341 protein-coding genes, 3 tRNA genes, 2 other RNA genes, 2 pseudogenes and 2 riboswitches (1 of these 350 cut by a window edge) are annotated in these 374,153 nt (G+C 62.9%); of the genes and pseudogenes, 156 read left to right on the top strand and 192 right to left on the bottom strand.

Annotation, left to right across the window (positions count from 1 at the left end):
• Positions 1-156: 156 nt before the first annotated feature.
• From ACYVHK_RS19235 to rplU, 10 genes are all read right to left on the bottom strand, one after another.
• A complete protein-coding gene (locus ACYVHK_RS19235) occupies positions 157-1,311 on the bottom strand; it encodes a THUMP domain-containing class I SAM-dependent RNA methyltransferase (protein ID WP_460535432.1) in 1,155 nt (384 codons plus the stop codon).
• Positions 1,308-1,685 (bottom strand): MmcQ/YjbR family DNA-binding protein, encoded by a 378-nt coding sequence (locus ACYVHK_RS19230; protein ID WP_460535430.1) that lies wholly within the window; start codon positions 1,683-1,685, stop codon positions 1,308-1,310. The genes ACYVHK_RS19235 and ACYVHK_RS19230 overlap by 4 nt, the downstream gene beginning before the upstream one ends.
• A 56-nt stretch (positions 1,686-1,741) precedes the next feature.
• Positions 1,742-4,555: an ATP-binding protein gene (locus ACYVHK_RS19225; RefSeq protein WP_460535428.1), complete on the bottom strand. Its 2,814-nt coding sequence runs from the start codon at positions 4,553-4,555 to the stop codon at positions 1,742-1,744.
• Positions 4,556-4,609: 54 nt separating this feature from the next.
• Positions 4,610-5,257: a hypothetical protein gene (locus ACYVHK_RS19220; RefSeq protein WP_460535426.1), complete on the bottom strand. Its 648-nt coding sequence runs from the start codon at positions 5,255-5,257 to the stop codon at positions 4,610-4,612.
• Positions 5,258-5,271: 14 nt separating this feature from the next.
• Positions 5,272-6,531 carry a hypothetical protein gene (locus tag ACYVHK_RS19215; RefSeq protein WP_460535424.1) on the bottom strand — a complete coding sequence of 420 codons (1,260 nt, stop codon included), beginning with the start codon at positions 6,529-6,531 and terminating at the stop codon, positions 5,272-5,274.
• Positions 6,528-7,283: a tRNA(His) guanylyltransferase Thg1 family protein gene (locus ACYVHK_RS19210; RefSeq protein WP_460535422.1), complete on the bottom strand. Its 756-nt coding sequence runs from the start codon at positions 7,281-7,283 to the stop codon at positions 6,528-6,530. The genes ACYVHK_RS19215 and ACYVHK_RS19210 overlap by 4 nt, the downstream gene beginning before the upstream one ends.
• Positions 7,283-7,720, bottom strand: a complete 438-nt coding sequence (locus ACYVHK_RS19205; protein WP_460535419.1) for an AAA family ATPase — start codon at positions 7,718-7,720, stop codon at positions 7,283-7,285. The genes ACYVHK_RS19210 and ACYVHK_RS19205 overlap by 1 nt, the downstream gene beginning before the upstream one ends.
• Positions 7,721-7,727: 7 nt before the next feature.
• On the bottom strand, positions 7,728-8,852 hold the full coding sequence (gene obgE, locus ACYVHK_RS19200) for an Obg family GTPase (RefSeq protein WP_460535417.1): 1,125 nt from the start codon (positions 8,850-8,852) through the stop codon (positions 7,728-7,730).
• A gap of 141 nt (positions 8,853-8,993) precedes the next feature.
• A complete protein-coding gene (gene rpmA / locus ACYVHK_RS19195) occupies positions 8,994-9,266 on the bottom strand; it encodes a bL27 family ribosomal protein (RefSeq protein WP_460535415.1) in 273 nt (90 codons plus the stop codon).
• A gap of 16 nt (positions 9,267-9,282) precedes the next feature.
• Positions 9,283-9,594 (bottom strand): large ribosomal subunit protein bL21, encoded by a 312-nt coding sequence (rplU, locus tag ACYVHK_RS19190; protein WP_460535413.1) that lies wholly within the window; start codon positions 9,592-9,594, stop codon positions 9,283-9,285.
• A 213-nt stretch (positions 9,595-9,807) separates the two neighbouring features.
• Between rplU and ACYVHK_RS19185 the strand changes: the two genes are divergently transcribed.
• Both ACYVHK_RS19185 and ACYVHK_RS19180 read left to right on the top strand, forming a co-directional pair.
• Positions 9,808-10,776, top strand: a complete 969-nt coding sequence (locus ACYVHK_RS19185; RefSeq protein ID WP_460535410.1) for an isoprenoid biosynthesis enzyme family protein — start codon at positions 9,808-9,810, stop codon at positions 10,774-10,776.
• 75 nt (positions 10,777-10,851) lie between these two features.
• Positions 10,852-10,928 (top strand) — tRNA-Pro (locus ACYVHK_RS19180).
• Positions 10,929-11,127: 199 nt separating this feature from the next.
• Here the strand turns inward: ACYVHK_RS19180 and gabD are convergent.
• From gabD to ACYVHK_RS19135, 9 genes are all read right to left on the bottom strand, one after another.
• Positions 11,128-12,582, bottom strand: a complete 1,455-nt coding sequence (gene gabD, locus ACYVHK_RS19175) for an NAD-dependent succinate-semialdehyde dehydrogenase (RefSeq protein WP_460535408.1) — start codon at positions 12,580-12,582, stop codon at positions 11,128-11,130.
• Positions 12,583-12,672: 90 nt separating this feature from the next.
• Positions 12,673-13,941: a PLP-dependent aminotransferase family protein gene (locus ACYVHK_RS19170; protein WP_460535406.1), complete on the bottom strand. Its 1,269-nt coding sequence runs from the start codon at positions 13,939-13,941 to the stop codon at positions 12,673-12,675.
• Between the two features lie 169 nt (positions 13,942-14,110).
• On the bottom strand, positions 14,111-14,710 hold the full coding sequence (locus ACYVHK_RS19165) for a hypothetical protein (protein ID WP_460535404.1): 600 nt from the start codon (positions 14,708-14,710) through the stop codon (positions 14,111-14,113).
• Between the two features lie 134 nt (positions 14,711-14,844).
• On the bottom strand, positions 14,845-16,269 hold the full coding sequence (locus ACYVHK_RS19160; protein WP_460535402.1) for a gamma-aminobutyraldehyde dehydrogenase: 1,425 nt from the start codon (positions 16,267-16,269) through the stop codon (positions 14,845-14,847).
• Positions 16,270-16,313: 44 nt separating this feature from the next.
• Entirely contained in the window at positions 16,314-17,141 is an 828-nt protein-coding gene (locus ACYVHK_RS19155; RefSeq protein ID WP_460535400.1) for an ABC transporter permease, read from the bottom strand.
• Entirely contained in the window at positions 17,131-18,117 is a 987-nt protein-coding gene (locus ACYVHK_RS19150) for an ABC transporter permease (RefSeq protein WP_460535398.1), read from the bottom strand. The genes ACYVHK_RS19155 and ACYVHK_RS19150 overlap by 11 nt, the downstream gene beginning before the upstream one ends.
• Entirely contained in the window at positions 18,114-19,124 is a 1,011-nt protein-coding gene (locus tag ACYVHK_RS19145; RefSeq protein ID WP_460535396.1) for an ABC transporter ATP-binding protein, read from the bottom strand. Before ACYVHK_RS19145 ends, ACYVHK_RS19150 begins: the two co-directional genes overlap by 4 nt.
• 257 nt (positions 19,125-19,381) lie before the next feature.
• Positions 19,382-20,542 (bottom strand): ABC transporter substrate-binding protein, encoded by a 1,161-nt coding sequence (locus ACYVHK_RS19140; RefSeq protein WP_460535393.1) that lies wholly within the window; start codon positions 20,540-20,542, stop codon positions 19,382-19,384.
• 470 nt (positions 20,543-21,012) lie between these two features.
• Positions 21,013-21,564 carry a thioredoxin family protein gene (locus ACYVHK_RS19135; RefSeq protein ID WP_460535391.1) on the bottom strand — a complete coding sequence of 184 codons (552 nt, stop codon included), beginning with the start codon at positions 21,562-21,564 and terminating at the stop codon, positions 21,013-21,015.
• Between the two features lie 127 nt (positions 21,565-21,691).
• Here ACYVHK_RS19135 and ACYVHK_RS19130 point away from each other — a divergent pair, with 127 nt between their 5' ends.
• Positions 21,692-22,420: an RsmE family RNA methyltransferase gene (locus ACYVHK_RS19130; RefSeq protein WP_460535388.1), complete on the top strand. Its 729-nt coding sequence runs from the start codon at positions 21,692-21,694 to the stop codon at positions 22,418-22,420.
• A gap of 15 nt (positions 22,421-22,435) precedes the next feature.
• Here the strand turns inward: ACYVHK_RS19130 and ACYVHK_RS19125 are convergent, their stop codons facing one another.
• The 4 genes from ACYVHK_RS19125 to ACYVHK_RS19110 form a co-directional block, all read right to left on the bottom strand.
• Positions 22,436-23,047, bottom strand: a complete 612-nt coding sequence (locus tag ACYVHK_RS19125) for a GNAT family N-acetyltransferase (RefSeq protein WP_460535385.1) — start codon at positions 23,045-23,047, stop codon at positions 22,436-22,438.
• A gap of 65 nt (positions 23,048-23,112) precedes the next feature.
• Positions 23,113-24,273: a cytochrome C assembly family protein gene (gene ccsB, locus ACYVHK_RS19120; RefSeq protein WP_460535383.1), complete on the bottom strand. Its 1,161-nt coding sequence runs from the start codon at positions 24,271-24,273 to the stop codon at positions 23,113-23,115.
• A complete protein-coding gene (locus ACYVHK_RS19115; RefSeq protein ID WP_460535380.1) occupies positions 24,270-26,297 on the bottom strand; it encodes a cytochrome c biogenesis protein ResB in 2,028 nt (675 codons plus the stop codon). The genes ccsB and ACYVHK_RS19115 overlap by 4 nt, the downstream gene beginning before the upstream one ends.
• A 132-nt stretch (positions 26,298-26,429) precedes the next feature.
• The gene (locus tag ACYVHK_RS19110) at positions 26,430-27,050 is read right to left on the bottom strand and encodes a c-type cytochrome (protein WP_460535378.1); all 621 of its coding nucleotides are present in this window, start codon (positions 27,048-27,050) and stop codon (positions 26,430-26,432) included.
• Between the two features lie 320 nt (positions 27,051-27,370).
• Here ACYVHK_RS19110 and yihA point away from each other — a divergent pair, with 320 nt between their 5' ends.
• From yihA to ACYVHK_RS19080, 6 genes are all read left to right on the top strand, one after another.
• Positions 27,371-28,003: a GTP-binding protein gene (yihA, locus tag ACYVHK_RS19105; protein ID WP_460535376.1), complete on the top strand. Its 633-nt coding sequence runs from the start codon at positions 27,371-27,373 to the stop codon at positions 28,001-28,003.
• A 268-nt stretch (positions 28,004-28,271) separates the two neighbouring features.
• A complete protein-coding gene (pilG, locus tag ACYVHK_RS19100; RefSeq protein ID WP_284195756.1) occupies positions 28,272-28,655 on the top strand; it encodes a twitching motility response regulator PilG in 384 nt (127 codons plus the stop codon).
• Between the two features lie 22 nt (positions 28,656-28,677).
• On the top strand, positions 28,678-29,043 hold the full coding sequence (locus ACYVHK_RS19095; protein ID WP_331984065.1) for a response regulator: 366 nt from the start codon (positions 28,678-28,680) through the stop codon (positions 29,041-29,043).
• 12 nt (positions 29,044-29,055) lie between these two features.
• A complete protein-coding gene (locus ACYVHK_RS19090; protein WP_460535373.1) occupies positions 29,056-29,571 on the top strand; it encodes a chemotaxis protein CheW in 516 nt (171 codons plus the stop codon).
• Positions 29,572-29,644: 73 nt separating this feature from the next.
• Positions 29,645-31,876 carry a methyl-accepting chemotaxis protein gene (locus ACYVHK_RS19085; RefSeq protein WP_460535370.1) on the top strand — a complete coding sequence of 744 codons (2,232 nt, stop codon included), beginning with the start codon at positions 29,645-29,647 and terminating at the stop codon, positions 31,874-31,876.
• A 75-nt stretch (positions 31,877-31,951) separates the two neighbouring features.
• Entirely contained in the window at positions 31,952-38,191 is a 6,240-nt protein-coding gene (locus ACYVHK_RS19080) for an Hpt domain-containing protein (RefSeq protein ID WP_460535368.1), read from the top strand.
• A gap of 63 nt (positions 38,192-38,254) precedes the next feature.
• Here the strand turns inward: ACYVHK_RS19080 and glpD are convergent, their stop codons facing one another.
• Positions 38,255-39,742, bottom strand: a complete 1,488-nt coding sequence (gene glpD / locus ACYVHK_RS19075; RefSeq protein ID WP_460535366.1) for a glycerol-3-phosphate dehydrogenase — start codon at positions 39,740-39,742, stop codon at positions 38,255-38,257.
• 176 nt (positions 39,743-39,918) lie between these two features.
• Between glpD and ACYVHK_RS19070 the strand changes: the two genes are divergently transcribed.
• The 3 genes from ACYVHK_RS19070 to ACYVHK_RS19060 all read left to right on the top strand — a co-directional run bounded on the left by ACYVHK_RS19070 (position 39,919) and on the right by ACYVHK_RS19060 (position 41,987).
• Positions 39,919-40,326: a CidA/LrgA family protein gene (locus ACYVHK_RS19070; RefSeq protein ID WP_460535364.1), complete on the top strand. Its 408-nt coding sequence runs from the start codon at positions 39,919-39,921 to the stop codon at positions 40,324-40,326.
• Positions 40,323-41,012, top strand: coding sequence for an LrgB family protein (locus ACYVHK_RS19065; RefSeq protein ID WP_460535362.1), 690 nt, complete (start codon positions 40,323-40,325; stop codon positions 41,010-41,012). Before ACYVHK_RS19070 ends, ACYVHK_RS19065 begins: the two co-directional genes overlap by 4 nt.
• A gap of 114 nt (positions 41,013-41,126) precedes the next feature.
• Positions 41,127-41,987, top strand: coding sequence for a sterol desaturase family protein (locus ACYVHK_RS19060; protein WP_460535360.1), 861 nt, complete (start codon positions 41,127-41,129; stop codon positions 41,985-41,987).
• Positions 41,988-42,065: 78 nt separating this feature from the next.
• Here ACYVHK_RS19060 and ACYVHK_RS19055 read toward each other — a convergent pair whose 3' ends face one another.
• A complete protein-coding gene (locus ACYVHK_RS19055) occupies positions 42,066-42,371 on the bottom strand; it encodes a hypothetical protein (protein WP_460535358.1) in 306 nt (101 codons plus the stop codon).
• A 128-nt stretch (positions 42,372-42,499) separates the two neighbouring features.
• A riboswitch (cobalamin riboswitch) is annotated at positions 42,500-42,687 on the top strand.
• A 170-nt stretch (positions 42,688-42,857) separates the two neighbouring features.
• Here ACYVHK_RS19055 and ACYVHK_RS19050 point away from each other — a divergent pair.
• Genes ACYVHK_RS19050 through cobS form a run of 12 tightly spaced genes read left to right on the top strand, consistent with a single transcriptional unit; the run spans position 42,858 to position 54,208 of the window.
• Entirely contained in the window at positions 42,858-44,717 is a 1,860-nt protein-coding gene (locus tag ACYVHK_RS19050) for a TonB-dependent receptor family protein (RefSeq protein WP_460535355.1), read from the top strand.
• A complete protein-coding gene (gene cobU, locus ACYVHK_RS19045) occupies positions 44,714-45,247 on the top strand; it encodes a bifunctional adenosylcobinamide kinase/adenosylcobinamide-phosphate guanylyltransferase (protein WP_460535353.1) in 534 nt (177 codons plus the stop codon). Before ACYVHK_RS19050 ends, cobU begins: the two co-directional genes overlap by 4 nt.
• Positions 45,244-46,299: a nicotinate-nucleotide--dimethylbenzimidazole phosphoribosyltransferase gene (gene cobT / locus ACYVHK_RS19040; protein WP_460535351.1), complete on the top strand. Its 1,056-nt coding sequence runs from the start codon at positions 45,244-45,246 to the stop codon at positions 46,297-46,299. Before cobU ends, cobT begins: the two co-directional genes overlap by 4 nt.
• Positions 46,292-47,227: a CobD/CbiB family cobalamin biosynthesis protein gene (gene cbiB / locus ACYVHK_RS19035; RefSeq protein WP_460535349.1), complete on the top strand. Its 936-nt coding sequence runs from the start codon at positions 46,292-46,294 to the stop codon at positions 47,225-47,227. The genes cobT and cbiB overlap by 8 nt, the downstream gene beginning before the upstream one ends.
• Positions 47,215-48,249: a threonine-phosphate decarboxylase gene (gene cobD / locus ACYVHK_RS19030; RefSeq protein WP_460535347.1), complete on the top strand. Its 1,035-nt coding sequence runs from the start codon at positions 47,215-47,217 to the stop codon at positions 48,247-48,249. The genes cbiB and cobD overlap by 13 nt, the downstream gene beginning before the upstream one ends.
• Positions 48,246-48,848, top strand: a complete 603-nt coding sequence (cobO, locus tag ACYVHK_RS19025; RefSeq protein WP_460535345.1) for a cob(I)yrinic acid a,c-diamide adenosyltransferase — start codon at positions 48,246-48,248, stop codon at positions 48,846-48,848. Before cobD ends, cobO begins: the two co-directional genes overlap by 4 nt.
• Positions 48,842-49,726 (top strand): cobalamin-binding protein, encoded by an 885-nt coding sequence (locus ACYVHK_RS19020; protein ID WP_460535342.1) that lies wholly within the window; start codon positions 48,842-48,844, stop codon positions 49,724-49,726. Before cobO ends, ACYVHK_RS19020 begins: the two co-directional genes overlap by 7 nt.
• Positions 49,723-50,715: a FecCD family ABC transporter permease gene (locus ACYVHK_RS19015; RefSeq protein WP_460535340.1), complete on the top strand. Its 993-nt coding sequence runs from the start codon at positions 49,723-49,725 to the stop codon at positions 50,713-50,715. Before ACYVHK_RS19020 ends, ACYVHK_RS19015 begins: the two co-directional genes overlap by 4 nt.
• A complete protein-coding gene (locus ACYVHK_RS19010) occupies positions 50,712-51,485 on the top strand; it encodes an ABC transporter ATP-binding protein (protein ID WP_460535338.1) in 774 nt (257 codons plus the stop codon). Before ACYVHK_RS19015 ends, ACYVHK_RS19010 begins: the two co-directional genes overlap by 4 nt.
• A complete protein-coding gene (locus ACYVHK_RS19005) occupies positions 51,482-52,003 on the top strand; it encodes a histidine phosphatase family protein (protein ID WP_460535335.1) in 522 nt (173 codons plus the stop codon). Before ACYVHK_RS19010 ends, ACYVHK_RS19005 begins: the two co-directional genes overlap by 4 nt.
• 16 nt (positions 52,004-52,019) lie before the next feature.
• Positions 52,020-53,477: a cobyric acid synthase CobQ gene (locus ACYVHK_RS19000; protein WP_460535333.1), complete on the top strand. Its 1,458-nt coding sequence runs from the start codon at positions 52,020-52,022 to the stop codon at positions 53,475-53,477.
• Positions 53,474-54,208 (top strand): adenosylcobinamide-GDP ribazoletransferase, encoded by a 735-nt coding sequence (gene cobS, locus ACYVHK_RS18995; RefSeq protein WP_460535331.1) that lies wholly within the window; start codon positions 53,474-53,476, stop codon positions 54,206-54,208. Before ACYVHK_RS19000 ends, cobS begins: the two co-directional genes overlap by 4 nt.
• A gap of 246 nt (positions 54,209-54,454) precedes the next feature.
• On the opposite strand, the gene ACYVHK_RS18990 is transcribed toward cobS, so the two are convergent.
• The 11 genes from ACYVHK_RS18990 to glyQ all read right to left on the bottom strand — a co-directional run bounded on the left by ACYVHK_RS18990 (position 54,455) and on the right by glyQ (position 65,256).
• Positions 54,455-55,288, bottom strand: a complete 834-nt coding sequence (locus ACYVHK_RS18990) for a lipase secretion chaperone (RefSeq protein ID WP_460535328.1) — start codon at positions 55,286-55,288, stop codon at positions 54,455-54,457.
• 156 nt (positions 55,289-55,444) lie between these two features.
• On the bottom strand, positions 55,445-56,374 hold the full coding sequence (locus tag ACYVHK_RS18985; RefSeq protein ID WP_460535326.1) for a triacylglycerol lipase: 930 nt from the start codon (positions 56,372-56,374) through the stop codon (positions 55,445-55,447).
• A gap of 409 nt (positions 56,375-56,783) precedes the next feature.
• Entirely contained in the window at positions 56,784-57,581 is a 798-nt protein-coding gene (locus ACYVHK_RS18980) for an inositol monophosphatase family protein (RefSeq protein WP_460535324.1), read from the bottom strand.
• A 103-nt stretch (positions 57,582-57,684) separates the two neighbouring features.
• Positions 57,685-58,227, bottom strand: coding sequence for a response regulator transcription factor (locus ACYVHK_RS18975; RefSeq protein WP_460535322.1), 543 nt, complete (start codon positions 58,225-58,227; stop codon positions 57,685-57,687).
• Positions 58,224-59,426 carry an ActS/PrrB/RegB family redox-sensitive histidine kinase gene (locus ACYVHK_RS18970; RefSeq protein WP_460535320.1) on the bottom strand — a complete coding sequence of 401 codons (1,203 nt, stop codon included), beginning with the start codon at positions 59,424-59,426 and terminating at the stop codon, positions 58,224-58,226. The genes ACYVHK_RS18975 and ACYVHK_RS18970 overlap by 4 nt, the downstream gene beginning before the upstream one ends.
• A gap of 60 nt (positions 59,427-59,486) precedes the next feature.
• Positions 59,487-60,188, bottom strand: coding sequence for a M48 family metallopeptidase (locus ACYVHK_RS18965; protein ID WP_460535318.1), 702 nt, complete (start codon positions 60,186-60,188; stop codon positions 59,487-59,489).
• Complete coding sequence (locus ACYVHK_RS18960) at positions 60,169-60,936, bottom strand: lysophospholipid acyltransferase family protein (protein WP_460535316.1); 768 nt, start codon at positions 60,934-60,936, stop codon at positions 60,169-60,171. Before ACYVHK_RS18960 ends, ACYVHK_RS18965 begins: the two co-directional genes overlap by 20 nt.
• Positions 60,937-61,140: 204 nt before the next feature.
• Complete coding sequence (gmhB, locus tag ACYVHK_RS18955) at positions 61,141-61,686, bottom strand: HAD family hydrolase (protein WP_460535314.1); 546 nt, start codon at positions 61,684-61,686, stop codon at positions 61,141-61,143.
• 9 nt (positions 61,687-61,695) lie between these two features.
• The gene (glyS, locus tag ACYVHK_RS18950) at positions 61,696-63,783 is read right to left on the bottom strand and encodes a glycine--tRNA ligase subunit beta (RefSeq protein ID WP_460535312.1); all 2,088 of its coding nucleotides are present in this window, start codon (positions 63,781-63,783) and stop codon (positions 61,696-61,698) included.
• A 75-nt stretch (positions 63,784-63,858) separates the two neighbouring features.
• Entirely contained in the window at positions 63,859-64,356 is a 498-nt protein-coding gene (locus tag ACYVHK_RS18945; protein WP_460535310.1) for a surface-adhesin E family protein, read from the bottom strand.
• Positions 64,357-64,365: 9 nt separating this feature from the next.
• Positions 64,366-65,256 (bottom strand): glycine--tRNA ligase subunit alpha, encoded by an 891-nt coding sequence (gene glyQ / locus ACYVHK_RS18940; RefSeq protein WP_460535308.1) that lies wholly within the window; start codon positions 65,254-65,256, stop codon positions 64,366-64,368.
• A gap of 513 nt (positions 65,257-65,769) precedes the next feature.
• Between glyQ and recC the strand changes: the two genes are divergently transcribed.
• The 4 genes from recC to ACYVHK_RS18920 all read left to right on the top strand — a co-directional run bounded on the left by recC (position 65,770) and on the right by ACYVHK_RS18920 (position 75,140).
• On the top strand, positions 65,770-68,889 hold the full coding sequence (recC, locus tag ACYVHK_RS18935) for an exodeoxyribonuclease V subunit gamma (protein ID WP_460535306.1): 3,120 nt from the start codon (positions 65,770-65,772) through the stop codon (positions 68,887-68,889).
• Positions 68,886-72,410, top strand: coding sequence for an exodeoxyribonuclease V subunit beta (recB, locus tag ACYVHK_RS18930; protein WP_460535304.1), 3,525 nt, complete (start codon positions 68,886-68,888; stop codon positions 72,408-72,410). Before recC ends, recB begins: the two co-directional genes overlap by 4 nt.
• Positions 72,407-74,152 (top strand): exodeoxyribonuclease V subunit alpha family protein, encoded by a 1,746-nt coding sequence (gene recD / locus ACYVHK_RS18925; protein WP_460535302.1) that lies wholly within the window; start codon positions 72,407-72,409, stop codon positions 74,150-74,152. Before recB ends, recD begins: the two co-directional genes overlap by 4 nt.
• A gap of 184 nt (positions 74,153-74,336) precedes the next feature.
• Entirely contained in the window at positions 74,337-75,140 is an 804-nt protein-coding gene (locus tag ACYVHK_RS18920; RefSeq protein WP_460535300.1) for a substrate-binding periplasmic protein, read from the top strand.
• Here ACYVHK_RS18920 and ACYVHK_RS18915 read toward each other — a convergent pair.
• From ACYVHK_RS18915 to ACYVHK_RS18875, 9 genes are all read right to left on the bottom strand, one after another.
• On the bottom strand, positions 75,137-76,078 hold the full coding sequence (locus ACYVHK_RS18915; RefSeq protein ID WP_460535298.1) for a hypothetical protein: 942 nt from the start codon (positions 76,076-76,078) through the stop codon (positions 75,137-75,139). The genes ACYVHK_RS18920 and ACYVHK_RS18915 overlap by 4 nt on opposite strands.
• 76 nt (positions 76,079-76,154) lie before the next feature.
• On the bottom strand, positions 76,155-77,369 hold the full coding sequence (locus ACYVHK_RS18910; RefSeq protein ID WP_460535296.1) for a PLP-dependent aminotransferase family protein: 1,215 nt from the start codon (positions 77,367-77,369) through the stop codon (positions 76,155-76,157).
• Between the two features lie 36 nt (positions 77,370-77,405).
• Positions 77,406-77,990: a hypothetical protein gene (locus tag ACYVHK_RS18905; protein ID WP_460535293.1), complete on the bottom strand. Its 585-nt coding sequence runs from the start codon at positions 77,988-77,990 to the stop codon at positions 77,406-77,408.
• A gap of 97 nt (positions 77,991-78,087) precedes the next feature.
• Positions 78,088-79,365 (bottom strand): glutamate-1-semialdehyde 2,1-aminomutase, encoded by a 1,278-nt coding sequence (gene hemL / locus ACYVHK_RS18900; protein WP_460535291.1) that lies wholly within the window; start codon positions 79,363-79,365, stop codon positions 78,088-78,090.
• Between the two features lie 115 nt (positions 79,366-79,480).
• A complete protein-coding gene (locus ACYVHK_RS18895) occupies positions 79,481-79,951 on the bottom strand; it encodes a CYTH domain-containing protein (RefSeq protein WP_460535289.1) in 471 nt (156 codons plus the stop codon).
• Between the two features lie 12 nt (positions 79,952-79,963).
• Entirely contained in the window at positions 79,964-80,374 is a 411-nt protein-coding gene (locus ACYVHK_RS18890; RefSeq protein WP_460535287.1) for a CopD family protein, read from the bottom strand.
• 47 nt (positions 80,375-80,421) lie between these two features.
• A complete protein-coding gene (locus ACYVHK_RS18885; protein ID WP_460535285.1) occupies positions 80,422-81,246 on the bottom strand; it encodes a M48 family metallopeptidase in 825 nt (274 codons plus the stop codon).
• 68 nt (positions 81,247-81,314) lie between these two features.
• Positions 81,315-82,169, bottom strand: coding sequence for a DnaJ domain-containing protein (locus ACYVHK_RS18880; RefSeq protein ID WP_460535283.1), 855 nt, complete (start codon positions 82,167-82,169; stop codon positions 81,315-81,317).
• A gap of 158 nt (positions 82,170-82,327) precedes the next feature.
• Positions 82,328-82,492 (bottom strand): rubredoxin, encoded by a 165-nt coding sequence (locus tag ACYVHK_RS18875; RefSeq protein ID WP_460535281.1) that lies wholly within the window; start codon positions 82,490-82,492, stop codon positions 82,328-82,330.
• 81 nt (positions 82,493-82,573) lie between these two features.
• Here ACYVHK_RS18875 and thiD point away from each other — a divergent pair, with 81 nt between their 5' ends.
• Positions 82,574-83,419 carry a bifunctional hydroxymethylpyrimidine kinase/phosphomethylpyrimidine kinase gene (gene thiD / locus ACYVHK_RS18870; protein ID WP_460535279.1) on the top strand — a complete coding sequence of 282 codons (846 nt, stop codon included), beginning with the start codon at positions 82,574-82,576 and terminating at the stop codon, positions 83,417-83,419.
• Complete coding sequence (thiE, locus tag ACYVHK_RS18865; RefSeq protein WP_460535277.1) at positions 83,416-84,045, top strand: thiamine phosphate synthase; 630 nt, start codon at positions 83,416-83,418, stop codon at positions 84,043-84,045. The genes thiD and thiE overlap by 4 nt, the downstream gene beginning before the upstream one ends.
• On the opposite strand, the gene ACYVHK_RS18860 is transcribed toward thiE, so the two are convergent.
• The 13 genes from ACYVHK_RS18860 to ruvC form a co-directional block, all read right to left on the bottom strand.
• The gene (locus ACYVHK_RS18860; RefSeq protein WP_460535275.1) at positions 84,042-84,755 is read right to left on the bottom strand and encodes a glycine-rich domain-containing protein; all 714 of its coding nucleotides are present in this window, start codon (positions 84,753-84,755) and stop codon (positions 84,042-84,044) included. The genes thiE and ACYVHK_RS18860 overlap by 4 nt on opposite strands.
• A gap of 74 nt (positions 84,756-84,829) precedes the next feature.
• Positions 84,830-85,591: a tol-pal system YbgF family protein gene (locus ACYVHK_RS18855; protein WP_460535272.1), complete on the bottom strand. Its 762-nt coding sequence runs from the start codon at positions 85,589-85,591 to the stop codon at positions 84,830-84,832.
• 105 nt (positions 85,592-85,696) lie between these two features.
• Entirely contained in the window at positions 85,697-86,215 is a 519-nt protein-coding gene (gene pal, locus ACYVHK_RS18850; protein WP_460535270.1) for a peptidoglycan-associated lipoprotein, read from the bottom strand.
• A gap of 32 nt (positions 86,216-86,247) precedes the next feature.
• Positions 86,248-87,561 carry a Tol-Pal system protein TolB gene (gene tolB / locus ACYVHK_RS18845; RefSeq protein WP_460535268.1) on the bottom strand — a complete coding sequence of 438 codons (1,314 nt, stop codon included), beginning with the start codon at positions 87,559-87,561 and terminating at the stop codon, positions 86,248-86,250.
• Positions 87,548-87,967, bottom strand: a complete 420-nt coding sequence (locus tag ACYVHK_RS18840) for an energy transducer TonB (RefSeq protein ID WP_460535266.1) — start codon at positions 87,965-87,967, stop codon at positions 87,548-87,550. Before ACYVHK_RS18840 ends, tolB begins: the two co-directional genes overlap by 14 nt.
• Positions 87,968-88,004: 37 nt before the next feature.
• A complete protein-coding gene (locus ACYVHK_RS18835) occupies positions 88,005-88,829 on the bottom strand; it encodes an energy transducer TonB (protein WP_460535264.1) in 825 nt (274 codons plus the stop codon).
• Positions 88,826-89,233 carry an ExbD/TolR family protein gene (tolR, locus tag ACYVHK_RS18830; protein ID WP_460535262.1) on the bottom strand — a complete coding sequence of 136 codons (408 nt, stop codon included), beginning with the start codon at positions 89,231-89,233 and terminating at the stop codon, positions 88,826-88,828. The genes ACYVHK_RS18835 and tolR overlap by 4 nt, the downstream gene beginning before the upstream one ends.
• Before the next feature lie 10 nt (positions 89,234-89,243).
• Positions 89,244-90,128 carry a TraB/GumN family protein gene (locus tag ACYVHK_RS18825; protein WP_460535260.1) on the bottom strand — a complete coding sequence of 295 codons (885 nt, stop codon included), beginning with the start codon at positions 90,126-90,128 and terminating at the stop codon, positions 89,244-89,246.
• Positions 90,125-90,811 carry a protein TolQ gene (gene tolQ, locus ACYVHK_RS18820; protein ID WP_460535258.1) on the bottom strand — a complete coding sequence of 229 codons (687 nt, stop codon included), beginning with the start codon at positions 90,809-90,811 and terminating at the stop codon, positions 90,125-90,127. Before tolQ ends, ACYVHK_RS18825 begins: the two co-directional genes overlap by 4 nt.
• An 81-nt stretch (positions 90,812-90,892) precedes the next feature.
• Positions 90,893-91,945 carry a Holliday junction branch migration DNA helicase RuvB gene (gene ruvB, locus ACYVHK_RS18815; protein WP_460535255.1) on the bottom strand — a complete coding sequence of 351 codons (1,053 nt, stop codon included), beginning with the start codon at positions 91,943-91,945 and terminating at the stop codon, positions 90,893-90,895.
• A gap of 67 nt (positions 91,946-92,012) precedes the next feature.
• On the bottom strand, positions 92,013-92,807 hold the full coding sequence (locus tag ACYVHK_RS18810) for a substrate-binding periplasmic protein (RefSeq protein WP_460535253.1): 795 nt from the start codon (positions 92,805-92,807) through the stop codon (positions 92,013-92,015).
• A gap of 27 nt (positions 92,808-92,834) precedes the next feature.
• A complete protein-coding gene (gene ruvA, locus ACYVHK_RS18805; protein WP_460535250.1) occupies positions 92,835-93,425 on the bottom strand; it encodes a Holliday junction ATP-dependent DNA helicase RuvA in 591 nt (196 codons plus the stop codon).
• A gap of 52 nt (positions 93,426-93,477) precedes the next feature.
• Complete coding sequence (gene ruvC / locus ACYVHK_RS18800; RefSeq protein WP_460535453.1) at positions 93,478-94,002, bottom strand: crossover junction endodeoxyribonuclease RuvC; 525 nt, start codon at positions 94,000-94,002, stop codon at positions 93,478-93,480.
• Between the two features lie 70 nt (positions 94,003-94,072).
• Here ruvC and ACYVHK_RS18795 point away from each other — a divergent pair, with 70 nt between their 5' ends.
• Complete coding sequence (locus tag ACYVHK_RS18795; RefSeq protein ID WP_460535248.1) at positions 94,073-95,509, top strand: PAS domain-containing protein; 1,437 nt, start codon at positions 94,073-94,075, stop codon at positions 95,507-95,509.
• A gap of 122 nt (positions 95,510-95,631) precedes the next feature.
• Here ACYVHK_RS18795 and ACYVHK_RS18790 read toward each other — a convergent pair whose 3' ends face one another.
• Entirely contained in the window at positions 95,632-96,522 is an 891-nt protein-coding gene (locus ACYVHK_RS18790) for a cell envelope integrity TolA family protein (RefSeq protein WP_460535245.1), read from the bottom strand.
• A gap of 232 nt (positions 96,523-96,754) precedes the next feature.
• Here ACYVHK_RS18790 and ACYVHK_RS18785 point away from each other — a divergent pair, with 232 nt between their 5' ends.
• Positions 96,755-97,072, top strand: a complete 318-nt coding sequence (locus ACYVHK_RS18785) for a c-type cytochrome (protein ID WP_460535243.1) — start codon at positions 96,755-96,757, stop codon at positions 97,070-97,072.
• A gap of 193 nt (positions 97,073-97,265) precedes the next feature.
• Entirely contained in the window at positions 97,266-97,679 is a 414-nt protein-coding gene (gene dksA, locus ACYVHK_RS18780) for an RNA polymerase-binding protein DksA (protein ID WP_460535241.1), read from the top strand.
• A 33-nt stretch (positions 97,680-97,712) separates the two neighbouring features.
• Here dksA and ACYVHK_RS18775 read toward each other — a convergent pair whose 3' ends face one another.
• Positions 97,713-97,937 (bottom strand): hypothetical protein, encoded by a 225-nt coding sequence (locus ACYVHK_RS18775; RefSeq protein WP_460535239.1) that lies wholly within the window; start codon positions 97,935-97,937, stop codon positions 97,713-97,715.
• A gap of 154 nt (positions 97,938-98,091) precedes the next feature.
• On the opposite strand from ACYVHK_RS18775, the gene aroG reads away from it, so the two are divergent.
• Complete coding sequence (gene aroG / locus ACYVHK_RS18770) at positions 98,092-99,150, top strand: 3-deoxy-7-phosphoheptulonate synthase (RefSeq protein WP_460535237.1); 1,059 nt, start codon at positions 98,092-98,094, stop codon at positions 99,148-99,150.
• A 76-nt stretch (positions 99,151-99,226) separates the two neighbouring features.
• Here the strand turns inward: aroG and ACYVHK_RS18765 are convergent, their stop codons facing one another.
• The 5 genes from ACYVHK_RS18765 to ACYVHK_RS18745 form a co-directional block, all read right to left on the bottom strand.
• A complete protein-coding gene (locus ACYVHK_RS18765) occupies positions 99,227-99,883 on the bottom strand; it encodes an amino acid ABC transporter permease (RefSeq protein WP_460535235.1) in 657 nt (218 codons plus the stop codon).
• Between the two features lie 96 nt (positions 99,884-99,979).
• Positions 99,980-100,762 carry a type 2 periplasmic-binding domain-containing protein gene (locus tag ACYVHK_RS18760; RefSeq protein WP_460535233.1) on the bottom strand — a complete coding sequence of 261 codons (783 nt, stop codon included), beginning with the start codon at positions 100,760-100,762 and terminating at the stop codon, positions 99,980-99,982.
• 37 nt (positions 100,763-100,799) lie between these two features.
• Complete coding sequence (locus ACYVHK_RS18755) at positions 100,800-101,957, bottom strand: trans-sulfuration enzyme family protein (RefSeq protein ID WP_460535230.1); 1,158 nt, start codon at positions 101,955-101,957, stop codon at positions 100,800-100,802.
• 186 nt (positions 101,958-102,143) lie between these two features.
• Positions 102,144-103,511: a pyridoxal-phosphate dependent enzyme gene (locus ACYVHK_RS18750; protein WP_460535228.1), complete on the bottom strand. Its 1,368-nt coding sequence runs from the start codon at positions 103,509-103,511 to the stop codon at positions 102,144-102,146.
• Positions 103,512-103,638: 127 nt separating this feature from the next.
• Entirely contained in the window at positions 103,639-104,151 is a 513-nt protein-coding gene (locus ACYVHK_RS18745; RefSeq protein ID WP_460535226.1) for a hypothetical protein, read from the bottom strand.
• 295 nt (positions 104,152-104,446) lie between these two features.
• Between ACYVHK_RS18745 and ACYVHK_RS18740 the strand changes: the two genes are divergently transcribed.
• From ACYVHK_RS18740 to ACYVHK_RS18720, 5 genes are all read left to right on the top strand, one after another.
• Positions 104,447-104,956, top strand: a complete 510-nt coding sequence (locus ACYVHK_RS18740; RefSeq protein WP_460535224.1) for a putative pterin-binding protein — start codon at positions 104,447-104,449, stop codon at positions 104,954-104,956.
• 15 nt (positions 104,957-104,971) lie between these two features.
• On the top strand, positions 104,972-108,025 hold the full coding sequence (locus tag ACYVHK_RS18735; RefSeq protein ID WP_460535221.1) for a hybrid sensor histidine kinase/response regulator: 3,054 nt from the start codon (positions 104,972-104,974) through the stop codon (positions 108,023-108,025).
• Complete coding sequence (locus ACYVHK_RS18730; protein ID WP_460535219.1) at positions 108,022-109,203, top strand: response regulator; 1,182 nt, start codon at positions 108,022-108,024, stop codon at positions 109,201-109,203. Before ACYVHK_RS18735 ends, ACYVHK_RS18730 begins: the two co-directional genes overlap by 4 nt.
• A 3-nt stretch (positions 109,204-109,206) precedes the next feature.
• On the top strand, positions 109,207-110,649 hold the full coding sequence (locus ACYVHK_RS18725; RefSeq protein ID WP_460535217.1) for a hybrid sensor histidine kinase/response regulator: 1,443 nt from the start codon (positions 109,207-109,209) through the stop codon (positions 110,647-110,649).
• 267 nt (positions 110,650-110,916) lie between these two features.
• Positions 110,917-112,512 carry a M64 family metallopeptidase gene (locus ACYVHK_RS18720; RefSeq protein ID WP_460535214.1) on the top strand — a complete coding sequence of 532 codons (1,596 nt, stop codon included), beginning with the start codon at positions 110,917-110,919 and terminating at the stop codon, positions 112,510-112,512.
• An 86-nt stretch (positions 112,513-112,598) separates the two neighbouring features.
• Here ACYVHK_RS18720 and ACYVHK_RS18715 read toward each other — a convergent pair whose 3' ends face one another.
• From ACYVHK_RS18715 to ACYVHK_RS18700, 4 genes are all read right to left on the bottom strand, one after another.
• The gene (locus tag ACYVHK_RS18715) at positions 112,599-113,735 is read right to left on the bottom strand and encodes a CaiB/BaiF CoA transferase family protein (RefSeq protein WP_460535212.1); all 1,137 of its coding nucleotides are present in this window, start codon (positions 113,733-113,735) and stop codon (positions 112,599-112,601) included.
• Positions 113,736-113,742: 7 nt separating this feature from the next.
• Positions 113,743-115,869, bottom strand: a complete 2,127-nt coding sequence (locus ACYVHK_RS18710) for a fatty acid beta-oxidation multifunctional protein (protein ID WP_460535210.1) — start codon at positions 115,867-115,869, stop codon at positions 113,743-113,745.
• A 12-nt stretch (positions 115,870-115,881) separates the two neighbouring features.
• Positions 115,882-117,087: an acetyl-CoA acetyltransferase gene (locus ACYVHK_RS18705; RefSeq protein WP_460535208.1), complete on the bottom strand. Its 1,206-nt coding sequence runs from the start codon at positions 117,085-117,087 to the stop codon at positions 115,882-115,884.
• Positions 117,088-117,226: 139 nt separating this feature from the next.
• Positions 117,227-118,363 carry an acyl-CoA dehydrogenase family protein gene (locus tag ACYVHK_RS18700; protein WP_460535206.1) on the bottom strand — a complete coding sequence of 379 codons (1,137 nt, stop codon included), beginning with the start codon at positions 118,361-118,363 and terminating at the stop codon, positions 117,227-117,229.
• A gap of 100 nt (positions 118,364-118,463) precedes the next feature.
• Between ACYVHK_RS18700 and ACYVHK_RS18695 the strand changes: the two genes are divergently transcribed.
• A complete protein-coding gene (locus ACYVHK_RS18695; protein ID WP_460535204.1) occupies positions 118,464-119,471 on the top strand; it encodes a GlxA family transcriptional regulator in 1,008 nt (335 codons plus the stop codon).
• Positions 119,472-119,549: 78 nt separating this feature from the next.
• Here ACYVHK_RS18695 and ACYVHK_RS18690 read toward each other — a convergent pair whose 3' ends face one another.
• The gene (locus ACYVHK_RS18690; RefSeq protein ID WP_460535202.1) at positions 119,550-120,488 is read right to left on the bottom strand and encodes a GGDEF domain-containing protein; all 939 of its coding nucleotides are present in this window, start codon (positions 120,486-120,488) and stop codon (positions 119,550-119,552) included.
• Between the two features lie 42 nt (positions 120,489-120,530).
• Positions 120,531-121,418 (bottom strand): hypothetical protein, encoded by an 888-nt coding sequence (locus ACYVHK_RS18685; protein WP_460535450.1) that lies wholly within the window; start codon positions 121,416-121,418, stop codon positions 120,531-120,533.
• Between the two features lie 449 nt (positions 121,419-121,867).
• Between ACYVHK_RS18685 and ACYVHK_RS18680 the strand changes: the two genes are divergently transcribed.
• The 7 genes from ACYVHK_RS18680 to ACYVHK_RS18650 all read left to right on the top strand — a co-directional run bounded on the left by ACYVHK_RS18680 (position 121,868) and on the right by ACYVHK_RS18650 (position 127,771).
• Positions 121,868-124,021 carry a TonB-dependent siderophore receptor gene (locus ACYVHK_RS18680; RefSeq protein ID WP_460535200.1) on the top strand — a complete coding sequence of 718 codons (2,154 nt, stop codon included), beginning with the start codon at positions 121,868-121,870 and terminating at the stop codon, positions 124,019-124,021.
• A 180-nt stretch (positions 124,022-124,201) separates the two neighbouring features.
• The gene (locus ACYVHK_RS18675) at positions 124,202-124,501 is read left to right on the top strand and encodes a hypothetical protein (RefSeq protein WP_460535198.1); all 300 of its coding nucleotides are present in this window, start codon (positions 124,202-124,204) and stop codon (positions 124,499-124,501) included.
• 22 nt (positions 124,502-124,523) lie between these two features.
• Positions 124,524-126,230 (top strand): PepSY-associated TM helix domain-containing protein, encoded by a 1,707-nt coding sequence (locus ACYVHK_RS18670; RefSeq protein ID WP_460535196.1) that lies wholly within the window; start codon positions 124,524-124,526, stop codon positions 126,228-126,230.
• On the top strand, positions 126,227-126,565 hold the full coding sequence (locus ACYVHK_RS18665) for a DUF3325 domain-containing protein (RefSeq protein WP_460535193.1): 339 nt from the start codon (positions 126,227-126,229) through the stop codon (positions 126,563-126,565). The genes ACYVHK_RS18670 and ACYVHK_RS18665 overlap by 4 nt, the downstream gene beginning before the upstream one ends.
• A 101-nt stretch (positions 126,566-126,666) precedes the next feature.
• Positions 126,667-127,143 (top strand): helix-turn-helix transcriptional regulator, encoded by a 477-nt coding sequence (locus tag ACYVHK_RS18660; protein ID WP_460535191.1) that lies wholly within the window; start codon positions 126,667-126,669, stop codon positions 127,141-127,143.
• A complete protein-coding gene (locus ACYVHK_RS18655) occupies positions 127,140-127,553 on the top strand; it encodes a VOC family protein (protein WP_460535189.1) in 414 nt (137 codons plus the stop codon). The genes ACYVHK_RS18660 and ACYVHK_RS18655 overlap by 4 nt, the downstream gene beginning before the upstream one ends.
• Positions 127,550-127,771 carry a hypothetical protein gene (locus tag ACYVHK_RS18650; protein WP_460535186.1) on the top strand — a complete coding sequence of 74 codons (222 nt, stop codon included), beginning with the start codon at positions 127,550-127,552 and terminating at the stop codon, positions 127,769-127,771. The genes ACYVHK_RS18655 and ACYVHK_RS18650 overlap by 4 nt, the downstream gene beginning before the upstream one ends.
• A 44-nt stretch (positions 127,772-127,815) precedes the next feature.
• On the opposite strand, the gene glmS is transcribed toward ACYVHK_RS18650, so the two are convergent.
• From glmS to mnmG, 15 genes are all read right to left on the bottom strand, one after another.
• Positions 127,816-129,639, bottom strand: a complete 1,824-nt coding sequence (glmS, locus tag ACYVHK_RS18645; protein ID WP_460535183.1) for a glutamine--fructose-6-phosphate aminotransferase — start codon at positions 129,637-129,639, stop codon at positions 127,816-127,818.
• A gap of 137 nt (positions 129,640-129,776) precedes the next feature.
• Positions 129,777-131,144, bottom strand: a complete 1,368-nt coding sequence (glmU, locus tag ACYVHK_RS18640; RefSeq protein ID WP_460535180.1) for a bifunctional UDP-N-acetylglucosamine diphosphorylase/glucosamine-1-phosphate N-acetyltransferase GlmU — start codon at positions 131,142-131,144, stop codon at positions 129,777-129,779.
• 109 nt (positions 131,145-131,253) lie between these two features.
• A complete protein-coding gene (locus ACYVHK_RS18635) occupies positions 131,254-131,679 on the bottom strand; it encodes a F0F1 ATP synthase subunit epsilon (RefSeq protein ID WP_460535177.1) in 426 nt (141 codons plus the stop codon).
• An 11-nt stretch (positions 131,680-131,690) separates the two neighbouring features.
• On the bottom strand, positions 131,691-133,109 hold the full coding sequence (atpD, locus tag ACYVHK_RS18630) for a F0F1 ATP synthase subunit beta (protein ID WP_460535176.1): 1,419 nt from the start codon (positions 133,107-133,109) through the stop codon (positions 131,691-131,693).
• 40 nt (positions 133,110-133,149) lie between these two features.
• A complete protein-coding gene (gene atpG, locus ACYVHK_RS18625) occupies positions 133,150-134,016 on the bottom strand; it encodes a F0F1 ATP synthase subunit gamma (protein ID WP_460535174.1) in 867 nt (288 codons plus the stop codon).
• 28 nt (positions 134,017-134,044) lie between these two features.
• Positions 134,045-135,586 carry a F0F1 ATP synthase subunit alpha gene (gene atpA, locus ACYVHK_RS18620; protein WP_460535171.1) on the bottom strand — a complete coding sequence of 514 codons (1,542 nt, stop codon included), beginning with the start codon at positions 135,584-135,586 and terminating at the stop codon, positions 134,045-134,047.
• 11 nt (positions 135,587-135,597) lie between these two features.
• On the bottom strand, positions 135,598-136,134 hold the full coding sequence (locus ACYVHK_RS18615) for a FoF1 ATP synthase subunit delta (protein ID WP_460535169.1): 537 nt from the start codon (positions 136,132-136,134) through the stop codon (positions 135,598-135,600).
• A gap of 6 nt (positions 136,135-136,140) precedes the next feature.
• A complete protein-coding gene (locus ACYVHK_RS18610) occupies positions 136,141-136,611 on the bottom strand; it encodes a F0F1 ATP synthase subunit B (RefSeq protein WP_460535167.1) in 471 nt (156 codons plus the stop codon).
• A gap of 30 nt (positions 136,612-136,641) precedes the next feature.
• Complete coding sequence (gene atpE / locus ACYVHK_RS18605; protein ID WP_460535165.1) at positions 136,642-136,914, bottom strand: FoF1 ATP synthase subunit c; 273 nt, start codon at positions 136,912-136,914, stop codon at positions 136,642-136,644.
• 56 nt (positions 136,915-136,970) lie between these two features.
• Entirely contained in the window at positions 136,971-137,822 is an 852-nt protein-coding gene (gene atpB, locus ACYVHK_RS18600; protein WP_460535163.1) for a FoF1 ATP synthase subunit A, read from the bottom strand.
• A 17-nt stretch (positions 137,823-137,839) separates the two neighbouring features.
• Entirely contained in the window at positions 137,840-138,247 is a 408-nt protein-coding gene (locus ACYVHK_RS18595) for a hypothetical protein (protein ID WP_460535161.1), read from the bottom strand.
• A 100-nt stretch (positions 138,248-138,347) separates the two neighbouring features.
• A complete protein-coding gene (locus ACYVHK_RS18590; RefSeq protein ID WP_460535159.1) occupies positions 138,348-139,196 on the bottom strand; it encodes a ParB/RepB/Spo0J family partition protein in 849 nt (282 codons plus the stop codon).
• A 4-nt stretch (positions 139,197-139,200) separates the two neighbouring features.
• The gene (locus ACYVHK_RS18585; protein WP_460535156.1) at positions 139,201-139,965 is read right to left on the bottom strand and encodes a ParA family protein; all 765 of its coding nucleotides are present in this window, start codon (positions 139,963-139,965) and stop codon (positions 139,201-139,203) included.
• On the bottom strand, positions 139,962-140,603 hold the full coding sequence (rsmG, locus tag ACYVHK_RS18580; RefSeq protein WP_460535154.1) for a 16S rRNA (guanine(527)-N(7))-methyltransferase RsmG: 642 nt from the start codon (positions 140,601-140,603) through the stop codon (positions 139,962-139,964). Before rsmG ends, ACYVHK_RS18585 begins: the two co-directional genes overlap by 4 nt.
• Positions 140,600-142,507, bottom strand: coding sequence for a tRNA uridine-5-carboxymethylaminomethyl(34) synthesis enzyme MnmG (mnmG, locus tag ACYVHK_RS18575; RefSeq protein ID WP_460535152.1), 1,908 nt, complete (start codon positions 142,505-142,507; stop codon positions 140,600-140,602). Before mnmG ends, rsmG begins: the two co-directional genes overlap by 4 nt.
• Before the next feature lie 231 nt (positions 142,508-142,738).
• On the opposite strand from mnmG, the gene ACYVHK_RS18570 reads away from it, so the two are divergent.
• From ACYVHK_RS18570 to ACYVHK_RS18550, 5 genes are all read left to right on the top strand, one after another.
• Positions 142,739-143,167, top strand: coding sequence for an NfeD family protein (locus ACYVHK_RS18570; RefSeq protein WP_460535150.1), 429 nt, complete (start codon positions 142,739-142,741; stop codon positions 143,165-143,167).
• Between the two features lie 55 nt (positions 143,168-143,222).
• Positions 143,223-144,167 carry an SPFH domain-containing protein gene (locus ACYVHK_RS18565; protein ID WP_460535148.1) on the top strand — a complete coding sequence of 315 codons (945 nt, stop codon included), beginning with the start codon at positions 143,223-143,225 and terminating at the stop codon, positions 144,165-144,167.
• Between the two features lie 6 nt (positions 144,168-144,173).
• Positions 144,174-144,938, top strand: a complete 765-nt coding sequence (locus ACYVHK_RS18560; protein ID WP_460535146.1) for a substrate-binding periplasmic protein — start codon at positions 144,174-144,176, stop codon at positions 144,936-144,938.
• 11 nt (positions 144,939-144,949) lie between these two features.
• Positions 144,950-145,876, top strand: a complete 927-nt coding sequence (locus ACYVHK_RS18555) for an exopolyphosphatase (protein ID WP_460535144.1) — start codon at positions 144,950-144,952, stop codon at positions 145,874-145,876.
• A 74-nt stretch (positions 145,877-145,950) separates the two neighbouring features.
• Positions 145,951-146,319, top strand: coding sequence for a TfoX/Sxy family protein (locus ACYVHK_RS18550; protein ID WP_460535142.1), 369 nt, complete (start codon positions 145,951-145,953; stop codon positions 146,317-146,319).
• Positions 146,320-146,324: 5 nt separating this feature from the next.
• Here ACYVHK_RS18550 and ACYVHK_RS18545 read toward each other — a convergent pair whose 3' ends face one another.
• Positions 146,325-147,335 carry a cation diffusion facilitator family transporter gene (locus ACYVHK_RS18545; protein WP_460535140.1) on the bottom strand — a complete coding sequence of 337 codons (1,011 nt, stop codon included), beginning with the start codon at positions 147,333-147,335 and terminating at the stop codon, positions 146,325-146,327.
• 6 nt (positions 147,336-147,341) lie between these two features.
• On the bottom strand, positions 147,342-148,106 hold the full coding sequence (locus tag ACYVHK_RS18540; protein WP_460535138.1) for an NRDE family protein: 765 nt from the start codon (positions 148,104-148,106) through the stop codon (positions 147,342-147,344).
• Positions 148,107-148,151: 45 nt separating this feature from the next.
• Here ACYVHK_RS18540 and ACYVHK_RS18535 point away from each other — a divergent pair, with 45 nt between their 5' ends.
• The 5 genes from ACYVHK_RS18535 to rnpB all read left to right on the top strand — a co-directional run bounded on the left by ACYVHK_RS18535 (position 148,152) and on the right by rnpB (position 152,002).
• Positions 148,152-148,730, top strand: a complete 579-nt coding sequence (locus tag ACYVHK_RS18535) for a HutD/Ves family protein (RefSeq protein WP_460535136.1) — start codon at positions 148,152-148,154, stop codon at positions 148,728-148,730.
• A 30-nt stretch (positions 148,731-148,760) separates the two neighbouring features.
• A complete protein-coding gene (locus tag ACYVHK_RS18530; RefSeq protein ID WP_460535134.1) occupies positions 148,761-148,997 on the top strand; it encodes a sulfurtransferase TusA family protein in 237 nt (78 codons plus the stop codon).
• Between the two features lie 412 nt (positions 148,998-149,409).
• Positions 149,410-150,447 carry a dihydroorotase gene (pyrC, locus tag ACYVHK_RS18525; protein ID WP_460535132.1) on the top strand — a complete coding sequence of 346 codons (1,038 nt, stop codon included), beginning with the start codon at positions 149,410-149,412 and terminating at the stop codon, positions 150,445-150,447.
• Positions 150,448-150,464: 17 nt separating this feature from the next.
• Positions 150,465-151,496 carry a TMAO reductase system periplasmic protein TorT gene (torT, locus tag ACYVHK_RS18520; RefSeq protein WP_460535130.1) on the top strand — a complete coding sequence of 344 codons (1,032 nt, stop codon included), beginning with the start codon at positions 150,465-150,467 and terminating at the stop codon, positions 151,494-151,496.
• 61 nt (positions 151,497-151,557) lie between these two features.
• An RNA gene (gene rnpB, locus ACYVHK_RS18515) (RNase P RNA component class A) lies at positions 151,558-152,002 on the top strand.
• Positions 152,003-152,137: 135 nt separating this feature from the next.
• Here the strand turns inward: rnpB and msrP are convergent.
• The 3 genes from msrP to ACYVHK_RS18500 form a co-directional block, all read right to left on the bottom strand.
• A complete protein-coding gene (msrP, locus tag ACYVHK_RS18510) occupies positions 152,138-153,091 on the bottom strand; it encodes a protein-methionine-sulfoxide reductase catalytic subunit MsrP (RefSeq protein ID WP_460535128.1) in 954 nt (317 codons plus the stop codon).
• Positions 153,092-153,171: 80 nt separating this feature from the next.
• Complete coding sequence (locus ACYVHK_RS18505) at positions 153,172-153,354, bottom strand: protein MIGRI (protein WP_460535126.1); 183 nt, start codon at positions 153,352-153,354, stop codon at positions 153,172-153,174.
• 10 nt (positions 153,355-153,364) lie between these two features.
• Positions 153,365-153,700 (bottom strand): hypothetical protein, encoded by a 336-nt coding sequence (locus ACYVHK_RS18500; protein WP_460535123.1) that lies wholly within the window; start codon positions 153,698-153,700, stop codon positions 153,365-153,367.
• A gap of 278 nt (positions 153,701-153,978) precedes the next feature.
• Here ACYVHK_RS18500 and mraZ point away from each other — a divergent pair, with 278 nt between their 5' ends.
• The 17 genes from mraZ to ACYVHK_RS18415 all read left to right on the top strand — a co-directional run bounded on the left by mraZ (position 153,979) and on the right by ACYVHK_RS18415 (position 172,044).
• Complete coding sequence (gene mraZ / locus ACYVHK_RS18495) at positions 153,979-154,425, top strand: division/cell wall cluster transcriptional repressor MraZ (RefSeq protein WP_460535121.1); 447 nt, start codon at positions 153,979-153,981, stop codon at positions 154,423-154,425.
• On the top strand, positions 154,422-155,363 hold the full coding sequence (rsmH, locus tag ACYVHK_RS18490) for a 16S rRNA (cytosine(1402)-N(4))-methyltransferase (RefSeq protein WP_460535119.1): 942 nt from the start codon (positions 154,422-154,424) through the stop codon (positions 155,361-155,363). The genes mraZ and rsmH overlap by 4 nt, the downstream gene beginning before the upstream one ends.
• 11 nt (positions 155,364-155,374) lie before the next feature.
• Positions 155,375-155,635 carry a cell division protein FtsL gene (gene ftsL / locus ACYVHK_RS18485; protein ID WP_460535117.1) on the top strand — a complete coding sequence of 87 codons (261 nt, stop codon included), beginning with the start codon at positions 155,375-155,377 and terminating at the stop codon, positions 155,633-155,635.
• A gap of 7 nt (positions 155,636-155,642) precedes the next feature.
• Complete coding sequence (locus tag ACYVHK_RS18480) at positions 155,643-157,376, top strand: peptidoglycan D,D-transpeptidase FtsI family protein (RefSeq protein ID WP_460535115.1); 1,734 nt, start codon at positions 155,643-155,645, stop codon at positions 157,374-157,376.
• Entirely contained in the window at positions 157,373-158,881 is a 1,509-nt protein-coding gene (locus ACYVHK_RS18475; protein WP_460535113.1) for a Mur ligase family protein, read from the top strand. Before ACYVHK_RS18480 ends, ACYVHK_RS18475 begins: the two co-directional genes overlap by 4 nt.
• A complete protein-coding gene (locus tag ACYVHK_RS18470) occupies positions 158,878-160,266 on the top strand; it encodes a UDP-N-acetylmuramoyl-tripeptide--D-alanyl-D-alanine ligase (protein WP_460535110.1) in 1,389 nt (462 codons plus the stop codon). The genes ACYVHK_RS18475 and ACYVHK_RS18470 overlap by 4 nt, the downstream gene beginning before the upstream one ends.
• Before the next feature lies 1 nt (position 160,267).
• The gene (mraY, locus tag ACYVHK_RS18465) at positions 160,268-161,353 is read left to right on the top strand and encodes a phospho-N-acetylmuramoyl-pentapeptide-transferase (RefSeq protein WP_460535108.1); all 1,086 of its coding nucleotides are present in this window, start codon (positions 160,268-160,270) and stop codon (positions 161,351-161,353) included.
• 14 nt (positions 161,354-161,367) lie between these two features.
• Entirely contained in the window at positions 161,368-162,741 is a 1,374-nt protein-coding gene (gene murD / locus ACYVHK_RS18460) for a Mur ligase family protein (RefSeq protein WP_460535106.1), read from the top strand.
• 10 nt (positions 162,742-162,751) lie between these two features.
• Entirely contained in the window at positions 162,752-163,912 is a 1,161-nt protein-coding gene (gene ftsW / locus ACYVHK_RS18455; protein ID WP_460535448.1) for a putative lipid II flippase FtsW, read from the top strand.
• 109 nt (positions 163,913-164,021) lie between these two features.
• Positions 164,022-165,089 carry a UDP-N-acetylglucosamine--N-acetylmuramyl-(pentapeptide) pyrophosphoryl-undecaprenol N-acetylglucosamine transferase gene (gene murG, locus ACYVHK_RS18450; protein WP_460535104.1) on the top strand — a complete coding sequence of 356 codons (1,068 nt, stop codon included), beginning with the start codon at positions 164,022-164,024 and terminating at the stop codon, positions 165,087-165,089.
• Positions 165,086-166,480: a UDP-N-acetylmuramate--L-alanine ligase gene (gene murC / locus ACYVHK_RS18445; RefSeq protein ID WP_460535102.1), complete on the top strand. Its 1,395-nt coding sequence runs from the start codon at positions 165,086-165,088 to the stop codon at positions 166,478-166,480. The genes murG and murC overlap by 4 nt, the downstream gene beginning before the upstream one ends.
• Positions 166,477-167,403 carry a D-alanine--D-alanine ligase gene (locus ACYVHK_RS18440; RefSeq protein ID WP_460535100.1) on the top strand — a complete coding sequence of 309 codons (927 nt, stop codon included), beginning with the start codon at positions 166,477-166,479 and terminating at the stop codon, positions 167,401-167,403. Before murC ends, ACYVHK_RS18440 begins: the two co-directional genes overlap by 4 nt.
• Positions 167,404-167,409: 6 nt before the next feature.
• Positions 167,410-168,141, top strand: coding sequence for a cell division protein FtsQ/DivIB (locus ACYVHK_RS18435; RefSeq protein WP_460535098.1), 732 nt, complete (start codon positions 167,410-167,412; stop codon positions 168,139-168,141).
• Between the two features lie 60 nt (positions 168,142-168,201).
• Positions 168,202-169,440 carry a cell division protein FtsA gene (gene ftsA, locus ACYVHK_RS18430; protein ID WP_460535096.1) on the top strand — a complete coding sequence of 413 codons (1,239 nt, stop codon included), beginning with the start codon at positions 168,202-168,204 and terminating at the stop codon, positions 169,438-169,440.
• A 90-nt stretch (positions 169,441-169,530) separates the two neighbouring features.
• Positions 169,531-170,712, top strand: coding sequence for a cell division protein FtsZ (gene ftsZ, locus ACYVHK_RS18425; protein ID WP_460535094.1), 1,182 nt, complete (start codon positions 169,531-169,533; stop codon positions 170,710-170,712).
• 231 nt (positions 170,713-170,943) lie between these two features.
• Positions 170,944-171,858 (top strand): UDP-3-O-acyl-N-acetylglucosamine deacetylase, encoded by a 915-nt coding sequence (lpxC, locus tag ACYVHK_RS18420; protein WP_460535445.1) that lies wholly within the window; start codon positions 170,944-170,946, stop codon positions 171,856-171,858.
• Between the two features lie 3 nt (positions 171,859-171,861).
• Entirely contained in the window at positions 171,862-172,044 is a 183-nt protein-coding gene (locus ACYVHK_RS18415; RefSeq protein WP_460535092.1) for a hypothetical protein, read from the top strand.
• A gap of 6 nt (positions 172,045-172,050) precedes the next feature.
• Here the strand turns inward: ACYVHK_RS18415 and ACYVHK_RS18410 are convergent, their stop codons facing one another.
• A complete protein-coding gene (locus ACYVHK_RS18410; protein WP_460535089.1) occupies positions 172,051-172,959 on the bottom strand; it encodes a LysR family transcriptional regulator in 909 nt (302 codons plus the stop codon).
• A 110-nt stretch (positions 172,960-173,069) separates the two neighbouring features.
• Here ACYVHK_RS18410 and ACYVHK_RS18405 point away from each other — a divergent pair, with 110 nt between their 5' ends.
• Positions 173,070-176,015 (top strand): sensor domain-containing protein, encoded by a 2,946-nt coding sequence (locus ACYVHK_RS18405; protein ID WP_460535087.1) that lies wholly within the window; start codon positions 173,070-173,072, stop codon positions 176,013-176,015.
• A gap of 4 nt (positions 176,016-176,019) precedes the next feature.
• Here the strand turns inward: ACYVHK_RS18405 and ACYVHK_RS18400 are convergent, their stop codons facing one another.
• A complete protein-coding gene (locus tag ACYVHK_RS18400) occupies positions 176,020-176,295 on the bottom strand; it encodes an accessory factor UbiK family protein (protein ID WP_460535084.1) in 276 nt (91 codons plus the stop codon).
• A gap of 239 nt (positions 176,296-176,534) precedes the next feature.
• Between ACYVHK_RS18400 and glnK the strand changes: the two genes are divergently transcribed.
• From glnK to ACYVHK_RS18370, 6 genes are all read left to right on the top strand, one after another.
• Positions 176,535-176,873 (top strand): P-II family nitrogen regulator, encoded by a 339-nt coding sequence (gene glnK / locus ACYVHK_RS18395; RefSeq protein ID WP_331985104.1) that lies wholly within the window; start codon positions 176,535-176,537, stop codon positions 176,871-176,873.
• A 22-nt stretch (positions 176,874-176,895) separates the two neighbouring features.
• Positions 176,896-178,428, top strand: coding sequence for an ammonium transporter (locus ACYVHK_RS18390; RefSeq protein ID WP_460535079.1), 1,533 nt, complete (start codon positions 176,896-176,898; stop codon positions 178,426-178,428).
• 249 nt (positions 178,429-178,677) lie between these two features.
• Complete coding sequence (gene purE / locus ACYVHK_RS18385; RefSeq protein WP_460535076.1) at positions 178,678-179,166, top strand: 5-(carboxyamino)imidazole ribonucleotide mutase; 489 nt, start codon at positions 178,678-178,680, stop codon at positions 179,164-179,166.
• A 3-nt stretch (positions 179,167-179,169) separates the two neighbouring features.
• Positions 179,170-180,312, top strand: a complete 1,143-nt coding sequence (locus tag ACYVHK_RS18380; protein ID WP_460535074.1) for a 5-(carboxyamino)imidazole ribonucleotide synthase — start codon at positions 179,170-179,172, stop codon at positions 180,310-180,312.
• Positions 180,313-180,387: 75 nt separating this feature from the next.
• The gene (locus ACYVHK_RS18375) at positions 180,388-181,266 is read left to right on the top strand and encodes a phosphoribosylaminoimidazolesuccinocarboxamide synthase (RefSeq protein WP_460535072.1); all 879 of its coding nucleotides are present in this window, start codon (positions 180,388-180,390) and stop codon (positions 181,264-181,266) included.
• Between the two features lie 142 nt (positions 181,267-181,408).
• Positions 181,409-182,785 carry an EAL and HDOD domain-containing protein gene (locus ACYVHK_RS18370; RefSeq protein ID WP_460535070.1) on the top strand — a complete coding sequence of 459 codons (1,377 nt, stop codon included), beginning with the start codon at positions 181,409-181,411 and terminating at the stop codon, positions 182,783-182,785.
• Positions 182,786-182,852: 67 nt separating this feature from the next.
• Here the strand turns inward: ACYVHK_RS18370 and pip are convergent, their stop codons facing one another.
• From pip to ACYVHK_RS18355, 3 genes are read right to left on the bottom strand one after another with little or no spacing between them, the layout of a single operon-like run.
• Complete coding sequence (gene pip / locus ACYVHK_RS18365; RefSeq protein WP_460535068.1) at positions 182,853-183,818, bottom strand: alpha/beta hydrolase family protein; 966 nt, start codon at positions 183,816-183,818, stop codon at positions 182,853-182,855.
• Positions 183,815-184,621 (bottom strand): sulfite exporter TauE/SafE family protein, encoded by an 807-nt coding sequence (locus tag ACYVHK_RS18360; RefSeq protein WP_460535066.1) that lies wholly within the window; start codon positions 184,619-184,621, stop codon positions 183,815-183,817. Before ACYVHK_RS18360 ends, pip begins: the two co-directional genes overlap by 4 nt.
• A complete protein-coding gene (locus ACYVHK_RS18355; RefSeq protein ID WP_460535064.1) occupies positions 184,618-185,085 on the bottom strand; it encodes an EVE domain-containing protein in 468 nt (155 codons plus the stop codon). The genes ACYVHK_RS18360 and ACYVHK_RS18355 overlap by 4 nt, the downstream gene beginning before the upstream one ends.
• 149 nt (positions 185,086-185,234) lie before the next feature.
• Between ACYVHK_RS18355 and ACYVHK_RS18350 the strand changes: the two genes are divergently transcribed.
• A complete protein-coding gene (locus ACYVHK_RS18350; RefSeq protein ID WP_460535061.1) occupies positions 185,235-186,140 on the top strand; it encodes a cation diffusion facilitator family transporter in 906 nt (301 codons plus the stop codon).
• On the opposite strand, the gene ACYVHK_RS18345 is transcribed toward ACYVHK_RS18350, so the two are convergent.
• From ACYVHK_RS18345 to ylqF, 6 genes are all read right to left on the bottom strand, one after another.
• Complete coding sequence (locus ACYVHK_RS18345; RefSeq protein ID WP_460535058.1) at positions 186,129-186,728, bottom strand: 5-formyltetrahydrofolate cyclo-ligase; 600 nt, start codon at positions 186,726-186,728, stop codon at positions 186,129-186,131. The genes ACYVHK_RS18350 and ACYVHK_RS18345 overlap by 12 nt on opposite strands.
• Positions 186,729-186,758: 30 nt before the next feature.
• Positions 186,759-186,938: non-coding RNA, 6S RNA (ssrS, locus tag ACYVHK_RS18340), on the bottom strand.
• Between the two features lie 30 nt (positions 186,939-186,968).
• Entirely contained in the window at positions 186,969-187,277 is a 309-nt protein-coding gene (locus tag ACYVHK_RS18335) for a cell division protein ZapA (RefSeq protein WP_460535056.1), read from the bottom strand.
• A complete protein-coding gene (locus ACYVHK_RS18330; RefSeq protein WP_460535054.1) occupies positions 187,274-187,492 on the bottom strand; it encodes a hypothetical protein in 219 nt (72 codons plus the stop codon). The genes ACYVHK_RS18335 and ACYVHK_RS18330 overlap by 4 nt, the downstream gene beginning before the upstream one ends.
• Before the next feature lie 32 nt (positions 187,493-187,524).
• Positions 187,525-188,388, bottom strand: coding sequence for a TroA family protein (locus ACYVHK_RS18325; RefSeq protein WP_460535052.1), 864 nt, complete (start codon positions 188,386-188,388; stop codon positions 187,525-187,527).
• Positions 188,385-189,293, bottom strand: a complete 909-nt coding sequence (gene ylqF / locus ACYVHK_RS18320) for a YlqF/YawG family GTPase (RefSeq protein ID WP_460535050.1) — start codon at positions 189,291-189,293, stop codon at positions 188,385-188,387. Before ylqF ends, ACYVHK_RS18325 begins: the two co-directional genes overlap by 4 nt.
• Positions 189,294-189,552: 259 nt before the next feature.
• On the opposite strand from ylqF, the gene ACYVHK_RS18315 reads away from it, so the two are divergent.
• Together ACYVHK_RS18315 and ACYVHK_RS18310 are read left to right on the top strand one after the other, a co-directional pair.
• On the top strand, positions 189,553-190,056 hold the full coding sequence (locus ACYVHK_RS18315) for a TlpA family protein disulfide reductase (protein WP_460535048.1): 504 nt from the start codon (positions 189,553-189,555) through the stop codon (positions 190,054-190,056).
• 91 nt (positions 190,057-190,147) lie between these two features.
• Positions 190,148-190,684 (top strand): DinB family protein, encoded by a 537-nt coding sequence (locus ACYVHK_RS18310; RefSeq protein WP_460535046.1) that lies wholly within the window; start codon positions 190,148-190,150, stop codon positions 190,682-190,684.
• Positions 190,685-190,971: 287 nt separating this feature from the next.
• On the opposite strand, the gene ACYVHK_RS18305 is transcribed toward ACYVHK_RS18310, so the two are convergent.
• Positions 190,972-194,484: an indolepyruvate ferredoxin oxidoreductase family protein gene (locus tag ACYVHK_RS18305; RefSeq protein ID WP_460535044.1), complete on the bottom strand. Its 3,513-nt coding sequence runs from the start codon at positions 194,482-194,484 to the stop codon at positions 190,972-190,974.
• A gap of 331 nt (positions 194,485-194,815) precedes the next feature.
• Between ACYVHK_RS18305 and ACYVHK_RS18300 the strand changes: the two genes are divergently transcribed.
• On the top strand, positions 194,816-196,843 hold the full coding sequence (locus ACYVHK_RS18300) for an oxidoreductase (protein ID WP_460535042.1): 2,028 nt from the start codon (positions 194,816-194,818) through the stop codon (positions 196,841-196,843).
• Between the two features lie 267 nt (positions 196,844-197,110).
• Positions 197,111-199,777, top strand: a complete 2,667-nt coding sequence (locus ACYVHK_RS18295) for a DUF3141 domain-containing protein (RefSeq protein ID WP_460535040.1) — start codon at positions 197,111-197,113, stop codon at positions 199,775-199,777.
• A 56-nt stretch (positions 199,778-199,833) separates the two neighbouring features.
• Here ACYVHK_RS18295 and ACYVHK_RS18290 read toward each other — a convergent pair whose 3' ends face one another.
• A complete protein-coding gene (locus ACYVHK_RS18290; protein ID WP_460535037.1) occupies positions 199,834-200,133 on the bottom strand; it encodes an Mpo1-like protein in 300 nt (99 codons plus the stop codon).
• Positions 200,134-200,349: 216 nt separating this feature from the next.
• On the opposite strand from ACYVHK_RS18290, the gene ACYVHK_RS18285 reads away from it, so the two are divergent.
• Both ACYVHK_RS18285 and ACYVHK_RS18280 read left to right on the top strand, forming a co-directional pair.
• Positions 200,350-201,120 carry a BPSS1780 family membrane protein gene (locus tag ACYVHK_RS18285; protein WP_460535035.1) on the top strand — a complete coding sequence of 257 codons (771 nt, stop codon included), beginning with the start codon at positions 200,350-200,352 and terminating at the stop codon, positions 201,118-201,120.
• Positions 201,121-201,129: 9 nt separating this feature from the next.
• On the top strand, positions 201,130-201,519 hold the full coding sequence (locus ACYVHK_RS18280) for a diacylglycerol kinase (RefSeq protein WP_460535033.1): 390 nt from the start codon (positions 201,130-201,132) through the stop codon (positions 201,517-201,519).
• Between the two features lie 66 nt (positions 201,520-201,585).
• Here the strand turns inward: ACYVHK_RS18280 and ACYVHK_RS18275 are convergent, their stop codons facing one another.
• From ACYVHK_RS18275 to ACYVHK_RS18240, 8 genes are all read right to left on the bottom strand, one after another.
• Positions 201,586-202,812, bottom strand: a complete 1,227-nt coding sequence (locus ACYVHK_RS18275; RefSeq protein WP_460535031.1) for a methionine aminotransferase — start codon at positions 202,810-202,812, stop codon at positions 201,586-201,588.
• A 168-nt stretch (positions 202,813-202,980) separates the two neighbouring features.
• Entirely contained in the window at positions 202,981-204,045 is a 1,065-nt protein-coding gene (gene fba / locus ACYVHK_RS18270; RefSeq protein ID WP_460535028.1) for a class II fructose-bisphosphate aldolase, read from the bottom strand.
• A 455-nt stretch (positions 204,046-204,500) separates the two neighbouring features.
• Positions 204,501-205,670, bottom strand: a complete 1,170-nt coding sequence (locus tag ACYVHK_RS18265) for a phosphoglycerate kinase (protein WP_460535026.1) — start codon at positions 205,668-205,670, stop codon at positions 204,501-204,503.
• Between the two features lie 112 nt (positions 205,671-205,782).
• Entirely contained in the window at positions 205,783-206,799 is a 1,017-nt protein-coding gene (gap, locus tag ACYVHK_RS18260) for a type I glyceraldehyde-3-phosphate dehydrogenase (protein WP_460535024.1), read from the bottom strand.
• A 241-nt stretch (positions 206,800-207,040) separates the two neighbouring features.
• Complete coding sequence (tkt, locus tag ACYVHK_RS18255; RefSeq protein WP_460535022.1) at positions 207,041-209,035, bottom strand: transketolase family protein; 1,995 nt, start codon at positions 209,033-209,035, stop codon at positions 207,041-207,043.
• A 630-nt stretch (positions 209,036-209,665) separates the two neighbouring features.
• The gene (gene rlmF, locus ACYVHK_RS18250; RefSeq protein WP_460535019.1) at positions 209,666-210,664 is read right to left on the bottom strand and encodes a 23S rRNA (adenine(1618)-N(6))-methyltransferase; all 999 of its coding nucleotides are present in this window, start codon (positions 210,662-210,664) and stop codon (positions 209,666-209,668) included.
• 9 nt (positions 210,665-210,673) lie between these two features.
• Positions 210,674-211,411: a dienelactone hydrolase family protein gene (locus ACYVHK_RS18245; protein ID WP_460535017.1), complete on the bottom strand. Its 738-nt coding sequence runs from the start codon at positions 211,409-211,411 to the stop codon at positions 210,674-210,676.
• A gap of 67 nt (positions 211,412-211,478) precedes the next feature.
• Positions 211,479-211,907, bottom strand: a complete 429-nt coding sequence (locus ACYVHK_RS18240) for a hypothetical protein (protein WP_460535015.1) — start codon at positions 211,905-211,907, stop codon at positions 211,479-211,481.
• Between the two features lie 89 nt (positions 211,908-211,996).
• Between ACYVHK_RS18240 and ACYVHK_RS18235 the strand changes: the two genes are divergently transcribed.
• Complete coding sequence (locus tag ACYVHK_RS18235) at positions 211,997-212,353, top strand: MerR family transcriptional regulator (protein ID WP_460535012.1); 357 nt, start codon at positions 211,997-211,999, stop codon at positions 212,351-212,353.
• Here ACYVHK_RS18235 and trhO read toward each other — a convergent pair.
• From trhO to proB, 4 genes are all read right to left on the bottom strand, one after another.
• Positions 212,350-213,297: a rhodanese-related sulfurtransferase gene (trhO, locus tag ACYVHK_RS18230; RefSeq protein WP_460535009.1), complete on the bottom strand. Its 948-nt coding sequence runs from the start codon at positions 213,295-213,297 to the stop codon at positions 212,350-212,352. The genes ACYVHK_RS18235 and trhO overlap by 4 nt on opposite strands.
• Before the next feature lie 123 nt (positions 213,298-213,420).
• Entirely contained in the window at positions 213,421-214,506 is a 1,086-nt protein-coding gene (locus ACYVHK_RS18225; RefSeq protein ID WP_460535007.1) for a metallophosphoesterase, read from the bottom strand.
• 75 nt (positions 214,507-214,581) lie between these two features.
• Positions 214,582-215,166, bottom strand: coding sequence for a DUF924 family protein (locus tag ACYVHK_RS18220; RefSeq protein WP_460535004.1), 585 nt, complete (start codon positions 215,164-215,166; stop codon positions 214,582-214,584).
• Positions 215,163-216,281 carry a glutamate 5-kinase gene (proB, locus tag ACYVHK_RS18215; protein WP_460535002.1) on the bottom strand — a complete coding sequence of 373 codons (1,119 nt, stop codon included), beginning with the start codon at positions 216,279-216,281 and terminating at the stop codon, positions 215,163-215,165. The genes ACYVHK_RS18220 and proB overlap by 4 nt, the downstream gene beginning before the upstream one ends.
• A 77-nt stretch (positions 216,282-216,358) precedes the next feature.
• Between proB and ACYVHK_RS18210 the strand changes: the two genes are divergently transcribed.
• Together ACYVHK_RS18210 and ACYVHK_RS18205 are read left to right on the top strand one after the other, a co-directional pair.
• A complete protein-coding gene (locus ACYVHK_RS18210) occupies positions 216,359-216,964 on the top strand; it encodes a protein-methionine-sulfoxide reductase heme-binding subunit MsrQ (protein ID WP_460534999.1) in 606 nt (201 codons plus the stop codon).
• A gap of 57 nt (positions 216,965-217,021) precedes the next feature.
• Positions 217,022-217,420: a DUF7793 family protein gene (locus tag ACYVHK_RS18205; protein ID WP_460534997.1), complete on the top strand. Its 399-nt coding sequence runs from the start codon at positions 217,022-217,024 to the stop codon at positions 217,418-217,420.
• A gap of 12 nt (positions 217,421-217,432) precedes the next feature.
• On the opposite strand, the gene ACYVHK_RS18200 is transcribed toward ACYVHK_RS18205, so the two are convergent.
• The 12 genes from ACYVHK_RS18200 to ACYVHK_RS18145 form a co-directional block, all read right to left on the bottom strand.
• Entirely contained in the window at positions 217,433-217,864 is a 432-nt protein-coding gene (locus ACYVHK_RS18200) for a copper chaperone PCu(A)C (RefSeq protein WP_460534995.1), read from the bottom strand.
• The gene (gene queC / locus ACYVHK_RS18195; RefSeq protein ID WP_460534993.1) at positions 217,861-218,538 is read right to left on the bottom strand and encodes a 7-cyano-7-deazaguanine synthase; all 678 of its coding nucleotides are present in this window, start codon (positions 218,536-218,538) and stop codon (positions 217,861-217,863) included. Before queC ends, ACYVHK_RS18200 begins: the two co-directional genes overlap by 4 nt.
• A 16-nt stretch (positions 218,539-218,554) precedes the next feature.
• Positions 218,555-219,049: a GNAT family N-acetyltransferase gene (locus ACYVHK_RS18190; RefSeq protein ID WP_460534991.1), complete on the bottom strand. Its 495-nt coding sequence runs from the start codon at positions 219,047-219,049 to the stop codon at positions 218,555-218,557.
• Positions 219,042-219,686, bottom strand: coding sequence for a 7-carboxy-7-deazaguanine synthase QueE (gene queE, locus ACYVHK_RS18185; protein ID WP_460534989.1), 645 nt, complete (start codon positions 219,684-219,686; stop codon positions 219,042-219,044). Before queE ends, ACYVHK_RS18190 begins: the two co-directional genes overlap by 8 nt.
• A gap of 137 nt (positions 219,687-219,823) precedes the next feature.
• Entirely contained in the window at positions 219,824-220,489 is a 666-nt protein-coding gene (locus tag ACYVHK_RS18180; RefSeq protein ID WP_460534987.1) for a head GIN domain-containing protein, read from the bottom strand.
• A gap of 91 nt (positions 220,490-220,580) precedes the next feature.
• Positions 220,581-221,126: a GNAT family N-acetyltransferase gene (locus ACYVHK_RS18175; protein ID WP_460534985.1), complete on the bottom strand. Its 546-nt coding sequence runs from the start codon at positions 221,124-221,126 to the stop codon at positions 220,581-220,583.
• A 3-nt stretch (positions 221,127-221,129) separates the two neighbouring features.
• Positions 221,130-223,505, bottom strand: a complete 2,376-nt coding sequence (gene parC / locus ACYVHK_RS18170; RefSeq protein ID WP_460534982.1) for a DNA topoisomerase IV subunit A — start codon at positions 223,503-223,505, stop codon at positions 221,130-221,132.
• 160 nt (positions 223,506-223,665) lie between these two features.
• Positions 223,666-223,929 (bottom strand): acyl-CoA-binding protein, encoded by a 264-nt coding sequence (locus ACYVHK_RS18165; protein WP_460534980.1) that lies wholly within the window; start codon positions 223,927-223,929, stop codon positions 223,666-223,668.
• A 61-nt stretch (positions 223,930-223,990) separates the two neighbouring features.
• Positions 223,991-225,280 (bottom strand): dihydroorotase, encoded by a 1,290-nt coding sequence (locus ACYVHK_RS18160; RefSeq protein ID WP_460534978.1) that lies wholly within the window; start codon positions 225,278-225,280, stop codon positions 223,991-223,993.
• The gene (locus ACYVHK_RS18155; RefSeq protein WP_460534976.1) at positions 225,277-226,230 is read right to left on the bottom strand and encodes an aspartate carbamoyltransferase catalytic subunit; all 954 of its coding nucleotides are present in this window, start codon (positions 226,228-226,230) and stop codon (positions 225,277-225,279) included. The genes ACYVHK_RS18160 and ACYVHK_RS18155 overlap by 4 nt, the downstream gene beginning before the upstream one ends.
• Before the next feature lie 78 nt (positions 226,231-226,308).
• Complete coding sequence (gene ruvX / locus ACYVHK_RS18150) at positions 226,309-226,749, bottom strand: RuvX/YqgF family protein (RefSeq protein ID WP_460534974.1); 441 nt, start codon at positions 226,747-226,749, stop codon at positions 226,309-226,311.
• Positions 226,742-227,302, bottom strand: coding sequence for a YqgE/AlgH family protein (locus ACYVHK_RS18145; protein WP_460534972.1), 561 nt, complete (start codon positions 227,300-227,302; stop codon positions 226,742-226,744). The genes ruvX and ACYVHK_RS18145 overlap by 8 nt, the downstream gene beginning before the upstream one ends.
• Before the next feature lie 335 nt (positions 227,303-227,637).
• Here ACYVHK_RS18145 and ACYVHK_RS18140 point away from each other — a divergent pair, with 335 nt between their 5' ends.
• On the top strand, positions 227,638-229,053 hold the full coding sequence (locus ACYVHK_RS18140; RefSeq protein ID WP_460534969.1) for a cryptochrome/photolyase family protein: 1,416 nt from the start codon (positions 227,638-227,640) through the stop codon (positions 229,051-229,053).
• On the opposite strand, the gene ACYVHK_RS18135 is transcribed toward ACYVHK_RS18140, so the two are convergent.
• Positions 229,040-229,933 (bottom strand): GNAT family N-acetyltransferase, encoded by an 894-nt coding sequence (locus tag ACYVHK_RS18135; RefSeq protein ID WP_460534967.1) that lies wholly within the window; start codon positions 229,931-229,933, stop codon positions 229,040-229,042. The two genes, ACYVHK_RS18140 and ACYVHK_RS18135, sit on opposite strands and share 14 nt — an antisense overlap.
• A complete protein-coding gene (locus ACYVHK_RS18130; RefSeq protein ID WP_460534965.1) occupies positions 229,926-230,864 on the bottom strand; it encodes an alpha/beta hydrolase in 939 nt (312 codons plus the stop codon). The genes ACYVHK_RS18135 and ACYVHK_RS18130 overlap by 8 nt, the downstream gene beginning before the upstream one ends.
• Before the next feature lie 168 nt (positions 230,865-231,032).
• Here ACYVHK_RS18130 and ACYVHK_RS18125 point away from each other — a divergent pair, with 168 nt between their 5' ends.
• On the top strand, positions 231,033-231,995 hold the full coding sequence (locus ACYVHK_RS18125) for an alpha/beta fold hydrolase (RefSeq protein WP_460534963.1): 963 nt from the start codon (positions 231,033-231,035) through the stop codon (positions 231,993-231,995).
• Between the two features lie 17 nt (positions 231,996-232,012).
• On the opposite strand, the gene ACYVHK_RS18120 is transcribed toward ACYVHK_RS18125, so the two are convergent.
• Positions 232,013-232,777 carry a LytR/AlgR family response regulator transcription factor gene (locus tag ACYVHK_RS18120; protein WP_460534961.1) on the bottom strand — a complete coding sequence of 255 codons (765 nt, stop codon included), beginning with the start codon at positions 232,775-232,777 and terminating at the stop codon, positions 232,013-232,015.
• Positions 232,774-233,754, bottom strand: a complete 981-nt coding sequence (locus ACYVHK_RS18115) for a sensor histidine kinase (protein ID WP_460534959.1) — start codon at positions 233,752-233,754, stop codon at positions 232,774-232,776. The genes ACYVHK_RS18120 and ACYVHK_RS18115 overlap by 4 nt, the downstream gene beginning before the upstream one ends.
• A 549-nt stretch (positions 233,755-234,303) precedes the next feature.
• Here ACYVHK_RS18115 and ACYVHK_RS18110 point away from each other — a divergent pair.
• Positions 234,304-235,794 carry a YifB family Mg chelatase-like AAA ATPase gene (locus tag ACYVHK_RS18110; protein WP_460534957.1) on the top strand — a complete coding sequence of 497 codons (1,491 nt, stop codon included), beginning with the start codon at positions 234,304-234,306 and terminating at the stop codon, positions 235,792-235,794.
• Positions 235,795-235,912: 118 nt separating this feature from the next.
• On the opposite strand, the gene ACYVHK_RS18105 is transcribed toward ACYVHK_RS18110, so the two are convergent.
• On the bottom strand, positions 235,913-236,515 hold the full coding sequence (locus tag ACYVHK_RS18105) for a hypothetical protein (protein ID WP_460534955.1): 603 nt from the start codon (positions 236,513-236,515) through the stop codon (positions 235,913-235,915).
• Between the two features lie 239 nt (positions 236,516-236,754).
• Between ACYVHK_RS18105 and ACYVHK_RS18100 the strand changes: the two genes are divergently transcribed.
• From ACYVHK_RS18100 to ACYVHK_RS18085, 4 genes are all read left to right on the top strand, one after another.
• Positions 236,755-236,828, top strand: a tRNA-Gly gene (locus ACYVHK_RS18100).
• 169 nt (positions 236,829-236,997) lie between these two features.
• Positions 236,998-238,284 carry an acetyl-CoA C-acyltransferase gene (locus ACYVHK_RS18095; RefSeq protein WP_460534951.1) on the top strand — a complete coding sequence of 429 codons (1,287 nt, stop codon included), beginning with the start codon at positions 236,998-237,000 and terminating at the stop codon, positions 238,282-238,284.
• Positions 238,285-238,301: 17 nt separating this feature from the next.
• Positions 238,302-238,925: an AAA family ATPase gene (locus ACYVHK_RS18090; protein WP_460534947.1), complete on the top strand. Its 624-nt coding sequence runs from the start codon at positions 238,302-238,304 to the stop codon at positions 238,923-238,925.
• A gap of 4 nt (positions 238,926-238,929) precedes the next feature.
• Positions 238,930-239,970: a CobW family GTP-binding protein gene (locus ACYVHK_RS18085; protein WP_460534944.1), complete on the top strand. Its 1,041-nt coding sequence runs from the start codon at positions 238,930-238,932 to the stop codon at positions 239,968-239,970.
• Here ACYVHK_RS18085 and ribB read toward each other — a convergent pair.
• The 10 genes from ribB to rpmH all read right to left on the bottom strand — a co-directional run bounded on the left by ribB (position 239,959) and on the right by rpmH (position 249,165).
• A complete protein-coding gene (gene ribB, locus ACYVHK_RS18080) occupies positions 239,959-240,639 on the bottom strand; it encodes a 3,4-dihydroxy-2-butanone-4-phosphate synthase (RefSeq protein WP_460534942.1) in 681 nt (226 codons plus the stop codon). The genes ACYVHK_RS18085 and ribB overlap by 12 nt on opposite strands.
• 124 nt (positions 240,640-240,763) lie before the next feature.
• Positions 240,764-240,914: riboswitch (FMN riboswitch) on the bottom strand.
• A gap of 149 nt (positions 240,915-241,063) precedes the next feature.
• Complete coding sequence (locus ACYVHK_RS18075) at positions 241,064-242,446, bottom strand: NAD(P)(+) transhydrogenase (Re/Si-specific) subunit beta (protein WP_460534940.1); 1,383 nt, start codon at positions 242,444-242,446, stop codon at positions 241,064-241,066.
• Between the two features lie 10 nt (positions 242,447-242,456).
• Entirely contained in the window at positions 242,457-242,831 is a 375-nt protein-coding gene (locus ACYVHK_RS18070) for a proton-translocating transhydrogenase family protein (RefSeq protein WP_460534938.1), read from the bottom strand.
• Between the two features lie 73 nt (positions 242,832-242,904).
• Positions 242,905-244,032, bottom strand: coding sequence for an NAD(P) transhydrogenase subunit alpha (locus ACYVHK_RS18065; protein WP_460534936.1), 1,128 nt, complete (start codon positions 244,030-244,032; stop codon positions 242,905-242,907).
• 593 nt (positions 244,033-244,625) lie between these two features.
• Entirely contained in the window at positions 244,626-245,141 is a 516-nt protein-coding gene (locus ACYVHK_RS18060; RefSeq protein ID WP_460534934.1) for a hypothetical protein, read from the bottom strand.
• A gap of 45 nt (positions 245,142-245,186) precedes the next feature.
• Complete coding sequence (gene mnmE, locus ACYVHK_RS18055; RefSeq protein WP_460534932.1) at positions 245,187-246,536, bottom strand: tRNA modification GTPase; 1,350 nt, start codon at positions 246,534-246,536, stop codon at positions 245,187-245,189.
• 237 nt (positions 246,537-246,773) lie between these two features.
• The gene (yidC, locus tag ACYVHK_RS18050; protein WP_460534930.1) at positions 246,774-248,450 is read right to left on the bottom strand and encodes a membrane protein insertase YidC; all 1,677 of its coding nucleotides are present in this window, start codon (positions 248,448-248,450) and stop codon (positions 246,774-246,776) included.
• A gap of 23 nt (positions 248,451-248,473) precedes the next feature.
• Positions 248,474-248,683, bottom strand: coding sequence for a membrane protein insertion efficiency factor YidD (yidD, locus tag ACYVHK_RS18045; RefSeq protein WP_460534928.1), 210 nt, complete (start codon positions 248,681-248,683; stop codon positions 248,474-248,476).
• Positions 248,668-249,021 (bottom strand): ribonuclease P protein component, encoded by a 354-nt coding sequence (gene rnpA / locus ACYVHK_RS18040; protein ID WP_460534926.1) that lies wholly within the window; start codon positions 249,019-249,021, stop codon positions 248,668-248,670. The genes yidD and rnpA overlap by 16 nt, the downstream gene beginning before the upstream one ends.
• A gap of 9 nt (positions 249,022-249,030) precedes the next feature.
• Positions 249,031-249,165, bottom strand: coding sequence for a 50S ribosomal protein L34 (gene rpmH / locus ACYVHK_RS18035; RefSeq protein WP_072426848.1), 135 nt, complete (start codon positions 249,163-249,165; stop codon positions 249,031-249,033).
• A 260-nt stretch (positions 249,166-249,425) separates the two neighbouring features.
• On the opposite strand from rpmH, the gene dnaA reads away from it, so the two are divergent.
• The 3 genes from dnaA (at position 249,426) to gyrB (ending at position 254,665) form a co-directional block, all read left to right on the top strand.
• Positions 249,426-250,823, top strand: coding sequence for a chromosomal replication initiator protein DnaA (gene dnaA / locus ACYVHK_RS18030; RefSeq protein WP_460534923.1), 1,398 nt, complete (start codon positions 249,426-249,428; stop codon positions 250,821-250,823).
• A gap of 203 nt (positions 250,824-251,026) precedes the next feature.
• Positions 251,027-252,133, top strand: coding sequence for a DNA polymerase III subunit beta (gene dnaN / locus ACYVHK_RS18025; protein ID WP_460534921.1), 1,107 nt, complete (start codon positions 251,027-251,029; stop codon positions 252,131-252,133).
• A gap of 135 nt (positions 252,134-252,268) precedes the next feature.
• A complete protein-coding gene (gene gyrB, locus ACYVHK_RS18020) occupies positions 252,269-254,665 on the top strand; it encodes a DNA gyrase subunit B (RefSeq protein ID WP_460534919.1) in 2,397 nt (798 codons plus the stop codon).
• Positions 254,666-255,274: 609 nt separating this feature from the next.
• Here gyrB and ACYVHK_RS18015 read toward each other — a convergent pair.
• Positions 255,275-256,342 (bottom strand): ImmA/IrrE family metallo-endopeptidase, encoded by a 1,068-nt coding sequence (locus ACYVHK_RS18015; protein WP_460534917.1) that lies wholly within the window; start codon positions 256,340-256,342, stop codon positions 255,275-255,277.
• A gap of 89 nt (positions 256,343-256,431) precedes the next feature.
• On the opposite strand from ACYVHK_RS18015, the gene ACYVHK_RS18010 reads away from it, so the two are divergent.
• The 14 genes and pseudogenes from ACYVHK_RS18010 (at position 256,432) to ACYVHK_RS17945 (ending at position 272,254) form a co-directional block, all read left to right on the top strand.
• Positions 256,432-256,665, top strand: coding sequence for a DUF2188 domain-containing protein (locus ACYVHK_RS18010; protein WP_460534915.1), 234 nt, complete (start codon positions 256,432-256,434; stop codon positions 256,663-256,665).
• Positions 256,666-256,910: 245 nt separating this feature from the next.
• Positions 256,911-257,612, top strand: a complete 702-nt coding sequence (locus tag ACYVHK_RS18005; RefSeq protein WP_460534913.1) for a multiubiquitin domain-containing protein — start codon at positions 256,911-256,913, stop codon at positions 257,610-257,612.
• Positions 257,609-259,015 carry a ThiF family adenylyltransferase gene (locus ACYVHK_RS18000; RefSeq protein WP_460534911.1) on the top strand — a complete coding sequence of 469 codons (1,407 nt, stop codon included), beginning with the start codon at positions 257,609-257,611 and terminating at the stop codon, positions 259,013-259,015. Before ACYVHK_RS18005 ends, ACYVHK_RS18000 begins: the two co-directional genes overlap by 4 nt.
• Complete coding sequence (locus tag ACYVHK_RS17995) at positions 259,016-259,345, top strand: DUF6527 family protein (RefSeq protein ID WP_460534909.1); 330 nt, start codon at positions 259,016-259,018, stop codon at positions 259,343-259,345.
• A gap of 767 nt (positions 259,346-260,112) precedes the next feature.
• Positions 260,113-260,502, top strand: coding sequence for a helix-turn-helix domain-containing protein (locus tag ACYVHK_RS17990; RefSeq protein WP_460534906.1), 390 nt, complete (start codon positions 260,113-260,115; stop codon positions 260,500-260,502).
• Between the two features lie 213 nt (positions 260,503-260,715).
• Entirely contained in the window at positions 260,716-261,441 is a 726-nt protein-coding gene (locus ACYVHK_RS17985; RefSeq protein WP_460534904.1) for a TnsA endonuclease N-terminal domain-containing protein, read from the top strand.
• The gene (locus ACYVHK_RS17980; RefSeq protein ID WP_460534902.1) at positions 261,404-263,365 is read left to right on the top strand and encodes a Mu transposase C-terminal domain-containing protein; all 1,962 of its coding nucleotides are present in this window, start codon (positions 261,404-261,406) and stop codon (positions 263,363-263,365) included. Before ACYVHK_RS17985 ends, ACYVHK_RS17980 begins: the two co-directional genes overlap by 38 nt.
• Positions 263,362-264,339, top strand: a complete 978-nt coding sequence (locus tag ACYVHK_RS17975) for a P-loop NTPase family protein (RefSeq protein ID WP_460534900.1) — start codon at positions 263,362-263,364, stop codon at positions 264,337-264,339. The genes ACYVHK_RS17980 and ACYVHK_RS17975 overlap by 4 nt, the downstream gene beginning before the upstream one ends.
• Positions 264,336-265,517 carry a hypothetical protein gene (locus ACYVHK_RS17970; RefSeq protein ID WP_460534898.1) on the top strand — a complete coding sequence of 394 codons (1,182 nt, stop codon included), beginning with the start codon at positions 264,336-264,338 and terminating at the stop codon, positions 265,515-265,517. Before ACYVHK_RS17975 ends, ACYVHK_RS17970 begins: the two co-directional genes overlap by 4 nt.
• Positions 265,487-265,885 (top strand): annotated as a pseudogene (locus ACYVHK_RS17965) (TniQ family protein); the annotation flags it as partial. The gene ACYVHK_RS17970 and the pseudogene ACYVHK_RS17965, both read left to right, overlap by 31 nt.
• 168 nt (positions 265,886-266,053) lie before the next feature.
• The gene (locus tag ACYVHK_RS17960; protein WP_460535443.1) at positions 266,054-267,301 is read left to right on the top strand and encodes a helix-turn-helix domain-containing protein; all 1,248 of its coding nucleotides are present in this window, start codon (positions 266,054-266,056) and stop codon (positions 267,299-267,301) included.
• Positions 267,302-267,389: 88 nt separating this feature from the next.
• On the top strand, positions 267,390-267,599 hold the full coding sequence (locus ACYVHK_RS17955) for a hypothetical protein (protein WP_460534896.1): 210 nt from the start codon (positions 267,390-267,392) through the stop codon (positions 267,597-267,599).
• Positions 267,600-267,679: 80 nt separating this feature from the next.
• The gene (locus ACYVHK_RS17950; protein ID WP_460534894.1) at positions 267,680-268,348 is read left to right on the top strand and encodes a DUF6710 family protein; all 669 of its coding nucleotides are present in this window, start codon (positions 267,680-267,682) and stop codon (positions 268,346-268,348) included.
• Positions 268,349-268,630: 282 nt separating this feature from the next.
• Positions 268,631-272,254: a hypothetical protein gene (locus tag ACYVHK_RS17945; RefSeq protein WP_460534892.1), complete on the top strand. Its 3,624-nt coding sequence runs from the start codon at positions 268,631-268,633 to the stop codon at positions 272,252-272,254.
• On the opposite strand, the gene ACYVHK_RS17940 is transcribed toward ACYVHK_RS17945, so the two are convergent.
• Entirely contained in the window at positions 272,251-273,075 is an 825-nt protein-coding gene (locus ACYVHK_RS17940; RefSeq protein WP_460535441.1) for a hypothetical protein, read from the bottom strand. The genes ACYVHK_RS17945 and ACYVHK_RS17940 overlap by 4 nt on opposite strands.
• Here ACYVHK_RS17940 and ACYVHK_RS17935 point away from each other — a divergent pair.
• Together ACYVHK_RS17935 and ACYVHK_RS17930 are read left to right on the top strand one after the other, a co-directional pair.
• Positions 272,989-274,281 (top strand): hypothetical protein, encoded by a 1,293-nt coding sequence (locus ACYVHK_RS17935; RefSeq protein WP_460535455.1) that lies wholly within the window; start codon positions 272,989-272,991, stop codon positions 274,279-274,281. The two genes, ACYVHK_RS17940 and ACYVHK_RS17935, sit on opposite strands and share 87 nt — an antisense overlap.
• A 90-nt stretch (positions 274,282-274,371) precedes the next feature.
• Positions 274,372-275,337, top strand: a complete 966-nt coding sequence (locus ACYVHK_RS17930) for an AbiJ-NTD4 domain-containing protein (protein WP_460534890.1) — start codon at positions 274,372-274,374, stop codon at positions 275,335-275,337.
• A 341-nt stretch (positions 275,338-275,678) separates the two neighbouring features.
• Here the strand turns inward: ACYVHK_RS17930 and ACYVHK_RS17925 are convergent, their stop codons facing one another.
• From ACYVHK_RS17925 to ACYVHK_RS17895, 7 genes are all read right to left on the bottom strand, one after another.
• Positions 275,679-276,560, bottom strand: coding sequence for a plasmid partitioning protein RepB C-terminal domain-containing protein (locus ACYVHK_RS17925; protein WP_460534888.1), 882 nt, complete (start codon positions 276,558-276,560; stop codon positions 275,679-275,681).
• Entirely contained in the window at positions 276,557-277,459 is a 903-nt protein-coding gene (locus tag ACYVHK_RS17920; RefSeq protein ID WP_460534885.1) for a ParB/RepB/Spo0J family partition protein, read from the bottom strand. The genes ACYVHK_RS17925 and ACYVHK_RS17920 overlap by 4 nt, the downstream gene beginning before the upstream one ends.
• Positions 277,456-279,021, bottom strand: coding sequence for a recombinase family protein (locus tag ACYVHK_RS17915; protein WP_460534882.1), 1,566 nt, complete (start codon positions 279,019-279,021; stop codon positions 277,456-277,458). The genes ACYVHK_RS17920 and ACYVHK_RS17915 overlap by 4 nt, the downstream gene beginning before the upstream one ends.
• 1,177 nt (positions 279,022-280,198) lie before the next feature.
• Entirely contained in the window at positions 280,199-280,528 is a 330-nt protein-coding gene (locus ACYVHK_RS17910; protein ID WP_460534879.1) for a hypothetical protein, read from the bottom strand.
• 262 nt (positions 280,529-280,790) lie between these two features.
• Positions 280,791-281,594, bottom strand: coding sequence for a beta/gamma crystallin-related protein (locus ACYVHK_RS17905; protein WP_460534877.1), 804 nt, complete (start codon positions 281,592-281,594; stop codon positions 280,791-280,793).
• Positions 281,595-281,902: 308 nt separating this feature from the next.
• Positions 281,903-283,306: a hypothetical protein gene (locus tag ACYVHK_RS17900; protein WP_460534875.1), complete on the bottom strand. Its 1,404-nt coding sequence runs from the start codon at positions 283,304-283,306 to the stop codon at positions 281,903-281,905.
• Positions 283,306-284,568 carry an SPFH domain-containing protein gene (locus tag ACYVHK_RS17895; protein ID WP_460534873.1) on the bottom strand — a complete coding sequence of 421 codons (1,263 nt, stop codon included), beginning with the start codon at positions 284,566-284,568 and terminating at the stop codon, positions 283,306-283,308. The genes ACYVHK_RS17900 and ACYVHK_RS17895 overlap by 1 nt, the downstream gene beginning before the upstream one ends.
• Before the next feature lie 256 nt (positions 284,569-284,824).
• On the opposite strand from ACYVHK_RS17895, the gene ACYVHK_RS17890 reads away from it, so the two are divergent.
• The 5 genes from ACYVHK_RS17890 to arfB all read left to right on the top strand — a co-directional run bounded on the left by ACYVHK_RS17890 (position 284,825) and on the right by arfB (position 292,167).
• Positions 284,825-285,535: a response regulator transcription factor gene (locus ACYVHK_RS17890; RefSeq protein WP_460534871.1), complete on the top strand. Its 711-nt coding sequence runs from the start codon at positions 284,825-284,827 to the stop codon at positions 285,533-285,535.
• A 3-nt stretch (positions 285,536-285,538) separates the two neighbouring features.
• Positions 285,539-287,623 carry a sensor histidine kinase gene (locus ACYVHK_RS17885; protein ID WP_460534868.1) on the top strand — a complete coding sequence of 695 codons (2,085 nt, stop codon included), beginning with the start codon at positions 285,539-285,541 and terminating at the stop codon, positions 287,621-287,623.
• A gap of 17 nt (positions 287,624-287,640) precedes the next feature.
• Complete coding sequence (locus tag ACYVHK_RS17880) at positions 287,641-289,626, top strand: C13 family peptidase (RefSeq protein ID WP_460534866.1); 1,986 nt, start codon at positions 287,641-287,643, stop codon at positions 289,624-289,626.
• A 124-nt stretch (positions 289,627-289,750) separates the two neighbouring features.
• Complete coding sequence (locus tag ACYVHK_RS17875; protein WP_460534864.1) at positions 289,751-291,748, top strand: SUV3 domain-containing protein; 1,998 nt, start codon at positions 289,751-289,753, stop codon at positions 291,746-291,748.
• A gap of 11 nt (positions 291,749-291,759) precedes the next feature.
• Positions 291,760-292,167 (top strand): aminoacyl-tRNA hydrolase, encoded by a 408-nt coding sequence (gene arfB / locus ACYVHK_RS17870; protein WP_460534862.1) that lies wholly within the window; start codon positions 291,760-291,762, stop codon positions 292,165-292,167.
• Between the two features lie 206 nt (positions 292,168-292,373).
• Here the strand turns inward: arfB and ACYVHK_RS17865 are convergent, their stop codons facing one another.
• The 10 genes from ACYVHK_RS17865 to dusB all read right to left on the bottom strand — a co-directional run bounded on the left by ACYVHK_RS17865 (position 292,374) and on the right by dusB (position 303,720).
• Positions 292,374-294,893, bottom strand: coding sequence for a putative bifunctional diguanylate cyclase/phosphodiesterase (locus ACYVHK_RS17865; RefSeq protein WP_460534860.1), 2,520 nt, complete (start codon positions 294,891-294,893; stop codon positions 292,374-292,376).
• A 68-nt stretch (positions 294,894-294,961) separates the two neighbouring features.
• On the bottom strand, positions 294,962-296,044 hold the full coding sequence (gene prfA / locus ACYVHK_RS17860) for a peptide chain release factor 1 (RefSeq protein WP_460534857.1): 1,083 nt from the start codon (positions 296,042-296,044) through the stop codon (positions 294,962-294,964).
• Positions 296,041-296,499, bottom strand: a complete 459-nt coding sequence (locus tag ACYVHK_RS17855; RefSeq protein ID WP_460534855.1) for a GNAT family N-acetyltransferase — start codon at positions 296,497-296,499, stop codon at positions 296,041-296,043. The genes prfA and ACYVHK_RS17855 overlap by 4 nt, the downstream gene beginning before the upstream one ends.
• 2 nt (positions 296,500-296,501) lie before the next feature.
• A complete protein-coding gene (gene hemA / locus ACYVHK_RS17850; protein ID WP_460534853.1) occupies positions 296,502-297,755 on the bottom strand; it encodes a glutamyl-tRNA reductase in 1,254 nt (417 codons plus the stop codon).
• A gap of 215 nt (positions 297,756-297,970) precedes the next feature.
• Entirely contained in the window at positions 297,971-298,774 is an 804-nt protein-coding gene (locus tag ACYVHK_RS17845; RefSeq protein ID WP_460534851.1) for an ABC transporter substrate-binding protein, read from the bottom strand.
• A 154-nt stretch (positions 298,775-298,928) separates the two neighbouring features.
• A complete protein-coding gene (locus ACYVHK_RS17840; protein ID WP_460534849.1) occupies positions 298,929-299,360 on the bottom strand; it encodes a hypothetical protein in 432 nt (143 codons plus the stop codon).
• 34 nt (positions 299,361-299,394) lie between these two features.
• Complete coding sequence (gene purD / locus ACYVHK_RS17835) at positions 299,395-300,678, bottom strand: phosphoribosylamine--glycine ligase (RefSeq protein WP_460534847.1); 1,284 nt, start codon at positions 300,676-300,678, stop codon at positions 299,395-299,397.
• 121 nt (positions 300,679-300,799) lie between these two features.
• Positions 300,800-302,362, bottom strand: a complete 1,563-nt coding sequence (gene purH, locus ACYVHK_RS17830) for a bifunctional phosphoribosylaminoimidazolecarboxamide formyltransferase/inosine monophosphate cyclohydrolase (protein WP_460534845.1) — start codon at positions 302,360-302,362, stop codon at positions 300,800-300,802.
• A 77-nt stretch (positions 302,363-302,439) separates the two neighbouring features.
• Entirely contained in the window at positions 302,440-302,676 is a 237-nt protein-coding gene (locus tag ACYVHK_RS17825) for a helix-turn-helix domain-containing protein (protein ID WP_144278235.1), read from the bottom strand.
• A gap of 27 nt (positions 302,677-302,703) precedes the next feature.
• Positions 302,704-303,720, bottom strand: coding sequence for a tRNA dihydrouridine synthase (gene dusB / locus ACYVHK_RS17820; RefSeq protein ID WP_460534842.1), 1,017 nt, complete (start codon positions 303,718-303,720; stop codon positions 302,704-302,706).
• A gap of 369 nt (positions 303,721-304,089) precedes the next feature.
• On the opposite strand from dusB, the gene purT reads away from it, so the two are divergent.
• Together purT and ACYVHK_RS17810 are read left to right on the top strand one after the other, a co-directional pair.
• Positions 304,090-305,289: a formate-dependent phosphoribosylglycinamide formyltransferase gene (purT, locus tag ACYVHK_RS17815; protein WP_460534839.1), complete on the top strand. Its 1,200-nt coding sequence runs from the start codon at positions 304,090-304,092 to the stop codon at positions 305,287-305,289.
• Between the two features lie 76 nt (positions 305,290-305,365).
• Positions 305,366-307,513: a prolyl oligopeptidase family protein gene (locus ACYVHK_RS17810; RefSeq protein ID WP_460534838.1), complete on the top strand. Its 2,148-nt coding sequence runs from the start codon at positions 305,366-305,368 to the stop codon at positions 307,511-307,513.
• Positions 307,514-307,971: 458 nt separating this feature from the next.
• On the opposite strand, the gene lpxO is transcribed toward ACYVHK_RS17810, so the two are convergent.
• The 5 genes from lpxO to gatC all read right to left on the bottom strand — a co-directional run bounded on the left by lpxO (position 307,972) and on the right by gatC (position 312,761).
• Positions 307,972-308,880 (bottom strand): aspartyl/asparaginyl beta-hydroxylase domain-containing protein, encoded by a 909-nt coding sequence (lpxO, locus tag ACYVHK_RS17805; RefSeq protein WP_460534835.1) that lies wholly within the window; start codon positions 308,878-308,880, stop codon positions 307,972-307,974.
• Between the two features lie 112 nt (positions 308,881-308,992).
• A complete protein-coding gene (gatB, locus tag ACYVHK_RS17800; RefSeq protein ID WP_460534833.1) occupies positions 308,993-310,420 on the bottom strand; it encodes an Asp-tRNA(Asn)/Glu-tRNA(Gln) amidotransferase subunit GatB in 1,428 nt (475 codons plus the stop codon).
• A gap of 18 nt (positions 310,421-310,438) precedes the next feature.
• Entirely contained in the window at positions 310,439-311,887 is a 1,449-nt protein-coding gene (gene gatA, locus ACYVHK_RS17795; protein ID WP_460534831.1) for an amidase, read from the bottom strand.
• Positions 311,884-312,477, bottom strand: coding sequence for a D-sedoheptulose 7-phosphate isomerase (gene lpcA / locus ACYVHK_RS17790; RefSeq protein ID WP_460534828.1), 594 nt, complete (start codon positions 312,475-312,477; stop codon positions 311,884-311,886). Before lpcA ends, gatA begins: the two co-directional genes overlap by 4 nt.
• Positions 312,474-312,761: an Asp-tRNA(Asn)/Glu-tRNA(Gln) amidotransferase subunit GatC gene (gatC, locus tag ACYVHK_RS17785; protein WP_460534826.1), complete on the bottom strand. Its 288-nt coding sequence runs from the start codon at positions 312,759-312,761 to the stop codon at positions 312,474-312,476. The genes lpcA and gatC overlap by 4 nt, the downstream gene beginning before the upstream one ends.
• A 231-nt stretch (positions 312,762-312,992) precedes the next feature.
• On the opposite strand from gatC, the gene ACYVHK_RS17780 reads away from it, so the two are divergent.
• The 6 genes from ACYVHK_RS17780 (at position 312,993) to ACYVHK_RS17755 (ending at position 319,633) form a co-directional block, all read left to right on the top strand.
• Positions 312,993-314,036: a rod shape-determining protein gene (locus tag ACYVHK_RS17780; RefSeq protein WP_460534824.1), complete on the top strand. Its 1,044-nt coding sequence runs from the start codon at positions 312,993-312,995 to the stop codon at positions 314,034-314,036.
• Positions 314,037-314,130: 94 nt separating this feature from the next.
• The gene (mreC, locus tag ACYVHK_RS17775) at positions 314,131-315,036 is read left to right on the top strand and encodes a rod shape-determining protein MreC (protein WP_460534822.1); all 906 of its coding nucleotides are present in this window, start codon (positions 314,131-314,133) and stop codon (positions 315,034-315,036) included.
• Positions 315,036-315,548, top strand: a complete 513-nt coding sequence (mreD, locus tag ACYVHK_RS17770) for a rod shape-determining protein MreD (RefSeq protein WP_460534820.1) — start codon at positions 315,036-315,038, stop codon at positions 315,546-315,548. Before mreC ends, mreD begins: the two co-directional genes overlap by 1 nt.
• Positions 315,545-317,518, top strand: a complete 1,974-nt coding sequence (mrdA, locus tag ACYVHK_RS17765; protein WP_460534818.1) for a penicillin-binding protein 2 — start codon at positions 315,545-315,547, stop codon at positions 317,516-317,518. Before mreD ends, mrdA begins: the two co-directional genes overlap by 4 nt.
• Positions 317,508-318,623: an FtsW/RodA/SpoVE family cell cycle protein gene (gene rodA, locus ACYVHK_RS17760; protein WP_460534816.1), complete on the top strand. Its 1,116-nt coding sequence runs from the start codon at positions 317,508-317,510 to the stop codon at positions 318,621-318,623. The genes mrdA and rodA overlap by 11 nt, the downstream gene beginning before the upstream one ends.
• Positions 318,620-319,633: a septal ring lytic transglycosylase RlpA family protein gene (locus ACYVHK_RS17755; protein ID WP_460534814.1), complete on the top strand. Its 1,014-nt coding sequence runs from the start codon at positions 318,620-318,622 to the stop codon at positions 319,631-319,633. Before rodA ends, ACYVHK_RS17755 begins: the two co-directional genes overlap by 4 nt.
• A gap of 2 nt (positions 319,634-319,635) precedes the next feature.
• Here the strand turns inward: ACYVHK_RS17755 and ACYVHK_RS17750 are convergent, their stop codons facing one another.
• Positions 319,636-320,511 carry a FecR domain-containing protein gene (locus ACYVHK_RS17750; protein ID WP_460534812.1) on the bottom strand — a complete coding sequence of 292 codons (876 nt, stop codon included), beginning with the start codon at positions 320,509-320,511 and terminating at the stop codon, positions 319,636-319,638.
• Positions 320,512-320,618: 107 nt separating this feature from the next.
• Here ACYVHK_RS17750 and leuS point away from each other — a divergent pair, with 107 nt between their 5' ends.
• The 6 genes from leuS to ACYVHK_RS17720 all read left to right on the top strand — a co-directional run bounded on the left by leuS (position 320,619) and on the right by ACYVHK_RS17720 (position 328,563).
• Positions 320,619-323,219 (top strand): leucine--tRNA ligase, encoded by a 2,601-nt coding sequence (gene leuS / locus ACYVHK_RS17745; protein ID WP_460534810.1) that lies wholly within the window; start codon positions 320,619-320,621, stop codon positions 323,217-323,219.
• Positions 323,220-323,261: 42 nt separating this feature from the next.
• Complete coding sequence (locus ACYVHK_RS17740; protein ID WP_460534808.1) at positions 323,262-323,816, top strand: LPS-assembly lipoprotein LptE; 555 nt, start codon at positions 323,262-323,264, stop codon at positions 323,814-323,816.
• Positions 323,816-324,826 carry a DNA polymerase III subunit delta gene (holA, locus tag ACYVHK_RS17735; RefSeq protein ID WP_460534806.1) on the top strand — a complete coding sequence of 337 codons (1,011 nt, stop codon included), beginning with the start codon at positions 323,816-323,818 and terminating at the stop codon, positions 324,824-324,826. Before ACYVHK_RS17740 ends, holA begins: the two co-directional genes overlap by 1 nt.
• 68 nt (positions 324,827-324,894) lie before the next feature.
• Positions 324,895-326,352 carry an Rne/Rng family ribonuclease gene (rng, locus tag ACYVHK_RS17730; RefSeq protein WP_460534804.1) on the top strand — a complete coding sequence of 486 codons (1,458 nt, stop codon included), beginning with the start codon at positions 324,895-324,897 and terminating at the stop codon, positions 326,350-326,352.
• A 169-nt stretch (positions 326,353-326,521) separates the two neighbouring features.
• Positions 326,522-327,175: a response regulator transcription factor family protein gene (locus ACYVHK_RS17725; RefSeq protein ID WP_460534801.1), complete on the top strand. Its 654-nt coding sequence runs from the start codon at positions 326,522-326,524 to the stop codon at positions 327,173-327,175.
• Positions 327,175-328,563 (top strand): sensor histidine kinase, encoded by a 1,389-nt coding sequence (locus ACYVHK_RS17720; protein WP_460534799.1) that lies wholly within the window; start codon positions 327,175-327,177, stop codon positions 328,561-328,563. Before ACYVHK_RS17725 ends, ACYVHK_RS17720 begins: the two co-directional genes overlap by 1 nt.
• Here ACYVHK_RS17720 and ACYVHK_RS17715 read toward each other — a convergent pair.
• From ACYVHK_RS17715 to ACYVHK_RS17700, 4 genes are all read right to left on the bottom strand, one after another.
• On the bottom strand, positions 328,560-328,907 hold the full coding sequence (locus ACYVHK_RS17715) for a hypothetical protein (RefSeq protein ID WP_460534797.1): 348 nt from the start codon (positions 328,905-328,907) through the stop codon (positions 328,560-328,562). The genes ACYVHK_RS17720 and ACYVHK_RS17715 overlap by 4 nt on opposite strands.
• A gap of 11 nt (positions 328,908-328,918) precedes the next feature.
• The gene (locus tag ACYVHK_RS17710) at positions 328,919-329,731 is read right to left on the bottom strand and encodes a MipA/OmpV family protein (RefSeq protein ID WP_460534795.1); all 813 of its coding nucleotides are present in this window, start codon (positions 329,729-329,731) and stop codon (positions 328,919-328,921) included.
• A 482-nt stretch (positions 329,732-330,213) separates the two neighbouring features.
• Positions 330,214-331,938 (bottom strand): response regulator, encoded by a 1,725-nt coding sequence (locus tag ACYVHK_RS17705; protein WP_460534793.1) that lies wholly within the window; start codon positions 331,936-331,938, stop codon positions 330,214-330,216.
• A 92-nt stretch (positions 331,939-332,030) separates the two neighbouring features.
• On the bottom strand, positions 332,031-334,214 hold the full coding sequence (locus tag ACYVHK_RS17700) for a DEAD/DEAH box helicase (RefSeq protein ID WP_460534791.1): 2,184 nt from the start codon (positions 334,212-334,214) through the stop codon (positions 332,031-332,033).
• A 136-nt stretch (positions 334,215-334,350) separates the two neighbouring features.
• On the opposite strand from ACYVHK_RS17700, the gene ACYVHK_RS17695 reads away from it, so the two are divergent.
• The 9 genes from ACYVHK_RS17695 to ACYVHK_RS17655 all read left to right on the top strand — a co-directional run bounded on the left by ACYVHK_RS17695 (position 334,351) and on the right by ACYVHK_RS17655 (position 344,614).
• Positions 334,351-335,436, top strand: a complete 1,086-nt coding sequence (locus ACYVHK_RS17695) for an alkane 1-monooxygenase (RefSeq protein ID WP_460534789.1) — start codon at positions 334,351-334,353, stop codon at positions 335,434-335,436.
• Positions 335,437-335,518: 82 nt separating this feature from the next.
• A complete protein-coding gene (locus ACYVHK_RS17690) occupies positions 335,519-337,522 on the top strand; it encodes a ribonuclease catalytic domain-containing protein (RefSeq protein WP_460534787.1) in 2,004 nt (667 codons plus the stop codon).
• A 22-nt stretch (positions 337,523-337,544) separates the two neighbouring features.
• Complete coding sequence (locus ACYVHK_RS17685) at positions 337,545-338,090, top strand: hypothetical protein (RefSeq protein ID WP_460534785.1); 546 nt, start codon at positions 337,545-337,547, stop codon at positions 338,088-338,090.
• Positions 338,091-338,148: 58 nt separating this feature from the next.
• Positions 338,149-339,246, top strand: a complete 1,098-nt coding sequence (gene gcvT / locus ACYVHK_RS17680) for a glycine cleavage system aminomethyltransferase GcvT (protein WP_460534783.1) — start codon at positions 338,149-338,151, stop codon at positions 339,244-339,246.
• Between the two features lie 80 nt (positions 339,247-339,326).
• On the top strand, positions 339,327-339,983 hold the full coding sequence (locus ACYVHK_RS17675; RefSeq protein WP_460534780.1) for a thiol:disulfide interchange protein DsbA/DsbL: 657 nt from the start codon (positions 339,327-339,329) through the stop codon (positions 339,981-339,983).
• A gap of 247 nt (positions 339,984-340,230) precedes the next feature.
• Positions 340,231-340,620 (top strand): glycine cleavage system protein H, encoded by a 390-nt coding sequence (gcvH, locus tag ACYVHK_RS17670; RefSeq protein WP_460534778.1) that lies wholly within the window; start codon positions 340,231-340,233, stop codon positions 340,618-340,620.
• 111 nt (positions 340,621-340,731) lie between these two features.
• The gene (gene gcvP, locus ACYVHK_RS17665) at positions 340,732-343,599 is read left to right on the top strand and encodes an aminomethyl-transferring glycine dehydrogenase (protein ID WP_460534776.1); all 2,868 of its coding nucleotides are present in this window, start codon (positions 340,732-340,734) and stop codon (positions 343,597-343,599) included.
• Positions 343,600-343,709: 110 nt separating this feature from the next.
• Complete coding sequence (locus ACYVHK_RS17660; RefSeq protein WP_460534774.1) at positions 343,710-344,126, top strand: tetratricopeptide repeat protein; 417 nt, start codon at positions 343,710-343,712, stop codon at positions 344,124-344,126.
• Positions 344,127-344,323: 197 nt separating this feature from the next.
• On the top strand, positions 344,324-344,614 hold the full coding sequence (locus tag ACYVHK_RS17655; RefSeq protein WP_460534772.1) for a hypothetical protein: 291 nt from the start codon (positions 344,324-344,326) through the stop codon (positions 344,612-344,614).
• A gap of 59 nt (positions 344,615-344,673) precedes the next feature.
• Here the strand turns inward: ACYVHK_RS17655 and ACYVHK_RS17650 are convergent, their stop codons facing one another.
• The 5 genes from ACYVHK_RS17650 to ACYVHK_RS17630 form a co-directional block, all read right to left on the bottom strand.
• Positions 344,674-345,330 (bottom strand): HAD family hydrolase, encoded by a 657-nt coding sequence (locus ACYVHK_RS17650; protein WP_460534769.1) that lies wholly within the window; start codon positions 345,328-345,330, stop codon positions 344,674-344,676.
• A 273-nt stretch (positions 345,331-345,603) separates the two neighbouring features.
• Positions 345,604-346,635 carry a Glu/Leu/Phe/Val family dehydrogenase gene (locus ACYVHK_RS17645; RefSeq protein WP_460534766.1) on the bottom strand — a complete coding sequence of 344 codons (1,032 nt, stop codon included), beginning with the start codon at positions 346,633-346,635 and terminating at the stop codon, positions 345,604-345,606.
• A 400-nt stretch (positions 346,636-347,035) separates the two neighbouring features.
• Positions 347,036-347,656 (bottom strand): LysE family translocator, encoded by a 621-nt coding sequence (locus ACYVHK_RS17640; protein WP_460534764.1) that lies wholly within the window; start codon positions 347,654-347,656, stop codon positions 347,036-347,038.
• Positions 347,657-347,724: 68 nt separating this feature from the next.
• The gene (grxD, locus tag ACYVHK_RS17635; protein ID WP_460534762.1) at positions 347,725-348,039 is read right to left on the bottom strand and encodes a glutaredoxin family protein; all 315 of its coding nucleotides are present in this window, start codon (positions 348,037-348,039) and stop codon (positions 347,725-347,727) included.
• 152 nt (positions 348,040-348,191) lie between these two features.
• Complete coding sequence (locus tag ACYVHK_RS17630; protein WP_460534760.1) at positions 348,192-348,701, bottom strand: methylated-DNA--[protein]-cysteine S-methyltransferase; 510 nt, start codon at positions 348,699-348,701, stop codon at positions 348,192-348,194.
• Positions 348,702-348,860: 159 nt separating this feature from the next.
• On the opposite strand from ACYVHK_RS17630, the gene ACYVHK_RS17625 reads away from it, so the two are divergent.
• Positions 348,861-349,604, top strand: coding sequence for a hypothetical protein (locus ACYVHK_RS17625; protein ID WP_460534758.1), 744 nt, complete (start codon positions 348,861-348,863; stop codon positions 349,602-349,604).
• 193 nt (positions 349,605-349,797) lie between these two features.
• On the opposite strand, the gene prmC is transcribed toward ACYVHK_RS17625, so the two are convergent.
• The 3 genes from prmC to mgtE all read right to left on the bottom strand — a co-directional run bounded on the left by prmC (position 349,798) and on the right by mgtE (position 352,914).
• Positions 349,798-350,625, bottom strand: coding sequence for a HemK/PrmC family methyltransferase (gene prmC, locus ACYVHK_RS17620; RefSeq protein WP_460534756.1), 828 nt, complete (start codon positions 350,623-350,625; stop codon positions 349,798-349,800).
• Positions 350,622-351,410 (bottom strand): EAL domain-containing protein, encoded by a 789-nt coding sequence (locus tag ACYVHK_RS17615; protein ID WP_460534754.1) that lies wholly within the window; start codon positions 351,408-351,410, stop codon positions 350,622-350,624. The genes prmC and ACYVHK_RS17615 overlap by 4 nt, the downstream gene beginning before the upstream one ends.
• A gap of 64 nt (positions 351,411-351,474) precedes the next feature.
• Positions 351,475-352,914 (bottom strand): magnesium transporter, encoded by a 1,440-nt coding sequence (gene mgtE, locus ACYVHK_RS17610; RefSeq protein WP_460534752.1) that lies wholly within the window; start codon positions 352,912-352,914, stop codon positions 351,475-351,477.
• A gap of 267 nt (positions 352,915-353,181) precedes the next feature.
• On the opposite strand from mgtE, the gene gshA reads away from it, so the two are divergent.
• The 8 genes from gshA to rfaQ all read left to right on the top strand — a co-directional run bounded on the left by gshA (position 353,182) and on the right by rfaQ (position 360,706).
• Positions 353,182-354,480 (top strand): glutamate--cysteine ligase, encoded by a 1,299-nt coding sequence (gene gshA, locus ACYVHK_RS17605; RefSeq protein WP_460534750.1) that lies wholly within the window; start codon positions 353,182-353,184, stop codon positions 354,478-354,480.
• A gap of 86 nt (positions 354,481-354,566) precedes the next feature.
• Complete coding sequence (locus ACYVHK_RS17600) at positions 354,567-354,998, top strand: DUF4399 domain-containing protein (protein WP_460534748.1); 432 nt, start codon at positions 354,567-354,569, stop codon at positions 354,996-354,998.
• Between the two features lie 214 nt (positions 354,999-355,212).
• Positions 355,213-356,037, top strand: coding sequence for an HDOD domain-containing protein (locus ACYVHK_RS17595; protein ID WP_460534746.1), 825 nt, complete (start codon positions 355,213-355,215; stop codon positions 356,035-356,037).
• A gap of 81 nt (positions 356,038-356,118) precedes the next feature.
• On the top strand, positions 356,119-357,060 hold the full coding sequence (gene gshB / locus ACYVHK_RS17590; protein ID WP_460534744.1) for a glutathione synthase: 942 nt from the start codon (positions 356,119-356,121) through the stop codon (positions 357,058-357,060).
• Between the two features lie 119 nt (positions 357,061-357,179).
• A complete protein-coding gene (locus ACYVHK_RS17585) occupies positions 357,180-357,581 on the top strand; it encodes a PTS sugar transporter subunit IIA (RefSeq protein WP_460534742.1) in 402 nt (133 codons plus the stop codon).
• 12 nt (positions 357,582-357,593) lie between these two features.
• The gene (locus ACYVHK_RS17580) at positions 357,594-357,863 is read left to right on the top strand and encodes an HPr family phosphocarrier protein (RefSeq protein WP_460534740.1); all 270 of its coding nucleotides are present in this window, start codon (positions 357,594-357,596) and stop codon (positions 357,861-357,863) included.
• Positions 357,864-357,893: 30 nt separating this feature from the next.
• Positions 357,894-359,627 carry a phosphoenolpyruvate--protein phosphotransferase gene (gene ptsP / locus ACYVHK_RS17575; RefSeq protein WP_460534738.1) on the top strand — a complete coding sequence of 578 codons (1,734 nt, stop codon included), beginning with the start codon at positions 357,894-357,896 and terminating at the stop codon, positions 359,625-359,627.
• Positions 359,624-360,706: a glycosyltransferase family 9 protein gene (gene rfaQ / locus ACYVHK_RS17570; RefSeq protein ID WP_460534736.1), complete on the top strand. Its 1,083-nt coding sequence runs from the start codon at positions 359,624-359,626 to the stop codon at positions 360,704-360,706. Before ptsP ends, rfaQ begins: the two co-directional genes overlap by 4 nt.
• Positions 360,707-360,746: 40 nt before the next feature.
• Here rfaQ and ACYVHK_RS17565 read toward each other — a convergent pair whose 3' ends face one another.
• From ACYVHK_RS17565 to ACYVHK_RS17540, 6 genes are all read right to left on the bottom strand, one after another.
• On the bottom strand, positions 360,747-361,772 hold the full coding sequence (locus tag ACYVHK_RS17565; RefSeq protein ID WP_460534734.1) for a glycosyltransferase family 2 protein: 1,026 nt from the start codon (positions 361,770-361,772) through the stop codon (positions 360,747-360,749).
• Positions 361,757-362,566 (bottom strand): glycosyltransferase family 2 protein, encoded by an 810-nt coding sequence (locus ACYVHK_RS17560; protein ID WP_460534732.1) that lies wholly within the window; start codon positions 362,564-362,566, stop codon positions 361,757-361,759. The genes ACYVHK_RS17565 and ACYVHK_RS17560 overlap by 16 nt, the downstream gene beginning before the upstream one ends.
• A gap of 20 nt (positions 362,567-362,586) precedes the next feature.
• Positions 362,587-363,432 (bottom strand): glycosyltransferase family 2 protein, encoded by an 846-nt coding sequence (locus ACYVHK_RS17555; RefSeq protein ID WP_460534730.1) that lies wholly within the window; start codon positions 363,430-363,432, stop codon positions 362,587-362,589.
• Positions 363,433-363,706: 274 nt separating this feature from the next.
• Complete coding sequence (locus ACYVHK_RS17550) at positions 363,707-363,916, bottom strand: VOC family protein (protein WP_460534728.1); 210 nt, start codon at positions 363,914-363,916, stop codon at positions 363,707-363,709.
• Between the two features lie 149 nt (positions 363,917-364,065).
• Complete coding sequence (parE, locus tag ACYVHK_RS17545; protein WP_460534726.1) at positions 364,066-366,039, bottom strand: DNA topoisomerase IV subunit B; 1,974 nt, start codon at positions 366,037-366,039, stop codon at positions 364,066-364,068.
• Between the two features lie 162 nt (positions 366,040-366,201).
• Entirely contained in the window at positions 366,202-366,867 is a 666-nt protein-coding gene (locus ACYVHK_RS17540) for a TraB/TrbI/VirB10 family type IV secretion system protein (RefSeq protein WP_460534724.1), read from the bottom strand.
• Positions 366,868-367,078: 211 nt separating this feature from the next.
• Here ACYVHK_RS17540 and ACYVHK_RS17535 point away from each other — a divergent pair.
• A pseudogene (locus tag ACYVHK_RS17535) lies at positions 367,079-367,701 on the top strand (isochorismatase family protein).
• Positions 367,702-367,821: 120 nt separating this feature from the next.
• Here the strand turns inward: ACYVHK_RS17535 and ACYVHK_RS17530 are convergent.
• Positions 367,822-367,897, bottom strand: a tRNA-Met gene (locus ACYVHK_RS17530).
• A 61-nt stretch (positions 367,898-367,958) separates the two neighbouring features.
• Positions 367,959-368,783 carry an undecaprenyl-diphosphate phosphatase gene (locus ACYVHK_RS17525; protein WP_460534722.1) on the bottom strand — a complete coding sequence of 275 codons (825 nt, stop codon included), beginning with the start codon at positions 368,781-368,783 and terminating at the stop codon, positions 367,959-367,961.
• A gap of 194 nt (positions 368,784-368,977) precedes the next feature.
• Between ACYVHK_RS17525 and ACYVHK_RS17520 the strand changes: the two genes are divergently transcribed.
• A complete protein-coding gene (locus ACYVHK_RS17520; RefSeq protein WP_460534720.1) occupies positions 368,978-370,189 on the top strand; it encodes an HD-GYP domain-containing protein in 1,212 nt (403 codons plus the stop codon).
• Positions 370,190-370,695: 506 nt separating this feature from the next.
• On the opposite strand, the gene ACYVHK_RS17515 is transcribed toward ACYVHK_RS17520, so the two are convergent.
• The 4 genes from ACYVHK_RS17515 to ACYVHK_RS17500 all read right to left on the bottom strand — a co-directional run.
• Positions 370,696-370,977, bottom strand: a complete 282-nt coding sequence (locus ACYVHK_RS17515) for a YkgJ family cysteine cluster protein (RefSeq protein ID WP_460534718.1) — start codon at positions 370,975-370,977, stop codon at positions 370,696-370,698.
• Between the two features lie 81 nt (positions 370,978-371,058).
• Positions 371,059-372,999 carry a sensor domain-containing diguanylate cyclase gene (locus ACYVHK_RS17510; protein ID WP_460534716.1) on the bottom strand — a complete coding sequence of 647 codons (1,941 nt, stop codon included), beginning with the start codon at positions 372,997-372,999 and terminating at the stop codon, positions 371,059-371,061.
• 81 nt (positions 373,000-373,080) lie between these two features.
• Positions 373,081-374,082: a porphobilinogen synthase gene (hemB, locus tag ACYVHK_RS17505; RefSeq protein WP_460534714.1), complete on the bottom strand. Its 1,002-nt coding sequence runs from the start codon at positions 374,080-374,082 to the stop codon at positions 373,081-373,083.
• 30 nt (positions 374,083-374,112) lie between these two features.
• Positions 374,113-374,153, bottom strand: the final stretch of a protein-coding gene (locus ACYVHK_RS17500; protein WP_460534712.1) for a GNAT family N-acetyltransferase. 415 nt of this gene lie beyond the right edge of the window; the window shows 41 of its 456 coding nt (coding positions 416-456); the start codon falls outside the window, past its right edge — the gene reads right to left on this strand; the stop codon is at positions 374,113-374,115.

Below are 374,153 nucleotides of genomic sequence, written 5' to 3'. Positions count from 1 at the left end.
GCTCCGCGCTGACTACCTACAGCGGCGATTGAAATCAGCGCAGAAAACCCCAAAAAACCCAAAACCCCATGCAAAACGCCCCGCAAGCGGGGCGTTTCATTGGTGCTCTGCCTTGCCTGACACATATCTATATATGTCGACTGGCGGAGCAGGTGCTTATTCCGGTTTGCGGTTGCTGCCCGGAACCATGCGATATTCGAACAAGCGGCACTCCAGCGGGCCGTTGAACAGCACCGTCCGCTTGCTGGCGGAAAGGCGGATCAGCTTGGCCAGGCGCAGGTCGGCCGTGAAGTAATAGGCGCGCCAACCCGCAAAGCGCTGCTTGAGCGCATGGCCCAGCATCGGGTACAGCGCATCCAGCCAGGTTTGTTCTTCGAGACGGATGCCGTATGGGGGGTTGCAGATCAGTACACCGCTATCTGCCGGCGCGCTACGCTCAAGCGCGTCCGCTTCTTCCAGCACGATGCAGTCCTGCAAACCGGCTTCGGCGATATTCGCCCGGGCAGCGAGCAACACGTCCGGCGTATCGTCACTGCCATAGATGGCAAGCGCCGTTGCCGGCAGCTCCGCCGCAATCGCGGCTTGCTTGTGCCCTTCCCATTGCGGCGCATCAAATTGCTTGAAACGCTCGAAGGCAAAATGCCGCTTCAGGCCAGGTGCAATATTGCGCGCCATCATGGCGGCTTCGATCACGATCGTGCCGCTGCCACACATCGGGTCCAGCAATGCTTCGCCAGGCTGCCAGCCACTCAGGCGTACGATGCCTGCCGCCAGATTCTCCCGCAGCGGGGCATCACCGGTGGCGCGACGATAGCCACGCTTGAACAAGGCTTCACCGCTGGTGTCCAGATAGAGGGTCTGCTGACGCTCGGTCAGAAAGACATGAATGCGGATATCCGGATTGGCGGTATCGACACTGGGCCGGGCATCGCAATGGGCGCGGAAGCTGTCACAAACGGCGTCCTTCACCTTGAGGGCGATGAAGTCGAGACTGCGCAGCTTGCTGCCCACGCCGGTCACCGCCACCTTAATGGTGCGCTCGACATCGAACAGCGACGGCCATTCGATCGCGCGAGCCGCCTTATAGATATCGTCCTCGCTGCGATAGGGCTTCTCAACCAGGCGCCAGAGAATACGGCTGGCGATACGACTATATAGATTGGCGCGCAGCATCAGGTCCCAGTCACCGCTGAACGCCACGCCACCATCGGTCGGTGCCAGCTGTTGGGCGCCGAGGCTCTTCAGCTCGTCGGCCAGGACGGACTCCAGGCCGCGCGGGCAGGGAGCGAAATAGTGGAAAACTTGTTTCATGCGGTCGATCCTGGAAAAGGGTTCAGCGATGGCAAAGCATCGCGCTGCTTCTTGGGCAGCTTGGCGCGCACCAGTGAATAGGACTGGTGCAGGAGTTCGGTCAATCGTGCTTCGGGCAGGACGCCCGGGTGATCCAGCCGCACCCAATGGTGTCTTGCCAGATAAGGGGCTGGCGTAATACCGGGCTGATCGGTCAATTCAAGGAAACGTTCCGGATCCACCTTGAGCGACAAGCCGGTCGATTGGGCAAGGTTGCTGCACATGACGCAGAACATCTTGCCGCCTACCGAGTAAACCAGGTCGACCTGCCACTTCACGTCGACCGTTGCACCGGGCAAGCCGGCACAGAAGGCCTGTACTGCTTCATGATCCACGGCAGACACTCCCGGTTAAGGCGGCGCGACGCGGTTCGTCGTCCGCATGCAAGGATTCAACGGCTACGGTTCACGTCCAGGCGGCGACGAGTCTGGGTAATGACTGGCGCCCAGCGCTCGCTGGGGCGCTTCTTGTAAGTACACAGCGTCAGTTCGCTCGGCGCGAAGGCATTCAGGTTATGTGTCAGCGGCGTAGTGATCAGATACTGAGCCTGCGTCGCCTTCAGGAATGCCCCCACCTTGTCGATGTTCAGCACATCCAGGTGAGCGAACGGCTCATCGATAAAGACAAAGCCGGACGGGTTGGTCTCATCCATCATCAGGCCGATCAGCAGGATCAGCGACTTCATCACCTGCTGGCCACCCGACGCTTCACCATCGTTGAGCCCCATCAGACCCTTCTGGTCAAAGTCGAAACGAACGGTCAAGCCAGCCTGGCTCAAGGCGGCATCGTCGTTGTCCAGGTGCGGCTGATCCACCTCGACCGAGATGCCGGACAGCTCACCCAAACGCCGGATATTGACACTATAGGCACGGACCGTTGCGCGCAGCTTATTGATATAGGCGCCGCGTGCGTCGTCGGTCAGTTCGCGGGCGCGCTCCACTTCGCGGCCTCGGCTCAAGGTCTCGCCAGACAGCGCATCGAAGTCCTGCAGGATTTTCTCCCGCAGCTCCAGCACGCTGACGTCACGCTCCCAGTCGCCACTTTCGATGCGTTCACGTTGGCGATGGATCTCATGCCTGACCGCCTGCACCGAGCCCCATTCTTCCTTCAGCGACGGCAACGCCGACTTGCTGATGCCAGTCGCTTCCAGCTCTGCGCTCAGTTGACGAGCTTCCTCAATCTGGCGGGTCTGCTCGGCCTGGCGGATTTCCACCTGGCTCAAGAGATCGCGCACCTGCCGCGCCAGCTGGTCGCGGCTATCACGGACCCGTTGCTCACCCAGGCGCGCATCCATGGCGCGCTTGCGGGTGCTTTCCTGTTCGGCCTGCTTGCTGGCGAGTTCGCCGCCAAGGCGCTGCGCCTCGGCACGCAGTCCCGGCAGGGACTGCTCGGCGGCATCGAACTCTTCCTGTCGGGCAGCCAATTGCTGCACGGCATCCATGCCGGCCAGCTGCAACTGCAGGCTGGCTATCTGCCGACCCAGTTCGACCGCCTCGCCCTCCCAGTCCAGCACCTGCTGGTTGATATCGAACAGGCGGCGGCTGACTTCATCCAGCCGCGACTTGCGCGCAGCCTCACCAAAGGCATGATCGCGGACATCCACGCCGATAAAGCGCGCACCGCGTCGTTCCTTGTGAAAACCCTCCCGGGTGATCCAGTCACCCTGCACCTGGGCACCGGCTTCCACTGACTTGACCCGCTGTACATTGTTCAGCTGCCGCGTCAGCCAGGCAGGTGCGTCGGCCTTGAGCGAGAGGATTTCCAGTACCGATCCTGGCACCGCCTTGGGCACGGCCTCGCAATCGGGCACGATAAAGTGCCGATACTGCAGACGCTGGCCGATCTTGAACGCGGCCTGCTTGTCCGACTCGCGATTGAGCAGCACCAGGTGCCGGTACGGTGCCAGCAAGGCCTCGACGGCGGTCTGCCAACTGTTGTCGCTGACCTCTACGATATCGGTCAGCAACTGGTGGCTGATGCCCGCCTCGTCCAGCGCCGCACGCATCTCGCGAACAAAGCGCTCAGCCGGCTGACGGCCTTGCTGTAAGGCAAACTGCAGTTCGGATAGTTGCTGGCGCTCTTCCTTCGCTGCTTTGGCCTTGCCATCCAGCTCGCCCTTCCGGCCGCGCAGACGGCCAAGCTTGTCGGCGAGCTCCACCGAGTCCGCGCCGGATTCCGACTCGGCCAGGGCCTTGAGCTTATCGCGCTGGTTCAGCACTTTCTCGGCATCGCGGGCATCGGCGCCCACGCGCTGGAACGGGTCCCACAAAGCCTTGTAGTCCGCTTCCGCGCTCGCCTCTGCCGCCTGCGCGTCGGCCAGTTCGGCCTCCAGGCGACGTGCTTCGGCATCGCTGCTGGCCAGTTCGTCCTCACGTGCTTTCAGCGCACGACGCACACCCTTGTACTGGTGGATATAACCCCACATCGAATCCCAGGACTCCAGATAGCGCAGGCCCGGCAGCACCATCTTCTCAAGCTGCTCGACCTCCTGCTGCAAACCCTGCCATTCGAGGAAACGATTGGCCCGACCCTTCATCTGCTCGACCTTGGCACCAAGGCCATCGAGCTGCCGTGTCAATTCAGCCAGCTCATGCTCGGCCTCTTTCTGCTCGACCTTGGCTTCCTGATAGTTATCCAGCACCTGCTTGTCGCCAAAGACCTGGAACACCAGGTCCAGCAGCGCCTTCGGGCTGTATTCGCATAGCTTGTCGGTATCGCCCTGCTCCAGCGCCAGCACCTCGGCGATGGCGCGCGTCAGGCCGGCTTTTTCCAGATCCAGCTTGTATTCACGGACACCGCGCCAATCGAGATTGCCTTCGGTATCGGGGTCCAGTTCCACTTCGCCCGCCGCGATCGCATATTGCCGCAGCCAGTCACCGCCCTGCTTCTTGACCCGGCAGAACAGCGTCACCTTGTCGCTGGTGATGGGAAAGAAGGGATAGGGAAACAGGTCGCCATTCTCACGGCGCGGATTGTCCACCACGCCGCGCAACCAGGCGGTCGGCTCTGTGTTGTTACGCACATAGCGCTTGTAATCACGACGGCCGGAGCACGGCAGCGCCAGCAAGGTGCGCAGCGCATCCAGCAAGGTGGTCTTGCCCGAGCCATTGGGGCCGACGATGGTGACGATCTGGGCGTCCAGCGGGATTTCTATGCTCTGCCAGAAATCCCAGTGGCGCATTTCGAGTTTGCGGAATTGAAACATCGTGACTCGTTATCTTGTAAGCCCGCATCCAGAGGACGCGCAGCAGGGATTCAATCAAGCCGTGGCGGCATCGCTGGAACGTTGCTTCAGCACTTCACCCAGCGCACCTTCGATAATGCGTGGTGCGAGGCTGGCGTAGTCGAGCATCAGGTCCAGCAGCGGGCCTTCGGCAATCACCTTGTTGCGACGCTCGATAAACCCCAGCCGGGCCAGCTGGCCCAGGTTGGCGTTCATACGGGTCTTGCCGCCGAGCTTCTCGCGGAAGTCGGCATAGAGCGCGTCCTCCGGAATACCGACCGAGACTTCCTCCCCCTGCAGCAAGGGCTTCTCGGCGCCGAACATATCGGTCTGGCCTTCCAGGTCCTTTTCGGTCCGGGCAATCTGCCGCTCCCGCTTGGGCAGAATGATGCGCGCCCAGAGCACGACCAAGAGTGCGATCGCATCGCGCGGCAGGCCCATATTGTTGGACAGCCAGGTATCGCCGTCGCCGAATACGAAGGCGTTCATGTCCTCCGCCAGCGCGACCGCCAGGAATTCGGCGTAAGGATTCTCAAGCAATACCAGGCCAACCTCGGCCAGCCGGTGGTCAAGCGAGCGGCGGAAGTCTTCATCGATCAGCGCGCGACGCGCCAGCGGATCATTGCGCGGAATGAAGCGATGGGCGATCAAGCGGGCGCAGAGGATAGACAGGGCGTTATCCATGGTTTTTGTCCGGTTCAGGAAGGGCGCAGCTCGCCGCGCGAGATGCTGGCCACTTCAGGGTGGTCGACTTCTTCGACCTCGGCACTGGCCCTTAGGCGCAGCGGCAGTTTGACGATATCGCCGACGATGCTGGCATCAAGCTCGGCATCGGTATCCCCCACCAGGGACAGCAGCGACAGGCGGTAGGCGGTTTCGGTATAGGTATCGGCCAGGGCCACGGAACGGATATCGGTCGCATCGCCCAAACCGGCCAGCAAGGCGTGCAGTGCTTCGGCATGGAACAGGCGCTCCGCCTCGGGCGCGCCGACATTCGGTGCGGCCTGCTTGTCCGGCAAGCCGGAGTCGAGCACGGTCTGGCGCTCACGCTCCAGCAGTTCGAATTCGGTGATGTCGAGCAGCTCGGCACCAGTGACCAGCGAAGGCTGCGGCGGAAAACGCAACATGCCTGTCGCCAAGCCGGCCAGATGCGCCTGGCTGGCGGTACGCAGCCATTCGCCAATATCGCTGGAGGTCAGGCCGGACTGGCCCAGGTGGACGCGTTGTGCCTGCAGCTGGTTGAGGCGGCGCTGGAAGCTGCCGGTCAGCCGCAGCAGTCGCGACTGCGCCATGGCGATGGCCTGGGCCTGATCCAGCGTACGGCGCGACAGGGTCTCGTCGGACAGCAGGGTATGCATGACCTCGGTCCCCTTCTGTACCCAGCGGAACACCGCTTCGAGGCGGGTCTGGGCCTTGCGGATCTGGTACTCGGATTGCGACTCGAGCGCATCCTCGAAGGCACGATGCAGCTCGTTGAGCCGGGCCAGCAGATGCTGCAGGGTCTCGTTGGAGATGCGGCCCAGCTGCTGTTGGCCGGCGGCCTGTGCTGTCAGGTAGCCCAGTTCGGCGTCGTCATCGGCAAACGCCAGCAGGGTGGAGAGCGCTGCCAGCGCTACCCGGCCCGTCTCGGCAATCTGGTACAGGCCTTCATCGCCATCCCACAGCAAGAGGCCGTTCTGGCGCAAGCGCGTCAGCACCGTATCGAGCTTGACCGGGTTCACATAGGCAAAGTGCGCTTGCAACTGCTGCGGCGACCAGCGCGGCTCCTGGCCGCGACTGCCGATCTCGCGCAGCACCAGCAAACGCACCAGCACCTGCTCCTCGTTGCCATGGAACAAAGTAATGAAGGCGCCCAACAGGTCACGGGCACGCAGCAGTTCCGCCAGCGGCGGTAAATCAAGCGGGGCGATGCCCTCGGCGAAGAAATCGTTGAGCGAAGACTCGGAATGGATACTCAAGCCAGCATTCCCAAAATGAAGTCCCGGTATTGCTCACGCATCGGCAGCTCATGATCAACCGTAAGTTGTCGGCGCGATGTCACTGTGGGAATACCGTCCTTAAGGTTGAAACCTTGTTTCTCGACCTGCTTCCAATAGACACCAACGCCACGCTTTTGCCAGGACGGCAGATCATTGAAATTGACGCCGTGCTGAAATAGCAGTTCGTTCTTCTCAGCGACATTCAAACGTGCAAGGCGCTTTGCCGCAGCGTCCGGCGCCATATCCTGCTTACGCAGCGTCCAGTAACAGTGTGCGTTCAGCGCATTTCTGGCGGCATCCTCATTTCGCCAAGCGAAATAGTCTGCCACCAACGCAGCCGAAGGAAGCTGGCAAATACGGCTATCAAATGCCGCCATACCGCCAAGTTGCAAGCTGAAACAAGCGCTCGCCTCGCCCGACAGAATGGAATTCCACTTACGCTCTTTTCGATTGAACGCATTCTCGTCCAGCTGAAACAGCAAGGAAATCTCGTCGCTCTGCGTATATCCGTAAACGACACTGAAGCCACATTGCATCAGATGCTGGACGGTCCCCACCATCATGTCCCGGAAACGGACGTCATAGGGGGCATCAAAGCGATGAGTTTCCTTGGTCAGCTTGGTAAAGGAGCGGCCGTCGATACGGGCCACGATATACACGCCTGGCAGCACGCAGACGTCATGCGCCGTTTCGAACACCCGCATGCGCGCATCAAGATCATCAAAACGCATTACGCGAACTCCTCCACCAGGAAGCCACCGTCTTGGGACCTGACAAGAAACAATGCTTCAAAGCCTTCATCCAGTGAAGGCCGCTCCAATCGGGCAAAGAAGTGCTTCAGGCCGACTTCGGGCACGCATTCGCTCCCCACCCTGGCGGCATTACGTGCCTGGCATTGCTCATAGGGCAGATCGAAGAAATATCCGTGAACCACATAGCCGGCCGACTTAAGCGCGGCTATGTAACGCGCCCTGTCCGCCTTAGAGGGGTTGGTATTGTCGATAACGACAGGCTGCTTGGCTTCGATGCACGCCGAGAACAGCAGCCCCTCCCGGTGGCGGGTACGCAGCATGTCCAGATTCAATCGCATATGACTGTTAAACAGCCGCTCTCTGCAATAGCTGGATTTGCCACTGGCCTGCGGGCCGATCAACACGACGGCATGCATGAAGAAATCAGGACTTGGTCGGATCGTACGGCTCGTGCAGGGCCTCGGCCTCGGTCGGGGCTGCTTCGACCCGTTGCGGGCGGGTGGCTTCGAGGTAGTCCATCACCGCCCAGGTCAGCTGCTGGGTACCTTCGCCGGTCAGGCCGGAGATGGTGAACACCCGCTTGGCCTGTGGGTCCAGTGGCGCCAACGGGTCGTAATCCGCCTTCGGCCAGCCAAAGCCTTCCAGAAAAGCGTCGATGCGTGCCTGGCGCTCTTCTTCCGGCACCATGTCGAGCTTGTTCAGCACCAGCCAGCGCGGCTTGTTGTAGAGCTCTTCATCGTACTTGCGCAGTTCCTCGACGATGGCCTTCGCCTCGCGGACCGGGTCGGTCTCTTCGCTGAACGGTGCCAGATCGACGATATGCAGCAGGATGCCGGTACGGGACAGATGCTTGAGGAAGCGATGACCCAGGCCAGCCCCCTCGGCCGCGCCTTCGATCAGACCGGGAATATCGGCGATCACGAAGCTGCGGTTATGGTCGATACGCACGACACCGAGGTTCGGGGCCAGCGTGGTGAAGGGGTAGTCTGCCACCTTGGGACGCGCGGCCGACACCGAGCGGATGAAGGTCGACTTGCCCGCATTGGGCATGCCCAGGAGGCCGATATCGGCCAGTACCTTCAGCTCCAGCTTCAACTCGCGCTGCTCGCCTTCTTCACCATGGGTGAATTTGCGCGGCGCGCGGTTGGTCGACGTCTTGAAATGCAGGTTGCCGAGGCCGCCCTTGCCGCCCTTGGCGATCATAACCTGCTGGCCATCGTGCATCAGGTCGGCCACCAGTTCACCGGTGACATTGTCGACGATGACGGTACCGACCGGCATGCGCAGGAAAATGTCGTCCGCACCCTTGCCGTAGCAGTCGGCGCCACGGCCGTTCTCACCGTGCTGGGCACGGTACTGCTTCACGAAACGGTAGTCGACCAGGGTGTTGATATCCTTGTCGGCCACAGCCCAGATACAGCCCCCCTTACCACCGTCGCCACCGTCAGGGCCGCCGCGCGGTACGAATTTCTCCCGACGCATACTGGCCGAGCCGTTTCCACCTTTGCCGCCGATTACTTCAATGCGGGCTTCGTCGATGAATTTCATGGGCAGGCAATTCCTGAATGGATAAAGGGGGCTGCAATGGATCCGGCAGCGCAGTGCGGAAACGAAAAAGCCCTATCTGCGAGATAGGGCTTCAATTTTAAGCGAAACGCCCGATGAAAGGCGCTTCGCTTACCGGCAGGCTTAAGCCTCAGCGCCGGTGTAGGGCAGGACCACAACGGTCTTGCGCTTGAGCGCGCCCTTGACAACAAACTTCACGTAGCCGTCGACCTTGGCGAACAAGGTGTGATCCTTGCCCATGCCGACGTTGTCACCAGCGTGGAAGCGGGTGCCACGTTGACGGATGATGATCGAGCCCGCAGGGATCAATTCACCACCGTAAACCTTGGTGCCCAGTCGTTTCGATTCTGAGTCGCGGCCGTTGCGCGAACTACCGCCAGCTTTTTTATGTGCCATGTTTCAGACTCCTTGCTTACTTGACGATGGCGTCGATGCGAATTTCAGTGAAATTCTGACGATGACCTTGGCGCTTCTGGTAGTGCTTACGGCGACGCATCTTGAAGATACGGACCTTTTCGCCACGACCATGGGCAACAACCGTCGCCTTAACCGTTGCGCCGGCAACCAGAGGGGTGCCAACCGAAACCGCTTCACCGTCCACCACCATCAGCACTTCTTCAAGCACGATTTGGGCGTCGATGTCGGCGGTAATCTGTTCTACTTTAAGTTTTTCGCCGATGGCAACTTTATACTGCTTGCCACCAGTTTTTATGACCGCGTACATGACTGGGCTCCTAATAGATTACTCCCTCGCTACACGCAGGGAGCCGCGCAATATACGGAAGTCCATGAATTTGGTCAACATTTTCCACCGGCAGGGCGACGCGTGGCGTATCAGCAATCATGCATGTATCTTCGTTACAGTGCCTAGAAACCCCTCGCGCTCGGCTATAATTGCGCCGTTTTGAATCTGTCAGCCCATCGGCGCAAGGCCACAGTGTCTATCGAATTCGTCAAATCCGTCGTCGCCAGCGATATGCAGGCGGTGGATCAAATCATCCGCGAACGCCTGCACTCTGAGGTCGTACTGGTCCGCCAGGTAGCGGAGTACATCATTTCCTCCGGCGGCAAGCGCCTGCGTCCGGTCCTGACCCTGCTGTCGGCTGGTGCACTGGGCTACCAAGGCAAGCACCACCAGGAACTGGCCGCCGTGGTCGAGTTCATCCATACCGCCACCCTGCTGCACGACGACGTGGTCGACGAGTCCAGCCTGCGCCGCGGCCGTGATACGGCCAACGCGCTGTTCGGCAACGCCGCCAGCGTGCTGGTTGGCGACTTCCTGTACTCGCGCGCCTTCCAGATGATGGTCGGCGTGAACGATATGCGCATCATGCAGGTCCTGGCCGATGCAACCAATATCATCGCCGAAGGTGAAGTCCTGCAGTTGATGAACATCGGTGACGCCGAGCTCGACGAAGCCGCCTATCTCAAGGTGATCCGCTACAAGACAGCCAAGCTGTTCGAGGCGGCAGCCCGCCTGGGCGCCCTGCTCGCCAAATCCGACTCCGCCGTCGAATCGGCCATGGCCGACTATGGCATGCACCTGGGCACCGCCTTCCAGATCGTCGACGACGTACTCGACTACTCGGGGGATGCCGGCGAGATCGGCAAGAACCTGGGCGACGACCTGGCCGAGGGCAAATGCACGCTGCCGCTGATCCACACCATGCGGCTCGGCACGCCCGAGCAGGCCGATGTCGTGCGGCAAGCGATCATCCACGCCCAGCGCGACAGCTTCCCTGCCGTGCTCGCCGCCGTACAGGCCAGCGGCGCGCTGGATGCCGCGATGACCGCAGCCCGGGCCGAAGCAGCGCTCGCACTGCAAGCCGTGGCCCACCTGCCGGACAATGCCCACAGCCAGGCGCTGCGTGCCCTGGCCGAGTTTGCGGTGGAACGTAACAGTTGATCATGGCTCGCACGATTGGTGAGCGAGAGGGGCTTTACAGCCTTTCACGGACTCGCCATAATGCGCGACTCATTTCGGGGTGTAGCTTAGCCTGGTAGAGCGCTACGTTCGGGACGTAGAGGCCGGAGGTTCGAATCCTCTCACCCCGACCAGATAAGTAAAAAGCCGACGCTTGCGTCGGCTTTTTGCATTCCCTCCCTCCCATTTGCTCACCGCCTGGCTCGTCCCCCTTTTGTTCAGGGCTTCGATGGGCAAAAAAAATCCCGCCGGTCCATGACCAATAGCGGGAAGAGGAGGAGGAAATTGTTCGCACCCAACTTTAGTGCGATTGCTTTAATCGTAGCGTCAAATTCATATTCCTGCAAGACAAAGGTACTTGATTTCCAAGTAGTCTTCGATTCCGTGGCGTGAACCTTCGCGACCCAGACCAGACTGTTTTACGCCACCGAACGGGGCTACTTCGGTCGAAATCAGGCCGGCATTGACGCCCACCATGCCGTACTCCAGCCCTTCCGCCACACGCCAGACCCGGCCCAGGTCACGGGAGTAGAAGTAAGCCGCCAGGCCGAATTCGGTGTCATTGGCTCGTTCGATCACCTCTTGTTCAGTCTCGAACTTGAAGAGCGGCGCCAGTGGACCAAACGTCTCCTCGCGCGCCACCTTCATCTCCCGCGTGACCCCGCTGACGATGGTGGGCTCGAAGAAGCTCTGGCCCAGCGCGTGACGCTTACCGCCCGTCAGGACCTTGCCACCCTTGGCGACGGCGTCGGCGATATGCTCCTCGACCTTTTCCACCGCCTTCATGTCGATCAGCGGGCCCTGGGTCACGCCGGGCTCCATGCCGTTGCCGACCTTGAGCTTGCCCACGGCCACCGCCAGTTTCTCGGCAAAGGCCTCGTACACACCAGCCTGCACATAGAGCCGGTTGGCACAGACGCAGGTCTGGCCGGCATTGCGGTACTTGGAGGCGATCGCCCCTTCCACGGCGGCATCGAGATCGGCGTCATCGAATACGATGAACGGCGCATTGCCCCCCAATTCCAGCGACACTTTCTTGATCGTCGGCGCGCAGGCAGCCATCAGCTCGCGGCCGATCTCGGTCGAGCCGGTAAAGCTCAGCTTGCGTACGATGGGGTTGGCGGTCAGTTCGCCGCCGATGGCCTTGGCCGAGCCGGTGACCACGCTGAACACGCCAGCCGGAATGCCAGCGCGGTGCGCCAGTTCCGCCATGGCCAGGGCAGACAGCGGCGTCTGGCTGGCAGGCTTGATCACCATGGGGCAACCAGCCGCCAGCGCCGGCGCGGCCTTGCGGGTGATCATGGCGGAAGGGAAGTTCCACGGCGTCACCGCCGCTGTCACGCCGATGGGCTGCTTGATCGCCATCAGCCGTTTGTCTGACCAGGGCGAGGGGATGGTTTCGCCATAGACGCGCTTGGCTTCCTCGGCAAACCATTCGAAGAAGGCGGCCGAATAGGCGATCTCGCCCTTGGCCTCTGTCAGCGGCTTGCCTTGCTCGGCGGTGAGGATGGTCCCCAGGTCGTCCTGGTTGGCGATCATCAGATCGAACAATTTGCGCAGGATGGTCGAGCGCTCCTTGGCGGTCTTGGCACGCCAGGCCGGCCAGGCGCGTTCGGCCGCCTCGATGGCGCGGCGGGTCTCCGCCTCGCCCATCTTGGGTACATGGGCAATGATCTCGCCGGTAGCCGGGTTGTTGACGGCGATCTTCTCGCCACTATCGGCATCCAGCCACTGACCATCGATATAGCATTGCTGCCTGAGCAGGCTCGGGTCTTTCAGATTCAGCATCGTGTACTCCAACAGTAGAGACAAATGGCAGGAAGGCCCGCCGCCAACCTTGGTTTGCGCGCGGGCCCTCCCTGTCCGGCTTAGGGGCTATCAGGCCTTGATCGCGGCATCCAGGATGTCCAGCGCCTCGGCAAATACAGCGTCTTCGATCGTCAGCGGTGCGAGGAAACGGATCACGTTCGAATAGACGCCGCAGGTCAGGAGGATCAGGCCGCGCTTGAGCGCCTCCACCTGTACCTTCTTGGCGAAGTCGGCATCCGGCTCCTGCGTGCCGGCCTTGTTGAACTCGACCGCCACCATGAAGCCCAACCCACGCACATCGGCGATCTGCGGGACCGACGACTTCAGGCTATTGAGCTTCTCCTTGAGCGCGGCGCCCAGACGATCAGCCCGCTCGCTCAGCTTTTCTTCCTTGATCACGTCCAGCACAGCCAGCGCGGCGGCCACGGCCATGGGGCTGCCGGCGTAGGTACCGCCCAGGCCGCCGGGTGCTGCGGCATCCATCACCTCGGCACGGCCGGTCAGGGCCGATAGCGGGAAGCCGCCAGCCAGGCTCTTGGCCATGGTCATCAGGTCCGCCTTGACGCTGTGATGTTCCATCGCGAAGGTCTTGCCGGTACGGGCAAAGCCGGTCTGGATTTCATCGGCGATCAGGAGGATGCCGTGCTCGTCACAGATCTTGCGCAGCTCGACCATGAACTCGGCGGGTGCCACGTAGAAGCCACCTTCGCCTTGTACCGGTTCGAGAATGATGGCCGCGACCCGCTTGGGATCGACATCGGCCTTGAACAGCGTATGCAACGCCTTGATCGAATCGGCCACGCTCACCCCGTGCATGGGGATGGGGAACGGTGCGTGGAAGACATCGGCCGGCATGGGGCCAAAACCGATCTTGTAGGGGTTGACCTTGCCGGTCAGCGCCATACCCATCATGGTGCGGCCGTGGAAGGCGCCCGAGAAGGCGATCACGCCACTGCGGCCCGTCGCGGCACGGGCGACCTTCACCGCATTCTCGACGGCCTCGGCACCCGTGGTGAAGAACGCCGTCTTCTTCGGGCCGGCGATCGGCACGATTTCGTTCAGCGCCTCGGCCAGGCGGACATAGCCCTCGTAAGGCACGACCTGGTAGCAGGTGTGGCTGAAGGCATCGAGCTGCGACTTCACCGCAGCGGTAATCTTGGGATGACGATGCCCGGTGTTCAGGACGGCGATACCGGCAGCGAAATCGATAAAGCGGCGGCCTTCGATATCCCAGACCAGGCTGTTCTCGGCGCGCTCAACAAAAAAGTCTCCCAGCACACCGACGCCACGAGGCGTGGCAGCAAGACGGCGGGCATGGAGATCGGCATTCTTGGACATGATGGAATCCTTGGGAATCAAAGGTGGCTCAGCGCGAATTTAATCACAGGCGGTGAATAAATTCACCACTAACGATGAATTTATTCATCGCTGCAGCGCAGCATCAAATCGCTGATTCACAACAATAAGGGCAGCCGTGGCTGCCCTTGGTTCCCTGCCTTTCGGCGACTTACTGTGCCGGTTTGGCTGCCGCTTCGGCCGCTTTGGCCTCGGCCGCCTTCTGGATCTTGCAAGCTGCATCCGACGGTGCGACCTGCCTGGCGAAGTCGTCTGCGCTGTAGTTATCGTTCTGATACTTGATGCGCCCCTGCTTCACCCGGATCTTGGTATGACCCGTGAATGCAATCGCCTCACCACTCCCCTTGCAGGTCGCATCCATGATGTAAGGGCCGGTGGCATTGCCGCTGAATTTCCAGTCGTACTCGACCGTGTCACCCTTGATCTTGGCCGGGCCGGTCATCTCCCAGCGCGCATTGGGGAAGGATGCCAGGAAGGCCTTGACCACGTTGTCGCGCGCGACCATGGCGCCATACTGCGGCGTACCGACGGTGGAATCCAGGTACTCGACTTCATAGTCAAAATAGGACGCAGCCTGGTTGGCGGCGGCCACGACGTCGGCATCGGCCACATTGGCCTTGCCGGCGTTGCTGCTCCAGGCAGCCATATAGGCTTCGACCACCGCCAGTGGCTTGGCGGGCGGCTTGGCTGCGGCGCTGGACAGACTGCATGCGGCCAAGGCCGAGAGGACTGCAAGGGTACGCAACTGCATGGCTATCTCCCTGGGTTGTCGGGGTGGCATCCACCCCGGGGCAAACCCCCTGCCCGGCTCGCAGGCGTACAGCCACCCTGCACGCCAGGTCAGACCAGGCGCACCAGGGGAAGCCCTGCAGGGGAAAATGATGCTCAGTTCTTGATCATGACGTGCCGGACACAGCTGTAGTCCTCCAGCGCATACATCGACATATCCTTGCCGTAGCCGGACTTCTTCATGCCGCCATGCGGCATTTCACTGACCAGCATGAAGTGGGTGTTGATCCAGGTGCAGCCGTATTGCAACTGGGCCGCCGCCTGCATGGCCTTGGACACGTCGCGGGTCCAGACCGAACTGGCGAGACCATAGTCGGAATCATTGGCCCACTGCACGGCTTGTTCGACCTCGTCGAAGCGGGTGACCGAGACCACCGGGCCGAACACTTCCTTCCGGACGATCTCGTCGTCCTGGCGTGCGCCGGCAATGACGGTGGGCTCAAAGAAAAAGCCCCGCCCGGCAGCCGACTTGCCGCCTGCGGTCACCTCGATATGCGACTGGCCGGCCGCCCGTTCGACGAAGCTCGCCACCCGGTTGCGCTGCCGGTCGGAGATCAGCGGCCCCATTTCCACACCATCCATGTGCTGGTCGCCAAAGCGGATGGTCGACACGGCGCTCGACAGATCGGCCACCAGCTTCTCGTACACCTTGCTGCCGGCGTAGACCCGGCAGGCGGCAGTGCAGTCCTGACCCGCGTTGTAATAACCAAAGGTCCGGATCCCTGCCACCACCTCCTCGATATCGGCATCGTCGAACACGATCACCGGTGCCTTGCCACCCAGCTCGAGGTGGGTCCGCTTGAGCGACTTGGAGGCCGTCTCCAGGATCTTCTGCCCGGTCGAGACGTCGCCGGTGATCGAGATCATCCTGACCTGGGGCTGCGAGATCAGCGGGCTGCCGACTGACTCACCCCGGCCGGTCACGACGTTGACCACCCCGGCCGGCAGGATGTCCGCCATCAGCTCCGCCAGCTTCAGCGTCGTCAGCGGCGTCTGCTCGCTGGGCTTGATCACCACGGTATTGCCGGCTGCAATGGCCGGTGCAATCTTCCAGGCCGCCATCATCAGCGGGTAGTTCCACGGCGCGATGCTGGCGACGACGCCCAGTGGATCGCGCCGGATCATGCTGGTGTGACCTGCCAGGTATTCGCCGGCCAGTGCGCCCTGCTGGCTACGCACGGCGCCGGCAAAGAAACGGAAAACATCGGCCACGGCCGGGACTTCGTCATTGAGCGCAAACAGATAAGGCTTGCCGCAGTTGAGGGACTCGATGCGGGCAAACTCGGTCGCCCTCGCTTCGATCGCGTCGGCCAGCTTCAGCAGCAGGGTCGCCTTGTCCTTGGGCGTGGTCCGGGCCCAGCCGGCGAATGCCAGCTCGGCGCTGCGGACCGCCGCCTGTACCTGCTCCAGCGACGCTTCCGCCACCTCGGCGATCACTTCACCGGTCGCCGGATTGAGCACCGACTCGACCTCGCCCTCGCCGCGCTGGAACTGACCGTTGATAAGCAGATGGGTATTCATGCATTTCTCCTTGGTGGCCTGTGCTGCCACGATGCAGCTATCGTCTATTTACCGCTACCGGCTACGGTTTCCGTGCCTTGCGTCAATCGCCAGGCGAGCAGGATGGGCACCATCGTGACCAGCATCACCGTCATGGCGACCACATTGGTGATCGGCACATCGCGCGGCCGCCCGAGCTGGTTCAGCAGCCAGATTGGCAAGGTACGCTCCTGGCCGGCGGTGAAGGTCGTCACGATGATCTCGTCAAAACTCAGGGCAAACGCCAGCATGCCGCCGGCCAGCAAGGCCGTGGCAATCTGGGGCAGCACCACGTAGCGAAAGGTCTGCAGGCTGTCGGCGCCCAGATCCATGGACGCCTCGACCAGGCTATGCGAGGTCCGCCGGAAACGGGCGATCACATTGTTGAACACCACCACCATGCAGAAGGTGGCGTGGCCGATGACGATGGTCCAGAAGCTCGGGTCAACCTGCGCCAGCTTGAAGCTCGACAACAGGGCAATGCCGGTCACGATGCCCGGTAGCGCAATGGGCAGGCTCAATAGCAAGGTGATGCTGTTCTTGCCCAGGAAATCCCGCCGGTACAGTGCTGCCGCCGCCAGCGTGCCGAGCACCAAGGCGACCAGGGTGGCCGCCGTCGCTACCTTGACCGACAGCCAGATCGCCGCCAGTACGTCATCCCGCCCGAAAGCCACGCTGAACCAGTGCAGCGTGAAGCCCTGCAGCGGAAAGCTGAACGCCGATACCTCGGTATTGAAGGCGTACATGCAGACCACCAGCAGCGGGAAGTGCAGGAAGGCCAGCCCGGCCCAGGCCATGCCCCTGAGCCACCACGATGCCGACGCTTCTGTCTTGGGGGCAGGTTTAAAGCGCATCGAAAGCTCCCAGCCGCCGTGCGATGCCCAGGTAGACACCGATGATCAGGATAGGGACGACGGTAAAGGCCGCCGCCATGGGGATATTGCCGATCGCGCCCTGCATGGTGTAGACCATGTTGCCGATGAAGTAGCCACTGGGGCCCACCAGCTGCGGGATGATGAAGTCGCCGAGGGTCAGGCTGAAGGTGAAGATGGAACCCGCCACCACGCCAGGGAAGGCCAGCGGCAGCAACACCGTGCGGAACGTCTGGGCCGGCGTCGCGCCAAGATCGGCCGAGGCCTGCAGCAGGGAGGCCGGCACCCGCTCCAGCGCCGCCTGTATCGGCAGGATCATGAAGGGCAGCCAGATATAGGTGAATACCAGGAAGCGACCCAGGGTACTCGTCGACAGCGAGGTACCACCAATCACCGGCAGTGCCAGCACCGCCTCCAGCACGCCGAGCAGGCCGAGTTGCGCCACGCACCAGTAGACGATGCCGCCCTTGGCCAGGATTACCGTCCAGGCGTAGGCCTTGACGATGTAGCTGGCCCACATGGGCAGCATCACCGCGATATAGAACGCGCCCTTCCAGGCACCTCTGGCATAACGGGCCATATAGTAGGCCAGCGGAAAGGCGATGATCGCGGAGGCCAGGCTCACGGCGGTGGCCATGCCCAGCGTACGCAGCACGATGTCGATATTGGTATCGAACAGCGGGTTGCGCGGGTCGCCGATGGCGCGGAAATTATCGAGCGTCAGCGTCGGGCTGACCGCCATGGTGAAGTCGTCAAAGGTGTAGAAGCTCTGCACCAGCAGCGCAAACAGCGAGCCCAGGTAGACGGTGCCGTACCAGAGCAAGGGCGGCACCAGCAGCAGAAGCAGCGCCAGGGTACGGCGCCGGTACAGCAGCGTCGCCAGGCGACGGCGCAAGCCACCGGACTGCCCGCTCGCGGCGCCATGCTCATGCAAGGTGGAGACGGCACTCACCATCATGCCTCCAGCCAGACCATGGCCTGCTCCTGCCAGCCCAGGGTGACGGCCTGCCCGGGCGTCGGCCGTGCTTCATGGCCGTCGAGCTGGTTAGGCAACGAAACCGCCAACCTCACCCCATCCTCCAGCTGGACCTCATACCGGCTGGCCGCACCATGGTATTGCACGTCGATCAGCGTCGCAGCCAGGCGGATGCCGTCGAAATCCGCCTCCACGAAAGTGATCTGTTCCGGACGGATGGAGAACGGCTGGGCCTCGCCGAGCAGGGTTTGCGCCAGGCTTGCACCAATCACGTTGGAGCCACCGACAAAGTCAGCCACGAACGCCGTCTTGGGCTGGGTGTACAGCAGCCGGGGCGAGGACAGCTGTTCGATGCGGCCCTTGTTGAACACGGCCACCCGGTCAGACATCGACAAAGCCTCACCCTGGTCGTGGGTGACATAGATAAAGGTAATGCCAAGCTTGCGCTGCAGGGCCTTGAGTTCGACCTGCATCGCCTCGCGCAGCTTGAGGTCCAGCGCACCCAGCGGTTCATCCAGCAGTAGCACGCGCGGCTGGTTGATCAGTGCGCGGGCCAGTGCAACGCGTTGCCGCTGGCCACCGGACAGCATGGCCGGCTTGCGGCTGCCGTAGTCGGCCAGCTTAACCAGCGCCAGCATGTCCTCGGCGCGACGACGGCGTTCGGCCTTGGCGACGCCTTTCACCATCAGGCCGTAGGCGACGTTGTCTGCCACGCTCATGTGCGGGAACAGCGCGTAATCCTGGAACACCGTGTTCACGTCGCGCAGATAAGGCGGCACGCCTGCAGCCTCGACGCCGTGGATACGAATGGAGCCGGCACCGGGCTGCTCGAAGCCGGCAATCAGCCGCAAGCAGGTGGTCTTGCCGGAGCCGGACGGACCGAGCATGGAAAAGAACTCGCCGTCGGCGATGCTGAAACTCACATCGTCGACCGCTTTGACATTATCGAAGTGACGGCTTACGCCCAGGAACTCTACCGCTGAAGTCATGTTTGCTGCTCTGCTACCGGCAGCGCGTCCGCGCCGCACAAATGATCCGAATGACCGCCGGGAAGGCGCAGGTCAAAAAAGAACGCCCGACCGGTCCGACACCTTGGACAGGGCCGGTCGGGACCAAAGGCGACCCGCGGAGCATGCACCGGATCGCCGAGCGCTATGGAGCAGGCTGCGCGGACCAGGCCGACAGGCTGCGCCGCGGCACCCTCCTGCAAGACGCGATGGAGATACTGCGTCTTGCAGCGGGATGCCTAGCGTCCCCCCATGATCGCGATGTAGTCCTGTGTCCAGCGGCTATACGGCACACAACTGCCCTGGCTGGCACACTTGGCCTGCGGCGTCTTCCAGAACTTGATCTGGCTGAAGCGCTCGAAACCATTGTCCTTGCAGAAATCACCACCGCCAGGCGCCTTGTCCTTGCAGGCTGCCGGCACCGCGGGCAGCGAACCGAACCATTCGGCCACGCCAGCCTGGGTCTTGCCGTTCAGCGAATGCTCTAGCCATTTGTAGGCACAGGTCAGGTTCTTGGCTTCGGCATGCAGCATGGTGCTATCCGCCCAGCCGGTCGCCCCTTCGATCGGGACGGTGGAGGCCACGGCCTGCGCCGGCTTCTCGGCCAACAAGGCATTCACCTGGTAAGGCCAGGCGCTGCTGGCAGCGACGCCTTCATTCTTGAAGTCGTTCATCTGCACGGTGACGTCGTGCCAGTAGCGATGCGTCAACGCTTTCTGGGCGCGCAAAACCTTCAGCACTTCGGCGTACTGCTTCTCGTTGAGTTCGTAGGGGTCCTTGATACCGAGCGCGGGATTCTTCTTCATCAGGTAGAGCGCGGCATCGGCGATATAGATGGCCCCATCGTAGGCTTGCACCCGGCCCTTGTTGCTCTTGCCGTCGGGCAGCTTCTGCTCTTCGAACACCACCGCCCAGCTCTTGGGGGCCTCCTTGAAGACCTTGGTGGAATACATCAGCACATTCGGCCCCCACTGGTAGGGGACGCCATAGTGCTTGCCGTCGACCGTATGCCAGGGTGCGTTCTGCAGCCGGGTATCGACGCTCTTCCAGGACGGCAGCAGGGCAACATTGATTTCCTGCACCTTCTTGCCATAGACCAGCCGCAGCGAAGCGTCCCCGGAGGCCGTGACCAGATCGTAGCCACCCTGGTTCATCAGGCTGACCATCTCGTCCGAGGTCGCGGCGGTCTTGACGCTGACCTTGCAACCGGTGTCTTTCTCGAAACCGCTGACCCAGTCGTAGTTCTTGTCGGTCTCGCCGCGTTCGATATAACCCGGCCAGGCGATGATGTTGAGCTTGCCTTCTGGCTTGCCGAGGCTTTGCAACGGGCTGGCCTGGCCCGCGCCACCGAGGGCGACTGCAAGGGCGAATGCCACAGCATGGGTAGTTCGCTTGTGCATCGTTATCTCCTTCTGGTTTGCGTGGGCAAGGTCCCACCGGGGATGTAGCTGGCAACGATTCTCTGCCTCGGCCTCTTTTCCCATCCAGCCATGTGAGGAGATAAAAACTATCGATAAAACCGAACGGCCTAGCGCCTCATCGGTGCATGCCTGGTAACCCGCCGCGCCAATTGGGTGCGGCAGTGCAACAGGCGATGTCACACCGGGATAGGCCGATGACAGTTTCATCCATACAAACAGGCACTTTGACCGAATGGCGCAATGCAAAAGGCCAGGTCGTGCCGTGTGCCAGCTGCCTATCGAGAAAAACGATTGAATTACCAGGTAGCCATCCTTAGGCCGCACTGAAATCGGTAATTCAGATTGCTACTGCAGGAAAATCTGAAAAACAGATGACGAAAAGGCGTGGCATACGTGGCCGAAAGGCCGCCGGCAAGCCTGCCACCGGTCAAGCCGTTGTTGTCGGCACGCTACGTTCGCCATTTGATGGAGCAGCCCATCGACGGCCACTGCTGTGGTGGGCCCTCACCGAGCATGGCGATCATCTTCATCGCCTCGAACAGCTCACGGGCGGCGCCCGGTACGACATGCCGACCAGACGCGTCGAAACGGCCGCGGTAGCGCAGCTTGAGCTCGCTGTCGTAGCCGAAGAAGTCCGGCGTGCAGACGGCGTCATAGGCACGCGCCACATCCTGGCTTTCGTCGAACAGGTAGGGGAAGCCAAAGCGATAGGCCTTCGCGTAGGCTTTCATGGTGTCGAAGCTGTCTTCGGGGAATGTCGTCGGGTCGTTGGAACTGATGGCAACGCAGTTGATGCCGTAGCTGCCAAGCTCGCGGCAAGTCTCGACCAGCGGCTCACGGATCGCCTTCACATAGGGGCAGTGGTTGCAGATGAACATCACCAGCAAGCCATTGACCCCGCGGCAAGCCGCCAGGTTGTAGCGCCGGCCATCAGTGGCCGGCAGGTCGAAGTCCGGCGCCGGCAGCCCAAGATGGACCTGGGGAGTGGTGGTGCTGGCCATACGAAGCATCCGGGAAGGGTGGGAGCGATTCGAGTATAGGGTAAGGCGGAATCCGCTGCCGGCTACCCAACTGGCAAGCTCGGCTCACTGGCATAATCGCGGCCATCAACCTACACGACACACCGCCATGCCCCGTTTCTTCATCGACCAGCCCCTGCAATCCGGACAGCAGTTCGACCTGCCTGAACAAGCGGTCCGCCATGTCCAGGTGCTGCGCCTGCAACCCGGCGAGGCCTTGACCCTGTTCAACGGCCAGGGCGGTGAGTACGCAGCGCAGGTGGTGGAGATGGGCAAGCGGCATGTGACCGTCAGTGTTGGCGAGTTCCAGCCCGAGGAGCGGGAGTCTCCCCTGCAACTGACGCTGGTGCAGGCCCTGTCTGCAGCGGACCGGATGGACTACACCGTACAAAAGGCGACCGAGCTGGGGGTGCAGACGATACAGATCGTGCAGTCGGCCTACTGCAGCTACAAGCTGGCATCGGACCGGGTCGAGAAGCGCAAGCAGCACTGGCAGGGGGTGGCGGAATCCGCTGCCGAGCAGTGTGGCCGGACCCGCGTGCCGCAGATTCTTGCACCGGTACGATTCGAGAACTGGCTGGTCAAGGCGCCTGCTACCGACCTCAAGCTACTGCTGTCGCCCAGCGGGGCGATCAAGCTGACCGACTTGCCGGCGACTGCCGGCAGCGCCCAGGTATTGATCGGCCCGGAAGGCGGATTCTCCGCAGACGAAGAAGCGATGGCACTGACGGCGGGCTTTACTCCGCTGATACTCGGCCCGCGCCTGTTCCGGACCGAAACGGTGGCACCGGTGATCGCCGCGCTGCTGCAGTCGCGTTACGGGGATTTTGGCGGCTGAGAAAGGCTGGGGACGTCAGACCAGAACGGGGTTCGCCAGGCTACCCGATACCACCAGTGACTTTTCCAGCAGGATGGTATCGGCCAGGAAGCTCAGGTCGCGCTTGCGCTCACCTGTCTCGACAAAGCCCAGCTTGCGCCAGAACGGGAAAGCCGGCTCATTGCTGGCAATGATACCGATCCGCACGGTGCGCATGCCTGGCCAGCCGCGTATCAGTTGCTCGATACGCTCATAAGCCTGCCGACCTAGCCCCTGCCCCTGCCACCGCTCCGACAGCAGCAGCAAGCCGATCATCGACTGGCCTGGATAGCGCCAGCCCTTGAGCAGCATGGTCACGCCGACCAGCTCCTCCCCATGGAAGACCCCATAGATCTGCTGGTCCGCGACATTACGGCCGGCCGGCAGCTCGCTGCCGGTAAACCAGGCCGCGATGGCATCACGCGACGGCAGGGATTTGCCCTCGGTCAGCCGCCAGTAGCCGGGGGCCTGACTGCATACCTGGTAGAGCTCGCTCAGCTGTGTTTGATTGGGGGCGACTATGCGCGTCAACCGGATGGTCACTACCGTTCCCTGCAATGGCAAACGGCCAGCTAGGCGCTGACCGTTCTGGATAAGAAGTGCGGGCACTTTACCTAGCCGCCCAGGCGCCGTCGAATATATCGCCGGGCCTGCCCGCCACTTCAGCTGACCGCTTACAAACCGCCGTAGGAATGCAGACCGGCCAGGAACATATTGACGCCCAGGAAGGCGAAGGTGGTGACCAAGAGGCCGATGACAGCCCACCAGGCCAGCACGTTGCCACGCCAGCCCTTGACCAGACGGACATGCAGCCAGGCGGCGTAGTTGAGCCAGACGATCAGCGCCCAGGTCTCCTTCGGGTCCCAGCTCCAGTAGCCACCCCAGGCATCAGCTGCCCACATCGCACCCAGGATGGTGGCGATGGTGAAGAACAGGAAGCCGACCGCGATCGCGCGGTACATGACCTCGCCGATCGTGTCGTAGGCCGGCAGGCGGCTGGCCAGCACACCCTTGGAGACCAGCAGCTGCGCGACGCCCAGCATGGCGGCAAGCGCAAAGCTGCCGTAGCCGACGAAGTTCGCTGGCACATGGATCTTCATCCACCACGATTGCAGCGCCGGGATCAGCGGCTGAATCTCATGCGCCTGCCGATCAAAGGTGTACCAGATGATGAAGCCCACTGCCGCCGTCACCACCAGCAGCACGAAGGCGCCCATCTTGCGGGTCGCGAAGCGTTCCTCGTAGTACAGGTACATCAGCGAGGTGATCAGGCAGAACAGGATAAAGACTTCATACAGGTTGGACACCGGCACGTGTCCGATATCCGGACCGATCAGGTAGCCCTCGTACCAGCGCACGAAGAACCACACCACGGCGGCACCGGAGGCCGCCCAGGTCAATCCAGACGCGATGGCTTCCAGCGTTGCGGAGCGACGCAGCAGGCCGCCCCAGTACAGCAGGGTGGCCAGGAAGAACAGCACGCACATCCACATGGCGGCCGATTGGCTGGCCAGTGCGTACTTGAGCCAGAAGGCCGTCTGCCCCCGGGCCAGCTCGCCACCGTAAAGGCTGACCCCGCCGAGCGCGATCATGCCGGCCACCGGGAAGAACACCCGGATGGCTTTCCAGAACCAGCCCAGTGCGATCAGTGCCAAGCTCATGCCCGCCAGAATCGCCTGCTCGTAGCCATCCATGGCCAGGTGGTAGCGATTGAACACCACGCCTGCGACCAGGAGGACGAAGGCGGTGAACAGATGGTCGCCCAGTCGCAGGTCGCGCCAGAATGGCCGGTTGGCATGCAGCGGCTGCTTGGCCGCCAGGGTGGAAGTACTCATGACTGTCTATCCTCTTGCTGGCCGGCGATCGCCGCCAGCGCCGCTTGATGCGTTTCGAACTCGCGCTCGGTCAGCGCGTCGCGACGGTTGCTGCTCAAGGCGAGCAACAGACTGTCCTGGCTGATCCAGATCCACAGACGATTCTCTCGTATATAGAACATGCAGAATATGCCGAGCACCAGCAGCAGGCTGCCAAGGTAGACCAGCGGCTGGCCCGGGCTGCGTGTCAGCTGGAAACCGCTGGACTTGACCTCGTCGAAGCCGACCGGCTGCAGCCAGAAGCCGCTACCGTAATCGAAACTGGCGGAGACGGCGACCAGACTGTCCATCAGGAAGCGGTAGTGCTTTTCATCGACCGCCTGCACCGCGAGCCCGGCTCGCTGCCGGCTCAGGTTGGCCGCATCGATCACCGCCCCCTGCAGCAGCTTGATATAGGTCTGTGCGACGGCCTGCCGTTTGTCCGCCGGTACCTTGTCGCTCAGGAAGCTCTCCAGCGCACTGAAGCCCCCCTCCGAGAAGCGCTGCAGTACCCAGGCGACGCTCTGCTCGAACTCCTTGCGGAACGGCGCAGTAATGGCCCCTTCGCGCTCGGCCTTGTCGGCAGTACGACGGGCAATCTCGGGCCAGGCAGCAGGATCCGCCAGCGTAGCGCGCAGCTGCATGAAACCATCCGGCTGGAAATTCTCGTCCAGCGGAATACGCACGAAGGCAAACGGTGCGGCAACTTCGCTGCGCACGCCGCTCATCATGTAATAGCGGCCCTCATCCTCGAACGGCGCCAGATAGTTAAGGTACTCGCGCGCCTGACCCTGGCCATCGCGTACCTTGAACTGGATGGTCGGCCCCATGTTCTTGACCTTCTTGTCCGCCTTCACCTGGCGGGCGTCCTGCAGCATCTTGCCAAGGCCCCCCTGCTGGCCGGCTTCGGCCAGGTTCTCGATATTGAAGGGGCGGAAATCGCCGAACTCCAGCGTCAACGGCGTGCCTTTCCAGTCAAAGCTCGAGTTGGACTGGGACACGGCGCTGAGCTTGCGTGGCTCGGCAGATTTACCCTGCCAGTCCCAGACCGCGAACTGCAGGTGGGAGCCGCCATCGCCGAAGCTCGACTGATAGATCGCAATGCCGTCGACGATCAAGGGATGGTTCACCTTGACCGTGCCGGTCGTCACCTTGCCGGTCGCATGGCTGGTGACCTCGACATCGCTGGCGAACAGCTTGGGCTGGCCGGTGCTGTAGTGCTCGATATGGAATTTCTTGAGCTTGAGCGAGAACGGCAACTCCTGCACGAAGTAGCCCCGGCCGGCATTGAGGAACACCACATCGCCAGCCGTATCCTCGGCCAGGTTGAGATTGCCGCGGAAGGATAGATTGCCGGGCCCCAGCCGGCTTTGCTCCGGGATCTGGCTTTGCGGCACGTTGCGCAGCTCAACCTGCTTGATGCCCAGCTCGGTCTGGATCTTGAGCGGCAGGTTGCCGTCGAGCAAGCCGCCCAGGCAGATCACCACGATGGCGGCATGGGCGAACAGATAACCCAGGCGCTGCAGGCTGCCCTTCTTGGCGGCCAGCAACAGGCCGCCGTCTCGTTCGAGCTGCTTGAAGCGGTAACCCTGGCTGCTCAGCCAGGCCTGCGCCTGCTCGATGGCGCTGGCGGACGGCTGGGAGAGCGGGAATTCCTGATGATGGCCGACGGCACGCAGGGACTTGAGTGCGGCGTGCTCTCGGTAGGAGCGCACGTCGCGCAGGATGCCGGGCAGGTGGCGATAGATGCAGACCGAGGTGGACAGGACCAGAAAGGCCAGCATCAGCAGGAACCAGCTGGCGTGGTAAACATCGAACAGACCCAGCCAGCGCAGTGGCTGGAACCAGAAATCGCCGAACTCGAACACATAGTCCGGATACGGTTGGTTCTGCTGCAGCACGGTGCCGATGATGGAAGCGATCGCCACCATGACGAACAGGCTGACCGCGAAACGCATGGAGCTCAGGAGCTCGTAGCAGGCTCGTGCAAAAGAGGAACGGCGCACTTGGATTTCCAACACATGGACCAAAGGGGTGGCTAGGCCACCCCTTTGTATCTGACGGCCGGTAGAAATTCCCGGCCTCTCGATTCTTTTTAGGCCCGCCTCAATCGAATGATCGATCCGGGCCGAAAGGTTTTAACGCAAACCTGCGATGTATTCGGCAACCGCCTTCATTTCAGCATCGGACAGCTTGGCAGCGATCGGTGTCATGATGACGTTCTTGCGATCGGTCGCAGCCTTGTAGTTGTTCAGCTGGGTCACCACGTAGGCAGCATGCTGGCTGCCCAGGCGCGGGAACTGCACCGGAATGCCGGCACCGTTCGGGCCGTGGCAGGCCATACAGGCCGGCACGCCCGTGGCGGAGATGCCGCCCTGATAGATCTTCTTGCCTGCAGCCATCAGTTCCTTGCTGGTACCGGCGCGCTCCTTGGGCTTCTGCTCACCGAAGTAGGCACCCAGGTTGTGCATGTCTTCGTCCGACAGTGCGGCGACCTGGCCCATCATGATCGGGTTCTTGCGCTCGCCCTTCTTGAAGGCGACAAGCTGGGAATAGATGTACTCGGGATGCTGACCGGCCAGGCTGGGGTTGGCACTGGCGGCACTATTGCCGTCCACACCATGGCAGGCTGCACAGACTTTTTCCACAATCGCCTTGCCCTTGGCCGGGTCGGCCTTGGCTGCGGTTGCGGGCGCTTCCGCCGCCATGACAAAGGGGGCGAAGAGGCCGAGGAAAACTGCCAGCGCGCTGCATTTCATAGCAACAACTCCTTGATGACGGGGGTGAGCGGCGAAGTCGCTCGTTTTACTTGTTTTAGCTGACCGCTGGCGCGCTGCATGCGGGGCGGGAAGCGTCCGCGCGCCAAGGCTTTGATTCAAACCTGATATTCTATCCGAACCTTTAGAGGCTGTTAATGAACTATTTCACCCACGCTCCAGGCCGGAAAGCGACGGCAGGCAAGGCGCGGGCCACTTGTACCGGTGCTGAAACCCTGTCTGGTGTAGGGTTAAAATAGTGCATTGATCCCCTCTGCGCGTCGCCCAAGTCGACGCCCACCACCTTTTTTAGAGCATTGCGCATGTCGCTGTTTCGCCAACTCCGTTTCCATACCACCGTCAACGACCTGCACATGCTGCCGGCCGGCGGCGTGGAAGTTGCCTTTGCCGGCCGCTCCAACGCCGGCAAGTCCAGTGCGATCAATACCCTGGCCGACCACAACCGGCTGGCCTTCGTCTCCAAGACGCCTGGCCGGACGCAGCATATCAACTACTTCGACTTTGGCGCCGGCCGCTTCCTGGTCGACTTGCCGGGTTACGGCTACGCCCAGGTGCCCGAGCCTATCCGCGCCCACTGGGAACACCTGCTGGGCCAATACCTGGCTACCCGCCCCAACCTGATCGGCCTGGTATTGCTGATGGATGCCCGCCATCCGCTCAAGCCGCTCGACGTCCGCATGCTCGACTGGTTCATCCCGACCGGCCGGCCGGTGCATGTGATGCTGACCAAGGCCGACAAGCTGACCCGCCAGGAGCAGGCCAAGACGCTGGCCGCCGTGCGCGACAAGGTCGGCGGTTGGCCGCAGTGCACGGTACAGCTCTTTTCCAGCCTGAAGAAAACCGGCATCGACGAGGCCGAAGGTGTCGTCGGCGGCTGGTTTGATGAGGCCCTGGCGGCCGAACAGGATGCCGCCCAGGACGAAGCAGGAACTTAAACGCTAGACCGGGCTCCTAGACGGTAGGTGTCATCACACCTCCCGCTTCTTCCTCCCTGAGCGGGTGCCCGGCCATCATGCGCCGGGCCTTTCGACCCCGGCCTTTTCCCCTTAGGCCGGGGTTTTTTATTACCGTTGGCCGTATTTTTGCCAAAAACGGGCACTAAACTTGCTGTCGTCATAGTGGTTTGATTGGCTGTATGCTATGTTAGCAATCGCCGTAAAAGGTGCATAAGCGCATCGTCGGTGGGCATAAGGAGACAAGCCGATGCAGAACCTCGCCGGCATCAAGGTTATGGTGATCGACGACAGCAATACCATTCGCCGCAGTGCCGAGATATTTCTTGGGCAAGCCGGCTGCGAAGTCATCCTTGCTGAGGATGGATTCGACGCACTGGCCAAGATCAGCGACCATCACCCCGACGTGATCTTCGTCGATGTGATGATGCCGCGGCTGGATGGTTACCAAACTTGCTCGCTGATCAAGAAGAACCCGAAGTTCAAGGCGACGCCCGTCATCATGCTGTCCTCGAAGGACGGCCTGTTTGATCGGGCACGTGGCCGGATGGTCGGTTCGGATGAATACCTGACCAAGCCATTTACGAAAGACAGCCTGCTGCAAGCAGTGGGCATACATGCCAACCACGCCTAAGTGGCGTCAAGGATTGAATTAAATGACCATCAAGAAAATTCTGATCGTCGACGACTCCCCGACCGAACGACACTTCCTCGGTGAACTGCTGACCAAGAACGGTTTCCAGGTCATGACCCTGGAAAGTGGCGAAGAGGCCGTGGCGCGCGTCAAGGACATCATGCCTGACCTGATCCTCATGGATGTGGTCATGCCTGGCCTGAACGGCTTCCAGGCGACCCGTACCATCACCAAGGATGATGCGACTGCGCACATCCCGGTGATCATGTGTACCTCCAAGGGTCAGGAAACCGACATCGTCTGGGGCAAGCGCCAGGGTGCCAAGGGCTACGTGGTCAAACCCGTCAACCCCGAAGAACTGCTCAAGCAGATCGCGGCGCTAGGGTAAAACCAGACCATCATGGCAAAGCGCGTCAGCCTTCGTGAATTCCAGGAAAGCGTGGTGGCAAGGCTCAAGTCCTTGCCTGCTACGCATGCGGCTACCACCAAGCTCGGCATCCAGGTCGGCGATACCTCCTGGCTGGTCGATCTGACCGACGTCAGCGAAGTGCTGCCGGTACCGAATATGGTGGACGTGCCCTTGACCCGTCGCTGGTTCAAGGGCGTCGCCAATATCCGCGGCAATCTGTTCAGCGTGGTGGATCTGCCAGGGTTTCTTGGCGATGAACCGGTGCATCTGGGTGTCAGCAGTCGCCTGCTGATCATCCATCCCCGGCATGTGGTCAACTCAGCGCTGCTGGTGAACCGCATGTTGGGGCTGCGCAACGTGCAGAACATGGAAGAAACCGCACCGGCCGATCCGGCCGTACCGTGGTGCGGACCGACCCGTCGCGATGTCGATGGCCGGGAATGGCGAGAGATGCGCATCAACGAACTGGTGCAACAAGCGCCGTTCCTGCAAGTTGGCACCATCTAGAAACAACTGGGCAAAGCACGAAAATTCATAGGCCGACGCGGCCCGCAAATAGGCAACAGGGAGAAATGCGAACATGGCGCTGCTGGATAAACTGAAATCGAACAGCAAGAGCAACACAGCCGATTCGGCGGCGCAGGCGCGTGGCGGCCTGAGCAATACATTGATGAATGTGCTGTCGGGCAAGAAGGGGAGCGCGGACAAGGCAGAAAAAGCCTATGACCCGCTGCGCACCGTTTCCATCCTGGACCGCATCCGTCCCCAGGCAGAAGGCGGGGTCGCCAAACCCTTGCCGCTGATCGGCCACCTGCCGATCCGCCGCCAGATCGAGATCTGCGTCTGGACCATGGGTATCTCCATCGTCGCTTTTGCGGTCACCGTGGTGCTGATGGTGCGGGCCTCCGGCCATGACGCCATCTACCGTGCGACCTCGACGGAAATGCAGATGCTCTCGCAACGGATCGCTCGTGCTTCTGCACAGGCCATCCAGGGTAATGCCGAGGCATTCCCGCTGTTGTCCGAAGCGTACGACAAGTTCAATACCGACCTTGACCGCCTGCTCAATGGTGGTGATGGCCTGCCCGCCTCCGGCGGCGCTGCTGCCGACATCCTGACCGGCATCAAGCAGAACTGGGACGCCAACTTCCGTCCCAACCCCAAGAAGCCGACCATCGAGATCATTCTGAAGCAGAAAGATACGCTGATCGCGCTGACCAAGAACGTGAGCTCGATTAACCGTAACGATGCCAAGCTGCTGGAACTGACCCAGCAGCTCGTGTCCTTGCTGGGCGAATCCAAGGCGACCGCGCATGAGATCGAACTCGCCAACCAGCAGGTGATGCTGTCGCAGCGTATGGCCAAGAACGCCAACGCCATGTTGGCCGGTGAAATCATCAACCCGGAAGTGGTGTTCCTGCTGGGTAAGGACACCAACACCTTCCGCGACACCCTGACCGGGATGATCGAAGGTAGCGAAGAACTGCGCCTGCCTGCCGCCAGCAACCCGGAAGTGAAACAGAAGCTCAGCGAAATCCGCGACATGTTCAAGGACTTCGAGACGGTCGTGGGCGCCTTCTCGCGCAACATGCAGAACCTGGTGTACACCCGCCTCGCCAACCAGACCACCTACAAGGAAAGCGAAAAGCTGCTGCAGGATGGCAAGAAGCTGACCGAAGCCTATGAGAGCCAGGCTGGCGGCATCCTGATGGTCGTGCTGGAAGTGGTGTTTGCCATCCTGGCCTTCGCCGGCCTGTTCGGTCTGATCCGCGTATACAACGCTGAATCGCAACGTCGTCGTTCCGAGATCGAATCGGAAAACAAACGTAACCAGGAAGCCATTCTGCGGCTGCTGAACGAAATGTCCGACCTCGCCGACGGTGACCTGACGGTCCGCGCATCGGTGACGGAAGACCTGACCGGCGCCATCGCAGACTCGATGAACTACACCATCGACGAGCTGCGCAGCCTGATTATCGGTATTAACCGCGCCACCGACCAGGTGACGGCCGCATCCCAGCAAGCCCAGGCCATTTCGGGTGAACTGCTGCAAGCTGCACAACGCCAGTCCGAAGAAATTATCGACACTAACGAAGTGGTGCAGAACATTGCCCGCTCGATCACGGACGTGTCCGGTACTACCGTCGAATCCGCCCGTGTGGCGCGCCAATCGCTGGACGCTGCCAACAAGGGCGCCGACGCCGTGCAGAACCAGATCAAGGGCATGAACGAAATTCGTGAACAGATCCAGGAAACTGCAAAACGGATTAAGCGTCTGGGTGAAAGCTCGCAGGAAATTGGTGAAATCGTGGAACTGATTTCCGACATTACCGAGCAGACCAACGTGCTGGCGCTGAACGCTGCCATTCAGGCCGCATCGGCCGGTGAAGCAGGTCGCGGCTTCACGGTGGTTGCGGAAGAAGTGCAGCGACTGGCTGAACGTTCCGGTGAAGCGACCAAGCAGATCGGTGCGATCGTGAAGACCATTCAGGCCGATACCCACGACGCCGTGGCCGCTATGGAACTGTCCACCCAGGGTGTGGTGGAAGGTGCCAAGCTGTCCGACGCCGCCGGTCAGGCGCTGACCGAAATCGGTCAGGTGTCGAGCGAACTGGCCGGGCTGATCGAGACCATTGCCAAAGCGACCCAATCGCAGCAGCAACTGGCCGACAAGGTGGCCGTGTCGATGCAGGACATTCTGCGCATCACCGAGCAGACCACCGCCGGTACCAAACAGACTGCCGTACAGATTGGTCAGCTGACCGGTCTGGCTGCCGAGCTGAAGGGCTCGGTTGCAGGCTTCAAGCTCTAATTCGGTCAAGGCCGCTGCCGGGGACTCCGCAGCGGCCGAGCTGCCATCCAGCCATAACGCGGAACCACAATACTGATGAGCGCGCACACCGAATTCGATCTGGGTTCGCTGATCTGGGTCAAAGGCGAAATCGACCAAGCCCTGGAGAAAGCCCGCCAGAGCCTGGCCAAGTACGCCAGCCAGGCCGATGCGGCCGAACTCAAGTTCGCCCAAACACATTTGCACCAGGTACGTGGTGCTGTCGAAATGGTCGGCCTCTCTGGTGCCGCCCGTTTCGCCGAAGAACTGGAAGTTGCTGCGGGCAGCATCGAACGTGCAGAAGCTGGGCTTCTGGACGCAATCGTCGATGCTTCGCAAGGCCTGACCCAATATCTGGAATCCCTGGTCAACGGGGCACCGGATCTGGCACTCAAGCTGTTGCCCAGCTACCGGCGTATCCGCCAGCTGCGCGGTGAGCCCAATAGCAGTGGCGCCGATCTGTTTTTCCCCTCCCTGTCTGCAGAGCTGCCAGCCACGCTGGCCGCCAGCAAGCTCGACGCCGGCGCCCTGCCCAATTATCTCAAGGGTGCGCGCAGCCGTTTCGAAGCCGGCCTGCTCAAGTGGATCAAGGGTGAGAAGCGCGAAGGCGCGCAATGGATGATGCAGGCCCTGTTCGGCGTGGCACGTAGCCAGTCGAGCAGCCTGCAACGCGGTTTCTGGTGGGCGGCTGCCGCCCTGGTGGAAGGCAGCGTGGACAACCGCGCCAAGCTCGATATCGACCAGAAGCAGCTGTTCTCCCGCCTTAACCAGCAGCTCCGGCGTTTGTCCGAAAGCGGCGGGAAGGTAGCGGAGCGTCTGTTCCGTGACGTCCTCTATGCCGTTGCCCATCTCGACACCCATAGCGTGCAGTGCGCTGCGGTACGCCAGGCCTTTGGCCTGATGGACCTGCTGCCCTCCGGCGCCCTGGAAGACGATGCCCAGAAGCTGGCATCGCTGCATACCGCCCGTGAGCTGCGCGACCTGGTCAACCAGGCCAAGGACAACTGGGCACGTATCGGTGGCGGCAGCCTCGATCGCCTGCCACAGGTGCGCCAACAGATCAGCGATCTGGCCAAGCGCGGTGCGAGCTTGTCGATCAAGGGCTTCGACGCCCTGGCCACGGCATTGGTACAACTGATCGGCACCATGAACGGCGCCCCGGCAGAAGGCCAGGCGCTGGAAGTGGCGACCGCCCTGCTGCTGCTTGAAAACGCCCTGATTGTCTTCCCGGAACGCTCGACCGATTTCCCGAGCCAGTCCGAAGCCATGCAGGCTCGACTGCGTGACGGCACGGCCAGCGCACCGGAAGTGACCTTGCTGGATGAAGTTTCCCGCAAGGCCCAGGAAAAGCTCCTGATGGCCCAGGTGGCGCAGGAGATCCAGGCCAATCTGGTACAGATCGAACAGACGCTGGACGATTTCTTCCGCGACAGCAGCACCCGCGCAGAACTGGCCGGTACGGCCGGTCCTATCCGCCAGATCCGTGGTGCCCTGTTGATGCTCGATGAGCATGACGCACAGCAACTGCTGGACGCCTGCTCGGAAATCATCAAGCACAACCAGGTCGAGGACTACGCGGCACCGGCCGATCAGCTGGAATTCCTGGCCGAAGCCTTGTCCAGCCTCGGGTTCTATATCGACGCCCTGCGTCGTGAGGAAGCCGACCGTGCGCAGATCATCGCGCCCTGGCTGCAGAAAATTCGCGGCGAAGAAGCACCAGCAGCGGTAGAGCCAACCGAAGCAGAACAGATCGCCGCCGAGTTTGCCGTCGGTCCCGAAGCCGAAACCGAACATCACGCGGCGGCTGCCGACCCTGCGCCGGAGCCTCAGGCGCCCGCGGTCAGCAACGCTGTCAGCGAAGCGGCAGTCGACGCAGAGTTGCTCGAGGTCTACCTCGAGGAAGCCGTCGAAGTCCTGGAAAACGTCAACAGCCATATCGACGTCATCCGCGACCAGCCAACCAACAAGGATGCCCTGACCGTCATCCGCCGTGGCTTCCACACCCTCAAGGGTAGTGGTCGCATGGTGGGCCTGAACCAGTTGGGCGAAGTCGCCTGGTCGGTCGAGCAGGTCATGAACAAGTGGCTGCAGGACGACAAGCGCGCGACCCCTGTCCTGCTGCAGTTGCTCGACAACACCGCGCAGCAGTTCTCGCAGTGGGTTGAGGAACTCAAGGCAACCGGTACCGCCCAGGTCGATGCCCATGCCATCCTGACGTTGGCAGAGCAACTGCGTAGCGGCGTTGAACCGGAAGCCGTCAGCAGCGTCGAAGTCGCCGCACCGCTGAGCGCACCGGTTGTCGAAGCCGCGCCGGTCGAAGCCGTGGCCGAGCCGGTCCTGGAGATCGCCGAGCCGGAAGTCCAGCTCAGTGAACTGAGCCTGGATATCGAACCGGTTATCGAGGCACCATCGCTCGATACGCCACTCGATCTGAGCCTGGAAGTACCGGTGCTCGATATCGAACCGCTGGCCAACCTGCCCGAGCCGGAAGCCGAAGCAGCCACCATCGAAGCACCGGTGGAACTGGCACCGCTCGAAGCGGACAGTGATTTCAGCCTGGATTTCGATCTGGACGTACTGGATGCGCCTGCCGCTGCGCCGGAAGCCGGGCTGACGCTCGATATCGCACCGACAGAGTCCGAGTCCGAAGAGCAGCCGGAGCTGGTGATCGGCCCGGTCACCATCTCCAAGGCACTGTTTGGCATCTTCCTAGACGAAGCCTATCGCCACTTCGCCACACTGAATGAAGCCTATGGCGACTTCAGTACGCGGGGCGAAGTACGGCCGGAATTCGTGCACGCCGCCCACACCTTGTGCGGCATTGCCAACACCACCGGCTTTACCGCCCTGGGTGAGCTCGGCTATGCGATCGAGCAGGCCCTGCTGGCCTATCAGCGTGCCGCTGTCACGCCCGAACTCGGCGACTACGATACGGTAGCCCTGGGGATCGACAAGGTCGGCGTCATGCTGGGTCGAATCAGCCTGTACGAAGTACCGCAGGAAGAACCACAGACCGTGGCCCTGCTGGTGGCACTGGCCAATCAGTTGAAGGACAGCGTTGCCCAGGCCCTGCCGGCCGAGACCGAACTGTTGAGCATCGACCTCGACGCACTCCCGCAGGAAGCCCCTGCCGAAGGTGCGGAAGAGGCCATGGTCATCGAGCTCGATGGTCTGGACCTGGATTTGGGCGAGCCCGAGGCATCGACATCGGCCGACGACGCCGTCATCGACCTCAGCGCGCCCATGCTGGCCGAGCCTGCCATTGCGCAGGACAGCGGCCTGCCCGAGATTACGCCGGAAGAACTGCCGGACCTGCAGGCACTGGATCTCGATATCGGTGAACTGCCGGACCTGGCCTTGCATGCCGGCGACGATGAAGTGCTCGAACTCGGCCTGCCTGCCGAAACGGCTGCCGAGGCTGTAACGGCCGAAGCCGCAACGCCGCTTGCCGACATCGAGCCCGCGATCGAACTGGATGCGCTGGACCTGGACCTCGACGCCCTGTCGGCCAGCCCGGTCGAGTTGATCGAAGATGTCGCACCGGTCGCAGCAGAAGCACCGCTGGAAATTATCACCGAAGCGGCATTGCCGCACGACGCGGATGGCGAGCACGACGGTCTGGTGGATCTGGATCTGTCGGAAGAATTGGTCGCCATCAGTGTCGAGGAAGCCCCGGCTGCAGACACGACGGACGTCGTGGCCGAGCCGGTGGTCGAACTCGAACCACTCGCAGCCGATACCGACATCGCTTCGCTGGAGCCCTTGCTGCTCGACGAGTCTGCCGATATCGAACTGCCGGTGCCGCAAGACGAAGCGTTGCTGGATGCCATTCCGCTGGCCGAAGTCGACGAAGCCATCGTGCTGGACACCAGCGAGGCGGAAGCCCTGCCGGTCGAAGCCGAGCCGTTGCCTGAACCGGAACAAGTGGAAGCCGTCGCCACGCCGAGCCCGGCCGAGCAGGATGGTGTAGGCAGCGTGCTGCACCTGGCCAGCCCGGATCGTCTGGGTGACATCCATGTCCAGGATGAACTGGACGAGCAGTTGCTGCCTATCTTCCTCGAAGAAATGCAGGAACTGTTGCCGCAACTGTCGGCAGACCTGCGCGCACTGCGCAGTGATGCCAATAATGGCGACACCCATGACTCGCTCAAGCGGGTATTGCATACCCTCAAGGGTAGCGCGCGAATGGCCGGTGCCATGCGCATGGGTGAAGCGACGCACAATATGGAAACCCGTCTGCTGAACGCAGGCGAGCATGTATCGGCAGCGCTGATCGACGAGCTCGATCTCGACCTCGACGCCATCACCGAACTGCAGGATCGCCTGATCAACGGCGAACCGGTCAGCGAGGATGATGCCGCAGATGCAGCCCAGGCTGCAGCCGATGCCGGTGTCGCCGCGGCAGCCGCTGCCGTGGGCCGCGCCGCACCGGCTCAACAACTGGGCCTGTCCGACCCCGATGCCGGCAAGTCCAGCATCCGGGTTCGCTCCGACCTTGTCGACCGTCTGGTCAACCAGGCGGGTGAGGTGTCGATTTCGCGTACGCGGATCGAGTCGGAAATGCTGGCGCTCAAGCGCTCGCTGCTGGACCTGACCGATAACGTCGGTCGTCTGCGCGGTCAGCTGCGTGAGATCGAAATCCAGGCGGAATCGCAGATGCAGTCGCGGATGGCACACGCCAGCGACATGCCTGACTTCGACCCGCTGGAGTTCGACCGTTTCAGCCGTCTGCAGGAACTGACCCGCTTCATGGCCGAGAGCGTCAACGACGTGGCGACCGTGCAGCACAACTTGCTGAAGAACCTCGATGAATCCAGTGCTGCGCTGACCCAGCAGGCACGGATGACGCGTGACCTGCAGCAGGAACTGATGCGGGTTCGCATGGTGCCGTTCTCGTCGGTGTCGGAACGACTTTATCGCCTGGTACGCCAGACCGGTAAGGAGACATCGAAGAAGGTCAACCTGGAAATCCGTGGCGGCCGCGCCGAGATTGACCGGGGCGTGCTGGAAAAGATGGTGTCGCCGTTCGAGCACATGCTGCGTAACGCCATCGACCATGGTCTGGAAAAACCGGAACAGCGTCTTGCCACCGGCAAGAACGAGTTCGGTGAAATCGTCGTGGAAGCCCGCCAGGAAGGTAACGAACTGGTACTGGTGCTGCGCGACGACGGTGCCGGTCTCGATATCGAACGCATTCGCCAGAAGGGCCTGGAAAAGGGTCTGATCGAGGCAGGTGTCGAGTACACCGACCTCCACATCATGGGCCTGATCTTCGAAGCCGGCTTCTCCACCGCCAGTGCCGTGACCCAGCTGTCCGGTCGCGGTATCGGCATGGACGTGGTCAAGAGTGAGATCGAGGATCTGGGCGGTCGCGTCGAGGTCAATTCGGAAGCCGGCAAGGGCACGATCTTCACGATCCACCTGCCGCTGACGCTGGCCGTGACCCAGGCCGTGCTGGTCAAGGTCGCCGGCAAGCTGTTCGCCATCCCTTCGGTGATGGTCGAGCAGGTGCAGGAACTGAAGATCGATCCGCTGAACCAGTTGTACCAACGGCACCAGGCCGAGTGGCAGGGCAATACCTATCCCTTCCACTACCTGCCACGCCTGTTGGGTGACTACGACAGCCAGCCCGAGCAAAAGCGCTACAACACCATCATGTTGCTGCGTTCCGGTATCAGCCGTATTGCGATCCACGTCGACGAACTGGTGAAGAACCAGGAAGTCGTGGTGAAGAACATCGGCCCGCAGCTGGTGCGTGTGGCCGGTATCGCCGGTGCCACCGTGCTGGGTAACGGTGAGATCGTGCTGATCCTGAACCCGCTGGCCCTGCTGCAGCGTCGTGCCGATGCACCGGTTGCCGACTTCGATGCCGCGATGGCAGCCAGCGCGCCGGCGCCGGAAGAACTGCTGCAGATCACGCCGCTGGTGATGGTGGTCGACGATTCGCTGACCGTGCGCAAGATCACCGGTCGTCTGCTGGCCCGCGAAGGCTATCAGGTCGAAACCGCCAAGGATGGTGTGGATGCCCTGCAGAAGCTGCAGGATGTCCGCCCGGCGGTGATGCTGCTGGACGTGGAAATGCCGCGTATGGACGGCTTCGAATTGACGCGGAATATGCGCGCCAACGCCGATCTGCGTGACATCCCCATCATCATGATCACGTCGCGTACGGCCGACAAACACAAGAACTTCGCGTTCGAACTGGGCGTCAATGCCTTCCTGGGCAAGCCTTACCAGGAAGACGAGCTGCTGGAACATATCCGGCGTCTCACCGGCGAAGAGAGCCCGTCCCTCTAAGCCACGACTGGCCCTTCAAATACCCCGCTCCGGCGGGGTATTTTCATTTCTGTTGCCGCTACGTCACGGATTACGCGTGAGCCAGTCCTGCAGGCTCTTCCGTTCCTGCAGTGTCATGTGCAAACCGAGCTTGGTACGCCGCCACAGGATGTCTTCGGCCGTCCTCGCCCACTCTTCGCGCATCAGGTAGCGCACCTCACGCTCGTAGAGTCCGGCACCGAAGTGCGCGCCAAGATCTGCTTCGCTGGTCACACCCGTCAGCAGGCGCCCCAGGCGATCCCCGTACAGGCGGGCCAGGCGATGCAGCAGAGTGGGCGACAGGCCGGCATAGTGCTGGCAACTCTGCCGGTAGTAGGCGTCGAAGTCGGCGTCGGGAATCACGCCGCCAGGCAAGGGGGGCGGTGTTGCAGGCACCTGCATGCGCTCAAAATAGGGCTGCAATTGCTGCAAGGCATGACGCGCCAGCTGCCGGTAGGTCGTGAGCTTGCCACCGAACACCGACAGGACCGGCGCCCCCTCCCGATCAAGCCGCAGCGTGTAATCACGGGTGATCGTCGAAGGGTTGCTGCGCTGGTCGTTGTAGAGCGGGCGCACCCCGGCATAACGCCAGACCACATCACCCGGCCGCGGCGGCTGCTGGAAGTATTCGCCGACCAGATCGCACAGGTAGGCGACCTCCTCATCGGAGCAATGGACTTCGCCGGGGTCGCCCTCGTGCACGATATCGGTGGTGCCGATCAGGCTGAAACGCCCTTCGTACGGCAGGACAAAGGCAATCCGGCCATCGCGGTGCTGCAGGAGATAGGCCTGCGCGCCGTCATGCAGCGCCGGCACCACGATATGACTCCCCTTGACCAGCTTGACCGAATCCCGGGCACCAAGCGCCAGGCCATCCTTCAATACCCGTTCCACCCAGGGCCCCGCCGCATTGACCAGGGCACGCGCCCGTACGGTCTCGAGCTTGCCGCTGTCTGCCTGCAGTTCGGCCCGCCACTGCCGCCCTTCACGCTGTGCCTTGAGCAGGCGGGTGCGGGTGCGTACCACGCCACCCAGCTCACGGCACTGCATGGCATTGGCGACCACCAGCCGTGCGTCGTCCGCCCAGCAGTCGGAATAGACAAAACCTCGCCGGAACTCGGGCTTGAGCGCTTCGCCCCAGGCATGGCGTCGCAGATTGATCCCCTTGGACCCCGCCAGCTTCTGGCGACCACCCAGATGGTCATACAGGAACAGGCCCAGCCTGATCATCCAGCCCGGCCGCAAACCGGCATGGTGCGGCAATACGAAGGCCAAAGGCCAGACCAGGTGGGGCGCCATGTGCAGCAAGACTTCACGCTCGCTCAGGGCCTCCCGTACCAACCGGAACTCACGGTGCTCCAGGTAGCGCAGGCCGCCATGGATCAATTTGCTGGAGGCGGACGAGGTCGCACCGGCCAGGTCACCCTGCTCGACCAGCAATACCTTCAGCCCGCCCTGGGCAGCATGGTTGGCGATACCGGCACCGTTGATGCCGCCACCCACCACCAGCAGATCATAGTTGTTCTCTTCCATCGCCTACCCAAGATAGTCGTCGTTTGGTCCGGGGGCCAGCCCGACAGCCCATCCAGCCCCCATACCGGCCGCTATGCCCAAAACCGCGCCGGCAAATTCCTACAAGTCATACCGGCGTGGACGCCGCTGCCGTAAGCTCTGCCCTGTCTGGATGGATAGATGCAGGATGCAGTGGTATGCAAAGGCTCGCGCACGCCGGTCTGTTGTTGGGACAGATCTTTTTCTTTGTCGTGGTCTGGCTGGCGTCGGATGCGCTGGCCCGTTACGCCGGCTGGCCGATACCCGGCAGCGTGATCGGCCTGGCGCTGGTCGCGGCGCTGCTGTTCAGCCGGCTGCTGCCCAGCCGCTATGTACAGCGCGGCGCCGACTGGCTGCTGGCCGAAATGCTGCTGTTCTTCATACCGCCCGTCGTGGCCGTGGTGAACTTCGGACCCCTGATCGCCAGCCAGGGTTGGCGTTTGCTGGCAGTCCTGCTGCTAGGCATGCTGGTCGTCATGATAGGCACCGGCCTGGTGGTGGACTGGGTATTCCATTACGAACGGCGCCGGCATGCCCAGGCAGCGGGCCGGGGGGATGGATCATGAGCCCTACCGTGCTCGCCGCCCTCTGCTTTGCCGTGACCGTCGCCTGCTACTATCTCGGCAAATACGCCTACGCCCGCTGGCAAAAGCCCTGGCTGCTGCCGTTAGTGACCGTGCCGGCGCTACTGATCCTGCTGGTGGTATTGAGCGGCATCCCCTACTCGATCTATTTCGCCGATACCCGCTGGCTGGTCTGGTTGCTGGGGCCTGCGACCGTCGCCTTTGCCCTGCCCATCTATCATCAGCGTGAACTATTGCGCCGCTACCCGCTGTCGCTCGCCGCCGGCGTGCTGGTCGGCGTCCTGCTGGGCCTGGCCTCGTCCTGGCTGCTGGCCCGCCTGTTCCACCTGCCCGATGAAGTCGCCCGCAGCCTGCTGCCACGCTCGGTCTCCACCCCCTTCGCCCTGCTCGCGACCGATGCCTTTGGTGGCTCACGGCAACTGACCGGCCTGTTCGTCATCATCACCGGCGTGTTCGGCATGGTGCTGGGCGAGGGCATGCTGGTCCTGCTGGGACTGCGCTCCAAACTGGCCCGGGGTGCCCTGTTCGGCGCCGCCGCGCATGCCGCGGGGACGGTCAAGGCGCGCGAGATCGGTTCGGAAGAAGGGGCTGTCGCCAGCCTGGTGATGATGTTCGCCGGCATCCTGATGGTGCTGCTGGCACCCTGGTTTGCACACTGGGTTACCTGAAACGCCACACTCTGGTGACGTCGGTCAGATTACCCATCGTTTTAGTTGCAGTGCGGCATGACTTTGCGAGTCCAAGCAGGCAGCATGCGTTATCTATCGCTTGCTTGAAGAATCATGGAACTTGGTTTCGATCCCGGACTAGTGCTACTGGCACTGGCACCTGTTTTTCTGATCTGCATAGCCTGGGAAGCCTGGTACTGGCACAAGCGTGGCGTGGCCAAGTATTCGCTGACCGACTCGCTATCCAACGCCGGCCTGGCCCTGATGCATCAGGGCGCCGACCTGGTAGCCACCCTGCTGTTCATCAAGACCGCCTATACCTGGGCCTGGCAACACGGCCTGCACGCCTTTCCCAACACGGTCTGGAGCGTGCTGGGCGCTTTCCTGATCCAGGACTTTCTCTACTATTTCTTCCACCGTGCCAGCCACCGGGTACGCTGGCTGTGGGCTAGTCATGTCACCCATCATTCGAGTGAGCGGCTGAACCTCTCTACCGCCTTCCGGCAAAGCCTGACCTATCCGATCTCCGGCATGTGGCTGTTCTGGCTGCCCATGGCCTGGCTGGGCTTTGCCCCCGATCTGGTCATCCTGGTCGTCGGCCTCAACCTCGCCTTCCAGTTCTTTGTGCATACCGAGGCCATCGGCAAGCTCGGCTGGATCGAACATATCTTCAATACACCGTCCCACCATCGCGTCCATCACGCCAAGAACCCGCAATACATTGATCGCAACTACGCCGGCGTACTGATCATCTGGGACAAGCTGTTCGGCAGCTACGTGGAGGAAGAAGAAACCCCACGCTACGGTATCGTCGTGCAGGTCAAGGGCCACAACCCGATCAAGCTGACCTTCCACGAATGGATCGCCATGTTCCGCGCCGTCTGGCGCGACAAGGACCCACGCCATCTGTGGAAACCACCCGAGTGGGCCGAGAAGGCCACGGAGCACACCGATCAGGCCACCAGCGTCAGTTAAGACACGACCGAGCATGGCAGGTGGAAAACAAAAGGGCGCCTTTGGCGCCCTTTGCTTATTGCTGACAAGCCGGATCAGCTAATCATAGGGCTCTTCATCATTGGCATCGGCGGCCTGGGCGCGCTCGCTCGGCACGCCAAAGGCGGTCAGGATGAAGTCGTAGCGGCTAGCATCGAGCTGCTCGGCCACGTAGGGCTGTAGCGCGGCAAGCTTGTCCTCAGTCAGGAAGTAGGAAAGCAGCATGTCCGGGTCGGGGCGCTGCTGTTCGGCTGCGAACAACTGCAACAGCCGGATCGGCGAGACGGTATCCGCCACCGGCCAATGACCGATCAAGGCGCCATCCATGCCCTTGTCCCACACCTCTATGGCTCGTTTGATCTGCATGGCTATCCCCGTTTCGGTTTCATCGGCCAGCTTACGTGGCGCATCCATTTTGCTCAAGCACCGTCCAGCCACCCAGGCTCTATAAGGATATTCCACAATGAGTGCGCCGACGCTGGCAGACACAGGGTAAAATCCAGCCTCTCCAAGGTGCTGGCTCATTGAGCCGGTTAAACGGGAAACAGGTGCGATTCCTGTGCTGTCCCTGCAACGGTAAGCAAGTGTGGGTCGGTCATGAAAGCCACTGCGAGCACGCTCGTGGGAAGGCGGCCGATCAAGTCTTGCAAGCCCGGATACCGGCCTTAGGGTTCTGTCATGCCGCGCACACGCCGGCTACCGCCGCCCAGGCAGGCAGAAAACATAGACGCGCGGCAGGGTGCACGCAGCGGGTGTGAGCCACGCTGCAACCGCAGCCCGCGTTTATTCCTGCCTGGGTCTTCCTGCCGCCATTCCCTCGTCAGCCGACGAGACTGGTTTCAGGAGAACCGCATGTCCAGCCGTAAACAACGCCTCATTCCCTTCGCCTTGACGGCCCTCGCCGCCAGCCTGCACGGCTTCGCCGCAGAAGCACCGCAAAACACCGACGCCGTGGTGGTCACCGCCGCCCGGCTGCCGCAGCTGCAGCGCGAAGTGATCGGCGATGTCACGGTCCTGACCCGCGAGGACCTGGATCGTTATCGAGGCGAGACCCTGGCCGACGTACTGCCCAGCCAGCCTGGCGTCCAGATCATCAGCAACGGTGGCCCCGGCAAATCGACCAGCGTGTTCCTGCGCGGCACCAACGCCCAGCACACCCTCGTCCTGATCGACGGCGTCCGCTACGGTTCGGCCACCCTGGGCAGCGCCGCGATCCAGCATCTGCCGCTGAACCAGATCGAGCGCATCGAAATCCTGCGCGGCCCGGCCGCCAGCCTCTACGGTGCCGATGCCATCGGTGGCGTCATCCAGGTATTTACCCGCAAGGGCGGCAAGGCAGGGCAGGCCTCGGTCGAGATCGGTGCCGGCAACCAGGGTACCTATGACCTGAGCGCCAACCTCAGCGGCGGCACCGATGCCACCCGCTACGCCATCGGCGTGGCCCACAGCAAGACCGATGGCGTCAGCGCCATCGCCAACCCCAAGAACGCCAGCTACAACCCGGACCGCGACGGCTACCGCAACACCAGCCTGAGCGCCTCCCTGAGCCACAAGCTCGACAGCCGCAACGAACTGGGCGGCAGCATCCTGCTGGCTGATGAACACAACCAGTACGACAGCAGCTACCCCAGCAAGAACTACGACTATCGCGACCAGGGCGTGCAGGCCAGCGCCACCGTGTGGAGCCGCCATCAGTTGAGCGATGCCTGGACCGCCCGCCTGCAGCTTGGTGTGAGTGAGGACAACAGCGCCAACTTCGGCCCGGTATCGACCACCGACCTGAGCGACCTCAAGAGCGAGATCAACACCCGCCAGACCCAGTTCAGCTGGCAAAACGATGTGAAGCTGGGTCTGGGCACCGCAACCCTGGGCCTGGAAACGCTGCAGCAGAAGGTCAGCGGCGATACCGTCTACGACGTCAGCCAACGCCGCGTCAACAGCCTGTTCGGCGGCTACCTGGCCCGCGTCGGCAGCGCCACCGTGCAGACCAACCTGCGCTGGGATGACAACTCGCAGTTTGGCGACCACACCAGTGGCACCGTGGGCCTGAGCTGGCAGTTGGCACCAAGCTGGCAGGTAGGCGGCAGTGTCGGCACCGGTTTCCGCGCACCGACCTTCAACGAGCTCTACTACCCGGGCTTCGGCAACCCTACCCTCAAACCCGAGGAATCCACCAGTGCCGAAGCCTTTGCCCGCTTCAAGGATGGCGCGCTGAGCAGCAGCCTGACGCTGTACCGCAACGAAGTGCGTGACCTGCTGCAGTACGACGCCGCCACTTTCAGTACCGGCAACATCGGTCGTGCCACGCTGGAAGGCGCCACCTGGCAAGCTGAATGGCAGCAGGATGCGTGGCTCGTCGGCGGCCATATCGACTGGCTGAACGCGCGCGATACTTCCGGCGGCAGCACCGACGGCAAACAGCTGGCACGTCGTGCCCGCCAATCCGCCACGGTCTACACCGGCGTGCAGTGGGGCGACGTAGAGTCGCGTATCGAAGTGCAGACCCAGGGCAAGCGCTACAACAATGCCGCCAACACCCAGCGTCTGGGTGGCTACGCGCTGACCAACCTGTCCGCGACCTGGCAGGTCGCCCCGGAATGGCAGCTCAATGCCCGCATCAACAACCTGTTTGACCGCGACTACACCCTGGTGACCGACTACGGCACCGTGGGCCGTACCGCACTGCTGAGCGTGCGCTGGCAGCCCAAGTGACCACCGAGCTGATACTCGGTGGGGCGCGCAGCGGCAAGAGCCGCTACGCGCTGAACCAGGCACTGGCCCATCAAGGGCCAGTGTGCTGGCTCGCCACGGCCGAGGCCCACGACGCCGAGATGCTGACGCGCATTACCCGGCATCGCGCCGAGCGGCCTGCTCACTGGCACAGCGTCGAGGCGCCGCTGCACTTGGCGGCGGCGCTCAAGGCCCGGCAGGGCCAATACGTGGTGGTCGATTGCCTGACACTGTGGCTCTCGAACTGGCTATGCCGCGATACACCCGCTGAATGGGCCGTGGAGCGCGAGGCCTTGCTGCGGGCGGTCGCCGCCCATGGCGCCCCGCTGCTGCTGGTCAGCAATGAAGTTGGTTACGGCATCGTGCCGGACAATGCCCTGGCGCGCCTGTTTCGCGACGAGGCCGGTCGGTTGCATCAGGATCTCGCAGCCGAGGTTCCCCTGGTCACCCTGGTCGTGGCCGGCCTGCCCATGCCGGTCAAGCGACCCGCACCCTTCAAGGATTCGCCATGACGACACTCTGGTGGCAGGCCGCCACCCGCCCACTCGATCACGCCGCTGCGACAGCCGCCACCAGCCACCAGGCCACCCTGACCAAGCCGGCCGGCGCGCTGGGCGAGCTGGAACAGCTGGCCATCCGGCTGGCCGCCATGCAGGGCCAGACTTGCCCAAGCCTGCTGCGCCCCTGGATCACCGTCTTCGCCGCCGACCACGGCGTAGCGCAGGCCGGCGTCTCGGCCTACCCCAGTGAAGTCACCGCCCAGATGGTGGCCAATTTCAGCCACGGTGGCGCCGCGATCTGCGTGCTGGCCCGGCAGATCGATGCCCGCTTCGAGGTGGTAGATGTGGGGGTCGCCAGCGATACCAGCCATCTTGCCAGCGTGGTTCAGGCCAAGACCGTGTCCGGAACCGATAATTTCCTGCATGGCCCAGCCATGCAGCCTGTCACGCTGGCCGCCGCACTGCTGGCAGGCCAGGCGGCAGCGCAGCGCGCATTGGCCGCAGGCAGCGATTGCTTTATCGGCGGCGAGATGGGCATAGGCAATACCAGCAGCGCCAGCGCACTCGCCGCTGCGTGGCTGGGCGTGGATGTCGGTGAACTGGTCGGCCCTGGCACCGGGCTCGATCCAGCTGCCGTATTGCGCAAGGCTGCGCTGCTACAGGGCGCACTGACGCTACATGCTGGCCAGCTCGATACCCCGCTGGAGGTGCTCGCCACGCTGGGCGGTTGCGAAATCGCCGCCCTGGCCGGTGCCTACATCGCCTGCGCCCAGGCAGGTCTACCGGTGCTGGTCGACGGCCTGATCAGCAGTGTCGCCGCCATGGCGGCCTGCCGGCTCAATCCCGGCACGCTGAACTGGCTGCTGTTCGCACATCAGTCCGCCGAGCCAGCCCATGCACGAGTATTGCAGGCGCTTGGCGGCAAACCCCTACTGCAACTGGGCATGCGCCTGGGCGAAGGCAGCGGTGCGGCGACGGCCTTCCCCCTGCTGCAGCTGGCCTGTGCGCTACATGGCCAGATGGCAACCTTCGAACAGGCCGGTGTCAGCGACCGCGATGCTTGAACTGGCACCCGCCCACTGGCTTGCGGCCCTACTGACCGGCCTGTTGCTGGAAGCACTGCTGGGTGAACCACGCCGCTGGCATCCGCTGGTCGGCTTCGGTCGCCTGGCCAACCACCTTGAGCAGCGCCTGAACCGGGGCGGTTCACGGCTGGTGGCCGGTGCCGTCGCGTGGGTCTTGCTGCTGGGCGCCAGCCTGGCCGGCTTTGCCCTGCTGCATAGCGCACTGCCCGCAGCCTGGGCCTGGCTGGCCGATGGACTGGCACTCTGGTTCGCGCTCGGTGCCCGCAGCCTGCAAGAACATGTGGTCGCCATCCTGCGTCCGCTACGCGCCGGCGACCTGCCCCTGGCCCGTAGCCAGTTGTCGCGCATCGTCAGCCGCGACTGCGGCACGCTCGATCGTGAAGGCATCAGCAAGGCCGCGCTGGAATCCACGCTGGAAAATGGCGCCGACGCCATCTTCGCCAGCCTGTTCTGGTTCGCCCTGCTCGGCGGCTATGGCGTGCTGTTGCACCGCCTGGCCAATACGCTGGATGCGATGTGGGGCTATCGGACCCCACAGTTTCTCTACTTCGGCCGCTGTGCCGCCCGCGCCGACGATGTAATCAACTGGCTGCCCGCCCGCCTGACCGCCCTGAGCTACGCCCTCCTGGGCCGGACCCGGCTGGCGTGGCAGTGCTGGCAGCGCCAGGCACCACAGTGGGACAGCCCCAATGCCGGCCCGGTGATGGCCGCCGGGGCGGGTGCCCTGTCGGTACAGCTCGGTGGCGGCGCCTGCTATCACGGTGCCTGGGAGGAGCGGCCCAGCCTGGGTCAGGGCCCGGCGCCGAGAGCCACCGACCTGCAGCGGGGCCTGCAGTTGGTGCAGCGCACGGTACTGTTGTGGGTCACCATCTTGATTGTCCTGGGGCTCTGTCGATGGCTGGCCTGAGCCCACAGCACGGCGGCGACCTGCAGCGTGCCATTGCAGCATACGGCGGCACGGCCGAAGACTGGCTGGACTGCTCGAGCGGCATCGCGCCCTATGCCTACCCGCTACCGGCCGTGCCAACCGCCATCTGGCAGCGCCTGCCGGAGCAGGACGCCACCCTGCTGAGCGCCGCTGCCGGCTACTACGGCACCGACCAGCTGCTGGCGCTGCCCGGCAGCCAGGCTGCCATCTCGCTGCTGCCCCAGTTGCGCCGCCCTGGCGGCCGGGTTGCGGTGATCGCGCCGGCCTATGCCGAACATGCCTGGCAGTGGCAGCAGCATGGTCACGCCGTATTGCAGCTGGCGCCTGAGGCCGTCGATGCGCAACTGCCCATGCTCGACGTGCTGGTAGTGGTCAACCCCAACAATCCGTCGGCCCGCCAGTTGCCAGCGCAACAACTGCTCGCCTGGCGCGAACAACTGGCAACCCGCGGCGGCTGGCTGATCGTGGACGAGGCCTTTGCCGATATCGCGCCGGCGCAGAGCCTGCTGCCCCACATCGGCCTGCCCGGCCTGATCATCTTGCGCTCGGTCGGCAAATTCTTTGGCCTGGCCGGCATACGGCTGGGCTTTGCCGCTGCCGAGACCGCCGTGCTGCGGGCCTTGCAACTGCGGCTCGGTCCCTGGGCCGTGAGCGCACCCGCTCAATGGGCTGGCGCGCTGGCACTGGCCGACTCGGCCTGGCAGCAACAACAGCAAGCGCGTCTGCAAGCCGACAGCCACTGGCTGCTCCAGATCCTGGCCGAAGCCGGCCTGCCCAGCGACGCGCATATCCCGCTGCTGCACTGGTGCCCGACCGGACTCGCGAGCGAATGGCAGGCGGCGCTGGCACGGCAGCGTATCTGGAGCCGCCGCTTCGACGGACTGGCCGGGCTGCGCCTCGGCCTGCCGGACCGGCAACGGCACCCGCTATTCAAACAACGCCTGCTGGCCGCCAGTGCGGCCATGCGCAAGGCTCACCCCACCCTGATGGAGTCCTTATGAGTGCAGACCTCGAACGCAATGCCCGCCACGCCGCCCGTATGGCGCGCAAAAAAGCCCTGATCGACGCCAAGATCGCCGAAGCCAACCTCGATACCGGCGTGCTGCTGGTGCTGACCGGCAATGGCAAGGGCAAATCCTCATCGGCCTTCGGCATGGTGGCGCGCGCCATCGGTCATGGCATGAAGGTCGGCGTGGTGCAGTTCATCAAGAACCGGACCGACACGGGCGAGGAGGCCTTCCTCGGCCAGCATTGTGAATGGCATGTCATGGGCGACGGCTTTACCTGGGATACCCAGAACCGCGAGGCCGATACCGCACGCTCCGAGACCGCCTGGGCCATGGCTGCCCGCATGCTTGCCGACCCGAGCTACGACCTGGTGGTACTCGACGAGCTGACCTATTGCCTGAGCTACGGCTACCTGGACAAAGCACGCGTGATCGCCGATCTCGACTCGCGCCCCGAGATGCAGCACGTGGTCGTGACCGGCCGGGCGGCGGTGGATGAGCTGCGCGAGATCGCCGATACCGTGTCGGTCATCGATAACGAAAAGCACGCCTTCAAGGCCGGCATCAAGGCGCAGCGAGGTCTGGAATGGTAAGCACCCAGCACCGCCGCCGCTGGGGTCTGCTATTGCTGGCCGGCCTGCTGTGCAGCGCCAAAGCCGCGGTGACAGTCCAGGACGACCAGGGCAGGACCGTCACCCTGGCCCAGCCGGCCCAGCGCATCATCAGCCTGGCACCGCACCTGACCGAGCACCTGTATGCGATCGGCGCCGGCAAGCAGATCGTCGGCGCGACCAATTTCAGCGACTACCCGGCCGCGGCGAAGGCGCTGCCGCGGGTGGGGGGCTACAACAGCTTCGACCTGGAAAAGATCCGTGCGCTCAAGCCCGACCTGATCATCGCCTGGCCCAGCGGCAACCCCGCCCGACAGCTGGAGCAGATCGAGACCCTGGGTATACCAGTGTTCTACGACAAGGCACAGAAGCTGCCCCAGGTGCCGACCGTGATGGAGCGGCTTGGCGTGTTGACCGGCCAGGATGCCGGCGCCAAGGCAGCCGCTACGGCATTCCGCAGCCACCTCGCCAACCTGGAGGCACGCTACGCCGGCAGGAAGACGGTGCGCGTGTTCTACCAGGTATGGGACCGGCCACTGATGACCATCAACCGCGACCAGATCATCTCCGACGTCATGCGTGTCTGCGGCGCCGAGAACGTGTTTGCCGACCTGCCCAGCGTGGCACCGACGGTGGACGAGGAGGCCGTGCTGGTCGCCAATCCGTCGTTGATCGCCACCAGCGGCGAAGCGACCAACAAGGTCAGCTGGCTGGACCGCTGGCGGCGCTTTCCCAGGCTGGCGGCCAACGCCAGGCAGCAGCTCTACATCCTGCCGCCCGACCTGCTGAGCCGCATGGGGCCACGCCTGGTGGACGGTGCCGAGGCGCTGTGCCAGGTGGTTGAGAAGGCCCGCCAGTGAGCCTGCGAACGCCACTGAGCTATCGACGGCTGCTATTGACGCTGCTGGCCTTGCTGCTGCTGACCGGCCTGCTGCTGACCGCCAGCCTGTGCCTGGGCAGCACCGCCTATCGCCCTTGGCAGCTCTGGGACGACAGTGCCGACAACCTGCTGGTCAGGGACGTGGTGCTGTCACTGCGATTGCCGCGCAGCCTGGCGGCCCTGGGGGTCGGTGGCCTGCTTGCCATGGCCGGCCTGCTGCAACAGATCCTGCTGCGCAATCCGCTGGCCGAGCCCTATGTGCTGGGCACCTCCGGCGGGGCCAGTGTCGGCGCGCTGACAGCCCTGCTGCTCGGGGCTGGTACTTTCAGCATCGCGGTCTCCGCCGGTGGCGGCGCCCTGGCCACCACCCTGCTGGTGTTCATCCTGGCTCGCCAGGACCATTCCAGCCAGCAGGCGCGGCTGCTGCTGACCGGCATCGCACTGGCGTCCTTTGCCTCGGCACTCAGCTCGCTGTTGCTAAGCCTGGCACCGGAGGGCCTGCTGCGCGGCATGGTCTTCTGGATGCTCGGCGACCTGGCCGGCGCCTACTGGCCCACCGCGATGATCACGCTGGCCGCCCTGCTGCTCCTGCTGTGGCCTTGGGCGCGGGAGCTGAACGTCATGAGCCACGGCCGCGAAGCCGCGCATGCCCTGGGTGCGCATACTCAGCGCCTGCAGTGGCTGCTGTATTTCTGCTCGGCGGCGGCCACCGCCGTCGCCGTCACGACCGCGGGGATGATCGGCTTTATCGGCCTGATCGTGCCGCATGCCCTGCGCTTGCTGCTGGGCCAGGATATTCGCCTGCTGCTGCCGGCCAGCGCGCTGGGCGGGGGCTGCGTACTGCTGGCAGCGGACATCGCCTCGCGTATCGCGCTGGCGCCGCAGCAGTTGCCCGTCGGCGTGGTCACGTCCATCGCGGGCGTGCCGGTGTTCCTGTGGCTGCTGCAGCAGCGCGGAGGCCGCCGATGAGCTTGCTGAAGGTCACCGGACTGACCCTGCAACAGGGCGAACGCATCTTGTGCGAGTCGCTCACGCTCGATATCCAGCCTGGCGAGCGCTGGCTGGTCCTGGGTGAGAACGGTTGCGGCAAGAGCAGCCTGCTCGCGGCCCTGACCGGCTGGCAGCCCGTCGTCAGCGGCGAGATCGCGCTCGCCGGCCGGCCGCTATCCGCTTGGTCACGCCGACAGCGGGCACAGCAGATGGCCTGGCTGATGCAGCAGGACGACATCGCCTTCCCGCTGACGGTGCTGGAAAAAGCGCTGACGGGGCGCCACCCCCATCTCGGCCGCTGGGACTGGGAAAGCGCCGAAGACCAGCAACTGGCCCAGGCCCAGTTGGCAAGGCTGGATCTCGCCACCTTGGCCCACCGCGATCTCGCCACGCTGTCAGGCGGCGAGCGACGCCGCGCCGGACTCGCGGCTACCTTGGCCCAGCAAGCGCCGTTGCTGCTGCTCGACGAACCACTGTCGCAGCTGGACCTGCGCCACCAGCAACAGGCACTGGCCGTACTGGCGGAAGAAACCACCCAGGGTCGCAGCCTGCTGCTGGTCAGCCACGACCCCAACCATGCGCACGATTTCGCCAGCCATGTCCTGCTGCTGTTCGGCGATGGCCGCTGGCTGGCCGGCCCGGTGGCCGATACCCTGAACAGCGACAACCTGAGCGCCCTCTACCGCCATCCGGTCCGCAGCATGGCGGTGGATGGTCATCCCTGGTTCCTGCCGGGCACCAGCACATGACGCCCTTGATCCTGCTTCGCCATACCCCCTGTCATGCCAGCGCCGGGCGCTGCTATGGCCGGCTGGATCTGGCCGCAGAGCGGGCGCCGCTGCGCCAGGCTGCCCGCATGCTGCGCGGCGAGCTACCCAATTGGCCGCTCTACTGCAGCCCGGCCCGTCGCTGCTTGGCGTTGGCCCGGCAACTCGCCCCGCGGGCACGCGTGCTGGCGGAGTTGCAGGAACTGGATTTTGGCCGCTGGGAGGGATTGCCCTGGGCGGATATTCCCAGGACCGAGCTGGATGCCTGGGCTGCCGATCTTTGGCACTATCGGGCGGGCGGCGGGGAGTCGGCCTCCGATCTGCTGGCCCGCTGGCAATCGGCTTGCCGGCACCTACGGCAGGAAGCCGCCGAGGGTGCCATCCTGGTGACTCACGCCGGCCTGATACGGCTGGCCCTGGCCGAGTCCGGCCAGTTGCCGGAAGCCGAACGCTGGTCCGCCCCCATCGCACATGCCCAGCCCTATCGCATAACGATTTGATGCAAGGAAGTACGCCATGCCCACCCTGATGATACAGGGCTGTACCTCGGACGCCGGCAAGAGCACCCTGGTGGCGGCACTCGGTCGCCTGCTGTACCGGCGAGGCCTGCGGGCCGCCCCGTTCAAACCACAGAACATGGCACTCAATAGCGCGGTGACCGAAGACGGCGGCGAGATCGGCCGGGCGCAGGCCGTCCAGGCCGTCGCCTGCGGTATCGCCGCCCATACCGATCACAATCCGGTCCTGCTCAAGCCCAGCAGTGATTGCCGGGCACAGGTGATCATCCATGGCCACGCCATCGGCAATCTGGATGCGGTCGACTACCACGCCTACAAACAGACGGCCCGTACCGCCGTGTTCGCCTCCTGGCAACGGCTGGCGGCCAAACACGAGTGGGTGGTGGTGGAAGGTGCCGGCAGCCCGGCCGAAGTGAACCTGCGCGCCAACGACATTGCCAATATGGGCTTTGCCGAGGAGGCCGACTGCCCGGTCTGGCTGATCGCCGATATCGACCGGGGTGGCGTGTTCGCCCATATCGTCGGCACGCTGGCCTGCCTGTCGGCGAGCGAGCAGGCGCGCATCCGTGGCTTTATCATCAACCGCTTCCGTGGCGACCTCGCCTTGCTGCAGCCGGGACTGGACTGGCTGGAGGCGCAGACCGGCAAGCCGGTGCTGGCCGTGGTCCCCTATCTGCACGGCCTAGATATCGCGGCCGAAGACGCCGTGCCGCGCGAACCCGGCCATGGCGGCGGCTTCCGCATCGTCATCCTGACCCTGCCGCATATCGCCAACCATACGGATTTCGACCCCCTGCGGCGCCTGCCGGAGGTGGATTGCCGCTATGCCACCCCCAACCAGCCTTTGCCGGCGGCCGATCTCTATATCCTGCCCGGCAGCAAGAACACCCGTGGTGACCTGGCCTGGCTGCGCGCCCAGGGCTGGGACCATGCCATCGCCCGCCACCTGCGCTATGGCGGCAAGCTGATCGGCATCTGCGGCGGCTACCAGATGCTGGGCCAGACCGTGGCCGACCCATTGGGGCTCGAAGGTACGCCAGGCAGCAGCGACGGCCTGGGCTATCTGCCGCTGCATACCGAGCTGGCGGCCGAGAAGCAGCTGCGTAATGTCGTTGGCGAGCTGCGGCTAGGGGAGACGATCAGCCCGGTACAGGGCTACGAGATCCATCACGGCAGCAGCCAGATCCTCAGCGACGACACACCGCTGGTGCGTTTCAGCGATGGGCGCAGCGACGGTCTCTGCACAGCCGACCAACAGGTGCTGGGCAGCTATCTGCATGGCCTGTTCGACAGTCCGGCCGCCTTGCAGTCCCTGCTGGCCTGGGCTGGCCATCACGGCGAAACCGGCAAGGATGCTGGCGATCACCTCGAGCGGGAGCTTGATCGACTGGCCGATGCACTGGAACTTGCGCTGGACTGGGACAAGGCGGCCGAGGCGGGGCTGAGGCTGGCATGATCCGCTTCTGGCTCGCCATCCAGTTTCTGACCCGTCTGCCGACGCCGGCCACGCCCGGCTTCCAGCCCCGACTGTTGGTCGAATCCGCACGCTGGTTCCCGCTGGTCGGCCTGCTGCTCGGCGCCCTGCTCCTGCTCATGGCCTGGCCGGCGGCGTGGCTCGACCCCTGGCTGTCGGCCTGGCTGGTCTTGCTGCTGTGGGTGCTACTGACGGGTGGCCTGCATCTGGACGGGCTGGCCGACCTGGCTGACGGCCTGGGCGCTGCCCACCGTGACCGGGAACGCCTGCTGGCCGTGATGCGCGACCCGCATCTCGGCAGTTTCGGTGTACTGACGCTGATCCTGCAGGCTGCCGGCAAGCTGGTGTTGCTGATGCTGCTGGTCCGCCAGCAACAATGGTGGGCGCTGGTGCTGCTGCCGGCCTGGGCGCGGCTGGGCGTGCTGTACTGGCAAAGCCTGCCCTCCCTGAGCCCTGGCGTTGCCGAAGCCTTCACCTGGCGCATTCCACGCTGGGCACGTCTGCTCTGGCTGCTTGCCCTGCTGGGACTGTCTGCCTGGCTGGCACCCTCGCTATTGCTCGCGCCACTCTGCATCTGGCTGTACCGGCGCTGGCTGCAACAGACACTGGGGGGTGTCAGCGGCGATTGCCTGGGGGCGGGCGTGGAGCTGGTCGAACTGGCCTTGCTGCTGGCCAGTGCCTGCGGAACCGGTCTCTACTGGCTGCTGGCCTGATTGATGAACATATAGTCGGACCGGGAAATAGAGCGGGGCGCCTTATGGACGCCCCACCCTGTTAGCCCGGCACGCGGTGGATCACCCCGGCCAGGCCTATCTCAACAAACGGTCCCGCTCTCGCGGCGGCAAGGCTGCCAGCGTTCCTGGTGAGCTTGCGAACCCGGAACCTGTGCGTGCAGCGTCAGATGAGCATCCGGCTTTGCCGGGTGAGCAGGCGCACTACACCTTTCCCGATCTGCTTACTCATTGTTCATACGCCGACAGGCGCAAGCGCTCGCTGGCGTCGAACTGCGTCTGCCGCAAGGTATCGATCGCAGCCTGGCGCTGCAGCTCGCTCAGGTTGCTGTTGCCACGGATCTCTGCCAACGCCGCCAGGTAGCGGCTGATCCGCTGCTGCCATTCGGTTTCTTCCTTGTCCACGGCGGCCAGTCGCGTCGCTGCCGCCGCGCCGACATTCGCCTCGCGCAAGCGGAAGATGGCCGCATCGTCCGCGCCCTTGGCGCGGGCTGCCGTGACACTGTCGGCCAGGGCCAGGTGCTGTACCGGCGCCTGCCGCAAGGTCAGGATTTCCGGTGGCAGCTGCCGGTCAAGCGCGGCCAGACGCTGCGCCTTGTCACTGGCACTGAGGGCGCCATCGCGACTGATGGCCTGCCGGGCCAGCGCATCGTCGTCATAGCGGTCCTGCCAGCCGAATAGCGCCGCCGTCTCGGCCGTGTTGAAATACTGGCTGCGCAGCTTGCGCACCATCGCCAACCTGGCCTGCAAGGCAGACAAGCCGTCGCCCGCCAGTTTCGGGTCCTGTTCCAGTTGCTGCAGCGCGGTCTTGAATGCCAAATAGCGCTTCAGCAATTGCTTGGCCGCTGCGGCCGCCTTGGCCGGCAAACGCTGGTCCAGGTCAGCTTCGAGACCAGCCACGATCTGCGCCAGTGGTAGCTCACCGACGGCAGCCAGGTGGTAGTCGAACAGGCGTCTGACTTCCTCATCCAGTACCAGCTCACCCCCTACACTACGCCCGCCACCATCGCTGACCGTACCGCCGAACGAGGCCGCCGGCGAGGTCACGGTAGTGTGCGTCATAGGGGACGTCGCGCTACGCGACGCCTGCCACAGTAACAGTAGCGCCGTGACACCGACCAGCATGGCAGTTGCCAGATAACGTTTCGTGTTTCCCGAGTCCATCCTCGTCTCCCGGCAGTGCGCACGCCCACCCCGTTGCCGGGGTGGGCGATCCGCTTACAGTCCAGCGTTCTTCAGCCGGTTGGCTTGTTGTCGGTACAAGGTGACCGGATCAGTCTCGAACAGATGGACCAGACCGAAGAAATGGTTCATTTCGTCGATGTGGTTCATGCGGTAGTTGTCGCGTATCACCTGGCCCAGGTGGCTGGAACAGGTACCGACCAGACCGTCACTGGGGCCGCCGTAGGCCAGCCCGGTCAATGCCATGGCGGCATCGGACGGGTCGAGGATGTTGGTCACGGTACTGCTGCCGCTCCAGGAGTAGTAGCGCACGCCGTTGGCCACGTAGGCGCCTTCGCCGCAGTCGCTGCTCGGCACGCCGCCGGGGAAGCGAACATTGAACTTGGCCATATTGGCCGTTGTCAGCGCACCCAGTGCGGCGACCGGGTCCTGCGGCAGCTGGCTGCCCCCCGAGGCGAGCGAAATCAGCGTCCCCAGCCCCTTGGCGACCGAAGCGGCCAGGCTTTCCGAGATTGAACCCGGCGGCAGGGTGCCACGGGTAATATCGGCAATACGCGAGCCCTTGTTCACCCCGCCCACGCTGGTCACCGAGGCGACCAGCTGCGGTGCGACACCCGCCACATAGCGGATAGTAGGCCCGCCGTGGCTGTGGCCGATCAGGTTGACCTTGCTTGCACCGGTGATGGCCAGCACGTTCTTGACCTGGGCCAGCAGTTGCTCGCCGCGTGCCTCGGTACTGTTGACGGCCGAAACCTGGGCGACATAGACCTTGGCGCCATCCTTCTGCAGTTCGGCGGGGATGCGGTAGAAGTAGTCCACCCCCAGCGCCTGATCAAAGCCGAACAGGCCGTGGACCAGGATGATGGGGTAGCGGGTCTGGGTATAGCCGCTGGAAGCGGCCATTGCCGGTGCCACCGGGGCAAGCAATAGCCCCAGCGCTGCCAGCCATGCAGCGTAACGTTTCATCGATGTTGTCTCCGTTGTGTCGTGCTTGATCCGCCTCATGGGTGGGCGGTAACAACAACGTAGACAAGCATCCGGCAAAAATCTAGAGCAATCGCTCGATAGGTTAAAAAGCCACAGTCAGGGTCGATAGCCCCTGTGATCAGCGCGGTAGGGTGAAGGAGAAGGGGTACAGACGCCGCCCTGCGGACAAGTGGCAGCCCGCGTTCCTGACGCTTGGCGCCTGGAACCCGTGCGTATAAAGCCAAGGGAGAAGTAGGAACGCGGTCGGGGGAAAGCTACTGTGCCAGGCTCCGCAGTCGACCAGCCTCCGGGTGAGCGAGGACCCTGCCGGCTTATGCTGGCTCGCTCCATCGGCCATCTCCGTTGCAGAGATGACCGGATACCTGCACTGGCCAGATCAGGCTGGTTCTCAAAGGTTACATTTAACCCACTTCTGCCACTGCGCGAACAGACCGGGATTGAGCGCGGCCACGACCGAGCGCTGCCAGACGTCATCGTCCCAATAGTCTTCGTGATAGAGGCTGGTCATGCTGCCACCGGCTTCGATCAGCATCAGGCAACCGGCGGCGTAATCCCACAGGCGTTGTCCGCCGTGGACATACAGATCGAAGCGGCCAGCCGCCAGATAGCACCAGTCGAGGGTCGAGGCGCCAAAATTGCGCTGGCTGCCGAATGGCGGCAGGGCCGCCAGCCGCTGTGGCAACTTGCCGCTGAGCCACTTTACCTCCACCCCGGCGATCGCTTCCGGCATCAGCGGCACATGCTGCTTCAGCGGCAGTCGCTGGCCATTCAGGTAGGCGCCCTGCCCCAGCACCGCCGTGAACATCTCGTCGGTCACCGGATTGAAAATGACACCCAGTACCGGCCGGCCGCGTTCCATCAGGGCGATGGAGATGGCGAAGTAAGGCAGGCCATGGAAGAAATTGGTCGTCCCGTCGATGGGATCGATCACCCACAGCTGCTCATGCCCCTCCCAGAGCGCTTCCTGTTCAGCGGCCGTCATCTCCTCACCCAGCACCGGGCAGGGCACGATGGACGGCAGTGCCGCCACCAACGCGTGCTGGGTTTCCACATCCGCCTCGGTGAACAGGGTGCCGTCTTCCTTGCGACTCCCTTTGCCCAGACGCAGGAAACGCGGCATCACCTCCGTTGCCGCCACATGGCGTACGGTCGCGATAAGCTGGTCGAGAAGGGCGGATTCCGGCATGGCGTCAGGCTGCTACGGTGGCACAAGCGGACTATTCTAGCGGACGTGGCGTCGAATACGGCAGCAGCGTCATCCCTAATGCCTGCCTTGTCGTAAGCAAGCCCTAGTCGCGCTCGGGCGGGCTGGGGCTGGGCCGCTTGCCGAGTTTGCGCTGCAAGGTGCGCCGATGCATGTTCAGCGCCCGCGCCGTGGCGCTGATATTGCCCTGGTGCTCGGCCAGCACCTTCTGGATATGCTCCCATTCGAGCCGGTCCATGCTCAGCGGCCTGGATTCCAGCGGCAGAGCGACATCACCTTCCAGCCGGCCGAAGGCCGCGATGATCTCGTCCATGCCGGCCGGCTTGGCGAGGTAGTGCACCGCCCCCAGCTTGATCGCCTCGATGGCGGTGGCAATGCTGGCGTAGCCGGTCAGCATCACGATGCGGCACTGCGGTGCCACGTGCAGCAGCTCGGCAATCAGGCGTAAGCCCGATTCGTCGCCCAGCTTGAGGTCCAGCAGGGCATGCGCAGGTGGCATCAGTGCCGCCTGCTGCAAGGCCTCGGCCACCGAGCCGGCTACCGTCGCCTGCCAGCCCTGGCGCTTGAAGGCCCGCGCCAGCACCATGCCCAGCGCCGCGTCGTCGTCGACGATCAGGATCGTGTTCATGACACCCTCAACAGGATATGCGCACAGGTCCCACCTTGCGGCCGCGGCAACCAGTGCAGCTCACCACCGGCGCGTTCCAGCGCGGAGATCGCCAGCGTGACGCCCATGCCCAGGCCCTGCGTCTGCTGTACCTTGCCGTCAAAGCCCGCGCCGGCATCCTCCAGCCGCAGATGAACCAGGCCGTTCGACCAGTCCAGCGTCAGACGCTGCCAATCCGGGCTGGCATCGGCCGCATTGTCCAGCAAGTTCAACAGCGCCTGCCGCAGCGCAAAGGGCAGGCTCAGCATCGGTGGCACCCCTGCACCCTGCACCACGTATTCGGCCCGTGCCTGCGGCCGGACCAGCCGCCAATCGTCCAGTACCGCCTGCATGGCCACGTCCGCCGCCTGTGGCGCCGGGACGGCCGGATTGGCGCGCAGTCGGCCCAGCTCTGCCCGGCAGGCGCCAAGCTGCTGCTGCATCAGGCGAAGATCGGTCACCAGGGCTTCATCGCTGCTGCGCTCGGCGATCAACTCGTCGACCAGCAAGGTCAGGGTGGCCAGGGGTGTGCCCAAGCGATGGGCAGCGCCGGCTGCCTGGATGGCCAGGCCCATGACCTGCTGCTGACGCAGGCCCGCCTCGCGGGCATCGGCCAGCGCGCGCTCATTGGCACGCAGGTGTCGGCCGATATGGGCCACCAGGCCTGCCACGATCAAGGCCGCGGCCACGAAGGCGAGCCACATGCCCAGGGTATGCAGGAAGAACGCCTGCGTCAGGCCACGCTCGGAGATCGGCAAGGGCTGGTACCAGACCAGCAGCAGGCTGTAGCAGGCCAGCGTCAGCGCCGTCAGCGGCCAGACAAAACGCCCCGGCAGGGTCGCCGCCGCGATGGTGAGCGGTAGCAGGAACAGCGCCGTGAACGGGTTGGTAGCACCACCCAGAAAGAACAGCCACAGCGCGTGGCCGATGATATCCACCGCCAGTTGCCGGGCAATCTCGGCCGCGGGAAGGACGACCCCGTCCCGCGCCAGCCGCAGGCGCCACAGCGACAGGCCGTTGTAGGCCATCAGCAGGAGGCAGAGGAAACCGAGCGTGAACCACGGCACCGGCCAGTCAAAGACAAACAGGGCGCACAGCGTGGCCAGCACATAGGCCGCCACCGTCAGGGCGCGCAGCTGGATCAGGCGGTGCAAAGTCAGGAGCAAGGCAGAGGGCGGCATGGCCGGATTGTATGCGTTCGGCACCCTCGGAGGCTGCGACAGCATGTCGCAGCGGACAGGCTACCAGGCGAAGTAGCGTCCACCTTCGCGCTTGAGCCAGTCGCGTTTCTGCTTCCAGTCCGGGCAGACCGAAGCCACCAGGGCCCAGAAGCGCGGCGAATGGTTGAGTTCCACCAGATGGCACAACTCGTGGATCACCACATAGTCGAGCACCGGCAGCGGTGCCTGCATCAAGCGCCAGTTGAGACGTATCGCACCTTGCGAGGTACAGCTGCCCCAACGCGTGCCGGCGCTGGAGAGCTTGAACTCCGAATAGCGCAGGCCCAGCCTTTCGGCCCATAGGGCCAGCCGCTCGCCCAGGAACTGCCGTGCTTCGCGCCGCATGAGCTTTTCCAGCGCCAGCGGCAGCAGGGCCGGGTCGGCAGTGGCCAGCCGCAGCTCATCGGCCGTCACGCTGCCGCGGCTGTGCCCCAGGCTGACGGTATGCGGTTCGCCCAGCCAGTCCACCGTGCCGCCGGCACCCAGCGGTTCGGCCATGGGGCGACTGGCGACTTCATCGAGCTTGGCGATGATCCAGCCGGCCTTCTGGCGCAGGATGCCATCGAGCTCGGAAAGCGGGAAACGGTTCGGTACGACGACGGTCAGGCCATCACTGCTGATACGCAGCCCCACGCTGGCGCGGGCGGAGCGCTTGAGGGCGACGGCGACCTCGCGGCCAGCCACCGTATAGGTACGTCGGGATTCAGGCAGTGAGCGGGCCATGTACCTGTTCGGGTTGGGTGTTATTCGGCCAGCAAGGGCCAACCCCGCTGATCCTGACCATTTCGGTCTCTATCCAGTTCTCGACTTCGCGCCGGACCTGGTCGGCAGTCTTGCCTTCGGTGGGAATGGCAGGCCCGATGGAGATGGTGCTGACACCGGGATGCTTCAGAAAGCCGTTACGGGGCCAGAACTCACCGGAATTGACGGCCACCGGTACTACCGGCGTTCCCAGGGCAGTGGCCAGCCGTGCGCCACCCTGCTTGTACTTGCCACGCTTGCCGGCGGCGATACGGCTGCCTTCCGGGAAGATCATGATCCAGGCACCGGCCTTGATGCGGGCACTGCCCTGCTCGATCAACTGCCGGCCTGCTTCCGTGCCATTGCCACGATTGATCGCAATCGGCCGGACGCTCCACAAGCCCCAGCCGAAGAACGGTATCCACAACAATTCGCGCTTCACCACCCAGGCGGTAAAGGGCAGCAGGCGCTGCAGGGCCATGGTCTCGAGGGCCGACTGGTGCTTGCTCATCACCACCGCCGCATCCTTGGGCAGATTCTCCACGCCGATCACGTTGGCCTTGAGGCCACAGCTGATTTCCAGCCAACGCAGGGAGAAATGGCTCCAGTAGGTCACCAGCTTGTAGCGTATCCGGTACGGCAGGGGCAGCGCCACCATGCAGGCGACGGCGCAAAGAATGGTATTGAAGGCCCAACCCAGCATGTACAGCATCGAACGTAACCACAACATCGGTATCTATCTCGCTTTTACAAGTCTTGCGCCATCAGGCACGGGTGCATTCGGCAACGACCATGCCTATCGGTCCGTCCCGCCAATGCGCCCGTGAGACTACTCCCAAATGGCAAGCTTCGCGATGGTGGCTGACAGCCGTGCCGACATGAACGCAGCAGGATGATGCGGTACACGCCGACCCGGCAAAGCCATGGGCAGGACCTAGTCTTCGTCCTTGCCGATCAGGTAGAGCGCAGCGTCCATCAGGTCGTAGCAGACCCGGGTGTGCTCCGGCAGTCCGCCGGCCGCCAGCGTCTTCTCACCCTTGCCGGTCCGCACCAGGATGGGCTCGGCGCCCACCGCCTCGGCGGCTTCCAGATCGCGCAGGCTGTCGCCGATGACCGGCGTGTTCTCGAGGCGGATATCGAAACGCTGCGCAATATCGAGATACATGCCGGGCTTGGGCTTGCGGCAGTCGCACTTCATATCGGCAGTATGCGGACAGAAGAAGATGGCATCCAGCCGTCCACCCACACCGGCCAGCAGGCGGTGCAGCTTGTCATGCATGGCATTGAGTTCGGCCATGCCAAAAAAGCCGCGACCGATGCCGGACTGGTTGGAGGCAATCACCACCCGCCAACCGGCGTGATTGAGCAGGGCAATCGCCTCCAGGCTGCCTTCGATCGGCACCCATTCGGCCTCCGACTTCACGAAGTCGTCCCTGTCCTGGTTGATCACGCCGTCGCGGTCGAGGATGACGAGTTTCATAAGCCTGTCTTATTCTGCCAACAACGAGATATCCGCAACGCGGTTCATCAGGTCGCTCAAGGCGGCCAGCAGGGCAAGCCGGTTGTTGCGTACGGCCGCATCTTCCGCCATCACCATCACGCTGTCGAAGAAGGCATCGACCGGTGCTCGCAGGCCCGCCAGTTTTTTCAGCGCTGCCGTGTAGTCGCGGGCTGCCAGGGCAGCTTCGACCGGGCCTTGCACCGCACCCAGCGCACCGTGCAGGTCGCGCTCGGCCGCCTCGACCAGCAGGGCCGGTGCAATGGCCGGCAGGCTGGCCCCTTCGGCGACGTTCTTCTTCAGGATATTGCGGATACGCTTGTTGGCGGCCGCCAGCGCAGCCGCTTCCGGCAGCGCCTTGAACTCGGCCACGGCGGCAAGACGCAAGCTCAGCTCGTCGAAGCGGCTTGGCGCGTCGGCCAGCACCGCTTCGATATCGGCAGCGGGGAAATCAGCCGCCAGCAGGTTCTTGAGCCGTTCCAGCATGAAGCCGAATACGCCATCCACCGTTCCCTCGGCCACCACACCGGCCGGGAAGGCCGCCGCGGTCTGCTGCAGCAGCGCCTTGAGGTCCAGCGGCAGTTTGTCTTCCACCAGCATGCGCAACACGCCGAGCGCCGCACGGCGCAAGGCGTACGGGTCCTTGTCGCCGGTCGGGATCAGGCCGATGCCCCAGATACCGACCAGGGTTTCCAGCTTGTCGGCCAGCGAGACGGCCTTGGCAATCGGGCTCGCCGGCAAGGTGTCGCCGGAGAAGCGCGGATGGTAGTGGCCCTCGATGGCGTCGGCGACTTCGGCCGGCTCGCCATCCAGGTGGGCGTAGTAGGTGCCCATGATGCCTTGCAGTTCGGGGAACTCGCCGACCATGTCGCTCAAAAGGTCGGCCTTGGCAAGGTAGGCGGCGCGCTTGGCGAGCTGGCCATCGGCACCCAGCAGGGTGGCAATGGCGGCAGCGACGCTTTCCAGCCGCGCAACGCGGGCCAGCTGGCTGCCGATCTTGTTGTGGTAGACCACGCTCTCGAGCCGGCCGACACGGCTGTCCAGCCGTTGCTTCTGGTCCTGCTCATAGAAGAACTTGGCGTCCGACAGGCGGGCGCGCAGCACGCGGGCGTTGCCGTTGACGATGAAGCTCGGGTCCGCCGTCTCGAGGTTGGAGACGATCAGATAGTGATGGGTCAGCTTACCCGCCGCATCCAGCAGCGGGAAATACTTCTGGTTCTGCTGCATGGTCAGGATCAGGCACTCTTGCGGCACCTTCAGGAACTCGGCCTCGAAGCTCCCCTCCAGCACCACCGGCCATTCGACCAGTGCCGTGACCTCATCGATCAGCGCATCACCACCGGCGATGGTCGCCTGGCGAGCATTGGCCTTGGCGGTCAGGCCGGCGACGATGGCGGCGCGGCGCGCCTCGAAGCCGGCGATGACCTTGCCCTGCTCGCGCAAGGTGGCGGCATAGCTGTCGGCATCGGCAATCTCGACCGGGCCTTGCGACAGGAAGCGGTGGCCCCCGGTGGTACGGCCGGCGGTCAGGCCCAGTACCTGGGCAGGAATGATCGTGCTGCCATGCAGGGCGACCAGACCGTGCGCCGGGCGGACGAACTGCACGTCGCGGCTGCCCCAGCGCATTAGCTTGGGGGCAGGAAGCTTACGTAACGCCTCAGTCAGAATCGTATCCATCGCTGTTGCGAGGCGATCACCCTGAACCCGCTGGGTCAGGAACAGCGCCTCGGCCTTGCCATCGGGCTTGCGCACGAGGCTAGGGATGGCCGACTCGCCAACACCCAGGCTTTCCAGCTTCTTCTTCAACGGGATGGTCGGCTGGCCCTCGGCGTCGAAGGCGACCGCCACCGACATGACCTTGGTTTCGACATCCCGCTCGGCGGCCTGGCCCAGCACCTGCTTGATCGCCACGCCCAGGCGGCGCGGCGAGGCGAAAACCTCGAATTCCGGCTCGCCCACCAGCAAGTGGCGCTGCCGCAGTTCGGTCACGAGGGTGTTGGCGAAGGAGGCGGCCAGCTTGGGCAGGGCCTTGGGGGGCAGTTCTTCGGTAAACAGTTCGATCAGCAGGGTTGGGCTCATGGCACTTCTTTGTTCATGTGTACAACGCAAAGGGCGCGATACGCGGGCCGGCTTTGCGTAGGGGATGGTAGAAACTTATTCCTTCTTGCCCGCCGCCTTGTCGCGGGCAATCTGGCAGACCTGGTTGAAGAAATCCTGCATATAGGCCTGCTTGGTGACCGGGTCGAACTCCCACTGGAAGCCGGCCATGTCGCGACGGGTTACTTCGTCGCCGTCCTTGTCGCGGAACTCGGCGGCAATACCGGCCATCTCGCTCTTGGCGCAGTCGAGCGCAAAGCGGGTGTACTCGGTACGGAAGGTTTCACCTTCCTTGTTTTCCTGGTCTTTCTTGAAGCTGCGGCGCACCCAGACATAGACATAGTCGCTCTGCCCGGACGGATCATCGTGACCGATGGATGCCCAGGAAACATGGACATCCACATCCGGCTGCTGGCCATACAGACGCCAGTCAGCCTCCTTGTCCGCCGGCACCGGTTCCGGTGGCTCGGCGTTCTTGGTGTCCATGTAACTGCCGCCGAACTTTCCACAGGCAGCCAGGGCAAGGGCCAGCAGCAGGATGGCAGCACGCTTCATGTCTAACCTTTAGTCCTTCTTGAGCATGGGGAATCCCAATGCTTCACGGGCATCGTAGTAGGCCTGCGCCACACCGCGCGACAGGTTGCGGATACGACCAATATAGGCGGCCCGCTCGGTCACCGAGATGGCACCGCGTGCATCCAGCAGGTTGAAGCTGTGACCGGCCTTCAGGATCATCTCGTAGGCAGGCAGTGGCAGGCTGGCTTCCAGCAGGCGCTTGGCCTCGCCCTCGTAGTCGTTGAACTGCTTGAACAGCAGTTCGACGTTGGAGTGCTCGAAGGCATAACGCGACTGCTCGACTTCGTTCTGGAAGAACACATTGCCGTAGGTGACGGGCGTGCCGTCCGGCAGGTAGCTCCACACCAGTTCGTAGACGTTCTCGATGTCCTGCAGGTACATCGCCAGCCGTTCCAGACCGTAGGTGATCTCGCCCAGTACCGGCTTGCAATCGAGGCCACCCACCTGCTGGAAGTAGGTGAACTGGGTGACTTCCATGCCGTTCAGCCAGACTTCCCAGCCCAGGCCCCAGGCACCCAGCGTCGGGTTTTCCCAGTCGTCCTCGACAAAGCGGATGTCGTGCACGGTCGGGTCCAGGCCCAGTTCCTTCAAGGAACCGAGGTAAAGCTCCTGGATATTGTCCGGACTGGGCTTGAGCACCACCTGGAACTGGTGATGCTGGAACAGGCGGTTGGGGTTCTCGCCGTAGCGGCCATCCTTGGGGCGGCGGCTGGGCTGCACATAGGCGGCATTCCAGGGCTCGGGCCCGAGGGCGCGCAGGAAGGTGGCGGTATGGCTGGTGCCGGCACCGACTTCGGTGTCATAGGGCTGCAACAGGGTGCAACCCTGGCGGTTCCAGTAGTGCTGGAGCGTAAGAATGATTTGCTGGAAGGTCAGCATCGTGACGGCAACTCGGTAAGGACAACGATATAAAGCGGAGATTCTACTTGAAGTTAGCGAATCCTCTAGGGAGCTGCTGCAACAAGTGTTTTTTTGTACCACTTGCTGCGTTCCAGAGAAGGATCGCTCGGGGAATCAGCTGCTTAGCGGCTTACGCCGCATATCCGCGCTTCGCACGGTTTGGTGCGGGAGTCCGTCCCGCAGCCGGGTGGCTTTCTTTTGCTTCGCCAAAAGAAAGTCACCAAAGAAAAGGCGACCCCGACAGCACCGCCCGCTACGCGGGTCCCTTGCGCTTCTCACCCGTCTCGGCCGGAGAGCGAAACTCGCCGGCAAGCCGGCTCAGACAACGCTCCCCGGACAGCCCCGAGACGGGCTGCGATGCTCAGCGGCGCTCACGGGGACCCGGGCACTCCGTAGCAGTTAGTGCGCTCCGCAACCAAGTGACCGCACAAACCGCCCCTAAGCCGATGCATGCCCCGGTATCATCGCGACCAGACCAAGGATCGCCCGCCCGTGCTGCATCTCTACCAATCCAATCGCCTCGATACCCTGGCCACCCTGCTGCACGGCGTACTGTCGGTGCCGCCGGCACAGCCGTATGCGCGCGAGACCATCATCGTGCAGGCGCGCGGCATGGGGCGCTGGCTGAGCCTGCAGATCGCCGACCGCTTCGGCGTCTGCGCCAATGTCGACTTTCCCTTGCCCGCCACCTTCCTGTGGCAACTGATCGAAACCGTACTCGGCCCGCAGCCGCGCAGCGGGCCGTTTGGCAGCGACGCCCTGTCCTGGCGGTTGCACGCGATGCTGCAATCGCCACCGACGGCGCTGGCGAGCTACCTGGCCGACGGCAGCGAGCGCAAGCGCTGGCGGCTGGCCTGCCGGATCGCCGATGTATTTGACCAGTACCTGGTCTACCGGCCGGACTGGCTGGAAAAATGGGAAGCCGGCCAGACCCTGGGCCTGGGCGGCGACGAGGCTTGGCAGGCCGAGCTCTGGCGCAAACTGGCCGAGGACCGTAGCCACGCCCACCGGGCCGACCTGATGAAGGCGCTGATCCTGCGGCTGCAGGACCCACGACCGTTACCGCTGCCGGAACGCATCGTGCTGTTCGGCAGCAGCAGCCTGCCCCCCTTGCTGCTGCAGATCCTGCAGGCCCTGGGCCGGCGCATCGACGTCGCGCTGTTTGCACTCAACCCCTGCGCCGCCGCCTGGGGCGACATCAGCCAGCGCAGCGAAGCGCAAGGACCGGGTGAGCGCCTACTGGCGGCCTGGGGTGCGCAAGGCCGGGTGTTCTTCGACGAATTGGCGGCGGCAGACGAGCTGACCGACCTGTTTGACGACAGCCCGCCACCAGACCGGCTGCTGGCGCAGCTGCAGTACGACGTACTGACGCTGGCACCGCGCCCCCTCCTGCCCTGGCAAGCGGACGACGCCAGCCTCGCCATTCACGCCTGCCACAGCCCGCTGCGCCAGGTCGAGACGCTGAAGGACGCACTGCTTGCGCGCTTTGCCGCCGATCCCAGCCTGGAGCCGGCCGAGGTGGTGGTGCTGTGCCCCGATATCGACGGCTACGCGCCCTATATCGACGCCGTCTTCGGCCAGGGAGAGCCGCATGTGCCCTACGCCGTCGCCGACAAGGGCGGCCTGGCCGCGTCGCCACTGCTGGCCGGCTGGATAGAATTGCTGCGGGTACCGGACGGCGACTGGGAGGCCGACCGGCTGGCCGCCCTGCTGGACATCCCGGCGCTGGCCCAGACCCTGGGGCTGGAAGCAGCCGACCTGCCCATGCTGCGCGACTGGATCGCCGAAGCCGGCATCCGCCGCAGCCGTGAGGGCGACGCCTTCAGCTGGCATGCCGGCATCGGCCGCCTGCTGCTGGGTATCGCCATGCCGACCGACCAGCCGCCAGAGCATGGCCTGAGCGTCTTCGGCGGATTGGTGCCGAGCCGCGACCTCGACATGCGCTTCGCCACCCGCGTCGCCGGCCTCAGTCGCTTCGCCCGCCTGCTGGGCCGCTGGCAGGACGCGCTGGCGCAGCCTCGCCCCCTCGTCGAGTGGGCCAGTACCCTCGCCAGCTGGCTGCCACGCTGGTATGCCGAGACCGAAGCCGAGCTGCCGGCCTTCGCCAGCCTGCTGCAAGCGTTCACCGAACTGGCCGGCCTGGCCGAGCGCAGCGGCGTCGACCAACCGGTAGGCCGTGTCGCGGTGCTGGAATGGTTGTCGGCGCAACTGGAGGAAGGCTCAGGCGCCGGTGGCTTCCTGACCGGCGGCGTCACCTTTGCCCAGCTCATGCCCATGCGTAACCTGCCATTCCGGCTGGTCGCGGTGCTGGGCCTCGACGACGGCGCCTTCCCGCGCGACAGCCAGCCGGACGGCTTCGACCTGATCGCACGCCATCCGCGCCGTGGCGACCGTGCCCGTGCACTGGACGAGCGCTGGTTGTTCCTGGAAACCCTGCTCGCGGCACGGGACTGCCTGCTGCTGTTCCACACCGGCCGCGACAGCCGCAGCGACGCCGAACTGCCACCGTCCACCGTGATCGCCGACCTGCTCGATGCCATCGACAGCGGCTGGCAGGATCAGGACGGCGAGCCGCCCAGCCAGCATCTGGTACAGCACCATCCGCTGCAACCTTTCTCGGCCCGGCGCTTTGACAGCCAGGCCATGCCCGCCTTCGACGCCCGCTGGGCCGGCGTTGCCCGACTGGCCGGCCGCGGCCAGGCCCAGCCACCGCACCTGGCCGGCCAGCAACTGGCGGATGAACGCCTCGAAGAAGTCGCACTGGCGGACCTGCTGGCCTTTGCCCGCGACCCAAGCGCCTGGTTCCTGCAGCGGCTGGGCGTGCGCTTCGAGCGCGGCGAGGCCGCCCTGCCCCGCCGCGAACCCTTCGGCATCGAACGCGGCGCCGAGCGCAATCTGCTCCTCTTGGCCGACAGCCAGGCCGCCGAAGTCGACGCCCTGACCCTGCTGGGCAAGGGTGCGGCGCTGCTGCCCGAAGGCCTGACCGGCGACATCTGGGCGGAACGCGCCGCACAGCGCTTTGCACCGGCGGTGCGGGAATGGAACGCGATGGGACGGGCCGAAGCCAGTATCGACCTGCAGCTCGATGGCCTGCGTCTGCACGGCCTGCTGCGCGGCCTGGGGGAAGGCGGCCTTGGCCTGCGCCAGACCGGCAAGCTGCGCGAAGGCGATCGCCTCGCCGCCTGGTTGCAGCACCTGGTGCTGTGCGCCTGCCGGCCAGGCAGCTATCCGTCGCTGACCCGTCTGATCGGCCTTGAACAGATCGCCAGCTACGCGACACCGCTCGACAGCCAAGGTCTGCTGGCCGACTGGCTGGCCGCCTACCGCAGCGCTCGCCGCCGCCCCCTGCCGCTGTTGCCACGCAGCAGCCTCGCCTACGCCGAAGGGCTGTGCGCCCGCAAGGACCCCGGACCGGAACGCGCGCTGGCAGCGGCGATCAAGGCCTGGGAAGGCAGCGACCAGTTTGCGGGTGAGGCGGTATTCGACAGCGTGCGCGCCCTCTGGCGCGGCCAGGCCCCGTTCGGCAACGAGTTTTACGACGATTTCACCGCCCTTGCCGAACAGTTGCTGCTGCCGATGCTGGCGCACGAGACCCTGGAGAAACTGACGTGAGCGCCGAGACACCGCACGTGTTCGACGCCCTGGATGCGCCGCTGGACGATCTGAACCTGATCGAGGCCAGCGCCGGCACCGGCAAGACCTGGACCATCGCCGCCCTATACGCGCGGCTGGTGCTGGAGCGACGGCTCAAGCCCGAGGACATCCTGGTGGTGACCTATACCAAGGCCGCCACCGCCGAGCTGCGCGGCCGGATACGCGGTCGCCTGGCCCAGTTGGCCGATACCTTCGAAACCGGCCGCGAGATCGACGAGTTCAATGCGGCCCTGCTGGCGGCCACGCCAACCGAGCAGCGGCAGGACGCCGCGAAGCATCTGCGGGCAGCCGTGTCCGGCTTCGACGCGGCCGCCGTCTACACCATCCACGGCTTCTGCCAGCGCGCCCTCGGCGAGCACGCCCTGATGGCCGGGCTGGAACTGGAGCGCGAATTCCTGGCGGACGAGGGCGAACTGCTGCAAAGCGTGGCCGATGCCGCCTGGAAAGCCGAAGTCGCCACGGCCAGCCCAGCCTGGCTCAACTGGCTGCTCGCCAACCGGCAGTCACCGGATGGCTGGCTGCAAGCGCTGCAAAGCTATCTGAGCCAGCCCGGCCTGCAGGTTGAGGGCCCCGCGCGACCCGACACCGATGCCCTGGAACAGGCTTTCCGGGAACGATACGCCACCCTGCGCGAGCACTGGAGCCGCGAGGGCGAGGCCGCACTGGCCTGGCTGTGGTCGCATTCGGACGCCGGCAACTTCAAGGGTTCGCACCGCAAGGACTGGCTGGCCGGCTCCGTGGCGCTCTGGCAGTCCTGGCTGAGCGGCCCCGGCCTGCCGGAGATCCAGGAGGATGAGAAAGCGCCGGGCCAGGCCGAGAGCAAGGTGCGTCGCCTGTACTACCGGGAACTCGAAGCCGCGCTCAAGACCCCGCAGGCGGTACCCGCCGTATTCGACCTGTTCGAGCCCATGGTGGCAGCCGCCCTGCCGCTGAAACAGGCCTATGCCGCCCGGCTGGCGTTGACGCTGGGCCGCCTGATCGGCGAGCTGGCGACACGGCTGGCCGAACGCAAGCACACCCTGGGGGTCATGAGCTTTCACGACTTGCTGGTCGAGCTCGAACAGGCGCTGGCTGGCGAGCATGGCGACGCCCTCGCCGGCGCGCTGCGGACTCGCTACCAAGCGGCGCTGATCGACGAGTTCCAGGATACCGACCCCCTGCAGTTCCGTATCTTCAGCCGCCTGTTTGCCGAAGGCAGCCAGCCCGCCTTCCTGGTTGGCGACCCCAAGCAGGCGATCTATGCCTTCCGCGGCGCCGAGCTGCACGCCTACCTGGCGGCGCGCGAGCAGGTGGCGCAGGACCGTCGCTACAGCCTGGGGACCAACCGGCGCAGCACACCGTCCCTGGTGACTGCGGTAGGTCAGCTGTTCAACCAGGCCCCGCGGCCCTTCCTGCTGGATGGGCTGCACTATCCCCCGGTCGATGCGCTCGACGACAAGCCACGGCTCTACCTGGACGAGCGGGCCCAGGCGGCGCTGGGCTGGCAGTGGCTGGGCGCCGAGGGTCTGGGCAAGACCGAAGCCCGTCGCCAGGCCGTCGAGCTGACCGTCCGGCAGATCGCCATGCTGCTGCAGCCTGGCCGGGCCAGCTTGCGTAGCGACAAGGATCACCGCCCGGTCAGGGCCGGCGATATCGCCGTGCTCGCAAGTTCGCACGCTGAACTGCAGGCCATGCAGCAGGCACTCGCCAGCTACGGCATCGCCAGCGTGCGCATCAGCCGCGAGAGCGTCTTCCAGACGGAGGAGGCGCACGACCTGCTGCAGGTACTGACCGCCCTGATCGAACCATCCGAGCGGGCCGTGCGCGCCGCGATGGTGACAACCAGCATGGGTCTGGATGCCGCCGAGCTCTATGCACGGCTGGGCAGTGAAAATGCCTGGGAACAGACACTGGCCGAGTTCCGCCGCTGGCAGGCATTGCTGCTCAACCGCGGCGCCATGGCGGCGCTGGAGGCCTGGTTGATCGAGAGCGGCGCGGCCGAGCGCATCGCCGCCTGGCAGGATGGCGAGCGACGCCTGACCAACCTGCTGCACCTGTTCGAGCTGGTGGAACTGGCCCGACGCGAGCGGGCCGGCCTCGCACCCTTGCTGAGCTGGTACCGCCAGGCGCTGAGCGAGGCCGCCAGCGAGGACGAGGAACGGCTGATGCGACTGGAGAGCGACGCCAGCCGGGTACGCCTTGTCACCATCCATGCCGCGAAGGGCCTGGAATACCCCATCGTCTTCTGCCCCTTCCTGTGGGATGGCCAACTGTTCCGGCAGAGCGAGCGCTGGGCGCTGTGCCATGAGGGCGACGGCAATGTGCTCGACCTCGGTTCGCCGCTGTTCGAGCGCCGACGCGCACAGGCCAGGGAGGAGAAGCTGGCGGAGAAACTGCGGCTGCTGTACGTGGCGCTGACCCGACCGCGCAGTGCCTGCTATCTGTGCTGGGGCGAGGTCAAGGACATGGGCAGTTCCGCGCTGGCCTGGCTGCTGGCCGGCGGCACCGAGCGGGAACGGGGCGCCAGCGCCTTGCAAGCCGAGCTCGACGAACTGATCGCACAAGCCGGCCCCGCCGTCATGGCCTGGACCGGCACGCCAGGCGACACCCAGTCCGCCGCAGTGACCATGCTCCCCGCGACCGAACCGGTCCTGGCCAAACTGGGCCGTCGCCTGAGTTGGCAGTGGCGCATGAGCAGCTTCTCGGCACTGGTCGCCGGCGTCCATGCCGAAGCGCCAGACCATGACGCCGCCGCCGGAGCCAGCCTCGCGTTCGAAGCCGAAGAGCCCGGTCCTTTCGACAGCTTCCCGGCCGGTGCCCGGGCCGGTGTCTGCCTGCATGCCCTGTTCGAGAACTGGGAATTCACCCGCCAGGACCGGGTTGCACTGGAAGCCCTGGCCCTGCGCCAGTTGCAGGCCCATGGCTTCGACCCTGCCTGGGCCGGCCTCGCCGCCGACATGGTCGAGCAGACCCTGCAAGCCCCGATCACCGAATCCGGCGCCAGCCTGGTGCAGGTGCCGGCCCAGCAGCGGCTGGTGGAACTGGAGTTCACCTATCGGCTGCAACCCTTTGCCTGGCGGGCACTGGCCGCCATCCTTGGTGAGCCGGCCCACGGCCTGCCAGCCGCCTTCGCCCGCGCCGCAGCCGGCTTGCATGCCGAGGTGGCGGCGGGTTTCCTCAAGGGTTTCATCGACCTCAGTTGCGAGATCGACGGTCGTCATTACGTGATCGACTGGAAGTCCAACCGGCTCGGCAGCTATGGGCCGGCCAGCATCGAAAACACGATAGCGGACGCCCACTACTACCTGCAGGCGCTGATCTACTGCGTCGCACTGCATCGCTATCTGGCCTGGCGCAAGCCCGACTACCAGTACGAGCGCGACTTCGGTGGCGCCATCTACCTGTTCCTGCGCGGCATGCCCTCCGCCGGGGTATGGCGCTATCGCCCTCCCCTGGCGTTGCTGCAGTCGCTGGAAATCCTGCTGTGTGGCAAACCATGAATACGGCCCTGCTCCCCCTCTACGCCGCCGAGCTGGTCGACTGGCTCTCGGAGCGCTTTCCCGCCGCTTCGGACGCCGCCTTGCAAGCGGCCGGACTGGTCGCCAGCCGGCTCGACGAAGGCCATGTCTGCATCCATCTGCCCTCCGAAGCCGGCCGCCCCTGGCAGGGCGGCCAACTCCCGTCCCTGGCCAGTTGGCGGCAGGCGCTGCTGAGCAGCGGCTTCGTCTGCGAACCCGACGGCTACGCCCCACTGGTTCTCGATGGCGACCGTCTCTACCTCGCCCGGCTCTGGTCGGACGAATGCCGCCTGGCCCACGAACTACACCAACGCGCTGCCGCGACCGAGCTGGAGCCGGCCCTGGTTCGCAAGGTGCTGGCACCGCTGTTTGCCGGCCAAGCAGCCGAGGACGGCCAGCGACTGGCCGCGGCGACCGCCCTGCTGAACCGCCTGGCCGTGATCTCCGGCGGCCCTGGCACCGGCAAGACCACCACGGTCGCCAAGATACTGGCGGCCCTGCTGATGCTGGAGCCCGGCTGTCGCATCCGCCTGGCAGCACCAACCGGCAAGGCCGCGGCGCGGATGGTGGAGGCGCTGGGGCAGGCCCGCGGGCGGCTCGATATCGACCTGGTCACGCTGGCCGGCCTGCCGGATGAGGCCACCACGCTGCACCGTCTGCTGGGCTACCGGCCCGACAGCGCCACACCCCGCTACGGCCCGGCACAACCGCTGGCACTGGACGTGCTGGTGGTCGACGAGGCCTCGATGATCGACCTGGCCCTGTTCAGCCGCCTGCTGCAGGCCCTGCCGGCACACGCCCGGCTGATCCTGCTCGGCGACCGGGACCAGTTGGCCTCGGTCGAGGCTGGCAGTGCCTTTGCCGAGCTGGTGCGGCTGGCGGGACATAGCCGCAATGGTGCCAGCCGCCTGAGCGGCGCCAGTGGCGCCAAGGTGGCGGCGACCGATGGCGCAGGTGTGCTCAGTGACGGCATCGCGATGCTGACGGTCAGCCATCGCTTCCAGGGCGATAGCGGTATTGGCGAGCTGGCTCGACGCAGCAATGCCGGTGACGCCGAGGGCTGCCTCGCGTTGCTGCGGGAAACGCGGGGCGATCTGAACTGGCAACCTGGCCGCGCCCGTGACTGGCTACCCACGCTGCTGGCCCAGTTGCAGACCGCCCTCGCCGACTACCGCCTGGCGGTGGCCGCCGCCGATGTCACGGCCGCCCATGCCTGCTTTGATCGCTTGCGGCTACTGTGCGCGCTGCGCGATGGCCCAGTCGGGGTCGACAATATCAACCTGCTGATCGAGACCCGCCTGTTTCGGCAGGACCCGCGCCGACAACCCTGGTACGCCGGTCGACCGGTCATCATCCGCAGCAATGACGCCGCGCTGGGGCTTGCCAATGGCGACGTCGGCCTGACACTCGCCAGTGCCGATGGCCTGCGGGTTTACTTCCCTGCCCCCGGCGGCTGGCGAGCGCTGGCACCGGCCCGGCTGCCAGCGCACGACACGGCCTTCGCACTGACGGTGCATCAGTCGCAGGGTTCGGAGTTCGACACTGTCTGGCTGCTGCTGCCGGATGAGGACGCCGCCGTATTGAGCCGCAGCCTGGTCTATACCGCGGTAACGCGGGCTCGTCGTAACGTCGCGCTGTGGGGATCGGCAACGACCCTGCTCCCGGCCATCAGCCGCGAGACCCGACGTGAAAGTGGCCTGGTGGAACGCCTGCAGCGAGGCTGACCGTTGCAGGAAGGAGACGCCGTCGCGCGCATCCAACATCCGGCAGCCTGATGTCACAATGTTTTACAAGTTGCCGGTCGAATATCTGCGGTGTTGCGGTTCCCGATTGGTCGGCATTTCCCCTAGACTGCAAGGATCAACCCGTACCCAACAAGGTCGCCACCGAATGTCCGGTTCAGGTCTTTTGTCTCGTACGACGGCCATCCTGTGCGGATGCAGCCTGTTGTTCTGCCTGCTGGGTTTGTCTGCCCATGCGGCGGGGAAGGAGAGTTGCCCACAACTGGTCGCGTCCGGCAATCCGGAGTACCCACCGTTCCTGTGGCGCGATCCGGTCGATGAGAAGCGGCTGATCGGTGCCAATGCCGAATTGATGCAGCGCCTGTCGGAGGAAATCGGCGTCCCCATCACGGTCAGCTACGTCGGCCCCTGGGGACGCGTGCAGGAAGAGACCCGCCAGGGCAAGGTCGACCTGATCGCCGGTGCCTTCTTCACCTTGCCGCGGCTCGAGTACATGGACTATTTCCAGCCACCCATCCGTACCACCCGTACGGTGATCTGGACTCAGGACAAACAGGGCATCCAGTACCGTAAATGGTCTGACCTGAAGGACCTCAGGGGGCTGACGGTCATCAACAACAGTTTCGGCGAGGCGTTCGATCGCTACGCGCAGAAGAATCTCAAGATCGACAAGGTCGCGAGCGTGGAGAGCGCACTCAAGATGCTGGGGCTCGCCCGGGCGGACTATGTAATCTACGAGGAAGCGCCGGGGCTCGCCTATGCCGCCAAGCTCAACGTCAAAGGCCTCAAGGCCGCCTCCACGCCGATCAGCAACGAAGACCTGTTCCTGACCCTGTCCCACCGCTCGGCCTGCAATACCGGTGCGCTGCGCGGCAAGATCGCCCAGGCCATGCACAAACTGACCCAGGAGAAGGTCATGGACAAGCTGATCGAGAAGTACATCCAGATCTGGCGTACCCCCACGCGCTAGCCCGTCTTGCGCTGAAAGACGTAGACCGCAGCGGCCAGCTCCGGCGGTAGCACCAGGCGACTCAGCTCGGGTCGTTCCGCCCAGTCAAAGCCATTCTGCGCCCTATAGTCCGCCCAGTTGCCTGTGATGAACTGCGACCGGCTGCCAATCACGATATAGGTCTGCACCGACTGGCTGCGAAACACCTGCCGTTCGAACGGATTGTTGGAGGGTGGCCAGCTGCACAGCACGACCTCCGGCGCCTGGCTTCGCAGCGCATCGCGCGCATCCATCTTCAGCACCGATTCCGGATAGGCGATCGCCCCAAGCCAGCTGGCGTCATCGCTGGCCTGTATCGCCACTCCGGTTGCTCCCAGCAGGCGGCTCAGGGTGCCATCGCCGGCGGCAATCTCGATGCAGCGCCGCTTGCCGATCAACCCGGCCAGCGCCTCGATCAGCTCGCGACTGTAGAAGCAGTAGATACCCCGCTTTTCCACCAGCGGCATCAGGTAGCGCCGTTGCCACAGCAAGGGCCAGACCAGGCGGAAACAGAACATTGACACCGGCTTGCGGACCAGATCGCGCTCGAACAGGAGCTTTTGCGCCAGCAAACCATTGAACAGGTTGAAGCGCACCTTGCCGGCGGTCACGCCGGTCGCCGCCGAGAACGCATACTGGCGGATGGCCAGTTCGGTCATACGGGCCCGCACCTGTTGGCTCAGCCACTGCTCGAATGCCCGGCCGTCACGCTCCCCGCTCAGGAAGTTGTCCGCCACGCGCGTGCGGGCACTGCTCTTTTGTACCAGGGCCTTGAGTTCACCGGGCTGGCGTCGCTCGAACACCGCCGCCAGCTCGGCCTGCACAGTGCCCCACTCGGACGGATAGGCGCCGCACAGGGCAGTGAGCTTGGGATTGCTCTGCAACCAGGCCCAGGCCTGTTCCGGTGTCTGAGGTTTCATGCGACCCAGCGTAACGAAGCCCGGACTCGCGGGGCAAGTCCGGGCTTCGAATCAGTCAGGGACTGTCGCGTGGCGATTACTTGCCGGCGGCCAATCGCAATGCCAGGGCGATACCGCGTGCCGCCTGGGTGATCTCCTCCAGTGAGGGGAAGCTCGGGGCGATACGGATATGGCGATCCTGCGGATCCTTGCCATAGGGGAAGGACGCGCCAGCGGGCGTCAGCGTGATGCCGGCATCGCGCGCCAGCTCCACCGTACGCTTGGCGGCACCGGGCGGGGTCAGCAGATCGATGAAGTAGCCGCCCTCGGGATGCGTCCAGCTGACCCCCTCGACGTCGCCGAGGATGTCCTTGAACTGGGCATGGACGGCGTCGAACTTGGGCTTCAGCAACTGGCGGTGCTGCTCCATGATGGCCTCGACCCCGGCCGCGTCCTTGAGGAAACGCACATGGCGCAGCTGGTTGATCTTGTCCGGACCGATGCTGCGGACCGAGGCGTGCTTCTGCCACCAGGCGATATTGGCCGGCGAAGATGCCAGCGCAGCCATGCCGGCACCGGCCAGCGTGATCTTGGAGGTAGAGGCAAACACGATGGCTCGATCCGCGTGACCGGCCGCCTCGCAGGCGGTGACGATGTTGGCCACGGCCAGCTTGCGCTCGCCCAGGTGGTGGAAACGGTAGGCATCGTCCCAGAACAGGCGGAAGTCCGGTGCGGCGGTCTTCATGGCAGCCAGGCGGGCGACGACGGTATCGCTGAACACCACGCCACCCGGGTTGCTGTACTTCGGCACGCACCACATGCCCTTGATGCTGGCGTCCGCCGCGACCAGCTTCTCCACCAGGTCCATGTCCGGACCGGTCTCGGTCATCGGGATATTGACCATCTTGATGCCCAGCGCTTCGCAGATGGCGAAGTGACGGTCATAACCGGGTACCGGGCACAGGAAGGTGATCGGCTGGCCGGCCCAGGGGCTGCCGCCGGGTGTACCGTACAGTAGGTTGAACACAATGCTGTCGTGCATCAGCGCCAGGCTGGCACTGCCATCCACCACCACCTGTGCGGCGGGCAGGTCGAGCAGCTCGGCAAAAAGCTTGCGTGCTTCGGGCAGGCCCACGGCACCGCCGTAGTTGCGGGTATCGGTACCGTCAGCGGCCTTGTAGCCATCCAGCCGTTCCAGCAGCGCATTGGCCAGGTCCAGCTGAGCTGGCGACGGCTTGCCGCGCGACATATCGAGCTTGAGGCCAAGTTGCTTGAAAGCCTCGTACTGGGCGGCGATATCAGATTGGGTCATGGTGGCTACTCTCTAGCATGGTGAAAACGGAATGGCTCAGGCGCTGCAGTTGGCAGCGTAGAGCGATTTGACCAGGAAGAAATGGCTCAGCTTGCCATCCTTCTCTTCCAGGCTGAAAGACTCGGCTTTGGGATCACGTATCGGGTTGATATCCGGCGGCCACATCACGCCGCGATGGCTGCGCGGCAGCCAGATCATCTTGCCCTCGTGCACCCCCCAGACACCGCTGTAGCGTTCCTGCTGGATGCTCTCCGCCAGCGGCTCCGCCGTGAACTCCCCATCACCCTTCAAGGTAATGCTATACGCCGACCGGCCGCGTAACGACACCCATACGCCCAGATAGCGGCAGGGCGCATTCGGCAGAGCAGCCAGCGCCTCGCGGGTATCGCGCAGACGCCAGCGCCCCAGCCAGCTGTTGCTGCTCTCCAGGCACTGCGACACCTGCTGGGCTTGCGTCAGCGGCGAGGCGCCTTCACCGCTGTCGCTCAGCACCTGCAACTGGCAGCTCGCGGCGCTGCCTTCCAGCCGGCTGCCGGTCAGTCCTTGCAGCAAGACGAGACCCACCAGCAGGCTCAGGGCGTAGGCAAGCAGGTGGACGGCTTTCCTGGGTAGGGGGGGCATGCAGCGCTTTCCGGATATTCACAAACGCACGGATCGTTCCGCCCAAGGTGGTCCGATCCGTGCTGACCTAGGTCAAACGCCCCAGCGGCGCAGGCGTTTACAGGCGGGCAAAGGCACGGGCTGCGGCGGCGATGGTGGCCTCGATATCGGCATCGGTATGGGCCGCCGAGACAAAACCGGCCTCGTACAGCGCGGGCGCGATATAGACCCCCTCTTCCAGCAAGCCATGGAAGAAGGCATTGAAGCGTGGCTTGTCGGTGCTCATGACCTCGCCGTAACTGCGCGGCGGGGCCGGGGTGAAGTAGACCCCGAACATACCGCCGACCGCATCGGCCGAGAAGGTCTGGCCGGCAGCACGGCCTGCCGCCTGCAGGCCATCGGCCAGGGTGCGGGTCTTGACGCCCAGCGCCTCGAAGAAACCAGGCTGGCGGATCAGCTCCAGCGTCGCCATACCGGCGGCGACGGCGACCGGATTACCCGATAGCGTACCGGCTTGGTAGACGGGGCCCAGTGGCGCGATCTTGGCCATCACATCGGCCCGGCCGCCAAAGGCGGCCAGCGGCATGCCGCCACCGACCACCTTGCCAAGCGTTGTGAGGTCCGGCGTCACGCCATGCAGGCCTTGCGCGCAGCCAAGGCCGACCCGGAAGCCGGTCATCACTTCGTCGTAGATCAGCAGTGCGCCGTGCTTCTCGGTCAGGCTACGCATGGCAGCGACAAACTCGATCGAAGGGCGTACCAGGTTCATATTGCCGCAGAAGGGCTCGACGATGATCGCTGCGATCTGGTCGCCCTGGGCGGCGAACACTTCTTCGAGCTGCGCCACGTCGTTGTAGGTCAGGACGATGGTGTGCTCGGCCACCGAGGCCGGTACGCCAGCGCTCGACGGGTTGCCGAAAGTCAACAGCCCGGAACCGGCCTTGACCAGCAGGCTGTCGGAATGGCCGTGGTAGCAACCCTCGAACTTGATCAGCTTGTCGCGACCGGTGAAGCCACGTGCCAGCCGGATCGCGCTCATGGTCGCTTCGGTCCCGCTGGACACCAGCCTGACCTGCTGCATCGACGGCAAAAGTTCGCACAAGAGGTCGGCAAGGTCGATCTCGCGTTCGGTCGGTGCGCCAAAGCTCAGGCCGTTGACCGCAGCCTTCTGGACCGCCTCGATCACGCTGGGATGGGCATGGCCCAGTATCAGCGGACCCCAGGAACCCACATAGTCGATATAGCGCTTGTCGTCGGCATCCCAGACATAGGCACCGGCACCACGGGCAAAAAAGCGCGGGGTGCCGCCCACCGCACCGAAGGCACGGACGGGCGAATTGACGCCACCGGGAATATGGCGCTGGGCGCGCTGGAACAACTCTTCATTCTTGCTCATGGTATTTCCTGCTTGCGGTTTGCTGGCGCGGCCGGGACGCCCACGATGGGTGCCTGCCGCCGTACGTTCATGGGCGGGGACGCGGGCGATCAGCCGCGTCGTGTCGTCCGCCATCTCAGACCTGCCCCCAGCTTGGCCAGGGATGCTCGCTCAGATAGGAGTTGGTATAGCGCGGGTCCTCGGTGACTTCCTCACCAAGCCAGTCCGGCCGCTCATAGGCCTCGGCCTCGTCGCCAAGCTCGATCTCCGCCAGCACGAGGCCGGCGTTCTGGCCGAAGAACTCATCCACCTCCCAGACATGAGGGCCGCGAACGATGCGATAGCGCTTCTTCTCGACCAGCATGGGGCACATGGCCGCCATGATGGTCTCGGCATCGGCCAGCGGGATCGGGTACTCGAACTCATGCCGCGAGACATTGCTGATATTGGACTTCAGCGTCAACCAGGCCTGCTCACCCTTGATGCGGACACGCACTGTCCGTTCGCGCTCCACCGACAGATAGCCCTGCTTCAGCCATTCGCCTTCCACCAGGCCACGCCAGGCATCGCTGCTGAGGTGGAACCGGCGTTCAATTTCCTTGGCCACTCGGGGCTCCCATCAAAAAGGTTTTACCACCACCAGGATCACGATGGCGAACATCAGCAAGGTGGGTATTTCATTGAACAGGCGGAACCAGACATGGTTGCGCCGATTGCGACCTGCAGCAAAGTCACGGACCAGCTTGCCGCAATAGACGTGATAGCCGATCAGGCCCAGCACCAGGGAGAGCTTGGCATGCAGCCAACCGCCGCCAAATCCCCAGCCTAGCCACAGCCAGACGCCAAAGATCACCGCCAGGTGCGCAAGCCCCGTGGTGAAGCGGAACAGCTTGCGCTCCATCAGGGCCAGCCGCGCCATGGTGGCGGCGTCGCTGACCGTGGCGTGATTCACAAACAGGCGCGGCAGATAGAACAGACCCGCCATCCAGCTGATGACGAAAATAATGTGTAAGGCTTTAACCCAAAGCATATGGCAACTATCCAGTCACTGGCCCGCCAAACTGGCGGCCCAGTCGTTCAACCCTTCTTGCGGGCGGCGTCGTACAGCGGCAGTACCCGTGGCATCAGCGCCTGCATCTCGCTGATGCGGGTCTGGTTGGACGGGTGGGTCGACAGGAACTGCGGCGGCTGGCCCTGGCTGGCTTCGCTCATCTTCTTCCACAGATTGATGGCGGCCCGCGGGTCGTAGCCTGCACGTGCCGACAGCTCCAGACCCATGGCATCGGCTTCCGACTCATGAGTACGGCTATGCGGCAGGCTGATCGCAATCGCGCTGACCTGGTCGGCGACGCCCATGTACTGGTCGTACTTGCCCTTGGTAAAGGCCGAAACCAGCTGCAAGCCCATCTGCTTGGCGTAGGCCTCGCTCATGCGCTCACGGCCATGCTCGCGCAGCGCATGGGCCATCTCATGACCCATGATCGCGGCGATTTCGTCATCGGTCAGCTTGAGCTTGTCGATGATGCCGGTGAAAAACATGATCTTGCCGCCCGGTGCGCAATAGGCATTGAGTTCCGGGCTGGATTCGACGTTCACCTCCCAGGGCCAGCCCAGCGCATCCTTGCGGAACACCACGACCTGCGGGATCAGCTTGTCGGCGATCGCCCGCACGCGCCGTGTCGCCTTGGCGTCGTTGTTGAGCCGGCCATCCTTGCCGGCTTGCGACAGCGTATCGGCGTAACTCTGGGCTGCCATCTGGTTGACCTGCTCGTTCGAGAGCAGCGAGAACATGGTCTGCTTGCGATCCACGCCGATCGCACCACCATCCGTGGTATGGACCTGCTGACAGGCAGCGAGACCCGCCAGCAACAATAGCGATGCGATTATCTTGTTCAGTTTCATGACATCCTTCTCCGTAAAGCCCGGACACCGCTGGAAGGCTCCGTGCCGGGCATGCGAACGGCGGCTTGCTAGCGGCTGTACTTTTCCAGCGAAGCGATACGATCCATTTCATAGCTGGTCTTGGCGATACCGCGGGCTTCGCCATAGCGTTTCTCGTTCAGCAGCTTGCTCATCAGGACCTGGCGCTCACGCTCCATGCGCTGCGCATAGGCCTGCTGGTCGCGCTCCTTCTGGTTGTTGAGCTGCTGAGCCTCGCGTTCTCGCTCATATTGCTGCTGCCGGTCACGGCGCTCATCTTCGTAGCGCTGCTGCCGCTGCTCGGACGCAACCTTGCGATCCCAGTCCTGGTATTCACGGTCGCGCTTTTCCCGTTCGCGCTGGGCCTCACGCTCGGCAGCGGACTGTTCACTGCTCTGGTAGCTCGTCGTCTGCTGGCCGTTGCCATTGGCCGCTTCCTGCGCCAGCACTTCCATCTTCAGCGCCATGGCACGTGCCTGTGCCGCACGGAAATCAGCCTGATAGGCCTTTTCGGCTACCTGCTGGCGCCAGATCAGGACGCCGATCAGTACCGCCACGACCCCGAGGACGATCAAGATATTGTGCTTGATCCAGTCGAGCACCGAGGGATGGTCGATGCCGGCATGCTGGGTGGCCTGCCTTGCCTGCTGCTGGGTCTGGGTCGGCGTGCCGACCTCCACCAGCTGGGCCTGACCCGCACTCAGGCTGGCGTCGTAAACCGAACGGCGTACCGGATTGGACAGCAACTCATAGGCCTTGTTGATCTGCTCCAGCCGCTGCTCATTGCCCCCATGTGCTTTCTGCAGCGCGCGATGGGCAGCCTCGATCTGGGTCTGGGTCGCATCTGGTGCGAGACCGAACAGGGCATACAGCGTTTTTCCTTGCGGGCGGACGGGCGTAACCATGGGCTAGCTAACCTCTGAAAAGTCCCCTTGCTCGCACCGGCGAGGGAGGGGAATGTGATCAATCAGCAATCATTCATCGAATTCTATGTTGCAGACCCACATCCGGCGACCCGACCGGGGCACCATCACGCAGGTCCGCCAGCGATACCGGCCTGCGCTCAGATTTCGACCATCTCGAAGTCTTCCTTGCGGGCACCACAGTCCGGGCAGGTCCAGTTCATCGGGATATCGTCCCAACGCGTACCCGGCGCCAGACCGTCCTCAGGACGCCCCTCGGCCTCGTCATAGATAAAGCCGCAGATCAGACACATGTATTTTTTCATGACAGCACAATCGGGTTAGTGAGGTTGATAGGCTAAAATTCTATCGTATCCGCCCACTCTATATTCAGCCCAAGATAAACCATGACCGAAGCCCCCCCGATTATCCTGGTATTTGCCGGCAACGACCCCTCCGCTGGCACCGGGCTCGCGGCAGATATCCTGACCCTTTCCTCGCTGGGCTGCCACCCCTTGCCGGTCGTCACCGCGCTGACGGTGCAGGACACTGCCGGCACCGAGGATTCCCTGGTCATGGAGGCCGACTGGGTATCCGACCAGGCACGCTTCCTCCTTGAAGACATGCAGATCACCGCCATCAAGGCCGGCATGCTCGGCAGCATGGAGAATCTCACGGTGCTGGCCGAGATCGCGGCCGACTATCCCGATATCCCGCTGATCCTTGACCCGATATTCGCCATCGGCAGCAGCGACGACTATGCCGACGAGGAGATGATCGGTGCCATGCGCGAGCTGTTGCTGCCGCATACCACGGTCCTGACCCTCAACAGCCTGGAAGCCCGCCGTCTGGCCAGCGATGATCCGGACGAACAGGACGGCATGACGGTCGACGAAGCCGCGCTGCGCATCCGCCAGTTCGGCCCCGAGTATGTGCTGGTCAGCGGTACTCATGAGCACACGCCGAACGTCACCAATGCGCTATTCGGTCGCTCCGGGCGGCTTCGGGTAGATAGCTGGGAGCGCCTGCCCGGTAGCTACCACGGCGCCGGCAGCACGCTGGCCTCGGCGCTGGCGGCCTTTATCGCCAATGGCATGGAGATTCCACAGGCCGCGCGCGAGGCTCAGGAGTACACCTGGCATGCACTCAAGAACGCCTATCGCCCCGGCATGGGCCAGCTGGTGCCCGACCGCCTGTTCTGGGCGCGTGGAAAGGCGGACCAGGAGCCGGACCAGGAAAAAACAGAGCCATGACCGTGCGTACGCTGCCACGAGGCCTGTACGCCATCACGCCCGACTGGCCCGATACCGACCGGCTGCTGGCAGGCGTGACTGCCGTCCTGCAAGGCGGTGCACAGGTATTGCAGTACCGCAACAAACTGGCCGACGCCGAGCTGCGACAGGAACAGGCTGCAGCCCTGCTGGCGCTTTGCCGGCCACGTGGCGTACCGCTGATCATCAATGACCACCTGTCATTGGCCGTCGCCATCGACGCCGATGGCCTGCATCTGGGCCACGAGGATGGCGAGCTGCGTGCAGCGCGCCAGCTATTGGGGCAGGACAAGCTGCTGGGTGCGTCGTGCTACAACCGCCTGCTTCTGGCAGAGGCGGCGATACGGTCCGGTGCCAGCTATGTGGCATTCGGTGCTGCCTATGTGTCGGGCACCAAGCCTGCTGCGGTGCAAGCACCCCTGGCCGTGTACCAGTCGGCCGCCCATCTTGGTGTACCCGTGGTGGCCATCGGCGGAATCACGCCGGCCAACGGCGGTGTGCTGGTCCAGGCCGGCGTGCATAACCTGGCAGTGATCGGTGCACTGTTCGATAGCGCCGAGCCCTCCAGCACCGCGGGTCAGTTCAGCGACCTGTTCCTACGCGCCTAGTCCCCTCCGCCGCCACAACCGCCACCGCTGCAGCCACTGTCGCCGCCGCTGTCGCTGCTAACGCCACCACCGTCAGCACTGGCGTTGCTGCTGTCTGAACTGCAACCGCCGCTTCCGCCATCACTGCTGCAACCGACATCGCTACCGCAATAGGGTGCTGCCGCGCTGCCGTCCTGCTGTTGTGGCTGGCATTGCGCCACATAGTGAAATCCGCCGGCGATGCCAAGCGCCGCATCAAGACCAAACAACAGGGGTAGGCGCTTGGGGGAAGCCGGATTGAGCCCCTCGAGCTGACAGCACAGCTGCCAGCTACGGCGTATGGCTCGCCGCTGCTCGGCGGGCGCCGCCATGCCCGACGCCGGCGTATGGTGCAGGAAGCGGCCAAAAGCCGCCTGGCAGAACGTTTGATAGTGGCGGGTATGCAGGATGAATTCGTGCCACAGCTCATCCACCGCCTGCGAGGGCATGCCCAGCCGGCGGCCGCGAGCCAGTTGGGAAATCTGGAAGAATTGCCGCAGGCCGGCTTCCACCTGCCCAAGCTGGCTGGCGCTCAACGCCGGATAGCGCAGGGCCAGCTTGGCGGACAATCCCGGCGGGAACGCATAGCGCGCGATATGGCGGCGACCAGCCTGCCATTGCCGCATTCGCCAGTACCGATAGCCGAGATAGATCGTCAGGCAGACGACCAGCACCATCATCCAGCTGCGCACGCGCGCCCTCCCATCGTGACAATGACCGCGCCCTCACGGGTGGCGGTCATCGCGATCCAGCCCTGCCTGCGAACTCAGAGCTTCTTCAGTTGCTTGGTAGCTTCCTTGGCCGCGTCGGTCCCCGGGTAGCTGGCAGTCAGCTCCTTCAGGGTCTTGGTCGCGCCCTTCTTGTCGCCCTTTTCCAGTTGCACGCTGGCGATGGCGCGCAAGGCATCCGGCGATTTCGGATCTTCCGGGTAGCCATCCACCAGCTTGCGCCAGCTTTGCTGGGCCGCCGCGCCGTTGCCCGACTGGGCCTGCGCCATGCCGAGCCAGAACAGCGCCCCTGGTGCGGCCTGGGTAGCCGCGTACTTGGTGCTGACATTGCCCAGCGCATCGATGGCAGGCTTGAGCTTGCCATCACGGTACAGATTGTAGGCCGCCTCGTAGGCGCCGGCGGCTTCCGCCTCCTGCTGCGCCCGCTGGGCTTCGGCCCCCGCGCTGGCAGGCTTGGTCTTGCCTTCCTCGATATTGCGCAGGCGGTTATCCAGGTCGACATACAGGTCCTGCTGGCGCTTCTGCAGGCTCTGCAGATTGAAGGTGATGACCTCCAGTTGGCCGCGCAGCTGGGCAATGTCCTGGCTTAGCGAACTCAGTTGGCCGGTCAGGTTCAGCAATTGCTGGCTGGTACGGCTGTCGAGCTGCTCGACACGCTCGTTGGCCGCAGTGACCTTGGCATCAAGCTGGGCACGGACCTCGCCAATCTGCTTGCGGGCCTCATCGTCATCGAACAGGCCTGCATGGGCCGGAAAAGCCAGGGCGGCCAACAGGGCCAGGGGAAGGAGCCGGTTCTGCATAGTCTGAATCCTGTTATGAAAAGCCCCGTGACCAGCACGGGGCATCGAGCTTGTCGTCAACAGGCTCTAGGGTACAACAGTCAGCCGCGAAACGCGGCCACCTGCTTACTCGCCGTTGTAAACCACGTCGGCGCGACGGTTCTCAGCATAGCTGGCTTCGTCGTGACCGGTAGCGCGCGGCTTCTCTTCACCGTTGCTGGTCGCTTCGATCTGCTTCTCTTGCGCGCCGACCACGGTCAGGGCCTTGCGAACGGCTTCAGCACGCTTCTGACCCAGGGCCAGGTTGTACTCACGGCTGCCACGCTCGTCGGCGTTGCCTTCGAGGCGAACCGAACGGCTCGGGTTGGCGGCCAGGTAGCGGCCATGGGCTTCCACCAGGGCTTGCTGGTCGGCACGGATATCGTACTTGTCGTAGTCGAAGTACACGCCACGCTTGGACAGGATGTTGGACGGATCCTTCAGCGGATCGACCTTGACCTGCTCAACCGGCTTGACCGGCTGGGTGTTGGCACCGGTATCAACCGGCTTGTCAACCGGCTTGGCTTCCACCGGTGCGGGAGTGGGGGTGCTGGCGCAAGCGGCAAGCAGGCCGACGAGGGTAAGGCTGGCAAGGGTCTTCTTCATTTACGTGCTCCTGAGCAGATACAGTTGTTGGTTTATGGATTGGAGGATAGCCGAGTTACGGCAATTTGCCCCGCGTAAGGCCCCCAGGCCGGTTCACGGGCATCGCCACTGGCTGACAGACGCTGCTTGAATTGTCCATCGCTGGACACGGTAGCCAGTACACCTCGGCCACCTGCTTCACTGGCAAACAGGATCAGCTTGCCATTTGGGGCAAAGCTGGGCGATTCGTCGGTTCCACCGCTGGTGAGGGTCTGGCTCTGCCGGGTGGCCAGATCCATGCTGGCGACCACGAAGCGACCATTGTCACGGCGGATGAAGGTAAGCGATTTGCCATCGGGAGAGAACGACGGCGATACGTTGTAAGGACCATCGAAGGTCAGCCGCTGCGGCTCACCGCCGCCAGCCGGCATCACGTAGATCTGCGGGCTGCCGCCGCGGTCAGAGGTAAACGCAATGGTGCGGCCATCCGGCGAGAAGGCCGGCTCGGTATCGATCGAGGCGCTGCGGGTCAGGCGCCGCGGCGCGCCACCGGCCACGTCGACCATGTACAGCTGGGAGATACCGTCGATGGTCAGTGTCACGGCCAGGCTACGGCCATCCGGCGTGAAGGCCGGGGCGCTGTTGCTGCCCTTGAAGGCGGCAACGGCCTTGCGGCTGCCGCTGTAGACATCCTGCACGAAGACGACGGCTTTCTTGCGCTCGAAACTCACGTAGGCCAGCTGGCTACCGTCCTGAGACCAGGTCGGCGACAGGATGGGCTCGTTGGAACCGATCACCGTCTGGGCATTGTGACCATCGGCATCGGCAACTTGCAGCTCATAGCGCTTGCCCTGCTTGAGCACATAGGCGATGCGGGTCGAGAACACGCCCTTCTCGCCGGTCAGCGCTTCATAGATCTGGTCTGCCAGTTGGTGGGCCGCCCGACGACCTTCACCCGCCTTGGCCCGCAGCTCGAAACCGGCCAGCGGCTTCTGGGTCAGGGTGTCGAACAGGCGCAACCTGACCTGGGCCGAGCCATCGGCCTCTACCTTGACCGTACCGGTCGTCAGCGCATCCGCACCACGTCCTTTCCAACCATTGAGTTCGCCGGCGGCAGGTACCTCGACCAACGGTGTATTGCCGGTATCGACCAGGCGGAAGCGGCCGCTGCTGGCAAGGTCGGCACGGATCACCGAGGTCAGCGATTCCTTCAGGCCGGCTTCACCGGCCATGCTGGCGATTGCGACCGGGAACTGACGGGCGCCGGTGCCGGTCACTTCGATCGTCACGTCGGCCTGGGCGGCCAGCGTCAGACCCAGCAGACCGGCGTAGGCGACGTGCAATAGGGAGCGTCTAGAGTAAGTCATGGAGTCGGTATTTGATCTTGTGCGTCTTGAATATCGAAAAATCCAGCCCGTCCGGCAAGGCTGGATAGCTACCGGCCTTTTCGATCGCCCGCTTCACGGCCAGATCGAAAGTCCGGTTCCCACTCGTTTTCACCACCCGTACGGATTTCACGCGCATATCCGGCTGCAGGCTGACTTCCAGCAAGGCCTCGGGATTACCCTGCTTGGTCTGGTAGACCATTCTGGCCCGGATCAGGCGGCGTACCTTGTCGACGTACTGCGCCAGCAGCTCATCACGCGACAACACCGGTTGCACCGGCGCTGGCGGCGCGGTCTCCACCACGGCGGGCGGTGCCACCGGCTCGGCCGGCATCGCGACCGCGGTCGGAGCTACCGGCTTGGCGCAGCCGGTCAGCAAACCAAGCAAGGTAGCAAGCGCCAGACCCGCTTTAAGATATGACTGTCTAACCATCTCGCAACCGATATTTCAGATTGTGTTTGCGCAAGCTGCCGAACTCCACGCCTGCCGGCAGCGCCGGATACTGACCGGTGCGCAGGATTGCCCGCTTGACCGCCTCATCGAAGCTGCCGTTACCGCTCGATTTCTTCAATTCCGCACTCAATACCGACATATCCGGTAACAACGTGACACTGAATTCGGCTTCCGGGTTCCCGGCACCGTCCTCCGGATAGCTCATATTGCGCCGGATCATGCTGCGTACCTTGGCGTAGTAGGCTTCCATCACGCTGGCCTTGCCCGCAGCTTCCGCCGCCTGCTGGCGCGTCGCCAGCGCCGCCAATGAGACGCTCGCATCGAGCGGTGGCTTTTCCAGCTTGCCGGCCAGCTCGCTCAATACCTTGTTCTTGCCGGGCTCCACCTTGGTCTGCTTGGCCGTCGTCGGCTCCGGCTTCTTGGGCTCGACTTTCTTCGGCGGCTCAGGCTTCTTGGGTTCCGGTTTAGGCTCGGGCTTGGGCTCCGGCTTCTTCGGTTCCACCTTCTTGACCGGCTTGCTCTTCTCCACCTGGATATCCGGCTTCACCACCGGCTCAGGCTCGGGAGCGGGTTCCGGTTCCGGCGCCACCGGCTTGGGCGGCAAGGGCTTGACCACCGGCTCCGGTGCGGGCGACGCTTCCATAGCGCCCGCCCACAGCTCAACCTGCATGGGCGCGGCCGGCTGAGTTTGCCACTGCACGCCAAAGTACAGCAGGCCGGCGATCAGGCCATGCATGGCGACAGCCAGGCCAAAGGAGAGGGCGCGATGTTCCTCGCGCGGCGCAGTCCGGTTCATCGTTCAGGCATGACTTCCAGGCCGACGCGCTCGACACCGCTCTTCTTGAGCGCGTTCATGACCTTGATGATCGCGTCGTAACGCACTTCCTTGTCGCCGCTGATCAGCACCGGCCGCGTCTGGCTCAGGGTCTTGGCCCGGATGCTGGCGATCAGTTCATCGGTAGTGCCCAGATCGGTCTTGCTGCCGCTGTCGTCCAGCTTCATGCCCTCATCTTTGTTGATCAGCACCCTGAGCGGCTTCACATCCAGCGCCCGGTCGGCCTTGGCCACCGTGGGCAGATTCACTACCCCGGGCTGCAGCATGGGCGCGGCGACCATGAAGATTACCAGCAGTACCAGCATCACATCGATATAGGGCACGACATTGATATCGGCCTTGGCGCGGCGTTGCCTGCGTGCCATTGCACTCTCCTCAATACTGGCGAACGCGGAAACCCCGCGCCCGCAGCAATTCGACCACGCTGTCCTGACCCGCCAGGTGGCCGGCACCGATCACGACCAGCGGCGCGGGCGAACCGGCCAGACTGACGATGCGCTCCGCCATGACGCGGTTACGCTGCGCCAGCAGCTTGTCGTTGAGCCGCTTGCTGACTGGGTCATCCGGCGTGTACTCATCGATGATGCGGCGCATGCTGCTTGCACTACCGATCTGCCAGGCATTGATCATCGCATCGAACATGGGCTTGAACTGCTGCTTGCTGATCGGCTCCAGCGTACCCAGCAGCACCCCCAGGCTTTCGTCCTGGGGCAGGCTGTCGAACAGTTCGAACTGGCTCTTCAGCGACTCAAGCTCGATCACCTTCTTGCGATCGGCCCGGGCCCGCTGCAGGAAATGCATGTCAATGCCGTTCTGCGGCTGGTAACCCAGGCGCTGCATCTCCAGCACCGACAGCGTCAGGCCCAGCAGCCAGGGTTTCATGCGGTCCGCCGCGACCCGCGGCAGGTTGACGCGCGCCAGGGCATTGTTGAGCTGCCGGTTCTGGATAGCGGTCAGCATGCCGCTCAGGCTCTGATCCGGCGGCAGCATGGCCATCGCCATCAAGGGGGCAATCGCCGCAGGGTCGCTGACATCAGCCTCGACCGCCAGCGTATCGGCTTCCTTGTAGGCCGCCTCGATCGGCGCGGCCATGGGGTAGAAGTCCGCCTTGCCGACATGGATGGAGCCCAGCAACCAGACCCGCTGGCCATCACGCTCCGCTTCCCACAGGAACAACTTGGCCTGGGCTGCCAGGGCACTGCAGGCCAGCGCGAGCAGCAACAGCGCCCGCAAGCTGGCCCAGCGTTTATAAGGCTTCATTTACCGACCTGTCGCTGCAGAATGTTGCTGAATTCCTCGATGAAGCTGTCGAAGCGGTTGGCCAGACGGTCCACATCGTGCGAGAAGCGGTTGTAGGCCACCACGGCCGGAATGGCGGCGAACAGGCCGATGGCGGTCGCTACCAGCGCCTCGGCAATGCCGGGCGCCACGTGCGAGAGCGTGGCCTGACCGACATTGGCCAGACCACGGAAGGCGTTCATGATCCCCCAGACAGTACCGAGCAGGCCGATATAGGGCGAGATCGAACCGACGGTGGCAAGGAAATTCGTATGGGCGTCGAGCCGGTCCACTTCACGCTGGCAGGCGGCCTTCATGGCACGGCGCGTGCCTTCCATCAGTACCGAGATATCCTGCCCGGCCTGGCGGCGCAGCTTGAGGAATTCGGCGAAGCCAGCTTCGAAGATCTTTTCCATGCCGACGCCGCTGCCATCGCGGCTGACCTGCTGGTACAGGCTGTTGAGATCGGAACCGCCCCAGAAGGCCGATTCGAAGCTGTCAGTCTTGTTGCGTGCGTTCCGTAGACCGAACAGCTTCACGAAGATATGCCACCAGGACATCAAGGACATCAGCAACAGGATGCCCATGACGATCTGCACCACCATGCTGGCGCCGCCGATCAGGCTGAATATGGACAAGTTGTCAGTGGTCAGGGAAGCTTCCAAGAGCAGATTTCCTTCTCGATTTCTCAGTGCGTGACCGCAACGCCAGCTGGCGAGCGCCGCATTATGCGTAAAGAAAGCTGATCAGCGGCTGAACGAGCCATTGCCGGAATCAGCCGGTTGTATGCCGAAATGCTGGTAGGCGAGCAAGGTCGCCATGCGACCACGCGGCGTGCGCTGCAGCAGCCCCTGCTGGATAAGGTACGGCTCCAGCACGTCCTCGATCGTATCGGCGGACTCACCGATCGCAGCGGCCACGTTGTCCAGGCCGACCGGGCCACCGGCGAACTTCTCGATCACCGCCGACAGCAGCTTGCGGTCCATGACATCGAGGCCAGCATGGTCCACGTCCAGCATGGACAAGGCCGCATCGGCCACCGTCCGGCTGACGCGACCGTCGTGCTTGACCTCGGCAAAGTCACGGACCCGCCGCAACAGCCGGTTGGCGATCCGCGGCGTACCGCGCGAGCGGCGCGCCACTTCGAACGCTCCCTCGGAGTCGATCTCGACGTTGAGCAAGGCGGCCGAACGCGTGACGATACGGGTCAGCTCCTCCGCGCTATAGAACTCCAGCCGCGCGACAATGCCGAACCGGTCCCGCAGCGGGTTGGTCAGCATACCGGCGCGCGTGGTCGCACCGACCAGCGTGAACGGCGGCAGGTCCAGCTTGACCGAACGGGCAGCAGGACCTTCACCGATCATGATGTCGAGCTGGAAGTCTTCCAGCGCCGGATAGAGGATTTCCTCGACCACGGGCGAAAGGCGATGGATCTCGTCGATGAACAGCACGTCGTGCGGTTCAAGATTGGTCAGCATCGCCGCCAGGTCGCCCGCGCGCTCCAGCACCGGACCGGAAGTCTGCCGCAGGTTGACGCCCAGTTCCCGGGCAATGATGTTGGCCAGCGTGGTCTTGCCCAGCCCAGGCGGACCGAACAGCAGCACATGGTCGAGCGCCTCGCCGCGCTTCTTGGCCGCCTCGATGAAGATCTCCAGCTGACCGCGCGCCTTCTCCTGACCGACGTATTCGTCGAGCTGCTTGGGACGCAGGGCGCGCTCCAGCGCCTCCTCCTGGCTGGATTGACGGCTGGGCGCAACGATGCGTTCGGGGGCGCTGCTGAGGTTGTCGGACTGGATCATGGCCTGCGCTGCAGTGGCGTAAGGCCCACATTATAAGGACAAAGTTGCGTTCCAATGCGGCAACGCATCAATCGGCCAGCTCCTGCTGCAGATAGCCCGACCAGTCGTAGCGCTTGCCGGGAAAGGACAGGCCATAGCGCTGGCTGAGCTGCTGTACCCGACCGCTGCGGACCGACTCCTGCAGCACCATGTCGATGCGCTCCGCCAGGGCCTTGTCGATACGGGACGGTGCCACGGCGATGTAACCGCCGGTTTGCTGGATCGCCGGCTGCAAGGGCGCAAGGCTCGCCCCGACGCCCAGTTGTTCGATCACCACTCGGGCATTGCGCTCATTACTGACAACCACCTGGATGCGACCCGCCAGCAGCTTGCGAAAGGATTGCTCCAGCGTATCGGCCTCATCCAGCGTCAGCACCCGCTTGCTCTGCTCATAGCGCTGGCCCAGGGTCCAACCTCGGACCACCCCGACCGTCAAACCTTGCAAGGCGCGCAGATCGCCCTGCCAGCCAGCCGGCAACTCCTCGCGCCGGGCGTAGGCCAGCATGGCGTCCATATAGAAGGGCAAGCCGACAAAACGCATCTGCGCCATGCGCTCGCGCGTGCGGTAAGGGCCGATCAGTATGTCGGCCTTGCCCTGCACCACCAGGGTTTGCGCCCGCTTCCAGGGGTAGATCTCGAAGCGACAGCGGAAACCGAGCTGCGGTTCGAGTTCGGTCAGCAGATCCACCGCCAGGCCGTGTGGCCCCACCCTGCCTTGCTCAAGGATGTAGGGAAATTCGGCTCCCACGCAGAGCAACTCATTGCTCGCCCACCCGGGCAGGCAGGCGAGCAGCAGGCAGAGAAGCAGGTAGAAGCGCGGCATACCTCTTTATAGGGTAAGTCTGCCTGCTCAGCCGCGAGCCAGCGACTTGAGCGCAAGACGAATGCCGTCGTTGACGCTGACGTCGTCCGGCAGGGGCTTGATCGCCGCAGCGGCTTCCTTCTCGTTGTAACCGAGGGCCAGCAGGGCGTTGACCACATCGTCCCGGGCGCTGGCGGGTGCCGCGAACAGGCCGGCATGGGCCTGCAGCTTGGTCGTGCCGGCCAGTTTGCCGCGCAGTTCCAGCACCAGCCGTTCTGCCGTCTTCTTGCCGATGCCCGGCACCTTGGCCAACCGGGGCGCATCCTCACGCTCCACCGTCGCCGCCAGCTCGTCGGCATCCATGCCCGACAACACGGCCAGCGCGATCTTGGGGCCGATGCCCGTCACCTTGATCAACTGACGGAAGGTCTCCCGCTCGGCACGGCTGGCAAAGCCGAACAGCAGTTGCGCATCCTCGCGCACGACGAAGTGCGTATAGAGCGACACCGCCTCTCCCGCGTGGGGCAGCACGAAGAAGGTAGACATCGGCACATCGATCTCGTAACCCACGCCAGCCACGTCCAGCAGCACTTGAGGCGGGTATTTTTCCAGCAACTTGCCGGTCAGCTTGCCTATCATTCGGGCGATCTCATTGAAAAGAAGTAGATAAACGGAAGCGGCAGTCTGGTATCTACAGGCTGACCCAGCGGCCGCGGCGTGATTTCATGCCGGCGTTGGCGAGGCCGCCGGTGGCGTGGTTGGCATGCGCCAGCGCACAGGCTAGCGCATCGGCGGCATCGGACTGCGGCTCGCCGTTGAGCTGCAACAGGCGCTGCACCATGTGGCTGACCTGTTCCTTGGCCGCATGGCCATTGCCCACCACCGCTTGCTTGACCTGCAGCGCGGTGTATTCCGCCACCTGCAGATTGGCCAGCACCAGTGCCGAGATGGCCGCACCGCGTGCCTGTCCCAACAGCAAGGTGGACTGCGGATTGACGTTGACGAAGACCTGCTCCACCGCCGCCTGCTCGGGCTGGTAGCGCTGGCAGACTTCGGCGATGCCGAGCAGCAACACCTTGAGCCGCTCGGGCAGGCTGCCCTCGCCGCTCCGGATGCAGCCGCTCGCCACGTAGACGCGGTTTTGCCCGACCGCGTCGATCACGCCGAAGCCGGTCGTACGCAGGCCGGGATCTATGCCAAGAATGCGAATGGGAATTTCCTCGGTGTTGCAGTGGTATGCTGCGGATTATATCGTCCGCCCCAATTTTTAAGACGCTCCCGCCACGATGGTCAGGAAATACTTTCCCAGCAACCCCAGCCTGAGCGCCGACGCCATGATAGAGGGCTTCAGGCAGGGCAGCGCCATACTGGCCAATCTGCGCACGGTTGCCTTCGCCCTGCCGCTCAGCCGGGATCGTCTGCTCTATCTGTCCCATTCCGCGGCGGATCTTTATGGCGAGCCGGTCCATGTGCTCGCGCTGCACCCCAATTTCTGGCTCGAAGCCATCCACGCCGAGGACAAGCCTGCGGTCTGGCTCGGCATGGACAAGTTGCGCGCGTCCGAGCATGGCGAGGCCGAATTCGTCTACCGCCTGATCGCGAGCGACGGCGAAGTCGTCTGGGTGCTGCACCACTGCCGGCTGGCCATCAGCGAATCCGGCGTGCCCTTGCGCATCGACAACCTGATTACACCCTGCCAGGCGCCCGCACCGCCGGTGAAACGGCAGGAGATCGGCAACTCGGTGTTTGTCGCCGCGGGCGACGCGCTGATCGTCCGCGATGCGCAGACTCTGGACATACTCGACGCCAACTCCGCCACGCTGGCCATCCTGGCCTGTAGCCGGGCCGAATTGCTGCGGCAGCGGCTGACCGATTTCTCAGTGGCGACCGAGGGCTTCGATGCCCGCGCCGAATCGGCCTACCTCGATGCGGCCCGTAACGGCCGCCCCCAGCGCTACGAGTGGTTGCTCAGCCCGCGAGAGGGTGAGCCACGCTGGGTCGAGGCCATGACCACGCCCCTCAAGCATGCCGACCGGGATTGCCTGCTGACGGTTTTCCGCGACATCGACAGCCGTCATCGTGAGCAGGAGCGCCAGACTCTGGCGGCCGAGCTGGTTGAGCGAGGCCGCGATCCGATTGCCTGGGCCAATCCGGCCGGGCAGCTGCAAAGCCTCAATGCGGCGGCACGCAGTTGGCTCGCCATGGGTAACGAGGTGGTGCAGGACATGTTCATCACCGACCTCCTGCCATCCTGGGCACAGCCGCATTTCCTGCAGACCTGTTTACCCATGGCCACCAAGGACGGCAGCTGGCGTGGCGAGATGGCACTATTGAGCCGCGACGGACGGAACCTGCCGGTGTTGCTGACGCTGATCGCCCACAAGCGCGGCGGTGCGCTGAAGGGCTACAGCCTGGTCGCCCAGGACATCTCGGTCTGGAAGCACAAGGAACAGCGCTACAAGAAGGACAAGGAAGCGTTGGAAAGCGATCAGTTGTTCAAAGACAAGCTGCTCGAGAATGTCAGCGCCAACCTGGTCGCCCCCCTGGACCAGTTGCGCCAGATCGCCCAGATCATTGAGCGCAATCCGGCCGACGCCGAACGGGCCCTGCCCCACCTCAAGCGTGCCATCGAGCAGGCCCATCGCCTTGTCGGCGCCACGCACGAGTACCTGAAGTCCGGCGCCCAGCGCGATCTGCCCGACCATAACAAGCCCAAGCCATGAAAAAAGCCGGCCGCAGTTAGGGTCCGGCTTTTCAGCGCAGCATCGTCGACGCCTGGTACTGCTGAACACCTGGCCTGGCCAGGCGACACACCAGCGCGAGCGAGACAGGTGCCGCCCTGCGCTTAGCGCATCTCGTTATCGCCACGGGCAAAAGTCCAGGCCCGGGTGATGGAGAGTATGTCGGCCGGTTTGCCGGTATCGTCCAGAATGCCGCGCGGCAGGACCGGGAACGGGGCCGCCATGCGCAGGATCCGCTTGGCGGCTTCATCCAGCTCATGATTACCTGACGAACGGTCTATCGTCACGGCGCCCAGCGAGCCATCCGCCTTGATCTCCACCGTGATCAGCAGCTTGCCGGACAAACGCTTGCCCCTGCCATCGGTCGGGTAGTTCAGCGTACCGATACGCTCTACCTTGATCCGCCAGTCGTCCACATAGCGCGCTTCCACCACCCCCTTGGCACGCGCACCGACAAAGGCCTTGCGCGGCCGCGTCTGGTAGGCCGCCAGTTCCCGGGCGATCTCACCCTCCTTGCGGTCGATCTCGGTGGCCTGTTGCCGCAAGGCATTCAGGTCCAGCTGGGTATCTGCCGGCGTGGGATTGGACTTGGCGGAGTCGGCCGACAGTTTGGGGCTGTTCTGCACCTGGTCCAGCAGCTTGCGCAAGCGCGCCTCCTGCTCCACCTGCCGCTTGGCGGCCTGTTGCAGCTCGGGGGTGGGGTTCTCCACCTGCTGGGGTGGCAGCGGCGTCTTGATGCGGCGATTCAATTCATCGGTATTGCCACCGCCGTCGAGATTGGCCTGCGCCAGCACGTCAGCCTTGGTCGGTGCTGTCTTGGAGCGGGCATTGACGAGTACGATCTCGAGCGGCGCGCGGTTGAACAGCGTGCGCGGATCGGGCGGCGAGAAGTGGACCAGGGTAATGACGACGATATGGACGAGCAGCGACAGGCCCACGGTGGCCGTGAACAACTTATTCGGGGGCTGGGGAGTTTCGAGCGTATCGACGGACATCTTGTGATTGAACAAGGCATGGATAAGCGGAATTGAACCGCGCGGCAGTGTAGCACAGCACCCGGACGGCATAATCCGGTCAATTGCATCGTCATGCCGGCGGGGCTAAGATCAACGGTCAATTGCCCGCGATGTCGACGCAGCAACAATATACAAATAGCGTTCGACCATCTCGGCATGCCGCGCTTCCCCGTCCCCTTGACCGGGCGACCATCGCCAGGAGACCTAGAATATGAAATTGCTGTTCGCTGCCCTGCTTGCAGGCCTCGCTTTCACCGCCCATGCAGCCCCGGATGGCCAGGCACTGGCTGCCAAGTACAACTGCATGGCCTGCCATCAGGTGGCAGTCAAGGTCGTAGGCCCGGCCTATAAAGACGTGGCCGCCAAGTACAAGGGCGACAAGACGGCAGAAGCCCGGTTGATGGAGAAGGTTAAAAAAGGTGGTGGTGGCGTATGGGGCGACCCGAAGAGTGGCATCCCCATGCCGCCGCAACAGGTCAACGACGCCGACCTGAAAGTGATTGTGCAGTGGGTGCTTAGCCTGAAGTGACCCGATCGGCGGCACGGCGTCGTAGGGTCCATCACGTTGAAACCAGGCCGCCAATGTAAGAATTTGGAGCAACAGTACAATAATCACGGTTGCAAGGCGCGGGACGGCCCGTTAAGCTCGCGCCCCGCAACTTAAAGGAACAAGCCGACCAACCCGGCAGGTTTGTCCGTCAACCAGCGTGGAGAAGCCCACCATGGCCAAGAAACTCACCGAGGAAGATATCCTCAAGTGGCACGGCGACGATTACATGAACGAGGATCACCTCGCGTTCTTCCGTCAGCGGCTGCTCGATATGAAGGCCGAGTTGCTCGCCAACGCCACCGCCACCAGCCAGCATCTGCAGGAACAGGAAGCCACGCCTGATCCAGCTGACCGCGCAACGCTCGAAGAAGAGTACGCGCTGGAATTGCGTACCCGCGACCGCGAACGCAAGCTGCTGCTGAAGATCGACTCCACCATCAAGAAGATTGATGATGGCGAATACGGTTACTGCGACGACACCGGCGAACCGATCGGACTGGCCCGCCTGCTGGCCCGGCCGACCGCCTCGCTCACGGTAGAAGCCCAGGAACGTCGCGAACGGCTCAAAAAGCAATACGCGGATTGATCCGGCAAGGCCCCAAATGCAAAAACCGCCAGTTCACGCTGGCGGTTTTGCTTTATGCGCGGCCCATCCTGCCACCAGCATCCCCAGTAACAACAGAACGGCCTGCAGCGCGATCCGGTGCCACGCAGCACCATAAGCATCGCCGCCGTAAGCCCATTGCCGCCACAAGGTCGTGACCAGGCTGTACGCCGCCAACATCGCCAGCACAGCACCCGTCAACAGCAGCAATCGCCACAGACCCGCCTTCAAACGATTCATACCGCCTCCCCGGGCATTGCCCATAGCGGCACGCCCTCCTTGATCGGCGTATATACACCGCACCTATCGTCGGCATCAAACAAAGTTATTTGCGTGGTCTCTAGCCTAAAGCTAACCTAGGCAGTTCCCGCCATCCGACCGCAAGTTGCCCGCCATGCTGTTCCAGACCGACGACGTCCGCATCAAGGAAATCAAGGAATTACTGCCTCCCATCGCCGCGCTGGAGAAATATCCGGCCACCGAGGTAGCGACAACCACGACTTTCAATACCCGCCAGGCCATCCATCGCATCCTGGCCGGTGAAGACGACCGCCTGCTGGTCATCGTTGGCCCCTGCTCGATCCATGATCCCGCCGCCGCACTCGACTACGGTCGCCGTCTGCTGGCCCTGCACCAGGAGCTAGCGCACGATCTGGTGATCGTGATGCGGGTCTACTTCGAGAAGCCACGGACCACTGTGGGCTGGAAGGGCCTGATCAACGACCCGCACCTCGATGGCAGCTTCGATATCAACAACGGCCTGCGCCTGGCGCGCAAGCTGCTGCTGGATCTGAACGACATGGGCGTGCCGGCCTCAACCGAATTCCTCGACATGATCACGCCGCAATACTTTGCCGACCTGATCAGTTGGGGCGCCATCGGCGCCCGTACCACCGAGTCGCAGGTCCACCGCGAACTGGCCTCCGGCCTGAGCTGCCCGGTCGGCTTCAAGAACGGCACCGACGGTAACCTCAAGATCGCCATCGACGCGATCCGCTCGGCCAGCGTGCCGCACCACTTCCTGTCCGTCACCAAGTTCGGTCATTCCGCAATCGTCGCCACCGGCGGCAACCCGGATTGCCACGTGATCCTGCGCGGTGGCAAGACCCCGAACTACGACACCGAGCATGTCGCCGCCGCCATCAAGGATGTGGCCGCCGCCGGCCTGCCTGAGAAGATCATGGTCGACTTCAGCCATGCCAACAGCAGCAAGGACTATCGCCGCCAGATGGTCGTTGGCGAGGATGTGGCCAACCAGATCGCAGCCGGCAACCAGGGCATCTTCGGGGTAATGATCGAAAGCCATATCAATGAAGGCCGCCAGGACCTGGTGGAAGGCCAGCCGCTGAAGTACGCCTGCAGCATCACCGACGCCTGCCTGGGTTGGGACGACAGCGTCACGCTCCTGCGCAAGCTCGCAGGCGCAGTTGCCGCCCGCCGTAAGCAGCGCTGAGCGTAGCCGTCGACGCACCAGAAAAAAACGCCGTGAACAGCGGCGTTTTTTTATTTCCTGCCCAATACGCAGGCGATCAATGCGGCAGTGACAACTTCCGCTCCAGCCGCTTCTGCCCGGCTTCCAGCAAGACGCTCAGCAGCCAGTAGATGGCGGCGGCCGCCAGATACAAGGGCAACGGCCGGAAACTGGTGGAGATCAGCTCCTTGGTTGCAAGCATCAGCTCGGTCACCGCGATCACCGATACCAGCGAGGTGTCCTTGATCAGGCTGATCAGTGTATTGGAGAGACTGGGCACCGCCAGGCGCAGGGCCTGTGGCGCCACAATATGGCGCAGCGTCTGCACGCGCGTCATGCCCAGACTGGACGCCGCCAGCCATTGCCCCGGCGGCACGCCGGCAACGGCACCGCGCAGGCTCTCCGCGAGGAAAGCCCCGGCATTGAGGCTGAGCGCCAGCGCCCCGGCCGTGAGTGGCTCGAACTGTATGCCCACGCTGGGCAGGCCGTAGTAGACGACGAAGACCTGCACCAGCAAGGGTGTACCGCGGAAAGCGCTGACATACAGCCCCAGCAGCCACCCCAGCCAGCGCGGCCCCAGCAGGCGCAGGAAGGCCACGATCGCGGCAATCAGCAAACCACCGAGCATGGCCATCACGGCGAACAGCAGCGTCATGCCGGTCGCACGCAGCATCACCGGCAAGGCCTCGGCAAACAGGGAGAGCAAGTCACTCATGGAAGGGGCTCATAGGAATGAGAACCGCCACCGACAACCCGGGGTTGCAGGCCCGGGCCATGCGGCAGCGGCAGGTTCGCTACAGCAGAGGTTAGCTTACTTGGCAGCCAGAGGCTTGCTCACATCACGCTCGAAGTACTTGATCGACACCTTGCGGAAGGAGCCGTCGGCCTTGATGTCGGCCAGGGCCTTGTCCAGCGCCGCGCCAAACTGCGGGTTGCCCTTGGGATAGGGAATCGCATTGCTCTCTTCCTTGCCCACCGGCGCACCACCCTTCAGCGGCAGCTTGGTCTGCTTGACCAGGTAGGGGATCAGCAGGCTGTCGTTCAACGCAGCGTCGACGCGGCTCAATGCCAAGTCCTGCAGGTATTCGGGCGCCCCTGGGTAGGTCTTCACTTCCACGCCTTCGACCGACTTGGCCAGTTCGGCAAAGTTGCTGCCCTGCCCCACGCCCAGCTTCTTGCCCTTGAGATCTTCCAGGCCCTTGAAACTACGCTTGTCGTCCTTGCGGACGATCAGCTGCGCGCCGGAGAACACATAGGGCTGGGTGAAATCGAACACCTCGCGCCGCTTGTCGGTGGCTGCGACCTGGTTGACGATCACATCGTACTTGCCCGCCTGCAGGCCCGCGAGGATACCGCTCCACTCGACGGTGACGAACTCGGCCTTGACCCCCAGCTTCTTGGCCAGTAGCTCGGCGATCTCGACGTCAAAACCGGTCAGCTTGCCATCCTGCTTGTAGTTGAACGGCGGATAGGTGCCTTCGACCGCGATCTTCAGCGCGCCGCGCTGCTTGACCGTATCGAGCAGGTCAGCCGCCTGGCTGGTACCCAGCAGGGCCAGCGCCAGCAAGGACATCAGGAAAGTACGTTTCTGCATGGAGTGCTCTCTTCCTCGGTTTGCGGTTACGGGGAGTTCAAATGGCAGCCAGGCCAGCCTGCAGATCAGCGATCAGGTCATCGAGATGCTCGACACCGACCGACAGGCGCAGCAAGTTCGGGGTAATGCCACGGCGCAGACGGTTGTCTTCCGGAATGGAGCCATGGGTCATAGCCCAGGGCAGGTTCACCAGGCTCTCGACCCCGCCGAGACTTTCGGCGAGGGTAAAGACTTTGAGTGCCGCCAGGAAGCGACGCACACCGGCGTCGTCCGCCTTCAGCCGCAAGGTCACCACGCCGCCAAAACCACGTGGATACTGCCTTGTTGCCAGCGCATGCTGCGGATGGCTTTCCAGGCCGGGATAGATCACGTCCTCCACGCCAGCGCGGCCTTCCAGCCATTGCGCGACCGACAGGGCATTGCTGCTGTGCCGTTGCATGCGCAAGGGCAGCGTGCGCAGGCCCCGCAGCGCAAGGAAGCTGGAGAAAGGATCAAGCACGCCGCCGACCGCGTTCTGCAGATAGCCCAGCCGCTCGGCCAGTTCCGGCGTACGGACGATGGCGGCACCGCCGATCACGTCCGAGTGGCCATTGAGGTACTTGGTCACCGAGTGCAGCACGATATCCACGCCGTATTCGAGCGGGCGCAGCAGGTAGGGCGTGGAGAAGGTCGCGTCGGCCACCACCAGCGCACCGACCTTGTGGGCGGCTTCGACCACCGCGGCCAGATCGGCGACCTTGAGCAGCGGGTTCGTCGGCAGCTCCAGCCAGACCAGCTTGGTGGTCGGCGTGATGGCCGCCCGCAAGGCCTCGATATCATCAGGCGCCACGTAGTGGGTCTTCAGGCCGGCGGTACGATTGCGCACCTTCTCGAACAGGCGCCAAGCGCCGCCATACAGGTCGTCCAGCGCCACGATCTCGCTATTGGCGTCGAGCAGTTCCAGCACGGTCGACATGGCGGCGAGGCCCGAAGCAAAGGCAAAGCCGGCCGCGCCGCCCTCCAGCTCCGCCAGCGCCTTCTCGAATGCGCCACGGGTGGGGTTGCCGCTACGGGCATATTCGTAGCCGCTATGTTCGCCCGGCGCACGCTGGGCGTAGGTGGAGCTGGTGTAGATCGGTGGCATCACCGCACCGGTCGGATCCGGGCTGTAGCCAGCGTGTACACTCAGGGTATCGATATGCTTGGTCATCGTCATTTACTCTCTTAGGACGCCTCTGCAACAGCGCACATTCTCGTGTCAGCGAGGCCCCCTTGCGGCGGCGAGCGCGAGGGGTGTGGGATAGAACAGACCTTCAGGTGGCTGACTACTTCGGCCTCCTCCTAGCGGGAATGGCCGGGCGGAGCGTGATGGTTTCCGGCCTATCCCTTGTATAGCGCGGCCTCAACGCCAGCGTTGGCGCCAGTGATTAATCAGGTCCGCCTGGGTGATCAGCCCCAGGAAACGGCCGCGCTCGACCACGATGGCCACATGGCCGTCGTTGAATACGCGCAACAGCTTTTCAGTGCTATCAGTCGGGGCCAGTGTCTCCAGCTCGGTGCTCATTGCCTGCTTCACGCTCAGACGGAAATTCTCCGGCTCGTCATGCACTGCCAGCAGCAGGTCCCACTCGTCGATGATACCGACCACCTCCGCGTCGCCCTCCACCACCGGCAGTTGCGAGACATCGTGCCGGCGCATACGCGCATAGGCATCGGCCAGCGATTCATCCGGTCGACAGGTCACGGTCGCACCCAAATCATGGCGACGGGTGATCAGGTCGGTCAGGTTGCCCTGTCGCGGCAGGCTCACCAGCCCTTGATCGATCAGCCAGCCCTCATTGAACTGCTTGGACAAGTACTTGTTGCCGCTGTCGCAAATAAAGGTCACGACCCGCTTGGGTTCCGTCTGTGCACGACAATAGCGCAGGGCTGCCGCCACCAGCGTACCGCTGGAGGAACCGGCGAGGATGCCTTCAACCTCCAGCAGTTGCCGGGCGGTATCAATGCTCTCTTCGTCCGAAATGCGCAGTGCGCGGCGCACGGCGCTGAAATCGGCCATCGGCGGGACGAAGTCCTCGCCAATCCCCTCCACCCGCCAGCTACCGGCCTCGCCAAAGCTGCCGGTCTCGACATAGTCGGCAAGGATGGAGCCGACCGGATCGGCCAGCACGAACTCGACATCCGGGGAAGCGCGCTTGAAGAAACGGCTCAGCCCGGTCAGCGTACCGCTCGAGCCCACGCCAACCACCACCGCATCCACAGCGTGCCCCAGCTGCTGCCACAACTCCGGGCCGGTACCGTGCTCATGCGCGGCCGGGTTGGCGGCATTGTTGAACTGGTCGATGTAGTAGGCGCCTGGCGTTTCCAGCGCCACACGACGGGCGTAGTCCTGATAGTACAAGGGATGGCCCTTGATCACGTCGGAGCGCGTGATAATGACCTCGGCCCCCAGGGCCTTGAGGTGGAAGATCTTTTCCAGGCTCATCTTGTCCGGCACGACCAGCTTGAGCTTGTAGCCTTTGCGTGCCGCAACCAGCGCAAGGCCCAGACCGGTATTGCCAGCGGTCGCCTCCACGATGGTGCCGCCAGGCTGCAGCTTGCCTTCGCGCTCGGCCGCTTCGATCATGGTCAGCGCAATGCGATCCTTGATTGAGCCGCCAGGGTTGTGGCTCTCCAGCTTGACGAACAATTCACAGGGGCCGGTATCAAGCCGCGTGAGCTTGACCAGCGGGGTTTGGCCTATCAGGCCCAGCAAAGGATCGAACGACATGGGTACCTCGTCGGAGAAGTGAAGCGCGGGCCGATTGTGTCGGCCCGCGCTATTACAAAGACGATGGTAAGACCAGTTCTAAATTCTGAAAAGTTATTTTGAGTTATCTAGTCAGGCCGGGAAGGCATTACTTCTGCAGCAAGTTGCGCAATGCCGCCAAAGTACGCAGCTCCTGCCGCACAAAACGCTCAATCTCCGACCGCCCCAACTGACCCGTACCATGAACCGGAATCTCATCCGGCGACAACCCCAGGGCGGCGCATAGCGCCAGCGCCTCGGCATTGAACTGCGGCGTACCTGCCAGAGGACGGCCGCGCTCCCCATGGGACAGGCGACAAGCCGGCACCGCCAGGTTGTCGGCCACATCCTCGGCCACGATCAGCATGCCAAAGTCGGGTTCTTCCGCCTCGATCATGGCCAGCAGGTCACAGGCAGCCAGGGGTTCGCCAACCGCCACGCAGTGCTCGCTGAGCACGCCATCCATCGGCGTCAGCACCAGCTTGCTTGCGCCGGCAACCGCCAGCCGCAGCAGCGGCATGTCAGCCAGCACCTCGCTGCCGGGCGCGATCAGCCATTCGCTGACGACGGCCGGATAGTCCAGGTCATCGGGGGCGCATACGAGGTGGGTAGTGGTGGTCATAAGCTTGGCTTGCGGGGATTATCGCCATTGTTGAGCAAGCGGGCGAAATAGGGAAGCAACGTCATGCCCACGCGGCAGGATTACCCGAGTCCCGAAGATGACAGGCCGGTCCCTTCAGGTACCCTCCGGTAGCGATGACGGTGCTTGTTGCAAATCGATCGCCGACATCAGTGCCATCGCAACAGCATCCCAATTTCGGCGAAATCCTGCAGTCATAGCTGATATATTGGTTCAGTAGGTACTCAAGAATAATGAAGCGGTAGCAGCAAGCTTGGCCTTTTGGAGAGGAAAGTCTGTGTATACCCGTCATCCCCCCTCGTGCGCGCTCGCGCTGGCTTTCTTGATCACGTTGTCCGTCGCTTGTCTGGCGCTCGACAAGCCGATGGGCAAAGCCGTGTTGACCTTGAGCGGCCAGATCAGCCAGGTCAACGACAGGCAGCAGGCCGTCTTCGACATGAAGATGCTGGAAACCCTGCCGCAGCACAGCTTCACCACCCAGACCCCCTGGTACCCCCAACCGGTCAAGTTCACCGGCCCCTTGCTACGTGACGTACTGCAGGCCGCCGGCGCCAAGGGCAGTACCATCGTCGCCGTGGCGCTGAACGACTACAAGACCGAAATCCCTTTCCAGGATGCCGGCAAGTACGATGTAGTCGTCGCCCGGCTGATGAATGACAAGCCCATGCCGGTACGGGAAAAAGGCCCGCTGTTCATCATTTACCCCTTCGATAGCAAATCCGAGCTACGGGCCGAGGTCTATTACAACCGCGCGGTCTGGCAGCTGCGCAGCCTGCAGATCAGGTAGCGAGTCAGACCCGCCATGCGTAGCCAGCGACCACTGTTCCTGCTGTTGATCGCCAGCCTGGCCCTGCTCTATATCGCTATCGGGGCCATCCTCGCCCACCAGTACAACAATCTGAACCAGGTCATGCGGCGCGGCGAAGACAACGCGCTGTGGGCGTTCGTGCAGCTCAATGTCGAGTTCCAGCGCTTTGACCATGCGCTGCACGCCCATATGCTGGACCCGGCAGAAACTCGCGACAGCATCCATTCCGAGGGCAAGGCGGGCAGCATCACCTTCGAAGAACTGCAACTGCGCTATGACATCTTCGTCAGCCGTATCAGTGCGATCCAGACCGGCACTGCCGGCGTACTGATGGGCGACGAGCCCATCTACCAGAAGACCCAGCAGGCATTGGGCGAATTCATCAAGGAAGCCGACAACTACCTGGGTGAGAACGGCCAGCGCAGCATCGATCTTTACGCGCCCATGCTGCGGGAGCGCCTGCTGAGCTTGCAGGACGACATCCAGGACCTGGCCTATACCGCGGCTCAGGTCGCAGCACGCACAGTCGACGCGCGTAACCAGGAACTGCGGCGACAGGTGATCATCACCACCGCGCTAACCGCTTTCCAGGGCTTGCTAACACTGCTGTTCGGGCTTGCCATGCTGCGTCAGTTCCGGCAGCGGCAGAAGGCCCAGATCGAAGTGTTCACGGCCCAGGCCAAGCTGGTGGACATGCTTCAGCAGAACGAGGAAGTGCTGGAGGAACGGGTGCAGACCCGTACCCACGAGCTGGCCGAAGCAAACCAGACGCTACGCGAGCAGGAAGTCGAACTTCAGGCCGCCCGCGCCAAGGCCGAGGATGCCTCCAAGCTCAAATCAGACTTCCTGGCCAATATGAGCCACGAAATCCGCACCCCAATGAACGCCGTCATCGGCATGAGCCATCTGGTCCTCGGCTCCGAACTGACCAGCAAGCAACGTGACTATGTCGAGAAGATCCAGCGCTCCGGCCAGCATTTGCTCGGCCTGATCAACGACATACTGGACTTCAGCAAGATCGAGGCCGGTAAGCTCGACGTCGAGCACATCCCTTTCGAGCTGCCGGCGGTGCTCGACAATGTTGCCAACCTGATCAGCGAGAAATGCAGCAACAAGGGTCTGGAATTGATCTTCGATATCGACCCTGCCCTGCCTGAATGCCTGCTGGGCGACCCGCTGCGGTTGGGCCAGGTACTGATCAACTATGCGAACAACGCTGTGAAGTTCACCGAACAGGGAGAAATCCTGGTTCGCGCCCAGTTGATCGAACGCAGCGATGACGCGGTGCTGGCCCGTTTCGAGGTCCAGGATACCGGCATCGGCCTGAGTCCCGAGCAGCAGGCGCGACTGTTCCAGTCCTTCCAGCAGGCGGACAGCTCGACCACCCGCAAGTACGGCGGCACCGGCCTCGGGCTGGCTATCTCGCGCGAGCTGGCAGAGCTCATGGGTGGTCAGGTCGGGGTAGAGAGTACCCAGGGCATCGGCAGCACCTTCTGGTTCACGGCCCGACTCGGGATCGGCGAGGCGGTGCCCAGCAAGGCCTTGCTACCCGATCCGGATCTGCGTGGTCGACGTGTGCTAGTGGTCGACGACAACCCGCACGCCCTGCACATCCACAGCACCATGCTCAGCAGCATGAGTTTCGACGTGACGGAAGCAGAGTCGGGCGAACGGGCTGTGATGTTGGCGAACGAAGCCTGCCGGGCCGGCCGGCCGTTCGATGCCGCCTTCGTGGATTGGAAGATGCCGGGTATCAACGGCCTCGAGACCTGCCGGCAACTGGCCCAGCTCACGCCGCCGCCACAGCCGGTCATCGTTACCGCCTATGGTCGTGAAGAGGTGTTCCGCGAGGCTGAGCAGGCTGGGATCAAGCTGCTGCTGGTCAAGCCGGTCAGCCCGTCGCTGCTGTTCGATGCCGCCATTCGGGCACTGGGCGGCAACGTGCTCGAAGACCTGGCACCACGCCGGGCCGGCAACATCACGCTACAGGACCTCAGCGGCCTGCATGGTGCCCGGGTGCTGCTGGTGGACGACAACGACCTGAACCAACAGGTTGGGCGCGACCTGCTGGTCGGGGCAGGCCTGCTGGTCGACGTTGCCGAGAATGGGCAGATCGCGCTCGACCTGCTGGCGCAGCAGGATTACGACCTGGTGCTCATGGACATGCAGATGCCGGTCATGGACGGTCTGACCGCCTGTCGCCATATCCGTGCCCGGCCGCAATGGCACGACCTGCCGGTACTGGCCATGACCGCCAACGCCATGAGCAGCGACCGCGACCGCTGCCTCGAAGCCGGCATGAACGCCCACCTCGCCAAACCGATCGATCCGGACGAACTGTTCCGGTTGCTGCTGCAATGGATACCCGCCAGGCAACAGCGCGTGCCGGACAGACCGGGCATCGCGACCGCGAACGTGAACCCGCCCCCCTCCTTCCCCGAGATCGCCGGTATCGATACCGCTGCCGGCCTCAAGCGGGTATTGAACAAGCGCACGGCGTACGAAGCCATGCTGCAGAAATTCATCAACGGCCAGCGCGACGTCGTGGCGCAAACCCAGGCCCTGCTGACGGCCGGTCAACGCGACGACGCCACCCGGCTGCTGCACACGCTGAAAGGCACGGCCGGCACCATCGGCGCCGATGCACTCGCGCAGCAGGCTGGCAAGCTCGAGGCCGCGTTGAAAGAAGGAGCGGACAGCTGGGAGGTCATCGCCCAACTCGGACCGCTGGCACAGGCTTGCGAGGCATTGATCGCCGATCTGCAGTCCGTACTGCCGGCCCAGACCCAGGTCGAAGCGACGACCGGTGATATCGACTGGCCTCACGCCCGACGGCTCATAGTCCGTCTGGAAGCCCTGTTGGCCGACGATGATTCCGACGCAATCGAACTGTTCTCGACCGAGGCATCCCACCTCAAGGCGGTGCTCGGCCCCGGTTTCGGGCCGCTGGAGCGTGCCATCAACAGCTATATCCTGGTCGATGCACTGGCCGCGCTACACACAGCAAAACAAGCCATACCGGCACTGAGTGAGGAAACCGCACCATGAGTAATCCACTGGATTTCACCGAGAAGCCCACCATCCTGGTGGTGGACGACACCCCGGACAATCTCTCCTTGATGAGCGGCCTCCTGCGCGGAGAGTACAAGGTCAAGCTCGCCCACAGCGGCGAACGCGCCCTGCAGATCGCGGCAGGCGACGGCAAGCCCGACCTGATCCTGCTCGACATCATGATGCCGGAAATGGACGGCTACGAAGTACTGCGACGCCTGCAGCAGGACCAGGCAACCCGCGCCATCCCGGTGATCTTCCTCACCGCCATGAGCGCCGCAGAGGATGAAAAGATCGGCCTCGATCTCGGCGCGGTCGACTACATCAGCAAGCCGATCAATCCGGCCATCGTGCTGTCGCGGGTCCACAACCACCTGCAACTGAAATTGGCGCGGGATTTCCTGCAGAACCAGAACGAATTCCTCGAGCACGAGGTGAAGAAACGTACGCGCGAGGTCGTCGCCATTCAGGACGTCACCATCCGGGCCATGGCCTCGCTGGCCGAGACCCGCGACAACGAGACCGGCAACCATATCCGCCGAACCCAGCACTATGTGCGGGCACTGGCCGAACAGTTGCAGTTCCATCCCCGCTTTTCCGCTGAACTCACCCCCGCCAATATCGAGTCATTGTTCAAATCGGCACCTTTGCACGATATCGGCAAGGTCGGCATCCCCGATCGCATCCTGCTCAAGCCCGGGAAGCTAGAAGCAGACGAATTCGAGATCATGAAGACCCATACCACCTTGGGCCGTGACGCGATCATCCATGCCGAGCTGGATCTCGGACAATCGATCCCCTTCCTGCGCTACGCCAAGGAGATCGCCTACTCCCACCAGGAAAAATGGAACGGCAGCGGCTACCCGGAAGGCCTGGCGGGCGACGATATCCCGCTGTCGGCCAGGCTGATGGCGGTCGCCGATGTCTACGATGCGCTGATTTCGCGCCGGGTCTACAAGCCCGCCTTCCCGCATGAGAGAGCCGTCGGGATCATCGTGGAAGGCCGGGGCAGCCATTTCGACCCCGATATCGTCGACGGCTTTCTCGATATTGCCGAACGCTTTCGCGAGATCGCCAGGCAGTACGCCGATGGCGATCACGCGGTGGAAGCCGAAGCCGCACGGCTGGCTCGGGACTTCGCCACCGAACCAGTGGAAATCAAGGGAATCCCCTGAGCCATGATCCAAGCCATCAGTACCCTGTTGGTTGTCGACAGTGACCCGGTGCTCGCCGCGGCCCTGGCCGAAGAGCTGCAACGCAACGGATTTACGCAGGTACTGCTCGCCCAGGACAAGGACAGTGCCTTGCAGCTATTGCATCAGCAGCCGGTGCAACTGGTACTCAGCGAGTTGCGGCTGCCCGGCACGAGCGGACTCTCGCTACTTGAAACCATGCGGACCGAGGAAGCGCTCGCCGAAATTCCTTTCGTCCTGATGTCGGGCGGCCTCGACCGGCAATCCGCCGAGCAGGCGATCCGGCTCGGTATTGGCGACCTGCTGGTCAAGCCCTTCACCACCCAGCGCTTACTGGAACGCGTGCAGCGAGTGCTGCACCGCGACGGCCCTCCCACCCAGGGAGGCAAGGAGGATAAGGAAGAACGAGCCAGCATCCTGGTCGTGGACGATACCCCCGACAACCTGCAGCTGCTGGCCGGCCTGTTCCGCGACCAGTTCAAGGTCAAGCTGGCCCACAACGGCGAGAAGGCGATCGCCATCTGCCACTCCAATGCCCCGCCGGACCTGATCCTGCTCGACGTGATGATGCCCGGCATGGATGGCTTCGAAGTCGCCCGCCGCCTGCGTCAGCACCATGCCTCGGAACATATTCCCATCATCTTCGTCACCGCCCTGAGTGACGAGCGCTCGCGCGAGCAGGGCCTCGCACTCGGCGCCGTGGACTATGTATTCAAGCCCATCGACCCGAGCCTCCTGCGTATACGGGTCCGCAACCTGATGCGCTATGTGGAGCACCGCCGGCAACTGCAGACAGACCTGGACCAGATGCTGGAGCTGGCAGCACTGCGGACCGATATGCAGCGCCTGATCGGCCACGACCTGCTGCGCCCGCTGAACCAGAGCTGGCCGGCCCTGCAGAGCCTGGCCAGTGATCCGGGCCTCAGTCCGGCACAAAGACAGCAGGCAGAATTGGCCGCCGCCGGTGCCAAGCAGATGCTGGAAATCATCGAACTGGCCAGCAGCCAGCTGGAACTGGAAGCAGGCCAGCGCAAACTGAAACTGGAGGCCGTACCCTTGGTGCCGCTGCTACAGGACCTGATCACGCTGTTTACGACTCGCTACGCCGACAAGGCACTACGGCTGGAACTCGACGCCAGCTCGACCTCCCTGCTCGCAGCCAAAGCCGACCCCGGCCTCTGCCACGCCCTGTTCTACCGCTTGCTGAATCACGCGTGCGATATCAGCCCGGCCGGTAGCCAGCTGCAGCTCACGTTAGGCGACAGCCACCCGCTGGCCGTTCAGCTTGAGTTGCCTGCCCTACCCGGCAGCAGCAAATCCTTCGCCGCCGTCCAGGCCCTGGCACGTGCACAGGGCGGCAGCCTGCTGCAGGACGATGCGGACGTAGACCAGAGACACCGTATCCAGATCAGCTTACCAAGGGCCTGATCCCTCTTTCGTCCCCGACCAGTCATCCCCCCCCGCTGGCATCCCCGCCAGATAGACCTACCCTGATAAGGGGCGCGAGGAGCTATCACGCGCGGGCCTGACCTCACCAGGGAAGGCGGCGGCCCACCCACCGGCATACCCACGCCGGCGCGGACGCGAACCTGTGCCCACCTTCCGGCGCTGCCAAGACATAAACCAGAACAAAGCCTGACGGCGCTCCCAAGCAGCATTACTGCGGACCATCCGCACTGTTGAGGAGGCACGTTCATGAAGCACCATCTCACCCTGCTGTTTGCCCTTGTTGCCGGCAGCCAGGTCGCCAGCGCCGCCGACAACCTGCTCTTGCGCATCAAGCAAAGCAATACGCGTGGCAGCAGCGACTACGAGCTGATCCACGCCCAGGCTGGCCAGTTCGCCAGCAAACCCAACCTCACCGCCACCACCAGTTCCGACATCTACCTGATAGGGCGTGATCGCAATGGCCACGAGCTGTTCCGCAACCGCGTACGCAACCCCGGCGTACTGCACGCCGAGTCCTTCAATCCCGGCACCGGCCAGATCGAGCAGGCGCAGGACATACAACTGCCGCAGGCCTACTTCGAGGTCAGCGTGCCCAGCCTGAAGGCCCTGGACCATATCGAGCTGATAGCCGGCCAGCCTGTCGGCAACCGCATGAGCGCGATGACGATCGGCAAGCGTTTTGACCGGCAGGCACTGGATACCGCTTTAAGCCGCAGCCGGATGCAGATGCTTGCCACCCAGGCCACCGGCAGTACCCTGCTATATGAGAGCGGCCCCGCGGCGAACCGGATGGACATCGTGCTGATCGGCGATGGCTATACCAGTGCCGAGATGGCGAAATGGGCGACCGATGCGCAGAAGGTTGCCAACGGCCTGCTCGCGGACCCGCTGTTCAATGCCAACCGGACCGGCATCAATATCCGGCGGGTCGATGTGGCCAGCAGTCAATCCGGGGTCGATGAACCGCTCAAGGGACAGACACGCAATACGGCACTGGGCATGGTGGTCGGTTGCTACAACGTCGACCGGCTGGTATGCGCCGACGAGAACCTGGTCTATAGCGCCGTGGGCTCGGTCACGTCGGCCGACGCCCGGGACGTCATCGTCGCCATTGCCAACACCACGACCTATGGCGGCGCCGGCGGTGAGATTGCCACCATGACCATGCACGCCTCGGCGATCGAACTGGCGCTGCATGAGATCGGCCATACCGCCTTCGCCCTGGCCGATGAGTACGACTACGGTACCTGCAACAGCAGCTATGAACCGAGCGAAGCCAACGCCACGCGCCAGACCAGTCGTGCAGCCGTCAAATGGAGCAGCCTGATTGCCAGCACCACCAACGTACCCACGCCCAAGAACTACTATCCGGCCGGTACCGTAGGCCTGTTTGCCGGTGCCAAGTATTGTCCAAGCGGCCTGTACCGCCCGACCGAAAACTCCCGCATGCGCACGCTGGGCAGGCCCTGGTACGCGGTGAACGAGAAACGGGCCAATGCCGTGTTCACCAGCTATTACAGCCCCGGCGGCGATCAACCCACGCCCACCACGGTAACCGGCACACTGGCGGCAGGTCAGTTCGTCAATTTACCCTCCGTGGGTTACTACTACAGCGGGCAGGGCGGCAACTTCCAGATCCAGCTCAGCGGACCAGGCAATGCCGACTTCGACCTGACCCTGTACCGCTGGAGCGGTTCAGCCTGGGTCGCCATGGCCAGCGCCAAGGGCCCGACCTCAACCGAGACCATCAACTATGCGGGCGTCCCGGCGTATTACTATTTCGAGGTGAAGTCGCACACCGGCGCCGGCAGCTACACGGTGAACTACCTGTTCCCCAAGTAGCGTCCAGCACTTGCGCCAGGCAGGCCGTATCTTGTGCCTGATCGCCACAGCCCGCTACCGCGGGCTGTGGCGTATCGGAAGCCTGCTCAGGCTGTTGCGGACAGCAGCATCGCGATGTCCGCGTCAGACAAACCCGCCGCCCGCAGGATGGCGACACCATCTGCACCGCGCCGTGGCACCGGCCCCGGCTCAACACCGGGTGCCGCCGAAAAGCGAGGAGCCGGCATGGCCTGCAGGACACCATCGCGCTCCGCATAGACCCCGCGTGCCGCCATGTGCGGATGCGTGCTCGCCTCAAGCGGGCTCAACACCGGCGCAAAGCAGGCCTCGCTGCCTTCAAGCAAGGCCACCCAATGAGCACGGGATTGTCCGGCGAACAGCACGGTCAGCCGTTCCCGTAAGCGGGGCCAGCGGCCGGGGTCGTACGGTTGCTGGAAGTCAGCGTCGTCGCGCAGCCCCAGCTTGTCCAGCAACAGCGCATAGAACTGCGGCTCCAGCGCACCGATGCTGACATGACCACCGCAGGCGCAGCGGTAGCTACCGTACCAGTGCGGGCCATCCAGCAAACCCTGGCCTCGCGCCGTCGGTTGCCGGCCCGCCGACTGCAGCGATAGCAGCAAGTTCATCAGGTTGGCACTGCCATCGACCACGGCGGCATCCACCACCTGCCCCTGTCCGCTGCTGCGGGCATGCAGCAGGGCCGCCAGCACACCCATGGCCAGATAGAGTGCCCCGCCGCCGAGGTCACCCACCAGCGTAGGCGGTGCCAGCGGAGGGGCATCCGCCTGGCCGGCATACCAGAGCGCACCGGAGAGCGCGATGTAGTTGAGATCATGGCCGGCCGTCTGTGCCAGCGGCCCCGCCTGGCCCCAGCCGGTCATGCGACCGTAGACCAGACCAGGTCGACGGGCGAGGCAGACATCCGGCCCCAGGCCCAGCCGCTCCATCACACCGGGTCGCATGCCTTCGATGAGTACATCGGCACTGTCGACCAGGGTCAGCAACGCCGCCACCGCCGCCGGTTGCTTCAGGTCCAGCGCCAGCGAACGCTTGCCACGATTGAAGATGGCGTGGCGCCCCAGCTCGAGCGGGTCACCGGACTTCGCGCCCGCCCGCTCGATCAGGATCACCTCGGCACCCATGTCCGCCAGCAACATGCCGCAAAACGGTGCCGGACCAAGGCCGGCGATTTCGATGACGCGTACGCCGTGGAGTGGGCCCATGACGGTCTCAGCGCGCGTAGAACGCGTCGTCCCTGGCCGCCATCTGCCGCAACAGCCCGGGCACCTGGAAGCGTGGTCCATACTGTGCAGCCAAGCCTTCGCACTGCGCGACGAAGGCCGCCACACCGAGCTGCTGGATATACGACAACGGCCCGCCGCGGAACGCCGGGAAGCCCCAGCCGAGGATGGCGCCGACATCGGCATCCCGCGGCGTGGTCAGTACGCCCTCATCCAGACAGCGGGCGGTCTCCACCGCCTGCACGCTGATCAAACGCTGGATCAGCGTCTGTACGTCCGGCTGGCTGGCGGCGGTTGGAAACTCCTTCGCCAGGCCCGGCCACAACTGCTTTTTGCCCCCCTCGGGATAGTCGTAGTAACCCTGGCCCACCTTCCTGCCTAGGCGTCCCAGCACCACCATGCGTTCGGCCACCTGCTCGCCGGGCCGGCCCTCATAGACCTCGCCGAGGTCCAGCCGTGCCTGCCTGCTGATCTTGTGGATCAGCTCGCTCGATACTTCGTCGGTTAGCGCCAGCGGCCCGACTGGCATGCCCGCCTGCAGGCCGGCATTCTCAATCAAGGCCGGCGCCACCCCTTCGGCCAGCATGGCGAGCCCTTCCAGCACATAGGTGGAGAACACCCGGCTGGTATAGAAACCGCGACTGTCGTTGACCACGATGGGCGTCATGCCCACCGCTTTGACATAGTCGAGCGCCCGGGCCAGGGTCGCATCGCTGGTCTGCTTGCCGACAATCACTTCGACCAGCGGCATCTTGTCGACCGGCGAGAAGAAGTGCAGGCCGATGAAATTCGCCGGCCGGCTACTGGCCTCAGCGAGGCCTGTGATCGGCAGCGTCGAGGTATTGGAGGCAAACAGGGCATCAGGTGCCAGCATTGCCTCGGCCTTGCGGGTGACTTCGGCCTTGATGGCGCGGTCTTCGAATACCGCCTCGATCACCAGTTCGGCCGCGTCGAGCCGGCCATAGTCGGTCGTCGGCTCGATCCGCGCGAGCAGCGCCTCCGCCTGTTCCGTCGTGACCTGGCCGCGCTGCACCTGCTTGTCCAGCAACTTGCGAGCGTAGTCCTTGCCGCGTTCGGCAGCATCCTGGCTGGTGTCGAGCAGCACCGTCGTGATGCCGGCCTTGGCGGTGACGTAGGCGATACCCGCACCCATCATGCCGGCACCGAGGATGCCGACTTTGCCATAGCGCTGCGTCGGTACATCGTCTGGCCGGGACGCCAACTTGTTGGCTTCACCCATGCTGAAGAACAGCGTGCGTATCATCGCCTTCGCCTCGGGCGACAGTACCGCCTGTACGAAATAGCGGGCCTCGGTGGTCAGGGCCGTATCGAAGTCGGTGATCAGGCCTTCATAGACGCAGGACAGGATGCTGGTCGCAGCCGGGTAGTTGCCATGGGTCTTTTGTCGCAGCATCGCGTTTGCCGCGGTCAACAGCTGCTGCACCGCCGGGCTGGCGACGCCACCGCCCGGTATCTTGTAGCCCTTGCTGTCCCAGGCTTGCTGCGCCTTGGTCTGGCCTTCACCCAGCAGCCAGCTGCGCGCAGCCTCGATCTCCTCACCGGCCGGTACCACCGCCTGCAGGATGCCGGCCTTGAATGCATCGGCCACCTTCAGGCGCTTGCCCTCCAGCAGCAGTGGCAGGGCGGCCTGGATGCCGATCATGCGCGGCAAGCGCTGGGTGCCGCCGGCACCCGGCAGCAGGCCCAGCGTGACCTCCGGCAGACCGAAGCGGGCCTTGGAATTGTCCGCCGCCACCCGGTAGTGCGCAGCCAGGGCAATCTCCAACCCACCGCCGAGCGCCGAACCAGGCAAAGCCACCGCGACCGGCTTGCCGCAGGTCTCGAGCTTGCGCAGCGAGCGGTGCAGCGCGCGGGTCTGCTCGAACAGCACCGCCGCATCACCGCTGGCCTGCAGCCACCCCAGGTCTCCGCCGCCGATAAAGTCAGGCTTGGCCGATGTCAGCAGGATACCCTTCACCGCGGCATCACCCACCGCGCGGTCGACCACGGCAAAAAAGGCGGCGCAGCTCTCGCCATTGATCACATTCTGGCGACGTCCCGGCAGGTTCCAGCTCAGGGTGGCAATGCCGTCCTGGTCGAGGGTGTAATCGATCATGGTATCGGCCTCCTACAGGCGTTCGATGATGGTGGCAGTGCCCATGCCGGCACCCACGCACAGGGTCGCGAGGCCCGTGCTGGCGCCGCGCCGCTCCAGCTCGTCCAAGAGGGTGCCAAGTATCATGGCCCCGGTCGCACCGAGCGGATGCCCCATGGCGATCGCGCCGCCGTTGACATTGATCTTCTGGTGCGGGATGGACAGCACCTGCATGAAACGCAGCACGACCGAGGCAAACGCTTCGTTCAGTTCATACAGATCGATGTCGGCCGCCGTCATGCCGGCACGCTTGAGTGCCTTCTCGGCGGCATAGCTCGGGCCGGTCAACATGATGGAAGGCTCGGAACCGATGCTGGCAAAAGAGCGGATGCGTGCCCGCGGCTTGAGGCCCGCTCGCTGGCCAGCCTCGCGGCTGCCGATCAGCACGGCGGCGGCACCATCGACGATGCCGGAGCTGTTGCCGGCGTGGTGCACATGCTGGATACGCTCCAGCTCGGGGTAGCGCTGGCGGATGACGGCATCGAAGCCGTAGTTCTCGCCCAACTCGGCAAAGGCCGGCTTGAGCTGGGCCAGGGATTCGAGCGAGGTCTGCGGACGGATCAGCTCATCGCGATCCAGTATCGTCAGGCCATTGGGGTCACGCACCGGCACGATGCTGCGCTTGAACCAGCCGGCCTCGGTCGCCGCCTGGGCGCGGCGGTGGCTTTCCACCGCATAGGCATCGACATCGGCGCGGCTGTAGCCCCATTTGGTGGCAATGGTATCGGCCGAGATGCCCTGCGGTACAAAGTAGTGGCGGATGGCGATCTGCGGATCGACCGGCCAGGCGCCGCCGCTGGAACCCATCGGCACCCGCGACATACTCTCCACCCCGCCGCCGATGGCAAAGTCGGCTTGCCCCGCCATCACCTGGGCCGCCGCCATATTGCAGGCCTCAAGGCCGGATGCGCAGAAGCGGTTGATCTGCACACCGGCCGTCGTTTCCGCGTAGTCCGCCGCCAGCACCGCGATCCGGCCTATGCAGGCCCCCTGCTCGCCGACCGGCTCCACGCAGCCCAGCACCACGTCGTCCACCAGTGCCGTATCAAGCTGGTTGCGCACCTGCAAGGCGCGCAGCGCAGTCTCCGCCAGCCGAACCGGCGTTACACCATGCAGGCCGCCATCCTTCTTGCCCTTGCCCCGCGGTGTGCGAACGGCATCGTAGATATACGCTTCCATCGAGCCTTCTCCTGATTCTAAGTACTTATCTTTGCTAAGTTCAGCGCAGGCGCCCAAGAAACCCGGACGCTAACCATCTGTGAAATCTGAAACAGCGGCTCTCATCTGATTGAGCCCCTGCCCAGCGCCATCTTTGTGGCTACAAGGTACGGGCGATCAGTTCCTTCATGATCTCGTTAGTGCCGCCATAGATCTGTTGCACGCGTGAATCCGCCCAGGCCCGGGCGATCGGGTATTCCCACATGTAGCCATAGCCGCCATGCAGTTGGACGCAGCGGTCCATGACCTTGAATTGCAGGTCGGTCGTCCAGTACTTGGCCATCGACGCCGTGGCCGCATCGAGCTGGCCGGCGAGCTTCAGTTCGATGCACTTGTCGACGAACACCTGCGCGATCTGAATCTCTGTCTTCATCTCCGCCAGCGCATGGCTGTTGACCTGGAAATCGCTGACCGACTTGCCAAAGGCCTTGCGCTCGCGGGTGTAGGCCAAGGTCCATTCCAGGGCCGCCTCGCTCGCCGCCACCGCACCGATGGCAATCTGCAACCGCTCCCAGGGCAGTTCCTGCATCAGGTAGGCAAAGCCACGGTTCTCCTCGCCCAGCAGGTTGCCCACCGGCACCCGCACGTTGTCGAAGAACAATTCGGCCGTGTCCTGCGCCTTCATGCCCACCTTTTTAAGCCGCTTGCCCTTGCTGAACCCCGCCATGCCAGTGTCGACCACGAACAGGCTGGTGCCTTTGCTGCCGCCCTCGGGGGTAGTACGTGCCACTACGATCACCAGATCGGCATGCCAGCCGTTGGTAATGAAGGTCTTGGAACCGTTCAGCACATAGTGCTCGCCATCGCGTACCGCCGAAGTCCGCAACCCTTGCAGATCGGACCCGGCGCCCGGCTCGGTCATGGCAATGGCGGCGATCATCTCGCTAGTCGCCATCTTGGGCAGGTAGTGCTGCTTGAGTGCCTCGCTGCCGTAGTGCAGCAGATAGGGCGCGACGATCTCGGAATGCAGGCCGAAGCCAAGCCCTGTCGCCCCGGCACGGTAGATCTCCTCGATCAGCACCACGCTGTAGCGGATGTCGGCGCCGGCCCCACCGTAAGCATCCGGCATACTGGCGCAGTGATAGCCGGCCTCGGCCGCCTTGTGCCAGATGTCGCGATCCACATAACCCTGCTCCTCCCAACGCTCATGCTGCGGCATGACCTCGGCCTGGATGAAACGGCGGACTGAATCGCGGAAGGTGGCGTGTTCTTCGTCGAACAGGCTGCGGGCAATCATGGGCTGGCTCCGGTTGTCTCGGTATCTTGGTATCGGCGGATTGCGCTATTTCAGCAAGTACCGAACAATCCGTGTTGATTTGAACCGCCAGATTCATGACATGAACCGCAATCACCTCGACCGGCGAATCCGCGTTGCCATCCTGCTGCCGCAGCGTGTGCTGGCCGGTTACGTCTTCATCACCCAGGAGCTCTTGCTGCTCGCCGGCACCATGCAGGCGCGCAGCCGCGACGTATTGGGGAGCCGTTTGTTCGAGATTGACCTGCTGTCGCACGACGGCGGACCGGTCGCCAATGTCGGCGGTGTCGCCATTCCGGCCTCGACCGCCATATCCTCTACCGATACGCACGAGATCGTCATCGTCCCGGGCCAGTTCATGCCGGATGCCGAGCCGAATGCGGAAGACGCCGCCTTCGTCAGTTGGCTACAGCATCGCTATGCCGCCGGCGCGGTGCTGGTCGCCCTGAATGCCGCGGTTCTGCTTGCCAAGGCTGGATTGCTCGACGGTCGCCATGCCACCGGCCTGCCCAGCGAGCGCGCCATGTTTGCCCGCCACTTCCCACAGGTCCGTTACGACCCGGCCAAGCCGCTGGTGGTGGATGAAAGACTGATCACGGTCAGTGGCATCAATCCGGCGGTTGATGCCTGCGCCTACGTCATCGACCGCTGCCTGGGTGCCGGTGCCTCGCGCCGTCTGCTGCGGCTGGCTCTGACCCAGTCCTTGCCGTCCTACGAGCACATGGCGGTCTGGACCGCACAGTTCAAGCAACATGGAGACAATCCGGTACTGGCTGTGCAGGAGACGATCGAACGGGACTTGGCCCAACTCCCGACGCTGGCGGAGCTAGCCGCACAAGTCGCGATGAGCGAACGCAGCCTGTCGCGGCGCTTTGCCGCGGCGACAGGCTGCAACCTTCGGCAATACGTAGCGGCACTGCGGCTCGAGTTGGCGGCCTTTCTATTACGGACAAGCCGGCTGGGTCTGGTGCAGATTGCCGACGAGTGTGGTTTCAGCAGCGCCAGCGCGTTGAGCCGGGCATTTCAGGCAGGGTTTGGGCACAGCGCGATGGGGTACCGCCAGCACCAGCAGACACGGGCGGCCCCCTGAACGGCGAGCGGGGGCGTATATGGACCCGCCAGCATGCATCCGGCATGACAATCTACCCCAGGAGTCTGCTTCGCGTGCCTATGTCGCCACCAACGTGGCCTCGATCCGGTTCCGGCCGTTCTGCTTGGCCGCATACAGCAGCCTATCCACGGCATGGATGAAATCTGTGGGGCTCTCGTCATCATTTGGGATGATCGTACCGACCCCCATGCTGACGGTGACAAACTGGCCGACAGATGATCGTTCATGCGCAATGGCCTGTTTTTCGATCAACCGCTGGCAGCGTTCGGCCACTTTCAGGGCCGCCTCGGCATCGGTCTCCGGCAGCATCAGAATAAACTCCTCACCGCCATAGCGCGCAGCCAGGTCGCGTGGACCGGCGAGTGCCAGGTTCAGCGTCTGGGCAATCTTGGTCAGACAGCTATCGCCCTGGATATGGCCGTAGAGATCGTTGAACTGCTTGAAGAAGTCGACATCCAGCAGAATCAGCGACAAGGGCTGCTGGCTGCTGCGCGCACTTTCCCATTCCATTTCCAGGCTGGCATCGAACCGGCGCCGGTTGGCGATGCCCGTCAGCCCATCCTTGAAGGACAAAGCTTCCAGCTCCCGCTGCAAGCTCAGGAGCTTTTCCTCGGTCTTCTTGCGCTCGCTGATGTCGAACATGAAACCGACCAGGGCGTCGACGTCACCGTCGTCCTTGCGTACCACGTGAACGACATCCCGTATCCATACGTAGCCGTTGTCCTTGGTCAGCGCGCGGTAATCCGCTTCATGATCGACACCGGCCTTGGATTGGGCAATGCAGAAGTTCACCACATGGTCACGGTCATCCGGGTGGATGCGCATGGCCCAGTCCTCGGCACTGACCCAGCTCTCCTGGCTCCAACCCAACAGGGGTTCGATCTGTGGGCCGATATAGGCAAAACGCATGCTGGCCCAGTCGATCTTCCAGGGTATGGCCTGGGTGGATTCCAGCAGTGTCTTGTACACCGCGCTGTCGATGTCGAGGTCGCTCATGATGGATGTGTCGCTCGCCTTCCTGTTGGTCGTTCCGGTGACTCAAGCGATGGTAACGGGCCTGCCGTGTGCTGTCGGGACGGCATTCCAGTACCAATAGAAATAGCCATGGTCTTTTTGCAACAAGGTATGGGTGGTCACGCTGCTCTGTGTGATATCGCCCCAGCAGGCGCGCGCGGAGTTGCGGTTGTTATGCAGATCAATACATGCCTGCCCGAGCAACGCTGGCTTGGGTGGGATATACAAGGCGCTACCACGCGGCACCCACAGATCAGCCAGCCGTATCTTGCCGAGCTTTGGCCAATAGCGCCCAACTGAAATGACTAGGGGTTGTGTCGGGTCGGTAGAGGCAAACACATGCGGGAAGTCGTGATGCTCAAGATCGGTGCACACCACGCTGAGCAGTTGGTTGCCGGTTTTCTGGTAAGGAGACCAGTGCCCGGCAAACACACCGTATTCGTATTCGATCTGTTGCAGTTCAACCACCGGACTGCTCAGCACCACAGCCTGGCCCGGCTCGACCAAGGTAATACCGAAGGCTGCCGCAATGTCGCGCGTCGCCCACAGTGGCGCATACACCACTTCCGTCGCGGCGAATCCTAACTGCGTTTCCACACCATAAGGTGGTGAGGGTTTCACCCCAAGCAGCTCCGCCACCAGGTATTCGTTACCAACCGCCAATGCCGGATCTGTCACCGCAGGACTGAGCGGGTCGAGCCCGACCGGCAGTTCCTGGACAAACTGAGGCTGACCATCAACGTTGTAGAAAAACGGTGTCTTGACGGTATCGACCTTCGTCTCGTGCAGCGCCTTGATAAACACAGGCGTGTCGAAAATCGGCTCTGACATGGGCTGACGCATCCTTGAATCTGCAGGCAGGAAGCACCCATTTGACCATAAGTACATGCAGAGATGATGAAGGTCGATCATCCAACGCAAAGTAGCCCCTCCACCCGGCATTAGGCAGATACCGTACCGCGGCGACTCAGGCTAGACCGCCCAGACCTTTAAGTGGGACACCGCCATTACCGCGCCCCACGAACCCGGTTCGAGCACGGCTAAAGACCAAACAGCGTCTTGATCCCAGCAATGTTGTACAAAAGTTCCGGTCCGGAATACAATTGATAGTAATTCTTATTCAATATTCATTTCATTGGCTGCCGCAGGGTATCGCCCTGCGGCGCACACGCTGCACCCGGACATCATGGCCTTATCCCCTGCCGCTTCGGCGGCCACACGCAGCGGCCACCAGAGCGGTTGCAGCGTTGGCGATTTCGCTGCCCGGGCAATGATCCAGACCGTCCGTTAATCCCCTGGCAGCAAGACCCCTTGTGCGGCGGCAGCCAGACCGCTTTTTGACCTTTCGAGGAGTACCGTCCATGTCCCGCCGTCACAGCGCCAACCCGCCTGCTGAGCGCTTTCCGAACGCCGCCCAACGCCCTGCCATGCAGCTGGCAGCACTGCTCGCCGCCGCCCTGTGGGCACCGAGCGTGCATGCCGAGACCGAGCCTGCTAGCACGCCGACAGCGCAGGACAGCGACAAGGTCGTGATCGCCGGCAAGCGCAAGCATCGCGTTTCCAAGGGGGCGACCAACCTGAAGCTGGAGATCAAGGACACGCCGCAGACCATCAGCACGATCGACAAGGAGACCCTGCGGGACTTTGGTGCCTCGGGCAGCAACGACGCACTGCGTTTCGGCACGGGCATCGTGGTCGACGAGTGGGAAACCAACCGCACCAGCTTCCAGGCTCGCGGCTTCGATGTGATGCTCACCCAGGTCGATGGCCTGGGCATGACCAACGACTGGGGCCTGGTCGAGAGCCAGAAGGACACCTACCTGTTCGAGCGCATCGAGCTGATCCGCGGCGCCAACGGCTTGTTGACCGGTGTCGGTAACGCCTCGGGCACGATCAACTACGTACGTAAGCGCCCAACCAACACCGATGGCGGCGAAGTTATCGCCAGTGCAGGCTCCTATGGTCTCAAGCGCCTCGCGCTCGACTACAACAAGGTGCTCACCCCCGATGGTGAATGGGCGGCGCGTCTCGTTGTGGCCCATGAGGACAAGGACTCCTACATCCGCGCCTTGCACAACAAACGCGACACGGTCTACGGCGTCATTGACGGCCAGATCGGCAATGATGGTGTGCTGACCCTCGGCTTCACCTATCAGGATGCCAAGCAACGCTCGCCAATGTGGGGTTCGCTGACCCTGCCTCGCGCCAATGGCACGCTGGCCGACTTTGATGTATCGGCCTCCACCTCGCAAGACTGGGCACGCTGGAACAACCGTTCGCTCGACGCCTTCGTCGAATACACCCACACCCTGTCGACCGACTGGGAAGCCAAGCTGACCTACAACCATAACAAGGGCGAAAACAGTAGCAAGCTGTTCTACGCCTACTCCCCTACGGGCACCCTGAACAACGACAACACCGGGCTCGTGGGTTGGCCGTATCGCAGCGAAGGCGATACCAGCGCCGACGTGTTCGATGCCAACCTCAACGGCCGCTTCAGCGCCTTTGGCCGCAAGCATGAAGCCGTGATCGGTGTGAGCCACTCCAAGCAGAAGAACAACGCCATCTCCTACGATGCCACGGGCTACGTCGGGCTGCCGCTGCCGGCCTTCCCGTACGGCGGCAATGTCTATCCGGAACCCATCTGGGGCAAGACCTCCATCGCGGCGGACGGCAACCAGCAGATCACGCGTCTGTACGCCGCTACCCGTCTGGCGCTGACCGATGAGTTGAAGGGTATCGTCGGTGTGAACTCGATCAACCTGAAGCGTGATGGCACCTCGATCTACGGTGGTGGCGTCGCCCTCACCAACGAGAAGACCAACAAGGTCAGCCCCTATGTTGGCACGACCTACGACATCACCAAGGATGTACTGGGCTACGCCTCGTATTCCGATATCTTCCAGGCGCAGGACCAGCGCGACATCAACGGTGCCTTCCTCAAGCCCATGAAGGGCGTCAACACCGAAGTCGGGGTGAAGGCCGAGTGGCTGAACCGCCAGCTGCTGACCACCTTCGCGGTATTCAGCGCCAAGCAGGAGGGCTTGGCGACCGAGGCAGGCTTTGACCCGGTAGCGCAGCAATCCTACTACGCACCCAAGGATGTGAAGTCGCGCGGCTTCGAGATCGAGGCCACCGGCCGTCTTGATAAAGACACCAAGCTCACCGTTGGCTACACCCAGCTCAAGCTGACCGGCCCGGATGGCAACAGCATCTACGAATGGGTACCGCGTCGCACGCTGAAGCTGCTGGTCGACACCCGCTCGTCTGCCCTGCCGCAACTGCGCTATGGCGCCGCGACCCGTTGGCAGTCCGATATCAACAAGATTGGCGGCGCACGTCAGGATTCCTACCTGCTCGCCAACGTCTTCGGTGCCTACGAGCTGACCAAGGACGCCACGGTGCGGCTGAACATCGACAACCTGTTCGACAAGAAGTACCTCCGCACGGTGCAGTTCGGCGCGATCTACGGTGCACCGCGCACCACGTCGGTCTCGCTCGAATACAAGCTCTGAGCGGAGAGCAGAAGCAAACGCTGGCAAGCCGGGCAGGCCAGAGCCTGCCCACACCAGCCCGGCTCTGGCAATGTGCCAGGGCGGGTGGTATCAGGAAAAGTGGCCCCGCTCATGGGTGCCGCTTTTTCGCATTTTTACCGGTCGGCACCGAAAGACAGCGACGACCCCGGAGTAGCCTCCTTGTCTGAAAGCATGAAGAACCGTTTACTCGTGCTGGCGCGCATCGCCGCCGCACTGCTGGGTGGCTATGTGTTCACCTGGGGCCTGGCCGCGTTGGCGATTGTTGCCCTGGTTGCCGCCGGCACCGATTTTGAAGAAGCCGAGCACGGCGTGATGCTGCTGGCCTTTATCGTTTTCCTGCTTGCCTTCCTGTGGTCCTTTGCCGGCCGCAGCCTGGTGCGCATCTGGGCCGTGCTGGCCGGCGGCGGCGCGACGATGACGCTGGCCGCCTGGCTCTTGCAGCGCAGCCTGCTGAACTGAAATCGCAACAGGAATCACCACGATGTTCCAAAGCTTCCGCCACTCGATGACCTGGTTGCACACCTGGTTCGGCCTGACACTGGGCTATGTACTGATGGTGTGCTTCTTTTTTGGCTCACTCTCGGTGTTCGACCGCGAAATTGATCGCTGGGCACTGCCCGATACGCGCTTCCCTGCGCAGCCGGCGCCCTCGTTCGACACGGTACTCAAGCCGATCTACGCAAAGCTCAAGCCGCACCCCGTGGACTTGGCCGTCACGCAGGAGCGGGTAGTTGGGACCATACCCGACCCCAACACCCTGCCGATGTCCTCGCTGTACTACTACACCACCCACCGCGACCCGGTGCTGGCCATCGGTGCGGAGTTCGACATCCCCAACAAGCCCAAGGATGCCTCCGACGAGCACCAGCATGTGCATGGCTGGGCAACCCTGGACCCGCGCACCGGCGCCTTCCTGACCGAGGGGCAGCTCAAGCTGGGCAGCGAGTTCTTTTACCCGATGCACTACAGCCTGCACCTGAGCTGGCAAAACCTGGGCTACTGGGTGGTGGGCCTCGCGGCCCTCGTCATGCTGGCCGCGCTGGTCAGTGGCGTCGTGATGCACAAGAAGATCTTCCGTGAGTTCTTTACCTTCCGCCCCTGGAAGCGCACCCAGCGCAGCAGCCTGGATCTGCATAACCTGACGGGCATCGCCGGTCTGCCCTTCCATTTCTTTTTTGCCTTAACCGGCCTCGTGATCTTTGCCGGCATCTACCTGCCCCTGGCCGAGACCATGCTCCAACCGCTGCACAAGCAGCACGAGGTGATGGAAGCCACACGCACCGGCCTCGCCCATGAGGAAGCTGGCGTGCCGGCACCGCTCTCATCGGTGGATGCGATGGTGGTGGAAGCCAAACGGCGCTGGGCAGCACGCAACATGCCCGGCGAGGTGGGCTACCTCTATATCAACCACCTGGGCGACAAGAACGGCTATGTGAGCATCTATCGCGCAGGGAATGACCAAGTGGCCCTCGTGGGCCAGGGCGTGCACTTCGAAGCCAGCAGCGGCCGTGTCATTCGCGAAGACCCCTCCCCCTCGGCCGTGATGAGCGTGAACGAATTCCTGACCGGCTTGCACCTGCAGCACTTCCGTCACTGGTTGCTGCGCTGGCTCTATGTGGTGGGCGGCATGCTGGGTTGCGTCTGCATTGCCACCGGCTTCATCTTCTTTGTCGAGAAGCGCAAGGCGCAGCACGCCAAGCGCGGCAACATGGGCAGCCGCACGGTCGATGCCCTGGCGGTCTGCTCGGTCATCGGCATGGTGATCGCCGCGGCAAGCATGCTGCTCGCCAACCGCGCGCTACCGGCCGACATGGCGGATAAAGGGGGCTGGGAGACCAATGTGTTCTGGAGCGCCTGGGCGCTCAGCTTCATCCATGCCGCCATCCGCAGTGGTCCGGTGGCGCAGGGCCGCATCAACCCGGCCTGGCGCGAGCAGTGCTGGGCGCTGGCGGCCATAGCCGTCGCAGCCGTGGCCATAAATTGGGTCAGCACGGGTGACCACCTGATCAAGACCCTGTTCACCAGCACCTATTGGCCAGTGGCCGGCCTGGACCTGAGCCTGCTGGCCGCCGCCAGCATCGCCCTCTTCGCCAGCCGCAAGCTGGCTCGGCAGGAGCAGCAGACCGCGCAAGCCCCTGGCCCAGCACGCGCCAAAACCCTGCCGGCCGCGAGCGAGGTGACACCATGAAGGAAGCACTCTGGATCTGCCAACTGGGTGCTGCCGTGGCAACCATCATCGGCTTTGCCTGGCTGTCGCTGGCCATGGACGGCCACTGGCAGCAGGTGCACGGCGGCACGACGCCCGCGCGCAAGGTGCGGACCACACTGCGGGCGCTAGGTGCAGCCAGCCTGATCACCTCAGCCGCGCTGTGCTTTATCGTTGACCGGCCAACCATGGCAATGCTGGTCTGGCTGATGCTGCTGGCCGGCTCCGCCCCCTTGATCGCCGTGACCCTGGCCTTCCGGCCGCGGCTCTTGCGCCTGGTCTGGCCCTGGGGCGACCGCATAGCCCGAGCCCGCTAAAGGACGGGGGATTTTGTTGGGGGGAATGCCTTGTGCGAGACTGGATGCCCCCCCCCTAGCAAAGGACCCGCGGTGACTGCTGACCTGAGCCGCGGCAAGTGATGAGCCAGAGCCCCGAGCTATTGCGACGCTTGCTGCGCGCAAAAGACAAGATGGACGCTGCCTCCCATGAGGAGTGGCCCATTGAGCGATTGGCAGCGGTGAGCGCCGTCTCGGCTGCGCACTTTGCGCGCTCGTTCAAGGCGGCATTTGGCCTGCCTCCGCACCGCTACTTGCTGACCCGCCGCATAGAGCGTGCCGTTGCGCTGCTGCGCGACACCGATCTGGCCATTACCGATATCGCCTTCCAGACCGGCTGGAAGAGCCTGGGTACCTTTGGGCGTATCTTCCGCGACATCACGGGCGAGAACCCCGGCAATCTGCGAACACGCGATCAGGCAGCACCGCACGAGCGGGAGCAGGTGCCCGAATGCCTGGTGCGCGCCGCCCACCGACCCGACCTGCAAATAGCAGTTTCGGAGAAGCGACGGGAGCAGGCCGTTGAGACAATGGACGCTCAATCAAGGGAGGTCCCATGAATCAAGGCATAGAAGTAGTAGGCGTGTACGTGCGCGATCAGGACGAGGCACTGGTGTTCTACGTCGAACGACTGGGCTTTCGCATCCATACGGATGTTCGTAACGGCGATTACCGTTGGCTGACGGTACAACACCCGGAGCAGCCTTCGTTTCAACTCGGCCTCTTCAAACCCGGCCCACCACTGCATGACCCGGCCACCGCCAAGACCCTGAACGAAGTTGTCGCCAAGGGCGCCATGCCGCCGCTGGTGCTGGTGGTGGATGACTGTCGCGCGGCCTATGAGCGGTTGAACAAGCGGGGCGTGGAGTTCACGCAGGAGCCGGTTGAGCGCTACGGCACCGTGGATGCGGGGTTTCGTGATCCGTCCGGCAATGGCTGGAAGATGATACAAGCCCGGGGCGCCAAATGAGCTGGGCCCGAGGTATGCAGCAAAGCCACCGCTGGCTGTCCATCGTCTTCACGGTCACAGTCGTCGCCAACTTTGCCTACCGGGCCGCGGCATCGGGCGAGCCACCGATGTGGCTGACCTACGCACCGCTGCCACCGCTCTTTCTGCAGCTGATTTCCGGCCTGTACCTTTTTGCGCTGCCCTATGTGGCCAAGGGGCGCAGCAAACAGCACGCCTGAAAGGCTGTCCAGCGGGCGCCGTAGCGACGCCCGCTGGCAGTGGCTTACTCCACCGTCACCGACTTCGCGAGGTTCCGTGGCTTGTCCACGTCCGTGCCGCGGGCCAGGGCGGTGTGATAGGCCAGCAACTGCACCGGGATCGCATGGACCACCGGTGACAGTACGCCCACATGGCGCGGGGTGCGGATCACGTGCACGCCGTCCGACTCGCCAAAATGGCTGTCGAGGTCGGCAAACACGAACAGTTCGCCGCCGCGGGCGCGGACTTCCTGCATATTGGACTTCACCTTCTCCAGCAGCGTGTCGTTGGGGGCGATCACCACCACCGGCATGGCTTCGTCCACCAGGGCGAGCGGGCCATGCTTGAGTTCACCGGCGGCGTAGGCCTCGGCGTGGATGTAGGTGATCTCCTTGAGCTTGAGCGCGCCTTCCATGGCAATCGGATAGTGCACGCCACGGCCCAGGTAGAGCGCGTGCTGCTTGGGCGAGAAACGGTCGGCCCAGGGCTTGATCTGCGGCTCCAGGTTCAGCGCATGCTGCACGCTGCCCGGTAGCTGACGCAGCGCGTCCAGATAGCCTTGTTCGGCTTCGTCATCGAGCTTGCCACCGAGCTTGGCCAGGGTGGCGGCCAGCGTGAACAGCGCCACCAGCTGGGTCGTGAAGGCCTTGGTCGAGGCGACACCGATCTCGGCGCCAGCGCGGGTGTAGAACACCAGCTTGCTGGCGCGCGGAATGGCCGATTCCTGCACATTGCAGATCGACAGGCTCAGCTTGTGACCCTTGGACTGGGCGTACTTGAGCGCTTCCATCGTATCCAGCGTTTCGCCGGATTGGGAGATGGTGACGATCAGGTGCTTGGGATTGGCCACCGCATCGCGGTAACGGTATTCGCTGGCAATCTCGACCGAGCACGGCAGCTTGGCGATGCTCTCTATCCAGTACTTGGCAACGGAACCGGCGTAGAAGCTGGTGCCGCAGGCGAGGATCTGCACGCCTTCCACCTGGCTCAGGTGCTGGCCTTCCACATCGCCAAACAAGCTGGGCGCAAAACCCTGCTCCATGACCTGCTCGATGGTATCGGCCAGAGCCTTGGGCTGCTCGTGGATTTCCTTCTGCATGAAGTGGTTGTAAGGGCCCAGCTCCAGCGAGGCGAGCGAGACGTCGGACAAGCGCACCGGGCGCTCGACCGGGCGATCCTGGCGGTCGTAGACCTTCACACCATCGACCGTCAGGGCCGCAACATCGCCCTCTTCCAGGAACATCACCTTGCGCGTGGCGGCCAGCACGGCCGAAACATCCGACGCGAGGAAATTCTCACCCTCGCCCAGGCCCACCAGCAGCGGGCAACCCATGCGGGCGCCCACCAGCAGGTCCGGCTGGGCGATGGAAATCACGCCGATGGCATAGGCACCATGCAGGTCACGCACGGCGCGCTGTACCGCCTGCAGCAGGTCATCGGTCTGCTTCAGGTAGTGCTGCACCAGGTGGGCGATGACCTCGGTATCGGTCTGCGATTCGAACACATAGCCCAGCGACTTCAGGTGGGCACGTTGCTGGTCGTGGTTTTCGATGATGCCGTTGTGCACGACCACCACGCTGCCGGACATGTGCGGGTGGGCATTCGGCTCGGTCACTCCACCGTGGGTCGCCCAACGGGTATGGCCAATGCCGAGCTGGCCATGCGTACGCTCGATACGCGCCGCCTGCTCCATCTCCGCCACGCGACCCACCCGGCGCACCCGCTGGATGCCGCCGTTGAGCACGGCGATGCCGGAGGAGTCGTAACCCCGATATTCAAGGCGCTTCAGCCCATCGATCAGGTGGGCAACTACATCACGTTGCGCAATTGCGCCGACGATCCCGCACATGGCACTACTCCGTTAAATTCACGATGACCCAAGTCTAAGCAAGCTTTTACATGATGGGTGTATGTTTTCGTCATTGTGAATTTTAACGAATTAATGTCATTGGCATTTTTTGTTTTGCTTGGTTGTGAAATCCCGATCTATTTGCTTTTGGTCGGCCGTTTCCAGCCGGCGATCGATTTCTGCCCACGAGCCCGGCAGATGGTCAATGCATCAGCCGGCGCATCGGTGGTGATCGTGGAGCCCGCCGCGATATAGGCGCGATCGCCAATCGTCACTGGCGCCACCAATTGGCTGTCGGTACCAATGAAGGCGTCATCGCCGATCCTGGTGACAAACTTGTTGGCGCCGTCGTAGTTGCAGGTGATCACCCCGGCCGAGACGTTCACCCGTTCACCGATTACCGCATCTCCCAAATAAGCCAGGTGGCCGGCCTTGCTGCCGTTGCCAAGCCGCGCCTTCTTCAGTTCCACGAAGTTACCAACATGGACCTTCTCGCCGAGCACCGAATCCGGTCGCACGCGGGCAAAGGGGCCCAGGTCGGAACCCGCCCCGACCACGCTGTCCTCGATCACGGTGTTGGCCTTGATGATGACACCGTCACCGAGCGTGACGTTCTTCAGGTAGACGTTCGGCCCGAGCTTCACACCATGGCCGAGCTTGATCGTCCCCTCCAGGATCACGTTGACGTCGATCTCCACGTCCTGGCCATGCTGAACCGTGCCGCGCAGGTCGAAGCGACTCGGGTCAAGCAGGGTCACGCCTGCCGCCAGCAGCCGGTCGGCCTGCTGACGCTGGTAGACACGTTCCAGCTCGGCCAATTGGCGCTTGTCGTTCACGCCGGCCGGCTCGTAGGGGTCGGACGCAATCACGGTATCGACCACCACGCCGTCCGCCACCGCCATGGCGATCACGTCGGTCAGGTAATACTCGCCCTGGGCATTGGCGTTCTTGAGCCGTGGCAGCCAGTCGCGCAGCTTAGCCATCGGTGCGGCGATAAAACCGGTGTTGATCTCGCGAATGGCCTTCTGGGCCTCGTCGGCATCCTTCTGCTCGACAATGCTCTGCACCTTGCCTTCGGCATTGCGGACGATACGGCCGTAGCCCGTCGGGTTGTCCATGATGGCTGTCAGTACGGCCAACCGGCCCTCGCCCGCCTTGTCGAGCAAGGCACGCAGCGTGGCAGGCGTGATCAACGGGCAGTCGCCGTACAGGATCAGCCCGACACCCTCCCCACACTCCGGCAGCGCCTGCGCCACCGCATGGCCGGTACCCAGCTGCTCGGCCTGCAACGCCCAGCGGATGTCCGCCTGCCCCTGAAAGGCAGAGAGCACCTGCTCGCCACCATGGCCATAGACCACGACCAGCCGCTCGGCGGCCAGCGCACGGCCGGCATCGAGCACATGGCCCAGCATGGGTTTGCCGGCGATGGGCTGCAGTACCTTGGGCAGGCGGGAGTTCATGCGCTTGCCCTGGCCGGCGGCGAGAATGATGACGTTCAAAGACATGGCGGGACTCGACAAGTAAAAGGGTCAGCCCCGATTATCGCGGCCGACCCTGGAAAAAATAAAGGGCAAGCTGACGCTTGCCCTTTATTCTTGTTACTGCGAAGCCCGATCAGGCGCGGTTGCGCAACTTCTTGATCGCAGCCAGCTGGGCGACAGCCTGCGCCAGTTCGGCCTGAGCCGAGGCGTAGTCGATCGAACCCGAGCGGTTGGCCAGCGCTTCTTCCGCCAATTTCTTGGCTTCCAGCGCCTTTGCTTCATCGAGATCGCCGCCGCGGATCGCGGTGTCGGCAAGTACCGTCACAACGTGCGGTTGCACTTCGAGGATGCCACCGGACACGTAGACCAGGACTTCCTCTTGGTTGCTGTTGGCGACCTTGATGCGCAGCACACCCGGCTTGATGCGGGTGAGCAGCGGAGCGTGGCGAGGCAGCACGCCGATTTCGCCCATCTCGCCCGGAACCGCCAGGAATTCAGCGGTACCCGAGTAGATTTGCTCTTCAGCGCTTACTACGTCCACATGCATGGTCATGGCCATATCTCGCTACCTTATGCCAGGGTCTTGGCTTTTTCGACAGCTTCGTCGATACCGCCGACCATGTAGAAGGCCTGTTCCGGCAGATGATCGTACTCGCCAGCCAGAATACCCTTGAAGCCGCGCAGGGTTTCCTTCAGCGAAACATACTTGCCAGGTGCGCCGGTAAACACTTCGGCGACATGGAAAGGCTGCGACAGGAAACGCTGGATCTTACGGGCGCGAGCCACGACCAGCTTGTCTTCCGGCGACAGTTCGTCCATACCCAGAATCGCGATGATGTCGCGCAGTTCCTTGTAGCGCTGCAGCGTCGACTGAACGCCACGGGCCACCGAGTAGTGCTCTTCGCCCACGACTTGCGGGTCCAGCTGACGCGAGGTCGAGTCGAGCGGGTCCACGGCAGGGTAGATACCCAGCGAGGCGATATCACGCGACAGCACGACGGTTGCGTCCAAGTGGGCGAAGGTCGTAGCAGGCGACGGGTCGGTCAAGTCATCGGCAGGGACGTAAACGGCCTGGATGGAGGTGATCGAACCGGTCTTGGTCGAGGTGATACGCTCTTGCAGACGGCCCATTTCGTCAGCCAGCGTAGGCTGATAGCCCACGGCGGACGGCATACGGCCCAGCAGAGCGGATACTTCGGTACCAGCCAGGGTGTAACGGTAGATGTTGTCCACGAAGAACAGCACGTCACGGCCCTTGCCGTTTTCGTCCTTCTCGTCGCGGAAGTACTCGGCCATGGTCAGACCGGTCAGCGCAGCGCGCAGACGGTTGCCGGGAGGCTCGTTCATCTGGCCGTAAACCATGGCCACTTTCGATTCGGCCAGGTTGTCCAGCTTGATAACGCCAGAGTCAGCCATCTCGTGATAGAAGTCGTTACCTTCACGAGTACGCTCACCCACACCAGCGAACACCGACAGACCCGAGTGAGCCTTGGCGATGTTGTTGATGAGTTCCAGCATGTTCACGGTCTTGCCCACACCGGCGCCACCGAACAGACCCACCTTGCCGCCCTTGGCGAACGGGCAGATCAGGTCGATCACCTTGATACCGGTTTCCAGCAGGTCCACCGAGCTCGACAGTTCGTCAAACTTCGGGGCCTTGCGGTGGATGGACCAACGCTCTTCGGACACCACGGGACCGACTTCGTCCACCGGGTTGCCCAGCACGTCCATGATACGGCCCAGCGTAGCCTTGCCGACCGGCACCGAAATCGGGTTGCCGGTGTTCAGCACAGCCTGGCCGCGCTTCACGCCATCGGTCGTACCCATGGCGATTGCACGGACCACACCATCACCCAGCTGCTGCTGAACTTCCAGCGTCAGTTCCGGGCTGGCCAGCGTCAGCGCGTCAAATACCTTTGGCATGGCGTCGCGTGGGAATTCCACGTCAACCACCGGGCCAATGATTTGCACGATTTTACCTTGGCTCATCGTTGCATTCCTTAATGTTAAATACTGTTCCGCGCTGCGATCAAACCGCTGCTGCACCGGCGACGATTTCCGACAGTTCCTTGGTGATGGCTGCCTGGCGGGTCTTGTTGTAGACCAGCTTGAGCTCATCAATCACCGTTCCGGCGTTGTCGGAAGCGGCCTTCATGGCCACCATCCGCGCGCTTTGTTCGGAAGCGATGTTTTCGGACACTGCCTGGTACACCAGCGCCTCGATATAACGAATCAGCAGATCGTCGATCACCACTTCGGGCGCCGGTTCGTAGATGTACTCGAACGGGTGCTCGCTGACCGGCTTCATGCGGTCTGCCGGCACCGGCAGGAGTTGTTCCATCACCGGTTCCTGCCTCATCGTGTTGATGAAGCGGGTGTAAACGATATGCAGTTCGTCGATCTCGCCAGCCAGGTAAGCATCAAGCATTACCTTGACCGGTCCGATCAGTCTGTCGAGGTGCGGCGTATCACCGAGCTGCGTGACGTGCGAGGTCACTCGCGCGCCAGCGCGCTGCATGAAGCCAAAGCCCTTATTACCGATGGCGGTGACATCGACTTCGATGCCGGCCTGTTGCCAGGCCTTCATCTGGTTCAGCGAGGTGCGCAACACGTTGGTGTTGAGGCCACCACACAGACCCTTGTCGGTCGTTACCACGATAATGCCGGCGCGCTTCGTTTGCGCACGCTTGGTCAGGAACGGGTGAGCGTAGTCCTGCAGGGCTTGGGCCAGGTGGGCGGTCACATTACGGATTTTTTCACCGTAAGGACGAGCCGCCTTCATCCGGGCTTGGGCCTTGCGCATCTTGGACGCGGCTACCATTTCCATGGCGCGGGTGATCTTGCGCGTGTTTTGCACGCTCTTGATCTTGTTGCGAATTTCTTTGCCGCCTGCCATGACTTGACCTTTCTCTCGTTAGATCAAATCAGAAAGCGCCGTTGGCCTTGAACGACTTGATGGCTTCCGCCAGCTTCTTGTCGTTGTCGCCAGACAGCTCACCCTTACCGTCCATCTCAGCGATGATTTCGGCATGGTTGGCCTTCACATAGGCATACAGCGCGGATTCGAAGGCCAGGGCCTTCTCGACCGGCACATCATCAGCCAGACCCTTTTCCACCGCGTACAGGGTCACGGACAGCTGCGATACCTTGAACGGGGCGTATTGGTTCTGCTTCAGCAGTTCGGTCACCAGACGGCCGCGGTCCAGCTGCTTGCGGGTTGCTTCGTCGAGGTCGGAAGCAAACTGGGCAAAGGCAGCGAGTTCACGGTACTGGGCCAAAGCGGTACGGATACCACCGGCGAGCTTCTTGACGACCTTGGTCTGGGCTGCACCACCGACGCGCGACACCGAGATACCGGCGTTGATGGCGGGGCGGATACCAGCGTTGAACAGGTCCGATTCCAGGAAGATCTGGCCGTCGGTAATCGAGATCACGTTGGTCGGCACGAAGGCGGACACGTCACCGGCTTGCGTTTCGATGATAGGCAGGGCGGTCAAAGAACCGGTCTTGCCCTTCACGGCGCCGTTGGTGATCTTCTCGATGTAGTCTTCGTTGACGCGCGATGCACGTTCCAGCAGACGCGAGTGGATGTAGAACACATCACCCGGGTAAGCTTCACGGCCCGGCGGACGACGCAGCAGCAGCGAGATCTGACGGTAGGCAACGGCTTGCTTGGACAAGTCGTCGTACACGATCAGTGCATCTTCACCGATGTCGCGGAAGTACTCACCCATGGCGCAACCGGCGTAAGGCGACAGGTACTGCATCGCGGCCGATTCGGAAGCCGAGGCGGCAACCACGATGGTGTGGTCCAGCGCGCCGTGCTCTTCCAGCTTGCGCACCACGTTGGCGATCGACGAAGCCTTCTGGCCGATAGCAACGTAGATACAGGTAACGCCGTTACCCTTCTGGTTGATGATCGCGTCCAGCGCAACGGCAGTCTTGCCGGTCTGACGGTCACCAATGATCAGTTCACGCTGACCACGACCAACTGGCACCATGGCGTCGATCGCCTTGATACCGGTTTGCAGCGGCTGCGACACCGATTGACGGGCGATAACGCCAGGGGCGATCTTTTCGATCGGGCTGGTGCCCGAAGCATTGATCGGGCCCTTGCCGTCGATAGGCTGACCCAGGGCGTTCACGACGCGACCCTTCAGTTCCGGACCAACCGGTACTTCCAGGATGCGGCCGGTGCACTTGACTTCCGAACCTTCGGAAATGTGCTCGTAGTCACCCAGGATAACGGCGCCAACGGAGTCACGCTCCAAGTTCAGTGCCAGGCCAAAGGTGTTGCCCACGAATTCGAGCATTTCGCCCTGCATGACTTCAGACAGGCCGTGCACGCGGACGATACCGTCGGTCACCGAGACCACGGTACCGGTCGTGCGGCTTTCTGCGCCAGCGGACAGGTTCTGAATCTTGCTCTTGATCAGGTCGCTGATCTCGGACGGATTCAATTGCATAATTTGCACTCCTAACTGGTGAGGCGGGCCGCGAGGGCCGCCAGCTTGCCACGCACCGAGGCGTCGATGACGTCATCACCAACGGTCATGCGCACGCCACCGATCAGATCGGTGTTCACGCTGACAGTGGTCTCGATCTTCTTGCCGACGCGCGCCGTCAGGATGGACTTGATTTCGTCCAGCTGGGCAGCGGTCAACTCGAAGGCCGACTCGATGTGCGCCGTAACCGAACCCTCTTCTGCCGCCTTCAGTTGCTCGAACAGTTCGGCAACGTGGGGCAGCAGGGCAAAGCGGCGGCTTTCCAGCACGGTGGCAACAAAGTTGCTCACCTGCTGGGTGGCGCGCGCGCCGAGCAGTTCGGTCAGGAGCGCTTGTACCTGGCTCGCGGAGAACTTCGGATTGGCGGCGAACTCGACTGCCAGCGGGTCTTGCGCGGCGGCGGCCAGTACAGCCAGCGCCTCCGACCAGGCCGGCAGGCTGTTCGCTTCCTTCGCCAGCCGGAATACGGCTTCGGCGTAGGGTCTTGCGACGGTAATGAGTTCAGCCATGAGCGTTTACAGCTCCGCTTTAAGGGAAGACAGCAGGTCGGCGTGACGAGCGGCGTCCACTTCCTTACGCAGGATCTTCTCTGCGCCGGCAACGGCCAGGGCGGAAACCTGCTGACGCAGTTCTTCCTTGGCTTGATGGACTTGCTGGTCAACTTCGGCCTTGGCACCAGCGATCAGGCGGTCGCCTTCGACGCGAGCTGCGTCCTTGGCTTCTTCCACGATGCTGCTGGCACGCTTCTCAGCTTGGGCGATGATCTCGGACGCTTGCGACTTGGCCTTGCGCAGTTCCTCGGCAGCACGCTTTTCAGCGAGCTCGAGGTCATGCTTGGCGCGGTCAGCAGCGGACAAGCCGTCTGCGATGCGCTTGGCACGCTCTTCCAGTGCGGCGATCAGTGGAGGCCAGATGAACTTCCACGTAAACAGCACCAGAATCGCAAAGACCAACGCCTGCAGAAACAGGGTTGCATTTGGATTCATGGATTAACCCTTTCGATTAAACGGGGTTAATTACTTGATCAGAGCAACCAGCGGGTTACCGAAGGCGAACATCAGGGCCACAGCAACGGCGATAATGAAGATGGCGTCAACCAGACCGGCGATAACGAACAGCTTAGGTTGCAGGGCAGCGGCGGATTCCGGCTGGCGAGCAGCGCCTTCCAGGAACTTGGCACCAACCAGAGCCACGCCGATAGCGGCGCCAACGCCTGCCAGACCAATCATCAGGCCGATGGCGATAGCGGTGAATTGCTGAACGTTAGCGATCAGGACTGCGTGTTCCATTTGTTACTCCTAGTTGAGGATGGTGATTTAAAGAAAAAAGTGAAACGAAATATGTCTTAGTGTTCTTCGACAGCCAGACCACAGTACACAATGGTCAGCATCATGAAGATGTATGCCTGCAGGATCACGATCAGCACGTGGAAGATCGCCCAGGCAGAGCCGGCAACAACCTGGCCCAACGCACCCAGCAGCGAACCTGCATCGAAACCGGTCCAACCCATGCCCAAGAGGGCGATCAGCATGAACACCAGTTCGCCGGCGAACATGTTGCCGACCAACCGCAGGGCTAGCGACAGGATGCGCGAACCGTATTCGATACACTGCATGGCGGCGTTGACCGGCAGCAGGATGATCTTCATGCCGATGCTTTCGGCATGGAACGGGGCGGTGAAGAATTCAACGAAGAAGCCGACAAAGCCCTTGGCCTGGATGCCAAGGCCGATGGACAGCAGCACCACGGACAGCGACATGGCCAGACCCTGGTTGATGTCAGCGGTCGGCACGACCTTCAGGTGTTGCAGGCCCAGCTCGCCAGCGATACGCGGCAGCAGGTCGACCGGCAGGAAGTCCATGGCGTTCATCAGGACCACCCAGACGAATACGGTCAGGCCCAGCGGGGCGACCAAAGTGCTCTTGCCGTGGAAGATTTCCTTGACGTTCGATTGCACCAGCTCGACCACCAGCTCGATGAAGAGCTGGAACTTGGACGGCTTGTCGACCGAGGCGCGACGTGCGACCAGGCCAAATACGGCCACGAACACGAAGCCCAGGAACAAGGCGATCCAGAACGTGTCCAGATGGAGGTTGCCAGGATCATTGGCGGCGAGATCATAGTTGGCGCGCAGATTCAGCAGGTGATGCTGGATGTATTCTGTCGCGTTGGCAGGTGCGTGGTGTTCAGCCGACATAGTGTTTGAGCAGTGATTTATTTGGAAATAAGTACCAGCAAATAAGCCGCCAGGGCGACTACGAATGCACCGGCGAACCACAGTGCATTCGCCCCGAAAAACATGAAGCCGGCGAGCAAGAGCATCAGCGCGACGACAAGCTTGACGATTTCCGCCAGTAAGAACTGGGCGAGCATCGCTTTCGGGGCCGGAATTCCTCGGAATCGGCTGATACGGCCATAGGCAAACACCGCTGCGATCTGGCTCAAACCACCGGCTAGGGCAGCGAGCATCGCTTTGGCATCGGCGATAAAAAATGCTGTCGCGGCAACGATCCCGGTCAGGATCGACATCACGAGCAGCACGGCGCGTATCTGTTTCCTCAGTTTTTCGGCCGGATCAAGCGGCCGAGAAAACTCGCGGATATTAGCGTTTTGTTGGTGCATAGGTCAAGCCGAGCGCCCGATAACGGGGCGTAATCGCCTGTTTTTTCGGATGAATTCCGTATTGTAGGGGGCAGCAGGCGACTACGCGCGGCCGAGTAACTTACTTGCCCAGCAGTTCCAGCAGGGTATCGAGCTGGTCCAGCGAGCCATATTCGATGGTGACCTTGCCCCGGCCTTTGCGGCCCGCGGCAATCTGCACCTTGGCGCCCAGCTTGTCGGAAAGGTCGGTCTGCAGCCGTGCGAGATCAGGATCGACCTTCTTCTGCATCACGGCCGCCGGTGCCGGTTGGCCCGCCAGCAGCACCTGCACCAGCTTCTCGGTCTCGCGGACCGACAGGCCTTTCTCGGCCACCAGCTTGGCGGTCTCGATCTGCTTGAGTACCGGCAAGCTCAACAGGGCGCGGGCGTGGCCCATGTCCAGCGCGCCCTGCATTAACTGGTCACGTACTGGCTCGGCCAGGTTCAAGAGACGCAGCAGGTTGGTTACTGCCGAGCGCGACTTGCCCACCGCGTGTGCACAGGCCTCATGGGTCATGCCGAACTCGTCGATCAGGCGCTGCAGGCCGATCGCTTCTTCCAGCGGGTTCAGGTTCTCGCGCTGGATGTTCTCGATCAGGGCCATCACCAGCACGACTTCGTCCGAGACCTTGCGCACCACCACAGGCACTTCGCTCAGGCCGGCCTTTTGCGAGGCGCGCCAACGGCGCTCACCGGCGATGATCTCGTAGCGATCAACACCAATCTCACGCACGAGGATAGGCTGGATCACACCCTGGGTGCGGATACTCTCGGCCAGATCCGCTAGCGCATGCTCGTCCATATGGCTGCGCGGCTGGTATTTACCCGGTTGCAGATGGTGGACAGGCAGGGTCTGCAACTTGTCCTCGGCCGGTGCCGAGCTGCCCAGCAGCGCATCCAGACCACGTCCAAGACCTTTGAGTTTGGCCATCTTCTTACTTTCCAAAGCGTGCGATCAGCTCGTCGGCCAGCTCGCGATATGCCTGCGCACCGCGCGAGGACTTGTCATAGGAGAAAATTGGCTTGCCGAAGCTCGGGGCTTCCGCCAAGCGGATATTGCGGGGGATCACCGTCTTGAACACCTTGTCGCCAAAGTGCTGGGCCAACTGGGCCACCACCTGTTGTGCCAGGGTCGAGCGCGGGTCATAGAGCGTACGCAGCAGGCCGTCGATCTCGATCCGCGGATTAATCGCCAGCCGCACCTTGCGCAAGGTATTGACCAGATCGGTCAGGCCTTCCAGTGCGTAGTACTCGCACTGCATGGGGATGATCACGCCATCGGCCGCGGCCAGCCCGTTCAGAGTCAGCATGTTCAGGGCCGGCGGGCAGTCGATCAGAATGAAGTCGTACTGCTGGCGTACGCTGTCTAGCGCGATGCGCAGCCGCACCTCACGGTGCTCAACCTCGATCAGCTCGACCTCGGCTCCGCCCAGTTCGCGGTTGGCCGGCAGAATATCGAACTCATGTTCGGTGGTGACGCGCACATCCTCCAGCTCGGCATGGCCCAGCAACAGGTGGTAGACACTGCGGCCCAGGCCCTGCTTGTCCACGCCGCAACCCATGGTGGCATTGCCCTGCGGGTCCAGGTCGATCAGCAGTACCCGCTTGCCGGCCTGGGCCAGCCCAGCGGCCAGGTTCACGGCACTGGTGGTCTTGCCGACGCCACCTTTCTGGTTGGTGATGGCAAGGACGCGGCTCATGCTTTCAACCCCATCCAGACAATGCAGCGCTCGGCGCCCAGGCCAGGCACGGCCAACGGCTGGATGTCGGACGCGATATCGGCTGGCAGGGCGGCGATTTCCTCGAACGGCTGCACGCCCTTCAGTGCGGCCCAATGGCCGCCCGTGGCCAACAACTGGCGGGTCAGGCGGACAAAATCGGCCAGGTCGGCAAAGGCGCGCGAGGTGATCAGGTCGTAACCGCCCTCGACCGCCACGTTCTCGACCCGGTCGCACACCACGGTCACGTTCTTCAAGCCCAGCTCGATGACGGCCTGCTGCAGAAAGGCGGTCTTCTTGTGGTTGCTATCGAGCAGGGTGATCTGCCAATCCGGCTGCAGAATGGCGAAGGGAATACCCGGCTGTCCGCCACCACTGCCAACATCCAGCACGCGTTGCGGGCTGCGAGCGGCAACCGGCGCAAGGGCCGCCAGGCTGTCCAGCAAATGGTGGGAGACCATGCGTTCCGGCTCGGTAATGGCCGTCAGGCTATAGGTCTTGTTCCACTTCAGGAGGAGGCCAAGATAAGCCAGCAGGCGGCCCACCGTCGCGTCATCGAGCGACAGGCCCAGCGCCTGCAATCCATCCCTCAGCTGCAATTCTTGTTGTTGGCCGATCATGCGGTCTTGGTCGTTATATCGTCTTGGGCGGCCTTGAAGCCACGTTTTAGATGTACCAGCAGCAAACCAATCGCGGCTGGCGTCATGCCCTGCAGTCTCGATGCCTGCCCCAGCGTCTCCGGCCGCGCCTGGTTCAGGCGTTGCTGGACTTCCTTGGACAGCCCCGGCACCTTGCCGTAGTCCAAGTCCGAGGGCAAGCGTACCTCTTCAATCTCGCTACGGCGCGCCACTTCATCCTTCTGGCGCTCCACATAGCCGGCGTACTTGACCTGGATCTCGACCTGCTCGGCCACCAGGGGGTCGGTCACCGGCTCGCCGGCGACCGGCAAGGTCAGGAGCTTGCCATAGTCCACGTTCGGACGACGCAAGAGTTGTTCCAGGGTGTACTCGCGCTCGATCTGCTGGCCGAACACCCGCTCGGCATCCTCCGGCGTCACCAAGCGCGGGTTGACCCAGGTCGACTTCAGTCTTTCCAGCTCGGCCGCCACGGCATCACGCTTGCGGCAGAACAGGTCCCACTGCGCGTCCCCCACCACACCCAGGCGACGACCATCCTCGGTCAGGCGCAGGTCGGCGTTGTCTTCACGCAACTGCAGGCGGAATTCGGCGCGGCTGGTGAACATGCGGTAGGGCTCGGACACGCCACGGGTGATCAGGTCGTCGACCAGCACGCCGAGGTAGGCCTGGTCGCGACCTGGCGTCCAGCCATCCTTGCCCTGCACCTGCAGCGCAGCGTTGAGGCCGGCGAACAGACCCTGGGCGGCTGCTTCCTCGTAGCCGGTGGTGCCATTGATCTGGCCGGCAAAGAACAGGCCGTTGATGGCCTTGCTCTCGAACGTGGCCTTGAGCGCACGCGGATCAAAGTAGTCGTACTCGATCGCATAACCTGGCCGCAGGATATGGGCGTTCTCCATGCCGCGGATGGAGCGCACCGCCGCCAGTTGGATATCGAAGGGCAGCGAGGTACTGATCCCGTTGGGATAGAACTCGTGCGTATCGAGGCCCTCCGGCTCCAGGAATATCTGGTGCGAATCCTTGTCGGCAAAGCGATTGATCTTGTCCTCGATGGACGGGCAGTAGCGCGGACCGACGCCTTCGATCACCCCGGTGAACATCGGCGAACGGTCAAAGCCGCTGCGGATGATCTCGTGGGTACGCTCATTCGTGTGCGTAATCCAGCACGGCAGCTGGCGCGGGTGCATGGCGCGATTGCCACGGACAGAGAACACCGGCGTCGGGTCATCGCCGGGCTGGGCTTCCAGCAGGCTGAAGTCGATGCTGCGGCCGTCGATGCGCGGTGGCGTTCCGGTCTTGAGCCGACCGACCGGCAGGCTCAGTTCACGCAGGCGCGACGACAGCGTGACCGAGGCCGGGTCGCCGGCACGGCCGCCAGTATGGTTTTCCAGGCCGACATGGATCTTGCCGGCCAGGAAGGTACCGGCCGTCAGGACCACCGTCGGCGCCTCGAAGCGGATGCCGATCTGGGTGATGACCCCCACGACCTTCTCACCTTCGACCACGATGTCGTCCACGGCCTGCTGGAACAAGGTCAGATTGGGCTGGTTCTCCAGCATGCTGCGGATCGCGGCCTTGTACAGCACCCGATCGGCCTGCGCGCGGGTCGCCCGTACGGCGGGTCCCTTGCTGGAATTGAGGGTGCGGAACTGGATGCCGCCCATGTCGGTAGCAAGCGCCATGGCACCGCCCAGCGCATCGACCTCCTTCACCAGGTGGCCCTTGCCGATGCCGCCGATCGAGGGGTTGCAGCTCATCTGCCCCAGCGTCTCGATATTGTGGCTCAACAGCAGGGTGCGCACGCCCATGCGGGCAGCAGCCAGCGCGGCCTCGGTGCCGGCATGGCCGCCACCGATTACGATCACATCGAAACGTTCTGGGTAAAGCATGGTGTTAAGTGCCTGAATATGAACGGCAAAGGGGCCGTATTGTACGACAGAAAGGTACTTGCCCGCCAACAGCGCCTCGCTGCTTGTCTGATAAGCCCCGCACAGCTTGCCCCAGCCGGACCGGGCGCGATGCAACAGAACCATGAATAGTTGGTGACAGGCCCTAGTCGCCGACCTGCCGCCGCGTTATAAAAGCGGTAACGAGGTTTCTTCCACCACGCAAAGCGAGCAATGCAAAACTATATCGTCTGGTTGGTCCTGGGTCTGGCGCTGGCAGGAGCAGAAATGCTCACCGGCACATTCTATCTGCTGGTCTACGGTATTGCCGCCGGTATCGGTGGCCTGGTGGCCTGGCTGGGCTTCGGCCTGCCGGCGGAACTGATCGCCGCAGCGCTCTGCGCCATCGGCGGAACCCTTTGGCTGCGCCGACATCCTATTGTCAAACCTGCGGCCGACAATCACGCCTATGACCTGGGCCAGCAGGTCGAAGTATCGGCCTGGAAAACCGATACCGTCGCCCGTGTGCGTTATCGCGGTACCGATTGGGATGCCGAACTGGCCAGCCCGGCTGCCGACAAGTCCGCGCCACTCTATATCGTGGGCCAGCGCGGCAACACGTTGATCGTAGCGCCGCACCCAGGTGCGGCTCACGCGGCCTGAACATCCACGCCTATATAGACAAAACCATACAAAACCAAAAAATCCGGGAGCTTAGATGGAAATCGCCGTCGTACTGTTCGTTGTTGCCCTGATCTTCGCCGTCAAGTCACTCAAGGTAGTGCCGCAGCAGCACGCCATGATCGTCGAGCGGCTCGGTCGCTTCCACAGCCTGCTCACGCCGGGCCTCAACATCGTGGTGCCCTTTGTCGATCGCATCGCCTACCGCCATGACCTGCGCGAGATCCCGCTCGATGTACCGAGCCAGATCTGTATCACCAAGGACAATACCCAGCTGCAGGTCGACGGCATCCTGTACTTCCAGGTGACCGATCCGCAGCTCGCCTCCTACGGCTCCAGCAACTACGTGGTGGCCATCACCCAGTTGGCCCAGACCACGCTGCGCTCCATCATCGGCCGCATGGAACTGGACAAGACCTTCGAGGAACGCGACCACATCAATGGCGGCGTCGTTGCTGCGCTCGATGAAGCCGCCACCAGCTGGGGCGTGAAGGTCCTGCGCTACGAGATCAAGGACCTGACCCCGCCGAAGGAAATCCTGCACTCCATGCAGGCGCAGATCACCGCCGAACGGGAGAAACGCGCGCTGATCGCCGCCTCCGAGGGCCGCAAGCAGGAACAGATCAATATCGCCACCGGCCAGCGTGAATCCTCGATCCAGCGCTCCGAAGGCGAGAAGCAGGCCCAGATCAACGCCTCCGAAGGTGACAAGCAGGCCGCCATCAACCGGGCCGAGGGCGAGGCGGAATCGATCCGCCTGGTCGCCCGCGCCACCGCCGAAGCGATCCACATGGTGGCGCAGACCATACGCCAGCCCGGCGGCATGGAAGCGGTCAACCTCAAGGTGGCCGAGCAGTACATCGGCGCCTTTGGCAATATCGCCAAGGAAGGCACCACCATGCTGCTGCCTAGCAACGCGGCCGACGTGGCCAGCATCGTGGCCACCGCCATGAATGTCGTAAAGCAGCAGCCTAGCGCCTGATCCAGCATGCGCTACTGGGCCTGGCTGTTGTTGTTGTCTCTCAGCCAGGTCTGGGCCAAGGACCCGCCATTGCGGGTCGGCGTGGGCAACTCCCCGCCTTATACCTACCTGATCGACGGCAAGCCCGGCGGGATCGAGATCGACCTCCTGCGCGAGCTGGAAGCCATCGATCCCAGCCTGCATTTCACCGGCCTGGACCAGTTCATGCCGGTCAAGCGCGTGGTGGCAGAGGTAGATGCCGGCCGGCTGGACCTGGCACTCAGCGCCAAGACGCCAGAGCGTATGGCCCGCTACCGCGTGCTCGAACCCGCCATCCACACCGTGCGCCTGCGCTTGCTGGGCCGCCATGACGAGGCCCTGCGCATCGATCACTTCGGCCAACTGGCCGCCCTGGGCCCGGACGCCACCATCTTGGTCAGCCCCGGCTCGTCGCCGCATGCCTTCCTGCTCAAGCAGACGAATCTGGTACTGGACGCCGCCCCGATCGACAGCCAGCAAATGCTGCAAAAGCTGCTGCTGGGCCGTGGCCGTTTCGTGTTTGGTATCGATAGCTCGCTGCAGGCGGCAGCCGGCCGCCTGGGCGTAAGCCCTCAGCTGCGCTGGCAACCGCTGGAGAGCCTGCAGCTCGACATGCACCTGTTGGCGTCACGCCAACTCCCTGCAGCACGCTGGGAGAAATTGAATGTCGCCTGGAAAAAACTCGCGGCGAGTCCCAAACTGAAGTTGATACTGAACCGCTACAGCAGCCCCGCCATCGCCGAGACCCCCTAGGAGCAGTCCCCATGTCCAAGAAATACCGTCTGATTACCCGCAGCGACTTCGACGGCCTGGTTTGCGCCGTCCTGCTCAAGGAGCTGGATATGATCGACGATATCCTATTCGTGCATCCCAAGGACATGCAGGACGGCAAGGTCGAGGTCAGCGATCGCGACATCAGTACCAACCTGCCCTACGTACCCGGCATTCATCTCGCCTTCGACCACCATCTGTCCGAAACCATCCGTAACGAAAAACGCGACAACCACGTCATCACCCCCAGCGCGCCATCGGCAGCGCGGGTGGTCTATGACTACTACGGCGGCAAGAAGGCCTTCCCACGCGTGCGCGAGGACATGATGGAGGCGGTGGACAAGGGCGATTCGGCCGACTTCACCGCCGACGAGATCCTCAGTCCGGAGGGCTGGGTACTGCTGAACTACCTGATGGACGCCCGTACCGGCCTCGGCCGTTTCCGTGACTTCCGGGTCAGCAACTACCAGCTGATGATGGATCTGATCGAATACTGCCGCACCCACGGCATCGAAGACATCCTGACCCTGCCGGACGTACGCGAACGGGTCGAGCTCTATTTCGAGCACGAACCCAAGGCCAAGGACCAGTTGCAGCGCTGCACCACGGTGCACAAGAACCTGGCGGTGCTGGACCTGCGCGATGAGGAAACCATCTACGCCACCAACCGCTTCGTGATCTATGCGCTCTACCCGGAGACCAATATCTCCATCCACATCCTCTGGGGCCGCGACAAACAGAACACCGTATTCGCCGTCGGCAAATCCATCCTCGACCGCGGTTCCAAGACCAATGTCGGCGAGCTGTGCCTGAAATACGGCGGCGGCGGGCATCAGGCCGCCGGCACCTGCCAGGTAGGTAACGACGACGCCGCCAGGGTACTGGCCGAGCTGACCGCCCAGATCAACGCGGACGGCTGATACTGCCGACCGGCCCCCTCACCAGCCGGCGAGATCGCCGGCTTTTTTCTACCCGATCGCCTTGAAATATCGCCATGAAACACAATGAATTCGTCAGCTGGCTATGCGAGCAGCTTGCCCCCATGGGCCTGGTCAGCGGTCGCGCCATGTTCGGCGGCTGGGGTATCTACTGCGACGGGCTGATCTTCGGCATCGTGGTGGACGAGGTGCTCTATCTCAAGGCCGATGCCGAAACACGGCCTCGCCACCAGGCGGCGGGTTGCGGACCCTTCGAGTACCAGTACAAGGATGGCCGGCTCATGCAGATGAGCTACTACCGCATAGCGGACGAAGCGCTGGAAGAACGGCTGGACCTGCTGGACTGGTGTCGTGGCGCACTGGGCGTCAGCCTGCGTGCCCAGGCCGCCAAGCCGGTGCGAAAACCCAGGACCACCCAGCGCTGAACCGCTCAGTGCTTGTGGCCATGTCCACCATGGGCATGATCATGGCTGCCATGATCGTGGTCACGCTGGCCATGCGCATGCGGGTCGGTCGCGCCGGTGCTCGCTACCGACGTCAGCGGAATCACCTTGCCCTGCGGAATCTGCCCCAGCCAGGACGGCTGCAACGTGACGTGGTCGATCTGGTACTCCTTGGCCAGCAGGGTCTGGGTGGCCGCCAGCAACCTCGGCCACAGCTCGGGGTTGTCGATCACCACATGGGCCGACATCGCCACCCGGTCCGGCCCCAGATGCCAGACATGCAGGTCATGCACCGACTGCACGCCAGGTTGTGCGGCCAGGGTCGCCCCCACGGTATTGAGGTCCAAATGAGCTGGCACACCTTCCATCAGCACATGGCTGGACTGCAGCACCAACGCCCAGGTGGAGCGCAGGATCAACACCACGACCAGCAGCGACAGGATGGGATCGATGGGCTTCCAGCCAGTCGCCCAGATGATGGCACCGGCCGCGATGGCCGCCACCGAACCCAGCAGGTCGCCCAGCACATGCATCAGTGCCGCGCGTGAGTTCATGTTGTGGCTGTCGCCCGATAGCAGCCAGGCCGCCAGCAGGTTGACGACCAGGCCGATCACCGCAATCACCATGACCCCGCCGCCGTCGACCTCCTTGGGGCTGATCAGCCGGCCTATGGCCTCGAAGGCGATCCAGCCGACCATGGCCAGCATCAGGAGGCTGTTGATCAGCGCGCCCAGCACCTCGGCCCGGGCATAGCCGTAGGAATTACGCACCGAGGCCGGTCGCCGCGCCACCATCTGCGCAAACAGCGCCAGGCCCAGCGCTGCGGCGTCGGTCAGCATATGGCCGGCATCGGACAGCAGCGCCAGCGAGCCGGTCCACAGCCCGCCACCCGCCTCCACCACGGCGTAGCCGGCGGTCAGTAGCAGCGCCAGCAACAAGCGTCGGCGGCTGGCATGGTGGGCGTGATTGTGATGAGGATGGTGGTGATCGTGGCTCATGGACATTCAGGATAGTGCAAATTCGAAGCGGCTTTCGCCGGCTGGCTCACCGCCGGTGAACCGGCGCTCGGTGAATGCAACCCGCCCTCCGCCCAGGCGGACCAGGCTGGACGCCCGGGTACCGTAGTCCGGCGTACGGATAAAGGCGGCCGATAGCGCCCGTTCCCATTCCAGCGGGACGCCGGTCTGCGGCAGGCGGCTGTCTTCCGCCCGCCGGGGGTCCGCCAGCAAGGCCAGCAGGGCGTCGTCATCTGCGGCATCGCGGGCCAGGCCGGCCTTCAGGATCTCCACCTTGGGCCAGGGCGTGTCGAAGCCGGCGTTGGAGACGGCATGGATACCACGGCCAAAGCGTAGCGTCCGATCCTGCCGGCTCTCATAGCCCAGCAGGCGCTGGCCATCGTAGAGCAGCAGGTTGAAGTCGTTGTATCGCGGTGCGTCGAGACGTAGCACGCCGATAAAGTCGGCGCTGCTGGCCTGGCCTTGCAGAAAGGCCGCCACCAGCGCACCGCGCGACGGCGCATCCGCCTTTACCCGGCTGGGATCGCGGTAATTGGTGAGGGCGGCGAAACGCCCCTGCCGGGTGACACCCATCCAGGTACCGCCCGCTTTCAGGTCGCGACCGGCCAGGGTCATGCCATCGTCCCACCAGTCTGCTGCCGCCGCCGGACGGGCATAGAACTCATCCCGGTTGGCCACGACCAGCAAAGGGCTGGCACTATCCGGGTTCCATTGAAATGCGATCAGACACATGCCGGCATTGTCGGCCAGCATGTGCCTCGCGCCAAGCCGCCAGCGGCAATATATGAGTACCCCGGCATGACCTGCACCCTGCTCGGCCCCGACGACTACCGCGCCATGCCGTGGAAGAACGGCGGCGGCACCACCTGCGAGCTGTATCGCCTGGCCCATCCCGAGCGACCGGACGACTTCGCCCTGCGCCTGTCCATCGCCCAGGTTGCGCAAGGCGGGCCGTTTTCCAGCTTCCCTGGCGTAGACCGGCAACTGATGCTGCTGGCCGGTGCCGGCATGCGGCTGCAATTCGACGACGGCCGTACCGCGTTGCTGGATACGCCGCTCGCGCCCATCGCCTTTCAGGGTGAGCAGGCGGTGGCATGCACGCTGCTGGACGGTGCCCTGCAGGACTTCAACCTGATGGTCGCCCGGGATTGGGGCCGGGCGAAACTGACGATCGAACACCTGCAGGCAGGCCAGTCCGTGCGCCTCGACCACCCGGACCTGCAACTTTGCCATCTGCGACAGGGTGAGCTGCAAGGCGACGACCTCCTCATGCGCGCCGGTCAGACGTTGGTCCTGCGCGCATCAGAACAAACGTTAAGCGCACGCCAGCCATCGGTATTGATCCGTATCGAAGCCAGCCCGGCGACGGCGCTATAATTTGCGCTTCACCCCTTACCTGGTCCAGCCATGTCTGCACCCGAAGCGAATCTCAGCGTCGACCTCTCCGGCCTGAACTGCCCCCTGCCCATCCTGCGCGCCAAGAAAGCGCTGGCCGACCTGCCCAGCGGCACCGTGCTGCACCTGGTCTGTACCGACCCCGGCACCCCGGCCGACTTCGAAGCCTTCTGCCGCCAGACCGGACATGAGCTGGCGCATCACGAGCAGGCGGATGGGAAGTTCCTGTTCTGGTTGCGGCGCCGGTAACCATTCGAACTGCAGGGTATTCTGGTAGTTCAGTGCCTCGCCCGGCACAGCCGGGCGTTATAAAGCGGTGGGTGCTCACAGAGCGGCTCCTGGGCTTCATAGAGCCCATCCCCCCCGCCCCTGCCGCCGCAGGGGTGCCTCGCTGACGCTCGTTCGTGGCTTCGATCATCAGTCAATGTCATGGCGGCATCTCGCCATTCCAGCGCGCTCTTTCGTAGGGTGGAAAAGCCGAAGGCGCCTTCCACCAATACTCACTTGGCTACACGGCACCAAGCCAATGTGCATATCGCTTGCAGCCTGATAGCCACCGGAAAAATCTGCGGTGCTAGCGGATCTACACCACGTCACCCATCGGCAAACCCTGCCACTTGCCGGATAATGTCGGTATTCCCATTCGCTTCCCGCTGCCGCCATGACACAACTTACCCTGATCCGCCCCGATGACTGGCATCTGCACCTGCGTGATGGCGATGCCTTGAAGGCCGTGTTGCCGGATACCGCGCGCCGCTTTGGCCGCGCCATCGTCATGCCCAACCTCAAGCCGCCGGTGCGTACCGTGGCGGAGGCGGCGGCCTACCGTGAACGCATTCTGGCCGCCCTGCCCGCCGGCATGCGCTTCGAGCCGCTGATGACGCTGTACCTGACCGACGTCACCCCGCCCGAGGAAGTCGCCAAGCTGGCGGAGAGCAGTTTCGTGAAGGCCATCAAGCTCTACCCGGCCGGCGCCACCACCAATTCCGATGCCGGCTTGACCGACATCAACAAGGCCATGCCGACGCTGAAGGCCATGGCCGAACTCGGTGTGCCGCTGCTGGTACACGGCGAGGTGACCGACCCGAGCGTGGACGTGTTCGACCGCGAGGCAGTGTTCATCGAGCGAGTCATGAAGCCGCTGCTGGAAAAGCTCCCCAACCTCAAGGTGGTGTTCGAACACATCACCACCAAGCAGGCCGCCCACTTTGTCTGGAGTGCACCGGCCAATGTGGCGGCAACCATCACCGCCCACCACCTGCTGATGAACCGTAACGCCCTGTTCCAGGGCGGCATCCGGCCGCACCACTACTGCCTGCCGGTGCTCAAGCGCGAGATCCATCGCGAAGCGCTGGTTGAAGTCGCGACCAGTGGCAGTCCCAAGTTCTTCCTGGGTACGGACAGTGCGCCACACGGCAAGACCACCAAGGAAGCTGCCTGCGGCTGCGCCGGCATGTATACGGCCAACAACGGTATCGAGCTGTATGCCGAGGCCTTCGAAGCCGTCGGCGCCCTCGACAAGCTGGAGGGCTTCGCCAGCCGGTTTGGCCCGGTGTTCTATGGCCTGCCGGCCAATCCGGACACCATTACCCTGGTCAAGGAAGCGCTCGCCGTACCGGCCGAACTGCCCTATGTCGGCGGTGACACCCTGGTACCACTGCGGGCCGGCGAGACGGTGGCCTGGCGGCTGGCCGATTGATCGCATAATCTGGGGGAGTGCGCTCCCCCTTCCTACTCCGCCTGTTGTTCGCGCTGCTACTAGGCACCAGCGGCTTGGCGGCCGACTGGTTTCCAGTCGCCACCGTTGCCGATGGCAAGCCCCAGAGCTACCAGCCGCTGCGTAAGGCCAGCAAACCCTGGCGCATCTGCGCCCTCCTGCCGCACGGCAAGGACAAGTACTGGTGGGGCGTCTCCTGGGGCCTGGCGGAAGAAGCCCGCCGGCAAGGCATCAAACTTGGCATCTACCAGGCGGGGGGTTACGAGAATCTGGCGCAGCAGCAGCGCCAGTTCGCCGACTGCCTGGCCCTGAAGGCCGACGCCATCATCCTGGCGGCCATCTCGGCCAAGGGCCTGGACACTGATATCGCCCGGGCCGCATTCAGCAAGGTGCCGGTCATCGATCTCATCAATGGCATAGACAACCCTGCCGTTGCCAGCCATTCCCGCGTCAGCTTTGCCGACATGGCAGCGACCGCCATCCGTTACCTGCTCAAGCTGCACGGCGACAGACCGGCCCGACTGGCCTGGCTGCCCGGCCCCGAAGGGGCAGGCTGGGTGGTCAATGCCGACTATGGTGCACGTCAGGCCTTGCGGGGCAGCCCGCTGCAGTTGATCCCCGCGGGTTACGCCCCGACCGACTCAAGCAGCCAGATGCGGCTGGTCCGCAATTTCTTCGGCCGCCAGCCGGCCGACTATGTACTGGCCAATGCCGTCGGCGCGGAATCCGCCGCCAACTACCTGCAGGCCAGCAGCATGGGCAATGTCCGGGTGCTCGCCTACTACGCGACCGAACCGGTCATCGAGCTGATCCGCAATGGCCGCCTGCTGGCCGCCCCGAGCGACGCACCGGTCATCCAGGCCCGTATCGCCATCGATCAGGCCGTGCGCATACTGGAACAGCAGCCCTACTACCGCCAGGTCAGCCCGGTGATCGAGATGCTCGATGCCAAAACCCTGCCCGGCTACGACCTGACCCGCCTGCTGCCCCCCAAGGACCAGTGGCTGATCCAGCAGCCCCTACCCAACTGAAACGCCCGCCGAAAGGCGGCCCGGACCGGGGGGCTTGACCAGGGTGTTACACTAGCTGCGCGAAGTCGGCCGGACAGTCGCCGCGTGGCTTGCCACGGGGAGGAAAGTCCGGGCTTCATAGGGCAGGATGCTGGCTAACGGCCAGGCGTCGTGAGGCGACGGAAAGTGGAACAGAGAGCTGAACCGCCGATGGCCGGCGCAGAAACCCGCAAGGGTGGAGGCGTTACTCTCTCCGGAGAGCGGCACAGGCAAGGGTGAAAAGGTGGCCGCGAAAGCGGTGGCCGGTCGCAAGACCGGTCCGGTAAGAGCGCACCGCTCGGCTGGCGACAGACCGAGGCAGGCTAAACCCCATCCGAAGCAAGACCAAATAGGCAAGCGTTGACGGGGCCCCCTGAGCTTGCGGGTAGGTTGCTTGAGGCGTGCAGTAATGTACGTCCTAGAGGAATGACTGTCGGCGGCGGGTAACCGCCGCGTCACAGGACCCGGCTTACAGGCCGACTTTGCACTGAATACCCAGACAAACGGCCACCTTCGGGTGGCCGTTTTGCGTGGGAATACTCCACCTGGGCAGCATAGACATGTTCAGTTTACCGCCTGGCACTGCTACCAAAGCATCCGCCCGATCAGTGCGCCATCCTTAATCAATAATTGCGGCGCAGATCCATACCCTTGTACAGCGCCGCCACCTCATCGCCATAACCATTGAACATCAGCGTCTTGCGCTTGGAAAATTCGCCAATGCGCCGCTCGGTCGCCTGGCTCCAGCGCGGATGATCGACTTCCGGATTCACATTGGAATAGAAGCCGTACTCGCCGGGAATGGACTTGGTCCAGCTGCTGACAGGCTGCTGTTCGACCAGGCGGATCTTGACGATGGACTTGATGCTCTTGAAGCCGTACTTCCACGGCACGACCAGCCGGATCGGCGCGCCGTTCTGCTTGGGCAACGGCCGGCCATACAGGCCCACCGCCAGGATGGCCAGCGGATGCATGGCTTCATCGATCCGCAGCCCCTCGATATAGGGCCATTCCAGCACCCGGGTACGCTGGCCCGGCATCTGGTCCGGCGCCAGCAAGGTGGTGAACTCCACATACTTGGCGCGGGAATTGGGCTCCACCTGCTTCAGCAGGGCCGATAGCGGCAAGCCCACCCAGGGGATCACCATCGACCAACCCTCCACGCAACGCAGCCGGTAGATGCGCTCCTCCAGCGGTGCCAGCTTCAATAGGCTGTCGAGGTCAAAGCGCTTGGCCTTGCCGACCTCACCACTCACTTCCACGCTCCAGGGCGTGGGCTTGAGGCTATGGGCGTTCTCGGCCGGATCGCCCTTGTCGGTCCCGAACTCATAGAAATTGTTGTAGCTCGTGATCTGTTCGAGGCTGTTCTTGTCCTCGGTCGTGCTGTAGCGGCTCTTGTAGAAGGTTGGCAGCGCGATGGCGGGCGCCGGCGCTGCCGCCGGTGCGGCGGCTTCAGCCGGCAGCAGGCTCGCCAGCGCCAGGCCCGCCGCCCCCTGCATCCAGTCACGACGACTCAGGTAGACTTTCTCTGGCGTGATCTCACTCGGATCGATATGGGGAGGGCGATAGACGGACATGGTGGCTCCAGGACAATGTGGGCTTTCGACACTGCTTGGTCGGACAGGTTCTGCGCTTCTGACATCCGAGAGACGACGATTCAGCCCAGACCGTAACGCCACCAGTGCCAGCCCGCCATCAACAGCGACGAGACCAGCAGCGCGTAGGCCAGCACTTCCACATAGCCGCGCAGGCGCAGCCGGGTCGCAGGCTTCAGGAAAGCGTTCCAGATCAACATCACAACCGCAGCCAGCAGAGCCAGGCGGGCAAGGCGGGACCACATCAGACCGGGCTCACAGACACTCGATCACGCCCTCGGCATACTGCCGCGCACCCAGCAGGGTGTTCTCCGTGCCGGATTTGTACTCCAGCATACGCCAGCTCTTGCAGCCCATCTTCTGGCTCAGCCCATCCGCCCGCCGGCGAAAGAACTGCTCGGCCTGGCCATCGAACAACAGCGTCGATCCCGTCACCCGCACCTGGTACTTGCGCTGCCCCAGCGAGCGAACCTCGCCATCCTGGAGCGCGCCGTTATTGTCTGCCATCGCGCGGCCCGACTGTTGCAGCTGCGAGCAGCCGCCGAGCAGCACAAGCAGCATCAGCAAAAAAGAAAGAAGACGAGTGGGCATGAAGCGTTCCGCAGCGGAGTTAAAGCACTGCTTTCATATTTTCACATAAACCCTTATTTGCAAAGGGATATCGGCTTGACATCCCACTTTGCAAATTAGCCGTAAGTGATTGTAGCAAAAACAAAAATTCCCACTACGCCCGCTTGACCCGTGTTCATCCATTGCCCTATAGTGGGGCGTAGTGGGTAAAAGTGGTGAAAAGTGTTTCACCCGCCCAAAAAACTCCTGAAAGTTTAAGTCCGACTTTCACCCCCACAGCGGGAACTTTGGCGGTAATCATGTTTGGCGGCGTAGCACTTCTCAACCTCGACAGCAAAGGGCGACTGGCCATCCCGGCCAAGCATCGTGACGCCCTGCTCGAGGGTTGTGGCGGCCGCCTGACCGTGACCGTCGATCCTAGCCAGTGCCTGCTGGTCTACCCCCAGCCCGCCTGGGAACCCGTTCGCGATAAGCTCAATAATCTGCCTGCCTTCAATCCCCAAGCCCGCGCCCTGCAGCGCCTGATCCTCGGCCACGCCGAGGAGCTGGACATCGACTCCGCCGGTCGAATCCTGCTGTCCCCCACCCTGCGCAGCTTTGCGCAACTGGACAAGGCCGTGGCCCTGGTGGGCCTGGGCAGCAAGTTCGAGCTGTGGGACGAGTCCCGCTGGAACGCCCAAACCGCCGCTGCGCTGGCCATGTCGCCAGCCGATATCGCGGCCCAACTCGATGGTTTCGTGCTGTGAGCGCGGCAGAGTTCATCCACCGCACGGTGCTGCTGACCGAAGCGGTGGACGGGTTGGCCATCCAGCCAGACGGCATCTACGTCGACTGTACCTATGGTCGCGGTGGGCATAGCCGCCTGATTCTCAGCCAGCTCGGCCCGCAAGGCCGGCTGATCGCGTTCGACAAAGATCCGCAGGCGGTTGCCAACGCCCGCACCATCGACGACCCCCGTTTTTCCATCGTCCATGAGCCCTATGCCGCCTTCGATGCTGGCCTGGACGCGCTTGGCATAGCCCAGGTCAACGGCGTGCTGATGGACCTTGGTGTTTCCTCCCCCCAGATAGACGACGGCGCACGCGGCTTCAGTTTCCGCTTCGATGCGCCGCTCGACATGCGCATGGATACGACCCGCGGGCAAACTGCCGCGGAATGGCTGGCCTCGGCCGATCAGGCCGAGATTACAGAGGTGATCAGAGATTATGGCGAAGAGCGGTTTGCTAAACAGATTGCAGGCGCGATTGTTGCGGCTCGGCTCGAAAACCCTGTTGTCACAACAGGACAACTTACCCAGATCGTGGCAAAGAGCGTCCGCACCCGGGAGCCGGGCCAGGACCCGGCGACGCGCACCTTCCAGGCTATACGGATTTACATCAATCGTGAGCTTGAGGAACTGTCGCTAACCCTGCCGCAGGCCTTCAAGCGCCTGCAGCCCGGTGGCCGGTTGTCCGTCATCGCCTTCCACTCACTGGAAGACCGTATCGTCAAGCGCTTCATGGTGGATGCCGCCAAGGCCGACAAGCTGCCCTCGCGCTTGCCGATCCGCGCGGCCGATATCGGCGAAGCCCCCTTGAAGCTGATCGGCAAGCCGATCCGCGCATCGCAAACCGAAGTTGACGCAAACCCGCGCGCCCGTAGTGCCATCCTCCGCGTCGCCGAAAGGACCGGGGCGGCGCTGTGACGCGGTTGAACTTGTTGTTGCTCTTTGTCCTGATCGCCTGTGCGCTGGGGGTCGTTACCTCGCAGCATAAAGCGCGGCGAGCCTATATCGAGTTGCAGAAGGCGCAAACCGAAGCCCGTCGGCTGGATGTCGAATGGGGTCAGTTGCAGCTGGAGCAGAGCACCTGGGCCATGCACTCGCGCATCGAGAAGGAAGCCATCAACCGGCTGAACATGCGCGTGGCGGATGCGGCTCATACCCAGGTGGCGCCCGTCACCGTGGCAAAGCCCTGAGCGCGCCATGGCCTACCGGACGAACAAGAACCTGACGCTCAAGCTGCAAATGTGGCGAACCTGGCTGGTGCTGGGCGCGCTGGTCGGGCTGTTCCTGTTGCTGATCGGCCGGGCCGGCTACCTGATGGGCTACAAGGAAGAGTTCCTGCGCGAGCAGGGCGAAGCCCGCTACAGCCGCCGCCTGACGCTGGAAGCCAACCGCGGCATGATCACCGATCGTAACGGTGAACCACTCGCCATCTCTACGCCGGTGCAGTCCATCTGGGCCAGCCCGCAGGATATTCCCGACCTGACCGCGACTCAGCTTGCCAATCTGAGCCGCGCGCTCGGCCTGGATGTCGCCGAGGTCAAGCGCAAGCTGGCCGACAAGAAGCGCGACTTTGTCTACCTGCGCCGGCAAATGAGCCCCGATGCTGCGGAGCGGGTGCTGGGCGTCGGCATACCGGGCATTTCCAAGCAGACCGAGTATCGTCGCTATTACCCGGCCGGCGAAGTACTGGCTCACGTGATCGGCTTCACCGGCATCGACAACAAGGGCCAGGAAGGCTTCGAGCTGACCCGCGAGTCCATGCTGGCCGGCAAGCCGGGCAGCCGTCAGGTGATCAAGGACCGCCGCGGCTACATCGTCGAGGACGTGACCAGTATCGAAAAGCCGCGTGACGGCCAGACGCTGACGCTGAGCATCGACAGCAAGATCCAGTACCTGGCCTTCCGGGAGCTGAAGAAGGCGGTCGACGACAACAAGGCCAAGGGCGGCGGCATCGTGGTGCTCGACGCCCGTACCGGTGAAGTACTGGCCCTGGCCAATATGCCGAGCTTCAACCCCAACAACCGGGAAAAGCTCGACCCCAGCGCCCGTCGCAACCGGGCGCTGACCGATGCCTACGAGCCAGGCTCGACCATGAAGCCGATGACCGCGGCAGCCGCATTGGAGACCGGGGAAGTGACCCCGCAGTCCATCATCCAGACCGGCGGCGGTACGTTCAACATTGGTCCTGCCACCATTCACGATACCAAGCCGCACGGTGCGATCTCCATCGAACAGATGATCCAGGTGTCGAGCAATATCGGCGCCGCCAAGCTGCAACTGGGTATGGGACGAGAGTACCTGTGGAATTTCTATGACAGCCTGGGATTTGGCCAGCCACCGCACAGCGGCTTCCCGGGTGAGTCAGGCGGCAGGTTGCGGGCCTGGAAGAACTGGGTCCCCATCGACCAGGCGACGATGTCGTACGGTCATGGTATTTCGGTAAGCCTGCTGCAGATCGCGCGGGCTTATCAGATTTTTGCTACGGACGGCGAGATCCGTCCCATCAGTTTTCAGAAGCTGGTCGCCCCCTTGCCGGGGCGTTCGATATTGAAGCCGGAAACGGCACAGGCGGTGCGCAAGATGCTCGAAATGGTCACGCTCCCAGGTGGTACTGCCCGTAAAGCACAGGTGCTTGGCTACCGCGTGGGCGGCAAGACCGGCACCGCCCACAAGCTTGAAGGCGGCAGCTACGACGGCAATCGCTACGTCGGCTCCTTCGTCGGCATCGCGCCGATCTCGGACCCGCGCCTGATCGTGGCGGTGATGATCGACGAGCCGAGCAACGGCAAGTACTACGGCGGCGATGTCGCCGCGCCGGTGTTCAGCGCCGTGGTCGCCGGTGGCCTGCGGGTCATGGGTGTACCGCCAGATGCGCCGCAGAACGTGCTGCAACTCGAGACCAATGACAGCAACGTGAAGGAGGAAATGTGAAGCCTGCCAGCTGGAAATTGCCTCCTCTCGATTGGGCCGCGATCGACGCGCTGGCCCAGGGTCGCCGCTTGGTGGCCGACAGCCGAAAGCTGCAAGCCGGTGATGTATTCCTGGCCAGCCGCGGCGTGAACTCGGACGGCCGCGATCACATCGCGGCCGCGATTGCGGCTGGCGCCGCCGCCGTGCTGTGGGACACCAGCGACACGACCGCCGGCGCCTTCAAGTGGAGCGCCGCCTGGACCGTACCGAACCTCGGCATCCCTGAACTCGGCGCCCAGGCCGGCCTGATCGCCGCCCACCTTGGCGGCAAGCCCAGCCACGACATGCTTTGCGTTGGCGTCACCGGCACCAATGGCAAGACCAGCTGCACGCACTGGCTGGCACAGGCCTTCGCCCTGCTGGGCGGTAAGCCTGCCTTGATCGGCACGCTGGGCTACGGCTTTCTCGACGCCCTGACGGAAGCCAGCCACACCACGCCGGACACCCTGCAACTGCACGGCCTGATCGCCGGCTATCGGCAAGCCGGTGCCAGCCACCTGGCCATGGAAGTTTCCTCGCACGCGCTGGAGCAGGCCCGTGCGCACGGCGTCGAATTCGACATCGCGGTCTTCACCAACCTGACCCGCGACCACCTCGACTACCACGGCACCATGGCCGCCTACGGCGCCGCCAAGCAAAAGCTGCTGGAGTGGGACGGACTCAAGGCCGCTGTCATCAATGCCGACGATCCCTTCGGCGCCGAGCTGCTTGCCAAGCTGCCCAAGGCACTGACGCTGGGCTACGGCCTCGACGCTGGCGAACTGCGTGCGGTGCATGTCGAGACCAGCCTCGCCGGCCTGAAGCTGCAGATCGAATCCCCCTGGGGCAAGGCGGAACTCAACAGCACCCTGCTGGGCCGTTTCAACGCCTACAACCTGCTGGCCTGCCTGGGCGTGCTGCTCAAGGCAGGCGTGGCGCTGGACCAGGCCGTGGCCGTGCTCGGCCAGATCGAATCGGCCAAGGGTCGCATGCAGCGGCTCGGCGGCGGCGAACAGCCGCTGGTGGTGATCGACTACGCCCATACCCCCGATGCCCTCGAAAAGGCGCTCACGACCTTGCGTGACGTGATGCCCAAGCGGCGCCGGCTGTATTGCATCTTCGGCTGCGGTGGTGATCGTGATCGCGGCAAGCGGCCGGAGATGGGTCGGATAGCCTGCACGCTCTCCAACACCATCATCATCACCAACGACAACCCGCGTACCGAGGACCCGAAGCGGATCATCCGCGACATCCTCGAAGGCGTGGACGGTGCCGATGCCGAGCACCAGCAGCATGGCGACTACAGCGTGCAGAGCGACCGGGCCGAAGCCATCCGCTCCGCTATTGAGCTGGCCGAACCAGGCGACGTGATCCTGATCGCCGGCAAGGGCCATGAGGAATACCAGGACATGAATGGCGTGAAGACGCCGTTCAGCGATGAACAACATGCAAAGGCCGCCCTCGCGGCCTGGAAGCCGTTGAAGTGACAGAAACAATGCTGAACCTCGCCGCCACCGCAACCGCACTGCAAGCTACCCTGCGTGGCCAGGGTGCGTCTGCGTACACGCGCGTGAGTACCGACAGTCGCGACATCCAGCCGGGCGACCTGTTCGTCGCCCTGGTCGGCGAGCGTTTCGACGGTCATGACTTCCTGGCCGCCGTGCTGGCCCAGGGTGCCGTCGGCGCACTCGTGCAAGCCGGCCATCCCGCTCTGGCACAACTGCCGGCCGATGCACCGCTGGTCGAGGTGGACGATACCCTGGCCGCACTGGGCAAGCTGGCCGCCTTCTGGCGCAGCCGCTTCACCCTGCCGCTGGTCGCCCTCACCGGCTCCAGCGGCAAGACCACGGTCAAGGAGATGATCGCCGCCGTGTTGCGCCACAAGGCCGGCAACGACGCCGTCCTCGCCACCAGTGGCAATCTCAACAACCACATCGGCGTGCCACTGATGCTGCTGCGCCTGCGCGCCCAGCACCAGTACGCCGTGATCGAGATGGGTATGAACCATTTCGGTGAGATCGCCTACCTGTCCAATCTGGCGGCGCCAACCGTGGCCCTGGTCAACAACGCCGGGACGGCCCACATTGAATACCTCGGCTCGCGGGCCGGCATCGCCCAGGCCAAGGGCGAGATCTTCGAGCGCATGGCCGACCAGGCCTGTGCCGTGATCAACCTCGACGACGAGTTCGCCGAGTACTGGTCCAGCCTCAACAAGACCCGTCAGCAGATCGGCTTCGGCCTTAAGCAAGGCCAGGTCAAGGCCGCCAACCTGCAGAGCGAGGCACTGCAGAGCCGCTTCACGCTGCAGACCCCGGCTGGCGAAGCCCCTGTCGAACTGAAGGCCCCTGGCCTGCACAACGTGCGCAACGCGCTGGCCGCCGCCGCGGCCTGCCATGCGCTGGGCCTGTCGGCCGGCGAGATCGCCGCCGGTCTGGCCGAATACGCCGGCACCAAAGGTCGGCTGCAGCAGAAGCAAGCTGCCAGTGGCGCCCTGCTGATCGACGACACCTACAACGCCAACCCGGATTCCATGCATGCCGCGATGGATGTGCTGGCTGCCCTCCCGGCGCCGCGCTACCTGGTCCTGGGCGATATCGGCGAGATCGACGACGTCGCCACACGCCATGCCGAACTCGGACAGTACGCGCGCAGCAAGGGGCTGGAACAGCTCTACGCCACCGGTAAGGGCATGCGTCATGCCGTCGACGCCTTCGGCGCCGGTGGACAGTGGTTTGCCACGCACGCAGAACTGATCGCCGCCCTGGCCCCGCGCCTGGGTGCCGATGCGGCCGTGCTGGTCAAGGGATCGCGCTTCATGCGCATGGAACAAGTCGTTGCGGCCCTGGCCGCAACAGAAAGCAAAGGAGCCTGAGATGCTGCTATGGCTCGCCAATCTGCTCGGTGAAAACGTCCGGGCCTTCAACGTCTTCAACTACATCACGCTGCGCACCGTGCTGGCGACGATGACCGCCTTGCTGATCAGCTTCGTGCTCGGCCCCTGGGTGATCCGCCGCCTGACCGCCATGAAGGTCGGCCAGGCCGTCCGTGACGATGGCCCGCAGACCCACCTGGTCAAGGCCGGCACGCCCACCATGGGCGGCACCCTGATCCTGCTGTCGATCGGCCTGACCACCCTGCTGTGGTCCGACCTCAGCAACAAATATGTCTGGCTGGTCCTGGGCGTGACGCTGTGCACCGGCATCATCGGCTTCATCGACGATTACAAGAAGGTCGCCCTGAAGAACCCCAAGGGCCTGAGCAGCAAGCAGAAGCTGATCTGGCAGTCGGTGATCGCCATCGCCGCCGGCAGCTACCTGGCCAATACCGCCACGCTGCCCGCCAATACCGAATTCATCGTGCCCTTCTTCAAGCACATCGCCTATCCCTTCGGTGGGATCGGCTTCATGGTGCTGACCTACTTCGTGATCGTCGGCACCTCCAATGCCGTCAACCTCACCGACGGCCTAGATGGCCTCGCCATCCTGCCGACCGTCATGGTGGCCGGCGCACTGGCCATCTTTGCCTACGTCGCCGGTAACGCCAAGTTCGCCGGCTACCTGCTGCTGCCGCACATCCCCGGTGCCGGCGAGCTGGCGGTGTTCTGCGCCGCCATGGGCGGCGCCGGCCTCGGCTTTCTGTGGTTCAACGCCTACCCGGCGGAAGTCTTCATGGGTGACGTCGGCGCCCTGGCGCTCGGCGCCGCGCTCGGTACCGTCGCCGTGATCGTCCGCCAGGAGATCGTGCTGTTCATCATGGGCGGCGTGTTCGTGATGGAAGCCCTGAGCGTGATGATCCAGGTCGCCAGCTTCAAGTTGACCGGCAAACGCGTATTCCGCATGGCACCGCTACACCACCACTACGAGCTCAAGGGCTGGAAAGAGACCCAGGTCGTGGTCCGCTTCTGGATCATCACCATGCTCCTGGTACTGGCGGGTCTCGCCACCCTGAAATTGCGCTGAGGAGAGCAGGACAGATGGAAGTCGCAGGCAAGCACATCACCGTCGTCGGTCTCGGTATCACCGGACTGTCCGCGGCCCGCTGGCTGGTCAGGCACGGCGCCAAGGTCACGGTCGCCGACAGCCGCGCCACGCCGCCGGGCCTCGATGAGCTGCGCGCGGCCCTACCCGATATCCCGGTCAAGTTGGGCAGCTTTACCGACTCGACCTTCGCCGGTGCCGAGATGCTGGTCGTCAGCCCTGGCGTCCCGCTGGCCGAGCCCGCCATCGCGGCCGAGCTGGAGCGCGGCATCGAAGTCGTCGGCGATATCGAGCTGTTCGCCCGTGCCCGCAAGTTCCGCTCGGCCAAGTCCAAGGTGATCGCCATCACCGGCTCCAACGGCAAGTCCACCGTCACCAGCATGGTGGGCGCCATGTGCGAGGCCGCCGGCCTGACTACCATCGTGGCCGGCAATATCGGCCTGCCGGTGCTCGACGCGCTGACCGAGATCGAGACCGAAGCGCGGCCCCGTCCCGATGTCTGGGTGCTGGAACTGTCGAGCTTCCAGCTCGAGACCACGCACAGCCTGACACCGGACGCCGCCACGGTGCTGAATGTCAGTGAGGACCACCTCGACCGCTACGACAACCTGCTGCACTACGCCCTCACCAAGGCCCGCGTCTTTGCCGGCCTGGGCGCCATGGTGCTGAACCGCGAGGATGGCTACTGCCGCGGCATGACCCAGCCGGGCCGCCAGGTGTTCTGGTTCGGGCTCGATGCGCCGCGCACGCCTACCGAGTACGGCCTGCGCCAGGTCGGCGACGACTACGAACTGGTCTGCGGCGATTTCGCCCTGATGCTGGCCAGCGAACTGCCGCTGGCCGGGCTGCATAACGCTGCCAACGCCCTGTCCGCGCTGGCGCTGACGCGTGCCATCGGCCTGCCGACCCTGCCGCTGGTCAGCGCCCTGAAGCGCTTCAAGGGCCTGCCCCATCGCGTGGAGTTCGTCGCCCGGGTCAACGACGTCAGCTACTACGACGACTCCAAGGGCACCAATGTCGGTGCGACCGAAGCTGCGCTGCGTGGCATGACCCAGCCGGTGATCCTGATCGCCGGCGGCGACGGCAAGGGCCAGGACTTCAGTCCGCTGGCCACCGCCTGCAAGGGCAAGTGCCGCAGCGTGGTACTGATCGGCCGCGATGCGCCACAGATCCGTGCCGCGCTCGCTTCGACCGGCATCAAGCTGATCGACGCCGGCAGCATGGAAGCCGCCGTGCAACTCGCCGCCGCCGAAGCCCAGGCCGGCGATGTCGTGCTGATGTCGCCCGCCTGCGCCAGCCTCGACATGTTCAAGAACTACAGCCACCGCGCCGAGGTCTTTATCGCCGCGGTACACGCCCTGGGAGCATGACGCAGTGAAATTGTTCTATCAGGCCCTCAAGCGCCGCCCCACCATGCTCGGCTACGACCAGTCCCTGGTCTGGGCCGTGCTGGTGCTGCTCGCTATCGGCCTGGTCATGGTCTATTCGGCCTCGATCGCCGCTGCCGAAGTCGACAAGGACACCGGTTTCCGCTCGACCTACTTCCTGATTCGCCACTGCGTCTTCCTCGCGGTCGGTTTCAGCGCCGCCTTCATCACCTTCCAGGTGCCGATCCGGGTCTGGCAGCAGTACGCGCCTTATCTGTTCCTGCTCGGTACCGGCCTGCTGGTCCTGGTGCTGATCCCGCACATCGGCCGCGAGGTCAACGGCTCCAAGCGCTGGCTCAGCCTGTTCATCGTCAACTTCCAGCCTTCCGAGGCCATGAAGTTCTTCGTGGTGCTCTACGCCGCCGACTACACGGTGCGCAAGGCCGCCTACATGCACAGCCTGGTGAAGGGTTTCTTCCCCATGTTCGTGGTCATGCTGGTGACCGGCGTCCTGCTGCTGTCCGAGCCGGACTTCGGCGCGCTGTCGGTCATCACCGCCATCGCCATGGGCACGCTGTTCCTCGGCGGCTTCGACTGGCGCCTGTTCGCCGGCCTGGTGGTGATGCTGATCCTCGGCTTCATCGGCTTCATCCTGATCTCCCCGTACCGGATGGCGCGGGTGATCGGCTTCATGGACCCCTGGAAGGACCCCTACGGCAAGGGCTACCAGTTGAGCCACAGCCTGATCGCCTTCGGGCGTGGCGAATGGACCGGGGTGGGACTGGGGGGCTCGGTGGAAAAACTCAGCTACCTGCCCGAAGCCCACACCGACTTCCTGATGGCCATCATCGCCGAGGAATTCGGCTTCGTCGGGGTGACGCTGGTGGTACTGCTGTTTGCCTGGGTGGTCTACCGGGCCTTTGCCATCGGCATCCAGGCCGCCAAGCTGGAACGCTACTACTCTGCCCTGGTCGCCCAGGGCATCGGCATTTGGCTGGGTGTGCAAACCGTCATCAATGTCGGCGTAAATATGGGCATCCTGCCGACCAAGGGCCTGACCCTGCCACTGCTGTCCTTCGGTGGTTCCGGCATCCTCGCCAACCTGGTCGCGCTGGCCGTCCTGCTGCGCGTGGATTGGGAAAACCGCCAGATGATGCGGGGATATACGGTATGAGTATCCTTCACATCCTCAAGCGTGGAGCGGTTTCGCCGCAGGCAAAAGCGACAGCGTCGGCGCAGCCGGCGAGCGGCGTGCAAGGCCGCATGATGCGGGGGTACACGGTATGAGTACCCGTACCCTCATGGTCATGGCCGGCGGTACCGGTGGCCACATCTTCCCGGCCCTGGCCGTCGCCAAGGAAATGCAGGCCCGTGGCTGGCAGATCGTCTGGCTCGGCGCGCGCGGCAAGATGGAAGCGGAACTGGTGCCCAAGCACGGCATCCAGATCGAACTGCTGCCCATCGGCGGCGTGCGCGGCCAGGGCCTGATGCGCAAGCTGGCACTACCGCTGGAGCAGGCACGTGCCCTGTGGCTGGCCATGCGCGCCATCTTCCAGTACCGGCCCGATGCCCTGATCGGCTTCGGCGGCTTTACCGGCTTCCCGGGCGGCATTGCCGCCACCTTGCTGTGGAAGCCGCTGGTGGTCCATGAGCAGAATTCGGTCGCCGGCCTCACCAACAAGGTGCTGTCCCATCTGGCCCGTCGCGTACTGACCGCTTTCCCGAGTGCCTTCGCCGGCAAGGGCGAGCTGGTCGGCAATCCGGTACGGCCCGACATTGCCCAACTGCCCGCTCCGGCAGAACGCTTTGCCGGCCGCAGTGGTCCGCTCCGCCTGCTGGTCGTTGGCGGCAGCCTGGGTGCGGTGGCGCTGAACGAGGTAGTACCCAAGGCCCTGGCCCTGCTGGACCCTGCGGTACGCCCCCAGGTCCTGCACCAGGCCGGCCAGAAGCAGATCGACACCCTGCGCCGCAACTACCAGGCCGCTGGCGTGGCCGGGGATTGCCAGCCCTTTATCGACAACATGGCGCAGGCCTATGCCGAGGCTGATCTGGTGATCTGCCGGGCCGGTGCGCTGACCGTGGCGGAACTCGCCGCGGCCGGCGTGGCCTCCATCCTGGTGCCGTTTCCGCATGCGGTGGACGACCACCAGACCGGCAATGCCACCTACCTCGCCGAGGTTGGCGCCGCCATCCTGATCCAGCAGCGCGAGCTGACCGCCGAATGGCTGGCGCAGCGCCTGCAGGAATTGAATCGAAACCGCCTGCTGGCCATGGCCGATGCAGCGAGAACACGGGCACTGCCCAATGCGACGAAGGTCGTGGCCGACATCGTCGAGGAAGTCGCACTATGAAACACAAGGTCAAACGCATTCACTTTGTCGGTATCGGCGGCGCAGGCATGAGCGCCATCGCCGAGGTACTGGTCACCCAGGGCTTCGAGGTCAGCGGTAGCGATCTCGCCGATGGTACCAGCACCCAGCGCCTGCGCGCTGCCGGCGCCAAGATCGCCATCGGCCACGCCGCCGCCAACGTCGACTGCGCCCAGGTCGTGGTCACCTCGACCGCCGTGCGCGCCGACAATCCCGAGGTCGTAGCTGCTCGTGAGCAAGGCATCCCGGTGATCCCGCGCGCCATGATGTTGGCCGAGCTGATGCGTTTCCGGCACGGCATTGCCGTCGCCGGCACCCACGGCAAGACCACCACCACCAGCCTGATCGCCTCCATCCTGGTGGAAGCCGGGCTGGACCCGAGCTATGTGATCGGCGGCAAGCTCAACGCCGCTGGCGGCAACGCCAAGGCCGGCCATGGCGAGTACATCGTGGTCGAGGCGGACGAGTCCGACGCCTCTTTCCTGATGCTCAAGCCCATGCTGGCGGTGATCACCAATATCGATGCCGACCATATGGACACCTATGGCCATGACTTCGAGCGACTCAAGCAGGCCTTCCTCGACTTCCTCGGCCACCTGCCGTTCTATGGTCGCGCCGCCGTCTGCATCGACGACCCGAATATCCGCGCCATCCTGCCGCAGGTCACCAAGCCGCTGACCACCTACGGGGTCAGCCCGGATGCCACCCTGCGCGCCGAGAATATCGAAGCCCTGCCCGGTGGCCGCATGCGCTACACCGCGGTCTGGAAAAACGGCGTGGAGAGCCGCCTGCCGATCGAGCTCAATGCCGCCGGCCATCACAACGTGCTCAATAGCCTGGCCGCGATCGCAATCTGCCTGGAAGTCGGCGCCGATGAGGCCGCCATCCAGAAGGCGCTGAGCGAGTTCGGCGGCGTCGGCCGGCGCTTCCAGCGCTATGGCGAGGCTGCGCTACCCAGCGGCGGTACGGCACTGGTGATCGACGATTACGGGCACCACCCGGTCGAGATGGCCGCCACGCTGGCCGCCGTCCGTGGTGCCTATCCGGACAACCGCCTGTTGCTGGCCTTCCAGCCGCACCGTTACAGCCGTACCCGCGACTGCTTCGAAGATTTCGCCCGGGTGCTGTCGAGCGTCGACGCCCTGGTCCTGACCGAGGTCTACGCCGCCGGCGAAGCCCCCATCGTGGCCGCGGATGGCCGCGCTCTGAGCCGCGCGGTGCGGGTACAGGGCAAGGTCGAACCGCTGTTCGTGGAAGACATCAATGAATTGCCAGCCGCTGTGCTGGCGCATGCACAAGCCGGCGACGTGATCGTCACGATGGGCGCAGGTTCCATCGGCGCCGTCCCGGCCAAACTGGTAGCAAAGACATGAAGCAATACGGAAAAGTCGCCGTCGTCATGGGCGGCACCTCCTCGGAACGCGACGTCTCGCTGATGAGCGGCGCGGGCGTCCTCGAAGCACTGCGCAGCCGCGGTGTGGACGCACACGCCTTCGACCCGCGCGACCAGGACCTGTCGCAGTTGAAGGCGCAGGGCTATGACCGCGCCTTCCTGATCCTGCACGGCCCGTTCGGCGAGGACGGCACGGTGCAGGGCGCACTCGAAGTCATGGGCATTCCCTATACCGGCTGCGGCGTGATGGCCTCGGCCATCGGCCTCGACAAGCTGCGTACCAAGCTGATCTGGCAGGCCCTCGGCCTGCCCATCCCGGCATTCGAGTTGCTCGACGAAGACAGCGACTTTGCCGCCATTGAGCAGAAGCTCGGCTTGCCGCTGTTCGTGAAGCCCGCGACCGAAGGCTCCAGCTTCGGCGTCAGCAAGGTCAAGGACGTCGGCGGCCTGCGCGCCGCTTATGAAGAGGCACGCCGCTACGACCGGCTGGTACTGGCCGAGACCTTCATCGGTGGCGGCGAGTACAGCGCCCCCATCATCGGCGATGCCGTGAGCGGCTACACCGTGCTGCCGGCGATCAAGATCGAACCGGCCACCGAGTTCTACGACTACCAGGCCAAGTATTTCCGCGACGACACCGTCTATCGCTGCCCCTGCGGCCTGCCTGCCGACAAGGAAGCGGAGATCGCCAAGCTGGTCGAGAAGGCCTTCTGGGCCATCGGCGGCCGCAGCTGGGCGCGGGTTGATTTCCTGATGGACGAGGCCGGCAAGCCCTACCTGCTGGAGGTGAACACCGCCCCCGGCATGACCAGCCATAGCCTGTTCCCCATGGGCGCGCGCGTGGCGGGCATGAGTTACGAAGACGTGGTGCTGAAGATCCTCGACACCACGGTGAAGGAGTAAAGGAGCGTGTGGGACAAGCCGCAAGCCTTGAACTGGCTCGCCAACCTGCTGATCGGGTTGGCTGTGCTCATGTTCCTGTACGCGGCCCTTTTGCTGGTGGTGCATTCGCCGCTGTTCCCGGTCCGGCAGATCAAGGTCGAGGGCAGCCTGGCACACGTCACCCGCGAGCAGTTGCAGTACATCGTGAAGAACGAACTCAAGGGTACGTTCTTCACGCTGGATTTGAACCGCACCCGTTCAGCCTTCGAAAAGCTGCCCTGGGTGCGACAGGTCAGCCTGCGGCGACGCTGGCCCGACCGGCTCGACGTAACCATCGAGGAACATGTCGCACTGGCCCGCTGGGGCACGGTCGGCCTGGTCAATACGCTGGGTGAGCGTTTCGATGCTGCCAGCAACGATCCCTTGCCGGTGCTGGAAGGCCCGGACGGCAGCGAATCGGAACTGGCGCGCGGCTACGTGACCTTCCGCGACCGCCTGGCCAGCGTGAACCGCAAGCCCAGCCATGTATGGCTGTCGGCACGGCGGGCCTGGCGGTTGGAGCTGGACCATGTGCTGACCGTAGAGGTCGGCCGGGAAGATGTGGAAGCACGGCTGGACAAGTTCATCAAGGCCTACCCCAATACCCTGGCGGTGTTGAAGCGGCCGGTGAGCTATGTGGATTTGCGGTACCCGAACGGATTTTCGGTGCGCTTGCCGGCAGGTGCGGCAGCCCCCAAGGCGGCAGAGAAAGCCGTCTGAAATTAAGCGCAGCGCCCCGTGGCGCAGCGCATTGAGCTAAGCAGTCTGGAGAAACACACGGTGAACAAACCGAACACAACGAAGAACCTGCTGGTCGGCCTGGATATCGGCACCTCGAAGATCGTGGCGCTGGTGGCCGAGGTGCTGCCCGATGGCCGCATGGACATCATCGGCCTCGGTCAGTCACCTTCCAAGGGCCTGAAAAAAGGCGTGGTGGTGAACATCGAGTCCACCGTCGGTGCCATCCAACGGGCGCTTGAAGAAGCCGAACTGATGGCTGACTGCAAGATCCGCGAAGTGCTGACCGGCATCGCGGGCAGCCACATCCGCAGCTTCAACTCGCACGGCATGGTGGCGATCAAGGACAAGGAAGTCACCCAGGCCGACGTGGACCGGGTGATCGAGACCGCACGCGCCGTCAATATTCCGACCGAGCACCAGATCCTGCACATCCTGACCCAGGAATTCATCATCGATGGCCAGGAAGACGTCAAGGAACCGCTGGGCATGAGCGGTGTGCGCCTGGAGGTGAAGGTCCATATCGTCACCGGCGCCATCTCGGCCGCCCAGAACATCACCAAGTGCGTGCGTCGCTGCGGCCTGGAAATGAACGACCTGATCCTGCAACCGCTGGCCTCGGCCATGTCGGTGCTGTCCGAGGATGAGAAGGAGCTCGGTGTCTGCCTGATCGACATCGGTGGCGGTACGACCGATATCGCGGTGTTCTGCGACGGCGCCATCCGCCACACCGCGGTGATCCCGATCGCCGGCGACCAGATCACCAACGATATTGCGATGGCCCTGCGCACGCCGACCAAGGAAGCCGAGGACATCAAGCGCGCGCACGGCATCGCCCTGCGCCAGCTCGCCGATCCGCAGCAGAGCATCGAAGTCCCCGGTGTGGGCGAGCGCGGTCCGCGCCAGCTCAACCGCCAGACACTGGCCGAAGTGATCGAGCCACGGGTGGAGGAGCTGTACAGCCTGGTTCAGGCCGAGCTGCGCCGCTCCGGCTTCGAGGAACGGCTGTCGAGCGGCATCGTGATTACCGGTGGTTCGGCCCAGATGCAGGGCATGGTCGAACTCGGCGAAGAAGTATTCCATCTTCCGGTGCGCTTGGGTGTACCCAAGTACGTCGGCGGGTTGGCTGAAGTTGTGAAGAACCCACGTTTCTCCACGGCGGTAGGCCTGCTCTTGCTGGGCAAGCAACAAGCCCAGCGCAATGGTTTGAAGACGATGCAGGGTGCCAGCCTTGGCAGCCTGATCGAACGTATGAAGACGTGGTTTCAAGGCAATTTCTAGGAGCCTCGCCCCGCCTTGCCGGTTGTCCGGCAGGGCCAGGTGACGCAGATTTTCGATTTTTGAGTTAGTTCGGGCAAAGAGGAGAGAGCAATGCCTATTTCGTTTCTGGAAGCAGCGCAGGACATCGTTCCGGTCGCCAGAATCAAGGTGATCGGCGTAGGTGGTTGCGGCGGTAACGCCGTGGACCACATGATCGATGCCGGCGTGACCGGTGTGGAATTCATCTGTGCCAACACCGATGCACAGGCCCTGAAGCGCAACCGCGCTGACAACGTCGTACAGCTGGGCGGTACCCTGACCAAAGGTCTGGGCGCCGGCGCCAATCCCGAGGTGGGCCGTGCTGCCGCCGAGGAAGACCGTGCCCGTATCTCCGAGATGATCGAAGGCGCGGACATGATCTTCATCACCGCCGGCATGGGTGGTGGTACCGGTACCGGTGCCGCGCCCATCGTGGCCGAGATCGCCCGTGAAAAAGGCATCCTGACCGTCGGCGTGGTAACGCGTCCCTTCGCCTTCGAAGGCAAGCGCCAGAAAGCGGCGCAAGCCGGTATCGACGAGCTGCAGAAGTATGTGGACTCGCTGATCATCATCCCGAATGAGCGCCTAATGCAGGTGCTGGGCGACGATGTCTCGTTCAAGGACGCCTTCAAGGCAGCCGACGACGTGCTCAAGGGTGCCGTGGCCGGCATCGCTGAAATCATCAACGTCCCCGGCCTCGTCAACGTCGACTTTGCCGACGTGAAGGCCGTCATGACCGAGATGGGCATGGCCATGATGGGTTCCGCGCTGGCCGAAGGCATGGATCGCGCCCGCGTCGCTGCCGAAGCCGCTGTCGCCAGCCCGCTGCTGGAAGACATCAGCCTCAACGGCGCCCGTGGCGTGCTGGTGAACATCACCGCCGACTACAGCCTGAAGATGCGCGAAGTCCATGAAGTCATGGACACCGTCAAGGCCTACACCGCCGAAGACGCCCGTATCATCTTCGGTACCGCCTTCGATGAAAACATGGGCGACAAGATCCGCGTGACCCTCGTGGCCACCGGTCTGGGCGGCCGTGAATCCAAGAAGGTGCCGAACCTGCACGTGGTGCAACGCACCGGTACCGACGATATGCCGGCCGCCGTGGACTACGAGCAGTTCGACCAGCCGGCCGTGTTCCGCAGCCGCAACCGGGCCGGTTCGGTCGGTGCAGCGGTGGAATCGCCACGCGGTACCGTGTTCGCCGGTGGCGACATGGATATCCCGGCCTTCCTGCGCAAGCAGGCGGACTAAGCGCGCCGCATCGCGGCGGACACCCGCTTTCCGGCCTGATCGGCAGCACCGTATATCGGTTACGGTGCTGCCGATCAGACCGGGATGGCGGCCTGTTTGCTACGATGAGGACGCGTGGGCGGCATGGGCCGTATCGACCCCTAATGCCGTCATAGCAAGGTTCAATCGAGACCGCTTTTGCGATATGGCAAAATCGGGGCCTGACTGTCCCTGAAGGTACTGCTGTCCATGATCTACCAACGCACCTTGAAAGAGCCGATCCGCGCGGTCGGTGTGGGCCTGCACTCTGGCGAAAAGGTCGAACTGACCCTGTCGCCGGCTGCAGTCGACACCGGCATCGTGTTCCGGCGTGCTGACCTGCCCGGACAGCCCAGCTTCAAGGTCGGACCGGAGCTGGTCAACGACACCCGACTCTCTTCCACATTGGTCAAAGACAATGTGCGGGTGGCGACCATCGAGCACCTGATGTCAGCCTTCGCAGGCCTCGGCATCGACAATGTGCTAGTGGATGTGACCGCCTCCGAAATGCCCATCATGGACGGCAGTGCCGCGCCCTTCCTCTACCTGCTGCAGCAGGCGGGGGTGAAGGAACAGAAGCCGGCCAAGAAGCGCTACGTGCGCGTACTGAAGCCGGTCGAAGCGGTCGAAGGCGACAAATGGGTACGCCTGAGTCCGCACGAAGGCTACAAGGTCAGCCTGACCATCGAATTCAAGCACCCCGCCTTCCAGAAGGCGGCGCAGACGGTGGAGCTCGACTTCGCCGAGACCTCCTATATCAAGGAAGTGGCCCGCGCCCGTACCTTCGGCTTCATGCATGAGGTCGAGTACATGCGCACCAACAACCTGGGTCAGGGCGGCAGCATGGAGAACGCCATCGTGCTCGACGAGTACAAGGTGCTGAACCAGGGCGGCCTGCGTTTCGAGGACGAGTTCGTCCGCCACAAAGTGCTCGACGCCATCGGCGACCTCTACATCCTGGGCTACCCGCTGATCGCCTCGTTCGAGGGATACAAGTCCGGCCACGCCATGAACAACAAGCTGCTGCGCGCACTGCTGGCCGACCCGGACGCCTGGGAATACGCCTGCTTCAACTCCGCCGACGACGCACCCGCCGCTTTCCACCGCTACACCCCGGCCAGCATCTAGCCCATGTTCGCCGTGTTGCGGCTCCTGTTTGTACTGCTGGTGGTGCTATGGGGAATCTGCCTGTGGCAGGAGCGACGCAGCGGCGATCCCTTCTGGCGGCGAGCCCGCCGCTGGGTACAGATGACTGGCCTGCTGGTCATCATGATCATCACCATCGGACTATTCATCGAACGGCTTGCCGGCTGAGACAAATCAGCGTGCGTGGGCGCGGCTGTGCTCACGCGCCACGATCAGGAAATTCTGGGTCGCCTCGGACAGCCCCGAGCCTCGCCGCCAAGCGATGCCGATCTCGAGCTTGGGCATCTCCTCCAGGATATTGCGCACCTCAAGCCTGTCTCCATCCAGCGACCAGGGGCGGTACAGCAGGTCCGGCAGGATGGACAGCCCCGCACCCGTGGCCACCAGCGAGCGTACCGCCTCGACCGACTCGGTCCGTAATGCCATGCGCGGCTTGAGTCCGGCTGCCCGCCACCAGGCCCGGGTGTTTTCTTCCAGCTCATCGACCTTGAGCATGATCAGGGATTCGTCGCTGATCTCGGCCAGGGAAATGCTCCCTAGTTCACGCAGCGGATGATTGGCCGGCAGCCATAGCCGCCAGGGTGCCTCGATCAGGGTCTCGGCTTCCAGCGCCTGCTTGTTCTCGATATTGGAGACCATCATCAGTGCCACATCGAGCTCGCCATTGACTAACAGGTGCTCGAGGTAGTCGCGCCTGTCCTCCACCACCTGGATGTCGACCTTGGGAAACACCCGCCGATAGCGGTCCAGCAGATAGGGCAGGAAATAACCCGTCATCAGCGGCGTCACGCCGACGTTCAGCGTACCGACCATGGTGTCGGGCCGGGCTGACAAGGCTTGTTGCGCGTTGCGTACCGCCGACAGTATCTGGTGCGCATGGCGCAGGAACTGATGACCGGCATGGGTCAGCACCATGCCACGGGCATGGCGCTGGAACAGCGTCGCACCGAGCTCCGCCTCCAGTGACTTGATGGCCTCGGTCACCACCGATTGCGAAATATTCAGCGACTGCGTCGCACCGGTAACGGACTCGGCTTCGGCAACGGCGATGAAATAGCGAATGCTCTTGAGCGACAGGCTCATGGACGGCGGGATTCGGCAGTGGAGACGCAGCACTCTAGCACAGCGCCCCGAGCGCTATCCCCTCCGGAGTTGGGCAGCCAGGCCCACACCGCCCTATAACGTTATTCAGGATGGCAAAGGCACACGGTGACCATCTGCAAAGCAGCCCGCAGGAGGCAGGGATGGAGGATCCGGCGTTTTTCAGGCGCCTGGTGGAAGAGGCGGCGGACGGCGTCTGGATTATCGATGCCGACAGCCGGACGACCTATATGAACCCCCGCATGGCCAACATGCTGGGCGGCGACGTTGAAACCTTGCAGGGCGCGCCCATGTGGCAGTTCATGGACGAGGCAGCCCAGGCGACAGCCGCACGTAATGTCGACCGGCGCCGAGACGGCGTGCGTGAAACCCACGAGTTCGAATTCCGCCGGCTGGACGGCAGTCATTTCTGGGCCGAAGTGTCCGCATCGCCCCTGTTCGACGGTAAGGGCAATTATCTCGGCGCGTTTGCCTACGTCCTGGATATCAGCCAGCGCAAGGCGACCGAGCAGGCCCTGGCCGAGAGCGAACGGGCCTACCGTGAAGTGTTCGATCGCGGCAATGCGGTCAAGCTGATGCTCGACCCGGCGAGCGGCAAGGTGGTCGCCGCCAACGCGGCGGCACGCGACTACTATGGCTACGACGCGGCCGAGTTCGAAGCGCTGACCATCCACGATATCAACACCCTGTCCGAAGCTGAGGTCCGGGCCGAAATGGCCAGTGCCACGCGCGAGGAACGCCTTTACTTCATCTTCCGCCATCGCCTCAAGAGCGGGGAGGTACGGGATGTGGAAGTCCACGCCACGCCCATTACCGTCGGCGGGCACACACTGATCCACTCCATCGTGCACGATATCGGCCGCCAGACCGAGGCCGAAAGACGGTTGCGATTCACCCTGTATACGGTCGAGCAGGCACATATCGCCATTGCCTGGGTCAACCCCGACGGCACGCTGCGCGATCTCAACGCCTATGCGACCCGCACGCTGCAATACCCGCGCGAAGAACTGGCCGGCCGCCGCATCTGGGAGTTCGATACCCAGATCAGCGCTGCCGAGTGGCCCACGCTGTGGACCTCCGTCAAGGAAGCCGGCGCCCGAAGCTTCCGGGCCGAAGTGCGCAACCGCAGCGGCCAGTCGATTCCGATCGAAGTCTATGCCACCCACCTCGCCTTCGAAGGTGAGGAGTGCATCGTCGCCTACTCGCGCGATATCGCCGAGCAAGTCCGTAGCGAACGACTGCTGGCGTTGCAAAATGACGTACTGGCCTCGATCACCGCAGCCCATCCGCTCAAGCAGATCATGCATTTGCTGGCGACCAGGGTGGAGATGCTGGCGCCGGACACACTCTGCTCCATCCTGCTGCTGGACGGCCAACGGGTACGGCACGGCGCCGCACCCAGCCTGCCCGCCAGCTTCGTGGCGGCCATCGATGGCGCGCCCATTGGCCCCAGGGCCGGCTCCTGCGGTACGGCAGCCTTTCTCAACCAGGCGGTGGAAGTCAGCGATATCGCAACCGATCCGCTCTGGGACGACTACCGTCAGCTCGCGCTGCCCCATGGCCTGCGCGCCTGCTGGTCCAGCCCTATCCGTGCCAGCGATGGCTCGGTATTGGGAACCTTCGCCATCTATTTCCGGGAACAACGCCATCCTGGCGACTACCACCGCCGCATCGTCGAGGCCTGTACCGACCTTGCCGGTATCGCCATCGAACATCGCCGCGCAGAAGACCGCATCCATACCCTGGCGTTCTACGATGCCTTGACCGGCCTGCCCAACCGCTCCCTGCTCGAAGACCGGGCCGAACTGGCCATCGCCCATGCGCAACGCAACAACCAGCCGCTCGCCCTGCTGTTCACCGACCTGGACCGCTTCAAGACCATCAACGACTCCCTGGGCCATGCGGTCGGCGACCGGCTGCTGCAGGCCGTGGCGCACCGGCTGGAAGCAGCGGTACGGGACGCCGATACGGTCTGCCGGCTGGGTGGCGACGAATTCGTGCTGCTACTGCCGGAGTGCGATGCCGTGGGCGCCGCCGCCGTGGCCGACAAGCTGATCGCCGCCGCGGCCGACAATGTCGACGTGGATGGCATCAGCCTCAATGGCTCAGCCAGCATCGGCATCGCCCTCTATCCGCAGGATGGCCCGAGCTACGATGCTCTGCTCAAGCATGCCGATGCCGCGATGTACCGCGCCAAGGAGTTGGGCCGCAACACCTACTGCTTCTATCGGCACGACATGAACGAAGACGCGGCGGAGCGGCTGGACGTGGAGAACGCGCTACGGCTGGCCCTGAGCCGGCACGAGCTGCGGCTGCACTACCAGCCCCAGATCGGCATCGCCGCGCTCGATCTCTACGGCCTCGAGGCCTTGGTCCGCTGGCAGCACCCCGACTGGGGCCTGGTGTCGCCCGCCCGCTTCATCCCCGTTGCGGAGGAAAGCGGCCTGATCGATCCTATCGGCCGCTGGGTGCTCGACGAAGCCTGTCGGCAAATGGCCGCCTGGCAGCGCGCAGGCATTGCCCCACCGCGGATCTCGGTCAATATGTCCGCCCGCCAGTTCCGTCACGACGACATACCGGCCATGGTGGCGACCATGCTGGATCAGTACGGGCTGACCGCAACCCAGCTGACGCTGGAGATCACCGAAAGCCTGATGATGGTGCGCGATGACACCACCTTGCAGGCCTTGCAGCAGCTGGATGCCATGGGCGTGACATTGGCAGTGGATGACTTCGGTACCGGTTATTCCAGCCTGGGCTACCTGAAGCGCTTCCCGGTGGGGGAGCTGAAACTGGATCAGAGCTTCGTACGGGATCTGGATACCGACGCGGATGATCGTTCTCTGGCCAGCGCGGTGGTCGGCATCGGCCAGAGCCTGCGTCTGACGGTAGTCGCGGAAGGCGTGGAAACCGCCAGCCAACTGGCCTTCCTGCGCGAGCAGGGTTGCGACGTGGCCCAGGGTTACTACTTCGCCCGTCCCATGTCGGCAGAAGCCATGGACAGCTGGCTGCTGGGCCGGATCATCCGGCCCGGATAAGTACTCAGAAATCGTCCTGCGGATTGTCGGCCGCGACCGGTTCGCCCTTGGCCTGGCCTTCGAGCGCCGCAATGCGGGCTTCCAGTGCAGTCAGGGTCTCGCGCGTCTTCGCCAATACGGCTTGCTGCACCTCGAACTCCTCGCGCGTCACCAGATCCAGCTTGGCAAAAGCCGCTGACAGGACGGCCCGCACGTTCTTCTCGATGTCGCGGGCCGGTCCGGCCGCCAGTACATCGGACAGCTTTCCACTGACTTCATCGAACAGACGTTGCGCAAGCATGGTGATTCCTCGGTTATCTCAATCAGGTCTCCAGTCTAGCAAATCTGCGCCGCCCCGAGCGGCCGCACCATCGGCGCGCCATGACTGGAACAGCCGCACCAAAACAGTGCAAATTCGCGATTGCACCTAGGGAAATCCAGTACAAGCACTTGATTTGGCTGGCTATATTTTCTTGGCACGACCCATGCTAATCACCACCCACCGAGTAGTTTCCTGGTTAAACACCTCAAGGAGCGAAGATGAAGTTCGTTAGCGCCATCATCAAGCCGTTCAAGCTTGACGAGGTACGGGAAGCACTGTCCGCCATCGGCGTGCAGGGCGTCACCGTTACCGAAGTCAAAGGCTTCGGCCGTCAGAAAGGCCACACCGAGCTGTATCGCGGTGCGGAGTACGTGGTCGACTTCCTGCCCAAGGTCAAACTCGAAATCGCCGTCAAGGACGACATGGTCGAGCAAGTGATCGAGGCCATCGAGAAGGCGGCCAATACCGGCAAGATCGGTGACGGCAAGGTATTCGTCTTCGATCTTGAACAAGTCATCCGTATCCGTACCGGCGAGACCGGCGCGGACGCGCTGTAAGCCCGCCCAGGGAGAACAGAACATGAAAAAACTGCTTACTGCACTGGCATTGGCCGGCGCCATGAGCTTCGGCGCCGTCTGGGCCGAAGACGCCCCGGCAGCCGCACCTGCCGCTACCGCCGCTCCCGCGGCCGAAGCACCTGCTGCGGCACCGGCCGCCGAACCCGCCAAGCCGGTGGAAGCCGCTGCCGCCCCGGCAGCCGAACCTGCTGCCCCCGTCGCCGCACCGGCACCGGTCGTGAACAAGGGCGACAATGCCTGGCTGTTCGTCGCCACCGCCTTCGTGATCCTGATGTCGATTCCTGGCCTCGCCCTGTTCTACGGCGGCCTGGTACGCGGCAAGAACATGCTCAGCGTGCTGATGCAGGTCTTCGTCGTGTTCTGCCTGATCTCGGTCCTGTGGGTTATCTACGGCTACAGCATTGCCTTTACCGACGGCGGCGGCCTCAACGCCTTCTACGGTGGCTTGAGCAAGCTGTTCCTGAAGGGTGTGACGCCGGATTCCGTCGCCGCTACCTGGTCCAAGGGCGTGGTGATCTCGGAACTGATCTATGTCGTGTTCCAGGGTGCCTTCGCCGCCATCACCTGCGGCCTGATCCTCGGCGCCTTCGCCGAACGTGCCAAGTTCGCCGCGGTGCTGGCCTTCGTGGTGATCTGGTTCACCTTCAGCTACCTGCCGATGGCACACATGGTCTGGTACTGGGTCGGCCCTGACGCCTACACCGACGCCAAGGCGGCCGAAGCGGCCACCGCCGCTGCGGGCTGGCTGTTCGCCAAGGGCGCGCTGGACTTCGCTGGCGGCACCGTGGTGCACATTAACGCTGCCGTTGCCGGCCTGGTGGGTGCCTACTTCGTCGGCAAGCGCATCGGCTACGGCAAGGAAGCCATGACCCCGCACAGCCTGACCATGACCATGATCGGCGCTTCGCTGCTGTGGTTCGGCTGGTTCGGTTTCAACGCCGGCTCCGCGCTGGAAGCCAACGGCATCGCCGCCCTGGCCTTCATCAACACCTGGGTTGCCACCGCACTGGCCGCACTGGCCTGGATGGGCGTGGAATGGATCTGGAAGGGCAAGCCCTCCATGCTGGGCGCCGCCTCCGGTGCCGTTGCCGGCCTGGTTGCCATCACCCCGGCCTGCGGTTTCGTCGGTGTCGGCGGTGCCATGGCCATCGGCGTACTGGCTGGTGTGGTCTGCCTGTGGGGCGTGCATGGCCTGAAGAAACTGCTGGGTGCCGATGACGCACTGGACGTGTTCGGTGTGCACGGCGTAGGCGGTATCCTCGGCGCCATCCTGACCGGCGTATTCGCAGACCCAGCCCTCGGCGGCACCGGTGTCTGGGACTACGTGACCAACAAGGTGGCCGATGGTTACTCGATCGGCGGCCAGGTCTGGATCCAGACCCAGGGCGTGCTGACCACCATCGTCGTCTCCGCCGTCGTCTCCATCGTCGCGTTCAAGCTGGTTGATCTGGTGATCGGTCTGCGCGTACCGGAAGACGAAGAGCGCGAAGGCCTGGATGTGACCAGCCACGGCGAAAAGGCCTACAACCTGTAAGCCTGCATCAGGTAGTAAGGCGGCCCGTTGGGGAACGGGCCGTTGCAGTAAGTTGGGGAAGTACGAGGAGCAAGACAAACGGCCCGCCATCTGGCGGGCCGTTTCCATTGCGGGGCCTGCCAGCGGGCCGGCCCTCGTCACTGACCGGGTGAGTAAGGGGATGCACAGGTGCAGCGCCGGTTCATCATCGTGTTTTGGCGTAAAGCCGATTTTCTGTAGAATCCGCTTTTTGAAACAGGGGATTACCCGATGATTCAAGTCGGCCTCGTGATGGGCAGCAACTCTGACTGGGAAGTCATGCAACATGCTGCCCGCCAGCTCAAAGCCTTCGGCATCCAGTTCGAGGCGCGCGTCGTCTCTGCCCACCGCACACCGGACCTGCTGTATGAATACGCAGCCAGCGCCGAGACGCGCGGTCTGAAGGCGATCATCGCCGGTGCCGGTGGCGCTGCCCACCTGCCGGGCATGCTGGCCGCCAAGACCACCGTTCCGGTGCTTGGCGTACCCGTACCTTCCAAATACCTGCGCGGCGAAGACTCGCTGCTGTCCATCGTGCAGATGCCCAAGGGCATTCCGGTCGCCACCTTCGCCATCGGCGAAGCGGGCGCCGCCAATGCCGGCCTGTTCGCCGTGGCCCTGCTGGCCAACGAGATCCCTGCGCTGCGCAAGAAGCTCAACGCCTTCCGCGAAGAGCAGAAGAACACCGTGCTGGCCATGACCCTGCCGGATGTCGAGTAAGCCATGAGTACCGTGCTAAAGCCCATCCTGCCGCCGGCCATGCTCGGCATACTCGGTGGCGGCCAGTTGGGCCGCATGTTCGCCGTCGCCGCCAAGACCATGGGCTATCGCGTCACCGTGCTGGACCCGGATGCCCGGGCACCCGCAGCCGACTTCGCCGATGTCCACCTGTGCGCCGCCTACAACGACCATGCCGCGCTGAAGGAACTGGCCGAGACCTGTGCCGCCGTGACGACCGAGTTCGAGAACGTCAACGCGGACTCGATGCGCTGGCTGGCACAACATGTCCCGGTCAGCCCGTCCGGCGATTGCGTGGCGATCGCCCAGGACCGCATCCTGGAAAAGAGCTGGATCCGCAAGGCCGGTCTTGTCACCGCCCCCTACCTCGCGCTGGAGACGGTCACCGACCTGAACCACGATCTGTCGCCCTACCTCCCCGGCATCCTCAAGACCGCCCGCCTCGGTTACGACGGCAAGGGCCAGGTCCGGGTCAAGACGGCCGAGGAAGCACGCGCTGCCTACGCCGACCTGGGTGGCCAGGCCTGCGTGCTGGAAAAGATGCTGCCGCTGGCCTGCGAGATTTCCGCCATCGTCACCCGTACCAACCCGCACGAAGTCGCGGTCTTCCCGGTGGCCGAGAACCGCCACGCGGGCGGCATCCTCGATATCAGCATCGTGCCGGCGCAGGTTGATCCCGCACTGGCCGCACGAGCCCAGCAGATGGCGATACAACTGGCCGAAGCGCTCGACTATGTCGGCGTGCTGGCGGTCGAATTCTTTGTGCTCGATGGCGGCGAACTGGTGCTGAACGAGATCGCCCCGCGTCCGCACAACTCCGGCCACTACACGATCGACGCCTGCGTCACCAGCCAGTACGAACAACAGGTACGTGCCATGTGCGCACTGCACCCGGGCCGCACTGACCTGCTGTCGCCGGTGGTCATGGTCAACCTGCTCGGCGATGTCTGGCGAGCCGACAGTGCCGAACCGAACTGGGAAGTCCTGATGCAGGCGCCCAACGCCCATCTGCACCTGTACGGCAAGACCGAAGCCCGGCCCGGTCGCAAGATGGGCCACTACTGCGTGCTGGCTCCCAGCGCTGCAGCGGCACTGGAACAGGCCGAAGCCATCAAGGACACGCTGTAAATCACCTTGCCGGCCTGCCTTGGTCCGGCTACACCCACTTTGTCGGAGTCTTTCCGACCTACTGGAAGCACCGCTATGAACGGCCTCACCACGACCAACCTCAGCAGCCTGAAGAAGATCTACAGCGGCAAGGTCCGCGATCTGTACGAGATCGACGACCAGCGCATGCTGATGATCGCCACCGATCGCCTGTCGGCCTTCGATGTGATCCTGAACGAACCCATCCCGGCCAAGGGCAAGATCCTGACCGCGATCTCGAACTTCTGGTTCGACAAGCTCAAGGATGTCGTGCCCAGCCATTTCACCGGCGAACAGGCCGAGGACGTGGTCAGCGCCGCTGACCTGCCCCAGGTGGAAGGCCGCGCCGTGGTGGTGAAGCGCCTCAAGCCGGTACCGGTCGAAGCCATCGTACGCGGCTATATCGCCGGCTCCGGCTGGAAGGACTACCAGGCGACCGGCACCATCTGCGGCATGCCCTTGCCCGCCGGCCTGGTGGAAGCCGCCAAGCTGCCCCAGCCCATCTTCACCCCCTCCACCAAGGCCGCCGTTGGCGACCATGACGAGAACGTCAGCTATGACGAGCTGGTGAAGCAGATCGGCGCCGACCTCGCCGCCAAGGTGCGCGATACCGCGATCAAGCTCTATGTCGCGGCCAGCGAGTACGCCGCCACCCGCGGCATCATCATTGCCGACACCAAGTTCGAGTTCGGCCTCGATGCAGACGGCACGCTGACGCTGATGGACGAAGCCCTGACGCCCGACTCCAGCCGCTTCTGGCCGGCCGACCAGTACCGTCCCGGCAGCAACCCGCCGAGCTACGACAAGCAGTTTGTCCGTGACTGGCTCGAGAGCACCGGCTGGAACAAGACGCCCCCCGCTCCGACACTGCCGCAGGACGTGGCCGACCGCACCGCCGCCAAATACCAGGAAGCCCTGGACAAGCTGACCGGCTAAGCCGCCCGTCCAGCGACCAGCCGCCCGAAGCGACGCTTCCGGCGGCTTTTTTCATTCCCGGACGCGTGTACCACTTGGTGGCCGACCGCGAGTCCAGCTATCCTCACAGACGACAGCTATCCATTCGAAACGGCAGACATCCATGGTCTTCGGACTTATCAAGAAGATGTTCGGCAGCGGCGCGCCCGAGCCTGCACCCAGCAGCTTTGGCACGACCCCTCATCCGACCACGCCGGTGACCGGCCCGCTCGGCGCAGCCCCCGGCCAGGCCGGCTATGTCGCCGGTGCGCCAACCGACACCATCCTGCAGCGCGAGATCGTGCTGGACCGTGAGCTCAAGGTGGTCGGCTACGATTTCCGCCTGCGCGACAGTGTGATCAAGCGCAAGGCCAAGATGGTCAACTCGGTCTGGAAGCTGTACGACGAGGTGCTGATTCGCAATTTCCTGGCCGAGGAATCGACCAAGGCTTTCGGCCAGAAGCGCATCTTCCTGGAAGTATCGGTCTGGTCGCTCGACAGCCCCTTGCTGGCCAAGCTGCCCAAGGGCCGCTTCGTGCTGATGCTGCACTACGATGCCGAGTTCTTCCGCGACGCGCTGCTCCACGTGGAACTGCTGGAAAAACTCAAGACCCAGGGCTTTCAGCTCGGCTTCGACGACTTTCCGCTCGATGCTGCGCTGATCCCCCTGTTCCCGCTGGCCGACTACCACAAGCTGTCCGTCACCGACAAAGACGTCACCGAGCTGTCGCGGGTCATCTCTGCCACCGCCAACGCCGCGCCGGATGCCGAATTGCTGGTCGGCGACATCCACTTCTTCGAGGAACTGCAGGTCTGCCGGCAACTGCAGGTGCACTACCTGCAGGGTAGCTACCTGCGCCACAAGGAGCTCTCCTCCGCCGACGCCGTCGATGCGAGCTATCTGCGCCTGCTTGAGGTACTCAACCTGGTACGGGCCGAAGCCGAGCCCCAGGTCATCGCCAACGCGATCAAGTACGACCCCATGCTCAGCTTCAAGCTGCTGCGCTATGTAAACTCGCCGGGCGCCGGTCTGTTGACCAAGGTCGATGCGCTGGACCGCGCGCTGATCGTGCTGGGCCACAAGCAGTTGTACCGCTGGCTCACCCTGCTGCTGTTCAGCCATGAACGCCAGGAAGCCGACCAGAACATCCTGCTGGAAACCGCGCTGCTGCGTGCCCGCATGATGGAGACGCTGGGCGCCAAGCAGTTCGACCGCAACGGCCGCGACCAGCTGTTCACCACCGGCATGTTCTCGATGCTGGACGCGCTCTTGAAGCAGCCGATGAACACGATCCTGGACAAGCTGAACCTGCCGGCCGAGATCAGCCAGGCGCTGCTGGAACAACGCGGGCCCTACGCCGCGCTGCTGAATCTGGCCCTGGCCTGCGAGGATGGCAACCTGCCGACCGACCCCGGGCTGTTCGTCGCCGCCCAGATCAGCAAGAACGACGCTAATCGCGCCCAGATCGAAGCCATGCTGTGGGTCGAGGAAGTGGTCTGACCGATCACCGTACCCAACAAAAAAGCCCGGCAATGATCGGGCTTTTTTGTTGGGCGCTGCAGGACGCTCAGACGCTCACATCCATCCGGGTCTTCATGCGCTCGCAAGCGGCGACCAGGCCACGCGTGGTGGCCGGCTCCCAGGCCGAGTGGCCGGCATCCTGCATGATCTCCAGCTCCGAACCCGGCCAGGCCTGATGCAGCTCCCAGGCCGAGACCGGCGGGCACAGCACGTCGTAGCGCCCCTGGATGGTGATCATCGGCAGATGCTGGATACGGCCGATCTGCGCCAGCAGGTCGTTCTCCGGCAGGAAGATATGGTTCACGAAGTAGTGCGCCTCGATTCGACCCACACCCAGCGCCACATTGTCGCTACCGTAGTTGGCCTGTACGGCCGGGTCGGGATACAGCGTGGCGCATTCGCCCTCGTACACGCTCCAGATCCGCGCCGCCGGCATGTGCACGGTGTGGGCGGGGTCGTTGAGACGGCGATGGTAGTTAGCCAGCAGGTCGTCCCGTTCGGTGGCCGGCAGGTAGCCAGCAAAGCGCGACCAGGCTTCGGGGAAGAACTGGCGCATGCCCTGCATGAACCAGTCTATCTCCCACTGCCGGCACAGGAACACCCCGCGCAGCACAAAGCCCAGGCAGCGCTCGGGGTGGGCCTCGCCGTAGGCCAGCGCCAGGGTCGACCCCCAGGAACCACCGAACACCAGCCAGCGCTCTACACCCAGCAGCGTGCGCAGCTTCTCGATGTCGGCGATCAGGTGCTGGGTGGTGTTGTCGCGCAACTCCCCTACCGGGGTGGAGCGACCGGCGCCGCGCTGATCGAAGATCACGATGCGATAGAAAGCCGGGTCGAAGAATTGCCGATGCTTGGGGCTGGCGCCGGCACCCGGGCCGCCATGCAGGAACAGTACCGGCACCCCGTCCGGGTTGCCGCTCTCCTCCCAGTACATGGTGTGGACTTCATCGAGCGGCAGCATGCCGCTGCGGCTGGTCTCGATGGCAGGATAGAGTTCGTTGCGTACGGTCATGGGTTCAGAAGTCCAATCAACATGCGGCTGGCAATCAGGATCAGCAGGGCCGCGAAACATTTCTTCAGGGTGGCAACCGGCAGGCGGTGCGCCAATGCCGCCCCCAGGGGAGCCGTCAGGATACTGGCCAGCACCACCCCCGCCAAGGCGGGCAGGTAGACAAAGCCCAGGCTGCCGGCCGGCAGCCCCGCCACACCCGCGCCGTTGAGGGCATAGCCGGCGAGGCCGGCCAGGGCAATCGGCAGGCCCAGCGCCGCCGAAGTCCCCACCGCCTGTTGCATGGCCACATTGCACAAGGTCATGAAAGGCACGGACAGCGAGCCACCGCCGATACCGACAAAGCTCGATACCCCACCGATGACGCCACCGGCCACCGTCAGACCCCCCCAGCCCGGCAGTTGCCGCGTCGGCTTGGGCTTGAAGCCCGACAGCATCTGCGCCGCAACCACATAGGCGAACAGGACGAAGAACCACTTCAGCCCCAGCGAAGGCAGCCGCGCCGCCAGCCAGGCCCCGGCAAAGGTGCCCAGCATCAGGCCGGCGGCCATGCCACGTACGGTGCGCCACTGCACCGCACCGCGCTGGTTGTGGGCCCGCAGGCTGGAAAGCGAGGTAAACACGATGCTGGCGAGCGAAGTCCCCAGGGCCAGGTGCAGGATATGCTGCGACGGAAAGCCGCTGGCCTCGAAGATGGCCACCAGCGCCGGCACGATGATCAGCCCGCCCCCCACGCCCAGCAGGCCGGCCAGGAGACCGGCGACGGCACCGGTCGCGAGAAAGCCGGCAATCACCAACCCACTCATGCCGCCTCGCCCAGTCTTTGCATGATCGCACGCCAGTGCTGCGGTTCCACCGGCGTGATCGACAGGCGATTGCCGCGCGCCAGCACCTGCATACCTTCCAGCTCGGGTGCGGCGCGCATGGCCGCCAGGCTCAGGTAGGCCGTCTTTTTGACCAGCTTCACGTCCACCTGCATCCAGCGCGGCGTCTCCAGTGTGGACTTGGCATCGAAATACTTGTTCTCGGGATCGAACTGGGTCGGGTCCGGATAGGGGCTGGAGCAGACCTCGACGATGCCGGCAATGCCAGGCTCGGCCACGCCGGAGTGATAGAACAGGACGCGATCACCGATCTGCATCCCGTCCCGCATGAAATTGCGGGCCTGGTAGTTGCGCACCCCATACCAGCCCACGGTCTGGTCGGGCCGACCCGGCAGGTCGTCTATACCCACGTCGTCGGGTTCCGCCTTCATCAGCCAATAGCGCATACCACTCCCCTCCCCGGATACCAGTCAGAACCGGACTATCGCGCCGGAACCGCCAGGCTGCAAGCGGGCTGGCCGCATTATATTCAGGCCGGGGCGTGAAAAAGCTGGTCGGCATCGCAAATCAAACTAGACTCACAGGCGGAGGAATCATGTCCGCACAAGCCGACTCGCTGAAATCGATCTTCTACGCCCTCGCCGCCAACTTCGCCATCGCCGTCGCCAAGTTCGCTGCCGCCATCCATACCGGCTCCGGCGCCATGCTGGCAGAGGCCGTCCACTCCTTCGCCGACTGCGGCAACCAGGGCCTCTTGATCTGGGGACTCAAGGTCGCCAAGACGCCCCCCTCGCCGGACTATCCGCTGGGCTGGGGCAAGGCCATCTACTTCTGGTCCTTTATCGTCGCCATCATGCTGTTCAGCCTGGGTGGCCTGTTCGCCATCTACGAAGGCCTGCACAAGATGTCGGAGCCCGAGCAGATGGAAGCTCCGTGGATCGCCATCGGCGTGCTGCTGTTCGGCATCGTGGCCGAATCCTTCTCGCTCTGGGGCTGCCTCAAGGAAATCAACAAGGCCCGTGAGGACCGTTCGCTCTGGCGCTGGGCGCGCGAGAGCCGGCAAAGCGAGCTGGTGGTCATCCTGGGCGAGGACATCGCCGCCCTGCTGGGCCTGGTCCTGGCGCTGGCCGCCATCGCGGCCTCAATCGTGACCGAAAACCCGATGTTCGATGCCCTGGGTAGCGTCGGCATCGGCATCCTGCTGATCGCCGTCGCCATCTTCATCGGGGTGGAGATCAAGGGCCTCCTGATCGGCCAGAGCGTCGAACCGGCGGTCCGCAGTGCCATCCAGCAACATCTGGAAGCCGACGCCGCCGTCAGCCGGGTATTCAAGCTGATCACGCTGCAACTGGGCAATCAGGTCATGGTCGCGGTCAAGGCACAAGTCGTCGCCGACAGCGCCGAGCAACTGGTGGCCGAGATCAATCGCCTCGAGGTCGGCCTCAAGGCCAGCTTTCCGCAGGTGCAGTGGCTGTTCTTCGAACCGGATCTAGCCGACTGACGCCAGGCCGGGGCGGCAGCGGTAGTGCTTGCGCTCGGTCAGTACCGCATCCAGCACCACATCGTGCGCTTCACGTGCCAGCCGCCCTACCCGCTGGCAATCGAAGCCCACGCCGACCAGCCGGGGATGGCGCCCACCCCGGCCATCGGCCCGGAAGGCAAAGCTGCAATCATAGTAACCACCGCCCTGACCCAGCCGACCACCGGTGTCGTCAAACCCCAGCAAGGGCAGGAACACCAGATCGAGCTGCCGGGCCGCCCGCACATGGCGGCTGACATACTCCCGTATGCCGTAGCGATTACGCCGCCAACTGCCCACACCCGCGCTCAGCGAGACAAAGCGCAGCCTGCGTCCGCGCCGCGGCACCAGCGGCAGCAATACCTCGGCACCCCGTGCCTGGGCCAGCGCAATCAGGGGCTGCAGCGAGAGCTCCGACCCCAGGGCCATATAGGCCGCGACCCGCTGCCCGCGCCGGAGCAAGGGCCGCGCCCGCCGCGCCACGCGATGTGCGGCGGCCTGCTGCAGACGTGCCGGTACCGCCAGGCGACGCTTACGCAATTCACGGCGCAAGCTGGCTTTGTCGGTCATAGGTAGTGGGGGAATAGTCAGTACGGGATGGGGATCCCCGCGAGCGCCGTCCCGGCTCACATCTTGAACCAGAGGTTCAAGTGGTCGCCAGCGATACGACTTTCAGGCTCATCCGACTAGGGGTGAGCGCAACCAGCGTATCAAGCCAACAACCCGGTTCAATATATTGGTTCAAAGAATATCGAGCCGGAACGAACGCCGCAGGGAAACTTTAAAAACTGGGGCAGGAGGGACTCGGACCTAGAACAACTGCTGTTGTTCCTTCAGTGCCTCGTCGATTGTTTCCTGCATGCGACCGATTCTACGCCTAAAGTCCGCCATGTCCAAACCGCCGGTCACGCGGGTGTTCATGAACTCGTGCGAGATATTCAGCGCCGCCATGATGGCGATCTTGTCGATGCCCATCACATTGCCGCTATCGCGGATGTCCCGCATCTTGCGGTCCAGGAAGGCAACCGCCTCCATCAGCGCGACTTCTTCATCCGGCGGACAGGCCACCCGGAACTCGCGGCCCATGATGGTAACGTCCAGTTGCTTGATCTCGCTCATTCGGCGTCCTCCTGCTCAACTTCCTCAGCCGGCAAGCGGGCCAGCAAGGCATCCACGCGGGCCGCGGCGCCCTCGATCTTGTCGGTAAGGCGACGGTTGTCGTTCTTCAGTACCAGCACGGTCTGACGCAGCTCGACGTTCTCGCCGCGCAGTTGCTGGCACAAGGCCGCCAGGGTCTTGATGCGGTCTTCGAGGATATGGAGTTCAGCTTCCATGGCATTGTGGTCTGAAGGTCATGCGGCAAATTCTAGTCGATTTTGCCAACCCTGGCCTGTCGTAACGCATCCAGGCGTTGGCAGAGGGCTTGTGCGGCCGGCAACAGCCGCGGTCCGGGCCGTCCCAGCGTGTCCGGATCGGCCGTCAGGTAGGCGGTTTTCAACGGCAGCTTGCGCCACGGTGCCAGCCAGGTCTCGCCGGCTTCAGGCTTCGCCAGCGCCACGATGACGTCAGGCCGCATTACCAGCAGGGACTCCGCCGAGATCAGGGGCACCGCAGCGCGCTCTGCCCCGAACGGGTTCACCGTGCCACATGCCCGGAACACGCCGCTGACAAATTGCTGCTCATTGACCGTCATGGCCGGCTCGGCTCCGACCTGGGCAACCACCTTCAGCACCGGCCGCTGCCGATAGCGGGCCTCCATGGCGGCCCAGGCAGTCTCGAAGCGGCGGGCCGGGCTTTCGCCATCCCGTCCGGCCAGCGTGCCGAGCGCACGCATGGCCTGGGGAATGGCAGCGATCGTCGCTGGCTGGCTGGCGTAGACCGCAATGCCCAGCGAACGCAGCCGCTCGGTGGCGACGCCGGCCTGAGGCCCTTCCCAGGCCACGACCAGGTCCGGCCGCAAGGCGATGATGGCCTCGACATTGAAGGTACCGTACTGGCCCACGTTGCTGAGCTTGGCCGCCTGCGGCGGATAGTCACTGGCCCCGTCGCGGCCGACCAGTTGCGCACCGGCGCCGATGGCGTACAGCAGCTCGGTCGCATGCGGACTGAGGCTCACGATGCGTAGCGCGGGCTTGGCCAACCGGACCGTCTTGCCGGCCTCATCGACGACCTCGACGCCATGCACCCCCAGCGGCACCAACAGCCACAGCAGGACCGCCAGCCGCGTCATGCTTCCGGCTCGTCCGCCGCCGCGTCGACTGCGTCTTCTTCCTCTTCACCCAGGTCCATGTCCATGGTGTCGCCCGGCTTCTCCAGCGAAATACGACCCAGCGTCGCGGCGCGGAAATCGACCAGGATGCGCTCGGCAGCCTTCTGGGTATCGATGCGATTGCCGGACTGCACGCAGCCCAGTGCCCGCGCCGCTTGCTCGAACAACACATCGCCAGGCTGGCTGATATCGGGCAGCTTGTAGCGGGTACGGATCACCTCGGGATAGTGCAGCGCCATCCAGCCCATCGCGTACCAGGCCACGTCCACCGCATCGAAGGCATTGCGACCGATGGTGCCGGACAAGGCCAGCTTGTAGCCGTCGTTATTGGAGGCGATCTTCGGCCACATCATGCCCGGCGTGTCGACCAGGATCGTACTGTCCGGCAGTTCGATGCGCTGCTGGCTCTGCGTCACGCCTGGGGTATCGGCCACCTTGGCCAGCTTGCGCTTGGCCAGGGCATTGATCAGGGTCGACTTGCCCACGTTGGGCACGCCCAGGATCATGGCCCGTACCGGCTTTTCGCCACCGGTGCGGTGCGGTACCAGCTGGCGGCACAGCGCCAGCACCTTGCCAGTGTCGCGCAGCTTGCCGGCTTCGTCGAGGGTGATCACCTCGGTATTGGCTTCCTGGCGGAAATGCTTGACCCAGGCGGCCGTCACGGCCGGATCGGCAAGGTCGGCCTTGTTAAGGATCTTGAGGCTGGGACGCTGCCGGTGCAGCCGCAGCTCATGGATCAGCGGGTTGGTGGTGATGCGCGGCAGGCGCGCATCCAGCACCTCGATCACCATGTCGACCTTGGCCATGGTCTCGGCGATCTGCTTCTTCGCCTTGTTCATATGGCCGGGGAACCATTGGATCGCCATGTCTCTTCTTTCACTTTCAGGCCGGGCAACCCCTGGGGCTACCGGCACAGTTCGGGGTTCGCAGCGGCCACCAACCGTCGGGCCACTGCCTTTGTCCTCGCAGTATCGCCATCATCCGCCTTGGCAGGGGCAGGCGGGGAACAAAGGGCGCGGATTATACCGTCCGCAGCAAAAATGCCGGAAAATCAATACAATACTGATTCTGGCAACTTTATAGACGCCGCGCACTCTATGTCTCAACGAGTAGCGGCTGTTCCACATGAAACCTATCATCAAATACGGCGTCGCCGCCGGCATCGCGCTGGCACTGGGCACCATCTTCCTGACCGGCAACACCGCACAGGCAAAGGCGCCGGCGGTGCAGTACACCTCCATCAAGGGGGAGCAGACCAGCCAGCAGGCATTACAGGGCAAGGTCGTACTGGTCAATTTCTGGGCAACCAGCTGTACCGGCTGCATGGCCGAGATGCCCAAGCTGATCGAGACCCACAACAAGTATGCCGCCCAGGGTTTCCAGACGGTCGCGGTGGCGATGAGCTACGACCCGCCCCAGTACGTGGCGGCCTATGCCGAGCAGAAGCAGTTGCCGTTCTTCGTGGCACTGGATGTAGATGGTTCACTGGCTCGCCAGTATGGCGACGTGAAACTGACCCCGACCACGCTGCTGATCGATAAACACGGTCGCATCGTGCAACGTTACCTGGGTGAGCCCGATTTCAAACAATTGCACGCGCTGATAGAGGAAAAGCTCAAGGAGGCCTGACCAGCGGCCGGGTCCGGGAGCTGTCCGGTACTGCGGGGTAAGCAGCATCGGCATAGACTGAAGCGTGCACACCGCATGTAGGAGTTTTATCGTGATCTCCTGGAAAACCCACTTTCTGTACCAGATCGACTACCAGCACTGGGCGAACGAAAAGCTGTTCGACATGCTGGACAAGCTGTCTGATGACGCTCGCAAACGCGACGCCGGCATGTACTACAAGAGCGTACACGCCACCTACAACCACCTCCTGATCAGCAATCTGCTGTGGTTCAACCGTCTGCGCGGCCAGGCGCCGGACCTGCGGCTGGACCAACCCATCTACGAGGAATGGCGCGACCTGAAACAGGCCCTGCGTCAGAGCCTGCGGCAGACCCAGCACTGGCTGCAGGCCCAGCCGAACGAATTCTTCGAGGGCGAACTGCGCTACCGCACCAGTTCCGGCATCGCCCATGTCAACTGGGTGCACGATGCCCTGAGCCATTTCGTGGCCGAGTATGCCCACCAGCGTGGCCAGGTCATCGCCATCTCCTCGCAGCTCGGTGCACCAGCCCCTGAGCTGGACTTCCTCAATTACCGCCGCGAGATGCAAGAGAGCCTGGCCAAGATGCGTCAGGCAGCGAACGCCTAGGGATTTAAACTGCGCCTGTTCAGTTGAATTGCCGCTGCGCAGGCGCCCGGCAGAGTCGTGCGCTCTAGCCCATCGCAGTCTGTGAGTGCGGCGTTCCCTTTATCTACTCCTACTCCCCCCGCCCTCGCCGCCGCGAGGGAGCCTCGCTAGCGCTCGGGGCTTCACTGCATGGAACAAGAGAGCCCGCACCACGACCTGCCAACCATTCAAACATCGCAATACAAACAATAACGCCACCCCTGAGGGTGGCGTTTTTGTTTTCGGGGCCCGGTGAACCGGGATCTCCATTACAGGCGGACTGCTGCCGGCTTGGCGGCCACCGCGGCTACCGGGGTCGTGCTCTGGTACTGCTTGAGCTTGCCATCCCAGTCGCGCTTGGTCGCTTCGTAGTTGGCCAGCTTAATGTGGCCGTAGCCGCGGATCTGCTGGATCAGGCCGACGATCTCGGCAGCCTGCGGCAGCTTGTCGGCATTGAGGCCAGCCAGTACCGTCTGCATGCCCTGCTCGAACTCGCCGATCAGGCGCCGTTCCATCCGGCGATCCTCGGCATAGCCGAACACGTCCAGCGCCGTACCGCGCAGGCCCTTGAGCTGGGCCAATACGCCGAACGCACCCATGACCCAGCTACCGAGCTTGAACTTCTTGGCCTGGCCATTCTTGGCCAGCCACTGCAGCCAGGTCGGTCCCAGGCTGAAGTTCAGCGTGTAGTTGCCGTCGAACTGCTCGGCCAACTGCTTCTTGAACTCGCCATCGGTGTAAAGCCGCGCTACCTCGTACTCGTCCTTGTAGGCCAACACCTTGAAATAGGCGCGTGCCGCCGCCCAGCTCAGGATTTCCGACTCGGGCGCAACACGACGCTCGGCACTGCGCACCTGTTCCAGCAAGGCGCTGTAGCGGGCAGCGTAGGCAGCGTCCTGATACTGGGTCAGGTCGGTCACGCGGCGGGCGATGAACTCGTCCAGGGTCTGGCTGGCCAGCTTGATCGCCTCGCGTACCTGCGGGAAGGCGATCTTCTCGACGCGGATACGATCGTGCGCCGCATGGCGGCCCCAGACAAAGGCCTGCTTGTTCATCTCGATGGCTGCGCCGTTCAGCTCGATGGCCTGCATGATGGCCGCTTCGCTGATCGGGATCAGGCCGCGCTGCCAGGCAAAGCCCAGCATGAACATATTGGTGGCGATCGAATCCCCCATCAGCGCGGTCGCGATCTGGGTGGCGTCCACCACGTCGAAATGCCCCTCGCCGACCGTGTTCTGGATCGTGTCGAGCATGGAACGCGATGGGAACTTCATATCCGGGTTCTTGGTGAAATCACCGGTCGACGCTTCATAGCCATTCAACACCGCGTAGGTGTAGTCGTGGCGCATCTTGGCCAGGCAGTCGTTGGTCGCCGTGACCACCATGTCGCAGCCCAGCACCACGTTGGCGTCGCCTGCGGCGATACGGACAGCGTGCAGTTTGCTCTGCTCGCTGGCAAAGCGCAGGTGAGTGGTAACCGCCCCACCCTTCTGCGCCAGACCGGTCTGGTCCAGCACGGTGGCGCCGATGCCGTCGATCTTCGCGGCCACACCCAACACGCCACCGATGGTGACCACGCCAGTACCGCCCACACCCGTCACCAGCACACCCCAGGGGTGATCCAGACCCGGCAAGGTCGGTGCCGGCAGTTCCGGCAGGCTGGCGTAGGCATCCTTGCCCAATTTGGAGCGCTTGGGCTTGACCTCACCCTCCAGCGTCACAAAGCTCGGGCAATAGCCCTTGAGGCAGCTGAAGTCCTTGTTGCAGCTCGACTGGTCGATCTTGCGCTTGCGGCCGTACTCGGTCTCGACCGGAATCACCGACAGGCAGTTGGATTGCTTGGAGCAATCGCCGCAGCCTTCGCAAACCCGTTCGTTGATCATGACCCGGCGCGGCGGATCGATCATCTTGCCGCGCTTTCGCCGACGCCGCTTCTCGGCCGCGCAGGTCTGGTCGTGGATCAGGATGGTCACGCCCGGAATCTCGCGCAGTTCGCGCTGGATGCGATCGAGATCTTCGCGCGGATTGATGGTGATACCGGGCGCCAGGCCCTGCACGCCGTGGTACTTCTCCGGCTCATCAGTCGTGATGATGATCTTGTTGACGCCTTCGGCCTCGAGCTGACGGGTCAGCATCGGCACGGTCAGCGTACCGTCCACATGCTGGCCGCCGGTCATGGCGACCGCATCGTTGTACAGCAGCTTGTAGGTGATATTGAGCTTGGCCGCGACCGCCTGCCGGATCGCCAGGATGCCGGAGTGGAAATAGGTACCGTCACCCAGGTTCACGAAGACATGCTTGGTATCGGTGAACGGCTGGATACCGGCCCAGGTCACACCCTCGCCGCCCATCTGGCTGAACATCTTGGTGCCCGGCGTCACCCACATGGCCATGTAGTGGCAGCCGATGCCGGCCAGCGCCAGCGAACCGTCGGGCAGCTTGGTCGACGTATTGTGCGGACAGCCGGAGCAGAAATAAGGCTGGCGCAGGATGATGTCGCGCGGCTTCTTGAGCTGGTGTTCCTTGTCGTCGAGGAAACGCAGCCGCTCTTCGATCACCGGGCTGGTATAGAAACGTGCAATGCGGCTCGCAATCACGCGGGCGATCATCGCGGGCGTCAGCTCGCCGGCGGCCGGCAGCAACCACTGCCCTTCCGGCAGCGTCCACTCGCCCTTCTCGTCGAACTTGCCGATCACGCGCGGACGGACTTCTTCCTTCCAGTTGTAGAGCTGCTCCTTGAGCTGGTACTCCAGCACTTGGCGCTTCTCTTCCACCACCAGGATCTCGTCCAACCCTTCGGCGAAGGCATGCGTGCCCTCGCTCTCCAACGGCCAGGTCAAACCCACCTTGAAGATACGCAAACCGATATCGGCCGCGAGCTGTTCATCAATGCCCAGGTCGTCCAGTGCCTGCATCACATCGAGATAGCTCTTGCCAGCGGTCATGATGCCCAGCCGGGGCTTGGGCGAATCGACCACGATGCGGTTCAGCTTATTGGCGCGCACATAGGCCAGCACGGCGTACAATTTCTGGTGCAGCAGGCGTTCTTCCTGTACCAGCGGTGGATCCGGCCAGCGGATGTTCAGGCCTTCCGGCGGCATCTTGAAGTCAGTCGGCAGCACCGGCTGCACGCGGTTGGGATCAACATCGACGATGGCCGAGGATTCGACCGTGTCGGAGATCGCCTTCAACGTCACCCAGCAACCGGAATAACGGCTCATGGCCCAGCCATGGATACCGTAGTCAAGGAACTCCTGCACCCCAGCTGGGTTCAGCACCGGCACCATGAAGGCGTCGAAGGCATGGTCGGTCTGGTGCGGCAGCGTGGACGACTTGGCCGCGTGGTCGTCACCGGCGATCAGGAGCACCCCGCCCTTGGCGGAGGAGCCGGCCGCATTGCCGTGGCGGATCACATCGCCGGAGCGGTCCACGCCCGGGCCCTTGCCGTACCACATGGCAAACACACCGTCGTACTTGGCACCCGGGAACAGGCCAACCTGCTGCGAACCCCACACGGCGGTCGCACCCAGGTCCTCATTCACGCCAGGCAGGAATACGATCCTGTACGGGTCGAGGTATTTCTTGGCCCGCATCAACTCCTGATCCAGGCCACCCAACGGCGAACCACGGTAACCGGAGATGAAACCGGCAGTATTGAAGCCGGCGGCCGTATCGCGCTGCTGCTGCAGCATGGGCAGACGGACCAGCGCCTGCGTACCCGTCATGAACACGCGCCCCGCGGGCAGCGAGTATTTGTCGTCCAGGGAAAGGGAGGTTCCCATGATGTCTCCTTCTTGTGGCTGGCGGTCGCTGCCATGTGGGCTGCAACCGTGGCTTACTTCGTTCTAGCTTGTGGCGGAACAAAGGGTTGGCGTTATTCGCCTTATGTATTGGGCGCGCATTCTAGGCGCTTTTTTGAGCAAATGCTCGAACTGTTTGACGTTAACGTCAATCAATCGTTCAGTGCTACAAAAATCACACCAAGCAAGTGCTCGATTGACGACTTACTGATTAGTAAGTATCTTTGCTATCAAACACTTGGCTGGCCCGATCAGCGCCGATACAGGCGTATGCCCAGCACCTACAATGGCACCACACCGTCTGGAGAACATCATGGCTCACCCGCGCTATCCCAATCTGCTCGAACCACTGGACCTCGGCTTCACCACGCTGAAGAACCGGGTGCTGATGGGCTCCATGCACACCGGCCTGGAAGAATCACCGAACGGCTTCGAACGCATGGCGGCCTTCTATGCCGAGCGTGCGCGCGGTGGCGTCGGCCTGATCGTGACCGGCGGCGTCGCCCCGAACGAGGCCGGCCGGGTCTATGAAGGTGGCGCCATGCTGCACAACGCCGATGAAGTCGCCCACCACAAGATCGTGACCGACGCCGTGCACGAAGCCGGCGGCAAGATCTGTCTGCAGGTGCTGCATACCGGCCGCTACAGCTTCCAGCCCAAGCCGGTCGCCCCGTCCCCGATCACCTCGCCGATCGCCTTCTATGAGCCGCTGGAGCTCACCGACGAGCAGATCCTGCAGACCATCGATGAGTTCGCCCGCTGCGCCGCGCTGGCCAAGGAAGCCGGCTACGATGGCGTCGAGGTGATGGGCAGCGAGGGCTACCTGATCAACCAGTTCATCGCCGAGAAGACCAACAAGCGCACCGATCGCTGGGGCGGCAGCTTCGAGAACCGCATCCGCTTCCCGCTGGAGACCGTCAAGGCGGTGCGCGAGCGCGTCGGTACCGACTTCATCATCATCTACCGCCTGTCCATGCTGGACCTGGTCGACAACGGCTCGGTACTGGAAGAAACCATCCAGCTTGCCAAAGCAGTGGAAGCCGCCGGCGCCACCATCATCAATACCGGTATCGGTTGGCACGAGGCACGCATCCCCACCATCGCCACCATGGTGCCGCGCGCCGGCTTCACCTGGGTGACCAAGAAGCTCAAGGGTCACGTCGGCATTCCGCTGATCACCACCAACCGCATCAACATGCCGGACGTGGCCGAGGAAGTCCTGGCCCGTGGCGATGCCGACATGATCTCCATGGCCCGCCCCTTCCTCGCCGACAGCGACTGGGTCAAGAAGGCCGAGGAAGACCGTGCGCTCGATATCAACACCTGTATCGGCTGCAACCAGGCCTGCCTGGACCATATCTTCCAGGCCAAGATGACCACCTGCCTGGTAAACCCGCGCGCCTGCCACGAAACCGAACTGAACTACACCCCGACCACCGCCAGGAAGCGCCTGGCCGTCGTCGGCGCCGGTCCCGCCGGCATGGCCTTTGCCTCGGTCGCCGCCGAGCGTGGCCATGACGTGACCCTGTTCGAGTCCAGTGGCGAGATCGGCGGCCAGTTCAACGTCGCCAAGCAGGTGCCCGGCAAGGAGGAGTTCCACGAGACGCTGCGCTATTTCAAGCGCCGCCTCGACCAGACCGGCGTCAAGATCAGGCTCAACCACCGCGCCGCCGCGGCCGAGCTGACCGAGTTCGACGAAGTCGTGCTGGCGACCGGCATTGCCCCGCGCAAGCTGGACATCCCCGGCATCGACCACCCCAAGGTGCTCAACTACCTTGACGTACTACGCCACAAGAAGCCGGTGGGCGAAAAGGTCGCCATTATCGGTGCCGGTGGTATCGGCTTCGATACCGCCGAATACCTCACCACCGAAGGCGTGCCGACCAGTCTCGACGTGGATGGCTTCCTCAAGGAATGGGGCATCGACAAGACGCTGACCCAGAAAGGCGGCCTGGCCCCACAGGGCGCCCAGCCGCACGGTTCGCCACGCCAGGTCTGGCTGCTGCAGCGCAAGGCCAGCAAGGTGGGCGACGGCCTGGGCAAGACCACGGGCTGGATCCATCGCCAGAGCCTGAAGATGAAGCGCGTCGAAATGCTGTCCTCGGTCCAGTACGACAAGATCGACGACGCCGGCCTCCATGTTCGTATCAAGGACAAGGCCGAGATCCTGCCGGTCGACAACGTCATCATCTGCGCCGGCCAGGAACCGCTGCGCGAACTGGTCGATGGCCTGCAACAGGCCGGCAAGACGGTGCACTTGATCGGTGGTGCCGACGTGGCGGCCGAGCTCGATGCCAAGCGTGCCATCAATCAGGGATCGCGCCTCGCCGCCGTAATCTGAGGCAGCCCTGCACCAACGTCTTCAGAACATGCATTAGCGTTTTCTTGAGTATTTGACCTAAGGCCAGAATTTTTACATCTGCCCGCCAAGCCCCGCCCTGCCGGGGCTTGCGCGTTTTTGGGCCTCTGCCGGTGGGCGGGGATGGCTTGACGTAACCGTCAATCCTTCCTACCTTCTACATGTTGCACCGCACAAAAGCGGTCGGTTTCAACGTGGTATCGCCGGGTAGAGCGCCAACCCGGCCGCAGTTTTCCGGGAGTCCCAATCATGACCACCAGCCTCAACCTGCCCCTCAGCCCCGTGTTCCGCCAGACCCTGGCCGCCGCCACCGACTACTGGCGCGACGCCTGGCAGCGCAGCGTATTGACGATGGATGTCCTGCGGCAACGCGGCAATCTCTATCTCGAGCATTCGCGCGCCGGCAAGCCGCCCGTGCTGGTGTTCGACTACGAGATGGTCATGGACGGCCGGGAACTGGAACGCGCGGCCAACTACGCGCTGGTACGCATCGTCCCGCCGGAAGGCTGCGGCGCCACCAACCCGCACAAACGCCCCATCGTGGTCATCGACCCGCGCGCCGGCCACGGTCCCGGCATCGGCGGCTCCAAGATCGATAGCGAGATCGGCCTCGCCCTGCGTGGCGGCCATCCCTGCTACTTCGTGATGTTCTTCCCCGAGCCGGTGGAGGGCCAGACCATCGAATGTGTCGCCCGCGCCGAGGTGGAATTCCTGCGCCGGGTACAGGAGCTGCATCCCGAGAGCGACGGCCTGCCGCTGGTGATCGGCAACTGCCAGGGTGGCTGGGCACTGATGATACTGGCCGCGGTCGCCCCCAAGATGGTCGGCCCATTGCTGCTGGCCGGCTCGCCGGTCGCCTACTGGTCCGGCGTCGAAGGCAAGCACCCGATGCGCTACAACGGCGGCCTGGGAGGCGGCACCTGGCCCGCATCCTTCCTCGGCGACGTTGGCGACGGCCACTTCGACGGCGCCTGGCTGGTCCACAACTTCGAACAGCTGGACCCCGCCAACACCTACTGGGGCAAGCCCTACAACCTGTACGCCCGGGTCGATACCGAAGCCGAGCGCTTCCTGACCTTCGAGCGCTGGTGGGGCGGTCACTTCCTGCTCAATCGCGAAGAGATCGACTGGATCGTGCAGAACCTGTTCGTCGGCAACCGCCTGACCGCCGGCGATATCGTCAGCGCAGATGGCGAGCATCGTGTCGACCTGCGCAATATCCGCTCGCCCATCATCGTGTTCGCCTCCTGGGGCGACAACATCACCCCGCCGCAGCAGGCCCTGAACTGGATTCCCGACCTGTACGCCGACGTCGAGGACATCCGTGCCCACGGCCAGGTCATCGTCTACTGCCTGCACGACCGTATCGGCCACCTCGGCATCTTCGTCTCCGCCGGCGTGGCCAACCGCGAGCACGCCCAACTGGTCAGCGCCATCGACCTGATCGACATGCTGCCACCCGGTCTCTATGAAGCGAAGATCGAGGACACCCGACCCGACATGCCCAACCTGGAGCTGCTCGGCGACCGCTACCTGATCCGCTTCGAACCACGCCAGGTGTCGGACATCCTGGCGCTCGACGACGGCCGCGAAGACGAGCACGCCTTCAAGGTCGTGCGCCGCGTGGCCGAGATCAACCAGAAGGCCTACGACAAGTTCCTCTCGCCCGCGGTGAAGGCCAGCAGCAATGAAATGACGGCCATGGCCAGCCGCCTGCTGCATCCCTCGCGTGTCGAGCGCTATACCATCTCCGACCTCAACCCCTTCCTGTGGCAGCTGCCCTCGCTGGCCGAGAAGACCCGCGCCGAGCGCAAGCCCGTCGCCGCCGACAATCCCTTTGTGCAGCTCGAAAAGCAGATGTCCAAGCTGATCGAGACCCAGCTCGACAGCTACCGCGACCTGCGCGACCAGTTGAGCGAACAGCTGTTCAAGTCCATCTACGGTTCGCCCTGGCTGGCCTCGGTACTCGGCGTAGAGCCGGATGACCGCGACAGCCGCGCCAAGGGCCCGGCCATCTCGCTGCGCGAGCAGCTGGAACGCCTGAATATCCGCGAGGCCCTGCACAACTTCGATCGCGGCACCGCGCTGGACGGCTTTGTCCGGGTCATGGCCTATATCGCCGAGGACCACGCCGTCGACGAGCGTGCCTTCAAATTGCTGCGGCAGATGGTCGAAGCCGGTCAGATCCAGTCCAGCAGCCTGGCCGAGTTCCGCGAAACCGTACAACGCCAGTCGGTCGTGCTGATGCTGGATGAAGAACGCGCCCTGGCCGGCCTGCCACAACTGGTGCCGGCCCGCGCCGACCAGCAGCGCCTGATGGATGCGGTACTCAAGCTGTTCAGCGCCGCCGGTCCCCTGCAGGCCGGCGAGCAGATCATGCAGCGCTATGAACAGGTCCGTGGCATCTTCGGATTGAACCAGCCGCAGGCCGAACTGGTCGCCGCCACCCCGCCGATTCCACACAGCCCGGTGAGCAGCGTCAAGATCGTGCCGTCGGCCCCGGCCAAGGCAGCCAGCAGCAAACCGGCCACCGAGTCAAAGGCCGTGAAGACGCCGGCGGCCGGCAAAGCCGCTGCGAAACCCGTCGCCAAGCCTGCTGCCACCAAGGCCAAACCGGCCCAGACCGCTGCCAGCAAGGTCACGCCTGCGCCCGCCAGTACGGTCAGCAGCAAGACGGCAAGCAAACCTGCGACCAAAACACCGGCCGCCAAGCCCACAACCAGCGCCAGCAAGGCACCCGCCAAGCCCGCCGCCGCAGGCAGCAAGGCCAGGACGGCCAAGCCAGCCGCAGCCAAGACCACGGCCGCGAAACCGGTTGCCGCCATCACGGTGGCCAAACCCAAGTCGGCGGTCGTCGCCCGCAAACCCGCCAAGGCGCCCGCCACCAACGGCAGCGCGGTCAAGACACGCAAGTAAGCCGCACCCGGCAGGCAGGGAACACGCCACGGCATGTTCCCTGCCTGCCGCACGCCTCAGAAACGTATCTTGCCGCTCAGCATCTGCCAGTACATCACCCAATCCCCCGCCAGGCTGTAGAACGGATAGCGGAAGGTCGCCGGCCGGTTCTTCTCGAAGAAGAAATGCCCGACCCAGGCAAAGCCGTAGCCCAGTAGCGGCAGGAGCCAGAAGCCGGCGTAGCGCCCCGTCGCCAGCACCACAAACAGCACCAGCAACACCAGGCTGCTGCCGACAAAATGCAACCGGCGGCAGGTACGGTTCTGGTGCTCCTGCAGGTAATACGGATAGAAGTCGTGAAAAGTCCGGTAGCGCATGGCCGTGTCATCCCCTGCGCGTTGTCGTCGCGCTTGTCCGGCCATTGTCTGCCTGCCATGCCCCGCTTGAAAAGGGCCGGCTCGCCGCCGTTCACCGTGATCCGGCCTGCAATCGGCGCCGGGATGAACGATGCCGCTCCCCTTCATCGCGCTGGCACCTTAATATGTGTTGTCACATTGACCAACGATCATGGCAACACGCCTGGAGGAAGACCCATGGAGCAAACCTTGCCGGCTTACCGTATCGTCAACGCCGCCCGTGGCTGGGACTGGCTGGTGGAAGGGTTCGAGCTGTTCAAGCGCAACCCCGGCATCTGGATCGCCCTGTCCCTGATCTGGGGCCTGGCCGTCATGCTGGGCAGCGCCATCGGCGTAGGTCAGCTCATCCTGCCGCTGTTCACCCCGGTGATACTGGGCGGCCTGATGATAGGTTGCGCCGAACTCAAGCGCGGCGAGGAACTCGAGATCGGCCACCTGTTCGCCGGCTTCCAGAAGAAACCCTTCGTGCCCTTGTTGCTGGTTGGCGTCGCCCTGCTGGTCGCGCAGATCGCCGTCAGCGTCGTGGTGGTCGTCCTGCTCTGGATCTTCGGCGCCGGCTCCTTGCTGAGCGGCCTGTTGGCCGGCCAGGTCAGCGAAGCCGCCGGCTGGGCCACTGGCATGGGCGGCATGGCGCTGGGCGTGCTGATCGTCGTCCTCCTGGCCCTGCTGCTGTACTCCCTGGTCTGGATGGCGCTGGCCTTCGCCCCCGCCCTGGTCGCGCTGGGCGGTGAGGAACCGCTGCCGGCCCTGCAGGACTCCCTGCGCGCCGCGTTCGCCAACTGGCCCGCCCTTTTGATCTACAGCTTGATTACAATCGCGCTCCTTATCGTCGCCCTGATCCCCGCCGGCCTGGGCCTGCTTGTGCTCGGCCCGGTCATGATCGGCGCCAACTACGCCGCCTATCGCGATGTCTACCCCAACCTGCCCGAACAACTGCCCCAAGACTGAGAAAGTGCAATGAGCCAAGCAGAAGAGAGCCCGTTCAAGGGCAAAACCGGCCTGCGCCGGCTGATCAACGCCACCGGCTACTCCATCGATGGATTCCGCGCCGCCTGGCAGCATGAATCAGCCTTCCGCCAGGTCTGCCTGCTGGCCATCGGCGGCATTGCCCTGGCACTCTGGCTGCCACTGCCATCCTGGGGCCGGGCGCTGATCGCCTTCGCCCACTTCCTCAGCGTGGTGGTGGAGCTGCTCAATTCGGCCATCGAGGCCGCGGTCGACCATACCTCGCTCGACCATCACCTGCTGGCCAAGCGTGCCAAGGACCTGGGCAGTGCGGCGCAGCTGGCCAGCCTGCTCAATATGACCATCATCTGGGGCATCGTGCTCTACAACCACTACGGCTGAACGACATCCGGGCCGCCCGCAGGCAGCCCGGATTTCCTTCCCTGTCAGTGCGGAACGCTCGCCGGCTCAGCCCGCCAACGGCCGGAGGCGCGCGATCGCCGCATCCAGCGTCTCCACCTTCTTGGCAAAGCAGAACCGCACCAGCCGCTGCTCGCGGCCATCGGCATAGAAGGCCGATACGGGGATGCTGGCTACGCCATGCTCGCGCGTCAGCCATTCCGCAAACGCCAGCTCGCCCAGCTCAGGCCGGATGGCCGAATAATCCACCAACTGGAAATAGGTCGCGGCGCTCGGCAGCAGCTTGAACCCTGCCGCCGCCAGGCCCTGGGCCAGATGGTCCCGTTTCTGCTGGTAGAAGCCCGCCAAGCCCTGCCAGTGGCTGGCATCCTGCAAGTGTGCCGCCAGCGCGTGCTGCATGGGCGTGGAGACCGAGAACACCAGGTACTGGTGCAGCTTGCGGAACTCGGCACTGAGCGCCGGTGCCGCCACGCAGTAGCCGACCTTCCAGCCGGTCGCGTGGAAAGTCTTGCCAAAGGAGTACACCGCAAAGCTGCGCGGCCGCAGCAGCGGGTGGGACAGCACGCTGGCGTGCCGCCGGCCATCGAACACCAGGTGCTCGTAGACCTCGTCGCTCAACACCAGCAGGTCATGCCGCTCCGTAATCGCCGCCAGGGCATCCAGATCTGCCGTGCTGAACACACTGGTAGCGGGATTGTTGGGGTTGTTGACGATGATCAGCCGGGTCGCCGGCGTCACCGCCGCCTCGACCTGTGCCCAATCGACGGCAAAATCCGGCGCCGTCAGGCTGATACGCACCGGCCGAGCGCCCTGCGCCACGATGGCCGGCGCATAGCTGTCGTAGGCCGGCTCCAGGATGATCGCCTCGTCACCGGCCCGCAGCACTGCCGCAATGGCGGTATACAGCGCCTGGGTCGCGCCGGCGGTGACCGTCACCTCACGGTCGGCATCCACCGTCAGCCCGTAGGCCGTGGCGAACTTGGCGGCGATCGCCTGTCGCAGCGCCGGCAAGCCCGGCATCGGCGCGTACTGGTTGTGACCGGCCTGCATGGCCTGGTTCACGCCGGCGAGCAGATCGGCATCGCAGGCGAAGTCCGGGAACCCCTGCGACAGGTTGATCGCACCGGTCTCCAGCGCCAGGGCGCTCATGCGGCTGAATATGGTCAGGCCCAGATCGGGGAACTTGGACTGGAAGGTCATGGCAGGCAGCAAGGTAAGGGGCAATACCCGCATGCTGCCCTGTCTCGCGCGCCGCGCCAAATAGCCTTTAGCCATGAGCTGAAAACCGGCGACACCAAAAGAAAAGCCCCGCACTAGGCGGGGCAAGTCTTTCGAAAGTGCCGCATTCTCGGGCGGCGGCAAACCGAGTCGGCGTTCCCTGATCAGATGGGCCTGCTCCCCAAAAGTTCAGTTTCGCCTTTTCGAAATCAAGGTGTCATAAGTCTAGTTCACTACAGCGGCAAGCTGACCTTTTTTATACAGATCGCTCATCTTTTCCAGCGAGACGGGCTTGATCTTGTCCGCCTGGCCGGCACAGCCGAAGGCTTCGAAGCGCGCCTTGCAGATATCCTTGGCCGCGCTGGTCGCTTCCTTGAGGAATTTACGCGGATCAAACTCGCTCTTCTGGGTCGCCAGGAAGCGACGGGTGGCACCGGTCATGGCCAGACGGATATCGGTATCGATATTGATCTTGCGGACGCCGTACTTGATGCCGGTAACGATCTCCTCGACCGGCACGCCGTAGGTTTCCTTCATCTCGCCGCCGAACTCGCGGATGATCTGCAGCCACTCCTGCGGCACCGAGCTCGAACCGTGCATCACCAGATGCGTGTTCGGGATGCGGGCGTGGATCTGCTTGATGCGTTCGATCGCCAGGATGTCGCCGGTGGGCTTGCGGGTGAACTTGTAGGCGCCGTGGCTGGTACCGATGGCAATCGCCAGCGCGTCGACCTGGGTACGCTTCACGAAGTCTGCCGCCTCGTCCGGATCGGTCAGCAGTTGGTCGTGGCTCAGCACGCCCTCGGCACCGTGGCCATCTTCCTTCTCGCCCATGCCGCTCTCGAGGCTGCCCAGGCAACCCAGCTCGCCCTCGACGCTCACGCCGATGGCGTGGGCCATCTCGACGACCTTGCGGGTCACGTCGGTGTTGTACTCATAGCTCGAGGGGGTCTTGGCATCTTCCATCAACGAGCCATCCATCATCACGCTGGAAAAACCCGAGCGCATGGCCTGGATACAGACTGCCGGGCTGGCACCGTGGTCCTGGTGCATGACCACGGGAATATGCGGATAGGCCTCGGTCGCGGCCAGGATCAGGTGGCGCAGGAAGGCCTCGCCGGCGTACTTACGCGCCCCGGCCGAGCCCTGCATGATCACCGGGCTGTTGCATTCATCGGCGGCCTGCATGATGGCCAATACCTGTTCCAGGTTGTTCACGTTGAAAGCCGGCAGGCCGTAGCTGTGTTCGGCAGCATGATCGAGCAGCTGGCGCATCGAAACGAGGGACATGGTTCACTCCAGAACGATAGATAGCTTGAAAAGCATTTTAAGGATGGCGCGATTTTAACAGCTTTGTAGTTCTGTAATCCCAACTACATTTCACAGAAGACCAGCAGGTTGAATACAACGTTTAGATCATCACCCGGCAAAGCCGGGTGTTCATTTTCAGCGCGATCGGAAGCAGCGCTTTGCTTTCATCTCAACCACTCCCCCCGCCCTCGCCTCAGGCGAGGGAGCCTCGCTGGCGCTCGTTCGTGACACTGAATCGCATTGGCGCTCCGCCCTTGTACTCCGCACACTCGTGGGGCGCAGGGACTGGCCGGCGCTCATCGCCGACGCATCCCTTCGACAGAGGCCAGGTTTTACCGGCCTGGCCGCACTGGTTGATTCACGTGAAGCAAAAGTACTGCCAACAAAAAAGGCCGCTCCTGGGAGCGGCCTTTTCTGCTACCGAACGAGCCCGCTCAGGCGCGTTGGCCCAGGATTTCGACCGCGGGTAGGGTCTTGCCTTCGAGGAACTCGAGGAAGGCACCGCCACCAGTAGAGATATAGCTGATTTGTTCGGTAATGCCGTACTTGGCAACCGCGGCCAGGGTGTCGCCACCGCCGGCGATGGAGAAGGCGGGGCTGGCGGCGATGGCGAGTGCCAGGGTCTTGGTGCCGTTGCCGAACTGGTCGAACTCGAACACGCCAACCGGGCCGTTCCAGACGATGGTACCGGCCTTGGCCACCAGGGCCGAGAGCGCGGCGGCGGAATCGGTACCGATGTCGAAGATCATGTCCTCGGCCGTGACGGCTGAAAGCGGCTTGGCGACGGCAGGTTCGTTGGGATCGAACTTGCTGCCCACCACCACATCGGTCGGCAGCGGCACATCGCCGCCGCGGGCGCGGATCTTGGCGATCACGGCGCGAGCCTGGTCGACGAGGTCAGGCTCGGCCAGCGACTTGCCGATCTCCTTGCCCTCGGCCAGCAGGAAGGTGTTGGCGATGCCGCCACCGACGATCAGTAGGTCGACCTTGTCGGCCAGCGCCTCGAGGATGGTCAGCTTGGTCGATACCTTGGAACCGGCCACGATGGCCAGCAGCGGACGGGCAGGCTGCGCCAGGGCCTTGCCCAGTGCATCGAGCTCGGCGGCCAGCAGGATGCCGGCGCAGGCGACCGGTGCGAACTTGGCCACGGCGTGGGTCGATGCCTCGGCGCGGTGGGCAGTACCAAAGGCATCGTTCACGAACACGTCGCACAGGCTGGCGTACTGCTGGCCCAGGCTGTCGCTGTTCTTCTTCTCACCGACGTTGGTGCGGATGTTCTCCAGCAGCACCAGCTCGCCCGGCTTCACCGAGTAGCCCGCCCAGTCGGTCACGACCGGTACTTCACGGCCCAGCAACTCGCCGAGACGCCGGGCAACCGGTGCCAACTTGTCTTCCTCGGCAATGCTGCCCTCCGTCGGGCGGCCCAGATGCGTCATCAGGATCACGCCGGCACCGGCCAGCAAAGCATGCTGGATCGTGGGCAGGGAGGCACGGATACGGGTGTCGTCGCCGATCTTGCCATCCTTGACCGGTACGTTCATGTCTACGCGGATCAGGACTTTCTTGCCGGCGAGGTCGAGGTCGGTGAGTTTCTTGAAGTTCATGGCAATTCTCGGAAGAAGTGAGCTTGGATGTCCCAATGTAGCAGCGCCGGCGCCTGTAGTGCATTCGGGGCGCCTACGCGCCCCGAAGTTGTTGCAGCAGTGGCTGACGCGCTTAGTTCGCGTTCATCATGGCGCGAGCCGTATTGAGCATCTGCACCGAGAAACCCCACTCGTTGTCGTACCAGGCGCAGATCTTCACCAGGTCGCCATTGCTGACCTTGGTCAGCGTGGAGTCGAAGATCGACGCCTCGTTGGTGTGGTTGAAGTCGATCGACACCAGCGGCAGGTCGTTGTAACCCAGCACGCCCTTCAGCGCGCCACCGCCGGAAGCATCGCGCATCAGCGCGTTGATCTCTTCCTTGCTGGTGTTGCGTGCAGCCTGGAACGTCAAATCGACCATCGAGACGTTGATCGTCGGTACGCGGACCGAGAAACCATCGAGCTTGCCATTCAGTTCCGGCAGCACCAGGCCGACAGCGGCGGCAGCGCCGGTCTTGGTCGGGATCAGGCTCTGGGTGGCCGAACGGGCACGACGCAGGTCCTTGTGGCGGACGTCGGTCAGCACCTGGTCATTGGTGTAGGCATGGATGGTGGTCATCAGGCCCTTGACGATGCCGACATGGTCGTTCAGCACCTTGGCCACCGGCGCCAGGCAGTTGGTGGTGCAGGATGCGTTCGACACGACAGTCATGTCGCGGGTCAGCACACCGTGGTTCACGCCGTAGACGATGGTCGCATCCACGTCCTTGTCGCCCGGGGCGGAGATCAGCACCTTCTTGGCACCGGCATCGAGGTGGGCCTGGCACTTGGCCTTGCTGGTGAAGGCACCGGTGCACTCGAGCACGATGTCGATGCCCAGCTCACCCCACGGCAGCTCGGCCGGGTTGCGGGTGGAGAAGAAGCGGATGTTCTCGCCATTGATACGCAGCCAGTCACCATCGGCCTTCACTTCGGCATTGAAGCGGCCATGCACCGTGTCAAAGCGGGTCAGGTGGGCATTGGTCTCGATATCGCCCGAAGCATTGATGGCGACGATCTTGAAATCTTCGTTGCGGTTAAGTTCGTACAGCGCGCGCAACACGTTGCGACCGATGCGTCCGTAGCCGTTGATGGCGATGCGGATGGACATACTGGGGATTCTCCATGACGAGGCCAGCGGAAGTGTAGTGCCGGCCGGGATGACTACAAGGGCGCGATTGTAACCATCTCACGGGCTGAAAGGGGACTACAAACACAGCGATTTGCTGCATTGCCGCATACATTTCGGCCCTTTGGCCATGTAGTTTAGAAACAGAACGGCCCCGTACAACACGGGGCCGTTTTTGCGACGCATCAGCCTTCAGGCTGATACAGCGGGCTAACCGGGCGGTTTACAGCACGGCTTTCGCGGTCGCGACCACATTTTCCAACGTGAAACCGAACGCCTTGAACAGGGCCGGTGCCGGGGCGGATTCGCCAAAGGTCTCCATACCGATCACGGCGCCTTCCAGACCGACATACTTGCGCCAGAAGTCCGGCACGCCGGCTTCCACGGCCACGCGCGGCACGCCGCGGGTCAGTACCGACGCCTTGTAGGCCGATTCCTGGCGGTCGAACACATTGGTCGACGGCATGGACACCACGCGGGCACGGATGCCTTCGGTAGCCAGCTGGGCCTGGGCCTTCAGCACCAGCTCCACTTCCGAACCGGTCGCCATCAGGATCACCTGGGCCGCGCCGCCTTCGGCTTCGCGCAGCACGTAGCCACCCTTGGCGATATCGGCGATCTGGCCGGCTTCACGTGGAACGAAGGCCAGGTTCTGGCGGCTCAGCACCAGGCTGCTCGGGCGGGTCTTCTGCTCTATCGCAAACGCCCAGGCCACGGCGGTCTCGGTGGTATCGCAGGTACGCCACACGTCCATGTTCGGGATGTAGCGCAGGGTGGCGGTCTGCTCCACCGGCTGGTGGGTCGGGCCGTCTTCACCCAGGCCGATCGAATCGTGAGTGAACACGAAGATCGGGTTGATCTTCATCAGCGAAGCCATGCGCAGCGCATTGCGGGCGTACTCGCTGAACATCAGGAAAGTACCACCGTAGGGGCGCAGGCCACCGTGCAGGGTCATGCCGTTCATGATGGCGGCCATGCCGAACTCGCGCACGCCGTAGCTGATGTAGTTGCCGTTACCGGCATTGTCGATCCACTTGCTGCCCGACCAGTTGGTCAGGTTGGAGCCGGTCAGGTCGGCCGAGCCCGCCAGGAATTCCGGCAGCTTGGGCGAGAAGGCTTCCAGTGCGATCTGGCTGGCCTTGCGGGTCGCCACGGTCTGGGCAGCGTCATTGATCTTGGCGATAGCCGCAGCCTTGAACTCAGCCCAGTCTGCGGGCAGCTCGCCCTGCATGCGGCGCTCGAATTCGGCAGCCAACTCAGGGTGGGCCGCACGGTAGGCGGCAAACTTGCTGTTCCACTCGGTCTCAGCAGCAGCACCCTTGCCCTTGGCATCCCAGCCCGCGTAGACGTCGGCCGGAATCTCGAACGGTGCGTGGGTCCAGCCCAGGTGTTCGCGGGTGGCGGTGATTTCGGCGGCGCCCAGGGCGGCACCGTGTACGTCATGGGTGCCCTGCTTGTTCGGTGCACCCTTGCCGATGATGGTCTTGCAGCAGATCAACGTCGGCTTGCCGGTCTCGGCCTTGGCGGCGACGATGGCAGCGTTCACCGCGTCCACATCGTGGCCGTCCACACCGGCGATCACATGCCAGCCGTAGGCTTCGAAGCGCTTCGGCGTGTCATCGGTAAACCAGCCTTCGACATGGCCGTCGATGGAAATACCGTTATCGTCCCAGAAGGCGATCAGCTTACCCAGGCCCCAGGTACCGGCCAGCGAGCAGGCTTCATGCGAGATGCCTTCCATCAGGCAACCGTCGCCGAGGAAGGCGTAGGTGTGGTGGTCGACCACGGCGTGGCCGGGACGGTTGAACTGGGCCGCCAGCAGCTTCTCGGCCATGGCCATGCCCACTGCGTTGGTGATGCCCTGGCCCAGCGGACCGGTGGTGGTCTCGATGCCTGGCGCATAGCCGTACTCAGGGTGGCCCGGGGTCTTGCTGTGCAACTGGCGGAACTGCTTCAGATCGTCGATCGACAGCGCGTAGCCGGTGAGATGCAGCAAGGAGTAGATCAGCATCGAACCGTGACCATTGGACAGCACGAAACGATCGCGGTCCGCCCACTTCGGGTTGGTCGGGTTGTGCTTCAGGTGGCTGCCCCACAGCGCCAGCGCGATTTCAGCCATGCCCATGGGCGCACCGGGGTGACCGGAGTTGGCTTGTTGCACGGCATCCATGGACAAGGCACGGATAGCATTGGCGAGTTCGGTACGGGAGGCAGCCATCAAAGTCTCTTTCGCTTGGGGTAGGCGGAAAACAAACGGCCCCTTGCGCACAGGGCCGTATGGTAAAAAGCGCGCGCATTATCGCTTTTCAGACCCGGCGGGGCAAGCCAAGTCTTTGATAATGCTTTGGAATTTAAACTCTAGCGGTAGTTTTGTTACGAACAAAAGTCACCGAATCCTTGAGGACAGCTACAAGACCCCTTCCGGGTGGAGTACCACACCAGACAACAAGTTCGCCGCATTGCAGCAATATTAGCCCAGTTAACTCACCGCAGCACCGTCACCCGACGCCGATCAACTGAGCTGACGAGTGTCAGTGAGGTAGAGATAGAAAAGCAAATGCGCGCGCATAACAACCGAGGCAAGTTGGCGTCTGACTTAGCGGGCGCGGGCGCTGATTCAGCCTCGGATGACTTAATTCCATGCACTAACGAGCGTCAGCGAGGCTCCCTCGCGGCGGCGAGGCTGCCAGAGTTCTTGGCGCTTTAGCGCCTAGAACCTGTGCGTGCAGAGCTCGGGGGGAGTGGACGATATGAAAGCAAAGCGCGCATCCGCATCAAATGCTGTCTAGCGCCCGGCTTTGCCGGACGAAGAGATGCACACACAGCCTTCACGGCAGCTCACTATTTTTCACCCGCCCCGCATCAAGCGATACGCATTCCGCTGCTTCTGGTCCCAGAACGTCCAGGCCAGAATGCGGCTCTGCTTCTGGCCTTGCGACATATCCTGGGTCAGGTGCTGGGTCACACCGGCCTGCTCCAGTACCTCGTAAAGCGCACCAAGGCTGCTGCCCTTGGAGACCAGGGTGGTGAACCAGTAGCAGCTGGCAGGCACCTGCGAGCTTTCGCTGATCAGCCGGCGGATGAATTTTTCCTCTCCACCGTCGCACCACAGCTCGCCGCCATGGCCACCAAAGTTCAGCACCGGCTTGGCACCGGCGGCATCAAGCTTGCCCAGGTTCTTCCACTTGCGCTGGCTGCCGGCGGTCGCTTCCGCCAGGGAGGCATGAAAAGGCGGGTTGCACAGGCAGGCATCGAACCACTCACCGGGCTTGAGCACCCCCTGCAGGATGGACGGTGGCGCCGCCTGCAACCGCAACGCGATATGGTCGGCCAGTCCCGCATTGCCGTCGACGATGGCCTGGGCGCTGTCCAGCGCTTCCGGGTCGATATCGCTGCCGACAAAATCCCAACCGAAGGTACGATGCCCGATCAGCGGATAGATGCAATTGGCGCCCACGCCGATATCCAGCACCCGCACGCCATCGCCCTGCGGCACCTCGCCACCGGCGCTGTCGGCCAGCAGGTCCGCCAGATAGTGCAAATAGTCGGCCCGGCCGGGGATAGGTGGGCAGAGGTACTGTTCCGGGATGTCCCAGTACTCGACCTGGTAGTGGAATTTCAGCAAGGCGCGGTTGAGCGCCTTGACCGCTGCAGGATTGGCAAAGTCGATGGACAGGTCGCCATAGGCGTTCTCGGCCACGAAGGTCGCCAGCTCAGGGCTCACGGCGATCAAGGCCGGAAAGTCATAACGGCTGCGATGCGGATTGTGCGGATGCAGGCCGGATTTGCCGATGCTCTTCTCGCTCTCGGTCCGGGGCTGTGACTTGTTACTGTGTTTGGATTGCATGGTCAGGCCTCAGCGCAGCGTGTGACGGAACAGTTGCAGGGCCAACTGGTAGCCTATCAGCGCCAGCTCCGGGTCATAGCGCTCACCTTCGTCCCGCATGAAGGCATGCTGGCCGTTGAGTTCATGCCAGGTGTAGCGGATGTCGGTCCTCGCCAGTTGGGCGTAGACCTCGGCGCGACCCTCGGCCGGGATATGTGGGTCCTGCTTGCCCCAGATCATCAAGAGCTCGCCCTGGATATCCGCCAGCCGCTCCATGCTGTGCTGGCCTGGCGCGCTGGGGATCACCCGGGTATGCAGGTCGGTCGCGTAGAAGCACGCCGTACCGCGCACCTCCGGCTGCAAGGCGGCCCGGAAGGCCAGGTGGCCGCCGATGCAAAAGCCCATCGCACCGATCTGCCCGCTGCACCAGGGCTGCGCCTGCAACCAGGTGATCATCGCCCGGTTATCGCTGTCGTAGTGCTCGACCGGTTTTTGCGCCTTGTCGGCATTGCCCTTGTCGCGCCCGGCATTGTCGTAGGCCAGCACGGTGCCCGCCGGATTCAGCTCATGGAACACCTCCGGTACCAGCACCGCATAACCGTGGCCCGCCATGATCTTGGCGGCCCGCTCGATCGGCCCGGTCTGCTGGAAGATCTCCGAGTAGAACAGGATGGCGGGATAGGCCCCGTCCCCTGCCGGCCGGTGCACATAGGTGCGCATCGGCCCGGTCGGGGTGGCGAGATCGACGATCTGGGTCTGGATAAGCATGTAATGTCCTGTGTACGAGCGATGCCGCACACGGAAGGCGGCAAGGCTGAACCGCAATTGTAGCCCATCATGTCAAGCCAGCCGCCGGGACGCCCAGCGCATGGGCGCGGACAGGCAAGGCCTGAGCCACCCCCCAGGCGACTTCCGCCAGCAGAAAACCCAGCACGATGAAACTCGCCCCCTGCCACAGCGCATAGGCTTGCCACAGGGCAAACAGACCACGCGCCACGGCGTCGTAACGACCAAACTGCGGCTGCGGATCACGCAGACGCAATACCGCCCAGACACAGACGATGGAACCCAGCAGATTGGCCATCAGCATGGGTACCGCACTGAAAGCCGGCAATTCACCCGGCAACGCCCATTGCAGCGCCAGCCACTGCAGGGCCGTGTGCAGCAGGGCGAAGCTCCAAGGCGTGACAAAGGCCGCAGTCACGATCAGATCATAGGCAGCACTGGCCTGTACCAGTCGTCGGTATTGATGGGTTTGCCACATGGTGGTCACCTCGCTTGGTCATGGAACCCTCAGCCTAAAGGCTGGAGTACACTCCAAGGTCAACACCCGAGGCACGGAAAGGCAGGCAAATGCGTATCGGTGAACTGGCCAGTGCCAGCGGCATCAGCCGCGACAGCCTGCGCTTCTACGAAGCACAAGGCCTGCTGCATGCCAGGCGGTGCAGCAATGGCTACCGTGACTACCCGGCCGACAGCCTGCCGCAGGTCCTCTACATCAAGACCGCCCAGAAGCTCGGCTTCACGCTGGCCGAAATCAGCAGCCAACTGGCCGGCCTGCGAGCTGCCGATGATCAGGACGCCGCCATCGGCCGCCTGCTGCAGGACAAGCTGGCCGTGGTAGAGCAAAGAATGGCGGAGCTGGGCGCGCTGAAGGCGGAATTGCAGGCCCGTATCGGCCAGGCCTGCCCGCTGCGCCCCGCGACTTAGATGTCCTGCTTTTTAGCAAAATCGCGCGGGTTGTGACCCATCGGGTGCGGCTGGTTGCGCGCCTTGGCCAGCTCGATCTGCTTCTGCCGCTCGCGCGCACTGGCGCGGGTCTTCTCGCTCAGGCTGTCCCAGCAATGCGGGCAGCTGATGCCCGGGGTGTAGTGCGGCGATTGCCGGTCGGCGACCGATACCGGCTCACGGCAGGCATGGCAAAGGTCATAGTCACCCTCGCTGAGGTCATGCCGCACGGTCACCCGGTTGTCGAACACAAAGCAGTCGCCCTGCCATTTGCTCTCGGCCTGGGCCACCGTCTCCAGGTACTTCAGGATGCCGCCCTTGAGGTGGTACACCTCCTCAAAACCTTCGCCCAGCATGAAGCTCGACGCCTTTTCGCAGCGGATGCCGCCGGTGCAGAACATGGCGACCTTCTTGTGCTTGGCCGGGTCGAAGTGCGCCCGCACATAGTCAGGAAACTCGCGGAAACTCTCGGTCTTGGGATCGATCGCCCCTTCGAAGGTACCGATCGCCACCTCGTAGTCGTTGCGGGTATCGATCAGCAGCACTTCCGGATCGTTGATCAGGGCATTCCAATCCTGCGGCTCGACATAGATACCGACCTGCTGGTTGGGGTCCACATTCGGCACCCCCATGGTCACGATCTCCTTCTTGAGCTTGACCTTGGTCCGGTAGAACGGCTGCTCGTCGCAGTAGCTCTCCTTGTGGTCGAGCTCATGAAAGCGCGGGTCCAGCTTGAGCCAGGCCAACAGGCCGTCTATGCCCTCGCGGGTGGCCGATACCGTGCCGTTGATGCCTTCTGCGGCCAGCAGCAGCGTGCCTTTGACGCCGTTATCCAGCATGGCTTGGGTGAGGGGTTCGCGCAGGGCTTCGTAATCGTTCAGGGTGACGAACTTGTACAGCGCCGCCACGACAATTTGCTGAGTCATGGGTCTATCTCCAGGTGGTCGTCCTCGCAAAGGACGGACCGGACTAAAAAGAACGCGCCGACTTGCAAGCCGGCGCGGTCGGAAGTTTACCTTAATAAACAAGCCATTGGCAGCCCACCCCGGTCAACGCGACTCCTGTGCCGCGCTGCCATCGTCCTCGCCAGCCGGCAAGGGCAGGCGCCGGCCATCCATCAGGCCACGCCACAGCGCACCCTGCTCCCAGAGCAGCAACTCGCCCTTCTCCCCATCCTTGATGCCGGCGTCGATGCCGATCACCCGCCCGGCATACAGCGAGCGGATCTCGCTCTGGGTGGTATGGCCAACCACGATGCGCTTGGCACCGAGCCGTCCCAGCAGGCGGTCCACATCGGTCGTCCTGGCCCGCTCCGGCAGGAAATAACCACGGTACCAGACCGGACCATCACGACCGAACAGTGCATTGGCCTCGGGGTCCTTGGCCAGTTCCTCCTTGCTGGCGCCCAGCCGCGCCCGGAACTGCCGGTTGATCCCGGCCAGGTCGATCTCGCGCGCCGCCATCTCCGGGTGCAGACCGCCGTGCAGGAAGACCGTATCACCAAGCTTGAGCACGGTCGCCCGCGTGCGCAGCCACGCGCCCAGCTCGGTGTCGGCGCCGTACAGCGCGTCGTAGCTGCGGCCCAGCAGCCTGGCCACCGTCTGGTACTTGGGGTGGATGTAGCGCAGGTCGCCGCGCAGCACCATCGTCTCGTGGTTGCCGAGCACGAAGTGTACCGCCCCGCCGGCCGCGCTGGCCTGCTGCTGCAGCCGGTAGACCTGCCACAGGGTCTCGGTCACGGTCGGGCCACGGTCAAAGATATCGCCGGCAATCACCAGCACGCCCTTGCCCCAGGCCCAGTTGCCCTTGCCATCCAGCAAGCCCTGCTTCTGCAGCAACTGCAGAAAAATGCCGGCCTGGCCGTGGATGTCGGACACTGCCGCCCACTTTGGTGGCTGCGGCTGCACGTCCGGTGCAATGGCCAGCTCCGCTTCCAGCTGCAAGGCCGGTAGCGGCCCGCAACGGGCCGCCAGCTCGCCTTGCTTGCCCACGGCCTGCCTCGCGACCTGACCGTCGCAGACCCAGGCTACCTCGCGGTCCCCGCCCTGCTTGAACACATAGGGGCCATCATTGACGGCATCATCGGCCAGGGTCGTGACGGCCAGCAGGCAGGACAGCAGCACGGGAACACGCATGGGGATACTCAGGACGAAACAGGAACGCGATTCTGCGATGCCCGCCGCCAGCGGGCAAGCGGCCCCGAACACCAGCTAGAAGCCACTCCCCGGCTCGGCCAGGTAGGCCAGTTCCGCCGGTGTCGATACCCGCCCCAGTACCGCGTTGCGGTGTGGGAAGCGACCGAAGCGGGCAATCACGTCACGATGGCGGTAGGCGTAATCAAGGTAATGCTCGCAGTCGGGAAACTCGGCCGCCAGCGCCTCGAAACAGCGCACCGCGACAAGCTGCATGGCCGCGTCTTCGGCGTGCTCGAACGGCAGGTAGAGGAACACCCGCTGCAAGCGGCCAAGCTGCCGGTCCCAGCCCTGCGCCAAAGCCTTCCCGGCGGCAGCCAGTGCCAGCGCATCGCCGGCGTAAGCCTGTGCGTCGGCACGATGGCAATTGCGGCTGAACTGGTCGAGCAGCAGCACATAGGCCAGGAGGCCCCGGGGCGTCTCGCACCAGGATTGCAGCCCACCCGCCATCGCCGTCGCCAGCAGATGACCGAAGCGCTGCGCTATCTCGGTGTCGAATGCCGGGTCCTTCACGAACCAGGCACGCTGAGCTTCGTCCTGATTCGGAAACCAGAACGCCAGTACCGCCTCGATCTCATCCGCCATCGCCGCCCCTTCGCTCACAGCAGGATCATATTGTCGCGATGGATCAGCTCCGGCTCATCCACAAAACCCAGCACCGCCTCGATCTGTCCGGTCGGCAGGCGCACGATGCGTCGCGCATCAGCCGCGTCGTAGTTCACCAGCCCGCGCGCCACCTCCACGCCGTCCGGCCCCAGGCAGCGCACCATTTCACCGCGCAGGAACTCGCCCTCCACCGTCGCCACGCCAATGGGCAGCAAGCTGGTGCCTTGCTCCGCCACGGCCCGTACCGCCCCGGCATCCAGGTGCAACGTGCCGCGTACCTGCAGATGGTCGGCCAGCCACTGCTTGCGGGCCGCCATGCGGCTGGTGCCGGCCGTCAGCTGGGTACCGATGGCCTCGCCCTGCGCCAGGCGGGTCAGCACGCCCTCCTCGCGGCCGCTGGCAATCACGGTACTGGCGCCGCTACGCGCGGCGCGCTTGGCAGCGATGATCTTGGTGTACATGCCACCGGTGCCCACGCTGCTGCCCGCACCACCGGCCATCGCCTCCAGTTCAGGCTGGCCGGCCTGGTACTCGTGGATGAAACGGGCATCCGGCACCTTGCGCGGATCGGCGCTATAGAGCCCGCGCTGGTCGGTCAGGATGACCAACGCGTCGGCGTCGATCAGGTTGGTGACCAGCGCGCCCAGCGTGTCGTTGTCACCCACCTTGATCTCGTCGGTCGAGACGGTGTCGTTCTCGTTGATGATGGGGATCACCCCTAGCCCCAGCAGCGTCAACAGGGTGCTGCGGGCGTTCAGGTAGCGGGTACGGTCGGCCAGGTCCTCGTGCGTCAGCAGGATCTGCGCGGTCTTGAGGCCATGCGCCCGGAAACACCGCTCGTAGGCCTCCACCAACCCCATCTGCCCCACGGCCGCGGCTGCCTGCAATTCATGCAGCGCCTTCGGTCGCTTGGGCCAGCCCAGGCGGGCCACGCCTTCGGCAATGGCGCCGGAACTGACCAGCACCACCTGCTTGCCAGCCTTGGACAAGGCCGCAAGTTCGGATGCCCAGCGTGACAAGGCAGCATGGTCGAGACCACGGCCGTCATTGGTGACCAGGGAAGAACCGACCTTGACGACCAGGCGGTGGGCGGAGGCAACGCAGCTTTGCATGGGGAACCTGCTGGCTATATGGCGAACAAATGACGATTATGCCGTCAGGCATCGCCACCACAAACGACCAAAGCAGCATGAAACCTCGTACCCTCGCTTATATCAAGGCCGCCGTCTTCATCGCCTGCCTGCTGCCACTGGTCCGCGCCGCCTATATCGTACTGAGCGGCATGGCGGTGAATCCCGTCGAATTCATCACCCGCTCGCTCGGTACCTGGACGCTGGTGATGCTGATGCTGACCCTGGCCATCACCCCGCTGCGCCGGCTGACCGGGCGCAACGAGCTGATCAAGTTCCGGCGCATGCTCGGGCTGTTCGCCTTCTTCTACGTCAGCCTGCACTTTGTCACCTATATCTGGCTCGACAAGTTCTTCGACCTGCACGCCATCTTCAAGGACATCGGCAAGCGGCCCTTCATCACGGTCGGCTTCGCCGCCTTCCTGCTGCTGATCCCCTTGGCCATCACCTCGACCGACGCCATGCTGCGCCGGCTCAAGCGCAACTGGGGCAAGCTGCACAAGCTGGTCTACCCGATCGCCATCCTGGGCGTGCTGCACTACTGGTGGCTGGTCAAACGTGACCTGACCCAGCCCATCATCTACGCCAGCGTACTGAGCGTGCTGCTCGGCCTTCGGCTATGGTGGCGCTGGCGCGCCTATCGTCGGCAGGCGGTGGCGACATAGGCCGCCACCCTCGATAGCGCCTGTCTGGGCAGGCGCCCGGTGTTCTATAGTTGCAGGATGAGTCGCGAGCACTACCCCTATGTCTGGCTGGGCGAGGATGGCATCCTGCGTATCGATTATGGTCGTCACGGCCAGATTGATCTGGCGGCCATCCAGTCGGCTTACGCCCAGCACATGGCCATCACCACCAGGCCACTGCCGGTGCTGATCGTCGGCCAGGGCACGATGAGCTCGACGCCGGAGGCCGAAGACTACGCCAATGGCCCGCAGGTCAGCGCCGTCACCCTGGCACTGGCCTTCGTGGTCAGCTCCACGGTCATGCGCCTCGCGGTCAAGCTCTACCTGACCTATCGCAAGCCGCCCTACCCCTGCCGCGCCTTCGAGGACGAAGCCGCGGCGCTGGCCTGGCTTGCCACCTTTCTGCCTCAGACCGCCGACAAGCAGGCCGTTGCCTGAGTAGCACCATGGCTACTGCGCGGCGACGCCCCTGACCTCGGCCGTCACCGCAATCTCCAGGCGCTTACCCGCCTGTTCCACGTGGATCACCAGCGGCACGGTCTGTCCTGCTGCCAGCGGCGTGGCCAGTTGCATCAGCATTACATGGTAGCTACCGGGCTTGAGCTGCAGCGTCTGCCCCGCAGCCAGATCCAGCCCCGGTAACCGGCGCATCTTCATGATGCCGCCTTCGAGCTTCATCTCATGCAGCTCCACCTGGGCAGCCACCGGGCTGCTGACAGCGAGCAAGCGCGCCGGTGTCGCTGCCTGGATATCGAAGTAGGCGCCGGCAACCGGCTGGCCAGGCAAGGTTGCCCTGGCCCAGGCACGGCTGACCGTCACATCGGCCGCAAGGGCAGGCAAGCTCAGCAGGCCCAACAGCCAGGCGTAGCGACGCACGGTCACAGGTAGTGCGTCGGGTCGGTCACGCCAGCAGCGGCAAAACCGGCGCTGCGCAGGCGACAGGCATCGCACACGCCGCAGGCGCGACCCTGCAGGTCAGCCTTGTAGCAGGACACCGTCAGGCCATAGTCCACGCCGAGTGCCACGCCAGCCTTGACGATATCGGCCTTGGACAGGTCGATCAGCGGCGTACGTATGGTCAGGCGAGCGCCCTCGACACCGATCCGGGTCGCCAGGTTGGCCATGGTCTCGAATGCGGCGATGTATTCGGGGCGGCAATCCGGGTAGCCGGAATAGTCCACCGCGTTCACGCCGATAAAGATGTCCTGGGCACCCAGCACCTCGGCCCAGCCCAGGGCGAACGACAACATGATGGTATTGCGGGCCGGCACATAGGTCACCGGAATCTCGCCCTCCTTCACACCATCGACCGGTACCTCGATGCTGGCATCGGTCAGCGCCGAGCCACCAAAGGCGGCAAGGTCGATGGTCGCCACCCGGTGTTGCTTGGCCCTCAGCGCCGCCGCCACCCGGCGGGCAGCGGCCAGCTCGGCATTGTGGCGCTGGCCATAATCAAAACTCAGGCAGTAGCAATCGAAGCCCTGCGCCTGCGCCATGGCCACCACGGTGGTGGAATCGAGCCCGCCCGACAGCAGGATGACGGCTTTCTTGTTCATGGAGTATCCCGTTTCTTCAGTATGTCTGTCCGGCCTCGGCCGACAGCGCCTGCATGGCCGGCAGCAATAGGCGCCGCACCGCCATATGGTCGACGCGTATCGCGCCGCAGGCATCGTAAAAACCATTGCTCATCGCATTGTCTCGCACCACCAGCCACTCGATGCGCGAGCAGTCTTCTGCCAGCGCAATGCCTGCCAGGCCCGCCATCGCAGCACGGGCCACGCCACGGCGCCGGAAAGTCGCATCCACGTACAAGGCCTGCATGTACATCTCGGCACGACCGGTAAAAGTGGCCCATTTCCAGGAATAGATCAGGAAACCCGCCACCGCCTGCCCATGCACGATCAACTGGCAGTATGCGGCTGGCTGCACCCCGAACAGGGCGCGCTGCAGATGATCGAGCGTGGTCGCGACCTGGCTTACGCCTTCGCTGCGGCCCAGCTCATGCAGCATGGCCAGGATCAGGGGCAGGTCGGCGGGCTGCGCCGCGCGCAGGCCGGTCTCAGACACCCGGCTTGTCGCCCCACAGTATCTTGTGCAGCTGCACCTGCACCCGCACCGGCAATTTGTCGGCGATCACCCACTCCGCCAGGTCTCGCGGCGGCAGGGATTCCCATACCGGACTGAAGATCACCGGACACAGCGTCTGCAGATCGTTGTCGCGCAACAGGTTGCGCGCCCATTCGTAGTCATAGCGGTGCACCAGTACGAACTTCAGCTCATCGTGCGCCGTCAGGTGCTGCAGATTGCTCCACAGGTTCTTTTCCACCTCACCCGAGCCCGGCGTCTTGATGTCGACGATGCGCGACACCCGCGGATCCACCGTCTCGATCGGCAGGTGACCGCTAGTCTCCAGGCTCACCGAATAACCGGCATCGCAGAGCTGCCGCAGCAGCTCATGGCAGCCTGCCTGCGCCAGGGGCTCGCCGCCTGTCACGCAGACATAGGGCGTGCCGTGCCTGGCCACCTCTTCAATGATGGCCGTCAGCGACATGCGCTCGCCACCATGGAAGGCATAGGCGCTATCGCAATAACCGCAACGCAGGGGGCAGCCGGTCAGGCGCACGAATACCGTCGGCAGGCCCAGCCTGCTGGTCTCGCCCTGCAGCGAGAAGAAAATTTCAGTGATACGCAGCGAAGTAGGCATCCAGAACCCGAAATAGCAACGGCATGGGTGGCTACCCATGCCGTAGTGCAACTGGCTGAATTGTCTCAGAAAACCGTCGTGGGGCGAAGCCCCGGAAATGGTCGAGGCTTTCCCGGGTCCGGTCTGCCTACCGCAGGCTACTTTTCCTTGCCGGCGCTGACGCTACCAATGCCGGATACCGACTTGCTGATCTTACCCGGCTTGCCGTAGTAGGTCAGGGAGCCGATGCCGTCGACCGATGCGGTCAATGATTCGCTGGCATAGACACTGACGGCGCCCACGCCTTCGAGGCTGACCGTCACGTCGCGCGCCTTCAGTTCATCAAAATCCACCGCGCCGGCACCGCTGGCCTGCACCGTCAGCTTGTCGACCTTGCCGCTGGCGGTCACCAGGCCTGCGCCTTCGTAGGCCAAGGTGAACTTGTCACCGCTCAGATCATGGAAGGACGCCTTGCCCGCACCCTCATGGGTATAGGAAGTCAGCTTGGGCACCGTCAGTTCGATGCGCAGGCTGCTGTTCTTGCCGATGCTGATCGACTTCTGGTTCGAATCCTTCATGCGGATGAACAACTGGTTGTTGCTGACCGTGGTTTCGATCAAGGGCATCAGGTTGTCGTCGGCCCGGATCTTCAGGCTCGGCGCCGGGCCCACCTTCACATCCAGGCTCCACGCGCCTTCGCTGCGTATGGTCTGGAAATCACCAATCGGCCGGGTCTGCTCGATCACATTGCCACTACCCTTGATGCTCGCCGCAAATGCACCCACAGACATTACTGCAGCCATCACTACCGGAAGTACGCGCATAACCCAGCCTCCTTATTAACATACTGATTAGTATCTTATCTATTCGCTGCGATTGCAAACCACTTCGCCCAAAACGGGACAGGACGTTGCATTAACGTTCAATGGCTACCGATACACGGGAAAATACCCAGAAGTCACGCGGCTGGCCACGCACCAGGCGGAAATGCCGCAGCGTTCCCTCCAGCTCGAAGCCACAGCGCAGCAATACCCTGCGCGACGCTTCGTTACTGTCGAGGCAGGTCGCCTGCACCCGCACATAGTCTGCGTCCGCCAATCCCCAGTCGGTCACGGCAGCACAGGCCGCACTCGCCAAGCCACGGCCCCAATAGCTGGGCGCCAGGTCATAGGCAATCTCGGACGTGCGGTTCAAGGGGGAAATCGTGTGAAAACCGATCGTACCGGCGAGCTGGTCGCTCGCCGTATCGACGATGGCAAAGCGTAAGGGACTGCCAGGCAGGTCCGACTCATAGGTATCGAACAAGGGATGGAGGTCCTGCACGCCGGTCAGTGACCAGCTGGTATCGCGGATCACCTCATCCAGGCGCAGATAGTCATACCAGGCTGCTGCATCGCTGCGTAGCAAGGGACGCAGGGCGAAACCAACAAGGCCCAGCACCGGACAGGAACTGGGCCTCACAGATTAAAACCCGGCCAGCTTAAGGCCACCGACCAAGGGCTTACCCTTCTTAGCGCGCTTGCCCACATACGGCGCCAGGTCGTTGGCGTCGAAGGTCACGCTCATGGCCCGGCCGCCGCGGCCTATGCCGTTGAGCGTCAGGCTATCGCCGTCGCTGACGGTGATGGCTGCCAGCGCATCGCCATCATCCAGCGCCATGGCGATCATGCCGCGACCGCCGCCGGACAGCGACTTCAACTCGCCCAGCGGGAAAGCATGCAAACGGCCACTGACCGACAGGCAGCAGACAAGATTGCTGTCCCGTGCTTCGAAGGTTGCGATCTTCAGCAACGACTCGCCGTCGTCCAGCGACAGGAAGGCCTTGCCCGCCTTCTGCCGCGTCAGCAAGTCCTTGAACTCGCAGTGGAAGGCATAGCCCTGGCTGCCCGCGATCAGCAAGGCCTGATCAGGCCTGGCGACCAGTAGCTGCACGATGCGCGTCTTGGCCGCGAGGTCGATCAGCGATGCCACCGGCACCCCGTCGCCACGGCCGCCCGGCAGATTGCCGGCCATCAGGTTGTAGACCCGGCCATCCGAGCCGAACAGGGCCACCGTATCTACCGAACGGCACTCCAGCGCCGCCAGCAGGCTGTCGCCTTCCTTGAAGGTCAGGTTCTGGCTGTCGATGCCATGGCCGTTGCGGCTGCGTATCCAGCCCTTCTCGCTGAGAATCACCGTCAATGGCTCGTCCACCACGGTCGCGGTGACCGAGGCTCGCTCGGTCGCTTCGATCAGGGTGCGACGTGCGTCACCGAAGGCCCTGGCGTCGTCCTTGATCTCGTTGACGATCAAACGCTGCATGGCCGAGGCGTCGGCCAGCAGGTGTTCCAGCTCGGCCTTTTCATCGCGCAGCTTACCCAGCTCCTGCTCGATCTTGATCCCTTCCAGTCGCGCCAGCTGGCGCAGGCGGATTTCCAGGATATCGTCGGCTTGCCGTTCGCTGAGACTGAAGGCCGCGATCAGGTCGGCCTTGGGATCATCCGCCTGGCGGATGATGCGGATCACCTCGTCGATATTGAGGTAGACCAGCAGACGGCCTTCCAGGATATGGATGCGGTCGTCCACCTGCCCCAGCCGGTGCGAGATACGACGACGCACGGTGCCGAAGCGGTACTGTATCCATTCGCTCAGGAACTGCTTGAGCGACTTCTGCTGCGGCCGGCCATCGATGCCGATGGCGACCAGGTTGATCGACGCATTGCCTTCGAGGCTGGTATGCGTCAGCAGCATGTTGGCGAATTCGTCCGGGTTCTGGGTCCGGCTCTTGGGCTCGAACACCAGCCGTACCGACACATCCTTGCCGGATTCGTCGCGCACGGTATCGAGCTGGCTCAGGAGCAGCTGCTTGAGCTGGACCTGTTCCTGCGTCAGCGCCTTCTTGCCCTTCTTGATCTTCGGGTTGGTGAGGTCCTCGACCTCCTCCAGCACCTTCTGGCTCGAGGTATTGGGCGGCAGCTCGGTAATCACCAGCTGCCACTGGCCACGGGCCAGTTCCTCGACCTTCCAGCGCGCCCGTACCGCCAGCGAACCACGGCCACCTTCGTAGGCGGCGAGAATCTGCTCGCGGCTGGAAATGATCTGGCCACCGCCGGGGAAATCCGGCCCGCGGATGATGTCGAGCAGGTCGGCCACTTCCAGCCGCGGGTTCTTGATCAGCGCGACCGCGGCTTCCGCCACCTCGTTGAGGTTGTGCGGCGGAATCTCGGTCGCCATGCCCACGGCAATGCCGGAGGCACCGTTGAGCAGCAGCATCGGCAGCCGCGCCGGCAACAGCTTGGGTTCCTCAAAGGCCCCGTCGTAGTTGGGCACGAAATCCGACGTACCCATGTCGATCTCGCTGAGCAACAGCTCGGCAATCTTGGTCAGCCGTGCTTCGGTGTACCGCATGGCGGCCGCACCGTCGCCGTCGCGACTACCAAAGTTGCCCTGCCCGTCCACCAGCGGGTAGCGCAGCGAAAAATCCTGCGCCAGCCGCACCATGGCGTCGTAGGCGGAGGTATCGCCGTGCGGGTGGTACTTACCCAGCACCTCACCAACCACCCGGGCCGATTTCACCGGTTTTGCGGTGGACCCCAGCCCCATCTCGTGCATGGCGTACAGGATGCGGCGCTGTACCGGCTTCTGGCCATCGCACACATCGGGCAGGGCACGACCCTTGACCACCGAGACGGCGTATTCGAGGTAGGCCCGCTCGGCATATCGCCCCAACGGCACGGCATCCGCCCCGGCGAAGTCGCGCAGGTCAGGCGGAGGCGGCAAATGGTCGCCCTGGCCTTCCGATGCATCGGCATCCTCGGGCAGTTCGTCATCTTCCAGGGGCAGATCGGGAGTATCGGTCATGGTACGGGCAGCTTAGAGGTTCCAGGCGGGCGGATGATGGCATAGCAGCCGCCTCATCACCAAATGCAAGAGCCGACCCAGCAGGTCGGCTCCATCCACCGACGAAACCGGCATCGGTTCGTCAGCCAGGCCGGGGCGACCCCGGCCCTGCGGGCAAGGCTTATTCCTTGGCCTTGAGCGCTTCCACCAGATCGATGTACTTCTGCTTGGCCACATCGCTCTCGGTGCCGGACAGCTCGGCCCAGGCGTTGTACTTGGCCGCGCCGACAAAGTCGAACATGGAAGGCTTGTCGCCCTTCACATCGCCTTCGCTGGCTTGCTTGAACAGGGCGTACAGCTTCAGCTTGACCGAATTGTCAGGCGCTTCGGAAAGCTGGGTGACGTCTTCGGCGGCTTGTTTGAACTTGCTATCGATATCGGACATGGGGCGTGTTCCTCACAAATCAGTTGGGATGGTGCTCGGGTCTTATGACTTGGCGTGAGTATCACGCTGCACTGGGTTCCGCGGTGTAGGCAATACGACCGTCGACCAAGGTATGCCGGACTCTACCACGCAATTCCATGCCCACAAATGGCGTGTGCTTGCCGCTGCTCTGCAGGGTTTCCGGCGCAACACGCCAGCTGGCGTGCGGGTCGAACAGGCACAGGTCGGCCGGCGCGCCCAGCTCGAGTTGGCCCGCCGCCACACCCAGCAGGGCAGCAGGGTCGCTGGTGATCTTGGCCAGCGCCTGCGGCAGCGGCACATGCTTTTGCTCGGCCCAGCCCAGCACCAGCGGCAGCAACAGTTCCAGCCCGGTCGCACCCGGCTTGGCCTCGCCGAACGGCAGCAGCTTGTCGTCGTTGCCAACCGGGGTATGGTCCGAACAGATCGCGGCGATGGTGCCGTCCAGCAAACCCTGCTGGATCGCATCGCGGTCGCTGAGGCTGCGCAGCGGCGGGCTCAGGCGCATGTTCGAATCGAAGTAACCGATATCGATATCCGCCAGATGCACATGGTTGATGCTCACGTCGCAGCTGAGCTTAAGTCCGTAGGCGCGGGCCGCGGCGATCATTTCCAGCCCCTCGCGCGTCGATACCCGCTCCAGGTGGATGCTCGCGCCACTGTCCTTCATCAGGATCACGATGGTCGAGATGGCGATCGTCTCTGCGACCGAAGGAATGCCTGGCAGACCCAGCCGGGTCGCCACCTGGCCATCGTGCGCCACGCCGCCACCGGCCAGCCGCACGTCCTGCGGCCGCAGCCGCAGGGTGATGCCGAAGGTCGCGGCGTACTGCATCGCACGGTACAGCACGCGCGTGTCGGGCAGCGGTGCATCGGTCTGGCTGAACGCCACGCAACCGGCATCACGCAGCTTGGCAAACTCGGTCAGCTCATTGCCTTCCAGGCCGCGCGTCAGCGCCCCCAGCGGCAGGACCTTCGCCAGGCCCAGCGCGTCGGCACGCTGCTTGAGCATCTGCACGAGACCCGCCTCGTCGAGCGCCGGCTTGGTATCAGGCATGGCGCATAGCGTCGTCACCCCACCGGCTACGGCAGCGCGCAGCTCGGATTGCAGCTTGTTCTTGTGCTCGCCACCCGGCTCGCCGAGCCGGGCCGCCAGATCGACGATGCCGGGCATGACCGCGAGGCCGGCGGCATCGAGGGTACGCGCCGGCTTGAAATCGGCCGGGCCGCTACCGATGCCGACGATCTTGCCGTCGGCGACAAACAGGTCGGCCACGGTATCGAGGCCACTGGCCGGATCGATCAATCGCCCGTTCTGGATCAGGATATTCATGCGCGGGCCTCCGACAGCGTACTCATCACGGCCATGCGCACCGCGATACCAAACGTCACTTGATCAAGAATGACCGACTGCGGGCCGTCGGCCACGGCGGAATCGATCTCCACCCCACGATTCATGGGGCCGGGGTGCATCACGATGGCACCGGGGTTGGCCAGCGCGAGCTTCTCGCGGCTCAGGCCATAGCACTGGTTGAACTCATTCGCGCTCGGCAGCAAGGCGCCGTTCATACGCTCGTTCTGCAGGCGCAGGGCGATCACCACGTCCACCCCCTTCAAGCCTTCGCGCAGCTCGTGATAGACATGCACGCCCAGCTGCTCCACATCGCGCGGCAGCAAGGTCTTGGGACCGATCACGCGCAGTTCCGGACAACCCAGCGTGGTCAGCGCATGGATCTGCGAACGCGCCACCCGGCTGTGCAGGATGTCGCCGACGATGGCCACCGTCAGGTTCTGGAAATCGCCCTTGAAATGGCGGATCGTGTACATGTCGAGCAGGGCCTGGGTCGGGTGCGCATGGCGGCCGTCACCGGCGTTCACCACTGCCACACCGGGCTTCACATGCTTGGCGATCAGGAACGGCGCACCGGATTCCGCATGCCGCACCACGAACATGTCGGCCCCCATGGCCTCCAGGTTGTGGATCGTATCGAGCAGGGTCTCGCCCTTGGCGGTCGAACTGGCCTGGATATTGAGGCTGTGCACATCGGCGCTGAGCCGCTTCTGCGCAATCTCGAACGTCGTCCGGGTACGGGTCGAGTTCTCGAAGAACAGGTTGAACACGCTCTTGCCGGCGAGGTCGGCGTGCTTCTTCTCGCCTGCTTCACCGGCCGCCACGTAGCCGGCGGCCTTGTCGAGTATCTGCCGCAAGATGCGCGCCGGCAGGCCTTCGGTGCTGAGCAGATGGATCAGCTCGCCGTGGCTGTTGAGTTGGGGGTTGTACATCGTCCGCTTGCCTTTCGATTATTGCCAGCCCGTCGCAGTCCCTCGGATACTGCCACGCACCATGATTACCTGGGCCACTCAGGCCGCGTCCTGCCCTTGGTCGAACCAGTTCTGCAAGATGCGCATCGCCGCCACCTGGTCGATCGCAAGTTTGCGCTTCTTGCCAAAGGTCTGTGCCTCGCTGAGCAGCTCTTCCGCCTCGACCGAGGTCAGGCGCTCGTCCATCAAGGCCACCGGCAGGCCGAAGCGGCCATGCAGGCGGTTGGCAAAGGTGCGGGACAGGCGGGAGAGATCATGCTCGGTACCGTCGAGGTGGCTGGGCAGGCCCACCACCAGTTGCGCCGGCTGCCATTCGGCAATCAGCTTGCCGATGGCGACGAACTTGTCGTCGTTGCTGTTGCCGGTCACGGTAGCCAGCGGCGTAGCGATACCCAGCTCACGGCTGCCACCGGCCACGCCGATGCGTGCCTCGCCGAAGTCGAACGCAAGTACGTAGCCGGACGCCATCGCCTCAGGCATGCCCGGCGGTATCGGACAACATGGCCATGTCGATACCCAACAGGCCCAACGCCGCCTCGTAGCGCTCCTCGGCCGGCAGGCTGAACACCACTTCGATGTCCGCATCCACCGTCAGCCAGGCGTTCTGCGCCAGCTCGCTCTCGATCTGGCCGGCTTCCCAGCCGGCATAGCCGAGCGAGATGAACATCCGCTCCGGCCCACCGCCCTCGCCCACCGCCAACAGCACGTCCTTGGAGGTCGTCAGGCCCAGCTCGTCCTCGACCGCCAGGGTCGATTGCCAGTTGCCGAGCGGCTGATGCAGCACAAAACCGCGGTCGGTCTGCACCGGCCCGCCGAAATAGACTTCCTGTTCGGCCACATCCTCGCGCCGCAGTTCGATATCGACCTGCTGGAACAGGGTCCGTACGTCCATGCCCAACGGGCGATTGACGATCACACCCATCGCACCCTGGTCGTTGTGATCACAGACATACACCAGGGACTTGGCAAAGATGGGGTCCGCCATGGCCGGCATGGCGATCAGGAATTGGCGACTCAGGTTGATGGCTTCCATCGGCCAATTATCGCATACGGAGCGCAGCCTTGCCGAAAGGCAAGGTAGCGCGACGTTTAGCTCCTCACCCGGGAAACTCGGATGCTTGTGGTCAGCAGCAATTCAGCCAGGCTCCGTACCCCGACTTATTCCAATCCCCCCGCCCTCGCCGCCGCGACTGCGTGGTTGTCGCCCGGTAGGGGCATACAACCTCGGTGCCCTCCTTGCGGGGGTGGCGTCTTGCTGGCGCTCGTTCGCACGCCCCTTTTACCGTTTTACGTAGGGGGGCACTCTTATCGCGGCGATAGCATGGCTATACACTAGGCAAAACGTCTTGGACAAACAGCGAACAAAACATGCCTCAGTACCCGCTTGCCCTCGTCTGGTTGCGTCGTGACCTGCGTCTGAACGACCAGGCGGCGCTTTACCGTGCCCTGAAATCGTCGGCACAGGTGTTGCCGGTGTTCGTGTTCGACCGGACCATCCTCGATAGCCTGCCGCGGCAGGACCGGCGGGTCGAGTTCATCTGGGAGACGATCGCGGTGCTGAAGGCGGAACTGCAGGCGACGGGGCGGGATCTGCTGGTACGGCATGCCCACGCAGCGGACGAAATCCCGCGGCTGGCCCGCGAGCTCGGTGCGGCGGCAGTGTTTACCAACCATGACTACGAGCCGGCGGCGATCGCGCGGGACGCCACGGTCAAGGCGGCGTTGGCGGCCGACGGCATCGCCTTCCACAGCTACAAGGATCAGGTGATCTTCGAGCGTGACGAAGTGCTGACCCAGGCGGGCGGCTTCTTCACCGTGTTCACGCCCTACAAGAACGCCTGGCTGAAAAAGCTTGATCCCTTCTACCTGCAGTCCTACCCGGTGGAACGCTACCAGGCCGGACTGGCGCAACGCCGGCCGGAAGCCATGCCCAGCCTGGCCGAACTGGGATTCGAGCCGACCGATCTGCACGATATCGGCATCAAGACTGGCGCCGACGGCGCCTCCGCCCTGTTCGAGGATTTCCACGACCGCATCGACCACTACAAGGAAGCGCGGGATTTTCCCGGCGTAAAGGGCGTGTCCTACCTCTCGGTACACCTGCGTTTCGGCACGGTGTCGATCCGCCGTCTCGCGACCTACGCCTACCAACGCGGCACGGCCGGCAGCATGAGCTGGCTGAACGAGCTGATCTGGCGCGACTTCTACCAGCAGATACTGTGGCACCGGCCTGACGTGGTCGATCACGCCTTCAAGCCGGTCTACGACCAGCTCCCGTTCCCGAACGATCCCGAGCTGTTCGCCGCCTGGTGCGAAGGCCGCACCGGCTACCCGCTGGTGGATGCCGCCATGCGCCAGCTCAACCGCACTGGCTTCATGCATAACCGGCTGCGCATGGTCGCCGCGTCCTTCCTGGTCAAGGATCTGTTGATCGACTGGCGCTGGGGCGAACGCTACTTTGCCGAGAAGCTGATCGACTTCGATCTCTCCGCCAACAATGGCGGCTGGCAGTGGGCCGCCAGCACCGGTTGCGATGCCCAGCCCTACTTCCGCATCTTCAATCCGGTCAGCCAGTCGGAGAAATTCGATCCCGAAGGCAGGTTCATCCGTCGCTATGTCCCTGAGCTGACCAAGCTGGCGGCCGACGACATCCATGCCCCCTGGCTCGCCAAACCCATGCTACTCGCCAGTGCCGGCATCCGGCTGGGCACCGACTACCCGGCCCCCATCGTGGATCACGCCCAGCAGCGCGAACTGGCCCTGGCGCTGTTCAAGCGCGGCTAGTCGCCTGGGCTTGCGGAAGCACTGAGGGCGTCAAGGCCCAGACCATCTCAACCTGCTGCGCAGTACTGCTGGCACCCAGCTTGTGCAGCAAGGCCACCGATGGCCCCTCCGCCTGCAGGTTGATCATGCGCAACGGCATGTCGCACTGCGCCGCCATCGCGGCCAGCAAGATACGGCCCCAGCCCTGGCGGCGACAATCCGGTGCGACCGCAAACAAGGGGGCCTCGCCACTCAGGGGATTGAGCATGCCCACGGCCAGCAATACGCCGTTCCGCTGTAGCGATATCCGCTTGAAACGCTGCGGTGTCGCGGCCAGCGCGGCAACGCTGTTCTGCCAGGCCGGCTCCACGTGAAACCAGTCCAGCGCGACCTCGGGCCAGACATTGCTGTCCTCCAGCTGCGGCACCACCGCCTCCGGCAAAACCAGCTCGGGCTTGTTTGCCAACTGCAGGCAGTCAAACGCGCGGCTGACCGAAAATCCCGCCGCCTCGTAGCTGCGCCGGGCCGGCAGATTGCCCACCAGCACCTCCAGCATCGCCCGCTTCATCCCGGCCGCCTGCCATCGTGGCAGCAGCCATTCGAACAGACGCTGGCTCAAACGCCGCCCCCGCGCCTCGGGCAGAACGCCGCTGGCGGTATCGTAGACGGTCGGCGTTCCCTGCCATCGCCCGCGGCAGATCAGATGAAATGCCAACAATCGCTCGCCATCGAAGGCGCCAGCCGACAATTCCGCCGCATAGCCACGCCGCAGCATCAAGGCCGACAGTCCCGCCACATCGAGCTGCATCGGCACCGCATAGTCTGCGAATGCGGCCAGGAAGGCAGCATGCAGGGTTTCCAGTGGCACATCGACCAGCGAGCGGAACTGCAGCTCACTCATACTCGGAGGCCGCCTTGGGGAAACGCCGGTTGATCCAGGTCAGCAAGTCCTGCCATACCTCGGCCTGGTTGGTCTCGTTGAACATCTCGTGCCGACCCTTGGGGTAGAGCTTCACCACCACGTCACGCAGGCCGATGTGCAGGTAACGCTCAGCCAGTTGCCGGCACCCCTTGCCCCCCATGCTGACCGGGTCGTGCGTGCCGGCCAGCAGCAGCACCGACAAGGTCGCGTGCAGGGTAGACCCACCCGCTTCGCGCTTTTCCATGTCGATGATGGCCTCGAACAGGTCCTGCCACAGCCGGGGCGTACAATCGAATCCGCATTCTGGGTCGGCGATATAGGCATCCACCACCTTGCTGTCGCGGCTCAACCAGTCGAACGCCGTGCGCTTGGGCAGAAAGCGCAGGTTGAAGGTACCGAATACCAGCTTGCTCATGAACGGCGACGGTTTGTCCGCGCCATGGCGCCGCCCTTGCCAGCCGGCGATCCGTGCCATCCAGCGTGCCAACGGCGTCTGGCGAAAACCGGTGGCCGAGAGCACATAGCCATCCACCAGGGCCGGACGGATCAGCATCAGCGCCCGCGCCACGAAGGAGCCCATGCTGTGGCCGATCAAAACCAGCGGTAGATCCGGGTGCTGGCTGCGGGCATGGACGATCAACTGCATCAAATCCGCCACAACCCGTTTGAAGCCCTGCTGGTCGCCAAAATGACCGATGCGCCGGTCCTGCACGCTCTGGCCATGACCACGATGATCCAGTGCCCAGACCTCGCAATCATGCTCGTTCAGGTAGCTCGCCAGCGCATCGTAGCGACCGGCATGCTCGGCCATGCCGTGCGAGACAACCACAATACGGCGGGGGTTGCGGGCCGGCCAATGGTAGCGGCCCAGGATGGCGCCGTCTTCGGCGGTAAAGGTATCGATCTGCATGGCAAAGTTAAGACGCTAGAATGGTGCAAATGAGGGACGCTAACAAAACACAGTGAAGCTGTTTTGGCCAGGCCTGCAAGCACCGACCGCACAGTTTGTACGGCAAGCTTGCACAACGATGCCAGAAGGGTTTTGCTAGCGACTTCTAAGGACGGCAGAGGATAAACCATGAACTGGTGGCTCGTCGTGGGCGTTGCGGGCCTGTTGTTGGTCGGCATCGGCCTGAGCTGGACCCGTTGGGCACGGGCAACGATATGGCTGTTACGCCATCGGGCAGGTTATGTGAGGCACACGCTGGGCGTGGATGGCTTCGAACTGGTCTACCACGAGTCCGGCCCGCGGGATGCGCCACCCATGATCCTGCTGCACGGTTTTGCCGGCGACGGCGACAACTGGGTGCGCTTTGCCCCCTATCTGCGCGATCGATACCGCCTGCTGATCCCCGACCTTCCCGGCTTTGGCGATACCGGCTACCTGGCCGGCCAGTCCTATTCGCTGGAACGCCAGATCGCCCGCCTCAAGGATTTCATGGACATGCTGCACCTGGATCGGGTGCATCTCTGCGGCAACTCCATGGGCGGCTATATCGCAGCCGGTTTTGCCGCTGCCTATCCGGAACGCATCGCCACCCTCGCCCTGTTCAACGCCGCCGGCGTGGACATGACCACCCGCAGTCCTTTCTATCACTCGGCACTGGATGGCGAAAACCTGTTGCTGATGCGCAAGCCGGCCGACTTTGACGACGTCTTGCGTCTGGTCTACCACAAGCGCCCTTGGGTACCCGGCTTCCTGCGGGACTACCTCGTCACCCGCGCCATTGCGGCGGCCGATGACCAGGATCTGATCTTCCACGAGATTTTCAGCGAACGGGTCTGGCTGGACGAGCGCCTGCCCAATATCAGCGCTCCCACGCTGATCCTGTGGGGCGACGACGATCGTGTGCTGGATATTTCCTCGATCAAGCTGTTCCAGGCCGGCCTGCCCCATGCCCAGGTCGCCATCATCCCGGCTTGCGGCCATGTCCCCATGCTGGAAAAACCACTCTCTACCGTCAGGGTCTACGGCCGCTTTCTCGATGGCGCAGCCCAGACCAGTCTGGACACCAGCACCAAGCAGCCGGCACTGGCCTGATACCCCCCGGTGAACCGTTACGCAGCATCCCCGCGACGATAGTCGCGGACCACGTGCGCCTGCCGGCGGCTGACTGGCAGTTTCTCGGCACAGCCATCGAGTACCGCCACCCAGTGGCCTTCCCCTTCCTCGTGACCCCGCTCGAATCCCAGCAGCTTGTCACGCGCCACCAGGCAGTTGCGGTGTATGCGCAGGAAACGATCGCCAAACTCCACTTCCAGCTGGGTCAGGGATTCCTCCAGCAGGAACTCCGCCTCACGGGTCTTCAGCGTCACGTACTTGAGTTCCGCCTTCAGGAACAGCACCGAATCCACCGGCACCAGCCTGACCCGTCCCCGCTCCGCCACGCTGAAATAGCGCCGTGCGGTGGTGGAGAGCGCGGCCAGTGCATCGTGACTGGCATGCGGCAACTCCCTGGCACGTGCCAGTGCAGATTCCAGCCGCTCGCGACGTATGGGCTTGAGCAGGTAGTCGAGCGCATGCACTTCAAACGCCTGCACCGCGAATTCATCGAAAGCCGTGCAGAACACCACGGCAGGCCGGTGGTGCAGGCGGCCCAAGTGGCGGGCGAGTTCAAGGCCATTCATGCCGGGCATGTTGATATCGGTCAGCACCAGGTCAGCCGGATGTTGCACCAGCTTCTCGATGGCTTCCGTGCCGGTCTGTGCCGTCCCCACCACTTCGTGCGGGTAATCGGGACGGCAGTCGGTCAGGATGTCCTGCAGTCGGTTCAGCGCAGGCGGTTCATCGTCGACCAGAAAGATTCTGAGCGTGGAGGTCATGGTTTGGCCGGTCGGTAGGGCAAGGTCAGGTGTACTTGATAATAGTCATTACCAACAGTTGTTTTCAGATTCGCTTCTGCATCGAAATGCAGCCGCAACCTTTCGCGAATATTTCCCATCGCCATCTTGTTGCCTGCATGGTGATGTCCTCCCTCTTTGTAATAGGGGTTCCGGATATCAATATGCAACTCTTCCCTCACACGGAATATATTGATGCTGATGATTCCGGCACTGATAGAGGGCTCAATCCCGTGATACACCGCGTTTTCCAGCAAGGGCTGCAATATCAGCGGTGGTATCCACGCATCATCCGGCATCCGCTCGGTATGCCACTCCAGCTGCATCCTTTCCCCTAAGCGCAAGGCCTCGATGCCGAGGTATTGCCGAGTCAGCTCCACTTCGCGTTGCAAGGGCACCAGCTCGCGGTTTTCCGCCATGAAGACCCGAAACAGGTCCGCCAGGTCTTCCAGTGCATGTTCTGCCTTGCGCGGTTCGCTGCGTATCAGGCTCAACACCGCATTCAGGCTATTGAACAGAAAGTGTGGCCGTATGCGCGCCTGCAAGGCCTGCAATCGTGCCTCGGTCAACAGTGGCGACAAGGCTCTGCCACGCAGACGGAAATACGCCAGCAAACCTGCCGTCAACAATGCCGCAGCGATCGATGCCCGTACATAGCTTGCCGTGTTGCCAGGGAACAGCTCGATCACGCCTCTGCGGATCAGCAAGGTCACGCTGATCGCAATGACCATGCAGGCGATATTGCCGATCCAATAGTCCTGCTTCTGCAGCCAGTCCCGTGTACCTGCCAGTATCGCCATCGTTGCCAGCAGGCTCGGTTCCAGTATTGCTGCATCTTCCAGGAACCGGTCGAGACCTGCACTGACGGTACTGGTCGCGGCGAAGGCCAGTAGCAGGGCCAGCAGGTTGGTGGATACCAGCACGCGCAGCATGACGCCGAGGTTTTGGGTATCGGGCAATCGATCAGGGAGAGAGGCAGGTAGCGGACTGTTCACAGCTTCTTTATATGAATAAATGTTTATAGGTTTGGTAAGGATAAATAAAGGCGGCGTTTTCTGTGGACAAACCCCTTTCGGTGTTTGCGCTCAATCGCTTGCCGCAGTTTTTCTCCGTGGACAAGCCTGTATCGGCGTCCTGTAAGGATTGTGGCCGATTTTTCCCTGCCCGGCATTTCCCCCATTTACCCACAATTCATCCCGCTTGCGCGCCTTCCATCACCGTCGAACGTCAATCTGCAGGCGGTGCCACGCTGCGTTCTAGTGGATAAGCCGCCGACTACCAGCACGTTCGACACCCTCAACACTGGGCCAAGCGCTTCATCCCTATGGAAAAATCGCAGCAAGGTCACCCGATAAAGCCACACCAGCCTGTCTGTGCATAAGTGGATGGGCGTGCGCCGGCTGAGCTCCCGTCGGTCCGCCGCCACACATCCCGCGCCAGCATTGAGCTTCAGGCCGCGCCCATGCTGTAATCGGGCACATAAAACAACATGCAGCCCGGGAGGAAAAATGTCGCTGGCCGTCCTGTACAGCCGTGCACTCAATGGCGTCTCCGCGCCGGAAGTCGTGGTGGAAGCCCACCTCGCCAACGGATTACCATCGTTCACCGTCGTCGGCCTGCCGGACGCCGAGGTCAAGGAAGCCCGCGACCGGGTCCGCGCTGCGATCCAGACGGCGCGCTTCGATTTCCCTTCACGGCGGATTACCGTCAACCTGGCCCCGGCCGATCTTCCCAAGGAAAGTGGCCGCTTCGACCTCCCCATCGCACTGGGCATCCTCGCCGCCAGTGGCCAGATCCCTGCCGACAAGCTCGCCCTCTATGAATTCGCTGGCGAACTCGCCCTGACCGGTGAGCTGCGCCCGGTCCGCGGTGCGCTCGCCATGTCCCTGGCGGCCAGCCAGGCCGGCCGCACCTTCATCCTGCCGCGCAACAACGCCGACGAAGCCGCCTTGATCGCCGATAGCCAAGTCCTCGGCGCCAGTAGCCTGTCCGAGGTCTGTGCCCACCTCGCCGGCCACACCCTGCTGACCCGCCACCCTGCGCCAGAGCAGGGTTTCCAGACGCAATATCCCGATCTTGCCGACGTCAAAGGCCAGCAACCCGCCAAGCGCGCACTGGAAATCGCCGCCGCGGGTGGTCATTCGGTGCTGATGGTGGGCCCGCCCGGCACCGGCAAATCCATGCTCGCCTCGCGTCTACCCGGTCTGCTGCCACCGATGGATGAGGATTCCGCCCTGCAGGCCGCCGCGCTGCAATCGCTTGGCTCACAAGGCTTCCGCGCTGAATCCTTCCGCCAGCGCCCCTATCGCACTCCGCACCACACCGCATCGGCCATCGCCCTCGTCGGCGGTGGTTCCGAACCACGCCCCGGCGAGATCAGCCTCGCCCACGGCGGGGTATTGTTTCTCGATGAACTTCCTGAATTTGATCGTAAAGTACTGGAAGTCCTGCGAGAACCGCTGGAAAATCGTCGAATTGTCATTTCACGTGCAGCCCGCCAGGCCGAGTTTCCCGCTGCCTTCCAGCTGATCGCCGCCATGAATCCCTGCCCTTGCGGCTATCGCGGCCACCCCAACGGCCGTTGCCGTTGCACCCCGGACCAGGTCGCCCGCTACACCGGCAAACTCTCCGGCCCCCTGCTCGATCGCATCGACCTGATCATCGAAGTCCCCGCCGTCTCCCAGGCCGAACTCAGCGCTCCTGCCGCCGGCGAAGACAGCAGCACCGTCCAGCAACGCGTCGCCCGCGCCCGTGAACGGCAACTCACCCGCCAAGGCCTCGAAAATGCCCGCCTCGGCAGCCGCGAACTGGACGACCACGCCAAACTCGATGCACCGGGGCAGAAACTACTGGGAACTGCCATGCAGAAGCTGGACCTGTCCGCCCGCGCCTACCACCGCATCCTGCGTGTGGCGCGGACGATCGCGGATCTGGCCGATCAGCCGCAGATAGGCGCAGGGCATTTGGCGGAGGCGATTCAGTATCGAAGGTCGTTGTAAAACCGCTGGGGTGCGGAGAGGCCGCTTTGTAATCTGAATACCTATCTCGTCGATCCCCAAATAGAAAACGCCCTGCAATCGCAGGGCGTCTTCATTCCAACCTGGCCGTAGCTAGACCTTAGAAAATATAGGTCCCATTAAAACCCACGTGCGAGCCGTCAATCTTCTGGCCCGGACCGTAGGGGTTTTCTTCCTCGTACTCTTCCTTCACATAGCGCAGGCTCAGTATGGCTTGCGGCGTGATCATGAAGCCCACTTCCGCTACCGCGCCAAAGGTGTCCTTGAAGTTCCTGGTGTAGCTCACCGGACCTACGTCATAGCGGTACTTGGGGGAGATGACGCGACGGCCACCCAGGCCTACCCGCCAATGCGGGTGCAGATCATAAAAGGCCATCAGTTCGATCGGGAAGCGGTCAAAACGAGCGGTACCGTTGTTACCGTAGCCAGTGTCAAAGTGATAGTTGGCGGTCAGCTGCAGGCTGAAGTCGCTCTCTTCCGGCCGCCAGCTCACGCCTGCGCCGGTCGTAATGAGGTTGCCCGCCCGGATATTCTGCGTCTCGCCGTTTTTGTAGCTGACCTGATCGATCTTGTCGCCGCCGGAGGTGACGCCGGCAGTCATCATGAAACGCAGGCCGGGATGGGGTACGCCGGCAGCTTGGCTGCCAACGGCGGCCACGGCCAGCGCGGCGCCCAGCAAGGATTTGCTGAATGTACGATGCATCTGAATCTTCTTCCCGGATATGGTTTGTTTTTATCCGCCCCACCCCCGAGGTGGAGCGGCCAACACAAACAGCGATAAAAAGGGAAAACAGATCCATCACCGTGCGCTGTCTTGCGCTACGGCGTCCTCCCTGTACATCATTGTTTTTGTTTGGGCGCGGATTATATCAGCGAGTACCGACGTTTTTGCCGCAACAGCGCTTGGCGTGCAGCACCCCGCGCGTTAGAATCCGCACCTTCGCGGGCGTCGTATAATGGTAATACCCTAGCTTCCCAAGCTAGAGCCGTGGGTTCGATTCCCATCGCCCGCTCCAGATTTGAAGGCCAATCTCCCTGAGCTTGGCCTTTTTGCTTTTCCGGGACTGCGCTGCAACAACCTTGGCGCCTTCCCGCCACAGCCCACCTACCCCCCCGGGTAGGCAAGCGCTTGGCAGGTCGCGGCAACGGGGTACACTGGCGTTTTTCCGTCCGGGATTCCCCACCATGTCCGATCGCAGCCTGCGCCGCGTTGCCATCATCGGCGGCAGCCGTATTCCTTTCTGCCGCTCCAACACCCTCTATCACGACCAGTCCAACCTCGACATGCTCACCGCCGCCATCAATGGCGTGGCAGACAAGTTCGGTCTCGCCGGTGTAGAGATCGGTGAAGTCGGCGCCGGTGCGGTGATTTCGCACTCCAAGGACTGGAACCTGACGCGCGAGGCCGTGCTCTCCTCCAAGCTCTCACCGCTGACCACCGCCTACACGGTACAGATGGCTTGCGGCACCAGCCTGCAGGCCGCAGCGCAACTCGGTGGCAAGATCGCCACCGGCCAGATCGACAGCGCCATCGCCGCCGGCACCGATACCACCTCGGACGCACCCATCGTCTTCAGCCGCAAGTTCGCCCAGCGCCTGATCAAGGTCTCCAACGCCAAGACCTTCGGCCAGAAGCTCGCCGCCTTCGCCGGTTTCCGCCTCAAGGAACTGAAGCCCTTCTCGCCGAACGCCGGCGAGCCGCGCACCAAGATGTCCATGGGCCAGCACTGCGAAATCATGGCCAAGGAATGGCATATCAAGCGCGAGGACCAGGACAAGCTCGCCTACGACAGCCACAAGAAGGCCGCCGCGGCGCTGTCCGGCGGCTTCTTCGACGACCTGATCGTGCCCTTTGCCGGCGTGAAGCGCGACAACCACCTGCGCCCCGATACCACGCTGGAGAAACTGGCCACGCTCAAGCCCGCCTTCGATCGTGAATCCGGCCAGGGCACCCTCACCGCCGGCAACAGCACCCCGCTGACCGACGGCGCTTCCGCCGTGCTGCTGGCGTCCGAAGACTGGGCCCGCGAGCGCAACCTGCCGGTGCAGGCCTACCTGACCTACGTCAAGACCGCCTCGGTCGACTTTGTCGCCGGCGAAGGCCTGTTGATGGCACCGACGGTCGCCGTCGCCCGCCTGCTCAAGGACGCCAACCTCACGCTGCAGGATTTCGACTTCTACGAGATCCACGAAGCCTTCGCCGCCCAGGTGCTCTGCACCCTCAAGGCCTGGGAATCGGACGAGTACTGCCAAAAGCGCCTCGGCCTGCCCAAGGCCCTTGGTAGCATCGATCCGGCCAAGATCAACGTGGTCGGCAGCTCGCTGGCCTTCGGTCACCCTTTCGCCGCGACCGGTACCCGCATCCTGGCCAACCTCGGCAAATTGCTGGAACAGCGCGGCAGCGGCCGTGGCCTGATCTCCATCTGCACTGCCGGTGGCGAGGGGATTGCTGCTATCGTGGAACGTCCATGAATCAAAACTAAGCTGCCATGCAGACCATCCTGATCGCCAACCCCAAGGGCGGCGCCGGCAAATCCACGCTGGCGACCAATCTGGCCACCTACTTTGCCTGGCAAGGTCGCAAGGTCAGGTTGGGCGATCTGGATAGGCAGCAGTCCGCCGGCTACTGGCTGAGCCTGCGCTCGGCCAGCTTCCCGCATATCGGCCACTGGGATTGCAGCGAGAACGATCTCGACAAACCACCGAAGGGCACCGAGATCGCCATCCTTGATACCCCTGCCGGCCTGCGCGGCAAACGGCTCGAAGCCGCCCTCAAACTCAGCGATCGCATCCTGGTCCCGGTCCAGCCCTCAAGCTTCGACATGTGGGCCAGCCAGGACTTCTTCGCCCGCCTGGCCGAGGAAAAACAGGTCCGCAAAGGCAAGGTCGAGATTGGCGTGGTCGGCATGCGGGTCAAGGCCAATACCCGCACCAGCCAAACCCTGCTCGATTTCCTGGCCCAATTCGAGCTGCCCGTCCTGAGCTCGCTGCGCGACACCCAGTACTACGTCCAGACCCTGCCACGCGGCCTGGGCCTGTTCGATCTACCGGCGACACGGGTCCCGCGCGATCTGGAACAATGGCAGCCGATACTCGATTGGCTACAGGCGTAAACAAGTGAACAAGCAACGTGTACCGGTGAACCTGATCACCGGTTTTCTGGGCGTGGGCAAGACCACCGCCATCCGCCGTCTACTCGCGAACAAACCCGCTGATGAATACTGGGCCGTGCTGGTCAACGAATTCGGCGAGGTCGGCATCGACGGTGCCGCCATCGCCGCCAGCGGCGAAGCACTCAACGTGGTCGAAGTCCCCGGCGGCTGCATCTGCTGCACTACCAGCCCCATGCTCAAGGTCAGCCTCACCAAGCTGCTGCGCCAACGACGCCCGGACCGGCTGATCATCGAACCCAGCGGCCTGGGCCACCCGGCCGGCATCATCGACGTGCTGCGTGACGAATACCTGATCAAGGCGCTGGATGTGCGCGCCACCGTCACCCTGGTCGACCCGCGCCAGCTCGACGACAGCCGCTACACCACGCATGAGGTCTGGCGCGACCAGATCGCGCTGGCCGATGTCCTGATCGCCAACAAGTGCGACCGGGCCGATGCGTTTCACGTGGATCGTTTTCTCGCCATGGCCCGCGCCATGTTCCCGCCCAAGCTGGCCGTGCTCACCACCAGCCAGGGCGAATTCGACCCCGCCCTGCTGGATCTGGCCGAGGATCCCACCCCGGTCGATGCCACGGCGCCGCGCCACGACCTGAGCCCGCGGCCACGCAAGTCCCCGGACAGCGAGATGGCAGATGAACCTGCCACAGACGGCATCTATCCCCAGATCAAGAGCCGTAGCGAAGGTGATCAGGCCAGCCGTGGCTGGCTATGGCAGCCGGAAGCCCGCTTCTCGGCAGAGCGCCTGGCCCAGCTGTTCCAGCAACTGCACGACCACGCCGCCTACGCGCTGCCACCGGTCCAACGCGCCAAGGGCGTGTTCCATACCGATCACGGCTGGCTGCTGTTCAACTGGGTGGGGGGCGAAACCAGCGCGGTAGAAATCGCCTGGCGCCGTGACAACCGCGCCGAATTGATCGTCGCGGCTGCCGAGCCAGACTGGCAGCGCGTTGAGACCGCGCTGCTCGCCTGCCTGCTAGAGGGCTAGGGCGACCGCTTCCGCCGTCGCGTCCTGTTCCATCAAGCTCGCCCGCTGCCACTGCACCAGGTCCTCGATGGTCGCGACCGGCAGTGCACGCGCCTGGGCGTAACGGATCAGCTCGTCGCCACGCATCATGCTGCCATCCTCATTGGTCAGCTCGCACAGGATGCCGGCCGGTGGCAAACCCGCCAACTGCGCCAGGTCGACCGAGCCCTCGGTATGGCCGCGCCGTGCCAGCACACCGCCCGGTTGCGCCCGTAAGGGGAAAACATGGCCAGGGCTGACGATCGCACTCGCCTGACCGGACAGCGCCGCCCGGATGGTCGTCACCCGGTCGGCCGCCGATACCCCGGTCGTAACACCCTCACGTGCTTCGATCGACACGGTAAACGCCGTGCTGAACCGGCTCTGGTTGTCGCTCACCATCGGTGGCAAACCCAGCCGCGCAATCGCATCCGCCGGCAGGCACAGGCAGACAATGCCGCTGCAATCGCGGATCAGCTGCGCCATCTGCGGTGTGGTGACGGTCGCCGCCGCAAAGATCAGGTCCGCCTCATTCTCGCGGTCCTCATCATCGAGCAACACCACGCCCCGACCCTCGCGGATCGCAGCAATGGCAGCACGTATCCGGTTGGCCGGCGTGCTCTGGGCAAAATACTGTTGGAACAAACTCATGGGTAACGCTCCTTGTCGGATAGATGGCAAAGAAGCGTTCAGGGCGCGGGGGCCCCTATCCTTGCGGATAACGACCACCCAATAAGATGCGCGCACGGCCCTCCTGGGAAGGCAATGCGTACCACCTCGTCTTCTCTCATCCGGACTATGACCGTCGGCTCTGGCTTTGAACCAGATCTGCTGACCCTGCATTCGCATGCAGGCGCTCGCGGGCTTGGCGCGATCCTTTGCACCCTACCGCCGGTGGGGAATTTCACCCCGCCCTGAAGACGCACCGCCCAGGTTGGGCGGCAGGCAAATCTTAACTGCCCCCATTCCCTACTCGCAACACGGACAAGCACCGCAGACCAATCATGGGCAAAAAAAGACCGCCTCCTTTTAGGGGCGGTCTCAAACGTCCTTAGACGGTCTCTCGAAAGGGCGGTCAGTGTGCGACCGCTTTGATCATGTCCTCCACCACCTTCTTGGCATCGCCAAACACCATCATGGTCTTATCCATGTAGAACAAATCATTGTCCAACCCGGCGTAGCCCGCACTCATGGAGCGCTTCACCACAATCACCGTACGGGCCTTGTGCGCCTCCAGTATAGGCATGCCGTAGATGGGGCTGGCCTTGTCCCGCTGTGCCGCCGGGTTCACCACGTCGTTGGCGCCAATCACCAACACCACATCAGTATTGCCGAAGTCAGAATTGATCTCCTCCATCTCCAGCACCTGCTCGTAAGGCACCTCGGCCTCGGCCAGCAGCACGTTCATATGGCCCGGCATGCGGCCAGCCACCGGGTGGATGGCATAGCGCACGTTCACGCCCTTCTCGGTCAGCGCCTTGGCAAACTCCTGCAGCGCATGCTGGGCGCGGGATACCGCCAAGCCATAGCCCGGCACGATCACTACCGCATCCGCATTGCCCATCATGAAAGCCGCGTCGTCCGCACTGCCCGACTTGTAAGGCCGCTGAACCGCCTCGCCACCACCGGCCGCCGCCTCCTCGCCGCCCATGCCGCCACCAAAGATCACGTTCAGCAACGAACGGTTCATGGCCTTGCACATGATGTAGCTGAGGATGGCGCCGGACGAACCCACCAACGAGCCCGCGATGATCAGCACCGAGTTGTTCAGGGTAAAGCCGATACCCGCCGCCGCCCAGCCGGAATAACTGTTGAGCATGGACACCACCACCGGCATGTCCCCGCCACCGATCGGCGCGATCAGGAAGTAACCCAGCACGACCGAGAAGCCGGTCATGATCCAGAACGAGCACAGGTTTTCGGTCACGAAGTAGTGCGCGCCAAAGCCCAGCATCCCCAGTGCCAGCAGGATCTGCACCGGCTTCACCCAGCCACCCTTGAGCGGCTTGGCTGCCAGCTTCGCGCTGAGCTTGCCCCAGGCCACGACCGACGCGGTAAAGGTGATCCCACCGATAAAGCAGCCGATGAACAACTCCACGCGCTGCACCGCGTTGTGGTGTTGGTCGGTGTTCTGCACCGCCGCCAGCGCAATCAGCACGGCCGCGAGGCCCACCAGCGAATGCATCATCGCCACCGTTTCCGGCATCTGCGTCATCGGCACCGTCTTGGCCCGATAAGTACCGATCACCGCCCCAGCGATCATGGCCAGGCCGATCAGCGCAAAGTTGGGGCTCGGTGCGATCACCAGCGTCACCAGCACCGCCAGTGCCATGCCCACCATGCCATAGCGGTTACCGGCAATCGCCCCGGTCGGGCTGGACAGCCCCTTCAGGGTCAGGATGAAAAGTATGGCGGCAACCAGGTAGATCCAGTCTGCGTATTGAGCAATAAGGTTCATCTTGCGCGCCTCACTTCTTCTTTTTCTTGAACATCTCGAGCATCCGCGATGTCACCGCGAAGCCGCCGAAGATATTCACACTGGCAAGAAACACCGCCACCGCGCCGAGCACCGAAGTCAGCGTGATGTGCTGCCCGCCGATATCCACCGTCTGCAACACCGCACCCACCACAATGATGGACGACAGCGCATTCGTCACCGCCATCAAGGGCGTATGCAAGGCCGGCGTCACGCTCCACACCACGTGGTAGCCGATAAAGATCGCCAGGATAAAGATGGTGAATGTCGCCACGAACGGCGTCTGTACCAGTTGCTCCACCGGCATGCTCGCCGCCGAACTGGCGGCCTGCGTCGCGACTTGCGCGACAGTTTCTGCACTACTCATGAACTTGCTCCCCTATCTGTCATCGCTGCTGCCCGGGGCCCGACGCGCACGCCGGCACCGCACAGCGCTCACATCAGTTGGCCTGGCCGAACAACACCTGCCCGCCGTGCGTCACCAGGCTGGCCGCGACAATGTCGTCCTCCCGGTTCACCACATAGCCTTTTTCCTTGTCCAGGATCAGGCCGGCAAAATTGAGCAGGTTGCGCGCATAGAGCGCCGACGCATCGGCTGCCACCAGGCCGGCCAGATTGCCGTAGCCCACCAGCTTCACACCGTTGTCGGTCGTCACCACCTCGTCGAGCTTCGATAACGGGCAGTTGCCGCCGTTTTCCACCGCCAGGTCCACCAGTACGCTGCCGGGCTTCATGCCCGCCACCGTCTCGGGCTTGATCAGCACCGGCGCTGGCCGGCCAGGGATCAAAGCCGTGGTGATCACGATATCGGCATTGCGGGCATGCTTGTCCACCAGCGCCGCCTGGCGCTGCTTGTAGTCCTCGGACATCTCGCGCGCGTAGCCGCCGGCCGTCTCGGCCTGCTTCTTTTCCTCGTCGTTCAGCGGCACCTCCACGAACTTGCCGCCCAGGGATTCGACCTGCTCCTTGGCCACCGGCCGCACGTCGAAGGCCTCCACCACCGCCCCCAGCCGCTTGGCCGTCGCAATGGCCTGCAGGCCGGCCACACCCGCGCCCAGGATCAGCACCCGCGCCGGCTTCACCGTCCCGGCGGCCGTCATCATCATGGGGAAGAAACGCGGATAGAACTCCGTCGCCAGCAGCACCGACTTATAGCCGGCGATATTGGCCTGGGAAGACAGCACATCCATGGCCTGCGCCCGCGTCGTGCGCGGTACCAGCTCCATGGCGTAGACATCCAGCTGCTTCGCCGCGTAATCGGCCAGCAGGCTGTTGCGATAAGGATCGACCAGCGCCACCACGGCCGCGCCGGATTTCAGCGGTGCAATCTCGTCGGCCAGCGGCGCCCGGACCTTGAACACCACGTCCGCCTCCGCCACCGTCGCCGCATAGTCGGCCGCAACGCGGGCACCGGCCTCGGTAAACGCCGTATCGGGGATGGCAGACGCCACGCCGGCACCGCTTTGCACGGTAACCGTGTGACCCATGCCCACATACTTCTTGACCGTCTCTGGGGTAGCCGCCACGCGTGTCTCGCGGCCGCCTTCCCGGGGGATGGCTATCTTCATTCAAAACACCTCGCCTGTTTTCATTTCCAAATCGAAGGCCCGCAAAGCCTTGGATTTGGCAACGAAGCCCGCCAGACAGCGGACGGACAAACCGACCCCGCACACGGCAGGGATCACACAGCGCGGGTTGCAGAAGCTGCACCCGTCTCAATGTAGTTTGCGAATTGGCATGCTGCAGCCCAACTGAGCGTCAGGCTGTGAATCGTCGAACGATTCCGCTTACCGCCGCGGATGGCGGCGAGGTGCAGGGAAGACGGCGTCTGGCCGGTCCCGAGACCGATACCACCGGATGTAGTGGTATCAGAAAGGTTTCAAACAAGCGTTTGAACGATAACCCTATTCAAGCACGGATAGCCCGGCTTGGGAAGATGCTGCAAGGCAGCATGCCCCCGCTACAACAGTTCCAGGGAAAACGAAGTCTGGAAGCAAGCCCCGATCGGCCGGTTACTTCCAAGAAATGGCGACACGGCCGGTCGCGCAGCGACACCCAACGTAGGGTGGGTTACGGAGCAAAGCGACAACCCACCAACCCGGCCCAAGGGGCCTATCCTTACATGGCTTCTCAACAAATCCCTGGATTGAGACTCAAGCCATTAGCTTTTCGTGCCAGCACGTTCCTTCAGATCCGGCCAATCCCGAATAGATAGCAATGGGTAAGCACGCAGATACTCGGCTGTAGATTCGTATACGAACCAGTTGCCAACTTGCTTCCGTGTTGCACACGGCATTTCACCATGGTCGCGATGGGAAATAAGGAAGTGGCACCGACCTATGCCACCTAAGCCATAGCGCAATGCACCACCTGATATCGCTTGAGCCGTATTAAAGCGGAACCAGTCAGGCGCCATGGTCAGGTCACAGCAGCAAATTCCCTCATAGGAAAAATGGACCACACCTCCCCACTCCTCGGGGTTAAAACCTAGTCCATGATCCGGCCCACAAAGCGTAAATGCTGTCTGAGGTGGCAAGCCCGTTGCTACGGTACGCCCTTGTTGTTCCTCGACCAACATGCGCCACAATTTTTCATCCTTGAACGGACACGCGACGGAATGAACGGTATCCAACTGTATGAGGTGCTCTATCAGTTCGTATTGCTGTGGCGTGAACACTGCTGACTCTCCCTCATATTGCGCCGAAACTCCCTAAGTTCAGGGCTACTTCCCAATACAAAACCGGCTGAAAATCTCACCCAGCAAATCATCCGCGCTGAACTCGCCGGTAATGCTGGAAAGATCGTTCTGCGCCAAGCGCAACTCCTCGGCAAACAACTCCACCTGCTGCCACACCACCGCAGCGGTATCGAGGTGCTCACTCGCCCGGCGGATCGCATCCAGATGCCGCTCCCGCGCCAAAAACACCCCGGCGTCCGATCCCCCCCAACCCACCATCTCCAGCAAGGTGCTCTTCAAGGCATCGAGACCCAGCCCCGCCTTGGCCGACAAACGCAGCACCGGGTGGCCATCGTCCTCACCATGCCCCACCACCTCGCCGGTCAGGTCCACCTTGTTATACACATGCACCCGCGGCAACTTTTCCGGCACCCGCGCCAGGATGGCCAGGTCATGCTCGGTAATCCCCTCGCGGCTGTCGATCAGCAACAAAGCCAGGTCGGCCTTCTCCACCGCCGCCCAGGTACGGGCAATGCCGATACGCTCCACCGTATCCTCGGTCTCGCGCAGGCCGGCGGTATCGATGATATGCATCGGCACCCCATCAAGCTGGATCAGCTCGCGCACCGTATCGCGGGTCGTGCCGGCAATATCGGTCACGATCGCCACATCTTCGCCCGCCAGCGCATTCATCAGGCTGGACTTACCCACATTCGGCTGGCCGATCAACACCACATGCATGCCCTCGCGCAGCAGGCTGCCCTGCTTGGCGGTACGCAGTACGGTCGCGAGCTGGCTGTGGATGGATTTGAGCTTGCCGCGCGCATCGGCGGCCTCCAGGAAGTCGATATCCTCCTCCGGGAAATCCAGCGTCGCCTCCACCAGCATGCGCAGGTTGATCAACTGCTCCACCAGCGTGTGGATCTCCTTCGAGAACGCCCCCGCCAAAGACCGCAAGGCCCCACGCGCCGCCGCTTCCGATCCGGCATCGATCAGATCTGCCACGCTCTCGGCCTGGGCCAGGTCCAGCTTGTCGTTCAGGAACGCCCGCCGGGTAAACTCCCCCGGCTCCGCCAGCCGCGCGCCCAGTTCCAGGCAACGGCGTAGCAGCATCTGCATCACCACCGGCCCACCGTGGCCCTGCAGCTCCAGCACATCCTCGCCGGTAAAGGAATTCGGCCCGGGGAAGAACAGCGCCAGCCCCTGGTCGATCAACTCCCCGCCCGCATCACGAAAATCCGCATAGTGCGCATGCCGCGGCTTCAATGCCTTGCCGGCCAGCGTCTCCGCCATGTCCCTCAGATCCGGCCCGGACACCCGCACCATCCCCACCCCACCCCGGCCGGGCGCAGTGGCAATGGCAGCTATACGGTCACGACGGGCTACTTGGCTCATGGCTTGGATACTTTCACGGGGTCCAGAAACAACTTTGCCGCCCTGAGGCGGCAAAGTCGAGTGATTCATCATGGCTGGATCGAGTCGCTAACGAGCCCCCCTGGCGAGGCTCCCTCGCGGCGGCGAGGGCGGGGGGAGTGGACTCGATAAAGCGGGGCATGTTTCAGCATCGGATGGCTTCAAACACCCGGCTTTGCCGGGTGCTGAGCTATCGGTTGATTAGCCCCTAACGGCTGATTAGCCCGCCTTGGCTTTATCTTCCCGGGCAATCATCCGGTTGATAAACCACTGCTGCGCGATCGAGAAGCTGTTGTTCACCACGTAGTACAGAACCAGACCAGCGGGGAAGAAGAAGAACATCACCGAGAACACCAGCGGCATGATCTTCATCATCTTGTCCTGCATCGGGTCGGCCGACGGCGGGCTGAACAGCGTCTGCACCCACATCGTCACTGCCATCAACACCGGCAGCACGAAGTACGGGTCAGCCACCGACAAGTCGGTGATCCACAGCGTCCAAGGTGCCTGGCGTAGCTCTACCGCGGCCAGCAACATCCAGTACAGGCCGATGAAGATCGGCATCTGCACCAGCACCGGCAGACAGCCCGACAGCGGGTTGGCCTTCTCGGTCTTGTACATCTCCATCACCGCCTGCTGGAACTTCATACGGTCGTCGCCGTACTGTTCCTTCATCTTCTGCATGCGCGGTGCCAGCTTCTTCATCTTCGCCATCGAGCGGAACTGCGCCACCGACAGCGGATACAGCGCCAGCTTGATCAGCAGGGTAAAGACCACAATGGCCCAGCCCCAGTTGCCCACCAGCAGGTGGATCTTCGCCAGCACCCAGAACATCGGCTCGGCGATCACCTTGAAGATACCGTAATCCTTCACCAGGTCGAGGCGGTCAGCCGCGGCCTGCAGGGCACGGGTCTCTTGCGGGCCGGCGAACAGCGGCACGTCCAGCACCGTCGTCGCACCCGGCGCAATGGCCGGGACCTGCACGATCGCACCGGCCGAATACACCAGGCCATCACCCACAGCCTTCACTTCAAAGCGGCAGGCGGTCGTGGCACAGACATTGGCGCCACCGTTGGGCGAGAGCAGCCAGGCGGTCGCAAAGTAGTGCTGCAGCATCGCAACCCAGCCATCGTTACCGGTCTTGGCGTAGTCCGCCTTACCCTTGTCGATGTCCTTGAACGCCACCTTCTGGAACTTGCCGATCGTGCTGGTATACACAGCCGGGCCGGTAAAGGTGGAAGCGCCCAGATGGCCGCCGCTACCCTTCGGGTCCTTGTTGTCGCGCAGCAGGCGGTAGTACGCCTCCAGGCTCAGCGGGGCAGTCGTACCATTGGTGATCTCGTACTTCACGTCGATCAGGTAGCTGCTGCGCTTGAAGGTATAGATCTTCGCCACCTTCACGCCGTTGACCGGCGCAGCTTCCAGACGCACCGCCACGCTGTCCTGGCCATCGGCCAGCTTCACGTCGTTCACCGTGCTGGTGAACAAGGTACGGTGGGTCGGCAGGTTGGGCATGCCGTTCTTCAACAGACCGGTCTGTGCCACATAGGTATGTTCAGCACCCGGGCCGTCCTGGAACAGCACGAACGGCGCCTTCGGCTCGTCATGCTCGCCGTGCAGCTTCAACGTCAGCCTGCGCAGGTCGCCACCCATGGTGTCGATCTCGGCATTCATGAAGTCGGTGCTGACCTTGATACGGCTGCCATTCTGCAAGCCGTTATCGGCAACAGCAGGTTGGGTGGTCGCGGTGCCATCAGCAGCAACACCAGCCGCAGCCGGTTGGCCAGCGGCGGTCGTCGCCACAACCGGGGTCGGCTTGGGCGCAAACCAGTGCTGCCAGCCAAACAAGATGGCAAAGGACAGCACGACAAAAACGATAAGGCGTTTGGTATCCATACGCGGAGGGTCTCGTCAGGGGATCAGGGCACGGGGTCGTGCCCCTGGCCGCCCCAGGGATGGCAGCGGCAAAGCCGCCGGATTGTAAGCCATCCGCCGCGGCACGTGCCATGCCGGCGCAAGGCCTCGATGGCGTACTGCGAGCAACTGGGGGTATAGCGGCAATTGGCGCCCAGCACAGGGCTTAGCGTGTAGCGGTAAACCTGGACCAGAAAGATCAGGAGTCGCGACATGGCATGACCCTGCCAAGCAGGCGCAACAAGGCAGCCCTGGCTTCGGCCGCCTCACTACGATGGAAGGAGCGCTTGGCACGCACGATCAAATCCATACTGCCGTACCCGTCCGCCTCGTGGCGGAACAGATCTCGCACAGTACGCTTGATGAAATTGCGGCCCACAGCACGGCGCTCAACCTTTTTTGAAACCACCACACCCAGCCGCGCACGGCCCAATGTGTTGGGTTTGACCCAGACCTGGAAGAACCCATTGGCCTGGATACGGCGCAAACTAAAAACGGATGAAAATTCATCCGTTTTCAATAGGCGTTGCTGCCTGGTAAAGCGCTGCGTCAAACGTTACGCTCAGACCGACAGGCTATGACGACCCTTGGCGCGGCGTGCGGCCAGAACGGCGCGACCACCACGGGTACGGCTACGGACGAGGAAGCCGTGGGTGCGCTTGCGACGGATAACGGAAGGTTGGTAAGTACGTTTCATGGCAATGGCCCCTGAGACTTGTTCGGTCGGTGTGAAGAAACGTGCGATTAGACTGAAAAAACCGTTATGTGTCAATGGCCTTATTTTCCACAGCCTGTGGATAAGCCTGTTGAAAGTGACTAGAATAAGCGGCCGATTAACCCTGCTGTTGCACCTGTTCTGGCACCCAGCAGCAGATCGCCGGCTGCGCCCCCACAAGGGAAAACGCATCGGTATGCCGTTTGCATAACAGTTCGGCCGCGTCCAAGATTCACAATAATATGACATCACCCGTCGACCAATTTTGGCCGAACTGCCTGGAGCGGTTCGCCGAAGAATTGTCCGCGCAACAATTCAACACCTGGATCAAGCCACTGGCTTGCACGGTAGAGAACGAGGCGGTGTCGCTGTACGCCCCTAACCAGTTCTCCCTGCAATTCGTGCGGGATCGTTTCCTCGTCCGTATCGAGAAGTACGCCCACGAATTCTTTGGCGAAGCCGGTTGCAGCATCGAGCTCAAGGTCGGCGAGACCAAGCCCCGCCCCGCGTCCCCCGCCGCCAGCAATGGCAACGGCAAGACCGCACCTGTTCCACAGGCCCCGGCCGTGATCGGCGCCAACCGCCCGAACCAGCCACGCCAACTGGCCATGGCCAACGAGACCACCCGTCTCAACCCCAATTTCACGTTCGAGACCCTGGTGACCGGTAAGGCCAACCAGCTCGCACGCGCCGCCGCCATCCAGATCGGCGAGAACCCCGGCTCCGCCTACAACCCGCTGTTCGTCTACGGCGGCGTCGGCCTCGGCAAGACGCACTTGATCCAGGCCATCGGCAACCTGGTGCACCAGCACCGTCCGGACGCCAAGATCCGCTACATCCACGCCGAGCGCTATGTGGCCGACGTCGTCCGTGCCTACCAGCACAAGGCCTTCGACGAGTTCAAGCGCTACTACCACTCGCTCGACCTGCTGCTGATCGACGATATCCAGTTCTTCTCCGGCAAGAACCGCACGCAGGAAGAATTCTTCTACGCCTTCAATGCGCTGATCGAAGGCCATCGCCAAGTCATCATCACCTCCGATCGCTACCCCAAGGAGATTGAAGGCATCGAAGACCGGCTGATCTCCCGCTTCGGCTGGGGCCTCACCGTCGCCATCGAACCGCCCGAGCTCGAAATGCGCGTCGCGATCCTGCACAAGAAGGCCGAGTCCGAAGGCTTCAAGCTCGATTCCAGCGTGTCCTTCTTCATCGCCAAGCACATCCGCTCCAACGTGCGCGAGCTGGAAGGCGCCCTCAAGCGCGTCCTGGCCTACTCACGCTTCACCGGTGAGCAGATCACGCTCGAAGTCGCCAAGGAAGCCCTCAAGGACATCCTCGCCTCCGGCAACAAGCTCATCTCGGTCGAGAACATCCAGAAGACAGTCGCCGACTTCTACAAGATCAAGGTCGCGGACATGCACTCGAAAAAGCGCACCCGCGATATCGCACGGCCCCGGCAGATCGCCATGGCACTGGCCAAGGACCTGACCCAGATGAGCCTCCCGGCCATCGGCGAAGCCTTTGGCGGCCGCGATCACACCACCGTGCTGCATGCCTGCAAGACCATCGCCGCGCTCAAGCAAAGCGATAGCACGATGAATCATGATTACAACGTTCTGGCGCAGATTCTTCGCAATTGAGAACTTGCGAATAACGCGGCAGAAAATGTGGATAAGCTCTGTATCTGAACCTAGCCCAAAAAGCGGACACAAACCGTGCACAGGGCGAATACAAAGCTATCCACAGCGAGATTTGGCTGTAAGGCACTGAAGCGAAAACGGAAATCGGGTTTTCCACAGAAACTGGCAGCACTTATTTATCTATCTTCAGGAACTACTTACTTATGTTGCTGATACAAGCAGAACGCGATTCCCTCCTCAAGCCACTGGCTACCGTCACCGGCATTGTCGAACGTCGCCACACCTTGCCCATCCTCTCGAACGTGCTGATCTCCAAGCAGAACGGTCAGCTCAGCTTCCTGGCGACCGACCTGGAAATCCAGATCACCACCGAACACCCCAGCACTGAAGGCGGCGACTTCCAGCTCACCGTCTCGGCCAAGAAGTTCCAGGACATCCTGCGTGCCATCCCTGATGGCGCCACCGTCACCCTGGATCAGGACGACAGCCGTCTCACGGTCAAAGCCGGCAAGAGCCGCTTCAACCTGCAGACCCTGCCCGCACCGGACTTCCCCAAGCTCGCCATCGACACCAACGTGAAGAGCGTGATCAAGCTGCCGCAGAGCCAGCTCAAGCAGCTGATCAGCCGCGTGCAGTACGCCATGGCACATCAGGACATCCGTTACTACCTCAACGGCCTGTTTATCCTGACCGAAGGCAAGGAATTCAAGCTGGTCGCCACCGATGGCCACCGCCTGGCCTTTGTCGCCAGCGAGCTGGAAAACGAAGTCGAGCGCAACGAAGTCATCCTGCCGCGCAAGACCATCGTCGAGCTCTACAAGCTGCTGGCCGATATCGACGACGAAGTCACCATCGAGATCGCACAGAACCAGGTCAAATTCAGCTTTGGCCACATCGTCATCCATTCAAAGGTCGTCGACGGCAAGTTCCCGGATTACAATCGCGTTGTGCCGACCGGTAACGACAAACTGGTACCGCTCAATCGCCTGCAACTGTTGGCCTCGCTGCAACGCGCTGCCATCCTCTCGAACGAGAAGTTCCGTGGCGTACGGCTGGTACTGAGCGACGGCGTGCTCAAGATCATTTGTAACAACAGCGAGCAGGAAGAAGCGACCGAAGAACTGGAAATCGCCTACCAGGGTGATCCGCTCGACGTCGGCTTCAACATTGGTTACCTGCTCGATGTATTGACCAATCTGGACCACGAAGCCCTGGTGTTCGCCTTTGGTGACCACGCCACCAGCTCCACGCTGGTGACCGTGCCCGAAGAACCCAACTTCAAATACGTTGTGATGCCAATGCGCATCTAAGCGCGATTGGTTCAAGCAAGCCGGCCAGTGTGGCCGGCTTTGGCATTTTTATCAGGACAGGGCATGTCCGTAGATTTGCTCATTTTTTGAGCAAGGTTCTGCAGGCAAAGCCCGATAGCAGTCAGGTGGATAGTGATGAGCGATCAGGAATACGGCGCAGACAGTATCAAGATGTTGAAAGGCCTGGAGGCCGTCCGTAAGCGCCCCGGCATGTACATCGGCGATACGCAGGACGGCACGGGTCTGCACCACATGGTGTTCGAAGTACTCGACAACGCCATCGACGAAGCCCTCGCCGGCCATTGCAACGAGATCAAGGTCATCATCCACCCCGACAACTCGATCTCGATCGAGGACAACGGCCGTGGCATCCCCACCGCCATCAAGGAAGACGACGAATTCAAGCGCTCCGCCGCCGAAATCGTCATGACCGAGCTGCACGCCGGCGGCAAGTTCGACCAGAACAGCTACAAGGTCTCCGGTGGTCTGCACGGCGTGGGTGTCTCCGTCGTCAACGCCCTGTCCGATTGGCTGCGCCTCACCATCCGTCGCGATGGCAAGGTCCACAGCATGGAATTCCGCCGTGGTGACCGCGTCGAACCGCTGAAAGTCACCGGCAACACCGAGCACCGCGGTACCGAAGTCCACTTCCTGGCCTCGGTCGAGACCTTCGGCCTGGTCGAGTTCCACTACGAAATCCTCGCCAAGCGCATCCGCGAACTGAGCTTCCTGAACAACGGCGTCGCCATCGTGCTGACCGACCGTCGCAACGGCAAGGAAGAGAACTTCTCCTACGCCGGCGGTGTAAAGGGCTTCGTCGAATACATGAACCGCAACAAGACCGTCATCCACCCCAAGATCTTCTACGGCGAGGGTGAAAAGGACGGCATGAGCGTGGAAGTCTCCATGCAATGGAACGATTCCTACCAGGAATCCGTCCAGTGCTTCACCAACAACATCCCCCAGCGCGACGGCGGCAGCCACATGACCGCACTGCGCCAGGTGATGACCCGTACCCTCAACACCTATATCGAGAAAAGCGAGCTGGCCAAGAAAGCCAAGATCGAAACCGCTGGCGACGATATGCGTGAAGGCCTCACCTGCGTGCTGAGCGTCAAGCTGCCCGACCCCAAGTTCAGCAGCCAGACCAAGGACAAGCTGGTCTCCAGCGAAATCGGCCCGGTGGTGAACGAAGTCGTCAGCGACGCACTGAATGACTTCCTGCAAGAAAACCCCATCGACGCCAAGATCATCGTCGGCAAGATCGTCGAAGCCGCGCGCGCCCGTGATGCTGCCCGCCGTGCCCGTGAACTGACCCGCCGCAAGGGCGTCATGGACGGCCTGGGCCTGCCCGGCAAACTGGCCGACTGCCAGGAAAAAGACCCCGCCCTCTCAGAAATCTACATCGTCGAGGGTGATTCCGCCGGCGGCTCCGCCAAGCAAGGCCGCGACCGTAAGTTCCAGGCCATCCTGCCGCTGCGCGGCAAGGTGCTGAACGTCGAACGCGCCCGCTTCGACAAGCTGATCTCCAGCGAGCAGATCGCCACCCTGATCACCGCCCTAGGCTGCGGCATCGGCGCGGACGATTTCGACATCGCCAAGCTGCGCTACCACCGCATCATCCTGATGACTGACGCCGACGTGGACGGCGCCCACATCCGTACCCTGCTGCTCACCTTCCTGTACCGTCAGCTGCCCGAGCTGGTCGAGCGCGGCTACATCTACATCGCCCAGCCGCCGCTGTACAAGGTCAAGCACGGCAAGAACGAGCAATACCAGAAGGACGACCAGGAACTGAACCAGTACCTGCTCAAGCTCGCCCTGAGCGGCGCCCAGATCGTCCCGCGTGAAGGCGCCGAGGCACTGGAAGGCCCGGCCCTGGATGCCATCGCCCGCCAATACCTGCTGGCCCAGGCCGTCATCGAGCGCGAAAAGCGCCTGATCGACCCGGTCGTCCTGTACGCCCTCCTGAAGTCCGGCCCCATCGACGTCAGCTCCGAAGCCGCAGCCCAAGCCTCGGCCAACATGCTGATGGCCACGATCGCCGATCCCGCCTACGTGCTGGAACCCGTCCACGACGACAAGAACGACGCCTACATCCTGCGTCTGAAAAAGGTCGTGCACGGCAACATCTCCATGCAGTACCTGGATCACGACTTCCTGCAGAGCGGCGACTACCTGCAGCTACGCCGCACGGCCGACGTCCTGGCCGGCCTCCTGGGCCCCGACGCCGTCGTCCTGCGCGGTGAGAACAGCAAGAAGGTCACCGAGTTCGGCGACGCCCTGGAATGGCTGCTGAACGAAGTCCGCCGCAACATGACCATCCAGCGTTACAAGGGGCTGGGCGAGATGAACCCGGAACAGCTCTGGGAAACCACCATGGACCCAACGGTCCGCCGTCTGATGAAGGTACAGATCGAAGACGCCATGGCGGCGGATGACATCTTCACCACGCTGATGGGGGATAACGTGGAGCCACGTCGGGCGTTCATTGAGCAGAATGCTTTGATTGCGCGGAATATTGATGTTTGATTTGTGTAGGTTTGTCGGGTGACAGAGATACTGCTAAGAGTGCCAAGTTAATGAAGCGCTGTTGACAGATTTAGTGCAAAAAGCCTTACCAACGGTAAGGCTTTTTTTATCCTAGGCTCATTGTCGCCAGCGCGTCATTCTTGCCTCAACTTCATCGCGAGGAAGTCGCGCGCCCCGATGACTGAGTATGCTCTCTAGTCCATTGGCTAGTGTCTGTGTGGGTACGCCTCGCTCTTCCATGCGATCCATAAGCCATAGTAATCCGAACACAGTCGCGCCTTTTGAGGCTGCTTCAGTACGTAGTGCTTTATCACCCGACATCAGGCAATGGTTCGGTCGAAGCGAGCAAACCAGTGCAAAGCAGTCTGCTAAGGAAAGAGCCGGTCGCTCTGACTTTACTTGCTGTGCTACTGATACTTCTTCGGGTGTCAGTTCAACGACACCCATACCCAAAGAGCGCAGGTATGGCCCGTTGAAATTTGCCAACTCCCGCCCATAGAGTAAGTCAGGCACTACCATCGTTATTTCGCAAGAAAATGCAGTGGCCAGGAGGCCCGCTCGTTCTAAATCGATCAAAACAGAAGTGTCGGAGACAAGAAGGATCAAGATTTACACTCCGATCCCCATCAGTCGAGCGTCAAGCTCACGAACACTGATTCTCAAAAGTTCGGCAGCTCTGGATTCCGAGATTGCTCCTTCTGCTACCGCCCTAAAGCACATCCTCTCCATTCTTTGTGGCACCTCTGGTGCTAACTTAAATGGTTCATCCGAGCCTTGGCTATTCCAGCCCAGTGCTTTTATCTGCCCAAATAGGCGGCCATAGGTAGCTTTGGTGATTACGCCAAGTTGTGAACAACGCACTACCAGACAAGCGATGCTGACCTTGAAGACTTTCTTCAGCTCTACTAGTTCGCCAAGTGAGATAGAGGTTCTATGCTGGCCAAGCAAACGAATCATCATCTCCTTCGCCATCAAAAAAGCACCGGCAAATCGATCTGCGGCCTTTTCCTGATCAATATCACTAAGTCCTGCGAAGCGGAGTACAAGATGAGCTAGCTCATGGGCAAGCGTGAAACGTTGCCGCTCGCCGTTATGGCCCTGGTTCACCACGATGACAGGCACATCATCCCTAGCTGGCCGACTTACGTGGGCTTTCGATCCAGAAACTTTCTCTGGTAACCCCAGCGAGATGACTTTGATGCCCTTTTCCTCAAGGAGCTCAGCCATAGACTGGATAGGATCGATACCGAGCTCCCAGTGTTTTCTTAATGAATCAGCAGCTCGCTCGGCATCCTCAATACTCTCAATGAAAAAGGCGGCGTCATCGACTAGTTGCCATACGTCACCGGTATCTGGCATCAGCTCTTCCAGTTCGAGGTAACGCTCGACTTGGTCCAACACTGCGGACTCAACGGCACGCTCTTCTTTCGGACCAGCTTGCGGACCTTTACGGAAGTCAACGCCGGTCAGCTCAATTTCCTGACTACTGAGCAAGTACTCCGGGGTGACGTCCAAGGCCTCGGCCATAGCCAGCAACGCGGTTGAGCCTGGCATCATCTCATCGCGTTCGTACTTACCGATCGCTTGCGCAGAAACGTGCCCTTGGATGCGAGCTTCGAGTTCTCGCAGGGAGAGTCCTTTAGACTCCCGGGCACGTTTCAGTCGGTTTCCAATCATGGTTTACTCCCGACTAGTTGGTTTACATATTGACTGATTGAATTGTGCTTTGTAAACTTCAAATCGTCAAGTCTGATAGGAGGTAGGTAATGGCAATCCGCAACAATGTTCATGTTGTACGGCGAGGTAGTCAGTGGGGCACCTTGCGGGAAGGCGGGCTGCGTGCGACGCAGATCTTCGATACTCAGCAGCAGGCAATCGATGCCGGTCGTCAGATGGCAAAGCATGGTCAAGGTGAACTACTGATTCATGGAGAGAACGGGCGCATCAGGGCCAGGGACTCGTACGGTAACGATCCAATTCCGCCGAAGGACAAACGGTGATCTGTCTAACTGGCGCACTGCCTGATTGAGAAGAAAGGGGAAGGAAATGCAAATGCAGAAATGAAACGAGGCAAGCTTGGAAGCTTGCCTCGAGTGAAACCAGCAAAGCGCTGACTTCGGGTTTGGTCGCCTAAGAGTCTGTCGTTGCTGGTACTTCCTGTCAAGTTTCCCCCACGGTTTTCCGTCCATCGCAGTCGAAGCATTCGGCAAGCGAGGGAACAATTTATCCTAAAGGAAACATAGATATGTATACCGATGACGAAGTTGTAGATCTGGAAACCCACGCAAAAGCCAAGAAGCCGGTTCCACCTGGAAAGAAGTACCAGATCAAGGTGGATAAGCAACAATACGTCGTTGACCGACCAGAAATGACGGGGCGTCAGATTCTGGAGCTCGCGGGCAAAATCCCCGCTGAGCAATACATCCTTCAAATGAAGGAAGGGTCAAGCGTAAGGAAGATCGAGCTTAGTGAGATCGTGAGCTTTCTGAAGCCCGGTATCGAGCGATTTATGACGATTCCGAACGAAGTTACTGAAGGCGAAGGTCCCCTGCCTCGTCGAGAATTCAGTCTTCTAGAAGAAGATGAGCTTTATCTAGACGCTCTCGGTCTTCCTTGGGATACCGCGATCGAGAGCGGGTTGCGGCGGGTTGTGATCCATAACTGGCCTATACCTGTCGGATACAACAACAGGTTCGTGAGCGTCAACGTGCAACTGCCTGCGGGCTATCCGGACACTCAAATCGACATGGCCTATTTTTACCCTCCGCTGATACGCGCGGATGGCCAGGTAATTGGCGCGCTGTCACCCGACCCATTTGATGGTAAAGAGTGGCAACGCTGGTCGCGCCATCGTACTGCTAGCAGTGCTTGGCGTATGGGAATTGACTGCTTGGAAACCCATATGGCGCTGGTAACTGACTGGCTGGCAGCGGAACTCAGCAAATGACCAAACGATTTTCACTGGCCATGGCTGGACTGCATCACGCACAAGCAATGAAGCACTTGTTCCCTGGTGATGGGAAAGAGGCGGTTGTTATTGCACTTTGCGGCAAAGCAACTAGCGATCGAGGCACCACTTTCCTGGTTCAGTCGATCATTCCTGTTCCTTATGATGCATGTCGGATCAGGGAGCCGCACCGAGTAACATGGTCTCCAGAGTCAGTAGTGTTTGCGCTTACGGAGGCGATGAATCGAAGGCTTAGTATAGTAAAGATACATAGTCACCCCGGGGGGTACGAGTCGTTTTCTCACACTGATGATTTGTCGGACACCGAATTTTTCTCTTCGGTGTTTGGCTGGCTTGACTCAGAAGAGCCACAAGCTAGTGTAGTTATGCTTCCAAATGGTGAAATGTTTGGTAGAACAATCTGGCCAGAGAGATTAGGTGCTCCGCTGGATGAAATCCGCATTGCGGGCGATGATATTCAGATTTGGCGCCCTAATGCCAAGCCTGAAGTAACGCCGACCTATGCATATAGGATTGCTCAAACCTTTGGAGAAAAGACTTATAATCTTCTTCGATCGTTACGCGTCGGTGTTGTAGGCTGCTCTGGTACTGGTAGCGTCGTAATTGAACAACTTGCTCGAAACTGTGTAGGAGAGCTAGTTCTAGTAGATCCTGATCACGTTGAGGACAAAAATCTGAATCGTATCCTTAATAGTACTAAGGAAGACGCACTACAGAGTCAAAGCAAAGTTGAAGTTATGCGGCGTGCTGTTGTCGCAATGGATTTGGGTACTCGGGTCATTGCAATCCAATCCGATTTAGCGAAGTTGGACGCAATTCGGAAACTATCAACTTGCGATATAGTAATCGGCTGTATGGACTCTATCGACGGCCGGCATGTGTTAAACAAACTAGCTAGTTATTACCTCATCCCTTTTATTGATGTTGGGGTGCGCATTGACGCGGATGGTAGCGGAGGGATTGATCAAGTTTGTGCTGCAGTACATTACATTCAGCCCGCTGCTTCCAGTTTATTAAGCCGACGTGTATATACTCAGGCAGACTTAGAAGCTGCATTCCTTAAGCGAGATAGTCCCTCGCTGTATGCAGAACGACTTAAGGAAGGGTATGTCAGAAATGCACGGGTCGATCAACCTGCAGTCATATCAATTAACATGTTTGCTGCTGCTCTCGCAGTAAATGAATTGCTTGCTAGACTACATCCTTTTCGAGTTGATCCTAATCGCGATTACGCATGCCGGCGTGTTGTTCTCAGTGATCCACCCGCTAGTGGCGATAGTGCTGAAGGAGAGTCATGTGCCATCTTTTCTAAGTGGACTGGTTTGGGAGATGTGAGTCCCCTACTTGGTATCTTTGGCTTAACCGCCGAAGCGGAGAGCTAGATGTTTCGTCTTATACGTTGGCTTCAGCTATTTTTTGGGATCACACCCAAGTACATTGTTCGTACTTGCGCTGAATTACCAGAGGTACCTGAAAACTACATCGTGTATTTAGAGGGTGAAGCCGCGTGCTATTGGCTAGCGGCGATGGTTTGCCCGTGTGGATGCGGCGCATTGATTCAGCTCTCTTTGGCCAAATCAGGGCATCCGCGATGGACTGTGGAAGTGCGGAGTAACAAGACGGTATCCTTACATCCTTCAGTACATCGAACAACTGGATGTCGTAGTCATTTCTTTCTAAAAAACGGAAAAGTCATCTGGTGTTTAAATTGAGTTTTGGATCATTGGACTTTAGGAGCTAAATTGAGCAAAATAATCGACTTGGTATTTTTCATAATGAACGCATATTCCTCGCATCCCCGCGACCCCGTTCTGATAGTTCGTTACGGTGCCATACGTGGGGCAATTGCATTCGCGGGCCCTGCGTTGTTCCTTGCTATTCTTGCAGCGATCACTAAGCCACAGGTTAATGTAAATCTATTACAAATACCGGCTCTAGTAATTGTTGGGTATATATCCACAGCTTTTAGTCTGGCTGCTGGTTTTTTGCTGTTAATCAGCGTTGCGTTTTTGCTGCGTATTATTTATAGCTATATAAATCCGGCAGCATTTGACTACCACTAAGATGGCGCAAGACAGTTGGCAACTGTTCACCTGCAATGGTGTATTTTTTCTACTCAAATAGATAGTGACAGAATTTTACAGTGATGAGTCTAATTCTGTTGCTATTTCACAACAGTTAACGTCAATAAAGATATTTTTCCTATTGATCAATTTGATCAAGTTGCACGTGCAACTTATCAGTATTGATCATTGGAAAAGCCATATCTGATTCTTCTTATATTTTGGAAGCCCTGCATTTATGCGGGGCTTGCTTCATTCCCTTCAAACACTCTTTTCTTCGACATACAGCTCATACCTACACAGAGTGGTTTACGTTGACTTGCATCTGTTACTTGTTCAGGTAAAGAATTCTATCGAGCCCAAGCGAACTACTCGGCCAGATTTCACGCTATCGATCACGTTGCAGGTTCAACACTATGTCTCCCTTCTCCGATCACCTGTTTCAGCTCCGTCGCAGTCGAGGTCTGCGCCAAAAGGACTTGGCCGACCTGCTGGGCATAGGCACCTCTTATCTTTGCGCACTGGAGACTGGGCGTAAGGAACCACCTTCCGAGCAGCAGCTCGCACGTATGGCCAATGCAATGGCTTTGGATCAGGACGAATTCGGGGCATTCGTGGAGGTGGCGAACTTGTCGCGGCGGAGCCTTGAGATCCCGGTAGAGGCGAGTATCGATGAGTACCAGGTTGCCCATGCTCTGATTCGCAAGATGGGTGCGCTGACCCGTGAGCAGGTCGGTGCCATCAATTTGATACTCAAGATTGACGCAAAACGGCCGCTGGCCCAGCCATACAAGGAGGCAGCCTGATCACCGAGGAGAACAATATGTAGAAAAACAAACGGGACAAACCTGGAAGGCCTGCCCCGTTCGCGCAGTAGCCGGAGCCACTGACTGGTCGCGCTTTCAGTATCGCTCCTTCCCCTGCCGAACGGCAAGCCCTTCCTTTCCCTGCAATTTCCGTGACTTAACGATGCCTGCGTATTTCGCTTTGCCCGGCGAAGCGTGGGCAGGGAGAGCTATATGCCGAAGATTCATTTCTGGCAGGGGTTGTGGCGCGGTTCTGCACCTGATGGCGGTGCTGCGAACCGTGCTCGTGAGGTCGTGAGATATACCGGCGGTATCGTCCGAGGCAAGTTTCCCAGTCGCAAGTGTCGCCGCATGGTGCATTACGAAGGCTTGCTCGAATTGGACGCGATTTACCTGTTCGAGATCTCGCCGCTGATTGCCTCCTACAGAGAGCAACCCATCACCATCCGTTATCTAGACGATGGCCGGCAGCGGCGGTATACGCCGGATTTCGAAGTGACTCTGGTCGACGCTCGGTCGGTGATGGTGGAGATCAAGCCACAACGTAGCCTGGACCGGCCCGAAGTCGCAGCCAAACTAGAAGCAGTCACACGCTATTTCGACCAGATGGGTACGTCGTTTGCGGTACTGGACGATCGCATCTTGCGGTTACAGCCAAGGCTCAATTCGCTAAAGGCGGTCTGGCACGGCCTGCCTCAGCATGTGCCTACCGAAGCCTTCTACCGTAACGCCTTGTGCCAAGTGATGGGGGAACAGCCTGTTACGCATGCTGAACTGCAAGAGCGTTTGATTCACATTGACGCTGATGTGTCGGGCGCGCTGGCCTATGGGCTGCTCCGCTTCGACCTGTCGCAGCCATTCCAATTGGACACCCTGCTGTCGCGTACCGAGGAGAAAGACGATGATTGGTTTCGCATTGCGTCGCGACATGGCTTTTGAATGGAACGGCGGCAAATTTCGTATCCAGCAGCTGAATGAACATGGGCAAGCCTTGTTACTCCGCGAAGTCGACGGCGCGCTCCAGCTTGTAGAGTCGAAGCAGCTGTTGTCGGCCTTTTCTGCTGGCGAATTGCGTCGTTGTGAGTTGCAGATAGACGGGCACAAGATCGATACGAAGCTCTTTGGTCGGCCGCTGTCGGACCTGAAGCCATATGTACAGCACGAGGTCCGACGCAGGTTGCACTACCTGCAGTATTTGGGTCAGCACGGTACGCCGTGTTTCATGCCGTCCTATCTAAAGCTGCAGATCGCCGAAGCAGCGGTGGAAATCGGCGATACATCACCGCCCTGCCCGACCAGCATCTATCGCTGGTGGCGCCGCCTGACCGCATCGGGCGATCCTCGTAGCTTGATTCCTCGATTCGACCGCAGGGGGCGCAGAGGTTTCAGGCAGTCCGAAGACGTTTTGGTGTGGTTTAAGGAGGCCGTCGAAGAGGCTTTTCTTCTGAGTCCTGGGGCGGATGGTGGCGATGTCTATACGCGCTGGTGCGCGAAGATCAAGCACGCCAATCACCTGCGTACACAGTTCGACCAGATTCGGTTGCCCAGTCGACGGACCTGCTATCGCTTTTTGTCCAAGGTGGAGATGTATGACCGCATCTGCCTGAAGGACGGGCAAAACATGGCTAGCAGAAAGCTAGGCATCGTTATGGCAAGGGCTGCTACTGCCAACATCCTGGAACGCGTTGAAGCCGACCATACGCCGCTTGATCTGTTCGTGATCGACGATAAAACCCTGTTGCCACTTGGCCGTCCGATTCTGACTGTTTACCTGGATACCTATAGTCGGATGCCTCTCGGCTATCACCTCAACTTCAGTGGCACCTCGGCAGATGCGGTGCTTTCTGGTCTTCGGCACGCGATTTTGCCCAAAGAGCCCGCAGCGCCCGTAATTCCAGGATTGTTGGTCGAACATACCTGGCCCTGCTACGGGGTGATGGACTGTCTGGTGCTCGATAACGGGCTGGAGTTCCATGGAAACGATCTAGATGCCGTCGCTTTGGATCTCGGGCTTGGGCTGTTTTTCTGTCCAAAACGTACGCCTTGGTTCAAGGGGTCGGTTGAGCGTTATCTCGGAACGCTGAATTACTGTTTTGCACATCACCTGCCAGGTACCAGCTTTGCGCGAATGGCAGATCGCAAAGACTATGACCCACAGAAGCACGCGGCATTGACCCTGGCCGAACTCGTTCATGTCCTGGAGAAGTGGATACTCGATGTCTACGCCCAGAGCTTCCACCGGGGATTGGGCACCACACCCTGGGCTAAATGGCAGGAGGGTCTATCTCGCCGTGTCCTCACATTGCCACCGGACCGTCAGCTTCTACAGCGCCGCATCGGAAAGACTGTTGAGCGGTCATTGCGCAAACCAGGGATTGAGCTCCATGGACTACGTTACAACGGACCTGCCCTTCAGCCTGTCCTCAACCGCTACGGAGAAGGTGTGGAGGTCCGGGTGGTTTTTGATGCAGCCGATCTTGGCTCCATTCAAGTCTGGGCGCCGGATGCATCAGACCCGGTTGAGGTCGCGGCCCTGGATGTTAGCTACGCCAAAGGGCTGACGCTGCAGCAGCATAAACTCATCCGTAGGTTGGCTCTGGAGGATGGCCGCGCTGCGGTTGATGAGGACGCTTTGCACGAGGCCAAGATGCAGTTGGCGGACTGCGTGGCAACGCTGATGGCAAGCCGAAAGCAGCGGGACCGCCGTAGGGCAGCCGCGATCCATGGCAAGACTAGTACGAACCCAAAGCGCGAGCTGCTACCAGAAAAGGCGCTACAGGCAGCATCTGTTGCTCGCGTCCCCAAACCAAGCGGTCGGCCGATACCAACAGCCTCCCCCCGGCTAAAGGAGGCACTACCATGAGTATGCCGGATCATATTGATCGACTTCGCGCCTTTCGTGGGGTCGCCGGATCACCTTTGTCCTTTCCATCCCTACAAACCGCAATCCAGCGGATTGAGTCGGCGTTGGAGGCCTACCTGGCGGTTGGTTTGGTACAGAACTTAGTAATCATCGGGGAGACCGGCGTAGGGAAAAGTACCCTCGCCGCAGCGCTAATCCGGGCACACCCCCCGCAGCGCATGCCGGAGTGTGATATCCGACCGATAGCCTACGCGTCGGTGCCACCGTCAGGCACCATCGGTGCGATCGCATCGGCCATCCTAGAAGGGCTTGGTGACCCCTTCCCCTTCAATGGCACGACGACTGCCAAAGCTCACCGCATCAAGATTTTGGCTCGTGGATGTAAGGTCCAGACACTGCTACTGGACGAAGCACAACACCTATACGACCGTGGGAAGCACCAGTCTAAATTCCTTGCCGGCGATTGGGTAAAGGCGCTCGCGGATTCCTTGGGAATCCCCGTCGTGCTGTTTGGCCTGCCCCGGTTAGCTGAGCTACTGCGGGTCAACGATCAACTGCGACGCCGTTTCACCGAGGTGTTGCAAGTGGGTCCGCCACCCGGTGAAGGGATCGACAGCTGGGAAGCCTGCTTCCGCCTGTTTATCGGATTTGCCGATGCCGTCAACGTCGAACTTGATTTGGTGGCCTGCGAGTGGGATGAATGGGCCGAGCGACTGTGGTACGCGACTTCGGGGCGAGTGGGTTATCTACATGAGCTGATGCTGGGCTTGCTGGTGTCCCACCAGGAGCCAGGGCGGCTGATGATTACGTTGGCCGATCTTGTTGGCCCCTTTCGTGATCGGATCTGGTCGACGGCGCCCGCACGTCTCAATCCTTTTGCTGCCGAGTTTGAATTCCGAAAGTTGGATCGCCTCGGCGAGCCATTTGGGCCAGAAATTGGCATGGCTCGCAGCCTTCAGAAGGAGGCGGCATGAAACTGTGTCGACTCCCAATACGCCCGGCATGGCGCCAAGGTGAGAGTTTTGCAGGGTACGTGTTGCGATTGCATGCGGTGAACGCGCTGCCGGTGATTGGAAGCGTAGTTAGCGCGCTGAAGGCGATCTATGCAGCGACTGACGCTGCCGCAGTGACGATGCAGGTAGGACAATTGCTGGGAGCTATAGGTGTCGAAGGCTACCAATCTGCATTGACTGGTTGGCTTGCTTTCCGGCGCGATAACAATCCAGGTCGGCTCATTAGCCTTCGCTATAGGTTGGACTGGCATTGTCCCGCTTGTATCGTCGACTTCGGGATTAGACCGGCGATTTGGGATCTACATGGGTTTGATCGTTGTTTCTTGCACGCTCATTGGCTGAATTCCACATGGTGGGCTGGAAGGAGCGTCGATCGACCGATGTTGGAGGAGCGGCTGCTGGTAAAGACGCGTATGGCCGAAGCCCTAGCCGAGACCGCGACAACATGGCTGCCGGAACGCTTCCCTGTGGAACGCCGTCTAGCCGTAGATGTGTCGGGTGGGCCCGCGGATCTCTATGTTCAAATCGCTGCATTGGCCTTCCTCAATCAAGAAATCCACCATCGTCGTTGGCGCATAGGACCTCTCGCCTCGACGACTGCCGCCATTACGGTGGCTGAGCGATATTACGGGGAGGTGATCGATTGGCTGTATTTAGGGCCGAGGCCGCTAGCAGTAGCACTCTGTCAAAACTTCGGCTCCAAGGTCTCTTCTCGATGGGGTTGGTCCCCGCACTTGGTGCGTCTGCACCAGGTGGCGGGGTGGCTTCAACAAAATGCGACGCTGGCCCCTGCCCACGAGCTGCTTGGACAGCTTCGTCGGATTGCGGCAGATCAATGCCTGCAGGAGGATCGTTTCGTGGCGGGCCATGGTCATGCCGCTCTACCAGAACCAGATCGCCTGGCTGTTTTGGCCCCACCCGGTTGTTTCCGACAACACGATGACATCGTGGGATATCTACAGTTGTTCGCCCGGTTGCATGGCATTCCTGCGCTTGGCTACGGTCAGTCTGGGATCGTCATTCGTCGACAGGACCTTCCCGGGCTAGCTGACGTCCTTGATGATCCAGCGAGGCCGAAGACGGAGATCTTTACCGTGGATCGTCCGCTATGGACTCTGGATCAACCGACATGCCAGTGATTCTGCGAGTTAATTCGCCATCGGGTTCCCTACCTGTCCGTCTGACTGCTAGCCCTCGCGAAGCCCTAGCTGGCTACGTTGCCAGGGTCATGCTTGCCAATGGCTATGCACCTCCGTTGCCATGGGCAAGTTGGTTCCCTAGGGGGTGTGCAATTGCAGATTCGATGGGGCTACTCGGACTAGAAGCATCGGTGGTTACTGCTTTGGTGGGTCTTCTACCTATTCACCAGAGGAGCCTATCCCCGAACAGTCTTGTGCCGGCAAACCTGAACCGACAGCAGCTGCGCTGGTGCCCAATTTGTCTTGTTGAAGATGGTATTAGCCGGGCAGTTTGGGGGCTAAAGCTAATGGCAGTCTGTCCGATCCACCAGGTGATGCTGGTGGATCGGTGTCCCGCATGTGGGAAGGCCATCAGTTTCACGTGGATCGGCGTAAATCTTTGCCCTTGTGGTGGTCGGCTGGCAGATGCCCACGTATGCAGGGGGGACAGCTCGGCCATTTGGCTTGGGAAGCATTTGGAGCGGGTGCTTCACGGTTTGCGTGATGAATCCCCGGGGCCATTTTCTTTACTGGGTCTGGCCGATTGGTTGCGGCTGATCAGGTTTCTGGGGCCGTTCGCGGACAAAACAAGGCCAGAGCGGCCCGGGCAGCTCGCCGATGCCCACGACATGCAAGTGGCAGGGCCGATTTTCACCGGCAGTGCTGAGATCCTGGCCGACTGGCCGCGCGGGTTCGAGGCACTTCTTGTCGAGATCTTGCATGAGCGACCTAACGAGGCCAGCTTGCAAAGAGGCTTTGGGCGCCTATATCGGGTGCTCTACCAGGACCTTGTGGGAGAGCAGTTCAATTTCTTGCGACAGGTATTCGAAGCCTTCTTAAGTGACCATTGGTGGGGATTGCTTGGCCGCAGAAATCGCCGCTTGAGTACGCAAATCAGATCCCGAGGTGTATCCCGTAAGGAAGTCTGCCAGGTGACGGGAGCCACTCCCCGCCAGCTCGATTGGCTGATTGAGCAAGGCGTGGTCTCAACACGGCGCTTTGAGTATGAAAGTGGGCGCCGCATGGTCAGTATCGCGATGGATGACGCGAGAAAAGTGGCTGAAAGCGTCGGCAGCTGGATGGATCTGCAATCAGCCGCGAAGCGTATGGGTTTGGCCAAGTGTCGTGTCCGCGAGCTACTCGAGGCTGGGTTGCTAGGGGCTAGCCGGCCGACTGATAAGGGTTCCTGGCTGATCGATAAACGGGGACTGGAGGAAATGACGGAAATCTGCAGCCGGCATATCGGTGGAGAGGCAAAGGAGACAGTTTCGTTCGCCGTTCTGCTCAAGCATCGACGGTTCCCTCGAAGTGCCTTTGTACCTTTGATCCTTGCGTTGAGGACTGGCCAAATGCAGGTACCTAAGCAAGCTAAACCCGAAAGGCTAGTCGAGCTGCAATTGGATGCTTGCTCGGTACGGGATTGGTTGGTTCATTGGTGTGGCGATAGCTACTCAATTGACGAGGCCGCCAGACAGTTGGGAATCAAGCAGCAGGTTGCTTATCAACTGGTTCGGTCTGGCCTGCTCGTTGCCTCTAGCGACCGGCGGGGGCTGCGTATAAGCATTGAAGCGTTGCGAGACTTCCAAGCGCGCTATGTTGGCCTGGCGGAATTGTCGAGACTACGTGGGCACTCCCCCAAGATGATGCTTGCTGAGCTCCACGCTCAGCCCGTTTGCGGGCCAAGGATAGACGGATCGCGGCAATATTTCTTCCTACGTAAAGAAGTAGTTTGGATGGGATGTTGACCGCTTCTCACGATGGTCTTCTGCGCGACAACGAGAATTACGACCATTTCGATGCATGCTTTCTATTAACCCTTTGAGGAGCAAGAGCATGGTTTCACAGGAAACGCTTTTTAGCCTGTCTCTGGTATGCGCGGAAATTCTGTTGGAAGGAAACAGGCAGCGTGCTGTTGTCGAGCTTGATCCGAAGCGTTGGATGCCGGGGTCAGTCGGGGATGGCAGAATGCTGGTCATCATCGCAAGCGGAAATGAAATCGCCAAGGTTCAAGCTGCTTTGTCTCAGCTTGATAAGCTCCATTGAATAGACATGGAATGGTAGCGTGTAGGCGTAGTCAAATGCCGGCATTTCGTTCGCATATTCATGGTGAGGAGTTATGACCCTTGTTTGATTTCCGACGCCTTTTACCTGCGCGCCCGTCTCAGCAAAGGGCTGACCAGTTTCAACACATCATGGAAATAGCAACTGGCATCGGACGGAAAAATCCATCGGCTTTGCGGGATTTGGTTCGAGCCTTACTTAGGCCACTCCAGTCCGAACATCTAATTGCTGTAGCGGAGCGCGAGCAGCATGCTGCGCCGAGAGAGATATGCGGGGACTGGTTCTTCTTCAATCTAAACCCCGTATTGGATGTCTACGACTGCAGGTTGCGGCCAACCCCATTTTACGAAGTATCGCTGGTAGGAGATGTAGTCTTGCCTACACCGTGGAATCGGGATCGTTACGAATTGGCACTAGCAACGATCGGGTCAGCCAAAGGTCAGGGGGTTTGGCGACAAGATCTGAACCATACCATTTCGGTGTGGTTGCCGTGGGGTATTGCATTCGTTACAGGTGGAAATCACTCCATTACTGCGGGAATTCTGGCTGGTGAGGGGGTGATAGTTGCAAATGAGGTATATGACCTTGCGCGGATCTTCGATTTGGTAGCTTGTGATGGATATGAATATAAGGACGTTCGCTCTGGTCAAGTTGTTGGGCTGGTCAACGATTACCGCCGTGCCGCAGTTTTTGAGATTGGGCGTTTGATGCTTCGCGATAGCTACTCTTGAGTGAGATAGCTGTTTTGCTGATGGTAAGAACAAGTACCACCGCAGTGTTTCGCAGGGAGAAATGATTTGTCATCAAGGGCAGGATCTCACGCTGGGAGAGGGTTTCGGTATCAAGATGCTGTGGCGGTGTACCTTGCTGTGCAAGGGTTTGTTGGACAATCAGGGTTCGGTGCGGTCATCCCAGAAGGGGGCGACGATCTCGAATTGAGAACGGGTAATTCACGAACTCTCGCACAGATCAAATCTCGTCGTGACCACCTTGGCCCATTCACGGCCCGTGCAGTGTCTGCTTTCATCACGAAGATGTGGGAAGCAAAGGGTGCGGTACCTGATGACGAATTCCTACTGGTGCTTGAAAGTAATGTTGATGAACGTCGCAGCGCGGCTGAGCAGCTTCAGGACCTGTTTGCTTACCCTGGTGTCGTTCGGGAACTGAAAGGCCGGAAGTCGTTCGCGTCGATGGTTGCGAGAACCAAAATTCTCGTGTTGCCGGATCCAAGATCCAATGCGATTCACCTCATCTCAACTCGGCAAGGCTGCACACCCTTTGAGGCTGAAATCTATTTTTCTGACCTCATGGGTCTTGTGGGACGCATCTCTGACGACAATGGGATGCGAGGGCCTGGAGGCTTTCGAAGCATCGCCGTATCCGATCTCCAGCAGCGCTTTGACGCGCTAGAGCCCTTGCTGACTTCAGCAGTCCTCGAAGAGGCGCTAACGTTAGGTTATTGTGATGCGGTCGACTTTCTCACGCCGGATGAAGATCCGCTTTTCTATCTTGGCGTCGATGCGCAAGCTTCACACGTCGCTGCAGGGCTTGTAGTCGAACGACCAGAGTTGCGTTCGGCGGTACTAGCTGGCTTAGAGGGGCGCCGTAACGTGCTCATTCATGGTGCTTCAGGGGCTGGTAAGTCAGCTGTCCTCTGGGAAGCTGCCTTCGCAAGCCGTCATGTAGTCCGTTGGTTTCAAATTCGCCAGCTACCACAAGCCGCAGTGCAACCGATGCTGCAGCTTGCCCGCTCTAGACGTGCTACATCCGACGCTCCGATAGGTTTCATCATTGATGATGTGGGACGCGGATTCTTGGATGGCTGGGCCGCGCTGGCTGCGGAGGTGGACCGGAATCCCGGGTTGCTGCTGCTAGCGTCTGTGCGAGAGGAAGACCGATATCCACTAGTGGATAGCCGCCGTGCGGCCCAGATCAAGGTCCTTGGTGACGACACACTGGCTGAGCGGGTGTGGCGGGAGTTAAGGGAACGAGGCCAGACCTCCTGGCAGGGTTGGCGAGAGCCTTGGGGGCTAGCGGCGGGTCATCTGCTTGAGTACACACACGTGCTCACACAGGGCCGTCGATTGAGCGAGACGCTGCACGCTCAGGTAGCGGTTCGAATGAATGATCCTGCTCGACACGATGAATTGGACGTCTTGAGGGTCGTTGCCTGTGTGAATGCTACTGGTTGCAGTGCAGAGATCGCACAGTTGCCCCAGATTTTGAGCAAGTCCCCATCGGCTGTTTCATATGCGCTCACCAGGCTGAAGAATGAGCACCTGGTGCAAGATGCGAGCGATGGACGAATTGTCGGGCTACATGAGCTGAGGTCAACAGAATTGCTCAGGCTGTCTCATGAGTTCCCACCTCCTTTGATATCTGCAACTGCAGCGTCGGCGGTATGGCTTGTTCCGGAGCGCGAATTGGCTCGGTTTCTAGAGCGCACACTTTCTAAGCATGATGGGTGCGACGAGGCTGTACTTGAAGCGCTTGCGCGTCGCATCGAAGCAGCGCCGACCCCATTATTATTTAGTTCGATTCTGACCGGCTTGGACCGGACGAACGCCCACCGGGTCATCCGCTTGTGGCAGGAGACCCCTGAGGCCAAGGCTGTGCCGAAGGCGTTGCAGGGGACGCCTGCTGGGATTGCGATAGGAAACATCGAGCCTCCTAACTTCGGACTAGTGGCACCAGCAAGTAACCGCTTCACGGAGATTCGATCGGAGATCTTCGCGGGTGGTTTAACTGCCCGCTTCCTGGAGCGCTTGGCCCCGGGCGATCTACGAAGGGTACTGGATGCTGCTGTCGAGGTTAGAGATTTGACCGCCTGTCTTGCGTCACTATTGGGTCAGATCATTCCATCGCAGCATTTATCGGAATTCATTCGGTTGGCGCCACCGCTTCTTGCGGCCGATTTTGAAGATGTGGTTTCTCTCCTTGAGGTGGCTGCGCAGGTCGACCGACTCTTGGCGATAGGTTGGGTCAACGCCGTTGGGCAAGCAACCATGTTCCAACGTTTCTCGGAGCATGCTTCTTGGGCTGACGGGCCAAGCCTAACGGCTTGCGAGGAGGGACAAGAAGTCCGATCCAATGTTTGGTTTGTAGCTACATCGGTCCAACATAACATCAACAAAGAAGTGGTACGTACATGCGAAGTGCTGCTTGCTCTGACACCAATCGCTGACGTGGTCTCGAGCGTCGCTCTGGGCTCTGACGGCATTGTTGTGAAGTCCTTGGCGGGGGACCATCACCTTGAAGGCAAGCGTATGCCCAGGGCAAATGTACCTGCTCGTGCGCAGGTAGCCCGCAATCGTGACTGGCTGGCGATACTCAACGCGCAACTTGCTATCGAGAGCTACACGGCCTACCTGGCAGAGTGCCTTGCCTTGATTCAGATCGTTAGCCGGAATCTTAAGCTTCTTTTAGATGGCCTTTTCAGAGGCAAGGCAGATCAAGCCTCCATACAAGCTCTAGGGCAGGTCTATGAACGCAGCCATATGTTGGTTGCTCCGCAGGAGCAACAACCCACAGGCGAGCAAAAGAAGTGGTCAAGGCTGCAATCTATTCTATCTAGCAGTTCTTCCGATCTCGTCCATAGGTTCTACGAGCTTCCAGAACATGCTCCCATCTACTTAGGCTGGCTTGACGACCTTCTGAAGAACATCTCGATTGCTCGGACAGAGGAGTCTTGGGAAGTACTGTCGCTTGATCCACCGAAGGAACTGGACGAGCTCCATCGCATCGTTCAGGCTTTCCAAGTGATGGCTGGCGAGGCAAACAGAAGAGGCCAATCACCTTTCTTCACGCATCTCAGAAAGACTTCTTCGAAGGGTGGCGCGTTTGAAAAGGCTGCGCAGGCTGCACTGGACTATCGCGAGGCAGAGCTCAATGCGTTGGAATCGAGACTGATGACTGCGCTTAGCACCATCGATGAAGGCATAGGTGTCTATCTGCTGCCCAATGCCACGATACCTGCTGTATGGCCACCAGCAGACGTGCTGGTCACTGTCCCAGTTAGGACAGATGAAACGTCAATTGTTCTGGCAGAGAGTTGGCCTGCTTGGCGCGCGGCTGTGGAGGCAGGTCGCAAGATTTGCATCTTGCCCGTCATGAATGGGTTCGGCCTGACAAACCTCGCCTCATCCGGCTTCGATACGCTTTTTCCCGTGCTTCCACAGGAGCAGGCACAATTGTGGTGCTCCATTGCGGGGTTAGATATTGCGCCACTAACGTCCGTAAATGTCTTCACTCGCCTCACGAGCGCTTTGGCTGAACTCCAGGGTATCGACGCTTACTGGGCCAGTAAGGCGGGAAGGACTTCCGGAGAAGTACGAACATATGAAGCGCTATCAGATACGCTAGACCAGGCAAGAACAGACTGGAGCTTGTTAGAGCTGCCCAATGACGTTATTGAGGCCGGTTTGGCTTTTATAGAGGCTGGTCTAAGGGGGGAATTTCCTCTTGCAGATGCCAGCATGAAGCTGCTGCAAGGTGAGCGAACTTCAACGATTGAACTTCTGGAGAGCTTTTTGGTAAGCCTCACCATGCTCGACTGTCTCTTAGCTACCTCTTTAGCGGACGACCCTTTTGCTGAGGTGGCGGTGATATCCACCTCTCCGTTAGGTCCAGTTCACTAAGTATGCGAACGAACGGTCGAGAAGATGTTACCTAACCCGTCGAGCAATGACTCCTTTGCTCGCATGGGGACCTTCCAATAGCGATCACCGGTCGCGCAGCCACCAAGGCGTCTGATCAAGGCATTCATCGCTGAAAACGTTTCGCTACAAACGAAGTTCGTCTGATGAATGCGGATGTAGTGATTGAATCCATCCACATAGACGCACGCGCGATTGAAGCGGTATGTCCGAGACCATTCGGCTTGCGAGAACTTACTTTGGGGCTGTTCCATCACATCGCTTGCGGCCTCTGCGGCAGCAAGCCTCGCCCTTAATGCCGCTTCGGCTTGGCGTTGCATGTCGGCCCACGCTGGGTGATGCACCCATTGCTTGAGCTCCACGCTGTCAATGACCGCAGTGTAGAGGCTGTCCCAATCACTCGCGGTGACGTTGCTCAGGTCGATTTCTACGGTGGGTACGTCGTGTTGCTTCAGCTTTCCATGCTTCTGCTCATCGACGAAGTGAGTCACTGCGACTTCTATGAAGTAACTTGCGGTTGGGTTAGTACCAACAACATCCGGCCTTATATCCCCGAGATTTACCTCCAGCGAGACTTCGTCGAATATCAGAAGCTCGGACGGTTTCACTACGGATTCCTGAAGTAGCTCGCCGGATGCCGAAGTGGCGGTGGCCTGAGCGACTAAGGCCGGGACGCGAAGTTTGCCGACACGTTGTATCAGATGTTGGGCTGCGAGGTGCAGCGCAGTCATGGGGCCGCCAGCGCACTCTGCACCGGTGGTGTGCGCGAAGTGCCACGCTTTGATATTCCCCTGCTTGGCGATGACGTCATTCCCACACTCAGGACATACGCAATCGCAGGCCAACCCCCGTGGTACCTCATCGACCGAAACCATCCGACCCTGGTTGTTACGTGCAAAGTACTGCAGCAAACTGAGCGCTTCCATTTCTACTTCCCCCTAAAAATGAACGTCGAAGAATTACGGAGCGCAGCTTCGGGCCAGAGCGGGCCTGGCAAACAGGAGGAAAACCGGTTGGAAACCGGTATGAGACGTCGGGAAGTACTTGAATTTGTTGATGGGCTTAGCCGGGAGTGGGGTAGCAAGAGCCGTTCACTTTCGGTTCGCCTCCTGCGCGCCTTGATTCGCTTATCCCTGGCTGAACCTGAGAAGGAGGGCTTTACCTCCATCGAGGTTGCCGAGGAAATGGACCGGGAGAAAAAAACCACCTGGCTTGCGGGCGGCGTTGACCCAGACAAATTGAGGGGCAACGTGCGTGAGCAGTTCAAGGCTTTGCAGCTCACCTTCGATGAGAAGTCGGCGGGCATCGCCCAGCGTTTGGCGCACGACAACTTTGGCTACACCATTCGCCTGCACAAGGTAGAAAGCCGAGGTGGTTCGGGTAATCAGAGCCTCTATGGGCTTGCGTTGGTGGAGATTGGCCCTGAAGACCAGGTGCCAGTATGGGATCCGTCGGAAACTGAAGTTGCTTCACTGCCTGTCGTTACTTACACGACCGACGATGTGGTTACGAAGGACCGTCTCACCAAGCTCCTTGCTCGCGGTATCCAAATGCGTGGGATCTACCGTTTTGTGTTTTTGACGGTATGTCTCGTGCTCCTTGTTGCTGTCGCTATTCTCGGCACGGTGCTTGTCATACAGCTAGCTTGGCCGGGGCTTCAAGCCGATACCCGAAGTCTTCTACTGCAGGTCGCTATCGCTATAACGGTTGCGATGACCCTGCATGATATTTTTTCGTTGCCGACCAAGCGTGTCGCCATGGCTCCGTTTTGGTTACAGGGCGAAAATTGGGATTGCGTTTTGCAATGGAGCCGGCATGTTGGTCAGCCCGCCACCATCCAAGTTGTCCGGTATGGGGCAACCTGCCCGGTTTGTGGGGGAGAGGTTCGCATCCGATCGGGTGAGTTCCGCTTCTATGGTCGCTTGGTCGGTACGTGCGTTGAATCGCCTAGAGAGCACATCTACAGCTTTGACCACATAATGCGGCGAGGAAGGTTACTCGTGCGCTGACGCTACTAATGCATGCGAAGCGAGCCGGCTTCGCTGGCCGGCGTATGCATGTATTTCACGGCTTGTCCAAATCCACTCCATTGAAAATAAATGATCACCGACGTTCTCTTTAAGCGCTACCCAGAGCGGTGGATCCATCAGGATCGCGTCCCGCAGAACCTGGCTCTGCTCATCAGGCAGGCGACACTTGTCCTGCACGATGATGTCGCAGCCAAGCTTCCCAACCGCGCGATGCTATTTGAGATACCCGAACGCCGGCTGGCGCGAGAACTAGGGATGATGGCTCTTGGGCGGGCTCCAACAGCCGAGCAGAACTGCATTGCGTTCCTCGGTCAACCGTACGACTTGTGGAACGACGCACATGGAGACTCTGACTCCTTCGTTAAACTGCGCCTCAGCCTAATCGAGCTGCTGTTCCGAGAAGCTGAGGCAATCTTGAGAAGCTTGTCCCCAAAGCAGGATGTGGCAAATTGGTGGAGTCTCGTTCGAGCTAGGGTATCGCCGCCGCGCACGGCGATAGAGAATGCACTTGCCGCCACGATACAAGCCGTAGAGGAGCTCAACTCTAGGTTTCAACAAGCTGGAGTCCCGTTCGAGTATCACGCTGGAATCATTCAACGTATCGACGATCTGCGAACCAATGCGGAGATTGAACAACCGTTCTGGGCGCTAGTGTCTGACCCAAAATTCTCGAATGTCGAGGCAGACATTAAAGAAGCCATAGACCGGAGAGACTCGGGTAAATCGGACGCAGCCTTCTTCGCCATGAAGGCACTTGAGAGCGCAATACGTATACTCTCAGATGAACTTGGTCGCACCAGATCGAGTGAGCGAGGTGCAGCGGATTTTATAGACAACCTGGTCGCAGCAAAGCCCGATCGATTCGTGGACGTTTGGGAGGCGGAGGCTCTGAAATCACTCTTTCGTGAGCTACGAAACCCGCTTGGACATGGGGCGGGCTCCGCTACTCCGCTGGCGTTGTCACCCCATCAATCCACATGGGCCATCGAAGCATCAATGTCCTGGATCAAGAGCCTTGTCCGGCGCAAGCCCTAGTGCTGAGATGCCTAACATCTCCATCAAAAGGGCCTGCCTGTGGCAGGCCGCTTATGTCAGGCGTTAGCATCCGCTTTTCGAAACTACTGATGAAGTCTTTTGGATTGGTTGCAGACGTCCAGGCTTAGAGTGCCAAATGTCCGCTTATGCCGAGTACCGGTCATTTGGAGTTGACCGTTTCTACCTGAACTACGACGTAGCCTCGCTCTGCTATTGTGGCTGCTTACGGAACTGGTGCGGTCACCACCAGTATGGGATGCCGAAAATGGTCAACGCTCGCCGGCATCCGCAGTCAAGGCCACTGATCGCACGTTCATGTGCACAATCCGTTTCTTCCAGCCCTATTGTTCTAGGGACGCAATCTCCAAGATTGATTCAAACTCTTGCACAAGCTCGGGCTGTAAGCGTCGGATGTAGGCCGATACTGCGGCGTTCTCCAGCAGCCTGGCCAAGTAACCTCGGGCTAGGACCAGGTTGAGAACGTCTTGTCCGTAGGTTTGCTCAACGACCTTGTACTGCTCCTGCAGATTGGTCATTTCTCGTTCCATTCGTGCCATTTGTTCTGGTGTGACACCGGTTAGCCTGGCGGGCTTTTTCCCTTTGACGAGGCGCTGGGCCGGCGTGGCTACTAGCAACGCCTCGGCATACGAGACTGATAGATTGTTTGCGGCAATCATTAGCTCGATACATTCGACCTGTCGGGTCGGCTTCATCTTTCTAATCGCTCGTACCACTTCCGGCGAAAACCGCTGATCTTTGAGCAGCTCGATGGCTTCCGGGCAAAGTCCATCGAGTAGGTTCATCCGTTTAACGATCTGACTGACATCTACGGAGAGCACCTTGGCCAGGCGCTCGGGGGACACGCCTCGCTCTACTGCCCGGCGAATCATGTAGTGCTCTTGGATAGTGGCGAGGCGGTTGATCCGGTTGTTGTAGGTGTAGGCCTCGTCGTCAGTCGCGATCAAGCAGGGTGCCTGCTCATATTTCAGCTCTCGAAGCACTATCAGGCGGATGTGGCCATCCAGCAGCATGTGTTGGCCGGATGTTTGTTCCACTGCGGTGACGGATAGAGGCTCAATCAGCCCAACTTCTTCGATCGAAGAGCGGATCTGTCGGTATTTTCGGGTGTTGCAGACCCCCGTAGGCGTTCGGCGGGACGGGAGGATGCAATCAACGGGCACAGACAATGTCTCGGGTATGAAGCCGAGGACCACGCTGTTCACGAGGTGCTCCCGTTTGGCCAGACTCGCTCAGAGATGTATTTGGGTAGGGTTGCCAGAGACTCTGCACGCAGCAGGTTGACGAAGTTTTCGTCAGAAAACAGCTCTCGCAGCGCGCCCACAATGAACATCAGTCGCTGCTGGGTAAACTCCGCCTTTCGAACCATCGACTTCTGCCGCTCTACCTCGCTTTCGTAGGTTCGCACGAGGCTGGACGTCGTTACATCGGCCTTCTTGCCGGACATGTTCCGCGAGGCCGATTTGCCGAGGGTCTGGCGGCGCTCGATGATTTTTCGTGCGGCCATTAGCTGCTTGCCTCGAAGCTTCCCTGACTCGTATGCCTCTTGCAGCGCAGCCTGTATCGCTCCGTCGTCGTCGCCGGCTCCGGTAATTGCCAGCGCGGCGTTCAAGGGGATCTTGCCTCTCTCGACCGCGATCAAGAGACGTTCTTCGCCATGCTGCAGCAGTGCCAGTATCCCGTGCACGTACCCAGGAGCCAGACCTGTTTTTTCCGCAATGGCCTTGGGTGTGTAGCCCTGTTCAAGCAGCTGCTGTATGCCGGCAAGCAATTCCAGGGGCCGACATTGGCGCCGGGCAATGTTCTCTGTGAGGCTCATGATGAAGGCGTCTTCGTCACTGACATTGACGACGATCGCGGGGATCATGGTCTCACCAAGTGATCGCAGGGCTTTGAGCCGGCCTTCTCCACACACAAGCAAGAACTTCTCAGTCCCACCAGGTGCTGCCCGTGGTGTAACAGTTATGGGCTTCTTGAGCCCGATGGCTTTGATGTTCCCAACGATTTCATCGAAGATCTTGCCGTTGCGCTCCCGAGGGTTGGCAACCTCGACATGGTCGATCGGGATCATGCGGATCTGGCCGTGGCTATTGCGCTCCATCATGCAGCCCGCCTCAGCTTAGCCCGCTCCGCCATGTGGTACAGATAGTCCAGCGTCTCAAAGCGATAACTCTCGAATTCGATCGGATTTCTGTCTGCGAGCCGGATGCGCGACTGCCCGAAGTCCAGTCTAGGCAGCAGGTAGTAATCCAGTGCAGCTTCATTCAGCTGATTCAGCCGGACAGCCACGGTGATGTCGGGCAGCAAGCTGGTGTCAAAGCGTACCTTCCAGTGGTTCCGGCCGTTGAGGTGGTTCTGGCAGCGCGACAGCACGATGGATACGGTGAACTCGTTGTTGACGTTCAGGATGTCGGTTGCCGGATCTCGTTGGACCGTTCCGCCGAGGTTGGCAATCGTGTTCTCGGTTGCAGTGATGATCTGGGGGTGCAGCTGGCGTAGGAAGCGATTGATCTCGACGTACTGGTAATCGCGATCTGGCGTGAAGCCCACGGTTTGATAGGCCCGGATGAGGCTGCCGAAGCGATACGCATAGACGGCGGATGAGGGCATGCCTTCGGTTTCATCGATGATGACGCCGGACAGGAAACCACGAGTACGGAACAGGCCGCGGAGCCGTTCAACCAACTCTTCACTACTGTAGCGCCGGGCCCTTGCTCGCATGATGCCTTGCGCCATGTAGAACACATCCGGCGGTACGATCGGTTGGAACGCACCATCCTTGCGTATCCACATGTCCGGGGTGTTCTCGACCCGGATCTTCTTGAGCTTGAACGAGATGCGGTTGTAGACGTTGTTGCCGATGTATTTTTCGTTGGTGAGTACCTCTCTAACGGTGGAGCGCGTCCAGTCTCGATCAAGGCATGTACGTACACCCATGCTGTTTAGTCTTGCGGCGATGTCGTGCTCGTTGAGCGAGTCTTCGATGAACCAACGGTAGATCTCGTTGACGATGTGAACTTCACTGTCCGGGCCGGGCATTAGGATGACCCGATCAGTTTGCAGGCTCTTGTGCTCGCCTCTGCGCAGCTCCGCCTTCATGAGCCCGTGGTCATCAACCAGCACCCGGCGCAGGCCATAGCCAGCTGGGCCGCCCTGGCGAAATCCCAGCTCAATCAGCCGGCACTGACCTGCGAAAACCTTGGTCGAGAGTTCGCGGCTGTATTCGCCGGCCATGGCGCGTTTGACGCCTTTGACGATCGTGGATACCGGGGAGCCATCGTTTTCGAATTGCTCGGCGCAGTAGGCCACCTCGATGCCTGCGCGCCGGCAGATGTACTCGTAGTAGGCGCTTTCGTCGGCATCCTGGAATCTGCCCCAGCGACTGACGTCATAGACGAGGATGACCTTGAAATCGGCATGGCCACTCTGAACGTCACGTATCAGGCGCTGCAGCGCCTCTCTGCCGTCGATGCGCAAGCCACTCTTGCCGGCGTCGGCATAGGTACGAACGATCTCGAGGTTGCGGTGCTCCGCGTACTCCCGGATTTTGTCTCGTTGATTCTCGGTGGAGTACTGCTGGTGCTCGGTGGACATGCGCACATATTCAACAGCCCGGACCTTCTCCGTTGTGTCCTGCGCATTTTCGCCCCACTGGTCGATCGACATGGTGTCCTCCCTGCCGTTGCCTGACCCTCCCCAGCTTTGCCGCGTGGCTGGGGTGCTCGCAGGCCGAACACTAGCAGTCTGAGGCGAGGTGTATATCTCGTCCTATCTTTGCAATCACGGCCGTATCCTCGCGGGTGCGAGGTATCTCAAGGATGTGGACGATCCACTCGTCCATCTTTGCAATTTCATCCCCTCCCTGCCGCTGTAGGACGTAAACCCCGGCAGGGAAAGGCATCTGGGCCGCGAACGCGTCCATCTTTGCAATCCTCGATCGGCGCCAATTTCTAAGGCGCTGGAGCGCTCGGTTCTGGGCGGTGTAGGCAGGTTTGGCCTGGCGGTAGTGGCGCCAGTAGTCGGGGTTGCGGGATAGCCAGCTAGCTTGGACCCGTGACTGATTTTCTCGATAGTCGGGGTCAGACCGAAGTTTCTCGCGTTGCCACAGCCGCTTGCGCTCGCGCTGGCACGCCGGTGCAGCGCAGAATTTTTGGTTCGGGACCTTCTTGCAAGGCACGAACCGCTGGCCGCAAGCGGCACAACATCGGGTTGGGGTCATGGTGCGCTCCGCAAGCACCTTTCTTCCTCGGAAGTATGGGGCGAAGTACGGCGGCGAGATAGTGAAAAACCTTGCTAGAACAGATACTTGCGAGAGGCGTTTAAAATCTTTCCACTAAATACGGCAAGGAATTCGGATCTTTTCAGTAACCCTGTCACAGGCCCAAACTTGGTGTGACACAGAAAATGAAAAACCCCTTTTGAATCAAAGGGGCGTTAATCACGAAAAGTGGCAGACGATACCCAATCTTCAACGCAGGTAGCCAAGGCACCTTGGTAATTTCCTCTGGGCTTGTAACCGGGTATCCAGACGCAGTTCATTTCTTGCAGGACTGCGCTGATGTTTTGATGCTTTAGCTCGACAGCCCCCGGGGAACGGTCATCTAGCTTCAGCATGAGTCGGCGCCGGTGTTCGGTCTTGTTGTAATGCTGCCCTGCGAGTTCTTGCAAGAGCATCTGCATGTAATCGGCGACAGTCGTTTCAATCTCTAATCGGGACCAGCTTTCCCCTTTTGGCATTACTTTCCCAATCTGTGCACACGGTGGTTGGTGTTACTGCTCTATAGTTTACAGTTTCACGTGGAACGGAGAACCTTTCAAGGCTGTTCCTGTTCGACAAAGCGCCCTACTTGCCGTCCTGCCTAACCATCTTCCACTCCAACCCAAACCGCCCCAAATACTTCCGCAACCTGTCCGCATCATTCGCCTTGGCCTTCTCCTGCCGCGATATGCCAAACAAGCGCCGCCCGGCGTCTGATAGCGAGCTCGACTGTAGGCAGACCTTGACCACATTCTCCAGCTGCAACCGGTCAAACAGGTCGATCTGCTCCAGTTGTTCGCCCAGCAGCGCCTGTAGCGGGCTGTCCGTCTCCGTGGTCCAGCCCCCTTCCAGCCGGCCGATCTCTTCTTCCACGTCCGGCATGGCTATCCGCCCGGCTTCGGCCAGCGTCGCCATATGGGTGATGGATGCCGATAGTTCGCGGAAGTTACCGGCCCATTTGGCATCGAGCGATGTGGCAAACCTCAGATAGGCCCGCTTGGCCTAGGGGCTGAAGCGCACTGGTTCCAGCTGGCACCCCTGCTCACCCGCAAGGGTGTGGACCGGACGATCGCTCTTCTTCACCGAGGCTTCTACCCGGCTACGGGTTCCACGTGGAACGCCCAAAACAAAAAGACGGCCCCGCAAGGCCGTCTTTTTTGCTGCCTGGCTCAGGCGATCAAGCCCTGGGCTCACCATCCCGGTTCACCGTCACCGTTTCACCCGGGGGCGATGTCATCTGGATGCGATGCTCGGTCCCGCGGAAGTGATAAGTCACGTCCCAATACTCGGGCCGGTCCTGGTTCGCCACCGTGGTGCAGCGCTGCACATCCTGGCTGTAGCCCTGCTCCCGGTTATTGCCCACCTTGGAACCCACCACAGCACCGGCCACCGCACCACCCGCCGTGGCGACGGTCTTGCCCGTGCCACCGCCAACCTGGTGGCCCAATACCCCGCCAATCACCGCACCCAGCAAGGCGCCCGGTACGTTCGCATCGCGCCGTCCCTCCACCTGCTCACGCTCGGTCCAGCAACGCTGCTCCGGCGGTCCGACAACCGCGTGCACTGACGTGACATCGGCCTCATACAGCCGTTCGTTATGGCGCCGCCGGTTGTCGTAGACCGGTTCCGGCTCCGGCGCATAACGGCGCTCATCCCAGTTGCGACGGGTGTTCACCATGCGCAGGGACGACACGCGGTTGTCCAGTCCCATGGCGTCGAGCGACGCATAACGCCCTGGCCGCAACACCTTGCAATCGCCGCGGAATTTCGCGTCCACGCACACTTCCCAGTTGTCCCGCAGCACGATGGCAGACGACGCGCGGTCGTTGAAGCCGGATTGCTGCAGGTTGTTGACCTGTCGGTCGGTGGTAAACGTCCGGCCCCCAAAACCCTCGCGTTCATAAAACACCACCTCGGCCATGGCTTGGCTGGCCACCACCATGCTTATCGCCACCAGGGTGGCCCTCAAGACTGTATTCATCGATCCCTCCTGCAAGATGTGCCTACCTCAACGCCCCAGCCACCGTGCCCGGACATCGCCGAGCGAGGTGGCCTATGGGTGCTTCCAGAAGCCTCAGTTTCTGAGCGAGGCAAGGTGCGAGTGACAAATTTCTACGCAGCATAGCGTTGATATGTAAGGAGAAATTTTTCAGGCGTAACGACGCATCGCAACGAAAATGGGTTCTCTGGATGTGCCCATAAGGGCTGGTCGGTCCAATATGGCCTCCTGTGAGGGATCAATCTGTGCGCAGTCGTACATAGGCCACAAGGAGGGTTTTGTGAGCGGTGCTAGCGCAAGCTCACCGTCCCACCCTTCCAGCTCGGTGCCTGCCACTTGTAGAACACGCTCAAGGATTCCGGCTTGTCGGCCTTGTTCTGCACCGCCAGCGTATCAAGCGCGATTACCTCAAAGGTGCGCTTGTAGCGCCCCTCTATCTTGGCTTCCCGCACCGCCAGCATCTGCTTGTCTCCGGGCACCCAGCCGGCAAATTCCAGGTAACCCATGTCCGGGCCGCTGGTCGAGGGCGGCAGCACGTCCACGGTCCAGGCCTCGCCCTGCTTGCGAAAGACCCACAGCTCGCGCCAGGTATCGAGCGGCTGCACCGCCAGCGCCAGCATGGTGCCCTGCGCATTGCTGCTGGCCGATGCAGTCCACACCTGGCCGTAGCTGCAACGCTTGAACAGCGGGTTGGCCGCCGGGTGCTTGCCATCCACCAGCAGGATGCAGGTCTCGCCAGGCTGTCCGGCCACCGTCACCACACCCAGCTTGCCGGCGGGTGCCACCGGCTGTTCGGCCGCCCAGCGGCCTGCCCCCACCCGCACCGCCGCATCGGTATAGGCGTAGGCATCCTCGTCCGGCAGCTCGCTCTTGTTCACCGCCGCCAGTGCCTGCAAGGCGCGGTTCGCCTGGGGCAAGGCGGTTTCGTCACGACGGGTACGCAGGAAGGCCAGGCTCGCCAGCACGCCCGCGCGGCGCATCAGGATGCGGTTCTTCAGGTAGTCCGGCAGCTTGCTGCTGTCCACCTTGTCCAGTACGTCCACGCGCCAGTTGTCCAGGTTGTAGCGCTCGGTCGGGCGCAGGTTCGGGTCCACGCAATCATGCCGGGTCAGCGCCAGCGCCGCCCTCGCCTTCTGTTCCTCGGTCGCCGGCAGGGCAAGCACCCGGCGGAAGGCATCCCCCTCGTAACACAGCTGTACCCGGCCCTCGCGTTCGATGCTGCGCATCTTCACACCGTAGCTGGCGGCCACTTCCAGGTGCGCGGCCAGCGTGGCGTCGTTGGCCTTGCCGCTGGAGGCACGGCGGGCCAATCGGTCCGCCAGGCTGCCGAGCGCGTCGAAGGTCTCGGCGCCAATCTGCTCGGCCGGCGCCGCCTGGATAAACGCCGCGCTGTAACCGATGCCCAGCGCTTCAGCGCCCGGTGTGTCGCGCACAAAGCGCACCACCGACATCAGTTCCGGCGCCTCGGCGGGCTTGAGGTCCGTGGTGCGGACCTGGCTGGTCTTCACATAGCCGGCCCGCTCGCGGCGGTGGTCGTAGACCTGCAGGTAACCCATGCGCTCGCCGCGGATTTCCAGGGCATCGCCCTGCCAGAGCGTGACCTGCTGCTGGGCGGAATCGCGCGGCGCGGCGCGCAGGGCGGCCTGGTCCTGGGTCACGATGGCCAGGCTGGCGAGGGTAGCGGCGATCAACATTACTGGGCCTCCTCGGCGTTGTCGTCAGCATTGGTTGCGGGGGCGTTCTCTACCTTGCGCTGGCCGCCGAGCAGGTTGGCGCCGATAAAGCCACCCTCGGTCGATGGCGGGGCGATGATCACCGAGATCTTGTCGGACAACTTGTCCGCCATCGCCTTCTGGATCAGCAGCGGGTGCTTGGTGATCAGCGCGCCATCGCGGGCCATCTGCTCGCTGGTGGTCTTGCCGATCTTCTCCATGCGGTAGACCTCGGCATCGGCCAGTTTCTGGCGCGATGCAGCCTCCCCCTCAGCCTCGATCTGCCGGGCCTGCGACATGCCCTCGGCGGTCTTCACCCGCGCCAGCTTCTCGGCTTCGGCTTCCAGCTGGCGTTGCTCGATCTGCTTCTGCTTGAACGGCAGCACATGCTTCATCGCCTCTTCCTGGGCGCGGGCGGCGATGATCTGCTCGTTACCGGCCGCTTCCGCCGCCTTCTCGCGCCGCACCTTCTCGGCCTCGGCGACCAGCGCGCTTTCCTTCACCTGCTTGTCCTTCAGCTCCAGCGTGTAGCGCATCTTCTCGGTTTCCAGTTCCTCGGCCAGCAGCTTGTCCATGCCGGCGCGATAGTCCTCGGGCAGGTCCACCTTGCCCATCTGCACCCCGCGCAGCTTGATGCCGTCGGCCAGCAGGCGCGGCTTGAGCTCCGTCTCGATCGCCTGCTGGATCTCGCCACGCTTGCTGGAGAAAATCTCCTTCACCGTGTAGCGGGTGAACACCTTGTAGATCACGCCCTGCACCGCCGGCTCCACGATCTGGCCGTTGATATCCTCCGGCAGGTTGCGCGCCATGCTGCCGATCTTGCTGGCATCCAGGGCGTAGCGCACCGTCAGGTCCACCCCGAGCGAGAGCCCTTCGATCGACTGGAACGGCGCCTCGCCATTGGCATTGCTGCTCTGTACCGGGCGGTAGAGCTGGTCGCGCAGCGAGAAGCGGCGCAGGCTGTGCAGGCCGGAGATCACCACCACGCTGCCGTCGTGGAACACCGCTTCGCCCCCGGTCAGTTGGTTGGTGCGTATGCCCACCTCGCCGCTGGCGATGCTCTGCACCGGCGGATGGCTGATCAAGGCGTAGCCGGCCAGGCCCACGGCGCCCAGAACCAGAATGCGGCTACGCGCCTGCATCGCCACGCTGCCGCTGCGGCCCAGCAATTGGCCCAGCCCCGCTACCGGTTTGGACAGCGATTCGCGCACAGCCTGCACCAACACCTTGATCCGTTCCGACATGTTCTTGCCCCTTTTCATCGCAGTTTGTGGGTCTGGCCGCGGTGTCCGCCGCCAGGTCGGGGGCAGTGTTGTGTGGCTGCCTCCCTGGACTGCATGTTGCGCGGCAGGGCCAGGAGGGTTCAAAGCCGGGGCGGGGTGTCTTTGCGGGCGTGGCCGGAGCGTCCGGTAAGGGCGCGGAAGAAAAACTCACAGCAGGCGCGGCGGGTTCCGCACGATAATGCGGCTGCGCATCAGGTCATGGTGCAGGAGCCGGGTGATGTTCAAGGTAGCGGTCATAGAAGACGATATTCCCACCAGCAAACAGCTCAGGGGCTGGATCGAATCCGCCAAGCCGGGCATACAGGTGGAGCAGTGGTACAACCGGGACGATGCCGAAGCCGCCATCGCTCGCGAAGCCTATGACCTGGTGGTGCTGGATATCGAACTCGGCCGCGAGCGCCACGCCGGCGTCGCCATCATCAACGCCATCAACAAGGCGCACGGCACGCCGGTGCTGGTGGTCTCCGCCATGCCGGCCACCATCTACCGCAGCATCATGAAGGCGCTGGACGCCTGGGACTACCTGCAGAAGACCACCTTCGAAGAAGCCGACTTCATCGACACCTTTCTCGAGATCCTGCGCGCCGCCAAGGACAAGCAGGCCAGCAAGGCCCCGGCCGCAATCGCCAAGGCCAGCGAGCTGTCGCTCGATCCGCTGCGCCAGAGCAGCCCCATCTGGCGTGGCCAGCGCGTCAACCTGCCGCTCACCGCGCAACGCATCCTCGCCACCCTGTACGAATGCCGCGGCCAGGTCGTCTCCTACGACGACCTCTACCAGGTCGTGAAAAGCGGCCGCAATCGCGACAATATCCGCAAGCACGTCTCCACCATCCGCGATGCCTTCCGCGAGATCGACCCGGCCTTCGACTGCATCGAGAACGTCCCCATGCGCGGCTTCCGCTGGGCCGGTGCCGAGCGGGCGGCCTGACGTATGGATTGGTCCCGGCTCAGCCTTGCGCCGTTCCGGCTGCGCATCGTCTTTCGTGGTGCCTTCCTCTTGCTGGCGCTGGCGACCATCGCCCTGGCGCTGTATGTGCTGCGCGAGGAAAAACAGCTCAGCTACCGCAACTACCAGTACGGCTTCCACAAGACTGCCGCCCAGCTCGCCGCCAAGCTGCACCACCCCACCGGCCAGCTGGCACTGCTGAACCCGCAACTGCAGGCGCAGAACCTCACCCCGCTGCGGCCGCTGCTGCTGCCCTACTCCGCGATCGATTTCGACGACCAGAACAAGGTCCAACAGGCGGTCGAGATGGCCGGCTGCCAGGTGCAGTACCGCGATGGCGCGCTATGCGTGGCCATCGGCAGCAACCCCTGGGCCGGCGGCTATATCTACGTCGCCGGCAATGTCACCAGCGGCGCGCTGGTGCCACACAAGCTGGGCGAGGAAACCTTCGACGGCGTCCACCGCCTGCAGGTCCGCGTCTCCTTGCGCGGCCAGACCTACCGCTGGATCGCCCCGTTCGAGGCCATGGGCGAGCCCACTCGCGCCGGCGTGCGTGGCCGGCTGACCGGCTTTGTGGAAAAAGACAGCGGCGACTACGCCTTCACCCGACCGGTGAAGGATTTCCGCGGCTGGCTCTGGCAGGACGGCCGCTGCCTGGACGATAGCGACGGCGCGGATTGCCAGAAGCGCGCCTTCTTCTCGGTGCGGCTGCCGGTCGGCCTGCTGCGGGACGATCTCTTCCTCAAGACCAAGCCGGTCTGGCCGCCGGACGATCTGGACCGCATGCAGGTCCACCTCAAGCTGCTGCCACCCGGTGACGGCCCGGCGCTGCTCGATAGCGACGCCGTCGGCGCCACCCCGCCGTTTACGCTCAGCGAGCTATCCCCCTTGCTGCTGCCGGGCGAGACGCTGCAACTGCGCAAGCTTGGCAAAAATGGCGCGACCGATCTGCTCAAGCTGGTCGGCGTGGCCGATCAGGCGGCAGAGTCCTCGCGCTGGATCAGCAACCTGATCCGCCGGCTGGATGTCGAAGGCTACGACACCCCGCTGGAAGCGAGCGAGACCATTGCCACCCCGCTCGGCAAGTACCAGTTCACGCTGGTGGGCGACGTGCGCAGCGTCAACAAGAGCCTCAGCGTGGTCGCCACGCGGGTGTCCTGGTTCGTCGGCGCCATGCTGCTGGCCATTGCCTTGGTCTGGCTACTGATCGAGATCGGCATCATCCGCCGCATCACCCTGCTGACCCGCCGCGCCGCGTCGGTCTCCCGTACCGTGCGTGGCGCCGGTGGCGTGGAAGACCTGGACCTGGCCGACCTGCGCGGCCGCGACGAGCTGGGCGTGCTGGCGAGCGGCCTGTCCGATCTGCTGCAAAGGGTGAAGGAAGACCTCGAACGCGAACGCATCCGCGCCGAGCAGGAAAAAGACATGTGGCACGCCGTCGGGCACGAGATCATGTCGCCGCTGCAGTCTCTGATGGCCCTGCAAGGTGGCAGCGAGAACGACAGCAGCCGCTACATCAACCGCATGCAACAGGCGCTGCGCATCCTCTACGGCAGCGCCTCGCCGAGCGAAGCTTTCCAGTCCACCACCTTGCAGCTGGCAGCGCTGGACGTGGACGACTTCCTGCGCAATGTCGCCAGCAACGCGCCCTGCGTCGGCATCGCGGACGTCTCCTACCAGGCCGGCAACGGCCCGGTCATGGTGCGGGCGGACGACTACTCGCTGGAAGACGTCGTCACCCACGTACTGCGCAATGCCGAGCGCTATCGCCCGGCCGGCACGCCCATCACCATCACCCTCGGTGCCAGCGAGACGGCCGCCACGGTACAGATCCACAACCAGGGCCCGCACATTCCGGACGCGATGATCGACAAGATCTTCGAATACGGCGTCTCCGACCAGCCCGAATCCGGCGCCAACGGCAACCGGGGTCAGGGCCTGTTCGTCGCCAAGACCTATATGGCCAAGATGGGCGGCACGATCACGGTCGCCAATACCGACGACGGCGTCTGCTTCACCCTCACCCTGCAGCGCGCTCCGGCCGGCGCCAGCGCGGGTGTTGCTCTCTAGAGAACCGCACCACATCCATGAAATCCTCCTTCGAACTCCAGGTCACCGCGGCCGAATGGCTGGCGGCAGTCAAACACAACCAGTCGGCCTATACCCGGCAACTGCTGCATCCCGCCATGCGCATCGTCAACGGCCTGCTCTACGGCGTCGTCGCCGGTGCACTGCTCACTGCCGAGCTGCAACTCTTGCAGCGGCGCGGCCTGGGAGAGCTGCACTGGCTGGTCTGGGCCGGCCCGGCCTTCGTGCTCGGCGCCTATCTGCTGCAACGGCTGCTCTTCAACTGGCGCATGCAGCGCATCCTGCCCCAGCTGGGCCGCGCCGTACTGGGTCCGCAGGTGCTGGAACTGGCCGATACCGGCATCTGGATCAACAGCGCCGAACGCCGCAACTTCACCAGCTACCGCGCCATCGTGGAGCTTGTCAGCGTGCCCGGCGCCAGCCTGCTCTATCAGGACGCCATCCACTGCCTGGTGGTGCCGGACAGCGCCTTTGCCGATCCGGCCGAGCGCGATGCCTTCCTCGCGCTACTACGGCAGCGTATCGCCTACTCCGGTGGCAGTCTGGCCGACGCCTCAGCCCAAATTGCGCCTGCCGTCACGGCCAGCGCGGCAGGCGAGATCACCCTCGGCGGCCTGCTCAAACTCGGTCTGCGCAGCCTGTTCTTCCTCAAGCCCGCAGTCCTGCCGGCGTCGGTACGCTGGAGCCAGTTCTTCGGCCTGCTTACCTTGCTCCTGCTGCTGCACAACGGCTTTGCCCTGCTGCATCTGGGGGCCGAGGCGGTCTACAACCCCAACGCCTGGTCCGGCGCCCTGTTCTCCGTGCCGCTCATGCTGTTTGCGGCCTGGGTGCTCGCCCGCACCCAGCACAGACAGGAGACCACGCTGGCATTGGCCGCCAGTTGGTACGCCCTGTTCCTGCCGCTGGTGCTGCTGAGCTGGCTGTTGTTCCTGCTTGGCCAGAGCGGGCGTATCGCGGCCTGGGGCGATAATTGGGATACGCGTATCTACCTGGCCTGGACCGCCTGGTTTGCCGTGGCGGCAGCGGTCTACGCCACGCGCCTGCTCGGTACGCCACGCTGGCAGAGGCTGTTGCCGCTGCTGCTGACCGCCAGCCTGCTGTGGGCGCCCCTGCAGCTGATCTACTGGAGCCAGCCCCTGTGGGAACGGCCCGCCCAGGCGGCCACGGAAGAAGACCAGGCCGATGCCGGCCCCGATCCGGCGATGGAAGACTATTTCTACCTGCAGCCCAAGCTGCTGGAAAAAGCGCTGGCCGAGCTGAAACCGCGTGTGCCGGGCCGGCCCAACCTCTTCTTCCTGACCGCCGCGGGCTACGCCGGCCAGGATGTGTTCATGCGCGAGGCGCTGACCATACAGAGCCAGTTCGACCAACGCTTCGGCACCGAAGGCCACTCCCTGGCCCTGGTCAACAATCCGGCCACGCTGCAACAACTCCCCATCGCTAACGCCACCAGTCTGCGCCTGGCCCTCAAGCGCATGGGCCAGCTCATGGATAAGGAGCAGGACATCCTCTTCCTTTACCTGAGCTCGCACGGCGGCGCCGACCACCGCCTTGCCATCGAATTCGGCCCCATGCAGTTCAACGATGTCGACCCGCAGGTGCTGCGTAAGCTGCTGGATGAATCCGGCATCAAACACCGCGTGGTGGTGGTCTCGGCCTGCTATTCCGGCGGCTTCATCGAGCCGCTCAGGAACGACGACACCCTGGTCATTACCGCTGCCGCGGCCGACAAGGTCTCGTTTGGCTGCAGCAACGAGGCCGACTTCACCTACTTCGGCCGCGCCTACTTCGTGGACGCCCTCAAACAGACCGATTCCTTTGTCGACGCGTTCGACATCGCCCGCCAGGCCGTGGCAAAAAGGGAACAGCAAGACGCCTTCGAGGCCTCCGATCCGCAGATGGCGGTCGGCAGCCGTATCCGTGCCACGCTGCAGCGCTGGGATGCCCAGCGCAAGGCGGCAGCCGCCAGTGCCTTGCCGGGTTAAATGCGAGATAGGCGCCGCAACCCCCTACCGCTCGTCCCGCTGCGCCACAAATTCACTGGTGCCGGGGCGAGCACTTTGGTATACCCCTGCCTGAACAAAGACCGCTTTTATTCAAGGACCTACATTGACCGATACGACACCTGAACTTGCCCTCTCGCCCGAAGCCACCGCACTCAGCGATTACCTCGATGCCCACCAGGCCACCCTGGTGACCAGCGACGGCAGTTACGCGGTATCGGTCCACGGTGAGATTGTCGTCGGCAAGCGGGTGGTGCCCTATCATCTGATCCCTGACGAAGGCTTTCTGGCCAAGACCAGCAAATGGCGCCGGCTCGACATCATCGAGCGCATGGCCCTCTTGGAAGAGCGCTGGAACGAGGCTGCCCGGGTCCGTCTGGAAGCCCAGCTGCTCAAGTGTGCCGAGCAGGTCGTCGCCATCGCGCGCGAATACGAGCTGGACCCCGGCAGCGCCCTGCACGCGCTGACCGCCAAGTACGAACTGGCACGGCTGCGCTGCATCCTGGCGATCGACCGGATCGAAGCCGCCAAGGGCAACCGCGCCGCCACCCAGCAGGCCGAACAGACCCGCGACGCGGTCAACCTCTCGCTCTACCCGGAATCCTTCACCGTGGCCCAGGGCATGAAGCGGCATTTCATCGCCGTGCTCGGGCCGACCAACTCCGGCAAGACCCACGCCGCCATGGAGCACCTGGCGCGCGCCAAGACTGGCGCCTACCTCGCGCCACTGCGCCTGCTGGCCCTGGAAAACTACACCCGCCTGCAGGAAGCCGGCGTAGCCGTGAGCCTGATCACCGGCGAGCAGCGCAAGCTGCACCCGGAGGCCACCCACGTCGCCAGCACGGTGGAGATGCTCAATAGCAACCGGGTAGTCGAAGTCGCCGTCATCGACGAAATCCAGCTGCTGGACGACCCAGACCGTGGCGCCGCCTGGACCGCCGCCGTCTGCGGCGTGCCGGCCAGCACCGTCTACCTCCTGGGCGCGCTGGAAGCACAGGAAGCCATCGAATCGTTGGTATCGCGCGTGGGCGGCACGCTGGAAGTCCGCAAGCTCGAACGCAAGACCCCGCTGGAGATGGACAAGCAGCCGCTGGGCTCGCTGAAGAACCTCAAGCCGGGCGACGTACTGATCGCCTTCTCCCGCCGCGACGTACTGAACTGGCGCGACCAGGCCATCGCCCACGGTTTCTCGGTCTCGGCCATCTACGGCAACCTGTCGCCGGAAGTACGCCAGTCGCAGGCCGAGCGCTTTGTCGAAGGGCTGACCCAGGTCGTGGTCGGCACCGACGCCATCGGCATGGGCCTCAACACCCCTGCCCGTCGGGTGATCTTCACCACCTCGAACAAGTGGGACGGCTACGCCGAGGGCACGATCGCTGCACCGCTGGCCAAGCAGATCGCCGGCCGTGCCGGCCGCTTCGGTGAGCATGCCGCCGGCTTTGTCGCTGGGCTCGATTCCTACACCCACAAGACCATCTCGGCCCTGCTGCGGCAAAAACCGGAGCCGCTGCCGGACAGCGGTTTCTTCGTCGCGCCCAACCTGCAATACCTGCAGCAGATTTCCAAGGCTACCGGCCAAGTCAAGCTCTACAACCTGCTGGAACTCTTCACCAAGCACATCAATGTGCATGATGAATTCTTCCTGCCGGCCAACCTCAGCGACCAGATGGAAAAAGCCCGCTGGCTCGATACCCTGAAACTGTCGCTGGAAGACCGCTTCACGCTTAGCCTCTGCCCGGTCTCGACCAAGATCCCCATGCTGGAACGCGCGCTGCAGGATTGGGCCAAGTACCGCGCCGACAAACGCCAGGCGCCGCTGTTGCGCATGGAAGGCATGGGCGGCCGCAACGAGCTGCAGTATCTGGAAGACACCTGCAAGCTGTACGCCGCCTACGCCTGGCTGGGCTACCGCATGCCCGATACCTTCCCGGATGGCGAGATGGCGCAGATGCTGATGAAATCGACTTCCGAGAAGATCGACCACCAGCTGCAGGTGCAGAACACCCGCCAGCGCCGTGGTGGCGAGCAGGATCGCGGCCGGCAGAAGCAGGACGGTCGTCGCCCCGGTGCCGGCAGCGGTGGCCGCAAGTTCAGCCGCCGATAGGATACGTACGGATGCACGCACCACGCTGGCGATTGGAGATCGCCGAGATCGAATTCAGCATGATCCGCGCCCAGGGTGCGGGCGGCCAGAACGTCAACAAGGTCTCCAACGCCGTCCACCTGCGCTTCGACATCACCGCCTCCTCCCTGCCCGACGAGTGCAAGGAGATCCTGCTGGCCTGCGACGACAATCGCATCTCCAAGGCCGGCGTTGTCGTGATCAAGGCCCAGGGCCATCGCAGCCTGGAGCTGAACAAGCTCGACGCCGTCGCGCGGCTCGAAGAACTGATCGCCGAAGCCATGCAGGTCGACAAGCCCCGCAAGGCCAGCAAGCCCACCTACGGCTCCCAGCAACGCCGCCTGGCAGGCAAGGTCCAACGCGGCCGCATCAAGGCCATGCGCGGCAAGGTAAGCGACTGATCTCCCGCAAGGTTTCACATGAAACAAACCCGGCCTGAGCCGGGTTTTTTCTTGAACCGAGACCGCCTTACCCTCAACGAGCGGAGCGGGCCATGCCTGCTGCCCATCGGGAGTACTAACGAGCGTTAGCGAGGCTCCCTCGCCTCGGCGAGGGCGGGGGGAGTGGGGTATATAAAGCGAGACCCTGCCCGTCGATCGGATACGGTTTAGCGCCCGGCTTCGCCGGGCGTAGCGCTGAGGTTGGGTATGCCACTGCTCTTGGGCTGTGGTATCTGGAAGGGTTGGTTCATGATCAACCACTCTTCAAATTTTCGGATCGGCAACGGCGGCGACACGTAATAACCCTGCACCTCGTCACAACCGGCATCGACCACCATATGCCAATCGGCGTCGCTCTCCACGCCCTCTACCACCGCCCGCAAGCCCATGGTGTGCGCCAGGGCCGTCAAGGCCTCGATCAACAGCCGGCCCTTCTCGTTCACGCCGGCATTGATCACGAACGACCGGTCGATCTTGATATCGCTGACCGGCATGTCCTGCAGATAGGCCAACGTCGCATGGCCTGTACCAAAGTCGTCCAGCGCCAACTGGAATCCCAGCGTACGCAGCGCCTGCATGCTCTGCACCGCAAGCTTCGGGTCGTGCATGATCTCGCTCTCGGTAATCTCGAGCACCAGCATCTGCGGGTTGGCCCGGCTGTGCATCAGGTATTCCGACACATACGCCGGCAGGTTCGGGTCGGCAAGGTCGGTAGCCGAGAGGTTCATCGACAACTTCAAATCCAGGCCGCGCTTCTGCCACTGCTTTGCGAGCTGCATGGTCTGCACCATCATCCAGCGCGTCAGCTCCACGATCAGCCCGCTCTTCTCGGCAAACGGCAGGAAATCGCGTGGCGACACCAGGCCATGCTCCGGGTGCTGCCAGCGCAGCAAGACCTCGGCACCGGTGATCCGGCCGGTCGCGCAGTCGGCCTTGGGCTGCAGATAAAGCTGCAATTGGTTCTGCGCCATCGCGGTACGCAGGGCGGAGAGCAAGGAGAGCTGGAAACGCTGATCGCGCTCCAGACCGTTGTGATAGACCAGCGCGGTCAGCTTCTCCTGCTTGGCGGCATTGAGCGCAATCTCCGCGCGCCGCATCAGCAGGTCGATATCCTGGCCCTGACGCGGGTAGTTGCCGGCGCCGATACGCAGCTGGATATCCAGCCGCTGACCGTCGATCTGCAGCGATTGGCGGGCAATGTCCGCCGCCAGCATCTGCAAGGTACCCTCGTTGGCACTGTCGTTGATCAGCGCGGCAAACTGGTTGCCCCCCACCCGCGCCAGCAGGGTGCTCTGCCCCAGCTTGCGCCGCAGCCGTCGCCCGGTTTCGCGCAGTACCGCATCGCCACAGTCGTAGCCCAGCGTTTCGTTGATGGTGGTAAAGCTGTTGATATCGAACATCACCAGCGTACGCACACGCTGGTCGTCGTCACCGAGCAGCTTCTGGCCGCGCAGCAGAAAGCTGGTCCGGTTGGCGAGCCCGGTCGTCTTGTCTGTCATCACCGCGCGCTCGCGACGGTTGCGCAGGCGGGCGGCACGGTCCGCCAACGCGGCGGAATAGATCACCGCCTGCAGCAGCAAGGCGGTTGGCCGGGCATGGGTGGAGGTCAACCAGTCCGGCAGCAGACCGGTTTCCCGCATCCACAAGGCGGTGTTGCCCACCCAGGCCGGGTAGCCGGGCAGCAGGTAGATATAGCTCAGCAACACCGCCATCCAGGCGATCAGGATAGGCATCCAGCCGGCCAGGTACAGCCCGCCGCTGCGATAGTCACCCGCCCACAGGCTGACCAGACCGGGCAGCAGCATGCAGATGAACATGGCCAGTGCCACCAGGTTGTAGAAATTCAGCACCGGGTGATAGAGCGAGGGGACAAAGCCTAGCGCGGTATAGCCCAGGACCAGCCAGCCCAGCACCTTCATGGCCGCAAACAGGCGCGGTGCATGGCGCGGCATATTGCTGAAACTGCAGCCAAAGCGCAGCCCGGCGAATAGCGCGAGCCCGTAGCTCAGCAACAGACCATGCTGCAGGAGCCAGGGGTAGTGCACCGCCAGTTGCGCCGGCCCGGCTGCCAGCCCGGTGATAAAGGCCCAGACGGTCGCCACCGCCAGCGTAAAGCCGGTGTACCAGGCCGTGGTGGCATCCCGCATCGCTAGCGCGAACATGGCGCTGACGATGCCCATGGCAAACAGCAGCGTCAGCAATTCGCCACGGATACGGTTATTGAACTGGCTTTTGGCCAGAAAGCTCGGGGCCGGCTCCAGCCATACCCGCACCGAACCCCCAATCGGCATGGTCATGGTCAGCTCGGCCAGCGCGGCGCCACCGGCCGGCAAGGCCAGCGCTGCACTTTGCGCGGTATGCCAGACCAGCGGCGCAGGCGCGGCGTCCGGCGTCGGCGCAAGGCTGCGGATACTGCTTTGTACCAAGCCGCCGATGGCCAACCAGGGCGGCTGCCCATCCACCAAGGGTGAGCTGGCACGTATCAGACAGACCTTCTGCAAGGCGAGGTCGGCTTCCAGCAGCGGGATGTGCCCGTCGGCCGGTAGATCCTGCCAATCGGCATGGCCCGGCGTGCAGCGATACTGGATGTGGGCCTCGACCGGGACGGTCGAGGCTGCAAGGCTGGCGAGCGAAAAAAAGGCCAGCAACAGGGCAAGGAAATGGCGTAAAGCCTTGGCGGCATGCATGGTTAGATCGGGTCAGGGACTAATGCCGCAAGCGGCACCGGACGGTGCCTGTTTGCAGTGTAGTCGGACTAACCCTGCTCAGCCATCGCCGCCAGCAATTCCGCCTGGTGCTCTGTCATCAATGCATCAGTCAGCTCGAACAGGTCGCCATCCATCACATAGTCCAGCTTGTACAAAGTGAGGTTGATGCGATGGTCGGTGATGCGCCCCTGCGGGAAGTTATAGGTGCGGATGCGCTCGCTACGGTCGCCCGAACCCACCAGCGACTTGCGCATGGCCGCTTCCTTGGCATGCGCCTCGCGCTCCTGCTTGTCCTTGAGCCGTGCCGCCAGCACCTGCATGGCCCGCGCCTTGTTCTGGTGCTGGCTGCGGCCGTCCTGGCATTCCACCACCAGCCCGGTGGGGAAGTGAGTAATACGGATCGCCGAGTCGGTCTTGTTGATATGCTGGCCGCCGGCGCCGCTGGCGCGGAAGGTATCGATCCGGATATCCGCCGGATTGATGTTCACCTCCTCCAGCTCGTCCGCTTCCGGCATCACCGCCACCGTACAGGCGCTGGTATGGATACGCCCTTGCGATTCGGTCGCCGGCACGCGCTGCACGCGGTGGCCGCCGCTTTCGAACTTGAGCTTGCTGTAGGCGCCCAGGCCCACGATCCGAGCGATCACTTCCTTGTAGCCACCCAGGTCGCTCTCATTGGCCGACACGATCTCCACCTGCCAGCGGTTGCGCTCGGCAAAGCGGCTGTACATGCGGAACAGGTCCCCGGCGAACAGGGCGGATTCATCCCCGCCGGTACCGGCGCGGATTTCCAGAAAGATATTGCGCTCGTCGTTGGGGTCACGCGGCAGCAGGGCCTTCTGCAGCTCCGCCTCCAGCGCCTCGATCCGTGCCGCGCCATCTTCCAGCTCCGCCTCAGCCAATTCCTTCATGTCAGGGTCGTCCAGCATCTCGCGCGCGGTAGCGAGGTCCCGCTCGGTCTGCTGGTAGGTCTGGAACAGCTCGACCACCGGCGTCAGCTCCGCATGCTCCCGGCTCAGCTTGCGAAAGCTGTCCATGTCGCGGGTCGCCTCCTCACTCGCAAGTAATTGATTTACTTCCTCTAATCGATCCGCGAGATTGGAAAGCTTGTTCGCAATACTGGGTTTCATGCCAAAGTTTTCTTATAGACGTTAAGGTCAGCCCGCTCCATCCAGCGCTCAGGGGCAGCCAGGGGCGTGAAACCATATTGTTGGTAGAGGCCATGCGCATCGCCGGTCAGCAGTATCCAGCGGCGCAGGCCTTGCAGTTCAGGGTGGCCGACAATGCAGTCCATCAGCCACTTCGACAGCCCCTGGCCACGCGCCTCAGGCGCAATATACACATCGCCGAGATAGGCGATGGTGGCGTAGTCGCTGATCACGCGGGCAAAACCGATCATCGTGGCGCCCTGATACACGCCAAAACACAGCGCACCGGCCACCGAGCGGCGGAAGGTCGCTTCGGGAATATCCTTCGCCCAGTAGGTCGAGGCGATAAAGGCGTGGGCCTGGGCAAGGTCGAGGCGGGCCGGATCAGTATCGATCTCGTACTCGCCCCGCTGCCAGCGGGACGGGGTCGTCGACATGGCTATTCTTCGTCGTGCAGGTGGTAGAGACGGCGCACGGTATCGATCAGCGCACCGTGCTGGCTGGGGTCGGCCTGGTTCAGTGCCGCCATCGGCGCATGCAGGAACTTGTTGCTGAGCGTCAGCGATAGCGATTCCACCACGGCGGCCGGGTCCTCGCCCTTGGCCAGCAGTTTCATCGCCCGCTCCAGCTCGTGGCGGCGCAGCCGCTCGGCCTGGTCTTTGAGCGCACGGATGGTCGGCACCAGTGCACGGTTGTCCAGCCACTGCATGAACTCGTCGGCGTTACGCTCGACGATGCCATCGGCCTCGACCACCGCCAGCTCGCGCTCCGCCCTGCCCTGTCGCACGACCTCGGCCAGATCGTCCACGGTGTAGAGATAGACGTCCGGCAAGGCGCCGACTTCCGGCTCCACGTCGCGCGGCACGGCCAGGTCCACCATGAACATCGGCCGGTGCTTGCGTGCCTTCACCGCCCGCTCGACCGCACCGAGGCCGATGATGGGCAACTGGCTGGCGGTGCTGGTCACGACAATATCGTACTGCGGCAACCGCTCCGGCAATTCGGACAAGGCGAACGCATCGCCGCCAAACTGCTGCGCCAGCGCGCTGCCGCGCTCCAGCGTGCGGTTGGCGACCGACATACGCGCAGGTGTCCGCGCGGCAAAGTGGGTGGCGCACAGCTCGATCATCTCGCCCGCGCCAATGAACAGCACCTTGAGTTCCGCGAGGTCCGGGAACAGCCGTTCAGCCAGCTTTACCGCCGCTGCCGCCATCGAGACTGAATTCGCACCGATGCTGGTCTGGCTGCGCACTTCCTTGGCGACCGAGAACGCCTTCTGGAACAGGCCGTTCAGCGATGGCCCCAGGCCACCGGCTTCCTGTGCCTCGCGTACCGCATCCTTGAGCTGGCCCAGGATCTGGGTTTCGCCCAGGACCATGGAATCGAGCCCGGAAGCGACCCGGAACACATGCTTGGCCGCATCACGGTCCGGCAGGCGGTACAGGTAGGGCGCAATGCTGGCCGGGTCGATCTGTCGTGACTGTGCGAGCCACTGCAGCAGCGTCGCCTCATCGCGCGCGGCGGCATACAGCTCGGTGCGGTTGCAGGTGGAGACGATGGCGGCCTCGTGCACGCCCTTGACGGCCGTCAGCTCAGCCACGGCCGTACGCAGTTCTTCCGGCGCAAAGGCGAGCTTTTCCCGCACCGCGATGGGTGCGGTCTCATGGTTGAGGCCGAGGGCGAACAGCGACATGCGGGGAAGCGGGCCGGGGAAGGGGGCTGAATTTTACCTCAGGCTGGCCTTGCTGAGCCAGAAAGGCTTATCTGCCATAGACTTGCGCAAATTGCGCGGCCGCACATGCCTCGAACGGGTAGTCAGGACATGCCTCCCTGCGTGTGGCCGCCTTACAAATGCATCAGGCCCGGATAAACCGGGCCTGATCAGTACTATCCTCGCCGGATCAACAATTACTTCGCGTTGATTTTAAACAGGCGGGTCAGCGGGCTGGTGGTGTTCGGGCCGAACCAGCGGTTGAAGATCTTTTCCGCTTCGCCGGATTGCTCCATGGCGACGATGGTTTTGTTGACCTCTTCCATCAGGCGCTTCTCGCCCTTGCGCACGGCAATGCCGTACACCTCGAGCGAGATGGTCACGTTCGGGATCTCGAACTGCGACTTGTTCGGCATCTTGTTCAGGAGACCCGCCAAGATAGGCTCGTCGGTACTGACGGCATCCAGCTGACCCTTGCCCATGGCGGCGAAGGCTTCGTCATAGTCGGCGAACAGCACCACGTTGGCCGTCGGCATTTCGCGGCGCAGTTGCTTTTCCGAGGTCGAGCCGGTCACGGTACCGATGGTCAGCTTGGCGAGGTCCTCGATCGAGCTGACCTTGCCTTTGCGGACGGCGAACTTCTGACCGGTGATGAAGTAACCGTAGCTGAAGTCTACTTGCTTCTCGCGCTCGGGGTTCTTCGTCATGGTCGCAATGATCATGTCTACATCGCGGCTTTGCAGCTTGGGAATGCGCTGAGCCGATTCAACGCCCTTCACCAGGATGTTGACGCCCATATGCTTGGCGATCGCCACGGCAAAGTCGACGTCATAGCCGGAAATGGTCTGAGTCTTCGGGTTCAGCACGCCGAAAGGTGGTGTGGAATCCTTGACGCCGACGACCAGCGTACCGTGCTTCTTGATCTCGTCGAGATCGTCTGCCAGGGCCGATCCCAGCAGCGATATCCCCAGAAGGCACGCAAATAGTGTCCTGATTTTCATGTGGTTTTCCCCTGTCTAGACAACGGCGGGGTTGCCGATGTCATAGGCGCGCGACCATATACAGGTTTCATTTCGCCGCCTATTAGGGAAATCGTAGACATGAAGCTGGCATAAAAAAAGCCCGTATGGCGTACGGACTTGGTGTTGCGATTATTCAGAAACGCAATGGAATGCCGAACTTTCGCGAGCCGATGCTGGCGCCGTCCAGAAAGGCTTCGACGTAGACCGGGGGGTCGACACGGTTCATCAGCTCCTCCACCAGTCGCTCAGGCACCTGAACCAATGCCGCCTGCTTGTCGCTCACATAGCTGCCATCAAAATCACGCTTGTTGATGCCTACCGAGCGCAATAAGGGCATGTCGCTGAGCGAGAAACGCAAGGTCAGCGCGGAATCCTCGTGCGGCGGGAACTGCTCCCGCGTGGTCTTGCTAAGCTCCACCCAGACCGGCCAATGCCCGGCTACCCTGCGGGCAGAGGTGGAGGTCTGTATTGCTGATTTCCCCTCCCCTTTGGGCTTGGCACCGAACAAGGATGCAAATGCACTAAGAATGCCGGAGAACCAACCGTCGTTCGTTTTCTTTGCCATACCTGCCTAGGTGTCGAGTGCTCGCCCTGCCCTTTTATGCGGCCGGCTTTCGCGCCAACGCACGGAAGCCAATGTCGTGGCGATATTGCATGCCATCGAAGCGTATACCTTCTATGACTTCATAGGCACGTTTCTGTGCAATCTTCACGTTGTCGCCCAAGACCGTCACACACAGTACCCGGCCGCCACTGGTCACAACGTCGTCGCCCTGCTGGGTCGTGCCGGCATGGAACACAAAGGCATCATCGGCATGGCTTTGCGGCAGGCCGTGGATCACGTCGCCCTTACGTGGCGTATCAGGATAGTTGTGGGCGGCCAGTACCACGCCCAGCGCCACACGGCGGTCCCACTCGGCTTCGGCCTGATCCAGCGTACCGTTGACCGCATGTTCCACCAGCCCCACCAGGTCGGACTTCAGCCGCGCCATGATGGGCTGGGTTTCCGGGTCGCCCATGCGGCAGTTGAACTCCACCACGTTGACCGCACCCTCGTCAGTGACCATCAGCCCGGCGTACAGGAAGCCGGTGTACGGAATGCCATCCTTGGCCATGGCGGCCACCGTGGGCAGGATCACCTCGCGCATCGCGCGGGCGTGTACTTCCGGCGTCACCACCGGGGCCGGCGAATAGGCACCCATGCCGCCGGTGTTCGGGCCAGCGTCGTTGTCCAGCAGGCGCTTGTGGTCCTGCGAGCTCGCCATCGCGAGCACGTTCTTGCCATCCACCATCACGATGAAGCTGGCTTCTTCACCCTTGAGAAAGTCCTCGATCACCACCCGCGCACCGGCGTCGCCCATCTTGTTATCGAGCAACATCAGGTCAATGGCGGCGTGCGCTTCGTCCAGCGTCATGGCAACAATCACGCCCTTGCCGGCAGCCAGGCCATCTGCCTTGATCACGATGGGTGCACCGCGGCCGGTCACGTAGGCGTGGGCTTCGTCGGCCTTGGAGAAGGTCTGGTACTGAGCGGTAGGAATGCCGTGCCGGGCCATGAAAGCCTTGGCGTAGTCCTTGGAGCTTTCCAGTTGTGCCGCCGCCTTGGTCGGTCCGAATATCTTCAGGCCCGCAGCGCGGAAGGCATCCACCACACCGGCGGCCAGCGGTGCTTCCGGGCCGACGACGGTGAACATCACGTTCTCGCGCTGAGCAAAGGCCACCAGCTCGGGGATGGCGGTGATGGCGACATTGGTCAGCCCTTCCTCGCGCGCTGTACCCGGGTTGCCGGGCGCCACAAAGACCTTGCCTACGCGCGGCGACCGGGCGATTTTCCAGGCCAGTGCGTGCTCGCGGCCGCCGGAGCCGATGACAAGTATGTTCATGTGGTGCCTCGTAAGGGTAAGAAGTAAGGGCTGGGGAGTGGCGCACCACGTCCCAGGCCTGACGCCTCACACAGGCGGGCCCACCCGCTGCCTGACGGCAACGGCGAGCCCGCTGTCGGAATCAATGACGGAAGTGACGGATGCCGGTCACGACCATGGCGATGCCATGATCGTCCGCTGCGGCGATCACCTCATCGTCACGCATCGAACCGCCCGGCTGGACGATGGCCGATACGCCATTCTCGGCGATCACGTCCACGCCGTCGCGGAACGGGAAGAAGGCGTCGGACGCGCAGACCGAGCCCTTCAGTTCCAGGTTGGCGTTCTTGGCCTTGATCGCGGCGATCTTGGTCGAATCCACGCGGCTCATCTGGCCCGCGCCCACGCCCAGGGTCTGGCCCTTGCCGCAGAACACGATGGCGTTGGACTTCACGAATTGCGCCACACGCCAGGCGAACAGCAGGTCCTTCAGTTGCTCGGCGGTCGGGGCCTTCTTGGTCACGACCTTGAAGTCCTCGATGCTGATGCGATGTACATCCGGGGTCTGCACCAGGATGCCGCCGCCGACGCGCTTCAGGTCAAAGCGGTTGGCGCCATTCTCCAGCGGGACTTCCAGCACGCGTACGTTCTTCTTGGCGGCGATGATGGCCTTGGCTTCGTCGCTGAAGGACGGGGCGATCAGCACTTCCAGGAACTGGCCGGTCACGGCTTCCACCGTCGCGGCGTCGACCGTGCGGTTGAAGGCGATGATGCCGCCGAAAGCGCTGGTGGTGTCGGTCGCGAAGGCCAGCTTGTAGGCGGTCAGCGTATCGGCGGCGATGGCCACGCCACACGGATTAGCATGCTTGACGATCACGCAGGCCGGCTCATCGAAGGCCTTCACGGCTTCCCAGGCGGCGTCGGAATCGGCGATGTTGTTGTAGCTCAGTTCCTTGCCCTGCAGCTGGCGGTAGTTGGCCAGGCTGCCCGCGGCGGGATCGATGTCCCGATAGAAGGCTGCGGCCTGGTGCGGGTTCTCGCCGTAGCGCATGTCCTGCACCTTCTCCACGCTGATATTCAGGCGCGCAGGGAAGGATTGCTGGCTACCGTCCTCGTTCAGCGAGGTCAGGTAGTTGCTGATCGCGCCATCGTAGGCGGCGGTATGGCTGAACGCCTTCTTGGCCAACTGGCGACGGGTGGGCAGGCCCAGTGCGCCATGGTTGGCCTTCAGTTCGGCTACCAGCGGCGCGTAGTCGGCAGCGTCGGTGACGATGGCAACAAAAGCGTGGTTCTTGGCTGCGGAGCGCACCATGGCCGGGCCGCCGATGTCGATGTTCTCGATCGCATCGTCGAAGTCGCAATCAGGCTTGGCGATGGTGGCTTCGAACGGATACAGGTTCACGCACACCAGGTCGATGCTGCCTATGCCATGTTCGGCCATCTTGGTCACGTGGCCGGCCAGGTCGCGACGACCCAGGATGCCGCCGTGGATCTTGGGGTGCAGGGTCTTGACGCGACCGTCCAGCATCTCGGGAAAGCCGGTGTAGTCTGCGACCTCGGTCACCTTCACGCCGGCATCGGCCAGCATCTTGGCGGTGCCACCGGTGGAGAGGATATCCACGCCGAAAGCCGCGAGTTCGCGGGCGAACTCGAGTACGCCGGTTTTGTCGGAGACGCTGATCAGTGCGCGCTTGATTTTGACCATGTTGATAAGCCTTGCGAGTTTGTAACCATGAATAACGCCCGCCGACCGGGGATGATCGACGGGCGTGACGTAATCGTTTAGATCAGGTCGTGATCCTGCATCTTCTTGCGCAACGTATTGCGGTTGATGCCCAGGAGCTCGGCAGCGCGGGTCTGGTTACCCTGAGCCTTGTCGAGTACCACTTCCAGCATGGGCTTTTCCACCTTGGCCAGAACCATGTCGTAGATAGCCTGTGGTGCCTCGCCGTCGAGGTCGCGAAAGTACTGCTCCAGTGCATCGCGGACGGCAAAGCAGATTTGATCCTTGCTGGACATGGTTGTTTTTCTCCCCTTGGGTCTTGCTCAGGCGGCCGCTAAGGCGGTCTCGTCTTGGTAAACCAGGCGCTCGCTGTTGAGCGCCAGTTGCTTGAAATAACTGTCCACTGCGGCCAGTTGCTCGGCTGTGTTGTCCAGCTTGTACATTGCTTGCCGGAACTCGTTGGAACCACGCAGGCCATTGGTGTACCAGGCAATATGTTTGCGGGCGATGCGGCAGCCCGAATACTCGCCATGGAAAGCGTAATGGTCCTGCAGGTGTTCGATCAGGATGGCGTGGATCTCGCTGACCTTCGGCGCCGGCATATGCTCGCCGGTCGCCAGATAGTGGTCGATCTCGCGGAAGATCCACGGCCGGCCCTGGGCGGCCCGGCCTATCATGATCGCGTCGGCACCGGTTGCATCCAGTACCAGTTTTGCCTTTTCTGGCGTGGTGATATCGCCGTTGGCGACGACCGGAATCTTGAGGCTGCGCTTCACCTCGGCGATCAGCTCGTAGCGGGCTGCGCCGTTATACATATCTTCACGCGTGCGGCCATGCAGGGCCAGCGCGGCAATCCCGCTGTCCTCGGCGAGCTTGGCCACCCGCATGATGTTCTCTTCGCCGTTCTTGAAGCCCAGCCGGGTCTTCAGCGTGACTGGCACGTCCACCGCGTTCACGACGGCGTCCAGGATACGGGCGACCTGTGCCTCGTTCTGCAGCAGCGCGGACCCGGCCAGCACATTGCAGACCTTCTTGGCCGGACAGCCCATATTGATGTCGATGATCTGCGCTCCGGCTGCCACATTGTGGCGCGCGGCCTCGGCCATCTGTGCCGGATCGGAGCCGGCAATCTGTACTGCCACCGGCGCCAGCTCGCCTTCGAAATTGGCGCGGCGACGAGTCTTGTCGCTGCCATACAGCATGGCATTGGACGTGATCATCTCGCTGACCGCATGGCCTGCGCCCAGCCGCTTGCAGAGCATGCGGAAGGGGCGGTCCGTCACGCCGGCCATGGGCGCGACAATCAGGCGGTTACGAAGTTGATAGGGACCAATGTGCATTTAGTTCATGTACTCGGTGGTGGCTCTTGAACATGTCCTCCTGGCCTTTGCCAGGGAGGCTCATCCCCTGGCGGGGGAGCAAACCCGATCGGCGCATTGCACCAACCGGACAAATATTCGGACTTGCTCCGAGCGACCTTTATAGAACGCAAAACCGCTGGAAACGAAAGGCTTGAAGGCTTCGGTGTCCAGCGGTAACAGGGGCGCATTCTACCGTCGCTCCGCGTCGATGCGAAGCTATTTCGCTTAATTTTTGAGCAGTGGACGATAGTGCGAACACAATCATGGTCGGCAACAGCAGCGATCCCCGGCGAACGCCGCGCTTGCCGCTACAATGGCGGTCTCCCCTACTTCCACGATGGAAAAATCATGCGCCTCGGCACGCCACTCAGCCCTTCCGCCTTCAAAGTCATGTTGCTCGGCGCCGGTGAACTCGGCAAGGAAGTACTGATCGCCCTGCAGAAACTGGGTGTCGAGACCATCGCCGTAGACCGCTATCCGAATGCCCCCGGCCACCAGGTCGCGCACCGCGCCCATGTGATCGACATGAGCAATCCAGCGACCCTGCGTGCCCTGGTCGAGCAGGAAAAGCCCGACCTGATCGTGCCGGAGATCGAGGCCATCGCCACCGATGAACTCGCGCGTATCGAGGCCGACGGCCTGGCGACCGTGATCCCCACTGCCCGTGCCACCCAGCTCACCATGAACCGTGAGGGCATCCGTCGCCTGGCTGCCGAGACGCTAGGTCTGCCAACCTCGCCCTACCGTTTTGCTTCCTCGCTTGAGGACATGCGCGCCGCCTGTGAAGCGATCGGCTTCCCCTGCTTCGTGAAGCCGGTGATGTCCTCTTCCGGCAAGGGCCAGTCGCTGCTGAAATCCGCGGCTGATGTCGACGCCGCCTGGGCTTACGCCGCCGCCGGCAGCCGGGTCGACCAGGGCCGGGTGATCGTCGAAGGCCTGATCGACTTCGACTACGAGATCACCCAGCTGACCGTCCGCGCCATCGGTGCCGATGGCAAGGTGCAGACCCACTTCTGCGAACCCATCGGCCACGTCCAGGTGAAGGGCGACTATGTCGAGAGCTGGCAGCCACAAGCCATGTCGCCGGCGGCGCTGCAGAAGTCGCGCGAGATTGCCAAGGCGGTGACCGACGACCTCGGCGGTCGTGGTCTGTTCGGCGTCGAACTGTTCGTGAAGGAAGACCTGGTCTGGTTCTCCGAAGTCAGCCCCCGTCCGCACGATACCGGCCTGGTCACGCTGATGAGCCAGCGCTATTCCGAATTCGAACTGCACGCCCGCGCTATCCTCGGCCTGCCGGTCGACGCCGGTCTGCGTGAGCCTGCTGCGAGCGCCGTGATCTACGGCGGCATGGAAGCGCGTGGTATTGCCTTTGAGGGCGTCGAGGCGGCGCTCACTGTACCGCGCAGCGACCTGCGCCTGTTCGGCAAGCCGGAAGCCTTCGAGCGTCGCCGCATGGGCGTGGCACTCGCCGCCGGCAGCGATACCGACGAAGCCCGCCAGCGCGCCAAGCAGGCCGCCGCCGCTGTCAAGCCGGTCGCAGCCCAGTAAGGAAATGAGTGGGGCCGTGCTCACGAGGCGCGGCCCGAACAGCCTGTCCGCAGGCACCACAAAGAAGAGGAAGCACATGTCCAACCGCCTCACCCTGCTCGCCTTTGCCCTTGTCGCCACGGCCCAGGCCGCTCCGCTGACCGCCCCGCCGGCTACGCCGGCCAGGCCGGTGGTCGACGACTATTTCGGCACCAAGATCAGCGATCCGTATCGCTGGATGGAAGACATGAAGAGCGCGGACTTCCGCGACTGGCTGAAGGCCCAGGCCAACTACGCCGACGGCGTGCTGGCGACCATCCCCGGCCGCACCGCCCTGAAGCAGCGCCTGACCGAACTGGCCGATGCCAGCGTCAGCGTCGCCGGTATCGAGCAGGCTGCAGGCCGCCTGTTCTACCTGAAGACCGAACCGGGCAAGAACGGCCGTCGCCTCTATGTGCGTGATGCCAAGGGCGAACGCCTGCTGCTGGACCCGGATACTTTCGGCAGCGCCGAGGCCCATGTCGCCATCGACTGGTACTCGCCCTCGCCTGATGGTCACCTGATCGCGGTCGGTGTCTCGGCCGGCGGTTCGGAAGACAGCGAACTTCGCTTGCTGGACCTCCGGACTGGTGAATGGCTCAAGGAGCGCATCGACGGTGCCGGCCTCAACCGTCAGACTGGCTGGCTGCCCGATGGCTCCGGCTTCTTCTACAACCGCCTGCCCCCCGCCGACGCCAAGGGCGAGCGCGAGCGCTACAACAAGAGCGCTGCCTGGTTCCACAAGCTCGGCACGCCGGTGAGCGATGATCAGCCCTTGTTCGGCTACGGTATCAATCCTGACATGCCGTTCGACATTGCCGACATCTTCTATATCAATACCGCACCGGGCTCGCACTTCGCCCTGGTCGAGGTCCTGCATGGCGATGCGATCGAGCACTCCTACTACATCGCGCCGCTGAACAAGCTGGCCGGCGCCAAGACTGCCTGGCAGCGCGTGGCCGCCCCGGCCGACAAGATTGCCGACGCCTGGCTGCATGGCGACACGCTCTACCTGAAGTCCAACCTCGACGCACCGCGCAGCAAGCTGCTGGCGCTGGACCTGCACAAGCCGGCGCTCGCCCATGCCAAGCTGGTCCTGCCGGAAAGCCGCGCCGTCCTGCGTGAAGCGAGCATCGCCAGCGACGCCCTCTATGTGCGCGCCAGCGAAGGCGGCGTGGACAAGCTGATCCGACTGCCGTTCAAGGGCAAGAGCAGTGAAGTCGCCCTGCCGGTCAAGGGTACGCTGCGCGAGCTGGTCAGCGAAGAAAACCGCCCCGGCGTGCTGCTGCGTCTGGAAGGCTGGGTCGAATCGCCGCGCGTGTTTGCCCTCAATGGCAAGACCGGTAAGGTCAGCGATACCGGCCTGATCAAGCCCTCCCCGATCAGCTTCGCCGGCTATGAGGCCAAGCGAGTCATGGTCAAGAGCCACGACGGCGTGGAAGTCCCGCTGTCCCTGATCGCCGCCAAGGGCATCAAGCTCGATGGCAGCCACCCGACCATTGTCAGCGGTTACGGTGCCTATGGCATCACCATGGAAGCGCGCTTCACGCCCAACCGTCTGGCTTGGCTGGAGAAGGATGGCGTGATGGCGGTTTGCCATGTGCGCGGTGGTGGTGAGTTCGGCGAGGAATGGCATCGCGCCGGCTTTATCCAGACCAAGGCCAACACGGCCAAGGATCTGATCGCCTGTGCCGACTACCTGGTCCAGCAGGGCTACACCTCGCCGGCCAAGCTGGCCGGTACTGGCGGTAGCGCCGGCGGCATCACCATCGGCGGCGCCATCACGGCCCGTCCGGAGCTGTTCGCTGCTGCACAGAGCGCTGTCGGTGTCAGCGACATGCTGCGCATGGAGTTCACCCCGAACGGCCCGCCGAACATTGCCGAGTTCGGTACGGTGACCAAGGAGTCGGACTTCCGCGCCATGCTGTCCAACAGTCCCTACCATCGCATCAAGGATGGCGTGGCCTATCCGGCCGTGATCGTCACCACTGGCGCCAACGACCCGCGCGTCGACGCCTGGATGCCCGGCAAGCTGGCCGCCCGCCTGCAGGCCAGCGGTACCCAGAAGCCGGTGATCCTGCGCGTGGACTACGACGGTGGCCACGGCATGGGCTCGACCAAGGCCCAGCAAGTGGCGGAAAGCGCCGACGTCTGGAGCTTCTTCCTGTGGCGCATGGGCGTGGCCGGCTTCCAGCCCCAGCCCTGATCACCAGTAGTCCCCGCAGTAACGAGGACGCCGCTCTTGGGAGCGGCGTTTTTCTTTGTTCAATCCTCATTGTTTTACGTGAAACATTGGGTATTGGGGGGCTTCCAGGGACTTCTCTCCCTGTAGGGCGGGGCTTCAGACCCGCACTGCGTACAATTAAATGCGGGAGTCCGTCCCGCGGCCGGAGACAGAAACTCGCCGGCAAGCCGGCTCAGACAACGCTCCCCGGACTACCCCGCAGGTCGCTGCGATGCTCAGCGGCGCTCACGGGGACCCTTGGGCGCTTCGTGGTAAGCGGCATCAAACCGGGAAGTCCGTACGGCGCAATCCCCGCAGCGCATTGCGCCGTATTTTCCTTGGCCCAACAGGCACAGTGCTGAGCAAACCCACCGCTTCCTGCTCCTGCAAAGCAAAACGCCCGACATGACCGGGCGCTTTTGCATGGGGGTAATGCTGGCTTAAACCAGCAGGAAGATACCCAGAATGGCAGCGAACAACGCCCACTTCATGGCGTAGTAAGTGAAGCGACTCTTGGCTTTGACGCGCTTGCCCCACAACCGCACCTGCTGAATGTACGCAAACGCCTTGTTGATCCCGCCGGTCTTGTCGCCTTCCTTGTTCGGGGCCGCTGCAGCGCCGATCAGGTAGCGGCTGATAAAGCGGTTCAGCCAGGTCGCGGGCAGCAGCCACATCGGGCGTTCGATATCGCAGAACAGAATGATGCGGTTCTGATCGGTGGTGTTCTCGGCATAGTGCAGATAGGTCTCGTCGAACATCACCGGTTCGCCGTCGCGCCAGCTGTAACGTTCGCCATCCACATCGATATAGCAGCGGTCGTCATTCGGTGTCACCAGGCCCAGGTGATAGCGCAAGGAACCTGCGAACGGATCGCGGTGGCGTACCAGCCGTGCGCCAGGTGGCAGGGCGGCGAACATCGCGGCCTTGACGCTGGGGATGCCTTTCAACAGCTCGGTAGTGACCGGGCACAGCTCGGCCGCCGACGGGTGCGCTTCGTCGTACCACTTCAGGTAGAAGCGCTTCCAGCCAGTCTTGAAGAAGGAATTGAAACCGGCATCGTTGTACTTGTCCGAGGCCTTGATGTCGCCGGTGTCGTAAAGCTTCGCACCTTCCAGGCTGATCGCCTGCCAGTTATCCTGCAGCACCTTCAGCTCGGGGAAGTGCGAGACCGGCAGGTAGGGCGTGCTGGGCACCTTGGAGAACAGATACATGAAGCAGTTGATCGGCGACATGAAGGTCGAGTGATCACTGAGCTGGCGCCAGAAGCCCAGCCGCACCCGGCCACGCAGGTGGGTGTAGGCGGTCGCTGCCACGAAGGCGAGCAATATGGCGATCTTGATCGGGGACATGCGGTTTCACTTTTCTGCTATCTGATACTCCCCAAGCCGAGATCGGAATGGGGTTCGGGCCCTGCCCGGCCGATAGCATGCCAAACAGGGCCCTACTTCAGCTTGATGCCGATCAACCCAGCTTGCGCTTCAGTATCTCGTTTACCTGAGCCGGGTTGGCTTTACCCTTGCTGGCCTTCATGCACTGGCCGACCAGGGCGTTGAAGGCCTTTTCCTTGCCCGACTTGTACTCTTCCACCATGGCGGCGTTGGCGGCAAGCACGGTGTCGATGATGGCTTCGATCGCGCCGGCATCGCTTTCCTGCTTCAGACCGTCGCGCTCGATAATGGTGTCGGCACCGTCGCCCGATTCCCACATCTTCTTCAGCACGTCCTTGGCGGTCTTGTTGTTGATGGTGTTGTCCATCACCCTGCGGATCAGCAGTGCCAGGGCATCGGCCTTGACCGGGCTGTCGGCGATCTCGCGCTCCTCGCGGTTCAGCGTGGCGGCGACCTCACCCATGATCCAGTTGCTGGCAAGCTTGGCATCCGCACCCGCAGCCACTGTGGCCTCGAAGTAGGCGGCCAGGTCCTTGCTCGCGGTCAGCGTGCCGGCGTCGTACAGCGGCAGGCCATACTGGCTTTCGAATCGCGCCTGCATGGCTTCCGGCAGCTCCGGCAACTCGCCTTTCACGCGCTCGATCCAGTCTTCGCCGATCACCAGTGGCGGCAGGTCCGGGTCCGGGAAATAGCGGTAGTCGTGCGCGTCTTCCTTGCTGCGCATCATGCGCGTCTCGCCAGTATCCGGGTCGAACAGCACGGTCGCCTGCTGAATCTTGTGGCCATCCTCGATCTGCTCGATCTGCCACTGCACCTCATACTTGATCGCCTGCTCCATGAACTTGAAGCTATTCAGGTTCTTGATCTCGCGGCGGGTGCCGAACTCGGCCTGGCCCTTGGGGCGGACCGAGACGTTTACGTCGCAGCGGAAGCTACCCTCCTGCATATTGCCATCACAGATACCGATCCAGGTCACCAGCGAATGCAACGCCTTGGCGTAGGCAATCGCCTCGGCCGAGGAGCGCATGTCCGGCTCGGACACGATCTCCAGCAAGGGCGTGCCGGCCCGGTTCAGGTCGATGCCGCTCATACCGTGGAAATCTTCATGCACCGACTTGCCGGCGTCTTCTTCCAGGTGGGCCCGGGTCAGGCGGATCACCTTGTCCTCGTCGCCGACGCGGATGGTGATCTGGCCACCTTCTACCACCGGCAGCTCGAACTGGCTGATCTGATAGCCCTTCGGCAGGTCAGGATAGAAGTAGTTCTTGCGGGCGAATACCGACTTGCGGTTGATCTTGGCACCAATGGCCAGACCAAAGCGGATCGCCTTCTCCACCGCCACCTTGTTCATCACCGGCAGCACACCCGGCAGGGCCGCATCGACCGCGCTGACCTGGGTATTGGGCTCGGCGCCGAAGGCGGTGCTGGCGGGCGAGAAAATCTTCGATTGGGTCGAGAGCTGGGTATGGATTTCCAGCCCGATAACGACTTCCCATTGCATCTTGTTTGTTCCTTTCCCTTACAGCGCCGGGGCGCGGGTGTGCCAGTCAGTCACCTGCTGGAACTGGTGTGCCGCGTTCAGGAGCCTGGCTTCGGCAAAGTAGTTGCCGATCAGCTGCAGGCCTACCGGCCGGCCGTTGCTGCCAAAGCCCACCGGATGGGCGATGCCGGGCAGGCCGGCAAGGTTCACGCCCAGCGTGTAGATGTCCTCAAGGTACATGGCAACCGGGTCATCACCCTTGGCGCCGATATTCCAGGCGGTGGTCGGTGCGGCCGGTGCGGCGATCACGTCGCACTGGGCAAAGCCGGCCTGGAAGTCCTCGGACAACAGGCGGCGGACCTTCTGTGCCTTCAGGTAATAAGCGTCGTAGTAGCCGTGGCTCAGCACATAGGCACCGGTCAGGATGCGGCGCTTCACCTCGGTGCCGAAGCCCTCGGCCCGGCTCTTTTCATACATGTCGTTCAGGTCGGTGTACTCGGCAGCCCGATGCCCATAGCGCACGCCGTCGAAGCGGCTCAGGTTGCTCGACGCTTCGGCCGGTGCGATCACGTAGTAGGCCGGGATGGCCAGCTCGGTGCGTGGCAGGCTGATTTCCACAACTTCGGCACCGAGCTTCTTGTATTCAGAGAGCGCAGCGTCGATGGCGGCCGCCACGTCGGCCGCGAGGCCCTTGCCGAAGTATTCCTTGGGCAGGCCGATGCGCAAGCCCTTGAGCGACTGGTTCAGGTCGCGCGTGTAGTCTTCCTTGGCTACTTCCAGGCTGGTGGAATCACGCTCGTCGTAGCCGGCCATCACGTTCAGCATCAGCGCGCAGTCCTCAGCCGTCTGGGCGATGGGGCCACCCTGGTCGAGGCTCGAGGCGTACGCCACCATGCCGTAGCGGCTGACCACGCCGTACGTCGGCTTCAGGCCGGTCACGCCACAGAAGGCCGCCGGCTGGCGGATCGAGCCGCCGGTATCGGTCGCGGTGGCGACTGGCGCCAGGCGGGCGGCCACGGCAACGGCGGAACCACCGGAACTGCCGCCGGGTACAGCTGCCTTGTCCCAGGGGTTGTGCACCACGCCATAGGCGCTGTTCTCGTTGGACGAGCCCATCGCGAACTCATCCATATTGGTGCGGCCCAGCGTCACCAGGCCGGCGGCGTTGCAGCGCTCTACCACGCCCGCGTCGTAAGGCGAGATGAAATTCTCCAGCATCTTAGAGCCGCAGGTGGTCTTCCAGCCTTCGGCACAGAAGATGTCCTTATGGGCGATGGGCACACCAGTCAGCAGACCGGCGTTGCCGGCGGCACGGGCTGCATCGGCAGCGCGCGCCATCGTCAGGGTCAGGTCCCGATCAACGGTAATGAAGGCATTGAGCGAGGCCTGGCTGGCCTCGATGCGGGCCAGGTAGTCGGTCGCCAGTTCAACGGCGGAGGTCTTGCCGGCAGAAAGCAGCGCGGCGGCTTGTTTTAGCGTATAGGTCATGGCTGTTCTACGTACCCTACCCCACGCTCGATCAGATCGATGAGGATATGGATAACCTTGATGTGGATTTCCTGGATGCGATCGGCGTAGCCAAAGTGCGGCACGGTGATCTCGGCGTCGCCCAGCCCCCGCAATTGGCCGCCATCCTTGCCCAAGAGCAGGATGACCTTCATTCCACGGCTACGGGCGGCTTCAACGGCGCGCAGGATGTTCTTGGAGTTGCCGCTGGTGCTGATACCAAACAGCACGTCGCCAGCCTGTCCCACGCCTTCAATAAAGCGCGAGAACACAAACTCGAAGCCATAGTCGTTACCCACGCAGGACAGATGCGAAGGGTCGGAGACGGCAATGGCACCGAGCGCAGGGCGATTGTCGCGATAGCGGCCGGTCAGTTCCTCGGCAAAGTGCATGGCATCGCAGTGCGAGCCACCATTGCCGGCCGAGATGACCTTGTGACCAGCCTGGAACGAATGCACCAGCAGCTGGCTGGCCTGCTCGACCGACGCGATGAACGCATCGTCCGCCAGCACCCGTTCCAGCAGCTCGCGACCTTCGTTCAGCGTGGCGCGGATATGGGCGGCGCTGCTCATTCGATGACCTTGGGAACCAGGTACAGACCGTTTTCCACGGCCGGCGCCACAGCCTGGAAGGCTTCGCGGCGATTGGGCGCCGTTGCTACGTCCTCGCGCAGTCGCAGCGCGACATCACGAGCGTGGCTCATGGGCTCGACGCCCTCGGTATCGATCGCCTGCAGTTGTTCGATCAGGCCAAGAATGCCGTTCAGCTTCTGGCCAACCTCGGCAACTTCCTGGTCGTTGACCCGCAGCCGGGACAGGCGAGCGATGCGGCGCACATCAGCATCAGTCAGGGACATGGTAAAAACCCTTCAAATCTTTAATCTTGCAAGCCCGTTAGGGTAACATATCGGGTTTATCGCGCCCAAGACTTGGGGCAACGCGCGACTGCGCAAGCAGGCACGCAAGGCGTTGACTCTCAAGGACAAAAGCAAACCGGTCGGTAACAGGGATATTGAGCGCAGTTCCGCCACGACGGTGACGGCTGCAAACGGCGCATCGCGCCGCAGACACAGGACACGGGTTTACACATGATCGGATCTTTGAGCGGCTATTTTTCGAACGACCTGGCGATTGACTTGGGTACGGCCAATACGCTGATATTTGTCTCGGGCAAGGGCATCGTCCTGGACGAACCCTCCGTGGTGGCCATCCAGCAAGAAGGCGGTCCAGCCGCCAAGAAGACCATCCTCGCCGTCGGCGCCGAGGCCAAGAAGATGCTGGGCCGCACGCCCGGCAGCATCACTGCCATCCGCCCGATGAAGGACGGCGTGATCGCCGACTTCACCATCACCGAACAGATGCTCAAGCAGTTCATCAAGAAGGTGAACCCCAGCCGTTTGTTTGCCGCCAGCCCGCGTATCGTGATCTGCGTGCCCTGTGGCTCCACCCAGGTGGAGCGTCGCGCCATCAAGGAATCGGCACTGGGTGCTGGTGCGCGCAAGGTTGAGCTGATCGAAGAACCCATGGCCGCGGCCATCGGTGCCGGCCTGCCGGTCGAAGAAGCCACCGGTTCCATGGTGGTCGATATCGGCGGCGGCACCACCGAAGTGGGCGTGATCTCGCTGGGGGGCATCGTGTACGCCAACAGCGTGCGCGTCGGAGGAGACAAGTTCGACGAAGCCATCATCAACTACATCCGCCGTAACTACGGCATGCTGATCGGCGAAACCACCGCCGAGTCGATCAAGAAGGCCATCGGTTCGGCCTTCCCTGGCGCCGAAGTGCGTGAAATGGAAGTCAAGGGCCGCAACCTGGCCGAGGGCATCCCACGCTCGTTCACGATTTCCTCGAACGAAATTCTCGAAGCGCTGACTGAACCGTTGAACCAGATTGTTTCTGCCGTGAAGCAGGCGCTGGAGCAGACCCCGCCAGAGCTGGGTGCCGACATTGCCGACAAGGGCATGGTGCTGACCGGTGGCGGTGCGTTGCTGCGTGATCTGGATCGCCTCCTGATGGAAGAAACCGGTCTGCCGGTCATCGTGGCCGATGATCCGCTGACCTGCGTGGTGCGGGGCTCGGGCAAGGCGCTCGAGAAGATGGACAAGGTCGGCACGATCTTTACCAACGATTGATACCGATACCAGCAACCCGGGGGTGAGCCGAGCGAAGTAACCCTTCCCGCCTCGCCCCTGTTGCCTTGATGCCCTAGAGCAGGCTGTCGCCCACATGCAAGCCACCACCCAACCTGTGTTCTTCAAGCAGGGCCCCAAGCCATTCAGCTTGCTATTGATCTACGCCAGCCTGTCGCTGGCGTTGTTGCTGGTCGACGTACGCTGGCAGATCCTGCAGCCGGCGCGTGAGGCGGCGTCCGTACTGCTCTATCCCTTGCAGTGGCTGGCCACCGCACCGGTATCTGCCGCCCACCGCGTGAGTGACTTCCTTGTTTCGCAAACCGAACTGCAGCGCGAGAACCGCAAGCTGCAGGATGACCGCCTGCTGGCCAATGCCGAACTGTTGCGCCTGCAAGCGCTACAGCAAGAGAACCAGCAGCTGCGGCAACTCTTGGTTACGCGCGAAACCCAGCACGGCAAAGGCGCGCTGACCGAGGTGCTATACGATGATCGTGATCCCTATACCGCCAAGCTGGTGCTGGATCGCGGCGAGACGGTCGGCGTCAAGCTCGGCCAGGTCGTCATCGATCCACTGGGCGTGGTCGGCCAGATCACCCGTATCCAGCCGCTGACCTCCGAAGTCACCTTGATCACCCACAAGGGCCACACCGTACCGGTGCAGGTCCTGCGCAACGGTCTGCGTACGGTGCTGTACGGTATGGGCAAGGAAAATGCCCTGCAGGTGAACTGGATGCCGCTCAACGCCGATATCGTCGATGGTGACGTGTTGGTGACCTCCGGCATTGATGGCACCTACCCTTCCGGGCTGCCGGTCGCCAAGGTCAGCAAGGTGGATCGCAATCCCGGCCTCGCCTTCGCACAAGTCCGCGCCATGCCGATGGCCGATGTGGACAAGCACCGCTTCATGTTCATTCTTGATGAGCAGCGCGCCCTGCCACCGCAGCCGGCGCCACCCGAACCGATTAGCCCCAAGAAATCCCATAAGAAGGAGACGCTCTGATGCCGGTCTCCAGCCAACTACTCAAGCCCGTCAAACGCAGCTTCATCTTTTTCACCTTCATCCTGGTGATGACGCTGGCGCTGATCCCCTGGGGCCCCACTGCGCGCGCCATCCTGCCGGATTTCGTCGCCCTGGCCTTGCTCTACTGGTGCATGAACCAGCCGCGTCACGTGGGCGTGGGCTGGGCCTTCTGGCTCGGCATCCTGCTCGACATCGCCGATGGCAACGTATTCGGCCAGCATGGCCTCGCCTACTGCACCACCACATGGTTCGCCATGTCGCGTCATCGCCAGCTTGGCATGTTCCCGCTGTGGCAGCAGGCGCTCTATATCGGGCCGCTGCTGCTCGCCAACCAAGTGATCATGTTGCTGGTGCGGTTGGGCACCGGCAGCGCCTTCCCGGGCTGGAGCTACTTCCTGGGCGCGATCACCGGCGCCGTGTGCTGGCCGTTCCTGAGCCAGTTGTTCCAGATGCCGCAGCGCGTAGACAAACCGGCTGAAATCCAGTCATGAGCCGCTACACCGTATTGCGTGACCACCACGGTGAACGCTTCAGTTTCCAGTGGCGGTTGGCGGTGGTCGTCGCTTTCGTACTCCTTGGTTTCTCGGTTTTGTTAGGGCGGTTTGTCTATCTGCAGGTCATGCAGTACGACAAATACCAGACCCTGGCCGAATCCAACCGCATCTCGCTGGTCCCCATCCCGCCCTCGCGCGGGATCATTACCGATCGCAACGGCGTGGTGCTGGCGCACAACTACTCGGCCTACACGCTCGAAATCACGGCTTCCAAGCTGCCCGGCAAGCTTGAGGAAACCATCAATGAGCTGTCGCACTATATTGAGATCACGGCCAAGGACCGCCGTCGTTTCAAGAAGCTGCTCGACGAAAGCAAGGATTTCGAATCCCTGCCGATCAAGACCCGCCTGAGCGACGAGGAAGTCGCCCGCTTTGCGGCCCAGTCCTTCCGCTTCCCCGGTGTGGAAGTGAAGGCCCGGCTGTTCCGCCAGTACCCCATGGGGGAGTCCGCCTCGCACCTGGTCGGCTATATCGGCCGCATCAACGAAACCGATATGGACAAGCTTGACGAAGACGGTCTGCTGCCCAACTACAAGGGTACCGACCATATGGGCAAGTTTGGCCTGGAGCAGAGCTACGAGGCCATCCTGCATGGCAAGACGGGTTACGAAGAAGTCGAGACCGATGCCGGCGGCCGCGCCATCCGCTCCTTGCGTCGCACCCCGCCGGTATCGGGCAACAACCTGATGCTGACGGTCGATATCAAGCTGCAGCAGATCGCCGAGCAAGCCTTTGGCACGAACCGTGGCGCGCTGGTAGCCATCGAGCCGGAAACCGGTGGCATCCTGGCGCTCGTCTCCCGGCCGGGTTTCGACCCCAACCTGTTCGTCGACGGTATCGATCCGGTCAGCTGGAAGGAACTGAACGATTCCATCGACCGACCCCTGAACAATCGCGCCATCCAGGGCATCTACCCGCCCGGTTCCACCTTCAAGCCCTTCATGGCGCTGGCGGCGCTGGAAACCGGCAAACGCACACCGCAGTATGGTATCCACGATGCCGGCTTCTTTACGCTGGGTAGCGCCCGCTGGCGCGACGACAAGCCTGGCGGCCATGGTTGGGTGGACATGTACCGCTCCATCGTCGCGTCCTGCGATACCTACTACTACCAGCTTGCCTACGATATGGGCATCGACAATATCTCCCGCTTCATGGCGCCGTTTGGCTTTGGCCAGAAGAGCGGCATCGATCTGCCGGGCGAGAAGGCAGGCATCCTGCCCTCACAGGAATGGAAGCGTAAGGCCTTCAAGAAGCCGGAAGCCAAGAAATGGCTGGTGGGCGACGTGATCAGTATCGGCATCGGTCAGGGTTTCAACACCTATACACCGCTGCAACTGGCCCAGGCGACCTCCATCCTGGCCAACGACGGCGTGGTGTTCCGGCCTCACCTGGTGCGCTATGTCGAGGACAGCGCCACCCGTGCCCGTACCGTGGTCGAGCCTAAGCCGGTCAACCAGATCCCGCTGAAGCAGGCCAATATCGACGTGATCAAGAACGCCATGGTTGGTGTCAACAAGGAAGGTACCGGTGCCACTGCCTTCCGGGGCGCCGAGTACACCTCGGCCGGTAAGACCGGTACCGCCCAGGTCTACAGCCTCAAGGGTGAGAAGTACAACGCCAGCAAGGTGGCGGCACACCTCAAGGACAATGCTTGGTTTATCGCCTTTGCGCCGGCCGACAAGCCCAAGATCGCCGTCGCACTGATCGTCGAGAACGTCGGCTTCGGTGCTCAGTACGCCGCACCGATCGCACGCAAGGTGCTCGACTACTACCTGACCGGCAAGGTCCCGGCGCCGGACAAGGCCGCGGCTGAGCCGGTGCCGGATGAAGAAGCGGTCGAGCCGCCGTCCGGTGGCGCACCCCTGACCCCCATCCAGCAGTTCATGAGTCATCGCCATGTGGATTAAACGCCTGCTCGGGCGCATCGTCGCGCCGATCGACCCCTGGCTCCTGCTGTTTACCGGCATGCTGCTGATCATCAGCCTCGCCACCATCTACTCCGGCTCCAACGAGAGTGTGGACAAGGTCACCAGCAAGCTGGTGTCGGTTGTCGTTGCACTCACGGCCATGTGGATCGTTGCCAACCTCAAGCCGACGCAACTGATGTGGCTTGCGCCCCCTATCTACCTGCTGGGTATGATCCTGCTGATCGCGGTCGCCCTGTTTGGCGAGACCACCAACGGCGCCAAACGCTGGCTGCATCTAGGTGTTGCCCGCATCCAGCCGTCTGAATTGATGAAACTCGCGGTGCCCATGTTGCTGGCGTGGTTCTTCCATCGGCATGAGGCCAATCTGCGGCTCAAGCACTTTGCCATCGCCGCCCTGTTGGTGGCCGTACCCGCGGCCCTGGTGCTCAAGCAGCCTGACCTGGGTACCGCCACGCTGATCTCGGCGGCCGGCTTCTACGTCCTGTTCCTGGCCGGCCTGTCCTGGCGTTTCATCCTGCCGCTGGTGCTGGTCGGCGTCATGGCCGTCTGGTTCGTGGCTGATCTGGGCCGCTGTACCAAGGTGTTCCGTGAGTATCAGTGTCAGCGCGTACAGGTACAGATCGATCCTTCGTCCGACCCGCTTGGCAAGGGCTACCACATCATCCAGGGCACCATCGCCATCGGCTCCGGCGGCGTGACCGGCAAGGGCTGGACGCATGGCACACAGACCCGGCTGGATTTCATCCCCGAGCGCACCACCGACTTCATCTTCGCCGTTTATGGCGAGGAGTTTGGCCTCGTCGGCGGCGCCATCCTGCTGCTGGTCTATCTCTGTGTCATCGGGCGTGGCCTGATCATCGCCAATAACGCCTCCAGCCTGTTCGGCCGCCTGCTGGCGGGGGCGTTGACGCTCTCCTTCTTCACCTATGCCTTCGTCAACATCGGCATGGTGTCCGGATTGCTGCCGGTGGTGGGCGTGCCCCTGCCCCTGGTCAGCTACGGCGGTACCGCCATGCTTTCCATCCTGATCGGTTTCGGTATGCTGATGGCCATCCATCGCGACCGAAAGTTGATGAAGAGTTGAACGCACGCCACGCCGCCCTTGTCCTCAGCCTGCTTGCCGCCGGTTGCGCCAGCCATACGCCGGCCCCGGTCAGCCGGCCTGCGCCTGCCAAACCGGTGCATGTCCCTTCTGCAACAGAGCCACTGCCACCGGCCAAGCCCGAGCAGATACCGAAGCAGTACGGTGGCTACTACAAGGATGACGGCCCGATACTTGAGGTGCCTTACGACCTCGATACTGTGCCGGAACCCCAGCCGCAGCTGGAACCGCTGAACAAATACGCCAACCGGCCCTATACCGTGCTGGGCAAGACCTACACTCCGCGCAAGGAGCTGGGTGGCTTCGTGCAGGAAGGCGTGGCCTCCTGGTACGGCAAGAAGTTTCACGGGAAACGTACCTCGAGTGGCGAGCCCTATGACCTGTTCAAACTGTCGGCCGCCCACCCGACCCTGCCCATCCCCAGCTATGCCCGTGTCACCAGCCTGACTACCGGCAAGTCGGTCGTGGTGCGTATCAATGATCGGGGACCGTTCCACAAGGACAGGGTGATCGATCTTTCCTATACCGCGGCCTACCGCCTGGGCTACCAGAATGGTGGCAGTGCCCGCGTCCGGGTCGAGGCCCTGCTGCCGGGCGAGGTCGCCGCGGCACCGAGTCCCGAATCCAATCTGCTGAAGGTCGTGGAAGCCGCGCCCGGCAGCGCACCGGTGGTTGCCGGCGGTGCCCTGGCCGATCCGCTGCTGAAGCTGGCCGAGGCCGCGAGCGACCCACCCCCTGTCAAGGTAGTGGCGGAAGCCGGGGTGGAACAGCGCTGGGTACAGCTCGGCGCCTTCGGTACCCAGACCGGCGCCGAGGCCTTCCGCAACAAGGTGGCCGATGCACTTGACTGGCTAGGCAGCACGCCGGTGATCGAAGCCAACGGCCAAGTCTGGCGCGTACGGCTCGGCCCCTACGCCAGCAAGCAGGAAGCCCAGCAGGTGGCGGATCGCATCGCCAGCAGGGCCGATCTGCGCCCGGTGGTCGTGCACTGACCCTACTTGCCCATCGGCAGTACCGTGCTGAGTGGCGTGGCGAGCGTGGCATGCAGTTGTTCGCCCAGCGTACGGGCATCCTGCTCGCTACCCAGTTGCTCCAGGCTTACCCGGTAGCTGCGTTGGCCTACGGGGCGTACCTTGGCCGCGTAGCCGGCCGCCCGTAATTGGTCATACCAGCGCAGGGTCTCGTCCTGGTTGTCCGAGACGACGACAACCAGCCGCCATTTCCCACCGAGCTGGCTCACACCCTTACCCGCCTGTAGCTCGGTCTGCGGCGCCCATTCCTTGTAGACCTTGTCCTGCTCTACCTTGGCGAGTGGCAGCGGGGCCTTGCCCTTGGGCGCAATATAAAAGCTCAGCGGCTCGTCCATGTTCTGGAAGCCCCCCTCCTGCTCATGCGCGACGGTAATCCGTCCTTCGAGCAGGCAGACCAGATCTCGCTCCTCGTCGGCCTTGCCCCACAGATCAGTACCGCGTATGCCGGCGGTGATGGTGGCGACGCGGATATCCACCTCGCGTTGCCGTGCTTTTGCCACCAGCGCCGTGGTAAAGCGGAATGCCCCCTTGAGCACATTGACCGCCGCCGCGAATGGCGACTGCTTGCCATCGGCGGTATTGAGGTTGTCGATGCGGAACACCGCGTCCTCGCCCAGCTTGATCTGACTACCCTCGGGCAGTTCCAGCAGCACTCGGGCACCGTGCCCGGTGCGCAACACGTCGCCGCTGCGCAGTTCCTGGCCCGGCAGCAAGGGTCGGCTTTGCGCGCCGCGCTCCAGCCAGGCCGGCATATTGACCGCGCTGACCGTGGTCACGGCAGCAGAAACCGCCGCTGACAGCAGGGTTGCTGTGAGTCCGGCCAACATCGAGATCCGCATCGTGTAACTCCTTGGACGTGGCGAGTAGGTCGCTCGGTTATAATCGGTGTTTTATCTGGCCGCCACGCAATTGTTGCCATGGCGGCACGCGCTTCAGGATAGCCCACATGCAAGAACAGTACCGCCCATCCGAGGTCGAAGCCGCCGCCCAGCAACACTGGCAGGGCCGCGACGCCTACCGTGTCGTCGAAGACAAGAACAAGCCCAAGTTCTACGCCTGTTCCATGCTGCCCTACCCCTCGGGCAAGCTGCACATGGGGCATGTGCGCAACTACACCATCAACGACATGCTGGCCCGCCACCTGCGCATGAAGGGCTACAACGTCCTCATGCCCATGGGCTGGGATGCCTTCGGCCTGCCGGCCGAGAACGCCGCCATCGCTTCGGGCAAGCCACCGGCCGAATGGACCTACGCCAATATCGCCGACATGAAGTCGCAGATGCAGCCCCTGGGCCTGGCGTTCGACTGGTCGCGCGAAGTCGCCACCTGCGATCCGGCCTATTACCGCTGGAACCAGTGGCTGTTCCTGAAGATGCTGGAAAAGGGTATCGCCTACAAAAAGACCCAGGTCGTGAACTGGGACCCGGTCGACCAGACCGTACTCGCCAATGAGCAGGTGGTCGACGGTCGCGGCTGGCGCTCCGGTGCCATCGTCGAAAAGCGTGAGATTCCCGGCTATTACTTCGGTATCACCCAATACGCCGACGAACTGCTCGACAGTATCGACGACCTGAACGAATGGCCGGACCAGGTCCGCGCCATGCAGCGCAACTGGATCGGTAAGTCCGAAGGCGTCCGCTTCGCCTTCCCGCACACCCTCCGCAACGCGGCCGGTGAGCTGGTGCAGGACGGCAAGCTCTACGTCTTCACCACCCGTGCCGACACCATCATGGGCGTCACCTTCTGCGCCGTCGCCGCCGAACATCCGCTGGCGCAGCTGGCGGCTGAAGGCAACGCCGGGCTGACCGCCTTCATCGAAGAATGCAAGGCCGGCGGTACAACTGAGGCGGAACTGGCCACTCAGGACAAGAAGGGCATGCCCACTGGCCTGTTCGTCACCCATCCGCTGACCGGTGCGCAGGTCGAGGTCTGGGTCGGCAATTACGTTTTGATCAGCTACGGCGACGGCGCCGTCATGGGTGTGCCCGCGCATGACGAACGCGACTTCGCCTTTGCCAACAAGTACGGTATCGCGATCAAGCAGGTCGTGGCCGTGGAAGGCGAGACCTTCACGACCGATGCCTGGGCCGAGTGGTATGGCGACAAGCAGCGTGGCGTGACCATCAACTCCGGCAAGTACGACGGTCTGTCGTACAAGGCAGCGGTCGATGCGGTCGCCGCTGACCTGGCTGCCCAGGAACTGGGCGAGAAGAAGACCACCTGGCGCCTCCGCGACTGGGGTATCTCGCGCCAGCGCTACTGGGGTACCCCCATCCCCATCATCCACTGCGAATGCTGTGGCGATGTGCCGGTCCCGTATGAGGACCTGCCGGTCGTCCTGCCGACCGACTGCGTGCCGGACGGCTCGGGCAACCCGCTGAAAAAGCGCGAGGATTTCCTCAACGTGCCTTGCCCCACCTGCGGCAAGCCGGCGCAGCGCGAGACAGACACCATGGACACCTTCGTGGACTCGTCCTGGTATTTCATGCGCTATACCTGTCCCGATGCCACCACCATGGTCGACGAACGCAACGACTACTGGATGGCGATGGACCAGTACATCGGCGGCATCGAGCACGCCGTGCTGCATCTGCTGTATGCCCGCTTCTGGACCAAGGCCATGCGCGACCTGGGCCTCGTCAAGATCGACGAGCCCTTCAAGGCGCTGTTCACCCAAGGCATGCTACTGAACGAATCCTTCTACCGTGAAGACGCTTCCGGCAAGAAGACCTGGTACTACCCGAACGAGATCGAAGTCCAGCACGACGACAAGGGCCGTCCGGTCAGCGCCAAGCTGAAGGCCGACGACCAGCCGGTGATCATGGGCGGCATCGAGAAGATGTCCAAGTCCAAGAATAACGTGGTCGAGCCCAAGGACATCATCTCGCGCTTCGGTGCCGATACTGCCCGTCTGTTCACCATGTTCGCCGGGCCACCCGAGCAAAGCGCCGCCTGGTCCGATACCGGGGTGGAAGGCGCATTCCGCTACCTGCGCCGGCTGTGGGCCTTCGGCCACAAGCAGGCCGAGAGCATCCGCGCCGCGGGTGCCGTGGGTGAGCTGGACAAGGATGCCAAGGCCCTGCGCCATGAGATCCACAGCACGCTCAAGCAGATCAATGCCGACTACGAGCGCCTGCAGTACAACACCGTGGTGTCCGGCGCGATGAAGCTCCTGAACGCGCTGGAAGGCTACAAGCGTGACGCCCCGGCCGTGCTGCGCGAAGGCGCCAGTATCTTGCTGCGCATCCTCTACCCGGTCAGCCCGCATATCGCCCATGTGCTGTGGGGCGAACTGGGTTTCGAGGGCGAGATCATCGATACCGCCTGGCCTGAGCCGCTGGCTGCCGCCCTGGCCCAGGACGAGATCAAACTGATGGTGCAGGTCAACGGCAAGCTGCGTGGCGAAATCGACGTGCCGGCCGGTGCCGACCGCGCCGCCATCGAAGCCTTCGCCCTGGCCAATGCCAATGTGCAGAAATTCCTGGAAGGCCAAGCCCCGAAGAAGGTCATCGTGGTGCCGGGTCGCCTGGTCAATCTGGTAGTCTGAAATCCCGCCGGCGCCTTGGGCGCCGGCCTTGCTGGAGCTGTCATGCGTCGTTCTGTCCTGTTGCTGCCCCTGTTGCTGCTCAGTGCTTGCGGTTTTCATCTGCGCGGCCTCGGCGAAACCACGCCGCTGGCTTTCTCCACGCTCAATCTCGCAGCACCGGTGGGTGGCCTGGGCGACGTCCTCAATCGCCAGCTCACGCTGCGTTCGGACCTGAAGCTGGTGCCGGCCAAGGATGCGGAAGCCGTACTGACGGTGGAAGGCGAGACCATCGACAAGCAGATCCTGACGGTCAACAAGTCCGGTCGCGTGACCGAATACCAGTTGCTGTACCGGGCCAGGTTCAAGTTGCAACAGAGCGGTCGCGACTGGATTCCGTCCACCCAGCTGCTGCTGCGTCGTGACTATTCCTTCGACGAGAACAACGTGCTGGGCAAGGAAGCCGAAGAACAGATCCTGATCCGCGACATGCGTTCCGACGCCGCCCAGCAGATCATGCGCCGCCTCGCGGCCCTGAAGCCCGCCAACGCGCCGGCGCCTTACAGCGCCGTGCCGGAGGCCGTGCCTGCATCCGCCGGCGCCGCACCTGCAGTGAAGTAATGCCGATACGCCCTTCGGACCTGCCCTCCCAACTGGCCAATGGCCGCCTTGCCCCGATCTATGTGGTCCACGGGGAGGAGGCGCTGTTGGCGCTGGAAGCTGCCCAGACCATTCGTGACGCCGCCCGTGCTGCCGGCTTTGCCGAGCGCGAGGTGTTGACGGTCGAGCCCGGCTTCAAGTGGGGGGAGCTTGCGGCGGCTGGTCAGGCCATCTCGCTGTTTGCCGAGCAGAAGCTGATCGAGCTGCGCATCCCGACCGGCAAGCCCGGTACCGAAGGTGGCGAGGCGCTGCAGCAGTATGCCGCCGGCGCCCCGGCCGAGAACGTATTGCTGGTGCAACTGCCCAAACTCGAGAAGCTGCAGCTGCAAAGCAAATGGTTTACCGCACTGGAAGGCAACGGCGTCGTCGTGGCCTGCCCGGCCGTCGGCCGTAACGAATTGCCGGGGTGGATCGCCGAGCGGCTGTCGCGCCAGCAGCAAAAGCTCAGCAGCGACGCCATGGACTACCTGGTCGCTCGGGTCGAAGGCAACCTGCTGGCTGCCAAGCAGGAAATCGACAAGCTGGCCTTGCTGCATCCGGAGGGTGAGCTGAGCTTGGCTGACCTGACTGCGGCGGTGGCCAACGTCGCCCGCTATGATGTCTGGGGACTGGGAGAAGCGCTGCTGGTGGGAGATGCTGCCCGCCTCGCCCGCATGCTAGATGGCCTGAAAGGCGAGGGTGAAGCGCCCAATCTGGTACTGTGGGCCATGGCGGACGAGGTACGCGCCTTGTTGCGGGTCGGTCTTGGCCGCTCGCAAGGCCAGAACCTGCAGCAGCTGTATCGCGAAAACCGGGTCTGGGGTGATAAGCAACGCCGCTATCCGGCGGCACTCGATCGCCTCAAGGCCAGTCAGCTCAAGGCCGCGCTCGGTCACGCGGCCGAGATCGACCGTACGATCAAAGGGGTAGGCCCGGGCGAAGCCTGGGAGGAACTGCTCAAGCTGGGGATGCGTCTGATGCCGAGCCGCTGAGATTTCGCACCTCAGCGCATGCGCTTGTAGCGGCGTGCGCTGCGGTACGACATTTTGGAAGTTCGCAGATGAAAGAGCACATCCTCATCAACGTCACCCCGCAGGAGACGCGGGTTGCCGTGACCGAAGAAGGCGTAGTGCAGGAAATCCATGTCGAGCGGACCGCCTCGCGCGGCATCGTCGGCAATGTCTATCTGGGTGTGGTCAAGCGGGTACTGCCCGGTATGCAGTCGGCCTTCATCGAGATCGGCCTCGAACGCGCCGCCTTTCTGCACATCGCCGATGTGATCGAACAGCGCCAGCACCCGAGCGAGCCGCAACGCATTGAACGGCTGATGTTCGAGGGTCAGAGCGTCATGGTCCAGGTCATCAAGGACCCGATCGGGACCAAGGGCGCCCGCCTCTCCACCCAGATCAGCATCGCTGGTCGCTTCCTCGTCTTCCTGCCGCAGGAGCACCATATTGGCGTCAGCCAGCGCATCGAGCACGGCGAGGGGCGAGAACACCTGCGCGAGCGTCTGCTGCAGATGCTGCCCAAGGGGCACGATCATGGCGGCTACATCATCCGCACCTCGGCCGAGCACGCTTCGGAAGAAGAACTTCGCGCCGACGTCGCCTACCTGAACCTGATCTGGGCCGACCTCAAGCAGAAGTCCAAGACCCTGCGGCCGGAATCCATGCTGTACCAGGATCTCAACCTGCCCATGCGGGTACTGCGCGACATCGTGCGCGACGAAACGCAGAAGGTCGTGGTCGATTCACGTGAAACCTTCCAGAAGATGAGCGAGTTCGCCGCCGCCTTCGTCACCAACGTCGCGCCGCGGGTCGAGCACTACCAGGGAGAGCGGCCGCTTTTCGAGATGCATGGGGTCGAGGCCGAAATCGAGCGGGCGCTGGCCCGCCGCGTCAACCTGAAGTTCGGTGGTTACCTGATCATCGACCAGACCGAGGCGATGACCACCATCGACGTCAACACCGGTGGCTTTGTCGGCACCCGCTCCTTCGACGACACCATTTTCAAGACTAACCTCGAAGCCACCCAGGTCATCGCCCGCCAGCTGCGTTTGCGCAATCTCGGCGGCATTATCATCGTCGACTTCATCGACATGGATAACAACGAGCACCGCGAGCAGGTGCTGCACGAACTGGGCAAGGCGCTCGGTAAGGACCGCACCAAGGTCACTGTTTCCGGCTTCACCTCGCTGGGTCTGGTCGAGATCACCCGCAAGCGTACCCGCGAAAGCCTGGCCCATGTGTTGTGCGAACCCTGCCCCGTCTGCCAGGGCCGGGGCGAAATCAAGACCGCCCAGACCGTCTGCTACGAAATCCTGCGCGAGATCCTGCGGGAAGCCCGCCAGTTCAACGCCCGCGAATACCGCATCCTCGGCTCGCAAACCGTGATCGACATGTTCCTCGATGAGGAAAGTGCCAACCTGGCCATGCTGGCCGATTTCATCGGCAAGCCCATCTCCCTGCAGGTTGAAAGCGCCTACTTCCAGGAACAGTTCGACGTCATCCTGGTATAGCCGGCAAGGGGATCGGCAGCGCCGCTGTTGCCCCTGTTTTGCGTCGAACCGCACCACCTTTCAAATCGCCGGAACACTTCTCCCTTATCCTTGTCTAGCGTGGGCGCGATCATTCTGGTCGCGCGTATAAAAGGGCAGCAAGCCCACCACATAAGAAGGAAAACTGGCGATGCGTATATTGCTGGTGGAGGATGACCTGCAGCTCGGACCCGCACTGCAGCGGGCCTTGCAGCAGGCGATGATGGACGTGGTCTGGGTCAGGCGCTGCGTAGATGGCCTGGCCCATTGCGACAACTGCGATGCCATGCTGCTGGACCTGACGCTGCCGGATGGCGAAGGCATGGATCTGCTGCGCGATCTGCGCAACGAAGGCTGCACCTTGCCCATCATCGTCATCACTGCACGGGATAGGCTCGACGACCGTCTGCGGGCGCTGGAGGCCGGCGCGGACGACTTTCTCAGCAAGCCGTTCGAGATCGAGGAAATGATCGCCCGCCTGCGCGCCGTACAGCGGCGGGTTGGTGGCTATGCCTCGGACCAGTGGCGCCTGGGTCCGCTGCGTATTGATACCGGCCGACACGAGGTCTGGCGTGAAGAACTCCCGATCGAACTCTCCCGTACCGAATACCGCGTACTGGTGGCACTGGCCGGTATGCCCAGGCAACTGGTCTCCAAGGACAGGCTGCATCGACGTCTCTACGGCGACAGTGACGATGGCTCGCTCAATGCACTGGAAGTCCATATCCACAACCTGCGCAAAAAGCTGGGTGCCGACCTGATCGTCACCGTGCGAGGCGTCGGCTACCGCTTGCAGGTGGATTGATGCCCACCCTGTTCCAGCCGTCCATCCTGCGCCGGGTTTTCCTGTTCCAGGCAGTGTTGTTCCTCCTGATCTGGCTCATGCTGCTGGCCGGTGTCACCTTCATGGCTTTCCAGCGCGACGAGGATTTTGAGCAGGGTACCGTGGTGCTCGCCTCGGCCCTGGCCGAATTCAGCTCGGTCGGTCCGCTTGACGCGCAACAGATCAGCGAGGTCGCGCGCCGCCTGCAGCGCATCAACGAAACCATGAGCGACGGCAATATCCAGGGGGATGAATTCGCCTACCAGGTCTGGTCTGCCGACGGCCGCCTGCTGGCCCGCTCCGGCAATGCCGGCGGCAACCTGCCACCCGGTACCTCCCCGCCGGACGAGCGCTTGCAGCGCGGTGATTGGCAATGGGTGGCGCGTTGGAGCAGCGACAAGCGCCTGTATGCCACGGTCGGCATACGCGACAGTTTCTTCTGGCGGCTGGTCTGGCAGGACATCTGGTTCCACAACGTCATCGCCGCCCTCTTGATCATGCTGTTCCTGCTGGTCACCGCCTGGCTGGGCCTGCGATCCAGCCTGCGACCGCTGCGCCGCTTTGCCGCGCAGGTGGCCCGGCGCAGCCCACAGGACCTCAGCCCGGTGACGGTGGAGGGCGACTACGCCGAACTGCGCCCCATGGCGGACAGCTTCAACGACTGGCTGGCCCGCCTCAGGCAGCGCATGGAGACCGACCGTGCCTTCTACTCCGACGCCGCCCATGAGCTGCGCACCCCGCTCGCGGTGCTGGCAGCCCAGCTGCACCTGTTGGCCGAGAGCGACAGCGCGGCGGATCGGCGTCAGGCGCGCATCCGCCTGGAGCAAGGCATACAGCGTGCCGGTGGGCTGGTCAGCCAGTTGCTCGAGATTGCGCGGCTGGAGAGCCGCCAGGATGGATTGGAGCAGACACCGCTCGATCTGGCCCAGTTCGCCCGCGAGCGGCTGGCGCTGCAAGCGGACCGGGCCTTGGAGAAGTCGCAGCAGCTGAGCCTGGAAGCCCCGGATCATTTGCCCTGGCAGGGAGACAGGGAGGCATTGGCCTCCTTGCTCGACAGCCTGCTCGACAATGCCATCCGCTACACCCCGCCCGGTGGACAGATCACCGTCAGCCTGGTGAAGCAGGCGGACGCCATGCAGATCGCTGTCTGCGACGACGGCCCCGGCATCCCACCCGTGTACCGTACCCAGATCTTCGACCGTTTCTATCGCCTGCCGGATAGTCCCGCGGGCGGCACCGGCCTGGGTTTGGCCATCGTGCGCCGCGTGGCCGAGCTGCATGGCGGCACGATATCGCTGACCGAAGGCCTGGGCGGGCGTGGTGCCGGCTTCTACATCCGGCTACCCTGCCCCGTGACGCTTGCCGCCTAGCTGCTCGGCACCCAGCCCAGGTAGCAGCGGGCGCCACCCGCTACCGCAGTGAGCGGGATGACATAGTGTCCATCCCGGCTTGGCCCCAGCAGCCGACGACCGGCATCGCTGATCAGCATGAGCACCGGGCGCAGCGTCTGCACCCGGCCATGCAGGCAGGCGAGCCAGCGGTCGGTCTGGCGGATGATGCCTACGCCACCGGCATCGGCCCGCTCGCCATGCGTGTCCAGCGACCAGACCCCCGTGAGCCCATCGGTATGTCCTGTTGGCCACAGCCGCTGCCAACGTATGGGCCTGTGCCTTGGCGCTTGCTGGCCTTGCGCCAGTGCGAGCGGGGTAAACATGGCCGGTGCCTTCAGAACTTGTAGCCGACGCCCACCATACCGCTGGGGCTATTCTTGCGTTCGGTCAGGGGGCTGCGGCCGGCGTCGCCCAGCAGGTGGCGATAGCCCACGCTGCCGGTGGCAAACCAGTTTTGGTCCAGTGCCCAGTTGGTGGTCAGTGCCGCGTCGAAGTGGGTCATGCCCGCCTTGGGTGTGTAGACCGGCCGGCCGGTGCGACTAGCCTGCTCCGCCGTAATGCCGTAGTAGGCCTGGGTGTAGCGTTGGTCGGCCCAGCTCGCACTCAGTGCCGCATTGATCTCCAGGTCCTTTTGCTTGTGCAAAGGCAGGCTCACACCCAGCGTGCCGTGCGTGCCACCGTGCCCCTTGTTGCGCGGCGCACGCTTGATCTCGAGCGAGACCGGCGCGCCCAGGCCCGACCATTCCACGAACAGGCCGCCCTCGACCGTTCCATCCAGCTTACCCATGCCGCGCAGCTTGTCGCTGCCGGACGCAAACACGCCGTTACTCTTCTTGTCCTCCCGGCCTCCGTCATAGCCCACGCGAAACCCGGCCTGCCATTCCGGCGTATCGACGGCCCAGACGCTGAGACCACTGGTGCCCAGCTGCACCCAGCCATAGCGGTAGTTCAGTGCCAGCATGGGGATCGCCCGGGTCTGGTAGTCCTTGGCACCATCATACTCAGGTCTGGATTGCACCCCGATACCGGCCGTACCGGACCAGCCATCCTTGCTGGGTTCGTCGCAGAGCGCCGGTAGCGCGGCCAAAGCCAACAGGCTGGGCAGGGCGAATCGTGGGAGGGGGGAGAGCGTGGTATGTCGCATCATTCGGCCTTGGGCAAGTCTGCCCGTCGTGGAGGAAGGCTGAATGCTAGGGGCGTCTGTCTTAAGGTCGCCTGAGTTGGCAGCCGTGACAATGTGGCTCAGCCACAAGACCTATTTAGCGGCTGTCGCCGCGTGATCCGCGCGTTGCGTGGTTTGGAGCGGGGGGGGGGGGCGTCCCGCTGCCGCCTCCCTTTCTTTGCTTCGCCAAAGAAAGGGAGCAAAGAAAAGGCGACCCCGACAGCACCGCCCCGCGTTGCGGGGTCCCTTGCGCTTCTCACCCGTCTCGGCCGGAGAGCGAAACTCGCCGGCAAGCTGGCTCAGACAACGCTCCTCGGACAGCCCCGAGACGGGCTGCGATGCTCGCGCTAGCGAAGGGATTGGTGGATATGAAAGCGAAGGCGCGCGTGATCATCGGATGCGGATTAACGCCCGGCTTTGCCGGGTGGTGAGCTGAACTCAGCAATGCCACGCGGGTCGTGCGTTCACTAAGCCCTGAACCGCCGCCGCGCAGTCTGGTAAGCGTCCTTCAACTTCAAATACTTCACGCTCGCCGGCTCCAGCGTCTTCACACGTTCCAGGTAGGCCTGCGCCAGTTCCATGTATTCCTGGTGCCAACCCAGCCGTGACACATAGGCCAGCATGGCGTTGACGGCGTTCAGCATCACCTGCACGTTGGCCGGCATTTCTTCCACGGCCTTGTTGAACTTCTGCACGGCGCCTTCCAGGTCGCCCGATTGCGCCATCCGCACGGCCTCGTTGTTGATGCCGATGATGGCCTTGGCGGTATTCTCGATCATCTCCTGGCCCAGCTCGGGCTTGCCCACCGCCTCGTACATGGCCGAGACGCGTTCCAGCAGTGCCGTGTCCTCGTGGTGGTTGCGCACCAGCTTCTGCACAATCTCACCGGCGGTGGCGTCTTCGCCGAGCTGGTAGCAGGCCTCGGCCAGTTCCAAGGCGAAATTGTCGGGTACCTCGTTGGCCAGGCTGGTGAACTGTTGCTTGGCCTTGTTCAGGATCTGCTGGGCCCGGCTTTCGTTGCCCTGCTTGATGGCGACCTGCGTTTCCATCACGGTCGCCAACAGTTCGGCCTTGGCATCGTAGCGGAACTCGCGCCGTACATCGGCTGCGGCCTTGGCGGCTTCGATCACATTGCCGGCGCCCAGGTGTGCCTTGGCGAGACTGGAATAATCCCCGGCGTCGCGCCAGAACGAATACTTGGCGATATTGATGGTCTGCTGGAAGGATTTCGCCGCGGTCTCGAAGTCGCCATTGCGCATGGCGACCTCACCGAGCTTCTTCTGCCGCGAAACATTGGCGGCAGACAGCTCCAGCGCCTTTTCCAGCGTGCTCTGCGCTTCCTTGTGCTCATGTTCGGCCTGGTGGATCTTGGCCAGCCAGTCGTAGGCTTCCATGATCCGGCTGTTCTCGGCCAGCAGGCCTTCGAACAGGGCGCGCGATGCGGCGTAATCCTTCAGGTGGAACAGCGCCTTGGCATGACCCATCTTGGCCCAGGGGATCTCCCTCGCGTTCAGCACCAACTGGTAGGTATCCCGCGCCATCGTGTAGTCGCCGATGGTCAGCGCGATCTTGCCCTTCATTTTCAGGAAGTCGATCAGGAACGGGTCCTTGCGGGCGATGCGCTCATTGCACTCGGCCAGAGCCTTGAAGTAGTCCTCGTTCAGCATGGTGGCGTCGAGCGCCTCGAACTCCACCTTCTTGTTGTAGATGCGGTCCAGCCGCTGCTTCAGCTCCTCGCCGGTGAACGGCTTGAGCAGATAGTCGTCGGGGGCGAGTTCGGCGGCGGAGATCACCATGCGCGAGCGGCGTTCGCCGGTCACGATCATGAAAATGGCCGACGGCTTGATCAGGTTGCGGTGCTTGAGTTCTTCCAGCAGGTGCAGGCCGTCGTAGCCATGGCCCAGGTCGAAGTCGCACAGGATCACATCGTAATCGCCGCGCTTGACCATGCCGATCGCCTCGGTCGCGCGGTGGGAGTATTCGATCTTGGTCACGCCGAAGCTCGACAGCGTGGCGTTCATGGCCGAACGCATCTCCTGCACGGCATCGATGACCAGGAAACGCTTGGTGGCGTAGTCAATCTCGATCCGGCCGGGGCCGTAGCCGCTAGGGGGGATGCCGGGATTGTCGTCGCCACCGGCACGCGCGGCACGGGCCGCCAACAGCGCGGATTGTCCTGCTAAATCGGCCATGATGTCTTGCCTCCCGGCTGCTGCATTGTTCTTGTCGTCAGCCGGGCGCCGCGGGGCGTCCCGGCTGGGATCGGGAAAGAATATATTGCCGCCTAATTCACCAGTGTAAGCTTGGCATATTCAAGTGCAAGCCACTTTACACCGGCTGCGCCGAAGTTGACCTGCACATTGGCGTTCTTGCCAGTGCCATCGTAGTCGATCACCACGCCCATGCCGAACTTCTGGTGCTCCACACTGGCACCGACCCGCAGGCCGTGTTCGGGTACGGCCTTTTCTATCTGACGAGTGGGCATGGCAGCCGGGGCATAGCCACGGTTCAGCCACTTGAGCAGGTCCTCGGGGATCTCGCTCAGGAAGCGCGACGCGATCGCAAAACGGGTCTGGCCGTGCAGCATGCGGCTCTGTGCCAGCGAGATATACAGCCGGCGCCGGGCGCGGGTGATCGCGACATAGGCCAGCCGGCGTTCTTCCTCGATGGATTCCGGGCTGCTCAGGCTGTTGTCGTGCGGGAACAGCCCCTCTTCCAGGCCGGTCAGGAACACGGCGTGGAACTCCAGGCCCTTGGCGGCATGCACCGACATCAGCTGCAGCGCATCCTGGCCCGGCGCGGCTTCATGCTCGCCCGCCTCCAGGCTCGCCTGTGCCAGGAAGTCGGTAATGCTGTCCTCGTTCTCCTGCACGAAACGGGCGGCGGCCGATACCAGCTGCTCCAGGTTCTCCAGCCTGTCCTGGCCTTCCTTGTCGTTGCGGTAGAACTCGATCAGGCCGGATTGCTCGATCGCGAGCTGCACCAGCTCCGGCAGCTTCAGGCCCTCCATCTGCGCCCGCATGCCCTCGATCAGGGTCACGAACTTGCCCACGGCGGCCGCACTACGGCCGGCACCGCCGGAGCAGGCCGCCAGCCAGATGCTGGTGCCGCTGCCACGGGCCGTCTCGCCCAGTATCTCCAGCGTCCGGTTGCCGATACCACGGGCCGGGAAGTTGATCACCCGCAGCAGTGCGTTGTCGTCCTCGGGGTTGGCGATCAGCCGCAGGTAGGCCAGTGCATGCTTGATTTCCTGCCGCTCGAAAAAGCGCAGGCCGCCGTATACCCGGTAAGGCAGGCCGGCCTGGAACAAGGCGTGTTCCAGTACGCGGGACTGGGCATTGGAGCGATACAACACCGCCATGTCCGACAGGTTCTCGCCATCGCGGTGCAACTGCCGCACCTCATCGACCACGAACTGCGCTTCCTCGAAGTCGCTGGCGGCCTCGAACACGCGGATCGGGTCGCCGGCGCCCTCCTCGGTCCACAGGTTCTTGCCGAGCCGGCCGCGGTTGTGGGCGATCAGCGCATTGGCGGCATCGAGGATATTGCCCTGCGAACGATAGTTCTGTTCCAGCCGGATCACGGTCTCGACCCGGAAGTCGCGCTGGAAGTCGGCCATATTGCCGACATTGGCGCCGCGGAAGGCATAGATGGACTGGTCGTCGTCACCCACGGCAAACACGGCGGCTTCCTCCACCCGTTCCGGCAGCGCCCCGGCCGTGCTGACGCGGCTCAGCAGGCTGGCCAGCTCGTCGGTCTTGCCGGCCAGCAGCTTGAGCCACTTGTACTGCAGACGGTTGGTGTCCTGGAACTCGTCGACCAGGATGTAGCGGAAGCGGGCGTTGTAATGGCCGCGCAGCGGTGTGTTGTCGCGCAGCAGCTCATAGGAGCGCAGCAGCAGCTCGGCAAAGTCGACCACGCCTTCGCGGCGGCACTGCCGCTCGTATTCTTCATACAGTTGCTTGAGCTGGCGGGTGTAGTCGTCCCAGGCCTCTACCTCGTGCGCACGGTGGCCTTCTTCCTTCTGCGCGTTGATGTAGTGCATCAGGTCGCGTGCCGGATACTTCTCATCGTCGACGTTCAGCGCCTTCAGGAGTCGCTTGATCGCCGCCAGCTGGTCGGCGGTATCCAGGATCTGGAACGACTGCGGCAGGCCGGCGTCCTTCCAGTGCAGGCGCAGCAGCCGGTTACACAGGCCGTGGAAGGTACCGACCCACAGCGAGCGAGCATTGATCGGCAACTGCGCCGAGATCCGCGTCAGCATCTCCTTGGCGGCCTTGTTGGTAAACGTCACCGCCAGGATGCCGTGCTGGCTGACCTGGCCGGTACTCAATAGCCAGGCGATGCGGGTGGTCAGCACGCGCGTCTTGCCGGAGCCGGCGCCGGCCAGGATCAGCGCGGGGACGGCCGGCAGGGTGACGGCGGCGAGTTGTTCGGGGTTGAGTCCGGTAAGGAGCGAGGACGACATGACAAGGCCGGTAGCAGGAATAGCTCCGATTCTAACAAGTCGGCGCGGCCTGCCCGGAAAATCACTGCGTATCAGTCGCTTGCGGGTGCCGGATCGGCGGCGTAGATTGATTCATTCCTCTCGCCGGAACCGGATCATGTCCGTCCGTACTCCCGCTGCCACACTGGGCTGGCGCTGCCTGCGCTATGCCGGTTTCCTGGTGGCCCTGCTCGCACCGCTGCAGGCCATGACCGGCTATCTGGCCGGTGGTTGGCGCGCCTGGCAATTGCTGGCCATCGCCTTTGTGCTGGCACCCTGTGTCGACTATCTCTTGGGGACCGACCCTACCCCGCCGGGCCAGGAAGGCGAGCTGTTGCGCCATCGCTGGTTTGATACCGTGCTCTACCTCTATGTCGCTGCCTACTGGGCTGCCCTGCTGCTGGGACTGTGGTGTGCGACCCATGCCGACTGGACGACCTGGGAGCGGGTCGGTTGCACCCTGTCGATGGGCGTTGTCGGCGGCGTGGGCATCGTGGTCGCGCATGAGCTGGGTCATCGGCGCACGCGCTACGAGCGCTTCCTTGCCGCCTGCCTGCTGCAACCGGTCTGCTACGGTCATTTCACGCTGGAACACAATCGCGGCCACCACGCCTGGGTTGCCACACTGCAGGACCCGGCCACGGCCCGTTATGGTGAATCCTTCTACCGTTTCTATCTGCGCTGCGTGCCGGCGACGTGGCGGGCCGCCTGGCGACTGGAGTTCGAGCGCATGGGGCGCCTTGGCATCTCGCGCTGGTCCTGGCGCAATGCCATGTGGCGGCATGTGGGCATCTCTCTGCTGATAGCCGGCGTGGTGTTATCGGTGCTGGGGCCGGCGGCCTTCGTGTTCTGGGTGGTGCAGGCCGTGCTGGCCTTCAGCCTGCTTGAGGCCGTCAACTACCTGGAGCACTACGGCCTGCTGCGCCAGCTGCAGGCTGATGGTAGTTGGGAGCCGGTGGCGGACCGGCATTCCTGGAACTCCAACCACCTGTTTTCCAACCTCTTCATCTACCAGTTGCAGCGGCATGCCGATCACCATGCCAACCCCAGCCGACCCTACCAGGCCTTGCGCCCCAGCCTGACGGCGCCGCAACTGCCCTCCGGCTATACCGCCATGATCCCGCTGGCGCTGATTCCACCGCTCTGGTTCCGCATCATGAACCCGCGCGCCGAGCGCTGGCGGCAAACCCTTGACTCGGCGTGATAATCGGCGCGGCGGGCCAAGGCCCGCTCCGGTATAATCCGCCCCCTTTCCCTCCCCTTTGTCCGTCCCCGGGCAGCCTCGCATGAACGTATTCTTCGAAGAGAGCGGTGACTTCAAGGTCGCCGCCATCATGAGCGAATCTGACGCCAACCTGCAGGTCGAGGATGCGCGCGGCAAACGCAGCAAGATCAAGACTGCCGATGTCCGGCTGCGCTTCGACAAGATCGCCCTGGCCGACTTCATCCCCCAGGCGACGGCACTGGCGGCCGACCTGGACCTGGACTTCCTGTGGGAGGTTGCCGGCACCGAGGAATTCGGTTTCCTGGATCTGGCGCGCGAATACTTCAGCGCCAACCCGACGCCGCTGGAATCCGCCGCCATGTGCGTGCGCCTGCACGGCGCACCCATGTACTTCTATCGCAAGGGCAAGGGCCGCTACAAGGCTGCGCCGGAGGACAACCTCAAGGCCGCCAAGTCCGGCCAGGAGAAAAAGGCGCGTGAAGCCGCGCTGATGGCCGAATGGCAGGCCGAGCTTGTCGCCGGCAAGCTGCCCGAAGCGCTGCGCTCGCACATCAAGGCCCTGCTGCACCGCCCCGACAAGAACACCATCGAGTGGAAGGCCGTCGCCGCCGCCGCCGATGCCGCGCACAAGTCGCCGCTGCGCCTGCTGGAAAGCTGCGGTGCGATCCCGAGCGTGGAAGACTGGCTGCTGGACGGTTTCCTCAGTGAGTACTTCCCCAAGGGCACCGGTTTCCCGAACATCGAGTTGCCGACGGTCACGGCCGAGCTGCCGGACGCCGGCGTGCAGGCCTTCTCCATCGACGATGCCGCTACCACCGAGATCGACGACGCGCTGTCGGTCACCCGTCTGCCGGATGGCAATATCCGCGTCGGCATCCATATCGCCGCGCCCACGCTGGGCGTGCAGGCTGCCTCCACGCTGGAGCAGGTGGTGCTGGCCCGTTTGTCTACCGTCTACTTCCCGGGCGACAAGATCACCATGCTGCCCGACAGCGTGGTCGAGAACTTCACGCTGGCCGAGGGGCGCGACTGCCCGGCGGTAAGCCTCTACGTCACCGTCACACCGGAACTCGAGATCGTCGCGTCCGAGAGCCGGTTGGACCGTGTGCATATCGCCGCCAACCTGCGCCATCATGATCTGGACCCGGTATTCAACGAAGAGACAGTGGCATTGCCGGACGGCGGCCCTGACTACCGCTGGAAGGACGAGCTGCTGTTCCTGTGGCGCTTCGCGATCTCGTTGGAGATCGCCCGTGGCAAGCACGATCCGAATCGCGTTGAACGCCCGGACTACAGCTTTGCCATCGACCGCGACGAGGCCGGCGAGAAGCGCGTGCGCATCTATCCGCGCAAGCGTGGCAGCCCGATGGACAAGCTGGTGGCCGAGCTGATGATCCTGTGCAACAGCACCTGGGGCAAACAGCTCGCCGATGCCCGCATCCCCGCCATCTATCGTGCCCAGGCCATGGGCCGGGTGCGCATGACCACCCAGCCAGCACCGCATATCGGCCTGGGTGTGGCGCAATACGCCTGGGCCAGTTCGCCGCTGCGTCGCGCGGCCGACTTCATCAACCAGCAACAACTGCTGGCCATGCTGAGTGGTGATGCACCGCGTTATCCGCAGCGCGACCCCATGCTGTTCGCCGCCCTGCGAGATTTCGACACCACCTACAACGCCTATGCTGAGTTCCAGGGCCGCATGGAGCGCTACTGGTGCCTCAAGTGGCTGGAGCAGCAGGGCGTGAACGAGATCGGCGCGACCGTCATCAAGGAGAACCTGGTCCGTTTCGACGGTATTCCGTTGATCCTGCGCATTGCCGGCCTGCCCGAACTGGCTCGTGGCACCCCGGTCAAACTTCAATTGATCGGCACCGACTACCTGGACCTGGCGCTGGAATGCCGTCTGCTTGAAGCCGGCGAGCCGGTTGCGGTGGTCGAGGATGAGGAAGAAATCGCCGAAACGGCCGAGGCAGAGGCGGAAGCCGATCCGGAGCTGGCAGCCGAAGTGGCTGTCGTCGTCGCCGAGGAAGCTGCGGTGGCGGTCGAACCGCCGGCGGCTGGCTGAGATATCAAGGACAGTAGATAGCATGCGTCCCAGTAATCGTATCGACCATTTCCTACCGGTCCGGTTTCCGAACGGCACCCTGGTCAAGCAGTTCTCCAAGCCCTGCATCAAGTGCCAGCACATGTTGCATGCCCGCCATATGCATGGCATCGCCCGGGTGGTGGAAGCCCACCTGGCGCTGGCGGCCACGGCCCACTGCCCGGCCTGCCATGCGCGTTTCGGCATAGCATGCGTAATCGACGATCAGAAGCGCGTACGCCGCGTGGTGCTGCCGCACTTCCTGTTCAAGCTCTACCTGCGCAGCCTGCCGGAGAACCCGGCCGAACGCGCCGCGCATGAGCAGGGCCTCGCCCAACTGGCGAAGGAAGCCCCGCCGCCCGCGCCGGTGGTATCGAACGTCGACTACCCGCGCGCCGACACCACGCTGGGCCAGTACCAGGGCAAGCCCATCCCTGCCTATATCCTGGTGGATGGCCGCGAGATTCCGTTTGATCGTATCGAACCCGATGGCCGGGTCGGGCAGGGCGAGTACCTGCTCGATGGTTGTTTCGTCTATAAACCCGCCTGAACCTCCAAGAGTCGCCTAGATCCAGGCGGCCGATTTGCATTCTCACAAGGAAGACAACATGGCTAACCGCACCCCTCTCTTTGATGCCCACCTGGCTGCCAATGGCAAGATCGTGGACTTTGCCGGCTGGGAAATGCCGATCAACTACGGCTCGCAGATCAAGGAGCATGAGGCGGTGCGGACCGACGCCGGCATGTTCGACGTATCGCACATGACCGCGGTCGATGTGCGCGGTGAACGCGCCACCGAGTTCTTCCAGAAGCTGATCGCCAACGATGTCGCCAAGCTTGGCTTCGACGGCAAGGCGCTGTATTCCGGGATGCTCAACGCCGATGGCGGCGTAATCGACGACCTGATCGTCTACCGCACCAGCTGGGGCTACCGCGTTGTCATCAACGCCGGCACCACCGACAAGGACCTGGCCTGGATGAGCCCGATCGCTAAGGATTTCGGTGTCGAGCTGACCCCGCGTCGCGACCTGGCCATGATCGCCGTACAAGGCCCCAACGCCATCGCCAAGGCCAAGGCTGCCCGTCCGGATGCTGCCGCGCTGATCGACAGCCTGCAGGTGTTCGTCGGCCTGCCGCAGGGCGAGTGGTTCTTTGCCCGTACCGGCTACACCGGTGAAGACGGCCTGGAAATCTCCATGCCCGCCGTCGAGGCCATCCCGTTCTGGAACGCCCTGATTGCCGCCGGCGTCGCGCCGGCTGGTCTGGGTGCGCGCGACACGCTGCGCCTCGAAGCCGGCATGAACCTGTACGGCAACGAAATGGACGACAGCGTCTCGCCACTCGCCGCCGGCATGGGCTGGACCATCGCCTGGGAACCCGCCAGCCGCGATTTCGTCGGCCGTAGCGTGGTCGAGAAGGAAAAAGCCGACCGCGCCGCAGGTGGTACCTTGCTCAAGCAGGTCGGCCTGGTCTACGAAGGCAAGGGCGTGCTGCGCGGTCACATGAAGGTCGTTACCGCCGCTGGTGAGGGTGAGATCACCTCCGGCACCTTCTCCCCCAGCCTGCAGGTCTCCATCGCCATGGCCCGTGTGCCGCTGGCGGTCAAGGTTGGCGACGCAGTCGAGGTCGACGTGCGCGGCACGCTGCAACCGGCCCGCGTGGTGAAGATGCCCTTCGTCCGGAATGGCAAGAAGGTCTACGAGTAAGCAGTTCAGGCGCGGCGCCCGGCGCCGCGCTGTTTCATGTGTGTCCTTGCCTGCTAACCATAGCCAGTATTGAACAGCTCATGCCTGCCACCAAACTGCTCCGCCGCATCCTTCCCGCCCTGTTCCTGGCGGCGGGTCTGCACGCCAGCGCTGCCCTGCAAGCGGGCATCGACTACGTCGTCCTGCCCAGTCCACAACCCGTCGAGCAGGTCGGCAAGGGTGAGGTCATCGAGTTCTTCTCCTTCGGTTGCCCGCATTGCCAGCACTACGAGCCGTTTGTCGAAGCCTGGGCTGCCAAACTGCCGCGCGATGTGGTGTTCCGCCGTGAACATATCGCACCAAGCGGGCGCACTGACTGGTTGGGCTATGCCAAGCTTTTCTATGCGCTGAAAATGCTAGGCAAAAGCGAGCCGCTTGTCCCCAAGGTGTTTGCTACGGTCTCGGCCAAGCAAGTCGAATTGCGGGATGAAGACGCGCTGTTCAACTGGATCGCCAATCAGGGGCTTGATCGCAAGCAATTCATAGCCGTCTACCAATCCTTTGGTATGCAGGGACAGCTTAACCGCGTCAATGAACTGGGTCGTCTTCTGCAGGTCCGTAGCGTGCCCGGCTTTGTCGTCAATGGTCGTTACCTGGTACAGGTGCACGAAGGTGACGAAGACGGCCAGCGACTGTTCAGTACCATCAATGAACTGTTGGCAACGGATCGCGCCAAGGACAAGACTGCCGGCAAATAGGCCGGCTCCGCGATGAATATTGCCTATGCTGGGGTGACATCTCCCAACCCCTTGCAGGCGTTATGTTGCACGTGAAACATAGGCACCTGCCGCCCCGCCCGGCGGCAAGTGCTTGTAAGGGCAGCGGAACCCGCTACAGATTTGATAGAATCCGCGCCAATTCTTCCCGGCCAGGGCTTAAGACACCAGTTCCAGGCCGACCCCAAAACCTGGCGCCACCCGCGCCCAAGCAAATGGAAGCGACCCCATGAGCACCAATATTCCTAGCGATCTGAAATACGTAGCCAGCCACGAATGGCTGCGCGTCGAAGCCGACGGCGTCGTGACCGTGGGCATTACCGACCATGCCCAGAGCCTGCTCGGTGACGTGGTGTTCGTAGAAGTCCCGTCTGTTGGCGCCAAGCTGGCTGCCGACGGTGGCGCCGGCGTCGTGGAATCGGTCAAGTCCGCTTCCGATGTCTATGCCCCCATCGCCGGTGAAATTGTGGCCGTGAACGAAGTTCTGGCTGACACACCGGACATCGTGAACAGCGACCCCTACGGCGAAGGCTGGTTCTTCAAGATCAAGCCGGCCAACCCCGCCGACCTGGACGGCCTGATGGACGCCGCCGCCTACGGCAAGGAAATCGGGGCCTAAGCCCTACTCCCTCCCCCATCGGGGCGGGACATGAAACCCACCGGCCGCCACAAGCGGCCGGTTTGCCATTCCTGTATTTCGCCCTGCGCGATGAAACCTAAGGGTCATACCATGACGCCGTTGTCTTCCCTCGAAAACCACAACGAATTCATCCACCGCCATATCGGACCGGACGACGCCGAGATCACCAGCATGCTGGCGACCGTCGGATCCGATTCGCTGGACGGACTGGTGAAGGACACCTTGCCCGCCACCATCCTGGGCGGCACGCCCGTGGCGCTGCCGGATGCGGTGACCGAGGAAGCAGCGCTGGCCGAGATTCGTGCCATTGCGTCGAAGAATGTCATCGCCCGCTCCTTTATCGGCATGGGCTATCACGAGACCATCACGCCCAAGGTCATCCTGCGCAACGTGATGGAAAATCCGGGCTGGTACACCGCCTACACGCCTTACCAGGCCGAGATCAGCCAGGGTCGCCTGCAGTGCCTGCTGAACTTCCAGCAACTGGTGCTGGACCTGACCGGCATGGAACTGGCCAACGCCTCCCTGCTGGACGAAGCCACCGCCGCCGCCGAAGCCATGGCCATGGCCCGCCGCGTGTCCAAGTCCAAGTCCAACCGCTTCTTCGTCGATCGCGATGCCCTGCCGCAGACCATCGACGTCATGAAGACCCGTGCCGTCGCTTTCGGTTGGGAACTGATCTACGGCACGGCCGCAGAAGCCAAGGATCACGAAGTCTTCGGCGCCCTGTTCCAGTACCCCAACGTGAACGGTGAGATCGCCGAGCTGGAAGCCGCCGTTGCCGCCATCAAGGCCATGGGTGGCCTGGTCGCCTTCGCCACCGACCCGATGGCCCTGGTACTGCTGAAGTCACCCGCCAGCCTGGGTGCCGACATCGCCCTGGGTTCGGCCCAGCGCTTTGGCGTGCCCATGGGTTTCGGTGGGCCGCACGCCGCCTTCTTCGCCACCAAGGATGAATACAAGCGCTCGGTACCGGGCCGTATCATCGGCGTGTCGGTTGACTCCGCCGGTAACCCTGCCCTGCGCATGGCCCTGCAGACCCGCGAGCAGCATATCCGCCGCGAAAAGGCCAACTCCAACATCTGTACCTCGCAGGTACTGCTGGCCAATATGGCCTCGCTGTATGCCGTCTACCACGGCCCGGTCGGCCTCAAGCGCATCGCCGACCGCATCCATCGCCTGACCGCCATCTTCGCCGAAGGCCTCAAGCGCGTCGGTGTATCGGTCCAGACCCGTCACTTTTTCGATACCGTGGTGGTCGACCTGGGCGCCAAGGCCCATGCCGCCTATGAAGCCGCCCAGGCTGCCGGCTACAACCTGCGCCATGTGTCGAGCAGCCAGCTTGGCGTGAGCTTCGGCGAACGCTCCAGCCGTGCCGACGTGCAGGCCCTGTGGACCGCCCTGGTTGGCGACGCCGCCAAGGCGCTGGACGTGGAACTGCTGGACCAGGACCGCGTTGCCGCCCTGCCGGCCTCGGTACTGCGTACCGACGCTATCTTGACCCACCCGGTATTCAACGCCCACCACACCGAGACCGAGATGCTGCGCTTCATGAAGAAGCTGCAGAACAAGGATCTTGCGCTCGACCACGCCATGATCTCGCTCGGCTCCTGCACCATGAAGCTGAACGCCACCGCCGAGATGATCCCGGTGACCTGGCCCGAGTTCGGCGACATCCACCCGTTCGCACCGGCCACCCAGACTCGTGGCTACCTTGAACTGGTGGAAGGCCTGAGCGAACAGCTCAAGGCCATCACCGGCTTTGACGAGATCTGCATGCAGCCGAACTCCGGCGCACAGGGCGAATACGCCGGCCTCTTGGCCATCCGCCGCTACCACGAAGCTCGCGGCGAAGGTCATCGCAATATCTGCCTGATTCCGCAGTCGGCGCACGGGACCAACCCCGCCACCGCCCAGATGATGTCCATGCAGGTCGTGGTGGTCGCGTGTGATGACAACGGCAACGTCAATGTCGCCGACCTGAAGGCTAAGGCCGAGCAGCACTCGCAGAACCTGTCCTGCCTGATGATCACCTACCCGTCGACCCACGGCGTGTTCGAGGAAGCCATCCGCGAGATCTGCGACACCATCCACAGCCACGGTGGCCAGGTCTACATGGACGGCGCCAATCTGAACGCCCTGGTGGCGCTGGTGAAGCCGGCCGAGATCGGAGCCGACGTGTCGCACATGAACCTGCACAAGACCTTCTGCATCCCGCACGGTGGCGGCGGCCCCGGCATGGGCCCGATCGGCCTCAAGGCCCATCTGGCACCGTACATGGCCAACCACGTCGTCGCCCCGATCGACGGCCCGCACCGCGGCCAGACCGCCGTGTCGGCCGCGCCGTTCGGTTCGGCCTCCATCCTGCCCATCTCCTGGATGTACATCCGCATGATGGGTGGCAATGGTCTGAAGAAGGCAACCCAGGCTGCGCTGCTGAACGCCAACTACATGGCCAAGAAGCTGTCGGCCCACTACCCCATCCTGTACACCGGCAAGAACGGCCGCGTCGCGCACGAGTGCATCGTGGACCTGCGCCCGCTCAAGGCCGAATCCGGCGTGACCGAGGTGGATATCGCCAAGCGCCTGATGGATTACGGCTTCCACGCCCCGACCATGAGCTTCCCGGTGCCCGGCACCTTCATGATCGAGCCGACCGAGTCCGAATCCCAGGCCGAGCTGGACCGCTTCATCGACGCCATGGTCGCCATCCGCAAGGAAATCGACCAGGTGCAGGCAGGCGTCTGGCCCGCCGACAGCAACCCACTGCGCAATGCGCCGCATACCCAGTTCGCCGTCATCGGCGAGTGGGAGCGTCCATACAGCCGCGAAGTGGCCGCCTACCCGCTGGCCTGGGTGCGTGACAACAAGTTCTGGCCGAGCGTCGGTCGTATCGACGATGCCTACGGCGACCGTAACGTGGTCTGCTCCTGCCCCAGCATCGAGGCTTACAGCTAATATGTCGTAGGTCCAACCCCGGCCAGCTTATGCGGCCGGGGCGTGTTCCCGGTTTCGACCGCAAGCAAAACCCGGCAGTTGCCGGGTTTTGTACTCAGCAAGGACTGACCATGACCGCCCTGCCCGCCATCATGCAAGAACCCATCCAGGCCCTGCTGGATGAAGGCGATAAGCTGTTCGACAAGGGCAAGCTCGACGCCGCCCTGCTCAAGTACGAAGAAGCAAAAGCGCTGTTGCCGTCCGATCTGGAACGCTGGGAAGCCAGCACCTGGGTCCTCGCCGCCATCGGCGACGCCTGCTTCCTGAAGGAAGACCACCAGCGCGCCCAGGAAGCCCTGCTGCAAGCCAGCAACTGCCCCGAGGGCGCCACCAATCCCTTCGTCCAGCTCCGCCTCGGCCAGGCCGAATTCGAACTGGGTCGCCTCGACCAGGCGGTGATCGCCCTGAGCCTGGCTTTCGCCACCGGTGGCGAGGAAGTGTTCGAGGACGAAGACCCGAAGTACCGTGCCCTGGTAGTCAAACCCTGAGCATCGGCATCGCGTCGCGGTGATTCTGGCGCTGGTGATACGCCCGGCATAAGTCGGGCTCGCCGGTGGCGTCATATACCGTAGCAAGGGCCATCAGACCCGCACGAACGAAGATTGGCCCGTATTGCTCATCGGCAAGCGGCGTCTACTTGGGTCGCTTCGCGCTACCCTGCACCCTACCTGTCACGATCTCTGCCATGCTGACCTATGCGCTTTTTCTGTTGGCCTTGGGCAAGATTGATCACCGTATGGCGCGACGTTGGGATGCGCCGCTGGTCTACGCGCTGCTGGTCGGTGGTTTGGCGGTGTTCAGCGGGCGCTGGCTGGCGGCGTTATGGCTGACGCCTTTGGCGGGCCTGCTGGCCCTCGGGCTATTCACGTTGCTGCGCCACTTTGGCGACCATATCGTGCTGTGGCTGTTGATCCTGCTTGGCGGTACCTTGCTTTGCAGCGGCGTGCTGGCCGGTTTCCGCTTCTCGCTGGATTAGCCGTGTAGGGCGCAACCCCCGCAGGGCGTTGCGCCGTAGGGTTGGCTGGCAGCGTAACCCTACGTCGCCTCGACCTGCGCCAGCCACTGGCTGTAATCCTCCACCCCCCAATGCGCACCAGCGGAACGCGCGGCGGCCGGGCGTAGGCCGGTCAGGATGGCGGCCACCTTGCAGCCGGCGGCAAGGCCCGCCGTGATGCCCAGTGCCGAATCTTCATGCACCAGCGCCTGCTCGGGTTTGACCCCCAGCTTTTCGCAAGCCAGCAGGAAGGGGTCCGGGTGCGGCTTGCCACGGGCCACGTCCTCGGCGCCGACGATCACGTCAAAGCCCAGCGGCAGGGCCAGCTCCACCAGCGTGAACTCGATATTGATCCACGGGGCATTGGTCACCAGCGCGGTCTTGATGCCCCGCTCAGCCAGCCAGGCACGGTAATGCACGAAACCGGCGATGGCCTCGAGCTTGCCGCGCGCCATTTCATGGAACAGCCGCTCCTTGGCTATCGCGAGTGCCAGCGCCTCGTCGTCGGGCATGTCGCGACCGAAGACCGCCTTGAGCACATCCGTGGTACGTCCCGGCGCCAGGCGCGGGTCGCCGGCAGCGATACCCTTGCCGGTATGGGTACGGGCAAAGTCACTCCAGGCAGCATCATGCAAGGGGGTGGTGTCGGTGATGGTGCCGTCCATATCGAACAGCACGGCTTTGAAATCGAAATCCATGGGGCAACTCGCGGCATATGAAAGCCTGACCCATTCTTACGAGTAACTCGGCATCCGGCAACTACATGCTGCACGGCAACAAAAAACCCGGCCTGGGCCGGGTCTTGCTCCGTGCCCGATATCCATGCCAACGAGCATGAGCGAGGCTCCCTCGCGGAGGCGAGGGCGGGGGGAGTGGATGATATTAGCGGAGCGCGTTTCAGATATCGAATGCAGAGTAACACCCGGCTAGGCCGGGTGATGAACTGCCCGCGGGATCGCTGCGTCTTCCGTTTATTTCTTGAAACGAAGCTCAGCGACGCGGTCGGCTTCCACGCTGGTCGACACACCTTCCGCATCGGCACGCTCGAACACCTCGGCCAGGGTCTCGCCGATCTTGCGCACGTGGGCTTCCACTTCGCTTTCCGGCTTGTGCAGGTACTCGTAGCAGACCTTGATGATGCCGCCGGCGTTGATCACGAAGTCCGGGGCATACAGGATGCCCTTCTGGCGCAGCGCTTCGCCGATATCGGCAGTCGCCAGCTGGTTGTTGGCGGCACCGGCCACGATGCGTGCCTTCAGGCGACCCAGGGTGTTGGTGTTCAGCGTCGCACCCAGGGCACACGGTGCGTAGATGTCGGCCTGCACGTCATAGATGGAATCCACTGGCACGATCTCGGCGCCGAACTCGGCACGGGCGCGCTCCAGCGCACCCTGGTCGATATCGGCCACGACCAGCTTGGCACCGGCTTCGTGCAGGCGACGGGCGTAGTCGTAACCGACGTGGCCCAGGCCCTGCAATGCCACGACCAGGCCTTCCATGCTGTCGCGCTTCAGATGGTGCTTCACGGCGGCTTGCGCGCCGACAAAGCAGCCCAGGGCGGTGAACGGCGACGGATCACCCGTCTCGCCCAGGCCGGCGACAAAGCGGGTCTTGCGCGAGACATTGGCCATGTCGGCCGGGCTGGTGCCCACGTCTTCGGCGGTCACGTAGCGGCCACCCAGGCGCTCCAGTGCTTCGCCGAGGGCTTCGAACAGCGCCGGGGTCTTGTCGGTCTTGGGGTTGCCGATGATCACGCTCTTGCCGCCGCCAATCGGCAGGCCGGCTACGGCGTTCTTGTAGGTCATGCCGCGCGACAGGCGCAGCACATCGGTGATCGCTTCGCCTTCGGAGGCGTAGTTCCACATCCGGCAGCCGCCCATGGCGGGGCCGAGGTTGGTGTTGTGCACGGCCAGGATGGCCTTGAGGCCGGATTTCGGCTCGGAGACAAACACCACCTGTTCGTGGTGGTCGAAGTTCGGTTCGTTGAATACAAAGGCGGTCATGGCTTTTGGCTCCGCACGGTTGCGCTCGTCGGCGGCAAACCGGTAGGTCTGGCGCGCGGCACGCATCCCGTTCTAAGGCATGTTTTGGGACTGATGGAGGCGGCGATGACCGTCCCCACGGCGAGGCCGGCGATTGTGTCGCCAGCCGGCCGGCATCGTATAGCGAATGGCGCCCGCTTGGTAGTACGGGATAGCCCGGCTACAGGGCGGCCCGACAGTCGGCGGTAGGGCTAGCCGCTGACAAGTCCGTTTTCGAGCCTGGGCGGGGCTTCCTCGCGGTGGCGGGGGCGGGGGAGTGGGCTAAATCGTCAGGAGATCGTTGATATTTTGCTGCCTGTTAGCGCCCGGCTGCGCCGGGCGGTGAGCGGAGGCTTCATGTTTCGGAATTTGCAGATAATACCTAACGCCTGAAGGTGCCGAGCAGCACGCCCGCGCCGACGAAGGCACCACCGGCCAGCCTGTTGAACCAGCGCATGCGCGTCCCCTGCCGCAGCCACTGTGCGAGCCGGGCGCCACCGCCGGCATAGATGCACATCCAGCCGGTCTCGATCACGATAAAGCTCAGCAGCAGGATGGTCGCCTGCGGCGCCATGGGCTGGTGCTGGTCCAGGAACTGTGGGAAGAACGCCACCCCGAACAGGATGGCTTTGGGATTGGACAGCGCCACCAGCACCCCGATACGAAAACGCGCCCAGGCGCTGTCGGCATCAGGCCGGCCTTCGGTCTCCAGCTTGCTGTCCGCGCTGCGCCAGGTCTTGATACCGAGGTAGATCAGGTAGGCCGCGCCCACATACTTGATGATCTCGAAGGCATGGCTAGACGCCAGCAGGATGGCACCGAGCCCACCCATCGACGCCGACAGGATCACCGCCAGGCCTACCAGCAGGCCCAGCATGCTGCTGAAGGTCTTGTTCAGGCCATGGTGGATACCATGCGTCATCGCCAGCAGCATATTGGGACCGGGCGTGCCGGAGATGAAAAAAACAGCGGCGACGTAGGCGAGCCAGACGTTGAGTGACATGGTCAGATTTCCAAGGCAGGTAGGGCAACAAAAAACCCGGCACAGGCCGGGTTTTCTGGAGACAGCGATCAGGCTTGCAGATCGGCAACCATCTTTGCCAGTTCGCCGTTCTGGTACAGCTCGCCGACGATGTCCGAACCACCGACAAACTCGCCCTTGATATAGAGCTGGGGGATGGTCGGCCAGTTGGCGTATTCCTTGATGCCCTGGCGGATCTCGTCGTCAGCCAGCACGTTGACCGAAGCGAACTCCACGTTCACCGCCTTCAGGATGCTCACGGCCTTGGCCGAGAAACCGCACTGCGGGAAGGTCGGCGTACCCTTCATGAACAGCACGACGGGGTTGTCGGTAACGGTTTGGCGAATTTTTTCTTGGGTATCCATGACATTTCCTTGCCGATAGCAGACCGCCCTTTGGTGCTGATCTGCAAATAGTCGATTAATTCAGTCAGGTATTTTACGCGGTGCATTGGGCGCTAAGCAAGCGAGGTTTGGATTTGCGGTGCCTGGGTATCGTTCCCGTCACCGCCATTCAGTCAAAACAAGGACAGGCTGCGGTGCCCTACCTGGGTCTGCTCAAAGGCCAGCAACGCCTGCTTCAGCGGCAGGCCGCCGGCATAGCCGGTCAGGGAGCCATCGCTGCCGATCACCCGGTGGCACGGCACGATCAGCATGATGGGGTTGCGGCCATTGGCGTGGCCGACGGCACGCACCGCCTTGGCGTTGTCCAGGGCCTTCGCCTGTTGCAGATAGCTGCGGGTTTCGCCGTAGGGAATCGCCAGCAGTGCCTGCCAGGCGGCCTGCTGGAAGGCGGTCCCATCGGGCGCCAATGGCAGGTCGAACTGCCGCAATTCGCCGGCGCAATAGGCGGCCAGCTGCCGGCCAACCTCGGCCAGGAGGGCCGGTGCATGTTGGCCCTCCAACGCGGCCCGGGCTTCGGCGTCCCGGGCGGAACTGAGGCTCAGCAAGGCGCCCGCCTCATTCGCGGTTGCGACCAGCCGTCCGAAGGGGGTATCGAAGGCGGCCCAGTTGATCCGCTTGTCCATGGTGCTCCCGCTGTGCGAAATGACTATTTCGCAGTCTAGCGCGTCGGCGCACTGCCGGACTCGCGTAAATCGGCCCTGATAATTCAGCTCGGGTTAACCCGAAAAGGCTTGCAATGCCGTTCAAGTAGTCAGCAAACCCGAACGGCCAAGGAGCCTGCCATGAACAAAGTCTTGTTACCCCTCTTGCTTGCCACCGCCTCGCTGGCGGCCTTGGCAGAACGCGGCAATCTGGTCGATCTTCAGGTCGAGGACCGGGACGGCCGCGACTACCGGGAATACCGCGCACGCGGCCAGAACTGGGTGGCTGGCGAAGACGGCGAGCCCTACCAGCTGCGTCTGCGCAATCGCGGCAACGAGCGGGTACTGGTGGTGCTGTCGGTCGATGGTGTCAATGTGGTCAGCGGCCAGACTGCCAGCTACCAGCAGACGGGCTACGTGCTCGAACCCGGTCAGGACACGGTCGTTACCGGCTGGCGCAAGTCGCTGGGCAGCGTGGCGCGCTTCTACTTTACCGATCTGGGTGACAGCTACGCCGCCCGTACCGACCGGCCGGACGATATCGGCGTGATCGGCGCTGCGGTCTTCCGTGAAAAGCGCTACAGCCCGCCGCCGGTGCAGTACAAGTCCGATGCGAACGGCCGTCCCCCGATGGCCGGCATGCGCGCGGAGTCGGCCTCACCGGCTCCGAGCCTGGGTACGGGCCATGGTGAGATCGAGAGATCGAACGTGCGACGGACCGAGTTCGAACGCGCCAGCAGCCGTCCGGCGGAAACGCTGGCCATCCGCTACGACAGCCGCCGCAACCTGGCCGAGCTGGGCGTGATCCCTGCTCCGCGCTGGCGAGATGGCCCCAACCCCTTTCCACAGCAAGGCTTCACCCCGGATCCGCCCCGCTACCGATAAGGTGCTCAACCTGGATCACGGCGACCGGCTGAGCCGGGCGCTGTGACATCTGCGCAGCCTCGTTCGGCTTTGATGGGTCCTATCCCCTGCCGACGCAGGGACGTCTCGCTGATGCTCGTTCGCATGAGGCGCCTGTCGCAATCAAAGAGGTGACCGGCAAATCAGTGAAGGTACACGATGTGCGGGGAAAGGCTCAGCCCGACAGAAAACCGCCACTGACGCGATCCAGGCCAGCCAGGTCGGTCCAGCTGCGCGCATCGTGAAAGCCGGCGGCCTTGAGCAGGGTCCGGCTGGCGTCCCCCTGGTCGTAGCCATGCTCGAACAGCAACCAGCCACCGGGCTGCAGGTGCTGCCGGGCACCGCCGATGATACGGCGGATATGTGCCAGCCCGTCGGCCTCGTCGGTCAAGGCATTGCGCGGCTCGAAGCGCAGGTCTCCCTCGACCAGATGGTGATCACCCTGGGCGATATAGGGTGGGTTGGAGACGATCAGGTCAAAGCGTTCGTTGGTGAGTGCGGCGTACCAGTCGCTTTGCATCAGTTGCAGTGGCGTGGCATGCCGATCGGCATTGCTGGCGGCGACCGCCAGGGCGGCCGTGGAGATATCCACCGCCCGCATGTCCAGCAGTGGTCGATGTTTGCGCAACGCCACCGGAATCGCACCCGAGCCGGTGCCAAGGTCCAGTGCGCTACTCGGGGTGTCCAGCGGAATACGCTCCAGTGCCAGTTCGACCAGCAGTTCGGTTTCCGGTCTCGGGATCAGTACTGCCGGGCTGACCAGCAGTTCCAGGCTGAAAAACTCGCGGGTGCCAATCAGGTAGGCGACTGGCTCGCCGGCAAGGCGCCGGGCCAGCAAGTCCCGGTAGCGTCGCACCTGTTCGTCAGGCACTTCGGCTTCGGGCCAGGCCGCCTGGCGGGTACGGCTCAAGCCGCTGACATGCTCAAGCAGCAGGCGCGCTTCCAGGACAGGCAGGCCCTGCTGGCGTGCCTCGGCAATCAGGGTCGTGACACTGGGGTTCATCGGCCGGCCCAGATAGGTCGCGCCGCCTGCGAGACCGATACGAACTGCTTGCGGTACAGAAACCCCTGTACGCAATCCACATCCAGTGCGCGGGCGAGAGCCAGGTCCTCGGGCCGTTCTATGCCTTCCAGTATCACCCGGCAGTTGCACTCGTGAGCAAAGGCGATCAAGTGCATCAGCGCCGCCCGGCTCTTGCTGTCGCGTGCCCGCGCCAGCCAGGAGCGATCGAACTTGAACCAGTCCACCTCCATCATCACGTCCAGCGAGATCATGGAATTGGGCGCACCGATATCGTCCAGCGCCAGCCGTATGCCGCGTGCCGCAAAAGCCTGGGCCAGCAATTGCGACAACTGGGCATCGGACACATCGGTGTTCTCGATGATCTCAACGACCAGCCCGGGCCGGCGCGCCATCAGGTTAAGCAGCGGGTCTTCGGGTTCATGGGCGGTCACGCCGTAGGCATCGGGATCAAGATTGACGAACAATTGCTCCGCGCCGACCGGCGCGTAGCTCAGTTGCAGCTCCTTCATGTCGTACTCGACCTGATAGAGGCTCAGCGGGCTGGCGTGCAGGGCATCGAACACTGCCTTTGGCGCCAGCGGCTGGCCGTCGGCGGCATAGAAGCGCGCCAGCGCCTCGTAGCCGATGACCTCATTGCAACCGAGTTCGATGATGGGCTGGTATTCCACGCCATAGCGCTGGTGGCGCAAGAGGTCGAGCAGCAGGGTAGCTGGCAGTCGAGGCGCCGTGGTGTGGACGCCGCGATCAGAAATGGGAGAGAACATTTGGTAATACTACCATCAGGGCTGCCTGCCAATTGATGACCAGCATCAAGTGACAGCCCATCTGTCAGGTCAGGAACACAGTCGCCAGACCCAGGAAGATAAAGAAGCCCATGCTGTCGGTCGCCGCCGTCAGGAAGACCGACGAGCCATAGGCTGGGTCACGGCCCAGTTTCTCCATCGTGAGGGGTACCAGCATGCCCACCAGCGCGGCAACCTGCAGGTTCAGCACCATGGCTGCCGTCATCACCACGCCGAGCGACACATCGCGGTAGAGCATGGCGGCGATCACCCCGAGTACCCCGCCCCACACCAGCCCGTTGAGCAGCGCGATCGCGTGCTCCTTGATGATCAGCCGGCGGGCGCTGGCAGGGTTGATCTGTCCCAGTGCAATGCCGCGGACGACCAGCGTTACCGTCTGGGTGCCGGTGTTGCCGCCGATACCCGACACGATGGGCATCAGCGCCGCCAGCGCCACCAGATGCTGGATCGTGCCCTCGAAGGCGCCGATCACCCGGCTGGCGATAAAGGCGGTACAGATATTGACTGCCAGCCAGGGCCAGCGGTTCTTGGCCGAGATCCAGACCGAGCTGAACAGGTCTTCGTCTTCCTTCAAACCACCCAGGCTCAGCACTTCAGCGTCGGATTCCTCGCGGATCACGTCCACCATCATGTCCACGGTCAGGCGGCCGATCACCTTGTTGGTGGAGTCGACGACCGGTGCCGACACCAGGTCATAACGCTCGAAGGCCTGCGCCGCCTCGCCGGCATCCTCGTCCGGCCGGAACATCACCACCTCGTGCGCCATGACCTCGGCTACTTCCTGCTCCGGGTCGGTGATCAGCAGCTTCTTGATCGGCAGCACACCCTTGAGGCGCTGATCGTTGTCGACCACGAACAGCTTGTCGGTATGGTTGGGCAGCTCTTCAAAGCGGCGCAGGTAGCGCAGCACCACTTCCAGGGTGATATCGTCGCGGATGGTCACCATGTCGAAGTCCATCAGCGAACCCACCTGGTCGTCGGCATACGACAAAGCGGACTGCAACTCCGCCCGCTCGTCCTCTTCCAGGCCGCCGATCAGCTCGCTCATCACGTCTTGCGGCAGGTCGGGCGCCAGGTCGGCCAGCTCGTCGGTATCGAGATGCTCGGCTGCCGCCAGGATCTCCTCGCGGTCCATGTCGGCCAGCAGGGTTTCCCGTACCGAGTCCGACACTTCCAGCAGCACGTCGCCCTCAATCTCCGGCTTGACCAGGCTCCAGGACATCAAGCGCTCTTCGAGCGGTAGCGATTCGAGGATAAAGGCGATGTCGGCCGGGTGCAGCTGCGCCAGCCGGCTTTCCAGCTCGGTCAGGTTCTGCTTGTGGACGATGGACTCGACCAAGTCGTGCTTGGGCATCTCCTGCTTGTGGACGAGGCTTTCCACCAGCTTGTGCCGATTGAGGATGCGCACCACCTGCTGCAGGGTTTCCTGCAGACTTTCCTTGGGTTTGGGAGCGGGTGCGGTCATACCATCAACCTCGAGTGCATAAAGTGCAAAAACAACGTACGACGGGGCTATCCACGCCGTGGCCGCGGGAATCTGGCCGACAGGCGGAACGGAGCAGTACTTCCGGCTGTCCAAAAAGCCGCGCGAGTGTAGCACGCAGGTGGCTTGAAACTGGGCTCGGCAGCCTTATCTAGGCATGATCACCTTCGTTGCTAGAGGCCGTGCGCTCGGCCCCCGCAATCGACTATCCTAAAAGCCCGGGTTACCGACCCAGACAGGTTCCATGCCATGAACGTCCCCCACCTTGCCACTGCCCTCACTGGCCCGCTGCTCGATCTGGAGCGCAAGATGCTGGCTGCCCAGACCGATATCGAAGCCTGGTTCCGCAGCCAGTGGCTGGAGCATGCGCCGCCTTTCTATGGCTCGGTGGATTTGCGCAACTCGGGCTTCAAGCTGGCACCGGTGGATATGAACCTGTTCCCGGGCGGCTTCAACAACCTCAATCCGGATTTCACGCCGCTGTGCGTGCAGGCCGTGCAGAGTGCGCTCGAGAAGATCTGCCCGGACGCCCGTCGCCTGCTGCTGATCCCGGAAAACCATACCCGTAACCAGTATTACCTGCAGAACGTCGCTTCGCTGGCACGCATACTCAAGCTCGCCGGCCTCAATGTCCGGCTAGGCAGCCTGAATCCCGAAGTCACCGAACCCACTACGCTGGAACTGCCCAACGGTGGCAGCCTGGTCGTAGAGCCCATCCAGCGCAATGGTCGCCGGGTCGGCCTGGCGGGCTTCGATCCCTGCGTCGTGCTGCTCAACAACGACCTGTCGGCCGGCATACCGGACATCCTGCGCAATATCGACCAGAGTCTCCTGCCGCCGCTGCACGCCGGCTGGTACGTCCGCCGCAAGACCAACCACTTTGCCCAGTACGACGATGTCGCCAACGAGTTCGGCGACATGCTCGGCATCGACCCGTGGTACATCAACCCCTACTTCGGCCAGGTCAGCCAGCTCGACTTCCAGACCCGCGAGGGTGAAGAGCGCCTGGCGGCCGAGGTGGACCGCATCCTCAGCCTGACCGCCGCCAAGTACCGCGATCTCGGTATCGACGCTGCCCCCTACGCCATCGTCAAGGCGGATGCCGGCACCTACGGCATGGGTGTGATGAGCGTGAAGTCGGCGGAAGAGGTCATCGGCCTCAACCGCAAGCAGCGCAACAAGATGGCCGTCATCAAGGAAGGCCTCGAAGTCAGCGATGTCATCGTGCAGGAAGGCGTACCGACCTTCGAGACGGTCGAGGATGCCGTGGCCGAACCGGTCGTCTACATGATGGACCGCTACGTGGTGGGTGGCTTCTATCGCGTGCACACCGAGCGCGGCAGCGACGAGAACCTCAACGCGCCGGGTGCCTACTTCAAGCCGCTGGCCTTCGATACCCCGCTTTCGACACCCGATTGCGATGGCAGCCCTGATTGCGCCCCGAACCGCTTCTACGCCTACGGCGTGGTTGCGCGCCTGGCATTGCTGGCCGCCTCGCGGGAGATCGAGACCACCGAGCCGCAGGTCGAGTTCACCGTCGCAGCCTGAGCCTGCTACACCGATTGTTGGCGTCGCCCGGCAGAGGTCGCCGTTTTTATATATAAAGCGACTTCCAACAATAAAGGGAGAGACTCATGGCTCACTGGCGCCCGCTGTTGCTGGCCTGTGTATTGTCGACGACGGTACTGGCAACGCCGGCCCCCGGCGACGGTTTTCCGAAGGAAGCCCGGGTCTATTTCATCGGCCTCAAGGACGGCGACGTGGTACCGCCGACCTTCAAGGTCAAGTTCGGCCTCAAGGCCATGGACGTGCGCAAGGCGACCGAGGATATCTTCGACCGCAAGACCGGCCACCATCACCTGCTGGTCGATATGGGGCCGATACCCCAGGGCGAGATCATCGTGTTCAGCGAGCACCATATCCACTACGGCAAGGCGCAGACCGAGACGACCCTGACCCTGCCGCCCGGTGAGCACACGCTGACCATGCAGTTCGCCGATGGTGCCCACATGTCCTACGGCCCGCAGCTCGCCGCGACGGTAAAAATTACGGTTAAGGCGCCGTAGCCGCCGCAGGGCAAGGGCTGACCGGAGGGGGGCAATCTAGCACTGGCCGCGACGCGATACGGTTCTATGCTTAAGCATCCCGCCGCTCACTGGGCGGGTTCCATGAGCGTGGTCGGCCTTGCGGGTCGCCATACGCGGTTTGCGTTGCGCCGGCCTGTGGCCGACGCGCGCAGTTTCCCCTGCCCCCGGGGCATGCTGCTACAGGAGTGTTGCCATGACGCTGGAAGAAATCTTCGACAAGGCTACCGGCCGTTTGCCCATGGTGCCCAAGGTCGTGCAGGAGCTGCTGGCCAGCTTCGAGCGGTCCGATGCGAACGTGGACGAGGTCGTCGAGCAGGTATCGCACGACCAGGTACTGTCGGCCAAGGTGCTGCGGCTCGCCAACAGCACCAAGATGAGCGGTGGCAAGGCGGTCAAGAGCATCGATGACGCCGTGGTGCGGCTGGGTTTCGACAACCTGCGCTTGCTGGTAGTGTCCTCGGGGATGTCCGGCATGCAGGTCGACAGCGCCGGCTTTGATCGCAAGGCGTTCTGGCTGAAGAGTTTCAAGACCGGCAACCTGTCGCGCTGGGCTGCCAAACTGGCCAAGCTCGATGGCAATACCGCCTATACCTGCGGTCTGCTGCACAATATCGGCGAGCTGCTGATCCACATCGCCGCACCGGGCGAGATGGCCAAGATCGACCGCATGGTAGTCGCAGGCACCGACCGCGCCCAGGTCGAGAACATGGTGCTGGGCGTGGATCTTGCCGCCGTCGGTGGTGAGCTGGCGCGCCGCTGGCAGTTTCCGGCCGAGATCCAGCGTGCCATCGCCCAGCATCCGAACCCGGCCGCGCATGAACAGTTCGAGCCCTACGCCGGGCTCGTGGCGCTGTCCAACCTGCTGGTCGCCCAGTTTGACGCCCAACTGACCAATGGCGACATCGCCGAGATGCTACCCGCCAAGTTACTGGCCAAGCTTGAGATCGATCCGACGGTCATGGTTGGTGAACTCGACAAGGCCCGCGCCTCCTGCGAGGGCCTGGAAGAATTGCTGTAACCCCTGCCACGTCGGGCGGGCCCAGGCCCGCCCCGTTTCCGACCCATGGCGACCGTGTTGCCGCCACCTGATAGCCCAACCATGCAGATAGCTTTCCTCGCCGACCCGCTTTCCAGCTTCAAGACCTACAAGGACTCCACGTTTGCCATGATGCGCGAGGCCGCCCGCCGCGGTCACACGCTGTATGCCTTTCAGCAGCAACACATGCGGGTGAACGCCGGCCGGGTCGTCGCCGACGTGCAGGCCATCACGCTGACCGGCGACGCCCACGATTGGTATGTCGCTGCACCGATAGAGACGCGCGAGCTGGCCAGCTTCAACGCCGTGCTGATGCGCAAGGACCCGCCGTTCGATAGCGAATATCTCTATGCCACCCATTTGCTCGAGCATGCCGAGCGACAGGGCGCGAAGGTCTTCAACAAACCCAGGGCACTGCGCGACTACAACGAGAAGCTCGCCATCCTGCGTTTTCCCCAGTTCACCGCGCCCACCCTCGTCAGCAGCCGTGAGGATGACATTCGGGCTTTCCTGGCCGAGCAGGGCGACGTGGTGCTCAAGCCGCTCGACGGCATGGGCGGCACCGGCATCTTCCGCCTGCGGCCCGAGGACCCGAATATCGGTTCCATCCTCGAGACCCAGACCCGCAACGGCAGCATCACGCTGATGGCGCAGCGCTATCTGCCCGCCATCAAGGATGGCGACAAGCGGGTACTGCTGATCGGCGGCAAGCCGGTGGACTGGTGCCTGGCGCGCATCCCCAAGGCCGGCGAGACCCGTGGCAACCTGGCCGCCGGTGGCACCGGCGTGGCACGCCCGCTGACCGACGCCGATCGTGCCATTGGCGAGGCCTTGGGCCCGCAGCTGTTAGCCGAGGGGCTGCTGCTGGTCGGTCTGGACGTGATCGGTGACCGATTGACCGAGGTCAACGTCACCAGTCCGACCTGTTTCCAGGAGATCACCGAGCAATCCGGCATCAACGTCGCGGGTCTGTTCATCGATGCCCTGGAGGCGGCGCTGGCCTGAAATAGCCGCCGCAAGCGCCTGGGCGACGGTCGCGCACTTGGTACGGTCGTGCAGCGGTTTTTCGCGCCACGCCTGCACGCTGCTAGAATCGGTCCCAACGCATTTGTTTGAGCCTCATCATGGTTGGAATCCTGCTGGTTACGCATTATGGCTTGGGCGAGAGTCTGGCCGAGTGCGCTGCCCACGTGCTTGGCCGTCCCCTGCCGCAGCTACGCTACCTCCCGGTCTATCGTTCGGATGACCCGGACGTGGTGCTGGAGCGCGCGCGCAAGCTATTGGGCGAACTTGATACTGGCGCCGGTGTCCTTGTTCTATCGGATATCTACGGCGGCACGCCTTCCAATGTCGCCTACCGTCTGATCGTGCCTGGCCATGTCGAAGCCGTCGCCGGCGTCAACCTGCCCATGCTGGTCCGTACCCTCAACTACAGCCACGAGCCCCTGGACGTCGTGGTGAGTAAAGCCGTCACTGGCGGGCTGGAAGGCGTGATGTACATGCTACCGCCCGCGACACAGGTATAACTGGAAGCGCATATGGCCCAACAAGAAGTCGAGATCATCAACAAGCTGGGCCTGCATGCCCGTGCCTCAAGCAAGCTGACCCAGCTCGCCAGCCGCTTCAAGAGCGAAGTCTGGCTGAGCCGCAACGGCAAGCGGGTCAACGCCAAGAGCATCATGGGCGTCATGATGCTGGCCGCCGCCAAGGGCAGTCGCATCAGCATCGATATCAATGGCGAAGACGAGGAAGCCGCCATGGCGGCCCTGGTTGAACTGATCGCCAACCGCTTCGATGAGTCCGAATAAGAACAGGTAGAAGCTGGAGGAGTCATCGCCATGACTATTACGCTACATGGCATCGGTATCGGTGGTGGCATCGCCATAGGCCGCGCCCACCTGCTGAGCCATACCGATCTCGAAGTGGCCCACTATGAGATCACGCCGGCCGAAGTGCCGGCCGAGATCGCTCGTTTTGACGCCGCCGTGCGTCTGACCCGCAAGGAGCTGGAACAGCTCTGGGGCAGCATTCCCGAGAACGCCCCGACCGAGCTCGGTGCCTTCCTGAGCCTGCACGTAATGTTGCTCAACGATCACACCATCAGTCGCGAACCGCGCGACATCATCTTCGAGCAGAGCTGCAACGCCGAGTGGGCGCTGAAGCTGCAACAGGATCGCCTGCTGGCCCAGTTCGACGAGATCGAGGAAGAATACTTGCGCGAACGGCGCAACGACGTGATCCAGGTGGTCGAGCGGCTGTTCAAGGCCCTGGCCGGCCAGGGCGGTGGCCACTACGTGCCACCGGACGACAGCAAGGAACGCATCCTGGTCGCGCACGATCTGTCGCCGGCCGACATGGTGCTGTTCAAGGAGGCCGAGTTTGCCGCCTTCCTGACCGACGTCGGCGGGCCGACCTCGCATACCGCCATCCTCGCCCGCAGTCTCGACATCCCTTCCGTCCTGGCGCTGCACCATGCCCGCCAACTGATACGCGAAGACGAAACCCTGATCATCGACGGTACTGCCGGCGTCGCCATCATCGACCCGAGCGAAACCATCCTCGCCGAATACCGCAAGCGCCAGGTCGCGCTGGCGGCCGAGCGCAAGAAGCTGCAGAGCATCAAGCGCACCGCCGCCGTTACCCGCGACGGCACCGCGATCGAACTGCAGGCCAATATCGAGACGCCTACCGACGTCGAACAGGCTTTGGGCAACGGTGCCATGGGCATCGGCCTGTACCGTTCGGAATTCCTGTTCCTGGGCCGTGACGACCTGCCTGACGAGGAGGAACAGTATCGCGCCTACAAGGCCGTGGTCGAAGGCATGAAGGGCCAGCCGGTCACCATCCGTACCATCGACCTGGGTCGCGACAAGATGCCGCGCTGGGCCGACGAGGAGACCACCTCGGCCCCGAACCCGGCACTCGGCATGACCGGCGTGCGGCTATGCCTCGCCGAGCCCCACCTGTTCCGCACCCAGCTGCGTGCGCTGCTGCGTGCCGGCCAGCATGGCAAGCTCAAGCTGCTGGTGCCCATGCTGGCCAGCCTTGCCGAGGTGAAACAGGTCCTGTTCCACATGGAACAAGCCAAGGAAAGCCTGCGCGACGACGGCATCGACTTCTCCGATGAGGTCGAGGTCGGCGGCATGATCGAGGTACCGGGTGCCGCCCTGACGGTAGGCCACCTGATGAAGAAGCTGGATTTCATCTCCATCGGTACCAACGACCTGATCCAGTACACCCTGGCGGTGGATCGTGGCGACGACAGTGTCAGCCACCTCTATGATCCCTTCCATCCCGCCGTGCTGCAGTTGATCGGCCACGTCATCCGTACTGCCGACCTGGCCGGCGTGCCGGTCTCGGTCTGTGGCGAAATGGCCGGCGATGTCCGCCTGACGCGTTTGCTGCTGGCGCTCGGCCTGCGGCGTTTCTCCATGCACCCTGCCCAGTTGTTGAACGTGAAACAGATCATCCTCAAGAGCGACCTGACCCAGCTGGCTCCGCTGGCACACGAGATTGAGACCGCGCCGGATGCCGACGCTGTCCGTGCCCTGTTGAGCGGGGTCGCCGCGTGAAGCAGCCACCCTATCGTCGTGCCCTGGTGATCAAGCTGCAGCATCACGGTGACGTGCTGCTCACCAGCCCGGTCGTCAGCACCCTGGCACGCGCCGGCATCGAGGTCGATGCCCTGGTCTTTGACGAGACCCGCCCCATGATCGCCGGCCACCCTGATCTGGCGCAGCTGCATGGCATCGTCCGCAACGGCCATCGCGCCTTTGGCCTGTGGGGCTGGATCAAGACCGAATGGCGCCTGCTACGCACCCTCCGGGAGCGTGACTACGACCTCATCGTCCACCTGACTAAGCGCCGCCGTGGAGCCTGGCTCACGCGCCTGCTCAAGCCACGCGTCTCGGTCGCGCCCGAGGCCCTGACCGACCGCTTCTGGCGCAAGAGCTTCACCCATCTCTACTACGAGCTGCAGGGTGAACGTCATATGGTGGAAGTGCATCTCGATGCCGTCCGCCGCGTCGGTGTGCAGCCGGTGCCGGAGTCGCGCCGCTTGAGCCTGGCGCTGGACGAGGCCGCCGTGAAGTTTGCCCGCGCGCTCCTGGCCAGCCACGGCCTTGAGCCGGGCGGTTATGTGCACATCCATCCCACGTCGCGCTGGATGTTCAAGGCCTGGTCGGCCGACAAGATGGCCATGGTCATCAACGCCCTCACGGCTGCCGGCGAGAAGGTCATCCTCACCGCCACCAAGGACCCGGAGGAAGTCGAGATGGTCGAGGCCATCAAGGCCCTGCTGGAGCGCCCGGTGGTGGACTTCACCGGCCAGCTCAACCTCAAGCAGCTCGGCGCCCTGATCGCCGACGCCAAGCTCTGGTTCGGCCTCGATTCCGCCCCCATGCACATGGCGGCCGCGCTCGGCACACCGACGGTCGCCATCTTCGGCCCGACCGGCGAGAACAAGTGGGCGCCGTGGATGGTGCCGCATCGCGTGGTTGCCAGCCCGGAATACGGCTGCCGCCCCTGCTTCCGTGCCGGCTGTGGCGACGGGCGGGTCAGCGACTGCCTGGTCAACCTGCCCGTTGAGCCGGCGCTGCGCGCCATCCGTGAGCTCTCGCTGGAGGTCGGTCGACCGATCGCCCTGGCTTGAACGGAGGGGACATGAAAAAAGCCGGCATAGCCGGCTTTTTTCATGAGGCGGTCTGTCGCGCAGCCTTGCGCCGTGCCCGCCAGCGCTTGGCCGCAAACCAGGGCGTCAGCAGCCAGGGGAAGGCTGCGTAGACCAACAGTCGCAGGCGGATCGCCAACGGCACGCCCTGCGCTGCCAGGAACAGACCCAGCTTGCTGCCCGCCCCCTCTGCCAGCAGGATGTCGTGGATGAACCGCTCGCGCTGGAGCTTGGCGGCGAAGGCCGCGTCCACCGCCGCCGCCTGCCCTGCCTGCCTGGCGGCATCCCATAGCAGCGGAATCTCGATCAGCGCACTGCGCGCCCCACGCAACAAGCGACGAGCTACATCCTCGGCCGACAGGCTGCGCTGCTTGGCCGAGAAGCCGCCACGCCGATAGCGCACCAGCGGCACGTCCAGGGTCAGCGCACCGCCGCTGATGATGGCGCGGAACACCATGATCAGGTCCTCGAACACCACCCCCTTGGGCAGGCCGCCAAAGCCCTCGAACACGCGCCGGGTCCAGGCCTGTGCGGCCCCGATCACATAGGGGGGCTTGGCCAGCCAGTCGGTGGCATTGTAGTAGTCGGCCAGCTGGTCGGGGTGGATGCGCTCATGCTCGACGCCCGCCTCGTCGATATCGACCAGTGCGCTGGCGATCAGGTCCAGCTTGCGGCCCGAGGCTTCCCACGCTGCCATCACCTGCTCGCAACGCTCAGGCAGCGACACATCGTCCCCGGCGGCCACGAACAGCATCTCACCCTGGCTCAGCTTCACCATCTGGTCGATATGGGCACCGATGCCCAGGTTCACCGGGTTACGGTTGAGGATGATCTGGTGCGGACCCTGATAATCGCGTACCGCTGCCTGCATGCGTGCGAAGGTGTCATCCGGCGACGCATCGTCAGACAGGATGATCTGCAGCGGCTGATAGGTTTGCGCCAGGGCACCGGCGATGGCGTCCTCGATGGTATCGGCCTGCCGGTAGGCAATCAGCAGCAGGCTGGCGAGCGGCCGCCCGCTGGCGGGTTCGCTCAGCGGTAGATCCATTGCCCGCCGCGCCGGTCCATATGCAGCGTCATGCCCGTCGCGGCCAATTCGGCTGAGCGCCATTGCCGTTCGCGCTGCTTGCGCACGCGTTTATAGGCTTGCCGGCCCCACCAGGAGAGCCCCAGCTTGCGGTAGAGATAGCGATGGTCGCCAAACTCGGTCACGCCGGCTTCGAGCTTCATGGCCTTCTGGGTGATGGAACCGAAGTGGTGCATGACCGCCTCGCCCACCGTCGCCATCTTGACGCCATTGCGCTGGCAGCGGAACAGGAACTCGGTATCCTCGCGGCCGAACAAGGCTCGGTCGGTATCGAGGAAGCCGATGCGATGGAAGACTTCGCGCCGCACGGCAAAGCACACGCCATGGAAGAAATCGGCCCGTTGCTGGCCGGCCATCTTCTGCACATAGTCGGCGGTAAAGGAGCGGATGTCGTAGTCGAGCTCGCCCTCGATCAGGGCCGTGCTCACCACCTCCACGCCCAGCCGTTCGGCCGCTGCAATGCTGGCCTCGATGGCATTGTGACCCATCACCACGTCGTTGTTCAGCAGCACCACCCATTCGCTGTCCCAGTGCAGCGCACCCTGGGTCCAGGCACCGCCACAGCCGAGATTCACCACATTATGCAGCGAGGCATACTGCGGATTGGCGGCCAGCCACTGCGGCGTCTCGTCACTGCTGCCGTTGTCGATGATCAGAATCGACGCTGCCTTGACGCCATTGGCGAGCAGCGATTCCACGCACTGCTGGGTGTAGTGCAGCTGGTTGAGCACCGGGATGATGATGCTGTACTTCATGCTTGTTCTCGATCAGGTTGTCAGCGCAGCAAGGCCGCGACCAGCACGGCGATCACCATCAGATAGATCAGGTGCAGATAGCGCCGTTGCCGCTTGTAACGCTGCGCATAGTCGAGCGCGCAACGCCGGCCGTATTCTGTCACGGTCTTGATCGGGTCTTGCAAGGCCTGGGCATACTTTTCGGTGTTATTTGCCACGATCTGTTGGTGTGACTTGTCAATCCGGCCGCATTTCAGCTGCTCGGTCGAGCGCGATACTGCCTGTACCCGGTAGATGTAGTAAGGGTAGTCGAGCCGATGCACCACCGCGTCGGCGTCGAGCATACGTACATACAGCTCCCAGTCCTCGTAGCCATGGACCATGGCCGGTGAGTAACCGCTGCTGCGTTCGAACAGGCTGCGCCGGTAGATCGAGGAATTGAACAGGCAGTTATGCCAGAGCAGGTCCTCATAGCGGTAGGGCGGTAGCCGCCAGACCGAACGCTGCTCACCAAAACGACGGGCGTGACTGTAGACCAGCGCGGTGGCGGGTGCCACCTCGAACTGGCTGACGGCGGCGGCCAGGTAGCCGGGATGAATCTGGTCATCGCCATCGAGCGGCAGGATCAACTCGCCCTGAGTCAGGCTGATACCCAGGTTGCGCGCCGATGCGACGCCGCCATTGGCCTTGTGCACATAGCGAAAGCGGCTGTCTGTCTTGATCCAGCCTTCAACCACGGCCGCGCTGTCGTCGCTGGAGCCGTCATCTACCACTACGCAATCCCAATGGGGATATTGCTGTGCGGCCACCGAGCGCAACGTGTCGAGTATGGACGCGGCCTGGTTGTAGCAGGGAACGATGACGGAAACCGTAAGGGGTCTGGACATGGGGTGTTGCGGGCTTTACCGAGAGGCTAGTGGCGAGCTTTTGGCCAACAGGGTTTGCAGGTCCATCCGGCGGCAGGATGGCGTATCGCTGCAATGGCGTAGCGCATCCAGGGATCGGCCGCGCCGCAGCATGTCGCGGAATATATCATTGACGGATCAATTGTCTGCAGTGCTTTGCATAGGGGATAGTGCGGATGGCGCAACGGCCGGTTGAATGAACCACGACGGTGCGCCCTGTCTAGACAAGTTGCACCAAAACAGGGCGGAATCAGTGTCAGAGGGTGGGCCCGCGTAAACCGATGGGATTGCCCCATGGGTCCAGTACCTGGCACATGGTCAATCCTTCCTCGATCGCCATCGGACCGCGGTAGGCTCGCGCGCCCAGCGCCAACAGTGCTTCCCGGCGTGCCGCGAAGTCCTCTGCCCACCAGTACACCACGGTACCAAAGGCGCCGCTGCCGACCTTGTCGTCGGCGCGCACCACTTCCAGCGCCACGCCGTCCACGTCCAGTTAGGCAAATTCGCTTCCCGGAAGTTCCATCCGGCGGGCAGACGGAAAAGCCTGCTGGTACCAGGCCAGGCCTTCCCGCCAGTCGGGCACGTGCACCAGCAGCGCAGCAATGCGCTGCCGGCTCATATATCGCCTTCGGCCAGGTTGCCGTTCTCTTCCAGCCAGGCCCGGCGGCTTGATGCCTCGCCCTTGCCCATCAGCATGGTCATGATGCGGCGGGTATCTTCCTCGATCGCATCGAAGTCGATCTGCAAGGTACGGCGCGTATCGGGATTCATGGTGGTATCGAACAGCTGTTCGGCGTTCATCTCACCCAGACCCTTGAAGCGGCTGATGCTCCAACTGTTCTCGCGCACCTTCTCCAGCCGCAGCTTGTCCAGCACGGCCTCCAGTTCACCATCGTCCAGCGCGTAGAACTTGCGCGGCGGCTTGCTCTTGCCCGAACCCGGCACGTCGATCCGGAACAGCGGTGGTTGGGCTATATGGATATGGCCATTCTTTACCAGTTGCGGGAAGTGGCGGCAGAACAGCGTCAGCAGCAGCACCTGGATGTGCGAGCCATCCACGTCGGCATCGGACATGATCAGGATCTTGCCGTAGCGCAGCCCGCTGAGATCGGACGGGCCATCCAGCTTGTGCGGGTCCACGCCGATCGCCACGGCGATATCGTGGATTTCGTTGTTGCCGAACAGCTCGTTCTGGTCCACTTCCCAGCTGTTGAGCACCTTGCCGCGCAGCGGCAGGATGGCCTGGAAGTCCTTGTCTCGACCCTGCTTGGCGCTACCGCCGGCAGAATCCCCTTCGACCAAGAACAATTCGCGGCGGCTCACATCCTCGCTGGTGCAGTCGGTCAGCTTGCCCGGCAGCACGGCCACGCCACTGGTCTTCTTCTTGATGACGGTCTTGGCGGCCTTCATGCGGCTCTGGGCCTGGCGGATCGCCAGCTCAGCCAGCTTCTTGCCGTAATCCAGATGCTCGTTCAGCCACAGCTCGAACGGGTCGCGCACCTGGGTGGAGACCAGGCGCAGTGCATCCCGGCTGGATAGCCGCTCCTTGGTCTGGCCCTGGAACTGCGGGTCCAGCACCTTGGCGCTGAGCACGAAGGAGGACCGGGCAAACAGGTCTTCCGGCAGCAGCTTCACGCCCTTGGGCAGCAGGTTGTGCAGGTCGATGAAATTCTTGATCGCATTGAACACACCGTCGCGCAGGCCGGTTTCGTGCGTGCCGCCAGACGGCGTGGGGATCAGGTTGACGTAGCTCTCACGGGCGATGCCACCCTCCTCGGTCCAGGTAATCACCCAGGCCGCACCCTCACCGGTCGAGAAGCTCTCGTTCGCTTCGGTGATATAGCGCTCGCCCCGGAACAGGGGCACGATCAACTCGGCGTCCGCCAGCTGTTCGTTCAGGTAGCCCGCCAGGCCGTCCGGATAGGTCCAGCTCTGGGTATCGCGGCTGCCGTCCTTCTTCTCGATGATCAGGTTGACCGTGATCCCGGGCAGCAACACCGCCTTGGAGCGCAGGATATGCGCCAGCTCTCCCATGGGAATGTTGGGCGAGTCGAAATACTTGGGGTCCGGCCAGCAGCGCACGGCGGTGCCGGTGTTCTTCTTGCCCACGTCCTTCAGGACAGCCAAGGGCTCGATCACGAAGCCATCGCCAAAGGCCAGCGCATGCTCGGCGCCATCACGCTTGACGCGCACCTCCAGCCGGGTGGACAGCGCATTGGTCACGCTCACGCCCACACCGTGCAGGCCGCCGGAGAAGCTGTACGCGCCGCCATCCTTCTTGTTGAACTTGCCGCCGGCGTGCAACTGGGTGAACACCACCTCCACGGTAGGCACGCCCATCTCGGGGTGGATGCCGACCGGAATGCCGCGCCCGTCGTCGGATACGCCGATGGAGCCATCCTGGAACACCACGACCTCGATGGTCTTGGCGTAGCCTGCCAAGGCCTCGTCAGCGGCGTTGTCGATCACTTCCTGGATGATATGGAGCGGGTTCTCGGTGCGGGTATACATACCTGGCCGGTGTTTAACCGGTTCCAGGCCCTTGAGCACCTTGACGGAAGATTCGTCGTATTGCGGAGCGGCGGCCATCTTGGTTTTCCTTGCAGCAGATGGCGCGGAGTCTAGGGGGGAGTGCGGAGACGGGCAAGCTTCGCTGTGTCGACTATCGTTGTCATCGAGCGACAAGCTGCCTGCAGCAAGGCTCGCAGGGGCTGTGACCGGGTAGACGACAAGGCGGTGATCGCCGTCCGCTCAGCGCATGCCGCCGCTGAGAACGATGCCGAACTCCCGACCAGGCTCCACCCCCAGCGTCGGCATCAGCGTATCGGCGCTGCGCAGCTGGCGGATCGCATCAGCGTCTACCGGCTTCTTTTCATCCTGGTCATCCAGGAAATTATCGGTCAGACCGAGCGAGGCCTTGCCCAAGGCGGAGCGGGCGGTACGCATCAGAAAGTTCTGCTTGGCCTGCGCGCCAACGCCGGCCAGCAACAGCTCACGCGCCGTCTGGGTCCAGACGATAGGGCTCTTGAGCCCGGATCGGGCGTCCTTGTCCACCGCAAAGCCGCGGACCGCCCGCGCCAGCACCTCCTTGCCCTCAGCATCGAAGCAGCGCAACACACGGGGATTGATATTGACGCGCTCGGCGGCCAGATTGGACCAGGCATCGGCCTCGAACAGGCATTCGGTGTACTTCGCATCCAGCCTGGGCAGGCGGCTCAAATCATTGATACGCAGGATCAGCGGGGTGGGCAATACCGCGCCATCAATGCCGGAAGCCACATCCGCACCGATGGTGACCGCGACCGGAATGGCCTTCTGCCACATGGGCGGCGGTGCTGCAGGTACTGGCGGTGGCGGGTCGGCAGCCAGGCAAGCGGTCGCCAGGACGAGCAAGCAGGGCATGACGAGATAGCGCATGAGGCACTCGGTTCAACGCATTGAACACAATTCATACTAGCCCATCACCCGGCTTGCGTCGGATTGACGCAGGGTCGGGCTGGCTGCATGATCATCAGCATGAACTTCCCACTTATCACTACCACTACTACCACCACGACCGCGACAGGCGGGCGTGAGGTCGGCACGTGAGCGTCAGCTAAAACGTATACACCCCAAGGCCCCGCCAGCAATGGACGGGGCCTTGTCGTTTCTCCGTCCCTGTTGGCACACGACAAGGAGAAACAGCATGTCCCAACCCGCACTTCAGCGCGCTGCGCTGCTGATCATCGATATGCAGGTCGGCTTGTTCCATGGCCCGGAACAGCCATTTGAAGGTCCGCGCGTGCTGGCCAACATCAACCGGCTGATCACTGCGGCCCGAGACGCAAACGCCCCGTCTTCGCAGTCCGCCATACCGGGCCGGACGGCTCCCCAATCGACGCGGGCAGCCCGTTCTGGCAACTGCTGCCGACGTTGTCGATCGATCCTGCCCGGGATCATCTATTCAACAAGTCACGGCCCAACTGCTTCCAGGCGACGGATCTGGCGGCGCAGCTGGCTGCCCTGGCGTGTGACACGCTGGTCATTACCGGCATGAAGACGCAGTACTGCGTCGACACGACCTGCCGTGCCGCAGCGGACCTGGGCCTGAAGGTGGTGCTGGCCGCTGATGCTCACACCTGCATGGATACGCCCGCCCTGTCGGCCGCTGCCATCATCGCGCACCATAACGCCACGCTGAACGGCTCCTTCGCCACCTTGGTGCCGACGGTGGAAATCCATTTCCAGGTGCTGCCAGTGCTTGAGCGGTAAATAGAAAAGGCCCTCGGTTTGCCAAGGCCTTTTCGTTTTGCTGTGCGTTGTCCGGCCACGGCATGAACATGACCAGACAGAAAAGCAAAAGGGCCTCGCCGAAGCGAAGCCCTTTAAAACTGGTTGCGGGAACAGGACTCGAACCTGTGACCTTCGGGTTATGAGCCCGACGAGCTGCCAACTGCTCCATCCCGCGACAGAGAAAAAGATTATGGAGCATGAACCGACATGCGTCAAGCACTACGACAGAAAAAAGTCTAATCAGCCCAGTTTACCCAGCCGCTGTACGCCGTCAGCAACACCACCAGACCAAAGGCGATGCGGTACCAGGCAAAGGCCACGAAGGTATGGCTGGCCAAAAAGCGCAGCAGTGCCCTCACGGCGATCAGGGCGAACACAAAGCTCGCCACAAAACCCACGGCGAACAGCACCAGGTCATTGCTGTTCAGGCTATGCCAATGCTTGAGCAGGCTATAGAGCGATGCCGCACCAAGCACCGGGATGCCAAGCAGGAAGGAGAACTCGGTCGCCGCCTGACGCGACAGACCAAAGAACAGGCCGCCAATAATGGTGGAGCCAGAACGCGAAGTGCCCGGTATCAGGGCCAGACATTGCGCCAGCCCCACCTTCAGCGCATCGCGCGCACTCATGTCCTCGAGCCGCGCCACTGTCACCTTATGCTGCCGCTTCTCCGCCCAAAGAATGATCACGCCGCCCACGATAAAGCTGATGGCGACGGCAACCGCATTGAACAGCACGGCCTTGATCTGCTCGCCGAACAGCTTGCCCAGCAGCAGGGCCGGGATCGCAGCGACCACCAGGTTGATCAGCAACTGCCGGCCCGGCCCCGGTTCACGCGCATGGCGCACGGCGTCGATCAGCCGCGTCTGGTACTGCCAGACCACGGCCAGGATCGCGCCGAGCTGGATGAAGATCTCGAATACATCGCGCTTTTCCTTATCGAGAAAACCCAGCAGGTGGCCAGTCAGGATCAAATGGCCGGTGCTGGAGATAGGCAGGAATTCGGTGATCCCTTCGACGACGCCCATGATGAGCGCCTTGAGCAGCAGGAGGAGGTCCATCCAGTTATACCGTGGGCAGGAAAATCGCGATTATAAGCAGCTTGTCTTCACTCACTCTTAAAGCGGGCAAGACGAAGCCGGGAAATGCACTTTATATATTGTCGGGTGAGGAGCAAGGAGGTTTGGCTTGCCGGCCGACTGAGCTAGACTGAGATCAAGCCGGCGCAGAACGGTTCAACCCGGAATCCACCCTGATGATCAAGCGCATCTCTTCGGCCGAACTGCGTGTCGGCATGTACATCCATGATCTGGCTGCCGACTGGTCACAACATCCCTTCATGCGATCCGCCTTTCCGGTCAAGACGGACAAGGAAATCGAGACCATCCTCGGTTGCGGCATCCCCGAGGTCTATATCGATACCGAACGCGGTCTGGATGTGCCTGACGCCCCCACCCAGGAAGAAGTGCAGAGCGCTCTGCAGGCAGAGATGATCGCCATCGCCGAGAGCGAACCGGCGCCGCGCATCCGCATCTCCACGGTCGAGGAAATGGGACGCGCCAAGGCGATCAAGAACCAGGCCGCCAACCTGGTGCGTAGCGTCATGGCCGATGTCCGGCTTGGTAACGCGGTGAATATGGAAGCCGTCGAGCCGGTGGTCGCCGGCATCACCGAATCCATACTGCGCAATTCCGGCGCCCTGATCGGCCTCATGCACATCAAGGACAAGGACGACTACACCTTCCTGCATTCGGTCAGCGTCTGTACCTTCCTGGTCGCCTTCTGCCGTTCTGCCGGGCTGGACCCGGAGACCACCCGCCAGGCAGGCCTCGGCGGCTTACTGCACGATACCGGCAAGGCCCTGGTGCCGGACGCCATCCTGAACAAGCCAGGCCGGCTGACCGACGAAGAATTCGACATCGTCCGCCGCCATCCGCGAGACGGCTACGACATCCTGCTCAAGACGCCCGGCATCGGCGAAATCCCGCTCGACATCACCCTGCACCACCATGAACGGGTCGATGGCTCTGGCTACCCGGACAAGCTGCCCGGTGAGCAGATCAGCACGCTGGCCAAGATGGCCGCCATCGTTGATGTCTATGACGCCATCACCGCCGACCGGGTCTACCACAAGGGCATGCCGCCGACCGATGCGCTACGCAAGCTGTTCGAATGGAGCAAATTCCACTTCGACCCCACCCTGGTCAAGGCCTTCATGCGCTGCGTCGGCATCTATCCGGTTGGCACTCTGGTTCTGCTGGAAAGCGGCCGGCTCGGCATCGTGACCGAACACAACGAAGAAAGCCTGCTGCAGCCCAAGATCAAAGTGATCTTCGATACCAAGAAGGGCTACCTGACCCCGAGCGAGGTTGATCTGGCCCGCCCCATGGGCAAAGGCGGTGCGGACAAGATCATCAGCCATGAGAGTCCGTCGAAATGGCGGATCGACGTGCAGCGATTTATGTAGTCGCTCTTGCTGTTGTGAAGGCTTGATACTTTAGATCGGGCGCCCGGGAGACGCGGGCGCTAATTGGCAGTTGATGCTCCAGCGCGCATCGCTTTTTTATGTCCCACTCTCCCCGCGCTCGCCCAAGGCGAGAGAGCCTCGCTGACGCTCGTCAGTGGATTCCGATACTCATATATAACGCCCAAGACGTCACCACCCCGTAGGGAGGCGGTGCCCGAAAGCGGTGGGTCGGGACAAGGACTTCGATCTGATCTTTATACAGAGGCCGCATTGCCGCCAACATGGACCCATCCGTAGGGCGCAATCCCCGAAGGGCATTGCGCCGTATTCCTGCGAGCAGCATCAACTGGTCGGCTTGTATTCGCTGCCGGATGATAACCATCCCGCTCAGCGCAGCGCCTTCCACCAGATTCGCGCGCCGTACGTTCCGTAAGTGATGATTCAGGGAAAGCACACCCAGTCCGATCAGGCTTGGGCCGGGACCAGCGCTATCGTCTCAGCCGAACTTAAACGCTTACCAACACCTGAAAACTCCCCGTCTCGCGCTCCAGCCAGCCAAGGTACTGCATGGCGCCGTCGCGGCTGCTGCCACACATTTCGGCATCCGGTTGCAAGCCGCCGCACACCGCCGGGCGGCGTGGGTCGCCAAAGATCTTGCAGCGCAGGTCTTCGTCGAGCTGTATGCAGGGCACTCCGGCCGGCTTGCCATTGGGCATGCCGGGGATGGGCGAAGAGATGGAGGGGGCGGTGCAGCATGCGGCACAGCGGGGGCGGCAGGTGAGGCTCATACGGCTTGGCAGCCGCAGGATCAGCGCGGCGGGTAAACGGGCAAGCCTTTGATTCTACAGTAATATGGCAGATGCCGCTGCTCAGTGGTTCAAGTCGTCGTGGTCTTCCGCACTGACCGGGTCGAAGTAGACCACCTGGTTGCGCCCGGCCCGCTTGGCGATATAGAGCGCCTGGTCCGCCTGCTTGAGCAGCACCTCTAGCGTCATCTCCTCGGGTCGGCAATGCGAGCTGCCTATGCTCACGGTGACAAACAGCGGTGAACCGTCCGCCAGCAGGATGGGGGTGGCCGCCAGGCTGTTGCGCAGGCGCTCCGCCACTTCCCGCAGCAGGGCGTCGTCATTTTCCAGCAGCAGGACAGCAAACTCCTCGCCACCAATGCGGCCGAACACATCGGTCTCCCGCAGCTGCGTCTGCAATCGATCGGTAAACGCGCGCAGCACCTGGTCGCCGGCATCGTGGCCGTAGCTGTCGTTCACCAGCTTGAAGTGGTCGATATCCAGCAGCAATAGACATAGCCGATGATCGTAGCGTCGTGCCCGGAACCACTCCTGCTCGGCCCGTTCCATGAAATAGCCTCGGTTGGCGATGCCGGTCAGCGGATCAACCGTGGCCTTGTACCACAACGTTTCCTGCGCTGCCTTGCGTTCGCTGATGTCCTGCAGGCTCAGGAAGTAAGCCGGCTGGTCTTCGTATTCGATCAGCGAGCCCGACAGTTCCGCCCAGAAATGGCTACCGTCCCGGTGCCGGAACTTCAGCTCATAGTTGCTGACCACCTGTCGTTCGGCCAGTTGTGCCACGATATCGGCGTGGTGCTCGGGCCGCAGGTAGAGGCTGGGCAGATGTAGGCCGACCAGGGTTGCCGGCGTCTTGCCACATAACTGTTCGGCCGCCTGATTCGCGCGCACGATCACATCATCTCTGGCCCGCACCAGTAACAGGGGGCGGGAGATCGTCTCCAGGGCTCGCAGGATGTGCGCATCGCGCTCTGCCATGCGGTTTGCGCTCAGTTGTACCGCCAGCGCCAGCTGCGCCTCTCGCCAACCACGCCAGGCCATGGCCACGCCAAACAGCAACAACATCAGGTAGGCCGCCGCATAGGCCGCTGCCTTGAGCCGCCAGTCGTTCAGGTAATTGTTCTCCGGCAGGCCCACCAGCACGATAAAGGGAAAATTCTCCAGCCGCCGGAAGCTCACGCCGCGCTCCACCCCGTCATAGGCCGAGAGCCAGACCATATAGCCGTTGCTTCGCCCGTTGACCCAGCGATCAAAGAGCTCGGCCTGGGCGACCGGCTTGCCGATTGCCTGGTCCACCTCGGGGTAGCGAGCCACCAGGGTCAGATTGGTATCGAGCAGGGCAAAGGCGCTGTGCTCTGGCGCTTCCAGCCGGCGCGCCAACTGGTTGAAATACTCCAGCGTCACCGTCGCGGTCACCACGCCGGCCAGGCTGCCATCGTCCCGGGGGATCCGCCGTGCCACCACAAAGCCCAGGTCCCGGCTGCCGGGCAGGGTGACGGGCTTGGAAAAAACCAGTTCCTGCCCGGGGTTGCCCCTGAGCTGCCGCCACAGCGCGTACTGGTTGGTATCGGCGGTGGTGATCCGTTCCGCGGTGATCGACAGTTGGCTATCCGGTGACAGGAAGGTCATGGTGTCGACCTGGGACAGGGTCGACAGTTTTTCGTCGAGCAGGGCGTGCAAGGTCTGACGGTCGGCGGCCGGCATATGGACCATATTGCCCAGCATGGCCGGCTCGACCTTGCCAGCCAGATCGCGCAATACCAGGTCGGTCTCGCGAAACGCGCCGTCGAGCTGCTCCTTGAGCAACATGGAGAGGTTTTGTGCCGCCAGTTGCGATGCAGCCCGTGCATCGCTGTGCGATTGCTGCAACTCCCAGCCTATCAGGCCCGCCACCAGCAGGCCCGCCAGAGCGAGCCAAAGCAACAGCTTGCCACGCGCCTTGATGAACGCAGGCAGGTCCCGCCGCAACGGGAGAGCCGGATCAGGACTGGGCGCGAGGCCGGACATGGAGATCGATGGGCATAGGGCTACCTCCAGTATAGAGGGCGAAACTGCCACACGTTGCGACCTGCTCCGGGTCGCGCGGAACTAGCCTTTCAGCCAGCGTGCTGCTTGTGGCGCAAAGTAGGTCAGCACGCCGTCGGCACCGGCACGCTTCATGGCCAGCAGGGCTTCCAGCGCAACGGCTTTCTCTTCCAGCCAGCCATTCTGCGCCGCGGCCTTGATCATCGCGTATTCGCCGGACACCTGATAGACATAGGTCGGCACCAGGAATTCGTCCTTCACCCGCCGCACGATGTCGAGGTAGGGCAGGCCGGGCTTGACCATGACCATGTCGGCACCTTCCTGCAGGTCCAGTGCCACCTCGTGCAATGCCTCGTTCGAGTTCGCCGGGTCCATCTGATAGTTGTACTTGTTGCTCTTACCCAGGTTACCGGCCGAGCCCACCGCATCACGGAACGGACCGTAGTAGCTCGAGGCATACTTGGCCGAGTAGGCCATGATGCGGGTATGGATATGGCCTGCCGCATCCAGTGCCTGCCGGATGCCGCCGATACGACCATCCATCATGTCGCTCGGTGCAATCACGTCCACCCCGGCTTCGGCATGGCAAAGCGCCTGCTTGACGAGTACCTCGACGGTTTCGTCGTTCATCACATAGCCGCTGGCGTCGATCAGGCCATCCTGGCCATGGCTGGTATAGGGGTCGAGCGCGCCGTCGGTGATGATGCCCAGCTCCGGAAAACGTGCCTTCAGCGCCCGCACCACGGTCGGCACCAGGCCTTCCGGATCGTAGGCAGCTTCGCCGTTTTCAGTCTTGGGTCCCTGGATCACCGGAAACAGCGCCAGCGCTGGTATGCCCAGTTCGAGTGCCTCCTCGGCCCGCGGCAGCAGGCTTTCCAGGCTCATGCGCACCACGCCGGGCATGGATGCCACCGCCTGCTCCTGCTTGCCCTGCCCTTCGAGCACGAAAACCGGCCAGATCAGGTCATTGCTGGTCAGCTCGTTCTCGCGCATCAGGCGACGGGAAAACTCGTCGCGGCGCATACGACGGGGACGGAAGCTGGGGAATTGGCGATTGGCGTGCATGCGAGGTCCTTGTCTTGCCGATGTTGCAGGTCAGGTGGGCGGCGTCCAGACCATGTCGATATGCTCGATAT

The organism is Chitinimonas naiadis (assembly GCF_054780835.1).
The sequence above is the reverse complement of the archived record's forward strand: the minus strand, read 5'-3'. Positions and strand labels throughout refer to the sequence as shown.

Coding starts and splice junctions, on each gene's coding strand:
- ACYVHK_RS19235 (WP_460535432.1), bottom strand. CDS start 1,311: ATGAAACAAGTTTTCCACTATTTCGCTCCCTGCCCGCGCGGCCTGGAG.
- ACYVHK_RS19225 (WP_460535428.1), bottom strand. CDS start 4,555: ATGTTTCAATTCCGCAAACTCGAAATGCGCCACTGGGATTTCTGGCAG.
- ACYVHK_RS19220 (WP_460535426.1), bottom strand. CDS start 5,257: ATGGATAACGCCCTGTCTATCCTCTGCGCCCGCTTGATCGCCCATCGC.
- ACYVHK_RS19210 (WP_460535422.1), bottom strand. CDS start 7,283: ATGCGTTTTGATGATCTTGATGCGCGCATGCGGGTGTTCGAAACGGCG.
- ACYVHK_RS19205 (WP_460535419.1), bottom strand. CDS start 7,720: ATGCATGCCGTCGTGTTGATCGGCCCGCAGGCCAGTGGCAAATCCAGC.
- obgE (WP_460535417.1), bottom strand. CDS start 8,852: ATGAAATTCATCGACGAAGCCCGCATTGAAGTAATCGGCGGCAAAGGT.
- rpmA (WP_460535415.1), bottom strand. CDS start 9,266: ATGGCACATAAAAAAGCTGGCGGTAGTTCGCGCAACGGCCGCGACTCA.
- rplU (WP_460535413.1), bottom strand. CDS start 9,594: ATGTACGCGGTCATAAAAACTGGTGGCAAGCAGTATAAAGTTGCCATC.
- gabD (WP_460535408.1), bottom strand. CDS start 12,582: ATGCTGAATCTGAAAGACCCGAGCCTGCTCAGGCAGCAATGCTATATC.
- ACYVHK_RS19170 (WP_460535406.1), bottom strand. CDS start 13,941: ATGTCCAAGAATGCCGATCTCCATGCCCGCCGTCTTGCTGCCACGCCT.
- ACYVHK_RS19165 (WP_460535404.1), bottom strand. CDS start 14,710: ATGCAGTTGCGTACCCTTGCAGTCCTCTCGGCCTTGGCCGCATGCAGT.
- ACYVHK_RS19160 (WP_460535402.1), bottom strand. CDS start 16,269: ATGAATACCCATCTGCTTATCAACGGTCAGTTCCAGCGCGGCGAGGGC.
- ACYVHK_RS19155 (WP_460535400.1), bottom strand. CDS start 17,141: ATGCGCTTTAAACCTGCCCCCAAGACAGAAGCGTCGGCATCGTGGTGG.
- ACYVHK_RS19150 (WP_460535398.1), bottom strand. CDS start 18,117: ATGATGGTGAGTGCCGTCTCCACCTTGCATGAGCATGGCGCCGCGAGC.
- ACYVHK_RS19145 (WP_460535396.1), bottom strand. CDS start 19,124: ATGACTTCAGCGGTAGAGTTCCTGGGCGTAAGCCGTCACTTCGATAAT.
- ACYVHK_RS19140 (WP_460535393.1), bottom strand. CDS start 20,542: ATGCACAAGCGAACTACCCATGCTGTGGCATTCGCCCTTGCAGTCGCC.
- ACYVHK_RS19135 (WP_460535391.1), bottom strand. CDS start 21,564: ATGGCCAGCACCACCACTCCCCAGGTCCATCTTGGGCTGCCGGCGCCG.
- ACYVHK_RS19130 (WP_460535388.1), top strand. CDS start 21,692: ATGCCCCGTTTCTTCATCGACCAGCCCCTGCAATCCGGACAGCAGTTC.
- ccsB (WP_460535383.1), bottom strand. CDS start 24,273: ATGAGTACTTCCACCCTGGCGGCCAAGCAGCCGCTGCATGCCAACCGG.
- ACYVHK_RS19110 (WP_460535378.1), bottom strand. CDS start 27,050: ATGAAATGCAGCGCGCTGGCAGTTTTCCTCGGCCTCTTCGCCCCCTTT.
- yihA (WP_460535376.1), top strand. CDS start 27,371: ATGTCGCTGTTTCGCCAACTCCGTTTCCATACCACCGTCAACGACCTG.
- pilG (WP_284195756.1), top strand. CDS start 28,272: ATGCAGAACCTCGCCGGCATCAAGGTTATGGTGATCGACGACAGCAAT.
- ACYVHK_RS19095 (WP_331984065.1), top strand. CDS start 28,678: ATGACCATCAAGAAAATTCTGATCGTCGACGACTCCCCGACCGAACGA.
- ACYVHK_RS19090 (WP_460535373.1), top strand. CDS start 29,056: ATGGCAAAGCGCGTCAGCCTTCGTGAATTCCAGGAAAGCGTGGTGGCA.
- ACYVHK_RS19085 (WP_460535370.1), top strand. CDS start 29,645: ATGGCGCTGCTGGATAAACTGAAATCGAACAGCAAGAGCAACACAGCC.
- ACYVHK_RS19080 (WP_460535368.1), top strand. CDS start 31,952: ATGAGCGCGCACACCGAATTCGATCTGGGTTCGCTGATCTGGGTCAAA.
- glpD (WP_460535366.1), bottom strand. CDS start 39,742: ATGGAAGAGAACAACTATGATCTGCTGGTGGTGGGTGGCGGCATCAAC.
- ACYVHK_RS19070 (WP_460535364.1), top strand. CDS start 39,919: ATGCAAAGGCTCGCGCACGCCGGTCTGTTGTTGGGACAGATCTTTTTC.
- ACYVHK_RS19065 (WP_460535362.1), top strand. CDS start 40,323: ATGAGCCCTACCGTGCTCGCCGCCCTCTGCTTTGCCGTGACCGTCGCC.
- ACYVHK_RS19060 (WP_460535360.1), top strand. CDS start 41,127: ATGGAACTTGGTTTCGATCCCGGACTAGTGCTACTGGCACTGGCACCT.
- ACYVHK_RS19055 (WP_460535358.1), bottom strand. CDS start 42,371: ATGCAGATCAAACGAGCCATAGAGGTGTGGGACAAGGGCATGGATGGC.
- ACYVHK_RS19050 (WP_460535355.1), top strand. CDS start 42,858: ATGTCCAGCCGTAAACAACGCCTCATTCCCTTCGCCTTGACGGCCCTC.
- cobT (WP_460535351.1), top strand. CDS start 45,244: ATGACGACACTCTGGTGGCAGGCCGCCACCCGCCCACTCGATCACGCC.
- cbiB (WP_460535349.1), top strand. CDS start 46,292: ATGCTTGAACTGGCACCCGCCCACTGGCTTGCGGCCCTACTGACCGGC.
- cobD (WP_460535347.1), top strand. CDS start 47,215: ATGGCTGGCCTGAGCCCACAGCACGGCGGCGACCTGCAGCGTGCCATT.
- cobO (WP_460535345.1), top strand. CDS start 48,246: ATGAGTGCAGACCTCGAACGCAATGCCCGCCACGCCGCCCGTATGGCG.
- ACYVHK_RS19020 (WP_460535342.1), top strand. CDS start 48,842: ATGGTAAGCACCCAGCACCGCCGCCGCTGGGGTCTGCTATTGCTGGCC.
- ACYVHK_RS19010 (WP_460535338.1), top strand. CDS start 50,712: ATGAGCTTGCTGAAGGTCACCGGACTGACCCTGCAACAGGGCGAACGC.
- ACYVHK_RS19005 (WP_460535335.1), top strand. CDS start 51,482: ATGACGCCCTTGATCCTGCTTCGCCATACCCCCTGTCATGCCAGCGCC.
- ACYVHK_RS19000 (WP_460535333.1), top strand. CDS start 52,020: ATGCCCACCCTGATGATACAGGGCTGTACCTCGGACGCCGGCAAGAGC.
- cobS (WP_460535331.1), top strand. CDS start 53,474: ATGATCCGCTTCTGGCTCGCCATCCAGTTTCTGACCCGTCTGCCGACG.
- ACYVHK_RS18990 (WP_460535328.1), bottom strand. CDS start 55,288: ATGACGCACACTACCGTGACCTCGCCGGCGGCCTCGTTCGGCGGTACG.
- ACYVHK_RS18985 (WP_460535326.1), bottom strand. CDS start 56,374: ATGAAACGTTACGCTGCATGGCTGGCAGCGCTGGGGCTATTGCTTGCC.
- ACYVHK_RS18980 (WP_460535324.1), bottom strand. CDS start 57,581: ATGCCGGAATCCGCCCTTCTCGACCAGCTTATCGCGACCGTACGCCAT.
- ACYVHK_RS18975 (WP_460535322.1), bottom strand. CDS start 58,227: ATGAACACGATCCTGATCGTCGACGACGACGCGGCGCTGGGCATGGTG.
- ACYVHK_RS18970 (WP_460535320.1), bottom strand. CDS start 59,426: ATGCCGCCCTCTGCCTTGCTCCTGACTTTGCACCGCCTGATCCAGCTG.
- ACYVHK_RS18965 (WP_460535318.1), bottom strand. CDS start 60,188: ATGGCCCGCTCACTGCCTGAATCCCGACGTACCTATACGGTGGCTGGC.
- ACYVHK_RS18960 (WP_460535316.1), bottom strand. CDS start 60,936: ATGTTGTGGTTACGTTCGATGCTGTACATGCTGGGTTGGGCCTTCAAT.
- gmhB (WP_460535314.1), bottom strand. CDS start 61,686: ATGAAACTCGTCATCCTCGACCGCGACGGCGTGATCAACCAGGACAGG.
- glyS (WP_460535312.1), bottom strand. CDS start 63,783: ATGAGCCCAACCCTGCTGATCGAACTGTTTACCGAAGAACTGCCCCCC.
- ACYVHK_RS18945 (WP_460535310.1), bottom strand. CDS start 64,356: ATGAAGCGTGCTGCCATCCTGCTGCTGGCCCTTGCCCTGGCTGCCTGT.
- glyQ (WP_460535308.1), bottom strand. CDS start 65,256: ATGCTGACCTTCCAGCAAATCATTCTTACGCTCCAGCACTACTGGAAC.
- recD (WP_460535302.1), top strand. CDS start 72,407: ATGAATACGGCCCTGCTCCCCCTCTACGCCGCCGAGCTGGTCGACTGG.
- ACYVHK_RS18915 (WP_460535298.1), bottom strand. CDS start 76,078: ATGAAACCTCAGACACCGGAACAGGCCTGGGCCTGGTTGCAGAGCAAT.
- ACYVHK_RS18910 (WP_460535296.1), bottom strand. CDS start 77,369: ATGACCCAATCTGATATCGCCGCCCAGTACGAGGCTTTCAAGCAACTT.
- ACYVHK_RS18905 (WP_460535293.1), bottom strand. CDS start 77,990: ATGCCCCCCCTACCCAGGAAAGCCGTCCACCTGCTTGCCTACGCCCTG.
- hemL (WP_460535291.1), bottom strand. CDS start 79,365: ATGAGCAAGAATGAAGAGTTGTTCCAGCGCGCCCAGCGCCATATTCCC.
- ACYVHK_RS18890 (WP_460535287.1), bottom strand. CDS start 80,374: ATGCTTTGGGTTAAAGCCTTACACATTATTTTCGTCATCAGCTGGATG.
- ACYVHK_RS18885 (WP_460535285.1), bottom strand. CDS start 81,246: ATGAAACTGAACAAGATAATCGCATCGCTATTGTTGCTGGCGGGTCTC.
- ACYVHK_RS18880 (WP_460535283.1), bottom strand. CDS start 82,169: ATGGTTACGCCCGTCCGCCCGCAAGGAAAAACGCTGTATGCCCTGTTC.
- ACYVHK_RS18875 (WP_460535281.1), bottom strand. CDS start 82,492: ATGAAAAAATACATGTGTCTGATCTGCGGCTTTATCTATGACGAGGCC.
- thiD (WP_460535279.1), top strand. CDS start 82,574: ATGACCGAAGCCCCCCCGATTATCCTGGTATTTGCCGGCAACGACCCC.
- thiE (WP_460535277.1), top strand. CDS start 83,416: ATGACCGTGCGTACGCTGCCACGAGGCCTGTACGCCATCACGCCCGAC.
- ACYVHK_RS18855 (WP_460535272.1), bottom strand. CDS start 85,591: ATGCAGAACCGGCTCCTTCCCCTGGCCCTGTTGGCCGCCCTGGCTTTT.
- pal (WP_460535270.1), bottom strand. CDS start 86,215: ATGAAGAAGACCCTTGCCAGCCTTACCCTCGTCGGCCTGCTTGCCGCT.
- tolB (WP_460535268.1), bottom strand. CDS start 87,561: ATGACTTACTCTAGACGCTCCCTATTGCACGTCGCCTACGCCGGTCTG.
- ACYVHK_RS18835 (WP_460535264.1), bottom strand. CDS start 88,829: ATGAACCGGACTGCGCCGCGCGAGGAACATCGCGCCCTCTCCTTTGGC.
- tolR (WP_460535262.1), bottom strand. CDS start 89,233: ATGGCACGCAGGCAACGCCGCGCCAAGGCCGATATCAATGTCGTGCCC.
- ACYVHK_RS18825 (WP_460535260.1), bottom strand. CDS start 90,128: ATGAAGCCTTATAAACGCTGGGCCAGCTTGCGGGCGCTGTTGCTGCTC.
- ruvB (WP_460535255.1), bottom strand. CDS start 91,945: ATGATCCAGTCCGACAACCTCAGCAGCGCCCCCGAACGCATCGTTGCG.
- ACYVHK_RS18810 (WP_460535253.1), bottom strand. CDS start 92,807: ATGCCGCGCTTCTACCTGCTTCTCTGCCTGCTGCTCGCCTGCCTGCCC.
- ruvA (WP_460535250.1), bottom strand. CDS start 93,425: ATGATAGGCAAGCTGACCGGCAAGTTGCTGGAAAAATACCCGCCTCAA.
- ACYVHK_RS18795 (WP_460535248.1), top strand. CDS start 94,073: ATGGTCAGGAAATACTTTCCCAGCAACCCCAGCCTGAGCGCCGACGCC.
- ACYVHK_RS18790 (WP_460535245.1), bottom strand. CDS start 96,522: ATGTCCGTCGATACGCTCGAAACTCCCCAGCCCCCGAATAAGTTGTTC.
- ACYVHK_RS18785 (WP_460535243.1), top strand. CDS start 96,755: ATGAAATTGCTGTTCGCTGCCCTGCTTGCAGGCCTCGCTTTCACCGCC.
- dksA (WP_460535241.1), top strand. CDS start 97,266: ATGGCCAAGAAACTCACCGAGGAAGATATCCTCAAGTGGCACGGCGAC.
- ACYVHK_RS18775 (WP_460535239.1), bottom strand. CDS start 97,937: ATGAATCGTTTGAAGGCGGGTCTGTGGCGATTGCTGCTGTTGACGGGT.
- aroG (WP_460535237.1), top strand. CDS start 98,092: ATGCTGTTCCAGACCGACGACGTCCGCATCAAGGAAATCAAGGAATTA.
- ACYVHK_RS18765 (WP_460535235.1), bottom strand. CDS start 99,883: ATGAGTGACTTGCTCTCCCTGTTTGCCGAGGCCTTGCCGGTGATGCTG.
- ACYVHK_RS18760 (WP_460535233.1), bottom strand. CDS start 100,762: ATGCAGAAACGTACTTTCCTGATGTCCTTGCTGGCGCTGGCCCTGCTG.
- ACYVHK_RS18755 (WP_460535230.1), bottom strand. CDS start 101,957: ATGACGATGACCAAGCATATCGATACCCTGAGTGTACACGCTGGCTAC.
- ACYVHK_RS18750 (WP_460535228.1), bottom strand. CDS start 103,511: ATGTCGTTCGATCCTTTGCTGGGCCTGATAGGCCAAACCCCGCTGGTC.
- ACYVHK_RS18745 (WP_460535226.1), bottom strand. CDS start 104,151: ATGACCACCACTACCCACCTCGTATGCGCCCCCGATGACCTGGACTAT.
- ACYVHK_RS18735 (WP_460535221.1), top strand. CDS start 104,972: ATGCGTAGCCAGCGACCACTGTTCCTGCTGTTGATCGCCAGCCTGGCC.
- ACYVHK_RS18730 (WP_460535219.1), top strand. CDS start 108,022: ATGAGTAATCCACTGGATTTCACCGAGAAGCCCACCATCCTGGTGGTG.
- ACYVHK_RS18725 (WP_460535217.1), top strand. CDS start 109,207: ATGATCCAAGCCATCAGTACCCTGTTGGTTGTCGACAGTGACCCGGTG.
- ACYVHK_RS18720 (WP_460535214.1), top strand. CDS start 110,917: ATGAAGCACCATCTCACCCTGCTGTTTGCCCTTGTTGCCGGCAGCCAG.
- ACYVHK_RS18715 (WP_460535212.1), bottom strand. CDS start 113,735: ATGGGCCCACTCCACGGCGTACGCGTCATCGAAATCGCCGGCCTTGGT.
- ACYVHK_RS18710 (WP_460535210.1), bottom strand. CDS start 115,869: ATGATCGATTACACCCTCGACCAGGACGGCATTGCCACCCTGAGCTGG.
- ACYVHK_RS18705 (WP_460535208.1), bottom strand. CDS start 117,087: ATGGAAGCGTATATCTACGATGCCGTTCGCACACCGCGGGGCAAGGGC.
- ACYVHK_RS18700 (WP_460535206.1), bottom strand. CDS start 118,363: ATGATTGCCCGCAGCCTGTTCGACGAAGAACACGCCACCTTCCGCGAT.
- ACYVHK_RS18695 (WP_460535204.1), top strand. CDS start 118,464: ATGAACCGCAATCACCTCGACCGGCGAATCCGCGTTGCCATCCTGCTG.
- ACYVHK_RS18690 (WP_460535202.1), bottom strand. CDS start 120,488: ATGAGCGACCTCGACATCGACAGCGCGGTGTACAAGACACTGCTGGAA.
- ACYVHK_RS18685 (WP_460535450.1), bottom strand. CDS start 121,418: ATGATCGACCTTCATCATCTCTGCATGTACTTATGGTCAAATGGGTGC.
- ACYVHK_RS18680 (WP_460535200.1), top strand. CDS start 121,868: ATGTCCCGCCGTCACAGCGCCAACCCGCCTGCTGAGCGCTTTCCGAAC.
- ACYVHK_RS18670 (WP_460535196.1), top strand. CDS start 124,524: ATGTTCCAAAGCTTCCGCCACTCGATGACCTGGTTGCACACCTGGTTC.
- ACYVHK_RS18665 (WP_460535193.1), top strand. CDS start 126,227: ATGAAGGAAGCACTCTGGATCTGCCAACTGGGTGCTGCCGTGGCAACC.
- ACYVHK_RS18660 (WP_460535191.1), top strand. CDS start 126,667: ATGAGCCAGAGCCCCGAGCTATTGCGACGCTTGCTGCGCGCAAAAGAC.
- ACYVHK_RS18655 (WP_460535189.1), top strand. CDS start 127,140: ATGAATCAAGGCATAGAAGTAGTAGGCGTGTACGTGCGCGATCAGGAC.
- ACYVHK_RS18650 (WP_460535186.1), top strand. CDS start 127,550: ATGAGCTGGGCCCGAGGTATGCAGCAAAGCCACCGCTGGCTGTCCATC.
- glmS (WP_460535183.1), bottom strand. CDS start 129,639: ATGTGCGGGATCGTCGGCGCAATTGCGCAACGTGATGTAGTTGCCCAC.
- glmU (WP_460535180.1), bottom strand. CDS start 131,144: ATGTCTTTGAACGTCATCATTCTCGCCGCCGGCCAGGGCAAGCGCATG.
- ACYVHK_RS18635 (WP_460535177.1), bottom strand. CDS start 131,679: ATGGCCATGACCATGCATGTGGACGTAGTAAGCGCTGAAGAGCAAATC.
- atpD (WP_460535176.1), bottom strand. CDS start 133,109: ATGAGCCAAGGTAAAATCGTGCAAATCATTGGCCCGGTGGTTGACGTG.
- atpG (WP_460535174.1), bottom strand. CDS start 134,016: ATGGCAGGCGGCAAAGAAATTCGCAACAAGATCAAGAGCGTGCAAAAC.
- atpA (WP_460535171.1), bottom strand. CDS start 135,586: ATGCAATTGAATCCGTCCGAGATCAGCGACCTGATCAAGAGCAAGATT.
- ACYVHK_RS18615 (WP_460535169.1), bottom strand. CDS start 136,134: ATGGCTGAACTCATTACCGTCGCAAGACCCTACGCCGAAGCCGTATTC.
- ACYVHK_RS18610 (WP_460535167.1), bottom strand. CDS start 136,611: ATGAATCCAAATGCAACCCTGTTTCTGCAGGCGTTGGTCTTTGCGATT.
- atpE (WP_460535165.1), bottom strand. CDS start 136,914: ATGGAACACGCAGTCCTGATCGCTAACGTTCAGCAATTCACCGCTATC.
- atpB (WP_460535163.1), bottom strand. CDS start 137,822: ATGTCGGCTGAACACCACGCACCTGCCAACGCGACAGAATACATCCAG.
- ACYVHK_RS18595 (WP_460535161.1), bottom strand. CDS start 138,247: ATGCACCAACAAAACGCTAATATCCGCGAGTTTTCTCGGCCGCTTGAT.
- ACYVHK_RS18590 (WP_460535159.1), bottom strand. CDS start 139,196: ATGGCCAAACTCAAAGGTCTTGGACGTGGTCTGGATGCGCTGCTGGGC.
- ACYVHK_RS18585 (WP_460535156.1), bottom strand. CDS start 139,965: ATGAGCCGCGTCCTTGCCATCACCAACCAGAAAGGTGGCGTCGGCAAG.
- rsmG (WP_460535154.1), bottom strand. CDS start 140,603: ATGATCGGCCAACAACAAGAATTGCAGCTGAGGGATGGATTGCAGGCG.
- mnmG (WP_460535152.1), bottom strand. CDS start 142,507: ATGCTTTACCCAGAACGTTTCGATGTGATCGTAATCGGTGGCGGCCAT.
- ACYVHK_RS18570 (WP_460535150.1), top strand. CDS start 142,739: ATGCAAAACTATATCGTCTGGTTGGTCCTGGGTCTGGCGCTGGCAGGA.
- ACYVHK_RS18565 (WP_460535148.1), top strand. CDS start 143,223: ATGGAAATCGCCGTCGTACTGTTCGTTGTTGCCCTGATCTTCGCCGTC.
- ACYVHK_RS18560 (WP_460535146.1), top strand. CDS start 144,174: ATGCGCTACTGGGCCTGGCTGTTGTTGTTGTCTCTCAGCCAGGTCTGG.
- ACYVHK_RS18555 (WP_460535144.1), top strand. CDS start 144,950: ATGTCCAAGAAATACCGTCTGATTACCCGCAGCGACTTCGACGGCCTG.
- ACYVHK_RS18550 (WP_460535142.1), top strand. CDS start 145,951: ATGAAACACAATGAATTCGTCAGCTGGCTATGCGAGCAGCTTGCCCCC.
- ACYVHK_RS18545 (WP_460535140.1), bottom strand. CDS start 147,335: ATGAGCCACGATCACCACCATCCTCATCACAATCACGCCCACCATGCC.
- ACYVHK_RS18540 (WP_460535138.1), bottom strand. CDS start 148,106: ATGCTGGCCGACAATGCCGGCATGTGTCTGATCGCATTTCAATGGAAC.
- ACYVHK_RS18535 (WP_460535136.1), top strand. CDS start 148,152: ATGACCTGCACCCTGCTCGGCCCCGACGACTACCGCGCCATGCCGTGG.
- ACYVHK_RS18530 (WP_460535134.1), top strand. CDS start 148,761: ATGTCTGCACCCGAAGCGAATCTCAGCGTCGACCTCTCCGGCCTGAAC.
- pyrC (WP_460535132.1), top strand. CDS start 149,410: ATGACACAACTTACCCTGATCCGCCCCGATGACTGGCATCTGCACCTG.
- msrP (WP_460535128.1), bottom strand. CDS start 153,091: ATGTCCGTCTATCGCCCTCCCCATATCGATCCGAGTGAGATCACGCCA.
- ACYVHK_RS18505 (WP_460535126.1), bottom strand. CDS start 153,354: ATGTGGTCCCGCCTTGCCCGCCTGGCTCTGCTGGCTGCGGTTGTGATG.
- ACYVHK_RS18500 (WP_460535123.1), bottom strand. CDS start 153,700: ATGCCCACTCGTCTTCTTTCTTTTTTGCTGATGCTGCTTGTGCTGCTC.
- mraZ (WP_460535121.1), top strand. CDS start 153,979: ATGTTTGGCGGCGTAGCACTTCTCAACCTCGACAGCAAAGGGCGACTG.
- ACYVHK_RS18480 (WP_460535115.1), top strand. CDS start 155,643: ATGGCCTACCGGACGAACAAGAACCTGACGCTCAAGCTGCAAATGTGG.
- mraY (WP_460535108.1), top strand. CDS start 160,268: ATGCTGCTATGGCTCGCCAATCTGCTCGGTGAAAACGTCCGGGCCTTC.
- murD (WP_460535106.1), top strand. CDS start 161,368: ATGGAAGTCGCAGGCAAGCACATCACCGTCGTCGGTCTCGGTATCACC.
- murG (WP_460535104.1), top strand. CDS start 164,022: ATGAGTACCCGTACCCTCATGGTCATGGCCGGCGGTACCGGTGGCCAC.
- murC (WP_460535102.1), top strand. CDS start 165,086: ATGAAACACAAGGTCAAACGCATTCACTTTGTCGGTATCGGCGGCGCA.
- ACYVHK_RS18440 (WP_460535100.1), top strand. CDS start 166,477: ATGAAGCAATACGGAAAAGTCGCCGTCGTCATGGGCGGCACCTCCTCG.
- ftsZ (WP_460535094.1), top strand. CDS start 169,531: ATGCCTATTTCGTTTCTGGAAGCAGCGCAGGACATCGTTCCGGTCGCC.
- ACYVHK_RS18415 (WP_460535092.1), top strand. CDS start 171,862: ATGTTCGCCGTGTTGCGGCTCCTGTTTGTACTGCTGGTGGTGCTATGG.
- ACYVHK_RS18410 (WP_460535089.1), bottom strand. CDS start 172,959: ATGAGCCTGTCGCTCAAGAGCATTCGCTATTTCATCGCCGTTGCCGAA.
- ACYVHK_RS18405 (WP_460535087.1), top strand. CDS start 173,070: ATGGCAAAGGCACACGGTGACCATCTGCAAAGCAGCCCGCAGGAGGCA.
- ACYVHK_RS18400 (WP_460535084.1), bottom strand. CDS start 176,295: ATGCTTGCGCAACGTCTGTTCGATGAAGTCAGTGGAAAGCTGTCCGAT.
- glnK (WP_331985104.1), top strand. CDS start 176,535: ATGAAGTTCGTTAGCGCCATCATCAAGCCGTTCAAGCTTGACGAGGTA.
- ACYVHK_RS18390 (WP_460535079.1), top strand. CDS start 176,896: ATGAAAAAACTGCTTACTGCACTGGCATTGGCCGGCGCCATGAGCTTC.
- purE (WP_460535076.1), top strand. CDS start 178,678: ATGATTCAAGTCGGCCTCGTGATGGGCAGCAACTCTGACTGGGAAGTC.
- ACYVHK_RS18380 (WP_460535074.1), top strand. CDS start 179,170: ATGAGTACCGTGCTAAAGCCCATCCTGCCGCCGGCCATGCTCGGCATA.
- ACYVHK_RS18375 (WP_460535072.1), top strand. CDS start 180,388: ATGAACGGCCTCACCACGACCAACCTCAGCAGCCTGAAGAAGATCTAC.
- ACYVHK_RS18370 (WP_460535070.1), top strand. CDS start 181,409: ATGGTCTTCGGACTTATCAAGAAGATGTTCGGCAGCGGCGCGCCCGAG.
- pip (WP_460535068.1), bottom strand. CDS start 183,818: ATGACCGTACGCAACGAACTCTATCCTGCCATCGAGACCAGCCGCAGC.
- ACYVHK_RS18360 (WP_460535066.1), bottom strand. CDS start 184,621: ATGAGTGGGTTGGTGATTGCCGGCTTTCTCGCGACCGGTGCCGTCGCC.
- ACYVHK_RS18355 (WP_460535064.1), bottom strand. CDS start 185,085: ATGCGCTATTGGCTGATGAAGGCGGAACCCGACGACGTGGGTATAGAC.
- ACYVHK_RS18350 (WP_460535061.1), top strand. CDS start 185,235: ATGTCCGCACAAGCCGACTCGCTGAAATCGATCTTCTACGCCCTCGCC.
- ACYVHK_RS18345 (WP_460535058.1), bottom strand. CDS start 186,728: ATGACCGACAAAGCCAGCTTGCGCCGTGAATTGCGTAAGCGTCGCCTG.
- ACYVHK_RS18335 (WP_460535056.1), bottom strand. CDS start 187,277: ATGAGCGAGATCAAGCAACTGGACGTTACCATCATGGGCCGCGAGTTC.
- ACYVHK_RS18330 (WP_460535054.1), bottom strand. CDS start 187,492: ATGGAAGCTGAACTCCATATCCTCGAAGACCGCATCAAGACCCTGGCG.
- ACYVHK_RS18325 (WP_460535052.1), bottom strand. CDS start 188,388: ATGACGCGGCTGGCGGTCCTGCTGTGGCTGTTGGTGCCGCTGGGGGTG.
- ylqF (WP_460535050.1), bottom strand. CDS start 189,293: ATGGCGATCCAATGGTTCCCCGGCCATATGAACAAGGCGAAGAAGCAG.
- ACYVHK_RS18315 (WP_460535048.1), top strand. CDS start 189,553: ATGAAACCTATCATCAAATACGGCGTCGCCGCCGGCATCGCGCTGGCA.
- ACYVHK_RS18305 (WP_460535044.1), bottom strand. CDS start 194,484: ATGGGAACCTCCCTTTCCCTGGACGACAAATACTCGCTGCCCGCGGGG.
- ACYVHK_RS18300 (WP_460535042.1), top strand. CDS start 194,816: ATGGCTCACCCGCGCTATCCCAATCTGCTCGAACCACTGGACCTCGGC.
- ACYVHK_RS18295 (WP_460535040.1), top strand. CDS start 197,111: ATGACCACCAGCCTCAACCTGCCCCTCAGCCCCGTGTTCCGCCAGACC.
- ACYVHK_RS18290 (WP_460535037.1), bottom strand. CDS start 200,133: ATGCGCTACCGGACTTTTCACGACTTCTATCCGTATTACCTGCAGGAG.
- ACYVHK_RS18285 (WP_460535035.1), top strand. CDS start 200,350: ATGGAGCAAACCTTGCCGGCTTACCGTATCGTCAACGCCGCCCGTGGC.
- ACYVHK_RS18280 (WP_460535033.1), top strand. CDS start 201,130: ATGAGCCAAGCAGAAGAGAGCCCGTTCAAGGGCAAAACCGGCCTGCGC.
- ACYVHK_RS18275 (WP_460535031.1), bottom strand. CDS start 202,812: ATGGCTAAAGGCTATTTGGCGCGGCGCGCGAGACAGGGCAGCATGCGG.
- fba (WP_460535028.1), bottom strand. CDS start 204,045: ATGTCCCTCGTTTCGATGCGCCAGCTGCTCGATCATGCTGCCGAACAC.
- ACYVHK_RS18265 (WP_460535026.1), bottom strand. CDS start 205,670: ATGAACTTCAAGAAACTCACCGACCTCGACCTCGCCGGCAAGAAAGTC.
- gap (WP_460535024.1), bottom strand. CDS start 206,799: ATGTCCATCCGCATCGCCATCAACGGCTACGGACGCATCGGTCGCAAC.
- tkt (WP_460535022.1), bottom strand. CDS start 209,035: ATGGCTGCCTCCCGTACCGAACTCGCCAATGCTATCCGTGCCTTGTCC.
- rlmF (WP_460535019.1), bottom strand. CDS start 210,664: ATGCAATCCAAACACAGTAACAAGTCACAGCCCCGGACCGAGAGCGAG.
- ACYVHK_RS18245 (WP_460535017.1), bottom strand. CDS start 211,411: ATGCTTATCCAGACCCAGATCGTCGATCTCGCCACCCCGACCGGGCCG.
- ACYVHK_RS18240 (WP_460535015.1), bottom strand. CDS start 211,907: ATGTGGCAAACCCATCAATACCGACGACTGGTACAGGCCAGTGCTGCC.
- ACYVHK_RS18235 (WP_460535012.1), top strand. CDS start 211,997: ATGCGTATCGGTGAACTGGCCAGTGCCAGCGGCATCAGCCGCGACAGC.
- trhO (WP_460535009.1), bottom strand. CDS start 213,297: ATGACTCAGCAAATTGTCGTGGCGGCGCTGTACAAGTTCGTCACCCTG.
- ACYVHK_RS18225 (WP_460535007.1), bottom strand. CDS start 214,506: ATGCGTGTTCCCGTGCTGCTGTCCTGCCTGCTGGCCGTCACGACCCTG.
- proB (WP_460535002.1), bottom strand. CDS start 216,281: ATGCAAAGCTGCGTTGCCTCCGCCCACCGCCTGGTCGTCAAGGTCGGT.
- ACYVHK_RS18210 (WP_460534999.1), top strand. CDS start 216,359: ATGAAACCTCGTACCCTCGCTTATATCAAGGCCGCCGTCTTCATCGCC.
- ACYVHK_RS18205 (WP_460534997.1), top strand. CDS start 217,022: ATGAGTCGCGAGCACTACCCCTATGTCTGGCTGGGCGAGGATGGCATC.
- queC (WP_460534993.1), bottom strand. CDS start 218,538: ATGAACAAGAAAGCCGTCATCCTGCTGTCGGGCGGGCTCGATTCCACC.
- queE (WP_460534989.1), bottom strand. CDS start 219,686: ATGCCTACTTCGCTGCGTATCACTGAAATTTTCTTCTCGCTGCAGGGC.
- ACYVHK_RS18180 (WP_460534987.1), bottom strand. CDS start 220,489: ATGCGCGTACTTCCGGTAGTGATGGCTGCAGTAATGTCTGTGGGTGCA.
- parC (WP_460534982.1), bottom strand. CDS start 223,505: ATGACCGATACTCCCGATCTGCCCCTGGAAGATGACGAACTGCCCGAG.
- ACYVHK_RS18165 (WP_460534980.1), bottom strand. CDS start 223,929: ATGTCCGATATCGATAGCAAGTTCAAACAAGCCGCCGAAGACGTCACC.
- ACYVHK_RS18160 (WP_460534978.1), bottom strand. CDS start 225,280: ATGAATATCCTGATCCAGAACGGGCGATTGATCGATCCGGCCAGTGGC.
- ACYVHK_RS18155 (WP_460534976.1), bottom strand. CDS start 226,230: ATGTACAACCCCCAACTCAACAGCCACGGCGAGCTGATCCATCTGCTC.
- ruvX (WP_460534974.1), bottom strand. CDS start 226,749: ATGCCTGAGGCGATGGCGTCCGGCTACGTACTTGCGTTCGACTTCGGC.
- ACYVHK_RS18145 (WP_460534972.1), bottom strand. CDS start 227,302: ATGGAAGCCATCAACCTGAGTCGCCAATTCCTGATCGCCATGCCGGCC.
- ACYVHK_RS18140 (WP_460534969.1), top strand. CDS start 227,638: ATGCCTCAGTACCCGCTTGCCCTCGTCTGGTTGCGTCGTGACCTGCGT.
- ACYVHK_RS18135 (WP_460534967.1), bottom strand. CDS start 229,933: ATGAGTGAGCTGCAGTTCCGCTCGCTGGTCGATGTGCCACTGGAAACC.
- ACYVHK_RS18130 (WP_460534965.1), bottom strand. CDS start 230,864: ATGCAGATCGATACCTTTACCGCCGAAGACGGCGCCATCCTGGGCCGC.
- ACYVHK_RS18125 (WP_460534963.1), top strand. CDS start 231,033: ATGAACTGGTGGCTCGTCGTGGGCGTTGCGGGCCTGTTGTTGGTCGGC.
- ACYVHK_RS18120 (WP_460534961.1), bottom strand. CDS start 232,777: ATGACCTCCACGCTCAGAATCTTTCTGGTCGACGATGAACCGCCTGCG.
- ACYVHK_RS18110 (WP_460534957.1), top strand. CDS start 234,304: ATGTCGCTGGCCGTCCTGTACAGCCGTGCACTCAATGGCGTCTCCGCG.
- ACYVHK_RS18105 (WP_460534955.1), bottom strand. CDS start 236,515: ATGCATCGTACATTCAGCAAATCCTTGCTGGGCGCCGCGCTGGCCGTG.
- ACYVHK_RS18095 (WP_460534951.1), top strand. CDS start 236,998: ATGTCCGATCGCAGCCTGCGCCGCGTTGCCATCATCGGCGGCAGCCGT.
- ACYVHK_RS18090 (WP_460534947.1), top strand. CDS start 238,302: ATGCAGACCATCCTGATCGCCAACCCCAAGGGCGGCGCCGGCAAATCC.
- ribB (WP_460534942.1), bottom strand. CDS start 240,639: ATGAGTTTGTTCCAACAGTATTTTGCCCAGAGCACGCCGGCCAACCGG.
- ACYVHK_RS18075 (WP_460534940.1), bottom strand. CDS start 242,446: ATGAACCTTATTGCTCAATACGCAGACTGGATCTACCTGGTTGCCGCC.
- ACYVHK_RS18070 (WP_460534938.1), bottom strand. CDS start 242,831: ATGAGTAGTGCAGAAACTGTCGCGCAAGTCGCGACGCAGGCCGCCAGT.
- ACYVHK_RS18065 (WP_460534936.1), bottom strand. CDS start 244,032: ATGAAGATAGCCATCCCCCGGGAAGGCGGCCGCGAGACACGCGTGGCG.
- mnmE (WP_460534932.1), bottom strand. CDS start 246,536: ATGAGCCAAGTAGCCCGTCGTGACCGTATAGCTGCCATTGCCACTGCG.
- yidC (WP_460534930.1), bottom strand. CDS start 248,450: ATGGATACCAAACGCCTTATCGTTTTTGTCGTGCTGTCCTTTGCCATC.
- yidD (WP_460534928.1), bottom strand. CDS start 248,683: ATGTCGCGACTCCTGATCTTTCTGGTCCAGGTTTACCGCTACACGCTA.
- rpmH (WP_072426848.1), bottom strand. CDS start 249,165: ATGAAACGTACTTACCAACCTTCCGTTATCCGTCGCAAGCGCACCCAC.
- dnaA (WP_460534923.1), top strand. CDS start 249,426: ATGACATCACCCGTCGACCAATTTTGGCCGAACTGCCTGGAGCGGTTC.
- dnaN (WP_460534921.1), top strand. CDS start 251,027: ATGTTGCTGATACAAGCAGAACGCGATTCCCTCCTCAAGCCACTGGCT.
- gyrB (WP_460534919.1), top strand. CDS start 252,269: ATGAGCGATCAGGAATACGGCGCAGACAGTATCAAGATGTTGAAAGGC.
- ACYVHK_RS18015 (WP_460534917.1), bottom strand. CDS start 256,342: ATGATTGGAAACCGACTGAAACGTGCCCGGGAGTCTAAAGGACTCTCC.
- ACYVHK_RS18010 (WP_460534915.1), top strand. CDS start 256,432: ATGGCAATCCGCAACAATGTTCATGTTGTACGGCGAGGTAGTCAGTGG.
- ACYVHK_RS18005 (WP_460534913.1), top strand. CDS start 256,911: ATGTATACCGATGACGAAGTTGTAGATCTGGAAACCCACGCAAAAGCC.
- ACYVHK_RS18000 (WP_460534911.1), top strand. CDS start 257,609: ATGACCAAACGATTTTCACTGGCCATGGCTGGACTGCATCACGCACAA.
- ACYVHK_RS17995 (WP_460534909.1), top strand. CDS start 259,016: ATGTTTCGTCTTATACGTTGGCTTCAGCTATTTTTTGGGATCACACCC.
- ACYVHK_RS17990 (WP_460534906.1), top strand. CDS start 260,113: ATGTCTCCCTTCTCCGATCACCTGTTTCAGCTCCGTCGCAGTCGAGGT.
- ACYVHK_RS17985 (WP_460534904.1), top strand. CDS start 260,716: ATGCCGAAGATTCATTTCTGGCAGGGGTTGTGGCGCGGTTCTGCACCT.
- ACYVHK_RS17980 (WP_460534902.1), top strand. CDS start 261,404: ATGATTGGTTTCGCATTGCGTCGCGACATGGCTTTTGAATGGAACGGC.
- ACYVHK_RS17975 (WP_460534900.1), top strand. CDS start 263,362: ATGAGTATGCCGGATCATATTGATCGACTTCGCGCCTTTCGTGGGGTC.
- ACYVHK_RS17970 (WP_460534898.1), top strand. CDS start 264,336: ATGAAACTGTGTCGACTCCCAATACGCCCGGCATGGCGCCAAGGTGAG.
- ACYVHK_RS17955 (WP_460534896.1), top strand. CDS start 267,390: ATGGTTTCACAGGAAACGCTTTTTAGCCTGTCTCTGGTATGCGCGGAA.
- ACYVHK_RS17930 (WP_460534890.1), top strand. CDS start 274,372: ATGATCACCGACGTTCTCTTTAAGCGCTACCCAGAGCGGTGGATCCAT.
- ACYVHK_RS17920 (WP_460534885.1), bottom strand. CDS start 277,459: ATGATGGAGCGCAATAGCCACGGCCAGATCCGCATGATCCCGATCGAC.
- ACYVHK_RS17915 (WP_460534882.1), bottom strand. CDS start 279,021: ATGTCGATCGACCAGTGGGGCGAAAATGCGCAGGACACAACGGAGAAG.
- ACYVHK_RS17910 (WP_460534879.1), bottom strand. CDS start 280,528: ATGGCGACGCTGGCCGAAGCCGGGCGGATAGCCATGCCGGACGTGGAA.
- ACYVHK_RS17905 (WP_460534877.1), bottom strand. CDS start 281,594: ATGAATACAGTCTTGAGGGCCACCCTGGTGGCGATAAGCATGGTGGTG.
- ACYVHK_RS17900 (WP_460534875.1), bottom strand. CDS start 283,306: ATGTTGATCGCCGCTACCCTCGCCAGCCTGGCCATCGTGACCCAGGAC.
- ACYVHK_RS17895 (WP_460534873.1), bottom strand. CDS start 284,568: ATGTCGGAACGGATCAAGGTGTTGGTGCAGGCTGTGCGCGAATCGCTG.
- ACYVHK_RS17890 (WP_460534871.1), top strand. CDS start 284,825: ATGTTCAAGGTAGCGGTCATAGAAGACGATATTCCCACCAGCAAACAG.
- ACYVHK_RS17885 (WP_460534868.1), top strand. CDS start 285,539: ATGGATTGGTCCCGGCTCAGCCTTGCGCCGTTCCGGCTGCGCATCGTC.
- ACYVHK_RS17880 (WP_460534866.1), top strand. CDS start 287,641: ATGAAATCCTCCTTCGAACTCCAGGTCACCGCGGCCGAATGGCTGGCG.
- arfB (WP_460534862.1), top strand. CDS start 291,760: ATGCACGCACCACGCTGGCGATTGGAGATCGCCGAGATCGAATTCAGC.
- ACYVHK_RS17865 (WP_460534860.1), bottom strand. CDS start 294,893: ATGCATGCCGCCAAGGCTTTACGCCATTTCCTTGCCCTGTTGCTGGCC.
- prfA (WP_460534857.1), bottom strand. CDS start 296,044: ATGAAACCCAGTATTGCGAACAAGCTTTCCAATCTCGCGGATCGATTA.
- ACYVHK_RS17855 (WP_460534855.1), bottom strand. CDS start 296,499: ATGTCGACGACCCCGTCCCGCTGGCAGCGGGGCGAGTACGAGATCGAT.
- hemA (WP_460534853.1), bottom strand. CDS start 297,755: ATGTCGCTGTTCGCCCTCGGCCTCAACCATGAGACCGCACCCATCGCG.
- ACYVHK_RS17845 (WP_460534851.1), bottom strand. CDS start 298,774: ATGAAAATCAGGACACTATTTGCGTGCCTTCTGGGGATATCGCTGCTG.
- ACYVHK_RS17840 (WP_460534849.1), bottom strand. CDS start 299,360: ATGGCAAAGAAAACGAACGACGGTTGGTTCTCCGGCATTCTTAGTGCA.
- purD (WP_460534847.1), bottom strand. CDS start 300,678: ATGAACATACTTGTCATCGGCTCCGGCGGCCGCGAGCACGCACTGGCC.
- purH (WP_460534845.1), bottom strand. CDS start 302,362: ATGGTCAAAATCAAGCGCGCACTGATCAGCGTCTCCGACAAAACCGGC.
- ACYVHK_RS17825 (WP_144278235.1), bottom strand. CDS start 302,676: ATGTCCAGCAAGGATCAAATCTGCTTTGCCGTCCGCGATGCACTGGAG.
- dusB (WP_460534842.1), bottom strand. CDS start 303,720: ATGCACATTGGTCCCTATCAACTTCGTAACCGCCTGATTGTCGCGCCC.
- purT (WP_460534839.1), top strand. CDS start 304,090: ATGCGCCTCGGCACGCCACTCAGCCCTTCCGCCTTCAAAGTCATGTTG.
- ACYVHK_RS17810 (WP_460534838.1), top strand. CDS start 305,366: ATGTCCAACCGCCTCACCCTGCTCGCCTTTGCCCTTGTCGCCACGGCC.
- lpxO (WP_460534835.1), bottom strand. CDS start 308,880: ATGTCCCCGATCAAGATCGCCATATTGCTCGCCTTCGTGGCAGCGACC.
- gatB (WP_460534833.1), bottom strand. CDS start 310,420: ATGCAATGGGAAGTCGTTATCGGGCTGGAAATCCATACCCAGCTCTCG.
- gatA (WP_460534831.1), bottom strand. CDS start 311,887: ATGACCTATACGCTAAAACAAGCCGCCGCGCTGCTTTCTGCCGGCAAG.
- lpcA (WP_460534828.1), bottom strand. CDS start 312,477: ATGAGCAGCGCCGCCCATATCCGCGCCACGCTGAACGAAGGTCGCGAG.
- gatC (WP_460534826.1), bottom strand. CDS start 312,761: ATGTCCCTGACTGATGCTGATGTGCGCCGCATCGCTCGCCTGTCCCGG.
- ACYVHK_RS17780 (WP_460534824.1), top strand. CDS start 312,993: ATGATCGGATCTTTGAGCGGCTATTTTTCGAACGACCTGGCGATTGAC.
- mreC (WP_460534822.1), top strand. CDS start 314,131: ATGCAAGCCACCACCCAACCTGTGTTCTTCAAGCAGGGCCCCAAGCCA.
- mreD (WP_460534820.1), top strand. CDS start 315,036: ATGCCGGTCTCCAGCCAACTACTCAAGCCCGTCAAACGCAGCTTCATC.
- mrdA (WP_460534818.1), top strand. CDS start 315,545: ATGAGCCGCTACACCGTATTGCGTGACCACCACGGTGAACGCTTCAGT.
- rodA (WP_460534816.1), top strand. CDS start 317,508: ATGTGGATTAAACGCCTGCTCGGGCGCATCGTCGCGCCGATCGACCCC.
- ACYVHK_RS17750 (WP_460534812.1), bottom strand. CDS start 320,511: ATGCGGATCTCGATGTTGGCCGGACTCACAGCAACCCTGCTGTCAGCG.
- leuS (WP_460534810.1), top strand. CDS start 320,619: ATGCAAGAACAGTACCGCCCATCCGAGGTCGAAGCCGCCGCCCAGCAA.
- ACYVHK_RS17740 (WP_460534808.1), top strand. CDS start 323,262: ATGCGTCGTTCTGTCCTGTTGCTGCCCCTGTTGCTGCTCAGTGCTTGC.
- holA (WP_460534806.1), top strand. CDS start 323,816: ATGCCGATACGCCCTTCGGACCTGCCCTCCCAACTGGCCAATGGCCGC.
- rng (WP_460534804.1), top strand. CDS start 324,895: ATGAAAGAGCACATCCTCATCAACGTCACCCCGCAGGAGACGCGGGTT.
- ACYVHK_RS17725 (WP_460534801.1), top strand. CDS start 326,522: ATGCGTATATTGCTGGTGGAGGATGACCTGCAGCTCGGACCCGCACTG.
- ACYVHK_RS17720 (WP_460534799.1), top strand. CDS start 327,175: ATGCCCACCCTGTTCCAGCCGTCCATCCTGCGCCGGGTTTTCCTGTTC.
- ACYVHK_RS17715 (WP_460534797.1), bottom strand. CDS start 328,907: ATGTTTACCCCGCTCGCACTGGCGCAAGGCCAGCAAGCGCCAAGGCAC.
- ACYVHK_RS17710 (WP_460534795.1), bottom strand. CDS start 329,731: ATGATGCGACATACCACGCTCTCCCCCCTCCCACGATTCGCCCTGCCC.
- ACYVHK_RS17705 (WP_460534793.1), bottom strand. CDS start 331,938: ATGGCCGATTTAGCAGGACAATCCGCGCTGTTGGCGGCCCGTGCCGCG.
- ACYVHK_RS17700 (WP_460534791.1), bottom strand. CDS start 334,214: ATGTCGTCCTCGCTCCTTACCGGACTCAACCCCGAACAACTCGCCGCC.
- ACYVHK_RS17695 (WP_460534789.1), top strand. CDS start 334,351: ATGTCCGTCCGTACTCCCGCTGCCACACTGGGCTGGCGCTGCCTGCGC.
- ACYVHK_RS17690 (WP_460534787.1), top strand. CDS start 335,519: ATGAACGTATTCTTCGAAGAGAGCGGTGACTTCAAGGTCGCCGCCATC.
- ACYVHK_RS17685 (WP_460534785.1), top strand. CDS start 337,545: ATGCGTCCCAGTAATCGTATCGACCATTTCCTACCGGTCCGGTTTCCG.
- gcvT (WP_460534783.1), top strand. CDS start 338,149: ATGGCTAACCGCACCCCTCTCTTTGATGCCCACCTGGCTGCCAATGGC.
- ACYVHK_RS17675 (WP_460534780.1), top strand. CDS start 339,327: ATGCCTGCCACCAAACTGCTCCGCCGCATCCTTCCCGCCCTGTTCCTG.
- gcvH (WP_460534778.1), top strand. CDS start 340,231: ATGAGCACCAATATTCCTAGCGATCTGAAATACGTAGCCAGCCACGAA.
- gcvP (WP_460534776.1), top strand. CDS start 340,732: ATGACGCCGTTGTCTTCCCTCGAAAACCACAACGAATTCATCCACCGC.
- ACYVHK_RS17660 (WP_460534774.1), top strand. CDS start 343,710: ATGACCGCCCTGCCCGCCATCATGCAAGAACCCATCCAGGCCCTGCTG.
- ACYVHK_RS17655 (WP_460534772.1), top strand. CDS start 344,324: ATGCTGACCTATGCGCTTTTTCTGTTGGCCTTGGGCAAGATTGATCAC.
- ACYVHK_RS17650 (WP_460534769.1), bottom strand. CDS start 345,330: ATGGATTTCGATTTCAAAGCCGTGCTGTTCGATATGGACGGCACCATC.
- ACYVHK_RS17645 (WP_460534766.1), bottom strand. CDS start 346,635: ATGACCGCCTTTGTATTCAACGAACCGAACTTCGACCACCACGAACAG.
- ACYVHK_RS17640 (WP_460534764.1), bottom strand. CDS start 347,656: ATGTCACTCAACGTCTGGCTCGCCTACGTCGCCGCTGTTTTTTTCATC.
- grxD (WP_460534762.1), bottom strand. CDS start 348,039: ATGGATACCCAAGAAAAAATTCGCCAAACCGTTACCGACAACCCCGTC.
- ACYVHK_RS17630 (WP_460534760.1), bottom strand. CDS start 348,701: ATGGACAAGCGGATCAACTGGGCCGCCTTCGATACCCCCTTCGGACGG.
- ACYVHK_RS17625 (WP_460534758.1), top strand. CDS start 348,861: ATGAACAAAGTCTTGTTACCCCTCTTGCTTGCCACCGCCTCGCTGGCG.
- prmC (WP_460534756.1), bottom strand. CDS start 350,625: ATGAACCCCAGTGTCACGACCCTGATTGCCGAGGCACGCCAGCAGGGC.
- ACYVHK_RS17615 (WP_460534754.1), bottom strand. CDS start 351,410: ATGTTCTCTCCCATTTCTGATCGCGGCGTCCACACCACGGCGCCTCGA.
- mgtE (WP_460534752.1), bottom strand. CDS start 352,914: ATGACCGCACCCGCTCCCAAACCCAAGGAAAGTCTGCAGGAAACCCTG.
- gshA (WP_460534750.1), top strand. CDS start 353,182: ATGAACGTCCCCCACCTTGCCACTGCCCTCACTGGCCCGCTGCTCGAT.
- ACYVHK_RS17600 (WP_460534748.1), top strand. CDS start 354,567: ATGGCTCACTGGCGCCCGCTGTTGCTGGCCTGTGTATTGTCGACGACG.
- ACYVHK_RS17595 (WP_460534746.1), top strand. CDS start 355,213: ATGACGCTGGAAGAAATCTTCGACAAGGCTACCGGCCGTTTGCCCATG.
- gshB (WP_460534744.1), top strand. CDS start 356,119: ATGCAGATAGCTTTCCTCGCCGACCCGCTTTCCAGCTTCAAGACCTAC.
- ACYVHK_RS17585 (WP_460534742.1), top strand. CDS start 357,180: ATGGTTGGAATCCTGCTGGTTACGCATTATGGCTTGGGCGAGAGTCTG.
- ACYVHK_RS17580 (WP_460534740.1), top strand. CDS start 357,594: ATGGCCCAACAAGAAGTCGAGATCATCAACAAGCTGGGCCTGCATGCC.
- ptsP (WP_460534738.1), top strand. CDS start 357,894: ATGACTATTACGCTACATGGCATCGGTATCGGTGGTGGCATCGCCATA.
- ACYVHK_RS17565 (WP_460534734.1), bottom strand. CDS start 361,772: ATGGATCTACCGCTGAGCGAACCCGCCAGCGGGCGGCCGCTCGCCAGC.
- ACYVHK_RS17560 (WP_460534732.1), bottom strand. CDS start 362,566: ATGAAGTACAGCATCATCATCCCGGTGCTCAACCAGCTGCACTACACC.
- ACYVHK_RS17555 (WP_460534730.1), bottom strand. CDS start 363,432: ATGTCCAGACCCCTTACGGTTTCCGTCATCGTTCCCTGCTACAACCAG.
- parE (WP_460534726.1), bottom strand. CDS start 366,039: ATGGCCGCCGCTCCGCAATACGACGAATCTTCCGTCAAGGTGCTCAAG.
- ACYVHK_RS17540 (WP_460534724.1), bottom strand. CDS start 366,867: ATGCGCTATCTCGTCATGCCCTGCTTGCTCGTCCTGGCGACCGCTTGC.
- ACYVHK_RS17525 (WP_460534722.1), bottom strand. CDS start 368,783: ATGGACCTCCTCCTGCTGCTCAAGGCGCTCATCATGGGCGTCGTCGAA.
- ACYVHK_RS17520 (WP_460534720.1), top strand. CDS start 368,978: ATGATCAAGCGCATCTCTTCGGCCGAACTGCGTGTCGGCATGTACATC.
- ACYVHK_RS17515 (WP_460534718.1), bottom strand. CDS start 370,977: ATGAGCCTCACCTGCCGCCCCCGCTGTGCCGCATGCTGCACCGCCCCC.
- ACYVHK_RS17510 (WP_460534716.1), bottom strand. CDS start 372,999: ATGTCCGGCCTCGCGCCCAGTCCTGATCCGGCTCTCCCGTTGCGGCGG.
- hemB (WP_460534714.1), bottom strand. CDS start 374,082: ATGCACGCCAATCGCCAATTCCCCAGCTTCCGTCCCCGTCGTATGCGC.